Here is a 454,059-nt window from a genome sequence, read left to right as displayed (position 1 = left end):
GGACCTTGCCGACCTGCTGGCCTTTTATGCCAGCGCGGGTGTCGACGAGGCGCTTGAAGACCAGCCGGTGAATCGGTTCGCCGAGGCGCCCAAACCGGCAGAGCGGCCGGTGGCGCCGTCCGCCGACGCCGTTGCGCCACCTGGTTCGTCGCGCCCCGAGCCGGCCGACAGAGCAAATCTTCCGCCCGTGGCGCGTGCACCGTCGATAACCGCTGCGGTTCCCGACGAGGCGCAGGCGGCGCTGGCGCGCCAGTTGGCAACGACGGCAACGACCCTGGACGAGCTTCGCCAGCACATGGCGGCCTTCGACGGCTGCAATCTGAAGGCCACCGCCAAGAACCTGGTGTTCGCCGACGGCAACCCGGAGGCCGCCGTCATGCTGGTGGGCGAGGCGCCCGGCCGCGACGAGGACATCGAGGGCCTGCCCTTCGTCGGCCGCTCGGGCCGGCTGCTCGACCGCATGCTGGCGGCGATCGGGCTCGACCGCACTTCGGTCTATATCGCCAACGTCATTCCGTGGCGACCGCCGGGCAATCGCACGCCGACGCCGCACGAGACCGAGATTTGCCGGCCGTTCATCGAGCGGCAGATCGAGCTGGTCAATCCGAAGGTGCTGATCAACCTCGGCGGCCCGTCAGCCAAGACCTTGCTCAACACTTCGGAAGGTATCTTGCGGCTGCGCGGCAACTGGCGCGTCCACACGACAGCTGCCGGCATCGCCATCCCGGCCATGCCAACGCTGCATCCGGCCTATCTCCTGCGAACCCCTGCGCACAAGAAGCTGGCATGGCGGGATTTTCTCGAGGTGAAGGCGAAACTGCGGGCACTTGGTTGAAGCGCGGCAGCTCTTCCCTTCTCCCCTTGTGGGGAGGGACAGGGCCATAACCTCCCAGGTAATTGAAATGCATCCACTGCCAGCCTAACCGTGCCCCCATGACAACACCCCAAAATTCCGCCGGCAGCCTTATCCGGGAATGGCGCACCCGCCGTCGCATGAGCCAGCTCGACCTCGCCATGGAAGCCGAAATCTCGCAGCGCCATCTGAGCTTCGTCGAGAGCGGGCGTGCCGCGCCCTCGCGCGACATGGTGCTGCATCTGGCCGAGCAATTGTCGATCCCGCTCCGGCAGCGCAACCAGTTGTTGCTTGCCGCAGGCTTTGCGCCGAGCTTCGGCGAACGGTCGCTCAACGACACGACGCTGGCGCCAGCGATGGCGGCGGTCGACATCGTGCTCAAGGGACACGAGCCCTTCCCGGCGCTCGCCGTCGACAGGCACTGGAACCTGGTTTCGGCGAATGCCGCCATTGCTCCCTTCCTTGCCGATGTCAGCGAGGCTTCGCTGCTGACGCCGCCGGTCAACGTGCTTCGGCTCAGCCTGCATCCGGGCGGCGTCGCACCGCGCATCGTCAATCTCCAGGAATGGCGCACGCACCTGCTCGAGCGTCTCAAGCACCAGAACGACGCCAGCGGCGATCCGGTGCTGATCGACCTGGAGCGCGAACTGCGGACTTATCCGTCCGGCTTGAACGGCAGCCGGCCGGCGCCGGTCGAGCCGAATGCCATCGTGCACCCGCTAAGGCTGGCGCATGGCGATCAGGTGCTGTCGTTCATCAGCACCATCACGGTGTTCGGTACGCCGCTCGACGTGACGCTGTCGGAACTGGCGATCGAATCGTTTTTCCCGGCCGACGAACAGACGAGGACGGTGCTGGTGCGGCTGGCGAAGGAGCGAGCCGAACGATCATAGTCACCCCTGAGGCAGAGTCGCCCTTCGCGTGCGGGTGCGCTCCAGACCAAGCTGGCGCTCGCGCCAGATGATGAAGATGCCTGCAGCGACGACAATCAGGCCGCCGACCAGCATGTTGAGGGTGGCAACGTCGCCAAAGACGAGATAACCGACAACGACGCCAAGGATCATCGAGGTGTATTCGAAGGGTGCCACGACCGAGGCTTCGGCATGGCGATAGGCCGAAGTCATCAGGATCTGGCCGAGGCCGCCGCAGAAGCCGGCGGCAACCAGAAGAGCCGCCTGGAGCGGCGTCAGCGCCTGCCAGCCGAACGGCAGCGACAGCAGTGCCATGACGCTCGCCGTCACCGAAAACCACAGCACGATGGTCGCGGTGCGTTCGCTTTGCACGAGATTGCGCACCAGCAGCATGGCGACGGCCGAGATCGCCGCCGCGACAAGAGCGGCGATGACGCCGAGCACCTCCTGGTCGTCAAGCGCCTCGTCGGAACTCAGCAGCGTCAGTTCCGGCCAGGAGATGATCAGCACGCCGACCAGCCCGACGGCGACCGCGCTCCAGCGATAGACGCGGATGGCTTCGCCGAGGAAGATCGAGCTGAACACCACCACCAGAAGCGGCTGCGCGTAGTTCAGCGTGATCGCCTCCGGCAGCGGCAGCCGCGTCAGCGCGAAAAAGCCAAGTCCCATGGCGCAGACGCCGACCACACCGCGCGCAATGTGATTGAGCGGGCGCTTGGTCGAAAACGCAGTCCCGAGTTTTCCCTTGAAGGCGAGAAAGGCAATGATCGGAAAGATGGCGAAGAAGGAGCGAAAGAAGACGATCTGCCCCGCCGGAACGGTGCCCGCCGCCTTGATGCAGGTCGACATGCCGACGAAGACCGCCACCGAAACGATCTTGAGCGTGATGCCGGTGAGCGTGCTGTGCCCGACAGCATGGTCATCGGGTGCTACGGCCTGACCTGGTTTTGCTGTCACGAGTTCGATCCATCCCGATTTAGCCGGGATGGATCTCTATCTTCTTGTTCGACCATGATCTTTTCCGAAAACCGGTTCCCACTTTTCGGTATCATGGTCTAGCCGCTTCCTGGATCGTTGCCCAGATGCGCGCCGGCGTCGCCGGCATGTCGATGTGCTTGACACCGTAGGCGCGCCAGAGCGCGTCCGTCACCGCGTTGAGTGCCGCCGGTGTCGAGCCGATGGTGCCGGCTTCGCCCGCCCCCTTGATGCCGAGCGCATTGGTGGTCGAAGGCACGTTGCGGGTCTCGAAATGGAAGAACGGGAAATTGTCGGCGCGCGGCATGGCGTAGTCCATGAAGCTCGCCGTCAGGAGCTGTCCGTCCTCACCATAGATGGTGTCCTCGGTCAGCGCCTGGCCAATGCCTTGCACCACGCCGCCATGAACCTGACCGGCGAGCAGGATCGGATTCACGGTGACGCCGAAATCGTCGACGATGGTGTAGCGGACGATGTCGGTGGTGCCGGTGTCCGGGTCGATCTCGACCTCGCAGATATGGGTGCCGTTGGGATAGGTGCACTCGTCCTGCACGAATTCGCCGAACCCCTTGAGATCATCCGGCGTCCTGGCGGCCTTGGCGATGGCGGAAAAATCGATCGTACGGTCGGTGCCGACGATGCGGGCAACGCCATCAGACAATTCGATGTCGCCGGCCGAGGCCTCCAGCTCGTCGGCGGCGATGCGCTTGATCTTGTTGGCCAGATCCTCGCCGGCGCGCGACGCCGAAACGCCGCCGAGCGGAATGGAGCGCGAGCCGCCAGTGCCGCCGCCAGCCTTTAGCTCATCGGTATCGCCCTGGCGGACATGGATCTTGTCGATGTCGAGATTGAGCTTTTCCGACAGGAACTGCGCGTAGGCGGTGGCATGCCCCTGCCCGTTGGTCTGGGTGCCGATCTTCAGCGTCACCGTGCCGTCGCCGTTGAGTTCGACAAAGGCCGGTTCCGACCCCGGAAAGGCGCAGGCCTCGATATAGGTCGCCATGCCGAGGCCGCGGATCTTTCCACCGGCTTTCGACTGTTCGAGCCGCTGCGGAAAGCCCTTCCATTCCGCCTGTTCGATGGCGCGGGTCATGTGGCCTTCAAACTCGCCGGTGTCGTAGAGACGGCCGGTCTGCGTGCGGTATGGAAACTGCTCGGGCCGGATGAAATTGCGGCGCCGGATTTCTTCGACGGGCAGACCCAGATCGTGGGCGCAGGCATCGACTAGCTTTTCCAGCAGGAACGCCGCTTCCGGCCGGCCCGCGCCGCGATAGGCATCGACCGGGCAGGTGTTGGTGTAGAGGCCGGTGACCGACACGTCGAGCGCCTGGATGTCGTAGACGCCGGTCGACATGGTGACGCCGATATACGGAATGTAGGGACCGTATTGCGAGACATAGGCGCCCATATTGGCGAGCAGGTCCACCTTCATGCCAAGGAAGCGGCCATCCTTGTCCAGCGCCATCTCGGCCTTCACGACATTGTCGCGGCCTTGCGCGTCGGTCAGGAAGTGCTCGGTGCGGTCGCCGGCCCATTTCACCGGACGGCCAAGCCGCTTCGCCGCCTCGAGCACCAGCGGGTATTCGCGGTAGACGAAGCTCTTCGGCCCGAAACCGCCGCCGACATCCGGCGTGATGACACGCAGCTGGTCCTTCTTGATCTTGAACAGGCTGGCCAGGATGTACTGCATGGAATGCACGCCCTGTGACCCCGTGGTCAGCACGAAGCGGTTCTCCTGAACGTTCCACTCGCCGATCGCCGAGCGCGGCTCCATGTAGTTGCAGACCAGCCGGTTGTTGACGAATTCGATGCGGGTGACATGGGCGGCTTTGGCGAAAGCCGCGTCCGTCTTTTTCTTGTCGCCCGTATGGTAGCTGAAGGCCCGATTCGAGCCGAGTTCCGGCCAGACCAGCGGCGTGCCTTCGGCGAGCGCCGTCGCCGTTCCGGACGCTGCATCTTCGCTGTCATAGTCGACGTCGATCAGTTCGGCGGCATCCTGCGCCAAAGCGCGGCTGTCGGCGACCACGAAGGCAACGGCGTCGCCGACATAGTTGACGCGGTCACGGCACAGGACCGGAATGTCGCGAGTTGGTGCCTTGGTGCCGTCCGGCTGTTCCTGCATGACGCCGGACCTGAGATCGCCGAGATGGGCAAGGTCCTTGCCGATCAGGACCAGATGCACGCCGGGTGCTGCCTTCGCCGCCTCGGTCGAACCGATGGTGAAGCTGGCCTTGGCGACCGGCGAGCGCAGGACATAGCCATGCAGGACGCCAGCCGGCTGGATGTCGTCGGTGTAGCGGCCCTGGCCCTGGATGAAGGCAGCATCCTCGCGCCGCAGCACGGATGCGCCCATCCCGAATTTCGGCGTGACGACGGTCATGGAGGCCTCGTGATGATGAATGGGAGGAGGAACGCCTGAAATAGGCGCCGTCTCAGTTTTGTCGAGGGGCTGTTTCGTGTAAAGAGCGCGGACTTCAATTTTCTTGGACCAGCGGAAACAACCCGCCGCCAACGCAATCGACAGGAAAACCCACGGAATGCGCACGGACACCGGCCAGGTCTTCAAGCTCGAAGACTACCGCCCCAATGACTACCTCATTCCGCAAACCAACCTCACCTTCCGCCTTTCGCCAGACGCAACGCGCGTCACCGCCGTGCTCACGGTCGAGCGCCGTGATGGCGTGTCCGCGTCGGCTCCGCTGGTGCTCGACGGCGACGGGCTGACGCTCAAGCGCATCGAGATCGACGGCAAGAAAGCGAAACCGGCCGATATTCTGGTGTCGCCCGACCAACTGACAATCCTCGAGCCGCCGGCCGCGCGGCGCTTCCAGCTGCTCATCGAGACCGAATTGGCGCCGGTGGGCAACGAAGCCCTGATGGGCCTTTACCGCTCGAGCAATGTCTACTGCACGCAATGCGAGGCCGAGGGCTTTCGCCGCATCACCTATTTCCTCGATCGCCCCGATATCCTGTCCGTCTACACGGTGCGCATCGAAGCCCTGCGCGAGGAGGCACCGCTGCTTCTGTCCAACGGCAACCCGGTCGACAAGGGTGACGTCGGCGATGGCTGGCACTATGCGGTGTGGCACGACCCCTTCCCCAAGCCGTCCTATCTGTTCGCGCTGGTCGCCGGCAATCTCGGCAAAGTAGCCGACAGGTTCGTCACCCTATCCGGCCGCATGGTCGAGCTCGGCATCTACGTCGAGCCAGGCAAGGAGAAGCTGGCCGGCTACGCGATGGACGCCCTGAAGCGGTCGATGAAATGGGACGAGGAGGCGTTCGGCCGCGAATACGACCTCGACGTCTTCAACATCGTCGCCGTCTCCGACTTCAACATGGGCGCGATGGAGAACAAGGGCCTCAACATCTTCAACGACAAATATGTGCTGGCCGACCACGAGACAGCGACGGATGCCGATTTCGCCAATATCGAGGCGATCATCGCGCATGAGTATTTCCACAATTGGACAGGCAACAGAATCACTTGCCGCGACTGGTTCCAGCTCTGCCTGAAGGAAGGGCTGACGGTTTTCCGCGACCACGAATTCTCCGCCGACCAGCGCTCGCGCGCGGTCAAGCGCATCGCCGAAGTGCGCACACTGCGCGCCCACCAGTTTCCCGAGGACCAGGGACCGCTGGCGCATCCGGTGCGGCCGCGCCGCTACCGCGAGATCAACAATTTCTACACGGCGACGGTCTACGAAAAGGGTTCCGAAGTGGTGCGCATGATCCGCACCATTCTCGGGCCTGATGCCTTTCGTGCCGGCATGGACCTCTATTTCGAGCGTCACGACGGCGACGCGGCGACCATCGAGGATTTCATCAAGGTGTTCGAGGATGCGTCCGGCCGCGACCTGTCGCAGTTCGCGCTCTGGTACCACCAGGCGGGCACGCCCAATTTGACCATCAGTTCGACGCACAATCCGGCGTCGCAGGAGTTCATGCTCGAAATCGAGCAGTCGGTGCCGCCGACGCCCTCCGAAAGCCGCAAGCGGCTGATGCACATCCCGCTCGCCTTCGGCCTGATCGGCGCCGGCGGCCAGCCGGTCGACTATAGCGGCGTCGAGGGCGCCAGCGTCGAGGACGGCGTCATCCATGTTCGCAAGCGCCGCCACATGGTGCGGTTCTCAGGTGTTGCCGAACGCCCGGCGGTGTCGCTCAACCGCGGCTTTTCGGCGCCGGTGACGCTGTCCGTCGAGCAGAAAGCCGACGACCAGTTCTTCCTCGCCCGCCATGACAGCGACCCCTTCTCGCGCTGGCAGGCCTTCAACACGCTGCTGACCGACGCGCTGATTGCCGCCTTCCGCGAGATCCTCGGCGGCAGGCCGCCGGTTTTCGCGTCGCGGCTGACCGAACTCGCCGGCGGCATCGCCGCCGACGAGACGCTGGAGCCGGCCTACCGGGCGCTGGCGCTGGCGCTGCCTGGCGAAGCCGACATTGCCCGCGATATCGGCAGCAACATCGACCCCGACGCCATCTACGCTGCCCGCGAGGCGCTTGCACTGGCGATAGGCACCGCCAACCCTGACAATTTTGCCCGCCTCTACGACAGGCTTGCCGACAAAGCGGCGTTCAGCCCCGATGCGGCGAGCGCCGGACGCCGGGCCTTGCGCAACACCCTGCTTGACTATCTCTCCATGCAGCCGGGGGGAGCAGCACTTGCCGCCGGACATTTCCAATCGGCGACCAACATGACCGACCGCGCGGCGGCCCTTGCCGTGCTTGCGCATCGCCACCACGGTTCGCCCCAGGCGATCCAGGCGCTGGCGGCTTTCGAGACGACTTATGGCTCCGACCCGCTGATCATGGACAAATGGTTCCAGATCCAGGCCAGCGTGCCCGGTCCGCAGGCCGTCGACACAGTGCGCGCGCTGACCGCTCATCCCGCTTTCTCGATGCACAATCCGAACCGGGTGCGCTCGTTGATCGGCACATTCTCCAGCGCCAACCAGACCGGCTTCCACAGCGCGGATGGCGAGGGCTACCGGTTCTTCTCGCAGACCGTGCTCGAGGTCGAAAAGCGCAATCCGCAATTGGCGGCGAGGCTGGCGACGGCACTCCGCTCATGGCGTTCGCTCGAACCTGGCCGACAGGCCAAGGCCAGGGAAGCGCTGCTTTCGATCGCGAAAGCCGGAGACCTCTCGGCGGATCTGAGCGATATTGTCGATCGCACGCTGGCCTAGGCGTGCGCTTTCATCCGAAAGCCGCCGTTTCGGCACTATTTTAGTCGATTTTTAATCTTTTTTCGCCGGACCACTGGACAACGCGAATCACCTTTGATTCTTTACTGACGATTCGGATGTGCGGCGTTTGCCGGATCAAAGCAGCATAGGCAACTTCGGGGAGTGCCATTTATGGCGAAGGCGGACGCGTGGGGCGCGCCCGGGGGGAAGGTTTTTGCGCATCGCGAGACGCGAAGCGACGGCCTTGCCGGGAACACGCGGCTCATCGCCGAACCGGCCTACCGGCGGCTTCTGGCTGCCGAGCCGCTGTTGCGCCGATCGATACCGGCCCTCATCATCACCTTCCTGATCGTCATCGCGGCACTGCGGGTCCTGTCGCTGATGAACGAGCGCGACGATGTCGAACGCAACGCCAAGGCGATCCTCACGCTGGCGGCGGGTCAGCTGGCGAGTTCGCTCGCCACCACTTCGGACACGATGCCGGGCGCCATTCAGGACCTGCTGGAGACCACCAGCCGTCAGGGCGCGATGGGGCGCAGTCATGTGCTCGTCATCACCGACAGCGCTTTCAAGATCGTCGCGGTGACACCGCGCTCGATGCCATGGCAAAGCCATTCGCTCGACGGCCTCGTCCAGGGCGGCCAGCCATTGTTCATGTTCGGCGACCGCGCCGGCGTCATGGAGGTCAACATCGGCGGACGGGACTGGTACGCGGCGGTCAGCCTGGCGAACGGGCGAAAGGGTGCCGCGGCGGCACTGGTCCCACAGGACGCCGTTTTCGACACCTGGCGCAAGACTGTCTCGCTCAACGTCACCCTGTTCGTGCTGACGGCCGGTGTGCTGATCGTCATCCTCTACGCCTATTTCGGCCAGGCGGCACGCGCGCAGGCCGCCGATCGCATCTATCTCGAAGCGCATCAGCGCATCGACATGGCGCTGGTTCGCGGCCGCTGCGGCCTGTGGGACTGGGACATGGTGCGCGGCAAGATGTATTGGTCGCGCTCGATGTACGACATGCTCGGCTACAAGCCTTGCGACACGATGCTGTCCTTCGGCGAGGTCGACGAAATCATCCACCCCGAGGACGGCGACCTGTTCGAGCTCGCCAACAGAATCGTCGCCCGCGAAATCGACCATATCGACCAGGTGTTCCGCATGCGGCATGCCGACGGCCAATGGGTCTGGATGCGCGCCCGGGCACAGGTCATCGATCCTGAAGCGCCGGAGATCCAGCTCATCGGCATCGCCGTCGATGTCACCGAACAACGCCATCTGGCGCTGCGTTCCGAGGCGGCCGACCTTCGCCTTAGAACGGCGATCGAAAACATCAACGAATCCTTCGTGTTGTGGGATTCGGCCCAGCGCCTGATCATGTGCAACTCCAAATACCAGCAGGACAACGGCCTTTCGGACCGGGATGTCATGCCAGGCACCGCGCGCGCGGTGCTGGAAGACCGGATGCTGGCCTTTGCTTCCGAACGGCGGCTTGCCAACACCAGCGGACTGCAGGGCGGCGCGACCTTCGAGCGGCAGCTGGCCGACGGCCGCTGGCTGCAGGTCAACGAACTGAAGACCCGGGACGGCGGCATCGTCTCCGTCGGCTCCGACATCACCCAGATCAAGCTGCACCAGGAGAAGCTGGTCGACAGCGAGCGCCGGCTGATGGCGACGATCCACGATCTGAGCCTCGCCCGCCGGGCCGAAGAGGAGCGATCGCGCGAACTGGTCGACCTCAACCGCAAATACATGAAGGAAACCGAACGCGCCGAGGCGGCGAACCGGGCGAAGTCCGAATTCCTCGCCAATATGTCACACGAATTGCGCACGCCGCTGAACGCCATCATCGGCTTCTCCGAACTGATGGAACAGGGCCTGTTCGGTCCGCTGGGGTCGGAGCGCTACGAGGAATACGCCACCGACATCAACAGCAGCGGCAAATATCTGCTGGGCGTGATCAACGACATTCTCGACATGTCCAAGATCGAGGCTGGCCAATTCTCGCTCGACCAGGAACAGATCGACCTCGGTCCGCTGATCAGCGAGACGGTTCGCGTCGTCTCGCTGCAGGCGGCGCAAAAGGCGATCACCGTGGAAACACGCATCGCCGACGCGCTGACGCTGGTCGCCGATCGCCGCGCGATCAAGCAGATCGTCATCAACCTCTTGTCCAACGCAGTGAAATTCACCGGTCAGGGCGGCCACATATCGGTCAGGGCCCGCAACACCTCCGGCGCGCTTGTATTGACCATCGAGGACAATGGCTGCGGCATCCCGAAAGACGCGCTCGGCAAGCTCGGCCGTCCCTTCGAACAGGTGCAGAACCAGTTCTCCAAGAGCCATGCCGGATCCGGCCTTGGCCTCGCCATCTCACGCTCGCTGGCCGAGCTCCAAGGTGGCGCGCTGAAGATCCGTTCGACCGAAGGTGTCGGCACAATCGTGTCGGTGCGCATTCCGGTGAAGAAGAGCGCGCCGGCGATCAAGGCGGCAGCCTGAGCAACCACAGGCTCCGACTGACGTCGCCGGTGCCTGCATCGGACAGCCTCACTGCATGCCGCCTTCATTGTCGTCGCCATCCCATTGGCGATGACGGCCGAAGCGGCCGCCTTTCGGCAGTTCGCTCTTCTCGATCTTGCCATCATTGTTCCTGTCGAGCATGGCAAAGACCTTCTTCTGGCGACTGGTGATGTCGTCTGATGTCAGGGTGCCATCGCCCCTGGTGTCGTAGCGGGCGATGATGCGTTTGGCCATCTGCTCAAAACGCGCCTTCTCCAGTGCGTCGGCGAGTTGGGCGACGGTCAGTTTGCCGCCATTGTCGGCGACGAGTTTCTTCAGCCGCGCGTTCATGGCGTCGGAAAACTGGTCAAAGCTGATGGTTCCGTTGGAATCGCTCATCGCCTTGCTGAGGCGCATCATCGTGCCCTCGCGCAGCTTTTCGCTGGCATTGTTTTCGGCATAGGCCGTGGTGCCGACGGCGCCGGCCAGGGCGACGAAGGCAAGGGCAAGTTTGGTTGTCGTTCTCATGGTCTTCTCCTGTTGCATCGTCACCCCCGATGCGGCCGGACGAACGGCTTCACGGTCGTCCGGCACGAAGCAAAAGGTCAAAGTCCTTCCTGACCTTTTGCGACGTCTCCTTGAGGTGCGCTTCCAGCACACCGAAATCCGGCAGGTCAGTCACCGCCAGAAGCAAATCCGAAAGCCCCGGCGGAACATCGTCGCGCTCGAAGGCTCCGGTGAGGCACAGCCGCGTCATCTGGGTCAGCGCCAGATAGAGCGCGTAGGCATCGCCAAGTTGCTGCCTGACCTCGACATCGGCAAAGCCTGGCGCCAGGCGCGACAGGATTTCGGCCGTGCCTGTGGCACGTGCAATTGGCACGGCCTGCCCGGTGAGCACGGCCACCTGGGCGATGAATTCGAGATCGATCAGGCCGCCGGGGATCAGCTTGATGTCCCATAGGTCCCGCGGCGGCTTTTCCTTTTCGATCATGGCGCGCATGTCCGAGGCCTCGGCCATCACCTTTTTCGCGTCGCGCGGCTGGCCAAGCACTGCCGCCACTTCCGCCTCAACCTCGCTGCACAGGCCGGCATCGCCGGCAATGACACGCGCCCGCGACAGCGCCATGTGCTCCCACGTCCAGGCCTCCTGGCGCTGGTACTTCTTGAAGGCATCGACGTGGGTGGCCACAGGCCCCTTGTTGCCGGATGGCCGCAGGCGCAGGTCGAGTTCGTAGAGCACGCCTTCCGCGGTTGGCGCGGACACGGCCGCGATCAACCGCTGCGTCATGCGGGTGTAGTAATGCGAAGGCGCCAGCGGCTTGTCGCCGTTGGATTCCTCGGCATCCGGCGCGTGATCGTAGAGCAGGATGAGATCGACGTCCGATCCGGCGGTCAGTTCGCGGCTACCGAGCTTGCCCATGCCGAGCAGCGAAACCACGCCGCCGGAAATCGTGCCATGGCGTGCCGCGAATTCGGCGGTCACCGCCTGCAACGCCGCCTCGATGGTGAGATCCGCCAGATCGGAAAAGGCGCGGCCCGCCCGAGCCGGATCGATCGAGCCGGCCAGCAGCCGGACACCGATCAGGAACTTTTGCTCGGAGGCAAAAATGCGCAGCCGGTCGAGCACGTCCTCATAAAGCCGGTCGCCCTCGACAAAGGCGGAAAGCCGCGCCGACAGATAGGCACGGTCCGGCAATTCGGTCAGCAAGGCCGGGTCGAGCAAACCATCGAAGACATGCGGCCGGCGCGTGATGATCGCCGCCAGCCGGGGTGCTGCACCCATGATCGTCGCCATGAGCTTCAACAGAGCCGGATTGGACTGCAGCAACGAAAACAGCTGGATACCGGCAGGCAGGCCAGCGAGAAACTCGTCGAAGCGTATCACGGCTTCGTCGGCCCGGCGTGTCTGGCCGAAGGACCGCAGCAGCGCCGGCGTCAGTTCCGTCAGCCGCTCGCGCGCTTCCGCCGACTGGGTGACGCGATAGCGGCCGAAATGCCAGCCGCGGATGACCCGGCAGATGTCGCTCGGCCGCTGAAAGCCGAGGCCGTGCAAGGTCCGCAGCGTGTCGGGATCGTCGACATCGCCGGTGAAGACCAGATTACCGATGCCCGTAGAAAGCTCCGGCGCGGTTTCGAACAGGGCTGCGTAATGGCGCTCGACCTGTTGCAGCGAGGCACGGAAGGCCTGGGAAAAGGCGGCCGCGTCGGCAAAACCGAGCATGTGGGCGATGCGCTCCAGCCCTTCATCGTCTTCCGGCAGCGTGTGCGTCTGCTCGTCGGCAACCATCTGCACGGCATGTTCGACACGGCGCAGGAACCAGTACTGACGAGCCAGCGCGTCGCGCGCGTCTGATGTGATCCAGCTGCGCGCCGCAAGCTGGCCGAGCATCGGCACCGTCTCTCGTCCGCGCAGTTCCGGAAAACGTCCGCCGGCGATGAGCTGCTGCGTCTGGACGAAGAACTCGATCTCACGGATGCCGCCGCGGCCGAGCTTGACGTTGTGGCCCTTCACGGCGATCTCGCCATGGCCCTTGTGGGCGTGGATCTGGCGCTTGATCGAATGGACATCGGCAATCGCCGCGTAATCCATGTATTTGCGCCAGATGTAGGGCTGCAACTCCTTGAGGAAGGCGGCGCCCGCGGCGATGTCGCCGGCCACCGGACGCGCCTTGATCATCGCGGCGCGTTCCCAGTTCTGGCCACGCGCCTCGTAATAGCGCAGCGCGGCATCGACGGGGATTGCCAGCGGTGTCGAACCGGGATCGGGGCGCAACCTCAGATCCGTGCGGAAGACATAACCATGCTCGGTGCGGTCCTGCAGGATGCGCACCAGGCGGCGCGTCAGGCGCGAAAACAGCTCGGTAGCGTCGAGCGGGTCGACGACGGCGGGCGCTTCCGGATCGAAGAAGACAACAAGATCGATGTCGGAGGAAAAATTCAGCTCATGCGCGCCCAACTTGCCCATGCCGAGCAGGATCCAGCCTGATTGCTCTGACGGATTGTCGAAATCCGGCAGTTTGAGCTTGCCCTGGCCATGGGCGTCGCGCAGCAGGAAGTCGACAGCCGCGCAGGTGCAAGCGTCGGCCAGGTCGCTCAACCGGCGCACCGTCAGCGCCGTTTCGGCTTCGCCGGCAAGATCGGCCAACGCGATCAGGAAATGCGCCTCGGCCTTCCACTGGCGCAGTTCCATCATAAGGCCGGATTCCGAGACGACCTCGGCCAAATGCGCCTGGCCAATGGCGGCGCCGATAGCTTTCAGCCGCGCCTCGACAGTCTGCTCGAACAGGGCGTCCAGGATCTGCGGCCGGCGACGCGCCGTATCGCGCAGGAACGGCGACAAATCGAAGACGGCTGCCAGAAAATCCTGGCCTGGCCCCTTATCGGCGAGGAGTTTGGCCAACCGCGCCAGCCCCTCCTCCCGCGCCGCCGAGGCAATCTCGGCCAGCTCTTGCCGAGCCCGGTTTTCATCGAGCGGAGCAAGCCTGGCGACCGGCTTCAGCAGCCAGTCCGTCTCCACCTGCTTGGCAGCCGCGCTCATCAGTGATCCTCCCGCGAGGGGAAACTCATGACCACGGATAATCCGGGATTGCCAGGCATGAGATCAAGCCGGCCATTGTGGAATGTCATGACCGCCTTGGCGAGGCTCAGGCCAAGACCGGAACCGGGCTGCGAACGGCTTTTCTCCAGCCGCACGAAACGCTCGGTCGCGCGGGCACGGTCGCCATCGTCGGGAATGCCGTGGCCATTGTCGGCGACCGACAGCCGAACTTCAGTGCCGATCCGCTCAACCGCCACGTGCACGGCCGGTTGGGCAGTGGCATCGGTCGAATATTTGATCGCGTTGTCGACGATGTTCGACAATGCCTGGCCGATCAATTCGCGGTTGCCGTTGACGAAGACCGTCTCCCGCACGTCTGTCTCCAGCGAGACACCTGCCTCCTCCGCCACCGGCTCGTAGAGCTCGACAACATCGCGCACGGCTTCCGCAAGATCAACGCGGTTGGTATTTTCCGAGGAGTAGCCAGCCTCCAGCCGGGAGATCATCAGGATGGCGTTGAAGGTTTTTATGAGCTGGTCGGATTCGGAAATCGTGCCTTCCAGCGCCTGGCGGTAATCGGTGGTCTTGTGCTTGCCCGCAAGCGTCGCCTCCGCCCGGTTGCGCAGCCGGGTCAGCGGCGTTTTCAAATCATGCGCGATGTTGTCGGAAACCTGTTTCAGGCCTTCGTTGAGCGTGGCGATCCTGGCCAGCATGGAATTGAGGTTTTCGGAGAGCCGGTCGAACTCGTCACCGGCACCGGTGACCGGCAACCGGCCGGAAAGATCGCCGCCCATGATGCGGCGGCTGGCTTCCGACACGCTGTCGATGCGCTTCAGCGCGGCGCGACCGACAAAGAACCAGATCAGCAGTCCGCCCAGCCCCATCATGCCGAGCGCCAGCATCAAAGCGCGGCGGATGACGGCGCGGAACCGCTCCGGCTCGCCAAGGTCGCGGCCGACCAGCATGATCATCTGGTTGGGCAGCCGAAGCACCAGCGCAATGGCGTTGTGGCCCTTCTCGCCCTGCGCCTGAGCTTCGTTCTGGTCGGGTTGGGTGGTGCTCTGTTCCGTCGGCAAGTTTCTCAGACGCTCGAGTTCCCCCTCGCCAAAGCGCTGATAGGAGAACGGACTGCTGGTCCAGCCTTCGGTTTCGAGAACGCCCGGTTCCAGGCTCTGCACGTTGCCGGTCAGGATCTGGCCGTTGGCGTCGGCGATCAGATAGAGGTTGGCGCCGGGTTGGCGCGAGCGGGCCTCGACCACGCGCACCAGGACCGGCAGACCGCCGCGCTGATAGGCGCGAGCGAGGCCGAGCACCTCGTCGTTGATGGTCTCCTGCGTCTGCGCGGTCAGCATGCGCGCCGACAGCGAGGTCATGTAGAAGACGAGCGCCACCGCGCAGAGCGCGAAGAGCAGGAGATAGAGCGCCGAAAGCCGCGCTGCCGTCGTCTTCATGATGGCTGGCACGGAAAGAGCCATGCTGCTGCTAGCCGCTCTTCAGCATGTAACCGGCGCCGCGAACCGTATGCAGGATGGGCTTGTCGAACCCCTTCTCGATCTTGCCGCGCAGCCGCGAAACATGGACGTCGATGACATTGGTCTGCGGATCGAAATGATAGTCCCAGACATTTTCGAGCAGCATGGTGCGCGTCACCACCTGGCCGGCATGGCGCATCAGATATTCCAGCAGGCGGAATTCGCGCGGCTGCAGCGTGATCTCGCGCGCCGCGCGGCGGACCGAATGCGACAGCCTGTCGAGTTCCAGATCGCCGACGCGGTAGACGGTTTCCGCTTCCTTGGCGCTGGCGCGGCGGTTCAGGACCTCGACACGGGCCAGAAGTTCGGAGAAGGCATAGGGCTTGGTCAGATAATCGTCGCCGCCGGCGCGCAGGCCGGTGACCCGGTCGTCGACCTCGCCGAGCGCCGACAGGATCAGCACCGGCGTCGTGTTGCCCCTGGACCTCAGGCCGGCAATGACCGACAGGCCGTCGCGACGCGGCATCATCCGGTCGATGACCATCACGTCGTAGTCGCCGGCGTCGGCGAGCGCAAAGCCGGTTTCGCCGTCTCCGGCAACATGGGCAGTGTGACCGGCCTCGGTGAAGGCTTTCTGCAAGTAATCCGCCGCCTCGCGATCGTCTTCTATGACGAGAATCTTCATAGGACTGTTATACGCGATTTCGCTGGAAGATTGAGTGGCAGACATCTGCATTGTGGCCTTTGCCAAAGCGCATCGCGATCAAGATCATCCGAAGCCGTGCGCGATAAGAATCCTTGCCCCGATCTCGTTGCGCCAAGACCGCCGAAACGCTTTTTTGACGACATGCCTGGGGGTGCGGCAGCGGGCGATGGGAAGCCCGCTGCCGCCGGGGAGAGCGCGATGACTGACTAACGCGCGCTCCTCCATGCTTTCCCGTACGGCGGCTCGGGGGTGTTGAAACCGCCGCACTGGAAAAGTCGAACTTGCCGTCGGAGCGTCCTCATCCAACTGGAGAGGCAAGAACGCTTCGGGCCGTGCCTCAGCCCTTGGCGACGGGCAGCGCGACGAAACGATTGTTGTCGTCGCGGGTGATCTGCATCAGCACGGCCTTGCGGCCGGACTTGACCGCCTCGGTCATCGCCTTGGTGATGTCGTCGGTGGCGTTCACTTCGGTCGAATTGACCGATGTGATGATGTCGCCCGGCTGAATGCCGCGGTCGGCGGCATCGCTGTCGGGATCGACATCGGTCACCACCAGCCCCTTGCCGTTTTCGGACTTGGTGACGGTCAGGCCGAGATCGGCCAGCGAGTCGGGCTTGGCCGGAGCGGCGGGCTGCTGCTGGTCGGCGGATGCCTGCTTGTCGCTCGAGGGCAGTTTGCCGAGATCGACCTTGACCGTCTGGCTCTTGCCATCACGCCACACGGTGACATCGACCGACTTGCCAGGCGAGTAGGCACCGATCAGCCGGGCCAGTTCCTTCGGCGAAGCAACGTCCTTGCCGTCGACCTGGGTGATCACGTCACCAGCAATGATGCCGGCCTTCTTGCCGGGACCCTCGTCCTGGGCGCTGGAAACCAGGGCCCCATTCTGCGACTTCAGGCCCAGCGATTCGGCGATGTCGGAGGTGACCGGCTGGATTTCGACACCGAGCCAGCCACGCTGTACGGAACCGCTCTTCATCAGGTCCTGGACGACCTGCTTGGCGGTCGACGCGGGAATGTCGAAGGCGATGCCGACGCTGCCACCTGACGGCGAGAAGATCGCGGTGTTGATGCCGACGACCTGGCCGTTGAGGTTGAAGGTCGGGCCCCCCGAATTGCCGCGATTGACCGAGGCGTCGATCTGGAGAAAGTCGTCATAGGGGCCAGCGCCGATGTCGCGACCGCGGGCCGAGACGATTCCGGCGGTGACCGTGCCGCCGAGGCCGAACGGATTGCCGACGGCCACCACCCAGTCGCCGACGCGGACCTTGGAGTCGTCCGCGAAGTCGACATAGGTGAACTTGCCGACGCCATCGACCTTCAGCACGGCGAGATCGGTGCGTGGGTCGGTACCGATCAGCTTGGCGTCGAGTTCCTTGCCGTCATTCATCACCACGGTGAAGGCCGAGCCTTCCTCGACGACGTGGTTGTTGGTGACCAGATAGCCATCATCGGAGATGAAGAAGCCGGAACCCTGTGCAACCGGTCGCGGCTGGTCGTTGTTGTGGTCGCGGTGGCCGAAGCGGCGGATACCACCCTGGCCGTTCTGGTCGCCAAAGCCACGGAATTCCTTGAAGAAGCGGCGCAACTGCGGATTGTCGGGGAGGTTGTTCATGCCGTCCGGATCGTCGGACTGATCGGAGCCATCATCGGCCGCCGGGCTGATCTTGGCCTTGACCTTGACGCTGACCACGGCCGGAGAAACGCGCTCGACGACGTCGGCGAAGCCCGGCACCTGCGGCGCCTCGACACGCACGGCATCGGCCAGAACGGGCCCTGTTCCAGTCGTCAGCGCACCGATACCGATCGCGCCGGCAACGGCGATGGATGCGACCGCGGCCATCAAACGCTTGCGGGTGACGGAATATGATTTGGGGGCAATATTCATGGGGTCTCGTATCCTCTTTCAAATGGACGCCCTTGATCGGCATCCTCGGGAAAGAGAATTAGAGAGGCGCACATTACAGCGCCATTTCCGACACATGAAACTTTGGTAATGTTGCGGGGTGACCGCAGCCGTCAGTCGCGGCGCAAAATGGCGTCCAGCGATGCCTGCTCTTCGGCGGACAGGGATTTTGTTGCCAGCGTGCGACGCGACCGCGCCGTCATCACAATGAACATGCCGCCAACGAGCAGCAGGATGACCGGCGTACCCCACAGCAACGCATTGCGCAGGTCGAAGCGCGGCTTCAGCAGCACGAACTCGCCGTAACGCGACACCACATAGTCCATCACTTGCTGATCGGTATCGCCGGCAACGAGGCGCTGGCGCACCAGAATGCGCAGGTCGCGGGCCAGATCGGCGTCGGATTCGTCGATCGACTGGTTCTGGCAGACCATGCAGCGCAGGCCTTCGGACAGCGCCCGCGCCCTCGCCTCGAGCGCCGGATCGGCCAGCATCTCGTCCGGCTTCACGGCCTGTGCCGCGCCGGCGAAGAGCAGCGCCAGCAGCAGAACGATCGAAGTCAGCGAAAGCCGGGCGCTCATGGCAGGCCCGCGGACGGAATGGCGCTGGCCTGCTTGCGCCGGCGCGACGGTGCTCCGACACGCAGCCGCCTGTCCATCAGCGACATGGCAGCGCCTGCCATCATCACCAGGCCGCCGCCCCAGATCAGCGTCACCAGCGGTTTCCACCACAGGCGCACCACGACGGACCCGTCCTTGCCCTCGTCGCCGAGCGAGATGTAGAGCTGGGAGAGGCCCATCGTCCTGATGCCGGACTCCGTCGTCGTCATCTGCCGCACCGGATAGAAACGCTTGGCGGAGCTGATTTCGCCAATTGCGCTGCCGCTGGCGCCGATCATCTCGAAGCGGCCGCGATCCTCGCTGTAGTTCGGGCCCTGGGCGGGATAAAGCCCGACGAAACGCAGCGTATGGCCGGACAGTTCGACGGTTTCGCCGGCATGCATCGACAGGATCTTGTCAGTGCCGAAGCAAAGCGTGCCGACGATGCCGAGCGTGGTCAGGCCAAGGCCAAGATGCGCAAAGGCAGTGCCAAAGACAGAGCGCGGCAATCCGAGCAGGCGCCTGACCATGATCCCGGCTGCAACATTGCCGAAGCCTGATTTGACCGCGAGATCGGTGAGCGCGCCAAGGATCAGCCAGACGGCGAGGCCGACGCCAAGCGCGGCGAACACCGAGGCGCCGTCGATGAACAGAGCGGTGACCAGCGTCGCCAGAAGGGCTGCGGCAAAGGCCACCATCAGGCGCTGGGCGACAGCGAAGACGTCGCCGCGCTTCCAGGCCAGCAGCGGCCCGAAAGGAACGATCACCAGCAGTGGCACCATCAGCGGGCCGAAGGTCAGGTTGAAGAACGGCGCGCCGACCGAGATCTTGTCGGCGGAAAAGGCCTCGACGGCGAGTGGATAGAGCGTGCCGACGAGCACGGTCGCGGTCGCCGTGGTCAGGAACAGATTGTTGAGGACGAGCGCGCCTTCGCGAGAAATCGGGTGAAACAGGCCGCCTGCCGTCAGCCGGGAGGCACGCAAGGCGAACAGCGCCAGCGAGCCGCCGATGAACAGCGTCAGGATGCACAGGATGAAGACGCCGCGTGTCGGATCGGTGGCGAAGGCGTGGACGGAGGTCAGCACGCCCGAGCGCACCAGGAAGGTGCCTAGCAGCGACAGCGAAAAGGTCAGGATGGCGAGCAGCAGCGTCCAGATCTTCAGCGCCGAGCGCTTCTCCATGACGATGGCCGAATGCAGCAGCGCGGTGCCCGCCAGCCACGGCATGAAGGAGGCGTTCTCGACCGGGTCCCAAAACCAGAAACCGCCCCAGCCGAGCTCGTAATAGGCCCAGTACGAGCCCATGGCGATGCCGCCGGTCAGGAACATCCAGGCGACCAGCGTCCACGGCCGCACCCAGCGCGCCCAGGACGCGTCGATGCGCCCTTCGATGAGGGCGGCGACCGAGAAGGAAAAGCAGATCGAGAAGCCGACATAGCCGAGATAGAGAAACGGCGGGTGAATGGCGAGGCCGAGGTCCTGCAGGATCGGGTTGAGATCGCGGCCTTCGATCGGCGCCGGATTGAGCCGGATGAACGGATTGGACGTCACCAGGATGAACAGGAAGAAGGCGGCGCCGATGGCGCCTTGCACGGCCAGCACATTGGCGCGCAGCGTTGCCGGCAGGTTTGATCCGAAGGCGGCGACAAGCGCGCCGAAGAAGGTCAGGATCAGCACCCAGAGCAGCATCGAGCCTTCATGATTGCCCCAGGTTCCGGTGATCTTGTAGATCAGCGGCTGCAGCGAATGCGAGTTTTCCCACACGCTCGCAACCGAGAAGTCGGAACTCGCATAGGCGCTCGCGAGCGCCACGAAGGACAGCGCCGTCAAGGCAAAGCCGGTCACCGCGACCGGCCCGCCGACCGCCATCAGGCGCTGGTTGTTCAGGCGTGCGCCAAACAACGGCACGATGGTCTGCACCAGCGAAAGCGCAAACGCCAGGACCAGGGCGAAATGTCCGGTTTCAACCATGGTTGCGCCCAGACTTATGTTTTGCCGCAGGTTCTTGCCGCAAGACCGTGGGACACTTTTGCGGAACCTGCTTATTCACTCTTGCTCTCCTGCCAGACGCCCTTGGCCTTCAGGCCGTCGGCCACCTCCTTGGGCATGTAGCGCTCATCATGCTTGGCCAGCACGCTGTCGGCAACGAAGGTGCCGTCAGGGCCGAAACTGCCCTCGGTGATGACGCCCTGCTCTTCGCGGAAAAGGTCGGGCAGGATGCCGGTGTAGGTGACCTTGACCGATCTGTGCGTGTCGGTGACCGAAAAGGCAACCGTCGCCCCCTGCCCGCGCTGGATCGTGCCTTTTTCGACCAGTCCGCCCAGCCTGATGCGCTGGCCGGGCTGGACACTGGCGGTGGTGAGGTCGGCCGGCATGTAGAAATAAGACGCCTTCTGGCCGAGCGCGTAGAAGGTCAGCCCGGTAGCGGCGCCCAGGAAGGCCAGACCGCCCGCGATCACCGACAATCGTTTCTGCTTGCGAGTCATGTCAGTCCTATTCCGTCGCCGTCAGGCCAAGGGAGGCGGCAAAGGCCGTGAATTTCTTGGCTTCGTCACTGTCGGCTCCGAAGACGGCAATTGCGCGACCCAGCGCGTCACGCGCCTGGTCGGCCTTGCCGAGCACGACATACGAACGAACGAGCCGCATCCACCCTTCCGGGTCACGCGGATTTTGCCGAAGTTTGTCGTCGAGACCGGCAACCATGGTGTTGATCATGGCTTCCCGGTCGGCGGGAGACATGGAGGATGCAGCGTCGACATCGCCGGCATCGGGACCGTTGGTGGCGCCGCCGGAGGCGACTTCGGGGCTGCCGGATTTGGCCAGCGCCTGTTCGACCGCACCGCGCCATGGCGAATCCGGCGGCAGCCTGCCCAGCATTGCCTGCCAGGCCGCGACCGCCTCCTTGGCGCGGCCCTCCTGCGCCAGCGCCATGGCAAGGTAGAAGCTGGCTTTCGCATTGGCCGGATCGAGCTTCAAGGCCGCCTCAAAGGCATCCTGAGCATCGGCCGACACAATGCCGCCTGCCGCGTTGGCGATCGCCTCGCCAAGACCGGCCCGACGGACCGCGCTGTCGCCGTCAAGGCGAATGGCATTGCGATAGGCCGCCGCCGCATCGGAAAAGCGCTGCATGCGCAGATAGACGGGGGCAAGCACATCCCATCCCCTGCCATCGGAAGGATTGGCGGCAAGGTGGGCTTCGGCCCGCGCCACCAGCTCGTCCACCGAACTGTCGGCCGGATTCTTGGCCAAGCGTTCACTGAGCGGTTGCGACGGCAGGTCGGGAGACCCGAGCTGGCTGTAGAGCCCCCAGCTGACCAGCGGGACCGCCAGAACGGCCGCGGTCGCCACCAGCCTCGCCGCGACCGAGGCCTGCCTGACGGATGCCTTGCCGGCCGCTGCCGCATTGTCGAGGCGGAGGATGCGGCGCGCGATCTCGGCGCGCGCTTCAGTCGCTTCGGCAGGCTGGATCAAGCCACGCGCGGCGTCGCGGTCGAGTTCGGACAACTGATCGCGATAGACTTCCAGATCGTGATCGCCGGTCGACGACGCGCCGTTCGAGCCGGCGGCCAGCGGCAGCAGCACCGCCAGGCTCGCACCCAGCGTGAGAATTGCGGCTATGACCCAGAACAGCATGGTTCTTCCAATAAAGGCAGAGCCATGCCCTGCCAACAGATGCATCCTGCGACGCTTTGACGGCAGGCGCGCCGCATGTCCTTGATCGACATCAACCGGCCGGACATCAGCCGGATCCGGTTGATCGTCAGGTCAGCGGCGTCCAGCTGCCGTCGGCGTTGCGGCAAGCGGTACCGCGCGCCGTGACGCCGGCTCCGCCGGCAAACACCGTCTGCGTGTACTGGCGGCAGTCCTGCGAACCGACGCGGTAGGGCTGGCCCGGAACCACCTCGCCATAGTGCGAAGCCTGGTCGCCCTTCCATGCCACCTTCTGGCCACTGGTCGTATATTCGAGCGCCTTGTATTCCGCCTCGAGCGCGCTGCGCTTCTCGGTCTCGCTCAGGCCGTTGCCGATCGAGCCGCCGACCAGGCCGCCGTCCATCGCGGAAATAATCGTCGTGGTGACCTTGCCGCTGGACGGAGGCGTCGAGGCCGGCGTCGGCGCGACGGTCGGACCCTTGCCGCTCAGGGTGGTGCAGCCGGAAACGGCCAGCAATGCGGAAACAAGCGCGACGCGAATCTTCATGCCAACAACCGGTTTTCTTGAGTTGGAGCCTGTCATGGATGAGCCGGGGGCCGCGTCATCGAAGAAGTCGGCGTGGCCATAGTATTGATATTTGTCGGAAATTTGGCCGCTGGGATCAATCGACATGCCGCCATAGTAAATACTGTCCGTCGAACTCGGATTGATCCGGGAAGGCATCATTGAAGGCTCCGCAATCGCACCACCGCCTTCAATCCGCCCATGCCGGACCGTTCGAGCGCCAGAACGCCTCCATACTCGTTGACGAGGTCGGCGACAATGGCCAGCCCCAGACCTGTTCCGGGCTTTGTCTCATCGAGGCGCCGTCCACGCTTCATCGCCTCGCGCGCCTTGTCCTCGGGAATGCCCGGGCCGTCATCCTCGATGCTGATCTCAAACAGGCTGGCCGCCTCGTCCTTGCCGGTCAAAGGCACGACCGAGACCAACACCACGCTCTTGGCCCATTTCATCGCGTTTTCGAGCAGATTGCCGAGCAATTCCTCAAGGTCTTCGCGCTCGCCGGCAAAGACGATCTCGGTGGCCGGCAGCGCCAGCGACAGGTTGGTCTGCGGGTTGAGTTTCTGCAAAACCCGCACCATGCGCTGCACCAGGGGCGCCACCGGCGTGCGGTAGACGACGCTGTCGCGCTGCGCCGCGACACGGGCTCGCTGCAGATAGTGATCGACCTGCTTCTGCATGGAAGCGGCCTGTTCGGCAATCAACTGCCCCTTGGCGCCGCCAAGCGCCCGGCCCTCGTTGAGCAGCACCGCCAGCGGCGTCTTCAGCGAGTGGGCGAGATTGCCGACCTGGGTTCGCGACCGCTCGACAATGCGCCTGTTGTTTTCGATCAACGCATTGGTTTCGTTGGCAAGCGGTTCGATCTCGGCCGGAAACTGGCCGTCGAGCCTGTGCGCAGTGCCCTCGCGCACCATGGCAAGTGCATTCCTGACCCGGCGCAGCGGCTGCAGGCCGAGCAGGATGGCGATCGCGTTGATCGCGATCATGCCGACACCGAACAGGCTGAGATAGGTCAGCAGGCGGCGCTGGAAGGTCGAGATTTCCTGTTCGAGTTCGCTCTGGTTGCCCATGACGCGGAAGCGCGCGGCGCGGTTCTTGGAGTCGAGAACGAATTCGCTCTCGAACACTTCGAGTTGCTCCCCGTTGATGCCTTCGGTCGCATAGCTGCGCTGGAAACTGGAATTGAAGGGCACATCGGCGACATCGGGCGATGGGATCGTCTTGGTCATCGACGACGAATGAAGATCTCCGTGCACGCCTTCCGAAGCAGGTTCCACCGACCAGTACCAGCCCGAATTCGGCTCCGAGAACCGCAGGTCACCGAGATCGGGAGCGCCGGTGAGCGCACCGCTGTCGGAAATGCCGATGGAGCCGATCAGGTTGAACAGATGCGCCGAAAGCAGGCTGTCGAAGCCGCGCTCGCTGGCCTGGCGATAGAGCGTGGTGATCAGGGTGAAGATGATGACAAGGGTCACGATCGCCCACACCGTGGAGAAGGCGATCACACGGAACGTCAGCGAACGCGGCCACAAACGCAGCGAAAGCGGCGTCCTTGCGGTTTGTTTGAGCGGTTCCGAGTTACGCCTCCGGCTCACGCATGCGGTAGCCCATGCCGCGCACGGTTTCGATCATGTCGATGCCCATCTTCTTGCGCAGTCGCCCGACAAAGACCTCGATGGTGTTGGAATCGCGGTCGAAATCCTGATCGTAGAGATGTTCGACCAGTTCGGTCCGCGAGACCACCTCGCCCATATGATGCATCAGATAGGCAAGCAGCCGAAACTCGTGCGAGGTCAGTTTCAGCGGCACGCCGTCGACATCGGCCTTCGACGCCTTGGTGTCGAGGCGTAGCGGCCCGCAGGTCAGTTCGGACGAGGCATGGCCGGCGGCGCGCCGGATCAGGGCCCTGAGCCTCGCCAGCACCTCCTCGATGTGGAACGGCTTGGTGACATAGTCGTCGGCGCCGGCGTCGATGCCGGAGACCTTGTCGCTCCAGCGATCGCGCGCCGTCAGGATCAGCACCGGCATCTTGCGGCCGCCGCGACGCCACCGCTCGACCACGCTGATCCCGTCCATCTGCGGCAGGCCGATGTCGAGCACGACGGCATCGTAGGGCTCGGTGTCGCCGAGGAAATGCCCCTCCTCGCCATCGAAGGCGCGGTCGACGACATAGCCGGCATCGACCAGCGCGTCCGATATCTGCCGGTTGAGATCCTTGTCATCCTCGACGACGAGTACGCGCATGCGAAAATCGATACCTGTTGATGAGCTGGGGGCAGATATAGGCCGATTCCGGCGGCCTGGGAAACGAAGGCCTGTAAGATGAAAGATTGGTCAGTTCTGCGGCACGACGATTTCGGAGCGGCGCGGACGCTGCCCGTCCTTGCCCGGGACGAGCACGACGATGACGCAGACCGGCTGGCCGCCGCGGGTCGATTGCGAGGCCTTGGCCAGCGTTCCGCCATTCTGCGCGGCCACCTGCTGGCCGATGGCGTAGCAATCGGAAGCCGCCAAAACGATCCGGCCGCCCTGGTCAGGCGTGATGACCGGTGTCGCCATCGCCTGCGACGCAAACAGCCCGGCAGCACAGAGCGCCAGTGTCGCGGTTCGGAAGTGGGAGCGAAGCGTTTTCATGGCTGGCGTTGTAACGCATCGGTGCTGAACGTGAAATGAACAGTGAACGCCACCAAGACCATGCCCGCTACCCCCTGAAACGCGAGACGACCGATCGGATCTCGCCGCCCACCCGACGAAATCCCTGAAGTGTCAGTCTAGACCCCGTTTGGACCATATTGAAAGCGCATCAGTCACTATCCCGCGCTATGGCGCGAAAACGCAGCAAACCATGATGCACGAGCAGGTCCTCGTCATAGCGGGCCTCGGCGAATTCCAGCACGAGGCGTGTCTGTCCACGCGGGCCGATGATCAGCACCGCGTCGGCGAGGCGCGCCTTGATGCTGTCCATGATGGCACGCGTTTCGGCCTCGCCATGAGTCTTCGACCAGACGTGCAGCGTGACCAGTTGATCGGCATCGTTCTGGACCCCGGTATCCCAGTCGAAGGCGCTGGTTTGGCCGCAGGTTACGTGGGGAAAGGCGGCGTTGTCGGCCGCGTGTTCGAGCAGCCCGGCGCCGCCCAGCAGCGCCGACAGCGATGCATCGCTCCTCAATCTCTGAAACAAGGCCTGCTGCAAGTCGCCGGACGCGGTCATCGTTTTCCCTCATCGTAGCGGCTTGCGGATCATGTGCCGGGATTGCCCCTCAAGGGTATCCGGATTCTGCCCGGTTTGCCAATCAGCGGACGCCGCGCAACCTAACCACGAAACCGCGCAGCGCAAGCACCAGCACCGTGATGATGATCAGAATCACGGAAAGCGCGGCGATCGCCGGATCGATGTTGTCGCGCAGCCCCATCCACATCAGCCTGGGCAGCGTGATGGCGTTGACCGAGGTGATGAACAGCGTGACGCCGATCTCTTCCCAGGACAGCACGAAGGACAAAAGTGCCGCGGTGATGATGCCGAACTTGATGTTGGGCATGATGATGCGGGTGGCGCGCTCCCATACCGACGCGCCAAGGCCGCGCGCGGCGAGATCGATGCGCCGGTCGAGCTGGCTGAGCGACACCAGCATCAACACGGTGGCGAAGGGCACCGTCATCACCGAATGGGCCATGGCAACGCCAAGCCAGGTGTCGTAGCCGAAGAGCGAGCTGAAGCCGGAGATCGAGGTGAGCAGGAAGTAGAGCGTGATGGCCGAGACCACCGGCGGTACGACCATGGGCAGCAGCACGAAACCGACGAGCGCCGCGGTGAAACGCGGCTGGAACATCCACACGCCGAGGCTGAAGCACAGCGCCAGCACGGTGGAAAAGGCGCTGCTGACGATGCCGATGCGGATGCTGAGCAGGATCGAGTCGATCCAGCGCGGATCCTCGATCAGCGCCCGGTAGTGGCGGAGCGACAGTTCGCCGGATGGCATCGCCAGCATGCGGCTCGGCGTCAGCGACACCGGGATGACGGCGAGCAAGGGCATCAGCAGGAACAGCGCCACGAAGGCTGCGATGATCAGGGAGACGGGACCGGGGCGATAAGTCGGCATCAGATCAATTGCTTCGGTCTGACATAACGGAACAACAGCGCCATCAGCGCGCCGACGAACAGCACCAGCACGACGCTGATCGCCGCGCCCAGCCCCCAGTCCGGGCTCTGGAAGATCCTGAGATAAATCAGCTCGGCGACCATGACGCTGCGGCCGCCGCCGAGGATCGCCGGCGTCACGAAGAAGCCTAGCGAAAACACGAAGACGATGAGGGCCGCACCGATGATCCCGGAGCGGGTCATGGGCACGAAGACCGACCAGAAGGTGCGCATGCGGCTGGAGCCGAGCCCGCGCGCTGCCAACAGCACGCGGTCGTCGAGGCTGCGCATGGCAGACGCCAGCGGAAAGACCGCGAAAGGAATGAGGAAATGCGTCATGCCGACGATGACGCCGAATTCGTTGCGGACCAGCGCCAGCGGTTCGGAAATGAAGCCGATCGCCTGCAGCCAGGTGTTGATCAGGCCGCGATTGGACAAGAGCGCCACCCAGCCGAAGGCGCGGGTCAGCACCGAGATCCAGAAGGGAACGAGAATGCAGAACTCGGCAACCAGGCGCTGAGCCGGGGTTCCGCGCACCCAGACGACGGTGATGGCATAGGCAGCGGCCACCGAGACCACGGTGACGACCGCCGCGATGCGCAGCGTGCGGATGAACACCGACTGCACCAGATCGTCGGTGAGCAGCGCCTCATACTGGCCGAGCCCCGGCGTCGGCAGCGTAAAGCTCCATTTGACGACGCCGAGGAACGGCCAGGCATAGGCCAGGACAAGAAACAGGAGCAGCGGCGCCATCAACAGCGCCGCGCCCATCCTGTCGGAGAGATATGCTCTCATGTCGACCCGATAATCCCTGCCTCGGTCAGGCGGAGATGATCTTGGTGTATTCGTCGAGCGCCGGCCCGTAGTTCTTGGCGTACCAGTCCATGTCGAGCGCGATCTGCTTCTTCATGTTCTCGGGGTCGACCGGGTTGATGCGCTTCTTGTCGGCGGGGATCAGAGCGTCGGCGGCCGGGTTTGCTGGACCCTGGCCGAGCTTGTCGAACATGACCAACTGCTTTTGCGGGTCCTGGGCGCTGGCGATGAACTTCATGGCCGCGTCCTTGCCGCCGGGATTGCCCTTGAGCACGGCGAGCGCGCCGGGCGAGATCAGTCCCTGGTCCCAGATGAACTTGATCTTGCCGCCGGAATCCTGCTCGATCAGCGAAGCGCGGGTCGACCAGACGATCGCCATCGAGGCCTCGCCATTGAGCAGCACGCTCTGGCTCTCCGCACCGCCGCCCCAATAGGCGACGACGTTCTCCTTGAAGGCGGCGATCTTGTCATGCGCGCGCTTCAGGTCGAGCGGATAGAGCGACGCGGGCGCGATGCCGTCGGCGAGAAGGGCCGCCTCCCAGCTCGACACGCCCCATTTGTAGAGCGAGCGCTTGCCGGGGAATTTCTTCACGTCGAAGAAATCGGCCATGCCGGTCGGCGCGTCCTTGCCGTATTTCTCGGAATCATAGGCGATGACATAGGAGAAGAAATAGGTCGAGGCGGCGTAGTCCCAGCCGAAGCCGGGCCGCATCTTCTTCTTGTCGACGATGTTGTAATCGATCGGCTCGAGCATGCCTTGCGCGCCGAGCGTGATGGCCGAGAACGGATCGACGTCGACGAGATCCCAGGTCGGGGCGCCGCTCTTGAACTGCGCGGCGATCGCGCCTTCCGTCGGCCCGGAGCCGTCCATCTTGACAGTGATGCCGGTGTCCTTGGTGAAGGCCTGGCCATAGGCGGCATCATAGGCCGTGATGGCGTCGCCGCCCCAGTTGACCAGCACCAGTTCCTTCGCTGCGGCAAAGGCTCCGGTCGAGCGCAGCAGCATCGGCGTGCCGGCCAGCACGATTGCCGCCAGTTGCGCGAATTGCCGGCGCGAAATCTCGCCGCGCCCTGCCCTTGCGGACAGGCTCTCGATGGCTTGTTTCCTGGTGTCGCCAGTTTTTGAATTGCTTGTCATGTTAGTTCCCCTTTTTGTTGTTGATAGTGCCGGAAAGCGGTGGTGCAGATATCTCGCCACACCCGTTCGTCATTGTCCTCCATGCGGAAGGAGGAATCCCTTGTCCGCCGGCCAGGTGAGCCAGACGGAGTTGCCCTTGCTCAGCGCAGCGGCAGCGATCTCGTTCGGCACCGAGACCGTGACCTTCGCGCCTTGCTGCGTCGTCAGGTCAAGCCGCGTCGCCGCGCCAAGATAAGTGGAGTTGGTCGCCGTCGCGGCGATGCCGTTCTCGCCGGCTGTCGCCTCGCCCGATATCGACATGTATTCGGGGCGGATCGCCAGGATTGCATCGCCGCGCACCGTCTCAGCCTTGCAGCGCATGGAGACCGCGCGGTCTTCGCAGAGGCCGGTCGAGCCATTGTCGGCCGGGCGCACCCCCTTCAGCGGCAGCATGTTGATCTCGCCGAGGAACTCGGCGACGAAGCGGTTGTCCGGCCTGTCGTAGACCTCGTCGGGTGCTCCGACCTGCAGCAGTTTGCCATGGTTGAAGATGGCGACGCGCGACGACAGCGCCAGCGCCTCGCTCTGGTCGTGGGTGACGAAGACAAAAGTGGTGCCGGTTTCCTGGTGCAGCCGCTTCATCTCGGCCTGCATCTGGCCGCGCAGGCCCTTGTCGAGGGCGGAAAATGGCTCGTCGAGCAACAGCACGCCCGGCTCGAATACCAGCGCGCGGGCGAGCGCCACACGCTGCTGCTGACCGCCCGAAAGTTGCGCCGGCAGTTTCTTCTCATGGCCCTTGAGGCCCACGCGCTCGATCATCTCGCCGACACGGCGCTTGATGTCGGCCGCCGATTTCTTGCGCACCTTGAGTGGGAAGGCGATGTTGGCTTCGACGCTCATATGCGGAAACAGCGCGTAGCCCTGGAACACCATGCCGGCTGCGCGCTGTTCGGCCGGTCGCTGGGTGATGTCGACGCCATCGCTGAACAGCCTGCCCTCGGTCGGCTGCACGAAGCCGGCAAGGATCATCAGGAAGGTGGTCTTGCCCGAACCAGACGGCCCGAGCAAGGTCAGGAACTCGCCACGGCCAATGTCGAGCGTCAGATTGTCCAGCGCACGGAACGAGCCGAAGCTCTTGCCGATTCCGATTGCCTTGATCTCTGCGGCCCGGCCGGGTTGCTGCATCCTGCCTGTTTCCTCAATTCCAGGAGAAATCGTAGGGCAGCGTGCGGCCTCACCGCAACCGAATAGTTTTCGCCGGATCGGCAAATTCCATTCATCTGTCCAATCGGTGGCGCCCGTGGTCGGCCATGACCTTGGCAATGCTCTCCGCAAGTTTCGATCGCAGCCATCCGGCAAACGCGTCAAGCACCGGATGCGTCGCCTTGGCGTGTTCGGAGACGAGGAAGTAGGAGCGCGGCGATTTGATCGCGATGTCGAAGGGGCGCACGAGCCTGCCTTCGGCCAAGGCCTTGCCGCTGGTCAGTTCGTCGCCCATGGCCATTCCCTGGCCGGCGATCGCGGCCGAGAAGACGAGATTCATGTCGGAAAAGAAGATACCGCTTTCCGGGTCGGGGTTCTCGACCTTGGATAGCGCCAGCCAGCGCGCCCAATCCTCCGTGTCGCCGAGATGCAGGAGATTGGCGCGCAGCACATCGGCTGGCTTGGAGAATCCGCCGACCTTGTTGAGAAGCGTCGGACTGCACAGCGGCGTAAAGGAAATTTCGCACAACAGTTCGGCGGCCCGGTTCGGCCAATTGCCAACGCCAAAGGCGATGAAGGCGTCGGCGTCGGCATTGCTGACGTCATCCAGCCGACGCGGCGTCAGGATGCGCAGCGCGACATCGGGGTACATCTGCCTGAACTCGCCGATATGGGTGCACAGGAACAGCGAGGCGAAGCCCGGAGTGCAGCTGATGCTGAACGAGCCGCCGACGCCGGTGCCGGCATGGCGCGTCACCGCATCGCCCAGCACGGTCAGCGCTTTGCGCACGTCGCTGGCATAGCGCTGGCCACGCGGCGTCAGCGCCACGCCCTTGCCGATGCGTTCGAGCAGATCGAAGCCAAGGTCGCGTTCAAGCAGGCGAAGCTGATGGCTGACCGCGCTGCGAGTCAGATGCAACTCATCGGCGGCGCGCCAGACGCTGCCATGACGAGCGAAGCTGTCGAGCGCACGCAGCGCCTGGGTGGATGGTATGCGCAAGAGGCCTCAGGTGAACCGAATTTGCATGAGCCGGGAAAACATATCACTTTCTAGCGAACCGCTTCACTGCTTTCTTCTCGTCTCATGGAGGAACCCGTGGCCACCTCAGCGCAAGCAACCGCCCTTGCCTGTCTCGACGACATCCAGCCGCTGCTGTCGGCGTGGACGCGCAACATTTTCGACTTCGGCGAGACCGCATGGCGCGAGTATCAATCCGCCGCCTGGTACGTGGAGCGGCTGAGACGCGAAGGCTTTTCCGTCGAAGAAGGTTCCGGTGGCATGCCTACAGCCTTCTGTGCGCATTGGACCAACGGTCCCGGGCCGACCATCGGCATGTACGCCGAATACGATGCGGTGCCGGGCAATTGCCAGGATGCCGCGACGGTCAAGCGTCCGCGCCCAGGCCTCTCCGAACATGCCGGCGGTCATACCGATCCGCATTCGGGGCTGGGCATTTCGAGCCTTGGCGGGCTGCTGGCGACCAAGGCGGCGATGCAGCGCCACGGCATACCAGGCACGCTGCGCTTCACCGGCGAGCCGGCGGAAAAGGTGCGCGGGTCAAAGCCGATCCATGCCGCCAAGGGCTATTATGACGGCCTTGCCGGCATGATCTCCTTCCATCCGTTCTACATGCTGCCGCTCTGCAACACGGCGCGCTGGGACACGCATTGCGGTGCGGCCTACGCCATGATCTATCGCTTCATCTGCGACCAACCGGAGCGCTGGGCGAGCGCGGCGGGTGGCGCGGCACCCATTCCGCAGGCGCATTCGGCGGTGCGCGCGCCCGGCGCCAACGACGCGCTCATGATGATGTACATGGCGTCCAGGGCGTTGCGCGATTCCATGCTGCCGCACCAGGGCGGCTGGTCGATCAGCGAGGCGATCCTCACGGCCGGCCAGGCGACCGCCGACAACCTGCCGGCCGAGCAGGCCGAGATCCAGTACATGATCCGCGTGCCGACGCTGGCGATGGCCGAACAGGTCACCGCCGTGCTCGACCGCAATGCCGAGGCCGCTGCCGCCGTGAGCGGCTGCCGCCACGAGCGGCATTGGGTGTCGAAGTCGCGGCCGGGGCTGGCCAATCACACCATGGCCGAAATCGCCTATGAAGCGCTGTCGACCGTCGGGCCGCCGCGCTGGGACGAGGACGCCAAGGCAATCGCGCGCGACATGCAGGTCAATGCCGGGCGCATGGCGAGCGACGAGCCGTTCATCGAAGAACTTGAGCGCCTGATCGAGCCGCAGGCGGCGGAAGCGATCCTGCGCCGCGATCTGCCGCCCTCGCAGGTGAATTCGACCTCCGACGATTACACCGACATGAGCTGGCATGCGCCGACGGCGCGCTTTTATGTCGCCCGCCCGGCGCTGCGCTCGGAAACCGGCTACCCCTATCCGTCATGGGTGATGAATGCGCTGGGCGGCATACCCGCCACCATCGACCCGATGGTCGTCTGCGCATCGAAGACCATTGCGCTCGCCGCCCTTCGGCTGCTGGAAGACCAGGCCGCCCGCGATTCGGCGATGAATGAATTCGTCGCCCGCACCGGCGGAGGAATCGGAGGCTCGACCTGGATCGCGCCGCTCTGCGACTACGAACCGCCGATTGGATTTCGGTGGCCGGAGTATGTCACCACCCAGCGCGGACGAGACTGGTGGATACCGGGCAACCAGCCCAAGTCAAACGCATAATCAAAGCACGAGGAGAACCCCATGACCGTTCATGACCGCATCGTCGCCGAGCCGTTTTCGCTGCAGCGCCGCAACCCGGCCGGCGGCACCAAGCCTCTGACCGCCTGGGGCTTTGCCAACGAGACCGATGTCTTGACCGACGTGCTGCTTGGTTCGCCCAACTTCCTGCGCCACCTGTCGACCAGCTCGCTGTCGCGCAAGCATCTGCGCGAGGCGCCTTGCAACGTCCAGATCGCGCAGGCGCAGCACAAGGACCTCGTCGCCGCCTATGAGCATTTCGGCGTCAACATCCACTGGCACGAGCCGACGCCGGAACTGCCGATGCAGGTCTATTCCCGCGATTCCAGTGTCATGACGCCTTACGGCGCCTTCATCACCGCAATGGCCAACTGGTGGCGGCGCGGCGAGAACTACGCGGCGATCCGCACGTACGAAAAACTCGGCATCCCAATCTACGACATGGTCACAGCGGGCACGTTCGAGGGTGGCGACTTCAACGTCATCGAAGAGGGCGTCGTATTGATCGGCTGCGGCGGCGCCCGCACGCAGGAAGAAGGCGCGCGGCAGGTGCAGGCCTGGTTCGACAAGGAAGGCTGGGAAACCCGCATCGCTTTCATCGACGAGTACTATGTCCATATCGACCTGATGGTGGTGCCGATCGCCGAGAAACTGACGGCCGTCTGCCTCGCCTGCACCGAACCCGGCATCGTCGACTGGCTGAAGGGCAAGGGCCACGAGATTATCGACGTGCCGTTCCAGGATACGATGGCGCTCGGCTGCAACTTCATGTCGCTGGGCAAGGACCGGGTGATCGCGCCGACCTCCAGCCAGGCGCTGATCGGCCAGCTCAAGGCACGCGGTTTCGAGGTCGCGGCGGTCGACATGAGCGAGATCTCGAAGACCGGCGGCGGCATCCACTGCATGGCGCAAGCGCTGAAGCGCGAACCGGCCTGAGGAGTGGAATAGCGCTGCGCTGCTTCGTTCACATTCGCATCAGCATGATTGGCATCCTGCCGGCCGAGGATGCAAGGTTGGGCGTGAAAACCGGCTGAGATCGCCGGCTGGCAGAAGCATGTGCCCAAGCCAATGCAATCACTACATCGGCTGCGGACGCCCACTTGGGCGCCGCAACGGTGGCCAATGCGAAACTTGCACGATATCTAATATAAGCGCACAGTAAAAATGTTTTTTGGGGAGGGGGACGGCTCATCTGCAAATCGGGAGGAAACCATGAACACCATGAGCCTCACCACGCTTGAACGCGGCAAAACGACAATCGACGCCGCTGCCTTGGAAGCATTTTCGGCACAATTGCGCGGCACAGTGCTGAGCGAAGGCGATGCCGCTTACGACGAAGCACGGACTGTCTGGAATGCCACGGTCGACCGACGGCCTGGGCTGATCGTGTGCTGCGTGGGCGCTTCCGACGTCATCAGTGCCGTGAATTTCGCCAGGGAGAACAGACTTCTCGTCTCCGTGCGCGGCGGCGGCCACAACATTGCCGGAAGTGCGGTCTGCGATGGTGGCCTGGTGATTGATCTGTCGTTGATGAAGTCGGTGCGGGTCGATGTAGCTGCGCGGCGGGCATGGGTCGGGCCTGGCGCGACGCTTGCCGATGTCGACAAGGAAACGCAGGCCTTCGGCCTGGTGGTGCCGACCGGCATCAACTCGACCACCGGCATATCCGGCCTGACACTGGGTGGCGGCTTCGGCTGGATAACCCGCAAATTCGGCCTGACCATCGACAATCTTGCCTCCGCAGATGTGGTCACCGCCGACGGCAAACTGCTCCGGGCCAGCCAGACCGAAAATCCGGACTTGTTCTGGGCGCTGCGAGGCGGCGGCGGCAATTTCGGCGTCGTCACGGCATTCGAGTTCCAGCTCCATGAGCTTGGACCGCAGGTGCTTGCGGGGCTTGTCGTCCATCCCTTCGCCGATGCCGAAAAGGTGCTGCAGGAGTATCGCAAGGCGCTCGAAACCGCTCCTGACGAGTTGACCTGCTGGGTGGTCATGCGGCAGGCGCCGCCGCTGCCCTTCCTGCCGGCCGAATGGCATGGCAAGGAGGTGCTGGTTCTGGCCATGTGCTATTGCGGCGACATCGACGCAGGCGAAAAGGCGACGCATAAGCTTCGAGCCATCGGCACGCCGATTGCCGATGTCGTCGGCCCCAGCCCGTTCACCGGCTGGCAGCAAGCATTCGACCCGCTACTTGCGCCCGGCGCCCGCAACTACTGGAAGAGCCATGACTTCACGGAGTTTTCCGAGGACGCGGCTGCGGTCGTCACGGGGGCAATAGCCAAGCTGCCGGGACCCGAATGCGAGATATTTGTCGGCCATGTCGGCGGCGCGGCAGGTCGCGTCAAGGCGGATGCAACGGCGTTTCCGCAGCGCAGTTCGCATTTCGTCATGAACGTTCACGCCCGCTGGCGCGAACCGGCGATGGACAAGGCTTGCACCGACTGGGCTCGTGCTATCTACGAGGCCGCCAAACCTTATGCGGCCGGCACCGTCTATGTGAACTTCATGCCGGAGGACGAGGTTGACCGGGTCGAAGCGGCCTATGGCGGCAACCATCGGCGGCTTCTGGAAATCAAGCAGCGCTACGACCCACTGAACCTGTTCCGCATGAACCAGAATTTGCGCCCGAAAGAAAGCCTGCGAGCCGCTTGAGGCGATCGCAGATCGCTTTGACGTCGAGCCAGACGCTGACCTGCCAGTTCGAGGCACACCGTTTCGAACTGGCGTTCGTCGACATAAGCGAGATCTCAAAGGCCGGCGGCGGCATCCACTGCAGGGCCCAGGCCCTGGAGCGCGAGCCGGCCGGAGGAGACTGTTTGGAAATTCTACCCTGGCGGCCATCTGATGGCGTTTTCTGCGCTTCCGTTGCTCACGGACCAAATGTCCGCTGCGCTACGGTTCTCGAAACCACCACCATATGACTCGCCAGAGCGAATTTCGAAACAGTCCCTAACGCGGCTCGCGCCTCTGCAACAAACCCCGGCACTGTGTCTTCGCCGCCCTTGTGAGAACTGGAGAAATGGAGGAATAGTCTCCCACGGTGGATCGCCCTGAAATTGCCGGTTTGCGGTCTTCAGGTCGCGTTGTCGCCGAGCCGGATTCCGAATGGCCAGTCCTGAACCGCACAAGAGAAGAGGTCCGATCGCCGCCCGGCTGCTGGCGCTCGATGCATGGCTCGATTCCTCGCTCTACGAGATCGGTTTCAAGGCGCGCCAGTTCTGGGAAGCCGCGACGATCTTCTCGCGGCGCTTCCGCGTCAACGGCTGGCGCCGCGGCGTCATCGAACTGTTGAGCGAAGGTTTTACGCTGGGCGCCGGTGGCTTAGTGGTGATGCTGGCGCTGGCCGTTCCGGCATTCCAGGATACGGCTGGCGACTGGCGCGCGCAGGGCGACTTCGCCGTCACCTTCCTTGACCGTTACGGCAACGAGATCGGCCAGCGCGGCATCATCCAGCGCGATTCGGTGCCGGTCGACGAGATGCCCGATCACGTCATCAAGGCGGTGCTCGCCACCGAGGATCGCCGCTTCTTCGATCATTACGGCATCGACGTGCTTGGCCTTTCACGCGCCATCTTCGAGAATGTGCGGGCGAACTCCGTGGTCCAGGGCGGCTCGAGCATCACCCAGCAGCTGGCCAAGAACCTGTTCCTCACCAACGAGCGCACCCTGGAGCGCAAGATCAAGGAAGCCTTCCTGTCGCTGTGGCTCGAGGCCAATCTGTCGAAGAAGGAAATCCTGCAGCTCTACCTCGACCGCGCCTATATGGGCGGCGGCACGTTCGGCATCGAGGCGGCCGCCGACTTCTATTTCGGCAAGGGCGTCAAGGACCTGAACCTCGCCGAAGCGGCGATGCTGGCCGGCCTGTTCAAGGCGCCGACGAAATATGCGCCGCACATCAATCTGCCGGCGGCGCGCGCGCGCGCCAATGTGGTGCTGTCCAACCTTGTCGATTCCGGTTTCATGACCGAGGGTCAGGTGCTGCAGGCAAGGCTGCACCCTGCCGATGTCGTCGATCGCGGCGAACAGAAAAGCCCGGATTATTACCTCGACTGGGCGTTCGACGAGGTCAAGAAGATCGCCAAGCCAGGCCAGCACTCGCTGGTGGCCCACACCACCTTCGACGCCAACATCCAGAAGGCGGCGGAAGAATCGGTGGAGTTCCACCTGCGCCAGTTCGGCAAGGAGTATAACGTCACCGAGGGCGCTGTCGTCGTCATCGAGACCAACGGCGCCGTCAGAGCCATCGTCGGTGGCCGCGACTATGGCGCCAGCCAGTTCAACCGTGCCACCAAGGCGCTGCGCCAGACCGGCTCGTCGTTCAAGCCCTATGTCTATGCAACGGCGATGGAGCACGGCTTCACGCCCGACTCCATCATTTCCGGCGGCCCGATCAGCTGGGGCACCTGGTCACCGCACAATTACAGCGGCGAATCGGCCGGCCGGATCACGCTGATCATGGCGATGGCCAAGTCGATCAACACCGTGCCGGTGCGACTGGCCAAGGACTATCTCGGCATCCCGCCAATCAAGGCAATGGCCGAGGCGATGGGCGTGGAATCGCCGCTCGAATCACACAAGACGATGGTGCTCGGCACCTCGGGCATGACCGTGATGGATCAGGCGACGGGCTACAGCGTGTTCGCCCAGAACGGCTTCGTCGGCTCCCGGCACGGCATCACGCAGCTCGTCACCCGCACCGGCGAGGTGGTCTACGATTTCGCCAAGGATGCGCCGCCGCCCCACCGGGTGTTGTCCGAGCAGGCGCTCAAATCCATGAACACCATGCTGGCGGCGGTGCCGGTGATGGGCACGGCGCGCCGCGCGCAAATTCCCAACATCGTCGTTGCCGGCAAGACCGGCACGACGCAATCCTACCGCGACGCCTGGTTTGTCGGCTTCACCGGCAACTACACGGCGGCCGTGTGGCTGGGTAACGACGATTTCACGCCGACCAAGAACATGACAGGTGGCTCGCTGCCGGCGATGGTTTGGCAGCGTCTCATGGTCTATGCCCATCAAAACATCGACCTCAAGCCGATCCCCGGCATCGACAAGCCTTTTGTCGATGAAGAGATCGCGGCCAAGGCCGGGGAAGCGCAGAAGAAGAGCGACGATCAGGCGGCAGCCGATGCCGCGGCCGAACGGCCGCCGGTGTTGTCCAGCCGGACCACGCAGACGTTGAGGGACATGACCAAGCAGTTCCAGTCAGCGCCGGCCATCGCCGCGCCTCAACCGCCGGAAAAGCTGTCGGCCCTGTGATTCTTTCCGACTGAGTGGATCTTTGCGACTGGCTTGGGCGGGCAAATCCATCGGCCCGCTTGCCACGGGACCCCACGCCGCGATATCCCCGAGCGGCAACTCTTCGTGTTCCCGGCCCTTCATGCTCAAGAATGCACTCCTGACGCTGCTTTCGCTTGTCATAGCCATCGGCGGCGGTGGCGGCAGCGTTTGGTATGCGCTGAAAGCCCAGGACGGTGTCGGCGCCATCCGGATCGGCCAATGGACGGCCTTTCCCGATATCGGCACGCCAGCCGCCGACCCCTATTCGAAGGCCCGCGTGGCGCGCGAGGGCGTGCTTGCGCTTGGTCGGGCCGAAGGGCTGTCCTTCGTCGCCGAGCGCGACGCTGGCGGCGGCGAACTCAAGCGCGAATGCACCTACAAGATCGAGGGTGGATTTCCGACGGCACGGTTCTGGACACTTTATGCCGCCGATCAGTCGCTCGGCGTGGTCGAAACCGGCAAATCACGGCTTGCGGCGCTGCAATCCTACGGGGTGGTACGACAACCCGACAATTCGGTCATCATTTCCGCCAGCGATCACCCGATGCCTGGCAACTGGCTGCTGACAGGCGGCTTCGGCAGGATGTATTTCGTGCTGACATTCTACGACACGCCGATCGCCAGCAGCACCGGCCTGTCGGACGTTTCGCTGCCGCGGATCCTGAGGGTCGGCTGCAATGCGTAGCTCTTACGCGGCGATGCGCAAGCTTCTGCATTCTGTCCTGCTCGGCCTGGTCGGCGCCGGCATCGTGCACATCGTCGTGCTGCTTCTGGTGCCTGAATTTTCCGAACGCGACGCCTGGTCGCGGCTGTCCATGGCCTCGGACCTCTACAGGATGACCCGTCTCGATGCGGAGGCCGGTGGCGCGCCAGTGGTCAAATCCGTCGACCCGTTGTTTTACGCGACGGCGTGCCGGTTCGATCTGGGCGAAGGAGTGGTTCGCATCAAGGCGCCGGGACATGTGCCGTTCTGGTCGGTGTCGGTCTATGACCGCAGCGGCCACAACATCTATTCCTTCAACGACCACACCGCCAACGACGGCGTGCTGGATGCCGTCGTGCTGACACCGGCGCAGATGATCGACGTACGCAAGGACCTTCCCGAGGACCTTCAGGGAGCAATCTTTGTCGAGGCACCGATCGAGGAAGGCATCTTCGTCATCCGCACTTTCGTGCCCGATGACAGCTGGAAGCCAATCGTATCAAGCTTCCTCGAAAAGAGTTCCTGCGAGTTGCAGGACTTCTAGTGGTGAGGAGCCGGCTTCGTCCCTGGCGATCCCGGCTTGTCGGGATCGACTGGCCGCACTTCGCCGGCATGCGACCGCTCGTAGCGGATGCCGGGGAAGATGATCACTGCCGCCGGAATTTCGGCGGGTTGCTTTGTCCGATTGCTTGGTGCCGTACGCGGCACGAAAGACAGTACCATGCCCATGATTCGCGCATTCCTCTCGGTTTTCCCGGAGCACAACGCAACGCCTCCAAATATCATTAAGGACGGCAGAGGGTTAACGGAGCGCTAACGGATCGTCGCTAACTTGATCTTTGTCTCGAGGTCAGGGCGTTCTGACCCGCGGCAAACGCGAGACCGACATAGTCCCGGTCGAGCGTGGTCGAGTTTGTGTCGAGTGCGGGCGTATCCTTCGTGTCATCTTCGGACTTCAGGCAAATCGCGATACGGACGGACTCGGGCAAAGCTGAAAGGCTGTTCCGCGCCGCGGTGTCGGCGTTCTGCTCGCTCACCCGCCCGTCACGCCGCGAGATCGGTCAGCTCGAAGACCTGACGCTGCCGCTGTTCGACAATGTGTCCGTCGAATCACGCCGTTACGTGGCAGCCGCTCTTTCCGAATGCGAATATGCCCCCGCCGCATTGGTGCGCCGCCTGTGCGAGGAGCCGGTCGACATTGCCGCGCCGTTGCTCATCCGCTCACGCGCGGTCAGCGACATCGACCTCATCGCGCTGATCGGGCGGCACGGCCTGCCGCATGCACGCGCCATTGCGCGCCGCAAGGACTTGAACCCGACCATCGCCGATCTGATCAGGGCGCTCGAAAGGCCAACCCTGGTACGGGTGCGAGAGCCGGACGCGAAGGCCACGGCAGCGGACGGAGCCACGCCGGTGGCGGACAGAGCCGCGACGGCCGCAGCGGACAAGATTCCATTGGCAAGCACGGATGCCGTCTCGGAAGAGCCCGCCAGAGAACGGGCGGCCGGCATTGCCGCTGAAAACGCACGGCGCAGGCTGCGCACCATGATGCGCACCGGCGACGAAGCCGCGGCGGCCGATCCGTTCACGGGCGCCGACACGTATGTCAAACTGCGCGAGACGGCGCTGACTGGGAACGCGGCGTTCTTCCAGACCGCGCTCGCCGACGCGCTCGATATCGATTTCTCGATCGCGCGATCGCTCACCGGCAACCAGAACTATGCCTCGCTGCTGGCAGCACTGCGCTCGCTGGACCTCAGCGAGGACCGGGCATTCCTGATTACGGTTGCGGTCTATCCCAGCCAATTCCCGCACCCGCAGGCCATCCGCGCCTTCCTCGACCGCTACCGCCTGCTGCATCGCGATGCGGCCCAGGACAAGGTGCGGCTCTGGAAAGCCGAGACCCTTTCGAGAGCGGTTCGCGATGCGGCACCGGCAAACAGCGATAGCCGCACGGGATCGAACAGCGACGATGCGGCGGCTTCGTCCGGCCTCAGGGCATCTTCACGGAAATAAGCTCCTCGACGGAGACGGCGCCTGCCTCGATCTCGACCACCCAGATGTCGGGATCGAATTTCTTTTCCCGTTCCAGCCGTGCTTCGAGCACGGCAGCATCATCGCCGGCACCGAGAAGGCTGAAGAAGCGATCGTCGGGCTTCGCCGAATCGTAGCTTGTCTGCGGTGCCGGCCCGAACAGGGCAATGTCTCCCAACCTGCCGCGCGCCAGCACGAAGACAGCGCCGGCTTCGGTTGCGCCGCGCTTGACCACGGCGGCAAATCCACCGGCGCCGAAAACCCGGCGCAACAGGGCCGAGACCCACAGATCCGATGTAACGCGCATGAGGGAGCTCCAGAAAGCGTACGGGCTATCTATCGATATTTCCGCCGCTCCGCGAGCCGTGTTTCAGCCCCTCAGTTGGTCAGGCCGATCTCGCGCATCTTGACGTAAACGAGCTCATCGGGCTCGCCGGTCTGCGGCAGCCCGAACAGCGACTGGAATTCCTTGATCGCAGCCTTGGTGCGCGTGCCGACGACACCGTCGAGCTGCATGTCGTCATTGCCGAATGCCTTGAGCCCGGCCTGGATCTTGACGATGCGGGCATCGGGAGCCTGCATCTGATCGGCATTCGCCTGCCCAGAATTCGTCTGCAGCGATACCGGAACGGCGGCAGGCATATCCGGGCGCGGCTGCGGTCTCGGTATGACGGCCGCTGTTTTCGGCGTCGCGCCCAATTGGTCCAGCAGAAGCGCGTCGATCTCGCCGGACGCATTGAGCCCGACCTTCTGCTGATAGGCCTGGATGGCCTTGCGCGTGTTGGGCCCGGAAATGCCATCGACCGTTCCGGAGTAGAAATCGAGATCCTTCAGTATGCCCTGTACCTGCTCGACCACCGGATCGCCCTTGATCGGTGCCGGCGCGCCGGATGGCCGCACGATGTTGAACGTCGTCTCCGGTTCGTCGGACGCCGTGTGCGGAAAGCCTTGCATGCTGCGGGTCGCGAAGAACGCGCCGGCATGCGGGAAAGGCTGGTACCACAAGGCATTGGCGGAAACGTAGAAGAGCGTCACCAGGAATGCCGTCGACCCGCCCACCAGGACGGGATTGCGCGAGATCATGCCGCCAACCGCGACCGCGCCGTCCTGAAAGGCGTTGCTGCGGCGCTTGACCGCCTTAGGCCGTTTTGCGGAGCGAGCCATTTCTGTCCCCTTTCGCCATGGCCACCGGCATCGTCAGCACTCCGGCCTTCTCCGCCTGATGTCCCTTCGGTCCGTTCACCGGCAGGCTGATGGTCACCGTGGTGCCCTCGCCCGGCATGCTCTCGATGGACATCGTGCCTTCGTGCAGCGCCACCAGGCCCTTGACCAGCGAAAGGCCGAGCCCGGTCCCCTCGAACCGGCGGGTATAGTCGTTCTGGATCTGCATGAAGGGCTTGCCGAGATTGGCAAAATCCTCCTCGGCAATGCCGATGCCTGTGTCCCTGACCCAGAAGTGCAGGCGCGAACCAATCCGCTTGGCGCCGACGACCACATCGCCACCATCGGGGGTGAACTTGATCGCATTGGAGACAAGGTTGATGAGCATCTGCTGCACGGCACGCCGGTCGGCATTGATGTCGCCCGCGTCCGGCGCGATCTGCGTCTGCAAATCGATGTTCTTCGCCTGCGCTTGCAGCCGCAGCATGGACTGGCACATGTCGACCGCTTCCGCGAACCGGAACGGCTCCGGTTCGGTCGCATAGACGCCCGACTCGATCCTGGACACGTCGAGTATCGAAGTCACGACGGCAAGCAGATGCTGGCCCGAATCCCTCACCAGGCCGACATATTCCTTCTGGCGCGGATCCCTGAAGGCGCCGAACATCTCGTGCAGCAGCATGTCGGAGAAACCGATGATGGCATTCAACGGCGTGCGCAGTTCGTGGCTGACCACCGCCAGGAAGCGTCCCTTGGCGACTTCGGCCGAGGCCGCCGCCTCATTGGCCGCCGCGAGATTTTCGCGCAGCCGGGCAATGTCGTCATTCTCGCGCAGGACAAGCGTGAAGACGTCGCCCTGTTCTTCACCCCGCACCAGATCAAGCGCGAACGGCCGGTAATTGTCGACCGCCTGGCCATTGCCGTTCTGAGGCAGCCTGATGCGCAATTCGAGCCGGCGCGACAGCGCGCCATCGCGCATGTCGGCCAAGGCGCTGAGATAGGAGACGCGATCCGACAGATGGACCCGATCGAAGAAGCCGTTCCCGGACAGCAGCTCGGGCGGCAGCTTCAAAAGCGTGCGGGCCTTTGCCGATGCGTCCAGAACCTCGCCATGGCGGGCGACACGCAAGACCACCGCATCGATGATGTCTTCAAGACGGTCGGCCGTGTCGGCGACATCGGCCGCACCGGTCTTGTCTTGAAACGCCGACGCGCGCGGGATCAATGTGAGCGCCCAGGCCAACGGCACCAGCCAGTGCCACGGGGCAATCTGTGCTCCGGCGATCGGCAACAGAATTCCTGCCAGAGGCTGCGCCAGGATGGCCACAGCGGCGGACACGGCTCCCCACAATGCCGCACGCCGCGAGGCGCCGATCCACCAGGCTTCGAACGGCAGCGCCACAACCAGCATGGCGACGGGAGAGCTCAGCCCGCCGGCGGCGGCGATGAGACCGCTGAGCGCAATGCCGGCCATCGCCAGGGCGACCTGAGCAGCGATGGCCATCTTGCCGGTCGCCGCCACCAGCAGGGCGACGAACCAGCACAGACCAAAGGCCGCGAAGATGGCGGCCACTGTGACGGCGGCGCCCATGCCCGACGTGACCAGCGTGACCGCGGCACCGGCGGCAAAAAAAGGAGCCGCCAGCATGACGCCGATGAAGCGGCGCTGGCGCTCGCGGTCGTTCGGCCCAAGGATGCACGGGTGCACCATACGTTCGCAACCAGCCGCCATCGCGCCAGGCAATTCAACGTATCTGGCCTTGATCGAACTCAACTCAACGCACCCGTACTCGTCGTGGACAGCTCTGCTTTTGCAGATTGTTTTGGTTGACTCCGAAACTCGCATCCAGCGTTTAAGGAATGGATAAGGCAGCGCCGACCAAGACCCGGCCTGCGGCAAATATTGGGATGCGGGCGGCCGAAAGCCCCGGCAAATGCAGCCATAGTAAACGGAGAGTTATCCGGTGCCGGCGTGCATGGGGTGCGCCCGGACTTCCGAGATTCACGAAAAACGCATTCAAGACAGATAGATAGATGGTTATCCGGCGTTTAGGAAAATCGTTCGGATTTGAAACAAACTGATTGCACAATGGTTCGTTTCGGATTTGCCTAAAATTTGCGGAAAATTCTCGGCGAACCTGCAAGCCGTCCTTTGCGCCTGTGTGCCACCATCCTGCCTACAAAAGAGGTCATGCCATATGGATGCATGATCCGGGTCACGACGAGAGGCAAGGGAATGGTCTTCCTGATAAGAATGGCTTTCTGGTTCTCGCTGGTGCTGCTGGCGCTGCCATTGGCTGTCGGTCCTGATGAATCGGGCCGCGAGAGCGTCGGGCCGATCCAGGCCCTGTTTGCGGCGCGTGAAGCGGTTGGCGACATCGCCGGCATTTGCGAACGCAAACCCGACGTCTGCGAAACCGGCAAGTCGGCCATGCACACCATCACCGCCCGCGCCAAGGAGACCGCCAAGATCGCGGCAGCGATGCTGGATGACAAGTCCACCGCGGGCCCAGACACGTCGACGATGACCGGCAGCGTGCCAGAGGAAATCGTCTTGCCCCAAACGGTCAATTTGCCAGTCAACCTACCGGTCCAGAATTAAGCCGTCTCGACGGCGCACCGCGGGCTGTCTGCCCTCTCGACGCCCGCGGTGTCCTTGTTTTTTCCGTGACGTGGCGCCGCCGCGTGACTATATCCGAACTATGACGACGACGATCCAGACGATCCGCGACGACTTCTCGTTCCTCGAGGAATGGGAAGACCGCTATCGTTATGTCATCGACCTCGGCGAGGCGCTGCCGCCATTTCCGGACGATGAGCGCAACGCCGCCAACAAGGTGCCGGGCTGCGTCAGCCAGGTCTGGCTCACCACCGAACGCGGACCGGGAGCCGATCCGGTTATCTCCTTCACCGGCGATTCGGACGCCCATATCGTGCGTGGGCTGGTCGCGATCATGCTGGCGCTGTTTTCAGGCAGGACCGCCAGCGAGATCCAGAGGACCGACGCGGAAGCAACATTGAAAGAGCTCGGCCTCGACGAACATCTGTCGCCCCAGCGCGCCAACGGCCTTCGCTCCATGGTCAAGCGCATCAAGCGCGACGCCGAGGCGGCGCTGAAGCAGACCGCCTGACAGCTCGCAGAGCGCAATTCCGGACGGAAAACCGTTTCACACTTTCCTGGAATTGGTCCAATCGATCGCGCGCTTCCGCCTGCAAAATCAAACGGCGCCAGAAGGCGCCGTTGATGTCGATCCGATCTGGCGAGCAGCGATTACCGCGCCTTGCGCTTGCGGCCGAGACCCATCTTCTTGGCAAGCTGTGACCGCGCTGCGGCATAGTTGGGTGCAACCATCGGATAGGTCGGGTCGAGGTTCCACTTTTCGCGGTACTGATCCGGCGTCAGGTCGTAGTGGGTCATCAGATGACGCTTCAGCGACTTGAACTTCTTGCCGTCTTCAAGGCAAACGATGTAGTCGTCATGAACCGAGCGCTTCGGGTTGACTGCCGGCTTTTGCTTGTCGGCAGGCGGCTGTTCGGCAGTTCCACCCACGCGCCCGAGCGCGGCATGGACATCCGATATCAGGTTCGGCAATTCGCCAACCGGCACGGGATTGTTGCTGACATAGGCGGCCACCACATCGGCGGTCAATTCGATCAGCGCGTCGCTGTTTCTGGAAGGTGTTTCGACAATATCCATGGTCATCAGGCCCCAACAAGAGTTACGTCAGTGTGCGCCCTTTTTTTCAGGCAGGGCATCGCGCGAATTTTATGCAGGTAGAGCTTCTGCGATTCGTGTCGCGTGCACATCAATGACCCTGCTGACCAAGTAAGTCAATTCGGTTTTTGCGCTATATTGAACAATGTTGATCAATTGTTCCCGGATTAGCTTCAACCTTTCGTGCATTTTGTAATTTTTCGATATTTCGCCCGCCAACCAGCAACCGCTGACGCAACGTCAGTTCGTCGTTACATTCGCGATAACTCACAAAGCAGGTTTCATTGCTTGATTTTGCTTGGCAATCGCACGGGCAAGCTTGGTCGCCCATACCTGTCCACAAAACCACAGGTTGCCGCATGTCCTGCGCAAGCAACCAGGCGACACGCCGGTCATGTGAGCTGGCTTGGATCAGTCGCCGCCAGGTCGGTCAATGCGGCGTGATGTATTTGCCATAGGCCCAGCCAGTGACGAAGTTGCCGTTCTGGGCAGGGTCATGCCAGACTTCGCACCAGCGATAGCGAACCGTCTGTTCCTGCTTCCACGCCGGCTGATTGGCGATGTCGAGCAGGTTTATCCCCCCGGTGCATCGTCCGGTCATCTGCAGAACAGTTCCGTTCGGATAGGCCGCCTGTTTCTGGGATGTGCCCGAGGGGTATTTGCGCACATTGAGCGTGTCACCGAACGGCACGTTGGCCACTTGCCAAGCCGCGAATACGGTCGCATGAGACTGGCCTGTAGAAGCCAGAGTCAACGAAGCAACGGCGAAAACCGCAGCGATCCTAGAATAAATATCCATCATCTCTCCTCCCGGCCCATCACCTGGAGCCGACACACCCTTAAGCTGCGGCTCTTGAACCCGCCCTGATGGGCGTGTTCATTCGCTATTCAAGATAGTTCCCCATTCAAGATGCTTCCCCATTCAAGATATCGGCAAAGCGAGACGCAATGACCAAGACTTCCGCATTTCCGCACGTCAGCCCGCCAACGCCCGAGAAACGGCCGGTTTCCGACACGCATCACGGCATCACGCGAACCGACGACTACGCCTGGCTGCGGGCAGACAACTGGCAGGAGATGTTCCGGGATCCGTCATTGCTCGATGCGGGGATCCGCGCCGAGCTCGAGGCCGAGAACGCTTATCAGTCGAAGCTGATGGCCGACACGGCCGAGTTGCAGAAGCAGCTTTTCAAGGAAATGAAGGGGCGCATCAAGGAAGACGATTCCTCCGTACCGATGAAGGACGGACCCTATGCCTATGGCTCATCCTTCAAGCTTGGCGGTGAGCAGCCGCGTTATTTCCGCATGCCGCGCGACGGCGGCTCCGAGCAGATCCTGCTTGATGGCGACGCGGAGGCGGCGGGCAAGGCCTATTTCCGTCTTGGCGGCGTCGATCATTCGGCCGACCACCGCAAACTCTTGTGGGCATTCGACGACAAGGGCTCCGAATTCTACACGCTTCGCGTGCGCGACCTTGACGATGGCGAGGAGCTCGCCGACCAGATTCCCGACACGGGCGGTTCAGGCGTCTGGAACGCCGGCGATGACGGCTTCTTCTACACGCGCCTCGATCCCAACCACCGCCCGTCCAAGGTGCTGTTCCACGCGCTTGGGCAAAGCCCTGAAAGCGACCGGCTGATCTATGAGGAAACCGATCCCGGCTTCTTCATGAATGTCGACGGCACCCGCAACAACGAATGGATCATGATCGGCATCAACGATCACGAGACCTCGGAATACCGCCTGATGCGCGCCGGCGACCCGTTTGCCGAACCCAAGCTGGTCTCTCCACGCGAGATCGGCCTTCAATATGATCTGGAAGAAGGCGGTGACATCTTCTTCATCCTGACCAATGCCGATGGCGCCAAGGATTTCAAGATCATGACCGCGCCGGCGAGCGATCCGGTGCGCGCCAACTGGCAGGAACTGGTGCCGCATGAACCGGGCCGGCTGATCCTGTCGGTGATCGGCTTCAGGGACCACATGGTCCGGCTTGAACGCAAGGAAGGCCTGCCGCGCATCGTCGTGCGCGACCGCAGCAGCGGCGAGGAGCATCTTTTGTCCCTTGACGAAGAGGCGTTCTCGCTCGGCCTGTCGGGCTCCTATGAGTACGACACCGAGATCATGCGCTTTTCCTATTCGTCAATGACAACGCCGGCCCAGGTGTTCGACTACAATATGCGCACGCGCGAACGGGTGCTGCTCAAAACCCAGGAAGTGCCCTCCGGCCATGACCAGGATCACTACGTCACCAGGCGGCTGATGGCGCCCGCCGCTGACGGCGAATTGGTGCCGATCTCGCTCCTGCACCACCGCGACACGCCGCTGGATGGATCCGCGCCTTGCCTGCTTTACGGCTACGGCTCCTATGGCATCACGGTGCCGGCCGCATTCAACACCAACTGGTTCTCATTGGTCGACCGCGGCTTTGTCTTTGCCATCGCTCATGTCCGCGGCGGCAAGGACAAGGGCTATGGCTGGTACGATGACGGAAAACGGGCGCACAAGATGAATACGTTCACGGATTTCATCGCCTGTGCGCGCCACCTTGTTGCCGAGCGCTACACCGCGCATGACCGCATCGTCGCGCAAGGCGGTTCGGCCGGCGGCATGCTCATGGGCGCCATCGCCAACATGGCGCCGGACTGTTTTGGCGGCATCGTCGCCGAGGTGCCCTTCGTCGACGTGCTCACCACCATGCTCGACGCCAGCCTGCCGCTGACGCCGCCGGAATGGCCAGAATGGGGCAATCCGATCGCGTCCGCCAACGATTACCGAACCATCGCCGCCTATTCGCCCTATGACAATGTCGCCGCGCTCGACTATCCGCCAATCCTGGCGCTGGCCGGTCTCACCGATCCGCGCGTCACCTATTGGGAACCGGCCAAATGGGTGGCACGGCTGCGCGACCGCAAGAGCGGCGACAATCCCGTGCTGTTCAAGATCAACATGGATTCAGGCCACGCCGGCGCTTCCGGCCGGTTTTCGCGACTGGAGGAGATCGCCTATACTTATTCCTTCGCATTGAAGGTGATGGGCAAGGCGCAGCTTACAGGAGAGATTCGCCAATGATCGATCTGTCAACATTGACAGCCTACATCGCGGTTGTGCTCGGTTTTGTCTTCATTCCAGGGCCAGCCACCCTCCTTACCGTCGCGCGGGCAACGAGTTCCGGAACGAAGGTGGGCATTGCGACGGGTGCCGGGATCGCGGCCGGCGACGTGGTTCACACCGTCATGGCCATGGTCGGCATATCGGCGATCATCGCCACTTCGGCGGCGCTGTTCAGCATCGTAAAGTACATTGGCGCCGCCTACCTCGTTTATCTCGGCATTCGCGCGATCCTCGAGAAAACACCGGCCAACCCGGCTGCCGGCGCGCTTGCCATCTCCGCCGGCAAGGCGTTTCGACAGGCTATCCTGACCGAAGTGCTCAACCCCAAGACCGCGCTTTTCTTCCTTGCATTCCTGCCTCAGTTCGTGCGGCCTGAAAACGGGTCGGTGATGCTTCAGTTGACCACACTAGGGGTCATCTTTGTCATGCTGGGTCTTCTCAGCACGGTCGTCTTTGCAGTCAGCGCCGGTCGGCTTGGCACTTTCCTGCGCCGAAACCCGAGGGTGCTCAATTGGCAAGGCAAGATTGTCGGCGGCATCTACTGTGCTTTGGGCGTCCGTCTGGCATTGCAGCAGCGCTGACGCGCAGCGAGGTGGCGGCACTGCGCCGCCGGCCGCTCATGGTCATCATTTTTTGATTTGCGCATGGTTCCCTTCCGACGCTTCTGTTCCAGCTATGTGAAGTGGTTTTTCCGCTCGCAATTGCAATGGCTGCGCGCTACCCAGTGCGCGGCTTCTGAGAGGCCGCCACAGCCCCAATCGCGTAAAGGTCCATTATGCTGCTCGTCGACGTCTATCTCGACAAATCGCCCATCCAGGGCATCGGCGTCTTTGCCAAGAACCGCATTCCCCGCGGCACGCGGATATGGAAGCTCGATCCACGATTCGACCGGCTCATCAAGGTCGAGACCTATGAGGGCGAGAGCGGGCCGGTGAAGAGCTATCTCGACCGCTATTCCTATCCCGACAGGCGCGACCCGAACTACATCGTCTTCGAAGCCGACGATGCGCGCTACATGAACCATGCCGACGAGCCGAATTGCGACGTCTCCTCGCCCGAGGAGAGCTTTGCGCTGCGTGACATCGCGCCTGGCGAGGAGCTGACCTGCAACTACAACCATTTCTTCGAGATGGGCTTCGACTTCCTGGGCGACCGGCACCTGGCGTCCGACGGCTAGAGCGCCTGACGAGAGTCATGCCGCGCTTCATTTATTGTTTCAAAACATGGCGTTGACTTAAACCGCCGCGCAGTCTTGGGCGATGTGTGTCAGTTCGCCGTCTTCTTGCGCGCCGGATAGCCGTTTGGATGCGGCGGGACCGCCTTGAGGTAAGCGGCGATCGCCGCACGATCCCCCGCGGTCAGTTCGGCCATGTTCTTCTGCACGTCGACCATCGCGCCGCCAACGGAATCGAAATCGGGCGTGAAGCCGGTTTCGAGGTAGTTGGCGATGTCGGCTTCAGACCAGTTGCCAATGCCGCCCTCGCCCGATGTGATGTTGGGCACGACGCCGCTGCCTTCGGCCGCCACGGCGCCCGCCAGCCACTCGCTCTTCTTCGTCCCGCCCGCAAAGTCGCGCGGCGTGTGGCATTCGCCGCAATGGCCCGGCCCTTCGACCAGGTAGCGACCAGCCATCACCGGATCAGGCGTGCCTTCGGGAAGCGAAACGACCGGCTGATCGCCGAGATAAAGCAGTTTCCAAAGGCCGATGCCGCGGCGGATGTTGAACGGGAACGCCAGCGAATTGCCTGGCGCCTTGCCGGCGACGGCCGGCAGCGTTTTCAGGAAGGCATAGAGGTCGGCAATGTCGCCCGGTTTCATGCGGGCGTAGGACGCATAGGGGAACGCCGGATATAAATGCTCGCCCGACGGCGACACCCCCTTCAGCATGGCATTGGCGAGGTCCTCGACCGACCATGCGCCGATGCCGTCCTTGGCGTCCTGCGAAATGTTGGGCGGCACGAAGGTGCCGAATGGCGTCTTGAGCGCGAGGCCACCCACCAGCTGAAGCTGGGCATCGCCATGCGACCCCGGCTTTGCATGGCACGAGGTGCAACCGCCGGCATAGAAAATGCGCTTGCCCCTGGCCGCGTCGCCAGGGCCGAGCTTGGCCAGGGTCTCGCTGTCGAGCCTCACCGGCGCCGACAGGGCCCACCCAGCAACCGCGCCGACGCCGCCCAGAACGACGAGGGCGCCGACGAGCTTTTTCAGCCAGGGCATGGCCCGCTATCAGCCCTTTTTCACTCGATAGGTCTGGTGGCAGGTGCCGCAGTTGGACGCGATGGTGTCAAATTGCGCCTTCAACGTATCGACGTCTGCGGGAGCGGCAGCGGTCGCTGCCTTGACGTCGGCGATAAATTTGTCGTTGGCCGCCTTGAAGCCGGCCATGTCTTCCCAGATCTTCGGCGCAGCCGTGGTGTCGCCCGTGTCGCTGCCGGCCGGGAACAGCGCGTCGACATCGACCTTCTCGGCATTCGCTTGCAGTGCTTGCAGAGCCGTCAGCACAGCCGTGGCATCAAAAGGCTCCTCGCCCTTTACCACCTTGGAAATGCCGCCGACGATCTTTCCACGCTCCTTCATCAGAGCCTGCCGATCGAGGATCGGGTCGGCAAAGGCCGCCGACGCCGCGAGGGCGAGCATTGAGATGGCGATGACAAGCTTTCTCATTAAATTGGCTCCATGATGAAGGTATTTTGGGGATGAGGGCATTTCGGGACAGGACGTTAACGGATGCGACTGGCGGAATATTCCCTTCGCCTCGGATGAATTTGCTGCGCCACAGCAAAAGAAAAGCCCCGGGGTGCCGGGGCTTTCTGGAGATCGATCAGGACATCAAATGCGTCGCGCCCAAAGGGACCCAAACGATGCGGTTTGGGCCCTTGTTTTCGTGTACCTTGTGGTCCCCAAAACCGCTGCGCACTTTTGGGCGACATGCGTCAGGCCTTTTCGTACATCTCGAGCACATGATCCCAGTTGATCAGGCTATCGACGAACGCCTCGAGATATTTCGGCCGGGCGTTGCGATAGTCGATGTAGTAGGAGTGCTCCCAGACATCGACGCCTAGGATCGGCGACGCGCCATGGACGAGCGGATTTTCGCCGTTCGGCGTCTTGGAGATCGCCAGCTTGCCGTCCTTGACCGAAACCCAGGCCCAGCCTGAGCCGAACTGCGTCGTGCCGGCGGCGATGAAATCGGCCTTGAATTTGTCGTACCCGCCGAGGTCGCTGTCGACTGCTTTCTGCAGGGCGCCGGGCAATTTGTTGCCGCCGCCGCCCTTCTTCATCCACTTCCAGAAATGGATGTGGTTGTAGTGCTGGGCGGCATTGTTGAAGAGGCCGGCATTCTTGCCGAACGACTGCTTGACCACCTCTTCGACCGACAGATCGCCCATGCCGGCTTCCGCGGCCAGCTTGTTGCCGTTGTCGACATAGGCCTTGTGGTGCTTGTCGTGGTGATATTCCAGCGTCTCTTTCGACATGTAAGGCTGCAAGGCCTCATAGTCGTAAGGCAGAGCGGGCAATTCAAAAGCCATGGGTAGTACTCCCTCGTGGAAAAATCCGGTGTCGATACCGGACTAAGATAGGTCTGGATTGAGCTCGGACAACTCCGGAATGAAGCGCCGGTTCCCTTTCTAGGCGGGTAGCGGAAAACTGTCACACGGTTTTCCGACGACGAACCGCGCAGCGACAAAAGGCCGGGCCGGACGCGTCAGCCAGCCGACGTCGAATGCGCCCAATCCCAATAAAGCTCGCGCGCCTTCTTGGCCACCGGCCCGGGTTGCAGGTTGCGCTCCTCGATGCGCGTGATCGGCACCACCTTGGAATGGTTTCCGGTCGAAAAGATTTCGTCCGCTTCCAGGAAATCCCGTATCGACAGCGTCTTTTCGGTGGTTTTGAAGCCGTACTCGCCAAGCAGCGTCATGGTGCGCGAGCGGGTGATGCCGGACAGGAAGGTGCCGTTCGGCGCCGGCGTCAGCACATGGCCATCCTTGACCAGGAAGATGTTCGAGGTTCCGGTCTCGGCGACGTTGCCCAGCATGTCGAGCACCAGCGCGTTGTCGAACCCGCGCATCTTGGCTTCGAGAATGGCACGGCCGTTGTTGGGATATAGGCAGCCGGCCTTGGCGTTGGTCGGCATGGTTTCGATGGTCGGGCGCCGGAACGGCGACACGGTCACCGAAAAGCCGGTCGGCGGGATCATCGGCGACTCATAGAGGCAAAGGCAAAAACGCGTCGAGGCGGGATCGGCCGGCACGCCCATATAACCGCCATGCTCGGCCCAATACATCGGCCTGATGTAGACGGCTGTCTTGCCATCGAACTTCTTCAACCCGTCCCAGGTAAGCCCGACGATCTTGTCGGCGGTCATCGACGGCTTGAGGCCGAGCGCAATCGCCGAGGAATTCACCCTGGCGGCATGGCGGTCGAGGTCGGGGGCAACGCCTTCGAACCAGCGGCCGCCGTCGAACACGCTGGTGCCAAGCCACATGGCGTGGCTGCGCGGCCCCAGAATGGCGACATTGCCCTCGTGCCAATCACCATCGACGAAAGTCCATGTCGTAGATAGTGCCTCAGCCGCCAGTGTCATCGCGTTGTCCCGTCCCGATCGATCTCGTGTGACAGCCATTGGAAGATGCTTTGGCGGGCGCCGTCAACCGGCATTGCGGAGTTTTGTTGAGGCCAGCGGCGCGTGCGATGCAATCAAAGCTTGCACCTTGTCATGCCTCGCCTCAAAACTGTTGCCATGCAATACGCCGCCTATGTTTTCGATGCCTACGGCACGCTGTTCGACGTCCATGCCGCCGTGCGCCGTCATGCCGACCAGATTGGGCCGGACGGCCAATTGTTGTCCGAAATCTGGCGCGCCAAACAGCTCGAATATTCCTGGGTGCGCACACTGATGGGCGCCTATGCCGATTTCTGGCAACTGACGGAACAGGCGCTCGATTTCGCCTTGCGCAAGGTTCCCTCGGCCGATCCTGGCCTCAAGGCCAAACTGCTGGACGCCTACTGGCGGCTGGATTGCTATCCCGAAGTGCCGGCCGTGCTCAAGGCGCTCAAGGCTTCGGGAGCCAAACTGGCGATCCTGTCCAACGGCTCGCCCGAGATGCTGCAGGCAGCGGTCAAGTCCGCCGCGCTCGATCAGGTTCTGGACGACATCTATTCGGTCGATACGGTCAGGCGCTTCAAGACCGATCCGGCGGTCTACGACATGGTCACCACCGGCTGGCGCCTCTATCCCAACGCGGTTTCCTTCCAGTCCTCCAATCGCTGGGACATCGCCGGTGCGACCAAATTCGGCTTCCGCACGGTCTGGATCAACCGTTCCAACCAGCCGGAAGAGTACCGGGACTTTCCACCGGCCCTGATCCTGCCATCGCTCGAAGCATTGGTGCCCGGCAGCTAGGTTGCAAAGCTGTGTCTCTGACGCCACAGTGGCAGCGCAGTCACAGCTTCGCCTTTGTTTGTCCACGTTCGGGCCAGAATCGGAACCGCCTATCGCGCCGGGTGTTGTCAGACACCCACGCAGCAATCGGCGTTTCAACCTTTGTTGCGATTTGACACCTAAAGAAGGCAACCATGTCCATAGCCGAAATCGAATCCGTTCGCCTGAGCCGTCGCGGCTTTCTCAACGCCGCTGCATTGGGCGCCGCTTCGATCGCGGTTTCAGCATGCGCCACCACCGGGCCGGAACCGGTCGAGCCGCCACCGCCGCCAACCTATGTCGAGCCGCCGCTGCCCGACTATGCGACGATGTATGCGGCCGTCAGCGACGGCGGCTTCGACCTTCCGCCAATACCGTTCGAGAGGATCGATCCGCAGTTCCTGCGCCAGATCGTGCCTGATCCGACGGGACAGAAACCCGGCACCATCATCGTCGACACGACCGGGCACCATCTGTATCTCGTGCGCCAGGGCGGCCAGGCGATCCGCTACGGCGTTGGCCTCGGCCGCGCCGGCTTCGAATGGTCCGGCGACGCCGTCGTCCAGTGGAAGCAGAAATGGCCGAAATGGACGCCGCCGGATGAAATGGTCGCCCGGCAGCCGGAACTGAAGCCATACAGCGCCGAAAATGGCGGCATGCCGGGCGGGCTGAAGAATCCGCTCGGGGCGCGCGCTCTCTACCTCTTCCAAGGCGACGTCGACACGCTCTACCGCCTGCACGGCTCGCCCGAATGGAAGTCAATCGGCAAGTCGGTCTCGTCAGGCTGCGTGCGCCTGATGAACCAGGACATCATCGACCTCTACGACCGCGTGCCTTCGAAGACACCGGTGATCGTGACCAGCGATGTCACCCAGCCGATGGTGGCAACGGCCAACCGCCGGGCTATTCCGATCGACGCCGGCGTGCCGGACGGATCGGTCCTGCTCGGGCCGGTGAAGGCGATCACGAATTCGATTTTCTGAGCCGCGGGGTGCAAGCATTCGTGCGCATTTTCGGACGTGCAGGTTTTGACGAAGGCCATCAATCTGTCGGGGGTGCCGCGACGCCGGCGTAGTGGCTTCCCAATTGCCAGAAGGGCAGCGAGAACCGCCCGCGCTCTTCTTCAACGAGACTGAAGCCCGCCCCGCGGATCAAGAGCAACGGATCGCGATTGAGGTGGCAGCCGCCGGCGATCCGCCCCCACAGCCTGTTCACGCGCTCCTGCCATCTGCGGCAACGCGGCTCCTCGGCCTGGCCGTGCTCTATGAAGATCAGCCGGCCCGTCGGCTTCAAGATGCGTCGGATTTCGGCCAGCGCCGCCTCAGGGTCCGGAATGGTACAGAAGGCGTAGGTGACCACAACCGTGTCGGCGAAGACATCGGCAAGCGGCAGGCTTTCGCCGCTGGCCCGTACGCATTCGACATCGAACGGCAAGGAACGGCTCTTCGGTCCGGCCAGGCCGAGCATCGTGCCGTCGGGATCGACGCCGATCAGCCGCTCGACCCTGGCAGCGTCGTAATAGGGAAGGTTCAGGCCGGACCCGAAGCCGACTTCGACGACTATGCCCTCTGCCCGCGGGACCATTCGCCTTCGCATGTGCGCGAATGTGTTGGCCGAACAGCCGGCGTGGACGACGTAGGGAGCAATGCAGCGTGCATACCAGGAGAGACAGGTTTGGCACATGGCTTAGCCTCCTTGCCTTGTGTTCTGAGCGCCGACACGGTCCAGAAAAGCGTCGACCGCCGGCGCCACGGTGTCGACATCGAGGAAGGCGGTGACATGGTTCTTGCCCGCGAGCGGCAGAAACTCGCCGCCCGCCAGTGCCGCGAAATTCCGGACGGGCTCGCAACGGGGATCGAGCGTGCCGCTGATTGCCAACACCGGTATCCCCAGCCCCGCGAAGGCCGCCGAGAAATCCAGCCTGTCCTTGGCAAGGCTTGCTTGAACAGCGGTGAGATCGTTGGCCCGGATCCGCCGGCTTGCAGCCGGCGAAAGGTCGGGGGCCAGTTGCGTCAAGAAGGCGAGCCAGGTCTCGAAGTCATTCTTGAGCGCCGCTCGGAGGGAGGTGAGATCCTCCGCGTACGGATGCGCGCCATTGACGACGAGCGCGCTGACGCGGTCCGGGTGGTAGAGAGCCACGGCCAGCCCGACCACGCCGCCCATTGAATGTCCCATCAGTGCAGCATGCTGGACGCCGGCACTGTCGAGCACGGCAACGACATCTGCTGCCCGCCTGAGCCCGGAATAGGCGATCGGGTTGTGAGGCTTTCCGCTCCGGCCATGGCCGCGGCAATCGATGAGGATCAGCCGGCGCCCGCGCCGCAGCAACTGGTCGACGTAGCCCGCCTCGTGCCAGGACTCGCTGTTTTCGGTCACGCCATGCAGCAGTACGAGCGGCTCGCCGCGACCCAGGTCCTGGTAGGCGATAGAGATGCCGTCCCTGGCAACAGCCTCGGACGTGCGATGATAGGTGAGAGTATTGACCGGTGACATTTCTCGCTCCAAGGGAAGTCTCCTGATTGGGCCCAATCGGCCCGACCTCCTGGGGTGGATAGAAGGCCGGCGTCCCCTCAACGTCCCCGCGCGGCCGCATACGGATCGATGGAGCGATTGGAGTTCCGACTTCTGGGTTTTCCTGAGTTCCGTCTGAACGGGCGGCGGGTGGAACTTGCCTTGCGCAAGGCGGCAGCGCTTCTCGTCTACCTCGCCGAGGCCGCCGGGCCTGTGGCGCGTGAGGTCGCAGCCACGCTTCTGTGGCCCGAAACCGACGAGGAAGCCGCACGCGCACGCCTTCGGCGCACGCTGTATAAAATCCGCATCGCGTTCGGCAGCGAGGTTATCGCTACCAGCGGAACATCCCTAAGCCTTCACCCGGCGCTGTCCGTTGAGGTCGACTCCAAGGTCTTCGAGCATGTCTGCAATGTCGGTCCTCTCGACGAGGCAGCCGACATGCTTAGGGGCGACTATCTCGCCGGCTTCTCCGTCCCTGACTGTCCGGGATTCGAGGAATGGGTCTTCTTCAGGCGCGAGGCCCTGCGCAGCCGACTCGTGCAGGCGCTGGAGCGCCTCATCGAAGCGAAGATCGCCGCCGGTGAGCCTCGCAGCGCGGTCATGCACGCGACGCGCCTGACGGGACTGGACCCTTTGAGTGAAAGTGCGCACCGTCACCTGATCCGTGCCCACCTGGCGGCCGGGGACAGGGCGGCAGCCGAGCGCCAAAGGGACACCTGTGTTCGGTTGCTGCGGGAAGAACTCGGCATAGCGCCGGACCCAGCCACGCTTGCCCTGCTGCGTGAGCCACCTCGCGATGCCGCCCTGGACGTGCCCAGAACGCGCTATGTCGAGGTGGACGGCATCCATATCGCCTACCAGATCGTTGGCAGCGGTCCGATGGATGTCGTGCTCGTTCCGGGCTTCATTTCACACGTCGAGCGTATCTGGGAAGACAGAAGCTGCCGCGCCTGGATCACCGCGGTTTCGCATCTCGGCCGCCTGATCCTTTTCGACCGGCGAGGTATGGGACTTTCCGACCGTGTCGGTGCCCGCCCGACCGTCGAAGCGACGGCACAGGACATTCTGGCGGTAATGAACGCGGCCAGCAGCCGTAGGGCCCTGCTCATCGGCGCGTCGGAAGGTGGGCCGGGTTGTGTCCGTTTTGCCGTAAACCACTCCGATCGCCTGATCGGTCTTGTTCTCTGGGGGTCCCTTGCGAAAGGCAGCCGCGCACCCGACTATCCTTTTGCCCTGACCGTCGCGCAATACGATCTGTGGAAGCAACGACTGCTCGCCAGTTGGGGTGGCCCGGCGGAAATCGAAACTTTCGCCCCGAGCCTGGCCGCAGACCGCCAGGCGCAGACCTGGTGGGCTGGGTTGCTCAGGGCAGCCTCCAGTCCCGGCGCGATCGCGGGTCTCCTGGAAGCGCTACGTGATACCGATGTCCGTCATCTCCTTGCGAAGGTTTCGGCAAGGACGACGGTCCTGCACCGCTCCGGCGACCGCGCCGTTCGCATCGAAGCCGGGCGCTTCCTCGCGGCCAACATCCCAGGCGCGACGTTTATTGAGGTTGCCGGTAACGATCACTGGTTCTGGGTCGGCGACCAACAGCCGCTGCTTAACAGCATTGGCGCGTTTGCACGACGTAGCTGATCGCTCAGGCGGGCCGGTGAAGGCCATCACGAATTCGATTTTCTGAGCCACAGTCGAAATGCGCCGACAGCGGACGACACCAATGGGGGCTGTGGCATTGAAGGTTCTACCGGAGCGTCGCCAGCAGGTGTTCGGCAGCCTTGACATCCGCCGTATTCAGGCCCTCCACAAAATGCGCCGCAACCGGTTGCAAGAGCTCGCGAGCGCTATTGATCTCCCCGCGCCCGGCCATGAGCGTCGTCATGTCGATTGCGGTTCGCAACTCCCATGCCCGCGCGTGCTGACTGCGGCTCAACTCCAGTGCCTGCATGAGGTAGGCCGCAGCTTCGTCGCGGTTGCGTTGCGACTGGAGAAGAAGGCTTCCCTTCATCCGCAGCAACTCCGGGAGGTACAATTGGTCGCCGTTCTTTTCGACGAGGCCAAGCGACTCGTCGATCAGCGCAGTTGCTTCATCGACCTGACCGATTGCGGACAATCCCCTGACCAGCGAGAGGTTGAGCGGCGTCGTGAGCAATTCGTAAGGTGCCGCGTGCAGCTTCTGAAGAGACGTCTGCAGGCCCTCGACACCGCCTTCTGCATCGCCTTGACGGATCGCTACCTCGCTTTTGAATCCCCGACCGACCAGCAGGTAAGGAGTCATGGAATGGGATTCCGCGCGGGCGATGAGCATGTCGATGTACGCCTCGGCGCTCTTCAGGTCGCCCGTCCACAGGAAGACCGATATCGCCCAGATCAACGCGATCGCCAGCGTTAGAGAATGATCCATGGCGGCAGCCTCTTCGACGGCCTGCCGAGCATGCGCCATGGCTTGATCCGGATGGCCCTGCAGCCAAAGGTTCCTCGCCAGAATTGCCCTGGCCAGGATTTTGCCTTCGAAGCCCAGATAGATCGTCGTGGTCCGCTGAGAGCGCGGCCCACGGTTGAGCGCCGCCTCCAGCTCGGCGCGCGCCGCCGCGAGGTCGCCTCGCATGTGAAGCGAGATGCCCAGGATCGAGTGTGCAAGCGCAATCGCGACCGAGTCCTCCAGACCGGCGGCTGTGGCTGAACAACGTCTTGCAATTTCGAGGGCGGTTACGAAATTGCCCGTCCGCAGATGGAACATGTTGAGCGGACCCAACAGGCGCACCTGATCCAGCGGATCGCCGCGCTCCTCGGCGATCGCTAGGCTTCTCTGCAGGGCTGCGCGCGCCCTGTCGCGTCCTCCCCGCATGAACATGAAGGACACGCCGAGAGCGGCCTGAAGGTGCATCTCGTCAAGTCCGCCAAGGCCGGCACCGTCGGAAGCCAATATCGCTCTTTCAGACCAGCGATGACACTCGGGCAACAAGGACATCGCCAGGAAAACCGGCGCGGCAGCGATGGCGAGTCCCATGCCGATGTCGGCGTTTCCGTTGTTGCCGAAGCACCACTCCAGGGCAGCTCGGACATTGTTGATGGCGGCGAAGTGAGGAGCCCGTTCTTCACCGGTCGCCAGTTTCGGCCATCCGATCCCTGTCTGCTCCAGCCATCTCCGATAGTAGGCGGCGTGGCGCACTGCGAGATCGGCAGCCTCCGCGTCATCGATCCGGATATCGAGAACGTAGGCGCGCGTGGTATCGAGGAGCCGGTAGCGTATCATCGCTCCGGCCGGACGCGTCGCTACAATCGATTTGGCGACGAGACTGTCCATGGCGCCGAGGACGGTCGATCGATCGAGGGTCGCGCTCGTCACCACCTCCAGTGCGGCATCGAGCGTGAAATGACCGACGAACACGGCGAGCCTGCGCAACACCGCGCGCTCAAGGTTGGTCAGGAGCCCAAAGCTCCAGTCCAGTGTCGCCTGGAGGGTTTGCTGACGCGGCGGCGCGGTCCGCGAACCGAGCCACAGCAGTGTCAGGCGTTGATCAAGAAGTGCGGCGGTCTGTTGCAGCCCATAGGATTCGACGCGCCTGGCCGCCAGTTCGATGGAGAGCGCCACTCCGTCGAGCTTTCGACAGATGCTTGCGATGAGCAGGGCCTCCGCATCGCTGACGTCCAAACGAGCGCCGCCTGCCACCGCTCGTTCGACGAAAAGTTGGGTGGCCGGGAAGGTCTGGACAATGGCCGCCGTTAGTCCAGGTTCGTCCGGCGGATAGGCAAGCGCATCCAATCGATAGATATGCTCGCCCTCAACCCGAAGCACCTCGCGGCTCGTCGCCAGGATGTGGACCTGTGACGCCGCATCGACGATGCTTGCTGCCAAAGGCGCCACCGCATCCAAGAGATGCTCACAGGTATCGAGGATCAAGAGAATCCGCTTGTTGCGCAAGTAGGCGATCAGGTTGGGCGTGGCATCTTCTGTTTGAACGGATAGCCCAAGCATCGAGGCGACGGCTGTCGTCACCAGACCGGGATCACCGATCATTCCCAGATCGACGAACAGAACTGCCCCATAAAATGCGTCGATCAGATGATGCCCGACTGCGATCGCTACGGTGGTTTTGCCGACACCGCCGGCGCCAACGATGGTGACGAACCGCGAAGCATTCAGCTGCGCCGACAGCTTGAGAACGTCCTCATCCCGCCCGACCATTCTGCTCAAGCGGTTTGGAAGATTCGCATGCGGAAACCCGGCGGCGATGAGTGGGGCTTCGTCGTGTGGGCTGCTTAATCGCGAGACCGGTGCAACGAAGCAATAGCCGCGCCCCGGAAGCGTCGCGATGTAACGCGCGCCATCCTTTCCATCGCCCAGCGCCTTGCGCAGTCCGGTCATGTGGAACCGCAGGCTGCCTTCCTCGACAACCACATCGGGCCAGACCCGCGACATCAAATCCTTCTTGCTGACGACTTCATTCGGCGCGGAAGTCAGGACGATGAGAATTTCAAGGGCGCGCGAGCCCAGCTCTACGGGAGCGCCTTCTCTTGTCAGGAGCCTTTCACCCGCAGCCAAGTAGAAAGGGCCAAACGACAATCTGTCCTTGGCCTGACTTGCCGTTATCGTCATGGCGTCTCTTCTTTTGGGAGCCGCCTGCACCCAGCGCCTCAGTTTAAGTCAAGGAGCGCTCCCGCACCATAGGGAGTCTCCACTGTCTGGCGTCTCCCATCTGCTCAAAAAAGCGGCAGGCGGGCAGCGACTAACAAGAGCTCACGACGCATAACGGGCTAATCTCATCTTCCGGGGGTACGTCAAGCAGTGCAGATCGCATCCATCAACCCCAGGAGAGTCCCATGGACACGACCAGAACCTCCGAAACAATCGACCAGGATCGCCGGCGACTTTTGGGCACTGCCGCGGTCGGCATCGCCGCCGCAGGCGCCGCGAGCCTGCTCCCGTCACAAAAGGCCGCCGCATCAACCAGCGATGGCATCCGCCCCTTCACCGTTAGCTTCCCGCAGGAAGAGCTCACCGAGCTTCGCCGGCGCATCGTCGCTACGCGCTGGCCCGAGCGCGAGCTCGTATCCGACGAGGCCTCCCGGCGGATCTGGTCGACCCCGGCAACGGTAGGGCCAACGCAGGGCGTGCAACTCGCCACGATGCAGAAGCTCATGAAGTACTGGGGAACGGAATATGACTGGAGCAAATGCGAGGCGCGGTTGAAGGCGCTGCCGAATTTCGTCACCGAGATCGACGGCCTCGACATCCACTTCATCCACGTGAAATCCAAGCATCAGGGCGCCCTGCCTGTCATCATCACGCATGGCTGGCCCGGTTCGGTCATCGAACTCCTGAAGATCATCGATCCGTTCACCAATCCCACCGCGCACGGCGGTGCCGAGGCCGACGCGTTCGACGTGGTGATCCCGTCGATGCCGGGCTACGGCTTTTCCGGCAAGCCAACCGAAACCGGTTGGGATCCAGCGCGCATCGCGCGGGCGTGGATCGTGCTAATGAAGCGCCTCGGCTACGACCGGTATGTCGCGCAGGGTGGCGATTGGGGAGCACTTATCACCGAACAGATGGCGCTGATCGCACCTCCCGAACTGGCCGCCATCCACACGAACATGCCGGGGACCATTCCGCCCGAGATCGTGAAGGCGCTTGCCTCTGGCGGCCCGCCCCCTGCCGATCTCGGCCCCGATGAGAAGCGCGCCTACGAGCAGGTCGCGTTTTTCTACAAGAACGGCCTGGGCTACGCCAACGAAATGGCGCTTCGTCCGCAAACGCTCTACGGGATCGTCGATTCACCGGCCGGCCTGGCGGCGTGGATCCTCGATCACGATGCGGACAGCTGTGCGCTGATCGCCCGCTCCTTCGACGGAGAGCCGGAGGGCCTTACCCGCGACGACATCCTCGACAACATCACGTTCTACTGGCTGACCAACACGGCGATCTCGTCGGCACGTCTCTATTGGGAACACTCGCAAACGGCGAAGGCCGGCTTCTTCGACGCCAAGGGCATCACAATTCCTGTCGGCGCCACTGCGAACCCCAGCGAAATCTACACAGCGCCGAAGAGCTGGACTGAACGCGCGTTCCCGAAGCTTCTGCATTACGGCCGCACAGACAAGGGCTGCCATTTCGCGGCCTGGGAACAGCCGAAGATCTTCACCGATGAGGTGCGCGCAACATTCAAGACGTTGCAGACCTGACGTGTTGGCGGGGGATGGCGCGCCTGACGTGGGTCATCTTCCGCCCTGCGATAGCTGCGTAGCGAACTTCCGAAGGGAGCGACTGCAATGAACCCCCTCATCAAGACGCTTGCCGCCGCTGCGGCTTGCACCGTGCTCGCTACCGCTGCGCTGGTGTTCGGGCTTTGCACCCTCTCCGCGTCCGCCTTCGCAAAGCCGGTCGAGGATCGCTCGATCCGGCCCTTCAAAATCCAGGTGCCGCAAGCGGCGCTTGACGATCTTCGCAGGCGTATTGCAGAAACACGGTGGCCCGACCGGGAGACCGTCGGTGACCAGTCGCAGGGCATTCAGCTCGCGAAGATCAGGCCGCTCGTCGAGTATTGGGGCACGGCCTACGACTGGCGGACAGCGGAAGCGAAGCTGAATTCCCTGCCTCAGTTCATGACCACGATCGACGGCGTGGACATTTACTTCATCCACGTTCGCTCGAAACATCCCCATGCCCTGCCGCTGATCATGACGCATGGCTGGCCTGGCTCGGTGCTGGAACTGCTCAAAACGGTCGGCCCGCTAACCGATCCCACCGCGCATGGCGGCAGTTCTGAGGACGCGTTCGACCTCGTACTGCCGTCGTTGCCGGGTTTCGGCTTCTCCGGCAAGCCAACCGAGACCGGCTGGGGAACAGACCGCATTGCGCGAGCCTGGGCAGAGCTGATGAAGCGCCTCGGCTATACAGAATACGTCGCCCAAGGCGGCGACTGGGGCTCCCCCGTTTCGAATGCGATGGGCCGCCTGGCCCCTGCAGGACTTCTTGGCATCCATGTCAACCTGCCGGCTGTCGTACCACCTGAGATAGCTGCTGTGCTCGCCAGCGGCGGACCAGTGCCGGCAGGCCTGACGGGTAAGGAGCGCACGGCATTCGACGCGCTCAGCGTGGCCGCCAAGATGGGGAATAGATCCTACGCCACGATGATGGGCACCCGACCGCAGACGATAGGCTACGCCATCAATAACTCCCCTGCGGGGCTCGCAGCGTGGATGCTCGGGCATCCGGGCTTTTCAGGCTGGACCTACGACGACAGCGACCCTGAAAAGTCGCCGGACGAGGTGCTGGACGACATAACTCTGTACTGGTTGACGAACACCGCCACCTCGTCCGGGCGAATTTACTGGGAGTACGGCGGCGGCCGCAGTCCCGTTTTTGCCGACCCTGAAAAGACCAACGAAGTCTCGCTGCCGGTCGCCATCACGGTCTTTCCGGGAGAAGGCTATCAGGCCCCCGAGACGTGGGCCCGGCGCGCCTACCCCAACCTGATCTACTTCCATGAGGTCGACAAGGGCGGCCACTTCGCCGCGTGGGAGCAGCCGGAGCTCTTCTCCGCCGAGTTGCGCGCTGCCTTCAGGTCGCTGCGGCGAAGAAACTGAACTGACCGGAGGGCACAAAGAAGCATTCCCATCAAACTCAACGGAGGAGGCAGACATGACGATTGCCGCTACCCGCAGCAATACCGCAGTCGAGACGCAAAAACCGCGATCCCACGATATGAAGCTCGAGGTCGTAGTCATTCCAGTTTCCGATGTCGACCGCGCCAAGCTGTTCTATGCAGGCTTGGGTTGGCGGTTGGACGCCGACCTCATAGGCGACGAATTTCATATCATCCAGTTTACGCCTCCTGGCTCCCAGTGTTCGGTTGTCTTCGGCTCAGGCGTTGCACCGGGTCCTTATGCTCGTATCGAGCTCGACATCCTCGAAACCGCTGGTGAACTCGTCGTGTCGGACATCGAGTCAGCACGTGCCGAACTCGCCGATCGCGGGGTCGACGTAAGCGAAGTGTATCACTATGCCGGTGACAAAGGGCGCGTCAGCGGGCCCGATCCGGAAAGACGCAGCTACGCCTCGTGGGCTTCCTTCAGCGACCCGGCCGGAAACAACTGGCTCTTGCAGGAGGTCACTGCGCGAGCACCAGGCCGCGTCGACGCTGGAGGCGTCACATTTGTCTCGTCGGCCGAACTCGCAGCCGCGCTTCGGCGTGCATCTGTGGCTCATGGCCAGCACGAGCAGCGGACAGGCGGCCAGCGTGATGAGAACTGGCCGGACTGGTACGCCGAGTACTTGGTGGCGGAGCACGCCGGCCAACCGCTTCCGCCATGAGTACTTCGATTGAACGGACGGCGTCGCGGGCGCCTACCTGGCTAAAACTCGCGGCATTCGGGTTCTGTCCCGAGCCGCACGCGAGACGAGCTTCTCACGCAACTTAACGCAGGAGGTAGATATGGACATCACTAGCACCGTCAGCAGTATCGTAGTTGAGACACAACGGCCGCGTTCCCTCGACATGAAGCTCGAGGTTGTTGTCATTCCCGTCTCGAATGTAGAGCGCGCCAAGCAATTCTACGAAGGGCTGGGCTGGAGACTCGACGCTGACTTTGTCGTTGGAGACACGTTCCGCGGGATACAGTTCACACCTCCCGGCTCGCCGGCCTCGATACACTTCGGCACCGGGATCACGACGGTCGCGCCCGGCTCCGCAAGCGGACTTTATCTTGTCGTTTCGGACATTGAATCGGCTCGTGCCGAGCTTATCGGCCGCGGCGTCGAGGTCAGCGAGACGTTTCATCGCGAAGGCCCCGGCAAGCCAACGGTGAAAGGCCGCGACCCCCAGCGACGCAGCTACTCCTCGTTCGCTACCTTCAAAGATCCGGACGGCAACGAATGGTTGCTTCAGGAAATCACCACCCGATTTCCCGGTCGCATCGACTCCAGCACCACGACCTACGCTTCCGAGGCGGATCTTGCTTCCGCGCTGCGACGCGCGTCGGAGGCCCACGGCGAGCACGAGAAGCGCAACGGCGGTCGGCGCGATGAGAACTGGCCCGACTGGTACGCGAAATACATGGTGGCTGAGCAGGCTGGCAACGCGCTTCCGCTGTGAAGCGGTTCGGCACGCGGTGCGCATTCGAACCGTTCGCGCGACGACATCGATCGCACCAAAGGCGTCGTTGATGAAAGCAACCAAGCTGCTGCTCGCCGCGGCGCTCGCAACGGCAATCGGGGCTCCGATTGCCGGTTTTCTAGGAGGCACGAACGTGGCGCAGTCCATAATCTCCACACCAATGCGGGTTCCGTTTCTTCACGAACTCCCTACCTACCGGCTTGAGGAAAAATCGGAGCTTGCTTCGCTTGAAGCGGCGCACGAGTGGATAAATTCACCGCCGCTGACGGCGTCGGCCTTGCATGGCAAGGTCGTCCTCATCGATTTCTGGACGTACACCTGCATCAACTGGCTGCGCACGCTTCCCTACGTTCAGGCCTGGGACGAGAAATACCGGAAGCATGGTCTGGTGGTGATCGGAATCCACGCGCCGGAGTTCGCATTCGAAAAAGACCCGAACAACGTGCACCGGGCGGCGAAAGACCTGCGGATCGATTATCCGATCGCCGTCGACAACGACCATCTCATATGGCGGGCCTTCAGCAACCAGTATTGGCCGGCACTCTATTTCATCGATTCGCAGGGACGTGTGCGGTATCATCATTTTGGGGAGGGGTCATACCAACAATCGGAAATGGTCATCCAGGAATTGCTGGCCGAGGCTGGCGCTGGCGGATTCGATAGTAAGCCTGTGTCGGTGGATGGCCGCGGCATCGAAGCGGGGGCCGATTGGGAGAGCCTCAAGTCTCCGGAGAACTATTCCGGATATGAACGCACCCAGAATTTTGCGCCCAACGGCGAGCTGACCTTGGACGAGCCACATGCCTACGAATTGCCGGCGCGGTTACGCCTGAATGAGTGGGGGCTGTCGGGCGATTGGACGGTAAAGAAAGAAAACGCCGTACTGAACAAGCCCGACGGCCGCATCGTCTACCGTTTCCACGCACGCGACCTTCATCTGGTCATGGGTCCGGCATCGCCGGGAACGTCAGTGAGATTTCGCGTGCTGATCGACGGACAGCCACCAGGCACGGCTTACGGCATCGACGTCAATGAAAAGGGCGAAGGTGCAGTGACAGAGCAGCGCCTGTACCAGCTGATTCGACAATCGAAACCCATCGTCGATCGGCAGTTCGAGATCGAGTTTCTCGACTCGGGCGTGGAGGTCTTTGCCTTCACGTTTGGCTGATCGTCCGACAACAATAGAGGTTCTCAAATGCATTCGTTCAATATCCCGGATGAGATCGACCAAGAACGCCGACGGTTCTTTGGCGCCACAGCGATGGCTCTCGCCGCCACTCAGTTCGGCTTGATGGGCCCGGCACAAGCGCAAGAGGCGGCGGGAGAGCCCGTGCCGGCGTCCTTCGGACCCTTGAAGCAGATCGATGCCGGCCTGTTGAGCGTCGGCTATGCCGAGGTTGGACCCGCCGACGGCCCACCCGTCATCCTGCTGCATGGCTGGCCGTATGACATCCACACCTATGCCAATGTCGCGCCTCGGCTGGCGGCGAAAGGCCACCGCGTGATCGTGCCGTACCTGCGCGGATACGGGCCAACGCGTTTCCTGTCGCACGATACGATTCGCAACGGCCAGCAGTCGGCGATCGCCGCCGACATTGTCGCCCTGATGGACGCACTGGGCATCGAAAAGGCGACGATCGGCGGCTGCGACTGGGGTGCCCGCACCGCGAACATCATTGCCGCGCTATGGCCTGAACGCTGCAAGGCGATGGTCTCGGTGAGCGGCTACCTCATCGGCAACCAGCAAGCCGGCAAGCTGCCGCTGCCACCCAAGGACGAGTTGCAATGGTGGTATCAATTTTACCTCGCCACCGATCGCGGCCGCGCTGGCTACGAGAAGTACACTCGGGATTTCGCCAGGCTTATCTGGCAACTCGCGTCCCCCCAGTGGAACTTCGACGATGCCACATTCGAGCGCAGCGCCGCGGCCTTGGACAATCCCGATCACGTGGCCATTGTGGTCCACAACTATCGCTGGCGGCTCGGACTGGCCGCCGGCGAACCGCAATACGACGCGTTTGAGGAGCGACTCGCGCAGGCACCGGTCATCGGCGTGCCGACGGTTACACTCGAGGGCGACGCCAATGGCGCGCCGCATCCGGACGCCAGCGCATACGCCAAGATGTTCTCAGGAAGATACGCGCATCGGGTTGTCACCGGAGGCATCGGGCACAACCTGCCCCAGGAAGCGCCGCAGGCCTTCGTTGATGCCGTTGTCGAGGTCGGCGCCTGATCGAGTTCGCGGTAACCGCCTTCGGCGGTTACCGCTGCCAGCAAAAAGAATGCCCATGAGCCGCATCGCAAGGGTTGTCTACACGGCCAGGACCGCAACTACGGGCGGCCGCGAAAATGGCGCCTCGCGCAGCTCCGACGGCCTTCTGGACATCTGGCTTTCGGCGCCCGGATCGGCGCGCATAGGCACCAATCCGGAGCAGTTGCTCGCGGCCGGCTGGTCGGCCAGCTTCGCAAGCGCAATCGCATCTGCGGCCCACGAACGAAAAATCGCGCTGCCTGCAGGGGTGAGCATCAAGGCCGACGTGAATCTGAACTACGGAGAAAACGGCCACTTTCTCAGCGTCCAACTGGATATTGCCGTGCCGGATCTGGAGCGTGATGTCGTACAAATTCTGGTGGATGAAGCGCACGAGATTTGTCCTTACTCCAAAGCGACACGGGGCAACATCGATGTCATAACGAGGATCGTCTGATCTCATCGGGCCACTCGGGGTCGTAGATGGTCGCCAACAATCAGCAGCTAGTACGCGCCCCTTGTAGGCATCGTGCGCCTCGGCCGCTTGCGGAACGAGGAAACGGCTGCCGCACCAGACGGCATCAGCGCCGGCTTCGAATGGTCCGGCGACGCCGTCGTCCAGTGGACACAGAAATGGCCGAAATGGACGCCGCCGGATGAAATGATCGCCCGCCAGCCGGTACTGAAGCCATACGGTGCCGACAATGGCGGCTGCCAGGCGGGCTGGAGAACCCGCTCGGCGTGCCGGACGGTTCGGTCCTGCTCGGGCCGGTGAAGGCCATCACGAATTCGATTTTCTGAACCCGAGTCAGCGTCGCTTCTCTTGGACAGTGAACCCCAGCTGTCCAAGTACCCTTACAGCGCCCGTCTTGCCGCCTTCGAAGTCGCTGGAGGCTAACCGCCGACCGGTGGCGAACTCATACGCCGTTCCCAGGATTGCCTTCGGCGGGTACCGTCGTTCTTCCCAGACCAGTTCGTAGGTCGTGGTTGGGGCGTATCCATGTTCGGAGAAGAACCGCTGCGGCCCTAATCGGTCGTACTCTTTTATCGCTTGCAACACATAGTCACGGGTTACGCTGTCCCAGGCTACCATCTGTCTATCCTCCGGGATTTGCCTGCATTTGCACTTCACACCCGCTTCTTGCTGGGCATGCAGGCAACGGCGGGACAGGAGCCGCCGACCCATCTGCGCTCGACGACCGCAACCTTCTGGCCTGAGCGCGCCAGGTGCCAGGCGAGCTGCTTGCCGCCTTGACCGCTGCCGAGTATCCGCACATCAAATTGTTCAGGCCGTGACATGAGTTTTCTCCGTTCAATTTGGACAAGGGGTGACCGGCCAGTCGCTTCCTGCCGTTATCAGACCGACTTCACCTCGCCGCCATCCATGCGCAGCGTCGATCCAGTCATCCAGCGGGCGCCGGGCGACACGAGGAAAGCCATCAGTTCGGCGATTTCAGCAGGCTCGCCATAGCGGGCAATGACGGCTTCCCTGGGGAAGTTGGCCATCGCCTCCTCCGCCGTCATGTCGTGCAGCGGCGCCCAGTGTTGCAGATAGGACTGGCGGCGGCCAGTCATCACAGGTCCGGGCAACACACTGTTGACCTGTACGCCGTCGGCGATGCCGCGATCGGAGAAAGCCTTTGCCAAGGCGACAATCGCGGCATTGATCGTTCCGACAGCCGCATAGGGCGCCTTCGGAAAAAGTGCCGAATTGCCCGACATCAGAACGACCGAACCCTTGGCCGCCTTCAGGGCCGGCCATGCCGCGATCGTGAGCCGTCGCGCGCCATGCAACTTTAGCGCCAAGCCGCCTTCCCACTGTTCGTCGGTCATTTCGAATAGGTCGATTTGCGGAACCGCGCCGGCAATGTTGAGGAGCGCGTCGATGCGGCCGAACGCAGCCGAGGTCTGCTCGACAACGGCCTTCGCGGCCTGTGGCTGAGCCAGGTCGGCATCGATCACCAGCGCTTCGGCGCCGGCAGCCCTCACCGCCTCCGACGTCTGCTCCAGATTGGTGCGGTTTCGCGCGACCAGGACCACGGCGGCGAAGTCTCGTGCAAGACGGATGGCCGTGGCTTGGCCGATGCCCTGGCTGGCGCCGGTGACGATGGCGACGGAGTTCGACATTTCGGACCTCCTTGGATCTGGGGCTGCTGTCAGCGTGGAAGGAAGTCGCGGATGGCCGCAGCTATCTCCGCGGCATGGGTCTCCAGCGCGAAATGTCCAGTGTCGAAGAAGCGCACAACCGCGTCCGGGATGTCACGTTTGAAAGCCTCGGCTCCCGGAGGCAAAAAGAACGGATCGTTCTTTCCCCACACAGCGAGGAAGGGTGGCTTGTGGGTCCGGAAATAATCCTGGAAGGCCGGATAGAGCGCGATGTTGCTCTTGTAGTCGCCAAAGAGGTCGAGCTGTATCTCGTCGGCGCCTGGTCGCGCCAGGTAGAAATTGTCGAGCGAGTGTCCATCCGGGGAGACGCGCATCGTATCGGGGACGCCGTGCGTGTACTGCCAGGCCGTCATCTCAGGCTTCAGCAAAGCGCGCAGGGCTTCGCGGTTGGCCTCCGACGGCTCCAGCCAGTAGGCCCGGATCGGATTCCAGCCGTCGCTCAGGCCTGCTTCGTAGGCGTTGCCGTTCTGGGAGATGATTGCGCTTATCCGGTCCGGATGCCTGAGCGCGAGACGGAAGCCGGTCGGCGCACCGTAGTCGAACACATAGAGCGCATAGCGGTCGAAACCGACTTCTACGGTGAAGCGGTCGATGATTTCGGCAATGTTGTCGAACGTATAGGCGAACTCGCCGCGCATCGGCATGTCCGACTGGCCAAATCCCGGCAGATCGGGAGCAATGATGTGGAACCGGTCGGCCAGAAGCGGGATGAGATCCCGGAACATGTGGCTTGCGCTCGGGAAACCGTGCAGCAGCAGTAGCTTCGGGGCATCCGGCGCACCGGCCTCGCGATAGAAGATCCTGAAGCCGCCCACGTCGGCGGTGCGATAGGTGATGGCGGTCATTCTTTCCTCCTGTGATAACTTTCTCAGTGACAGCAAGTCGGTTATTTTTGTTTCCGAACGGCTTTGTCAGTGGTCGCGCCGCCTTCTGAAGTTGCGTCACGCACAGCCTCAAGGATGACGCCCACGACGGCGCCAGGCGCGGTGACGAGTGGCGTGTGATCGACTGGATGCGGCCGCACCCGAGCTTTCATTCTTGTCGCCATGAAATGCTGGGTCTCGGGGAGGATCATGCGGTCTTGCTCCGCCACCAGGAACCAAGACGGGCGGTCTTTCCAGAGCGGCCGCTCCATGGCCACGGTAATGCAAGCCGGCGAAATCGGCCGCTGAACTGCCGCCAGCACCGCCAGATCCTGCGCCGTGGCGTTCTGGGCGAAGGCAGCGGCGAAAGCCGTTTCGGGCAGATAGATCAGTCCGTGACCGTCCGGTGAAAGTTTTGGTGCCTGCGCATGCGGCTCGGCGCGGTAGAAGACGTCAGCCACCGTCTCACCCTCGTCCGGGGCCAAGCCAGCGACATAAACGAGCGCCTTTACCTTGTCGCTGCGCGTCGCCGCTATCACGGCTCCCGCATAGGCATGGCCGACAAGCACCACCTCCCCCGTCACGCGCTCGAGGGTTCGATCCAGCGCCGCCACATCGTCGCCGAACGACGTCAGTGGCAGCGGCACGGCTGTCACCCTCAAACCATCGGCCGCGAGCGGACCGATGACCTTTGCCCAACTCGATCCATCTGCCCAGGCGCCATGGGCGAGCAGGATGTTGACATGCTGCAAAGACATCGCCGTCCTCCTTCTTCGTAGTAACCTTCTTAAATTCTACAAGAAGGTTATCTCCTGGAACTACGGCAAGCCGCTGTAACTTGTCAACCGACACCGGAGCGGTTATCATCACGAACGCGTGCTCGGGCGAACGGCTGCCGGGTCGAATTGGAGTTTTGATGGGGCGGCCACCAGCGTTCTTTATTGGCGATGCGCTCGCCATGGATTTCCTGAATTCAATCGCGACACCGGTCGACGCCCCCATCGACTGGCTCGATGACGGCGAGGGCTTGCTGAGCTGGCTGGAACAGGCCCGGCTGGCGCCGCCGGAGGCGCTCGAAAGCATTCGAACGCAGGCCCTTCCCGGTGAACTCGACAAGATGGCGGATCAGGCGAGGCACTTTCGCGAGTGGTTCAGGGCGTTCGTTCGCGAACGCAAGGGACACGCGCTCTCTGCCGAAGATCTGCGCGCGCTGGAGCCGCTGAACCGGCTGCTCGAACGTGACGAGCAGTTCGGTCGTATCGTGACCGGCGACGCTGGGAACGGCGCCGGCCTGGAATTGCGAACACTGCGGCGCTGGCGCTCACCGCAATCGCTGCTTCTGCCGATTGGGGAAACGCTGGCGAAATTTGTCTGCGAGGAGAGTTTCGCAAACGTGAAAGCGTGCGAGGGACCCGCCTGCACGCTGATGTTCGTCGACCACACACGAGGCCACACGCGCAGATGGTGCAGCATGGCGCTCTGCGGCAACCGCGCAAAGCAAGCAGCCCATCGGCATCGGCTCAAGGCGCGTTAAGGCAAGGGAGCGGTGGCGAACCCGATGGTCATCTGCCCCTGGACAGGCTGCCCAATATGCCGCGCACGATCGCCCGGCCGACCGACGAACCCACTGAGCGCACCACCGACTTGATCGCGGCTTCCGCCACCGTCTGGCGATTGGACGGGCGCGGCGCCGGCGCGCGCCTGCCACCCGATTGAGGTGCCGGGTCGTCGTTGCCGAAGCCGGGAATGGTCCAGCGCGAACCCCCGCTTCCCGACTGCTGCGCCTGCTCTTCGGCGTCCTGCGCCTCCCTGGCCTTTTTCTGCAGCATCTCGAAAGCCGATTCGCGATCGATCACCTGATCGTACTGGCCGGCGACCGGGCTTTCCTGGATCAGCTTTTGCCGCTCGGCGGGCGTGATCGGGCCGAGGCGCGAGGCCGGCGGGCGGATCAGCGTTCGCTGCACCATGGACGGAACGCCCTTGGTTTCGAGCGTCGAGACCAGCGCCTCGCCGGTGCCGAGCTGGGTGATCGCGGTGGCGCAATCGAAGTCGGGATTCGGCCTGAAGGTCTCGGCTGCGGTCTTCACCGCCTTCTGCTCGCGCGGCGTATAGGCGCGCAGCGCATGCTGCACCCGGTTTCCGAGCTGGGCGAGAACCGTTTCTGGAACATCGAGCGGGTTTTGCGTGACGAAATAGACGCCAACGCCCTTCGAGCGGATCAGCCGAACCACCTGCTCGACCCGGTCGATCAGCACTTTCGGTGCGTCTTCGAAAAGCAGGTGCGCTTCGTCGAAGAAGAACACCAGCTTCGGCCTGTCGGGATCGCCGACTTCAGGCAGCACCTCGAACAGCTCCGACATCAGCCACAGCAAGAAGGTCGCATAGAGCCGCGGATTCATCATCAGCTTGTCGGCGGCAAGCACGCTGATGGCGCCGCGCCCGTCACGGGTGGTGCGCATGATGTCGGCGATGCGCAAGGCCGGCTCGCCGAAGAAATGCGCCGCGCCTTGCTGCTCCAGAACCAGCAGCGTGCGTTGGATGGCTCCCACGGAAGGCTTCGTCACATTGCCATAACGCGAGCCCAACTCGTCGGCGCGCTCGGCGATGTTGGCCAGCAGCGCCTGCAGGTCCTTCATGTCGAGCAGCAGCAGGCCTTCCTCGTCCGCCAGCCGGAAGGCAATGTTCATGATGCCTTCCTGTGCCTCGGTAAGGTTCATCAGGCGCGACAAAAGCAACGGCCCCATTTCGGAGACGGTGGCGCGGATCGGATGGCCCTGCTCGCCGAACAGATCCCAGAAAATCACCGGAAATTCCTGGAAGTCATAGGGGTCGAGCTTGACCTGCTCGGCGCGCTTGACCAGAAAATCCTGTGCCGTGCCCATCATGGCGATGCCGGACAGGTCGCCCTTGATGTCGGCGCAGAAAACCGGCACGCCCGCATTGGAAAAACCTTCGGCAAGAATCTGCAAGCTGACGGTCTTGCCCGTGCCGGTGGCGCCGGTCACCAGGCCGTGACGATTTCCATATTGCAGCAGCAGGTGCTCGGCACGCTGATAGCTGTCGTCCGGCTTGCGGCTGGCGCCGATGAAAATGCTGGTGTCGTCAGCCATATGTCCGGTCTCCGCAAACTGATGTGTTAAAAGCCAGTGGGCTTGCCGCAGGTATAGTGAGGCCCTTGCACAGCGACAATGCCAATCGTTCAAGTGGGGCCAATCGTTCGAGTGGACCATTCGTTCAAGTGGAGGCCAATGGTCGAAATCGGTTTTTTGGAACTTGCGGATTTTGCCGGTGTTTGGCAATCGTTCATGGTTCGTCCATGCACGCTACCTATATCTGATGGATTGAATTCCGACCCTGAAAGCGCATTGCATTGCGATATCGGACGGTGGACCATAGACTGAACTGCTCCAGGCTGGTGCGGCCGCATGAAAGTGAGGAAGACGGATGGGCGCCGGAGCCTTGATCCAGGACGTTGAACCCGAGAATGCCGAGCGCCAGCGATGGCTGGCCCTGGCGGAAAAGGCGTTGGCTGGTGCATCCTTCGAGGAAAAACTGGTCTCGCATACCGACGACAACATCCGTATCGAACCGCTCTACGACCGCAGCATCGCAGCGGAACCGATCGTGCGCGCAAACCCGAAATTGCCCTGGATCGTCAGCCAGCGCATCGATGATCCTGATATCGAGCGCGCCAGAACCCAGGCCCTGGAAGACGTAGCGCAAGGCGCGACGGGATTGTCGCTTGTCTTTGAAGGCGCACCGAACGCATTCGGCTACGGCCTGCCGAGAACGGCGCAGGCGCTGGAGACGGTGCTGGACGGCGTACCGCTCAACCGCATCCAGGTCCGTATCGATGCGCATCCCTGGAGCCGCGCCGTGGCCGACTGGCTGGTGGCGTTCCTGAGCAAGCGCCGTTCGGATCCGGCAAAGCTCAACCTCTCCTTCGGCATCGATCCGGCTGCGATCTTCGCCGGAACCGGCCGGCTGCGCATGTCGATCGAGGCGCTACGGGCCTCGATGCCGCAGTCGCTGGCACATTTCTTCTCGATGGGCGTTCCGGGCGTGCTCCTGGAGGCGGACGGGCGCGTGTTCCACAACGCCGGCGCCACGGAGGCGCAAGAGCTTGGCATCATGCTGGCTTCCGCCGTGTCCTACCTGAGAATGTTCGAGACGGCGCGGCAGCCGCTTGTCTATGCCGCACCCCATATCGGCTTCGCGCTCAGCGTCGACCAGGACCAGTTCCTGTCGGTGGCCAAGGTGCGGGCGCTGCGCAGGCTCTGGGCACGGGTGCAGGAGACCTGCTCGATCCCCAACTCCACGGCCAATATCCATGCCGAAACGTCGTTTCGCATGATGACGGCCATGGATCCGGAGACCAACATCCTGCGCACCACGATTGCCTGCTTTGCCGCGGCATCCGGCGGCGCCGATTCGATCTCCATCCTGCCGCACACGATCGCGCATGGCTTGCCGGCGGGTTTTGCCCGCCGCGTCGCCCGCAACGCGCAGCTGATCATGGCCCATGAAAGCCATATCGATCATGTCGCCGATCCAGCCTATGGCTCCGGCGGGGTCGAAGCGCTGACCGCGGAACTGTGCGAGATGGCGTGGGCGGAACTGCAGACGATCGAGGCCGAGGGCGGTGTCTTGTCCAGCCTTCAGGACGGGCATATCCAGAAGCGCGTTCACGCCGCGGCGGCGCGACGCAACGCAGCCTACCGGGCTGGCGAGCGGGTCATCATCGGCACCACGCTCTACCCGTCGAAAAGCGAACGTCCGGTCGAGACGCTGGCAGCGGAACGGCGGCCCGCCTTCACCGAAGGCGTTGCCGTGTGCGAACCGCTGTTTCCGGTCCGCATCGACCAATCGATCGGAGCCGCCTCTTGATCCCTGATTTCAGCCAGGTCGGCTGGGCACCGCCACGCCGCGCACCCGTCGAGGTCAAAGGCCAGCGGACGACGCCGGAAGGCCTCATCGCCAAGCATCTGTACAATCAAGGCGACCTCAAGGGGTTGCCGCATCTCGACACCTATCCGGGCCTGCCGCCCTTCGTGCGCGGTCCCTACCCGACCATGTATGTCCAGCAGCCCTGGACGATCCGGCAATATGCCGGCTTCTCGACGGCGGAGGAGTCCAACGCTTTCTACCGGCGCAATCTTGCCGCCGGCCAGAAAGGACTGTCGGTCGCCTTCGATCTCGCCACGCATCGCGGCTATGACAGCGACCATCCGCGTGTCGCCGGCGATGTCGGCATGGCGGGCGTCGCCATCGATTCCATTCTCGACATGCGGCAGCTCTTCGACGGCATTCCGCTCGGCGACATGACGGTGTCGATGACCATGAACGGCGCGGTGCTGCCAATCATGGCGCTTTACATCGTGGCGGCGGAAGAACAGGGCGTTGCGCCGAAGGATCTCGCCGGAACCATTCAGAACGACATTCTGAAGGAGTTCATGGTCCGCAACACCTACATCTATCCGCCGAAGCCCTCGATGCGGATCGTTTCGGACATCTTCTCGTATACGTCGAAGAACATGCCGAAGTTCAATTCGATCTCGATCTCCGGCTATCACATGCAGGAGGCCGGGGCGACGGCCGACCTGGAACTCGCCTATACGATCGCCGACGGCATCGAATATGCCCGCGCCGGCGTTGCGGCGGGCCTGGATATCGACCGCTTCGCGCCGCGCCTGTCCTTCTTCTGGGCGATCGGCATGAACTTCTTCATGGAAGTCGCCAAGCTGCGGGCCGCGCGCCTGCTGTGGGCGACCTTGATGGCGAAGAATTTTTCGCCCAAGGACGAGCGATCGCTGTCGCTGCGTACCCATTGCCAGACCTCGGGCTGGTCGCTGACGGCGCAGGACCCCTACAACAACATCATTCGCACCATGATCGAGGCGATGGCGGCAACGCAGGGCCACACGCAGTCGCTGCACACCAATTCCTTCGACGAGGCGATGGCGCTGCCGACCGACCATTCGGCGCGGATTGCCCGCAACACCCAGCTGATCCTGCAGAAGGAATCCGGCACCACGCGCATCATCGACCCGTGGGGTGGTTCGGCCTATCTCGAACGGCTGACGCATGATCTGGCCGCGCGCGCACTTACCCATATCGAAGAAATCGAGGCGCTCGGCGGCATGGCCGCCGCGACCGAACAAGGCATTCCCAAACTGCGTATCGAGGAAGCGGCGGCCCGCACACAGGCACGCATCGATTCCGGCGAGCAGATGCTGGTCGGCGTCAATGCTCATCGCCCCGAGACCGACATCAAGGTCGACGTGCTGAAGATCGACAATGCCGAAGTCAGGGCGCGGCAATTGTCGAAGCTGCAGCGGCTGAAAGGCACACGCGATGTCGGCGCGGTCGAGAGCGCGCTCGATGCACTGACCCGCGCCGCGGAAGGCAACGAAAACCTGCTGGAGTTCGCCATCCGCGCCGCGCGCGCCAATGCCACGGTCGGCGAGATCTCGTTCGCCTTGGAAAGAACCTTTGGCCGCCATGTCGCGACGGTGCAGACGATCTCCGGTGTCTATCGAAAGGCACTCGGCGACAATTCCGTGGTCGAAGGGCTGCAGGACAAGCTTGAAGCCTTTGAGAAGAAATCTGGCGGCAAGCCGCGCATCCTCGTTGCCAAGATGGGACAGGACGGCCACGACCGTGGGCAGAAGGTCATCGCCACCGCCTTCGCCGATCTCGGCTTCGACGTCACCGTCGGTGCGATGTTCCAGACACCGGATGAGATCGCCAGGCTGGCAGTCGCCCATGACGTTCATATCATCGGCGCCTCGTCGCTTGCGGCGGGACATCTGACGCTGATCCCGGAATTGCGCGACGCGCTGAAAAAGCTCGGTCGCGGCGACATGCTCATCGTCGCCGGCGGTGTCATCCCGCCACAGGACTATGACGCGGTCCTGCAAGCCGGTGCGGCGGAAATCTTCCCGCCGGGCACGGTCATTCCGGAAGCGGCGGATCGCCTGCTGGACCGTCTGCTAAAGGCCTGACTGGGCCCGTTATAATATCTGTTGTAACGCATATCAGCCGTGTTATAATCGGCGTTGCAACAGGATATCCGTCATGAACACGACCATTCGCAAGATCGGCAATTCCGAAGGTGTGATCCTGCCCAAGGAGCTGCTTGAACGTCTGAATCTCAAAGCCGGCGACCAGCTTCAGATTCTCGAAACGGATAAGGACATCGTCCTCAAGGCGGTGGACGACAGTTTCGAGCGGCAGATGGAAGCAGCTCGCAAGGTCATGGACAAGTACAAGGTCGCACTACAGAAACTCGCCGAATGAGCTGGGAGTTTCTGTCACGTCGCGCAGTCGAAGCGATGCATGCCGAGCAATTGCGCAGGCACGGCGGAGCGCAAGGTTTGAGAGATGAAAATGCTCTCGAATCGGCGCTCGCCCGCGCTGAACACAAGGCGAACTGTGGGGACCCGTCGGTCGGAGATCTCGCCGCTGCCTATGTCTTTGGCATTGCCAGAAATCATGCCTTCGTCGACGGTAACAAGCGTGCTGCCATCGTGGCCGCCGGCGCATTTTTGATTGTGAACGGCCATGTTCTGACAGCCGACAACGGCACGCTTTACGAATTCGTCATGGCCGTCGCTTCCGGCGAAATCGATGAAGCCGGAGCCGCGGCTTTCTTCCGCGACCATGTCGTCAAGCTCGAAGACTAGCTGTCCGAGAGCTTGACGATTTCCCATTCCTTGCCGTTGACGACAGCCACGTCGCCGACCTTCTTGCCGAACAGGGCGACGGCCATCGGCGACACATGGGAAATCGTGCCCTTGGCCGGGTCGGCCTCGTCCTCGCCGACGATTTTCCAGTGCACCTTCCTGCCGTCATCGCTCTCGAGCGTGGCGCCCATGCCGAAACGAACCAGGTCGCTCCCCGGCTCCGGCACGGACAGCTCGGCGCTTTCGCGCCTGGCGGTCCAATAGCGCAAGTCGCGCGACACCACCGCGATGCGCTCGCGGTCCGCCTTCCGTTCGGCTTTCGCCAGTACGTCGCGCAGGTCGGCCAGATTCTCCTCGATCATCGCCAAGCCGCGCTCCGTCACCAGGTTGCGGTGCTGGCTGATCGGCCGCTCGCCGACGCCGGCAATGGCGTTTTCGCTGTCTTCCTCGCGTGTGAAAGCTCTGCTCATCCGTTGAACTTAGGCGCGGAGAGCCTGCACGACAAGCCATAGTCGCTGTGCTGGCGAGGAGCGACAGATTGTCTGGCACGATTCCTGCGGTGTCGGGGTTGAACGCTGGGATTCTGTGCCGATGTTGAACAGACGAACGCTGCTAACCGGAACCGCCGGCTTTGCCGTCATGGGTCTCTCGCTCGGCAGAGCGGCGGCGGCCAGCCTGACCGGCATCGAGAAAGCCTCCATGCGCGGTTCGATCAACGCCACCGAACTTGGCGTCTCACCCGGCACCTTTGACGATCAGAGCAAGGCCTTCGCCAAGCTGCTGCGTGATGCCAACGACCGCGACATGCCGGTGTTCCTGCCGCCCGGCACCTATGTGGTGTCCAACCTCTCGCTGCCCGGCCGCGTGCGCCTTTCCGGCGTGCCGGGCGCAACGCGGATCGTCTATGGCGGCGACGGCCACCTGTTCATGGCCGAACAGGCCGACCATATCGAACTCGGCGGGCTGGTCTTCGACGGCAGTAACCGCTCGATGGGCGACTACGCGCAAGCATTGCTCGATCTGCGCCGGGTCGCGCACCTCATTGTCGACAATTGCCAGATAACCGGCAGCGGCAAGAACGGATTGGCGCTGGAACACGCAGCAGGCCGGGTCGAGCGCTCGGACATATCAGGGGCTGCCGATGCCGGCATCTATTCGGTCGAGGCCGATGGGTTGGCAATCACAGGCAACACCGTCTCCGACTGCGCCAATGGCGGCATCCTGGTGCATCGCTGGCAGGGGGCGGAAGACGGCACCATGGTCACCGGCAACCGCGTCGAGCGCATCCAGGCACGCAGCGGCGGAACCGGGCAGAACGGCAATGGCATCAACGCCTTCCGGGCCGGCAATGTCGTCATCTCGGGCAACATCGTCTCGGACTGCGCCTTTTCGGCGATCCGCGCCAACAGCGCCAGCAATCTGCAGATTTCAGGCAACACCTGCTCGCGCTCGGGCGAGACCGCGGTCTATTCCGAATTCTCGTTCGAAGGCGCCATCATCAGCAACAACATCGTCGACGGCGCCGCCAACGGCATCTCGATCGTCAACTTCAATGAAGGTGGCCGCATGGGTGTCTGCTCGGGTAACATCGTGCGCAATCTGTCGACCAGCGGCCCCTACCCCGCCGACCCGCCCGGTTTTGGCGTCGGCATTGGCGTCGAGGCCGACACTACCGTTTCCAACAATGTCATCGAGAACGCGCCGCTCTATGGCATGCAGATCGGCTGGGGGCCGTACCTGCGCAATGTCGTGGCCACCGGCAACATCATCCGCAAGGCTGGAACCGGCATCGTCGTCAGCGTGGTCGAGGGCGCCGGCACGGCCGTCATCTCGGACAATGTCATCGATGGCGCGCTGAACGGCGCCGTCGTCGGCCAGCGCTGGGCCGAACCGGCGACAAGCGACCTGACATCGTCGGACAAGAGCGGCTATGCGCACTTGACCGTCGAGCGCAATCACGTCAGCTGAATGCTGGACTTTTAATCCAAGGCCACTGTGGGCCTGAGCGCCCCAACCTTGGCGCCAATCCGGCTCTCAATCGGAGCGTTGGCCAGTTCGAGCAGCTTCGCCGCCAAAGTCTCGTCCGCGCGCAACAATTTGGCAAGAACGGCGGCAACCATGGCTTCGCCGGCTCGGCCGGCGCCATCATCGCATTTGAGTGCTATGCCCAGGCCAAGTTCCGGAATTGCGGCACAGTGAACACCTTCGGCGCCGCCTTTCGCGAAAATCCGCCCTGGTGCGGCTTCCATCAATGCGACGTCTTCGCGGCCGGTGCCGGCGACAAAGAACGGTTCGGCCATGCAGGCCGAAAGCAGTCGCTTCGCTGCCTTGGCCCGTTCCGGACCAAAACCATTCGTCGTGGCCATGCGGGCAAAGCCAAGCGCAAAACTCCTGAGCGGCACCGCGTAGGTCGGGATCGAGCAGCCATCGGTCGCTCGTTCATCCGCACCATGGACAGCGCCCGTCACGGCCTGCATGGCGTCGCGCACCATCTCCTGCAAGGCGTGCCCCGGCTTGATATAGCCGCGATGCGCAATGCCGGTGTGGACGCAGGTGCAGAGAAAGCCGGAATGCTTGCCGGAGCAGTTGTTGTGCAGCGCGTTCGGCGACCCGCCGGCGCGGGCAAGCGCAATCTCCGCGTCATGGCTGGACGGCCAATGCGCGCCGCATTCCAGCGCTGACCCGTCCAGCCCGGCCCTGGCCAGCATGGAACGCGCCAACTCTACATGCGCCGGCTCGCCCGAATGGGAGGCACAGGCAAGCGCCAGTTCGCGGTTGCCGAAGCCGTACGCGTCCGCCGTGCCGCTTTCGACCAGCGGCAATGCCTGGATCGCCTTGACCGCGGAGCGCGGAAACACCGGCTTCGAGGTGTCGCCGATCTCCAGGACCGGCTTGCCGTCGGCATCGAAAACCGCGACGGCACCGCGATGGGCGCTCTCGACGATTGCGCCGCGCAGGACTTCGATCAGAACCGGATTTGTCATGAACCCTCCCGCTTGCCCATGACCGCGAGGATCGGAACAGATCTTCGAGGTCATGCGCAAAATCAAAGTGTTACAGCGTCCTTTGCGCGCCTCAAAGGGCGCGCGGCGCTGTAATGCGGGCGGGTTTACCTGATCCGGTCGAGAATGGAAACGTAGTTGGCGACCGCCGCGCCGCCCATGTTGAAGATGCCGCCAAGTTTTGCCCCCGGCACCTGGATGCCGCCAGCTTCGCCGACAAGCTGCATGGCGGTCAAAACATGCATGGAAACGCCGGTGGCGCCGATCGGATGACCCTTGGCCTTGAGCCCGCCCGATGGGTTGACCGGCAGGCGGCCATCCCTGGCGGTCTCGCCGCTCATGGCGAGCTTCGCCCCCTCGCCCGGCTTGGCCAGCCCCATCGCCTCATACTCGATCAGTTCGGCAATGGTGAAGCAATCATGCGTCTCGACGAAGGACAGATCGTCGAGCGTCACGCCGGCATTCTTCAGCGCACGGGTCCAGGCCTGTTCGCAGCCTTCGAAGGTCAGGATGTCGCGCTTCGACATCGGCAGGAAATCCTGCACATGCTCGTTGGCGCGGAAGGCAACGGCGCGGCGCATCTTCAGCGCCGTCGCTGTGTCGGCAAGGACAAGGGCCGCGGCGCCGTCGGAGACCAGCGAACAGTCGGTGCGCTTCAACGGACCGGCAACGAAGGGGTTCTTTTCGCTTTCCTGGCGGCAGAACTCATAGCCGAAATCCTTGCGCATCTGCGCGTAGGGATTGTCGACGCCGTTCTTGTGGTTCTTGGCGGCAATCATTGCCAGCGCGTCCGACTGGTCGCCATAGCGCTGGAAATAGGCCTGCGCGATCTTGCCGAAGACGCCGGCAAAACCCGCCGGAGTATCGCCATCCTCAGGCAGATAGGAAGCTTTGAGCAGGTTTTTGCCGATCTCGGGACCAGGCGTCGTCGTCATCTGCTCGGCGCCGACCACCAGCACGATGCGGGCGGCATTGGCGTCGATGGCGCGGATGCCTTGCCTGACCGCAGCCGAACCGGTGGCGCAAGCGTTCTCGACGCGCGTCGCCGGCTTGAAGCGCAGCCGGTCGTCGGCCTGAAGCACCAGGCTGGCGGTGAAATCCTGCGCCGAAAAGCCGGCGTTGAAGTGCCCGAGCACGATCTCGTCGACCTCGTCGGGGCCGATGCCGGCATGGTCGAGCGCGTCGGTCGCCACCTTGACGATCAGGTTTTCGAGCGTCTCGCCCTCAAGCTTGCCGAAGCGCGAATGCGCCCAGCCAACGATGCATGCGGTCATGGCGGTCTCCATCCTTGGCGCCAGCCTAGCATGAGGGCTCATGGCGCACTTCGCCTTTATTGTTCAAATATAAACAATCGTGCCCGCGCCGGGAAGGGCCGGAACCGGACAATCGCTTGGTGCAGCTAGCGACCACCGATTTTTTTGTTGATTGACCCGTCAATAAAAAATAATCCTGCTTCAAAGGACCCCAGCGAGATGCCGAAAGTCGGAATGGAACCCCTGCGCCGCAAGGCGCTCATCGACGCGACGATCTCGGCGATCGGCGAACGCGGCTCGCTCGACGTGACCATGTCCGAGATCGCCGGCCGCGCCGGCGTGTCCTCTGCCCTTGCCCATCATTATTTTGGCGCCAAGGATGAACTCCTGCTGGCGACGATGCGCCATATCCTGGCCGAACTGACCATCGACATGCGGCGCGCCCTTGGTGCCGCCGGGAGCCCGCGCGAGCGCGTTTCGGCGGTCGTGGCCGTCAACTTCTCCGAGCTCCAGTTCCAGCCGGAAACCATCGCCGCCTGGCTCGCCTTCTATGTCGAGGCGCAGAAATCGGCGGCGCTGCGCCGGCTGCTCAAGGTCTACGCGCGGCGCCTGCACTCCAACCTGTTGAGCGGGCTGACCGGCATCCTGCCGAGAGCCGAGGCCGATCGCGTCGCCGAAGCGACCGCGGCGCTGATCGACGGGCTCTACATCAGACGCGCCCTGAAGGACGGCGTGCCCGACGCCGCGACCGCGATCGCGCTGGTCGAGGACTATCTCGAAACGAAACTCGGTGGACGGCAGACACAGTGACAGCCAAGCGACCCAATTTCCTGATCGTCATGGTCGATCAGCTCAACGGTACGCTGTTCCCGGATGGGCCGGCGGACTTCCTGCATGTGCCGCATCTCAAGGCACTGGCGGCCCGCTCGGCGCGTTTTGCCAACAACTACACCGCATCGCCGCTTTGCGCGCCGGGGCGGGCCTCGTTCATGAGTGGGCAGCTGCCGTCTCGCACCGGGGTCTATGACAATGCCGCAGAATTCGTCTCGTCGATCCCGACCTTCGCCCATCATCTGCGCGCCGCCGGCTACTACACCTGCCTGTCGGGCAAGATGCATTTCGTCGGACCGGACCAGTTGCACGGCTTCGAGGAGCGGCTGACCACCGACATCTATCCGGCCGATTTCGGCTGGACCCCGGATTACCGCAAGCCCGGCGAGCGCATCGAATGGTGGTACCACAATCTGGGTTCGGTGACCGGCGCCGGCGTCGCCGAGACCACCAACCAGATGGAATATGACGACGAGGTCGTGTTCCTGGCCACGCAGAAACTCTATCAGCTGTCGCGCGAACAGGACGATTTGGACCATCGGCCCTGGTGCCTCACCGTTTCGCTGTCGCACCCGCACGATCCCTATGTTGCGCGCAAGCAGTATTGGGATCTCTACGAACACTGCCAGGCGCTGGACCCGGAAACCGGATTCATTGCGCATGACGAGCAGGACACGCATTCGCAGCGGCTGTACCACGCCAGCGATTATCCGTCTTTCGAGATCACCCCTGAACAAGTGCGTCGTTCCCGGCGCGGCTATTTCGCCAACATCTCCTATGTCGATGACAAGCTCGGCGAGCTTCTGGACGTTTTGCGGCGAACGCGCATGCTCGACGACACCGTCATCCTGTTCTGCTCGGACCATGGCGACATGCTCGGCGAGCGCGGCCTGTGGTTCAAGATGAGCTTCTTCGAGGGCTCGGCGCGGGTGCCGCTGATGATCGCCGGCAAGGGCGTTCGCGCCGGACTGATCGAAGCGCCGGTCTCCAATCTCGACGTCGCGCCGACGCTTTGCGACCTTGCCGGCATCGACATCGGGGCGATCGCGCCGTGGACCGACGGCCAATCACTGCTGCCGCTCACCAATGGCGGGCAGCGCGCCGCGCCTGTGTTGATGGAGTATGCGGCGGAGGGCTCCTGCTCGCCACTCGTTGCAATCCGCGACGGCAGATACAAATTCGTCCATTGCGAGCTCGACCCGCCGCAACTGTTCGATCTCGAGGCCGATCCACTCGAGCGAGACAATTTGGCCGGCGACCCGGCCAATGCGGATCTGGTGGCGGCATTCATGAGCAAGGTCCGCGCGCGCTGGGACATGGCCGGCTTCGACGCCGCCGTGCGCGAGAGCCAGGCGCGCCGCTGGGTCGTCTATCCCGCGCTGCGCAACGGCGCCTATTACCCCTGGGATTTCCAGCCGCTGCAAAAGGCGTCGGAACGCTACATGCGCAATCACATGAACCTCGACAATCTCGAGGAGAGCAAACGGTATCCACGAGGCGAATGATGGCAGACCTTCTCGTCCCCTTTCTCGACCATCTCAAGCAGGCCTATGCCGTCACCTCGCGGGCGACACAGATCACGCCGCTGCTGGAATCGGCGGCACTCGCGCGTGAGACGGGCGCGGCTCGTGTCTTCATCAAGCCGGAATCGCTGCAATGGGCAGGCTCCTTCAAGATACGCGGCGCCTATTGGCGGCTGAAGCAGCTTTCGGCCGACGAGGCGAAGAAAGGCGTCGTCGCCTATTCCTCCGGCAATTTCGCGCAAGGGCTGGCGGCAGCCGGCCAGGCGCTCGGCATTCCGGTCACCATCGTCATGCCGATCGATGCACCCGCCGCCAAACGCGATGCCACGGCAGGGTATGGCGCCCGTGTCGTGCTGACTGACCATGGCGAGCGCGCGCGTGAGGAAGTCGCCGCCGCCAAGGCGCGCGAGATCGCAGAGACCGAAGGGTTGGCCCTGCTGCATCCGTTCGACGACCCGGAGATCGTCGCCGGCCAGGCGGGCGCCGGCCTCGAAGCGCTCGACCAGCTTGCCGCCAAGGACGCCAGCGCCGACCTTTTGTTCTGCTCGGTCGGCGGCGGCGGATTGATCGGCGGCGTTTCGCTCGCCTTCCACTATCTTTCACCCGCCACAGAGATCATCGGCGTCGAGCCGGAAGGTTTCAACGGCATGGGCTCGTCGCTGGCGCATGGCAGCATCGAGACGATGCCGATCGGCCCGAAGTCGATCTGCGACGGACTGATGTCACGACGACCCGGCGACGCACCATTCGCGGCGGTCAAGACCGCCGGCGTGCGCGGCATCACCGTCGACGATCAATCTGTGCGGAGTGCCATGCGTATCGCGTTCGAGCGCATGAAGCTGGTGCTCGAACCGTCGGGGGCCGCCTCGCTGGCGGCGCTGCTCGGCGGCAAGGTGGATGTAAAAGGCAAGACCGTGCTCGTGATGGCAACTGGCGGCAATGTTTCGCTCGCCGATTTCATCACGCATATGAACGATGGGCGCATATGAACCATGCTTGAAGCGGATTTCGTCATCATAGGCTCTGGCTCGGCCGGCTCAGCCATGGCCTATCGGTTGTCCGAGGACGGCAAGCATTCGGTGATCGTGATCGAATTCGGCGGCACCGATATCGGGCCGCTGATCCAGATGCCGTCGGCGCTGTCGATCCCGCTCAATATGAGCCTCTACGACTGGGGCTTTGCCAGCGAACCCGAGCCGCATCTCGGCGGCCGCGTGCTGGCGACGCCGCGCGGCAAGGTGATCGGCGGTTCGTCCTCGATCAACGGCATGGTCTATGTGCGCGGCCATGCCCGCGACTTCGACCATTGGGCCGAAGTAGGTGCGACCGGCTGGGGCTTTGCCGACGTGCTCCCCTACTTCAAGCGCATGGAGGACAATGACGGCGGCGAGGATGGCTGGCGCGGCCATGGCGGGCCATTGCATGTACAGCGCGGCTCGCGACGCAATCCGCTTTACGGAGCCTTCGTCGAGGCGGGCCGCCAGGCCGGGTTCGAACTGACCGACGACTACAATGGTTCCAAGCAGGAAGGCTTTGGGGCGATGGAGCAGACCATTCGCGGCGGCCGCCGCTGGTCGGCTGCAAGTGCCTATCTGAAGCCGGCGTTGAACCGCAAGAATGTTAGCCTGCTCAAGGGTTTCGCCCGCCGGGTGATCATCGAGAATCAACGCGCCATCGGCGTCGAGATCGAAGCTCACAAACAGATTCAGGTCGTTAAGGCACGACGTGAGGTGATCGTCGCCGCCTCGTCGATCAACTCTCCCAAGATCCTGATGCTGTCGGGCATCGGTCCGGCCGAGCATCTGAGGGAAAACGGCATTGCCGTGGTGGCCGACCGACCCGGCGTCGGCCGCAATTTGCAAGACCATATGGAGCTCTACATCCAGCAGGAATCGACGCAGCCGATCACGCTCAATTCGGTGCTCAACCCGTTCTCGAAGGCATTGATCGGCGCGCAATGGCTGTTCTTCAAGACCGGGCTGGGCGCCACCAACCATTTCGAGGCAGCGGCCTTCGTGCGCTCACGCGCCGGTGTCGACTATCCCGATATCCAGTACCACTTCATCCCGGCGGCGGTCCGCTATGATGGCAAGGCAGCGGCGAAGTCGCACGGCTTCCAGGCGCATGTCGGGCCGATGCGGTCGAAGTCGCGCGGCTCGGTGACGTTGCGCTCGCCGGACCCGAAATCGAAGCCTGTGATCCGCTTCAACTACATGTCGCATCCTGACGACTGGACGGAGTTCCGCCACTGCATCCGGCTGACCCGCGAGATCTTCGGCCAGAAGGCGTTCGATGGCTACCGCGGCAAGGAAATCTCGCCGGGCAGCCACGTGCAGTCGGATGACGATCTCGATGTCTTCATCAGGGATCACGCCGAGAGCGCCTACCATCCTTGCGGCACCTGCAAGATGGGCCGCGCCGACGACATGATGAGCGTCGTCGATCCGGAATGCCGGGTCATCGGCGTCGAAGGATTGCGCGTCGCCGATTCCTCGATCTTCCCGCGTGTCACCAACGGCAACCTCAATGCGCCGTCGATCATGACCGGCGAGAAGGCTTCCGACCACATTCTCGGCCGCACACCGCTGGCGCCGTCCAACCAGGAACCCTGGATCAATCCGCGCTGGCAGGCATCCGACAGATAGAGCATGATCCGGCGAACGTTCCGCCCAAGCGAAGACGATTTGGAGACCTCCATGCGCGCCCAGCCCACGGCATCGCACTATGTCAACGGACGCTATATCGACGATGAGCAGGGCGCGCCGCTGCCGGTCATTTATCCGGCAACCGGCGAGACAATCGCCATGCTGCGCTCGGCGACGCCGAACGTGCTGGAACTCGCCGTCGAGGCCGCGCGTGCCGCGCAGCCTGCCTGGGCGCGGCTGAAGCCGGTCGAGCGCGGACGCATCCTGCGCCGCGCCGCCGACATCTTGCGCGCCCGCAACGCCGACCTCGCCCGCATAGAGACGCTCGACACCGGCAAGGCGATCCAGGAGACACTGGTGGCGGACGCGCCGTCGGCCGCGGACTGCCTGGAATATTTCGGCGGCGCAGTCGCCGCGTACAATGGCGAGTCCGTCGACCTTGGCGGGCCCTTCGCCTACACCCGACGCGAGGCGCTCGGCGTCTGTGTCGGCATCGGCGCCTGGAACTACCCGATCCAGATTGCCGGCTGGAAATCAGCGCCGGCGCTGGCCATGGGCAACGCCATGGTGTTCAAGCCGTCGGAAAACACGCCGCTTTCAGCGCTGGCGCTGGCCGAAATCTACAGCGAGGCCGGCCTGCCCGATGGGCTGTTCAACGTCGTGCAGGGCTATGGCGATGTCGGCGCCGGGCTTGTCGGTCATGATGTCGTCGCCAAGGTCTCGGTGACCGGCTCGGTGCCGACCGGACGCAAGGTGCTGTCGCTGGCCGGTTCGAAGATGAAGCACGCGACGATGGAACTCGGCGGCAAGTCGCCGCTGATCGTCTTCGACGATGCCGACATCGAGAATGCCATTGGCGGCGCCATGCTCGGCAATTTCTATTCGACCGGCCAAATCTGCTCCAACGGCACGCGCGTCTTCGTGCAGAGCGGCATTCACGACCGCTTCGTCGAACGTTTGATAGAGCGGACGAAGAAGATCCGCATCGGCGATCCGCTCGACCCCGAAACCCAGATGGGTCCGCTGGTCTCCAAGGCGCAGCATGAGAAGGTGGTCGGCTATGTCGAGATCGGCAAGCAGGATGGCGCAGTCCTCGCCTGCGGCGGCAACGTGCCTTCGCTGCAGGGGTTCGACGGTGGCTTCTTCGTCGAACCGACGGTCTTCACCGGCGTCACCGACACGATGCGCATCGCGCGCGAGGAGATTTTCGGGCCTGTGATGAGCGTGCTGAAATTCGACGGCGAGGACGAGGTGATCGACCGCGCCAACGACACCGAATTTGGCCTTGCCGCGGGCGTCTTCACGCGCGACCTGCCGCGCGCCCACCGCGTCATCGCCGAGCTGCAGGCCGGCACCTGCTGGATCAATGCCTACAATCTGACACCGGTCGAGATCCCCTTCGGCGGCTTCAAGCAGTCCGGCATCGGGCGGGAGAATTCGCTGGCAGCGCTGGCGCTCTATTCGCAGCTGAAGTCGGTGTATGTCGAGACTGGGGACGTGGCGAGCCCCTACTGAGCCTAGCCTACGGCGCCTTCTGCGCCGTGCTGTCCAGATACTGGGTCAGCGCACAAACCAGGTGATAGAAGATGCTGGCCGGCACATCGGTCGCCAGCGAGCGGCCGCGTTCATCGATGCGGTCGATCCACAGGCCGAGCGGCGCCGGGTCGATGTGCCAGCGGAACAGGCGGCCAACGCGTTCCTCGATTTCGGGCTTGAGGTCGGGCCCGCCCGAGCCATCCAGCGCAATCGCCGCCTTGACCGCTTCGGCCTGCGGCCAGCTGCGGGAGACGCGGTCGAGCGGCAGGCCTTGCCTGGAGACGGCGCCATAAGCGAGACCGGTGGCGCGGTTGAGGCCGTTGGCGATGGCCGAGGCGTAGAGTTTTCGGGCGAAGCCGCTCAAATCCGCCTGGCCGCTGCGCCCGGCGAAATCGACCAGCAGCGAGGCCCATTCGAAGTGATGACCGGGCTCGGTCCAGGATCCTTTGTCGCCGGCGGACGGTTTCCATTCGGCGTCGAAATATTCGCCCAGGGTCCAGCTTTCAGCATCGAAGAAATGGCTGCGGAACAGGTCGATGACGCGTGCCGCACGGCGCAGATGGGTGCGCTCGCCGGTCGCCTGGTACCAGGCGAGAAAGGCCTCGAGCAGATGCATGTGCGGGTTGGAGCGCCGCTCGCCCTCCCCGTCCGACGTCTCGAGGAAGCCGGTCAGGCGGCTGTCCTCGAGATATGTGTCGAGAAAAGCGAGGGTTTCCTGACCAAGCCGCAAGGCGTCGGGATTGCCCGACATATGCGCATGCGCCAGTGCCAGCAGCACGCAGGAATGATCGTAGGCATCCTCGGTGGCATCGGCCACGGAGCCGTCGACGTTCAGCGTGCGCACCCAGCCACCTTTGTTGGTGCGGCCATTCTTGGCCACGAAGTCGATGCCGTGGCTGATCAGCCGGTCGGCCGGACCGTCCCAGCCGCGCGCTTTGGCAACGGCGAAGGCATAGACCTGCCTTGCCATGGTGCGCATGCGCTTGGGCTTCATCAGCGGCGAGGCATCAAGGCCGAGCGCTTCGTGAAAACCGCCATGACGCTCGTCGACGCCCGATGTCGACCACAGCGGCAAGGTCTCCTGAAACAGCCAGTGATGCACGCGCCGTCGCCAGGCGCCGCTTTCGATGACGCGGTCATGCGCCGGCGTGAACCGCGTTTCCAGCCGGCCCGATTTCTCGAGCTGTTCGACGATCTTCTTGACGTGCTGGCTGTGGCTGACCGGGGCGACGAAGGTGGCGTCTGCTGTCGAAACGATGGCGACGTCCTTCATGCCGATCGCCGACAGCAGGCGGCCGTCGCTGCGGATGTACGAGTTCTCGCAGTCGATGGCGACGACATCGCCGATGACGACATTGCCCTGGTCGTCGGCAGGGCCGACATCGAGCAGCGACTGCCAGGAGCCGAGATCGTTCCAGCGGAAGCCGGCCGGCACCATGGCGATATCTCTTGCCCGCTCCATGACGGCGTAGTCGATCGAGTTCGACGGAATGGCGGCGTAGAGTTCGAGCGGCATATAGAGACCGGACAGATCCGATGTCGCCGCTCTGTAGGCCGCTTCGGTGGCCTGCCAGATATCGGGCTGGAACGCCGCGAAGGCGTCGCGCATGGCGCCGGCGCGAAACAGGAAGATGCCGGTGTTCCAATAAAAACTTCCGGCCTGGAGATAGTCCTGCGCCGTTGCAAGGTCAGGCTTTTCGACAAAGCGCGACACGTCGAAGGTACCGCCGCTCTCGGCCGCGACTTCAATATAGCCGTAGCCGGTCTCGGGTTGCGTCGGCTTGACGCCGAACACCACCAGCCGGCCCTGGCGCGCCGCCTCGGTACCGGCTTCGACACTGTGCCAGAATTGGCGCGGGGTGTTGATCTCGTGATCCGACGGCACCACCAGAATCAGGCTGTCGCCGAACTCGGACAGCGTGCGCAGCGTCGCCAGCGCGACGGCGGCGGCGGTGTTGCGGCCGGCCGGCTCGAACAACGGCCCGCCGCCGGCGAGATCGAGGCCGGCAAGGTCGGCACGGACGCGGTCGGCATGACGCTCCGAGGCGATCAGGAAGATGGGCGTTTCGCCCTCCGGTCTCGCCGTGAGCCGACGCAAGGTCTTGGCCAGCATCGAGCCATCGCCGGACAGATCGTGGAACTGCTTGGGGTTGTCCTCGCGCGACAGCGGCCAGAGCCGCGAGCCGATGCCGCCGCTCATGACAAAACTAACGATCCGCTCGGTCATTCGGGTCTCGCGCTCAGAAGCAATTGGTGACCGGTTGCTACTACACAAGCCTTAAGCGGTGTTTATGCCCTTGGAAATTCGTTTGGATGCAAGCTCGATAAATGCCTTGACCAGGGGTGATAGGTGGCGGCTGCTCGGATAGAGGGCATGCAAGCCGCCGGCCGGTGTCGTGTAATCCGCGAGAACGTGCTGCAGTCGCCCCTCCTTGATAAGCCCTTCAGCCATCGCCTGGGGCAATTGGGCGATACCGAAGCCGGCGAGCGCGGCTGCAACGACCGCCTGCATTTCATTGGCCGCAAAGCGCCCTGCCACCATGACCATTTCCTGGCCGTGTGGCCCTTCCAGCACCCAATGAGCGCCTGAGGCAGAAGCGCCCGCGATGACGCATTGATGGTGCGTGAGGTCCGCCGGGCTTTGCGGTGTGCCGTTCCGGGCGAGATAGTCCGGGCTGGCGCCGAGCAGCCGGTGCGTGGAGCCGAGCTTGCGGGCGATCAGCGTCGAATCCTGAAGGATTCCGGTGCGGAAAGCGAGGTCTATGCCATCCTCGACCAGATTGAGCCTGTCGTCGGTGAGGCGGAGTTCGACATTGGTCTTCGGATACATTGCGAGAAAGTCGACCACGGCGCGGATGAGGAAATGGCCGCTAAAGCCAACCGGGGCCGAAATGCGAATCGTACCCGACGGCTCCGCCCTCGCCTCCGCCAGGCGCAGATTTGCCTCCTCGATAGAGCGCAGGCCCTGGCTGCTCTGCTCATAGTAGAGACGCCCGGCATCCGTCAGGTTGAGGCTACGTGTCGTGCGCTGCAGCAGGCGGACGCCGACTTCGCGTTCGAGCGCGGCAATGCGGCGGCTGACCGTCGTCTTAGGCATGGTGAGCAGGCGCGCGGCGGCGGTGAAACTGCCGGCTTCGACGACGCGAGCAAACACGACGATATCGTTGAGATCGATCATTGTATCCAAAATTGGGACGACTTTTTCCAATTATAGCCAATTATGCATCAATGCGGAAGATCCTAACTTTGCTGCAGCCAAACAAGAAGGAACACACACCATGGCCAGCAAACGAAACATTCTGGTGACCGGCGCGACCGGCCAGCAAGGCGGCGCGGTTGCGCGCGCATTGTTGTCCAGGGGACATCGCGTCAAGGCCCTGACGCGCAAGCCGGACAGTGAGGCCGCACGGCAACTGGCGTCGGCGGGCGCCGATATCGTGGCTGGCGATCTCGCTGACGCAGCCTCCGTCGTCAGGGCCGCAAAAGACGTCGACACCATGTTCCTGATGGGCAACAGCTATGAGGCTGGCATGCAGGAGGAAACCCGCCAGGGGATCATCGCCGCAGATGCGGCCAAGGCTGCCGGCGTCGGACATCTGATCTATTCATCCGTTGCCGACGCCGACAAGAAGACCGGCATCCCGCATTTCGAGAGCAAGTATCTTGTCGAGAAACATGTCGTCGGGCTTGGTATCCCCTACACGATGAGCGCGCCGGTCGCCTTCATGGAGAATGTCGTCGCGCCATGGTCGATCGGCGCGCTCAGCCAGGGCACTTATGCCTTCGCGATGCCTTCCAAACGCGCCCTCCAACTGGTCTCGCTGGCGGACATTGGCGGCTTCGTCGCCGCCTTGGCCGAACGGCGAGAACTGGTGTTCGGCAAGCGGTTCGATTTCGCCGGGGACGAATTGTCAGGCGAAGAGCAAGCGAAAATCCTGTCCGAGGCCATCGGTCGCCCGATCCGCTATCAGGAAATCCCGCTCGCCGTGGCGCGCCAGCAAAGCGAGGATGCGGCCCTGATGTTCGAATGGTTCGACCGCGTCGGCTACGATGTCGATATCGCCGCCTTGCACAAGGATTTCCCGGAGGTCCGCTGGCACAGTTTTGCCGACTGGGCGCGAGCGTTCGACTGGAGCGCCCTAGCTTCAGCCGGCTGAGTACGCGTCGCTACGCCGCGATCGGGTCCTGAAGCTTAGAAAGTCTGGTTGTAGGCGCCGACTTCGGGGCTGCGTCGCAGCACGGCGTCGACAGCGTCGAACATCTGCCGGCGACGCTGCGACGACACCGGGCTCTCGACGACGACGACAAGCTCCGGCTTGTTCGACGATGCCCGCACCAGGCCCCAAGTGCCGTCCTCGGCGACCACGCGCACGCCGTTGACGGTGATCAGATCAACGATCTTCTGGCCGGCGAGGCTGGCGCCATCGCGCTGCATCGCCTGAAAATCGGTAACCACCCGCTCGACCACGCCATACTTCACATCGTCGGCGCAGTGCGGCGACATGGTTGGCGTGCCGAAGGTCAGCGGCAGCGCCCGGTAGAGGTCGGCCATCGAACTGCCGGGACTGCGATCCAGCATCTGGCAGATGGCGATCGCGGTGACGAGCCCGTCGTCATAGCCGCGCCCGATCGGCGGATTGAAGAAGAAATGGCCTGACTTTTCGAAGCCGGCGACGGCGCCGAGCTCGGCGACGCGGCGCTTGATGTAGGAGTGACCGGTCTTCCAATAGTCGGTGACGGCGCCGTTGGCGCGCAGCACCGCGTCGGTGTTGAACAGGCCGGTCGACTTGACGTCGACGACGAAGGTCGAGGCCGGGTGAAGCAGCGAAATATCACGCGCGAGCAAGACGCCGACCTTGTCGGCAAAAATCTCGTTGCCTTCATTGTCGACGACACCGCAACGGTCGCCATCGCCGTCGAAGCCGAGACCGACATCGGCGCCAGTCTCCAGCACCTTGTCCCTGATGGCATGCAGCATCTTCATGTCTTCGGGATTGGGATTGTAGCGCGGGAAGGTGTGGTCGAGTTCGACATCGAGCGGGATGACCTCGCAACCGATGCGCAGCAAGGCCTCCGGGGCAAAGGCGCCGGCGGTCCCATTGCCGCAAGCGGCGACCACTTTCAGCTTTCGCGTGATGCGCTTGTCACTGACCAGATCATCGAGATAGGTCGCACGGAAATCTCGGACGAAGTCATAGGAGCCACCGCCGGCGAGGTCGAAGTCGCCAGCCAGCACGATCGCCTTCAGGGCGCTCATCTCCTCCGGGCCGAAGGTCAGTGGCCGCGCCGCGCCCATCTTGACGCCGGTCCAGCCATTCTCGTTGTGCGAGGCGGTGACCATGGCGACGGACCGTGTGTCCAGCGCGAACTGGGCGAAATAGGCCATCGGCGACAGCGCCAGGCCGATATCCCTCACCTTTGCACCGGCGGCCATCAGGCCGGTGACCAGCGCCAGTTTGATCGACAGCGAGTAGGAACGGAAATCGTGCCCGGTGACGATATCGGGGCCAGCACCGAGACGGCGGATCAGCGTGCCGAGCCCCATGCCGAGAGCCTGGACTCCGATCAGATTAAGCTCCGGCGGCTGCGCGGAGCCGGGATGACCGAACCACCAGCGCGCATCGTATTCGCGAAAACCCGACGCCTTGATCAGCGCCTCGGTTTCGAATTCGAAGCTGTTGGGGCGGGCTTCGCCAACGATTTTTGGGGGCAAGACAGCAAAGCTCCAGGCGGCAGAAATACGATCCATCGAGGCGGCGGTCTAGCACACAAGGCTTTATGCCCGGTTTATCCCGGGTGGAAATCCGGGCTTTCCGGGAATGCCCGACGAAAGACGACGAAATGCGACAGAACCGCTGCCATTGCCGCTTGCAGGAACGAAGTGCGGCGGCTATAAGCCCGCGGTCTGGTCACGGAGTGTAGCGCAGCCTGGTAGCGCACCTCGTTCGGGACGAGGGGGTCGCAGGTTCAAATCCTGCCACTCCGACCAGAAAAAACAAAGTGTTAGCACATCCCGACTTTGGCGCTCCCACAGATATCCCTACAGAAAAATTGAAAAGCATCTAGGCGGCTCGATGCATCGGGCAGACGCATAACTATCAAACTGCGACAGGCTATTGCGGCCATTCACTCGCCAGCCCAGGTCGGCTTGTTTCCGGCGCCTACCGTACCGAGACCGGATTGACCAATCGCCATTTTGCCGATGGTTCTCGTCTCGCCATTTATGTCTGCGTCGCGCAAAAAACCGCGTCGATCGCCGACAGTTGTCGAATGACTCCAATGGGCCGGAAGCCGGTCGTCCGCTATCACGATGAAGCTGTACGGCCTGCCGATCACCGAATCGATGAGCGCGCGATCCTTGTCGACATAGGCCCGCAGGGCCTTCTTCACGGTTTCAAGCGGGCCGGTCATGGCTGTAGGTCAATTGGCCGTCTTATTCGCCCGTTGTCTCACTGCGTCTATCAAGTCTCGTGTCGCTTGAGCAACCTTGGCAACTGGTAGTCGATGAACGCAGTAGACGCCGCCCGGGTTGTCGGGTTTGCACAATCCGGGCGCAACACACTGGCAAGGCAACGGCGGCTCAACAGTGCGGTGAAGCACCCCAAAAGGCCCCCAGATGTCGGGGGGCGTCAAGCCATACAGGCCCACAACCGGAGTTCCGACTGACGCAGCCAGGTGCATTGGGCCGCTCTCGTTTCCCAGAAAGATAAATGCATCCGAAAGCAATGCTGTTAGTGTCTCAAGCGAGGCTTTGCCAACAACGCTCACCAATGGCGACGCTGCCGCATTCAAGATAGCTTGCGCGGTTGTGCTCTCATCAGGTCCACCAATCAGCAATGACCGCAGGCCCTTGGTTGCATAAACCTCGTCGATTACTGCAGCGAACCGTTCAGGTTGCCAACACCGCCCTTCGAACCTTGCTCCAGCGTGTACTGCGACGAAAGCCTTTACGGCCAGATTGCTTTGCGCCAGAATCTGGGCAGATGCGCTTCGCCCGACTGGTGTGGGTTCAAGCCTCGGTGTCACTTCTCGCAATTCTATCCCAAGCGCTTCAAGCGGGGACAGATATCGGTACAAGTAGTGCGCGCCTCCATGGCCGAAGGTTTCAGCAAATATATTAGCAGGCTGAACTTCCCAAAATTTCATGGGCTTTTCCGGGGGATTGTATCCAACGCGCAGGGGGGCGCCGATTGACCTGTGCAATATCCGTGATGTCTTCGAGTCGGTTACGTCAATGGTGAGATCGAATTTTCGGCGGCGCAGGTCAGCGACCAAGCCTGAATATTCCATCACTCGCTTAGGCAGACTTCTACCAGCACCTCGACGGTCGAATCCGATGGCAACGTCTGCGATATTCTGGCTGACTACGAAGTCTCGCAGGCCAGAAGCGCAAAGCATGGCTATCGCAGCGTTTGGGTAAGCGAGGCGCAGATTTCGCACGAGCGCCGAGGTCAGAATGACATCCCCTATGTACTTCGTCTGAATAACGAGAATGGACTTGATAGCCAGCCGATCAGCCATCGAGATATTCAGCACATCGACCTCACGAAGGGCGGCGGGTCAAATTGGTCATTGGTGGGCGCCCAACGTCCAATCGAGCTCACGGTTCCGGCTAATGGATATCCCTCTTTTCAACAGCGAAGCAAGGTCGTCTGTCGTCGTCATGGCATCTGTCCCTGCCACAAGGGCAATCCGCTTTCTGCGGCGAAGTCTCTATCCTCTGCGTAGATTGGCTCGCCTCTTTTCACCACCCGTCGAAGCAAATCCGCATCTTCGTCGGCATGATATCGAAAGGCATTTCGGGTGTCGTATCCATGCCCGGCTTGGGACAGGGAAAACCCGCTGACGACAACAGGAGCGAAACCGGCGAAACGCGCCAGCATGATCGCGAAGGCTCCGGTGGAGATTTTCCGGTGCCAGCCGCGCGACACATGATATTTGCCGCTAAGCCGCCAGACGATGTTGGCAAGCTGCCATCTTGTAAGCGCCTGCAAGGTGTCATACCGATAATCAAAGGTGCGACAACCGGCTATCAGCTTGTCCTCAACGTCCGGCCAAATCGGGATGATCAGATGCTTTGCCTGCCGTCCTTTCAACAAATCGCGCTTGTAAAAATCCTGCTCGTCCTGGCCGACCAAAATGCCGCGGCGGAGCACGGCGATGTCGGGAACGGGGAGACCGAAGGTTTCCGCCAAAAGCTGGGAAGCATTGACCGTCACCAGTCCCCAATCGGCATCATGTCCCTGCGGGAGGCGAAAATTCGGCGCTGCCCCCATCACCAAGGCAGGACCGGTGACACTGGGCAAGCGAAGAATTGGCTTTGAGAAGGTTGGCAAGAGGTCCGAAAGCGGAGTTTTCATGCGGGAATATGAACCGCATGTTCCTCAAACGCGCGCAGAATGCTCTCTTCTCGGCTCCATAATTCGTCCCATTGCGTGGTGCCGGACCAGCCAGCAAACCAAGGACCGCCGAGCGTGTAGTGCGCCAGCGAGACATCGGCGGGGTCGAGTTCGGAAGCCGAAGCCCCTACGAGGTAGTTCCATGCCAGAGGCAATTCCCCGATCTCATGGTCCTCAAGCCATTTGAAGGCGTGGAGGTCACGTCCGGGCCACGTATTGAGCATCTCGTTGGTCAGCCGTTTGTTGGCCGGATGATCCAGATTCCACAAAACGACCGACGACCAGTTTTTGCGGCGATAGAACGTCTGCGTTTGCCCGTCCATCTTGACCGCTTCGGATTCGCGTTGCTGGTGCTTAACCGCCATAATCGCGTAGGAAGGATCGACCAGGTCGAGCAACTTGACTGGATCCTTCAGAAACAGGACGTCACAATCGCAGAACATGGCCCAGCCGCCTTGCCTCATGAACGGAACGGCAAAGCGCGATATGGCAAACTCGGTCGACATCGGTGCCTCGGAAATCGGGCACCAGAGCTTGCCATCACGTACCACCATCGGTCGCTTCATGATTCCTTGGGCTTCAAGGTCTTTGAGCACGAGTGGCTGTATCTGCAACGGCGTGCTTGTCCGCCGGTAGGCGCTCCACCGCGCTACGTCCAGAACTCGGGATTCGCGTGGATCATACCCAATGTAGATTGGTATCACGTGGCAACTCTATAATTTGATGTGAATTTCCTCGAATTAAGCATGGCAGCACGGCAAGCGGAAGACCCGAAGTACAGCGGATCACTTCGTCGCAGTGGCGATGCACGGTGAACGGCACCCACTGCGCTATCGGTAAGGTCTCGACGTAGAAGCGGGGCCGCAGCCTCCGCGTCCTTGTCGTACCAGAGGCAAATCGCGGAATCACCTTGAAGAAAAACTTCGCTACCCATACCATGCCAGGCCATGGTGAAATCTGATCAGGAGGTCAGTGGAATCGGTCGGGTTTTTGAGCCAGTGCAAGGTAGGGAGGATAATCATGGCTTCCGAAGTACAGGCCAACAATGGCGTTAACGTAGAGGCGCTTCTCGCCGCAAAGGAAGCGCTTTCCAACGCCCCGGAGGCCGCGCAATTCAAGTGGCGCGCGGCTTGCGAATGGAAGGATGGCACCCACAGCCACTCGACAGTCGAGAGCTTCTACGGTCTCGGCCAAGACCAGCATCGCAAGACCACGTTCGCATTCGACGCCGACCATCCGGAGGTCTTCGCTTCCTTGGATAAGGGCGCCACGCCTGTCGAATACGTTCTGGTCGGGCTGGCGAGTTGCCTGACCGCCGGCATCGCCGCGGTTGCCCAGAACCGGAACATCCAGTTGAAGTCGGTGAAGGCGACCATCGAAGGCGACATGGACCTCGCCGGCATACTCGGCATCGACAGCGACGTCCGCAACGGCTTCAGCGGCATCACGGTGAAGTACAACATCGACGCCGACGCCAAGCCCGAGGACATCGAGGCTCTCGTCGCTCAGTCGCAGAAGCGATCGGCGGTCTATGACATTGTCACCAATCCGACGAACGTCACGGTCGTGGTGAATTGAAAGGCACTTCGAGCCGTAGACTCTGAGAGAGGGCGCGATTAGTTCCGTCACCACCGTGATCGTCGGTGCAGGGCACGCGGGGCTCGCGATGAGCCGCTGCCTCGCGGAGCGTTCGGTCGACCATGTACTGCTGGAGCGCGGCGAGATTGCCCATACCTGGCGCACCGAGCGGTGGGATTCGCTGCGGTTGCTCACCCCGAACTGGCAGAGCCGGCTACCGGGCTTCCGCTATGACGGCGACGACCCCGATGGCTACCGGACGATGCCAGAGGTGATCGATTTCCTTGGGAACTATGCCAAGGCGATCTCGGCTCCGGTCAGAACCCACACGACCGTCACCTCTGTTCGCAGCGAAGGGGCGGGATATCTTGTGCGCACGGATCGCGGCGAGTGGCGGTCCCGGACCGTGGTGCTGGCGTCGGGCGCATGCAACATCGCGCGCCAGCCCGATTTCGCCGTCCGCGTGCCGCCGTCGGTCACCATGCTGACGGCGCAGTCCTACCGCAATCCGGGTCAGGTTGCCGACGGTGGCGTGCTGGTGGCGGGCGCGTCGGCGAGCGGCACCCAGATCGCTCAGGAGCTGCAGCGTTCGGGACGCCAAGTGACCCTGTCGGTGGGCGAGCACATCCGGGCGCCCCGAGTCTATCGCGGCAAGGACCTGGAGTGGTGGATGGACGCCGCCGGCGTGCTCGACGAGCGCTACGACCAGGTAGACGACATCAGGCGGGCACGACGGGTTCCTTCGCTGCAGCTTGCCGGCACGCCCGACCGCACCACCCTCGACCTCAATGCGCTGGTCGACCTCGGCGTCCGGCTCGTCGGTCGTCTCGCCGGCATCACCGAAGACGGCAAGGCCCAGTTTGCGGGGTCATTGCGCAACATGTGTGCGCTTTCCGATCTGAAGATGGCCCGGCTGCTCGACCTCATCGACGAATGGGCGCGCGACAACGGCCTGGACGCGACGGTCGGGCCGCCGGATCGCCCGCCGCCGACCCGTGTAGAGGGCAACCCGCCGCTCGGCCTCGACCTCGCCAGCGGCGCGATCAGGACGATCATCTGGGCCACCGGCTACCGTCCGGACTATTCGTGGCTGGAGCTGCCGGTCCTCGACCGCAAGGGCTACGTCCGTCACGACGGCGGAGTTGCTGAACATCCGGGCCTGTACCTGATGGGGATGCAGTTTCTGCGCCGCCGCAAATCTGCGCTGATCGACGGCGCTGGCGACGACGCGCGTGATCTCAGCGCCCATCTGGCATCGTACCTTGGGTAGAATTCAATCCAAGACCAGGGGAACAGGTCGGTTGCCACGACACCTCCGAATTCGGTGACCCGCAATCATATTCCCAAGTGCAACTTCGGCTTCCAGAAGGGGCGGAACAACTCAATCTTTGGACAGCGGTTCATCACCACTTTCAAGCCTGCTTCCTCCGCCAACTGAGCGGCAGCGTCATCGCGCACCCCAATCTGACCCCATAGAACCTTGGCATTGATGGCGATGGCCTCCTCAGCAACGTCCAACAGATCTTCGGAACGGCGAAAAACCTCGACCATATCGACAGGCCGGTCGATGGCCGCCAGCGACGGGTACACCTTAAGCCCTCGGATTTCATCCAGACCGGGACTGGGGTTGACGGGGATCATATCGTAGCCGATCTCGTGCAGCACCCGGAGTACACCATAGGAGAACTTGGTTTTGTCGGGGCTGGCCCCCACCATCGCGATGGTTTTGACCGATTTCAGAATTCCTTGCAGATAAGCCTCCGGATAGGGCTCATCATGATTCATGTAGGTCATTTCTCTTCGTCCAACGGGGTCGCAATATCGGCTTTCAATTCATGCGCGGCCAAGGGGTCAAGGAAGGGGTTGCGGTAGAGCTTGTCGTGGCTTTCAACGCCGACCTCCAGCGTGCAGTCGCTCAAAGGGCGGGCGACGCAGAGGATTATATAGCCATTGTTGATCTGGCGGTTGTTCAACGCGCGCTGCGCTTGTTGATTGACTTTGCCGCTGATTATTTTGGCCGCACAGCTTATGCAGCCGCCATACTGGCACCCGTAGGGCAGATCCACGCCCTGCTCGCGCAAGCTTTGCAAGAGGGGCTTGCGGTGATCGACGTCAAAGGCCGCACCGCCTTGGTTGGCGAGAGTGATGGTGAAGCTGGTCATACCCAGATGTCACTCGTGCAATCACCGCCGGGATAACGGGTTTCATGGCAGCGACTTGGTCCATTTGGTTCCTTGCCAAAATCAACGACAAACAGCGGATCGATTTCCATGCCGCCGTTTTCCGTATCGCAATTGACCATCAGCATGCATCCGCCATTGGTGCGAATTTCCGGATAGAACTGGTTGTCCCAGGTCGAGAAAAGAGAGGTCGTCACATACAGGCGCTTGCCGTCGAGGCTGAGCTGTATCATCTGGGGCCCGCCAGTCACTTTCACGCCATTGACCTCAGGCGCACGGCCGAGAAGTCCGCCCATCCACACTTGTCCGGTAAGCTTGGCATTGTGAGGGTCCGAGATGTCGTACTGACGGATGTCGCCGTGCAACCAATTGCACAGATAGAGGTATCTATCGTCCATGCTGAGCAGAATGACCGAGATCACGCCCGGTATCGGGATCGGCCATTCGGGATGCGGCTCATTGTCGACATCGACAATTTTTTCCCATTGCCAATCGCCGGCCGCATCCTTCCACCAATGGATGATATTTGCTGAAAGGGCCGCGCCAACAAAGCCGTGACTGCTGTCGGGATTATGGTGGAACCGCACTTCCAGTGGGATTAGGCCATCTTCCCCGAGATAGAATGTTTGCTTCGGCTCCTTCTTTTCAAAATCCCAGAAATGGATCTCTCGGCCATATTTCAGATGGCCAACCTCTTCCAGGTCAAAACCCGGCATGAAGGTGTTGGGAGCGGCCCACTCCGAACTGACCATTACGTTGTGTCGCGGCTGGTACCAGAAATCATAACCAAACTTGATACTGCCCATGGAGTTTTCCCAACGGCCGACAATCTCGAACTCCTTGCTGAGCTGCAAATAGCCGCCGGGGGCATTGCCCTGAGCGTCGCCAAGCATGGAAACGATGATGTCCGAGCCGAGGCAATGCACCGTGTGCGGTGCCGACAAGTTGGTCCTGGCTTTGATGTCGGCGCCGCTTATGACTTTGAATAGTGTCGGATTGCGAGGATCGGTGCCGCAATCGACAATGTGCAGATTGGACGAGCGCACACCCGGCACAATCAGATATTTCCGCTCCATGCTCGCATCGCCATGGCACGACGAGCAGGCATTCCAGCCCGAGTGATGAAGCTCATCGCCAATGCCCGGCATTTGCAAACGTGAAATCACTTGGCTGTAGGTCGAACTCTCGGGGTCGACATCAATGGTGCACAAATAGTCCGGCTTCTGAATGCCCGTGCCAGTGTAGATGGCAATCGTATAGAGCAGCTTTTCGCGAGGTGCGGTCATCGCCTCGGCTGGAGAAGCATAGCCCGGTCCGCAGCAATGATTGGTCATGGGTACGTCCCCAATTTGAACAGATCACTGGCCAACCCCAAAGGGTCAAGCTGGGATGTTAGTGCATGCTTGGCATTGGCGCTATGGCCGGGGGTGGCTACCGAAGGGACGGAATGCGAACACTCCCGCTCCTCCCCACGGAAGCCTCAGAGGAACAGGAAAGCCGACGAAAGGCCGACGGGCCCATCAACGGGCGACCGGCCAGAACTCGCGTCGCACCTATCGGAGGCCGAAGAAGCTCAATATCGCTATCACTATGACCACCGCTCCAACGAGCCAAATGATGTTGTTCATGATCGTTCTCCTGTTGCCTGGGAAGCCCGCGCCTCTGGCGGAGAACGCGGGCCGACCAGCCTTTGCCGGCTGATCTTCAGCAGACACGGATGTCGGCTGTGAGGAGTAGAACAATTAGGCGCGCCTAATGTTCCGCCATTTGACAAATCGAGAGATGGCTTGGTGAATTTGCCTTTGTATTAGCTGCGCTTCATATTTGTAGTTACGGCGGCGACAGAATGCCGGTCAGGTCCGGAGCCATCATGCGCAAATTGGTTGTCACAGCAGCAGTCGCACTTGCCTGTGGTTGCGCGCCCTCGCAGGCAAACGACGAGCGGTCCTGCAAAATAGTAGCGGCGGCGGCGCAGCTCTCCGGAAAGACCAACTGCAGCGAAGGTGATGTCGCTGCTATCTCTGGCATGAGCGCCAAGGAGCTGCCGGAGGCAGTGGCCAGATATTGCGATTTTTGGGGGCAGATCGTTGTGCTGCCCGACGTGAGCGAGACCGACGCGTCGAGACGCATCGTTCTTTGCAAGTACCATCAGCGAGAGGCCACCCCTTCTCAGCCCTAGGCGGCGATCGCCCGTCTTTCGACTTGCCGCAAGTGTTTCAAGCCCAAGAAGGCCGGAACCAAAGTGATCACAGGCAGTTATCGAAACGAAGGGCTAATTTCAGGGAATGGAGAAACTGCAATGAAAACAATGATCATGTGCGCGTTGGCGCTTTCCATCGGCTTGCCGGCCATAGCTTCGGCAGCCGAGGCCGATGTGGTTATCAGAACCCACCATCGACACCACAACAGCGTCAGGATCATCAACGAGGACGGTCAGCGCTTGCATCACCGCCGCCATGGCGAAGTTGCATTCTACGATCATGGCCGCCGGCATCATCGTGGAGACATGGTCGTCGTGAGACGGCATCATCGCCCAGACACCGTCGTCGTGACAGGCTCCGTTTCCACTCACCGTCACTATCGCCACCACCCCGTGGTCATCGAAAACGACGGCTACTGATCGCCCACTGCCTGCCCAAGCGGACACTAAAAGAAAGCCCGCCCCAGCGTCAGCCGGGACGGGCTTTCCCGTTTACCAGTCATTGTTTTGGTGCACTCGACGGACACCAACTTCGAGTGACCGAGAACGTTCCTGAAATTTGCGGGAACTCCCCATGTGTTCATGTGGCGATGGGTTCGGCTCTGCGATGGGTTCCGCAGCGATCGGAAACTTTGACGAAGATCGCCGTCGGCTCTAGTAGTTCGATGCATATGATAGAGCCAGTGAACGGCGATGCCGGGGTGCGGACATGAATCTGATTTCCACGACAGCTTCGCCACCGGTTCTTGTGATTGCGCTGTTTCTCGTCGCCGGCTGTTCCTCGATCGGCCGCACCGTCGATCCGGCCAAATACGACAGCATGAGCTGCACGGAGCTCAACAGCGCGCTGGGAGGTATCGCGCGCGACATCTCGCAAACCGCGGTCACCCGCGGCAAGGTCGCCAACGCCAGCGTCCCGCGCTGGCTGCTGGGCGCCTCACGCGTGAAAACCGCGGTCACCGACCGTGAAACGGCCAGGATCGACCGCCTGAAGCAGCAGGAAGAGGCTCTTGTCAGCGCCAGGGCACGCAGATGCACCTCGTCATCGCAGTGAACTTGATCTCACCCGAGCGGGAGGGCTTCAGGCGCTCAGCCTGAAGCGTGTGACGTCGATCGCGGCGGCCATCAGCGTCTGTGTGTAGGCGTGCTGCGGATTGCTGAAGATCGCCTCCGTCGGCCCCTCCTCGACGATCTTGCCTTGCTTCATGACGATGATGTAGTCGGCCATGGCGCGCACGACCGAGAGATCGTGGCTGATGAAGAGGTAGGACAGTTCGTGGTCGGCCTGCAGCTTGCGCAGCAGTTCGACGATCTGCTTCTGCACCGAGCGGTCGAGGGCCGAGGTCGGTTCGTCCAGCACCACCAGCTTGGGCTTCAGGATCATGGCCCGGGCGATGGCGATGCGCTGCCGCTGTCCGCCGGAGAATTCGTGCGGGTAGCGGTTGCGGGCGTTGGGATCGAGGCCGACTTCGTTCAAGGCCTCGACCGCGCGTTGATCGCGCTGCTTGCCCGACAGGTTCGGCTCATGCACCAGCAGCCCTTCGGTGATGACCTGGCCGACGGTCATGCGCGGCGACAGCGAACCGAACGGGTCCTGGAAGACTAGCTGCATCTCGCGCCGCAGCGGCCGCATCGCCTGTCGGTCGGCAGTGGAAATGTCGCGATCGCCGAAACGGATGAGGCCGTCGCTCGGCAACAGCCGCAGCAAGGCGCGGCCGAGCGTCGACTTGCCCGATCCGGATTCACCGACAATGCCGATGGTCTGGTTGCGCTGCAGCCGGATCGAGATGTGGTCGACGGCGCGCAGCATCAACGGCTCGCCAGCAAGGAACCCGCCGCCGATCCTGAATGTCACTTCGACATTCCTGCCTTCGAGCACCACCGGGGCATTGGCGGGCGGCGGCGCCTTGCTGCCGGTCGGCTCGGCCGCCAGCAGCATTTTCGTATAGGCATGCTGCGGATTGACGAAGATGGCCTCCGCCTCCCCCTCCTCGACGACCTCACCCTGGCGCATGACATAGACGCGATCGGCGAAGCGCCGCACGATGCCGAGATCGTGGGTGATGAAGACGATCGCCATGCCGAGCTTGCGTTGCAGCTCGGCCAGAAGCATCAGGATCTGCGCCTGGATGGTCACGTCGAGCGCCGTCGTTGGTTCGTCGGCGATCAGGATGTCGGGGTCGTTGGCAAGCGCCATGGCGATCATGACGCGCTGGCGCTGGCCGCCCGACATTTCGTGCGGATAGGATTTCATCCGCCGCTCGGGATCGGGGATGTGCACGAGGCGCAGCAGCTTGAGCGCCTCTTCGTGAGCGTCGGCGGCATTCAAACCCCGATGCCGGCGGATCGGTTCGATCAGCTGGTTGCCGATCGAATAGAGCGGATCGAGCGAGGTCATCGGCTCCTGGAAGATCATGCTGATCTTGGCGCCGCGGACCTTGTTCAGTTCGGATTTGCTCAATGTCAGAAGGTTGCGGCCGCGATAGTCGACACTGCCGGTGGCTTCGCCATTCGATGCCAGCAGGCTCATCGCCGCCATCATCGTCTGGCTCTTGCCGGATCCGGACTCGCCAACCACGGCAACGGTTTCGCCCGCATTGACGTGGATGTTGATGCCCTTCACCGCCTCGACCGCGCCGTCGAGCGTGCGGAAGCGGACGCGCAGGTCCTTGACGCTGAGGATCGTTTCGGAAGCAGCCATCTCAGCGGTCCCCATCTTTATCGATCTTTCGGGTCGAGCGCGTCGCGCAGGCCGTCGCCGACGAAATTCAGGGCGAACAGCGTCGAGACGAGGAAGAAGGCGGGAAACAGGAGCAGCCAGTTCGCGGTGCCGATGTTCTTGGCGCCGACCGAGATCAGCACGCCCCAGCTGGTCATCGGCTCCTGCACGCCGAGCCCGAGGAACGACAGGAAACTCTCCAGGATGATGACCTGTGGTACCAGCAGCGTCATGTAGATCACCACAGGACCGAGCAGGTTGGGAATGACGTGGCGCATCAGGATGCCGCGCTGGCCGACGCCCATGGCTTCCGCCGCCTGGACATATTCCTGACGGCGGATGGACAGCGCCTGGCCGCGCACGATGCGGGCCATGTCGAGCCACAGCACGGCGCCTACGGCCAGGAACATCAGCACGAAGTTGCGGCCGAAGAACACCACCAGCATGATGACGAAGAAAATGAAGGGTAAGGAATAGAGCACATCGACGATGCGCATCATCACCTCGTCGACCTTGCCGCCGGCAAACCCGGCCGCGGCGCCATAGACCACGCCGATGACCACCGCCACGACGCCGGCGAGCAGACCGATGGCCAATGAGATGCGCCCGGCCATCAGCGTGCGCGACAGCAGATCGCGGCCGGTGTTGTCGGTGCCGAACAGGAAATACTGCTGCTTGACCGAGGCGCTCATCGTCACTTCGAGCCCGTCGGGCGACTTGCTCTCCATCTTGGTGTCGTCAAAGGCGTCGGAACGGTCGAGATAGCGGATGTTGCGGTCGTCGATCGGCTTGGTCGACTTTACGGTCACGAAGACCTGGTTGCCTTCCTGCCGCCATTCCTTGATGTCGACCCGCATGCGCTTGATCGCTTCTGTGAGCGCCGTCTCGATCATCTCGGCCTTCGGGTAGGCCGACAGGCTTGGCGGCATGCGCACATAGTCGGCATAGATGGTGGTGTATTGATGCGGCACGAACCAGGGCCCGAACACGCTGACGACACCGATCAGGGCAAGGTAATAGAGGCTGAACATGGCGGCGCGATTGGCCTTGAGGCGCGCCCAGGCGTCCGCCCAGAGCGAGCGGCCGATGACGGCGGGAGCCGTGGCTGCGATGTCAGTCATAGCGCACCCTCGGGTCGACGACCGCGTACATGACGTCGACGATCAGGTTGAAGACGATGGTGAAGATCGCGATCACCACCACCGTTCCCATCACCAGCGTGTAGTCGCGGTTGAGCGCGGCATCGACAAAATAGCGGCCGACGCCCGGAATGGAGAAAATCGTCTCGACGATGACCGAGCCGGTCAGCAGCGCCGCGGCTGCCGGGCCGGTGAAGGAGACGATCGGCAGGATGGCGCCGCGCAGCGCGTGCTTGACCACCACCGACCAGTCGGAGAGGCCGAGCGCGCGGGCTGTGCGGATATGATGGGACCGCAAGGATTCTATCATCGAGCCACGCATCAGCCGGGCGACGATGGCGATCTGCGGCAGAGCGAGCGTCAGCACCGGGCCAACCTTGTTGATGAAGGCGCCATCGCCCCATCCGCCGATCGGCAAGAGCTTCCAGGTCAGCCCGAACAGGAGCTGGATCACCGGCGCGATGACGAAGGTGGGGATGGTGCTGCCGGCGGTCGCCAGGGCAATCACAGTATAGTCGCCAAGCTTGTTCTGGTTGAGCGCGGCAACGGTGCCGAGCACGGAACCGAGCAGAAGTGCAAGGATGAGCGCCGAGGCGCCGAGCTGAACCGAAATGGGCAGCCCCTTGGCGAACAGTTCGGTGACAGTGAAATCCGGCATGTTGTAGCTCGGGCCGAAATTGCCGCGCAGCAGATTGCCGAGATAGTGGACAAATTGCAGCCAGAGCGGGTCGTTGAGGCCGAACTGGGCTTCAAGATTGGCCCTGATCTCGGGGCTTAGTCCCCGCTCCTGGTTGAATGGACCACCTGGCGCGACGCGCATCAGGAAAAACGCCATGGTCACGATGACGAATAGCGTCGGAATGGCGGTCAAAAGCCGCCTTAGTACATATCGCAGCATCGATGCCCCGCTTGATCCAGAGCAGCGCGCGTCCAGCTGGACGATTCCGCTCTAGCTTTCAAATCTTCGCACCGACATGCCGAAAATCGATTCCGGTTCCCGGGCCGATGCGATGGCAAACCAGCGCCGCCGCGCATTCAATGCGCGGCGGCTTGGCCAGGGATCAGTCCTTGCTGACGAAGCGCGAAGGATGCACATCCATCACGTTGTCGACGAAGCCATGCAGCTTCGAGGAAACGATATCGTGGTAGCTGTAGTAGAGGAGCGGAATCTGGCCGACGTCGTCGACGAGGATGCGCTCGGCGTCGGCGAGTTCCTTCATGCGCTCTTCGGGCTTGCCGCCGGCGGCTGCAGCCTTGTCCATGGCCGCTTCGTATTTCGGGCTGTTGTAGTTCGAATAGTTGTTGCCGCTGGCCTTGCGCGAGATGCCGAGGAAGGTTTCCGGATCCTTGTAGTCGGCGATCCAGGCGGCACGCGCCACGTCATAGTTGCCCTTCTGCTCGAGGAAGGAGTAGTGGGTCTTGGTGTCGGTGTTGAGCAGCGTCACCTCGACGCCAAGCGGCTTCAGCTGTTCCTGGATGGCGACCGCGGTGTTCTTGTGGTTTTCCGAGGTGTTGTAGCGGATCTCCATCTTCAACGGATGCTCTGGCGTATAGCCGAGTTTTTCAAGGACCTTCTTGGCTGCGTCCTCGCGGTCGATCTGCGGCATCTCGGCATACTTGGCCATTGCCGGCGTGTAGCCCTCAATGCCGGGAGGCACCATCGAATAGCCAGGCAGCATCGAGTTCTGCCAGACCTTCTCGGCGATGAAATCGCGGTCGATCGCCATCGAGATGGCGTTGCGCAGCTCGACATTGTCCCAAGGCGCCTTGTCGGTCTTGATCGCATAGTAGTAGGTGCCGAGATACGGCCCGACGTGGATCTGATCGCCAAACTTGGTCTTGAGGTCGGCGAGCTGTTCCGTCGGCAGATCGTCGTAGCTGTCGAGTTCGCCGGCCTCGAAGCGCTTCATTGCCGATGAGCGGTCTTCGGTCGGAATGTAGTTGACCACGTCGAACTTGACGCTAGCGGCGTCCCAGAATTTCGGATTTTTGACCAGCTTCATGTGGTCGTTGGGAACCCACTCGGCGAGTGTATAGGCGCCGTTGGACACCAGGTTGCCCGGCTTGATCCAGTCGGCGCCGAGCTTTTCGATGGAGGCCTTGTTGACCGGATAGGTGGCCTGGTGGGTCAGCATCTCGAGGAAGTAAGGCGTCGGCGCCTTCAGCGTCACCTCCAGAGTGTTGGAGTCGATCGCCTTGACACCCATGTCCTCCGGCTTGCCCTTCTTGGTGTTGACTTCCTCGGCGTTCTTCACGGGATAGAGCATGGAGGCATATTCGGCGCCGGTCGCAGGATCTTCCAGGCGATGGAAGGCGTAGACGAAGTCTTCTGCCGTCACCGGGCTGCCATCCGACCACTGGCCGTCCTTGCGCAGCTTGAACGTATAGACGGTGCCGTCGTCCGATACTGTCCAGCTCTCGGCGGCACCTGGAATGAGGTTGGCCTTCTGGTCCTGCATCACCAGGCCCTGGAACAGGTCGCGCAAGACATTGGCTTCATAGACGGTCGAAGTCTTGTGCGGATCGACCGATTCCGATTCGGCGGCGGTGCCACGGTTATAGACGCTCTCGGCGAAAGCCGGCGTGTAGAAGGCGCCTGCGGCCAGCGTCATGGTGGTGGCGAACACAGTCGCCTTCAGCATGTTTTTCAGCATGAAGTTCTCCCTGTCGGCGCTGCCGTCGGCGCGCCTTTGAGTGTTGACGCCCCGGAGCCGATATCTGACCCCTTTGAGCGCGCCGCCGGTTCCCTTCCTGCGGCTGGTGCCCAGACACTAACGCGGAGAATTTTTATTTCAACAGACTCTCTGGGTCACCCAAAGTAAGGCGGGACGAAAACTGTGTCGTGACGGCCGAAACACCAGCCGAAACCAGAAGCTTGACTTGGTTTCCTCACCTCGACGCCATTCTTCGCCGGGAACATGTGGCCGCGCCAGTTTGCCGGAATGTGTTAATGCGTTCTTAAGCAACCAGAGGTTACATTACAGCTATCTTCTATACCATTCTATCTCAGACGCGTGGCAGTCATGAGTACCCGGTCAAGTAAATCAATAAGAATCCGGCAGATAACGCGGAAATTTCAAGAAGAATCCGGTACATCGGCGGTTGAGTTTGCCTTGCTCTCGCCCATCTTCATCCTCCTTCTGCTCGGAATGGTTGCATACGGTATATATTTTGGCGCCGCAAACTCGATCCAGCAGATCGCGGCGGATGCGGCCCGCACCGCAATCGCCGGACTGAACCAGACCGAGCGCCAGACGCTGGTCGCCAGCTTCGTGACCAACAATGCCGGCGGATATCCCTTCGTGGATGCCAGCAAGTTGACCTACCAGGCCAACGACAGCACGGCCGACGGAAGCCAGTTCGTGGTGTCCATCCAGTACGATGCCCGCAACCTGCCGATCTGGAATCTCTTCCCGGGCATCGCCATGCCGGGCAGTACGATCAAGCGCCAGTCTACGATAAGGGTCGGGGGCATCTGAATGCTGCTGCGGGCGTGCAATGCGATCGGCCGGATCGCCCGATCGATGCTGGCCGACAGACAGGCGAATTTCGCCGTCATGACGGCCCTGAGCGCGCCGGTCGCGCTGGCGCTGGCTGCCGTGGCCATCGACGAAGCCTCGATCTATGCCGAGCGCCGCGAAGCCCAGGCAATGGTGGACCTTGCTGCGATCACGGCCGCCTCGAACATCACCAACGTCGACACCGCTGTCGTGACCACGCTGACCGACAACGGCATGCCGGGCGTAGTCGTTCAAAGCTCGGGACAAACGATCGCGCCGGCCGTCGGCAAAACCGTCGTGTCGGTCACGCCCGGGCGCTACGCCGCATCAACCGCCAATGTCAGCCAACGCTTCCAGTCCGGCGTAACGCCCTACAATGCCGTCCATGTCACCTTGAAGAAGATCCCTGCGCGCTATTTCGCGAGTTCGCTGCTCCCCACTCCCGTCATCGGCACAGAGGCCACCGCCAGCATGACGCCGCAGGCGACGTTCTCGGTTGGGTCGAGGTTGCTGAGCGTCAACGGCGGCATTCTCAACGCGCTCCTCAGCGGGCTGCTCGGCGGCAACATCTCGCTCAGCGTCATGGATTACAACGGGTTGATCTCGGCCGATGTCAGCGTGCTCTCGTTCATAGACGGACTTGCCACACAATTGAGCCTGACCGGCGTCACCTATTCTGACGTGCTGGCATCGAAAGCGACCGTCGGCCAGATCGCCACCGCCATGGCCAACGTGCCTGGGCTTGGCAACACGGCCAAGCTTGCGCTGCAGACGATCGCCACGAAATCGACCAGCACGGTCAAGATCCCGCTCAACAAGCTTGTCGATCTCGGTTCCGTCGGCAGCCTGGCTCTCGGGCAAAGACCAACCGGCCTTGGTATAGACACCAGCGCCATGGGCATGCTGACCGCTGCCGCCGTGCTGGCCAACGGCACCAACCAGGCCCAGGTCAATCTCGGCGCCACCGTTCCCGGGCTTCTGTCCACGGCGCTTACCATTGCCATTGGCGAGCCGATGCAATCCTCGCCATGGCTCGCGGTCGATGGCATCGGAACCGTGGTGCGCACCGCCCAGACGCGCATCAAACTCGTGGCCAGCGTCGGGGTCGGCACGCCCGGTCTCGGCGGCGGTATCAGCCTGCTGGCCGTCAATCTGCCGCTCAATGTGGAAGTCGCCTATGCCGAAGCCAGACTGACCGATATCACCTGTCCGACCGGGCCTTCCAGCATCAATGTTTCCATCGCCGCGCACCCGGGTATCGCCTCGCTGCATCTGGCCAACAGCAACAGTTCAGGCTTCGGCGACTTCAGTCAGCCGCAGACATTCACCGACGCAGAGATCGCGGATGTCAGCCTCCACCTGCTGCTGATCAACATTCCGCTGATACAGGTGATGGGTTCCGCCGCCACCGCGATCACCAACAACAGCCCGACGACGCTGACCTTCAATGCCACCGACATCGCCAACAAGACGGTCAAGACCGTTTCGACGCGCAACATCACGCAGTCGCTGACCACCTCGCTGGTCAACAACCTGTCGCTTTCGGTCAATGCGCTCGGTCTCGGGATCGATCTGACCGCCCTGCTCGCAACGGTCAAGCCAGCAGTCGTGGCCGTGCTGAACGGCGTAACGGCGCCGGTCGACGACCTGCTCTACAACGTGCTTTCGGCGCTCGGTGTCGGCGTCGGCCAGGCCGATGTGCGTGTCACCGGTGCGACCTGCGGGCGCGCGGTTCTCGTTCAATAAGGCATCAGCAGCCCAAGCGGGATCCCTTGCCTCGCAAGCGGCGGCCGAAGCACTGAATCAGTCGAGCTGACCAAGGAAACAGCCAAGCGCCGGCAGCGAGATCTGGCTCTCTTCAACAACCCCGCTGCCACCGTCAATAGCCACGACAGTTCCGGTATCCGGCGGCAACGCCCAATGCGCCGGCTCCTCGGCGAAGTTGAAGACACAGAGAAGTTTCTCACCACTGTCTTCGCGGATGAAGGCGAGAATTTCGTCTTCCGCGTCGAGAAACCGGATCGAACCGCCGACCAGTGCCGGATGGCCTCTGCGCAAAGCGAGCATGGTCCGGTAGAAGGCGAGCACCGAGGCCGTGTGGGCGTTCTGGACATCGACGGCGCGGGCGCGGTGGCTGGCCGGTATCGGCAGCCACGGCTTGCTGGTGGAAAAGCCCGCATTTTCGGCACCGGCTTCCCAGACCATCGGCGTGCGACACCCGTCCCTGCCCTTGACGCCTGGCCAGAAGCGGATGCCGACGGGATCGCGCAGATCTTCGAAGGCCAGTTCCGCCTCCTCCAGGCCGAGTTCCTCGCCCTCGTAGAGGCAGATCGATCCGCGCAGGCAGGAGAGCAGCATGATCGAGAATCTTGCGACCGTGTCCGGATCGCTGCCCGGCCTCGTCCAGCGGCTGACATGGCGCACCACGTCATGGTTGGAAAACGCCCAGCAGACCCAGCCGTCGGACACGGCTGCCTCGAAGGCTTCGGCGCAGCCCCGCACATGCGTCGCCGAGAATTGTGGGCCAAGCAGATCAAAGGTGTAACACATATGCAGCTTGTCGCCGCCAGTGGTGTAGGCGGCGAGCGTCTGCAGCGAGCGGCCTTCATCGCCGATCTCGCCGACGGCGGCGCGGTCCTCATACTCGTCGAGCAGCGCCCTGAAACGCTTGAGGAACGCCAGGTTTTCCGGCTGCGTCTTGTCGAACAGATGTTCCTGGTAGAGGTAGGTGTTGGTCTCGCTGTTGGTGCCGGCGACGCTAGACGCCAAGGGTGGATTGCTGCGCAGCCAGCGGTCATGGACATAGTAGTTGACCGTATCGAGCCGAAAGCCGTCGACGCCACGCTCCAGCCAGAACCGCACGGTTTCCAGAAGCGCGTCCTGGACCTCCGGATTGTGGAAATTCAAATCCGGCTGAGAGGTGAGGAAATTGTGCATGTAATATTGCCGGCGGGTCGAATCCCACTCCCAGGCCGGGCCACCGAAGACGGAGAGCCAGTTGTTGGGCGCGCCGCCGTCTGGCTTCGTATCTGCCCAGACGTACCAGTCGGCCTTGGGGTTGTCGCGGCTGGCGCGGCTTTCGACGAACCATTCGTGCTTGTCAGATGAGTGCGACAATACCTGATCGATGATGACTTTCAGGCCGAGCCGGTGCGCCTCGGCGACCAGGGCATCGAAATCCTCGATGCCGCCGAACATCGGATCGACGTCCTGATAGTCGGACACGTCGTAACCCATGTCGGCCATCGGCGACTTGAAGAAGGGCGACAGCCAGATGGCGTCGACACCAAGGGAGGCGACATGCTCCAGACGGTCGGCGATGCCGCGCAGATCGCCGCTGCCGTCGCCGGTCGTATCCTGGAAGGAGCGCGGATAGATCTGATAGATGACGCAGCCACGCCACCACCCGATCCGGTCACCTGCCGCCATTGCGCTTCTCCCTTGTGCCGGCCTGTGCGGCTGCGCGTTCAATCATGAAGGTCACGGTCCGCCCCGAGACCGGCCGCTCGATGTCGGCCGCCTCAGCCGTTTCGATGGCCGGCTCCCAGAAAAATCCCTCGCGCGGCGGCAGCGTGAACATGCAGGCCCGACGATCGCCGTTGATGAGCACGGCAAGACGGCGTTCGTCATCGTTTGCACCGCCCAGGATCATGACCAGGCGGTGCCGCTGCGGGTCCTGCCAGCTTTGTTCGTCGAGCGGCGCGCCTGTTTCGGCCAGCCATGCGACGTCCGATATGTTGGAATCTGCTGGTGGCCGGCCTGTGAGGAAGCGCGTGTCGGAAAGCGCCGGCACCGTTCGGCGCAGCGTCGAAAGCAGCGCCGTGTAATGCTCGAGCGCCTGGTCGCGCCCGGCCCAGTCGAGCCAGGTGATCGCGTTGTCCTGCGCATAGGCGTTGTTGTTGCCCTGCTGGCTGCGGCCGAATTCGTCGCCGGCCGTCAGCATGATAGTGCCGCGCGAGGCAAACAAAGTGGCGAGCAGCGCGTGCTGATCGTTGAGGCGCGCCATGGCTACGGCCGGCTTGTCCGCATCGCCTTCCACGCCGTTGTTCCAGGACAGGTTTTCATTGTGGCCGTCGCGGTTCTGCTCGCCATTGGCCTGGTTGTGCTTGCGCTCGTAGCGCACGATGTCGGCTAGGGTCATGCCGTCATGGGCGGCGATGAAATTGACCGTGCGGCTGGCGCTTTGTCCGTTTGCGGCAAACACATCGGACGAACCAGCAAGCCGGGTCGCCAGTGGGCCGACCATGCCGGCGTCGCCGCGCCAGAAGCGCCTGATATCATCGCGATATTTGTCGTTCCATTCGAGGAAAGGCGGCGGAAAATTCCCGAGCTGATAGCCATCCGGACCGATGTCCCAAGGTTCGGCGATCAGCACGCGATCGGCCAGCAGCGCGTCCTCGCCCATCGCCTTCAGCAAGGGCGCCTCGGCGTCGAACGTCCCTTCGACCCGTCCCAGAATGGGCGCCAGGTCGAAGCGGAAACCATCGACGCCGGCATCACGGACAAAATGGCGAAGCGTGTCGAGGACCATCTCCCCGGCGATCGGGTGGTCGCATGCCACCGTGTTGCCCGTCCCGGTGTCGTTGGCCAGCCTGCCGTCCGGCGTGTGCCGGTAATAGGCCTGGCTGTCAAAGCCGCGTAGCGACAGCGTTGGCCCGAGCCGGTCGCTCTCGCCGGTGTGGTTGAAGACAAGATCAAGAATGACGCCGATGCCGGCCTGCCGCAGGGCGGCGACCGTGTTTCGCAATTCCATGATGCCGCCAGGTGCTAGGCGTGGATCAAGCGCCATGAAGGTGACGGGATTGTAGCCCCAGGCGTTGCGCAGCCCGAGAGGCGGCAGGTGCCGTTCATCGATCGACGCCGTCACCGGCATCAGTTCGACAGCACCGACGCTGAGCTTTTTCAGGTGCTCGATAACCGCGGGATGGGCGAGAGCAGCGACCGTGCCGCGCAACTTCTCGGGAATGTCCGGATGCAGCATGGTGAAGGCGCGCACCGGCACTTCGTAGATCAGGCCGCCGGGCTGGAACAGCGGCGCCGCTGACGGCACGGGTTTCGGCAAGGCAGCGGCAATGGCCTTCGGCATCAGCGGCGCGGTGTCGAGGCCCTCGCCGCGGCGCCGGGTCAGCCGCCAGTCATAGGCGTACGGCCTGTCGATCCCGAGGGCGTAGGGATCGATCAACAATTTTTCGGGGTCGAACCACAGGCCGCGATCCGGCGCATAGTCGCCATCGGCGCGAAACCCATAGCGGGTACCGGGGCCAAAACCAGCGACGAACAGCGCATGCACGCCCTCGCCTTCCGGCTGCAGCTCAAGCCGTTCGATTTCCCGGTTGCCCTGCTCGTCAAAAATCGAGACCCAGAGCCGGCGGGCGGCCTGCGACCATGCGGCAAAGCGAATGCCGCCCTCCGAAACAAGCCCGCCAAATCGCGGCCGCTGATCGGCCGGCATCGCAGATTTCATTAAGTGATGACACTCGGCTTGGCGCGGCCGGTATGGCTGCGAATCCCTGCAATATCATCGGCCGCCGATATCAGATCGGCAAGGGCGGCCTGGGTATCGAGATCGTGCCGCGACGTGTCCGGCTCGTAGCGCTCGATATAGACGCGCAAAGTCGCGCCCGACGTGCCGGTGCCCGAAAGCCTGAAGACGACGCGCGAACCGCCCTCGAACAGCACCCTTATGCCCTGGTGTTCGCTGGTCGAACCATCGACCGGATCGTGATAGGCAAAGTCGTCGGCACTGGCGATCGTCATGCCGCGCACCTTGGTGCCCGGCAACGAGCCGAGCTTGGCGCGGAGTTCGTCGATCAGTGCGTTGGCGCGGTCACTTTCGACCTCCTCATAATCGTGGCGCGAATAGTAATTGCGGCCATAAGTCGCCCAATGCTCGGTGACGACCTGCTTGCAGCTTTCGCCGCGCGCGGCGAGGATGTTGAGCCACAGCAGCACCGCCCAAAGGCCGTCCTTTTCGCGGACATGGTTGGAGCCGGTGCCGGCACTTTCCTCGCCGCAGATCGTCGCCATGTCGGCGTCGAGCAGGTTGCCGAAGAACTTCCAGCCGGTCGGAGTTTCATAGATGCCGATGCCGAGTTTTTCGGCGACGCGATCGGCCGCGCCACTGGTCGGCATCGAGCGGGCGATGCCCTTCAGGCCTTCGCTGTAGCCGGGCGCCAGGCGGGCGTTGGCGGCAAGCATGGCGACCGAATCCGACGGGGTGACGAAAATGCCCTTGCCGATGATCAGGTTGCGGTCGCCGTCGCCATCGGAGGCGGCGCCGAAATCCGGCGCGTCCGGCCCCATCATCTCGTCATAGAGGTGTTTGGCATGGACCAGATTCGGGTCCGGGTGGTGGCCGCCGAAATCGGGCAATGGCTTGAAGTTGCGGCAGGTGCCGTTGGGCGCGCCAAGCCGGTTTTCCAGGATCTCCTTGGCGTAGGGGCCGGTCACCGCGTGCATGGCGTCGAAGCGCATGCGAAAGCCGTATTTGAAATTGGCGCGGATGGCGTCGAAATCGAACAGGCTTTCCATCAGCTCGGCATAGTCAGTGACCGGATCGATGATCTCGACCGTCATACCGCCGGCCTTGACCGTGCCGATCTTGTCGATGTCGATCGCCTCGATATCGGTGGTCTTGAAGCTCGCAATCGTCTTGGTCTTTTCGAAGATCGCGTCGGTCAGCTTTTCCGGCGCAGGACCGCCATTGCCGGCATTGTACTTGATGCCGAAATCCTCGTGCGGGCCGCCCGGATTGTGGCTGGCCGACAGGATGATGCCGCCGAAGGTCTTGTATTTGCGGATGACGTGCGAGGCGGCCGGCGTCGACAGGATGCCGCCCTGCCCGACCATCACCTTGCCGAAGCCGTTGGCGGCGGCCATGGCGATCGCCTTCTGGATGACCTCGCGGTTGTAGAAGCGGCCATCGCCGCCGATCACCAGGGTCTTGCCCTTGAACCCGTCGAGCGCGTCGAAGATCGACTGGATGAAGTTCTCGGCATAGTGCTCCTGCTGGAACACCGGCACCTTCTTGCGCAGTCCCGACGTGCCGGGTTTCTGGTCGGAATAGGGTTTGGTGGGGACGGTCCGTATCATGCTTCAGGCAACCCTTTTCGAAAGCAGCAAGCGATAGAGTTCGACATATTTTTCGGCGCTCTTGTCCCAGGAGACATCGGCTTTCATGCCTTGGCGCTGCAACGATTCCCAGACCGGCGGGCTGGCATGTGCATCCACGAGGCGGCGCATGGAGTGCAGCAAGGCGCCGGCATTGTTGGGCGCGAACTGGAAGCCGGTCGCGACGCCGGCCGAAACGGCGGCCTCGTTGGCATCGATGACCGTATCGGCCAGGCCGCCGGTGCGGGCAACCACCGGCACGCAGCCATAACGCAGCCCGTAAAGCTGCGTCAGTCCGCACGGTTCGAAGCGCGAGGGAATGACAATGGCGTCGCAGCCGCCTTGCATGATGTGCGATAGCCCTTCGTCATAGCCGATGACGACGCCGATACGGCCGCGATGCCTGGCCGCGGCGGCAAGCAGCGCGCCTTCGAGGCCGGCATCGCCCGAACCCAGGATGGCCAGCCGTGCGCCCCTGGCAACGATGCCGTCGACGACCATTGCCAGTATGTCCATACCCTTTTGCCAGGTCAGGCGGCTGATGACGCAGACGATCGGGCTGTCGTCGCGCTCGAGACCGAAGCGGTCCTCCACGGCAGCCTTGTTCGGCGCGCGCGCCTTCAGCGTCGCCGCCGTATAGGCGGAGACCAGATGCTTGTCGGTTTCCGGGTCCCAGATGCCGGTGTCGATGCCGTTGACGATGCCATAGAGATCGCTGGAGCGCATGTTGATGAGGCCGTCGAGACCCATGCCGAATTCCGCCGAACGGATCTCCTGCGCATAGGTCGGGCTGACGGTAGTGATTGCCCAAGCTGCCTGCAGCCCGGCCTTGAGGAAGCCGACGCCGCCATAATATTCGACGCCGTCGAGCGCCATCGCCACCGCCGGCAAGCCAAGCTCGCCGAAGATGCCGGCGCCGAACTGACCCTGGAAGGCAAGGTTGTGGACGGTCATCATCGAGGGGACGCCGACCGCCTTGCCGTAGCGCATGTAAGCCAGCGTCATCGCCGACTGCCAGTCATGGGCATGGACGATGTCGGGCTGATAGCCCGAGATGGCACCGCCGGCGATGTCGCCGCCAACCTGGCTCAGCGCCGCGAAACGCCGCCAATTGTCGGGCCAGTCGACGCCGGTCGCATTGCCATAGGGGCCGCCGGGACGGTCGAACAGATGCGGCGCGTCGAGCACGAACAGTTCTAGCCCGGCGAGCTGGACGGAATGGACGGAGGCCTTGGCGCCCTGCAGCAAGGGATATTGCAGAACGGCCTTCTTTTTCTTGAAGGCCGCCATCACGGTCGGAAAGCCGGGAATGAGCGTGCGCATGGTCACGCCCTTGGCCGCCAGCGCGATGGGCAGCGCACCGGTCACGTCGGCAAGCCCGCCGGTCTTGATCAGCGGAAAAATCTCGGGCGTGACCGACAGAACCTGCATGCGCCTACAATCCGATCCTGTCTGTCCTAGAGCCCTTTGTCTTGACCCAATTCCGGACGGAAAACCGTTTCACACTTTTCCTGGAATTGCTCTAAAGCGCCAGCTTGTCGATCATATCCTGAGTGACCAGGCAGATGCCCTTTTCAGAAACACGGAAGCGCTTGGCGTCGAGGACGGGGTCTTCGCCGACCACCAGCCCTTCCGGTATCCTAACACCATGGTCGATGACGACGCGCTTCAACTTTGCGTTCCGACCGACATGAACGTCGGGCAGCATGACTACTTCTTCCAGCGTCGAATAGGAATTGATGCGCGCCCCGGTGAAGATCAGGCTTCTCTTCAGCGAGGCCCCCGAGACAATGCAATCGCCCGAGACCAGCGAGGAAACGGCGGAGCCGCGGCGGCCATCCTCGTCATGCACGAACTTTGCCGGCGGCTTCAATTCGGCATAGGTCCAGATCGGCCAGTCGCGGTCGTAGAGGTCGAGTTCCGGCGTGATGTCGGTCAAATCGATGTTGGCTTCCCAATAGGCGTCGACCGTTCCGACATCGCGCCAGTAAGCCTCGTTCTCGGCGGTCGAACGGACGCAGGACTTGGCGAAGCGGTGGGCGATCGCCTTACCGTGCTGGACGATGTAGGGAATGATGTCCTTGCCGAAGTCGCGGCTGGAGCCCGGCTCGGCGGCGTCGCGGCGCAGCTGCTCCATCAGGAACTTGGTCTTGAACACGTAGATGCCCATCGATGCCAGGGCGAACTCCGGCCTGTCGGGAATGCCAGGCGGATCGGCGGGCTTTTCGACGAAGGCGATGATGTTGTCCTTGGCGTCGACATGCATGACGCCGAAGCCGACGGCTTCCATGCGCGGCACCTCGAGGCAGCCGACGGTGACGTCGGCATTGGCGTCGACGTGCTGGCGAAGCATCAACTCGTAGTCCATCTTGTAGATGTGGTCGCCGGCGAGGATCACCATGTATTCGGGCCCGTAGGCCTCGATGATGTCGATGTTCTGGTAAACCGCGTCGGCCGTGCCCTCATACCACTGCGTTTCCGAGACGCGCTGGCTGGCCGGCAGGATGTCGAAACTCTCGTTTCGTTCGGGCCGCAGGAAGTTCCAGCCGCGCTGCAGATGGCGGATCAGCGAATGCGCCTTGTACTGGGTGGCGACGCCGAGGCGGCGAATGCCGGAATTGAGCGCGTTGGAGAGTGCGAAGTCGATGATGCGCGTCTTGCCGCCGAAATAGACGGCCGGCTTGGCGCGTCGGTCGGTCAGTTCCTTGAGGCGGCTGCCGCGGCCGCCGGCCAGTACATAGGCCATGGCATCGCGCGCCAGCGGCTGGGTCCGTTTCAACTCTGCCATTTCTACCCTCCCAAGTTACTCAGTCTCGACATGTTACCCAGTTTCGGGGCTCAGTCCGCAACCAGTTCGAGCATGATCGTCGACAGCGGCGGCAGAAGCATCGTTGCCGAGATGCCTCCTCCCTCCGCCCGCGCCTCGACCATGCCGCCATTGCCCTTGCCGGAACCGCCATATTCCGAAGCGTCGGTGTTGATGATTTCGCGCCAGTTTCCGGCCGTGGGCAACGGCACGCGATAATTGTCGCGCGGCACCGGCGTGAAATTGCAGATGACGGCCACTGGGCTGCCACCCGGTGCGCTGCGCAGCCAGGCAAAAACCGAATTCTGGCTGTCGTCGACGATCAGCCAGGAAAACCCTTCCGGTTCGCAATCGCGGCCATGCAGCGCCGGGCGCGAACGGTAGAGATAGTTGAGATCGCGCACCGTCTGCCAGACGCCGCGATGCGGGCGGAACTCAAGCAGGTTCCAGTCGAGTGCGCGTGCCTCGCTCCATTCGCGGCGCTGCGCGAACTCCTGCCCCATGAACAGCAGCTTCTTGCCGGGATATCCCCACATGAAGGCGTAATAGGCGCGCAGCGTCGCGAATTTCTGCCAGTCGTCACCGGCCATCTTGCCAAGCAGCGTGCCTTTGCCGTGCACCACCTCGTCATGCGAGAGCGGCAGCACGAAGTTCTCCGAGAAGGCGTAGGTCAGGCCGAAGGTGAGATCATTGTGGTGGTGCTTGCGAAAAATCGGCTCCTTGGAGAAATACTCCAGCGTGTCGTGCATGAAGCCCATGTTCCACTTGAAGCCGAAGCCCAGCCCGCCTTCATGCACCGGTGCCGAGACCTTCGGCCACGATGTCGATTCCTCGGCGATGGTCATCACGCCCGGATGGTGGCCGTAGACCTCCTTGTTCATCTTCTGCAGGAAGGTGACCGCCTCGAGGTTCTCGCGGCCGCCCTTTTCGTTGGGGATCCATTCGCCCTGCTTGCGCGAATAGTCGAGGTAAAGCATCGAGGCGACCGCATCGACGCGAAGGCCGTCGACATGATATTTCTCGGCCCAGAACAACGCGTTGTTGACGAGGAATGACACCACCTCGCGGCGGCCGAAATTATAGATCGCGGTGTTCCAGTCGGGATGAAAACCCTTGCGCGGATCGGCGTGCTCGTAGAGCGCGGTGCCGTCGAAATGAACCAGGCCGTGCTCGTCGACCGGGAAATGCGCCGGCACCCAGTCGAGAATGACGCCGACGCCGGCGCGGTGGGCGCCATCGACGAAGCGGGCAAAGCCGTCCGGATCGCCGAAGCGGGCCGACGGCGCATAGAGTCCGGTTGTCTGATAACCCCAGGATGGATCATAGGGGTGTTCGGAGATCGGCATGAACTCGATGTGTGTAAAGCCGGTCTCGACTGCATAAGGGATCAGCCGGTCGGCCAGTTCGTCCCATGACAGGAACGTACCGTCGTCGCGAAGCTGCCAGGACCCGGCATGGACCTCGTAGATCGAGATGGCTTCGCGCCGATGATCGGCATTGCGCCAGAAACTGCGATGGGCCTCGTCGCCCCACGGATGCGCCGGCGGCACCGCGGTCACCGAGGCGGTCGCCGGCCGCAATTCGGACTTGAAGGCGAACGGGTCGGCCTTCAGCGGCAGCCTGACGCCATCGGGGCCGATGATCTCGTATTTGTAGGGCCGGCCGGCGCCGATATCGGGAATGAACACTTCCCAGATGCCGGTGTCGCGGCGGTCGCGCATCGAATGCCGGCGGCCGTCCCATTCGTTGAAATCGCCGACCACCGAGACGCGCCGCGCGTTGGGAGCCCAGACGGCGAAATGCACGCCCGTGGCGCCTTCGTGCTCGATGACATGCGCGCCGATTTTGTCGAACAGCCTGAGATGCGAGCCCTCGGCGATGTAGTAATCGTCCATCGGCCCGAGCACCGGTCCGAACGAATAGGGATCCGTCAGCCACCAGTCGCCGCCGGCGTTCCTGGCATGATAGCGCAGCGGCTGACGCTTGCGGATAGACAGCTTGCCTTCGAAAAACCCACCGTCGTCGCGCCTCGACAGTTCACCGGCGATGTTGCCGGTCAGCGTATAGGCGGTGACGAACTCCGCATGCGGGACAAAGCAGCGGGCAAACAGGCTCTTGCCGACCTCATGGACGCCAAGGATAGCGAAGGGATCGCCATGCGTGCCGGCAACAATCGCCGCGACATCGCTGGCTGCCGCCAGTCCGTCCGGCCCGCTTGTCGCAGCGGTCGCGCGCGGCTTCTTCATCAGGCAGTGTCCCTCCCCGGGCACGACTCTTTGTTCTTATGCATGTCGTTGCCCCAAAACCGCCAAGCACTTTTGGGCGACATGCACCAATGTTTGTTTCGTGCCTGTCATTGTCCCAAAACCGCTATGCACTTTTGGACGACATGCAACGAGACCGATTGTTCGTGGCCTCATGCAATCACATCAGACGGGCACGTTCCAGATTTCTTTCGCATATTGGCGGATCGTGCGATCGGAGGAGAACCAGCCGACACGCGCAACGTTGCGGATTGCCTTGGCGTACCAGTCGGGACTGTTGCGCCAAACGGCATCGACGTCGCGCTGCGTCGCAGTGTAGGTGTCGAAATCGGCAGCGACCATGAACCAATCGCTCTGATAGAGACCGTTGATCAAGTCGCGGTAACGCTCCGGATCGTCCGGCGAGAAGACGCCCGACGATACGGCCGCCACTGCCTGTGCCAGTTCGGGCGATGCTTCGATGACAGCGCGCGGGTTGTAGCCATTGCTGCGCCGCTCGGCGACCTCGGCCGTCGTCAGGCCGAAGATGAAGATGTTGTCGTCGCCGACGCACTCCTTGATCTCGACATTGGCACCGTCGAGCGTGCCGATGGTCAGCGCGCCGTTCAGCGCGAACTTCATGTTGCCGGTGCCCGACGCTTCCATGCCGGCGGTCGAGATCTGCTCGGAAAGGTCGGCTGCCGGCATCATGATCTCGGCCAGGCTGACATTGTAGTTCGGCACGAACACCACCTTCAGCAACCCGCGCACGGCCGGGTCGCGGTTGATGACCTTGGCGACGTCGTTGGCGAGTTTGATGATCAGCTTGGCGTTGTGATAGCTGGGTGCCGCCTTGCCGCCGAAGAATTTTACGCGCGGCATCCAGTCACGCTCGGGGTGCGAGCGGATCTGGTCGTAGAGCGCGATCGCTTCGAGGATGTTGAGGAGCTGGCGCTTGTATTCATGAATGCGCTTGACCTGGATATCGAACAGCGCCGAGGGATCGACCTTGACGCCGAGCCGGTCGGCGACGAGATTGGCCAGCCGCACCTTGTTGGCGCGCTTGACGGCGGCGAACTTGTCGCGAAAGTCGGCATCATCGGCGAAGGCATCGAGACCCTTGATGGCGTCGATGTCGTCGAGAAAGCGGTCACCGATCGCCTCGCGGGCGAGCGACGTCAGCCCGGGATTGCACTGGATCAGCCAGCGCCGCGGCGTGATGCCATTGGTCTTGTTGTTGATGCGGTCGGGGTAAAGCCTGTGGAGGTCAGCAAACACCGTCTCCTTCATCAATTCCGTATGCAACGCCGAGACGCCGTTGATCGAGTGCGAACCGACAAAGGCCAGGTTGCCCATGCGCACCCGGCGGTCGCCGTTTTCCTGGATCAGCGAGATACGGCTGATCTGCTCATCCGAGAACTGGTTGGAGGCACGCGCCTCCAGAAGCACCTCGGCGTTGATCGCGTAGACGATCTGCATATGACGCGGCAAAAGCCGCTCGAACAGGGGCACCGGCCAGCTTTCCAGCGCCTCGGGCAGCAGCGTGTGGTTGGTGTAGCCGAAGGTGCGCTTGGTGATGCTCCAGGCCTGGTCGAAGTCCATGCCGTGGACGTCCATCAGCAGACGCATCAGCTCCGGCACGGCGATAGCAGGATGGGTGTCGTTGAGATGGATCGCCGCCTTGTCGGGCAGCGACAGCAGATCGCCATACTGGCTGAGATGACGTTGCAGGATGTCCTGCAACGAGGCGGTCGAGAAGAAGTACTCTTGCCGCAGCCGCAGCTCCTGCCCGGCCTTGTGCGAATCCGCCGGATAGAGCACGCGCGACAAGGCGTCGGCCTTGTTGCTTTCGGCGAGCGCGCCGATGTGGTCGCCGGCATTGAACTTGTCGAGCAGGATCGGATCGACCGGCATGCCCGACCACAGCCGCAGTGTGTTGACGCGGTTGGCCCGCCAGCCAACGACGGGCGTGTCATAGGCGACGGCCAGGACGTGTTCGGTCGGCTTCCAGACATGGCGCTCGAGCCGGCCGTCCTTCGAGGTGATCGATTCCACCGAACCGCCGAAACCGACCTCGAAGGAGCGTTCGCGGCGTTCGAACTCCCAGGAATTGCCGTGATCAAGCCAGGTTTCGGGCAGTTCGACTTGCCAGCCGTCGTGGATCTCCTGACGGAACATGCCGTTGGCGTAGCGGATGCCATAGCCATGCGCCGGAATGTCGACAGTTGCCATGCTTTCCATGAAGCAGGCCGCGAGCCGTCCGAGACCACCATTGCCGAGCGCCGCGTCGGGCTCGAGCGCGGCGATGAGGTCGAGGTCGACCCCAAGCGACGACAGCGCCTTGCGCATGTTGTCCATCAGGCCGAGATTGGAGAAGGCATCGCGCATCAGCCGGCCGATGAGAAATTCCAGCGACAGGTAATAGACCCGCTTTTCCTGCTGGGCGTAGGCCTCCTGTGTCGCCTGCATCCAGTGATCGACGACGCGGTCGCGAACGACCTTGATGGATGCGGTCAGCCAGTCGTGCTGAGTGGCCACGGACGTGCCCTTGCCGACCCGGTATTTGAGGGCCATCAAGACTTCTCTTGCGAGCGTCTCCGGGTCAGGATTTTCGAGAAGTGGCGGGAGGGGTTCGGATGTCATCGCGCTCGTCATGCTGCCTCTCGTGCGGTTGCCATGATCATAACGGCTTTCATAGTTCCTCCCAGCCTATGCTAGCCGATACCGCCGCATGTTCAATCGATTTAGATGGGCCTGCTCCAGCTTACCCTGCGGCAATTTGACAATTCAGGCCGCCAGCGCCGCCTCCGGCGGAGCCTTCGCTCCCGTCATGAAGGCGACGGCGTCGGACATGGTATATTGCTTGGGATCGATGACGGCGAGGCGACGACCCAGGCGATGGATGTGAATTCGGTCGGCCACTTCAAAGACATGCGGCATGTTGTGCGAGATCAGCACGATCGGTAGCCCGCGCCTCTTCACGTCAAGCATCAGCTCAAGCACACGGCGGCTTTCCTTGACGCCGAGGGCTGCTGTCGGCTCATCCATTATCACCACGCGGCTGCCGAATGCGGCGGCGCGCGCCACAGCGACGCCCTGGCGCTGACCGCCGGAGAGCGTTTCGACGGCTTGGTTGATGTTCTGGATGGTCATCAGCCCCAGTTCGGAAAGCTTTTCACGGGCGATCCTCTGCATCGCCGAGCGGTCGAGCCTTCGCAGCCACTGCCCGACAAAGCCCGGTTTGCGTATCTCGCGGCCGAGAAACATGTTGTCGGCGATCGATAACGCCGGAGACAGCGCAAGGTTCTGGTAGACGGTCTCAATGCCGGCCACACGCGCCTCGATCGGTGAGCGGAAATGCACCGGCTGGCCATTGAGTTCGATCGTGCCTGAGTCCGGAATGACCGCCCCACACAGCGCCTTGACCAGGGTCGACTTGCCGGCGCCGTTGTCGCCGATGACTGCGAGGATTTCGCCTGGCAACAGGTCGAAATCGGCATTGTCGAGGGCGACAACCCTGCCGTAGCGCTTATTGAGGCCTCTAGCTTGGAGAACCGGAGTAACGTTCATGCCGAAATTCTCCTGATCCATTGGTCGATCGTGACAGCAACGATGATCAGCACGCCCACGGCGAAGTCCTGCCACAGCAACTCAAGCCCCGAAAGCGCAAGGCCGTTGCGGAAGACGCCGACGATCAAGGCGCCGATCAGCGTTCCGACGATCGAGCCGCGGCCGCCAAACAGGGAGGTGCCGCCGATCACGACAGCGGTGATGGAGTCGAGGTTTGCGGTCTGGCCTGCCTGCGGACTTACGCCACCGATGCGCCCGATCAGCACCCAGGCGGCGATCGCGCAGATGAAACCGGCGAGCCCGTACACGGCGATCAGGGTCCGTTTGGTGTTGATACCGGCCAGTCTGGCTGCATCCGGATCATCACCAGTGGCGTAGATGTGTCGACCCAACGCCGTTCTGTTCAGCACGTACCAAATAACGAACGCCAGGATCAACATGACCAGCGAACCATAGGTCAGCACCCAGCCTTTCAAAAAGGTCCAGTCGAGCCCGAGCGTTTTTGAGAAGAAATCATAAGGTTTGAAGATCGTACCCGTCCACTGCAGGAATGGCGCCGCCGCCTCCATGTCCTGCTGGCGAATGGTTTCGCTCTGGGAATACCAAACGTTCAGCGCGCCAAAAATGCTCCAGGTGCCAAGCGTGACAATAAAGGGCGGCAAGCGCAGCATCGTCACGATCAGGCCGTTGACGACGCCGCATGCCAGACCGCAGAGCAACCCGAGTGGAAATGCGATCAATACCGGAACGCCGTAGACGACCGCGGTCCGCCCCATCACCACCGAGCACAGGATCATGATAGCGCCGACGGACAGGTCGATTCCGGCAGTAAGGATTATCAGCGTCTGCGCCACACCGAGCACAGCGATGATCGTCACCTGCTGCAGCACCAACGAAAAGTTGAACGGAGCAAAAAACTTGTCCGGCGCTGCAATCGAAAAGATGACCACACCCAACAGCAGAACGAAAAAGGGAATGGACGTGGGAAATTGATGAAGGAAGGCCTGGAGGCGACGGATCGCGCCGGCATCCGACTCATCAAAACTGGCCAGGGCTTCGGTGGCACCCTTCAGCCCGCGTTCGGCGGTGACCGAACCCGCGGTATCGTCGCTCATCAGGCAATCCTCCCCAACGCCTCGCTGTCAGGGGGCGCCACGTGCGCCCCCTTTGAGTTCTGGACAATAGTCTTCATGGAACGATGTTGAAAGGCGCTCAGCCCCAGCAGAGCTTCAGGCCTTCCTCGACCGAAATCGACGTCACGCCCTCAACCGGCTTGGCTGTGATGAGTTGCGCACCGGTGTCGAGGAAGCCCATCTTCGGGTCGATATCCGGAATCTTGCCCGAGACGATCGCCTCTAGCGCCATCGCCGCCATCTTTAGCGGATACTGCTGGCTGGTCGCGCCGATTACGCCTGCCTGAACGTTCTTCACGCCAGGGCAACCACCGTCGATCGAAACGATCATCACGCTGCCGTCATCCTTGCCTACTGCCTTGAGCGCTTCCCACGCACCGGCCGCGGCGGGCTCGTTGATTGTGTAGACCACGTTTACATCCGGGCACTTCTGCAGCGCGTTCTCCATCGCCGTGCGGCCCTTCTCCTGGTCGCCTTGGCTGATTTCGTGATCGCAGATACGCTTGTCGTCTTCGTCGCCGTATTTGTTGGGATCCTTCACGTCGATCCCGAAGCCCTGCATGAAGCCCTGATCGCGCAGAAAATCGACGGTCGGCTGGTTGGTCGCGAGATCGAGAAATACGATCTTGGCGTCCGCTGCCTTGTCGCCCAGGGTCTTGGCAGCCCACTGACCGATCAGCATGCCGGCCTTGCGGTTATCGGTCGCAAAGGTCGCGTCCGCAGCGTCCATCGGATCGAGTGGCGTATCGAGCACAATCACCTTGAGGCCTGCGTCGCGCGCCTTCTTGATGGTCGGCACAATCGCCTTCGAGTCGCTCGGCACGATGGCAAAACCCTTGGCGCCGGCCGAGATAAGGTTCTCGATCGCCGCCACCTGGCCGTCATTGTCGCCGTCGAACTTGCCGGCAGCGGCGATCAGGGTAACGCCAAGTTCCTTAGCCTTGGCCTGAGCGCCCTCACGCATTTTCACAAAGAACGGATTGGTTTCGGTCTTGGTAATCAGACCGACGGTATCGGCCGCATACGAGGCGCCTGCCATCGCGCCGTAAAAGGCAAGGCCGGCAACAGCCGCCTTCATGATATTCCATTTACCCATGACTTCCTCCCAGTGATGCATTTTCGGGTGCCGGCCAACCGGCCTCCACGGCATCCACGACATTCTCCCAGCATGGACGCCTTATCGCAACAGACACCAGTCGATGATTGCTGTCAATAATTAAATCACTCTTATTTATTATTGACAGCCTTGCGCCATTCACCCATTCTGGCCCAAAAGCAGTGAGGGGAAACGACGGGAGGAACAAAGGTGGAGACCGGCATTGCGAGGCACGGTTCGCCTGAGGCAGCCGAGAGCCGTCTGCACCGTGGCACCAACCAGAGCGGCATGCGGGACCACAACGAGCGGTTGGTGCTCTCGCTGGTGCGCCAGCACGGCAGCCTGGCGAAGTCCGACATCGCCCGCATGACCGGGCTTTCGGCGCAGACGGTTTCGGTCATCATGCGCGAACTGGAGGAAGAAGGCCTTCTGCTGCGGCAGGCACCGTTGCGCGGCAAGATCGGCCAACCCTCGATCCCGATGGCGCTCAACCCCGACGGCGCCTACTTCATTGGCTTGAAGATCGGCCGCCGCAGCGCCGAACTCGTGCTAATCGACTTCCTTGGCCAAGTCCGTTCGATGCTGCAGCATTCCTACCGCTACCCGGCGCCACGCGAGACAGTGGAGTTCGTCACCACCGGCATGAAGAAGATGCGTGGCGAGCTGACGCTCGCACAGGACAAGCGCATCGCCGGTCTGGGCATCGCCATGCCGTTCGAATTGTGGAACTGGGCCGATACCGCCGGCGCCCCGCGCGATGCCATGGACGAATGGCGTCATCGCGACATAAGGGCGGACATCCAGGCACAGTGCGATTTTCCGGTTTACCTGCAGAACGATGCGACTTCGGCCTGCGGCGCTGAACTCGTCTTCGGCCAGACCGGTGCGGCCCGCGACTTCGTTTATTTCTACATCGGCGCCTTTGCCGGCGGCGGCATTGTGCTGAATGGCCGGCTTTTCGGCGGGCCAACCGGCAATGCCGGAGCACTCGGCTCGATGCCCGTGCCGGGGCCGGATGGCAAGCCGACCCAGTTGATCGACGTGGCGTCCATCGCCATGCTCGAAAAGGCGCTCAATGCGCGCGGCGTCGAGGCTTCGCATCTGTGGACATCGCCGGAAGACTGGGGCGAGATCGGCCCCGAACTCGATGACTGGATTGCCACCGCCTCGCGGGCGCTCGCCTATGCCATCGTTGCAGCATCCTCGGTCATCGATTTCGAAGCAGCGGTGATCGACGGATGGATGCCGAAGGCAGTGCGCCGCCGGCTGGTCGACGCCATCATCGCGGCCATCGCCACGATCGACGGAGAAGGCCTGAAGCTTCCTGCCGTTCGCGAGGGAACCGTCGGCATCCACGCCCGGGCGCTCGGCGGCGCCAGCCTGCCGCTCTCCGAACGCTTCCTGATCGGTTCGACGACGATTTCCAGGAGTGCCTGATGCTGATCGGAATCCCGGCGCTGCTTGGTCCGGAGCTTCTGGCGACATTGCGCGCCATGGGCCATGGTGACGAGATCGCGATTGTCGACGGAAATTATCCGGCCGAAGAACAGGCCAACCGGCTCATCCGAGCAGATGGTCATCATCTCCTGCCTGTGCTCGACGCGATCTTGAGCGTGCTGCCGGTCGACGATGCGGTGCCGGAGGCGCTGTTTCGCGCCTCGGTCAAAGGTGATCCTTCGCTTGCCGATCCCGTGCATCACGAGATCGAGGCGCTGTGCGCAAAACGCGCGCCCGGCCGCAAGGTGGTTGCGCTGGCCGGCGCCGACTTCTATGCACGGGTCAAATCGGCGCATGCCATCGTCGCGACAAGCGAGCCGCGGCTCTACGCCAACATCATCATCCGCAAGGGCGTGATCTATCCGCCGGAGACCAGCAAGCCATGATCCTCTGCTGCGGCGAAGCCCTCATCGACATGCTGCCGCGCACGACGACCAACGGCGAGCCGGCCTTTGCCCCCTATGTCGGCGGCGCCGTCTTCAACACGGCCATCGCGCTTGGGCGGCTGGGCGCGCCGGCCGGGTTCTTTTCCGGCCTGTCGTCGGATCTGTTCGGCGGTCAGTTCAGAGACGCGCTTGGGGCGAGCAAGGTCAGCTCCACCTATGCGCACACGTCACCACGGCCAACGACGCTGGCTTTCGTCAAGCTGGACAACGGCCAGGCGACCTACACATTCTATGACGAAAACACCGCCGGCCGCATGCTGACCATCGACGACCTGCCGCAGCTCGGCAACGAGATCGAGGCCATGCTGTTCGGCGCCATCAGCCTGATCTCCGAGCCTGCCGGCAGTGCCTATGAGGAGTTCATGCGGCGCGAGCATGAAAGCCGCGTCATGATGCTCGACCCCAACATCCGGCCGAACTTCATCCCGGACAAGGCCAAGCATCTCAGGCGCATCCGCGCCATGATGGCGATGGCCGATATCGTGAAACTGTCGGACGAAGACCTGAACTGGTTCGGCGAAGCCGGCTCGCACGAGGATGTCATCCGCAACTGGCTCGACCGCGGCCCGAAGCTGATCGTCGTCACGCGTGGCAGTGAAGGCGCCATCGGCTACACCAAGGAACACGCCGTCACAGTGATGACGGAGAAGGTCAAGGTGGTCGACACGGTCGGCGCCGGCGACACATTCAATGCCGGCATCCTCGCCTCGCTGCAGGAACAAGGCCTGCTGACAAAGACGGCAATCGCCGGCCTTTCGCAGGACGCCATCGGCAAGGCACTGGCGCTTGGCAACAAGGCGGCGGCCGTGACCGTGTCGCGGGCCGGCGCCAATCCGCCGTGGCGGCATGAGATCGCCTGACCAGGTCGCGATGGGCTCAAGACAGATCAGGCTTCTCGATCACTTTATGTTTCGCAGGGCCGATCTCAGGGATTATCAAGGTAGGATCGGCGCCGACGAAGGCCGGATTTCCGGCATCTCGCGAAGACACGCCGGAAAATACAGGTAACAGACTGCGACACTTGCGCAATTCGCGGTTTTGCTGCCGCGGCTTTCTCGGCCGGCGCAACTCTGATACCAGCGGCCGGTTATCTGGCTAACCCGTTTTGAGGCCGACATGCAATTCATCGATCTTGGCGCGCAGCGCGAACGAATCCGCGACCGGCTGAAGGCCGCGATCGACCGAGTCGTCGAAGAAGGCCGCTATATACTCGGCCCGCAAGTCACCGAATTCGAAGGCAAGCTCGCCGCCTATGTCGGCACCAAGCATGTCGTGGCCTGCGCCAACGGCACCGATGCGCTGCTGTTGCCGCTGTTTGCAGCCGGCGTAGGCCCGGGTGACGCGGTATTCGTGCCAAGCTTCACTTTCGCCGCCACGGCCGAAGTGGTGGCGTTGGCCAAGGCAGAGCCGGTGTTCGTCGATGTCGATCCGCACAGCTACAACATCGACATTGCCAGCCTCGAGGCAGCCATCGCCATGATCAAGAAGGAAGGCCGGCTGAAGCCTAAGGCGATCATTCCCGTCGATCTGTTCGGCCTTGCCGCCGATTACGATGCCATCATGGTGATCGCCAACCGCGAAGGGCTGATGGTGATCGAGGATGCCGCCCAGTCGATGGGCGGCTCAAGCGACGGCAAGATGTGCGGCTCGTTCGGCGCGGTCGGCTCGACCAGCTTCTACCCGGCAAAGCCGCTTGGCTGTTATGGCGACGGCGGCGCGATGTTCACCAATGACGATGCGCTGGCCGAACAGCTCAGGTCGTTCGCCTTCCACGGCAAGGGCGAGACGCAGTACGACAATGTCCGCGTCGGCATCAATTCGCGGCTCGACACCATCCAGGCGGCGATCCTGATCGAGAAGCTGGCCATCCTCGAAGACGAGATGGTGGTCCGCCAGGTGGTGGCCAATCGCTACGCCGAAGGGCTTGGCGACATCGTCACCGCGGCCCGCAACCTGGACGGCAGCCGGTCGGCCTGGGCACAGTATGCGATCGAGACGCCCAAGCGTGACGGGCTGAAGGCGCATCTCGGCGAAAAGGGCATTCCATCGGTCATCTATTATGTGAAGCCGCTGCATGCCCAAGTCGCTTATCGCGACTACCCGCGCACGCCGACCGGCCTTGCCGTGTCGGAGGACCTGCCAAAGCGGATCCTGTGCCTGCCGATGCACCCCTATCTCAGCGAAGCCGACCAGGACCGGATCATCGAGACGATCCGCAACTATATCGGCTCGAATTCGGCGCAGGCCGCAGCCGAGTAAGCTGCCGACCCGCCTCAGCTGCGGGTGGCCTCGCCTGCCCTGCCGCTGGCACCAACCTTGCCGCTGGCAATGAAATGCGGATTGGCGAAATCCTCGTCATCGCTCTGCTTGCGCTTGCCGTAGACCAGGGGCTGGCCGTCCAGCGTGCGCGTCATGCCGCCGGCCGCGCGCAGCACGGCGTCGCCCGCCGCGGTGTCCCATTCCATGGTGCGGCCGAAGCGCGGATAGACATCCGCTTCGGCGCTGGCGAGAAGACAGAATTTCAAGGACGAGCCGACCGAGACGATCTCGGCAGCACCGAGGTCGCGAATATAGGCTTCGGTTTCCGGCGTGTTGTGGGAGCGGCTGGCGACGACGGCCAATGGTTCCACGGCCGTCCGCACCGAGATCGGCCGGCGGGCTGTGATCCGGTAATCGTTGTCGACCTCGATGGCTTCTGCACTGCCCGGCCGGCCCGAGAAAAAACGGCCGCTGCAGGGAGCGAAGACGACACCGACTTCCGGCACGCCATGGCGGACAAGCGCGATGTTGACGGTGAAATCGGTGCGGCGGTTGACGAATTCCTTGGTGCCATCGAGCGGGTCGATGAGAAAGAAGGCACCTTCCAGGTCCGGTGGTACGATGCCGGCGGATGCTTCCTCCTCGGCCACGCAGGGGATGTCGGGAAATGCGGCACGCAGCCCGGCGAGAATGATCTTCTCGCTCTCACGGTCCGCCTCGGTCACCGGCGAAGCGTCGGACTTGCGGTCGACCGCGCAGCCGGCATGGAAGACACGCATGACCTCGCGTCCGGCCGCCAGGGCCAGCCGCTCGAAGATTTCAAGCATCAGCCTGTCGTCAGATGCCGCCGCCGTTGTCGTATTGGTCTTCGGCAATGTCGCGCTCGTTCAGCCAGTGTTCCAGGGCGTCTACCATCTGTTCGGCCGATTTGCCGAGCGTCTGCAGATGGATTTCCGGTTTTTCCGGCGCTTCGTAGGGTGAATCGACGCCGGTGAAGTTCTTGATCTCGCCATTCAGCGCGCGGGCATAAAGGCCCTTCGGATCGCGCCTGGCGCATTCCTCGAACGGCGTGTCGACAAACACCTCGATGAATTCGCCGTCGGCCATCAATTCGCGCGCCATGCGCCGCTCGGCACTGAACGGCGAAATGAACGAGACAATGACAATCAATCCGGCATCGGCCATCAAACGCGCCACTTCGGCGACGCGGCGGATGTTCTCGACGCGATCGGCGTCGGTGAAACCAAGATCGCGGTTGAGACCGTGACGGACGTTGTCGCCGTCCAGGATATAGGTGTGGCGGCCGGTGGCGAACAGCTTCTTTTCGAAGAGGTTGGCGATGGTCGACTTGCCGGAGCCCGACAGTCCGGTGAACCAGAACACGGCGGGCCGCTGGTTCTTCATGTCGGCGCGGACGCGCTTGCCGACATCGAGCGATTGCCAATGGATGTTCTCGGCCCGGCGCAGCGAATGCAGGATCATGCCGGCGCCGACCGTGGCGTTGCTGATGCGGTCGATCAGGATGAAGGCGCCGGTGGTGCGGTTCTCGGCGAAGGTATCGAAGGCGATCGGCGTCCGTGTCGAGATGTTGCAAATGCCGACTTCGTTCATGTCAAGCGACTTGGCCGCTTCATGGGCGAAGTCGTTGACGTTGATCCGGTACTTCAGGTCGGTGACGGTGGCGCTGGTTTGATCGGTCTCGGTGCGCAGGATGTAGGAACGGCCGGGCAGCAACGCATGCTCGTCGAACCAGACGATGTTGGCGGCGAACTGGTCGGCGACCTGCGGCCGTGCGGCCGGCGAAACCAGCATGTTGCCGCGCGAGATCTCGACCTCGTCGTCCAGAACCAGCGTTATGGCCTGGCCGGCGGCCGCCTGGGCCAGGTCGCCGCCATAGGAGACAATCCGCTTGACGCGCGAGGATTTGCCGGACTTGGCGACGACGACCTCGTCACCGGGTGCAACCGAACCGGATGCGATCGTGCCGGCAAAGCCGCGAAAGTCGAGATTGGGGCGGTTGACATACTGGACCGGGAAACGGAACGGCAGTTCGACCACTGCTTCCTCAACCGACACGGTTTCGAGATGCTCGATCAGCGTCGGACCGGAATACCATGCCATGCTGTCCGAACGGCTGGTGACGTTGTCGCCGTAGCGGGCGGACATCGGGATCGGCACGATGGTCTGGAAGCCGAGATCGCGCGAGAATTGCCCGTAGGCCTCGGTGATGCGTTCGAAGACCGCCTGGTCGAACCCGACGAGATCGATCTTGTTGACCGCCAGGACGATGTGCCGGATGCCGAGCAGCGAGGCGATGATCGAGTGCCGTCTCGTCTGCGGCAATACCCCTTGCCGGGCATCGATCAGCACGATCGCCAGGTCGGCGGTCGAGGCGCCGGTCGCCATGTTGCGCGTGTATTGTTCGTGGCCGGGCGTGTCGGCAACGATGAACTTGCGCTTCGGCGTGGCGAAGAAGCGGTAGGCGACGTCGATGGTGATGCCTTGCTCGCGCTCCGCCTCGAGGCCATCGACCAGCAGCGCGAAATCGATGTCGTCGCCGGTCGTGCCGTGTTTGCGCGAATCGCGTTCGAGCGCGGCCAGCTGGTCCTCGAAAATCTGCTTGGTGTCCGACAGCAGGCGCCCGATCAGCGTCGACTTGCCGTCATCGACCGAACCGCAGGTCAGGAAACGCAGCAGCGACTTCTTCTCCTGCGCCGCCAGGTAGTCGCGGACGCCGTCGGTGGGTGCCAGGCTCTTTGCCATGATGTGGCGCATGGTCAGAAATACCCCTCGCGCTTCTTCTTTTCCATAGAGCCGGCTTCATCGCGGTCGATCAGGCGACCCTGCCGTTCGGAGGTGCGCGCGGTCAGCATTTCGCCGACGATGGCTTCCAGCGTGTCGGAATCCGATTCGATGGCGCCGGTCAGCGGATAGCAGCCGAGCGTGCGGAACCGCACAAGCCGGTTCTCCACCGTCTCGCCGGGACGCAGTTTCATGCGCTCGTCGTCCCGCAGGATCAGCATGCCGTCGCGCTCGACCACCGGCCGTTGCTTGGCGAAATAAAGGGGCACGATCGGGATGTTTTCCTGCAGAATATACTGCCAGATGTCGAGCTCGGTCCAATTCGACAGCGGGAAGACGCGGATCGATTCGCCCGATGCGATGCGGGTGTTGAATATCTTCCACATCTCGGGTCGCTGGTTCTTCGGGTCCCACACATGCTGCGCGTTGCGGAAGGAGAATATGCGTTCCTTGGCGCGCGATTTCTCCTCGTCGCGACGGGCGCCGCCAAAGGCCGCGTCGAAACCGTATTTGTCGAGCGCCTGGCGCAACGCCACGGTCTTCATCACATGGGTATGCGTGTTCGAACCGTGATCGAATGGATTGATGTTGTCGCGCACGCCATCTTCGTTGACATGAACCAGCAGATCGAAACCGAGTTTCTGCGCCATCTGATCGCGAAAGGCGATCATCTCGCGGAATTTCCACGTCGTGTCGACGTGAAGAAAGGGGAACGGCGGCTTGGCAGGATAAAACGCCTTCATCGCCAGATGCATCAGCACCGAAGAGTCCTTGCCAACGGAATAGAGCATGACCGGCTTGGCGAAGGCGGCCGCAACCTCGCGGAAGATATGGATGGACTCGGCTTCAAGCCGTTGAAGATGCGTAAGCGCAATGGTCATGGACTGTAAGCGTTCTTTCGTGCCTTCCGACAGAAGACCTCGCCTCAAATCATCGGGCTTTTTGCGCCCGGTTCAAGCCTTGCTTCTGGACAATCTCTCTCGTGCCGGCGTTCTAGCAGATCGCCGTCGGAGAGAACAATGCTGGACTGGCCCCGCGGCGCACGGTTCGGGAATGAATTTTCCATGGGCGCGGCAAAACCCGGAAATTCCTGCTCACAGGGCAAGCCGCTAGGAAAAGCGGGGGAAAATATTGCCTGGCTGAACATGCCAATTGCAACGTGAGAGCCTCACCCAGGCCACCGTCGGTGGCCATCGATTTCTGGCGGCAATCCCACCTTGCCGCACTATCGAAAAAACGGCCAAGCCGCTATACCGGCTGCTGAAGACGAGCACGACGCATGATGGAACACGTGCTATTTCGAGGCGATATCCGTTGCCGCCGACGACACCTATCGCTCCCAGAGAATTGTGACCTAGAGCATTGAACCGGTTTTCATCGATAAGACAGCAATTCACTGCCTCGCGGGTGAATGTCTACTTCTCCATCCTTTGCTTCTTTTTTCCACCGGTTCTGGGATCGTTGGTCAGTTTTGTGTTCAATGGCGGAGCCCTCGCCTCCCTCGCGCTGATTGCCGCCGGGAAAAGGCGCTTCAACATCGACCGGCCCATGATCTGGCTGACGGTCGCGATCTATGCCTATTGCGCCGCCAATCTCATGGCTTCCATCGTCAACAACGCGTTGGTCAGAGATGCGCCACACCTGATCCCGCTCGTTACCTTCCTGTTTTTCCCAATCTCCTATTCGACCTGGAGCATCACGCAGAAAGCCACGCTTGCCCGTACCATCGTGCTCAGCAGCATGGCCGCCTGTTTTGTCGCGCTGCTGATGGCCGTCATCCAGCAATATTGGATTGGGGTCAGGGCCGAGGGCGGGGCAGGCAATCCGATCGTCTTCGCAACCGTCGTCTGCCTTGCCGTGGCGGTCTGCGTGGCCGGTGCCTTGTCAGGCATAGAGCGAGCCCGGAACCCCCTCTTCTACGCTGCACTGGCCGGGACGATCGCCATCATCTATTCCGGTTCGCGTATTGTCTGGCTGGCGCTGCTGATTGCCGGCATCGCTGTGCTTTTGATCAACCATCAGAGGCTCAGAGGCAGGAATGCCGTTCGCGTGCTGCTGCTGCTGACGGCAGTCGGTGTCGTCATCGCGGCTTTCGGCTCCCAGGCGATATCCGGGCGCGTCGACTTTCTGCGCTCCGATTGGGATGCGCTTGGGACCCACGACAACTACGACACCTCATTGGGAATACGTGTTGCCCTTTGGGACATCGGCCTCAAGGCGTTCCATGACATGCCCGTGTTCGGACATGGTGTGGGCGCGAGCCAGCTTCTGATCAAGCAGGGCTTTCATGACCAGTTCGCAATGGACACAGGCTTCAACCATTTCCACAACGGCTTCCTCACCGCCCTGGTGCAAGCAGGAATTCTGGGCGCCATGACGCTGGCGGCGATCTTTGTCTTTGCCGCTGGAAATGCCGTCCGGGTCTTGCAAAACAGCCGCGATCCGGTCGAGCGGTTCGGCGCGACCATGATTGTCATCGTTGTGATCACCTATCTCACAGCCGGAATGACAGGCATCCTGATCGGCCATGACATTCTGGACTCGGTGCTGATGGTCTTCCTGGTGTGCGGGACATATCTTGCCTCCGGACGTCAGGCTCCGTTGGCGGAAGGGCAAGCACTTCCACCAGAGGTGGAAGGACAGGCGCTTCCACCAGCCACCCAAGAGCTGTCGCGAGCAAGGCAATGAAAGTCTTGGTGACAGGTGCGACGGGTTTCGTCGGACGTCTTGTCGTGCAGCACCTTCGCGACGCCGGGGCCGAGCTTCGCCTCGCCTCCCGTCACCCGGAGAGGCTGGGATCGGGAGGCGAAGCCGTGGCGATGCCCGCTTTCGATGCGCCTGCCGCGGCCTTCCTGGCGCTGACTAGGGATGTGACCCATGTCGTCCATTGCGCCGGCCTCAACAATGATCAGGGCGACGCCACCGAAGCCGATTATCGGGCGGCCAATGTGGAATTGAGCGCGCGGCTGGCGCAGGCAGCGGCCGCGCAGGCTAGTGGACGTTTCATCCACCTCTCCTCGATCCGGGCCGTGATCGGCGCTCGCGTCAGCGCGACGATCGACGAGAACACGCTTCCTGCCCCGCAATGCGACTATGGGCGCTCGAAGCGCGAAGCTGAAATCAAGGTTCTCAACGCCTATGCGTCACTCGGCCGTTCCGATGCCGCCGTGTTGCGCCTGCCTCCGGTCTATGGAAGCGGCATGAGGGGAAACCTGGCGACGCTGATGCGCCTGGCCGATACGGCGCTGCCGCTGCCGACAGGCGCCTTGGCGGGAATCCGCTCGCTGATGTCCTCCGAAGCCGCGGCGCGAGCGGTGTCGCACCTGCTGAGCCATTCGGGCTCACTTCGTCCGACCTATATTGGCGCCGATGTGCCACCGGTTGCGATCGCGGCCGTCATCACCGCTTTTCGCAGGGGTTTCGGACGGCCGACGCGCCTGATCACGGTGCCGGCCGGCCTGATGCGGCCGGCCGCGGCCGTGCTGGGCAAGCGGGCGTTTTGGGACAGCATGACCGCGACGCAGATATGCGACCCTTCGCTGCTGATATCGCAGGGCTGGGCACCGGAAACCGGTACGCTGGAGCGGCTGAGCGACCTGGCGCGGCTTCGTGAACGACGACTTCTTGCTTGACCAAGATCTCTTCCAAAACCGGCCTCCGGTTTTTGGGATCATGGCCTGCTCAACTTCGAAAGAGCGTCCCAAACAGGATCCGAAGGTCGAGCCAGAACGATGCCGTGCTGAGATAGGCGGCATCCGTTTTGGCCAAAAGCTCGGGGTTCGACATGTCGATGCCCCTGATCTGGGCGAGACCCGTTATGCCCGGAAGTGCCGCCAAGACCCCCAGCCGCCTGCGACACTCGATCAATTCCGTTTGCGTCGGCAGACAGGGACGCGGCCCGACCAAGCTCATTTCGCCCTTCAAAACGTTCCAGAACTGGGGCAACTCGTCGAGTTTGAACTTCCGCAAGACCTTGCCAACCGAGGTGACGGAATTCGTAGGCGCCTCGTGCGTGGGCAATGACGGCGTTCCGACATACATCGTCCGCAATTTGTGACAGCGAAAAAGCAGGCCGTCGCGGCCGACCCGCGTCTGCGAAAAAATGGCCGGACCGGGTGATGATGCCCGAACGGCAAGGAAGGCGAGCACCAGAACAGGCGATGTGACCATCAGCAGCAGAGCCGCGCCGGCAAGATCGAAGATTTGTTTGGTTGCCTTCATGAACAGCCGATAGCGCTCCCTGCCAAAGCCCCGAGACAACGCCGCAGACGAAGCCCGTTAGTACGGTCGACGTAGCATGAGGTCATCTCCTGGCCAAGCACACCATGCCGCGGATCGATGCTCAGATGCGACCCAGGATGAATGCGAGATAGAGCCCCAGGGTGCCGGCAAGGGTCTGCCGATAGACACCGCTTTTGCGCAAGCCGTCCAAACGCTGGAAAAGATTGCCCTGCCGCCCTTTTGTGAACAGGTCGACGCAAGCCGCTGCATCCTCGGTCAGCAGGTCTCGGTTGACGGCAAGTCCGTCAAGATTGCGATCCGTCCAGCCCGCAAAGTCGCCCTTGAACAGACGGCCAAGCCGGGAAACCCTCGCCCTCCACGACACGTTGGCGCCAACCAGGTTTGCCGCATGCTGCCGGTAGCGCACCAGCGGCCGCGGATCGTAGCGGACGATGCCGCCAGCGGCGGTCACGATGAGATAGGCCCACCAGTCGTGGCTGACGAACCCGGTCCGCGCGGAGGCCCTGGCCAGCAGGTCGCGGGCCGCGGCGTTGAGCAGGATCGTGTTGCCGCCGGCGATGCTTTGCACAAGCGCGTTGCGAAAGGATGGCGACCGGCGAAACAGCGGCGAATGGCCGACAAGGCTTCCGGATTCGGTCATGGTCGCGGTTCGCGAGCAAAACATCAGCGGGGTTTTTGCGTCATGGGCCCGCATCCAGCTGACAGCGCTCTCCAGCCTGTCGGGCTCCCAGATATCGTCCTGGTCGCAGAAGGCATAGCAGTCCGCGTCGATGCGCCGGTCAAGGATCATCGACCGGAAATTGGGAGCGAAGCCTTGCCGCGGCCCCTCCACCAGGGTCACTCGACCCTTGGGCCAGCGGGATTTCCACGTCTCGATGATGGCAATCGTGTCATCGACGGAGCCATCGTCGGAGATCCACAGGTCGATCAGAGGGTGCGACTGCGCGAGCAGGGATTGCAGTTGCTCATCGATGAAGGCGGCGCCGTCTTTCGTGCCCATCAGGACTGCGATGCGCGGATCTTCTTTGCTCACGAGCTTCAAACACCCTGCAAATGCCTGGAATGGCTAGAGCGGTTCATCGTTTTACGCAAACGCAGAACCGCTCAGTTTTCTTGTTTCGACGCAATTCCGGACGGAAAACCGTTTCACACGTTCCCTGGAATTGCTCTGGGTTTGTCCAATCCACGATCAAGATCGCTTTCTGGATTGGGTTAGGTCGCTTGCCGGGCCGTTTTCGGGATCACGTCCTGATGATGAATGCTCCCCCTGGCCTTCTTGGCCTGGTCAAGGCCTGCCAGCACGGCCAGCGCAGCATCCTTGTCCTGGTTCTTCACCGACTGCTGTAGCGCTGTCAGCGCGGCCTGGACATCCGACCATTCCACGACATCCGTGCTCAGGCCAAAGATCTTCGAAATGCCGAGTTCGACGAGTTCCTCATCCTCGCCATGCAGAATTTCGTGGAGTTTCTCGCCCGGCCTTATGCCGGTGAACCGGATCGGGATCTCCGTGTAGGGGCTCTTTCCGGACAGGCGGATCATTGTTTCGGCCACTTCAAGGATCGGCACCGGCTTGCCCATGTCGAGCATGTAGACGGCATAATCGTCCCCGCTCTGCCGCGATGCGGCATCGGCGGCCGACATGATGACGAGATCGACGGCTTCGGCCACTGTCATGAAATAGCGTGTCATGCGCCGGTCCGTGATGGTGACCGGCCCTCCGGCCTCGATCTGCGCCTGGAATATGGTCGCCACCGAACCGTTGCTGCCAAAGACATTGCCGAAGCGAACGGCCACGAACTTGGTGACCGATCGACGCGCGCCCGGCTCGCTCGCGGGGGGGCCATGCAAGGCGCTGATGATCTGTTCGGCAGCCCGCTTTGTCACGCCAAGCACCGATGAGGGATCCACTGCCTTGTCGCTCGATATCAGGACAAACTGGGCAACCCCGCATTTGGCGGCGACTTCGGCACAGACAAGCGTGCCGAAGACATTGGTCTGGATGGCCGAATCCCAGTTTTCCTCGAGCAGCGGAACGTGCTTGAGCGCCGCGGCGTGAAAGACGATGTCCGGTCTGAATTCCGTGACGACACGCGTTATCTGGCGCCGATCCGCGACATCGACGATGCGGACCTTGAGACGGTCGTGGTCCTTCTCGGCAATGTACTGGCTCAACTGGAAGATGCCGAACTCGGAGTTGTCGGCGACGAGCACCGCCTCCGCCCCCAGCTCCAACGACCGTTTGACCAACGTTCGGCCAATCGACCCGGCACCGCCCGTCACCAGAACGCGCTTGCCGCCAACAAAGGCCCCGATACGCTCGACATCGGAAGGCACTGTCGGGCGTCGTAGGATCGTTTCCATCTCGACCGCGTCGAGAACCAGTTTTCCATGCTGTTCCAGTTCCGAAAGACCGGAGAACTGCACCACACTTATGTCGCCATGCCGGGCGACGCGGACGAGTTCCGAATACTCCTCGATCTCGTGCTCGGCGCCGCTGCCGAAAATCAGCAAGTCCAGGCTTTCGGTGCCGGTCGCATAGTCTTCCAGCACGTCGATCAGCCGCGGCCGGGTCGCCACCACGGGAACACCTTGAATCCGCGTGCCCAATTGTACGGCGCGCTCGGTCGCCATGATCCCGGCGATGGAATAGTCCGCCGGCTCCGCCGTGCGCGTGAAGCGAATGATCAGGTCGGCTTCGCCGAGTCGGCCAACGAATAACGCCTGCTTGGCCTGCGTCTTGCCGGTCTTGGTGCTCAGAATGCCCCAGCTCGCGCCGTCACGCAGGAAGCGGTAGAACAGGCGGGGCGCCGATATGATCGTGAAGGAGACGAGGAAGAAGACGATGAACTGACGCTCGTTGAGCCCCTGCACAGGCTGGAAAGAACGAGCCAGCATCGACGTGGCGTACAGAGCCAACGTCAAAATCGCGCAGCTCTTCAGGATATTGAAAAAGTCGGGCGTCGAAGCGAAGCGCCAAACGGTCTTGTAGAGACCACAATATCTAAACAGGAGATGGCTGATGACGACAATGCCCCCCCAGGTTCCCAAACCCTGGTTGGAGAGCGGATCGAACGAAAGATTCGACCGCGAAAGCACAAGGCTGAGCGCCACGGCGACCAGGACCATGACCACGTCCTGGACCATGATGAAGGCGCGCCGCATTTCCGGCCTGAGTCCGAATACAGCTTCTAGGTAAGAATTCATGGACTGCACTAGACTCCAGGCTCACGGACATGAGCATCACCAAGGTGCGAGCACGAATATGCTTCGTGGCCGATCGCTCTTTCAAAGTGCTATCCCTGGCCCCTGCCCTGTTGTATCGCATACTGCGGGCTCGAAGTCATAGCTAGATGTTTTTTCAAGAGAGCGCGAGGGCGAGCGATCGGACCCGACGCCCAACTCGCGACATTAAAACGCAGTGCGTTGCCATAAGCACGTCGCAATGGCTATTAAGAGCTCCGTGGTGGTTCGTCACGGGCCTTGAAGCGATGAAGCGCCGGAAAAACCAAGCGCTGGAAAAAAGCAGATTGCGATACTCCCAACGATGATTGCGGCACTAAACGGCGCTTTTGACGATATCTCCAAGGCCGTGCGGTTGCACCGGGTCTGGGTCGCGCTCGCCCATGAGGACATCGGCGACCAGCACAGGCGCACGACCCTGGGTCCGCTTTGGATGCTGGTCAATTATTTTGCTTTCGTCGGCACATTTGTTTTCGTTTTCGTGACCAAGGACGCCAGCGACCCAAGCTACATAGCCTATGTCGCCATCGGCATGCTGGTTTGGTTCTATCTCACCGAAACCATCACAATGAGCGTGTCACTCTTCCAGCGCGAAGCGAGCTTCATTCAAGGCACGACGCTGCCGCTGTTCGTGTATGTGATGCGATTGACGATGCAATGCATCATCCGGGCTGGTTATTCGTTGGCGGGTTGCGTTCTTATTCTGCTGCTGGCCGGTTACGGGATCAACACAAACTGGCTGCTGTCGTTGCTGGGTCTATTGCTCATCGTCGCGGCAACTCCTGCGCTTGTCACGGTCTTTGCGTTCTTGGGCGCCTTCTTTCCCGATAGTGAGTTCATCGTCGGGAACCTGATGCGGGTGGGCATGTTCCTGACGCCGGTCTTCTGGGTCTACAGCGGGCAAGAGGGCGTTCAAAAATATGCCTATCATTGGAACCCGTTCACCTACTTCCTGGAGGGCGTGCGCGAGCCGATCACGGCGGGCATCTTTCCAACGCATGCGTTGACGGTGACAGGCTACGTTTGTCTCGGCGTCTGGGCCCTTGCGTTGCTGCTGCTGGGCCTTTATCGCAAGCGCATCGTTTTCCTGATCTGAGTTCCATGACCTCCATCAAACTGAACAATGTCAGCCTCGTATATCGCCTGTTCGAAAAGTTGACGCTTTCGGCGCCTGGCCGGCGTCGGAGCGCTCTCGGTGGCAACATATCGAAGTCGGGCACCAAGCAGGTCGTGCAGGCGCTCGACGATGTCAGTTTCGAACTCAAGGCGGGCGACCGGCTGGGGCTCGTCGGCCCGAATGGCGCCGGCAAGACCACGCTGCTCAAGGTTCTCTACGGAATCTACCAGCCATCGGGCGGCACGATATCGATCGCGGGCAAAGTCGATGCCTTGTTCAACATCAGCATAGGGTTTCGTCCCGAGGCCACCGGGCGCAGAAACATCGTGCTGAGGGGACTGATCAGCGGTTGGACGCTGGCCGAAATCGAAGAGAAGATGGAAGAAATCATCGATTTCAGCGAGCTGGGCGATTTCATCGACCTGCCGTTCAAGGCTTACAGCCAGGGCATGGCGGCACGGCTGGCATTTGCAGCAGCGACCGCACTTGAACCTGAAATTCTGCTGATGGATGAATGGATTGGCGCCGGCGACGCGTCATTCCAGGAAAAAGCCAAACGACGCATGGACGAATTGGCGGAGAAGGCCGGCATCATCGTGCTGGCCAGCCACGACGAGTCGCTCATCCAGCGCGTTTGCACGAAGAAAATGACGCTTCGAGCTGGCCGGGTAGAGTCGCTGATTTAAAAGCGCCTCGCGATTGATAGGGCCTCCTATCCTTGGGTGCCGAAACCTCAGATGGGACGCCTGAGCGAATTCGCCTTAAACGCCGTTCATTCAGGTCGCCTGGAGCCTTCCCCGAGCGAAGGGGGGTGAGCTTAGCTTGTCGCGCCACGACCAAGCGTGATTATCCTGCGCAGACCGCGGTAGATCGGCCTGAGGATCCTGAACGCTGTTGGCGATGTGGTCACGATCGATCTCTTGATCGAGAAGAGGAGGCCACGAAAGGACCTTGCCACTCCCAAGTTTCCGAATTCCGCCGGCGCTCCGTCCGCTAACAATGCCTGCAATTTGGCTTCCAACATGACGTAGTTGTGAGCGGCATTCCTCGCGGTCACCACGTGCCGGAAGGTGTATCCGGCGTCGATCGCGACATAGGCAATGATCCGCTCTACGGCATGGACCAAACTCCCATCCCGATAATCCATATTGGCGAAGTCGTCCCAGGCCCACTTATGTTCGAAAAGCTTCCTTAGAGCGGCAGGACGAAACCAGTACATCCCACCGTAAGGCGCCACTGGCGAATTGGCATCCAGATGCACGATCAGATCCAGCCGTTTGGCTATCTTTTGGACGTTGTCCTTGTTGCCAAACCATGAGTTTCCAATGGTCGGGTACCCGATATGAATCATTGGCGGCATGACAAGACCAAGCGCAGGGTTGTTGGCAAAAAGCTCGAGCAAATTCGAGACATACCCAGGCGTATGAAGAAGGTTTTCAAGGGTGTGAAGCTTGAACAGTTCCCCCTTTGCGCCGTCTTGGGAAGATTGCTTGGAATGTATCCGGCAGATCAGGTCGTAACGGTCCTCGAGCACGTAATCGCGGCACCCGATGAGGAGAGCGGAGGTATCCCTGCCGTCGTTCTCGACAACCAAAACGACGGCATTTCCGACGTTCGGCGCCTTTGCGATTGCTTGCTGGATCAATGCCTGCTTGTTTGCATTGTCGGTCGTGATGATCAGGTCGTAGCCCTTCGGCACGTTTTCGCTGTAGCCTAGAATCTCGTCGATCATGTCGACGTGATATACGTGCGCGAGAACCGCTATCCGATAATCGTCCCAATTCCTTTGCGGACCGACCTGTACATCAGGCAGGACGGAGAGCAACGCGGCGTTGCCATTTAGCGTACGAGGCGGGCCGAGGCGGCCGACGCTCCTCCACACCAGCGACAGATCATAATCTGATTGGTTCTCTACGATCTCCAGCGCGCGCGGCAGGTTGATGGCCTCGCGCTCTAGGAACAGCGTGTCATGAAAAAACAGCCGCTTCTTCAGGATCGGGCTGCGATCCTCCAGCGTTTTGTCCGGCTCCATCAGAACTGGATATGACGTCTTGTATCGTGCGGGATCGAGCAAAACCGAACAGGTGTAGCCCAGGGCCTGGAAATGCCCTGTGAACACCGTCTCATGCTTCGCGATTGAATCCATGTAGGAGTTTATGGCCCCCATCTGGGTCCAATAATCCCGAAACGCCTTTGACTGATGCAAGGACCGCCGTACCGCGATGAAATGGGAGTTGAGATGGAAGGGCAGCTCCGCTTTTCTGACGTCGATCGGATTGGGCCTCATCGCCCCGTGAGCGGAGATCCCCCAGAAATCACACTGACGTTGGTCCATCTCCGAGAACATTTCCGAGAAGGGGAAAATCGGCCCGTAGAAGGTGTGGTTGAAAAGCAAGATCTCGTCGAAGTGCGAAAGTTCGTCCCACCCGATATGCTCGAGTGCAGTGCGATAGGCCCAGACATCGAACCCTTTGTTCTCCCTGATCAGGAAGCTGTCGGCGGCCTCGGAAAGGCGAGATTCGGCCTCTTCGTCCACCGGACCGTTGCAAACCACCAAAACCTTCTCAACAAAAGGTTTGATCGATGCAATCAGGTGAAAATAATACTCATCTATCTTGCCGTGTTGGTCGTAGTAAAATGCGATAGCCAGACGCCTCATCGACGTATCTCTCTTTGGTGCATATAGCACTTGAAATTGGAGCGCCCCGATACCGGATCGAAAGAGGCGTTGGCCGCATCCTGCCACCCAGGCGTCATCGTGAGATGATGTCTCCGGGTCGTCTCGTCGAAGTCCGTGATATGGGCGCTATCCTGCAGAGGACATCAGGTGCACGCATTAGACCATTCGATGCCGATAAAAAAGGCCAAAGGAACGCGATCCTGTTCGGCGCCGACATGCGGCTTGCCAAATCCCTCACAGTGGCCTTGCCGAAGGTGACCAGAGTTACCGCCAAAGAAGCCTTTGGAATGAACAAGCGGCCTACACCCTTGAAGACTCAGCGAGAACCGGCTCCCCCGTTGCAAGCGCGCCGACGTTTTTGCGGCCGGCGACCCGAGACGAAAAGCGCTTGCCCCATTTGTTGACTGGATCCTCAACGAAATAATTGAGCAGGAAGGCAGACGGGATCACCAAGGCCAAAGTCATCGTCAGACTGAGTATGAAAGCAATCGTTGGACTCTCGACCATCCCCTGGATCGACCTCATGGTCGGAATGAGCACGACGATAAAAATGCTGTGAAGCAGATAGACGGAGTAACTGATTCTCCCCAGCCATGCCGAAACAGGATTGACGATCACAGCAACGGGGAAAAGGCCGAGCCCGACTACCAACGCACCAAACATCACCCCTTCCCAATAATACTTGTCGAATATCGCGACCTTATTTGCGGTGACTGCAAAAAACATCACAGGCACAAACGTCAGAAGAGCCAACCCTATCTGCTTCCTTTCCGGACGCTTTTCCAATATCGGCAACAAATAGAAAGCGATAAGGCCGAACGTAAAAATCGGGGCCCGATAAAGAATTGAATATAGGTAGTAATTGAATGGATCAGCAACAAATAAATTTACATTCATAAAGAAAAGGGTCGCTATGCATATAGAAACAAAAAATACAGAAACCGACAGAATTACACCTTTAGAAAATCGATACAACAAGGGGAATATCATGTAAAATACCATCTCCACTCCAACCGTCCAACCAGCCGGAACAATGGACGTCTGGTAACCTGGAACCAGATTAAACAGAAATGTCATATTCAATAGGATCGATTTGCCATCGATCTTTACGCCGCTGAAATTGTGAATGCACATGACCAGGATAATCAAGTAAAATAGAGGAGCAATCCTGAAAAACCGGCGAAGCGCGAACCCCAGAATCGGGCGAACTTCCCGATCATGAACCGGCATACTGAGGCAGAGTGAAAACGCACTCACCACGAAAAACAGCTCCACTCCCATGGTGCCGTTTACGACAAACAGATCGAGAAACGGTGCAACTTGAAGACGCGGAGATGGGAGCATCGCTACGTGCACAACGACGACCCAAATGGCTGCCAGCCCACGCAAGGCGTCCAAGAAGGGCACCCGATTTGGAGCTGCGTTGTACCTGCCTGCCAATTTAGGACCTCACGGAGATTTTAGCAGCACCCCTACTTGGAACAAGGCGGCTACGCAACCTGTCGGCTTTGCGAGGGCATCGGCAAAGGCGCTACGTCAAGGCCGGCGCCACCGTCGACACTAGGAGGACTATGACTATCGGCGGACAGCATACCATTGGCAGCGGTCAAATCTGTTCCGGCGGTACATCCGATCAGCTTTCGGCCCCGGCCGTCGCTCTAAGACTGCGCGAAATTCAAAATGTGCGGCGTGGCATTGACTTGCTGCATGTCCAGCCCAATGAGGTCGAGATTGGCAAGTTCCTCTATTCCGGATCGGAACATCGGGGCGGTGAATTGCCTAGCGTGCGCATCAATGTAGGCTGCAGGAAAAGCGCCACCCTTTTCCGCTACAGAAGTACGCCGAGAATTGGCTTCAGGATCGCCCTTATGCCGCGATAGATCGGTCTGAGTATTCTGAACAAGATAGGCGATCTGAACTTCAGAGAGCTCTTGATGGCGAAATTGAGTCTAGCCAGAGCGTGTTTCACTGACGTCTGCGGCCCTGACATCAGCGCCGTCTGCGTCGCTGGCGTCATTGGAATCTGCATCGTTGACGCCCCCAAGGGATACCCGGCGTTCTTCCACTCAGACAACAGATGAGCATGCCACGGGAAGTCGTGGAGTGGCAGCATGCCGACAAGCCTTTGCATCTTGAACTCCAGCATGGAGTAGTTGTGCGCCACCTGATGCGCGCACATAATGTGCTGCGTGGTAAATCCGGCATCCTGGGCAGAGTAGGAGATCAGCCGCTCCAGCACGTGAGCCAAGCCTCCGTCAATATGATCGGGCTCGGCATTGAACTCTTCCCATTTCCATCTGTGTTCGAACATTTTGCGCAGCGCGCGCGGCCGGAACCAGAACATGGTGCCATAGGCTGCCACCGGAGTGGTGTCATCGAACTTGACGTCGATGTTCAACAGGCGCGCCGTTTCCTCGGCCCTCGGCTTGTTGACAAACCACGAGTGCCCCATGGTCGGGTACGAGATATGAAAGATCGGCGGAATGGCGACGCCGACTGAAGGATTGTCGTGAAACATGTCCAAAACATTCTGCACGTAACCCCGGGTATTCAGCAGATTGTCGAGCATGTGCCGCTTGAACAGATTGCCTCTTGACGACTGAACTTGAGGCGATTTTTTTGTATGCAAACGACAGACGAGGTCGTAGCGATCGTCGATGAACAGATCTCGGAACGAAATGAAAAGCGACGACATGTCACGACCGCGGTTCTGTTCGACAACGCGGACGATGGCCTTCTTCACGCCAGGGCGCTTTGCCAAGGCGGCTTCGATCTCGGCCTTCTTTTCCGACGTATTCGTGGTGGCTATGAAGTCATAGGGAACCGGAATGTTCTCGGTCAGCGCCAGCAACTCGTCGAGCAACTCGGTGTAGTAAATATGCGCGCAGACGGCCACCTTGCCGTAGTCGGCAGCAGCGTCGTCATCCTTGATCCGCTTATCCGGCAGGACGCTCATCAGCGCCGCGTTGCTGTTGAGGTTCCTCAATTCCGAAACGCGCAGAACATTGCGCCAAATCAAATTAACGTCGTAGTCGGACGTCTCTTTAAGTATCCGCAAAGCGCGCGGCAGATCGACGGCATTGTGCTCCAGAAAAGTCGGATCGTGAAAAAACGTTCGCCGCTTTAGCAGGGGGAAGCGGTTGATGATTGTTTCGTCGACGTTAATGAACGCCGGATAGTGCGAGCCATACTGATCCGGATCAACATATGCTTCTGCGGAATAGCCAAGGTCTGTAAAATGCTTGGTAAACTGCGACTCATGAAGCAGAACAGCATCGGTGTAGGTCTTTATCTCCGGCAGGTTCTCCCAATATCTTTTGAAGGCGCGCGACTTCAGCATCTCGTTGCGAATTGCAATGAAGTTTGCCGTGAGATGACGGGGTAGATGGCCTGTCCCGGTAAATGGGTTTGGCGTCATTTCTCGATGGGCAGAAGCGCCCCAGAAATCGCTATTCCGCCCTTCCATTTCCGAGAACATTTCTGAAAAGGGGAAAAGAGGTCCGTAGCAAGTATCGTTCAGCAGGATAAGTTCGTCATACTTGGAAAGCTCATCAAAGCCGATGGCTTCGATTCCGGCCTTGTATCCACCGACATCAAATCCCTCGTTCTTACGAATCAGGAGCTGATCACATACTTTTGCCACCGCAACTTCGGAATGTTTTGAAAGATTGCCGTTGGAAACAACGACAATTCTTTCAACCAATTCTCTCAGCTTTGTCAGTAAAAATATGACATAGTCGTCCGCGATGCCGCGCTCATTATACAGAGAAAACACAGCAACACGACGCAATACAGAGCTCATTCGTCGTCCCCTCGAGAAATCCAGATTTTCCAAACCAGCAGAGCCCAAATTTTAGCCGAGCTGTGCATCTATCCATTCGGAAAGTTGGTCGATCCCCTCGCCCACACTTTTCAAAGGTCGCCATTCCAGTTCGCGGATCGTCCTGTCGATGTTGGCGACAGCGCACCGCACGTCGCCGTTGCGGAACATGCCGTTGACGTGCGGCTCCGGCGCCCCATACCGCTTTGCGATGATCCTCGCCAGATCGAGAACCGTGGTCTTGTAGCCAGTGCCGACATCGTAGGCGAAGGATTGCGACAGATTTGTTCTCGTGGCCTTGTCAATCGCCGAGGCGACATCGTCAATGAAGACGAAATCCCTTCCGATATCCCCGTCTTCGTAGATCGGGATGCTCTTGCCTTCCTTGGCCATCCTGATGAACAACGACACAATTCCCGTGTAGCTGTTCGTCAAGGACTGGCCAGGACCGTATACGTTCTGAAGGCGGAGCACGTTGACGGTTGTTCCGAACGAAAGAGCCCAAGCTCGCAATATCTGTTCCTGGGTTAGTTTGGTGGCTCCGTAGATGCTGGTTGGATTCGGTATCGTTTTTTGCGCGTCCATCGGCAGCGGTTCGAGCCCGGGAAAATCCCACTCCGCGCGTTCAAGCTGCTGCTTCGATCTCTGACCCGGATAGGTTACCTCTCCTGGATTTCTGGACCGCCATGCCCCTTCTCCGTAGACGGCGCGGCTCGAAGCCAGGACAAAGCGCTCGGGAACATGCGATACCGTGGCGAAGGCATCCAACATGCGGGTTGTGCCAAGGACATTTGCTATGGCGTGGCGAGAGGCCTCTGTGAGCGACTGTCCCGTGCCCGTTTCAGCCGCCAGATGCACCACAACGTCAGGTCGGGTGGTCTCCAATGCCTGCGCCCAGGTGGAAGCCTCCGTCACATCGGCAACCATGAGCTCAACGCGAGGATCAAGTTCGGCGGGACGCTTCCGCTCAGCGTGAATCTGCGGATGCAAGCTGTCGATGACAATTACGCGATCGAAGCGATCTGCCAATTTGGTGGACAACGCGCATCCAATGAATCCGGCTCCACCGGTAACCATACATGTCTTGGACATTCAAGCAGCATTCCGTGTTCCATTAACCAGGCTGTTCGTTATCAGCGTCAACCTCATTTGAACAGGTATAGAGCACCTCTCCGGTGGAATTGGATTTGAGGTGTCGCATTCGGGCAGCCACGCGCAATGCCACGGGCTAATCTGGTTCTGCGGTCCATTTTCGATAGCCAAACTCGCCAGCCGACAACAGAACATCGCCCAGAAGGGTGATAATTCGATGCGTAACCGCAACGGCGGTGGCCGCAGCCGCGGGAATGCCGATCGATGAAAGGCCCGCGATGAAAACCGCTTCCCTCACACCCAAACCGCCGGGAGCCCCAGGCACAACAAAACCAAGCAACCAGCCGGCGGCTGAGACCCCGATCACCATCTGCCACTCGATCGTGGGTCCGTACAGCACATGGACAAGGAGGACGACGATCAAGCCATTGGCAAGGAAAAACAGGCCGTAGCAGGCGACGCTGATCGCAGCCATCGAAAATGCGAGGTGTTTTCGGCTCTGCTTGAAATATCGGCCCGCAACGAGGGGGGCCAGCATAAGGGCCGCCAGTCCGGCGCCGATATAGACTGCTGATGCCAGATAGCGGCTTATTCCGTAGTCCTCACCGATCTTGAGCAGGAAGGAGAAGGAGAAAAGCAGGGCCACGCTTCCGGAAGCGAGGACCATCAAAATGATCTCCATCACCTGCGCGTAAGAAAGCGCATCCTTTGCAGCACCATATCGGGCCGCCAGGACAAAGCGTCCGACGAGATGGATGACGTTGGTCGGCAGATATTTGTAGACTTGGGTCCGCGCGAAAACGCGCATTGCACGGACCGCGGAGATTGCCCTTTCTCCGACCGAAACCAACAGGGTGAACCAGGCAAAGCCCACCAGCTGCAGAGCGAGCGCATAAAGAAGCGCACAGGACACGACCACGACAACAAAACGAGGACGCTGCAGCATCTCGGCGAGCTGATCGGCGTATCCGTAGACGGAGCGTATGACAAAATACATTGCCGCAATGGCAATGACGGCACCGCCGGCACGAATGATCCTAGAGTTCGGCACGAGCGCCGATCGGCTTCACAGGCAGCCTGCCGTCCGAACGTGCAATTTCGGCGACAATGCCCGGGTCGCGATTGCCACGGGTCGCAACAATCAACTCGGCGACCATGCCAAACAGCGTGAACTGCACCCCGACGATCATCAGGAGCGTCGAGACAAGCAGCAACGGACGGCCGCCAATGGCTTCACCGCCAAACCACCGCGCACAGAGAAACAGGAAAATCAGGAAGCCGATCGAGAAGACGGCCACACCCAGGCCACCGAAAAGATGGCCGGGGCGCGAATTGAACTTCGTGATGGTCACGACCGTGAGCAGGTCCAGGAAGCCCTTCAGCAGGCGACCAACCCCATATTTGGATTTTCCAAATCGGCGCGGGTGGTGCTGGACGACGATCTCACTGACCTTGAAACCAGTCGCATAGGCCAAGGCTGGAACGAAGCGATGAAGCTCGCCATAGAGGCGAATGTTGTCAAAGACCTCGGAGCGGTAGGCTTTGAAGCCGCAGTTGAAATCGTGCAGGCTGACGCCGGTGACCTTGGCCGTCACTCGATTGAACAGCTTTGAAGGCAGCGTCTTGCCGAGCGGATCGTGGCGCACCTGCTTCCATCCGGAAACGACATCGGAGCCCTCTCGGATTTCGTCCAGAAAACGTGAAATTTCCTTCGGGTCGTCCTGCAGGTCTCCATCCATCGTGACGATGATATTGCCAGACGCATTGGAGATCCCTGCCTGGAGCGCGGCCGCCTTGCCGAAATTCCTCCGAAGCCGAACGCCCTTTACATGGGGGTAAGCCTTGGTGGCGGCCAGAATCTCCTTCCAGGTATTGTCCCGGCTGCCGTCGTCAACAAAGATGACCTCCTCGAGCGAGGCGGCATCGATCTGCTCAAAGGCGGCCTCGATCTGGGCAATCAAAGCCTGAACAGTGTCCTGCTCGTCCTTTACAGGTACCAGTATCGAGACTGTCTGCACGTCAGGCCCTCTGCGTCAAAATGGAGGTCTGGCTGGGGAATGGCAATGCGGGTGCCAGCCCCCGTGTCACGCGCTCCTGAAGGCCGCAAGAATTGATGGCCTGGCGATATTCGGGCCTGTTGCTGTTGTCGAACAGAATCATACCGCCCGGAGACAGGCGGCGAACCGATTTCGCCAAGCAGGAAACCCTGGCCCGGCCGTCGATCACAATGAGGTCGAAGGTGCCGTCGACTCGGTCAATCGATGACACGTATTGATCGAAAGAGCATTGCGTATATCCCTTTCGATTGGACCTGGCCTTGCTGGAAGCAGAGGCAGCTACCGGCTCCACAACCCGCACGGCGATGTTGGGATAGGCGCCAAAAATGCCACCCATGGTTTGCGCGAACGGAGCGTCATGCTCGACGGAATCGACAGAGCCGCTTCGTTTCGCCAACCAAACTGTGCTGGCGCCGGCACCAAATTCATAAACGCGAGCCTTGTGATTGCGCGAGGCCAGAAAACTGTTCACGGCATCAATCGCGGAGAATGTCCACCACGGCATGTCGAGCCGAACCAGGTCAGCGCTGTCGTATATGCCGAACAGACTTCTGATCCAGAGGGCAAAGCGGTTGTTCGACCGCTCCAACGCCGCAAGCAATCCGCAGCGCTCAGCTGCTTTCCGGGCGAATCTGACGACGCTTACATAGGTATTTTTCAAAACTGAAATCCAACCCCAGGTGCCTGCAATCTCGTCCACCCGGACGGCGTAAGCAAAACTGCATATATCGATCGAGAAGCAGGGCTAGCCGGCACACGTCGAAGATCTATGTAACCACTCCAGCCATAGTCGTCACGCCCTCGCCCGAGGAACTTCGCCACGTCCGGCCGATGCGCTCCTCCCAATCCCAACCCCACGACCGTTCCCGTGCCATCAACGAAGGCAATACAGCGGTAGGTGGTAAGAATATCGCTGCCCAGCAGTGGGGGCCACTTGTTCGAGGTGTCCGCGACCCAACCGGAGACGCGTCCCCACTGCGGATCTTCTATTTTGGACACGGCATCAATGTAGCCCGTCAAGCTGTTCGGCTGGGTGGGGATTGCCAGCCCGGCGCCGAGCGAGGGGCAGCCGAAGTCCCTCCCGTTGAACGGGACGTGATTGAATTTCTTCAGATTGTCTTCGACATTGTAGTAATCGACCCCAGCCAACGTAACGTATCGCATCAAGTCCGGGTCTTTGACGCCGAGCGACAATGCCAATGTTGCGAGATCTTTTCCTTCAGCCCTGACAAGAGCGTCATTCAGCCTCGGCATGCCGTTGACGACGATCAGTGCGGCTACCGCCGCGAATATGGCGATCGACAGACGACGCTTGAAATCAACTTGCCACACCAGACACGAAACAGCTCCAAACAGTCCGACCCAAAAAAGCGCCGGAAGGGTTGCGTATCTGCTGGCTAAGGCCGCCGCGTCCCCTCCCATGTTCGATCGACCAATAGCGGCCAGCACGCCCGACATGACGGCATAGGCCATGATCGCAATCCAGAAGGCTGATCGGTACCTGTTTTCGCCAGGCCGCAAAAGGCAAACCCCAACGATCAGAGCGGCTGCTGCGATTCCGATTGCGCCCAGCGGAATTGCGGCTGCTTCGGTTGTTACGATGCCGCCACCAATGAATGTCAGGCAGAACAGCGTGATCCCAATTGGATCGAAACTGCGTGCGGCGTGATAATCGGGGACTTTCTGATTCATCGCGACAAAAATCACGAGGGCCAAGCCCGCCGCGAAAATCAAGATGCCGAGCCGCCGTGTTTTGGCAGTGCAGAATCCTTGGATGCCGATCACACACAATGCGGTCAGGCCCGTGCTGTAAAATTGCGTGGCAAAAACGGCCAACGCGATCGCAGCGACATAACCTATCGGCATGTCTTTTTCGGTCGACTGCCAAAAAGCCAATACAGCCAGCACGGTGAAGAGATTTGCGCCGATCCAGGCTACTCCACTCATGCCAACGAAGAAATTGTGTGCGGCAAGCGGACTGAATACAAATATCGATACGGCTATCCCGACGACAAATGCTTCAAACCAGGATCGCGCAAAGAGCGACAATGCGCCCGAAAAAACCAACGCTATGAGAAGGGAGAACGCGACAACAGTGACCGACAGGCCGATATTGTCCCCTTGGGTAAGGTGAAAATTCAGCAGATAAAACAGTTTTGCGCCGGCAATAATATGCTCGTTTGCCGTTACATACAGGTCCCTCAGCGTCGGTACCCCATCCAGCGATCCGACCATTGAAGGGAGAATGCCCCAATAGTCGTTATCCGGAACACCTCTGGCCTGCACCGTCAGGAGGAGCGCAACCATGAACACCGCGATCGGACCAACAAACGCAATCGCGAAAGCGGGGGTTGAACGGCTGACAGAGAGGGTGCGAACGGTGGCCGACATTAGTCCTGCGTTTGCTGCGTATTGCCTTGCGTTGGCGTAGGTGGCACCTCGCACACACCGCCAGACTGCGCAACAAAAATTCGACGACTTGGCAAGCGGACCGCCGGATAGGTCCGGTGTGCGTCTCAAACGCCACAAGTTGGCGCGACTGGAACGATCAGCCGTCGCATGAATGAGAAAGCATATCCGGTGGCTTGATGTTGCCCCTGTTCTGAAGAAACGGATTTCCGATGGAGAGGCCAAGAGCAGAGCCGGCCTCTCTCAAATTGAATTTCGCTTTCAACGAAAAACTGCGGCGATCCTTTTCAGCAACCGCGTGACAATCGCGGAGAGCGCTCGCAGGGGGCTGGTTATTCGCCAGCTCGTTGAGTTCTTGAACTCTTGAACGACCCGTTCACTTTGCTCCATTCTTTCCTGGAGCACTTGCGCATGTGCGATCTCGTTGTCGCGCGCGGTCTGCAGCGCACTAACAGTCGCGTGCGCGGCTGAAATCTCTTCAGCCCTCTCGACGAGATCCGACTCCATTCGTGCGATCTGGGCGTGACCGCTCTGGAGCTGCTCGCGTATCTCGGCTACCTCGCGGGTGAGTTCCTCTATCCGCGCCCCGCGACTCGTCACCAACGCCCTGTTGGTCTCGATTTCCTCTTCCATGGTCGTCGACGCTAGAGACCATGGATTTCTGGCTTGATCGAATGCTTTGCTTGTGGTCCCGCCAAGAGAAATCATTTCCCTTTCGGCGAGCGCGATCCGGCCTTGCACATTGCGAGTCCCAAGAACATTTTCCGGACTTGGTCGCTTGGTCACAATGCAGAGCGAGTTCAAAAACTCGACGGAATGAATGGAGGCCAGCGAAGCTTCCCCAAATACGGTCTTATACCTGTCAGAGAACGTGGCTAAGGCATCCGCCCGAAAGCGGGGAAGTCCCCAATGCTCATGGTTGACCACATCGAGCAGGCGCTTGAAGAACGACATCGACGAAAGCGGATCATAGAGACCGCCTTCGAATTCCTGCCAGTAACTGCAATGCAAATCTTCCGCTATGAAAACCCCGCCATCAGAAAGATGAGGGAAATAACGGGCGAAAGAGCGCACTATGTCTGATGATGTATGCGATCCGTCATCGATTATGATGTCGAATGTCGCGGATTTCGCAACAATTTTTCTTTCTATCTCATCTGTATTGGCATCACCGATGACCAAAGCAATCTTCCGATCGTCAAAAACCAGACCACTGCAGGCCGTGTCGATATCGCAGCCAAGAATGAGTTCCGAATTCGGGAAATATCGCGGCCAGATTTCGAGAGAACCACCGTTTTGGACGCCAATTTCCAGGAGTCGAACCGGCTTATTCCGATAGTCCTGAAAAACGCGGTCATATGCATCCAGATAGCTGGACCATTTGTCCGACACTTTGCCGCTATGGGCATTGTACAGGTCGTGAAGCGAAGGGGCGTGCGCATTGACCGGCATGGCATGCGCCTCGGTCCGAACAATCGCCGGGACGTCACCGACCGCCTCGGGACCGACTGCCTCCGGGCCGACCGCGTCTAAGTCGACCGCCTGTGAGCCGGCCTCTGCATCGCGCATGTCTTTCGGCGATAGGTCCTTCTTCATGCCTCAAGCCCATCCCGTCTTTCAGACCAGGACACGACGCGCCACCGCTTCAGTCGATAGCCGCCAGTCCGGCGCATTCCATCCAAAGACGGAGGCGAATTTCGCGCTCGATAACCGGGAATTGGCGGGGCGTCGCGCCTTGGTCGGGTAGTCCATCGTAGCAATGTCCCGTACTCGCGCCCAAGGGCCACCAGACACTCGGCTTGTGTCCAGGATATGGCGGGCAAAGCCGCTCCAGTTGGCCTCGCCAGTGCCAGCCAGATGATAGACACCGAACGCAGCGAAGCTCTTGTTGCCATGCAGCGTCGCCGCTGCATGCAGGACTGCGTCGGCGATATCGAGCGCGGAGGTGGGATTTCCCCACTGATCGGCTACCACCGAGATCTCATCGCGGTCGGCGGCAAGCCGCAACATGGTCTTGACGAAATTCTTGCCGAACGGGCTATAGACCCATGCCGTACGCAGGATCAGATGGCATGGATTGGCGGCTGCCACCGCCTGTTCGCCTGCGAGCTTGGAGGCACCGTAGACGCTGCGCGGTGCGGTTGCGTCGGTTTCGACATAGGCACCGGACGCGCTGCCATCAAAGACATAGTCGGTCGAAAGATGGATGACGGGAACGCCAAGCTGCGCTGCGGCTTCGGCCACCTTGCCGGCGCCGACAGCGTTCACCGCAAATGCCAGATCGGGCTCATCCTCGGCCTGGTCCACGGCGGTGTATGCGGCAGCCGACACGACGATATCCGGCTTCGCGGCCGCGATGGCGTTGATGACGGTGTCGGGCTTTGCCAGGTCGAGCTCCGGACGGCCAATGGCGATGACTTCCACGCCGGCGTGCCTCTGGCCGGCCTCAAGAAGGCTTAACGCGACCTGGCCTTCGCGCCCGGTGACAACGAGCCTCACGCGGCCCCCTTGCGCGCTTCGCCCAATCTCTCACCGGCATAGCGCTCTTCGCGGATCGGCCCCCACCACCATTTGTTTTCGAGAAACCAGTCCACGGTTCTCGCCAAGCCACTGTCGAAATTCTCCTTCGGCGCCCAGCCAAGCTCGCGACCGATCTTGGAGGCGTCAATGGCATAGCGGCGGTCATGGCCCGGACGATCGGTGACGAAAGAGATCAGATCGCGATAGCTCTTGCCGCCGGCCCGAGGACGCCTGATGTCGAGCAGATCGCAGATCGTCTCGACGACGCCCAGGTTGGTGCGCTCCGAATTGCCGCCGACATTGTAGCTCTCGCCTGGCGTGCCCTTGGTGGCAACCAGCTCCAGCGCGCGCGCATGGTCCTCGACGTACAGCCAGTCGCGCACATTGGCGCCGGCGCCATAGACCGGCAGCGTTTTTTCGTCGAGCGCATTCAGGATGACCAACGGGATCAGCTTCTCGGGAAAGTGGTAGGGTCCGTAATTATTCGAACAATTGGAAAGCACGACCGGCAGGCCATAGGTTTCGTGCCACGCCCGCACCAGATGGTCCGACGCCGCCTTCGAAGCGGAATAGGGCGAAGACGGCGCGTAAGGCGTTTCCTCGACGAACAGGCCGCCGTCGAAAGGAAGATCGCCGAACACTTCGTCGGTCGAGACATGATGGAAGCGGAAGCGGCTTTTCCTGTCGTCAGGAAGGCCGCGCCAATATTCCAGGGTAGCATTCAGCACCTTATAGGTGCCGACGATGTTGGTCTCGATGAAGGCCCCAGGTCCGTCGATCGATCGGTCGACATGGCTTTCGGCAGCAAGGTTCATGACGATGTCGATTTCGTCCCGATGCAGAAGGTCGAGCACCGCCCTCTCGTCACAGATATCGGCATGAGCGAAGCGGTAATTGTGGGCATTCTCGATCGGCCGCAGCGAGGCCAGATTGCCGGCGTAGGTAAGCTTGTCGAGATTGGTCACGCGATAGGCCGGGTTGGCGCACAGATGCCGGCACACCGCCGAACCGATGAAGCCGGCACCGCCTGTCACTAGAAAATTCATGCTGCTGTCCTCATGCAACCCATCAGGCGAACACTTCGGCGGCGGCCAACACCGGCGCCTTGAGGTCCTTGTCCGAAAGCTGGAATCCGCCAGCCAATGACGGCCATTCGATGCCGATGGCAGGATCGTCGAAACGGATCGAGCGGTCGTGCTCGGGTGAATAGGTGTCAGTCACCTTGTACAAGACTTCGGTGTCCGGCACGAGCGTCACGAAGCCATGCGCAAAGCCCTTCGGCACCAGAATCTGGTTGCCCTTTTCGGCCGTAATTTCGAGCGCAACCCATTTTCCGAAGGTTGGCGAACTGCGGCGAATGTCGACCGCCACGTCCAGCAGCGCACCCCGCACGACACGCAGCAGCTTGTCCTGGGCTCGCGGCGCAAGCTGGTAGTGCAGCCCGCGCAGAACGCCTGCCGCGGCGGAATAGGAGTGATTGTCCTGTACGAAACTCAAGCCTATGCCGGCCTGCGAAAAGCGCTCGGCATGATAGGTTTCGACAAAGAAACCACGCGCATCGCCATGTCGTTTCGGAATGATTTCCAGCACGCCTTCGATGCCAAGGGACCTGACCTCCAGCATTTACTCCTCCAACCGCTCGACAACGCGCCGGCGCAGATAGGCGGCATACTCGTTTTTTCCCAGGCGGGTGGCGCGCTGGAGGACATCGTCCGCCGTCAGCCAGCCCTGTTCGAAGGCGATTTCCTCCGGGCAGGCAACCTTTATGCCCTGCCGATGTTCGATCGTGCGCACGAACGAAGACGCTTCGTGCAAGCTGTCATGGGTGCCGGTGTCGAGCCAGGCATAACCGCGCCCCAATCGATGCACATGCAACTGGCCACGCTCGAGATAGACATTGTTGACCGCCGTGATCTCAAGTTCGCCACGCGCCGAAGGCCGGATCGCCGGGGCAATGTCAACGACATCGTTGTCATAGAAATAGAGGCCGGTGACGGCCCAGTTGGATTTCGGGTTCTCTGGCTTTTCTTCGATCGTCAGGGCGGTTCCGGTGACCTTGTCGAAGGAAACGACACCATAACGCTGGGGATCTTCGACATGATAGGCGAACACGGAAGCCCCCGTCTCGCGCGATGCCGCTGCACGGCAGAGCTGCGACAGGCCTTCGCCGAAATAGATGTTGTCGCCGAGGATCATCGACACGCTGTCCTTGCCGATGAAATTCCGGCCGATGATGAAGGCTTCCGCAAGTCCGTTGGGTTGCGGTTGCTCGGCGTAGGACAAATCAAGCCCAAACTCCGATCCGTCGCCAAGCAACTCGCGGAAAACCGGCAGATCACGCGGCGTTGAAATGATCAGAATCTCGCGGATACCCGCGAGCATCAAAACGCTCAGCGGATAATAGATCATCGGCTTGTCGTATATCGGGAGGATTTGCTTGGAGACTGCCAACGTTAGCGGATAGAGCCGCGTTCCGCTGCCTCCAGCAAGGATAATTCCTTTCAAGAAGTTCTCCTTGACATGCCTAAACCCCCAGCCCTGACGTAAACCGCGCTCGTGCTTAGGTTCCACGCAATGGCTTGTCAATCTCGGCGATCGACAAACAGCCGGACCAATGGCGCGCCAAACGCGCCCCCAGCTAGGTCAGCCCAAAATACGCCTGGTACCAGTCCACAAACCGCCCTACCCCATCGGCAACCGTCGTCACCGGGCGGTAGCCGACCGCCTGCTCCAGCGCCGATGTGTCGGCATAGGTATCGGGCACATCGCCGGCCTGCAGCGGCAGCAGTTCGATGGTGGCTTTCCTGCCAAGTGCGTTTTCCAGTGCCTCGACATAGGCGGTGAGCTTCACCGGTTTGCTGTTGCCGATGTTGAAGATGCGCCAGGGGGCGCTGCTGGTGGCCGGATCCGGATGGCTGGAGTCCCAGGCAGCGTTGCCGACAGCCGGGCTATCGCTGGCCCGGACGACGCCTTCGGCGATGTCATCGACATAGGTGAAGTCGCGCGTGTGGTTGCCGTTGTTGAACAGCTTGATCGGCTCGCCGGCAAGAATGCTTCTGGTGAATAGGAAAAGCGCCATGTCCGGACGCCCCCAGGGACCGTACACCGTAAAGAAGCGAAGCCCGGTCGTCGGCAACCCGAACAAATGGCTGTAGCTATGCGCCATCAGCTCATTGGCGCGCTTGGTCGCGGCGTAGAACTGCAGCGGATGATCGGCCGGCCGATGCTCGGAAAACGGCATGTCAGTGTTGGCGCCGTAGACACTCGAGGTGCTGGCATAGGTCAAATGCGCAACGGCACTGCTGCGGCAGGCCTCGAGCATATTGGTGTAGGCGATGATGTTGCTTTCGACATAGGCGTGCGGGTTTTCCAGGCTGTAGCGAACCCCGGCCTGGGCGGCGAGATGGATCACCCGGTCAAACGCGTGGTCGGCAAAGCAGCCATCGACCACGCCTTTGTCGGCGAGATTGCCGCGGATGAAATGATAGCCCGCATTGGTCTTGCGGCTGGCTTCCTCCAGCAGCCGCAGCCTCGCCTCCTTGATCTGCGGATCATAGTAGCTGTTGACGCTGTCGATGCCGACAACCTCGTCGCCGCGCTCCAGCAGGCGCTTCGATACGTGATAGCCGATAAAGCCGGCGGCGCCGGTGACCAGGACCTTCATCAGAAGCGCCCGTCCAGTCCTCGATCTCTCCCGGCGTTCAGGAGCGCTTCAGCAGCGACCACACGGCCGGCACCAGGCTTGCCGCCAGGGCAACCTTGATCAGATCGCCGACTATGAATGGCACGACGCCGAACTGCCAAGACTTTTCGGGACCGATCAGCAGCGCCAGCCAGGCAAAGCCCATCGCCATCATGACGACTTCGGCAACCAGCATCGCGTTGAAAAGCTTGACCGGATGACGGTCCCAGCCCCGATCGGCGGCCCAGCCGACAATCGCCGCCATGGCCACGAAACCCAAGAGATAGCCGCCGGTCGAGCCGAGCATGTAAGCAATGCCGATACCCTTTTCCGGGGTGCTCTGGAAGACCGGAAAGCCCATCGCGCCCTCTGCCATGTAGAGCAGCAAGGTGGCGACGCCCAGACGCATGCCGAAGGCGGCGGCGATCAGCAGCACGGCCAGCGTCTGCATCGAAATGTCGACCGGTCCGAGCATCACCTTGGTCTTGGCAGACAGGGTCAGCAGCAGCGTTCCGGCGATCGCCAGGAAAAGCTGCGTTGCCAGCCGCGCCGCGCCCTCTTGCGGCAAAGCCAGAGACACAAGCGGACGCATCGTTGTTGCAATTGCCATCGTATTTCCCCAATCCGATTGCCGCTATCTCATATTCGCGGCCTCGCGTTCTCCTATATTGGCTTGTGTGTTATGCGGCAATCGGTTTTGCCGTCTCCTCTAACAAGGCACCGATGCACCTGCCATGGCTCTCAAATTCGAAACCGGCTTCGATCCCGCCTATGGCAAGGCGGTGAGCGTCGCGCCGGATATCCAGCGCATCACGGCCCGCAATCCAAGCCCCTTCACCTTTCACGGCACCAACAGCTACATCGTTGGCCGCGATACGCTGGCGGTGATCGATCCTGGGCCGGACGACGAGGCGCATCTGCAAACCCTGCTCGATGTGATCGCAGGCCGGCCGGTCAGCCATATCTTCGTCAGCCACACGCACCGCGACCATTCCCCGCTGGCGGCCCGGCTGAAAGAGCGCACCGGCGCCGCCGTGCTGGCAGAAGGACCGCATCGCCCTGCAAGACCCCTGCATATCGGCGAGACCAACGCGCTCGACGCCAGTGCCGACACTGCTTTCGTTCCCGATATCGCATTGCCCGACGACAGGGTGGTCGACGGCGACGGCTGGTCGATCAGGACGATTTTGACCCCGGGCCACACCGCCAATCACGCGACATTCGGGCTGGAAGGAACCGGGATCCTGTTTTCGGCCGATCATGTCATGGCATGGGCGACGTCCATCGTCGCGCCGCCGGATGGGGCGATGGCCGACTATATGGCTTCGCTAGACCGGTTGATCGAACGCGGGGACCGCCTGCTGCTGCCGGGACATGGCGGGCCGGTGACCAAACCACGTGGTTTCATGCGAGGGTTGAAGACGCATCGCAAGATGCGCGAGCGCGCCATACTGGAGCGGGTCAGAGCCGGCGACCGGACGATCGTGGACATGGTCAAGGCGATCTATCGCGATACCGACCCGCGGCTGCATGGCGCTGCCGGATTGTCGGTGCTTGCCCATCTCGAGGACCTGGTGGAACGCGGTCTGGTCGTGACAGACGCAGCACCGGCCATTGACGGCAATTTCACGCCGGCCAGATAGGCCTTCATTCGGCCGGAGCAGCACCCACCTGGCCGGCGACTTCCTGGTCGAGTTCAGCGAGGAAATCGACGATGCGCGCGGCATTGTCGCCGAGGTCGTAGCGGCCGTAGCGAGAGGCCGACCGCATGTCGACGATGATCGTGTCCCCGTCATCGGTCACGCGGATCGCGACGTCGGCGGGAAGCCCGACGACAAAGCCCTTGGCCACCGCGGTAATCGTCACCTCGGTTTGCCCTCTGAGGTCTGGATAGGGCTCGGAAAGGTCCCAATCGCGCCGGTCGAGCACGGTCTCGACGGCATCCACGACGGTGTCGAACGGCAGGTCGTAGCTGCGTGCGCTGACCAGCGGATAGCTCTCGGTCTGCAGCCGCTGTTCGCCAGGCGTGGATGGGGAGAGCACATTCATGTCTTTGGTCCGGTCGCTCACGTCGAGCGCGGGTGGATTGTCGAAATCCGTCGAGATATCCCTGAGCGGCGGATAGATAGTCGCCCAGTAGGCTGCAACGCCATAGGGTGCGAGCACCAGCAGCGCCAGCAAGGCGCCGACCGTCAGGTCACGACCGCCAAGGTCGCCGAAGTTCCACAGCCGCGAAAAGGCAAATCCTGCAAACAACAGCGCCAGGGCCGCCAGCAGCGCCACAATCCCCATCACCCAAAGGAAGACAGGCGTTTCGACGAGGTCGAAGCGATGGCCGACGAAAACGGTCAGCAGCAGCACCGCCGAAAAGGCGGCCGTGCGTCGCGACCATCCGGCCGCCTTCGAGGTCTGCCGTTCAGGAATACTTGCCATCGATTGCCGCACCACCCCAACCCGAACGGAGACTTGGAGCGGTTCGTCGTCTCACGGCAACGACAAACTGCTCTATCTCTTTGTTTTGACGCAATTCCCGGAATTGCTCTAGAACCTTTTGCTGACGGCTTGAAGCCGAAAGACGCAACATTCCCGTCAATCCGTCGGCAAGCGATAGTCCCGGAATTGCTGACGCAAGGTGACCTTCTGGATCTTGCCGGTGGCGGTGTGCGGTATTTCGCCGACGAAGGCGACATCGTCCGGCATCCACCATTTGGCGACCTTGCCATCCATGAAGTCGAGAATGTCAGCCTTGGTCGGTTCCTTCCCCGGCTTGCGAACAACGACCAGCAACGGCCGCTCGCCCCACTTCGAATGATGGACGCCGATCGCTGCTGCCTCGGCGACATCGGGATGACCGACAGCCAGGTTCTCGAGATCGATGGTCGAAATCCATTCACCGCCGGACTTGATGACGTCCTTGGCCCGATCGGTGATCTGCATGTAGCCGCCGGCGTCTATGTGGGCGACGTCGCCGGTGTCGAACCAGCCGTCGCCGTCGAACTGCTCCGAGCCAACACCGCCATAGTAGGCGCGGGCAACGGCCGGTCCACGCACCTTCAAGCGGCCGAATGTCTTGCCATCCCAGGGCTGCGCATTGTCGTCGTCGTCGGTCACCTTCATTTCGACGCCGAAGGGCGGGTAGCCCTGTTTCTGCTGGACGTCGAGCCGGGCTTCACCCTGGAGACCGGCATAGTCCGGCTTCAAGGTGCACAGTGTGCCGAGCGGCGACATTTCGGTCATGCCCCAGGCGTGGATGACCTGGACATCGTAGTTCTGCTGAAACTTGGTCATGATCGCGCGCGGGCAGGACGAGCCGCCGATGACGACCTTGTTCAGATAGGGAAGCTTCTTGCCGGTCTCCTCCAGATACTGCAGCAGCATCATCCAGACGGTCGGCACAGCAGCGCTGAAGGTCACCTTCTCGGTGTCGAGCAATTCATAGATCGAGGCGCCGTCCATCTTGCAGCCGGGCATGACCAGCTTGGCGCCGATCATCGGCCCGCTCTGGCCAAGGCCCCAGGCATTGGCGTGGAACATCGGCACGACCGGCAAGATCGTATCGCGTGCCGACAGCCCCATGGCGTCAGGCATGGCGGCGATCATGGCGTGCAGCACGTTCGAGCGGTGGCTGTAGACGACGCCCTTCGGATCGCCCGTGGTCCCTGACGTGTAGCACATGCCGGCAGCCGTGCCTTCGTCGAAGGTCTTCCAGGCGAAGTCGCCATCCGCCTCATCAAGCCATTCTTCATAGGCAACCACATTCGGCAGGGTCGTCTGCGGCATGTGCGCCTTGTCGGTCAGCACGATCACCTGTTTCAGCGACTTGACGGCGCCGGCGATCTTTTCGAGCAACGGCACGAAGGTCAGGTCGACGAAGACAGCCTTGTCCTCGGCATTGTTCATGATCCAGACGATCTGCTCGGGAAACAGGCGTGGATTGAGCGTATGGTAGATGGCGCCGATGCCCATGATGCCGTACCAGGCCTCGATGTGGCGCGCCGTGTTCCACGCGAGTGTGGCGATGCGGTCGCCCAGGCGATAGCCGTCGCGTTCCAGCCTCTGGGCGACCTTCAGGGCGCGGCGATGGATGTCCGCATAGCTGGTGCGCACGATCGGCCCCTCGATCGAGCGCGACACGATCTCGCGCACGCCATGCTGCCGCTCGGCATTGTCGATGAGCTTATGGCAAAGCAGCGGCCATTCCTGCATCAGTCCCAGCATTCGTTCCTCCCCTGCGCTTTGCGTCTTGCTTTTCGTGCCATTGTGGAGCGAACCGGCGGATTGTCCAGCCACCAGCACCGGCAAGCCCAGCATTGATCGGCATGACGGACAAGACCGCCACAATCCGGCCATCGTCGGCGTTAAGGTTCGTTAACGGGCAAGGGGCGATTGGCGACTGAAAGAGGTTCGCATGGACGCGCAGCTCGACGACAAGTCCCTTGAGAATACGCTTGCCGAAAGTCTGGCCGATCTGGGCCCTGATACAAAGACTGTTTCCGAAGATGAATTTGTTGAAGTTGTCGGCGGCGCGCTGGAAGCGGTCGGCGGCACACTGCTGTTCAAGATGTGCGTCCAGAACGAAGGCGAAGGCCAGCACGTCGCAGCCGCATCCATCGGCGACGGTGGCAATCGCCAGTTCCTGCTGCTCACCTTGCCAACCGGTGGCGGCCCCCTGAAGGTCGAGACCACATCGAGAAGCAGCAACCCGGTGGCCGGTATCGCGGCCGCCTATGCCGGGTTGATGGATGCGTTCAAGACCGCCGCCTGACCATCTCAGGCAATCTTCGAAACCGTGATCGGGCCTGCACCCGGCCTGGGCCAATGGTTTGTGACTTGCGTGGCGACAGCAGGCCTTGCGCAACGCATTTGCGCGACACACCTTAAAGCCGAGGCAAGGAGAACCCGCATGGATCAGATCGTCAACCCGGCACCTGGGTTCCAACGCAATCCCGACAAGGTCATCACCATCGAGCCTTATGTCGGCACCGTTACGGTGCGTGTCGGAGACACAGTGATAGCGTCATCGACGAAGGCCAAGGTGCTGACCGAACCTCCCTATCCCGCGGCCTTCTACATTCCGTTCGCCGACATCGATTTCGGCAAGCTCAGCAGCACGGAACATTCGACCCACTGTCCCTACAAGGGTGATGCCAGCTATTGGAGCGTGCTGCCTGCGGGCGAGACCGGCCAGAACGCGATGTGGGCTTACGAGCAGCCCTTCGACGAAATGGCTGAAATCCGCGACCACGGCGCATTCTACGTCAGCAAGGTCAGCATCGAAGCAAAAGCGGGCTGAGCACTTCGACTTGCCTCTCAGATGCATCGAGAGTCAGGTAGCCGGCACCACCCGAATATCAACGCACCTAGTCCGTGGTGCCGTGATTGCCGAAGCCGTCGGCATCGTCGAGCCGCACGAAGGTCAGGCCCTTGGCCTTGAGCGCCAGAAGCCCCTGCACCACGCCTTCGCCGGCCGCATGGGTCGGCTGGTTGATGTGCGAGATAATGACGTCGCCGTCCTTGGCCGCCGCGATGCGCCGCGCGGTTTCCCTGGCGCCGAGCAATGAGCCACCATCGCCATTTATCGAGAATCCCGCGATCTTGAAGCCAAGCTTGCGGATCATGGCGATTGCCGACGGGCTGTATTCGGCGGTCGCGCCACGAAACCATTTCGGCGCCGGCTCGCCGGTCTTGGCAAGGGCGGCGGCACCCGACTGGACCTCGGCCAGCACGGCGTCGGGGCTGCCGGCGCTGCGGATGCCGTAGATCTTTTGCGGCGTGTCGACGGCCGGGATATGATGGCCGCCGTGATTTTCCAGCTCGAACAGGTCCGGATGCGCCCGCATGATCTCGACCGCGGCAGCGTTTCGCTTCAGCCAGATGCCGGTCACGAAAATGGTGGCGGGTATCTTGCTTTCGACCAGCGCCGAAAGGATCCGGTTGTCAGTCTGTCCACCGCAGGCATCGAGCGTGAGCGCAACGCGGCCGGCTCCGCTTGCCTCCGGCCTGATGTGCAATGTCGGCTCGACGAGCGGCGCGGCATGGCCGCTGGACACCACGGCCAACGACATGGCGATCACGCAGAGACTTTTTTGCAGCAGGCGCATCAAACCGCATTCCCGACCGGTGCTTTCAAGCAGCCATCCCAAGACCCGCATGAAGGCGAAAATCGGGATGGTGCATAGCAGAAAAGCGCCCGGCGCGACAATTTGACTGTCCGTGGTGCGAACGGCTTGTTCCGCGACCAGCGATGGCCGTTGTCCGCGCGACGCATGAACTCAGATGGCGCGTTCGAGCTTCACGTCGGTGCGCGAAAGGAGTTCGCGCACCGCATCGACGACTGGTTTGACCTCCAGTCGCCAGACGCAGTAGGCCCTGCCGAAATCCGGCCGGCCGCAACGGTCGCTGGCCACGCAGTCGCAAGGCATCGGCGGTTGAAGCGCGATATTGGGCACGCCGACGGGACCCCACTGCGACGGCGGCGTCAAGCCGAACAGCCCGACAACCGGGATTCCGGCTGCGGCCGCCATGTGCATCGGGCCGCTCTCATTGCCGAGAAACAGCCGGGCCTGTTTCAGCACCGCCAGCAACGTCTCAAGCGACAGCGCTCCAACGAGATTGACGACGGGCGACGCTGTCCTGGCGACGATGCGTTCGGCAATCTCCCGCTCGTCCGGACCGCCCACCAGAACGACGTCCAAACCGGTTTCGCCGGCAATCTCGCCAATCGCCTCGGCAAACCGCTCCGGCTGCCAACGTCGCCCTTCGAAGCTTGCGCCGGCGTGGACGGCGATGAAAGCGTTTGGATGAAGATGATGCTTGCCCAGCAGCGCCAACGCATTTGACGTCTCGGGCGGGAGCGGTTGGAGGTTTGGAACCGTCACATGGAGACCGACGCCAAGCGCCTGGAGCGGCGAAAGATAGCGGTAGACGAAATGTTCTCCACCAAAGCCAAATGGCTTGGCAAACACGTTGGCGGGCTGCCGCTCCAGCAGACGCAATGGCCTCTCGGTGGGATTGTAGCCGACACGGGTCTTTGCATTGACCAGCCCGGTGAGCATGCGTGACGTCTTTGAATCGGTCAGGTCGATCGTCAGGTCGAAATGGAAACGGCGCAGCGCCCGCACGACGGCGTAAAGCTCTTTGCCGCGCTGCAGGGGGGTGCCGCGCAGGTGGGCACGCTTGAACGTGACCACCTCGGAGGCAATGTCATGGGCGACTACGAAGCTCGCGAAGCGAGCGTCGCACAGAAACACCAGCCTGGCATCGGGGAATTCGAGCCGCAGGTTTTCTGAGAGCACCGAGGCGAGAACGAGATCTCCAATGTACTTCGTTTGAATGACCAGGATCGAGCGAATCGGCGCGGGTGCAGTCTGCAACATCTGTTTCCCAGGACAATTGGCGGGATGTCGAAATTACGCAATGATTACGCAATGCCGTCAGCACGTTCGTGTGAATTGCTTTACAAAACGGTAAGCTCGACCGGATGGATCCTATCCGCGGTCGGCCTTAGAGCAATTCACCGTTCACGGAAACGGCGAATCTCTAACCCTTTGCTTTGACGCAATTCCGGGAGCAAAAGCGTATCACACTTTTCCTGGAATTGCTCCAGCTCTTTGCTTTGACGCAATTCGGGACGGAAACTGCTTCACACTTTTCCGGGAATTGCTTTCGCAACCAGCACCGCCGCCTGCGCGGCCGCTAACCTCGCAATCGGCACGCGATAGGGCGAGCAGGACACGTAGTCGAGGCCGACCTCTTCGCAAAACCGAATCGAGGCCGGATCGCCGCCATGTTCACCACAGATGCCGAGCTTGATGTCGGGCCGTGTCGCCCTGCCCTTTTCGGCAGCCATGCGCACCAGTTCGCCAACCCCGTCGATGTCGAGGGAGACGAAGGGATCCTGATCGATGATGCCTTTCTGGCGGTAGGTCTCCAGGAACGAGGCCGCATCGTCGCGCGAGATGCCGAATGTGGTCTGGGTCAGGTCATTGGTACCGAAGGAGAAGAATTCGGCCGTAGCGGCGATGACATGGGCGCGGATCGCCGCGCGGGGGAGTTCAATCATCGTGCCCGTCAGATAGTCGATCTTGACGCCGGTTTCCTCCATGACGCTTTTGGCGACGGCATCGATGCGCGCCTTGACGTAGTCGAGTTCCTTCACCAGGCCGACCAGCGGCACCATAATTTCGGGAACGACAAGTGCGCCGGCCTTCTTGCCCGCCTCGACGGCGGCCTCGAAAATGGCGCGCGCCTGCATCTCCGCGATCTCGGGGTACGAAACCGCAAGCCGGCAGCCGCGATGGCCGAGCATCGGGTTGAATTCATGCAGCGCGTCGGTGCGCTGGCGGAGCTTGTCGGGCGACACCTTCATGGCGGCGGCAACCTCGGCCACCTCCTCCTCGGTCTTCGGCAGGAATTCGTGCAGCGGCGGATCGAGCAGGCGGATCGTCACCGGCAGGCCGGCCATGATCTCGAACAGTTCGAGGAAATCCGAGCGCTGCATCGGCAGCAGCTTGGCGAGTGCCGTGCGCCGGTCCTTCTCGGTGTCGGCCAGGATCATCTCGCGCATGGCAACGATGCGATCGCCATCGAAGAACATGTGCTCGGTACGGCAAAGCCCGATGCCTTCGGCGCCAAAAGAGCGCGCCATGCGCGCATCGAGCGGCGTTTCGGCATTGGTGCGCACCTTCATGCGGCGAACCGCGTCCGCCCACTCCATGATGGCGGCGAAATCGCCGGACAGTTCCGGCTGCAGCATCGGCACGGCACCCTTCAGCACCTGGCCATTGCCGCCGTCGATGGTGACAATGTCGCCCTTGCGGAAGGTCGCCCCCATCGCCATCAGCGTGCCGGCCTTGTAGTCGACGCGCAGTGAGCCTGCGCCAGACACACAGGGTTTGCCCATGCCGCGGGCGACGACCGCGGCATGGCTGGTCATGCCGCCGCGCGTAGTCAGGATGCCTTCGGCCGCATGCATGCCGTGAATGTCTTCAGGACTGGTTTCGATGCGCACCAGGATCGCCTTGCGGCCTTGCGTCTTCAACTCCTCGGCGTCAGCAGAGGAGAAGACGATCTCGCCGGTGGCGGCACCGGGAGAGGCCGGCAGCCCGACGCCGATGACGTCGCGCGCTGCCTTGGGATCGATGGTCGGGTGCAGCAGCTGGTCGAGCGAGGCCGGATCGATGCGGGCGACCGCCTCTTCCTTCGTGATCAGCTTGTCCCTTGCCATTTCGACGGCGATCTTCAACGCAGCCTTGGCGGTGCGCTTGCCGGAGCGGGTCTGCAGCATCCACAACTTGCCGCGCTCGATGGTGAATTCGAGGTCCTGCATGTCGCGATAGTGCTTCTCCAGACTATCGGAGATGGTGACGAAGGATTGGAACGCGTCCGGCATCAGCTTCTGCAAGGACGGCTTGTCCGATCCGGCGGCAATGCGCGCCGCCTCGGTGATGTTCTGCGGCGTGCGGATGCCGGCAACGACGTCCTCGCCCTGCGCGTTGACCAGGAACTCGCCATAGAGCATCTTTTCGCCGGTCGACGGATTGCGGGTGAAGGCAACGCCGGTGGCCGAGGTTTCGCCCATATTGCCGAACACCATGGCCTGGACGTTGACCGCCGTGCCCCAGCTTTCGGGGATGTCGTGCAGGCGCCGGTAAGTGATGGCGCGGTTGTTCATCCAGCTCGAAAACACAGCGCCGATGGCGCCCCACAGCTGCTCATGTGGATCCTGCGGAAACGGCTTGCCGAGTTCTTCCTCGACCTTGGCCTTGTAGAGCGCAATGACGCCTTGCCATTCGAGAGCCGTCAGTTCGGTGTCGAGCTCATAGCCGAGCCCGCCCTTCTGGTCTTCGAGGATTTCCTCGAACACCTCATGGTCGAGGCCCATCACGACATCGGAATACATCTGGATGAAGCGGCGGTAGCTGTCATAGGCAAAGCGCGCGTCGCCCGAATCGGCGGCCAGCGCCTCGACCGTCTCGTCGTTCAGCCCGAGATTGAGCACGGTATCCATCATGCCGGGCATCGAGGCGCGGGCACCCGAACGCACCGAGACCAGCAGCAGTTTCGACGGATCTCCGAACCGGCGGCCGGTCAGCCGTCCGATGTGATCGAGCGCGACCGCGACATCCGTTTCCAACCCTGATGGATAGGTGCGGCCATTGGCGTAGTAAGCGTTGCAGACCTCGGTGGTGATGGTGAACCCGGGCGGCACCGGCAGGCCCAGGCTGCACATCTCGGCCAGATTGGCGCCCTTGCCACCCAGCAGATTCCTATCGCCGGCACGGCCTTCCGCCGCACCATCGCCAAAGGTGAAAACCCATTTGGTCATGCTTTGCTCTCCGGTTGCAGGAGATTGGAAAGATTGGCGAAACGGAAAGTTCCGCCGTGTCCGACTGTCGAGCGATATGATGCTGCAGTGCGAAACGCAAGGCGTCGGCAAAGTTGTCCGGCCGCTACAATCGATTAAGCAAAAGCTCTGTCCAAGGATGCGGCAAAAAGACTTGCTTTTCCGGAGCTTTGGGATTAGAACATAACAGGAACAAAGGTGCGCCATGAAACTACACGGAAAACTCGATTATCTGGAAATGCCGGCGACCGGCGGAACGCTGGACCGGCTCAAGGCTTTCTACAGCGCTGCCTTTGCCTGGTCGTTCACCGACTATGGACCGACCTACTCAGCCTTTGCCGAGGGGCTGGACGGAGGGTTCCAGGCCGACGCCGCGGAAGCGCCCGCCAAGCCGCTGCCCGTGCTCTACAGCAAGGATCTGGAAGCGACACTCGACGCCGTCGAAAGTGCCGGTGGCACGATCGTCAAGCCGATCTTTCCGTTCCCCGGCGGCCGGCGCTTTCACTTTGTCGATCCGGCCGGAAACGAGATGGCGGTGTGGTCTGAATAGCCACAGCATGTCATCTGGCAGCACCGCGTTACCTGCCCATTTTGGGCGTTCCCATCGTCGCTCATAAGGATTGTGCTTTTCGGCTGCTCTGCTAAGAACGCGCCGCACAAGCGACTCTGACGGCAATTGGGGCGTCGCCAAGTGGTAAGGCATCGGTTTTTGGTACCGACATTCCCAGGTTCGAATCCTGGCGCCCCAGCCATATTTTTCCGGGTCCATGCTGGAACATCATCATCTCTCGGATAGGGCCGCAGCGATGTATGATCTGTCTGGCCAATGACCAGGACCAGTTCACACGTGTGGCATGACGGTCGCCGAAGCGGGCTTCCGTCATTAATCCAGGTGATTTTCCGGACGCGCGACCTGCGCTAAAATATCGCCTTACCGAAGTTGAGACTGTCGTGGCAAGGACCGACAAGCGCCCATTCAACGTGAACGTCTTCCTCAATACGGTCGACGGCGGAAGGACTGTGGCGACGTATCGCAAGAATGAGACTGTCTATTCTCAGGGCGACCCGGCGGATTCCGTCTTCTACATCCAGAAGGGCAAGGTCAAAGTCTGCATCGTATCGGAGCAGGGCAAGGAAGCGATCGTCGCTCTCCACGAGAGCGGGGACTTCTTCGGCGAAGGCTGCTTGTCCGGCCAGCCGCTGCGGTTGGCTACAGTTTCCGCGATGTTGGACAGCGTCATTGCGCGGCTTGATAAAGCATCAATCACGCGGGTGCTCCGGGAGGAGCCGAAGTTCTCAGAGATGTTCATGTCCTATTTGCTGGCGAGGAACGCCCGCGTCGAAGAGGACCTGGTAGACCAGCTTTTCAATTCGAGTGAGAAGCGTCTGGCGAGGTTGCTCCTTCTGATGGCAAACTTTGGCAGGGAGGGGAACCCTCAGCCCGTCATCCCGAAGATAAGCCAGGAGACGCTCGCGGAGATGGTCGGCACCACCAGGTCGCGCGTTAGCACGTTCATGAACAAGTTCCGCAAGCTCGGGTTCATCCATTACAATGGAAATCTGGAGGTTCATAACTCCCTCCTGAACGTGGTCCTGCACGACAATCCTCACCTAAGGGACAGGGACCGTTGAGGACTGTTCTGTGTGGAACAGCCAAGTCACCTGTGCGGATGTTATATTCCCGGCGGTCCCACCCTCCGGACCGGACCTACAACCTAAGACCATCTCGGCGAGGCAACGGCATGACTGCCGGCGTACCGACCGCGGTCGTGCGAGTCAGAAAGATGGCTCGGCGTTGTCGATAACGTCGGCGCGTCCGTCCCGCACCCCCCGCAAGCGGACGCGCCGGCCCCCGTATTTCATGGTCATGCACGGAGGGCTTGTGCATCGTCCGCCACCCAGCACCGCCTTTCGGCGACCATGGTGCGTGGCGGTCATGTGATGGCTTACGCGAACTCGGACGATCTCTTCAAGCTGGCCGTTCGAAAGCATGCACATGGCCTCAACAGTATAGCCTTGAACATCTCCCTCTTTTCCATACAAGGTCATCGAAGATTCCACCAAGACGGGTGGCGGTCAAAATGGAACTTCAATGAACCTTCCCATCTTCGCCATCAACCTCGATCGCGAGACCGGTCGCTGGAGCGAATTGCTCGCCAGCGCCGAAGCGGCCGGCCTGACCTTGCAGCGCATTGCGGCTATCGACGGCCGCGCGCTTGCCAAGGCGGACTGGACGGAGATCGATCTTCCAACCGCGCGCAAGTTGAGCGGGCGCGACATTCTGCCCGGCGAATACGCCTGTTACCGCAGCCATGTCCAGGCGCTGGAAACGTTCCTGACCGGTGGCAGCGCCTATGGCCTGATTGTCGAGGATGACATCCTCTTCAGCGAAGACACCACACGGCGCATCGAGGCCATCATCGCCGCGGTGCCGGATTTCGACGTCATCAAGCTGACCAACCACCGTATCAGCCTGTTCCTGCGCGCCGTCGAGACGACGGAGGGCGACGAGATCGGTCGCGCGCTGCATGGCCCACAAGGCTCCGCCGCCGCCTATCTGGTGACGCGGGAGGGCGCGCAGGGGTTGTTGTCGGCGCTCGCGGTGATGAAAATGCCGTGGGACGTCGCCATCGAACGATTTTGGGATACCGGCCTGAAGGTCTATACGGTCCGCAAGAACGTGCTTGGCTTCGCCAGGAGCAGCGCGATCTCCGGCATAGCCGGCCCCTCGGGCAGCTACAAATTCGCGCGGTTGCCCTGGCCGCGCCGGCTGAGCGCCGGGGCGTTCCGGGCCAAGGAGTTGCTAAGCCGCCTGCATCACGTCCTGTTGCGTCCACCCCTGCCGCTGGAAACCCCGGACTACGCCAGAGACGACGCGCCGCGCTACAGCGTGCTTCTGGTCTTTGCGACATTCGCAATTCTCGCGATGGCCTCCGCGGTCTGGCGCGAGGCTGACACTTACCGCTTCGCGGGGATGGCACTCGCCGCTGTCGCAGTCATCCGCTGGTTCAGACGGGATCTTTGGACCTACAGCAAGCCACTGATCGGATGGGTCGGCGGGCTCTGCCTGGGTTGGTCGCTCTATGTCTTCATCCGACTGGCGATCGTCTATTTCGGCACCCACCAGTTGGGTGCCGCCGAAGGCATCTACCTGTTTCCGCTGTTTTATGCGACGACCGGCTTCGCGCTCTTGCTGTTTGTCAGGCAGCCTGGGCAGCTCGTCCTCTGGTTCATGATCCTCAGCCTTGTCTTCCTGGCGGCGGACACCGGCTATTCGGACATCCTTCACGGAACCAGACCGGAGCCATGGCTTTTCAACAATCCCATTCACGCGTCGGTGGCGGCTGGTTTCATCTTCCTTTGCACGCTGCAATTCATGGCATACACGGCCCAAAGAACGGACCTGAACAAGGTATCCAGGAGCCTGCACTGGGCGCTGTCGACAGCCGTCCTGCTGTTTGCCTTCGCCAACATCATTGCGCTGCGGTCGAAGGGCGTCTGGCTTGCGCTCGCGCTCGTCCTGCTTCTGCTGGCGATCATGACGCTGGCGAGAGGTCATCGCCGCGAGCTGATGATCGGAGGCGGCGTGCTGGCAATCGTTGCAGCCAGCGTTGTCGCCATGCACAACATCTTCTGGTCCACCGCCGGCGACACCATGATCTTCGTCAAGAACCTGGTTTCGGATGCCCTCAGCCATGGCGTCCTCCCGGCCTTCGACCGCGCCATCGCCAGCAATACGGTTCCCTTAGCGGCCAGGGAACGGCTGATGCTGTGGGCCGATGCAATCGAGGTCTGGAAACGCCACCCGATCTTCGGAGCCAGTTCCAGCTGGCTCACCGAATGGCAGAACAGAACCTACCACCCCATGATCTTCAACGTCTTCCACAACGGCTATCTGGAGATAGCCGTGCGCTACGGCGTGGTCGGGCTGGCGTTCTTCGGCTTTCTCTACGCCTGGTCGTCCAGGCAGGTCCTGCTGGCCATGCGGGCCAAGCTTGTCGCTCCGGCCGTATGGTCCTGCTACATCTCAACGCTGGTCTTCTTCGCCCTCACCGTCCTCAGCAATTCGAACAACCGGCTGGCGATCGGCGAGGCCTTCATGTGGCTCGCTGCCGCATTCGGCTTCTATTGTTTTTATCTTCGCCAGCAGAAGAACCTTGTCACGCCGAGAACCTATTTTTAGATCACCGGCGCGTCGCGCGGCGGCTCAGCTTGCTTCGCGCATCGCTTCGGCGGCCTGCAGGTCGACCGAGACGAGCTGGCTGACACCCTGCTCGGCCATCGTGACGCCGAACAGCCGGTTCATGCGCGCCATGGTGATCGGGTTGTGGGTGATGATGACGAAACGCGTCTCGGTGGTGGCGGCCATCTCGTCCATCAGATTGCAGAAACGCTCGACATTGTGATCGTCGAGCGGTGCGTCGACTTCGTCGAGCACGCAGATCGGCGCCGGATTGGTCAGGAACACGGCAAAGATCAGCGACATCGCCGTCAACGCCTGCTCGCCACCGGATAGAAGCGTCATGGTCTGGGGCTTCTTGCCGGGCGGGCGGGCCAGGATTTCAAGCCCGGCCTCGAGCGGATCGTCGGATTCGATCAGCTGCAATTCCGCGGTGCCGCCGCCGAACAGATGCGAGAACAGCCGCTGGAAATGGCTGTTGACCACGTCGAAGGCGGCAAGCAACCGCTCGCGGCCTTCGCGGTTCAGGCTCTGGATCGCTTGCCGGAGCTTGCGGATCGCCTCGATGATGTCTTCGCGTTCCGACACGATCGTCTCCAGCCGGTCGGAAAGCTCCTTCTGCTCTTCCTCGGCACGCAGATTGACGGCGCCGAGCCGTTCGCGCTCGATCTTCAGCCGGTCGAGCTGGCGCTCGATCTCGGCCATTTCCGGCAACGGGCTGTCGGCCTCCAGACCGGTATGGCGGATGACCAGATGCGGCGGCGTGTTCAGCGTTTCCTGGATGCGCGCCTCGACCTCCAGCCGGCGTTCGTCGGCCGCCGTCAGCCGCTCTTCGGCGCGGACACGGGTTTCGCGCGCCTCGGCCAGCGACTGGATGGCGCCGGTGGCCGCCTTGTCCATTTCGGATTGCCGGTTTTCCGCCTCCTGCAGACGGTCGGCGGCCGCCTTGCGCAAGGTCTCGGCCTCCGTCAACTGTGACAGCAAGGCGCGCCTCTTGGCGTCGATTTCATCGGGCGCATCGGCCAGTCGCTCGCGTTCGGCCTCAGCCTCGGCCTTACGTTCGCCAAGCGATGCGATCTGCGTCGAGGCGTTTTCGGCCCGCTCCAGCCAGTTGCTGCGCTCGGCGCCAATGGCATCGAGCCGGCGCGCGCGCGCCTCGGCCTCGCGGCGCAGCCCCTCATGCACGGCACGTGCATCGGCAAGCGTGGCGCGATCGCGGGCGACATTGGCCGCGGACTGTTCAAGCTGCAATTGCAAATCGCCGAGATCGGGCGCGTCCTGCAGCAGCATTTCGGCCTCGGCGAAGGCCGCCGAGGTCTCTTCGTGGCTGTCGACGATGCGGGCGCGCGCTTCATCGAGGGCCGCGCGACGGCTCGCCAATTCGCCGCCGGCCTTTTCAGCCTCGGCCAGCGCATTACGGGCGGCGTCCAGCCGATGCTGGGCGTCACGCCCGGCCTGGCGCGCATTGCGCTCGGTCTCGCTCGCCAGGTGAAGCGCCTGTTCGGCCTGGGCCAGTGCCTCCTCGGCCTGGCGCAGGACGAGCGTCGCCTGCACCGCTTCGGCATCGAGTTCGGCCAGCCGGTTCTTCTGCGCCAGCCGTTGCGCGGCGGCGGTGGGTGCATCGGCACTGGCGGTAAAGCCGTCCCAGCGCCAGAGCGCGCCGTCGCGGCTGACCAGCCGCTGGCCGGGGGCAAGAAGCGCCTGCAGCCGGCGGCCATCGCCTGATGCAACGATACCGATCTGCGCCAGCCGGCGGGCGAGTTGTGCCGGCGCGTGAACCACGCTGGCAAGGCTCCTGACGCCTTCGGGCAGAGCCGCGTCGCCGGGCTGGATCTCGCTTTCGCCCCAATGCACCGGTGCGCTGCGGTCGAGCGGCACGTCGAGATCTTCGCCAAGGGCAGCACCCAGCGCCGTCTCGAAGCCACGCTCGACGCTGATCTGCTCCAGCACGGCCGGGAAGAGATCGCCGCTGGCGGCATTCAGGATCTTGGCAAGCGTGCGCGCTTCCGTCTCGATGCGTGCCAGCTCGGCTCTGGCATCCTGCAGCGGCGGCCGGGCGGCGCTCTCGGTGGCGCGGGCATCAATGACCGATTGCTCGGCCTCCGCCACGGCAGCCTCGGCCTCATCCAGCAGCGCCATCGCCTGTTCGACCAGCATGCGCTTCTCGGCCGGATCCGGCAGGCCGGCGACTTTGGAGAGGATATCGGACAGTTCCCGGTCGACATCGGCAAGCTGACGGCCGAAACGGTCGCGGCGCTCGGCGGTGTCGCGCAGCGTCCGTTCGATCTGGTTGCGCGAGGCGGCGGCCTCGGCCCGCTCGGCGGTCAGCGCGGCGAGTTTGGCTTCGCTTGCCGCAAGCGTCGATGCCGCCTGTTCGAAAGCCGCGCGGGTGCTGGCCTCGCGCTCGGCGGCACCGGCATTTTCGGAATTGAGCGCGGCTTCTTCGGTGCGAAGTCGCTCAAGAATATCGGCATTGTCGCGGACCATGCGCTCCTCGCGCGCAATGTCGCCGTCGAGCTGCTGCAGCCGGCGCTCGAGTTCGCCCTGACGGGCGCGGATGCGGCCGGCTTCCTCCTCGATCTGCGACCTGGCGATCGACAGGCGCTGGAAGGCGGCGGCAGCGGCGGCTTCCGCGTCGCGCAGCTCCGGCAGCCGGTGGGCGCCGATGCCTTGCTCCCTTGCCGCGGCCATCTGGGCTGCGGCGCGGTCACCGACCAGCGCGGTGGCAACAGCCAGCGCCGAGCGCGCCTCGCCTTCCTGTGTCTTGGCCAGTGTCCAGCGCAGATGCAGCAGCGTCGCTTCCGCCTTGCGGATATCGGCCGATAGGTTCTTGAAGCGCGATGCCTGGCGCGCCTGGCGCTTCAGGCTTTCGATCTGGCTTTCCAGCTCGCCGACGACGTCGTCCAGGCGCTCCAGGTTCTGCTCGGCCGCCTTCAGCCGCAACTCGGCCTCGTGGCGACGGGTGTGCAGGCCGGAAATGCCGGCAGCCTCTTCGAGCAAGGCGCGGCGCGCCTGCGGCTTGGCCTGGATCAGTTCGCCGATGCGGCCCTGCCCGACCATCGATGGCGAGCGCGCGCCGGTCGACTGGTCGGCGAACAGGAGCTGGACATCCTTGGCGCGCGCTTCCTTGCCGTTGATGCGATAGAGCGAGCCCGCCTCGCGTTCGATCCGGCGCGACACCTGCAACTCGTCGGCATCGTTGAAGGCAGCGGGCGCCGAGCGGTCGCTGTTGTCGAGGAAAAGCGTGACTTCAGCGGTGTTGCGTGCCGGGCGCGTGCCCGAGCCGGAAAAGATGACGTCGTCCATGCCGGACGCGCGCATGTTCTTGTAGGAGCTTTCGCCCATCACCCAGCGCAGCGCCTCGACCAGGTTCGACTTGCCGCAGCCATTCGGCCCGACAATGCCCGTCAGGCCGCGTTCGATGACGAACTCGCCGGGCTCGACGAAGGACTTGAAACCAAGGAGGCGAAGGCGCGAAAACTTCATTCGCGCCGCCCACTAAGCGGATTCAGCAAAAATGTACCGCGGTTTTGCGGGGAGAATCCACGGCAAGGCAAATGGGCGACCGGCGCCGGGCGCGGCCGCTTCGATGCTGCCTGAGCGTCAGAGCAGAGGGTCGATGATGGCCGACATTTCCGCAATCGACATCGCCCCCTTGTAGGTCTTACCGTTGATGAAGAAGGTCGGTGTCGAGTCGACCTTGAATTCATTGGCGCCGCGCTTCTGGACCGATCTCACATCGTCCAGAAGTTTCTGGTCCGTCAAGCAGGCCTCGAAGGACTCCTGTGTAAAACCGGCGAGCTTGGAGATTTGCAGCAGCGCATCCTTGGTATTGGGCACTCCAACCCAGTTCGCCTGCTGCCTGAACAGCACGTCCACCATCGGGAAATAGTTATCCTTGGCGCAGCGCGCCAGCATGAATCCGGCTTCGGCGCTCGGATCGAACGGGAATTCGCGCAGGATGTAGCGGGCCTTGCCGGTGTCGATGTATTTGGTCTTCAGGTCCGGAAAGGTGGTCTCGGCGAAATGCGCGCAATGCGGGCAAGTCATCGAGGCGTATTCGACGATAGTGACCTTGGCGTCGTCCTTGCCAAGCTGCTTGTCGGGCAGCGCACCCGGCTTCAGCAGTTCCGCCATATCCACGGTGCCCTGGGCTTCCGGTGCAGTAGCGGCGGCCGGCGTGGCCGGCTTCGCAGGCGCGGCCGGGTCCGCGGGCTTTACATCCGCCGCCTTGGCTTGCTCGCCAGAGTCGCTGCAGGCGGCGAGCAGGGCGACCGCCGGAATGGCGGCCAGCGAAGTCAGGACGTTTCTGCGAGACAAGCTTTGGCCAAACGGGGGACGGTTCATACGAATCACCTGACAAGAGTTGGATTTTGCAATGCAAAGGCACGAAAAGGCGAGAGTTGGCGCGAATTAAGGCATCTCCATCCCCAATCCAATCGCCAAACCTGACAGGGGCGATCACGAATGCGAGATATTGACGACAAATCCGAGATTTTGACGACAGATCTATGACTTCCTTTCGCCCAGAATGGTGGCGCCAAGCCTTTCCAGGGAAGCGCGAAGCCCATCATCGTCGACCAGGCCGATGGTCGAGGACAATTTCGTCTTCTCGGCCGCGGTCAGCGGCCTGAAGGTCGGTTTGCGCTTTCCCTGGTCCGCCGTCACAGGCTTCTGCAGGATCCTGATCCGGCTGATGGCGGTGAAACCGAGGAAGGCGTTGACCCGGTTGATGATCTCGCCGGTCTCGTGCTGCAGATGCAGCGCTGCCATGCCTTCGCAGGCGATGACCAGCACCGCCGGCTCGAACGGATCGTCTTCATGCATGCGACGCGGCCACTGGATTTTTTCGGGACGCGAGCGGCTGGCAAGGCGTGGCCCGGCGATCTCTTCCCATGACTGGACGAGGCCGATCGAAATGCCGGCCCGCTTGCGCAGCACCGGGTCGAGGATTTTGGTCGCAAGATCGCTGACCGGGACGGGATTGCCGTAGGGCGTTCTCCCTGCCATGTACGTTCTCCAGCCTCACCAGCATCGGCCAAGGCCAATTCCCGATCAATGGCACCAGCAGACCAGACCCGCAAGACCACACCCCCATTCGGTGTCGACATCGCGTCCCGCCTGCTCGGCTGGTACGATGAGCATCATCGCGAGTTGCCGTGGCGCATCACGCCGCGTGAGCATGCGCGCGGCGCGAGGCCCGATCCCTACCGCATCTGGCTGTCCGAAGTCATGCTGCAACAAACCACCGTTGAGGCGGTGAAGGCCTATTTTCGCGTATTTGTCGAAAAGTGGCCTGACGTCAGGGCGCTGGCCGCGGCACCGACCGAGGATGTGATGAAGGCCTGGGCCGGGCTCGGCTACTATTCCCGCGCGCGCAATCTCAAGGCCTGCGCCGACCTGGTGGCCCAGCGCGGCGGCCGGTTTCCCGACACGGAAGCCGGCCTCAGGGAACTGCCCGGCATCGGCGCCTATACATCGGCGGCGATCACCGCGATCGCCTTCGACCGCCCAGCCGCCGTCGTCGACGGCAATGTCGAACGCGTCATCTCCCGGCTGTTTTCGATCACAATACCGCTGAGCGAAGCCAAGGCCGAGATACGTGCTCATGTCGAGCGCATGGTGCCAGGGACAAGGCCGGGCGATTTCGCCCAGGCGATGATGGATCTCGGCGCCACGATCTGCACGCCACGCCGGCCGCGCTGCATGCTGTGCCCGCTGCGCGAAGATTGCAGCGCGGTCGTTTCAGGTGACCCCGAACATTTCCCGGTGCGGCTGCCCAAGGCCGACAAGCCGCTGCGGCGCGGTGCGGCCTTCGTCGCCGTGCGAGGCGACGGTGCCATTCTGCTGCGCAAACGGGCGGAGAAAGGCCTGCTTGGCGGCATGACCGAAGTGCCGACGACCGCCTGGACAGCGCGGATCGACGGCGCCACCACGCAAGCGGCGGCACCCTTTCCCGGCAACTGGAAGCCCACGGGGCGGATCGCCCATGTCTTCACCCATTTCGCGCTCGAGCTCGATGTGTTCCTCGCCCATACGAACGGCGAGACGCCGGCCGGCCATTTCTGGTCGCTGCCTTCGGACATTTCGGGCGAAGCACTGCCCACTGTCATGAAAAAGGCAATCGAGGCTGCGATACCCGGCGCGACGAAAAAACCGTCGCCACACAGTGCAAAGAGGCCCCATGACTGAAATCCGCCACATCGTTTTCGACATCGGCAGGGTGCTGATCCACTACGATCCGAATATTCCGTTCAGCCGCCTCATTCCGGATGCCGAAGAGAGAAAGTGGTTCTTCGACAATGTCTGCACGCATGACTGGAACATCGAGCAGGATCGCGGCCGGACATGGCAAGAGGCCGAGGCGCTGCTGATTGCGGAGCATCCCGATCACGCGGAAAACATCCGCAATTTTCGTCGCTACTGGCACGACATGGTGCCGCACGCCTATGACGACAGTGTCGCCATCATGGTCGGCCTTATCGAGAGCGGCCACGACGTGACCATGCTGACAAATTTCGCCACCGACACACTGGCCGAGGCGCGCAAACGCTTCGATTTTCTCGAACGGCCGCGCGGCGTCACCATCTCCGGCGAAGTCGGGATGATCAAGCCGGACCGCGGCATCTACGATCATCACGTCGCCGCGTTCGGGCTCGAGCCATCGGCCACGCTGTTCATCGACGACAGCCAGAAGAACGTCGACGGCGCCAAGGCGGCCGGCTGGCAAGCGGTGCTGTTCACCGATGCCAAGACGCTTCAAGCAGACCTTGAGCGCCTCGGAATCATGGCGTGATTTGAATCGCTTCCGGCGATCCGTTGATACCTTGAGTCAGCGAGAATGGTGGCAATTGGCAGGGGTTCAGGCCCCTGCCCGCTCCATACCGAGCCGGGCAATGCGGCGAAGCTCGTCGATCGGGGTCAGGCCGCCGCTGCGCTCATAGTGCCAGAAGGTCCAGCCGTTGCAGGCATCCAGGCCCTGCACTTCGGCGCCGATCTTGTGGATCGAGCCGGCGCTGTCGCCGATCGCCACGGTGCCATCGGCGCGCACCTTGGCCGCCCAGCGCTTCTTGGCGTCGTAGAGCGTGGCGCCCGGAACCATCAGCCCGGTGTCGATGAGGCTGACGAAGGCGACGCGCGGTTCGGCGCGCTTGCCGGTGAGCACGGTCAGGTCGGCGCCGTCCAGCGGCCGCACCGCGTCGATGCGCTCGTTGGCGGCATCGATATAGGCCTGCTCGCGCTCGATGCCGACGAAGTGGCGGCCAAGCCGCTTGGCCACCGCGCCGGTGGTGCCTGAGCCGAAGAAGGGGTCGAGCACGACGTCGCCCGGTTTGGTCGAGGCCATCATGATGCGAGCGAGCAGCGCTTCCGGCTTCTGCGTCGGATGCAGCTTGTCGCCATTGTCGTTCTTCAGCCGCTCGCCGCCGGTGCAGATCGGAAACAGCCAGTCGGAGCGCATCTGGATGTCGTCGTTCGAGGCCTTCATGGCTTCGTAGTTGAAGGTGTAGCCCTTGCCCTTCTGGTCACGCGACGCCCAGATCATCGTCTCATGCGCGTTCTGGAAACGGCGGCCACGGAAATTCGGCATCGGATTGGTCTTGCGCCAGACGACGTCGTTGAGGATCCAGAAGCCCAGATCCTGCATCTTGGCGCCAACCCGGAAGATGTTGTGATAGGAGCCGATGACCCAGATGGTGCCATTGGGCTTCAGCACCCGCCGCGCCGCCAGCAGCCAGGCGCGGGTGAAGGCGTCGTAGGCCTCGAAGCTCTCGAACTGGTCCCAATCGTCGTCGACCGCATCGACCTTCGACTGGTCTGGCCGGTGCAGGTCGCCGTCGAGCTGAAGATTGTAGGGCGGATCGGCGAAAATGACGTCGATCGACTTTTCCGGCAGCCGATCGAGCGCGGCAACGCAGTCACCCTTGAGGATCGTGTCCAGCCATTCGGATTGCTGGGGGGCGTGGGATAGCTCGTCGAGAAGACGCACGGCAGACATTCTGACACCCAAGGCACGCGTTACAGTTTTACTCTCTGTTATGGTTACCGATCAGCGTAAATATTCGGTGAAGGCCAAAACCGCGGATCTCCAAATTTGCGAAGGCGGCCCTGTTGGTGTATGCCGCGCCGCCTGAGCGTTCCCTGGCCCCTTCATCCTCCCATTTTCCGGATCACCATGCCCCAGCCAGACCTTGTCATCTTCGATTGCGACGGCGTGCTCGTCGATTCCGAAATCGTCGCCGCGCGGGTCGAGGCGGAACTGCTGACCTTGGCCGGCTACGAAATATCGGCTGAGGAACTGGCCGAGACCTACGCCGGACTGACCTTCAAGGACATCATGATGCGGGTCGAGGAGAAATCCAGCATCCCGTTCCAGGCCTCGCTGATCGACCGCGCCGAAGACCTCGTCGATCGCAAGTTGCGCAGCGACGTCCGCGCCATCGACGGCGCGCGCGAGGCGGTCGCCGCGGTCACCGTGCCGCACTGCGTTTGTTCGAATTCGCGTTCCGAGCGGATCGAATTCATGCTGGAGAAAGTGCTGCTGCTGCCGTATTTCGCCGGCCGGATCTTTTCGGCCCTGGAGATACCAAGCAAGAAGACCAAACCGGCGCCCGATGTGTTCCTGTTCGCGGCGGAGAAACTCAACGCCAAGCCGGCGAACACATTCGTCATCGAGGATTCCGTGCACGGCGTCCACGGCGCCAGGACGGCCGGCATGCGCGTGCTCGGCTTCACCGGCGCCGGCCACAGCTACCCCGGCCATGCCGACGCCTTGACGGAAGCCGGCGCAGAGACGGTCATCCGCCGCTGGGCGGAGCTGAAAAGCGTGATCGCCGCGCTGTCGGAGTGGTCGGCTGACGCCTGAGAGACGTGCGTCGCAACGCGAGACTAGTTCGTCGCGACAGCCTTCTTCTTGTGATTCTTCTTCGGCTTGTCCGTCGTCCCCTTCGGCGCGGTTTCGTCATAGCCGGCAAAGGCCTGATAGTCCTGCGCTGACGGTTCGGGCACGACGACATTGGAATCTGTGAAGACAAACTGCGTCGCGACCGACGGGTCGGTGACCTGGATCTGATACGGATGGATCTGCGAGTAGAGAACATCCGTGCCATGCATCACCGCGACACGGATCGGCATGGTGATGGTGCCGGGAGAAAACTTCGGTCCGGGCACAACCTTGCCGGCGACCGCGATCTTCATTGTCAACTGCCCGTTGGCGCGCAGGCAATCACGGGTCACGTCGCTGATCGACGCCTGGTAGATGATGTTCGCAGACTCATCCGGCGGTGTCGCAGCCGCGTTGGCCGCGGCCTGCGCCTCCTGCGCCTGCTGCTCGGCCTCGGCCTGGTTCCTCGGCTTGCGCATGGCCTTCGACTTGGGCTTCTGGACGCCCTTGGCATAGGTGTTGAAGAAGGCCGTACCGTCTCGCACCGTCACTCTGGGACAATAGGCCTGCAACTGGCTGGCCAGGACCTTGGGATCCTGTGGCGGCGGCGGCGCTGTCGGATCCTTCTTGCCGAAGCCGAGGTTCAGGATGCCGTTGTCGCTCGATTGGCAGCCGGCGACGGCGAGCATAAAGCCGGTGAGTGCAAGACCCGCGAAAAAGCGACCACTGAATGTACGAAACGCCATGAAACTGCACTTCCCTCTCGCAAAGCTGGTGACGTATATCAACCGCGCGGCAAAAATGCGACTGAGCCAGCGCAGAAATTAACCACCTTGTGGTGAACGGAAAACCCAGCGGTAACGGATTTGTGACATGCACTATGTGAGTACCCGCGGGGAAGCGCCCGTGCTTGGATTTTCGGATGCTGTGCTGGCTGGCCTGGCGCGCGACGGCGGGCTCTACGTGCCGCGCGAATGGCCGCAGTTTTCCGCTGCCGAGATCCGCGCCATGCGCGGCCTTGCCTATCCCGACCTTGCGATCCGCGTGCTGTCGCCCTTCCTTGGCGACGAAATCCCGGCGCCCGTCTTCGAGCGCCTGGTCCGCGAAGCCTATGCCACCTTCCGCCACGAGGCCGTCTGCCCGCTTGTGCAGACCGGCCCCAACACCTTCATCCTGGAACTCTTCCACGGGCCGACGCTCGCCTTCAAGGACGTGGCGATGCAGCTTCTGGCCCGGCTGATGGACCATGTGCTTGCCGAACGCGGCCAGCACGCCACCATCGTCGGCGCCACCTCGGGCGATACCGGCGGCGCCGCCATCGATGCCTTTGCCGGGCGTAACCGCACCGACATCTTCATCCTTTTCCCGCATGGCCGCGTCTCGCCGGTGCAGCAGCGGCAGATGACGACGTCGCCGGCTGAAAACGTTCATGCGCTGGCCATCGAAGGCAATTTCGACGATTGCCAAGGCCTGCTCAAGGACATGTTCAACGATCACGGCTTTCGCGACCGGGTTGCGCTTTCGGGCGTCAATTCGATCAACTGGGCCCGCATCATGGCCCAGATCGTCTATTATTTCTCCTCGGCTCTATCGCTGGGCGCGCCGGACAGGCCGGTCTCCTTCACGGTGCCGACAGGTAATTTCGGCGATATCTTCGCCGGCTACGCCGCCAAGAAGATGGGCCTGCCGATCGAGCGGCTGATCATCGCCACCAACGACAACGACATCCTGGCGCGGACTTTCGCAACCGGGGAATACCGTACCAAAGGCGTCTTTGCGACCACTTCGCCGTCGATGGACATACAGGTGTCGTCGAATTTCGAACGCCTGCTGTTCGAGGCCTCCGACCGTGACGCGGCGACCGTGCGGCGCTACATGGACAGTCTCAAGCAGTCCGGCGCTTTCACCATCGAAACCCAGCAAATCACTGGGATGCGGTCCGAATTCGACGCCGGCCGCGCGACCATGGACGAGGTCGCCGCCACCATCCGTTCGACGCTCGCCGGCAGCAACTACCTGCTCGATCCGCACACCGCGGCAGCCGTGCATGTCGCGGCGGGCAAGGCTTCAGGCGCGGTGCCGATGGTGGTGCTGGGCACCGCCCATCCGGCAAAGTTCCCGGCCGCCGTCGAAGCCGCCAGCGGCGTCTTGCCTGCACTGCCCGCATGGCTAGGTGGGTTGATGACATCGGAGGAAAAATACACGGTACTTCCATCCGACCTGAAAATGGTGGAAGATTACGTCGGCCGCCGCGCGCGGGCGGCGCGTTAGGGAGTAGTAGCCATATGGGTGTTGAGGTAAGCCGTCTGTCGAACGGCCTGACAGTCGCCACCGAAACCCTTCAAAGCATCGAATCGGTTGCCCTTGGTGCCTGGGTCAAGTCAGGCGCCCGCAATGAACGTGACGAAGAGCATGGCATGGCCCATCTGCTCGAGCACATGGCGTTCAAGGGCACGAAAAGGCGAAGCGCCTTCGAAATCGCCTCGGAGATCGAGGACGTCGGCGGCGAGATCAACGCCGCCACCAGCGTCGAGACCACCTCCTACTATGCCAGGGTGCTCTCCGACGACGTGCCGCTGGCCGTCGATATTCTTGCCGACATCCTGCAGGAGTCCGAGTTCGATCCGCAGGAGCTCGAACGTGAGCAGCATGTGATCCTGCAGGAGATCGGCGCAGCACACGACACGCCCGACGACATTGTCTTCGACCGTTTCACCGAGACGGCCTTCCGCCACCAGACGATCGGCCGCTCGATCCTGGGCACGCCGGAAGCCGTCAAATCCTTCACCTCGAAGCAGTTACACGATTTCATCGAACGGCAATATGGCGCCGAGCGGATGGTGATCGTCGCTGCCGGCGACATCAAGCACGACAATTTCGTGCGCGAGGTCGAAAAGCAACTCGGCGGCTTCCGCAGCAAGGCCGACAGCACCATCCCGCAATATGCGCAATATGTCGGCGGCGACTTCCGCGAGGACCGCGACCTGATGGACGCGCAGATCGTGCTGGGCTTCGAGGGCCGCGCCTATCATGTGCGCGACTTCTATGCCTCGCAGGTGCTGTCGATGATCCTCGGCGGCGGCATGTCGTCGCGTCTTTTCCAGGAAGTCCGCGAAAAGCGCGGCCTGTGCTATTCGGTCTATGCCTTCCATTGGGGCTTTTCCGACACCGGCGTCTTCGGTGTCCATGCCGCGACCGGCCAGAGCGATATCGCCGAACTGGTGCCGGTCATCATCGACGAACTGCAGAAGGCCGGCGAGAAGATCCTGCAGGAAGAACTCGACCGGGCGCGCGCCCAATATCGCGCCGGGCTGATCATGTCCGCCGAAAGCCCGGCCAGCCGCGCCTCGCAGATCGCGCGGCAGCTGCTTCTGTTCGGCAGGCCGATTGCCAAGGAGGAACTGATGGAACGGCTGTCGGCGCTCACGATCGAGCGGCTGACCGACCTGTCGTCGCGGCTGTTCTCGACCAAGCCGACGCTTACAGCTGTCGGGCCTGTGGGTACGCTGGCGCCATACGAGGCGATCCTCGATTCGCTTGCGGGCACGCAGACCGCGACCCGCAAGCTCGCCGTCTAAGCCCCTCAAAGCGTCGTGTTCGCGCTCCCTTTCTTTCGCCGTGATCTGCCGGCGCTGAAGGGTGACCACGTCATGCTGCGCGTGCCCTTCACGAATGACTATCGCGAATGGGCGGCGGTGCGTGGCGAAAGCCGTGCCTTTCTCGAACCATGGGAACCACGCTGGACTCCCGATGAACTCGACCGCACCGCCTGGCGGCTGCGCATCAGCCGCTACCGCGAAGACTATGCGCAGGGAACCGCGATCGCCTTCTTCATCTTCGAAAAGAGCAGCGGCAAGCTGGCGGGTGGTATCACGCTCGGCAACATACGCCATGGCGTCTCGCAAAGCGGCCATGTCGGCTATTGGATCGGCGAGCGCTTTGGCGGTCGTGGCCTGATGACCGACGCGGTCAAGGTGGTGACGCGCTTCGCCTTCGATACGCTGAGGTTGCACCGGATCGAAGCGGCCTGTATTCCCGACAACGCCCGGTCGATCCGCGTGCTTGAAAAAGCCGGATTCCGGCGCGAAGGACTTCTGCGATCCTATCTCAGGATCAACGGCATCTGGCAGGACCACTACCTCTACGCCCGGATCTCGGACGATCCGCCGGGCGCTGGAACGAAGGACTGATCTTGACGAATTTCCTGCGAAAAGGGCCGCTGTTTGCCTTTGTCCTCGCGACAATCCTGACGCTGTGCGCGGCATCCTCGGCCTTCGCCGTCGAACCGATCAAGATTGCCCGCGACGACGTCGCGCTCGACCTTTCGGGCGCCGTCGAAATCTACCGAAACCAGGGCGAGAATTTCCAGGTGTCGACCGCTCCTGGGCCGGACGGCATCGTGCGGCGCATCGAAGTCGAGGCCAATGATGCGCGCTCGACCGGCGACTGGGCGGTGTTCGCGCTGGCCAACACCACCGACCAGCAGCTCGACCGGCTGATCGTCGCGCCGCATTTCCGGCTGGTGAATTCCGGCATCTTCTGGCCCGATCTTGGCTCGACCCGCATCGCCGCCATCACGCCCAGCGAGGGCTTCGCGCTCGACCGCCAGACCAGCCCCGACGCCGACGTGTTCCGCGTGACGCTGAATCCGGGCACGGTGATCACCTTCATCGCCGAACTGGCTTCGCCGAAACTGCCGCAGGTCTATTTGTGGGACCCGGAATCCTACAAGGACTCGGTCAATTCCTACACGCTGTTTCGCGGCATCGTCATCGGCATCGCCGGCCTGCTGGCGCTGTTCCTGACCATCCTTTTCGTGGTCAAGGGAACCTCGATGTTCCCGGCGACCGCGGCGCTCGCCTGGGCGGTGCTGGCCTATATCTGCGTCGATTTCGGCTTCCTCAACAAGATCATCGAGATCTCGCCCGGCAACGAGCAGATGTGGCGAGCGGGAACGGAGGTGGCGCTGGCGGGGACCTTCGTGGTGTTCCTTTTCGCCTATCTCAACCTCAACCGATGGCACGGCCATTTCAGCTATGGTGCGCTGGTCTGGATCCTTGGACTGCTGCTGATCGCCGGCGTCGCCATCGTCGATCCTGCGGTCGCCGCCGGCATCGCCAGGCTGTCCTTCGCCGCCACCGCGCTGACCGGGCTCGGCCTGATCATCTTCCTCGGCATACGCGGCTACGACCGCGCCATCATGCTGGTGCCCAGTTGGGTCATGGTGCTGTTGTGGCTGTGCGGGTCGTGGATGGCGATCACCGGCATGCTCGACAACGACATCGCCCAGCCGGCATTGGGCGGCGGGCTGATCCTGATCATCCTTCTGATCGGCTTCACCGTCATGCAGCACGCCTTTGCCGGCGGCGCGCTGCACCAGGGCCTGTTCTCCGACCTCGAGCGGCAGGCACTGGCAGTGGCCGGATCGGGCGATACGGTGTGGGATTGGGACGTGCTGCGCGACCGCGTCGTCACCAAGCCCGATGTCAGCATCCAGCTCGGCCTGGCGCCAAACAGCCTTGGCGGTGCCGCGCGCAACTGGCTGCCGGTGCTGCATGCCGACGACCGCGACACCTTCCGCACGACGCTCGACGTGGTGCTGGAGCACCGGCGCGGCCGGGTGTCGCAGAACTTCCGCCTGCGTGGTGCCGACGGCCACTATCACTGGTTCTCGCTGCGCGCGCGGCCGGTGATCGGGTCGGACGGCGAAGTCATTCGCTGCGTCGGCACCATGGTCGACGTCACCGAGCAGAAAAAATCCGAGGAGCGTCTGCTGCACGATGCCGTGCACGACAATTTGACCGGGCTGCCGAACCGCGAACTGTTGATGAACCGGCTGGAAGCGGTCATCTCGATCGCCCGCACCGAAGAAAAAGTGCGCCCGACCGTCTTCGTCATCGACATCGACCGTTTCAAGCAGGTCAATGACGGGCTCGGCATCTCGGCCGGCGACACCATCCTTTTGACCATTGCGCGCCGGCTGCACCGGCTGCTCAAGCCGAAGGATTCGCTGTCGCGTTTTGCCGGCGATCAGTTCGCACTGATGCTGTTGTCCGAACAGGATCCGTCCCGCATCGCCGCCGTCGCCGATGCCATCAAGCATGCCATCAACAACCCGATCACCTTCGCCAAGCGCGAGATCGTGCTGACCGCATCGATCGGACTGATCACCTGGAACTCGACGCAGATGTCAGCCGAGGACATGGTCAAGGACGCCGAGCTTGCCATGCATCAGGCCAAGCGCTTCGGCGGCGACAGGATCGAGCCGTTCCGCCCGGCCTTCCGCACCGTCGGCACCGACAGGCTGCAGTTCGAATCCGATCTGCGCCGCGCCATCGAACGGCGCGAATTCACGCTCGCCTATCAGCCGATCGTGCGGCTGGAGGATGGCAGCGTCGCCGGCTTCGAGGCCTTGCTGCGCTGGGACCATCCGCGTCGCGGCATGATCCCGCCGGCGGATTTCATCCCGGTCGCCGAAAGCTGCGGGCTGATCGTGCAGCTCGGCCTGTTCGCCATGCAGCAGGCGGCCGAGGACCTTGCCGGATGGCAAAAGCAGATCGGCGACGCGCCGCTGTCGGTCTCGGTCAACCTGTCCAGCCGCCAGCTCATCCGCCGCGACCTGGTCAGCGACGTCCGCTCGGTCATCGCACGCGCCAATCTGAAGCCGCGCTGCTTCCGGCTTGAGCTCACCGAATCGCTGGTGATGGATAATCCCGAGCAGACGGCCCATGTGCTGACCAAGCTGAAACAGCTCGGCATCGGCCTGTCGCTGGACGATTTCGGCACCGGCTATTCCTCACTGGCTTATCTGACGCGTTTTCCCTTCGACACGATCAAGATCGACAAGAGCTTTGTCGACGACAACACACCCAAACGCGCGGTGCTGCTCAAATCCATGGTCAACATGGCCCATGAACTCGGACTGTCCGTGGTCGCCGAGGGCATTTCGGACGAACGCGACGCGCTGGAGTTGCGCCAGATGGGCTGCGAATATGTGCAGAGCTTCATGTTCGGCGCGCCGATGCCGGGCGACCAGGTGCTGAAGACGCTGAAAGAGCAGTATCCGCTGACGCAAGCCTGAGACCTCTGTGATGAGGCTCAGGCGTGTCCGGCGGCGAGGCTGAGATGGGCGAGGTCGATGCCGATCGAGGCGAGGATGCGGTCGTACTTGCGCTCAATGTCGGTGTCGAACAGAAGCTCGGCGTTGGCCGGGCAAGTCAGCCAGCCATTCTCGGCGATCTCGGTCTCCAGCTGGCCGGCGCCCCAACCCGAATAGCCGAGCGCCATCAGTGCGTGACGGGGTCCACGGCCAGACGAAATGGCGCGCAATATGTCGACGGTCGCGGTCAGGCAGATGTCGTCCGAAACGGTCAGCGACGATTCCACCCTGTAGTCGCCCGAATGCAGGACAAAGCCCCGGCTGCGATCAACGGGCCCGCCATTGCGCACGACGAAATCGCGGGCCTGCGCCGGCAGGCGGATCGCTTCCTGTTCGTTCATGATGCCCAGTTGCACGAGCAGATCCGGAAACAGCATCTGCTGTGTCTGGTTGATGATCAGCCCCATCGCGCCTTCATCGCTGTGCGCGCAGACGTAGATGACCGAGCGCGTGAACCGATCGTCCTTCATGCCGGGCATGGCAATCAGGAACTGATCGTCGAGAAAACCGCGGCTGGCGGCTGTCTTCTTGTGGCGCAACAAGTCCATGACAGCAAAGGTAACGCGTTTCCAAAGCGCCGAAAAGATGCACCGTGCGGGATTCGACCAAAGCCTATGTGACCAGGCAGAGCATTCTTCCCTCGAGGTCACGCAAATATGATACCGGCAAGGTCATGAAAACATTGCGCGGCCACGAACGGACGATCAAATCACCGCCATGCAAAGCTTGAAAATCCTGCTGCTCGCCGCTGCCATCGGATCGGCAACCGTTCTTCCCGCCGCCGCTTCATCATCGTCGTGGTACAACAGCGAAGGCGGCAAGGTCCGGCTGGTGACCAGCGGCAAGGCCGATGCCGCCGGCCGCATCCAGGGCATTCTCGACATAGCGCTCAAGCCCGGCTGGAAGACCTACTGGCGTGACCCGGGCGACGCGGGCGTGCCGCCGCAGCTCGACATTTCAGCCAGCACGAATATCGCCGACGCCCAGCTTTCCTTCCCGGCGCCGCAGCGTCATGACGAAGGCTATGGCAAATGGGCAGGCTACGACTATCCGGTTTCGCTGCCGGTCGTGTTCACCCTGTCGGCGGCCAAAGATCCAGCCGTCATCGACGCCGACATCTTTCTCGGCATTTGCGAAACGATCTGCATTCCGGTGCAGACGCGGCTGACCGTCGACCCCGGCTCCGACCCGGACAATGCCGAAGACACGGCGCTGGTGAAGGCGAGCTTCGCGGCGTTGCCCACACCCGCAAGGTCCGATTTCGGCATCAACGTGCTGCCGGGCGACCACGAGACGCTGGTTGTCGAGGCGAGCTTTCCCGGCGATCCGGAGGCGGCGGATTTCTTTGTCGCCGGCGAGCGGGACTACATGTTCGGCACCCCTGCCCGCAGCGAAAAGGACGGCAAGCTGATCTTCACCGTGCCGATCCTCGACCGCCCTTCGACAACGCCGACGGATGGCGGGCTTCACTATACGCTGACAAGTTCGGCCGGTGCCGTCGAAGGGCTTCTGCCATTTCCTTAATGCGCGTCGGATTGAACGGATTCATACGACGCGCTTTAAGGTCCTCTCTTTGTCCATGTCGTTGTCCCAAAACCGCTGCGCACTTTTAGGCGACATGGACTGAAGCCGCCCCTTGACGGTTGCAGAGGGCCGTCGAGTTCGCTACGCAATCACACGACCTCCCCCATTTTCCCAGACGAGGAACTCATGACCATTTCCGTTGGCGACAAGCTGCCTGATGTGACCTTCAAGACGATGACCGCCGACGGCGCGAAGCCGATCACGTCGGCTGAGATTTTCACAGGCAAGAAGGTTGTGCTTTTCGGTGTTCCGGGCGCCTTCACGCCGACCTGCAGCAACAACCATTTGCCCGGCTATCTCGAAAACCATGACGCCATCCTGGCACGCGGCGTCGATACCATCGCCGTCGTTTCGGTCAACGACGTCCACGTCATGGGCGCCTGGGCGCGCTTCACAGGCGGGGAAGGCAAGATCCTGTTCCTCGCCGATGGCAGCGGTGACTTCGCCAAGGCGGTCGGCCTCGACAACGACCTTTCCGCAGCCGGCATGGGACTGCGCTCGAAGCGGTTTTCGATAATCGTCGATGACGGCAAGGTCACCGCGCTCAACGTCGAGACCAAGCCCGGCGTCGACGAGTCCGGCGCGGCTCATATTCTGGGACAGCTCTAGAATATCGGCGACAGCGTCGGGCCAGGGACCGCAAGGCCGCCTCGCCCGACAGCTTTGGGGGGACCGCGACGATGTCTGACATCTTCTGGCGCAGTATCGCGATCGGCATCGGCGCCACGGCGCTGATGGATATCTGGGCGATTTTCCTGAACACGGTGTTTGCCCAGCCCCGACCCAACTGGGGCCTGGTCGGCCGCTGGGTGTGGCATCTCAGGGAAGGCAAGGTCTTCCACGACGATATCGGCGATGCAAAGCCGTACGCGCAGGAAGTGCCGCTGGGCTGGGCCTTTCATTATCTTGTCGGCATCGTCTACGGCATCATCCTGGTCGCGCTGGCGGGAACGGCATGGCTGGCGGCGCCGACCTTCCTGCCAGCCTTCATCCTCGGCATCGTCACCGTCGGTGCCGGCTGGTTCCTGCTGGCGCCCGGCATGGGTGCCGGCTGGGCCGCCTCGAAACGCCCCAAACCGATGCAGATCCGCGCCCTCAACCTCGTGTCGCACACGGTGTTCGCGCTCGGGCTTTACGGCACGGCGCTGCTGATCCGCTGAACCGAAGTTAATCGTCGCGACGCTGCACCGGTGCGTCGATCGGCTGCCATCCGTGGACAAGGCGGCGTGCGCCGACATCGTAGGCAAAGTGGTTGCCGCCGCCCGCCGGCTGATCCGCGTCGCGGCTGATTTGTCGACCGCTGAGGGCGAGCAGCAGCAGCGTTCCGACGCCGCCATGGCCCACGAAGGCAATGTCGCCCGCGTCGGCGGCGCCGAGAACAGCGTCGACCTCGCTCACGATGCGATGCTGGGCATCGATGGCCCGTTCCCATCCGCGAATGCTGTCATGAGGGTTGGCGAAGAACTGGTGCGCGACCGCTTCGAACTCCGGTGGCGGCAAGAACCCCGTCGCCGAGCGGTCATTCTCATGCATCCTTTCCCTCACCTCGGTGGCAAGACCGAGATGCGTCGCAAGGATTTCGGCGGTTTCCAGCGCCTTGCGTTCAGCCGACGACACGATGCGCCGGATCGACCCAACCCAGGGCTGGTCGAGCATCGCAACCGCTCTCGCCCGTCCAATGTCGGATAGCCCCCATTCCGGCACGGGAATGTTGGCATCGACCTGAACCTGGGGATGGGTGACATAGTGGAGGATCGGCATGATCGAGGCTCCCTGCCTGAGAGTGCTGACCTGCTCCTGAGTTCAATAACTCTGGGTCGAACGCCGCGCCTTCGCTGCTACCGGCTGTTTTGCCTGCGCAGCTGGCTTCGGCGCTGCAGCGGGCTTGACCGGGCCTTTCTTGAACGGCGCCATGCCCTCGCGCGCGAGTTCGTCGGCGCGCTCGTTCTCGGCATGGCCGGCGTGGCCCTTGACCCAGTTCCAGGTCACCCTGTGACGCCTGTTGGCCTCATCCAGCGCCTGCCAGAGCTCACCGTTCTTGACCGGCTTCTTGTCGGCGGTCTTCCAGCCGTTCTTCTTCCAGCCGTGGATCCACTTGGAAATGCCATCCATGACGTATTTGCTGTCGGTATGAAGGTCGACCGTGCAGGGTTCCTTCAACGCATTCAGCGCCGAGATGGCGGCGAGAAGCTCCATGCGATTGTTGGTGGTCTCCGCCTCGCCGCCGGAAAGCTCCTTGGTGGTGCCGTTGAAGCGCAGGATGGCGCCCCAGCCACCAGGGCCGGGATTGCCCGAACAGGCGCCGTCGGTGAAGATCTCAACGTGTTTGCTCATGCCAATCCATATTCCGAAGGAGACCTGATCGCCCGATGGAATCGCATCCTGCGGATATATTCGGTCGGATCGCGTTTCATCACCAGCCCGCCATTTGGAACGGTCAACCAGTCGTAGAGCCGGGTCAGCATGAAGCGTAGCGCAGAGCCGCGCGCCAGCATCGGCAGCGCCGCCTTTTCCTGGTCGCTCAGGGGACGCACGCTCTGATAGCCGGCCAGCAATGCCTTGCCCTTGGTCAGGTTGAAGGAAAAATCCTTCTCGAAGCACCAGGCGTTGAGGCAGGTGGCGACATCGTAGGCGTAGAGGTCGTCGCAGGCGAAATAGAAGTCGATCAGGCCGGAAAGCTTCTCGCCGAGAAAGAAGACATTGTCCGGGAAAAGATCGGCATGGATGATGCCTTGGGGAAGGTCCTTCGGCCAGTTCCGCTCGAAGTCGGCGAAGTCGGCATCAACCTCGGCCGCAAGGCCCGGCTCAACCTCGTTGGCGCGGTCGCGGGCGGCGTTCCAAAGCTTGCGCCAGCCATCGATGGCGAGCGCGTTCGGGCGCGTCATCGAGAAATCGGCTCCGGCCAGATGCAGGGCCGCCAGGGCCTTGCCGACCTCGCCGCAGTGCGTCGATGTCGGCCGCCGTAGCGAGAGCCCTTCGAGGAAGGTGATGATGACCGCCGGCCGGCCGGCGAGCGTGCCGATGACGCTGCCGTCATGCGCGGTCACCGGCAGCGGGCAAGTGACGCCCTTTTTGGCCAGATGACCCATCAGCCCGAGGAAAAACGGCAGATCCGCCTTGTCGACGCGCTTTTCATAGAGCGTCAGGATGTACGAGCCGCTGGAGGTGTGCAGCAGGAAGTTCGAGTTCTCGGTGCCTTCGGCGATGCCCTTGTAGGACAGGAGATTACCGACCGGATAGTGCTTCAGGAATGCGCCGAGTTCGCCTTCGGCAACGTCGGTATAGACCGCCATATGCCTTACGCGGCTCCATTGACGAAAGCCATGTCGGCTCGCGTCAGTTCGACATCGCGCAGTACCCGCATGACCGGAAAATCCTCCGTTTCCGTGGCCGTGACGGCCAGGTCGATCGTGACGTCGAAGCGCTGGCGAAACGCGTCGATGATCTCGTCGACGATGATCTCCGGCGCCGACGCTCCAGCCGACAGGCCAAGCGTCGAGATGCCGGCGATGTCATTCCACGGAATCTCGGCGGCGCGCTGTACGAGAAGCGACATCGAGGCGCCGGCACGCTCCGCCACCTCGACAAGACGCCGCGAATTGGAAGAATTGGGCGCGCCGACGATCAGATAGAGATCAGCGCCGGCGGCGGTTTCCTTGACCGCCTCCTGGCGGTTGGTGGTGGCGTAGCAGATCGATTCCGCCGCCGGGGCATGCAATTGCGGAAAGCGATCCTGCAAGGCGCGGATGATGCCGGCGGTGTCCTCGACCGACAACGTGGTCTGGGTAACGAAGCCGAGCGCCTGCGGATCGGCAGGCGCAAGCTTCGCGGCATCAGCCTCGGTCTCGATCAGCGTCACCGCGCCGTCCGGCAGCTGGCCCATGGTGCCGATCACCTCCGGGTGTCCGGCATGGCCGATCAGCAGCACATGGCGGCCAAGCCGCTGGTGGCGCATCGCCTGCTTGTGGACCTTCGAGACCAGCGGGCACGTGGCGTCGAGATAGAAGAGGTTGCGTGCCTGCGCGTCTGCCGGCACCGATTTCGGCACGCCATGGGCCGAGAACACGACCGGGCTCTGCCGATGCTCGGCGGGGATCTCGGAGAGCTCTTCAATGAAGACGGCGCCAAGGCTTTGCAGTCCCTCGACCACGTAGCGATTGTGAACGATCTCATGGCGAACATAGACCGGCGCGCCATATTTCTTCAGCGCCAGCACGACAATCTGGATGGCGCGGTCGACGCCGGCGCAAAAACCACGCGGCTGGCAGAGCCGGATCGTCAGGGGGGGCTTGGTGGTTGTCTGAAGCATTAAATCCTGGCCGGTTGATCAAAGCCGAAATGAGGTGCCTACCCCTGCCCTGTCAAGTGCATCGGTAGAAAGGGGGGCGGCGGTCGCCTTCATTCTTCTTTCGCGGGACGGCGAAGCCGAAGGATGAGCACGGCGGCGAGTGCAGCGGCAAGGCCATACCAGGTCATCGCATATTGCAGATGGCTGTTCGGCAGATCGATGATGGTGACGCCACCGACCGGCAAGCCGCCCGGATTCGGCGTCTTGTCAGCGTCGATGAAGATCGGCACCAGCGTTGCCCGCGCCGGCAGCCCGGCGCTCGCCGCCATCGCGTCGCGGTCCTTCCAGTAGAAGATGTTCTTCGCCACGTCGTTGTCGGGAAGCATCATCGACGGCTTTGCCGGCAGCGGATTGCGGGCGAGGCCGGTGACCGTCACCTTGCCCGTCATCTGCCCCTTCGCGCGCTTGGCGGCATCCTTGAGATCGTAAGGCACGAAGCCGCGATTGATCAGCACGAAGCGGCCATCGTCGAGGGCCAGCGGCGTATAGACGTTGAAGCCGGCTTCGCCTTCCCAGGTGGCGTAGAAATGCCGTTCGCCGGAATGCAGAAAGGTGCCGCTGACGGTCACCGGCGTATAGTCGACGTCCCCGGTGGCGGCGAATTCTCTTTCGACCTCGGCGAGCGGTTGCGGCGCCGAGTGCGTACGCTGGTCGATGGTCTGCAGAAGGCCTTCCTTCCAGTGCAGACGCTCGACCTGCCAGGTGCCGAGCGCCAACAGGATCGCCAACAGCACCAGGCCAAGGCCAAGCAGCAATGCCGTCCTTGGCCGCGAGCGGCCGCCAGCTCCAATGGATGCCTCGCTCATTCGCCGCGATCCAGCCGGCCCTCGGCCGCCTTGTTGCGGTATTGCAGCGTTAGCAGCACGCCCTTGATCAGCCGAAGCGCCGTGAGGCACAGCGCAACAGCCAGCGGGATCCAAAGCAGCAGATGCAGCCAGAGCGGCGGGCTCAACGTCACTTCGACCCAGAGCGCCAGGCCGACGATGATGAAACCAATGATCAGGATGACGAAGACCGCCGGCCCGTCGCCGGCATCGGCGTAGGAATAGTCGAGGCCGCAATTGGCGCAGCGCTTGCCAACGGTGAGGAAGCCGGAAAACAACCGCCCCTCGCCGCAGCGCGGGCAGCGCCCGTGCAAGCCGGCCGAGATCGGATCGATCGGCGGCCAGATCGCCTTGTCGTCGCTCATTGCTTACCGCTCGATCTCGATCGGCGTCCCATCGGCCACCATTGCCCAGATTTCGTCCATGTCGGAGTCCGTAACCGCAATGCAGCCGTCGGTCCAGTCGACCAATTGAAGCAGCCAGGCCCACCAGCCGAAACCGTTTGGCTGGCCGTGGATCATGATCATGCCTCCCGCATCGATATTGCTTGCCTTCGCTGCGGCCAGATCGTCGGCACTGGGATAGGAGATATGGATCGACTTGTGGGCGATGCTGTTCGGGTTGCGCCAGTCGAGGACATAGCGCCCCTGCGGTGTGCGTTGATCGCCCTCCTGGTGCTTGTGCCCAAGCGGATCGCCGTGCGCCGAAATGAAGAAGGCGGCCACGTCGCCGCGGCCGCCTTTCTTGAAATCCCTGGAGCCTGTTCCATCCCGATTTCTCGGGATGGGGCTCTATCCCTTTGTTTTGCTCAGGTCGAAATCAGTGGGCTTCGATCACCGCGCCGGCCGATCCCCATACATAGATCGCTGAGAACAGGAACAGCCAGACGACGTCGACGAAGTGCCAATACCAGGCGGCCGCCTCGAAACCGAAATGCTGCTTGGGGGTGAAATCACCCTTCATCGCCCTGAGCAGGCAGACCAAGAGGAAGATAGTGCCGATGATGACGTGGAAGCCATGGAAGCCGGTCGCCATGAAGAAGGTGGCGCCGTAGATGGAATCCTTGAAGGCGAACGGAGCATGAATGTACTCGTAGGCCTGCACCATGGTGAACAGCATGCCGAGGCCGACGGTCAGCACCAGGCCGTTGATCAGCCCCTTGCGATCGCCATGGATGAGCGAATGGTGCGCCCAGGTGACCGTGGTGCCCGACAGCAGCAGGATGATGGTGTTGTAGAGCGGCAGGTGGAAAGGATCGAGAACCTCCATGCCCTTCGGCGGCCAGACACCGCCGGTAAACGCGGTGCGGGCGTATTGCTGCACCTCGCCCGGAAACAGGCTGGCGTCGAAGTAGGCCCAGAACCAGGCGACGAAGAACATCACCTCGGAAGCGATGAACATGATCATGCCATAGCGCAGGTGCAGCGACACGACACGCGTGTGATGGCCCTCATGCGCTTCCTTGATCGTGTCCGACCACCAGGCGAACATGGTGTAGAGGACAATCGCAAGGCCGATGAAGAACAGCCACGGATTCGCGATGTTGAAGCCGAAGATCGGGAAGTCGCCGGCCTTGAGATACTGCATCAGGCAGACACCGCCGATTGCGGTCACCAGCGCGCCGATGGACCCCAGGAATGGCCATGGGCTCGGGTCGACGAGATGGTAGTCATGGTGTGGTTTTGCGTGCGCGTCTGCCATATCAACCCCCGAGATTTGCTTCGGTATTCGAAATTGTCTTGCTGCTGCCTTGGACCGGCACTGATGACGCGACCGGCTTGCTCTTCTCGACCGGGAACATCGTATAGGACAGGGTGATTGTCTTCACGTCCTTCAGTTCCGGTACATTCACGATATCGGGATCCACATAGAACACGACAGGCATGTCTAGCGTCTCGCCGGGCTTCAAAGTCGTATCGGTGAAGCAGAAGCACTCGACCTTGTTGAAGTAGGGCCCCGCCAGTTCCGGCTGCACATTGAAGGTGGCGCGGCCGGTAACGGGGCGATCGAACTTGTTGGTGGCCTGATAGTGCGCCTGCACCGTCTCGCCGATTTTCATCGTCATCGACCGGTCGACCGGCTGGAAATCCCAGGGCACGCCGGCGATGTTGGCGTCGAAACGGACAACGATGTCGCGGTCGAGCACCCGGTTCGCGTATTGCTGCGTGGCGCGCCGTGTGGTGCCGCCATAGCCCGTCGCCTGGCAGAACATCTTGTAGAGCGGCACTGCGGCATAGGCCATGCCGATCATGCCGCCGAAGAAGGCAAGGCAGACAAACGCGACGACGCGGTTGGTGTTCTTCCTGCTGGCGGTCACCTGGCTCATTGTGTTCTCACATCGAGCCGGGGTGATGACCGAATTTCACGATCGTCGCGATGTAGAAAATGATCACCAGCACCGCCAGCGCCAGGCCGATGGCGACAGAACGGTTGCGTCTGGCTTTCCTCTGGCGCTCGGTCAGCGTGACCAGCTCGAGCTTTTCTTCGATCATGGTCATGCTCCACCCATGGCAAGCGCGCGCTCGACGATGCTGTCCGCGAGATAGGCAGCGAAGATGGCGAAGAGATAGAGCAGCGAATAGGCAAACAAGGCCTTGGCCGGCTTCATCACGCGGTCGTCGTCGGCCATGCCGAGCACTTTCCACGCGTACCAGACAAAACCCAACCCCAACAGCACGGCGGCCACGCCATAGACCGGCGTGGTGTAGCCCAGGATCCATGGCAACACGCCGACCGGCGCCAGCAGCAGCGCATAGGCAAAGATCTGGCGGCGCGTCGAAGCCTGGCCGGCGACGTTCGGCATCATCGGAATGCCGGCGCGGGCATAGTCCTCGGACTTGAACAGCGCCAGCGCCCAGAAATGCGGCGGTGTCCACAGGAAGATGATCAGGAACAGGACAAAGCTTTCCAGGCTGACGCTTCCGGTTACCGCGGCCCAGCCGATGACAGGCGGAATGGCACCGGCAGCGCCGCCGATGACGATGTTCTGTGGCGTCCAGCGCTTCAGCCACATCGTATAGATGACGGCATAGAAGAAGATCGTGAAGGCCAGCAGCGTCGCCGACAGCCAGTTTACCAGCACGCCGAGCGTCATCACCGACAGAACCGACAGCACCAGCCCGAAACTCAGCGCTTCGCCCGGCCGGATGCGGCCAGCCGGCACCGGACGAGAGGCGGTGCGCGTCATCACCGCGTCGATGTCGGCATCGTACCACATGTTAAGCGCGCCGGACGCCCCGGCGCCGATGGCGATCGACAGGATGGCGATCACCGCCAACAACGGATTGATGGTCACAGGAGCCGCGACCAATCCGACGAAGGCGGTAAACACCACCAGCGACATGACGCGCGGCTTGAGCAGGGCGAAGAAATCGCCCGCCGTCGCTTCCGACATGCGGAAGCCCGCTTCGTCAATGCTGGTTTCGTCGACTAGGGCCATGCGTACTCAAGTCCATCGTTCCGTTTGGCCAAAACCGCCGGCAGGCCGGCGGTTTCGATTCCATGGAGGCTGCCGCCTTACTTGATCTTCGGCAGCTGCTCCCACTGGTGGAAGGGCGGCGGCGAAGGCAGCTGCCATTCCAGTGTCGTGGCGCCTTCGCCCCACGGATTGGCACCGGCGACCCGCTTCTTCTGGAAAGCATCGAACACGCCGTAGAGGAAGATCGCGACACCGACGGCCGAGATATACGAGCCGTAGGACGACACCATGTTCCAGCCGGCAAACGCGTCGGGATAGTCGATGGTGCGGCGCGGCATGCCGGCAAGGCCGAGGAAATGCTGCGGGAAGAAGATCAGGTTGACGCCGACGAAGGTGACCCAGAAATGGGTGTTGGCGATGGCGAAGGAATACATGTAGCCGGTCATCTTCGGGAACCAGTAGTACCAGCCGGCGAAGATGGCGAAGACCGCGCCCAGCGACAGCACGTAGTGGAAGTGCGCGATCACGAAATAGGTGTCGTGCAGCGAGCGGTCGAGACCCGCATTGGCCAGCTGGACGCCGGTGACGCCGCCAATCGTGAACAGGAAGATGAAGCCCAGGGCCCACAGCATTGGCGGCTTCAGCGAAATCGATCCGCCCCACATCGTGGCGATCCAGGAGAAGATCTTCACGCCCGTCGGCACCGCGATGACCATCGTGGCGAAGACGAAGTAGCGCTGCGTGTCGAGCGACAGGCCGGTCGTGTACATGTGGTGGGCCCAGACGATGAAGCCGACCGCGCCGATGGCGACCATCGCGTAGGCCATGCCGAGATAGCCGAACACCGGCTTCTTCGAGAAGGTCGAGACAATATGGCTGATGATGCCGAAGCCCGGCAGGATCAGGATGTAGACTTCAGGGTGACCGAAGAACCAGAACAGGTGCTGGAACAGGATCGGATCGCCGCCGCCGTCGGGCGCGAAGAAGGTCGTGCCAAAGTTGCGGTCGGTCAGGAGCATGGTGATGCCGCCGGCAAGCACCGGGAGCGACAACAGCAGCAGGAAGGCGGTGACCAGCACGGACCAGGCGAACAGCGGCATCTTGTGCATCGTCATGCCCGGCGCGCGCATGTTGAAGATGGTGGTGATGAAGTTAATGGCGCCAAGGATAGACGAGGCACCGGCAATGTGGATCGACAGGATCGCCAGATCCATCGCCGGCCCGGGCTGGCCCGAAGTCGACAGCGGCGGATAAAGCGTCCAGCCGCCACCGACGCCATAGGCGCCAGGCGCGCTCGGCATGAAGGCCGAGGCGATCAGAAGCAGGAAGGCCGGCGGCAGCAGCCAGAACGAGATGTTGTTCATGCGCGGGAAGGCCATGTCAGGCGCGCCGATCATGATCGGCACCATCCAGTTGGCAAAACCGCCGATCAGGGCCGGCATGACCATGAAGAAGATCATGATCAACGCGTGCGCGGTGGCGAAGGCGTTGTACATGCTCTTGCCGCCGTCGATCGCGGCATCGCCGTTCATGCCGTAGACCATCTGCGCGAGGCCGCTGAAAATCTGGATCCCCGGCTCCTGCAACTCCATGCGGATGGCAACTGACAAGGCACCGCCGACGATGCCGGCGAAGATCGCAAAGATCAGATAGAGCGTGCCGATGTCCTTGTGGTTGGTGGAATACACCCACCGGACCCAGCCGTGATACGGCTTGTGGTCGTGGTCGTCGTGAGCTGCAGCGTCTGCCATGTTCCGCTCCGTTCCCTGATCTTTTATTGGCCGCGGCATCAGTTGCCGGCAGCCGCTACCTTGTTCTGGCCGTCGACCTCAGCCATCAGCGCCTTGTTGGCGCCCGGCAGGTTGGTCTTGGCTTCCGCCAGCCAGCTTTTGAATTGCGCGTCGGAGACGACGCGGATGGCGATCGGCATGAAAGCGTGATCCTTGCCGCAGAGCTGCGAGCACTGGCCGTAGTAGAGGCCTTCCTTGTCGGCCTTGAACCAGGTCTCGTTGGTGCGGCCGGGAACCGCATCCATCTTGATGCCGAACGAGGGCATGGCGAAGGAGTGGATCACGTCCGTTGCGGTGACCAGGACGCGGGTCATGGTGTTGACCGGCACAACCATCTCGTTGTCGACGGCGAGCAGGCGCGGATAGATCTTGCGATCTTCCTTGCCGGCAGCTGCCCGGTCGGCTTCCTGCAGGATCGCGGAGTTGAAGGAAATCGTGTTCTCGGTCTGGTATTCGTAGTCCCAGTTCCACTGGTTGCCGGTCGCCTTGACGGTCAGCTTTGCGTCTTCCGGCGGCGTGTATTGCGCGGTCAGCAGCTGGAACGAAGGAATGGCGATGCAGAGCAGGATGACGACCGGGCCGACGGTCCAGATCACCTCGATCAGCGTGTTGTGGCTGGTCTTGGAGGGAACCGGGTTCACGCTCGCGCGGAATTTGAGGATACAATAAGCAAGCAGACACAGCACCAGTATGGTGATCGGGACGATGAACCACATCGTGTAGTTCCCGAACCACTCGATCTGCCGCATCATATCGGTCGCCGGCGCCTGGAAGCCGGTCTCCCAGTCCCTGGGCTGATCGGCATGGGCGGATGCGCCGGCGAAAAACGTGGCAGCGGCACTTGCGCCTGCTAGGAATTTTCTCATCGCCCTCATCGTCTCCCAGTTCCTCGCGGCTGTGCCCACGAGAATATCGAACAATGCCGGGACGGGAATCCCGACTGTCTCAAGGTGGTTCAAACCATACTCTTTTTCCCTCCGCAAGAAAGGAGCGGGCGAAACCGTGCGGCATTTTTGCGCGCAAGCCCGGATGTGCCTTTGAAGGCAACGGCAACGGTCCCGGATCGCATATGCTCGGCCAATGGCCACATTCCTGCGGGCCGGGCGTACCAACGTCGCAATTCGGGCGAAATTGGCAGGGAAAAGCGCCGTATTGGCTTTTTCGGGGCAGACCGGTTGCGGTCTCGTCCTTTACTTGGCTTTGGCGCGGCTTAAAGTGCCGTGATTCGCAATGGAGCCGTCATGAACTCTTGGCTTTCGAGAACCTTGGCGAAGGTCATCTTTCTCGCCGCCTTGTCCGCGATGGGCCTGTACGGCACGGCCAATGCCGCGCAACCGAGCGGCACCGTTCGCTCGACGCATGGCGCGTGGTCGATCATCTGCGACACGCCGGCCGGCGCCACCTCCGAGCAATGCGTGATGATGCAGAACGTCGTCGCCGAGGACCGTCCTGAGATGGGGCTCTCGGTGGTCGTGCTGCGCACCGCCGACAACAAGGCAGAGATCCTGCGCGTGCTGGCGCCGCTCGGCGTGCTTTTGCCCAACGGGCTCGGCCTCAATGTCGACGGCAAGGACATCGGCCGCGCCTATTTCGTGCGCTGCTTCCAGGATGGCTGCTATGCCGAAGTCATTCTCGAAAAGCCGCTGCTCGACACGCTGAAGACCGGCACGTCGGCCACCTTCATCGTCTTCCAGACCCCGGAAGAAGGCATCGGCATCCCCGTCGACCTCAAGGGTTTCGCCGACGGTTTCGCCGCCCTGCCCTGAGAGCTTGGCGCTTGCGAAGAATCCAACGTCAGGATGGATGTCAGCTTCCTTGGCGGCATCACCAGGGCCAACCTTGAGGAACAGTTCTCGAACTGGGATTCAATGGCCAGCGACATCAGGACTTCTTCTGCCAAAAGTAACTTCGACGGGCTGTCGGCGATCGCATTTGTCTTCACAATGCGACGGGGCGATTGTCTCGGCGCCCCTTCGCGCCTACATCGTGGCAAAGAAGCATTCCTCCTGTGAACGGACGCGCCATGAACAGCCTGATCGGCCAATTCGACATTTCAGACGATCGCATCAAGCAGATCGTCACTGAGACCATCAGTGGCGCCGACGACGGCGAACTGTTTCTCGAATACAGCGAAAGCGAAGCGCTGATGTTCGACAACGGCCGGCTGAAGACGGCCAACTTCAACACCGATCAGGGGTTTGGCCTGCGCGCCGTCGCCGGCGAAGCCAGCGGCTATGCCCATTCCAGCGACCTTTCCGAGGCCTCGCTGCTGCGCGCCGCCGACGCTGTTTCAACCGTCAAGGGCGGCTATTCCGGCACGCTGGCCGCAGCGCCGGCCCGCACCAACCGCCATCTCTATGGCGAGGAGAATCCGATCCCTTCGCCCTCCTTCGAGGTCAAGGCAAAGCTGCTGCAGGAAATCGACGCCTGGCTGCGCGCCGAGGATGCGCGCGTGCGCCAGGTTTCGGCCTCGCTGTCCTCATCCTGGCAGCATGTCGAGATCGTGCGCGCCGATGGCCAGGTGGTGCGCGATATCCGCCCGCAAGTCCGTGTCCACGTCTCTGTCGTCGTCGGCGACGGCGACCGCCAGGAGAGCGGCTCCTACGGCATGGGCGGACGCAAGGCCTTCGGCGACTTCCTTGTCGAGGACAGCTGGAAGCATGCCGCCAAGGAGGCGTTGAGGCAAGCGCTGGTCAATCTCGAGGCCATACCGGCGCCGGCCGGCACCTTCGACATCGTGCTGTCCAGCGGCTGGCCGGGCGTCATGCTGCACGAGGCCGTCGGCCATGGGCTGGAAGGTGACTTCAACCGCAAGAAGACCTCGGCCTTCGCCGGCCTGATGGGCCAGCAAGTCGCCGCGAAGGGAGTGACAGTCGTCGACGACGGCACCATGCCGGAGAGGCGCGGGTCGCTCACCGTCGACGATGAAGGGACCCCGACGGCGCGCAACGTGTTGATTGAGGACGGCAAACTGGTCGGCTACATGCAGGATCGCCAGAACGCCCGGCTGATGGGCATGAATGCGACCGGCAACGGCCGGCGTGAAGGCTATGCCCACCAGCCGATGCCGCGCATGACCAACACCTTCATGACGGCGGGCGACATGGAACCGGACGAAATTATCGCCTCGGTCAGGAACGGTATCTATGCCGTGTCCTTCGGCGGCGGCCAGGTCGACATCACCTCGGGCAAGTTCGTGTTCGGCTGCACCGAGGCCTACATGATCGAGAACGGCAAGGTGACGCAGCCGATCAAGGGCGCGATGCTGATCGGCAATGGGCCGGACGCCATGCACCGCGTGTCCATGATCGGCAACGACATGAAGCTCGATACCGGCATCGGCATGTGCGGCAAGGCCGGACAGGGCGTCCCGGTCGGCGTCGGCCAACCGCATCTCAGGATGAACCAGATGACGGTGGGTGGCACGCGGGTCTGAGCGCACCTGGTGCGGCCGACCATGCCAGACCCCAAAATCGTCATTCTGACAGGTGCCGTCATTTCGGCTGAATGGGGCGTCGCAACGTTGTTCGATCCTGTCGGGTTCTGGGCCAAAGACGGCGCTTTCCAGCTGAATCCCTGTCGGCACCTTGAAGCGAACACAATCCACGTTAGGAAATTATTAAGTCTCTAACTGCCTGGGCTGCCTTTGCGCACGAACGCAGCACCAGCTTCCTTGTTGCGGTGGTGTTTTGGCAATGCGGCATGTCCCCAGCGTCCTGACTTCGTCTTTCCTGCTTGGCTTGGTTTCGTTGATCGGTGCGACATCGCTGCAAGCCAGCCCGGCAGAGGCACAGTCGACATTGTTCAAATCGCGATCGACGCAATCTTCCATGCAAGGGCTGCGCTCTGCCACCGTCGGTGCAAGCACCAGCGTCCCCTACGGTTGGGTCGATTTCTGCCATCGCCGACCAAAAGAGTGCAAGGTGCCCACTCTGTCGGCCGCGAATGTCAAGCTGACCGCGCAGAACCTGCGTATCCTCAAGCGGATAAATCAGAAGGCGAACAGCTTCATCAAACCGGTCAGCAATTTCGACCACTGGGGCACGATGGTGGACCACTGGGACTACCCCGTGGACGGCAAGGGCGACTGCAAGATCTACGCCCTCTACAAGCGCAAGCTTCTTCTGGAGGCGGGATTCCCGCGGCAGGCGCTGCTGATGACCGTGGTGCGCGACCTGGACAATGAAGGCCACACCATCCTGACGGTGAAAACCGACAAGGGCGATCTTGTCCTCGACAATCTGGTCGACGAGATCAGACCTTGGAATGCGACGGGCTATTACTTCCTCAAACGCCAGTCCCAGCGGAACCCAAACACATGGGTGTCGATCAACCAACGGGGCGGCACGTCGAAAACCCTCACGAATGTTTCCAAGCTCGTAGACTGAGCGGCCTGCCAGACCAGAGCGCTTCAGCTTTTTGAAGGTTCGGTGCCCGGCGACCGGCGGGCAAACCCTGCCTCACTGCTGCCTACTGCTTGCATGGAGGCTCGCCCGGGTGTCCGCAGGCAGGCTTCTTGTTGCCTCGGGGTGGCTGCGGATTGGGCTGTTGCGGCGGACGCCGCTCCTGAACCTGGGGCTTGGGCTGAGCATGGAACTCCGGCTTCGGCGGCTTGGAGAACACCTTGACGTTCGGCTTCTCCTGCAGCTTGAGTTGGCGCTGCGGATTCTCGTTCGGCTTGTTGACCTTGAAATTCCGCTGGACGTTGACTTGCGGGCCGGCGGAGCCTCCGCCGCCGTTCTGGGGCTTGCGGAACTTCTTGTTCCCGTTTCCCGGAGCCTGATCACTCGGTCCGACAACGGCCTGGCCGGCGGACAGATCCTTGCGCGTCAGCTTCTTCGGCTTGCCGCCACCCTGGTCGGAGAAGACAGCTGGATTGTTCTTCTTGATCTTTTCCTGCACGTTCGGGCGCTGCCCGGCCGGTGCACCGTTGACGGTCGGCAGCTTGCTGAACTTGCCGTTCTTGCCCTGCCCATTGCCGGCTCCGTTCTGCTGGCTATTGCCCTGTCCGGTAACGGCAGCGCCGGCATTTCCCGTAGCCTGCTGGTTGCCGCCCGAGGTGCCTTGCTTGCCAAGCAGCTTCTTGGACTTATTGTTGGGCAAATTCTTGTTGTTGGGCAGATTCTGGCCGTTGAGCACCGGCGGTTTGCCGTTGACGAGTGGCAGCGTCTTGCCGTTCGCTCCCGGCAGGGTGTGATCAGTTGAGAGCGTCTTCGACGCCGGCTTTGAACCGGGGGGCTGCCGGCCTTGCGTCACACCCTGGCCGAGCTTGCCCGGAGCGGCAGGGTTCTGGTTAGAGAGCACGGCCTTCTTATGCAGCAGCGGCGGCAGCGCCACCTTGGTCGCGAGCGCTGCCGCGCCCAGTCCAACCGCGGCGCCGGTCAGCTTCTGGCCGGTGGTGAGGCCACCGCCGCCCTGCCCTGCCTGATTGTTCTCGTTATTGATCGTCGTGTTGTTGATGACGGTCGTGTTGTGGATGTTGTTGAAGATCACGTTATCGGGCGGCGGCGCAATGTTGTGCGGCGGGTTGACCCACACCGGCACCGGCACGAAAACCGGCACCGGCAGGACAAAGACATCGACTGCCGGCCGCGGCGGCGCCAACACGATGAAATCCGGCGGAGGCGGCGGCAGGAAGATCACCGCGACAGGCGGTGGTGGCTCGAAGTCGAAATCCGGATCGTCAAAATAGAGCGCGGGCCGGTCGACATAGATGATCTCTTCCGGTGGCGGCGGCGGCACGTCATAGTCATAGACGGTAAAGTCCTCCGGCGGCTCCAGCGCTGCATCGAAATGCTCCAGCCGGCGGCGGGCATCCCAGGCATGCGGGCCGTGCGGATAGCGATCGAGGTAGGACCAGTAGGCTTCCGGGGTGTCCCGGAGCCAGGTTTCGCGCCAAGTGATTGCTTCACGCCGCGCAGCGATGATGGCACGTACGCGCTTGGCCATTGGATCGTGCGGGTAGGCGCCGACGAAATCCTCGTAACCGCCGAGCGTGTCGCGGTCGAGGGCCGCGACATAGGCGTCGCGGGCGTCGAAGTCGCGGATCTCTCTGGTCCGGTTGGCTTGGGACTCAGCCTCCGAGACCCTGGGCGCGGGCGCGTCCGGAGCGCGGTCGAAGAAGACGAAGGGCGCCGTGATCTTTGAGGCGCTCCACGGAACTTCCGCGCCCTGGGTCACCTCGTTGACGCGCAGGCGCGTGCGATCGAAAACATCTTCAAGCGGCAGGCCGCCTTCGCGCATCATCTCGGCCAGCGCCTGGGCATAGGCGCCGTATGGACCCTTGCCTTCAGGCGCGACCGTACCCGGGGCGGCATTGAACGCAACAAGCATGTTCGGATCGGGATCGACCAGTGCGAGACCTCCGGCCAGCGGCTGGTTCGTCTGCGGGAATGCATCCGGCCGCGCCGCATCGAGCACGACGATATTGACCTTCGTCGGCAATCCAGCCAGCGACTTGGTGACATCGGAGAGCCGCATCCCCTGAAGCGGGACGTCGGTTGGATTGGCGATCTGGGCATCGACAGGCAAGAAGTAATTCTCGCCTTCGAACTGCACGCCATGGCCGGCGAGATAGATGAAGACGACCGCGTCAGGACCGGCAGCAGAAACCTTGCCAAGGAAATCGCGCAGCGCGCCGCGCAGCGATTCCTGGTCGACGTCGCGGGCACCGACCACATCGAACCCTGCCGCCTGCAAGGTCTGCGCGATCAGCCCTGCATCATTGGCGGGCGTCGCCAGCGCACCAGACGGATAGGCCGCATTACCGATGACGAAAGCGAGACGTTTTTCGCCCTGCGCGAGGGCACCCGTCGCCGAAGCGGCCACGACAATGGAGAGGAAGAGAAAGCCGAGGAATTTCTGGAGTGTCCGCATTTCTGGCCACCAAGTGAAGCAAACGGTGATGGAGCAGGATGGTTCCTTCCTCCAGTGATTTCCGAAATAGACGGGCGCAAAGAGGCGGCTTCGCGGCGCGATTTCGGCAAACCCGCCCGACACGGAAACCTCAAGAAAATGTGATCATTTACGGTTTGCGCCTGACCCGAGGGAAATGCGAACAGCGCTACCGCCTTCGTTTCGGCTTCTCCAGAAGCGCCACGGCCTCGACATGCGGCGACCACAGGAACTGATCGATCGGCGTCACGCTTTTCAACGTGTAGCCGCCGTCGAGCAGGATGCGCAGGTCGCGAGCCAGCGTCACCGGATTGCAGGATACGGCGGCAACGAACGGAACCTCCGAGCGCGCGATCTGCTTCGACTGGTCCTCGGCGCCGGCGCGTGGCGGGTCGAACACCAGGCCGTCAAAGCCATTCAATTCCTTGAAGGTCAGCGGTCGGCGGAACAGGTCGCGGCGTTCGCCCGTCACCCGCTTCAGGCCGGTCGCGAAGCGTGAGCCCCGGTCGAGCGCCGAAAGGGCGGCCGCATCGCCTTCGACCGCATGGACTTCCGACTTCGCTGCCAGCCGCAAGGCAAAGCTACCGCAACCGGCGAACAGATCGGCGACCTTCTTGGCGCGCTTCAGATGTCCGCCGACGATATCGGCCATGGTCTGTTCGGCTGCATCGGTCGCCTGCAGGAAGGCGCCCGGCGGCACGGCGACCGCGACATTGCCGAACATGACCACAGGCTTCCTTGGCTCGATGATGATCTCGTCGTCGATGGACAGCCTAGCAAATCCCTGACCCAAGACGAAGTTGGAGGCGACCCGACGCTGGTTCTCGCCCAGTTTGCCCGACTCGTAGACCGCGATATCGAGGCCTGACCCGGTCACGGTGACCGCCAGCCGGAACGATTTGGTGGTGGCGCATACCAGTTCGGCGAGCGCCTTCAGCCGATCAAACGCGCTGACGATCTCGGGCAGCGAGATCGGGCATTCCGATATCGAGATGATTTCCGGCGACAGATGGCGATTGAAGCCGAGCAGCATGCCTGTATCGGTGCGCCGCGCGGCGAGCACCACACGGCGGCGTGTGTGCGACGCGCAGGCGACCAGTTCGCCGACGTCGCAATCGATGCCCTTGCCCTTCAGGGCGTGCACCACCTTTTCGCGTTTCCATTGGCGATAGGCTGCGGCTTCGACATGCTGGAGCGCGCAACCCCCGCATTCGGTGAAATGGCGGCAGGCGGGATCAATGCGCAGCGGCGAAGCCTCCAGCACCGCCATCAGCATCGCGCGGTCTTTTTCGCGCGCGGCGGTGACGACCTCGCCGGGCAATGTGAAGGGAATGAACAGATCGCCGCTCTCGGTCTCGGCGATGCCGTCGCCCTGGGCGCCAAGTTTCCTGATGCTGAAACGCGCGCTCATCGATCCTTGATCCCACCGAGCAGGAATTCGCGATTGCCGTCGCCGCCTTCGATCGGCGACAAATGCAGGCCCAGCGAACGCCAGCCGGGAACGGCGTCCAACCAATCCTGCAGCAGGCCGGCGACACGGGCGGCATCGTAGGGATCCTTCAACAGGCCGCCCTTGCCGATCGCTTCGCGGCCCGCTTCGAATTGCGGCTTGACCAGAAACATGGCGCCGGCACCAGCCTTCGCAATGGCGAGCGCCGGCGGCAGCGCCAGTTTCAGCGAAATGAAGCTGACATCGGAAACGATGAAATCCGGGACCCGGCCGGCCAGATCGGCGGCCGTGAGATCGCGCGCGTTCAGGCCCTCGATGACAGTCACACGCGGATCGTCGCCGATATCGGCATGCATCTGGCCATGCCCGACATCGATGGCGGTAACATGGGCAGCGCCGCGCTCAAGCAGCACCTGGGTGAAGCCGCCGGTCGAGGCGCCGATGTCGAGCGCCTCGCGGCCGGCGGGATCGAGGCCGAAATGGTCGAGCCCACCGATCAGTTTCAGCGCCGCACGCGACACATAGCCTTGCGCTGGATCATCGATGGCGATCAGGCATTGCGGCGAAACGTTCTGGCCGGGCTTGCGGGCTATGACGCCGTCGACCATCACCGTGCCACGCTCGACCGCGTCGCGGGCGCGCGAACGGCTGGCAAACAGGCCGCGCTGGACGAGCAGGTCGTCGAGCCGCTGGCGGGGGCTGGCTGGCAAAGGCGAGTTCATCGGCCTTCATGGCGAAAGCCGGTCGCGAAGGCAAGGATATTGGGGCCGGACAAGGAACATCGTTCGAAAGCATGCGAACGCTTCAAGCCGCTGCGCCGCTTGCGAGCATCGCGTCGGCCCGGCACAATGCTAAGCAGGAGCGCCGTTGCTGTCCGAATGCGAGGAAGGACAAATGCTGACAGGAACCTGCCACTGCGGTGCAAACCACTGGACCCTGGAGGGCGATCCCGGGCCGGTCACCGCGTGCAGTTGTACGCTTTGCCGCCGCTATGGCGCGCTCTGGGCTTACGATTATGTCGACGAACGCATCCACGTCTCGGGGCCGATGAAGAGCTATACGCGCCCCGGAAAGGACACGCCTTCGCTTGAGATCCTGTTCTGTCCCACTTGCGCTTGCGTGCTCGCCTGGCGTGGCTTGGGCTCCAGCACCACTGGCCGCACTCGAATCGCCGTCAATGTAAGGCTTGCACCGCCGGAGGCCGTCGCCGATTTGCCGATCGACCATTTCGACGGTCTCGACACTTACGACGACCTGCCGCGCGATGGCCGCTGCGTGCGCGACATGTGGTTCTAAAGCGCGAGCGCCTTAAGTTTGAGCGTGCACTAAAAGATGGTTCGCGAAACCCGGCGATCGACGGCTGGAGACAAACCGTCATCCCGATTTCCCGAAGCTTGCTCACCCGGATGCTCGGTCGCAGCCGCAGGCGCCGGCACAGGGTCCGGCAGGACCACCAGCTGCGGCACCTGCTTGTAGGAAAAGCCGCCGCGGATGTCGCCCATCTTGCCGGCGATGATGCCCATGGCCGCCTTTTCAAGGCTGCGATCATAGCGCGTTTCGGCGGCGACCGGCGCGACGATGACCGCTGAAAGCGCTGCGCCGCACAGAAGCGTTCTCATTGTTTTTGTCTCCCTGCCTGATCACGATCTAGCAGGGCGCCGTTGAAAAACGGCCAAGAGACACGGTAAGCAAAGCGCCAAACGGCAGCGTTAACAATGCGTTAAGGAATCAAGTCGGCAAACTGATTCAAGCCCTTGAGATTTTGATTCAGGCGCGCTGGGCGCGGGCCGTATGGCCGAGGGCGACGAACACGGTGCGCACGATGCCGGCGGCATCCAGCCCGGCATCGGCATACATCTTTTCCGGCTTGGCGTGGTCGGTGAACGCGTCGGGCAGCACCAGCGGGCGGACCTTCAGGCCACTTTCCAGCAAGCCCTCATGGGCAAGGAACTGCAGCACATGGCTGGCGAAGCCGCCGACGGCGCCCTCTTCCACCGTTACCAGAACCTCGTGCGAGCGGGCCAGCCGGCGGATCAAATCCTCGTCGAGCGGCTTGGCGAAACGAGCATCGGCGACCGTGGTGGAGAGCCCGGCCGCGCCAAGCTCCTCGGCGGCGATCAGGCAATCCTGCAGCCGCGTGCCGAAGGACAGCAGCGCGACCTTGGTGCCTTCCCTGACGATGCGGCCCTTGCCGATTTCGAGCACCGCGCCGCGCTCCGGCATGTCGACGCCGACGCCATTGCCACGCGGATAGCGGAAGGCGATCGGGCCGTCATCATAGCTTGCCGCGGTGCGCACCATGTGGCGCAGTTCCGCCTCGTCCGCCGCCGCCATCACGACGAACCCAGGCAAGGTAGCCAGAAAAGTGGTGTCGAAGGCGCCGCAATGGGTGGCGCCGTCGGCGCCGACGAAGCCGGCGCGGTCGATGGGAAAGCGCACCGGCAGTTTCTGGATCGCGACGTCGTGGACGACCTGGTCGTAGGCGCGCTGCAGGAAGGTCGAATAGATCGCGGCGAACGGCTTGTAACCTTCGGTGGCGAGGCCGGCGGCGAAGGTCACCGCGTGCTGTTCGGCGATGCCGACATCGAAGGTCCGCGACGGAAATGCTTCACCGAACAGGTCAAGGCCGGTGCCGCTCGGCATGGCGGCGGTGACGGCGACGATGCGGTCGTCCTCGCGGCCTTCCCTAACCAGGCTTTCGGCGAACACCTTGGTGTAGGCCGGCGCGTTGGCCGGTGCCTTCGCCTGCGCACCGGTAATGACATCGAACTTGTTGACGCCGTGATACTTGTCGGCGGCGGCTTCTGCGGGCGCGTAGCCCTTGCCCTTCTGGGTGACGACATGGATGAGCACCGGGCCTTCGCCATTGTCGCGGACGTTCTTCAGGACCGGGATCAGATGCTCGAGATTGTGACCGTCGATCGGGCCGATGTGATAGAAGCCCAGTTCCTCGAACAGCGTGCCGCCGGTGACGTAGCCGCGTGCATGCTCGACCGCCCGGGTGATCGCACGGTCGGCGCGCTTGCCGAGATAAGAGGTCAGCTTCTTGCCGAAGTCGCGTAGGCCGACATAGGTTTTGCCCGAGGCCAGACGCGCCAGATAGGCGCTCATCGCACCAGTCGGCGGCGCAATCGACATGTCGTTGTCGTTGAGGATGACGATGAGCCGGGCATCGAGCGCGCCGGCATTGTTCATCGCCTCGTAGGCCATGCCGGCCGACATGGCGCCGTCACCGATAACGGCGATGACGTTGTTGCGGCCGCCGGAGAGATCGCGAGCGGCGGCCATGCCAAGGCCGGCCGATATCGATGTCGAGGAGTGGGCGGCGCCGAAGGGGTCGTACTCGCTCTCGGCGCGGCGGGTGAAGCCGGACAAGCCCCCCTCCTGGCGCAAGGTGCGGATACGATCGCGGCGGCCGGTGAGGATCTTGTGCGGATAGGCCTGATGGCCGACATCCCAGATCAGCCGGTCATCCGGGGTGTTGAAGACATAGTGCAGCGCCACCGTCAGCTCGACCACGCCGAGGCCGGCGCCAAGATGGCCGCCAGTGTGGGACACCGCATCGATCAGTTCGGCACGAAGCTCGGATGCCAGTTGCGGCAATTCGCTCTCGGCAAGCGTGCGCAGGTCGGCCGGGATGCGGACCTTGTCGAGAAGCGGCGTATGCGGCGTTGAGTTCACGGGTAGGCCTGCTCAGGCTTTCTGTTCATGGGCGGGATAGGCCGGCCGCCGGCGAAAGTAAATGCGTGTCAGTGACGCGGATCAGGCTTTAGGTCCCAAAACCCGGCCACTTTTGGGCGACATGCATCAGCTTTCCGGCAGCGGGATGAATTCTTCCTCATCGCCGGGAACGATATCGAAGCGGCCGGTCTTCCATTCTTCCTTGGCCTGCTCGATGCGCTCCTTGGAGGACGAGACGAAATTCCACCAGATGTAACGCTTCGAGCCGAGCGAGGCGCCGCCGAACAGCATGAAATGGGCGCCGCCTTCCGACGACACAACGATCTCGTCGCCGGGCCGAAACACCAGCAGCCGCTCGGCTGGAAAAACATCGCCTGAAATCGAAACGTCGCCTTCGAGCGTGTAGATGGCGCGCTCCTCGGCATCCGCCGGGATTTTAACGCTGGCGCCTGGCGCCAGCCTAAGGTCGGCATAAAGCGTCTCGGAATTAGCCCTCACCGGGGACAGCAGTCCCTGGAAGTCGCCGATGACGACCCGCCCGCTGACGCCTTCGGCATCGATCTCGGGGAGCCGCAAAGCAGCGGTGTTCTCGAAAACCGGAGCCACTTCCTCCTTGCCGTCCGGCAGTGCCAGCCATGTCTGCAGGCCGGAGACCGACATCGGCGCACCACGCAATTCCTCCGGCGTGCGCTCGGAATGGACGATGCCGCGGCCGGCCGTCATCAAATTCACGTCGCCGGGCTGGATGACCATTTCGGTGCCGAGTGAATCGCGATGCCTGATCTTGCCGTCGAACAGATAGGTTACCGTCGACAGCCCGATATGCGGATGAGGACGGACATCGAGCGCCTGGCCCGCGCGCAGGATCGCCGGGCCCATGCGGTCGAAGAAGATGAAAGGCCCGACGAGCCGTCTTTTGGCGGTCGGCAGAGCGCGGCGTACCTGGAAACCGCCAATGTCCTTGGCGTTCGGGATGACCATCAGTTCGATCTGGTCGCTGGCAAAGGCGTCGCCGACTTCAGGGTCTTTCCCGGGGAAGAAGCTCATGGACTCTCCTTGTCAGCGGCCGTCGCCGGTTGTTGGATCAGGCAAAACGGATCGCCGATTTTGCCCGTGCCTTGGCGGCCACCTCTTCGCGATTGCGAGGATGCTGATGGGTTTCGAGGGAATCGAGAAGCTCACGCGCCGATGCCGCGATGGCTTCGACCGCATGATCGAAGGCGTGCTGGTTCTGCTTCGAAGGTCGCGTCGTTCCGCTCAATTTGCGCACAAACTGAAGTGCGGCGTCGCGCACCTCGTCATTGGTTGCCGGCGGATCAAAATTGAACAGGGTCTTGATGTTTCTGCACATCGTTTGCGAACCTCCTCTTGTCCTGAAGCCGTTTCAATCGGGACGGCTGCTATCCTCGACCATGATCATGTCCAAAAGCCGGTGAGGCAAGACCATCGTTCGGGAGCATGACTCAGTCGGCGTCGAGCGGCTCGGTTCCAACCGGCTTGCCGTCGCGCGACAGCCTGATCTTCTCGACCTTGTCCTCGGCGGCCTTCAGCAGCCGGTCGCAATGCGCCTTTAGCGCCTCGCCGCGCTCATAGATCCTGATCGACTGGTCGAGCGGCACGTCGCCACGTTCCAAATCATCGACGATCTTTTCCAATGCGTCGAGTGCCTGCTCAAAGCTCATCGCCTTGACGTCTTCGTTGGTCTCTCCAGCCATCATTCACCCTTTCATCAGTCGCCCGACATGGGCGGCGACCGAAAATGCCAGTCCCTGCAGATCGTAGCCACCCTCGAGCAGGCTGACGAGCCGGTTGCCGCTGTGGCGCGTGGCGCGCTGCATAAGCTGGCCGGTCGCCCAGTCGAAATCATCCTCGGTCAGGTTGATCTCTGCCAGCGGATCGCGATGGTGCGCGTCGAAACCGGCCGAAATGATAATCAGGTCGGGCGCGAAATTGTCGAGCGCCGGCAGGACACGCGACAGCAGGGCATCTCGGAAAACCTCGCTGCCGGTCTGCGGCGCCAGCGGCGCGTTGACGATGTTGCCGGCGCCGGTTTCGCTCTTCGCCCCGGTGCCGGGATAAAGCGGCATCTGGTGCGTCGAGCAATAAAGCACCGACGGATCGTCCCAGAAAATATCCTGCGTGCCGTTGCCGTGATGCACGTCCCAATCGACGACGGCAACGCGCTCGACGCCATGTTTCTTCTGCGCGTAGCGCGCCGCAATCGCCGCCGTGTTGAAGAGGCAGAAGCCCATGGCCGTGGTTTTTTCGGCGTGGTGGCCAGGCGGCCGGGCTGCGACGAAGACGTTGTCAGCGCGGCCGGCAAAGACATCGTCGACGGCGGCGTTGGCGGCGCCGATCGCGGTGATCGCCGCTTGCCAGCTCTTCGGACTGACTGTCGTGTCGGCGTCGATGCGGGCGATGCCCTCGTCGGGAATGGCGGCGCGGACGCGGGCGACGAAATCGGCGGGGTGCGCGTAGAGAATGGTGGCCTCGTCGCCTTCGGGCGCCTTGATGCGATCGAGCCCGACAAACGCCTCATCGTCGAGCACCCGCTCGATGGCGCGCAAGCGGTCCGGCCGCTCGGGGTGACCGGGCGGCGTGATGTGCTCAAGGAAGATCGGATGGGTGTAGAGACGAGTGGCCATCCTCCCTATCTAGTGCCCCGACGTCGCGATGGCCATGCGTCGTGGCCTGATGGCTGGGGAAAATCACACATGCGTCCATTGGTGTCGCTGCAGGCATTGGCGTCGTCAGCGCTTCGGCGTAAGGTCACTGCCACTGCCTGGTGCCCGCCGCAAGCGGGAGAATCGGGAACACGGTTGAACTCCGTGGCGTGCCCAACGCTGTAAGGGGGACCGCGCCGGTAAATGCCACTGTCGATGACGGGAAGGCACCGGACGCGGGTTGATCCCGAGCCAGAAGACCGGCCTGGCAGGCATCGTCATCCGCATGGTCAGGCGGACGGCATCTACAGCAATCGCAAGGGGACACGCGATGCCGGAACACATGACCGCCTCTGTTGGCGACGGATTTGACCAGAGTGCGCGCGACGCTGTCTATCGCGCCATGTTTACAAGGCGCGACGTGCGCAGCCATTTCCTGCCAACCGCGCTCGACGATGAGGTGCTGGCGCGGCTGCTGCTTGCCGCTCACCACGCCCCCTCGGTCGGCTTCATGCAGCCTTGGAATTTCATCGTCATTCGCGATGCGGAGCGACGGGAAAAGGTGCGTGACCTGTTCCTGGCGGCGCGAGAGCAGGAACTGCCGGCCATCGCGGAAGAACGACAGGCGCTTTACCGCAAGCTCAAACTGGAAGGCATCTGCGAAAGCGCGCTCAACATCTGCATTACCTGCGACCGGCAGCGCTCGAAGGGTTCGCCGCTGGGGCGCTGGCACAATCCGGAGATGGACCTCTACAGCACGGTTTGCGCGGTGCAGAATTTCTGGCTGGCGGCGCGCGCCGAGGGCGTGGGTGTCGGCTGGGTCAGCATCATCGAGGCGCAAGCGCTGAAACAGCTTCTGTCAATTCCCGAGCATGTGACGCCGGTCGCCTATCTCTGCGTCGGCCATGTTTCCGAGTTCGCGCCAAAGCCGGACCTCGAGGCGCATGGCTGGGGCCGCCGCTTGCCACTGCCGGAACTGATCATGAGCGAGACCTTTTGCGGGCAAGGTGAAGTGCTGCTCAAATCGACCGTGACGCGCCTCAGCGGGGTCGATGCCGCACCGGCAACCACTGCCGATCAGCGTGTCGCGCCGGCCATGCCCCAGCGAGAACCGCCGAAAGAGGCCAGCGCCTTGTCCTTGAGTTCCCTGAACTTCGAAGACGCCTCGGCCAGCCGGGCGTCCCAGGCGGGATCGGGCACCTGGCCCTCGATGGTCCTGAAATAGACCTGCATCAGGCAGGCGATGGCGAAGGGTTCGATGAACGCCGCCTTGAAGGCCCAGGCGAAGACGATGGCGAGCACGAAGGCCCAGCCGGCAAGCTGCCCGGGCATGAGGAAAAGAATGGCGCCGGCCGGGGCCAGCATCAGCAGGAAGATAACGAACGAGACGCCCCACATGATGACCGCCAGCCAGACGGCGTTCTTGACCATGATCTTGCCGTTCTGGGCATAGAGCACGACGCCTTGCCGCGCCGTCTCGAACGGCGAGGCTGAATTGATACGGATGTTGTAGCCGAGGATGATCTCGTCGACATAGGTCAGCGACAGGCGGATCACCGTGTTGATGAAGCTGACCAGGCCACTCAGGCCCGGGATCGGCAGGAAGGCGGCGATGCCGCCGAGCAACCCGGTAATGGCGCGGATGGCGCCCTTGACCAGCTGGTCGACGACGAAAAGGATGTTGGCCTCGGCAAAACGCTGGGTCACGATGTCCTTGGCATAGGCGATCTGGTCCTGGCCGTCGGGAATGTCGCGGCCGTCGATCAGATGGACCATGACGGCTATATGGCCGGCCTTGACGACATAGAGGATGTATTCGCGGATCCAGTAGACAGCGATCGAGACGACGCCGAAGCCGACCATCCCGCCCCACAGGGCAAAGGACAGCGGCCCGTCCGGGTCGGTGGAGATATGGCCAACGCCGTAGCCAACGGAGGCGCCCGTGCCGGTCGCCACGATATACGCCAGCGTGATGCCGAAATAGACGATCATGCGAAAGACAATGAACGGCCAGGTCCGCATCATGATGGACACCGACCTCCCGATATCAAAATCCCACATGCCCCGAATCTCCGCTCAGAGATGGGGCGAGAGGATGCGCTCAAACCGGCTCTTGTCAATCGTGGGCAGTGGCCCCAGGCCGCCAATGGGGATTTCAGACCGGCTGCGAACCCTGCTTCTTGAGCAAGCCTTCGAGCAACTGCCTGAAGGCCACCACCACGGTCTTCGACGTCGCTTCGGGGTCGTTCGAATTGGCGATCCGCTGCGCCGCCTGGCTGCTGGCGCCGTTGATCAGCCGTGCGGCGGTCTCGGGGTCGACGCTGGGAACGACCACGCCCTCCTCCTGCAGCCTGGTCAGATGATCGGTCATTGAACCGACACATGCATTGGCATTCGGCCATTGTGCCGGGTCCCCCAGCACGGCCGGACCATCCCGGAACATGATGCGCTGGATTTCCGGCTCCAAAGCCATCTCGATATAGGTCGTGCACTCGTCGACGAAATGCTGCCAGCGGGTCGGCGCTCTCGACGCCACTTCGTTCACGCGCGCCGCCATCTCGCCGTCGATTTCGGCGATGACCGCCTGCAGCAAGCCCTTCTTGTCGCCGAAGTGATGATAGAGTGCGCCGCGCGTCAGACCGGCCGATGCGGTGAAATCATCCATCGAGGCCTGGGCATAGCCGATCGTGCCGAAGGCGTGGCGGGCGGCCGCGATCAGCTTGGCGCGAGTCTCGGCGATCATCTCCTTGCGAGGTTTGTGCATGGCTTCTGGACCTACTAACATACGCTTCGTATGCCAATTGACATACGCGACGTATGATCTATCTAACAATCATACGCATCGTATGTAATTGTCGAATCTGCCTTTGTCGAGGAACCGGACCATGCAAAATCCCTATTCGGAAATTTTTCGCGCCCCCGGCGCCAAGGGCTTTGCAGCCGCTGGCTTCATGGCGCGGCTGCCGATCGCGATGGCGCCAATCGGCATCGTGGCAATGCTGTCGCAGACGCGTGGCGAATACTGGCTGGCCGGCGCCGTCTCCGCGACATTTGCGCTGGCCAACGCTTTCATGGCGCCGCAAATATCAAGGCTGGTCGATCGCCTTGGCCAGACGCAGTTCGTGGTGCCGACCACGATCATCTCCGTACTGGCTTTCGCGGTCCTGATAGCGGCGGCCAATCAGGATTGGCCGGTATGGACGCTGTTCGTGTCCGCACTGCTGGCCGCGGCCATGCCCAGCATCCCGGCAATGGTGCGCGCGCGCTGGACCGAGATTTTCCGCGGGCGGAACGAGATGAACACCGCGTTCGCCTTTGAGTCGGCGGCGGACGAGCTGGTCTACATTGCCGGCGCATCGCTGTCGGTCGGGCTGAGTGCCGCCCTGTTCCCGGAAGCGGGAATGCTGGCGAGCACGCTGTTTCTCGCCTTCGGCTCGACGGCGTTCATCCTGCAGCGTTCGACCGAGCCGCAAGTGCGGCCGGTGGAGCATGGGTCGCGCGGCTCGGCAATCCGCCTGCGGCCGGTACAGATCATCACCTTTGCCCTGATCTTCATCGGCGCGACCTTTGCGACGACGGAAGTGAGCACGGTGGCGATCACCAAGGAACTTGGCCAGCCAAGCGCCGCAAGCCTCGTCATCGGTGTCTACGCGCTGGGATCGTTCGTGCTCGGCATCATCGTCGGCGCGCTCAACCTGAAAGCACCATTGCAACGCCAGCTTGCCATCGCGATCGCCATCATCGCGCTCAGCACCTTGCTGCCGCTCGCCGCCGACACGGTGCCGCTGCTGGCGTTGACCGTCTTCGTCAGCGGCGTGGCGATCTCGCCGACCTTCATCACGGCGTTCGGCCTGATCGAACGGCATGTGCCGGAGGCGATGCTGACCGAGGGCATCACCTGGGTGACTACAGGGATCGGCATCGGCATGGCGCTGGGCTCGTTCGCGGCCGGCTCGGTGGTGGATGCGTTCGGCGCCCAGAACGGGTTCTGGGTGTCGGTTGCGGCCGGCACGATCGCACTGGTCACCGTATTGCTTGGTCAGCGCAGCCTGGCCACGCCCGAATGCGACCTGGAAGGATGCGAAGCAGGCGTCGTTCCTGCTGAATGATCCCGAAGCGCCCGGTTTCGAACGGACCGGGCTCTATCCCCGGTGGTTGCCCGTCAGAGAATCTCGGTCTTGGCGATATGGATGCCAAAGCCCTCGAGACCGACATAGTGGCGTTCGCGCGAAGCGATCAGATTGATCGAGGAAATGCCGAGATCCTTGAGGATCTGCGCGCCGAGGCCAATTTCGCGCCATTCGTTCTCGCGTCGGCGTGCCTCTTCGTGATCCTCGCGGTCGCCGCTCGCCGGCCGCTTGCGCTCCTGGTGGGCGACGCCAACCGAGCCCTCGCGCAGGTAGACGATGACGCCACGCTTGCGCTCGCCCATCGCCTTCATGATGCCGTCGAGCCGATGGCTGGTGCCGAACACATCGGTCACCACATCCTCGGAATGCAGGCGCACCGGCACCTCCTCGCCGTCGCGGATGTCGCCGAAGACAATGGCGACGTGATGCATGGGGTCCCAGGGCAGCGTGTAGGTGAAGACCTGCGCCTTGCCGCCGAGCGTGTCGATTTCCGAGCAAGCCACGCGTTCGACCAGCGTTTCCTTGCGCTGCCGGTAGGCAATGAGGTCGGCGACCGAAACCTGTTTGAGGCCATGCTCTTCGGCAAAGGCCGAAACCTGCGGGCCACGCTTGACGGTGCCGTCGTCATTGACCAGTTCCGAAATGACGCCGACCGGCGCCAGACCGGCGAGCTTGCACAGATCGACCGCGGCTTCGGTATGACCCGAACGCATCAGCACGCCGCCTTCGCGCGCGATCAGTGGGAAAATGTGGCCGGGGCGGACGAAATCCGAGCCCCCGACATTGCCGTTGGCGAGATTGCGCACGGTGAGCGTGCGGTCCTCGGCTGAAATGCCTGTTGTCGTGCCGTGCTTGAAATCGACGCTGACGGTGAAGGCGGTGGTATGGGCGGAATCATTGTCGGCCACCATCGGCGCCAGGTTGAGCCGCTTGGCCTCCTCGCGCGGCATCGGCGTGCAGACGATGCCGGAGGTGTGACGGATGATGAACGCCATCTTCTCCGGCGTGCAATGGACGGCGGCGACGATCAGGTCACCCTCGTTCTCGCGTCCATCATCGTCCATGACGACGACGATCTCGCCGCGCTCGAAAGCGCGCAGGGCTTCGACGATTTTCTTCTGGTCGTAAGGCATAGGCGCTCGTTTCACTCGCAGGGGAATAAGGGAGTAGGCCAGTACGGGAGTAGGGAAAAGGAAAAAATGGCTGTCTCGGGCGGGTAGCGTAACATATTCCCCTACTCCCCTATCCCCTTACCTGTCTGTCCCCGATGACGCAGATAATGATCGGCAATGGCGCAGGCAACCATCGCCTCGCCGATCGGCACGGCGCGGATGCCGACGCAGGGATCGTGACGGCCCTTGGTCATGATCTCGACGTCGTTGCCGTCCCTGTCGATCGACTTTCGCGGCGTCAAGATCGACGAGGTCGGCTTGATGGCGAAACGGGCGATGATCGCCTGGCCGGTCGAGATGCCGCCGAGGATACCGCCGGCATTGTTGGACAGGAACACCGGCTTGCCGTCATTGCCCATGCGCATCTCGTCGGCGTTCTGCTCGCCGGTGATGCGGGCGGCCTCGAAACCGTTGCCGATCTCGACGCCCTTGACCGCGTTGATCGACATCAGGCCGGAGGCAATGTCCTGATCAAGCTTGGCGTAGATCGGCGCGCCGAGGCCGGCGGGAACGCCGTCAGCAACGATCTCGATCACCGCGCCGACCGAGGACCCCGCCTTGCGGATGCCATCGAGATAGTGGGTAAAGACGGGAACGGAAGCCGGATCGGGAGTGAAGAACGGATTTTCCGCGTCACCGACGAAGTTCCAGTTCCAGTTCGCGCGGTCGATGGACTTTTCGCCCATCGACACCAGCGCGCCGCGCACCACCATGCCAGGCACCACCTTGCGGGCGAGGGCCCCGGCCGCGACGCGCGCCGCCGTCTCGCGAGCCGAGGAGCGGCCGCCGCCGCGATAGTCGCGCAAGCCATATTTGACGTCATAGGTGTAGTCGGCATGGCCCGGCCGGTATTGGCGGGCGATCTCGCCATAGTCCTTCGAGCGCTGGTCGACGTTCTCGATCAGCATCGAGACGGGCGTGCCGGTGGTGATCATCGTCTCACCGTCCTCGTCGAGTATGAAGCCCGACAGCACTTTCACTTCGTCGGGTTCGCGGCGCTGGGTGACGAAACGTGATTGCCCCGGCCGGCGCTTGTCGAGTTCGGCCTGGATGTCTCTCAGAGTGAAGCGGATGCCGGGCGGACAGCCGTCGACCACACAGCCGAGTGCGGCGCCGTGGCTTTCGCCCCAGGTGGTGACGCGGAAAAGGTGGCCGAACGTGTTGTGAGACATGAAATGACCCTGCCCGGCATCGGAGCCAGCTTAGCACATGACCCGAAAAACGAAGCCGTTCTCGCAAGGGATCATACGCAAATCAAAAAGTGCCACAGCGTCCTCCGCGCACCCAGGAGGACGCTCGGCGCCGTGGCCTGCCTTCTATTGGCGTTTTTCACAGTGGTCAAACTGTGATCTGGCGGATTTAGTTTTGACACATTCGGTTGGTTTCTGCTCTCTTCCATTCGCCTGCCGCCGCCCATGCCGGTGCAATGATAACGAGGAACGATTATGCGTACCCTGATTGGCGCCGTAGCCGCTACGCTGCTGCTTTCCACCGCCGCTTTCGCCGGCCAGACCGAAGGCCTGATCAAGAAGATCGATAAGGACACGGCGACGCTGACGCTGGATGACGGCAAGTCCTACAAGCTGAATGCCGAAACAGACCTCGACTCGCTGAAGCCGGGCATGGATGTCGTCATCGCTTACGATGAGACCAATGGCGAAAACATCGTCACCGACATGCAATTGCCCGACACCGAATAAGAGCTTTCCGGCCCCGCACGCGCTTGCCATCGCCGTCCGTTGGTAGCAATCTCGGCGCGCAGATCCAGCCATCAACTGGAAGATCCGAGGCGGGGGCCGAACAATGTGCAGCGACTGCGAGGGCAAAGGGGTCGACCGGAGGGATTTCCTCAAGGTCGGCGCGGCGGGGCTCGTCGCGATCGGTCTTGGTGGAGCTTCGTGGTCCGCGCGTGCGGCAGAGAGTGCTGCGCCGGCATTGTCCCCTGATGCAGCGCTCGCCGCGCTGAAATCCGGCAACGAACGCTATGTCAGCCACCCGGAACTGTGCTCGATCGACCTTGCCGCGCAGCGGAAGGCTGTCGCCGGGCATCAGGCGCCTTGGGCTACCATCATCAGTTGCGCCGACAGTCGCGTTCCGCCCGAGTTGATCTTCGGCGGCCAAGGCGTTGGAGAGCTATTCGTCGCCCGGAATGCCGGCAACCTCGCCGACACTGCGACGCTCGGCACGGTCGAATACGGCGCGGCGGTGCTCGGCTCGCCATTGATCGTCGTCCTCGCGCACACAAGCTGCGGTGCCGTCAAGGCGGCTTGCGACGTGGTCACCAAGAACGCGACCTATCCGGGCGCGATCGGCCCGATGATCGAACCGATCCTGCCTGCGGCGATCGCGGCGCGGAGCGAGGCAGGCGATTTCGTCGACAACACCGCCAAGGAGAGCGCGCGCAGGACCGTGGGGCGCCTGGCTGCTTCAAGTAAGCTCCTGGCCGATCTCACCGGGGCCGGGAAGCTGAAGATCGTCGCGGCAATCTATGATCTTGAAACGGGTGTGGTAACCTACATCGAATGACACGTTCATCGGAACGACCGGGTCAAGAGTTGGGAGCCTTCTAAACCCTGGGATGAACAAGCGTCCTGGCTAGGCAAGCGTCCTGGCTAGGACCGCGACAGCCACTCCAGGCGGTCACCCTGCAGCCTGAGTACGCGGTCCTGTGGTATCTCCAGGTTTGCTGCCTCGTCCTCCGCCACCCCAAGCACGAAGCGAAACAGAGCCCGCATGACCCCGCCATGCGTCACGCAGATCGTCTGGCGTTGAATCGCCTCGAACCAGGGTTTCACCCGTTCTAGCAGCATCTGGTAACTCTCAGCGCCCTCGCCGGGCGGCTGAAAGTTCCATTTGTCCAGCGCGCGTGTCCGGCGCGCGCCTGGGTACCGCGTCTTGAGCTCGGCATAGGTAAAACCCTGCCAATCGCCGAAATTGACTTCGACCAGGCGAGGATCGGTTCGATAGGCATCCGGATCTAGCTTCATCGCGGCGCGGATGCGCTGCATCGTTTCGCGCGTCCGCTTCATTGGGCTGGCGACGAAATCGAAATCCGCTGGATTTCGCACCAACTCGGCCAGCCGATGACCGTTTCCGGTCGCCTGCTCGCGGCCAAGCGCATTGAGATCGGTGTCGGCCTGCCCCTGAAGCCGGGATTCGGCGTTCCACGCGGTCTGGCCGTGGCGCACGATATAAACCAGCGGGTACATCAGGTCTTCCGGTAGGGGGTCGGACGGACGACGGTTGTGGGATGCTAATCCTTGACCGTCGAAATATCCGGCGCGTCGACCGCCTTCATGCCGACGACGTGGTAGCCTGAATCGACGTGATGCACTTCGCCGGTGACGCCGCGCGACAGATCGGACAGGAAATAGACACCGGAATCACCGACTTCCTCCTGCGTCACTGTCTGCTTCAGCGGCGAATTGTATTCGTTCCACTTCAGGATGTAGCGGAAGTCGCCGATGCCTGATGCGGCAAGCGTCTTGATCGGGCCTGCGGAAATGGCGTTGACGCGTATCTTCTTGGCGCCGAGGTCGACCGCGAGATAACGCACGCTGGCCTCGAGCGCCGCCTTGGCGACACCCATGACGTTGTAGTGCGGCATGACCTTTTCGGCGCCGTAATAGGTCAGCGTCAGCAGCGAGCCACCATTGGTCATCAGCGCCTCGGCGCGCTTGGCGATGGTGGTGAAGGAATAGACCGAAATGTCCATGGTGCGCAGGAAATTGTCGCGCGTCGTCTCGACGTAACGGCCAGTCAGCTCGTCCTTGTCGGAAAAGGCGATGGCGTGGACGAGAAAATCAAGCTTGCCCCAGTGCTTGGCGACATTGGCGAAAACCTCGTCAAGGCTCGCCGGATCGGTGACATCGCAATGGCCGGCGACAAAGGCGCCGAGTTCCGCCGCCAGCGGCTCGACACGCTTCTTGAACGCCTCGCCCTGATAGGTGAGTGCGATCTCGGCGCCGTGGTCGACACAGGCCTTGGCGATACCATAGGCGATCGATCTGTTGTTGGCGACGCCAAGAATAAGGCCGCGCTTGCCGGCCATAAGGCCCTGTCCACCCGCCATGTGAGCGCTCTCCGCAAGATTTTCAGCTTTGTGGAGTGCCCTATCGCACAGGCACAGTGCCCCTTCAAGCGTTCAAACCGGACAGTTCGGGGGACAAAAGCCGCCAATCAGCCTTTTTGGCTGCGCAGCAGCGCTTCGAGCGCGCTATCGCCGCCTTCCGGCAGCATGATCCGCACATGGGCATAGAGATCGCCATGGCCACCGGCTTTCTCCGGCAGACCCCTGCCCTTCAGCCGCAGCACCTTGTCCGAGCTCGACCAGGCGGGAACGTTGACGGCGAGCTTGCCGGTCGGCGTCTCGACGGGCACCTTGGCGCCGAGCACCGCATCCGCCAGCGTCACCGGCAGATCGGCATGCAGGTCGCGGCCCTCGATGCGGTAGCGCGGATGCCGGCGCAGATGGATCTTGACCAGCGCATCGCCCGGCAGGCCCGGCCCTTGCTCGCCTTGCCCCTTTAGCCGGATGGTCTGGCCGTCCTCGACATAGGTTGGCAGCTTGACAGCCACCTTGCGGCCGTCGGGGAACATCGCCGTCACCTTTTCGGCGGTTGCCGCTTCCTCGATGGTGACGTCGAGCGTCACGTTCAGGTCGGCTGCCGTCGCCGGCTGGCGGCGGTCGCCCGCGCCTGGGCCGCGCGCGCCCGAAAAGGCGTCGCCGAAAATCTGGCTGAAGATATCGCTGTTGCCGTCGAACGGATCGCCGCCCGGACGGCCCGAGCGGAATTCGAATCGCGAACCGCCAGGCCCTTGCTGCCGGCGAAACCCGGCGAAGGGATCACCGCCACCGGCGGCGCCCTCAAAACCCTGGAAACGCGGCTTGCCGTCGGCGTCGATCTCGCCGCGATCGAACGCGGCGCGATTCTTCTCGTCGCCGACGATCTCGTAGGCCTGGTTGGCCGCGGCAAAACGGTCTTTCGCCTTGGGATCACTCGGATTCTGGTCCGGATGATGCTTCTTGGCGAGTTTCCGGTACGCCGATTTTATGTCCTTGGCCGATGCGTTCTTGGCAACGCCCAGCACCTCATAGGGGTCGCGCATGCGTCCTGCCTGCAAGAAGGGGTGAATCTACAGTTGCCTTCTATATGCGCTCGCATAGGAAGAAATTCCAGAGGCGCATAGCCCCACAAGACGGCGAAATTGAAGCACATGAGATTAGGCCTGGTCATTCTCCCGGCGATGGTCGGTACAAGGTCGAGGGATTTGGCACAATGACCAATGCCGGACCCAACACTTGATATGACTCGCGGTATCGCAAGGCCTCGAGCAGCGGGTAGGCGACCTGAACCATGAGTGGTACGAGCTTCTACTATCGCCTTGATCTGTGCGCGCTCCAATTGTTCGCTTCCGAAACCTGGCGAATGTCGGCCATCGGGCGCCAAGCGTTCATTCCCAGCCAAATCCCGTCAACGGCATAGCGGATTGGATACTGGCCGTCCAAGACCACCGATGCTAGGCTGAAGGCATGACGCGCGAGGCTGCGATAGCTCGATCGGAGGCCTACTTCGATTCAGGCGCTTTTCGGGAGGATTTGGCCCGTCGGATTGGCATGCCGACAGAAAGCCAGAACCCTGATCGCGAACATGTGCTGGTTGAATATATCGAGGCTGAGATAAAGCCGACATTCGAACTGCTTGGCTTTGCCTGCCGAACGCTTAGCCAGAACGGCTGGCCATTCTTTTTCGCCGAACGCACAGAGGACGCCGCACGTCCGACGGTACTTGGCTATGGCCACGGCGATGTGATTCGCGGGTTGGATGACGAGTGGGATGAGGGACTTTCCCCGTGGCGTCTGACCGAACGTGACAACAAATGGTACGGACGCGGCGTCGCCGATAACAAGGGCCAGCATTCGATAAACGTCGGCGCTCTTCGAGCCGTGATCGAGACCCGCGGAAGGCTCGGCTTCAATGCCAAGTATCTGATCGAAATGGGGGAAGAACGGGTCTCGCCTGGCCTGCGGGAACTGGCCAAGACCCACAAGGAATTATTCCGATCGGACGTGCTGATCGCCTCGGATGGTCCCCGCCTCTCCGCCGAAAGGCCGACCGTTTTTTTGGGCTCGCGCGGCTCTATCTCCTTCGACATCTGGATCGACGCGCGGAAGGGCAGCCATCATTCGGGAAACTGGGGCGGTCTCCTCTCGGATCCCGCCATTCAACTTGCCCATGCCATTGCGAGCATCACCGAACCGACTGGAAAAATTCGGATTCCGGAGTGGCTTCCGACAAGCATTCCCGACAATGTGCGGCGCGTGCTTGCGGACTGCGAGGTGGAGAACGGCCCGGAGGAGCCCAAGATCGATCCCGATTGGGGCGAGCCAGGCCTGACCTCCGCGGAGAAGGTTTTTGCGTGGTGCTCATTTTCGGTTCTGGCTCTCGAGGCGGGGAACCCAAGAACGCCGGTTGGGGCCATCCCATCCCGAGCCTGGGCGCGTTGCCAGCTTCGCTTCGTCATCGGCGTGGACGTGCAGAAAATCCTCCCTGCCTTGCGCCGTCATCTGGACCGCAACGGGTTTTCGACCGTGCAAATTGCGAAAGCACGCGACGAAGTTTTTCACGCGACGCGGCTCGACCCGAAGCACCCATGGGTCAGTTGGGGTAGATTCGATTGCCCGTACGACGGGAAAGAAACCCGCTATTCTGCCAAGCCTCGGCGGGTCACTCCCGAACGACGTCTTTTCCGAAATTCTCGAAATGCCGACCATTTGGGTCCCGCATTCTTATCCGGGATGTTCGCAGCACGCGCCCAATGAGCATCTGCCGGCTGCCATTGTCCGAGAAGGCTTGGGGCTGATGGCAGGACTTTACTGGGATTTGGGCGAGCCGAACGGACAGCCAATGACTCCCTCAGGAATACTTAAAGCGCCTTGAAGTCCTGCATGTGCCAACCGCCGGCACTGGCCAGGCAGAGTTCGCCTTCGAACATGGCAACGCCATCAAAGCTTTCGCGCGAGGCCCTGAAACGGCGGCATGTCTGGCCCTTGTCCTTCAATTCCGCCAGCTCGGTGATGGAGCCGCGCGACCCGGTGCCGGCATTCGCCCACGGCACGGCCTGCCCGCCGAGTTGCTCGATGTCGACCGAGGACACCGCATTGCCGATCGTCGTCTGATCGGAGTCGCGATCCGAGCTGACCGGCGCGGATGGGGCGGACGTGCTGCTGGTCAGAATCGAACGGTCGACTTCGGCTTTTTCCAGACTGAAGCCACCCGCGCCGCAAGCGGCAAGCGGCAGAGCGATCATCACGATCGCGGCTTTGGCGCTGGCTGAAGCAATTAGGCCGCCTTGCCTGCTGTCAAAAGCTTGCGCGATACGCGACAATCTGCAACCTCCCCCGCCTCGTAACGATTTGAGAAAAACTATGAGTGACACAGAGTTAACAAGCGGTGACTTTACCGAGGCGGCGGAGCCGTTTCGCCTCTTTGCCGCATGGCTGGAGGACGCCACCAAGAGCGAAATGAACGACCCAAACGGCGTGGCGCTGGCGACCGTCGATGCCGACGGCATGCCGGATGTGCGAATGGTTCTGCTCAAGGGGTTCGATGAAGGCGGGTTTGTGTTCTACACGAATTTCGAGAGCGCCAAGGGCCAGGAGATTCTTGGCAGCATGAAGGCGGCGATGTGCTTCCATTGGAAATCGCTGCGCCGCCAGGTGCGCATTCGCGGCCCGGTGGAGATCGTCAGCGACGCTGAAGCCGACGCCTACTACGCGACGCGACCGCGTGGCAGCCGCATCGGTGCCTGGGCCTCGAAACAGTCGCGGCCGCTGGAAAGCCGCTTTGCGCTGGAAAAGGCGGTAGCAGAATACACAGCGCGCTATCCGATCGGCGAAATCCCACGGCCAAAGCATTGGTCGGGCTTCCGCATCGTGCCCACGACCATCGAGTTCTGGCATGACCGGCCGTTCCGGCTGCATGACCGGGTCGTCTTTTCCCGAGACGCCAATGGCGGCTGGAGCAAGACGCGGCTTTATCCCTAAAAGGGAGGTTCAGGCCTTCTTCCTGGTCATGAACGCCGTGAGCGCGGCGCGCGCCTCGTCTGATTTCAGCCGCTCTCGAAAATGTTCGCTTTCCTCGCCTATGCGGGCGACGAGGTCGTCGCGCGAGCCGCGCATCAGGTCGCGCGCGATCTGCAAGGCTTGCGGTGGCTTGGCGGCGATCTGGCCGGCCGCCGCCAGCACCGAGGCCTCCAGCGCGTCTTCCTCGACCACATCGTAGATCAGGCCTGCGGCCTTCGCCCGTTCGGCCGAACAACCCTCGCCGAGGCCGAGCAGCGCGAAAGCTCCCTGCTGCCCCAAAATCCGCGGCGCCAACAGGCTCGATCCCGCCTCGGGCACCAAGCCCAGATCGACAAAAGGCGTCCTGAACACGGTGCGCGGCGTGGCGAAGGTCAGGTCGCAATGCAGGTTGAGCGTCGTGCCGATGCCGACGGCGATGCCGTCGACGCCGGAGACAATGGGTTTCCCGACCCTGGCCAGCGCCATCAGGAAGTCCCAGACCTCGGTGCCACCGTCGCCGCCGGTGGCGACGACCATGAAATCAGCAAGATCGTTGCCGGAGGAGAAGGCGCCGGGCACGCCGAGGAAGACATGGACGCGGATCGCCGGGTCGGCGTCGCCCTCGGCCAGGGCTTTTGACATTTTCGCATACATGGCGCGCGTCAGCGCGTTCTTCTTGTCCGGCCGGTTCATGCGGATGATCTGGATGGCGTCCTGGCGCTCGACGAGGATATGGTCAGTCACGGGTTTTTCCTAGTGAACGTCAGGCAGAGATGAGCGCCTTGCCGGCAATGGCGAGGCTTTCGGCGCCATCGACAACGCGGTCCTTCAAGGCACGGACCTCGCCAAGCAGGTTTTCGGCGAAGAAGCAGCAAAGCGCGATACGGTCCTGATCGGCAAGTGCGCCCTGCGCCAGATAGGCACCGCCGGCGGCCAGCGAGATCAGCCTGAGATAGGGGGTAGCACCCGCCAGCGCCTCGTCCGACCGGCCATCGGCGGACAGTTTTTGCAGGAAGCGGGTCGCTTCGCTGAGCTCGCCGAGCGCCTTGTCGAGCGCGTCGGCGGTGCGGCCGAAACCTTCGAGATTCGATGTCCGCACGGCATTGGCGACCGCCGCCAGTTCGCCGATAAAGCCATGCACGTGTTCGCCGCCGCCGAGCGGAAGCTTGCGCATGACCAGATCGATCGCCTGGATGCTGTTGGTGCCCTCATAGATCGGTGCGATGCGCGCATCGCGGTAGAGTGCTGCTGCTCCGGTCTCCTCGATGAAGCCCATGCCGCCATGCACCTGGAGGCCGAGCGAGGCGACCTCGACGCCGATATCGGTCGAGAAAGCCTTGGCCAGCGGCGTCAGCAGATTGGCGCGGTCGCGCCAATGCGCCGCCTCATCACCGGCCGATACGCGGGCCAGGTCGATGGCGTGAGCGCAAGAATAGCTGATCGCCCGCGCGGTCTGCGTCAGCGCCTTCATGGTCAGGAGATTGCGCTGCACGTCGGGATGATGGACGATCGGCGCCATGCCGGCACCGGCGTAGCTTGCCGCCTTGCCCTGCCGGCGCTCATTGGCATAGGCGATTGCCTTCTGCGTGGCGGCTTCCGCGACCGCAACGCCCTGCATGCCGACGGCAAGGCGGGCGTTGTTCATCATGGTGAACATGCAGGCAAGGCCCTTGTTCTCCTCGCCGATCAGCCAGCCGACGGCGCCGGGCGCAGCGCCCCCAAAACCATCACCATAGATCATGGTGCAGGTCGGCGAGGCATGGATGCCGAGCTTGTGCTCCAGGCCGGAGCAGAAGACGTCGTTGCGCGCACCCAGCGATCCATCGTCGCCGACCAGGAATTTCGGCACCAGGAACAGCGATATGCCGCGCGTGCCGGCCGGCGCATCGGGCAGCCGCGCCAGAACCAGATGGATGATGTTGTCGGTAAAGTCATGCTCGCCATAGGTGATGAAAATCTTCTGGCCGAAGATGCGGTAGGTGCCGTCACCCACCGGCTCGGCGCGGGCGCGCAAGGCATTGAGGTCCGAGCCGGCCTGCGGCTCGGTCAGGTTCATCGTGCCCATCCATTCGCCGGAGACGAGCTTTTCGAGATATTTGGCCTTGAGCGCCTCGGAGGCATGCTTGTCGAGCGCTTCGACCGCGCCCATCGTCAGCGTCGGGCCGATGCCGAAGGCCATGGCGGCGGAGTTCCACATTTCGAGCGCGGCGACGCCGAGCATGGTCGGCAGTGCCTGGCCGCCATACTGCTCGGGCCCCGACAGCGCGTTCCAGCCGCCGTCGATCCAGCGGCGATAGAGGTCCTTCCAGCCGGGCGGCATGGTGACGGCCGCGTCCTTCAGCACCGCACCTTGCTCATCGCCGATCTTGTAGAGTGGCGCGACTTCGTCGGTGGCGAAGCGGCCGGCCTCGCCAAGAACGGCATCGACCAGGTCCTCGCCGAGATCGCCGAACGTGCCGGCATCAAGGGCGGACTTGAGACCAGCCACGTGCTTGAGCGTGAAAGCGATATCCTCGACCGGTGCCCGATACATGCCGCTCCCTCCTCCTGAACATCGGCCCGCCGATCCTAGGACCGGCACCGCCGCAAAACCATCCGCCTTTGGGCAGTGGCCCCCATCTTCTTTTACGTAAACGTCAAACTTTGTCACGTGGATTTTGCAATCGCGCCGACACGTATTAGATTCTATCGACGCCGGATCAAGTCGACCGGCGACAGACCCGAACCAACAGACCGGAACCACCCATGCTTGCCAGACCTGATGCCTATCGCTGCATCGAATGCGGCCTGCCCTATCGCGCGGCAGGGTTCTCGTACCATCAGGGCAGACTGGAAAACGGCGCCGCCTACTGGTCGGATCGCGGCATATTATGCTCGCCGCAATGCTCCCTCGCACACCACCGCAAACGCGCCGCCGAGGGCACGCTGCCGCAAGAGCCGGCGCCAGACCCGTTTGAATTTCAGCCACTCATCAGACGATAGCTTTGCCGGCGCCAGCCCTGCGGAAGCACTTCCTTAACCATGACGGTCCAGGATTTGTCTTTGGTTAACGGGGATTCCCTGTTTGAAAACGCCGGCGCATCTTCTACGCCGCTCAGCGATCGCTCTCGCGGCGACGATGCCGCTGATATCAGCGGCAAAAGCCTCGGATTTTTCCGAGCCGTGGAAGAACGCTGACCGTGCCCTGGTCGTCGACGCCTACGAATACAATTCCATCGACTGGGCCCAACTTGCGACCGACAAGCGGATCGTCGGCTTCATCAACAAGGCATCCGACGGCATGCCGCCACCCTATTTCTGTTTCGGCGACGACACCGAGGTGAAGTTGTGCAAGGCGCTGTGGAAACGCCACGCGGTGACGCGCGAACTGTTCCAGACACGCAAGGTGGTCGCCAAGGCGCTCGGCCTGAAATGGGGAGCCTATCACCTCGCCCGCCCCGGCAATCCGGTCGAACAGGCCAATAATTTCCTCGATTTCGCCGAACCCGCGCCTGACGACCTGCTGGCTCTCGACATCGAGGGCAATGATCCTTCGCAGTGGATGTCACTCGAAGATGCCGAGGAGTTCGTGCGCCAGGTGCATCGGCGCATCGGCCGCTTCCCGGTGCTCTACTCCAATGGCAAGACGGCCCAGTACATTGCCGACAACAGCTACAGGTACCGGCTCTTGTCGCGGCTGCCGCTCTGGTATGCCCGCTACAAGCCCGACATCGACGTGCATTTTCCGATGGGCAACTGGCAGGGCTACGCGCTGTGGCAGTTCTCGGCGCAAGCCAATTGCGGCCGACTCCGCTGCCCTTACAGGGTCGCCGGCACGCCCAAGGACATCGACGTCAATGTCGCGCCGACGGACGCGGCCACGCTGCGCGCGCAATGGCCTTTCGGTGGTCTCATCGACGTGCCACCTGACTATCTCGCCTCGATACCGCTGCCGGTGTCACGCGAAGCCGGCCTCGCCGGCAATGTCACGATCACCTACGCCTCGGTGGCGGCGCCGCCGACCTTCGAGGATATGGTCGCGGCTGTGGGCACGCGCTGGACGAAGTTCCGCGACGGCTTCCGCATGCCTGTCGTGAAGACCGTGCCGCGGCGGCCGACTTTCGGCATTGTCCAATATGTCGCCTGGAAGCGGACCGAACAGCGTTCGCCCGACCAACTCGACGCCGCGTTTGCCGCGGCCGATCCGCTCAGCACCGCTTCGACCGAGATCGATCGCGGTTTGCGATAAAGCCTTCAGCTTGCCTGCTCGCGTGCCACGGCCTGCCAGCCAATGTCGCGGCGACAGAATCCATCCGGCCAATCGATGCGGTCGAGCGCGGCGTAGGCGCGTTTCTGGGCCTCGCCGACGGTAGCGCCTGATGCCGTGACGTTGAGGACGCGGCCGCCATTGGCAACCAGCGCTCCGCCGTTGATCGCGGTGCCGGCATGGAATATCTGGACGCCGTCGGCCGCCGCGTCTTCGACGCCGCGGATGACCGATCCCTTTTCCGGCGTGCCGGGATAGCCCCTGGCAGCCATCACCACGGTGAGTGCGGCCTCGTCGCGCCAGCGCACCGAGGTGTGTGCAAGCTGGCCATCGGTTGCCGCATTGAGCAGGACCAGCAAATCGTCCTTCAGCCGCATCATCAGCACCTGGCATTCCGGGTCGCCGAAACGGGTGTTGTATTCGATCAGCTTCGGCCCCTTGTCAGTGATCATCAGGCCGGCAAAGAGAATGCCGGCGAAAGGCGCTCCGAGTTCGGCCATGCCACGCATGGTTGGCTCGATGATCTCGCGCATGGTGCGCTCGATCATCTGCGGCGTCATCACCGGGGCCGGTGAATAGGCCCCCATGCCGCCGGTGTTGGGGCCGACATCGCCGTCGCCGACGCGCTTATGGTCCTGCGCGGTGCCGAAGGGCAGCGCTGTGATGCCGTCGCAAAGGCAGAAGAAACTTGCCTCCTCGCCGGTCATGAATTCCTCGACCACCACTTCCGCGCCTGCGGCGCCGAAGGAACCGTCGAAACAGGCATCGAGCGCCGCCAGTGCCTCGTCCAGCGTCATGGCGACGGTGACGCCCTTGCCTGCTGCCAGACCATCGGCCTTGATGACGATCGGTGCGCCGGTCTTTTCGACATAAGCCTTGGCGGAGGCCAGATCGCCGAAACGGCCGTAGGCGGCGGTGGGGATGTCGTATCTGGCGCAGAGATCCTTGGTGAAACCCTTCGAGCCTTCCAGCCGGGCGGCGGCTTTGGAGGGCCCGAAGACGCGAATGCCTTGCGCACGCAGATCGTCGGCGATGCCGGCGACCAGCGGTCCCTCTGGGCCGACCACGACGAGGTCGATCTTCTTGTCCTTGCAGAAGGCGGCAATGGCGGCGTGATCGGCAATGTCCAGCTTCACCAGCTCGGCCTCGCCGCCAATTCCCGGATTGCCGGGAGCCGCATAGAGCTTTGTCAGCAGCGGGGACGCGGCGATCTTCCAGGCGAGCGCATGTTCGCGGCCGCCGGAGCCGAGAAGAAGAACGTTCATGGCCACCTCGTGATGCCTATTATCCTGCAGAGCACCCGCTATTGCTCTCTGCACGATGGGTCAAGGCATCAGGGGGCTTTGATCGGAATTGCGCACGGGAACGTTACCCCTGCCGAAGATCGGCGGCGCACGCCGCCGGCGATTTTCTGGCAAGTCCCTTCAACCCTGGAAGACGACCGGAAACCAGTCCTCGCGCAGCCTCTGACCCGGCTGCATGCCATGGCCATGATACGGCGGCGATGTGCGTCCCGGCCGCTCGACATAGCGCGCATCGTCGCCGACCCAGCGCAGCGACAGCGCCCGGCGCCGCGCCGAGGTCATGTTGCCACGCGCGCCATGCGCGGTCCTGAAGTCGAACAGGATGGCGTCGCCCGGCTCCATTTCCCATTCGAGCACCTTCATCGACGGGTCCTTGTCCGGGTCCGGCACCGGTAGATGGTCGCCTTCGCCGGCATAGAAATTGCTGTCGTCGAGCCAGCGCACCGGCAGGATCATCTTGTCCCATTTGTGCGAGCCGGCGATCAGGCGCAAAGTCGCCTCCTTCACCGGATCGATGGGAATCCAGAAGCTTACCGTCTGTTGCCCGTCGACGAAGTAGTAGGGGATGTCCTGATGCCAGGGCGTCGGCTTCTGGGTACCGGGTTCCTTGACCAGGACGTGATCGTGGAAGAACTGCGCGGTGCGCGACTGCATTACCGCCGCTGCCAGTTCGGCGGCCGGCGAATCCCGCACCACGCTGACGAATTCGGGAATGCGTTCCCAGTTGCAGTAGTCGTCGAAAAAACTGCCGCGGCCATTGGCGATATCAGACGCGGTGGCGCTGCGGTTCTGCATGTTGCGCTCGATGCCGGCGGCAATCGTGTCGACCCAACCCTTGAAGGCGCCGCGGATGCAAACCGCACCGTCGCGCTGGTAATCGGCGATCGTCTTTGCGTCGATGACCTGGGTGTCGATCTTCTGGGTCTCGGTCTGGGAAGACATGGCGTTCTCCTCTTGGAATGACCGACTATCGCAACCCGCTTTCATTCAGTAAAATAATAACTTCTCATTTGGTACATAGGAACACCCTATGAATGTGACCCTCACGCAGTTGCGTTATCTGGTCGCCGTTGCGCGTCATGGCAGCGTCACCGGCGCCGCCAAGATGTTGAACGTCTCGCAGCCTTCGATTTCGGTGGCCATCGACGCCGTCGAAAAGAATTTCGGCCAGAAGCTGTTCGTCCGCCAACGCGGCAGCGGCGTGTCACCGACGTCGTTCGGCCGGGCTGTCGTGGCGAAAGCAAGACAGGTGCTCACCGAAACGGACGAACTCGTCGGCCTTGGTTCAGGCAAATCGGCCGTCGGCGGTGAACTGGTGCTGGGATGTTTCGAGGACTTGGCGCCTTTCTTCGCGCCGGCTCTTATTCGCGCGTTCTCCGAACGCTATCCGGCCGTGAAAATCGTCGTTGGCGACGAGACGTTCGAGACGCTCGGGCGGCGGCTTAGCGATGCAGCCATCGATCTCGGCCTCACCTATGACCTCAGCCTGCCGACACATTTCGCCCGCATCCTGCTGCGCGAGCTTCGCCCACATGCGCTGTTGCCGGCAGGCCATGCCCTGGCGGATCGTTCCGAGGTCAGGCTTGCGGATCTGGCCGCCTATCCGCTGATCACGACAGACCAGCCGCACAGTTGGCAGCACATGCTCGACCTGTTCCGCAGCCGCGGCCTCGCCCCCGTGGCGGACACAACGACGAGTTCGTTCGAACTCCAGCGCAGCATGGTCGCCAACGGCTTTGGCGTCGCCGTTAGCTATACCCGCCCGCATGGCGACCGCAGCTATGACGGCCTGCCGCTCCTGTGCAAGCCGCTGTCCGATCCGCTGCCCATGCAGCGGATCCTGCTCACCTATGACACGCACCAGCGCGTCTCGAATGCGGCGCTGGCATTCATCAATGTGGCCAAGGTCTGGTTCGCCTCTCATGACATCTTCGCATCCGCAAGCGAGACTGCTTGACGGCCTTCCAGTCTGCTGCCAATCCAGCAGGATGGAACCGATCCAGTCGAAAGCGGCCCAGGGCCGTGTGGCCGATGCACCGAACGGCCATTGGGTCTATCGCGTGCTGCCGCGCTCGATATGGCCCTATGCGCAGCTTGCCCGGTGGGACAGGCCGATCGGCTGGCAACTACTTTTGTGGCCGTGCTGGTGGTCGGCGGCACTTGCGGCGAGCGCCTATCCGCGCCCCGGCGATCCCCTGCTCTCGCTGCTGCCGGCGCCATTGTATCTCGTGCTGTTCCTGATCGGCGCCATCGCCATGCGCGGCGCCGGCTGCACCTACAACGACCTCGTCGACGAGGACATCGACAACAAGGTCGAGCGGACGCGCTCGCGGCCGCTGCCGTCGGGCAAGACCACGCGCCGGCGGGCATGGGTGTTTCTTGTCCTGCAGGCGCTGGTCGGCCTGGTGGTGCTCATACAGTTCAACAGCTTCGCCATTCTGCTCGGCATCTGTTCGCTGGCCATCGTCGCCGTCTATCCGTTCATGAAGCGGTTAACCAACTGGCCGCAACTGGTTCTCGGCCTTGCTTTTTCCTGGGGTGCACTGATGGGATGGGCGGTCGAGTTCGGCGATATCGATGGGCCCGCCATCATGCTCTATATCGGCTCGATCCTGTGGGTGATCGGCTATGACACGATCTATGCGCATCAGGACAAGGAAGATGACGCCATTGTCGGCGTACGCTCGACGGCGCGCCTGTTCGGCGACAACACCAAGTCATGGCTTGTCGGGCTCTATGGCGGCACGCTGGTCTGCTTCGCCATCGCCTTCGCGTCGGCACAGGCTCCGGTCGTGGCGCTGGCCGGGCTGATCGCTGCCGGCGCCCATATGGCCCGGCAGATCGCCGTGCTGGATATCGACAATCCCGACCAGTGCCTGCGGCTGTTCCGCTCGAACAACCAGGTCGGCTGGCTGATCTTCCTTGGCCTGATCGGCGGCGCTGTGTGGGTGACGCTGAAGCCGCTGGTTTAGCGGCTTCTCCCTCAAAGGGAGAAGGAAGAACGCGCCAAGCTCTTCCTATTCGCGCGAAATGATCTCCTGGCCGTCGATGACCAGCCTGAGACCGAGATCGCCGGCCCTGCGGCGGGCGAGGAAGCGCGGGCGGCGCATGTTCGAAACGCGGCCCTTGCGCCGATCCTGCGGCGGCAGCGTCTTGATGGCGGCACCGAGCGATTCTTCCAGGGTACGGGCAACGCCGTCCGATTCGATCAAGAGCATTGGCAGACGGTAGGCGTCGGCCCAGGCGCGCCAGTCGGCGGCGACATCTTCGAGATCGTCGGCCACCAGCAGCGGCACCGACAGCATCGGATCGTTGTGCAGGAGTTCCAGCGTCACCGTAACATTGCCGTCCGGATCCTCCATCGCACGGGCGGCAACGCCGCGAAACGCATTGGCTGGCAGCGCGATGATCGCCGGCAAGCCGCTCATCTCGAGCATGCGGCGGATCACGGCGCCCCGCTTGTCGATGGTAAAGGTCACGTCGCCGTAGTCGTCGCGTGTGGCGTAGCTGACCACTTGCGGCAGGCGAAATGGGTCGAGACGCATGTTGCGTCCCGCCCAGACTGGCTTCAGTCCGGTGTTCATAGAGTGCCTTCCTGTCTGTCTCCTGAGAGCCGGTGTCCGGTTCTCTCCGGGCCGGTTTTTCCAGCCTCGTTTGTGAGCAGACAGTAGCGCGGGCTCCTTACCGCCCCGCTTAAGAAAGTCGGTTAAATTTTGCTGATCTGCGGGATGGTTATCGGAATGCCACCAGCGACAAGATGCCGAAAGGATCAGATAACCTTACCGGGATTCATGATGCCGGCTGGGTCGAAGGCAGCCTTGACCCGGCGCATCAGGTCGATCGCCATCGGTGGCGCTGTGGCGATCAGTTCGTCCCGCTTCAACTGGCCGATGCCATGCTCGGCCGAGATCGAACCATGCAGGCTGCGCACCACGTCATGCACGGCCTTGTTCATCGGATGATAGAGAGCGAGAAATGCCTCGTCGTCGCCGTCTACGGGCCGCGAAATGTTATAGTGCAGATTGCCGTCACCCATATGGCCGAAGCAGACCACGCGGGCGCCAGCACTCACCGACGCCACGGCCCCGGCGGCCTCCTCGATGAAGCGCGGGATCGAAGCGATCGGCACGGAAATGTCGTGCTTGATCGAGGCGCCCTCCGGCTTCTGCGCCTCGGGCAGCAGCTCGCGGAAGTTCCAGAAGGCATCGCCCTGCCCAAGACTTGCGGCAATGACGGCGTCGCCGACGAATTCCTGTTCGAGACCAGCCGAGAGCACCTCCTCGATCAATGCCCGCGAATCCTCGGATGAGCGGCCGGACGAAATTTGCATCAGCACATACCACGGCCAATCTTCGATCAGCGGCCGCACCACGCCCTGGGCATGCGCCAGGGTGAAGTCGTACGGGCGCTTGCCGATCAGTTCGAAGGCGGTGAGCGCTGCCCCGGCGCGGTCCATCGCCAGGCTGAACAGAGAGAGCACTGCTTGCGGCGACGACAGGCCGACGAAAGCTACCTCGCGCCCTTTCGGTTTCGGGAACAGCTTGAGCACAGCCGCGGTGATGACGCCGAGCGTGCCCTCGGCGCCGACAAACAGGTTCTTCAGATCGTAGCCGGTGTTGTCCTTCTTCAGCTTGCGCAAATCGTCGAACACCTCGCCGGTCGGCAGCACCACTTCAACCCCAAGGCAGAGTTCGCGGGCGTTGCCATAGGCAAGCACGCCGGTGCCGCCCGCATTGGACGACAGGTTGCCGCCGATCTGGCAGGAGCCTTGCGCGGCCAGCGACAGCGGAAACAACCGGTCGACGCCATCAGCCGCTTCCTGCAGCGTCTGCAGTATGACGCCGGCTTCGACCGTCACCGTATTGGACAGGACATCGATCTCGCGGATGCGGTTCAGCCGCGACAGCGACAGCACGATCTCGCGGCCGGATTTGTCAGGCACCTGGGCGCCGACCAGCCCGGTGTTGCCGCTTTGCGGCACGATTGGCGTTCCCGTCTCGGTCGCCAGCCGCATGATCTGGCTGACTTCTTCAACGCTGCCCGGCCGCAGCACCAGTGATGTCGCGCCATGCCAGAGCCCGCGCCGCTCCGTGAGGTAAGGCGCGATATCCTGCTCGTCGCGCAGCGCGTATTTGTCGCCGACGATCGCCGCGAAGCGATTGATGAGAGCGGGATCGAGTTTTTCTGAGATTTCGGTCATGGGGAAAACTATGTTGCTGCCAAGATGTTGTCACGAGGGGCGGCGGCACGCGAAAGCCGATCGTTGATCGCCTCCCCAAGCCCGTCGAAGGGAACCGGCTCGACGGCGATAATCCGCGCGCCGCCGCTGTCGAGTTCCTGCATATAGGCGAAAAGATTGCTTGCCGCTTCGCGCAGGTCACCTGTCTCGGACAGGTTGAGGAACGCGGTGGCATGTCGCCAGCCTTCGGCTCGCTGGCTGCCGAAGCCGAGCAGGGCTTCGCCCTCACCGACTGTCCCGGCGTTGAGCCGCATCGCGGCACCCGGCGCATAGTGCGAGGCAAGCATGCCCGGCGCCTCGACACCGGCCTCACCGCCACGCAAGAGCTCCACACCGATGGCCGCCTCGATGTCTTCGGCGGCAATGCCGCCGGGCCTGAGCAGCCGCAATCTTGCGCCTTCGGCCTTGACGATGGTCGATTCCAGCCCGACCGGCGTCGCCCCACCATCGACGACCAACTTTATGCGTGTGCCGAGATCCGCCGCCACCGCTTGCGCCGTCGTCGCGCTGATCTTGCCGGATGAATTGGCGCTGGGTGCGGCAAGTGGGCGGCCGAGGCGGGCAATGAGGTCGCCGCCAAAGCCTCTTGGCATGCGCAAGGCAATCGTATCGAGCCCGGCCGTGACCAGCGGGTGGATGCCGTTGCCGGGCCGCTGCGGCATCACCAGCGTCAGCGGACCCGGCCAGAACGCAAGCGCCAGTTTCTTCGACAGCGGATCAAACAGCGCAATGCGCTCGGCCATCGCCATGTCAGCGACATGGGCAATCAGCGGGTTGAAGCGGGGCCGTCCCTTGGCTTCGAAAATGCGCGCCACGCCGATGCCGTTGGTGGCGTCGCCGGCAAGCCCGTAGACGGTTTCGGTCGGGATGGCGACGACATCGCCGCCCCGGAGCAAAGCCAGCGACCGCTCCAGCGCCTCGCCGACGGCAAGTATTTCAGCCACTCTCGTCACCTCTCAGATGCCGGCTGCGTAGTACGATGGCGGCTGTTGGGCAAGTCGGCTGTTGAGGCAAGTCGCTGTTGAGCAATCTGCGCATTGGCGATTTATCAATCGCTAAAATGCTATGTTCCCGCGAAAGTCGGCATCAATTCCGGCCCGCTACTGTGCGGCTTCTGGGCAAAGGGGAGCGATCATCGTGTCTGTGCGTATGCTGCTGGGGATTGTTCTTGCGATGACGACCGCAGGGGCACAGGCCTCGTCGCTGGTTTTTCCCGGCGTGCCTTCCTCGACACCATCCATCATCAAGCTCGATGCCGCCAAGCCGCTGAAGACCGCCGATGCCGCCAAGGCCGGCAATGTGCAGTCGGTCGAGGGGCTCGGCGAAGCGCAGCCCGACGTCACTTATGAAAAGGTGTCGGCGATCACGGACAAGCCCGAGGCCAGGCATGGGTTTGAGCAGAACCCGATGGTCATTCGCGGCGGCGTCGTCGGTCCCGCCTTCTCTGCGCCGGCGCCAAGCGCCGCGACGGCGAAAGCCACAGATACGGCCACCGCGCCGGCAGCAGGCGCCGCGCCGGCAACCGCTACCGCCTCCGCTGCCCCTGCGGGAGACGCCGGGACAAACTCGGTCTCACCACCGAACGCACCCGCACAGGCAAAGCCCGCCCATGGGGTCAGCAAAGCCAAATAGAGGCTGGACTGCGACTTGACTGCGGTCCGGCGCCCGGCGCACCATTGTAGGCAAACCCCGTCTCGGTCCTTTGCCGCAGGGCGCCACTGTCCGAATTTCGTCAAGCGGCCATGGTACACGGGATTTTATCGTTTTGGGGTAGGGGGCTGATCATGAGCGAATTCAAAACCGTCACTGTGGCCGGGCTTTTGCTGGTGTCGTTGCTTGGCGCCGGCGCGGCTCATGCCGATGACATGCTGGGATCCTATGTCGCGCGCATTTCCGATCGGGATCATCAGGCGAGTGACGGCTATGCACTGGAGACTGCGGCGCAGATGGTGCGGCAGGACCGCGCCAATTGGCACAAATTCCACCGTCGCGACCGCGATGACGAGGGTGATGGCTGGTTCAGGACCAACGACCAGCGCGCCGATTTGCAGCGCATGCTGGAGCGCTCCGGCGCGATGAGTTCCTCGACCAAGCGCGCCATCGTCAATGGCGAGCCGCTGATCCAGGTCGACGTTTACGAAAACAGCGTGCGCGTCAGCATTCTGGAAGACTGAGAAGGCTAGCATCTGACAGAAAAGGGCGGCGCGTTACAGGATATGTCAAAAATCCTGGAGCGTTGAGCACGCGCACATCCCTCGAAGGGGGAGCCTTTGGAGTTCCGCAACGCTTCGCACGAGCGGGAGAGACCGCCCTGTGGCAGTCTCTCTACATCCGTCGGACGGCTGCTCTCAACCGTTTTGAACAGCAGCTGCAGCTTTCCGGATTACGTCGATGACGACGGCGGGCTGGGAGAGCATCGGCACATGGCTGCTTGTCACCTCGGTGACGGTCGCTCCCATGCGCTTCGAAACCCAGCGTTGGAGATCGGGATGCACGGTGTGGTCTTTCGTAGCCAGCACATACCAGCTCGGCTTCGACTTCCACCCAATGCGATCGGCGCTCAGCTTCTGCTGGCGGAACAGATCGAAGACGGGTGCAATATGGGTGGCCCAGACGAGCTTCTGCTCTTCCGCCGAGAGATCACCGGCGAAGAACTCGGTGCCGTTTGGAAGCATCCAGGCGCGCCCATCCGTTACCTCGACGCGAGAGAAGATGTCCGAGGGATACTTGTCGAGCTGGTCTTGCACAGTCTCGCCGACATCCGGGGCGACGGCGGCGACGTAGACCAGGCCGATCACGCGCTCATCGACGCCCGCAGCCGTGATCGTGGCGCCGCCGTAGGAATGGCCGACGAGGATGACCCGGCTGCCGACGCGGTTGAGCGTGCGTTTGACCGTCGCCACATCCTCTTCGAATGAATCCAGGCCATATTGGACAGCAATCACCTCGTGTCCGTCTGCCTGCAATGCCGGGATCACCTTGCTGAAGCACGAACCATCGGCCCAAATGCCATGGCAGAACACAATGGTAGGCTTGGATGCTGTAGACATTTTGCTTTCTCCTTCTTTGACCTTAGCGCGAAGGTAAATCTCCCTTCTATCGGTGACAAATACCTTGTACGTTCGACCTATGCCTTGGAGGTATAGTGAGGAACCGATGGAACTCCGGCATTTACGCTATTTCATTGCAGTTGCCGAGGAAGGCAGCTTGTTGACCGCTGCCCAGCGGCGACTGAACACCTCGCAGCCGTCGTTGAGCCGGCAGATTCGCGATCTCGAATCTGAAGTCGGCGTACAGCTATTGGAGCGGCAGGCGCGCGGCGTTGTGCTTACCGCTGCGGGGCGCGTTTTTTTGGATCACGCTCGGCTGGCACTTCTGCAGGTCGAGGCTGCGACCGAAGGCGCCAGGCGGACAGCACAGCCGAAAAGGCCCGTACTTGCTATGGGGTTTCTGGTTGGGCTGGAGGTCACGTGGCTACCTCACCTATTGCGCATGATCCGTGAGGAAGCACCGGAGATCGAAGTCACGCTGTGTAGTCAGTCCTCCCCGGAGCTCGCTCTTGCGTTAATGCGCGGGAAGTTGGACGTAGCCTTCCTTCGCCCCGAGAAACAGAGCTTGGGCCTATCCTTCAAATTGTTAGCGAGGGAGCCTCTGATCGCCGTGCTGCCGGCAGGCCATCGCTTGGCATCGCGCAAAAAGATTCGGCCGCAGGATCTTGCCCACGAAATTTACGTCAGCTCGGCGAGAACGTCTCCCGTATTGCAATCTGTGATTCAGGATTACGCATCAAAGGCCGGGATCACGCTCAAGGCAAAGTACGAAGGCGAGAACATATCGTCGGCAATGTCGCTCGTCGCGTCCACGGGCGGAGTTACTCTTGTCCCGCTTTATGCGCAAAATATGCTGGCACCAAACGTTGTTGCCCGAGCGCTCGAGGGTGTGCCTCCGACAGTTGATCTCACTCTGGGATACAACGAGGCAAATTCCTCTCCCTTGCTCCGCCGGCTTTTATCTCGTGCGGATGAACTGGTCGAAAACGTCCAAAATCAGAGCATCATCCGATACGCTGAAGCTCTACATTAGGTGTTGCACGCGGAGATGGGGCGTCAGGAATAAGCGTTCTGTTAGCGCGACGAAATCGCCTAGCAAGGCCGAGCTGAGACGAGGACGATTCTCGAATAGGACGGCGCCCCTGAGATGAGGCGCCGATGTTTTCACACAGCCTGGTCGGCGCCGCCCTGCCATCGATAGACTGAGCAGCTGAAAATCAGGCGGCTTCTTCCTTGTCGTCGTCTTCGGATTCGTCTTCTTCGGGTTTCTCGTCGTCGCCTTCAGCCTTCACACTGTCATCGGCGTCGTCTTCGTCCTCATCTTCTTCATCTTCGTCGTCATCCGAGAGCGTGGCGGCTTCGGCGTCGTCAGACTCTTCGCCTTCTTCATCGTCGCCTTCTTCATCTTCATCGTCCGACAGATCGGCCGCTTCGACCGTGGCGGCGGCAGCGTGATCGAGGGCGGTTTCGGAAGCGGATTCAAGCGCCTCGGCGGGAGCCGGGGTTTCTTCTGTCACTTCGATTTCGTGATCGGAATTCATGGAAGCCTCCGTGGGTTGGGGAACATGTCCCTTTTGCCACGGAGAGATCATCGTCATATGACTGTAAGCCGGCTCGAAGGGCCCATCTTCAGAATTTTTCAGGCCTCAACCCGCGATTTTCGAGAAGTCCGCGACCTGACCGGTGGCCGCCCGGATGCGGGCGAGGAGCGCCAGGCGGTTGGCGCGCACGGCCTCGTCCTCATCATTCACGAGAACATGCTCAAAGAATGAATCAACTGGCTCACGCAACACGCTAAGCGCCAGCAGGGCGCCGGAAAAGTCTTCGTTTTGAATCGCTTCGCCGGCTTGCTTCTCAGCCTGATTCACCGCCGCAAACAGCGATTTCTCGGCATCCTCGCGAAACAGCGCCGGCTCAACAGTCTTGGCGACTACCGTTTTCTTCTTCTCCTCGGCAGCCAGGATGTTGGCCCCACGCTTGGTGCCGGCGAGCAAGTTCCTGCCGTCCTCGGTGTCGAGGAAGGAACCAAGCGCCTCGACACGGCGGACGACCTGCAGCAGATCGTCGGACTGCGATGTGATGACCGCGTCGATGAGATCGTGCCGCGCACCCTGGTCGCGGAGGTAGACTTTGAGGCGATCGTGGAAGAATGCGAGGAGGTCGGAACCCCTCCCGACGATGGGTGTCAGCGCCAGTCGAATATCATTTTCGACCAATGTTCTGACCACACCGAGCGCTGCCCGACGCAGCGCATAGGGGTCTTTGGATCCCGTCGGCTTTTCGTCGATAGCCCAGAAGCCGACCAGCGTGTCGAGCTTGTCGGCTAGCGCGACAGCGACCGAAACCGGACCGGCCGGCACACGGTCGGAAGGGCCTTGCGGCTTGTAGTGTTCTTCCGCCGCCGCGGCGACCGAAGCATGCTCGCCCTGCAGCAGTGCGTATTTGCGGCCCATGGCGCCTTGCAGTTCGGGAAATTCGCCGACGACTTCGGTGGTGAGATCGGCCTTCGCCAGGACAGCGGCGCGGCGCGCCAGCGCAGGATCGGCGCCGACGATCGGCGCCAATTCCCCGGCGAGCCGGGCAATTCGTTCCACCCGCTCACCTTGCGTGCCGAGCTTTGCGTGGAAGGTAACGCCGAGATGGTCGAGGCGCGCCATGCGCTGGTCGAGCGGCTTCTTGAGATCGAGCCCGAATTTTTCCGCGGATGCCTTGAGCTCACCGAGATCCGGCAAATCGCCCTGGTCGGTCGTCCAGAAATAGAGCGCGTCGGACAGGCGGGCGCGCACCACCTTGCCGTTGCCGTGGGCGATCTCCCTGCCGCCATCCTTGGCCTCGATGTTGGCGGTGAGGATGAAGCGACTGGAAAGACCCTCGGCAGCACCCTGCGGCCGCGTGACAAAGCATTTCTGGTTGGCGCGGATGGTCAACCGGATCACTTCGGCCGGAATGGCCAGGAAAGCCTCCTCGAACTCGCCCATCAGCACGACCGGCCATTCGACCAGCCCTGAGACTTCCTCCAGCAGCCCTTCGTCCTCGACCAGATCGAGCCCGTTGGCGAAGGCGAGATTGCGCGCGTCGGCAAGGATGATCTCCTTGCGCCGGTCGGCGTCGAGCACGACCTTGGCCGCCTCCAGCTTTGAGACATAGTCGTCGAAGCGGCGCACCGTAATGGCACCAGGCGCATGGAAGCGGTGGCCATAGGTGATGTTGCCCGAACGGATGCCGTCGATCGCGAAATCGACCACGACCGGTTCCTCGGTCTCCGGGCCAAAGGTGCACAGGATCGATTGCAGCGGCCGCACCCAGCGCAGCGAGCCGGGCTTGGCCGAGGCCGGCCCCCAACGCATCGATTTCGGCCATGGGAAATTGCGAATAATGCCCGGCACCAGCTCGGCGATGATCTCTTCCGATGCCCTGCCCGGCTTCGAGATGTGGGCGACGTAGAAATCGCCTTTCTTAGGATCGGAATGGACATGCGCCTCGGCGATCGACGAAAGCCCGGCCTTGCGCAGGAAACCTTGCACCGCCTGTTCGGGCGCCGTCGTCGACGGTCCCTTGATCTCCTCGCTTATATCCTTCGAGCGCGCGGTCAGGCCCCTGATATCGACCGCCAGACGCCGCGGCGTCCAGTACTCGCGCGCCGCCTCATAGGTCAGCCCCGCCTCGACCAGACCATCGGTCAGCATCTTCCTGAGATCACCCGCCGCCTTACGCTGCATGCGCGCGGGGATTTCCTCTGAGCGAAGTTCGAGAAGCAGGTCAGGCATGGATGAGGCTCACGCGGCAAGATGGTCCGCGCGGGGCATAGCAACTCGGCTGGCCGCTGTCACCCTTTCCGGAAATTTGGCCGCCCTGTCGGGACGAGGCGACCACGCCCGTCCTTGGATCAAAGATTTCCATGAACCGAACGCAGCGCTGAAGCGACCCACGCTCAGGTAGGGAACTATTGGCTGAACGACGATGAAATCGGCATCCAGACTTCTGCAGATTGTAGCACTCACCGCCTGCTTCACCGCGCAGGCTCACGGTGCCTTCTCGATGCCGGGCGTTCGGCAGGCATTGCGCACGATCGACGGTGCCAGCGGTCAGGGCATGCTGCCGATCAACACTTCCCTCTACGTGATGAAACGTGCCTGAACTCAGGCCGCCAGTCCGCCAGCCTGGGTCTTCAAAAACGCCTCGCCACAGGCCTTCGCCAGATTGCGCACCCGCAAGATGTAGCTCTGCCGTTCGGTAACCGAAATCACGCCACGCGCGTCGAGCAGGTTGAAGACATGGCTGGCCTTGATGCACTGGTCGTAAGCCGGGAAGACCATGCGGTGCATTGGCAGATTGTCGTTCGACGCCGGCGCACCGGCATCGAGCAGCGCCTTGCATTCGGCCTCGGCGTCCTCGAAGTGGCGCAGCAGCATCGCCGTGTTGGCGTATTCGAAATTGTGGCGCGAATATTCCTGCTCGGCCTGAAGGAAGACATCGCCGTAGGTGACCTTGTCGGCGGCTTCGCGGCCGTTGAAGTTGAGGTCGTAGACATTGTCGACGCCCTGCACATACATGGCCAACCGCTCCAGCCCATAGGTCAGTTCGCCCGCCACCGGGGCGCACTCAATGCCGCAGACCTGCTGGAAATAGGTGAACTGCGATACTTCCATGCCGTCGCACCAGCACTCCCAGCCCAGCCCCCAGGCGCCCAGGGTCGGGCTTTCCCAATCGTCCTCGACGAAGCGGATGTCGTGCAGCAGCGGATCGACGCCGATCGCCGCCAGCGAGCCGAGATAGAGTTCCTGCAGGTTCGGCGGATTCGGCTTCAGGATCACCTGATACTGGTAATAGTGCTGCAGCCGGTTCGGGTTCTCGCCATAGCGGCCATCCTTGGGGCGGCGCGACGGCTGGACATAGGCGGCGTTCCAGCGTTTGGGCCCGAGCGCGCGCAGCGTCGTCGCCGGATGAAAGGTGCCGGCGCCGACCTCCATGTCGTAGGGCTGCAGGATGACGCAACCATAGTTCGCCCAATAATTGTGCAAGGTCAGGATCAGCCCCTGGAACGAGCGGCTGGGATGCATATGGGCGGGGATTTCAATCGTCGGGATTTCAATCGTCACGGGGGCCTCGGCAGCAAAGGCTAGCTTGCCGGCACGTCCTAGAGACACGGCGGCGTAGCGTCAAGCAAGGCACGCCGGTGCGGACCTAGCGAGCCCGCCGATGATGTTGAAAGCTTTGCGAGCGACTGGCCCATTGCCGGCCATGGGCGCCTGCGGTCTGCTCGCACCACAAAGTGTCAGGACAACAGGTTCAATCATGCCCAGTTCCACCATCATCCGTCCCATCACGCGCCAGGATTTCGACCAATGGCTGCCGCTGTGGGACGGTTACAATGCCTTTTACGGCCGCTCGGGCGAGACGGCGCTGGCAAGCGAGATCACCGCGATGACATGGTCGCGCTTCTTCGATGCCTATGAGCCGATGCATGCGCTGGTTGCCGAGAGCGAGGGACAGCTTCTCGGCCTCGTGCATTACCTCTTTCACCGCAGCACCACGGCGATCGCGCCGAACTGCTACCTGCAGGACCTTTTCACCGCAGAGGGCTCGCGCGGCAAAGGCATCGGCCGGGCCCTGATAGAGGGCGTCTACGAGCGTGCCCAGGCTGCCGGTTCGGGGCGGGTGTACTGGCTGACGCATGAAACCAATCACACGGCGATGAAGCTCTATGACAAGGTCGGCGAGCGCTCCGGGTTCATCGTCTACCGGAAGCTGTTTTGAGGTAGTTTCCAACGCACAGGCGGTGTTGAGTTTTTGGACGGACGGGCAAACGAAAACGGGGCTCCGAAAAGAGCCCCGTTTGCATTCCAAGAAACCGATTTCACCCCTTCGGGGCTGGCACCGGCTCGGGCTTGACCTTCGGGGTTTCCTGCGCAGTGTTGGATTCGATGGGCGGCAGGCCCTTCATCAGCTTCTGCTGCAAGGTGGCCAGCACATCGGGGTCCGGCTTCAGGTCGCGCGCCTGGTTCCACTGGAAGGTGGCTTCCAGCTTGCGGCCGACGCGCCAGTAGGCGTCGCCGAGGTGATCGTTGAGAACCGGATCTTCCGGCTTCAGCGACACGGCGCGTTCCATCTCGCGCACCGCGTCATCGAACCGGCCGAGGCGGAAATAGGCCCAGCCCAGGGAATCGACGATGTAGCCGTCGCTCGGCCTGAGATCGACGGCCTTCTGGATCATCGCCAGGCCTTCCTTGAGGTTCGTGTTCATGTCGACCCAGGAATAGCCGAGATAGTTCAGCACCTGCGGCTGGTCGGGGAACAGTTCCAGCGCCTTGCGGAAGCTCGGTTCGGCCTTGGGCCATTCCTTCAGCCGCTCATAGGCGATGCCGCGTTGGTAAAAGATGTTCCAGTTGGCGGCAGTCGGCGTCTTCAGGACCGTGACTGCCTTGTCGTAGAGATTGGCCGCCGAGCGGAAATCATCCTTCGACGAATAGACGCCGCCGAGCGCCAGATAGGCGCGCATGTCGTCGGGATGCGCGTCGACGAAAGCCTTCAGATGGGTGATCGCCTCGTCCTGGCGATTGAGATCGGCAAGGTTGAGGCCGAGTTGCAGGTCCGAAAGCTCTTTCAACGGCGAAGAGTCGGGGATGCGCCGATAGAGCGCGATGGCGCCCTCGCCGTCCTTCAACTGCTCGGAAACGGCCGCGAGTTGCACCAGGGCTGCGTCGCTGTCAGGCTTCAGGGCCAGGGCATATTGCAGGTAAAGACGGACGAATGGCTCGCCACCGCCGCGATTGAGCGCCGTGGCGAGATTAAGCAGGATCTCCGACGCGCCGTCCGACGGGCCGGCAGCGAAAGGCGCAATCTTGTCGCCCTTGCTGATCTTGTCGCGCAAGGCGACGATTTCCAGCTTGCCCGGCGCAAACGCCTCGGCCTGATCGAGCACCGACAGTGCCTTGTCCTTGTCGCCCTTGCGGGCCAGGAACGACGCGTAGGCCTGGGCATTGCGCATCCAGGTTTCGGGAGCCGCACCACCAGCGGCCGTGTCCTGCATCGTCGCGGCGTAGATCGCCTCAGCCTTTTCGGGCATGCCAGACGCGTCGGCGATCAGCGCGCGATGGAAGGACTTGAACAGGCCGAACCAGTCCGGCCCCTGCAGCTTGTCGATGGACGCCATCGCATCGCTGGCTTGGCCGGCGCCTTGTTGAGCCCAGCCGGACATGACGCCGGAGATCAGCCGGTCGAGATCGGATTCCAGCGACAGCTTGAGCCAGTACTGTGCCTTGGTGAAATCCTTCTTGTGGAAGGAATCGACCGCCAGCGCCAGGCGCGAGAAGCGCTCGACATCGGGAACTTCCTTGAGCTTGTCGGCATAAACCAGGGATTCGTCGAAGCGCCCTTGAGCGATCAGCGATAGCATCAGGCTCTGCTGCAGGCCGGTGTCGCTCGGATTGAAGGCCAATGCCTGCTTGTAGTACGCGATGGCGCTGTCGAGGTCGTTGTCGCCTTCGGCGATGCGGGCGGCCAGATAGGCCCCCGAAAACGACGTGATCTTGACCGGTTCGGTGGTTTGCTTGGCATAGGCCGGCAAAGCCGAGATCGCCATGCCTGTCACAATTGCCAGCCTTGTCAGCCAGCGCGCACGTCCTTGCTGCATCATATCCCTTTCAGCCAGGCGCCATCTCCGCGTCAGCGGGATTAGCGTAGACTCGATCTTTCCGGGCAAAGCATGGCCTTTTTGGGGTCGCGCTTCAATCCGCCTCGAATTCACAATCCGGGCACCCGATTAACAAACCATGGCGACCAGGGACAGTTTTCCGTTTTCGAGCTCCGGTCATGGCCCTGCGCGGGCCAACGATATCACAGGTTCGGTCCACATCACAGGTTTGGCCCGCTGAACTCCGATATCAGCGCTTGCTCGGCAAGGCAGGCCGCTGCACCTGTGTGTCGCGATAGCCACCGGCGTTCACGGCATGGAGGATATTGAAGGCGAGGATTGAGAGCGCCGCTTCGGCTTTCACCGCCCTAAGCCCCCTGGTGAGGAACCTTCCACCGCCCGACATGCGCTTGATCGTCCCGAAGGGGTGCTCAACGGTACATCGTCGGATCGTCATCAAGGTGGGGTCGGCATAAATTCTCGCCTCCATTCAGTCCCGCGAGAAGCGGCGCGTACGCGGCGAGCCTGCGGGATACGAACTCGGTAAAGAGCCGCACGCGCTTCGTCTTGCGTGTCTCCCCCTGCGTGAGAAGCCAGAGCGTTCCGTACATGTGCAGGTCGGTACCCGGCACCCTCACCAGCAGGGGGTCGGCATCGCCAACGAAGCACGGCAGCGTCGTGATCCCGAGCCCTTGCCGTGCAGCAACGATCTGCGCCTCGGCGTCCGTGGTCCTGAATGGAACCCCCGTGGTGCGAACCTCACCCTCGCTGGCCCAATCCGGAATTCCATGAATACTTATGACGATCCAGCGGATGGGATCAGGCGCGCCCGCACGCCACGCGGCCAGGCGATCGCAGGACATGTAGACGCCGCCGAACAGCTCCGGTCCCTTCAGGCCGTGAAGATTGAGCGGCAGGGTTTTGCGGTCATAGACGACGCGGATCGCGACGTCGGCCTCTCGGTTGGTCAGATTTGCCAGCTCGCCGGACGACAAGATTTCCATCTCGATGTCTGGATGCAGACGCGCGAAATCGGCGAAGTCCGGCATGAGCAGGTGTGTCGCGAGGGGCGGTGCCAGCGTCACCCGCAGAAGCCCGCGCACGCTCTGGTCGCGCCCGAAGACGCGCGTCTCCAGCAGGTGCGACGACGCTTCCATCTGGTCCGCGAACTCGAGGACCTCCTCGCCCGCGGCCGTCAGGCGGTAGCCCGAAGGCAGCTTTTCGAACATGTGCACCCCGAGGCGTTCCTCGAGCTGGGCGATGCGTCGCAGCACGGTCGAGTGGTTCACACCGAGGCGCTCGGCGGCAGCCCGCACCGAACCTCCACGCGCGACGGCAAGAAAGTAGCGAACGTCATCCCAGTCGATCATGGTGCAATCTCGCACCGCGCGGTGCGCCTTCCAAAGCCCACATCTAACACATCGAACAGCATCTCGTTTGCGGGTAGCACGGCGATGATCATAATCCGTGCCGACAAGCGCGGCCCAATCCTGAACGGCGGACGCCGATCGTCGCGGCTGGCGTCCGTCGTCCAGCCGGATCGATTTTGCACCACCGATGTGCGCGTTTCCGCACTCAAAGCCTGACCCTGGCAGACTTATTTCGAGGCTCTCGGGGTTCCTCCCGAACGACCAAAGGCAGAGCCTAAAAGGAAAAGTCATGGGAAAGCTAGACGGTAAGGTTGCAGTCATCACGGGTGGATCGAGCGGCATGGCGCTGGCGAGCGCCAGGCGGTTCGCTGAAGAAGGCGCCTATGTTTTCATCACGGGCCGAAGGCAGGAGGCGCTCGACGAGGCGGTCAAGCTGATTGGCCGGAACGTGACCGGCGTGCGCGGCGACGCGGCCAATCTCGACGACCTCGACCGCCTGTTCGATACAGTCAAGCGGGAGAAGGGCAAGATCGACGTCCTGTACGCGAGCGCCGGCATGGGCGAAGCCGTCCCACTGGGCGAGATTACCGAGCAGCATTTCGATGCGGCCTTCGGCCTGAATACGCGCGGCACGCTGTTTACGGTTCAGAAAGCGCTGCCGCTGTTCAACGATGGCGGATCGATCTTCATGACCGGGTCAGTTGCTTCGGTGAAAGGCTTCCCTGGTTACGGCGTGTATGCGGCGAGCAAGGCGGCGTTGCGCTCATTCGCACGCACTTGGCTCAACGAACTGAAGGGCAGGAATATCCGGGTGAACGTGCTGAGCCCGGGGCCGATCGCCACACCGATGCAGGACCAAGTTCTCACAGAGGACGCGAAGCGAATGTTCGAATCTCTGATCCCGCGGGGAAAGATGGGGCGTCCTGAGGAAATTGCAGCGGTCGCGCTGTTTCTTGCTTCAGACGAGTCAAGCTTCGTGAATGGGGTGGAGTTGTCTGTCGACGGCGGCTTCTCGGCCATCTGAAATCGCGCCCGATCGCCGGAAGTCGTTCACGGCAGGACGTCTACGCGTCAATTCAGGAATTCGAACCAATGTCACGCATCGCTTGCGGTGGCGGTCCGAAGATCTCGCGAAGGTCGCCACACAGCAGAACGGATAGCCCAGCGCCGTCGAAGGCCGGGGAATCATTATCAACACGGATCGGAGAAGCATTATGAGCTATGCGATCGTAGGATTCGGTAAGATAGGCCAGGCTCTCGCCCACGCCTTCGCCCGAAAAAACATCGACGTGACCGTCGCGAGCCGCCGGCCGGCCGAGGCGTTGGCGCCGCAGGCCCGGGCGATTGGACCCACGGTCGTCGCCAAGCCGCTGCGGGACGCACTCGAGGCCGACACAATCATCTTGGCGGTCCCGTTCGGGGAGCATCGCGAGGTTGCGAAGGCCCTGCCGAGCTGGAAAGGCAAGACGGTCATCGACGCGATGAACGCGTTAGTTCCCCTTGAGGAGCTGGACGGCCTCCCGTCCTCCGCCTTCGTTGCGAAGTCCTTCACCGGCGCCAAGTTCGTGAAAGGTTTCAATCACCTTGTTGCGGCCACCCTGGCTGCCGATCCGATCGTCGAGGGCGGCCACCGGGTCGTCTTTCTGTCGAGCGACGACGAGGATGCGACCGCTCCCGTGGCGGATTTGGCCAAACAGCTCGGGTTCGCACCCGTCAAGCTGGGAAAGCTCAACGAGGGTGGCGCGCTGGTGCACGCACGCGGCCGCACTTGGGGCCAGCTGATCTTCCAGGACCTGTTCAAGAAGGAGCAGTAACGGATTTACTGTCCACTGTCGAAACGCCAGCCGCTCAGTTCACCCGGCTGATGCAGAAATCGATGACGTCGACGAGCGCCGACTTCTGCGGCGTCGCTTCCAGTGGTGCCAGGGCGTCACGGGCGATCTCGCCGAAATGGCGGGCGCGCCCGATCGTGTCGGCGATCGCGCCGTGGCGGGTCATCAGGCCGATCGCCTTTTCCAGGCCGGCATCATCGACGACATTGTCCTCGATGGCGCGCTTCCAGAAGGTGCGCTCGGCCTTGGTGCCGCGCCGGTAGGCGAGGATGACCGGCAAGGTCACCTTGCCCTCGCGAAAGTCATCGCCGACATTCTTGCCCAGATCCTTGCTGGTGCCGCCATAGTCCAGCGCATCGTCGATCAGCTGAAAGGCAAGGCCGAGGTTCATGCCGTAGGAGCGCAATGCCGCACGGTCGTTGCGGGTCGCCTGGGCAATGACCGGGCCGACCTCGGCAGCGGCCGAAAACAGCGCCGCGGTCTTGGCCTTGATGACGGCGAAATGCTCGTCCTCGGTGGTTTCGAGGTTCTTGGCGGCGGCAAGCTGCATCACCTCGCCCTCGGCGATGATCGAGGCCGCACTCGACAGGATGTCGAGCGCTTCGAGCGAGCCGACATCGACCATCATGCGGAAGGCCTGACCGAGCAGGAAGTCACCCACCAGGACGCTGGCCTGGTTGCCCCAGATCATGCGGGCGGTCTTCTTGCCGCGCCGCATGCCGCTTTCGTCGACAACGTCGTCGTGGAGAAGCGTGGCCGTGTGCATGAATTCGACCGCCGTGGCGAGCTTGACGTGACCCTCGCCTGCATAGCCGAACATCTGCGCGGCGGCGAGCGTCAGCATCGGCCGCAGCCGCTTGCCGCCGGACGAGATCAGATGGTTGGCAACCTCCGGAATCATCTCGACGTCGGAGCCGGCCTTGGACAGGATCAATTCGTTGACGCGTCCCATATCGGCCGCCGTCAGATCGATCAAATCCTTGATGGAGGCGGGTTCCCGCTTCCCGTTTTCGATGTTGAGAACGACACCCACGACAATCACTCCCGTCTTGGTATAACGCGTGCGACGGCACCCTTGGTCCCTGCAGGGACTCTAGGGCGGCAGACACGGCCACGGCAAGTGGCGAATTGGCGCGGCGGCGATGACAGCCTGTCAACCCTGCCGGAAGAGCGGGCCTGCTTGGTGACGGAAATCCGCCTGCCCGTTTACATATGCGCTGCAAACTGAGAGTTTCGCCCGATGATAGAGCTCATTCGCACCAACGACGCCGTCATCATCTCCTTTGTCGAATCGCTGATGCGCGATGCCGGCATCGGCTGCTTCGTCGCCGACCAGAACATGAGCGTGCTCGACGGCTCGCTCGGTATCCTGCCGCGACGCATCATGGTCGATGCCGACCAGGCCGACGCGGCACGGCGCATCCTGACGGATGCCGGCATCGCCAACGAGATCCGCGGGAAATAATGTCCGCCGCGCCGGCCACCCTTGCCCCGGACACGCCGGCCCATACGGTCGATGCCTTCCATCGCGGCCGGTTCTGGCTCGTGCAGCCCAAGCAAGGCGGCCATCGCGCGGGCATGGATGCCATGATGCTGGCGGCGTCCGTGCCATCCTCCTTTGGCGGACGTCTCGCCGACTTCGGCGCCGGCGCCGGGGCCGCCGGCCTTGCAGTACTGTCGCGCTGTCCTGCGGCCGTGGCCGTGCTGGTCGAACGGGCGCCGGAAATGGCTGCCTTCGCCGCGGCCACCCTGGCTCATCCTGGCAATGCCCATCTCAGTGACCGTGCCTCGGTGCTCATCGCCGATGTCACCGTATCGGGACGGGCGCGGGCGGCGGCCGGCCTCGCCGACAACGACTTCGACTTCGTCATCATGAACCCGCCTTTCAACGCCGCGCGGGACCGTGCCACGCCCGATCGCCTGAGAAAGGAAGCCCACGTCACCGAGGACGGACTGTTCGAGAGCTGGATCCGCAGCGCTGCCGCTGTGGTCAGGCCGCGCGGCGGCCTCGCCGTCATCGCCCGACCCGAGCAGCTCGGCGCCATTCTCGATGCGATGTCCGGGCGCTTCGGCGATGCCGAGATCCTCGCTGTCCATCCCCGCCCCGACGCGGCGGCGATCCGTATCGTCGTCAGGGCTGCGCTCGGGGCGCGAGGGAAGCTGGCCATCCGCCCTCCCCTGATGCTTCATGCGCAATCGGGCGACGGACCTGACGAGCGCAGCGAAATGATTGCCAACGGCCTCGCCTCGCTGTTCGGAGATTGAGCTATTCTTACCGGCCACATTGCCGTTGGCCGGGAAGTTCCTACATGCGTGCAACCTATCGACCGGAGACCGCGCCCTCGTGAAACGACTTATCAACCGCCTGCTGCCGAAGTCCTGGCGCTCCACCGTCGTCACCATTCCGGTCATCCGGCTGCACGGCACCATCATGCCCGGGGGTGGCCAGTTCCGGCCGAGCCTGTCGCTGGCCTCGACCGCCGGCCTCATCGAGAAGGCGTTTTCCTACGACGCGCCGGCGGTAGCCATCTCGATCAATTCGCCGGGCGGTTCGCCGGTGCAATCGCGGCTGATCTTCAAGCGTATTCGCGACCTGGCGACCGAAAAGAACAAGAAAGTGCTGGTCTTCGTCGAGGACGTCGCGGCATCGGGCGGCTACATGATCGCGGTTGCCGGCGACGAGATCTTCGCCGATCCGTCCTCCATCGTCGGTTCGATCGGCGTGGTCTCGGCCTCGTTCGGCTTCCCGGAGCTGATGAAGAAGATCGGCGTCGAGCGCCGGGTCCACACCGCCGGCCAGAACAAGGCCGTGCTTGATCCGTTCAAGCCGGAGAAGAAGGAAGACGTCGAGCGCCTGAAAGCGCTGCAACTCGAGGTGCATGGCACGTTCATCGACCTCGTCAAGGAAAGGCGCGGCACGAAGCTGAAGGACGATCCGGATCTGTTCACCGGTCTGTTCTGGACCGGCATGAAGGGTCTCGAACTCGGCCTGATCGATGCACTCGGCGACATGCGCACGGTGCTCAAGACCCGTTTCGGACCGAAGACCCAGCTCAGGCTGGTCACGGCGCCGCGCGGTTTCCTCAGCCGGTTCGGCCTGTTCGGCTCGAGCAAGGGCTTCTCAGTGCCCGATATCGCCGCGGCAGCCGCCAGCGGCGTGATCGATGCGGCGGAAGAGCGCGCGTTGTGGTCTCGCTTCGGGCTTTGAAAACCGGGCAAAACCGTCTAGCATGAGAGCTTGAAGTCTTATGCATGTCGTTTTCCCAAATCCGGATCCACTTTTGGGCGACATGCATCAACCGACCCGACCGGCCGCCTTCGCCGGCCCAGCGTGGGAGGAGTTTTGACATGCCGCAGATCATTTTCTTCACCGTCGTTGGCGTCGCCGCCTATTTCGGCTACCGCACCTTCATCCGGGAAGCCGAGCGCGTGACCGCCAAGGTGCGGCGCACCGAAAAGCAGGCGGCAAACGGTGCCATGGGTACGCTGGTCAAGGATCCGAAGACCGGCGAATACCGGCTGGCCAAGGACTGAGCATCATCCCGCATACGACTGACGCCGTGGACACCGAGATCGGGTCGCGTACCTGGCATGCGCATGCCAAGGTCAATCTGGCGCTGCATGTCACCGGCAGGCGCCCCGACGGCTATCACCTGATCGAAAGCCTGGCGGTGTTCACGCGTTTTGGCGACCGGGTAGAAATCACACTCGCCGACAGCGATGATTTTACCGTGTCTGGCCGCTACGCGCAGGCCGTTCCTCTAGACGCCAGCAATCTGGTGCTCAAGGCGCGCGACGCCCTGCGGAGAGAGGCTGGACCCAAGAGATCCCCACCGGTCGCCATCCGGCTCGAAAAGAACCTGCCGGTTGCCTCCGGCGTCGGCGGAGGCTCGAGCGATGCGGCAGCCGTGCTGCGCGGGCTGGCAGAGACATGGGCCCTGAACATGGACAGCCCTGAGCTGGCGCGGATCGGCCTCTCGCTTGGCGCCGATGTGCCGATGTGCCTGGCGGCAAAGCCGCTGGTCGCGCGCGGCATTGGGGACGAGCTGTCGATGGTGCCGGATTTTTCGGCGCTCGGGCTGGTGCTGGTCAATCCCGGAATGGCCCTTTCGACCGCCGAGGTGTTTGCGGCGCTGTCGCGTCGCGACAATGAGCCACTGCCGCCTTTGCCGCGCAGCATCGACTTCCATAGCCTGCGCAACTGGCTGGAGATCACCCGCAATGATCTTGAGCCCGCGGCGCTGGCGATGCAGCCCGCCATCGGCAGAGCGCTTTCCTGGCTTAACAAGGCTGGATCGGGCTTCTCCCGGATGTCCGGATCCGGCGCGACGTGCTTCGGCCTGTTCGAGACCGGCAATGTCGCCAAGCGCGCTGCCGGCGAGATCCGCAGCCGCCAGCCCGACTGGTTCGTCGCCGCGACGCGCAGCATGACATCGGAGGCTGGCTGAGATGGCCAGGATTGACGAGAGCCGGCCTTTCATTCCGATCCGCATCGCGGTGCTGACCGTGTCGGACACACGCAACCTCGCCGACGACAAATCCGGCCAGACACTGGCCGACCGCATCACTGAAGCCGGCCACGTCCTCGCCGCCCGCGATATCGTCACCGATGACCGCGAGAAAATCCGCGACAAGGTCCTCGGCTGGTCGAAGGATGCGGCGATCGATGTCGTCATCACCACTGGCGGCACCGGCTTCACCGGCCGCGACGTGACGCCGGAAGCGCTGGAGCCGATCTTCGAAAAGCGCATGGACGGCTTTTCGGAAGTCTTCCACCGCATCTCCTACGACAAGATCGGCACCTCGACCATCCAGAGCCGGGCGACCGGCGGCGTCGTCAACGCCACCTTCGTCTTCGTGCTGCCGGGCTCGCCGGGCGCCTGCAGGGACGCCTGGGACGGCATCCTCAAGGCGCAGTTCGACTACCGGCACATGCCCTGCAACTTCGTAGAGATCATGCCTCGCCTGGACGAGCATCTGCGGCGCGGAAAATCGGCTCCGTAAAAGTCGAGGCAAAGCGCCCCGTTCCACGCTGCATTTGCGAGCCAGAATAATACCGGCGCCTTCGAAACCCTATTCAAACCGGACCACCGAAAGTACCCTGCGTGAAGGCGATCATCGCCGTCACGACAGGGCATCTGCGATCAATGTGCTTACCGGCGGATGCTATTGCGGCAAACGTTCGCCTTCAACCGAGCTTGATTCAGCGGATGACCGGCTCGCCATGAAAGCGCCGGCGTGAGGGCGGCGATACGCCGAAGCCGACTTCCATCATCAATCTCGGCGTGCGCGCCGGCACCGTGCCCATGTGAAAGCCAAAAGGATCCTCGACGAAGCCGAGACCGGCTTCACCGGTCAGCGTCACCGGGCTCTGCTCGCCATAGACATCCAGAACCTCTTGCGCGGGATGGCCGACGAGCAAGGTGAGTTGATGTTTGAGGCTGCGGCGCTTGTGACTGCCCCGGACATAGACATGCGGGCCAGTGTCGGCGTCGACCGGCTTGAGATAGAAGAAGAATTTCAGCATGCGCCAGTCGTCGAGGTCGAAATGATATTTTCCGAGCGAGGCAAGGTTCTTGTCGGCGTCCGATGCCTCACCCGTCGGAAAACTCCACCAGACGCGCGTGGTAATCAGCTTTGCCTGGCCGCCGAGATAGTGTGCGGCAATATCCAGAAGCAGCGGATCACGCTGGATGGCGAGTGCCGCCTTGCAGTCGAGGATGCGCTCGAAAAAATGTCCGCTGAGCAGCGAGCGGCCCATGCGTTTTTCGGCCTCGGCATGTTCACCCGGCATGAATTCGAGACGGCGGTCGAAATTGCCGAAGCAAGGCGTGCGCTGGGCGAAACTGGCGATCTCTTCATGGATCGCCGGCGGCAGCATCAGGCCCGAAAACAGCCCGTCGGAGCGCAGTGCCTCGACCACGCCTTCGCGGTCGACGCCGGCAAACATCGTATCCCCCGAATTATGGGCCGGACGAGCGCGTTTTGCGCCCAGCCAATGCATCCGGCGTCCCGGCATTGTACGCGCCAGCACGAACATCGGCAGCCAGGCAGGGTTTTCGCGCAGGTCCGTCAGATAGGTCGGAATGCGCACGGCGATGCGGCGCAGCAGGCTGCCGTTGCGCGCAATGGCGTCAAGACTGGCAGCGCCGGATTTGTTGGGAGTTGAAAGCTTCATCGGGTCCTCGGCTAAGAGCGTGGGCGCCGATGCCGCATCGGAGCTCATCACTCGGCATGACCCCAACCCAATCCACCCCTCTGAACGGGAAACTAACCTCGCGTCAGATTTTGTGCAATGCACAATGAACAGAGCAGCTGCAAAAAATCACTCCGAGGAGCGCTGCTTCGGCGGTGCCACCCAGATTTCGGCGTCGAGCCGCTTTGCCGCGAGGCCGCGTGCGATGGCCTCGGCGCTGCCGGCCCGCTTCGACGCTGCCGCGGCCTGAAGCTTGCTGATCAGCAATCCATCGGCCAAGGCGCGGTTTCCCGAAAACACCCGGGCCAGGAACGGTGTGCGGCTGCCCCGCGCCCGCGAGAAGCGTGCCGCCATGGTTTGCCTGGCCGTGTGGGCAACGACCGCATCGATCCAGCCATCCATCAACCGCGAGCCCGGCTCCAGGAGCAGCAGCCAGTCACCCTTGGCCTGGCGGATGCCGGCAGCGATACCGCCAGTCACGTAGTGACAGCCGGCATGCTCGGCAACACGATGCGTCTGGTCGGTAGAACCCGTGTCACAGACGATGACGTCACGCACCACGCCCTCGACCGCGCCGCCAATCAGCGAGGCGAGCGTGCGGGCGAGGCCCTCCTCGTCATTGCGGGTTTCGATCAGGACACTGAGCATCATCAGCCGAATAGCGGAAAGCCGAAAGAAGCGCCAGTTTTTGCAGCGCACCATAAAAAGTTCTTGCTTTGTTCTCATTGGCGAAATAGGAATAATTTCATGAACAGAGCGATTCGACACAATATGGACAGTCCCTGGGAGCGGGCGAAGATGGAACAGATCGTGCGCGCCGACATTGCAGCTTTCGGAGCTGGAAGAGCCGAGATGGCCAATGCGATGATCGAGCAGAGTGGCGTGCGTGTCCGTCCGGACCGCAATCGCGGCAGGTCGGCGGGCATCAATCCATCCGGCCGCTTCGAGCCGGTTAGCCGGCATGTCTTCGATGATGGCTGGAATTCGCTGGAGGAACTGCCGCCCTTCAAGACCGAGGTGCAGGTCGAGAAGCCGCGCACCATCATCACGCGCAACGAATCGCCCGACATCTCCTTCGACCGGTCGATCAATCCCTATCGCGGTTGCGAACATGGCTGCGTCTATTGCTTTGCCCGGCCGACGCACAGTTTCATGGGCCTGTCGCCGGGCCTCGATTTCGAATCGAAGCTGTTCGCCAAACCGGATGCGGCGCGGCTACTCGACAAGGAACTGTCGAAGGACAGCTACCAGCCGCGCACCATCGCGATCGGCACCAACACCGATCCGTACCAGCCAATCGAGAAGCAATACAGGATCATGCGCGAGATCCTCGAAGTGCTGGAAGCGCGCGGCCATCCGGTCGGCATCGTCACCAAGTCCGCTTTGGTGACGCGCGACATCGATATCCTGTCGCGCATGGCCGAGCGCGGGCTGGCCAAGGTGGCGCTGTCGGTGACGACGCTCGACCGTATGCTGGCGAGAACCATGGAGCCCCGCGCCTCGACGCCGACCAAGCGGCTGGAGGCGATCCGGCAGCTTTCGGATGCCGGCATTCCGGCCTCGGTCATGGTGGCGCCGATCATCCCCGGCCTGACCGACCAGGAGATGGAACGCATCCTCGATTCGGCACGCACCGCCGGCGCGCGCGAGGCGGGCTATGTCGTGCTGCGCTTGCCGCTGGAGGTCAGTCCGATCTTCAAGGACTGGCTGCTGCGCCACTATCCCGACCGTTACCGCCACGTGATGTCGCTGATCCGCTCGATGCGCGACGGCAAGGACTACGATTCGGAATGGGGCAAGCGCATGAAGGGTGCTGGTCCCTACGCCTGGCAGATCGGCCGGCGCTTCGAGATCACCGCCAAGCGGCTCGGCCTCAATGTCGAACGGCGCACGCTTCGGACCGATCAGTTCGTGGCCGGCAGCAAGGACCAGGTGCAACTGACTCTGCTTTGAAAACAAATTCCCGCGGCGGTTTGACCTGTCGCGGCACAAGAATCCCGTCCGGCCTGCCCCGGCCTGCAGACGGTGCCCTCCAGGTCCGGCGCCCCACCCGACCCGGAGGGACTTGCGGAGAATCGGAGCCGATGCGAACCTCGCCGCAACATGGCTCGCGCGCGTTCCGATTCTCCGTTTCTCTTTGAGATCATCGAGAAACCCGATTTCTCCTTCGAGACGAAGGCGATGGCCGATGGCCTGTGGCCGGTGGCGGGCATGGACGAGGCCGGCCGCGGTCCGCTAGCCGGGCCGGTGGTTGCAGCGGCGGTGGTGCTCGACCCCGCCAACATTCCAGACGGGCTCGACGATTCCAAACGTCTCAGCCATCTGCAACGCGAAGCGCTGTTCGTGCGAATTCTTGGCTCCGCGCTGGCGGTTTCGATGGCGTCCATCAGCGCCGAGGGCATCGACTGCAGCAACATCCTCAAGGCCAGCCTGGAAGCGATGCGTCGCGCCTTGGTCGGGCTGTCGGTCCAACCGAAGCTCGCGCTCGCCGACGGACGCGACGTGCCGCCGGGGTTGCCCTGCGCCGGACGCGCGCTGATCAAGGGCGACCAGCGCTCGCAATCGATCGCGGCCGCCTCGATCGTCGCCAAGGTGATGCGCGACCGCATGATGTGCGGCTGCGGCAACCATCACGATCGCTATGGCTTCGAGGTCCACATGGGCTACGCCACGGCCCGCCATCGCACGGCGATCGAAGCGCATGGGCCGGTGGCGCGACTGCACCGCGTGTCCTTCGCGCCGTTCAGGCTTGGCGGGACGGAAGTGGCGGAAGACGAGAGCCTCGCCGGCCTGGATTGAGCGCATAGTTTTCCACAACAAAAAAAGCCGCCAGGTTTCCCGGGCGGCTTTTTCTAACTCGATGTTACAGGCTCAGTTGAGCTTGGATTTCACATCCGCCAGCGATGCCTTGAAGAGGTCGGCGCCGGCCTTGGCGTCCATCTTGCCGGCGAGCAGCGCACGCGCGGCCTCGACCGCGATGTCGACAGCGCTGGCACGGACTTCGCTGATGGCGTCGCGCTCGGCCTGGCCGATCTTCTGTTCGGCAAGTGCTGTGCGCCTGGCGACATAGTCCTTGGTCTTCTTGTGCGCTTCCGTAGCAAGCATGTCGGCTTCGCGCTTGGCGGCGGCGACGATGTCGGCGGCCTCCTGCTCGGCTTCCTTGCGCTTGCGCTGGTACTGGCCGAGCAGTTGCTGGGCCTCCTCGCGCAGCCGGCGCGCTTCATCCAGCTCGTTGCTGATCCTGGCGGCGCGGGCATCGAGCGCCTTGGCGATCATGCCAGGCACCTTGATGTAGACGGCGACACCGAGGAAGATGATGAGGGCTATCGTTGCCCAGAGCGTCGCGAGAGATGTGTAATCCATGATGCGCTCCTCACCGGGCCACGGATTTGACCGCGGCCGCGATCTCGGCCTTGCTGGCCTTGCCGCCGACCAGTGCCTCGACGATGGCCGAAGCAGTGTCCTCGGCGATGCTGCCGACTTCCTTCATGGCATTGGCCTTGATGGAAGAAATGCGGGCTTCGGCCTCGCCAAGCTTCTCGTCGAGGGCTGCCTCGACCTTCTTGCGTGCGGTCTCGGCTTCGGCCTTGGCCGCATCGCTGGCCTGCTGGCCGATCGCGTTGGCCTTGGTCTTGGCTTCCGCCAGTTCCTGCTCGTAGGCAGCAACGGCAGCGTCGGCCTCGCCCTTCAACTTGCTCGCCTGGTCGAGGTCCTGCGTGATGCGGTCGTTGCGGACCTCGATGATGCCCCCGACGCGTGGCATCACGACCCGCTTCAGGAACAGGTAGAACAGCCCGAAAGTGATCGCCAGCCACAGAAGCTGCGACGGAAACGTCGCAGGATCGAAAGGCGGAAACGTGCCGTGCGCTTCGGCAGGCACGCTGGTGCCGGAATGCGTGTCGCCTTCCGTCGCAGCGTGGCTGGTGTCGGCTGCAGGTGCGGACTCTTGCGCGAAGGCAGATGTCACGAACATGGACTATCCCCGAAATTCAAGCCTGCCGCTCGCGCGGCCGGCCTGTCCAATCTTCCCAACGCCTAGCTCAGCCGAACAGGGCCAGAAGCGCGATGAGAAGCGAGAAAATGCCCAGAGCTTCGGTCACGGCGAAGCCGAAGATCAGACGGCCGAACTGGCCATCAGCAGCCGACGGGTTGCGCAGAGCGCCCGCCAGGTAGCTGCCGAAGATGTTGCCGAGGCCAATGCCCGCGCCACCCATGCCCAGGCAAGCGATGCCGGCGCCGATGTACTTTGCTGCTTCTGCGTCCATTTGTTCAACTCCTTTGGATCTAAAATTCCGTTGCGATTCTATCCGGCGCCAATGTTGGAAACTCTTGGGCCGGAAACTCTTGATCAGTGCCCGGGGTGCAGGGCGTCGTTGAGGTACATGCAGGTCAACACCGCAAAGACGTAGGCCTGCAGGAAAGCGACCAGCAGTTCCAGTGCCGTCAGCGCTACCGCCATTGCCAGCGGCAGGACCGAGCCCGCCACGCCGACCGCGCCCAGCGCGCTCAGGCTGACGACAAATCCGGAAAACACCTTCAGGGTGATGTGGCCGGCGAGCATGTTGGCGAACAGACGAACCGAGAGGCTGACCGGGCGCGACACGAAGGAGATCACCTCGATCAGCACCACCAGCGGCAGCAGGAACACCGGCACGCCATGCGGCACGAACAGTTTCAGGAAGCCCAGACCGTGCTTCATGAAACCGTAGACGACCACGGTTCCGATCACCAAAGCCGCGAGGCCGAAGGTGACGATGATATGGCTGGTGACGGTGAAGAAATACGGGAACAGGCCAAGCAGATTGGCGACCAGCACGAACATGAACAGCGAGAACACGAACGGGAAGAACTTCATGCCCTGCGTGCCGGCGGCGTCGCGCAACATGTTGCCGACGAACTCATAGGCCATCTCGGAGACCGACTGAAGCCGGCCGGGAACCAGGCTGCGGCTCGAGGTCGTGAGGAACAGAAATGCCGCCGCAACCACTACGGTTGCGACCATGAACAGCGCCGAATTGGTGAAAGACAGGTCGTAGCCGCCGATCTCGATCGGTATCAGCTTGTTGATATGGAACTGGTGGATCGGATCGACCTTGTCAGCTGCCACGTTCAAACCCCGTCAATGCCGCGTACGGCCTCGTTACCATTACCACACATGAAGCGCGGTCATTTCCTGTCGTCTTGGTCACGGCGCGATTTATCGCCCTGTCCGAATTCTGCCACAACGCCCGCGGAACGCATGACATTGAGCACGCCGGCGCCAAAGCCCAGCAGCAGAAACACGATCAGACCCCATGGCGATGTCCCCGCCAGACGGTCGATGATCCAGCCGATGCCGGCACCCACCACCACTCCGGCGATGAACTCGCTGGAGAGTTTGAGCGCCTGGCCATAACCGGCCACACTGCCCGCTTTCGCGTCGTCTTTCCCCTCGAGCCGGTCCGGCCGCCTTGTCGCAAGCGATGCTTCAAGTTCACGCCGGCGGCGCTCAAGATCGTCGTCGCGGATTTCGGTTTCATGCTGCTTGCCGCGGCCGGTTTCTCCGGTTCCGTCTGGCCTGTTTTTATCGGCCATCGCAACCCCCCTGCCCGGTCAGACCGTCACCGTCCGTCCGCTTCTAAAGTCGCCGGCAACATAGTTAGAGGGTTTGCGCCAGTCAAGCCACGGGCGGAAGTTCATTGTCATGTATTTTAGGCAACAAAATCAATCAGTTATAAAGGTGCGACATCGTGCCCGCCACGACGACGGGGATGCGCTGCACGAATCCCCACGGCGTTGGCTGTTCGATCGACTGCGCGTGGCGCGAAAAGATCGGCGATTGTCCGGCGCTCAGCTCCAGCCACCACCATAGGTGCGGTAGAAGATATGCAGGCCGATCTTGGTCATCTTCTGCATCGTGCGCGCCCAGCCGGGATGGACATATTGGGCGTAGTAATGGGTCGACGATCCGACCTCGGGGATGAATATCTTGCCGGCGGTGACGGCCATGGCGATATCCTGCGCGGTCTTGTAGGCGACGGGACTGTCGATGCGCTTCCTCCTGCCGTCGCAAGCGAACGAGAACTGGCAACGGTTGAACCAGCTGTCGTTCTGGTAGACGACGCCGCAGATCGAATTGGGATAGGCCGGGTTGCGGACGCGATTGAGGATGACCTGGGCGACGGCGGCCTGGCCGCGCACGGATTCGCTTCTCGCCTCGAAATAGATGCCGTTGGCAAGGCATGCCTGCTCCTTCTTGGAGAAGACACTCGCCGGCAGCGGGTTCTGGATCCACGAGTGGTCGCCCTTGGCCATCGGCGGGATGAAGCGGCCGTCATTGGGCTGCTCGTCCTGGAGCAGGGCTTCGAAGGGCGATGCCTTGGCATAATCGGGCTCGGCCTGCGCATAGGCGGTCGCCAGCACATCGGGATGGTCGTTGTTGACCAGCGCGGCAAGCATGGCCGGAACGCCGGGGTCCGGCTTCTTGTCCTCACGCGCATGGAATGCCGCGGCGATCTGGATTTCCTTGCCTTTGATCTGCGGCTTGGCGAAAGCCATCTTCAGGCCGCTGTCCATGCTGGGCCGCAGCAAGGAGGAGGTGCGCTCGAAGATCGAGCCGGCATTGAAATTCTTCGGCGGCGCGACGGGAGAAACCTGGACGATGCGGCCTTTCTTGTCGGCGCGCACGATGCGATCCTCGTCGGGCGTGCCGCTGACCTTGCCGCCCTTGCCACGAAACGACACGTTGCCGACGCCGGCCAGATGGACGCCCGATCCGGAGATGGAGCCGGTGACGTCGGAATCGACAAAGGGCATCTCGGCCGCATGGGTCGAGCCGGCGACGGATTTCTCGACGTAGGAATTCCAGCGGGTGTTCGACGCTTCGAGGCCGGAGACAAAGCTGGTCATGTCCTGGTAGGCGGCGACGGTCGGAAAGCCGATCCAGATGCCGAGACCGATGACGAACGGGGTCAGAAAGCCACGTTTTTTCTCACCGGCGGCGGCCGCAAGCCGCTTCAACACACGTCGATGCACGGAACTCTCTCCAGGAACGCGACTGACCCCACTGGAGAGCAAAATGATGCATTAACCTTGATGGGACGTTAACAGGTTCGATCGGGTTTTCTCAGTCGGCTCAAGGTCGTGGTTCCGAAGTCCGGCGATTTTGCGGCCGTATGCGAAGTCAGGCCGGCCGCAGGAAGATCGGCCAGGCGATCAGCGCGCAGATGGCGGCCGACAGCCAGACGCCCGCCCATGATCCGACAACCAGAAGCCCAGGGATGGCGATCGGCACCAAGAAGAAGGCGACGAAGACAAAGCTGTTGGCCAGACCGAGCGCGGTCCCGGCATTGCTGGCGCCGGCAAGCGTGGCAATCTCGGTGTAGGCAACGCCGTGCCATGCTGAAACACAGATGCCGGCGGCGATCAGGACGGCAACGATCGTTGTCGCGAGCACCGGCTGCCAGCCGGGAACGGTGGCCGCAACAAGCACGAGCAGTGCAAGGGTGGCGAAGGCGGCTGCGCTGAGCCTGCTGAAAAGGCGCAGGAACGAGCGGCGATTGCCGTGTCGGTCGGTGAAGCGACCGCTCCAGACACGCATGACCATGGCGCCGACCTGCACGGCTGCCAGGCTGGCGCTGATCACTGCCGTTCCCATACCGCCGAAATCATGCAGGAAGACGGAGGCGAAGGTGAGCACCGCCACTTGCGGGACGCAGAGCAGGCCGATGGCCATTGCGATGCGCCAGACGTTCGGATTGCGCAGCGGTGGCGGGCCGGCCGACACCATGGCGTCGGTGGCGGACGTCGCCTCTTCGCCGATTGGCGGCTGGTGCAACCAGCGCCACGCGAAAAGCGCCGTGGCGGCGGTGAACGCGGCCAGCAGGCCATAGACCGCCGCAAAACCATGCGCCGAGGCGAGCGACGGCAGGACAAGGGCGCCGAGCCCACCGCCGAGCGGCACCGCGGTCTGCCTGATGCTCATGGCGAAGCCACGCTCGCCTTCACGGAACCAGGCCATGATGGCGCGGCCGCTCGAGCCGTTGACGCTGCCGCCAAGCAGGCCCGTGATGAGCAACACGGCGGCCAGTAGCGCAACCCCGGGAAGGTGAGCCGGCGACGGCACGACCAGCAATGCCATGAGAAGCAGCCATGCCGCGGTGGCGCCGAGTCCGGTGAGCAGCACGCGGCGATCGCCCCAGCGATCGGTAAGCAATCCCCATGGCAGTTCGCTCAGGGCGACACCCAGGCCGAGCAGACCGAGAACCAGCCCGAGTTGGCCATTGCCGAGATGGTAGCCAGAGCGCAAAAAGACCGCCGTCGCCGGGATGCCGGAGAAGGTCGCGGAAAAACTGGCATTGGCGGCAACGCCGATGCCCAGCACCTTCCAGCGATGATTGGAGCGGACTGTCACAGCACCGGCGGCGGCTGCATAAGCCTGTTGCCGAGGCCTGCCCTGGCTGCATTTCAAATCCGTAGCGACGAGCGACATGACTGAATTCCCTTGATGGTCCGACTGCATCCGGACCTTGACGCCTCGTCTTTACCGCCATACGTTCATGCTGAATATCGGGAAGTTTTTGATTAATTGTCCCTAAAATCAGGATATTGCCGTGCGACGCGTGACATTCGACCTCGACGTTCTCCGCAGTTTCGTCACCGGCATGGAGCTGGGCAGCTTTGCCAAGGCTGCCGACCGGCTTGGTCGGTCGACGTCGGCGGTCAGCGCGCAGTTGAAGAAACTGGAAGAGCAGGCGGCGACGCCGATCTTCCGTAAATCGGGACGTGGCCTCGCCTTGACCGAAGCCGGCGAGACCATGCTCGGCTATGCGCGGCGGCTGATCGAGCTCAATGACGAGGCGGCATCCGCCATCCATGACGTCGAGCTGGAAGGCTGGGTCCGACTTGGGCTGCAGGAGGATTTCGGCGAGGCGGTGCTGCCTGACGTGCTCGGCCGCTTCGCCCGCGCCCATCCCAAGGTCAAGATCGAAGCCAGGATCGCGCGCAGCTACGAACTTGCCGAGCGCGTCACCTCAGGCAATCTCGACATCGCGCTCGCTTGGCACAGCGGCGAGACGCTCCCCTACAACGAGCACGTCGCCGACGTGCAGATGCGCTGGATCGGCCCGGCAAAGCGCATCGCGACCAGCCTGCGCGACGGCGAGCCGCTGCCGCTGGTGGCGCTCGAGGCACCCTGCCTTTTGCGCACGGTGGCAACAGAAACGCTCGACCGCGCCGGCCTGTCGTGGCGGATGGCCTTTTCCAGCCCAAGCCTTGGCGGCATCTGGGCGGCTGTCGCGGCGGGACTGGGGCTGACGATCCGCACCGACATCGGACTGCCGGCCAGCGTCAGCGCGATGACACCGGACATCGCCGGGCTGCCGGCACTGCCCAAAATGGCCTTGTTCCTGCACCGCAAGGACGCCGAACCCGAGCCGGTGGTAGCGCGCCTCGCCGAGATATTGCTGCAGGCGGTGCGGCAGGCGCTGCCCGATAACTCGCGGACCAACGAAAACGGTTTGCGCGGCGTCGCGTGATCGGAGCCAGAGGGGCAGCGATGCTCAGCTGCGTTTCTTGGCCCTGCCGGCGAACGGGTTGTCCGAGGTGCGCAGCGCAATGCGGATCGGCACGCCGGGCATATCGAAGGCTTCGCGCAGGCTGTTGGAGAGATAGCGGACATAGGATTGCGGCATCGCATCCGGCCGCGAGCACTGGACGACGAAGCCCGGCGGCCGCGTCTTGGCCTGGGTGACGTATTTGACCTTCAGCCGGCGGCCGGCGACGGCAGGCGGCGGGTGATGCGCCAGGATGCTTTCCAGCCAGCGGTTGAGCTTGCCGGTCGAGACGCGGCTGTTCCACACCTTGTGGGTCTTCAGCACCGCATCCATCAGCTTGTCGAGGCCGCGCCCGGTTTCGGCCGAGACAGGCACCGCCTGAATGCCGCGCACCTGCGGCAGCAGCCGCTCGGTCTTCTCGCGTAGCTCCGCCAGAAGCTCCTGCGGATGGTCGATCAGATCCCATTTGTTGAAGGCGATCACCGGCGCCCGCCCCTCGCGGATGATCAGGTCGGCGATCTGCAGATCCTGCTTCTCGAAAGGAATGGTGGCGTCGAGCACGATGATGACGATCTCGGCAAAGCGGATGGCGCGCAAGCCGTCCTGCACCGACATCACTTCCAGCTTTTCGTGGATCCTGGCCTTGCGGCGCATGCCGGCCGTGTCGAACAGTTTCAGGCGGCGGCCATGCCAGTCCCAATCGACGGAGATGGAATCACGGGTGATGCCGGCTTCCGGTCCGGTCAACAGCCGCTCCTCGCCGATCAGCGCGTTGATCAGCGTCGACTTGCCGGCATTCGGGCGGCCGACGACGGCGATGCGCATCGGCTTGGTGTCGTCATACCAATGCACATCTTCCGCATCCGGGTCGACGATGTCCTCGCCGATCAGCACCTCGCCGGCGGCGATTTCCTCACCGACACCATCCTCTTCTTCGCCGAAGGCGCGTGCCTCGCCAAGCGCGCCGATCACCGCGTCGCGCAGGTCGGGCATACCCTGGCCGTGTTCGGCCGACACCGGGATCGGCTCGCCGAGGCCGAGCTCCCAAGCCTCCAGCATACCGCCCTGGGCGCCCTTTGCCTCGGCCTTGTTGGCGACCAGAACGACCGGCTTGCCGGACTTGCGCACGATCTCAGCGAAAGTCTTGTCATCGGGCATCAGGCCGGACTTGGCATCGACCGTGAAGAAGATCAGGTCGGCCTCGCGGATGGCAATCTCGGTCTGCGCCCGCATGCGGCCGGGCAAGGTCGAGGCGGCGGCATCCTCGAAGCCGGCGGTGTCGATGACGTCGAAATGCAGGTCGTAAAGCTTGGCGGCATGAACGCGGCGATCGCGGGTGACGCCCGGCGTGTCGTCGACAAGCGCCAGCTTCCTTCCCACCAGCCGATTGAAAAGAGTCGATTTGCCGACGTTAGGTCTGCCGATGATGGCGACTTTGAAGGTCACGACGCACTGCCCGACCCGCGGATAAGCTCGGACATCAAGGTTGCCCGCTCACGGGTGTTGCGCGGGGCGCCGTCATCGGCGGCAATCTGGTCGAACAGCTTCAGCGCATCCTGGGTCTTGCCTTCCTTCCAGGCGGAAAGACCGAGCGCCTCGCGCGCCGTGTGGCGCAGCGTGTTGGTGTCCGACGTAAGCGCCTCGACACGGCTGGACACATCGGCGAAGGAGCCATGATCGACAAGCAGGAGCGCTGCCCTGAGCCGGGCCATGTCGCGAATGCCTGAAGGAATGGCCGTGTCGGCGGCGACATCGTCGAAGTCCTTGACGGCGGCGTCGACGTCGCCCTTGCTGGCCTTGACGGTCGCGGCGCGCATGCGGGCGAGCAGCGGATAAGCGCCGTAGCCATCCTTCTCCAACTGGTCGAGAGCGGTCAGCGCTTCGTCGTTCTTGCCGTCATTGGCAAGCTTCAGCGCCTGCGAGAACGCATCGCCGGAGCGGTTGGCGCGCGTCTCGTCCCAATAGCGATAGCCGACGAAGGCGGCGGTGCCGAGCACCACGAGGATAGCGAGGACAAGCAAGGCGGGACCGAAACGGTCCCATAGCTTCTGCGCCTGTTCGCGACGCATCTCGTCGTTGACTTCACGGATAAAACTGTCGTCGGACATCAATCAAACCATTCCTGCCCTGGCGGGCCGTTGTCAGCCCGCGTTTTAGCGAAATTTTGTCGGCATGGAAGGGGTTCGACGGGAAAATCGCCTATTCCCAGGACAGGCTGCCCAAAAGGCCAATCGCACCCGCGCCACATTTGCGCGATAGCCGGCTTCCAGACATCCTCCGAGTTAAGATCAGATTGCCGATGTATCGTCCGCTCCGCGCTGTTGCGTTTTCCCTCGCTTCGCTCGCCACTGCCGGCGGGGCTTTGGCCGATCCGCCGGCGCCACCGACGCCGGCAAAGCCCAGGCAGGTCGTCATCATCTCGTTCGACAGCGCTCGCGACATTTCGCAGTGGAAGCGCAGCCGCGCGCTGGCGCAGCGCACCGGCGCGCATTTCACCTATTTCGTGTCCTGTGTGTTCCTGTTGTCGCCGGAAACGCGCAAGGAATACACGGCGCCCGGCAAGACATCAGGCAAATCCAACATCGGCTTTGCCACCTCCAAGCAGGAAGTGAGCGAACGGCTCGAGCAGATCGGACTTGCCGCTCATGAGGGTCAGGACATCGCCAGCCATGGCTGCGGCCATTTCGACGGCAAGGACTGGAGCAAGGCCGACTGGCTGAAGGAGTTCGGCTCGTTCGAGCACATTCTCGAGAACGCCTATGCGATCAACGGCATCGCGCCCGAGCCGGAGGGCTGGCGCGATTTCGCAAGGCATGCGGTGGTCGGTTTCCGCGCGCCGTATTTGTCGACAGGCAAGGCGCTCTACGAGGCGCTGCCGGCGGCCGGCTATCAATTCGACGCCAGCGGCGTCTCGCAGGGCCCTGCCAGGCCGACGGCCAGCCACGGCATCCTGCACTTTTCACTGCCGCAGATTCCGGAAGGACCGAAATCGAGGCCGGTGATCGCCATGGATTACAATCTCTATGTCAGACATTCCGGCGGCTTCGAGCGGCCGAGCAAGGCGGACGAGTTCGCCAACCGAACCTACGATGCCTTTCGCGCCGCCTTCGATGCGCAATATCAGGGCAAGCGCATTCCGCTGGAACTCGGCTTCCACTTCGCCCTGATGAATGACGGCGCCTACTGGAACGCGCTGGAGCGTTTTGCCGGCGAGGTCTGCGTCAAGGCCGATGTCGAATGCATCAGTTTTCGCGACTATGTTTCGCGGCAGGATGCTGCCCAAAAGCAAGCATCGGTCGGCGGCTGATCCACCAACCCGGTTCCAAACCTCAGCTCTTTAGGCCGGGTCCTCGGCGCCTTGCCGTTCCAGGTAGCGCTGATCGATCGGCGGCAGCGGCTCGCCTTGCAGCGTCGCTTCAAAGGCGCGCAGGCGTTTGTGGACCGATTGCAGCTCGACGATGGTCGACCAGGAGGTGAGCAGAAACTGCAGCGAGCTCGTCACTCTGCCAAAGGCATTCGGGATCTGATTCAGGACGCCAAGTGTTATCTTGTGCGCCACGATCGACGGCCCCATCACAAGGAATGAGAAGATATTGTCGGCTTGCAAATAGGTGTAACGAACCACATTAAAATAGATGTAATGGAAGTAAAGCCTGAAGTAATTTCGGCGAACATTGTTGAACAATTCCGCTGCCGTAGCGGGCTGAGCACGGTCAGCGTGATCCTCTCCATAGACCAGCTCCTTACGGTAAGCTGCTTCGACGCGCTGATTGCGGAACTGGAGGCCGGGTAGTTTCAAGCCGGCGATCATTACTGAAATGGTTCCGAACACGCACCAGGCGATCGCGGCAACCACAAGGGGATGAGGAATAGCGCCGACTATTGGCAATTCGCTGATATGGACCTCAAGTTTGATCAAGACCGGAAGGAACGCAATCAGCGTCATGATCGACTGCACGAAGCTGGTGCCGAGATCCTCCATGATTTGAGCGAAACGCATCGTGTCTTCCTGAACGCGTTGAGAGGCACCCTCGATATGGCGCAACCTGGGCCAGTTCGTCATGAAGTGTTCGTTCATCGCCATCCGCCAACGGAAGATCCAATGGCTGACAATAAAGGCATTGACCACGCTGACATTCATACCAACCAGCGCCAACCAGGCGAACGTGGCCAGCCGGGCGTAAAACTCGGCATTGGTCGATTCGATCGTTTTGGAAATCAGCCCCTGGATGTAGTCGAAGAAAGGGCCGTACCAGTCGTTAACGGCGACGCTGATCTGCACATTGAAATAGATCAAGAACAGGATCAAAGCCGCTACAAGGATCGACCAATTCTGCCAAGGGTGCGGTGCGTATAGGCGCCAGAACGCGTAGAAAACCCCAACACAGACAGTGAAATAGATGTAGAACCAGAGGAATGGCTTCGACGCGAGGACGGCGATACCGACGATTGGTGGTGCGTCGGCAGCAGCTGTGGGCAGTCCGAAAACCGCGCCCAACTGCTCCCCGCCGAAAAACCAGAAAAGGATTGCCGCAAGGCTCCAGATGGCTGCCGAAGAGAAAAAAAGCTTCGGCTGCGGGAAGAAGGATACGAACACTGTGGGGAATTCCTCGATCTATGCGCAAATCAGCTGATATCGGCGGGCATAAAGTCACACATTAGTTGGAAAGAAAATGCCCGTGCCCGATGCCCGGCATCGAGCAAACCCATAATCATGGCGATTTTGGCGCGGCCGACCATGTGATGGCGCCGGAGACGACCAACATCACTGCGGCGGTGATCGATGCGAGGAAGAAATCGCCTGACATTTGCGCCAGCAACCCGGCGGCGATCGGGCCGATGATCTGGCCAAGGCCGAAGGACGCCGTCATCAGGGCGAAGATACGCCGCGGCGCTCTTGGCGCCTGTTGCCGCGCGGCCTGCAGGCCAAGTGCCGTGATGGCGATGAAGGTGCCGCCGAGCAGCAGGCCGCCAAGCAGCGGCCCTGTGCGTCCGCCGATGGCCACGCTGGCGGTGACGCCCGCAACTTCGATGAAGCATGCCAGCGCATAGGCTGCGTAAAGCCCGATCCGTCCAGCGACCTTCTGCCAGAGCCAGGTGGAGGGAAAACCGGCAAGGCCGGCGACCATCCACACCATCGCCTCGAAAACGCGGCTGCCGCCACCTTGCCGGACGATGGCGACCAGGAACGTGGCCGTCACCACATAGCCAAAACCGAACAGGCCGTAGGCGACGATGATCTTCATCAGCGACCAGCCCTTCGGCAGCGCCGGCTCGCGCGTGGCGTCGCCATGGGTGAGTGGGCCCTCGTTCGCCAACAGCGCCACGACGACGAAACCGCAAGCCGAAATTGCCGCCGACCAGAGCCAGCCTGCCGCCCAGCCGGCATGTTCGGCGACCAGCGCGGCCATCATCGCCGCGGACACCGCAATGCCGAGGCCAACGCCGCCAAAATGCCACGCCTGCAGGTCGCCGCGGCCGGCAGCGTTTATATGGCTGAAAACGATGCTGGCCATGAACACCATGACGAAGGCGCTGGTCAGGCCGGCCAGAAAGCGGATGACGAGAAAGGCGACCATGGTGTCGGACAGTCCCATCAACGCAGCAAGGGCAGTGCTGGCGCCGAGACCCACCAGCATCAGCATGCGTTCACGTCCCTGCGCCCAACCGCCCGCTGCCGCCAGCGCGCCGACGAGGTAGCCAAGATAGTTGGCGGAGGCGATCCACCCGGCATCGGCCGGCGAGAGATGGAGTTCCTCCATCATGCCGGGCAGGATCGGCGTGTAGACAAAGCGGCCGATGCCCATGGCAACAGCCATGGCGATCATGCCGGCGATGGCGAAACGCAGTGCTGTCGAGGTGGTTGTCATTGCAGTGCACAATAAGTGCGCGAGGCGGTGAAACAATCCACCTTTGGTTGGGCCAGCGCGGTCGCAGTGCGCGGCGCTCGCCTCGACTTTTGCTTAAACGGGAAAGCGAGACGTCCGTTTAGAGACTGCTTCGAAATTCGCTCTGGCGAGTCATATGGTGGTGGTTTCGAGAACCGTAGCGCAGCGGACATTTGGTCCGTGAGCAACGGAAGCGCAGAAAACGCCATCAGATGGCCGCCAGAGTAGAATTTCCAAACAGGCTCTCAGCAGCATCCACCGAAACCGGCATGCCATGAAGCAGTCTCGTGCACCGTCCGCCGAGCCGTCAGCCTAACGGCACGTCAGCCAATTCGCGCTCCGACATGGTGTTGAGCACAGGATGCGAAAGCGGATCGGTCAGCCATCTCTGTGTCACGCTCTCCTGGCTTGGCTCTTGCGGAGCATGGATCGAGAAAAAGATCTTAAGCGATGACAACATGCTCAGCATTTTCGGCTCCACGGGTCTGGCTCCCTCCGTAAAGTGTGCCGTTCCGATGTGTCTTTCAATTGAGATTTCAGCCGGATCGGTTTAGAAAAACTCAAATGGCCATGCTCAATCGCGTCCATCTCAACGGCCTTCGCGCCGTCGAAACCGTCGCCCGTCTCGGCTCGCTCGCGGCCGCCGCCGGCGAACTCAACGTCTCCGTCAGCGCCGTCAGCCAGCAGATCAGCCGCACCGAGAAGCAGCTCGGCCAGGCGCTGTTCGAGCGAACGGCGAGCGGTCTCGTGCTGACCGAGTTCGGCGCCGTCTTCGCTGCCCGCCTCGGTGCGGGGTTTCGCGAGCTTGCTCACGCCGTGGCGTTGGCCGACGAGGCGACGCAATGCACATTGGTGGTTTCGGTGGCGCCGGCCTTTGCCTCGAAGTGGCTGCTGCCGCGGCTGTCACGTCACTTTGCCCGGCATCCCAACGTGCTGCTGCGTATCGATGCTTCGGTGCGGCTCGCCGATCTCGATCACTCCGATATCGACATCGCCATCCGGCTCGGCGACGGCAAATGGCCGGGTGGGAGGGCGGAACTGCTATTGGCCCAGGAAGTCTTTCCGGTCTGCGCCCCGGTTATCGCCGGGAAACTGAAATCGATCGAGGACCTTGCCCAGACCTGCGCCATCACCGACGAGCGGGCCATGATCAACTGGGAAAGCTGGTTCGAGGCAGCCGGCGTTCCGCCCGTCACCTTCCTGAAGGGCGCGCGCTTCACCGATCCGATGCTGTGCCTGGAATCGGCGATCGCCGGCCATGGCGTGATGCTCGGCTGGCAATTGCTCACCGCCGATGCGCTGGCCGACGGCCGGCTCGTGGCGCCGTTCGGAATCCGCGCCCAGAGCGGCCTCGGCTATTGGCTGGTGACCTCCTCGGCCAAGGCCGAAAACCGCAAGGTCCGGGATTTCAAGGTCTGGATCAAGGAAGAGATCGAGGCGACGATGGCACAGTTCGGGTCGCCGAATGCGGCCACCGCACCTACCGGTGGGATCGCGGTGGAAAGCACCGTGGCACCGGTCTATGTAGAGTGAGACATCAAACTACGGCAGGCAGGATCATGACCACACATTCGCGCGGCGTTGCCGCATCGATCGACCCGGTGAAGCTCGACAGGCTGGCGGAAGTCGCCATCAAGGTCGGGCTGCAGTTGCAACCCGGCCAGGACCTGGTGCTGACGTCATCGATCGCGGCGCTGCCGCTGACCAGGCGGATCGTAGAGCATGCCTACAAGGCCGGCGCCGGGCTGGTGACGCCGATCTTCAACGACGACGAGATGACGCTGGCGCGCTATCGCTTCGGCGCCGATGCCAGTTTCGACCGTGCCGCCGGCTGGCTTTATGAAGGCATGGCGAAGGCCTTCGCCAACAATGCAGCGCGGCTTGCCGTGCGCGGCGAGGATCCGTCGCTGTTGTCGGCGCAGGATCCGGCGAAAGTGGCGCGCGCCAACAAGGCGAATTCGATGGCTTATCAGCCGGCGCTTGAGAAGATCACCGGCTTCGACATCAATTGGAACATCGTCGCCTACCCGGATCTCGCCTGGGCCAGGCAGGTCTTCCCAGATGATGCCGACGACGTTGCCGTGGCGAAGCTCGCCGACGCCATCTTCGCGGCGTCGCGGGTGGACGTCGATGACCCGATCGGCAACTGGAAGGCGCACAATGCAGCACTTCGTGGCCGCACCGAATGGCTCAACGGCCACAATTTCCATGCGCTGCATTTCACCGGGCCGGGCACCGACCTGACCGTCGGGCTGGCGGACGGCCACGAATGGATGGGCGGCGCCTCGACCGCCAAGAACGGCATTACCTGCAACCCGAACATCCCGACCGAGGAAGTCTTCACCACGCCGCATGCCAGGCGCGTCGAGGGCCATGTCTCCTCGACCAAGCCGCTGTCCTACCAGGGCACGCTGATCGACGAGATCTCGGTGCGTTTCGAGGAGGGCCGGATCGTCGAAGCGAAGGCTTCGAAGGGCGAGGACGTGCTGAAGAAGGTGCTCGACACCGACGAGGGTGCGCGCCGTCTCGGCGAAGTGGCGCTGGTGCCGCATTCCTCGCCGATCGCGGCCAGCGGCCTGTTGTTCTTCAACACGCTGTTCGACGAGAACGCCGCCTGCCACATCGCGCTCGGCCAGTGCTATTCGAAGTGCTTCGTCGATGGCGCCTCGCTCAGCCAGGACGAGATCGCCGCACGCGGCGGCAACAAGAGTTTCATCCACATCGACTGGATGATCGGCTCGGACAAGATCGACATAGACGGTGTCCACAAGGACGGCGCCCGCGTGCCGGTGATGCGCAAGGGCGAGTGGGCCTGACAGGCACTTGAGGAGCGTCAGATGGCCTTCGACCTGGCGGTCAAGCGGATCTACGAGCCGCCGGCGCCCGACGATGGGCAACGGGTTCTGGTCGACCGGATCTGGCCACGCGGCGTCAGCAAGCAAGAGGCCGTGTTGGCGCTATGGCTGAGGGAGATCGCACCGAGCGACGGCCTGCGCGGATGGTTCGGCCATGCGCCGGGGCGCTGGGCGGAGTTTCAGAAGCGATATCGGGCTGAGCTGGACGGGAATGCAGAGGTGGTCGGGCAGTTGCGTGCGCTGCTCGACAAGGGAAAGGTCACGCTGCTCTATGGTGCGCATGACGAAGCGCACAACAATGCGGTGGCGCTGGCGGCGTATCTCAGAAAGTCGGATTGAAGGGCGCCTATTCCTGCAACGATGGCGATTGGCCGATCTCCCCACTTGCGGGGGAGATGCCCGGCAGGGCAGAGGGGGGGTGCTTTCCCTCCGGTCTGTCAACTAATTGCAATTGCGGCCACGTGCTTCGATAGGCCCCTTTGGAATAAGTCGGCCGACGGTTGGCGATCCTTCCCACCCCCCTCTGGCCTGCCGGCCATCTCCCCCGCGAGGGGGGAGATCGGCAGCTTCGCCGTCCTGCTGCTCCTACTTAAAACTGCCCACCGCCTGCTGATAAACATCCGGCTTGAAGCCGACCAGAATCCTCTCACCCAGGTCCAGCACCGGTCGCTTGATCATGGTCGGCTTGGCCAGCATCAGCGCCTTGGCCTTCTTCTCGTCGAGGTTCTGCTTGTCCGTGTCGGCCAATTCGCGAAAGGTCGTGCTTGCCTTGTTGAGCAGAATTTCCCAGCCAACCTTGCCGACCCAGCCATCCAGCCGCTTCGCCTCTAGCCCTTCCGCCCTGTAGTCGTGAAACCGGTACGCAAGATCATGGCTCTCCAGCCAGACGCGCGCCTTCCTGATCGTGTCGCAGGTGGTGATGCCGTACATGGTGATCGTCAAGCGTACTTCCCCAAACTGACAGTCGAATCCGCTCGCAGCCTAGAACCGCCCTTCCCGCTTTGCCAGCACCCCTGGTTGGCGTCCTTCGAATATTGGCTGTTGCCAACACTAAGGAATTTTCCTAAGTAATGGTCAAAGCCGGAAAGGAATGACCATGGCCAGGATCGTTGTATCGGAATTCATCTCCGTCGATGGCGTGATGGAAGCGCCGGGAGGCGAGCCGGGCTACCGGCACACCAACTGGGTCGGTAAACGGCACGAGGCCGGACAGATCGAGTACAAATTCCAAGAGGTACTGGACCACGAGGCGCTGCTGATCGGCCGGGTGACCTATGAAAGCTTCGCCGACGCCTGGCCGATCTACAAAGGCGCCTTTGCGGACCGGATGAACAGCATGCCGAAATATGTGGTGTCGACGACGGTGAAGGCCCCGGCCTGGAACAACACGACGGTCCTTCAAGGCGAACCGATGGCCGCGATCCGCAAACTCAAGCAGGATCTGAAAGGCGATATCGTCGTTGGCGGCAGCCGCACACTGGTCAAGGCGCTCAGGCACCACGACCTTGTCGACGAATACCGGCTGATGGTGTTCCCGGTCATACTCGGCAGCGGCGCGCAGCTTTTCGACAGGACCGAGGACGCGACGGACCTCAGGCTGGTCGACACACGCTCCTTCGCCAACGGCGCCGTGGTGCTCACCTATCGTGTCGAGCGGTCATCGCCATGACAAGTCTGCAATCCGCGACACAAACACCGCCACCAATCGACGGCATCTTCCGCGCACTGTCCGACCCGACGCGGCGACGCGTGGTGGAGCGGCTGAACCGCAGCCCCGCCTCGGTCAGCGAACTTGCGCAGCCCTTCGACATGGCCCTGCCCTCCTTCATCGAGCATCTCAGGGTTCTCGAAGGCTGCGGACTGGTGCGCTCGGAAAAGAACGGCCGGGTCAGGACCTATCAACTGGCGCCTGAGCCGCTGAAGCTTGCCGAAAACTGGCTCGCCGAACAGCGCGCATTGTGGGAACGCCGCCTCGACCAGTTCGACGCCTATGTGATGACCCTGAAGGAGAAAGACGCATGAGCTATCCGTTCAAGCCGGATCCCAGACTGGACCTCGTGCTGGAGCGTGTTGTCGATGCGCCGCGCGAGTTGTTGTGGAAAGCCTGGACGACCCCAGCCCATGTCAAGCAGTGGTTCACGCCGAAGCCGTGGATGGTCACCGACTGCGAGATCGACCTCAGGCCGGGCGGGCTGTTTCGCACGCGCATGCAGTCGCCTGATGGCAAGCAAGTCAACGACCGCCATTGCTGCTATCTGGAAATCGTGCCTAACGAGCGGCTGGTGTGGACGGATGCGCTGCTGCCGGGCTACCGGCCGTCAGGGGAGCCGTTCATCACCGCGGTCATTTCCTTGCAGCCGGACGGCAGGGGTACGCGCTACACCGCCACCGCGATCCACCGCGACGAGGCGACCCGCAAGAACCATGAAGAGATGGGCTTCTTCGATGGCTGGGGCACGGTGGCGGATCAGCTGGCAGAGTACGTGAAAACGATCTGAGCTCTCACATTGCGGCCGGGCCATCGTCCCGACCGCCATGCCTATTTGCAAACCAGCGAAGAGAGCAAGCTCCCGGGAGCCGCTGGTATTTCCGGCTTCAGTAGTAGAAGCGCTCTTCGGTGATCTTGCCGTTCTTGACCGTGTACACGCCGACCTCATCCATGGTGACGCGCTCGCCGGTAGCCTTGGGCGTTATGTCAAACTTGAACCGCAAGGCGAACTGGTCGCCGTTGACGTATGGGCCCTCGACCGAGCCGCCATGGACTTCGTGGTTCTCTTGCCACCACTGGCCCTTCTGCTTGAGGGCCTCCTTGCCATGGGAGACGGCCATCGGCCCCTCCATGGCTTCGTAGCTGGCGATATCGTCGGCATTGTATTTCTCAGCAGCACCCTGGTGGTCGCCTTGCTGTAGGAGTTCGGTGAAATCCTTTGCAATTTCCGCGATGGTCATTTGTGTTCCTCCTGTTCAGACGCATTGCAAGTAGGGGACAGCTTGTTGGCCTGCCATCATCAATCCGCTTGGTAGCTGACAAGCCATGTCAGGATGATGATATCGCGCGGGGTATATGACGACGATTTGAGGAGCGATCGGCGGATCACATCGCGCTCAGCGGCCGGCCGTTTAGGCCACCATGACGGCTTTGGAATGCCTAAGTCGAATTCGCCTTGCAGATACATACGCATACGCCCGCAAAAAGAACGCTCCTGCCTTGTACTATATAGAACAAAACAGGAACTTCGTTTCGAGTCAAGCGTGGAATTTCCGAGCCTACGCCCCGTTGCCGACGATGCCCTTGACCTCGAGGAGCGGCGGCCACGGCCTTGTCGACATCGGCCCTTCGAGCCGACGGAGATCTGGTGTAGGCCTCTTCGGTGGATGGAGATCACATCAAGCGTCTCCGATACCACGGGTGCCACCCATTTGCCGTCGGTGAAGCAGTCCAGATGACTGCTCACCCGCAGTGCTCCGGTTCTGGAATGTCCTTGAAACTAGCCTGGCAGCATAGGGCAGTTGGCGCCGCGGCGCAGGCTGATATGCGCCACATCGCCGACGCTGAATTGAAAACCATCGGCCTGGCGCGGCGCGTCGATGACAACAGGGGCGCCCTGCCCGAGTTCGGCATGCAGGCGCAGAGTGCGGCCGTGAAAAACGATGCTGTTGACGCGGGCCGGCGCCGTGCCGGGTGCCGCCTCGGTGGCCGCCAGCAAATCCTCCGGCCGCACGCCGACGGTGCGGATAGTGCCTTCGGCGGGAGCCTCGCCGGTTTCGGAGGTCGCTTCCAGCGGCAAGGCACCGGCGGCGAACCGCAAGCGGTCGCCATCGCGTCCGATAAAACGCGACTGCAATAGGTTCATGGTGCCGATGAAACTGGCGACGAATGTGGTGGCGGGCCGATCGTAGAGCGTTGCCGGCGGCGCGATCTGCTCGATGCGGCCCTTGTTCATGACGACGATGCGATCGGAGATCGACAGCGCTTCGGTCTGGTCGTGGGTGACCATGACGAAGGTGGTGCCGAGCCGCGACTGCAGCCGCTTCAACTCGACCTGCATCTGTTCGCGCAGATGCGCGTCGAGCGCCGACAGCGGCTCGTCGAGCAAGAGCACACGCGGCTCGCAGACGATGGCACGGGCGAGCGCGACGCGCTGGCGCTGGCCGCCCGACAGTTCGGAGACGCGGGCGCCGAGCTTGTCGGCCAGACCGACCATATCGAGGGCTTCGCCGACGCGTTTTGCCTGCTCGGCGCCGGAAAGTTTTCGCAAGGACAGGCCGAAGCCGACATTCTCGGCAACGTCCATATGCGGAAACAGCGCGTAGTCCTGGAACACGGTGTTGACTGGCCGGTCGTACGGCCTGAGTGCCGTGATATCACGGCCGTCGAGCAGCACCTTGCCGCTCGACGGGCTTTCGAAGCCGGCGATGACTCGCAGGCTGGTGGTCTTGCCGCAGCCCGACGGTCCAAGCAAGGTGAGAAACTCGCCGCGGACAATGTCGAGATCGACGGCGTCGAGGCCGACAATGCCGCCGGGAAAGATCTTCGAGACCGCCTGCAACCGGACGAGAGGATCAGGCGCCATCGCGAACCTCGGACGGCTTGGTGGTGTTGACCCAGAGTATCTGGCAGCGCTCGGCGCCCGGATTGCGGAAGGCGTGCAAAAGCGTGCTTTTGAACGCAAAACTGTCACCGGTCTTCAGCACGTAGTTCGTCGAATCCACCACCAGTTCGACCTCGCCTGAAACGACGAAGCCGAATTCATGGCCGGCATGGGCATAGGCCTCGGCGGTGCCGCCGCCGGCATCAACCGTTACCAGCATGCCGGTGAGCGTCGCACCCGGCGGCGACAGCAGCGCCTTGGCGATGCCTTCGGACTTCACCGGAATGGCACGACGGCTGTTGGCACGCACGCAATAGAGATCGCTGACGGCATCGTCGCCGTCGGCGATCAGCGCCGACGGCTCGATATCGAGGGCGGCCGCGAGTGGCCAGATCACCTTGACGCGCAGCGAGGACATGCCACGCTCGATCTGGCTGAGCGCGCCGATCGACACGCCTGCCCTGGCGGCCAGATCGGCCAGCGACAGATTGCGTTCCAGCCGCAGCGCCCGCACGCGCCGGCCAACCCGCACATCGGCATCGTCCTTCGGCTTTTCAGCCGCTTCGTCCAGCATGTCCATGCATTCGTCCTCGTTTGGTCTTCCCTCTCCCCTTGTGGGAGAAGGTGGATCGGCGCACAGCGCCGAGACGGATGAGGGGTGTTGGCAGGATTGCCGCCGGTGCTAGCTGGAGCACCCCTCATCCGTCGCCTTCGGCGACACCTTCTCCCACAAGGGGAGAAGGGAAAGCCAGGCTCAGCCGCCTGCCTTGACCTTTTCGAACATCTTGGCGAGGTCGTCATTCTGTTTCATCGGTCCGGTGAAGATCGTGGTCTTCAGCATCACCTCCGGGTCGGACGGCAGCTGCAGTTTTTCCAACTCCTCCTTCGGCACGGTGGCAAAGGCAGAGCTCAGCGAACTGCCATAGCCATAGGACTCGATCAGGTATTTGCCCGAGTCGGCGTCCAGCCGGCTGTTGATGAAATCATAGGCGAGATCGACATTCTTGGCGTCCTTGAGCATGACGAATCCGCAGGACCAGGTCAGCATGCCCTCCTTCGGCTTCATGAACTCGACCGGCACCCCTTGCTTCTTTAGCGAGGTGGCCGAAGCGTTCCAGGTCATGGCGGCGACCAGCTGGCCGCTCGCAAGCGCCTGTTCGACCGAGGTCATGTCGGTGGTGTAGTTGGAAAGCAGCGGACGCTGCTCGCGCAGCTTCTCCGCCACCTTGTCCATTTGCTCCGGCGTCATGTCGAACGGATTGACGCCGGCCAGAAGTGCCGCAACGATCGGCGTGTCATGCACGGCGTCGATTGTCGCCATGCGACCGGCATACTGCTTGTCCCACAGAAGGTTCCAGCTCGCTTCCGGGTTCTTCACCAGATCGGTGCGGTAGAGGATCGAGGTGTTGCCCCAGTCCCAGGGCACCATCCAGACCTTGCCGTCGCCGGCCTGCAGGTCGGGCAGGTTCTTGAACACCGGGAAGATCGAATCCCAGTTCTTGATGCGCTTGGTGTCGATCGGCTGCAGCAGGCCTTCCTTGTTCCAGCGCGCCACCTTGTCGTAGCAGGGATGCGCAATGTCAGGCCGGAAGCCGGCCTTGACCTTGGTGAAGGCGTCATCATCGTCACCGAAGATGGAGGCCTCGACGCCATCGGGATGCGCGGCAAGGAAGCTCTTGTTGAAGTCGGGCAGTTCATAACCCGACCAGGTGAAGTATTGCAGCTTGTCGCCGGCGAAAGCGACGGTCGACGACAGCGCCAAAGCCAGGGCGGCCAGGCCGGTCCGGGCCATCTTTCCAGATATCAGGTCGAATGCCATTGCAGTTCTCCTCTCTTGGTTTGTTTTGGTTGTGATGGATCCGCGGGTCGTGGCGCCGCTGCGGACAGGCCGCGATGGCGCAGGATTTCGGCGATTGCAGCGATGACGAAGGAGACGGCCAGGATCGACGTGCCGAGCGCCATGACGGTCGGCAGCGATTTCGGGAACCTAAGCTGGCTCCAGATGTAGAGCGGCAGCGTCGGCTCGGTGCCGGCGAGGAAGAACACAACGATGAATTCGTCGAAGGAGATCAGGAAAGCCAGCATGAAAGCCGAGACAATGGCCGGCAGGCTAAGCGGCAGCATCACCCGCCGGAAGGTCGTCCAGTCGGAAGCGCCGAGGTCGAGTGCCGCCTCGCGAATGGTCTTTGGGATGGCGGCAAAGCGGCTGCGCATGATCACCACCGTCGTTGGCAGTGCCACCAGTATGTGGCCGAGAACGATGGCAATGCGCGACGGCCCGAGACCGATGAGGTTGATGAGGATCAGCAGCGATATGCCGACGATGACACCGGGGATCAGGATCGGCAGCCGTGCGACGGCGCTGATGGTGACAGCCAGCGGCGAGCGGCCGTAGAGGTCCATGTAGGACACGGTGATGCCGCACAGCGTTGCCCCCGTGGCGGCAACCGTAGCGATGACGAGGCTGTTGACGAGGGCGCCGGACAGCACCGAATTGCCGTACAGCGTCGCGTACCATTGCAAGGTGAACCCCTGTAGCGGAAACGCTGCCTGGACCGAGTTATTGAAGGAAAACAGCGGGATCAGCAGCACCGGCAGATAGAGAAAGACCAGGTAGGCGATGACGTATACGCCAAGCCAGCGGCCGCCACCTTGTGTGTGCGCGATGCTCATGTGCGGCTGCCAAATCTGCGGTCGGTGAAGCGCGCGACCAGCACCACGGCCAGGATGACCAGCATGACGGCAACGGCGAGCGCGGCGCCAAACGGCCAGTCGTTGGCCTTGCCGAACTCAGCCTGGATCAGCGTACCGATCATGGTGCTGGCCGGGCCGCCGACGAGCGCCGGCGTGACGTAGTCGCCGACCGTCGGCACGAAGACGACAAGTGCGGCCGCCAGCACGCCCGGCATCGAGTTGGGCAGCACGACCCGGCGGAAAGAGGTGAAGGGTCTGGCGCCAAGATCGGAAGCGGCCTCGATCAGCGATTTCGGGATGGTGTCCAGCGCCACATATATCGGCAGGATGGCGAACGGCGCATAGGCGTGGGCGAGCGTGACGACGACAGCGGCCGGCGTGTTGAGAAAGGCCAATGTCGGCTCGGACCAGATGCCGCTTTCGATCAGCGCCGAGTTCAAGACGCCATTGTAGGCGAGCACGATCTTCCAGGCGAAGACGCGCAGGAGATAGCTGGTCCAGAACGGCAGCGTCACCAGGAACAGCAGCAGGCCGCGCCGGCGCTCTGCATGGAAGGCAAGGTAGTAGGCGACGGGATATGCGGTGACGACGGTGGCCAGCGTGACCAGCGCGGCAATGATCAGCGAGCGCAGCGTCACCGTCCAGTACAGCGGATCGGACAGCACGGTGGCGAAATTCGCCAGGCTGAAACCTGTGCCGAGCAGCGAACCGTCATTGTTGCGGAAGGCAAGGAAAATCACAAGGCCGAGGGCAAACAGGATCAGCAGGAAGGTGACCAGCGCGCCCGGCAGCAACATCGCGACCCGGAAGCCCGATGAAGACCGGGCCTCTGGCGCTTGTGCTGCAACACTGGTCGACATCGACCTGCTCATCGAAATTTTGAAATTACCTAAGGATTTTTCATATTCATGAAACTGTCAAGCGGAATCCCGCTGGCCTGCCGCGTCAACGCTCCAGCGCGTCGAGCAGGCGATACCAGGCGATGGTCGCGGCAACCCCGACCTGCCGGAAGGCGTGGAACGGGATCGGCCGGATCGGCGAGAGCGGGAACGGCAACTGCCTGGCGTCGCCACCGGAAAGATAGGTTGCGATGCGCTCGCCAAGCGCCGTCATCAGGCCGACGCCACGCCCCTGGCAGCCGACCACGGCGACAAGGCCTTGCTCCGGCTCGTGGATATGCGGCAGGTGGTCCGGCGTCATCGCCACCCGGCCGAACCAGCGCTTCTCGATGGCGACACCAGACAGCATGGGATAGAGCCGCCGCAGCGCCCGCTCGAGATGCGCCCAGTCACCCGGGCTCGTCGGCAAGGCCATGCGGCCACGCCCGCCAAGGACCAGTCGGCCGTCGGCGCTCTTGCGGTAGTAGACGAGGATGCGACGCGAATCCGACACCGCCTGCCCTTCCGGCAGGATCGTGGCCGCCAGCTTGGGCGGCAACGGTGCCGTGGCGATCTGGAAGGAATGCAGCGGCACGATCGTCCCGGCGAGGCCAGGGATCAAACCGTCCGTATAGGCGTTGGTCGCCAGCACGACCGCCCTTGCCTGCAATTCAGCGCCGCTTTCGGTCGAAACACGCCAAACGCCGGCGGCATTGACGAGCCTTGCGACCTTCTGGCGTTCCGCTATCCCGACACCGGCCGCCGCTGCGACCCGGGCCAGTTCCGATGTGTAAGCGAGCGGATCGATGACACCGGCGCGGCGGTCGAGCCAGCCACCGAGATACCCTCGAGCGCCGGTCATCGCGGCGATCTCGGCCTCACCCAAAAGCTTGACGTCGGCACCACGCGCCCGCCATTGCCGGTCACGGTTTGCCGCCGCCTTCAGCGCGGCCTCGGTGTGCGCCGCCTGGATCCAGCCATTGCGGACGAAGGGAACCGCCAGTTTTTCATCGCGGATCAGTTCGAACACGGCATTAGCGGTCGAAGCGGCGAAATTGACCAACGCCTCGCCGCGCTCCGGGCCAAAATGCTCGAGCAGCCATTCCGGATCGTATTTGAGGCCTGGAATGACCTGCCCGCCGTTGAGCCCGGAAGCGCCCTGGCCGATTTCGCCGGCCTCCAGCACTTGCACCGACATGCCAAGGCGGGCCGCATGCAAAGCCGTCGACAGACCCATGATGCCGCCACCGACAATGACGATATCTACACGTCCGCCACTGGCAAACAGCGACTGGAACCTGGAGGCCGCTTGCGGCTTGCGCCAGACGGGATCGGAGAACGGTGCGGGCAAAGGGTCACCTGGATGCGCTATGATGAATGAAAACTCTAGTCAGAATTTCACAGTTTTGAAATAGCGATTTCAGCCCTGATATTTGGACCAACGCCAACGGACCGTTCGGGCCTGGTACTTGCCGATCGAATGCGGCGATGCAGATTGGCAACCAACGGGATAGACCTTTGACCGGAATCCGGTGAAGGTGCCGCGCCGATGCGGCCAGCCCGCATTGTCGATCATTTCAGAGGACCGAACGCCATGACCAATCCAACACACCTGCCCGCTGAAGGCCTTTTTCTCGGCCGCGCCAGGAGCAGTGATGTTCCGTATCCCATGGTGGTCACGGTGCGCGATGGCACGGTCTTCGACATCACGTCGAGCACGGCACCGACCGTGCGTGACGTCTGCGGGATGCCTGATCCCGCCGGCCATGTGCGGTCGGCCAAGGGCAAGCCGATCGGCTCGCTCGATGCCGTCGCCGCCAACAGTTTTGAGGCCACGCGCGATGCGAAAAAGCCGTATCTGCTGTCCCCGGTCGACCTCCAGGCGGTCAAGGCCTCGGGCGTCACCTTCGTCGTCAGCCTGCTCGAACGGGTGATCGAGGAACAGGCGCGCGGTTCGGCGGAAAAGGCCGACGCCATCCGCGCCGACATTGCCGGGCTGATCGGCCACGATCTGTCGAAGCTCAAGCCCGGTTCGCCAGAAGCGATGGAGATCAAGGCCAAGCTCATCGCACGCGGCGCCTGGTCGCAATATCTGGAAGTCGGCATCGGTCCCGACGCCGAGATCTTCACCAAGTGCCAGCCGATGGCCTCGGTCGGCTTCGGCGCCGATGTCGGCCTGCACCCGGTGTCGACCTGGAACAATCCCGAGCCCGAGATCGCCATGATCGCCGCCGGCAGCGGCAGGATCGTCGGCGCCACCATCGGCAACGACGTCAATCTGCGCGACGTCGAGGGACGTTCGGCGCTGCTGCTCGGCAAGGCCAAGGACAACAATGCCTCGGCCGCGCTCGGCCCCTTCATCCGCCTGTTCGACGACACATTCTCGATCGATGACGTCAAGCAGGCCGTCGTGCGCCTGAAGGTCGAAGGCGAGGACGGGTTCTCGCTGGAGGGCGCAAGCTCGATGGCCGAGATCAGCCGCTCGCCGGAAGAGTTGGTTGCCGCCGCCATGGGTCCGCACCACCAGTATCCCGACGGGCTGGCGCTCTATCTCGGCACCATGTTCGTGCCGTCGAAGGATCGCGGCGAAAAGGGCAAGGGCTTTACCCACAAGGTCGGCGACATTGTCACGATCTCGTCGGAGAAATTCGGCGCGCTGGTCAACCGGGTGCGGCTGTCACCCGACTGCCCGCACTGGACCTACGGCGCCAGCCATCTGATGCGCGAACTCGCCGGGGCCGAGCTGATCTAGCCGGCCTCTGGCCGCAAACCGTCCGTGCCGGCATTCCGACCGCCAAGGTGCGGCGGCTGACGCTGGAGTGATCCACGTCGGCGCCGGCGCATCGTCGACGCCAACCCTTTCGACCGCCGCGAAAAACCACCGCAACTGATGCAATCTGATGGGACCATTGATAGCGCCCCGTCAGGCGCCCACTACATCTGCAGATGGAGGCTTGCCATCCGTCGAAAAAGGGAATGCTCTGACGCATCCAACCGGCGCTGGCAAAGACGCGATCCGGCGGTCGCCGGAACAAGGGGCGGATTCGGAACTGACCATCTACAACGGGAGGAAATCAAATGCTGACACGGCTAAGACTCGTTCTCTATGGCCTGTTGGTGGCGCTGACGATTGTTCCGGCAGCGGCACAGGCCAAGACGTTCTACTGGATTTCGCATGGCGGCCCGGCTGACCCGGTCTGGACCTACTTCCTGGCCGGCGCCAAACAATGGGCCAAGGACACCGGCAACACCGTCAACACCTCGTTCCACAATGGCGACGTGGCCTCGCAGCAGGAAGCGGTTCGCGCCGCCCTCTCCGCCAAGGCCGATGGCATCGTCACCACCAGCCCCGATCCGGGCAGCCTTGTCGAGATCGTCAAGGAAGCCCGCGCGGCCAACATCCCGATCATCAACTTCAACACGCCCGATCCCAAGGCCAATTTCAACGCCTATGTCGGCGGTGACAATGTCACCTTCGGCAAGCACTGGGCGCAGTATCTGGTCGACAAGGGCCTGGTGAAGAAAGGTGACTTCGTCTGGATGCCGGTCGAGGTTCCCGGCGCCACCTATGGCGTCCAGGAAGAGGAAGGCATCAAGAGCGTCTTCGGTCCGCTCGGCATCACCTATGAGATCACCGAAGCGACGCTCGACCAGGCCGAAGTGATCAACCGCATGGTCGACTACCTCACCGCCAACAAGGCCAAGGTCAAGGCGATCATCGGCCTCGGCGACCTGGTCACCGGCTCGATCAAGCGGGTCTTCGACCAGGTCGGCATCAAGCCGGGTGAAATTCCGGTTGTCGGCTGGGGCAACTCGCTCGACACCACCCAGGAAGTGCTGAACGGCTATGTCAATGCCGGCCAGTGGCAGGACCCGCAGGCGACCAGCTATGTCGCCCTCTCCCTGGCCAACATGGCCGCTGCCGGGATTCCTCCGGGCTTCAACGTGATCACCGGCGCGCTCTACGAAAAGGATACCGCCGCGGTCTACGACAAGATCCTTTCCGGCAAATAAAATCCCGAACTCAAACAGTCGCGACTGCCCCGGCGGTCGCGACTGACTTCTCCATTTTCGCCGAGCCCTTCGCTGTGCAAGGCTCAGCCTTTCCAATCCTATCGCGGGTTGCTCGTGGAAAATCGTTCGCTCATCCAACACCTGATCGCGCGGCCTGAATTCGGCCCCTTGGTGCTGCTCGTCATCGAGATCGCCGTTTTCTGGAGCATCAACCACGACTTCCTGTCGCCGCAGAACATTTCGAACACGCTGGCCTTCACGGTCGAACTCGGCCTGATCGCGCTGGCGATGACGCTATTGATGACATCGGGCGAGTTCGACCTTTCGGTCGGTTCGCTGTTCGGCTTCTCACCGGTGCTGATGTGGACGCTGTTCAACAGCGGCCTCACGTCGCTGGAGGTTGGCTTTGTCGCAGCGCTGCTGGTCGCCGCCTTCATCGGGCTGGTCAATGGCTGGTTCGTCACACAGCTCAAAATCCCGTCCTTCCTGGTGACGCTCGGCATGCTGCTGGTGGTGCGCGGCACCGCCCTTTTCGTCACCGACGGGTTTCCGCAGCGCACCTGGAGCGCCGAAGGCAGCTGGCTGGCGGAGGCGCTGGTCGGCGACTTCTTCATCGGGCCGTTCCGCATCTACATGTCGCTGTTCTGGTTCATCGCGGCGGCCATTGCGCTGGGCTATGTCCTGACGCAAAGCCGCACCGGCAACTGGATCCAGGCGGCCGGCGGCAATCCCAATGCGGCGCGCGCCCGCGGCGTCAATGTCAGCGGCGTCAAGATCGGCCTGTTCGTCCTGTCATCGCTGATGGCCTCGCTTGCCGGCGTCATCTCTTCGCTGCGCACGTCGGCCGCCAATCCAAACAGCGGCACCGGCTATGAGCTCGAGGTCATCGCCATGGTGGTGATCGGCGGCACGGCGCTGACCGGCGGGCGCGGCACGATCATCGGCACCGTGCTCGGCATCCTGATCCTGCGCGTTATGCGCAACGGCATCGTGCTGATCGGCGTGCCCGGCCTTGCCTACAACATCTTCATCGGGGCTATCATCCTTGGCATGATGGCGCTCCATTCATGGCTGGAACGCCGGCATCAGGCAGGGACTTGAACCATGGCCGAGCCACTGATCCGCATGCAGAACATCCGCAAGTCCTACGGCCGCGTGCAGGCACTCGAGGACGCCAGTTTCCATGTCAATGAACGGGAGATCGTCGGCCTGCTCGGCGACAATGGCGCCGGCAAGTCGACGCTGATCAAGGTGCTCTCGGGTGCCGTTCCGCTGACCAGCGGCGACATCTTCATCCGCGGCAAGAAGGTGAGCTTGCGCAACACCAGCGACGCCATCGCCCACGGCATCGAGACGATCTACCAGGACTCTGCGCTGGTCACGCAATTGTCGATCGCCCGCAATTTGTTCCTCGGGCGCGAGCCGATCAAGCCGCCGCGGTTCCTCAACCGGATGGACCAGGAGGCCATGAACACGGTCGCCCGCGACCTGCTCAAACAGGTCGGCATCTCGAAGAACATCCCGCCGACGACACCGATCGGCTCGCTCTCCGGTGGCGAGCGCCAGGCGGTGGCGATCGCGCGCGCCATGCATTTCGACAGCGACCTCATTATTCTCGACGAGCCGACCAACAATCTCGGCGTCGCCGAAACACAGGGCGTGCTGAGCTTCGTGCGCAACGCCCGCGATTCCGGCCATTCCTGCATCTTCATCGCCCACAACATCCACCACGTCTTCCAGGTGGTCGACCGCATCGTCGTCATGCGCCGGGGCAAGGTGGTTGCCGACGACATCGACCCGAAGAAGACCAGCGTAGCGGAAGTCGAGCGGATCATCACCGGCATGTCGGACAAGGAAATCCGCGATGCCATCGCCGAAGGCAAGCCATCGCACTAAGGACGGGCGGAAGCCGTCTTGTCGAGGCCGCCGAAAGACGGTCCGGCTGATGGGCGGCAATCAGCCGTCACCTCAAATCACATCGCTGGTCTGGCGCGGCATCGCATCGGCACATAGGGTCATGGCATGAAAGCCACCGTCTCGGATATCGCCCGCAATTGCGGGCTGTCGACCGCAACGGTCGACAGGGTGCTCAACAACCGGCCAGGTGCGAGTGCCGCCAACCGGCAGCGCGTCATGGAGGCCGCCAAGCAGCTCGGCTACCTGCCGGTCGCCGATCAGGTGACGCTGCCCTCGCGGCCCGCGCATCTCGAATTCCTGCTGCCGATCGGCAGCAATGCTTTCATGCGCGATCTCGCCGGACATATCGAGGACTACGCCGCGCGGCTGCCGCTTGTCGCCTCGTGCCGGATCCACAACCTCGCCGGCATCTCGCCGAACGCGCTACAGATCGCCGTCGAAAACCTCTCGCTCCGGGCCAATGGCGTCGGTGTCATCGCCGTCGATCATCCGCGCACACGCAACATTCTGCGCGACATCGTCGACGCCGGCATGCGGCTGGTCACGCTGGTGTCCGATGTTCCGGCCGCACCGCGATCGGCCTATGTCGGCATCGACAACCGGGTGGCGGGACGAACGGCGGCGCTGTTGATGGGACGCTTCCTTGGCGGCCGAACCGGCCATCTGGCGATGGTCGTCGGCTCGCGCTCCTATCGCGGCCATGAAGAGCGCGAAATGGGTTTCCGCTCGGTGCTCAACGAGGAGTTTCCCAACCTGACCGTCAGCAGCGCGGTCGAGATCAACGACGAGCCCGACGTCAGCTATGCCGAGACCATGAAGGCGCTGCAGAATGAACCCGAACTGCTCGGCATCTATTGCGTCGGAGCCGGACATACGGGCGTTGCAAAGGCGATCCGGGAATTAAGGCCGAACCGCAAGCCGGTGTTCATCTGTCACGACCTTACCAAGGACACGCGGGGCTATCTCGTCGACGACCTGCTCGATGTCGTCATCGACCAGAATGCCAGGCTGATCGCCGAGCAGTCGGTCATTCGCCTGCTCGGCTCGATTGCATCCTCGGCGCCCTATCTGACGCGGAAGTTCATCGAGCCGCGCTTGATCTTCAGGGAAAACGTTCCGGTGCAGTGAAGCCTGCCTGAGCTTTTCCGGTCACACTCGACAACTTTCGCGGGTGATACAGCGAATCTGCACAGCTGCTATGCACGATCCACGATTGCCGAATCATTGGGCAACCCCTAATTTGCGGTTGTCGGCCATCTACTCCTCCCAGATGCGATGCCGACGCTGAGTGGGGTGCACCTCCTCCCGCGCCACACTCGAAATCGAGCCCGCTGCCACCTCCTCCCGGCAGCGGGCTTTTTTCGTTCCAGTCAGTGGCGATTGCAATGGCGCTCACGCCGGAGGACGTGATGCATCTTTCATTCTCGGTCACGAGATCGAACAGGGAGCGTAGCTGCCGCCGGGAAGAATTCAGCCGGCTGCAGTGCCGCGGAAGGAGACGATCAGCCCTTCCGCCATGCGCACGAACTGCGCGCTGGGGCCTTCGGTACCGACACTTTGAACGCTGACACGGGCGCCTTCAAGCAGAAGCGACAGCGTATCGGCAAGCAACTCGGCCTGGCCGATGCCGGCATCCCGGCACAGCGTGACAAGGCGATCGCGCTGGGCTTCCTTGAGTTCCTTGATGACGCGCCGGGCCGGATGATCCGCGTCGGTCAACTCGATGGCGGCGTTGGCCATATCGCAGCCGCGACCGTCAGCCGTCAGGCAATCGGCGGCCATGTGAACCCAGGCATGCAATTGCGCCAGCTTGTCGCCAGGATGCTGAATCTCGAATTTCTCCCAGATCGCACCCGCCTTGCAGGCGGTGGCGCGCAAGCATTGGATGATGAGATCGTCCTTGGAATCGAAATGACGATAGAGCGTCATCTTGTTGGTTCCGGCGGCCTCAGTGATGGCGTCGATGCCGACGCCCTTGATGCCATGCTTGTGAAACATGTCCTGCGCCGTCTCCAGGATCCTGTCCCGGGGGCGAACGCGTTCCACAGTGCCGTCTTCCATCAAAACCTCCTTGGTTTCCCAAAAATCCCTCGGTACGCCTCTTGACTAGGGTGTTACCGGTCTGTAACGTCACGAATGTTACTTACTGGTAACACCTATGTCGCCCTCCGTCAATCACAAGACCGTGAACTGGTCCTGCCAGATCGAGAGGGACCTCAGCGAGATGGGCGAACAATTGCAGTTCATGCGGCCTCGGCCGGTGAAGAGATGAAAACGGTTCGTGAGCATGGGCTGCGAACTGACAGACAAGGAGCCGGCCAATGCCACAGCGCCGCGATCTTACCATAGATGAAGCCGTCCGGGATCCGATGATCCGGCTGGTTATGAAAGCAGATGGCGTCGACCCGCGCGCCTTCGAAAGGATGCTGCGCTCGCTCGCCGATGCGCAGCACAGCGAGATGCCGTTGCTGCGTTCGCTGGGAGAGCCCGGTGACGGGCGCGGCCAAAGGCTGTCCAAGGTTGCCAGCGCGTTCGGCAAGGCAAGAGCGGCCGGGGAGGCGTGTGTTTCGTGGTAAACTTTTTCATCCATCGTCCGATCTTCGCCTCGGCGATCGCCATCATCATGGTGCTCGCCGGGACGATTTGTTATTTCCTGCTGCCCGTCTCGCAGTTTCCCGACATCACACCGCCTCAGGTCGTGGTCAGCGCCCATTATCCGGGCGCCAGCGCCCAGGTGGTGGCCGACACCGTGACGACGCCGCTGGAGCAGCAGATCAACGGCGTGCAAGGCATGACCTACATGTCGTCGACGAGTTCCAATGACGGCTCCTCGACCATCACCATCACCTTCGATGTCGGCTACTCGCTCAGCACCGCCGCCGTCGACGTCCAGAACCGCGTCTCGCAAGCGGCCTCGTCGCTGCCGGCGATCGTCAATCAGGGCGGCGTGACGATCAAGAAACAGAATCCGAACTTCGTCCTCATCGTCAACCTGACCTCACCCGACAGTTCGGTCGATCCAGTGGCGCTGAGCAACCTTGCCTATCTGCAGGTGGTCGATCCGCTGAAGCGGCTGCCCGGTGTGGGCGACGTGCAGATCTTCGGCGAGCGGCGCTATTCGATGCGCGTCTGGCTCGATCCGGACAAGCTCGCCAATCTCGGCATCACCGCTGTCGACGTCCAGAACGCGATTGCCGAGCAGAACGTCCAGGTGGCGGCCGGCAAGATCGGCCAGTCGCCGGCCCCGGCCGGCACCGCCTTCGAGATGCAGGTCAACGCCGTCGGCCGCTTGAGCGATCCCAAGGAGTTCGGCGACATCGTCGTGCGCGCCAACACCGACACCGGGTCGCTGGTGCGGCTGCGCGACGTCGCCCGCATCGAGCTTGGCGCGTTGCAATATTCATCGTCGGCCTTCTTCGGCAAGGATCCGACCGTGGTGCTCGCCGTCTACCAGATGCCCGGCTCCAACGCGCTCGATCTGCAGCAGCGCGTCAAGGACAAGATGCAGGAACTGTCGGCCCGTTTCCCGAAGGGCGTCTCCTATGCGATGCACTATGACACGACCCGCTTCGTCTCGGCGTCGATGCATGACGTGCTGATCACTCTCGGTGAAGCGCTGGTCCTTGTCGTCGCCGTGGTGTTCATCTTCCTGCAGAGCTGGCGCACGACGATCATCCCGACCATCGCCATTCCGGTGTCGCTGGTGGCGACGCTCGTCGTCATGGAGATGCTCGGCTTCTCGCTCAACATGCTGAGCCTGCTCGGCATGGTGCTGGCGATCGGCCTGGTGGTCGACGATGCCATCGTGGTGGTCGAGAACGTCGAACGACAGTTGGAGGCCGGGCTCAAGCCACTGGCGGCGACCAAGGCCGCGATGGCCGAGGTCACCGGTCCGATCATCGCCACCACCGCCGTGCTGATGGCGGTGTTCGTGCCGGTCGCCTTCATTCCCGGCGTCTCTGGCAAGCTCTACAACCAGTTTGCGCTGACGGTGGCGATCTCGGTCGGCATCTCCGCCTTCAATTCGCTGACGCTGAGCCCCGCGCTCAGTGCCGCTTTCCTGCGGCATCGCGAGCCAACGCAGTTCGTGCTGTTCCGCTGGTTCAACACAGGCTTCGACCGGCTGTCGCATGCGTATGCCCACGGCGTGCGCATTCTAATCCGCTTGCGCTGGATCATGCTTGGCCTGTTTGCAGCCGGACTTGTCGCCACCTACTTCGTCTGGCAGCGCCTGCCCTCGACGTTCCTTCCGGTTGAGGACCAGGGCTACTTCTTCGTCGTCATCCAGCTGCCCGACGGCGCTTCACTAGAGCGCACCGACGCGGTGGCGCAAAAGGCGCGCGACATCTTGCAGGCGACGCCCGGCGTCGACATCGTCGGTTCGATCAGCGGCCTGAACTTCCTGACCAGTGCGGCGCAGTCGAACTCGGCGGTCGAATTCGCCATCCTGAAGCCCTGGGAGGAACGCAGTCCCGACCAGAGCGCGTCGAAGCTCGTCGCCGATGTGCGCGGCAAGCTGCTGCAGATTCCGGAAGCCTTCGCGTTGAGCTTCGATCCGCCCTCGATCCCCGGTATCGGGACCACGGGCGGCTTCGAATTCGTCGTCGAGGATCTCACCGGCCGCGGCAGTTCAGCCCTCAACGACGCGACGCAAGCCGTGATCGCCGAGGCGCGCAAACAGCCCGAGATCAATCCGCAGCAGCTGTTCTCGCCGTTCTCGACCTCGACGCCGCAGTTCAACTACGACCTCGACCGCAGCAAGGCGAAACTGCTCGGCCTCAACCTGCCGGACGTCTTCAACACGCTGCAGATCTATCTCGGTTCGCTCTACGTGAATGACTTCAACCTGTTCGGCCGCACCTTCCGGGTGACCATCCAGGCCGACAAGGATGCACGTGCGGGCGCGGCGGACATTTCCAGGCTCTATGTGCGCAATGCCTCCGGCGGCATGGTGCCGTTGAGCACACTGGGCAAGCTCGTGCCGTTCGTCGGCCCGGAAACCGTGCCACACTACAACAACAACGCCTCGGCCTCGATCAATGGCGGTGCCGCACCGGGCTTCTCCTCGGGCCAGGCGGTTGCTGCTATGGAACGGGCCGCCGCCACGGCACTGCCCAGGGATTTCGGTTTCGAATGGACCGGCATCACCTTCCAGGAACTCAAGGCAGGATCGATCGCGTCCGTCGTCTTCGGCCTCGCCATCGTCTTCGTCTTCCTGATCCTGGCGGCGCAGTATGAGAGCTGGGCGATGCCGTTCATGGTGCTGCTGGCGGTGCCGCTCGCACTGTTCGGCGCGTTCGCAGTGCTGTGGGCACGTGGCATGCAGATCGACGTCTACTCGCAGATCGGCTTCGTCATGCTGATCGGCCTGGCGGCCAAGAACGCCATCCTGATCGTCGAGTTCGCCAGGAGACGACGCGAGGAAGGCCTCAGCATCGTCGACGCGGCGATGGAGGCGGCACGGCTGCGGCTGCGGCCGATCCTGATGACGGCTTTCGCCTTCATCCTCGGCGTGCTGCCGCTGATGTTCGCCACCGGCGCCGGTGCCGCAAGCCGTCAGTCGATCGGCACCACCGTCTTTGGCGGCATGGTGGCGGCCACCATCCTGTCGCTGGTGTTCGTACCGGTCTTCTACGCGGTCATCGAACAGCTGCGCGAACGCGGCGGCAATGACGAGCCCGCCGCTGACGAACATACTGAACCAACTGCCGAAACCGCCTTCCCTCCCCTGGCGGAAGCGGCCGAATAAGATTGGAGACTAATCATGCGTAAATGGAAAATCGCGTTGGGAACGGCTGTCGCGCTGGGAGCGATCTCGGTGGCCAGCGTCCACCTGCTCGACATGGGCAACGTCAGCCTCAATGCCGGCACCGCTGGTGCGGCGCCCGCCCCGGCGGCGTTCGTCATGCCGGTGCCGGTGGTCAGCGTCGTCAAGAAGACGATCCCGATCTACCTCGACTACGCCGCGCGGACGGAGCCGATCCGCAGCATCACCTTGCAGGCCAGGATTCCGGGCTATCTGCAGGAGCAGGCCGCTGCCGACGGTGTCGACGTCCGCCAGGGCGATCTGCTCTACAAGATCTCGCCTGATGACTTCCAGGCGGCTCTCGACCAGGCGAAGGCGCAGGTGCAGCGTGACACCGCAACGCTCGACTATGCCCAGTCCAATCTCGGGCGCGGCACCGAGCTTGCGAAGAGCGGTTATCTCGCCAAGGACGGGTTCGACCAGCGCACCAGCACTTTGCGCGAAGCACAGGCGTCGCTGGCGCTCAACCAGGCGGCGGTCCGCACGGCCGAGCTCAATTTGAGCTATGCCGAAATCCGCGCGCCGTTTGCCGGACGCCTGGGTCGCAACCAGGCCTCGGTCGGAACGCTGGTCAGCGTTGCCGGCACCGTGCTCAACACGCTGGTGCAGCTCGATCCAATCTACGTCACCTTCAATCCGAGCGAGACGGACCTGGCTGAGATCGAACAGGCTCGCGCCGCGGGTCCGATCGAAGTCGAGGTCCTGCTTCCCGGCGAGACCGAGGCCAGCCAGAAGGGCGAACTCACCTTCATCGACAATACGGTGGACCGTTCGACCGGCACCATCACGGCGCGGGCAACGATCGGCAACGGCAAGTTCACGCTGCTACCGGGCCAATATGTACGCGTCCGGCTGCATGTGAAGCAGCAGGCCGATGCGCTGATGGTGCCGCAGACGGCGCTGGGCTCGAGCCAGCTCGGCAAATATCTCTACGTCGTCGGCAAGGGCAACACGGTCGACCAGCGGCTGGTTTCGCTTGGCCCGACCAGCGGCAGCCAGGTGGCGATCCTGACCGGCGTTGCCGAAGGCGATCAGGTGATAACAGGCAATCTGCAGAAGATCGGACCCGGAATGCCGATTTCTCCGCTGCCGGAAAAGCCGGCCACCTGAACACCCCCGTCAGGTCCGGCCTCAGCGCGGCGCCCCGACCTTCCCATAGGTCGCGGGCGCCGCTTTCGTGAGCAGCTCCACCAGGCCCGCGACATCGGCACGATCAGCCTTGGCCGGCGGCATGAACGCGCAGTAAGGATGCCCGAGGCGAACCGAGACGGATGAGAGCGCAATCAGCCGCCCCGCCTCAAGGTCGGCGCGCGCCATGACCCGCTGACCAAGCGCAATGCCGAGACCCAGCCTCGCCGAGGCGATTGCCAGGCTGGACAGGCCGACGCGCCGCCCATGCGACGGGTCGGGCGCGCGACTGCCGCCGGATGCCGCGAACCAATCGGCCCAGGTCGGGTGCGAGGCATAGTTCGGCCCCCAATTGGTGTGGATGAACAGGCTTTCATGAAGGTCCGCCAGACCCGGATCGCCATTGCCGTGCCTGCGCCAGAATTCGGGCGCGCAGACCGGCAAGACATCATCGTGGACAAGTCGGACGAGCTTCAAACCGGGATAGTGATAGTCGCCGTAGCTGATGCGCAGGTCGATGTTCTGGCGCATCAGGTCGACCGGATCGTCCTCGACCCGGACATCGATCGCCATCTGCGGGAAGGCATCGAGAAGCACGGCGAGCTTCGGCGCCAGCCACAGTTCGGCCAGCGAAAACGGCACGCTGACGACAAGGCGCGTCCGCAAGCCGCCTTCCAGCATCCGCCGGCCGATCGCCGCGATGTCGCCCAGCGCCCGTGCGGTTTGCGGATAGATGGCGTGGCCGGCGTCGGTCAGCGCGATGCGGTTGCCGCTGCGCACGAACAGTTGCTTGCCGAACCAGGTTTCGAGGTTGCGTATCTGCTGGCTCACCGCCGCCGACGACACGCCAAGCTCGGTCGCAGCCAGGGTAAAGCTGCCGGCGCGCGCCGCGACCTCGAAGGCCTTGATCGCATTCAGCGGAGGCAGACGTTCCACATCGATCTTCCCAAAGTTTTTCTTGGCCAATCCTAATTATTTTCCGTGTTGAGAGAAAGATTTTTTTGCCGTCTCATAAGGCTCACAACCTCGGAGCCCATGACCATGAAAGACATCCTCGATCTCGACCGCTATCCGCTCGACCGCGAAGGCAGCGCCGAATGGCAGCGCCTCGTCGACCAATCTGTCGCCGCACTCGAAGCCGACGGCATGTTCAACCTCGAGGGGTTTGTGCGGCCCGGCATCGCTGAAAAGGCCGTGCGGGAAATCCAGCCGGTCATGGCTGCGCGCTCGCACGTGCACAAGCGGATGCACAACATCTACTTCAAGCCCGACATTCCCGAGCTTGCGCCTGACCATCCGGCGTTGCGCAAGGTCGAGACCATCAGCCACACCGTCTGTGCGGACCAGATCCCCGGCAGCGTCGTGCTCGGCATCTACGAATATGAACCGCTGCTGCGCTTCCTGGCGGCGGCGATGGGCAAGTCCAAACTGCATGTCATGCAGGATCCGCTGGCGCGCACCAACGTGATGGCCTATCGCGCCGGCGAGGCGCTCAACTGGCATTTCGATCGTTCGGAATTCACCACAACCCTCCTGCTGCAGCAGTCGCAACGGGGCGGCGACCTCGAATACCGGACGGACCTGCGGTCGGACGACAATCCGAACTATGACGGCGTCGCCAGACTGCTCGAAGGGCGCGACCCCGAAGCCAAGATCCTGCGCATGAGGCCCGGCACGCTCAACGTCTTTCGCGGCAAGAACACCGCACATCGCGTCACCACCGTCGAAGGCGAACGCGAGCGCATGATCGCGGTGTTCTCCTACTACGAGAAGCCAGGTGTGGTGTTCAGCGCCGAAGAACGGGTCGGCTTCTACGGCCGCGCGGCCTGAGGCCAAAGAGGTAGATATGCCCGCGGTGCACAAGAATCCGAAATTGACCTCTTGTTAGATTGTCGACAATCTGATTGTCTTGCTCTCGGTTTCCTTGGGAGCGGCCGAATGGCTAAAGTGGATTTCAGTCCGATCGCGGATACGACGCGGCGCGCCGAGATCGTCGCGCTGCTGCGGCGCGCGATCCTGACCGGCCAGTTGGAACCAGGCCAGAAACTCAACGAGCTCCGTATCTCCGAACAGATGCGGGTCAGCCGCGCGCCACTGCGCGAGGCGATGCGTGAGCTGGTGCAGGAGGGCATCCTGACCAGCATTCCCTATGCCGGCACTTTCGTCGTCGACGTCACCGCCAAGGATATCGACGATGCCTATTCGCTCAACAAGGTGCTCGACGAATTCGCCATCGAGCGCACCTGGCCGCTGCGCGACCAGCGCTTCTTCGATGAGCTTGACCAGCGCCACGAGGCGGTGAAACAGGCGACCCGCAACCGCGACACCACCCGCCAGATCGAAACGGCGCTGCAACTGCATGGCCTGATCTACGAATGGGCCGACAATTCGGTGCTGCTGGAAACCTGGCAACGGCTGACCAGCCGGCTGCAGATGTATTTCGCCCTGCACCAGCAGGCCCGCAACGAAGCAGTGCCGGCTGAAGACGTTCACGAGACCTATGTGTCACTGCTCAAAGGTGCCGACATGCGCGCTGCCCAGCGCCATGCCCGCGAGCATATCGACCTCGATTTCGAGGAGCTTCTTTCCTACGCGCGCGATCTCGAACAGCGCCCGTCGAAAGGCGCCTGACCCGTTCCTCACCACCGCAGACAATGGACAGACACGTGCAGATCGAAACCATCAAGGCCTACCATGTCGTGCAGCCCTTCGTGGATGGGCCCTACCGCATGTCGAAAGGACGCGTTGCCGACGCCTTCGACGCGGTGATCGTCGCCATCACCTCGGACAGCGGGATCACCGGCTGGGGCGAGATGGCGCCGCTCGGCAATTTCTACTCGCCCGCCTTCGCGGCCGGCGTTCGAGCCGGCGTGGTCGAGATCGCGCCGCATCTCATCGGCCATGATCCGCGTGGGCTGGCCGGCATCGGCCGGCTGATGGATACGGTGTTCAAGGGGCATCCTTACATCAAGTCGGCGCTCGACATGGCCTGCTGGGACCTTGCCGCGCGTGCCGCCGACGTGCCGCTGGTGACGCTGCTCGGCGGCCGGGAGAGCGAGACGGCGGAGCTCTACAAGGTCGTCACCCACGGCAGCGTCGAGGCCATGGCGGCGCTGGCCAAACGCATCGTCAAGGATGGCTTCCACCGGCTGCAGGTCAAGGTCGGCGGCAATGTCCATGACGACATCGAGCGCGTCACCGCGGTCGCCGCTTCGGTGCCGAAGGGCACGGTGATCTTCTGCGATGCCAATGCCGGCTGGACGCCCTACCAGGCGCGCCAGTTCGCCGACGCGACGCGGGCCATCGACTACACCTTCGAGCAGCCCTGCACGACGATCGACGAATGCATGTCGGTGCGTCGTTCGCTCGACAAGCCGATGGTGCTCGACGAATCCGTCGCCTCGCTCGACGACATGCTCGACATTCATCGCAAGGGTGCCGCCGACGGGCTGACTTTGAAGATCTCGCGGCTTGGCGGCGTGACGAAGACGCGGCAGGTCCGCGATCTCGCCGTCGACCTCGGCTTCATGATCACCGTCGAGGACACTGGCGGCGCCGAGATCGACACCGCGGCGATGGCGCATCTGTCGCTGTCGACACCTGAAGAACGCCGCCTGCACGCGATCGCCTTCCACGAATGGGTGACGGTGCGCACGGCGTCGAACAAGCCGCCGGTCACCGGCAGCCGCATGGGCATTCCGGATGGACCGGGCCTCGGCATCGACGTGGTTCCCGACCTGCTTGGCGCGCCGTTCTTCGAAAATCGGTGGCTGAGATGAAAATCCGCGGCATCAAGGCCACGCCGATCAACCTTCGCCTCGAGGCGCCCTACTCCTGGGTGTTCGGCGAACTCGATGGGTTCTCGCCGACCATCGTCGAGGTCGAGACCGAGGATGGGCTGATCGGCCTCGGCGAGGCGCCGACGCCGGCGGCCGCCGCGATCATCAATGATGTCCTGGCGCCGCGCCTCGTCGGCCGCGATGCCTTCGACATCGCCGGCGCCGAGAATGTCTGCCTGCCCTACTGGACCGGCGTGCAGTCGATCAACGACCGCACCCGCATTATGGCCTTCGGCGCCATCGAGATGGCGTTCTGGGACCTGCGCGGCAAGGCGTGGAACCAGCCGCTCTACCAGTTGCTCGGCGGCGCCGTGCGCAAGGACATCCCGTTCACCGACTATTTTTCGCTGCGCGGCGACGGACCAAAGATCAAGGGCGAGACGACGCCGGAAGAAGTCGCCGATTACTGCGTCGAGCTGCACGAGACCCATGGGACAACCTTCTTCGAAGGCAAGTTCTCGACGCAGGATCCAAAAGTCTCGCTGAAAATGGTCCAGCTGATCCGCGAAAGACTTGGCGACGATGCAATGATCCGCATCGATTCCAACCAGGCCTATTCGCTGGCGACGGCGCGTCGGCTGGCACGACCGCTGGAGGAACTCGGCGTGCGCAATTGGGAGGATCCGGTGGCGACCATCGAGGAGATGCGCGAACTGCGGCGCCACTGTTCGATCCCGTTCTCGACCCACAACATCGACATTGCGCGCGCCATGGACATGAAGGTGCCGGACGCTTTCGTCGGCAACCCGACGACGCATGGCGGCATCGGCCGCATGCTGCGCTTCGTCGGTGCCTGCGAACATGCCGGCATCGATTTCTGGTGCTACAGCGGCGACAGCGGCATCGGCAGCGCGGCCTATCTGCATTTGTGCGCGGCGCTCGGATGGATCAGGGAGCCCAACCAGTCGCTGTTTCGCATGCTGCCGATGGATGTCACCAAGGAAGGGCCGTTTTCGCCGAAGAACAACGTCGTGCGCGTCCCGGAAGGCCCCGGTCTCGGCGTCACGTTGTCACGGGAAAACCTCGCTGCCTGTCACAGAGACTTTATCGAGAACGGACCGTGCAACAAGTATCATGACCCGGCAAAGCCCGGAACCTATCGCCGTTTGCCGCTGAACTAGATGACGGGCAAGCGGCCAAGAAACGAGAAGCCAACCACCGCGACTTCGGTCGGGAAGGTTGGACAAAGACGGGTGAAAGCAGTGCAGCCAGCAATCCGGCATCCACTCCAAGGACTGGATGGACCGGACAGAATCGCATGCTACAGTCCCGGTCACGGGCTATTCTGGCGGCCGCAAAATGGAGCTATCCGCAAAAATTCGTCAACCATAAGAACATAGGGGAAAGGGTAAAAACCATGAGCAAGAATTATCACATTCTCGACCTGATCCGGCGCAACCGTTCGCCGCTTGAAAACCACCTGATCGATGGCCTCGTCGACGGCAGGGTCAGCCGCCGCGACTTCATCCGTCACGGCAGCCTGCTCGGCCTGTCGCTGCCGCTGCTTGGCCGCATCGGCGCAGCCGCCGGCCTCGGCGGCATACCGTCGCTGGCGCGCGCCCAGGGCGCGCCCGGCGCCACCATCCGCATCGCCAGCAGCGTGCCGGCGGCAACGATCGACCCAGTTACCATCGCGGACGCCGGCGGCCTGCTGATCATGCAGCAGGTCGCCGAGTTCCTCTGCATCGACGGACCCGACCTCGTGCTGCAGCCAGCGCTGGCCGAAAGCTGGAAGCCGAACGACAACGGCACGGTGTGGACCTTCAAGCTCCGCAAGGGCGTGAAATTCCACAGCGGCGGCGAGATGAAGGCCGACGACGTCGTGGCCAGCATCGACCGCCTTGCCGACCCGGCAAACTCGTCCAACGCGCTGTCGGTGTTCAACGGCATCCTGCAGAAGGGCGCCAGCAAGAAGGTCGACGACTACACGGTGGAGTTCCACCTCGACGCGCCGAATGGCAACTTCCCCTACATGCTGTCGTCCGACAACTACAACGCCGTCATCATCCCGGCGAGCTACAAGGGCGAGTACGAGAAGAGCTTCGACGGCACCGGGCCGTTCAAGATCGAGAAATACACGGCAAAGGTCGGCGCCTCCTTCGTCCGCAACGAAGACTATTGGGGCACCAAGGCATTGCCGGAGCGCACCGAGTTCACCTTCTTCACCGACACGCAGCCGCAAATCCTGGCACTGCAGGGCGGACAGGTCGACATCATCAACCAGTTGCCGGTGCTGTCCGGTGTCGCGCTGCTGAACGATCCGAATGTCGACATCATCAGCCTGAAGTCGGTCGCTCACCAGCAACTGCATATGCGCTGCGATTCCGACCCGTTTAAGGACCCGCGCGTGCGCCGCGCCATCGCACTCAGCCTCGACCGTGAGAAGCTGGTTGCCGGCCTGATGAAAGGTCGGGCTTCGCCAGGCAATGACAGCCCGTTCGCCCCGGCCTACCCATCGACCGATACGAGCGTGCCGCAGCGCAAGCAGGATATCGCGCAGGCCAAGCAGCTGATGGAAGCGGCAGGCGCCGGCAAGGGCTTTAAGGTGACGCTGACCACCGAGCGTTATCTGGAAATCCCCGAATACGCCCAGCTTATCCAGAACTGGGTCAAGGAGATCGGCATCGAGCTGGAGCTCAATATCCTCGACCAGGGCGGCTACTACGGAGATGCGGTGTTCGGCAAGTCGAACTGGCTGGATTCGGTGATGGGCATCACCGACTATGGCCATCGCGGGGTGCCGAATGTCTATCTTGCAGCGCCGCTGAAGGGCGACGGCACCTGGAACGCCGCGCATTTCAAGAACAAGGACTACGACACGCTGGCGACCAGCTACATCGCCGCACTCGACCTCGAGGCGCAGAAGGCGACGGCAGGCAAGATCCAGAACCTGCTGCTTGAAGAAACGCCCGTGATCTTCGGCTATTTCTACGACTATCTGACAGCGACGGCGAAAGGCGTGGCCGGCGTGCAGCCGACTGCAATGTCGCAGCTGTTCCTCGACAAGGCATCGAAGGCCTGAACGGAAAGGGAAAGCCAATCCTGTAACAGCCAGCTCCCCCACGGGGGGCTGGCTCCACAAGGAGTCTTAGCCATTCTCTCCTTCCTTGCCCGGCGTGTCTCGCTGTCGCTGGTGACGTTGTTCCTGCTCAGCATCATGGTGTTCCTTGGCGGCCAGGTGCTGCCTGGCAATGTCGGGCGCGCCATATTGGGCCCGTTCGCCGACCAGCGTGCCGTCGATGCGCTCAATCACACGCTCGGTGTCGATCGCCCGCTGCTGGTGCAGTACTGGGGCTGGATCTCGAACTTCGTCCAGGGCGACATGGGCACCTCCTACATCTTCCGCTCGCCGGTCGCGCCCTTCGTCATCGATGCGCTCGGCAATTCGATGAAGCTCGCGGCGGTCGCCTTCGTGCTGGTGGTGCCGATCGGCATCCTCGGCGGCGTCGTTGCCGCGCTCAACCTCAACCGGCCGCTCGACCGCATCATCAGCCTTGGCGGCCTGTCGGTGACGGTGCTGCCCGAATTCGTCACCGGCATCATCCTGATCCTAATTTTCGGCGTCTGGCTGCGCTGGCTGCCGATATCGGCCGCCTGGCCGCGCAATGCCGGCTTCTTCACCCAGCTCTATTACCTGATCCTGCCTTCGCTGCCGCTGTTCCTGGTGCTGTTCGGCTACATCGCCCGCATGGCGCGTTCCGGCATGATCGAGGCGCTCGATTCCGACTACACACGAACAGCCGTGCTCAAGGGCCTGCCATGGCGCACGGTGATCTGGCGGCATGTGCTGCGCAACGCCCTGCTGCCGACCATCACCGTCATCGCGACGCAGACCGGCTATCTGATCGGCGGCCTCGTCGTGATCGAGACGCTGTTCCGCTACCAGGGCATCGGCTCGCTGATCTTCACCGCGGCGCGCGGCAAGGATTTCCCGATGCTGGAATCGGGAATTCTCACCATCGGCATCGTCTATGCCGTGGCGACGCTCGTCGCTGACTTCCTCTATTCCGTGCTCAATCCGCGCATCAGGCTGGGGTCAGATCAATGAGCGCTGTCCAGACCACCTCCCCCACATCAGACGACACGCGCAGGCGCGGCCCGCTGGCGGAGGTGCTGTTGTCGCTGCTGCGCTCCGGCACCTTCCTGACCGGTTTCGCCATCGTGATGTTCTGGGTTGCCTGCGCGCTGTTCGGCGAGCATTTCGCGCCTTACGACCCGCTTGCCGACGACATCATCAACGCGCTGGCGCCGCCTTCTGCCGAACACTGGTTCGGCACCGACCAGATCGGCCGCGACGTCTTCTCGCGCGTCATCGTCGGCTCGCGCGACATCCTGACCGTCGCCCCGCTGGCAACCTTGCTGGCGACAGTGGCGGGCACGGCGCTCGGCCTGCTCACCGGCTATTTTCGCGGCCTCGTCGACGATGTCGTCAGCCGCATCCTCGAAGCCTTCATGGCGATCCCGGTGGTCATCGTCGCGCTTTTGGCCATCGTTGCGCTCGGCACATCCAAGACGACGGTCATCGTCGTCATCGGCCTCAGCTTCGCGCCGATCATCGCGCGCACTGTGCGCTCCGCGGTGCTTGCCGAGCGAGAACTCGATTATGTCGCCGCCGCACAGCTTCGGCACGAAAGTGCTGCGCATACGATGTTCGTCGAGATCCTGCCCAACGTCATCCCACCGATCCTGGTCGAGACCACCGTACGGCTCGGCTATGCCATTTTCGCGGTCGCCACGCTCTCCTTCATGGGCTTCGGTATCCAGCCGCCCTCGCCCGACTGGGGGCTGTCGATCTCCAACAATTACGGCATGATCGGCGGCGGTTTCTGGTGGACGGTGCTGTTCGACGCACTCGCCATCGCCTCGCTGGTGATTGGCGTCAATCTGGTGGCAGACGGCGTTCACGGAGCGCTCAATGACTAGATCCGCCACGGCAGAAAACGCCCTCGAGCTCACCGACCTGTCGGTCGCCTACCGCGTTGCCGGCCGCAACCGCGCTGTGCTGCGCAACCTCAGCCTCAACATCGGCCAGGGCGAAGCCTACGGGCTCGTCGGCGAGTCTGGTTGCGGCAAATCCACGGTGGCGCTCACCGTCGTGCGCTATCTGCCGAGAAACGGTTCGATCACAGGCGGCGCGATCTCGCTCGACGGCCAGGACGTCATGAAGCTGGATGCCGAGGCGCTCCGGCGGGCGCGGGCCGAAAGCGTCTCCATGGTCTACCAGGATCCGGGCAAGGCGCTGAACCCGTCGATCCGCGTCGGCCGCCAGCTGACCGAAATCTTCGAGCTGGGCGGCATCACCGGACAGGCAGCCACCGACAAGGCAATCGCCATGCTGAACCGGGTGCGCATCTCCGACCCGGTCAGCGTCATGCAGCGCTATCCGCACCAGCTTTCCGGCGGCATGCAGCAGCGCGTGGCGATTGCCATGGCGCTGGCCAACGATCCGTCGATGCTGATCCTCGACGAGCCGACGACCGGCCTCGATGCCACGGTGGAAGCCGAAGTGCTCGACCTGATCGCGCAGCTCAGGCAGGAACTGTCGGCCTCGATCCTTTTTATCAGCCACAACCTCGCGGTCGTCTCCAACATGTGCGACCGGGTCGGTGTTCTCTATGCCGGCATGCTGGTCGAGGAAGGGCCGACCGAAGTCGTGTTCAACGATCCGCGCCATCCCTATACGGTGGCGCTGCTGCGCTGCCTGCCGCGCGGCGGCCAGCGCAAGGACCAGGGTCGGCTCGACACCATTCCGGGCTTCCTGCCCGGCATTGGTGCCGACATCAAGGGCTGTGCCTTCGCCGACCGTTGCGCGCTGGCCGACGACCGCTGCCGTAGCGAATTGCCGCCGCTCTACGATCTGGGCGGCCGGCTGTCGCGCTGCTTCTATCACGAGAAGGCGCAGGCGCTGCCGCGCGCAACCCCGAGCGATGTCGCGCCCACGCCAAAGGCGGCAGCCGTGCCGGTGCTGCGCGTCGCCGGGCTGAACAAGACCTATTCCAGCCATGGCCACGCGCTGCGCGCCGTGAAGGACGTTTCGCTCGATTTGCGCCCGGGCGAAACGCTTGGGCTGGTCGGCGAGTCCGGCAGCGGCAAGACGACCTTCGCCAGGCTGCTGCTCGGCCTGGTGCCGCCGGATGACGGCGGCACTATCGTGCTCGAAGGCAAGGCGCTGGCGCCACGGCTGGAAAACCGCAGCGACGACCAGATCAAGGCGATGCAGATCGTCTTCCAGAATCCGGACTCGGCACTCAACCGCTCGCACTCGATCCGGCACCTGATCGGCCGCGCACTGAAGCGCCTTGCCGGCTTGAGCGGCAAGGCGCTGGAAGCTCGCCTCAACGACCTTGTCCGTTCAGTCCGGTTGACCGACCGGCATCTTGCCGTCAAGCCACGCCAGCTCTCTGGCGGCCTGAAGCAGCGTGTCGCCATTGCGCGCGCCTTCGCCGGCGACCCGCGCATCGTGGTGTGCGACGAGCCGACCTCGGCGCTTGACGTGTCGGTGCAGGCGGCGATCCTCAACCTGCTCGCCGACCTGCAATCGAAGGAAGACGTCAGCTATATCTTCATTTCGCATGACCTTGCCGTGGTGCGTTACCTCTCGGACAAGATCGCCGTGCTCTATCTCGGCCGGATCATGGAACTCGGACCGTCGGAAGACGTCTTTTCCGGTCCGCATCATCCCTATACCGAAGCGCTGCTGTCGGCCGTACCCAAGCTCGATCAGACCGAGACAGCGCGCATTCGCCTCGACGGCGAAATCCCCAGCGCCACCAACCCGCCGTCGGGCTGCGTGTTCCACACACGCTGCCCGCGCAAGATCGGTGCTATCTGCGAGCAGCAGGAACCGCCGCTCAGCGAAGCGCAGCCTGGCCACTCGATCCGCTGCCATATCCCCTACGAGGAACTGGCACGGCTGCAGAAGGAAGTGATGACCGAGCCGGCATAGCGGGGATCACCATGCATACGGCCTGCCCCGTCACATCTGGCCGGTCATGCTGAAAGACCGGTCGCCTTCCGCAAAGCCCTGATCGCTGGTCCAGTCTCTGGCCAGCGTGCGCAGCCCGGTGAGCGCGACATCCAGGACATCCGACGAGACGGGATTGCTGGGATAGGCAAGGTAGATCGGGCGCTGGAATACCGGCGCGTTGTCGATGCGGCGCATTTCGCCGCGTTCGATATGAGTGCTGACGGCACTGAGCGGCAGATAGGCCGCCGCCTGCCGAGACAGCACATGCTGCAATCCGATGAAGACAAGGCCAGCCGAGATGGCCGGCTTGACCATGCCGGCAAAGGCGCGGTCGTGCTCGATGCGGAATTCCAGCCCCCAGTCCATGAGGATGTAGTTTTCGGTCCACGGTTTCGTCTGCGCTGCATGCTGAACAAGCACGACCTGGTCGACCGCCAACGTTTCGTAGACGATGCCGGGATGCGGGCGCGGCAGATAGAGGATGCAGATGTCGAGCAGGCCTTCCGCCAGCTGGTCGATCGCCAGATCCGGGAAACTGCCCTCGAGGCGCAGCGCCACGTTCGGCCGCCTGGCGCGCATCCACTCGACCCATGGCGAGGTGATGCGGTCCCACAGATAGGCGGGGGCGGTCAGCCGCAGCAGCGTCTCGTAGCCATCGGGAACGGCGATGTCCTGCCGCGATTGCTCCCAGGTGCGGGTGATGGAAGAGGCATGCGGCAGGAACTGGCGGCCGGCCGGCGTCAGCGTCACGCCATCGCGGTCGCGCACGAAAAGCCGGCGCCCCAACTGCTCCTCCAGTCCCCGGATCCGCGCGCTGACGGTGGACTGGGCGAGGTTGAGCCGGCTGGCCGCGACGGTGAAGCTGCCATGGGCGGCAACTTCGAGAAAGCTGCGCAGATTTTCAGTGTCCATGCCTTACCCCCAGCATCGAAAATTTCGATGGCCCCTATCAAAAAATATCGCTTTGCGGCGGCAGTCAACAATGAACTAGATGGCAAACCCCAAGCCAAGCGAGGAATGCAGCCATGCCAAAGCATTTCAGGATGATCGACGCCGCTCGCCGCAATCTCACAGCAATCGAAAATTCCGCTGTCGATGAATTGCTCGCCGGCAGGATGGGCCGGCGCGATTTCCTGCGCCATGGCAGCGTGCTTGGCCTCTCCCTGCCATTCCTCGGCGGCCTGGTTGGCGCAGCCGGCCTCGGCACGCGGCAGGCCCACGCCGAGGGCAAGCCGGGCGGCACCGTGCGCGCCGGCGTCGCCACGCCTGGCGGCGCCATCGACCCCGTCACCTACTATGACAGCGGCAGCTACCAGCTGGTTTTCCAGACCGCCGAGTTTCTCTGCATCACCCAGGCGGACCTCACATTGAAGCCGGTGCTGGCGGAAAGCTGGGCGCCGAACGAGGATGGCAGCGTCTGGACCTTCAAGCTGCGCAAAGGCGTGAAATTCCACAATGGCGAGGACTTCAAGGCCGACGACGTCGTTACGACCTTCGACCGGCTGGCCGATCCGAGCGGCGCCTCGAACGCGCTGTCGGTGTTCAAGGGCCTGCTGTCGAAGGGCGGCACAAGGAAGGTCGACGACCACACCGTCGCCTTCCATCTCGATGCGCCGAACGGCAGCTTTCCCTATTCGGTGTCGATCGACAATTACAACGCCGTCATCCTTCCGGCGAGCTACAAGGGCGACTACGAAAAGACCTTCGAGGGCACCGGGCCGTTCCGGCTGGAGACCTACACGCCGAAGGTCGGCGCGACCTTCGTGCGCAACCCCGACTATTGGGGCGACAAGGCGCTGCCGGACCGTCTCGAATTCAAGTTCTACGGCGACGTGCAGCCACGCATCCTGGCGCTGCAGGCCGGCGAGGTCGACATTCTCGACGCGGTTCCGCTCGATGTCAGCCAGGTCGTGCTCAACAGCCCCGACATCACCGTGCTGCGCGTGGCATCGACCGCGCACCGCCAGCTTCACATGCGCTGCGACACCGGCCCCTTCACCGACAAGCGCGTGCGCCAGGCGCTGGCGCTCTGTATCGACCGCTCCAAGCTGGTCGATGGCCTGTGCCGCGGCATGGCGGCGACCGGCAATGACAGCCCGTTCGCGCCGGCCTTCCCGGCGACCGACAAGACAGTGCCGCAACGCGTCCAGGATATCGCCAAGGCCAAGCAGCTGCTCGAGGCGGCCGGCGTGGCGAGCGGCTTCGACATCACGCTGACGACGCTGCGCTATTCCGACATTCCCGGCTACGCGCAGCTGTTCCAGAACTTCGCCAAGGAAATCGGCGCCCGCATCGCACTCAACATCGAGGACCAGGACAAGTACTACGGCAAGGCTGTGTTCGGCCAGTCGGACTGGCTGGACAGCCCGCTGGGCATCACCGACTACGCGCATCGCAGCGTGCCCAACGTCTTCCTCAAAAGCCCGCTGGTCAGCGACGGCCCCTGGAACGCGGCGCATTTCAAGAGCCCGGCCTATGACGGCATGGTCACCAGCTATCTGAAGGCGCTCGATATCGGTGCACAGCGCAGCGCCGCCTCCGACATCCAAAAACTGCTGCTCGACGAGACGCCGATCATTTTCAGCTATTTCCCCGACCTGCTGGTGCCGGTGCGCAAGAATGTCAGCGGCTTGCCGCCGATCGCCGCCGGGCTGCTGCTCGATCGCGTATCCATAGGCTGATCATGAACGTGATCGCCAAGACCAAGAACCGGGAGAGTACCATTCGCAAGCGTCATCTGCGCGGCCGCGGGCCGCATTTTCCGCTGCTCGACAGCATCACCCAATATGATTTCGAGCCGGGCTATGTCGCCTTCACCATGCCGACACAGAAGCGGCTGCGGGTGCAGGTCGGGTCGATGACGGTCGCCGACACCGTCAACGCGCTGGTGCTCTATGAGTCCGACCATCTGCCGGTCTATTATTTCCCGATGAGCGACGTGCGTGAAGAATTTCTCTTGCCGAGCACGACGACGACCGAGAGCCCGTTCAAGGGCGTGGCGACCCATTATTCGCTCAACACCGGCGTGACGCTGGTCGAGGACGCGGCCTGGCGCTACGCCGATCCGGTGAAAGGCAGCCCGCCGCTCGCCGACTACATGTCGTTCTACTGGAGCAAGATGGGCCACTGGTTCGAGGAGGACGAGGAGATCTTCGTCCACGCCCGCGATCCGTTCCGCCGCGTCGACTGCCTGCCGTCGTCGCGGCGCGTGCAGGTCATTCTCGATGGTGAGCAGGTCGCCGATTCACGCCGCGGCGTGTTCCTGTTCGAGACCGGTCATCCGGTGCGCCACTATCTGCCGATCGCCGATACGCGGCTCGATATGTTTGCGCCCAGCCGCTACATTTCGCGCTGCCCCTACAAGGGCATCTCCAACTACTATCACGTGACGACCAAGGCCAAGCGCCACGAGAACCTCGTCTGGTACTATCCCGAGCCGGTGCACGAGGCGGAACGCATCAAGGGGCTGGTCTGCTTCCACCACGAACTGGTCGACAAGATCCTGGTCGACGGCGTCGAAATCCCGAAGGAAGCGACAGCCGCATCGGACGGCTATTTCTGAGCCATGCAGGGCGCTTGATCGAAACACGGCTCAGCGCGTACCCTCTCCGAGGCAGGGAGGGCTATCAATGGATCTTTTCAAGCTGGACGGCGATGTCGCGCTGGTCACCGGTGCCGGCAGCGGCATCGGCCAGGCAATCGCGATCGGACTGGCCGAGGCAGGCGCCGACGTTGCCTGTTTCGGCCATGCCTCGAAAGGCGGGTTGGACGAAACCGCCCACCGTATCACCGCGCTCGGCCGCAAGGCGCTGGTGCTGACCGGCACGGTGACATCGCAGAGCGATCTCGCGACGGCGATCGATCGCCTCGAGAGCGAACTCGGTGCGCTGACCGTCGCCGTCAACAATGCCGGCATCGCCGGTTCGGAACCGGCCGAGACGCTGTCGCTGGAAACATGGCAGAAGGTGCACGAGGTCAATGTCGCCGGCGTGTTCCTGTCCTGCCAGGCTGAAGCCCGCAAGATGCTGGCGCGGCGCAAGGGCTCGATCATCAACATCGCCTCGATGTCGGGCACCATCGTCAACCGGGGCCTGACGCAGGCGCACTACAACTCCTCGAAAGCCGCCGTCATCCACATGTCGAAGAGCCTGGCCATGGAGTGGGCCGACCGTGGGCTGCGCGTCAATGTCGTCAGCCCGGGCTATACGCTGACGCCGATGAACAAGCGGCCGGAGGTGGCTGAAGAGATCAAGATCTTCAAGCGCGACACGCCGATGGGACGCATGGCGGCGCCGGAGGAAATGGTCGGACCGACCGTGTTCCTGGCCAGCCGCGCGTCGAGCTTCGTCACCGGCCTCGACCTGGTTGTCGATGGCGGCTACGTCTGCTGGTAGGATCTGCCATCCGGCGGCCCGCCTTTGCCTGCGGTTTGAAATATTGCAACGCACGGGCGTTAGTCGTTGCGCGACATGAACGTTGGTATATATAATTTCATCCTATGAAACGGTCCTGGCGAGATGGGGCTTGCCGGGCCGACAGCCGAGATCATGGGACCTTGATGGCTCGCACCTTGCAGGGCGCCGCAAGACTGGCAATTGATCCGCAGGTGATCGCTTCCGCAGCGATCCGTCGGCAGCCATGACGCTGACCCTCCAGTCCTATTCGATCATCAGCAGAATTGAGCACCATCTTGCCTGCCTTGGCCAAAGCCAGGGCGACAATTCGGCGCCGACGGCCTTGCGCAACGACCAGCCTTTCCAACACAATCAAGAAAAGCCGCAAGAAGGGAACGAACGATAATTTTCACAGCTTGAAGGAGAACAAGCATGTCATTTCGCAGCCAGATCTCGAAACTGTCGATGGGCGCCGTCGCGCTCGCGACCCTAAGCCTGCTGACACCTTCCGCCCAAGCCGCAGCACCTGAATCCAACGACCCGATCAAGATCGCGCTGTTCGACTGGACCAGCGTCAACCTGAACGCCAAGATCCTTGGCGGCATCCTGGAAAAGCTCGGCTATACCGTCGAATACCCGACCGCCGACTACCTCTCCAGCCTGACCACCGGCCTCACCAATGGCGACCTCGATGTCGGCCTTGAGTTCTGGGACACGACCGCCGGCGAAGCCATGAAAGCCTCCGACGCGACCGGCCAGACCGAACGGCTCGGCAAGCTCGGGCCCAAGGCAAAGGAAGAGTGGTGGTTTCCCGAATACATGAAGGAAAAGTGCCCGGGCCTGCCCAATTGGGAAGCGCTGAAGGATCCGAAATGCGCCGAAGCATTTTCGACGGCGGAGACCGCACCGAAGGGACGCTATCTCGGCGGCCCGGTGACCTGGGAAGGCTTTGACGACGAGCGCGTCGAGGCGCTGAAGCTGCCCTTCACCGTCATCCATGCCGGCACCGACGCGGCGATGTTCGCCGAGCTGGACTCGGCCTACCAGCGCAAGGCGCCGATCATGCTGTGGATCTATTCGCCGCATTGGGCGCCGGCCAAATACAAGGGCGAATGGGTGCAATTCCCCGAATACACGCCCGAATGCTACAATGACCCGAAATGGGGTGTGAATCCCGACGCCAAATATGATTGCGGCAAGCCGCATGGCGAGATCTGGAAATACTCATGGTCTGGCATGAAGGACAAGTGGCCGGTCGCCTACAAGGTGGCGAAGGCCTACACGATCGACACCGATGAGCTCAACAAGATGAGCGGCGAGATCGACCTCGGCGGCAAGACGCAGGAAGACGTTGCCGCCGCCTGGATCGCTGCCCACGAGGCAGACTGGAAAGCCTGGGCGCAGTGATCGTTCCGACTGGAAAAATGAGACCCGGCTGCTGATCGGCCGGGTCTCGATTCCTGATGTTCCAGAAGGACGATTGGATGACGGATAGGACTGAACAGGCACTGACACCGCCGGGCAAGGATGCTCGTCCGATTAAGCTTGCCTGCCGCAATGTCTGGAAATTGTTCGGATCGAACGCGGCCAATTTCATCCGCGAGCGCGATGGCAAGGCCAGCATGGCCGACGTCACTGCTGCCGGGTTGGTCGGCGCCGTGCGCGCCGTCGATCTCGAGATCCGCCAGGGCGAGATCTTCATCATCATGGGGCTGTCGGGCTCCGGCAAGTCGACGCTTGTGCGCTGCATGTCGCGGCTGGTCGAGCCGACGCATGGCAAGGTCGAATTCGAAGGCAATGACCTGCTGAAAATCTCGGATGCGGCACTGATCGAATTGCGGCGCCACCGGATGGGGATGGTGTTCCAGAATTTTGCGCTGTTGCCACATCTCAACGTGCTGGAAAACATCGCATTCCCGCTCAGCATCCAGGGGCAGGACCGGGCGGCACGCGAAGCGCGGGCGCGCGAGGTCATCGAACTTGTCGGCCTGCGCGGCCGCGAACACTTCTACCCGCGCGAGCTTTCCGGCGGCCAGCAGCAGCGTGTCGGCATCGCCCGCAGCCTGGCGACCAAACCGGAAATCTGGTTTCTCGACGAGCCGTTCTCGGCGCTCGACCCATTGATCCGCCGCGAGATGCAGGACGAGCTGATGCGGCTGCAGACCATGCTGCACAAGACCATCGTCTTCATCACCCATGATTTCGACGAAGCGATCCGGCTGGCCGACCGCATCGCCATCATGAAGGACGGCGAGGTCATCCAGATCGGCACGCCGGAAGAATTGGTGGTCAACCCGGCGACCGACTATGTCGCCGAATTCACCCGCGACGTCGACCGTGCCAAAGTTATCTCGGCGCGCAGCCTGATGCGCGCCTGCGACGGCGCCGAGCATGGCGGCACGGTTGCGCCAGATGCCAAGATCGCGAGCTTTTCGGCCAGCATCGTCTCGGCCGGCAAGCCGTTCGCGGTGGTCAACGGCACCGGCAAGCCGATCGGCGAGGTCACGCCGCAAGCGGTTATCGACCTGCTGGCCGGCATCGATCGTTCGAGGGCCGGCGCATGACGGTGACGGCTGGTGCCAGCGAGGCAAGGGCGCGTCCGGTTCAGGTCTGGCTGATCGTCTGGGCCTCGGCGCTTGCCACCGTGCTTGTCGTGTTCCTGCTGCAGGACAGCCTGCCCTGGGCCGTCAACTATCCGGCCAGCGCGATCGTCCCGGTCGCCGACTGGGTCAGCGCGTTGATGGGCTGGATCAAGTCGAACCTGTCGTGGCTGACGCGCTCGATCACCGCGGTGCTCGGCGTGCCGCTCGACTTCGCGCTCAACCTGCTGGCCAAGAATTTCAAGATCGGTCACGGCGCCGACGCTTATGTCTTGCCACGCCTGTCCTGGGTCGGCGTCTGCGCCGCCGCCTTCCTTGCCGGACATGCCGCCGGGGGCCGGAAGCTCGGTATGCTGGTCGGCGGCTGTTTCCTCTACATCGCGCTGTTCGGTCAGTGGACCAGCGCCATGCTGACGCTGGCGCTGATCTCCATCGCCGTGCCGTTCTGCATCGTCACCGGCCTGTTCGCGGGCATCTGGGCGTGGCGCAAGCCATGGGCGGAAAGGCTCATCGTCTCCCCTGCCCTTGACCTGATGCAGACGATCCCGACCTTCGCCTATCTGATCCCGATGCTCCTCCTGTTCGGCAACAGCCCGGTTTCGGCGATGATCGCGACCGCCATCTTCGCCACACCGCCGATGGTGCGGGCGACGATGCTCGGCCTGTCGCGGGTGCCCTCCGAGATCGACGATTTCAGCGAGATGGCCGGCTGCACGGCGCGGCAGAAACTGTGGCGGGTGCTTTTGCCCTCGGCGCGGCCGACGCTGATGGTCGGCGTCAACCAGGTGATCATGCTGGCGCTGAACATGGTGATCATCGCTTCGATGATCGGCGCCGGCGGCCTTGGCTACGATGTGCTTCTGGCGCTGCGGGCGCTGAAGGTCGGCGAGGCGATGGAAGCTGGTCTCGCCATCGTCGCACTGGCGATCGCACTCGACCGGCTGAGCCAGGCGATCGCACACAAGCAGGCAAAGGGCCATGTTCATCGGGAAGTGAGCCCGAGCTTCTGGCGGCGCTACCCCAATTTGACGCTTGCGATCGCCATCCTTGTCGTCACCACGCTGCTTGGCCTGTTCGTGCCGGCCTTCGCGGCGGTGCCGAAAGCGATCACCTTCACCACCGCGCCGCTGTGGAAGGCAGCGGTGAACTGGATCACCATCAACTTCTTCGACACGATCGAGGCGTTTCGCGTGGCGCTGATCCTCAACGTGCTGAACCCGCTGCGCGCCTTCTGCGAAGGTTTTCCGTGGCTGGGCGCGGTGGCCCTGCTCGGCCTTGCCGGCTATCAGCTTTCCGGCCTGCGGCTCGCAGCCCTGGTTGCCGCACTCACCGCCTTCTGCGCTATCACCGGGCTGTGGGAAAAGACCATGGCGACCGTCTATCTCTGCGGCATCTCGGCCTTTATCGCTTGCCTGATCGGCATCCCCATCGGCCTGATGGCCTCACGCAGCGACCGTTTCGAAAGAATCGTCGCACCGATCATCGACACGCTGCAGGTGCTGCCGTCCTTCTGCTTCATCATCCCCGTGGTGATGCTGTTCCGGGTCGGCGACGTCACGGCGATGATCGCCACCGTCGCCTTCGCCGTGGTGCCGGCGATCCGCTACACCAATCACGGCATCCGCCAGGTGCCGCCGGCGCTGATTGAGGCGGCGAAGGTTTCGGGCTGCACCCCGCGCCAGACCTTCTTTCGCGTGCAGCTGCCGCTGGCGCTGCCGGAAATCATGCTGGGCGTCAATCAAACGATCCTGATGGCGCTGGCGATGATCATCATCTGCGCCATGGTCGGCACCCGCGACCTCGGCCAGGAAGTGTTCATCGCGCTGTCCAAGGCAGATTCCGGCCGCGGCATCGTCGCCGGCCTTGCCATTGCCTTCATCGGCATCGTCGCCGACCGGTTGTTCAACGCCTGGACGGCGAAGGCGCGGGCAAGGCTAGGTTAGTCCAATTTGGTGCTGAATGTCTGAGCCAGGCGAGCCGCCCTTTACCGTCCTCGTTTTCGACATGGCCAGAACCGGCGAGCCGGACGGCGAACTACTCGTTCCGGGCTTCGGCACGCTGGAGGCGGCGACGGCCTATGCCATCGCGCGGGTTCGCGCCTCAGTGGAGGAACTGCGCAAGCCCGGCATCACGTCAGCTGAGTTGCGCCAACTCTGGCACCTCTATGGCGAAGACAGCTCGGTGTTGGGCAATCCGGTGCGCGGCAGCGATCTTCTCGACGCGTTCATCGCAACGCCGGCGACGCCTGCCGAATGCGACTGGCAGGCTCTGGCGCCAAGGCTGCGCCGCTTCCGCGCCACTCTGCTGATCTCCAACGACAATGACGATTCGATCTGGGCCGGAGGCTTTTTCCGCGAGCCGTACAGGCTGTCGGGGCAAGGCCTGCTCGACCGGTTCCGTGACGATGCCATCGCCGCCTTCAATCGCCAGGGCATCACGCCGGCGGTGCCGACCAAAATCCTTGTCGCCAATCATTTCGAGCTTCCCGACCCGCCGCACCCACCGCCCGGCGATATCAGGCCGCTGCGATGCTGGAAGGTCGAGATTGAATTCGTCTGCCACGATGTGAAATTCGGCGCCAACGCCGACGGCATCTTCGCATGGCCTGAAGAGCCGAGCGGACCTGCCCTCGCCGCCATGACATTCCTGCTGATGGCCGACACGCTGGCAGTGCGCGGCGATGGCCCCGACTTTGCCAACAACAGCGACGTGCTGTCGGTCAAGGTGACGGAGACCGACGCTCCGCCCGATTATCCGCTCGAAGCCGGCGCGCCTCGCTACTCCGCCGCGACGCCTTTCACCTCGAGATAGCTCTCCATCGAATCGTCCAGTGCCTGCAGCCAGGGCGTATGGTGCAGTGGCGCCATGGTGCCGGTCATCAGTGAGCGATAGGCGTGGTCACGGAAGCTCATGATATCTTCCCCCTTGTGGTGCTCCCACTCCATGAAGGTCTTGTTGACCGCCTCGACGTCGAAGCCGGGATAATCGGTCTGGTCCATCAATTCCTTGGTGTAGTCGCCCTGGAACCAGATCATCTGCTCGGCGTCTTCCAGCGTTTCCTCGCGTGCCCGCCACTTGGCGCCATGCGCGGCCATTGCTTCGGCCAACGGCAATTTGATGCGGCCCATGATGACGTCGCGGGCGAACCAGGCCTGCGCGTCGAACATGTTGAAGGTGTAGAACTGATCCTGCATGCCGATGAAGGACAGCTTCGGGTTCTTCTCCCAGACGACGCCCTCATAGAGCCCGTCCGGCCACATGCGGTTGGCGGTCTTGAGCTTCAGATCCTCGGTGAGGAAGGGGAAGGAATGGAGATAGCCGGTGCACAGGATGATGGCATCGACATCCTTGGTGCTGCCGTCCTTGAAATGGGCGGTCTTGCCGACGACCTTCTGCAGCAGCGGCACCTCTTTCCAGTTCTCCGGCCATTTGAAACCCATCGGCTTCGAGCGGTAGCTGGAGGTGATCGATTTGGCGCCGTATTTATAGCACTGCGAACCAATGTCCTCGGCCGAATAGGAGCGGCCGATGATCAGAATGTCCTTGCCCTTGAATTCCATCGCATCGCGGAAATCGTGGCTGTGCAGGATGCGTCCGTTGAAAGTCGAAAACCCTTCGAAGTAAGGCACGTTGGGCACCGAGAAGTGCCCGGAGGCGACGACGACATTGTCGAACTCTTCCGAGTAGGTGATGTCGTTGGTGCGGTCATGCGCGGTGACGGTGAATTTCTTCGTTGTCTCGGAGAAGGTCACCATGCGCACCGGGCTGTTGAAGCGCACCCATTTGCGCACGCCTGATTTTTCGACGCGGCCCTTAATGTAGTCCCACAAAACGGCGCGCGGCGGATAGGAGCCGATCGGCCGGCCGAAATGCTCCTCGAAGGTGTAGTCGGCGAATTCCAGGCATTCCTTCGGTCCATTCGACCAGAGGTAGCGGTACATCGAGCCGTGCACGGGATCGCCATGCTCGTCGAGGCCGGTGCGCCAGGTGTAGTTCCACAGGCCGCCCCAGTCGGACTGCTTTTCGAAGCAGACGATCTCGGGAATGTCGGCGCCCTTGTCGGCGGCCGACTTGAAGGCCCTGAGCTGTGCCAGGCCGGACGGCCCGGCTCCGATGACGGCAACGCGACTTTTCATTGCAGGCCTCCCGATCTGATTTCGACTTTTTGTTTGACGCAATCCCCAAGGGAAAGCGCTATGAGCTTTTCCCGGGAAAACCGTTTCACACTTTTCCTGGAATTGCTCTTACGAAACAAATTTCACTCACAGGACAGTAATTGGCCCGTTCGTGCTGTCAACAGTTCCTGTGTCGAAACAGCGCTTCGGCTGTGAGGATTTCGGGCAAAACCTCGCGCGACCAAACACGGGATCGGGTGCATGCGCCTTCAGGCGACTTGCCGTCGCGGTTGCGCTCATGTATCGGCACCTGACATGTTCACCTAGAGTGAAATAAATCCGCAGAGTCCGAGGGCGACATGGCAAACAAGATTTCCGATCCCAAGCCTGGTGCCGGCCCTGCCGGCGCGAAGGCCAAGCCTCTGCCCAAGGTTTCGTCGGACGGCAAGACCATCCGGGCGCCGCTGACGCAGAACCCGCACGCCATTCGCGACACCCGCGAAAAAGTGCTGGAGGTCGCGATCGGCCGCGAGGTGCGGGCGTTCCGCAAGAAGCTCGGCATCACCGTCGCCGATCTGGCGGTCGCCACCGACATTTCGCTGGGCATGTTGTCGAAGATCGAGAACGGCATCACCTCGCCGTCGCTGACCACCTTGCAGGCGTTGTCGCGGGCGCTCGGCGTTCCGGTCACCGCCTTCTTCCGCCGCTTCGAGGAAGAGCGCAGCGCCGTCTTCGTCAAAGCCGGCGAAGGGCTAGACGTCGAGCGTCGCGGCACGCGCGCCGGTCACCAGTACAATCTGCTCGGCCATATCGGCTCCAACACCAGCGGCGTCGTCGTCGAACCCTATTTGATCACGCTGACCGAGGATTCGGATGTGTTCCCGACCTTCCAGCATGAGGGCATGGAGTTTCTCTATATGCTCGAAGGCGAGGTCGTCTACCGGCATGGCAGCAACCTCTATCCGATGAAGCCCGGCGACAGCCTGTTCTTCGACGCGGACGCGCCGCACGGACCCGAACAGCTGACGCAGCTGCCGATGCGCTACCTCTCGATCATCTGCTATCCGCAGAACAGCGCGGGTTAGTCAGGCCCGAATCCCGGCGATGTCGGGCTGCCGTCGTCGAGCTTCGACAGCCACTCGACCAGCGTCGGCCGATAGCGGGTCAGGCCCTTGTAGTTGGCGAGTTCGTCCGGAAGGTCGCGGATGACGCGATGCAGCCGCCTTGCCCATTTCGGCTGCGTCACCAGTTCGTCCATCTTGATCAGGTAGCAGCGGATCGGAAAGACGATGCCGTTCGAGCGCGGCAGCCGCCAGAAGCTCTGCAGCTCGACGCGCAGATGCACCTTGTCGCCGACATTGTCCGGCGTCACCGTGGTCCGGTCCGGGCCCCATTTGTGATAGTTTTCCGGGCTGGTATCGAGGCGCGGATTGATGGTCATCGTCCAGTTCAGGCGCCGCGCCGGCTTGCCTTGCTGGATGTTGGTGAGGAATTTCAGCGCCCGGGTGAAAATCCCCTTCTCATGTGCCAGCGGCACCGGCGCGTGCCATTCGAAGAAATTCATGCCGATGTCGAAGTCGAGCGACCAGTCGGCCTGCGTTGTGACCATGCCGGCGTCCATCCACAGATTGCCGTCGCGCTGGTCGAGGATGCAGAAATCGCCCTGGCTCTGCCGGGTGATGTATTCCATCGGCCCGTATGGGAGCGTCGAGGTGTCGCCGAAAGTGAAGGTGTCGTCGATGCCGAGCGGGCGGTTGATCCAGCGCCAGCGATCGCCGTCGCGGGTCAGCGTGAAATGCTCGGGATAGCCCAGCGCCTGCTGCTCCATCAGGAGTTCCAGCAGGTCCCAGCCGGCCAGCGTCATGTGCGGCAGCGACTGGCAGCGCAGCGGATCTTCGGCCAGCACCAGCGCACGGTCCTGCATCTCGGCGACATAGTGCTCGTCGACGTCGATTAGGTTTTCCAGCACGCTGCCCTTGGGTCCCACGACATGCGGCTCGATGTTGACCGCATACATGTAGGCGTCTTCGTGGAACGGAAACGGGAACCGCCGGACGTGCTCCGGGCTGTTCTTAAAGGTGAAATCGTCGCGGAACGTTTCCTTGCGAAAGGTGATTCCCAAGCTCGCCTCCTATCTTTCCAACACCAGCGACCGGCCCTCGAAGCGCGACACGCACGGCATGATCTTGCAGCCCGAGCGGTGGTCTTCCTCACTCAGCCAGTGGTCGTTGTGGATGAACTTGCCGTCATACGAGATGACATTGGTTTCGCACTGGCCGCAGACGCCGCCACGGCAGAGATAGGGCGGATCGACGCCGGCCGCCTCGATCGCTTCGAGCAGGCTCTGCTGTTCATCGACCCTGATCGTCTTGCCAGTTATGGCAAGCGTCACGTCGAACGGCAGCCCGGGCTGGGGCGCCGCGAAATGCTCGAAATGCACGGTCTCCGACGGCCAGCCCAGAATGGCGGCACGCTCACGCACCCAGTTGATCATGCCGGCCGGGCCGCAGACATAGAGATGCGTGCCGAGCGGCTGCGACGACAACAGCCGGTCGAGCTCGATGCGCTCGTCAAGGTCGTCGTGATAGAGCCTGATCCGCCGGTCGTAACGCTCGCGCAGCAGATCGGCATAGGTGCCGAGCGAGGCGGTGCGGCAGGTGTAGTGCAGCTCGAAATTGCCGCCTTCCGCCGCCAGCTGCGCGGTCTGCGCCATGAACGGCGTGATGCCGATGCCGCCGGCCAGCATCAGGTGCTTTTTGGCGCGCAGGTCGAGCGAGAACAAATTGACCGGATAGCTGACCACCATTTCATGGCCAGGCCGGACATTCCTGTGCATGAATAGCGAGCCGCCGCGGCCGACATCGTCTCGGCGCACGCTGATCGTGTATTCACGCGTGTCGAGCGGCGAGCCCATCAGCGAGTAGGGATTGAGCCGGGTGCGATCGCCGTCGCGCATCTCGACCACGACATGGGCGCCCCCGGAAAAGGTCGGCAAGAGCTGGCCGTCGCGGCGGCGGAAATGGAAGCGGGTGACGAGGTCATTGACCGGGACCACATCGCTGACCACGACATCGAGTTTTGTCGTTCCCGTGCTCATCGAAAAATCTCCTCCATCGGAGGAATCTCGCTGCGATCCTCGGCGTTGATGCAAACACCCTGGAACGCCGCGATGCGCCTGGAATAATGGTCGCGCACCAGGAGCACCAAGCCACAATGCGCGCAGGTCGCCGGCTGCGTGGTGACGTTTTCGGTGATGCCCTTGCAGTGCACGCACTGCATGCGCCGTGCCAGCGAGCCGCGATGCTCGGTCTGGATCGAGGTGTGATCGATGCCGGCTTCAAGGGCAGCCTGCATCGCCTGGCCGATCAGGCCTTCGGTGCCGGAGAGATAGAGGCGCAGGCCCATATGCGCATTGGCCAGCGTCTGCCTGAGCCGCGGCAGCAGGCTGGCAAAGGACGGCGCCTCGTGCAACTGCGCCGGCTTCAGCGCTTCGAGCGCTGCGGCATGCTTGCCGTCAGGACCGGGGATGAAGACGATTTCGGCGCCGTCGAAAAACCCTGGCGGGGTTCGCTCGGCCATCTCCACTATCGCCAGCGCGCCCTCCGCATCCGCAACGAAAAGATGGTGCTTGCCGGGCTGTGGAGACAGCGTTCCGTAAACGGGCCGGCTGATGATGCTTTTGGCTGCCATTTATGTCTTCGTTCCTCGAACCCCTCGCTGTTGACTATGCCTCAACCTTTGGCCGTGCGCTTGGTCTTCTTGGGATCGTCGAAGGGGAGCGGCTGCGCCGTCGCCTTGATCGAACCGCTTTTGTTGCGAATCTCGAGCTTGGTGTCCTTGACCGCGCAGTCGACGTCGAGCCGGGCGATGCCCATCGACTTCTTGACCAGCGGCGAATACATCGCGCAGGTCACCACGCCGACCTTCTTGCAGTCGCGATAGACCGGCGCGCCCTCGTCGGCCGGCTCCTTGCCGTCGAGCAGAACCCCATAAATCTTGAAGCGTTCCTTGCCCTTGAGGCGGTAATGCTCCTCGGCGCCACGGAAGCCAGTCTTGCCGGGGCTGACGGTGAAGTCGAGGCCGAGCTCCCACAGCGTGTCGCCGGGACCTTCGTTGTCGAACGGGTATTTCTGCGAATTGTCGTAGGGATAGAACAAGAGGTAGCTCTCGACGCGCAGCATATCGAGCGTGGTGAAGCGGCACGGAATGATGCCGGCGCTCTTGCCCTCATCGAGAATCCTGTCCCAGATCGTGCCGGCATCCTGGCCACGGCAGAAGATCTCGTAGCCGCGCTCGCCGGTGTAGCCGGTGCGTGAAATCATCACCGGAAAGCCGAACAGTTGCGTCTGCATGTGATGGAAATAGTTGAGATCGCGAATAGCAGGCACATGCCTGGCCAGATAGTCGACGGCGGTCGGCCCCTGTAGCGACAGATCATGCAGATTGTCATCGAAGCGCAAGGAGACGTCGCGGCCGACGGAAGCGCGCTGCAACTCCTCATGGCCGGTGCCGGAGCCATGCACGACCATCCAGGAATTCGGTCCGGTGCGGTAGAGGATGCAGTCGTCGGTGAACTTTCCCGCCTCGTTCAGCATGCAGGCATAGGCCGACTTGCCGGGATAGATCTTCTCGACGTCACGCGTGGTGGCGAGATCGATCAGGTGCGAGGCGTGCGGCCCGGTGATGTGGACCTTCTTGAGGCCCGAAACATCCATCAGCCCGGCCTTGGTGCGGATGGCGACGTACTCTTCGTCGGCGTCCTTGTCGTAGGTCCAGGCAGTCCCCATGCCGCTCCAGTCTTCGAGCTTCGAACCAAGGGCGCGATGGCGATCCGCCAGGGTCGAAAATCTCCAGGATGCCGTCATCCGCTCGTCCTCCGTTTCGAAAAATCGTTTGCTGTTCCCTGCCCCCTGCGCAGTGGCGGGGGCTTTGGCCGAATATTGACCGCAAACATCCGGGCGCCGCAATACCCATAAGCAATTAATTTCATTGTCAGGCAAAATCCGTCGCATGAATCAAACGGTTAACCCAACGTAAAATCGGCTTGACAATTGCGGAAATCGGACGGAATTTATGAAAAAAATTTCACTCTCTTGAAAGAGGGCGACTCGCGGTGGATTCGGAACCGTGAGTTGGAAAAAGGGGAAAACCGATGTCAGACATGCAGCAGCGCATCGAAGCGCTGTACCGTTCCGACGTGCGCGGATCCGTGCTCCTGATCGTCTGCCTGTGGGCGACGATCCTCTTCGTCCTCCTCATGACCTGGCCATACATCCCCGATAGCGGCATCAAGGTCGTCGTCGCGATCGCGGCGGCCGCCGTGCTGATCTTCAACACGGCCGCCATCCTGGCGATGGTCAAGCACTACAAGGAAGACAAGGACTTCATCTACGGGCTCGACATCAAGAACGCCGACGCGTTCCGCAACCGCAAGTCCTGAAGGGGTAGAAGATATGTCGCGCTACAAACCGCCGGAGCAGAGCAAGGCCGGACAGATTTTCGATATCGTCGTCGTTGTCGTCGCCATCTTCGTCGCCCTGTGGCTGCCGCTGAAACTCGGGCTGGCGGGTGCGGCGAAATCGATCGACGCACTCGATACCAAGACCTGGGAGGCGCTCGGCCAGAACGCGACCATGGCCTCGATCTGGGAAAAGCTCGGCTACACGCCCGAGACCGCGCACGACATCATCCGGAACCGCTTCCACTATGTCATCGACTGGCCAACGCTGATCATCATGGCCGCGGTGCTGATCGGTTATTTCGTCTTCCTGTTCCGCGCCTCCGACCGCGAATATCGCGAAGTCATCAACGAAAAGTTCGACGACAAGTAGTTTCCACGAACAATCGGGGGACACGATCATGTGGATGGCACTCTCCTACGCATGCTGGGGCATCTCGATCGTGCTTGCCCTGTGGATGCTCTACGACTGGTTCAAGGTCGACACGACCTTCTCAGAAGAGGTGCTGACCTCGTCGCGCGAAGGTGAATTGGAAGCCGTTTCCGAAAAGCACCGGATCTGAGTGGGGATTGAACAATGACGATCACACTTGAACCGGTAATCCACGGGGACAGGGTCTCACTGCTGCGCGTGCTCGGCCCGGCCCATGTCTGGGCGCTCGGAGTCGGCATCGTGCTGGTCGGCGAATTCACCGGCTGGAATTTTGCCGCCGACAAGGGCGGCGCACTCGCCGCGCTGATCGTCTGCTGGCTCGTCGGACTGCTCTACACCTCGGTCGCGATGATCGATTCCGAGGTGACATCGACCGTCGCCGCCGCCGGCGGCCAGTATGCGCAGGCAAAGCACATTGTCGGACCGCTGATGGCCTTCAATGTCGCGCTGTTCCTGGTCTTTGCCTACACAATGCTCGAAGTGTCCGACGCCATCCTGCTCGGCGACACCATCGTCGCCAAGGCGGGGGTCGAAGGGCTCACCCACAATTCCTTCATCGCCGCCACCATCGTGGTGCTGGCATGGCTGAACTATCGCGGCGTGCTGATGACGCTGAACGTCAACTTCGTCATCACCGCAATCGCCTACATCTCGATCGTCATCCTGTTTTTCTCGGTCAGCCCGTGGACGCAGGGCGCAGTGCTGAAGCTCAACGAACTGGTCACACCCGACAACGCCCTGCCCTATGGCTGGATCGGTGTCATTGCCGCCTTCCAGTTCGGCATCTGGTACTATCTCGGCATCGAGGGCACCACGCAGGCAGCCGAGGAAGTGCGCTCGCCGGCCCGCTCGCTGCCCTACGGCACGATGGCCGGCATGATCACGCTTTTGATCGCCGCCGCCATGACCTGGTATGTCTGCGCCTCGATGATGCCGTGGGAATATCTCGGCATCACCTATTACCCGCTGTGGGACGCCGGCAAACTGACCGGCAGCCCGTTGCTCGAAAACCTGTTGTTCATCGCGACGCTGCTTGCCGCACTGGCCTCCGCCAATGGCTGCATCAACGACGCGGCGCGCGCCTGGTTCTCGCTCGGCCGCGACCGCTATCTGCCGACATGGTTCTCGGCCGTGCATCCGAAATATCGCACGCCGTATCGCTCGATCCTGTTCCTCCTGCCGATCGCGCTCGCCTTCGCCTTCATCGCCGACCTCAACCAGGCGATCACCTTCTCGATCCTGTCGGGCGTGCTGCAATACACCTTCATGAGTATCAACATCGTCATGTTCAGAAAGAAATGGCCGCTCGGCTCGATCCGCCGTGGCTACACGCATCCATTCCATCCGCTGCCGGCGATCGTGCTGTTCTGCCTGTGCGTGGTGACCTTCTTCGCTATTTTCCTCGGCTTCGGCTCGCAGCTGATCGCCATGGTCGCCTTCTATTTCCTGATCTCGCTATGGTTCCATTTCTACCGCTACAAATTCGTGCGGCGCGGCGATCAGTTCACCATGCCGTGGCCGAAGCCGCAGGGTTATTGATGGGAGTAGGCCCGTCCAAATCCCGGACGGGCCTGTCGTGACGCAATGTCCGAGGTGATGTCAGCACTGCTTGCCGGGGCAATTGTCCTGGCCCTCGTCCTTCACCTTGCCTGGCTGGCGCGCGCCAGCCGCAACAGGGCGTCAGCGGCGCTCGCCATCGACCATGCCAGCATTCGTACCGTCATTGCCGACGCGGCTGAGGTTTCGGACGGCACCGCCGGTGTCATCACCTGGGAAGGTTCCTGGAAGGGCCGACACGTCCAGGTGCGCACGATCGTCGATACGCTGGCAACACGAAAACTTCCGGCACGCTGGCTGAGCGTCTCGATCACCGAGCCCGTGTCGGTGCCCGGCACCTTCGACATGATGATGCGGCCGGGCTCGCCGACGACCTTCTCCAATTTCGATCATCTCGACCATACGCTGCCGAAGGCTCCTGGATTTCCAGCCGAGGCAGTGCTGCGCACCGACCGCAGGGGCGCGCGTTTTCCCCAAAATATCATCGCCAGCCATGTCGAGATCTTCTCCGAAGGGCGCGCCAAGGAATTGCTGATCACGCCCAAGGGCATACGCATCGTCTGGCTGCTGGCCGAGGCCGAGCGCGCGCGCTACGGCGTTTTTCGGCAAGCCGAATTTGGGGATGCGACACTCGATCCAAAGCTGATCGAAAGACTGCTGGTGTCGGTGTCGGCACTTCGCGACGCCATCAACAAAAGCGATCGGCAGGCCGCATGACCAGTTCCGTCACTGTACCCGCCCCTCCCAACCCGTATCTGGTGCTCGGCGCGGCAATCGTGCTGCCGGCGAGCGGACATGTCATTCTGGGCGTGCCGGTGCGCGGCCTGCAATTTCTTTTCTTCATGGTGATCCTGGCATGGGTCACCGCCAAGATCGCGCCGCCGGACGCCAGCTTCGTCGGCCGTCATGCCGGCGGCTTCCTGATTTATGCGTTGTCGATCCTCGACGCCTACAGGATAGCCCGCATCCGCACCGCCAAATGGGTTCACAATGCCAGGCGAGCCAACGACGGTGCGCAGAGCGGCGTTGAGACGCATACGTAACTGGAGGAAAATTTTTTTCATACGATTGAATTCGGGAGACTCATTCGGTACATCATCTCAGAGCTGCAAACATCGGGAGGCTGACATGTGTGGAATTGTCGGACTGTTTTTGAAGGACAAGTCGCTGGAACCCCAGCTCGGCTCGATGCTGTCGCAGATGCTGATCTCGCTCAGCGATCGGGGGCCGGACAGCGCCGGCATCGCCATCTATGGCGCGCCTTCCAGGAATGAGGCCAAGATCACCATCCAGTCGGCCAAGCCGGAACGCGATTTCCGCAGCCTCGAGGCCGATCTTGCCAAGGCCATCGGCACGCCGGTGACGATCACTGTCAAATCGACCCACGCGGTCGTCAGGACCACGCCTGCCAAGATCGACGAGGCGCGCGAAGCGATCCAGGCGCTGCGCCCCGACATCCGCATCATGGGCGCCGGCGACGTGGTCGAGATCTACAAGGAGGTCGGCCTGCCCGAGGCGGTCGTCGACCGCTTCGATGTCCGCAGCATGACCGGCACGCATGGCATCGGCCATACCCGCATGGCGACGGAATCGGCGGTGACGACGATGGGCGCGCATCCGTTCTCAACCGGCGCCGACCAGTGCCTGGTGCACAATGGTTCGCTGTCCAACCACAACAATGTCCGCCGCGAACTGATCCGCGAAGGCATGACCTTCGAGACCGAGAACGACACCGAGGTTGCGGCCGCTTACCTTTCCTCGCAGATGGCGCATGGCAGGAATCTCGGCGAAGCGCTGGAGGGCACGCTCTCCGACCTCGACGGCTTCTTCACCTTCGTCGTCGGCACCAAGAACGGCTTTGGCGTCGTGCGCGATCCGATCGCCTGCAAGCCAGCCGTGATGGCCGAAACCGACCAGTATGTCGCCTTCGGCTCGGAGTATCGCGCGCTGACAAAACTGCCCGGCATAGACAATGCGAGGGTCTGGGAACCCGAGCCCGCAACCGTCTATTTCTGGGAGCATTGAGTTCATGCCAGCAACCAAGCTTTCAAAGACGGCGGCGCAGGACCACGCTTCGAGGATCTTCGATCTCGATCAGATGTCGCTGCGCGAACTCAACCAGGCGCTCCACAATTTGACGCCCGGCTCGAACGAGACGGCGTGGGAAGTGCTCAACCCGAAAGGCAACCATTCGGTCGCCGTCGGCGTCGATCAGCCTGTTACCATCGATGTGCGCGGCAGCGTCGGCTATTATTGCGGCGGCATGAATTCTGGCAGCGCCATCACCGTGCATGGCTCGGCCGGGCCCGGCGTCGGCGAGAACATGATGTCGGGTTCGATCACCGTCAAGGGCGATGCCAGCCAGTATGCCGGCGCCACCGGCAAGGGTGGCCTGCTTGTCATCGAAGGCAATGCCTCGTCGCGTTGCGGCATTTCGATGAAGGGCATCGACATCGTCGTGCACGGCAATATCGGCCACATGTCGGCCTTCATGGCGCAGTCCGGCAATCTGGTGGTGCTGGGCGATGCCGGCGACGCGCTGGGCGATTCCATCTACGAGGCGCGGCTGTTCGTGCGCGGCAAGGTCGACAGCCTCGGCGCCGACTGCATCGCCAAGGAGATGCGGGCCGAACACCTGGAGTTGCTGCAAGGCCTGCTCGACCGCGCCGGCGTCACCGGTGTCAAGGCGGCAGAGTTCAAGCGCTACGGTTCGGCACGCACGCTCTACAATTTCAATATCGACAACGCCGACGCGTATTGAGGCAGCATGACCTACAGGAACCCGCCGACGACGCCGCGCAAATCCGCGACCTTCGACGACTACACGCTTTCTGAAATCCGCCGCGCCGCGGCGACGGGGATCTACGATATCCGTGGCGCCGGCGCCAAGCGCAAGCTGCCGCATTTCGACGACCTGCTGTTCCTCGGCGCCTCGATCTCCCGCTATCCGCTGGAAGGCTATCGCGAGCGCTGCGACACCAGCGTCGTGCTCGGTTCGCGCCATGCCAAGAAGCCGATCGAGCTGAAGATTCCGATCACCATCGCCGGAATGAGCTTCGGCTCGCTGTCCGGCCCGGCCAAGGAAGCGCTCGGGCGCGGTGCGACCCTGTCGGGCACCTCGACCACGACCGGAGACGGCGGCATGACCGAGGAAGAGCGCGGCCATTCGAAGACGCTGGTCTACCAATACCTGCCGTCGCGCTACGGCATGAACCTGCGCGACCTGCGCCGCGCCGATGCCATCGAGGTGGTCGTCGGCCAAGGCGCCAAGCCGGGTGGCGGCGGCATGCTGCTTGGCCAGAAGATTTCCGACCGCGTCGCCGAAATGCGCACGCTGCCTAAGGGCATCGACCAGCGCTCGGCCTCGCGCCATCCCGACTGGACCGGGCCCGACGATCTCGAGATCAAGATCCTCGAACTGCGCGAAATCACCGACTGGGAAAAGCCGATCTACGTCAAGGTCGGCGGCGCCCGGCCCTATTACGATACGGCGCTTGCCGTGAAAGCCGGCGCCGATGTCGTCGTCGTCGACGGCATGCAGGGCGGCACGGCGGCCACGCAGGAAGTGTTCATCGAAAATGTCGGCCAGCCGACGCTTGCCTGTATCAGGCCGGCGGTGCAGGCACTGCAGGATCTCGGCATGCACCGCAAGGTGCAGCTGATCGTCTCCGGCGGCATCCGCAACGGCGCCGATGTCGCCAAGGCGCTGGCGCTGGGCGTCGATGCGGTCTCGATCGGCACGGCTGCCCTTGTCGCGCTCGGCGACAACGATCCACGCTGGGAGGCCGAGTATAACGAGCTCGGCACCACGGCGGGCGCCTATGACGACTGGCACGAGGGCCGCGACCCGGCCGGCATCACCACACAGGACCCGGAACTGATGAAGCGCGTCGACCCGGTCGCTGCCGGACGCCGGCTGGCGAATTATCTCAAGGTGATGACGCTCGAGGCGCAGACCATTGCCCGCGCGTGCGGCAAGAACAGCCTGCACAATCTCGAACCCGAGGACCTCGTCGCGCTGACGATCGAGGCGGCCGCCATGGCAGGCGTGCCGCTGGCCGGCACCAACTGGATACCGGGGAAGAACGGCTTCTGATCAACGAAGGGCCGAAGCCCACACGCTCTGGGGCCACCAATCGACAAAAAATGGGGAACTTCCGTGACAGCTGATCTTGCAGAATTCGCAAGGGCGAAAAACGTCAAATATTTCATGATTTCCTACACCGACCTGTTCGGTGGCCAGCGTGCCAAGCTGGTGCCGGCGCAGGCCATTGCCGACATGCAGAAGGATGGCGCCGGTTTTGCCGGGTTCGCCACCTGGCTCGATCTCACGCCGGCACATCCCGACATGCTGGCGGTGCCGGATCCGGATTCGGTGATCCAGCTGCCATGGAAACCGGAAGTCGCCTGGGTCGCCGCCAATTGCATCATGGACGACAAGGAGGTCGACCAGGCGCCGCGCAACACGCTGAAGCGGCTGATCGCCGAGGCGGCCAGCGACGGCATGCACGTCAAGACCGGCGTCGAGGCCGAGTTCTTCCTGATCTCGCCGGACGGCAAGACAATCTCCGACGAATACGACACCGCCTCGAAGCCCTGCTACGACCAGCAAGCGGTGATGCGCCGCTACGACGTCATCGCCGAGATCTGCGACCACATGCTGGCGCTCGGCTGGGGCGCCTACCAGAACGACCACGAGGATGCCAACGGCCAGTTCGAGATGAACTGGGCGTTCGACGATGCGCTCGCCACCGCAGACAAGCATTCCTTCTTCAAATTCATGGTCAAGTCGATCGCGGAAAAGCATGGCCTGCGTGCGACATTCATGCCGAAACCCTTCCAGGGCCTGACCGGCAATGGCTGCCATGCGCATATCTCTGTCTGGGACAAGGCCGGCAAGACCAACGTCTTTGCCGACAATGCGATGGAACTCGGCCTGTCGGCGAAGGGCAAGAATTTCCTCGGCGGCATCATGAAGCATGCTTCGGCGCTTGCCGCGATCACCAACCCAACGGTGAATTCCTACAAGCGCATCAACGCACCGCGCACCATTTCGGGCGCGACCTGGGCGCCGAACACGGTGACCTGGACCGGCAACAACCGCACCCACATGGTGCGCGTGCCCGGCCCCGGCCGCTTCGAACTGCGCCTGCCCGACGGCGCGGCCAACCCCTATCTGCTGCAGGCTGTCATCATCGCCGCCGGCCTCGACGGCATCCGCTCAAAGGCCGATCCCGGCAAGCGCTACGACATCGACATGTACCAGCACGGCCATACGGTGAAGGGCGCGCCGAAGCTGCCGCTCAACCTGCTCGACGCGCTGCGCGAGTTCGACAAGGACAAATCGCTGAAGGCGGCGCTGGGTGAGGAATTCTCGTCGGCCTACCTAAAGCTGAAGCACCAGGAATGGAATTCCTATGCTTCGCACTTCACGCAATGGGAGCGCGACCACACGCTGGATATCTAACTCTCAGCGAATGCGAGCGACCTCGGAATGAACTGATGAAATACTCGATCTTCTCGCTCGCCCGCGCCGCCCTGTCCGGCCACAAGAACTGGCAGCGTACCTGGCGCGACGCCACGCCGAAGGATCGCTACGACGTGGTGATCATCGGTGGCGGCGGCCATGGCCTGGCCACCGCCTGGTTCCTGGCCAGCGAGTACGGCATCAGGAATGTCGCCGTGCTCGAAAAAGGCTGGATCGGCTCCGGCAATGCCGGCCGCAACACCACCATCATCCGCTCCAATTACGGCCTGCCCGGCAACACCGGCTTCTACGAATTGTCGATGAAGCTGTGGGAGCGGATGGAACAGGACCTCAACTACAACACGATGGTCAGCCAGCGCGGCGTCATCAACCTCTATCATTCCGACGCGCAGCGCGACGCCTATGCGCGGCGCGGTAACACCATGCGCATCAACGGCATCGATGCCGAACTGCTCGACCTCGCCGCGGTCAAGAAGATGATCCCGTTCCTGAACTTCGACAATGCGCGCTTTCCCGTGCAAGGCGGGCTCTTGCAGCGGCGCGGCGGCACGGCGCGCCACGATGCGGTGGTCTGGGGCTATGCCCATGCGGCGAGCGCGCTCGGCGTCGACATCATCCAGAACTGCGAGGTGACCGGCTTTAGCCGCGACGCCAACGGCAAGGTGACCGGCGTCGAGACTTCGCGCGGCAAGATCGGCGCCGGCAAGGTCGGCATGGCGGTCGCCGGCAGTTCCTCGCGCGTCGCGGCGATGGCGGGCCTGCGCCTGCCGATCGAAAGCCATGTGCTGCAGGCCTTCGTCTCCGAAGCGATCAAGCCGCTGATCCCCGGTGTCATGACCTTCGGTGCCGGCCATTTCTACGTCAGCCAGTCGGACAAGGGCGGGCTGGTCTTCGGCGGCGACATCGACGGCTACAATTCCTACGCCCAGCGCGGCAACATGCCTGTGATGGAGGACGTCTGCGAGGGCGGCATGGCGCTGATGCCGATGATCGGCCGCGTGCGCCTGCTGCGCCAGTGGGGCGGCATCATGGACATGTCGATGGACGGTTCGCCGATCATCGACAAGACGCCGGTCGACGGCCTCTACCTCAACGCCGGCTGGTGCTATGGCGGCTTCAAGGCGACGCCGGGATCAGGCTTTGTCTTTGCCCATCTGCTGGCCCGCGATCAATCGCACGAAGAGGCCGCACGGTTCCGCCTCGACCGCTTCCGGACTGGCGCGATGATCGACGAAAAGGGCCAGGGCGCCCAACCGAACCTGCACTGAGGACGGACAGGAAACCATGCGCATTGTCTGTCCCTTCTGCGGCGAACGCGAACTCGGCGAGTTCACCTATCTGGGCGACGCCAAGCCGGTGCGGCCGGCGGCCGGCGCTTCGGAAGACGAGGTCTTCGACTATGTCTATCTGCGCGACAACGTCGCCGGCGAAACCAGCGAATACTGGTACCATGGCGGGGGTTGCCGAGCCTGGCTGAAGGTCGTCCGCAACACGCTGACGCACGAGATCTCTTCGGTTGAGCCGGCGGCGGGCGCCGGTGCCGCGAAAGTTGGTGCGTGATGGCCGGCGGGCAGACGAACAGGCTGGACAGTGGCGGCCTCATCGACCGCTCCGCGCCGCTGAATTTTCGTTTCGACGGCAAGACGTTCTCCGGCTTCCAGGGCGACACGCTCGCCTCGGCGCTGATCGCCAATGGCGTCAAGCTTGTCGGCCGCTCGTTCAAATACCATCGCCCGCGCGGCATCCTCACTGCTGGCTCGGAAGAGCCCAACGCGCTGGTCGAATTGCGCACGGGCGCCCGGCGCGAACCGAACACCAAGGCGACCACGGCCGAGCTCTATGAAGGGCTAGAGGCCGCCAGCCAGAACCGCTGGCCATCGCTGCGCCACGATGTGATGTCGGTCAACCAGCTGTTCGCGCCGATCTTCGTCGCCGGCTTCTACTACAAGACCTTCATGTGGCCGGCGAAATTCTGGGAAGCGATCTACGAACCGGCGATCCGCCGTGCCGCCGGACTCGGCCGCGCTGCGGGCGTTGCCGATCCCGACCATTACGACAAGGCGTGGGCGCATTGCGATGTGCTGATCGCCGGCTCGGGCCCGGCCGGACTGGCCGCGGCCTTGGCAGCCGGACGCAGCGGTGCCCGTGTCATCCTGTGCGAGGAGGATTTTTCGCCGGGCGGGCGTCTTTTGTCGGATGGCGGCACGATCGATGGCCTGCCGGCAGCCGAATGGCTTTCCCGGACGCTGGCCGAACTCAGTTCACTGCCAGACGTCCGCATCATGACCCGCACGACGCTGTTCGGGGTCTATGATGGCGGCACCTATGGCGCCATCGAGCGGGTCAACGACCACCTGCCCTCGCCGCCGGAGCATCAGGTGCGGCAGCGGCTGTGGCGGATCGTGGCCAGGCGCTGCGTGGTCGCGGCCGGCGCCATCGAACGGCCGATCGTCTTTGCCGGCAACGACACGCCTGGCGTGATGATGGCTTCCGCCATGCGCACCTATGTCGCGCGCTATGCGGCAACGCCGGCGAAACGCATCGCGCTGTTCACCAACAATGAGGATGGCTGGCGCACGGTCGAGACCGCACTTAGTGCCGGATTGCAGATCGCGGCGGTCATCGACGCGCGGCCTGACGTATCGCCCGCCCATCGTTCGCTGGCGTCCAAGGGTGGCTTTCCCGTGCTGCACGGTTCCGTCAGTGGCATCGATGGCGGCAGGGACGGCGTCAAAAAGATCGCCGTGTCACTGACCGGCGGCGCGCGCGCCGAGGTCGCAGCCGACGGGCTTGCCGTCTCCGGCGGCTGGAACCCGGCTGTCGGGCTGACCTCCAACCATCGCGGCCGGCCGAAATGGCTAGATAGCATCGCCGCCTTCGTGCCGGATGGCGCGCCTCCCGGAATGGTGGCCGTGGGCGCCGCCAATGGCGCCTTCGGGCTCGGCGCCTGTCTGGCCGATGGCTTTGCCGTGGGTGGCGCAGCCGCGCATGACGCCGGGAACAGCGGCAAGGCCGGCGCGGCTCCTGTCGCCGACGACGAGGCGTTCTCGCTCACGCCGCTCTGGCATGTCGCCGGCAAGGGCAAGGCCTTTGTCGATTACCAGCACGACGTCACCGCCTCCGACATCGAACTGGCGCAACGCGAAGGCTTTGAATCGGTCGAGCATCTGAAGCGCTACACGACGCTCGGCATGGCGACCGACCAGGGCAAGACCTCCAATGTCGCCGGCCTCGCCATCATGGCCGCGGTCAGCGGCCGGTCCATTCCCGATACCGGCACGACGATCTACCGTCCTCCTTACGTGCCCGTCGCCATCGGCGCCTTTGCCGGACATCACCGCGACGAGACGTTCCATGCGACGCGGCTGACGCCGTCGCATCACTGGGCAGCCGAACAGGGCGCTGTTTTCGTCGACACGGGCCTGTGGAAGCGCGCGCAGTGGTATCCGCGCGCCGGCGAGAAGGACTGGCTGGAATCGGTGACCCGTGAGGTCAAAGCGGTGCGCGGCGGCGTCGGCTTCTGCGATGTCTCGACGCTCGGCAAGATCGACGTGCACGGCGCGGATGCCGGCGCCTTCCTCGACCGCGTCTATATCAACACCTTCTCCAATCTCACCGTCGGCAAGGCCCGCTACGGATTGATGCTGCGCGAGGACGGCATGGTCTATGACGACGGCACCACGTCGCGGCTGGCCGAGGATCACTATTTCCTGACCACCACGACGGCCAAGGCCGGACTGGTGATGCAGCATCTCGAATTCTGCCGGCAGGTGCTGTTTCCCGAACTCGACGTGCAACTGACTTCGGTCTCGGACCAGTGGGCACAGTTCTCGATCGCCGGGCCGAAGACCCGTGACCTGCTCAAGGAGATTGTCGATCCGGCGGAAGACCTTTCCAATGAAGGTTTCCCGTTCATGGGCGCGCGCGAAGTCCGCTTGCGCGGCGGCATCAAGGCGCGGCTGTTCCGCATCTCGTTCTCCGGCGAGATGGCGTTCGAGATTTCGGTGCCGGCACGCTTCGGCGATGCCATGGCACGCATTCTGATGCTGGCCGGCGCGCCATTCGGCGTGACGCCTTACGGCACCGAGGCGCTCGGCGTCATGCGGGTTGAAAAGGGTCACATCGCCGGACCGGAACTGAGCGGTGCGACGACGGCGGCGGATCTTGGTCTCGGCAAGATGATGTCGACCAAGAAGGATTTCATTGGCCGCGTCATGGCCGGGCGCGAGGCGCTGGTCGCGCCGGACCGTCAGGTCGTGGTCGGCATCAAGCCGGTCGACAAGGCGCGCAGGCTGCGCTCCGGCGCGCATATCATTTCGAAGGGGCAGACACCTGGCCCGGGCAACGACCAGGGCTATGTCACCTCGGTCTGCTTCTCGCCGACATCAGACCAATGGATCGGGCTCGGCCTGGTCGAGCGCGGCCGCGAACGCATCGGCGAGATCGTCCATGCGCACGATCCGCTGCGCGGTGAGGACTATGACGTCGAACTGTGCAATCCCGTCTTCTACGATCCGGATGGAGGGCGCCAGCGTGGCTGAGTTTTCCTGGTCACCCCGCAGTCCGCTCGAGCATGCGCTTGTCACCGGCGCGCACGGTGCGCGCGGCGCCGAGGCCGGCGTCTCGCTGACGGAAGTCCGCAATTTCGACCTGATCCAGGTGATGGCGCGGCGCGGCAAAGCGGCCGAACTGGCCAACGCCACCGAAGGCCGTTTCGGCGTGGCGGCTCCCAATGCGCCGAAGGCGGTGCAAAGCCAGGACGCCACGCTGATCTGGTCCGGGCCGGATCAGTTCTTCATCCTGTCGAAGGGCGGCAAGCACACGATGGACACGCTGGCGCCGGCATTGTCGGCCCCTGCCTCCCTGTCGGACCAGTCGCATGCGCGCGCCCTGGTCAGCATTTCCGGGGCCAAGGCCCGCACCATGCTGGCCAAGCTGTCGTCGATCGATCTGCACCCGTCGGCATTCCCGATTGGCGCCGCCGCCGCAACTTCGATCGATCACACCAGCGTCACGCTCTGGCGCGTCGGTGATCGGCCGGATGGGCAGGCCGTGTTCAACCTGATGGTGTTTGCGACCTTCGCCGGAAGCCTGTGGCACACTATGCTCGACGGGGCGGCTGAGTACGGCGTGACGATCGCGCATTCGGAGGAGTTGGCGTAGCGCGGAACAGACAGGAAGGGCCACCTTCGCCTTGCCAAATCCGGCCTTGCTGCCTATTCTTGCTGCTAAAATAATTTCACGTACAGGCAAACTTGTTCTCGAACCAATGTCTCGAAACGCAAGGCTGAGATGAGCCAGTCGCCCTACCCCGCAATCACTGCCGGCCCACCGGGTCCGAGCCTCATCCTGCGGCCCGGTCAGATCGCGCTGCCGCCCGGCATGGAGCGCTACACGATCCAGGGCAACGGCGCGGTGCTCATCGAGATCGAGGCCGGCGATACCCTGACCGTGCGCAATGTCGAGGGCGGCCAGGCGTGCGAGCTGGTGGCCTGGGACAAGGCCGGCGCGACCGATCCCGGCATTTTTGGTGAAACGTCGAACAGCAATGCCGCCGGGATCAAGGCACTGCTGGCCGAGGGCGACGACAGTCTCGCAGCCCTTCGGCGCGGGCTTGCGCGACGGCAGGTGCAGCTTGATCAGGCCAAGGCAGTGCGTGTTTTCGGCGGCGCTACGCCGGCCGGCACCGAGCAGGGTTTCAATATCGTGCGCGACGGCGCGATGGTCATCGCCGCGCCCGGCGGGCCGATGCTTGTCGATGGCCACGACACGGCGACGCCGCTCAGCGTCATCGTCCGACGCGCCACGATCCGTCCGGCGGCGAAGTCGCAATTGGCCGACCCGCTCGCCGATCCGGTGCTCGACCTGCGCGTCCACTCGGCGACGGCGGAATCCTACTTCGTCAAGGCCGGCGACTATCTGCAGATCATCGATGTCGACGGGCGCCAATGCACCGACTTCCAGTGCTTTTCGGCACGCAAGCTGGATAAGGGTCGCGACCATCCGCTCGACGTGACGACGACCCGCACTCTGATGGGTGCGAGCTATCCGATGCCCGGCCTGCATTCGAAATACTATGACCAGGACATGGAGCCGCTGGTCGAGGTGGTGCAGGACACATGCGGGCGGCACGATGCCTTCGCGCTCGCTTGCGCGGCCAAATATTACGACGACATCGGCTATCCCGGCCACACCAATTGCTCGGAGAATTTCAATCGCGCGCTGTCGGACAAGGGCGTCACGCCACGTGCCGGCTGGATGGCGATCAACTTCTTCTTCAACACGGCGATCGACGCGCATGGCGTCATGGTGTCCGACGAGCCATGGTCGCGGCCGGGCGACTATGTGCTGCTCAGGGCGCTGACCGACATCGTCTGCGTGTCCTCAGCCTGTCCCGACGACACGACGCCGGCCAATGGCTGGAACCTGACCGACATCCATGTGCGAACCTATTCCGGCCAGCACAAATTCTCGCGAGCGATCGCCAGACGCATGACGCCTGATTCGGAACCGAAAATGACCCGCGAGACTTCATTTCATTCGAGCTTTGCCAAGCACACCCGCAACTTCGTCGAGTACAGGGGCTATTGGCTGGCCAATTCCTTCGCCAAGGAAGGACCAATCGCTGAATACTGGGCCTGCCGGCAGGACGCCGTGATCATGGACCTGTCGCCGCTGCGCAAGTTCGAGGTCACCGGGCCGGACTCGGAGGCGCTGCTGCAATACACGCTGACCCGCGACGTCAAGAAGCTCGGCGTCGGCCAGATCGTCTATTCCGCCATGTGCTACGAGCATGGCGGCATGATCGACGACGGCACGCTGCTGCGGCTCGGCAAGGACAATTTCCGCTGGGTCGGCGGCGACGATCTCTCCGGCGAATGGCTGCGCGAAACGGCGAAAAAGCTCGGCCTCAACGTGCTGGTGCGGTCGTCGACCGACCAGATGCACAATATCGCCGTGCAAGGGCCGAAGAGCCGCGACATCCTGAGGGAGGTGATCTGGACCTCGCCATTGCAGCCCTCGATCGAGGAGCTCGAATGGTTCCGTTTCGCCGTCGCCCGTATCGGTGGCGGCAACGGCATCCCGGTCGTCGTCTCGCGCACCGGCTACACCGGCGAGCTTGGCTACGAGATCTGGTGCCATCCGCGCGACGCCGAGAAAGTGTTCGACGCCATCTGGGAGGCCGGCCAGCCGCACGGGCTGAAGCCGATGGGGCTGCAGGCGCTGGACATGGTGCGCATCGAGGCCGGACTGATCTTCGCCGGCTACGAATTTTCGGACCAGACCGACCCGTTCGAGGCCGGCATCGGCTTCACCGTGCCGTTGAAGAGCAAGACCGACGATTTCATCGGCCGCGAGGCGCTGATCCGGCGCAAGGAAAACCCGCAGACAAAACTGGTCGGCCTCGACATCGACGCCAATGTCGATGTCGGCCATGGCGATTGCGTGCATGTCGGCCGCGCCCAGATCGGCGTGGTCACGTCAGGCATGCGCTCGCCGGTGCTGAACAAGAATATCGCGCTGGCGCGGCTCGACGTCACCCACGCTGCGATCGGCACCGAGGTCGAGATCGGCAAGCTCGACGGCCATGCCAAACGGCTGCCGGCGCGGGTCGTCGCCTTTGCCCATTACGATCCGCAGAAGACCAAACCGCGCTCCTGACCGCGCTTCACTCACAAGACAGTGAGAGCCGCGCCGGCCGGCAGTCTGAGCGATCGCCCGTGGCCAGGTGGTAGCGGGTCAGTTGAAGGAAGCCGAGAAGCCAATGGTGCGGCCCAAAAGGCGTCTTGGAGAATAGCGCGGCATTGGACATTTTTTTTCGTCATGCTAATTCAGTTAGATGTTTTTTCTGATCTTTTCTTTTGTAGCAGTCGCCATCCCGTATGGCCTTGAACGACTCTATTTTGCGAGAAAATTTGGGTTCTTTGCAGTTCTATTCTGGCTGTTTGTCTTTCAATATAGCGTTTTATTCGGCAGTAAAATCATCCTCGAAAATCCCCTAGGACAATCGTTGCCCAATTGGGCTACAACACTCGGCTTTGCGATCGGAGCATTCGCCTACATGACGATTGGCATGACGTCTTTCGCTGCCGTCGTAGCCACATTGGGATTCGGGACAGTGATCGCAGCCAGCTGGGTCTTGAGAAAGCTAGGGGAGAATTCAAACTGACCCGCTGCCGGCTAGGCATTTCGATCGACAAATGCCGGCAGTTGTGCTATTGATGTAGGTATGGTGCTGGTTTGCGCCGCGACCCGCCTCAGGCGGGTTTTTCATTTCAGGCCCCTGGTCCTTCTTTCGAACAATCCCGCCCGCAGCAGTGCGAAGCTGACATGTTTCGCAAGCGTGATGTGCATGGTTTCACAAAACGCTTGACGTGAAAGCGCACCGGATCAATCTTCACTGCTAAGAAAAAAATGCGACTGAGTGGAAACACCGGCAGCCGCCCAACGCATGCGTCGATGACGAAGCCTCGCGAAGTCGCGGCCGTCACGGACGGGGAACATCAAATAGGGGAACCCAAACACATGAGCACGATAAGCACTACGCTGGAGCCGCTTGCCGAGAGCAAGCTGCACCGGAATATCGACTGGCGCGGCGCCTTCTGGGTGGCCAGCGGCGTCCCTGCCCTCGTCCTGTTTTCGATCGGCGGCATTGCCGGCACGACCGGCACGCTGGCCTTCGCGATCTGGATCGCCTCCATGATCATGGGCTTCCTGCAATCCTTCACCTATGCCGAGATCGCCGGCCTGTTTCCGAACAAATCGGGCGGCGCCTCGATCTATGGCGCCACTGCCTGGCTGCGCTATTCCAAGTTCATCGCGCCGCTGTCGGTGTGGTGCAACTGGTTCGCCTGGTCGCCGGTGCTGTCGCTCGGCTGCTCGATCGCCGCCGCCTATATTCTCAACGCGCTGGCGCCGGTGCCGCTGTTCACCGAAACCTCGCCCGATGTCGTCGCCTATATCGCGGCCCATGCCGGCACCAGTGCCGCCGACGCAATCACGGCGGTGACCGCTGCCGCGACGCCTGCGATCCGCAACTGGACACTGTACAGCCACACGCTCGGCCCGGTCTCCTTCACCTTCAATGCCACCTTCTTCATCGGCGCGGTGCTGATGCTGATCATCTTCTCGATCCAGCATCGCGGCATTCTGGGCACCGCCAATGTGCAGAAATATATCGGCCTGCTGGTCATCATCCCGATGCTGATCGTCGGCGTCGTGCCGATTTTCACCGGCCAGATCAACTGGGCGAATTTTTCGCCGCTGGTGCCGCTGGCCGCCGCCTACGCGCCGGAGCCCGGCGCCTGGAACATCGCCGGCTGGACGCTCGTGCTTGGCGGCATGTTCATCGCCGCCTGGTCGACCTACGGTTTCGAGACCGCCGTCTGCTACACGTCCGAATTCAAGAACCCCGGCACCGACACGTTCAAGGCCATCTTCTATTCCGGCCTGCTCTGCATGCTGCTGTTCATCCTGGTGCCGTTCACCTTCCAGGGCGTTCTCGGCTTGAACGGTATGCTGGCCACCCCGATCGTCGACGGTTCCGGTGTCGCCGATGCGCTGGCCGGCATGGTCGGCGGAGGAGCGCTGATCCACAGCCTGCTGGTGATGCTGATGATCCTGGCACTGGTGCTGTGCATTATGACGGCGATGGCAGGCTCTTCGCGCACGCTCTACCAGGGTTCCGTCGACGGCTGGCTGCCGCGCTATCTCAGCCATGTCAACGAGCATGGCGCGCCGACCCGCGCCATGTGGACCGACCTCGTCTTCAACCTGATCGTGCTGGCCATCGCCTCTGCCGACGCGACGAGCTTCTTCTTCATCCTCGCCGTGTCGAACTGCGGCTACATCATCTTCAACTTCCTCAACCTCAACGCCGGCTGGATCCATCGCATCGACAACGGCCATATCGCGCGGCCGTGGAAGGCACCGAGCTGGCTGCTCGGGGTCGGCGCCATCTTCGCCTACGTCAACGCGATCTTCATGGGCGCCGGCGCCAAGGTGTGGAACCCGATGGCGCTGTGGGCCGGACTGATCACCGCTGCCTTGATCATCCCGGTGTTCTGCTTCCGCCACTACATCCAGGACGGCGGCAAGTTCCCCGACCATATGCTGGCCGACCTCGGCATGAGTTCGTCCGATCTGGCGGTCAAGAAGGCGGGCATGCTGCCCTACCTGACGTTGGTCGCCGGCGTGGTGGTGATGCTGCTCGCCAACTGGTATTTCGTCATCTGACCTCGTAAATGAAAAGGATCGGGCGCGCTTCGGCGCGCGCGATCCTTTCCGGCTGGCGTAATCGATCTATTCGGCAGCCAGCGCCAGTTGCGGCTTTTCGGCTTTTTGGCTCAGTTCCAGGTCGTCCGCCTGCTCCGCGGCCTCGTGCTTCTTGGGCTCGCGGCCAAAGAACAGGGCGTAGCCCGCCGGCAGCACCAGGATGGTCAGCACGGTGGCAACCAGGATGCCGCCCATCATGGCATAGGCGAGCGGCCCCCAGAACACGGCGCGCGAGATCGGGATCAGCGCCAGCACCGCCGTCAAGGCGGTCAGCGTGATCGGCCGGAAACGGCGCACGGCCGAGCCGATGATCGCTTCGGATCGCTCCATGCCAGCCGCTATGTCCTGGTCGATCTGGTCGACCAGGATGATCGAGTTGCGCATGATGATGCCGAGCAGCGCGATGACGCCGAGGATGGCGACGAAGCCGAACGGCGCGCCGCTGATCAAAAGGGCCGCGGCAGCACCGATGATGCCGAGCGGGCCGGTCGCCAGGACCAGCATCGCCTTGCCGAAATTCTGCAGTTGGATCATCAGGAGCACGACGATGATGGCCAGCATGATCGGCGCCTTGGCGGCGATCGAAGCCTGGCTTTCGGCCGAATCCTCGGCACCGCCCTGGATCTCGATCTTGTAGCCAGGTGCCAGCCCATCGCGCAGACCCTGCATGTCCTTGTACAACTTGGTGACGACGTCGTTGGACTGCACGCCGTCGGGCAGCGTTGCCCGCACGCTGATCGTCGGCAAGCGGTCACGCCGCCATTCGATGCCTTGCTCCAGCACCGGAACCACCTTGGCGACCTGCGACAGTGGCACGAAGCCGCCGAAATCGGTCGGGATATAGACGGAGTCGACCGAAGACAGCAGGCTGCGGCTGGCATCCGGCTCGCGGGCGACGATGGACACCGTCTCCTCGCCGTCGCGGAAGTCGTCGAGCGCCACACCGGACATGGTCGCCTGCAGCATCTGGCGGATGCGCTGCGAGGTGACGCCTAGCGCACGGGCGCGATCCTGGTCGATGACCAGCTTCATCGCCGGCACCGGTTCGAGCCAATCGTCATGGACGGCGCCAAGCAGCGGATCCTCACGGAACTTCGCCTTCACCTGGTCGGCGATGCGGCGCACCTCCTGGCGATCCGGACCCATGACACGCATCTGCACTGGCCAGCCGGTCGGCGGGCCGAGGAACAGGCGGTCGACCTTGGCGCGGACCGACGGGAAGTCCTCGGCCAGGACGGTGCGCAGCTTGACGATCAGCCTTTCACGGGCCGGCTCGTCATTGGCCATCACCAGAAGCTGGGCGAAGTTCGGATTGCTCAGTTGCTGGTCGAGCGGCAGGAAGAAGCGCGGCGCGCCTTCGCCGATGTAGGTTGCGATGAAACGCTTGTCCTTGTCGTCCATCATCTTGGCTTCAAGCGCCTTGGCCTGCACCTCGACTTCCTTGATGCTGGTGCCCTCCGGCAGCCAGAGATCGACGAGGATTTCCGGCCGCGACGATTGCGGGAAGAAGTTCTGCGGGATGAACTGGAACGCCCACAGGCTGGTGCCGAAGGTCACCAGGGTCATGGCAAGCACGATGATGCGGTGGCGCACGGCCCAGCCGACGGTCGAGCGCAGCCGGCGGTAGAAGCGGGTATCGAAGACATCGTGGTGGCTGCCGGCATGCTTGCGCTGCTTGAGGATCATGTGGCCGAGCCACGGCGTGAAATAGACCGCGACGAACCACGAGACGATCAACGCGATGCCGACGACATAAAACAGCGTGCGCACATATTCGCCGGCCGTCGAGGCGGCGAAACCGACCGGGATGAAGCCGGCGGTGGTGATCAGCGTGCCGGTCAGCATCGGGAAGGCGGTCGAGGAATAGGCGAAGCTTGCCGCCTCGATCTTGACCAGCCCCTCTTCCAGCTTGCGCTCCATCATCTCGACGACGATCATGGCGTCGTCGACGAGCAGGCCGAGCGCAATGATCAGCGCGCCGAGCGAGATGCGCTGCAGGTCGATGCCGAGCTCGTACATTATGGCGAAAGTGGCGGCCAGGACCAGCGGAATGGCGATGGCGATGACCAGGCCGGAACGCCAGCCGATCGACAGGAACGAGACGACGAGCACGATCAGCAGCGCTTCGCCGAGCGCATGCATGAATTCGGCGACCGCATCGGTGACGACGCCCGGCTGGTCGGAAATCTGGTCGACCGAAACGCCATAGGGCAGCGCCTCTTCGAAGCGCTTGTAGGTCGCCTCGACCTCCTTGCCGACATCGGTGACCTTGAAGCCCTTGGCCATGACGACGCCAAGCTGCACGCTGTCATGACCGTTGAAGCGGTATTTGCGCTGGAACGGATCTTCCAGCCCCGACGTCACCGTGGCGATGTCGCCGAGCCGGGTGACCTGGCCGCCGGCGCGCAGGCGCAGGTTACGGATATCCTCGACCTTGCTGACGTCGCCCTCGACCGAAATGCGCACCGAGTTGGTGCCGGTGTCGACGGAGCCGGCAGGGTCGACATTGTTCTGTCCCTTGATCGCGTTCTGCAGATCGGTCAGAGTCAGGCCGCGTTCGGCGAGCGCCTTGGACGAGACGTCGATGTAGAGCTTTTCCGGCTGGTCGCCGATGATGACGGCCTTCTCGACGCCAGGCGCGGTCAAAAGCATGTCGCGCGCCTGGATGGCGAACTTCTTCAGCTCGGGATAGCTGAAGCCGTCGCCGCTGATCGAATGCAGCGTGATGAAGGTGTCACCGAATTCATCGTTGAAATAGGGGCCGAGCAGGCCTTGCGGCAGGTCGCCTGATATATCGCCGACCTTCTTGCGCACCTGATAGAAGGCGTCCGCCACCTCGGCGGCGTTGGTGTCGCCCTTGATCTGGACCGTGATGATGGCGCTGCCGGCGCGGGTGAACGAGCGCACGAAATCGAGGTGCGGCGTTTCCTGCAGCTTGCGTTCGATCTTGTTGACGACCTGGTCTTCCATCTCCTGGATCGAGGAGCCGGGCCAGATCGCCTGGACGACCATCACCCGGAAGGTGAAATCGGGATCTTCCTTCTGGCCCATACGCATCAGGCCGAGCGCGCCGGCAATGATGATCAGGCCGAACAGGAACCGGGCAATGGAGGGATGGCCGATTGCCCAGCGCGACAGGTTGAAGGGCCGCTTCTCGTCCGTGGAATTGGTCATCGATGCAGGTCCATCTAATTAGCGCAACAAGATCGAGGTTCGGTAGCGGCTTCCGGGCGGCAAGGCTCTCCGAGCGGAGAAACACTCATCGCGGTTGGGGACGCGAAAATTGATGCGCGGGGGGTCACATCAATCGAGCGCCTCGGTTCGAGCGTTTGCCGCCCGGAAACCAGCGGCTGCGGGAACGCGCAGCCGGTGTCTGTCGTCAGCGCACCCGCCTGGTGTCGCTGTCTCCCGCAGATGCGGATTGCACGGTATCGCCGGTGAGTTTCACTTTCAGGTTCTCGGTCATGAACTGCGTGCCGGCAGCGACCACGACGTCGCCAGGCTTCAATCCGTCGGCGACCCGCACGCCATCGGCGGCGAACTCGGCGACCTTGACCGGGCGGGCGTGGACGGTGTCGGCGCCGCGATCGACGGTCCAGACGATGGACTGGCTGTCTTGCTTGGCCAGCGCGCTCAGCGGGATCGAAACGAGCTGCCGTTCATTGGCCGCCGATGCTTCGATGCTGGCGGTCATGCCGAGCAGCACGCGCGGATCGTTGGGCAGGCTGACACGGACGGCAAAGGTGCGCGACTGCGGATCGGCGCTGCCGGCGACTTCGCGGACCTTGCCCTCGAGCGTGAGTGCATCGTCGGACCAGAAGCCCGCCTTGACGATCTTGCCCGGCTTGAACTCGGCGATTTCCACTTCCGGAACCGCGATCAGCACTTCCTTTTCGCCGTCGACCGCGACGGTGACAACCGGCGTGCCGGAGCCAACCACCTGGCCGACATCGGCGCTGACGGCGGTGACGATGCCGTCCCTGTCGGCCTTGAGGTCGGTGTAGCCGGCCTGGTTCTTGGCCTGGTCGAGCGACGAGCGAGCGGAATCGCGGGTGGCGACCGCCTGGTCATAACTCAGCGTCGCCTGTTCGAGCTGCGATTTCGGTGCAAAATTCTTGGCAAAAAGCTGCTCTGCGCGCTTGCGGGCAAGCTCGACCGTCTCGACCTGCCGCTCGGCAGCATCAAGCGCTGCCTGAGCGCTTTTGACCGAAAGGTCGTAGTCGATGGGATCGATGCGGGCCAGCACATCGCCCGAGGCCACATGCTGACCAATGTCGACAAGGCGCTCCGTGATCTTGCCGTTGACCCGGAATGCAAGGGCGCTCTCGGTGCGGGCCCGGACCGAACCGGAATAGGAGAGCGTGCGGGTGTCATGCGCCTGGGCGATCTCGACGACCTTGACCGGGCGGATGATGTCCTTGACCTCGGCTTTCTCCTGCGAGCAGCCGGCAAGCCCGAGCGCCGCGACGATCAGGCCGGCGACCGGCAGCTTGCGAAGGATGGAACGGGACAAAGACATCTTGCTACTCCGACTGGGAGATGAATGGTCGACACCGGCACCAGCGTGCGGCGCTATTTCTTCAAAGCCTTGATTGCATAATCGATGAGGTCGTCCGGCATTGCCCGGTTGGTCTTGGCAAGGCACTGCGCCACCATCTGCGGATGGCACAGGATGACGGTGGCGGCGCCGAAGCAGCGCGACGCGATCACCGGATCCTGTTCCCTGAACTCACCAGCCTCGATGCCATCGCGGATGACTTCCGCGAACAGATCGTGGATGCTGTCGACGTGCTTGTCGATGACGCCCCAATCCCGTTCGAGCGCGACGATCACCATTTCATGGACCTTCTGCTCGTCGAGCATGACTTCCATCGTCATCTTGTACTGCGCATGCACGTAGCGCCGAAGCCGCTCCTCGGCGCTGATCGGCAGGTGGCAAATCTCATAGGCCATCTTGTAGCTGGCACCGAGCATCCGGCCGCAGACGGCCTGGTGGATTTCGACCTTGGTGGCGAAGAAACGGTAGATATTGGCCGGCGACATGCCGAGTTCACGGGCGATGTCGGCGACATTGGTCTTGCCGTAGCCGTAGTGCCGGAACAGGCGCTCGGCGCAGTCGAGAATGCGCGTCACATTTTCCTGCCGGGCGACCTCCTGTCGGGCGACGTCGGCGACTATGTTGGCGGCTTCGGACATGGCTCTCGTTGTTTATGACTGACGAATTTCAATTTTCGTCAGTCGTAAATCGAAATGGCCGAGCTGTCAACGCGAAATCGATGTACGCGTACGATTGGTGACAGCTGGTGACATCCAATAGACGTCACCAGGCGGCCCGAGGATGCGGCCGCTGAAAATATTTTCGCGAGAGGCTGCCGGAGACGTCAGGCGACCTTGGCCATCTCGCGCAGCCGGAACTTCTGGATCTTGCCGGTCGAGGTCTTCGGGATTTCGGCGAAGATCACCGCCTTCGGCACCTTGAAACGCGCAAGCAGTGCCCGGCAGTGCTCGATGATCTCGGCCTCGGTCGCCGCCTTGCCGGGCTTCAACTCGACATAGGCGACCGGCACCTCGCCCCATTTGTCATCGGCCCTGGCGACGACGCCGCAAGAGGCAACCGAGGGGTGCTTGTAGAGCGCATCCTCAACCTCGATCGAGGAGATGTTCTCGCCGCCCGAGATGATGATGTCCTTGGAGCGGTCCTTGAGCTGGATATAGCCGTCGGGATGCATGACGCCGAGATCGCCGGAGTGGAACCAGCCACCGGCAAAGGCCTCTTCGCTCGCCTTGCGGTTCTTCAGATAGCCCTTCATGACAATGTTGCCGCGGAACATGACCTCGCCGATGGTCTCGCCATCCGCCGGCGTCGCCTGCATTGTCTCGGGATCCATGATGGTCAGGCCTTCGAGTGCTGCATAGCGCACGCCCTGCCGCGCCTTTTTGACACTGCGCTCGCCCTTTTCAAGATTGTCCCAGGCGCCATGCCATTCATTGACGACCGCCGGGCCATAGGTCTCGGTCAATCCGTAGAGATGGGTGACGGCAAAGCCGGCATCGGCCATGCCCGACAACACGGCTTCTGGTGGCGGAGCAGCCGCGGTGTTGAAGGTGACGGTCTGCGCGAATTCGCGCTTGTCCTCGTCCTTCGCATTGATCAGCACCGACATGACGACCGGTGCGCCGCACAGATGGGTGACGCCGTGGTCGGCGATCGCATCGTAGATCGGCTTCGGCCGCACCCAGCGCAGGCAGACATGAGTGCTGGCCTGGACGGCGAGCGTCCATGGAAAGCACCAGCCATTGCAGTGGAACATCGGCAGCGTCCACAGATAGACGGCGTGCTTGGCCATGCCGGCATGGATGGTGTTGGTGTAGGCCATGAGGGCAGCACCCCGATGGTGGTAGACGACACCCTTCGGATTGCCTGTGGTGCCGGAGGTGTAGTTGAGCGAGATGGCGTCCCACTCATCGTCGGGCATCGACCAGGCGAAGTCCTCGTCGCCGCTTGCGATGAAATCCTCATAGTCTGATGTGCCTATGCGCTCGCCCTTCGGATAGGGCGCGTCGGCGGCGTAGTCGGGATCATCGTAGTCGATGACCAGGGGCTTGACCTTGGCCAGTTCCAGGGCCTGCTTGACGACGCTGGAGAACTCGCGGTCGACGATCAGTATCCTGGTCTCAGCATGGTCGAGCTGGAAGGCGATGACGGCGGCATCGAGGCGGGTGTTGAGCGAGTGCAGCACCGCTTTGGTCATCGGCACGCCGAAATGCGCTTCCAGCATCGGCGGCGTGTTGGACAGCATGACGGTGACCGTATTGCCCTTGCCGATGCCGCGCTTCTGAAGGGCCGAGGCAAGCTTCCGCGACCGCCGCCAGAAGGTGCGATAGTCGATGCGCTGGCGGCCATGGATGATGGCGACATGGTCGGGATAGGTCTTTGCCGCGCGCTCGAGGTAGGTGAGCGGCGTCAGCGGCTGGTGGTTGGCCGCGTTCTTGTCGAGATCCTGCTCGTAAGGATTGCCCATCCCGTCCTCCCATTCCATCGAAGACTTCTAACCACAGGCTCGCGCCGGCGTCATCCCCCGTCCAAAGCCGCTACGATCCGCATGCCAGATACATTCAGCAAGTTTGACTTTTGTCGAAGGCCGTGAATAATGTCAGCTGAGGAGACGGCATGGCGATCCGACCGGCAGAACAGCTCATCCACAAGGCCGCCTGGCTCTATTACGCCCATGGCCTGCGGCAGGACCAGGTGGCGAGCCAGCTTAACATTTCCCGTGCCTCGGTCGCCATGTATCTGCGCAAGGCGCGCGAGACCGGCATCGTCAACATCTCGACCTCGACCCAGCTTTTCACCGACGATGTGCTGGCGCGCAAGCTCGAGGATGCGCTGAGCCTCGACGCCGTCTGGATCGCGCCGGAAAACGACCATATCGCCGACCCGTCGACGGAAATCGCCGTGCTGGCGGCGAGCGTTTTTCTCGAACTGGTCAAGAAGGGCGACCGCATCGGCGTCGCCTGGGGCCGCACCGTCTACATGATCGCCGACATCATGTCCTATGCCGACCTGCAGGACGTCACCGTGGTGCAGCTTTGCGGCAATCTCGGCGCGCCCTATTCCTACCGGCCCGACCAATGCACGATGGAAATCGCGCGGCGGCTCAACGCCAAGGGGCTCAACTTCTACGCGCCGCTGGTGCTGTCGACGGAAGATCTGGCGCGGGCGTTGCGTGCCGAACCAGTGATCCGCGAGCAATTGTCGGGCGTCGGTGAATGCGATCTGGCGCTGTACTCGGTCGGCGCTGTCGACGCCGACAGCCATCTGGTCAAATGCGGCGCGCTGACATCAGGCGAAATGGCGGATCTGCGCAGCCGAGGTGCCGCCGGCGTCATTGCCGGGCAGATCATCGACGCCGACGGCAAGGTGCTCGACTGCAGCTACAACCGCCGGGTGATCTCGGCCGAGCTTGCCTCACTGCGCGCCATCGCCAGGCGCCTGATGGTCGTGCAGGAGGACAGCAAGTTCGCCCCCCTGCTCGCGGCGATCGCCGGCGGACTTTGCACGCATCTGGTGGTTGGCGCACGCATGGCGCAGAGGCTGCTGGATCATGCTGGAGCGGCGACAGAAAAGGCCTCCTAGGAAACACAAACTTCCGTTGCCGGCGCATTGTCATCAAGGCGTCGCGGCATTCCTGTTTCACCATCAAAGACAACAACCGGACGAAGCGAACATGAAGAACCTGTGGAATGACGACGCAGCCGAAAAACTCGTTGCCGACTATGCAAAAAAGGGTGTCGGCCGCGACCTGGCGCTGCGCGTCTACACGACGCGGCTGCTGGGCGGCGAGCCGCGGCTGGTCCTGCATGGCGGCGGCAACACGTCCTGCAAGACGACGGCCACCGATCTCGTCGGCGACCAGTGGGACGTGCTGTGCGTCAAGGGCAGCGGCTGGGACATGGGTGTCATCGAGCCGCAGGGCCTGCCGGCGGTCAAGCTGAAGCCGCTGCTCAAAGCCCGCACACTGAACAGATTGGCCGACGAGGACATGGTTGCCCTGCAACGCGCCAACCTCATCGACCCGTCCTCGCCCAACCCTTCGGTGGAGACGCTGCTGCATGCCTTCCTGCCGCACAAATTCGTCGACCACACGCATTCGACCGCCATCCTGGCGATCGTCGACCAGGAGGACAGCAAACGGCTGGTGGAGACGGTGTTCGGCGCGAATATGGGTTATGTGCCCTACATCATGCCCGGCTTCGACCTCGCCAAGGCGGCGGCCGACATTTTCGACGCCGATCCGACGGTCGAGGGCCTGATCCTCGACAAGCACGGCATCTTCACCTTCGGCGACGACGCCAGGCAGGCCTACGATCGGATGATCCACTATGTGAACGTCGCCGAGGACTACGTCGCTCGGAGTACCAAGCCGCAGCCCGCAAAGGCAGCATTGCCGGCAAAGCTCGCGACACCGGCGGCTATTGCGCCAACGCTGCGCGGCGCTGTCGCGGTGGCACGCGGCGAAGGCCGCTTCGACCGCATGATCAGCGACTTCCGCACCTCGGAGGTGATCGTCGATTTCATCAATTCGGCTGAGATCGCCGACTATGCCGGGCGCGGCGTGTCGACGCCCGATCTGTCGATCCGCATCAAGACCGGACCGATGGCGCTGCCGGCGCCCGATGCTGACAAGGTCGGCGACTACAAGGCCGTGATCGGGGATCACGTCGAGGCCTTCGCCAGGGACTACCGTGCCTATTTCGAAACCAATGATGCGCTCGACGACGTCAAGCGCACCATGCTCGACCAGATGCCGCGGCTGACGCTGGTGCCGGGCCTCGGCATGTTCGGCCACGGCCGCACGCTGAAGGACGCGAAGATCGCCTCGGATGTCGGCGAGATGTGGATCGAGGCGGTGCGCGGCGCCGAGGCGGTTGGCCGGTTTCATCCGCTCTCCAAGGCCGACCTGTTCCCGCTCGAATACTGGTCGCTGGAACAGGCCAAGCTCGCTTCCAACAAGCCGAAGCCGCTGACCGGCCAGGTTGTCCTGATCACCGGCGGCGCAGGTGCGATCGGTGCGGCGACAGCCAAGCTGTTCGCTGACAATGGCGCCCATGCCGTCGTTGTCGATCTCGACGCCGAAAAGGCCGCCGAGGCGGCGAAGAAGGCCGGCAACAATTCGATCTCTGTTGCCGCCGACATCACCGACCCGCGCCAAGTGCGTGCCGCCTTCGACAGGGCGGTTGCCGTGTTCGGCGGTGTCGACATCCTGGTCTCCAATGCGGGTGCCGCGTGGGAAGGCCGGATCGGCGAGCTCGACGACGCGCTTTTGCGCAGGAGTTTCGAGCTCAATTTCTTCGCTCACCAGTCGGTGGCGCAGAATGCCGTGCGCATCATGCTCGAACAGGGCACCGGCGGCGTGCTTCTGTTCAACACCTCCAAGCAGGCGGTCAATCCGGGTCCGAAATTCGGTGCCTATGGCGTGCCGAAAGCGGCGACGCTGTTCCTGTCCAGGCAATACGCGCTCGACTATGGCGCGCAGGGCATCCGCTCGAACGCCGTCAACGCCGACCGCATCCGCTCCGGCCTTTTGACCGACGCCATGATTGCCAGCCGTTCGGGCGCGCGCGGCGTGTCGGAGAAGGACTACATGTCCGGCAATCTGCTCGGCCAGGAAGTGACGGCGCAGGACGTGGCGCAGGCCTTCCTGCACCACGCGCTGGCCGACCGGACCACCGCCGACGTGACGACCGTCGACGGCGGCAACATCGCGGCGGCGTTGCGGTAGGCGGAACCGACCGAAACAGGCACGCAGACATTCGTGAACTGCTACTACAGCAGCTCGCGGATGCCTTCCCAAGCCTTTCTGCCCAGCCTTGAATCGGCCTCGTCGTTGCCGCCGTGTGCATGCATTGCGGAGCGTGGTGTATTTTCGCCCGGCAAGAGGATGCGGTGACCCGCATCCGGCGACGAAATGAGATGCGTCACCTTGCCGGCTTCGCTACACCGCCGAACAATATCCGTCGCGAACGACAGGGAGGGCCACAGCGCATCGCCGCCACCCGCGACAAGCAAAATCTCGGCCGATGCCGTCTCAACGGGGATGGTTGCCGCATTTGCCTCCCGCTTAAAGGTTTTCAAGCTGCGTTCGAAAAGCCCCCTGTAAGTGACCAAGCCGTCCACATGCTCTGGTGTCCAGCCCGGATCTGTCGGCACAAACGGCAGGGGAATACCGTTGAGCGACCATGAGGATCGTTCAGGCCAGCTGACACCGTCTCGGCCCGCACCGATATTTCCCCAAACCACGGATGATGGGCTGATTGCGACCACAGCGTTGATCCGCCGGTCATGGACCGCCGCAAGCAGCGCGGCCTCCGCACCCTTGGATGTACCGACATAGACGATGCGACGGCATCCTGTTTCGAGGAGACAGTCGGTTGCGGCAAAGAACGTTTCGAGGGGAACCTCGCAGATTCCGGGCACCTGCCCCTCACCGCCAAACCACTGCAGCGCCAAGACTGACGAACCCTCGTTTGCAAAGAGCCTCGCGCGCCCAACGTCCACACGGCCACTCGATCCACCCAACACCACGACGCCCGTGTTGGCCTGCACGCATCGAAACAATCTTCCGGCAACAGAGCCGGACAGGTTTTCCTCGATTACCGCCTGCGCTTCCATCCTGAACCGACACTTTCGCGGCTGATTTTTCCAGCATCGCAAAACTGGCGTTTTCGGCAAGCCGGTCGTGCAAGGACCTTCGACAAAAAAGCCGCCTGCAACAAGCTGCTGCAGGCGGCTATCGGTTCCAAGTTTGCGAAAGCTACTTGGCGTTCGGGTTCGGCATCCAGGCCGGCATCGCGACATCGGCATGGGCGAACTGCGGCAACTTGGCCGACAGGTCTTCCATGTTCTTGATGTCCTTGTCGACGAGGTCTTTCTGGGTGATCAGCGTCGGCGGCACGACGACGTTGTGGCCGGGGTCTTCACCGGCCAGCAGCTGTGCCAGCGCACGCACCGAGACCTGGCCGACGACGGCCGGATTGGTCGCGGCGGTCGCCGCCCAGGCGCTGTCGGGCTCACGCATCGCGGCGATATCGGACGTCGAGATGTCGGCCGAGTAGATCTTGATGCCCTTGTTCAAGCCCGCCTCGTCGACGGCGATCTTCACACCCTTGGCGAATTCGTCATAGGGGGCGAACATCACCTTGATGTCGGGGTGGGCCGACAGCACCGAACGCGCCTGGTTGGCGACGGAGTTGGCGATCGGGTTGTCGAGCGTGCCGAACATCGCGACCTCGCTGATGCCGGCATGCTTCTGCTTGACGTCGACCCAGGTCTCGTTGCGGCGGTCGAGCGGCGCGATGCCGGCGACATAGACATAGCCGGCCTTCCAGCTCTCGCCATTGTCCTTGACCGCCTGCTCGAGAGCGAGGCGGGCCAAGTCGCGGTCGGACTGTTCGACCTGCGGGATCTTGGGGTTTTCGACATTGACGTCGAAGGCCACCACCTTGATGCCGGCGTCGACGGCGCGCTGGGCGGCGTCCTTCATCGACTCCGTCAGGCCGTGCTGGATGATGATGCCTTGCACGCCGAGCGCTATGGCCTGGTCGACCATATCGGATTGAAGGGCGGCGTCCTGGCGGCTGTCGAGGACGCGCAGGTCGATGCCGAGCGCCTTCGACTGCGCCTCGACGCCGCTGAGATAGGCCTGGAAGAAGTCGCCGGTCGAGAGATAGCGCACCAGCGCGACCTTGACGCCGGGCTTGTCGAAAGGCGCCGGCTTGTCCGCGGCCAGTGCCGGGAACTGCATCAGCATGGTTGCCCCGGCCAGCCCGAGTGCCACCTTCCCCAGAAGTCTTCTCGTAATGTTCACCTTGTTTCCTCCACTCTTGTTGAACCCAAAATCCTATCCGGTCGAAAGCTATCTCCTGCCCCTGCCCGAAAGGGCAAAGGTGAAGACAAGGGCGACGACCAGAACCACGCCCTTGACGAAATCCTGCGTGTAGTAAGGCGCGTTCATCATCGTCAGGCCTTGCAGCAGGATGCCGACGAACAGCGCGCCGACGGCAGTGCCGAAGGCGTTCGGCTTGGCGGCGCCGAGCACCGCGTATCCGATGAGCGCCGCGGCGACAGCGTCGAGCAGCAGATTATTACCCGAGGCGATGTCGCCGCGTCCAAGTCGGGCAGCGAGCAAAATGCCGCCGATCGAGGCAAAAACTCCTGAAATAACGTAGGCCCAGATCTTGTATGCCTTGACAGGCGCGCCTGCGAGTTCGGCGGCGCGTTCGTTGCTGCCGACCGCATACATCATGCGCCCGAATCGCGTGTATTCGAGGAAGAACCAGATCAGCAAAGCGAGCACGAGCAGCACGACGACCGACACCGGAATGAGGTTCGGGATGAAGAAATCGAAGCGGTGGCGACCGAGCGCCAGGAAGGCGTCGCTGAACTTGCCATTGGCGACCGAACCGTCCGGCATGGTCATGCCGGTGGCGATCGAGCGGCCCTCGGTCGGGATGCGTTGCAGGCCGACCAGCAGGAACATCATACCGAGCGTCGCCAGGAGATCGGGCACGCGCATGTAAACGATCAGCCAGCCATTGATGAGGCCGACAATGGCGCCGATGAGCAGGCAGACGACGACCGCGACGAGAGCGTTCTGCTCCAGCACCACCATGACATAGGCAGCCGCCATCATGGCTGATGTGGCAACGGAGCCGATCGACAGGTCAAAGCCGCCGACGACGAGCGTGGCGGTGACGCCGAGCGCCAGCACGCCGGTGATGGCGACCGACTGGAAGATGAAGACGGCACTTTGCGGCGAAACGAAACCGTCGGCGGCGATCGCGAAATAGGCAATCAAACCGAACAGGAGCACGATGAAGCCGTAGCGAATGGCATGGTCTCGCAACGTCATTCAGCGCCCTCTCGCGCCGCTGCGATTTCTACCCAACTCGAACCCATAGTCTCTCCATTCCAATTCCTTGCCGCCACGCTCAGGCGGCGCTGTGCAGCGGTCCGCCGGCGACCTCGGCCAGCAGGCGATCGAGATCGACATCGGCATTGCGATGCTCGCCGACGATGGTTTGTTCGGACATCACCAGGATGCGATCGGCGGTCTCCAGCGCCTCGTCGAGCTCGGTGACGAACAGCAGTGTGGCGCGGCCATTGGCGCTTGCCCTGAGCTTGGCGGCAATGTCGCGCCGGGCCGAAATGTCGACGCCCTGGAACGGCTCGTCGAGAATGAACAGTCCGGCGTCCTGCGCCATCCAGCGGGCGACCATCACCTTCTGCTGGTTGCCGCCGGAAAGCTCCGACATCTCGTCCTTCTCGGAGCGGCAGACGATGCCCAGTTCCTCGATCTGCCGGCGCGCCGTGCTGCGTTCCAGGCGGCGCCTGAGAACACTGAGGCGCGACATGCGCTTGTGAAACGGCAGGCTGATATTTTCCTGGATATTGAAGCCGCTGACGATGCCGTTCTCGCCGCGGTCCTTGGCGACGAGGAACACGCCGGCGGCGATCGCCGCGCCGGTTGTTTCAGGCGCGTAGGGCTTGCCGTTCAGCACCATGCTGCCAGCGAGCGGCTTGCGCACGCCAAACAGCGTCTCGGCCAGCGCCGTCTTGCCGACGCCGACGAGGCCGGTGATGGCAACGACCTCGCCGTCGCCCAGCGACAGCGAGATCGGCCTGGCGCCTTGCGCTATGCGTAGACCTTCGATCGTCAGGATCGCCTTGGCCGAATGCCTGACGACGATCTGGTCGAGGTGGATCTTGCGCCCGAGCATGGCGTTGACCGCGCCCTCATAGTCGAGCGGTTTCTTGTCGAAGAGCCCAGAGATGATGCCGTCGCGCATCGAGACGATCCGATCGGCAAGCCGCCTGATGTCAGACATGCGGTGCGAGATGTAGAGGATCGCGACGCCCTGCTCACGCAGCCTGTCGATCAGCGCAAACAGCCGATCGGCTTCGGCGCTGGACAGCGAGGAGGTCGGCTCGTCGAGGATCAGCACTTTCGGCTGATGCGCCAAAGCGCGGGCGATCGCCACCATCTGGCGATCGGCCAGCGAAAGATCGCTGACGCGCGCTTTGAGATCGATGGCCAGCCCCATGCGGTCGGCGACGGCCTTTGCCTGGCGACGCACGCGCGCTGGATTGAACAGGAACGAAGCGCCGCTGCCGCTCAAGCGGTCGAGGGTCAAATTGGTGGCGACATCGAGATCGGCGACGACACCGTCATTGATGTTCTGGTGCACGGTGACGACGCCGGCGCGGATCGCTTCCGCCGGCGTGTTCGGCGCGAAGGCCTGTCCGGCGAGGCCCATCGTGCCGTCGCCGCGCTCATAGACGCCGCTGATGATCTTGACGAGGGTGGATTTGCCGGCGCCATTGGCGCCCATGAGCACCGTCACTTCGCCGGCATGCAGCTCCAGCGAGACGCCGCCAAGCACCTCGTTCTGGCCAAAGGATTTCCTCAGCCCCTCTGCGCGGAACACGGCATTGCCGACCATGCGTTCCTCCCTGACATGACGCTATGGGCTACATCGGCAATTGTCAACACGATTGACAATTGCCAGATCGCTTCCTAGCTTGGCCCGACCGCCATGCCTCCGTTATGTTCGGAGTGCATATGCGGGAGGATGACGATGACTGGAAAATTGCAGTTCGAAGCACTGTCGGTCGAGACGCTCCCGAGCCGTCTTGGCGACAACGAGGCGTTGCGCGCGCGCATCGGCAAGGACACGAGCGCGTGGAAGGTCCGCGAGGTCGGCGACGGCAATCTCAACCTCGTCTTCATCGTCGAAGGCGCCAGCGGTGCAGCGGTGGTCAAGCAGGCCCTGCCCTATGTCCGCTTGGTCGGCGACAGCTGGCCGCTGCCGCTGAAGCGTTCGTTCTTCGAATACCACGCGCTGACCCGGCAAGAGGCGCGCGCGCCGGGCTCGGTGCCGGCGATCTACCATTTCGATGAAGGCCAGGCGCTGATCATCATGGAATATCTGTCGCCGCACATCATCCTGCGGCGGGCGCTGATCGAAGGCCGGCAACTGCCGAACATTGCGAGGGATATCGGCCTGTTCATGGCCCGCACCCTGTTTCGCGGCTCCGACCTGCATATGGCAGCCAAGGACCGCAAGGCCGATCTGGCGCTGTTCGCCGACAATGTCGAGCTCTGCGACATCACCGAGAACCTGGTGTTCTCGGACCCCTATTTCGACGCCAGGATGAACCGGCACACCAGCCCGCAACTGGACGGCCTCGTCGCGGAACTGCGCGCCGACCGCGACCTCAAAGTCGAGGCGCAGCGGCTGAAGCATAGCTTCGCCGCCAATGCCGAAACGCTGCTGCATGGCGACCTGCATTCCGGCTCGATCATGGTCACCGACAGCCAGACGCGGATGATCGATCCGGAATTCGCCTTCTATGGCCCAATGGCGTTCGATGTCGGCATGCTGCTCGCCAATTTCTGGATGTCCTTCTTCTCGCAACGGGGACACGAGCAAAGCGGCAAGCGCGACGCCATGCGCGCCTACCTGCTCGGGGTGACCGTCGAGACTTGGGGTGTGTTCCGCGCCGAGTTCTCGCATCTGTGGCGCACCGAGCGCACCGGCATGCTCTATCAGAAGAGCCTGTTCGAGGATCAGGGCGACAGGCTCGGCGCCGAACAGGCGCTCGACCATGTGCTGCACCAGATCTGGACCGACCTGTTGGGCTTTGCCGGCATCGAGATCCACCGGCGCATCCTCGGCCTCGCCCACAATGCCGATTTCGAGACCATTGCCGACGAGGATTTGCGCGCCAGTTGTGAGGCGAAGGCGCTGAAATTCGGCCGCCACCTCGCCGTCAACCGGCGTCATATCCACAGCATCGACGAGGTCAATCACCTGGCCGCGCTGATCGAACAGGAGAGCAGCATTTGAACGTCGGCGACCGCCACTATCGCACCATCTGGCTGAGCAAGGACGGGCGTTCGGTGGAGATCATCGACCAGCGCTGGCTGCCGCATGATTTCCGCATCGAGACGATCGGTGGCGTCACCGGCATCGCCACGGCGATCCGCGACATGTGGGTGCGCGGCGCGCCGCTGATCGGCGTCACCGCGGCCTATGGCGTCGCCATGCAGATGGCCGACGACCCGTCGGATGCAGCACTTGACGCCGTCTGGGAGACCTTGCATCAGACGCGGCCGACGGCAATCAATCTGCGCTGGGCGCTCGACGAAATGCGGCGCTTCCTCAAGCCATTGCCTCCCGAACAACGGGCCGAAGCCGCCTATCGGCGGGCCAGGGAAATCGCCGACGAGGATGTCGGCCTCAACCGCGCCATCGGCGAGAACGGCCTCACCATCATCAAGGCGATCGCGGCGGGCAAGCCGAAGGGCGAACCGGTCAACATCCTGACCCACTGCAATGCCGGCTGGCTGGCGACCGTCGACTATGGCACCGCCACCGCGCCGATCTACCTGGCAACCGAGGCCGGCATTCCGGTCCACGTCTATGTCGACGAGACGCGGCCGCGTAACCAGGGCGCCCAACTGACCGCGTGGGAGATGGCCGGCCATGGCGTGCCGCACACGCTGATCGTCGACAATGCCGGCGGCCACCTGATGCAACGCGGCGCGATCGACATGGTCATCGTCGGCACGGACCGCACCACCGCCGACGGCGATGTCTGCAACAAGATCGGCACCTATTTGAAGGCACTTGCCGCCGCCGACAATCATGTGCCGTTCTATGTCGCGCTGCCGTCGCCGACCATCGACTGGACGGTGCATGACGGGCTGGCCGATATCCCGATCGAGCAGCGCTCGGCCGACGAGGTCTCGCTGGTCTGGGGCAAGACCGCTGCGGGCGAGATCGCCCAGGTGCGCATCTCGCCCGAGACGACACCCGCGGCGAACCCGGCCTTCGACGTGACGCCGGCGCGGCTGGTGACCGGCCTGATCACCGAACGCGGCGTCGCCAAGGCATCGCGCGAGGGTCTGAAGGCGATGTTTCCCGAGCGCGGCTAGAGCAATCCAGGAAAAGTGTGAAACGGTTTTCCGTCCGGAACTGCGTCAAAACAATGAGTTAGAGCAGGTTGCCGGTCCCGTGAACCGGTGAACTGCTCTAAGACCGGACTTCGAATGCAACGCTAATAAAGCGGCTTGCTCATGTGCTTGGGCGTCGGCCACGTCGCGGTCACGCCCGGCTGTACCGGCCGCTCGAGATAGGTCGACAGCACCACGTAGCTGCGTGTCGAGGTGACGCCCGGCGTTTCGTAGAGGCGTGACAGCAGGCCTTCGAGCGCTCTGGTGTCTTCGGTGCGGACCTTGAGCAGCATGCAGGTGTCACCGGCGACGGTGTGGATTTCCTCGACTTCCGGATACTGTGAAACCGCCATCAGTTCCGGCGTCTTTCCCCAGCCCTTGGTGTCGATGTGGACGAAAGCCAGCAGCGGCTTGCGCACCGCGTGGGGATCGATGATTGCCGCGGTGTTGCGGATGGCGCCGCTGCGCCGCAGCCGCTTGACGCGCTCGTGCGCCGCCGGCGGTGAAAGCCCCACGCGATCGCCGAGCTCGGCATAACTGACGGTCGCGTCATCGACCAGGACGCCTAATATTTTTCGGTCAATTGCGTCGAGCTCACGGGCGGCAGACCTGTTCTGCGGAATGCCATCTGTTTCTTCGTCCATGTTGAAATCTCCGGTTGCCGCAGAATTTAATGCGGTCATTATGGTCTTATGTCGAACGCTGATCAAGTCGCACCATTGGCCGCGAACGCTCGGGCGCCGATCCCGGCCCTTGCCTATCTGTTGACCGGATGCATCGCCGTGATCGGCTCGAATTCGCTTGTGCTGGGCCCGATCGCACCGGCCGCGGCCGCGTCGTTTGCGACCAGCGTACCGGTGGTCATGATCGCGGCTGCCGTGTTCGGCCTCGGGACCTCCGCAAGCGCCCTGTTCCTGGCACGCTACATCGACCGGATCGGCGCCCGCCGGATGCTGCAAGGCGCATTGCTGTTGCTCGCGATAGCGCTCGTCGCCAGCGCGGCGGCACCGACGGTGATGATGCTGGTCGCGGCACAATTGCTCGCCGGCATTGCTGCCGGTATCGCCATGCCGGCCATCTATGCCAGTTCCGCGGCCATCGCGCCGCCTGGCCGCGAGAGCGGCACGATCGGCGTCGTGCTGACCGGATGGACGCTGAGCATGGTCGCCGGCGTTTCGCTGTCGGCCGTGCTTGCCGATCTTGTGCATTGGCGCGCCGTTTTCGCAGCGGTCGCGCTGCTGGCAACGCTTGCCTTGGCCGGTCTTACACTGTCGTCGCTGAGCGACGTCAGGAAGGGCGGCCCGGCGCCGACGCCGCTGGAGGCGCTCGGCATTCCCGGTATCGTACCGCTTCTCATCGCCTGCGCCGCCTTCATGACCGCCTTCTACGGCGTCTATGGCTACCTCGGCGATCATCTTCACAGCGGTTTGGGGAGACCGGTGAGTGCCAACGGCTGGGCAGCACTTGCCTATGGCATCGGCTTCGGCACCGCTGCTCTCCTCGACGGCGTCATCGATCGTCTGGGCGCGCGTCGCGTGATGCCATTTGCCTATCTTTTGGTCGCCGTCGTCTATGTCGCAATGGCCGCGACGAGCGGCAGTTTCGGACTGACCTTGGCCATGGTGGCGGTCTGGGGGCTTGCCAACCATTTCGGACTGAACGTCCTGGTGATGCGCCTGTCGGCGCTCGATCCGTCGCGGCGCGGCACGATCATGGGCTTGAACAGCGCGGTGACCTATCTGGCGGTGTTTGTCGGCACCACCGGCTTCGGGCCGCTCTATTCCAGCTTCGGCTTTGCCACCTGCGCGACGGTTGCCGCCTTGCTCATGCTGGTTGCCGCTGCTGCGGCGGCGTGGCGCACTCGATAGAGCGGTTCATCGTTTCACGGAAACGCCGAACCGCTCTTTCTCTCCCTTTTTTGACGCAATTCCCAAGGGAAAACGCTACGCGCTTTTCCCGGGAAAACCGCTTCACGCTTTTCCTGCAATTGCTCCAGTTGACAGACTGTATTGGCCATCCGTCTTTCACACGATTGACAGCGGCGCCCTACCCTTTCATACAAACGGCGTTAATGTTCTCAGGGCGGGGTGAAAGTTCCCACCGGCGGTAAGGGTTTCGACCCAAGCCCGCGAGCGCTTTCCGGCAAAATCGGAGAGGTCAGCAGATCCGGTGTGATTCCGGAGCCGACGGTTAGAGTCCGGATGGAAGAGAACGAACGGAACACGGACCGTCTCGGCGGGCCGGATTTCGTATCGTGCGTCCTGATTCTGGTTCGAAACGGAAGGATGGACCCATGAATCAGCATTCCCACAAAGACTATGAAACGACCCGCATCGCCGTCATTCGCGCGCGCTGGCATGCCGACATCGTCGACCAGTGCGTGCAGGCCTTCGAAGCGGAACTGGCTGACATCGGCGGCGAGCGCTTCGCGGTCGATGTCTTCGACGTGCCCGGCGCCTACGAGATCCCGCTGCACGCCAAGACCCTGGCCGGGACCGGCCGCTATGCCGCGATCCTCGGCACCGCGTTCGTCGTCAACGGCGGCATCTACCGGCATGAGTTCGTCGCCAGCGCTGTGATCGACGGCATGATGAATGTGCAGCTGTCGACCGGCGTGCCGGTGCTGTCGGCGGTGCTCACCCCGCACAACTACCATGACAGCGCCGAGCATCACCGCTTCTTCTTCGAGCACTTCACCGTCAAGGGCAAGGAAGCGGCCAATGCCTGCGTGCAGATCCTGGCGGCGCGGGAACTGATCGCGGCCTGAGATCGCCAAAACGGCCGGATTTCAGTCCTGCAACAAGAATTGCGATCGACAAGACCTCTGAAGGTTGCGGTTGGCCTGAAATCCGGCCAGAAGCATCAGCGGGCCGACCGGCGAACGACCGGCCCGCGACGTTGCGCTTGAAACCAGATACGGGAGACTATTGGGTGGCTCGCATAACACTGAGACAATTGCTCGACCACGCCGCCGAATACGGCTACGGCGTGCCCGCTTTCAACATGAACAATATGGAACAGGGCCTCGCCATCATGGAGGCCGCGGAGGAGACCAAGTCTCCGGTCATCCTGCAGGCGAGCCGAGGTGCTCGCGCCTACGCCAATGACGTGGTGCTGGCCAAGCTGATCGACGCGCTGGTTGAAATCCACCCCGACATCCCTGTCTGCATGCATCTCGACCACGGTAACAACGAAGCCACTTGCGTCACCGCGATCCAATACGGCTTCACCTCCGTGATGATGGACGGATCGCTGAAGGAGGACGGCAAGACCCCGGCCGACTACGCCTACAATTCCGGCATCACCCGCCGCGTCGTCGACATGGCGCATTGGGGTGGCGTTTCGGTGGAAGGCGAGATTGGCGTGCTCGGCTCGCTGGAGATGGGCGGCGGTGAGCAGGAAGACGGCCACGGCGTCGAAGGCGAGATCAGCCACGACCAGCTTCTGACCGATCCGGAACAGGCGGTCGAATTCGTTAAGGACACTCACGTCGATGCGCTAGCTGTTGCCATGGGCACCAGCCATGGCGCCTACAAATTTTCGCGGAAGCCCGACGGCGCTGTGCTGGCCATGAACGTCATCGAAGAGATACACCGCAGGCTGCCCAACATGCATCTGGTCATGCACGGCTCGTCCTCGGTGCCCGAGGATCTGCAGGAGATCATCAACAAATATGGCGGTCAGATGAAGCCGACCTGGGGCGTGCCGGTCGAGGAGATCCAGCGCGGCATCAAGCACGGCGTGCGCAAGATCAACATCGACACCGACAACCGCATGGCGCTGACCGGCGCCATCCGCAAGGTGCTGACCGAGAACCCGAGCGAGTTCGATCCACGCAAGTACCTGACGCCGGCGATGGCGGCGATGAGGAAGCTGTGCAAGGAGCGCTTCGAGCAGTTCGGCACCGCCGGCAATGCGCAGAAGATCAAGCCGCTTCCGGTCGCCGAAATGGCCAAGCGCTACAAGTCGGGCAGCCTCGACCCGAAGTTCGGCTGAGCTCGATCAAGCTATCCCAGAGCTGCCAAGGACATCCCGGCAGCTCTGGTCTCTATTGTCTTGTGTTTCACTCCGGCGTCTCGGTCTCGGCGCGAACCAGCTTGATGTCGGCTCCGGCTGCCCATGCGCCGATATCCTCGCGGCGCAATGCCGCCGCCATCAGGTCTGGAAACAGATCAGGCGTGCAGGCAAAGACCGGTATGCCGAGCGCTGCAACCGACCCGGCCATCTTGGGATCGTAACTGGGCCTGCCCTGGTCGGTCAGCGCCAGCAGCACCACGACATTGACGCCGGACCGAACCAGTGCTGCCAGCCGCAGCAGCAATTCCTGACCGTTGCCGCCTTCATAAAGGTCGGTGATCAGCACCATATGCGACTTGGTCGGCCGTTCGATCCGATCCGCGCAATAGGCCACGGCCTGGTTGATGTCGGTGCCGCCGCCAAGCTGCACGCCGAACAGGACTTCGACAGGATCGCTGAGTTCCTCGGTGAGATCGACGATGGCCGTGTCGAAGCAGACAAGCTTGGTCCGCACCACGGGTAACGAGGCCATCACCGCGGCGAATATCGAGGCGTAGATCACCGAGCTTGCCATCGAGCCGGATTGGTCGACGCACAGCACGACCTCGTCCAGGTCGACCAGACGACGCTGTTTGCGCATGAAGCCGACCAGCTTCTCAGGCACGATGGTTTTGTGCTCGGGCTGGTAGTGGCGAAGGTTGGCCGAGATGGTCCGCGGCCAGTCGATGTCGCGCTGGCGTGGCCGGTTGGTGCGCTGCGACCGGTCGACCGCGCCGCGTATCGCCTCGGCCGTCTTCTGCTCCAGCCGCTGCATCAGCTTGGCGACGATATCGGCGATGATCGTTCGGGCAATGTCCTTGGTCTTGGCCGGCATCACCGAGCGCAGCGAAATCAGGTCGGCAACGAGGTTGACGTCCGCCTCGATCGCCTTGAGGAACTCCGGCTCCATCAGCATCTGCTTCAGGTTGAGGCGCTCGAAGGCGTCCTTCTGGACGATCTGCACGACCTGCGCCGGAAAGAACGACCTGATATCGCCCATCCATTGCGCCACCCGCGGCGCCGAGCGGCCGAGCCCGCCGCGCCGCTTGCGCGGATCGGCAGCCGCATCGCCGGCGCCATCGCCATAGAGTGCATCGAGCGCCGCCGAAAGCCGCTTGTCGGTGTCAGAAAGCGCCGACGCGCCTTCGTCATCGGCCCCAATCGCCAGGCGCCAGCGGCGCTCGCGTCCGTCATCGGTGGCGGGTTCGTTCATTTCGGGCGCGTCATCCATTGCCGTCACCGCCCGTCAGCAAGGGTCCAAGGCGTTCCAGGTGCCGGCGCCATGCGGCGTCGCCATCCGGCGTCGGTGTCAGTCCGGCCGGCAGGCGCGCGGCGCGGCCGAGGACGGCCTCGATCAACCGCCGCCGCTCCATCGAGTCCAGATGCGAAAAGACCCGGCGCAGCAGCGGCAAATGCGCAATGAAGGCGTCTTCGTCGAGGGATTGGAGCCAGGCATCGACCGCTCCGCGCAGTGCCTCGTCATAGATGAGCCGTTGACTGGCGGTGCTGAAGAAGCCTTCGAAGAACCCTGCGGCCTCCATGACCGGCGTTCCCGGCGACAGGCGCCGTGCGATCAGGCCGGCTGCGGCGTCGGCGGACAGATGGCCGGCTTCGTAGAGCAGATGCGCGGCGCAGCCTGCCACCAGCGCCGTCGATCGCGATCCATCGAGCACCGCAGCCAGTCCGTTGCGCCAGGCGTCCAGCACGTCCTGTCCAGGCTCGACCAGCCTGATCGCTTCGTCGGCCTTGCGCATCGCGCCAACCAGCGTCGTCGAAGCCTGGTCATCGAGGTCGCGGGCGGCATAGGCAAGCGCAATCGCGCCTTCGATGATCAGCCGTTCCAGCAGACCGGACAAGCGGGCCGTTTCCGTCTTGCGCGCCTCGCCGTAGCGGATGATGTCGGCGAGCGGCGGCACCGATGCCAAGATCTCCAGGCATTCGCTGCTGTGCGCCGCGCGTTCCTCCAATGCCACGAGACCGGCGGTCGACGCCTCAGACAGGTTTGCCGTGATGGCGCCCTGAACCAGTCCCGCCAGCGCATCGAGAGAGGTCGCCGCACCGATCATCTGGATCAGCCGGCCATTGGCGGCCTTCTCGATGGTCGGCCCATAGATCAGGTTCTCGACCAGGCGGACAGCAAATTCCGGCTCCCACGAGAGCGCCCAACGCTCGCGAAAGGTGCCGCGGCTGCGTCCGCTGTCGGTCAATTTGCCCCAATGCACGCCAAGCACGGTCAGCCGGTGCAGCAACGTCGAACGAAACAGCCCGCTTTCGCTGCGCAGATCGACCGAGAGTTCGCGCTCCAGCGCCTCGGGCTTCAGCCGCGCCGCCTTCTGGTTGCGCTGCAGATCCTCGATCAGCGGCGCCAATGGCGTGTCGGGCGGAATTTCACCGACATCCGCGCCCAGCAGCAGTTCGGCTTCGACCAGCGCCCAAAGCAGCGCTTCGCCGTTGAACATGGCGGCGATCGCGGCATCGCGCAATTCCTCGAACCCCGGCTTTGGCCGCTCGCGGATCACGGCCAGCGTGCGGGCCAGCCGTTCGGCTTCGATCAGCGAGGCGGTCGAGGCCATATGCCCCTTGCCTCTCAGCACCGCCGCGATCATTGCGAGCCACAGGGTCGCCGCGTCGTGGCGGCCGCGCGTACGCCACAGATGCTTGCACCAGCCGGGCGCGACGACGCCCGCGCCATAGCCGAAGCCCAGCGCCAGGCGCGGCCCCGTCCATGGCGCCCAGGTCATCGTGCTTTTGCGCCGGGCGAGCCCCTTGAGAAGGGCCTGGTCCTCTTTCTGCGGTCGCGTCGCTTGCAAGGCAGGCACATGCCAGGCGCCGCAAACGACAGCGATCGGCCCATCGAATTCCTTCCGCGCGGCAGTGATTTCAAGCCGCATATGCGCCTCACGCCTGGCCTCGAATTCGGCAAGCGGGCCCTCGCCGTCGCGCAGCGTCGTCATGGCATCGGATATCGCGGCGAAGATGGGACCCGGCTGCGGATTCTGCTCGATGATATCGGACCACCAGCTCTCGCCATCTTCATAGCCGGCGGCTTGCGCCAGTGTCCCGATCGGGTCACGCACATGCTGAGCCGTCTCGTTGTCGGCACCGGATTCCGCTTCGCCGGCATCGGCATCCTCACCATCATCAACCACAACCCGAGCCGATGACGGCAGGTCGATGAACCGCAAGGCCGCATTGTTGGCGACAGCCCACAGGGCCGCCTGGTATTCCGGCGAGAACTCGGCGAAGGGCCAGAAGCTGGTCGAAGCCGGATCGTCTTCCGGATAGCAGAGCAGCGCCACCGGCGGCTGCATTTCGGGGCGGGCAAGCAGCGGCAGCAGTGCGGAGGCATCGGCCGGCCCTTCGATCAGCACGGCGACCGGTTTCAAGTCCTTCAACGCCTGCACCAGGCTGTCTGCGGAGCCGGGCCCGTGATGGCGTATGCCAAAATAGGAAACGTCGCTCAGTGCCATGGCGTCAGATCGCCGCGTTCAAGGCCGCATAATAGCCGGCATAGTCCGGCCGCTTCTTGAGTACAGTTTCCAGATATTCTTCCAGCACCAGTTTGTCCTGGACGGGATCCTTTATGATCGCGCCGACAAGGCTGGCGGCGAGGCCTTCGGCGCCGAGCTTGCCGCTGTCGAACCAGGCCGCCTGGCTAAGGCCGCCAACCATGGTGGCGATGGCCTCCGCCGTGGACAGCGAACCGGACGGCGTCTTCAACGTCACTTTGCCATCGGCGGTCGCACCGGAGCGCAATTCGCGGAAGATGGTCAGCACGCGAGCGATCTCCTCGCCGACATTCTTCGGCACCGGCAGGTCGAGACCGCCAGCCATCTCGCCGACCCGTTTCGAGACAATCGCCACTTCTTCCGCCATGTCCTCGGGCAACGGCAACACGACGACATTGAAGCGGCGCTTCAGTGCCGATGACAGCTCGTTGACGCCCTTGTCGCGGTTGTTGGCCGTGGCGATGATATTGAAACCGCGCTGCGCGTAGATCGACGTGTTCAGTTCCGGGATCGGCATCATCTTTTCGGACAACACGGTGATCAGCGTGTCCTGCACGTCAGAGCCCATGCGCGTCAGTTCCTCGAGGCGGCACAGCTTGCCGTCCTGCATGGCTCGGTAAAGCGGCGTCGGCACCAGCGCCTCCTGGCTCGGGCCCTTGGCCAGAAGCTGCGCGTAGTTCCAGCCATAGCGGATCTGGTTCTCGTCGGTGCCGGCCGTGCATTGCACGATCAATGTCGAGTCGCCCATTATGGCGGCGGCGAGATGCTCCGACACCCAGGATTTGGCAGTGCCCGGAACGCCGAGCAGCAACAGCGCGCGGTCGGTGGCGAGCGTCGCCACGGCGGTCTCCATCAGCCGGCGGCGGCCGACATATTTGGGCGTTATCAGCGTCCCGTCGTCGGCTTTTCCGCCGAGCAGATAGGTGAGAACCGCCTTGGGCGACAGGCTCCATCCGGCGGGCCTTTGCCGGTCGTCGTTGCGTGCGAGCGCCTGCAACTCGGCGGCGTAGGCCTGCTCGACCGGAAGACGGATGACTGCGTTCATTTGCTGTTCTCCGGATTAATCATGTGACGGTTCAAGGTCCGGCCAACGATGCGTTGAGACGCAGAAGACCGAGTGAAGGCGCCGCCGGAGCCATGCCGGCCGCAACGACGTCGCCGATCAATTTTTCCGCCGTCGCCGCTGTCGCGAGAAAGCCCAACGTTTCCAGTATTTGGTCGGCGCTTCGCTTCACCGGCTCGTCGTTTCCCGCAATGGCGGAATGCAATGCCGGGAGCGTCTGGCCGTTTGTCAGGTCGGCCCATTCCAGCCAGCCTGCTTCGATGCCTTCGACCTGGTTGAGCGCGTGAAGATCGTACGTGTCTTTCAGGATTTGTCTGATCAAAGTGCGCTTCCTGCCGCTGTCCAGGCGCGCCATGAGATGGAGGACGAGAAGTGCCGGCTTGCCGCCTTCGGCGACAAGCGTATCGGCCAAATGCGCCACCGCTGCTTCACCGCCGGACACCGAGACCATTCGAACGAGAAAGAGATCGGCATTGTCGTCGACGCCGAACTGCCATGCCCCAAGGAAATCGGACTCTATCTTGCCGAAGTGGGCAGCAAGATCGCGGAGGTAACAGGTGGCAAACAAGTCGCCGCGGCGTGCTTCCTGCGCGGGCGCCTTGAGTCTTATCGGCGTATAGGTGGTGCGGCGGCGGATGAAGCCGGATTTGCCTTCCGCGATGAAGGCGGCGAGCTCGGCTGTCGGATCTTCCGTCCCGCCATCGCCTGGGTTGCCATGCTCTCCCAACCTTGCCAGCAGCCGGCCAGCCAGTTCGCGCACCCTGCCGGAGCGGTCGGCAGAGAGGCTCTTCAGGAATGGCACATCATCGGCGCCCAAGCCGAAGCGCATGAGTTCGACGAGTGCGGATCTGATCTCCGCCGGCTCACTTGATCCCTTGGCCTCGATCAGTTGCCTGGCCACCGCCGGAGCAGTGCGGCGCATATCGGCCAGCGCGGTACGGCGCGCAGCGGGATAGAAATCATCCCAGGTTTCCACGGTCAGTTGTTCCCGGCGGGATTGTTTCTCGCCATCCACACCTGCTTGCCAATCGACCCAGGGGGCATAAACGTCCGGACTTTCCTGATACGATGCGGCGGGCATCCAATCCATTGGATGCAGCACGAAGCCTCGGCTGGCGACGAGCGTGGCCACGCGTGTCTTGGTCCTTGCGTCGGCTGCATGCTTCAGCGCGGCTCGCAAAAGCGGCCGCAGCCGCTCCGGCAGCATGGGCAAGGCAAGTTCAGGCAGTGGCGGGCGTTGTTTCAGCATCTTCGGCGCGGCTGGCCGCAAGGCAATGTCGAGGGCCTGCGCGGCGATTGCCAGCAACCGGCGCTCGCGCTCGTCGGGACTTGCACTGCCGGCGATCTGCTGCCATGCAGCCGGAGCCAGGTCGAAGGTGGTGCCGCCGGTGATCCAGCAGTCGCGCATGGTCGCCAGGCCGGTCTGCTCGATCTCATTCATGACAGATCAAGCCTCCCAAACCCGCTTTGCGCCGCCAGGAGTTCAAGCCGGCTGCCGTTCCAAAGTGCGGCCGTTGCCTTGAGGTTCAACCCAAGCAGCGTTGGATTGACGGTGTCGGCGATTGGCAAGGCGATGCCGTGCGGATCGCCGGCGGCCTGCCACCAGGCGGCACCGCGATCGTCCAGCAGGATCGCTCCGCGCGGCAGCATGACGGGGCAATCGGCAACCCAGGGCGCGGCGTCCTGGCGGGCAATATGGGCCGCGAGCGGATCCGACGCGACAAAGCTGAAATCGGGCCAGTCGCCGGACGAGACGTCACCCCTGCGATCCGCCACCAATGCCCGCAACGGCTGGCGTGCCGGATAGAAGATCAGCCGGGCATCGAAACGGTCGCCTGGCGTGAAGGCGTTCGACCGGCGACCGGCCGACGCCGGAAAATAGTCGAGCAGCAGGGCAAATTGCGAGGTGGCGCTGTTCAGGTCGAGCAGCCAGGTCGAATGGCTGACAAGACCGTCACGGCGAGATTCGATCTTCTCGCCGAGCACTTCCCAAGCGCTTTCGACCTGGGTCGCATCGGAATTGGCCAGCACCTGTTCGCGGCTCTCGGAGGTCGAGACGAGCCGCCTCAGTTCCGGGTCATCGGGTGCCGAACGCCAGGCTTTGGCCAGCAGCACAAGCTTGCCGAGTTCGCGGATCGCCGCGTCCGGCCGTTCCTCGCTGCGCAACGCCATCAACCTTGACGGTAACTCGTCGATGCGGCCGGCAAGTGCCGTCGCCTTCATGTCAACCAGCCGTGCGGCAATCCGGCGGCAACGATCGCTGCTGTTGTCGACAAAGCCGGCAAGGCCAAGCCGCAACTGGTCGGCGATCCATTGATCCAGTTCATCAAGTCCTGCCGACACGGCGGATCGCGTGTCTTCTGCCCGCTTGCGCTGCGCTGCCTCGCGTCGCTCAACCGCGGCCGCGTCCTCGACGACAGAGCTTTCGTCGCGCGCGGCTTCGCCGATGCTCTTGCCTCCCGCACCTTGTGTCGGTTCCACAGGTTGCGACGTGGTCTTCCTGCGACGGCTCAGCCAATCGTTCACCCATTCCGGCGTCGAGCCGGCCGCGGCAAAGCTGGCCGGCGCGGTGGCGGCGATCCACATCAGCGCCAAAGTGTGCTTGCAGGGAAATTTCCGCGACGGGCACGTGCATTTGTAACCATGGTCGCCGGTGTCGACGACCACACGGTAGGGATTGGAGCCGGAACCCTGGCATTCACCCCAGATGAGAGCCAGCTCTTCGTTCTTTTCGAGCCGGGACCAGTTCGATTGCTTGGTCAACTTGGAAGCGGCGCTCAACGACGCCTGGTCGGGCGCAAGCGCCTCGATGGTTTTCAAGTCAAATTCCAAGCCGCGCCTCTCGTCGCTCGAACGAATGCCGGTTGCCAGTATAGATGGCCGTCTGTGAAGGATTCTTGTAGCAGCAGAGGGATAGAGACCGATACAGCAGGCCGCAAGTTAGAGTGCGCTGAGCAAAGCCGGTACGCAGGCCACAGGGTTGTCAGGCAACCTGACCCTTTGCCCGATGTGCGCCTAAGATGGCTATTGAAGCGTCCGCGCCGGCGGCTGGCCGACATGGCTGCGGGCGATGCCGGCATCGGCATCCTCTGCCCCAAAGGCACGATCGAGCCCGGTCGCCACCACAGAAACCCTGAAGCGGCCTTCCATGCTCTTGTCGAAGATGGCGCCGACGATGATGTCGGCGTCCTCATAGACCTCTTCGCGGATGCGGGTGGCGGCCTCGTCGACCTCGAACAGGGTCATGTCTCTGCCGCCAGAGATCGAGACCAGGACACCCTTGGCGCCCTTCATCGACACCTCGTCCAGCAACGGGTTGGCGATCGCGGCTTCCGCTGCCTTCATCGCCCGACCGTCGCCGGAGGCCTCGCCGGTTCCCATCATGGCGCGGCCCATGTCGCGCATCACCGATTTGACATCGGCGAAGTCGAGATTGATCAGCCCTTCCTTGACGATCAGGTCGGTGATGCAGCTGACGCCGGAATAAAGCACGCGGTCGGCAATGACGAATGCATCGGCGAAGGTGGTCTTGGCATCGGCGATCCGGAACAGGTTCTGGTTCGGGATGACGATCACCGTGTCGGCGCTTTCGCGCAGCCGCTCGATGCCCTCTTCGGCCATCTGCATGCGGCGCCTGCCCTCGAAAGCGAAAGGCTTGGTGACGACGCCCACCGTCAGGATGCCGGCCTTGCGCGCCGCCTGGGCAATGATCGGAGCAGCGCCGGTTCCCGTGCCACCGCCCATCCCGGCGGTGACGAAACACATATGCGTGCCGGCCAGATGATCCATGATCTCGTCGAGCGATTCCTCGGCCGCGGCGCGGCCGATCTCGGGAAGCGATCCGGCGCCCAACCCTTCGGTGACATGCGCGCCAAGCTGGATCAGCCGCGTTGCCTTCGACATGGTCAGCGCCTGCGCGTCGGTGTTGGCGGCGATGAATTCGGTCCCCTGAAGCTGCTCCGCGATCATGTTGTTGACGGCGTTGCCGCCGCCACCGCCGACGCCGATAACGGTGATCTTGGGTCTCATCTCGGAGATTTCGGGCTTCTTGAACTCGGCCATGCCTGTTTCTCCTTCGCCAATTGCGCGCGCTTCACGACCCATCCGCAGACTGCCTGGGGAGATTGCAATCGAGCGGCATGACGCGAATCAGTCCGTTCGGATGGGTACCTCAAAAAGCCAGAGAGCGGCCAGAGGTGCAAGTACAGGCAAGGTCAAGTTTTGTGATGACGGTTTTGCACACCGTGGCACCGACGCCGGCAGCCAGGGTCCCGGCTGTGCCGACACGGCTTGCGGCGCTGCGAGCGGTGCGTCTATCATGCCGGACGAGAAGTCGCTGACTTCGGCGTTCTCGCCGCGTTCGGCCAACCGAGACTATCTGCGGCTGATGTCGTCAGGGTCAATTTCAGAACGAATGAAGTAGCGCCCCCCGCCAATGGCCGACAAAACACAATTCGGGTTGACCGCCGTCGACACCGTCCCCTTGCATGAGAAGGTCTATCTGGAGCTTGTCAGAGCCTTGATGTCAGGCCAGTTCTTGCCCGGCCAGAAGCTGACCTCGCGCAAGCTCGCCAAGGAACTCGGCACCAGCGACATGCCGGTGCGCAGTGCCTTCATGCGGCTACAGGCGCTGCGGGCGCTGAGCCCGATGCCGAACGGCAGCGTGGAAGTACCGGTGATTTCGGCTGAGCGGTTCTCACAGCTGACCGCCGTGAGGACGATCCTCGAAGGCTCTGCGACCGAATTTGCAACAAAGCTCATCAACGGCAACAACCTGCGGACGATCCGACGCCACTCCACCGACCTGACTTTGGCGGCCCGCAGGGGCGATATCGACGACTATCTGCGGAAGAACTACGACTTCAAATTCTCGATCTATCGCCATTGCGGCAACGAGCAGATGATCTTCCTGATCGAAACCGTCTGGATGCAGGTCGGCCCTTTTTTGAGGAACCTGGCCATGGGGTTCGAGGACGATCTCGCCTCTATCCTCGACATCGACTATCACGAGGAGGTCGTCGCGGCGATCGAGGCCCAGGACGGGGAGCGCGCGCGCTCGGCCATCGTTCGCGACATCGACGAGGGCGCCACGCATATTCTCCAGCAGGCGCGGTTTCCGGAACCGAGAGCCTAGAGCGGTTCACCGTTTCACGGAAACGCCGAACCGCTCTATCTCTTCGTTTTGACGCAATTCCCTTAGGGAAAGCGCTACGCGCTTTTCCCGGGAAAACCGTTTCACACTTTTCCTGGAATCGCTCTAGGGCGCTAGACCACGGCCATGATCACGTGGGCCTGAATTTTGGCGGCAATCTCGCCGCGGCCATGTCTGTCCGCAATCGCGGAGGCGGCGCAGTCGGTTGCAGCTTCCAGTTCTCCCGCGCCCCTGGCCTCGATTTCGTTGCGAAGAGGAGTTCCCTGGCAATAAGCAACGGCCGCAAGGCGCGGCGAGGATGCACGACTTTGTTCGGCTCTCGTCTCGATCACCACACGGGAGAAGCCCGCGTCCTCCAGTTCTCTACGGATCAGGGCCGTATCGTGGTAGCCGTGTGGCGTGCGTGCCATAAAGCGCGGCGGATCGTTCGGAAACATCCTTGCGAGAGCATTCGTCACATCATTGGCAAATACATTCTCCTCGAGGCGATCCCATACGTTGAACAGAAAATGACCTCCGGGCTTCAGGACCCGCTTTGCTTCGCGGTAGCCAGAGGGGCGATCGGGAAAGAACATCGCGCCGAACTGACAACAAACGAGGTCGAAGGCCGCATCTTCGAACGGTAGCGCCAAAGCGTCCGCCTGGCGCCATTCGATGCGACTGTCGGGACCTTGTTGCGAAGCGGCGTAGTCGAGCATCGGCTGGTTGAGGTCGGTGACGACATAGCTTGCGCTCGTGGACAGTTTGGGCGCCAATGCGCGGGTGACGACCCCGGTGCCCGCGGCGATCTCCAAGACGGCACTTGGCGACAGGGACGCTGCTCGTCGTGCAAGATCCGCGGCGAACGGCTCGAAAATCAACGGCACCATATAGCGGTCGTAGTTTTCCGGAATCGAGCCCGCGAACACCTTGTCCGTTTCTGACATCACCACCACCCGCCATCATTCAAAAGCGCGCGAGACTAGCACATAATTGTCGGCCTGGTCGCTTTTGACCGAGAGGCTCCAACAGCATATGCGGCTATGTCGGCGGTGAACCGCGGCAGTTCAAATGCCCCCTTGGCTTTCCGTCCTCTTGCCTCTATGTTGCGATCGCAGATCGCGCAATTGGTTTTGAAATGCCTCCCGACATCCCGGCTAGTGACTTGAAAAAATAAGGAAACCGCCTGGCAATGGCCAGGTTTCGTTTTCAAAAACTCACAAGCTACTTTTACCAGGGACAGTGTAGCCGATCAGGCTGCGGCACCTTCAAAAACCAGAGGTTACAAATTGAGCGATGCAATTGCGGACGTTTTGAACTGGCTTGAAAGCCGAAGCGACATCCAGAGCCTGAGGGCGGCTGTGTGCGACCTCAACGGCGTCATGCGCGGCAAGCGCATCCCGGTCGAGCAGGCGCGCAAGGCGCTCGAAGGCAAGCTACGGATGCCCTATTCGCTGATCGGGCTCGACATCTGGGGCGAAGACATCGAAGGCAACACGCTGGTTTTCTCGACAGGCGATGCCGACGGGCTTTGCCAATGGACGGGCCGCGGCATCCTCCCGGTGGCCTGGACGGCGCATCCGACGGCGCTTGTCCCGCTCTGGCTCGCCGACGAAACCGGCGCGCCGTATCTTGGCGATCCACGGCGGGCGCTGGCCCGCATTCTCGATCGCTACAAGGCCTTGGGGTTGACCCCGGTCGCGGCGACGGAACTCGAATTCTACCTGGTCGATCCGCAGTCGCAGCGGCCGGTCGGACCCGTCTCGCCGGTCACCGGGCGCCGGCTCGATTCCGATGCGGCGCTGTCGATCGACGAGATCGACGACTTCGAATCTTTCATCCACGACGTCTACGAGGCCTGCCGAACGCAAGGCATTCCAGTCGACACAGCCATTGCCGAAAACGGCGTCGGCCAGTTCGAGATCAATCTGAATCACGTCGCCGACGCCCTGCGGGCGGCTGACGATGCGGTGTTGTTCAAGCGCACGGTGAAGGGCATTGCCCGCAAGCACGGCTTTGCCGCCTGTTTCATGGCCAAGCCCTATGGCGACCGGGCCGGGAACGGCTTTCACGTCCACTTCAGCCTGACCGACGCCGAGGGGCGCAACGTCTTCGACGACGGCACGGACCAGGGCTCGGAGATCATGCGCCATGCGGTCGGCGGCCTGCTCGCGGCGATGGCCGAGAGCACGCTGGTGTTCGCCCCGCACTTCAATTCATACCGCAGGCTTCGTCCGAGATCCTATGCACCGACCGCCGTGGCCTGGGGCTACGAGAACCGCATGGTCGCGATCCGCATTCCCGGCGGCCCGACCGGCGCGCGTCGCATCGAGCATCGCGTTTCGGGAGCGGATGCCAATCCCTACCTCGTGCTTGCCGCCATATTGGGCGCGGCACTGATCGGCATTGAACGACAGATGTCGCCTGGCGATCCGACCGGGAGCGATGGGCAAGGGCTTGTGCCGGCCAAGCTGCCGCCGGACTGGGCATCGGCGATCGCCAGTTTTGAGAGCGGGATACATGTGGCCGAGATCTTTCCGGCAATCCTGCGCGACTCATTTGTCGCCTGCAAACGCCAGGAGTTGAACACGTTCGCCCTCAATGTCAGCGACTTCGAGATCGAGACCTATCTGGAAAGCGTTTGAGGCATCTACGAGGACAGTTCGGCCTTCAGCACCGAGACCGCCACTTCGCTGTTGTGGACATACTCGTTGGCGTCCGGCTGCCGCTGCACCAGCAGGATGAACAAAAGGTCGGTCAGCGCCAGTTGCGCGTCGCGCGCGGTGATGGAGGATGAGCGCGCACGCTCCTCGTCGGCGATGGTGTAAAGGCAGATGTCGGAGACCCGGCTCAGCGGATTGTCGTGGACGCCGGTGACGGCGATCACCATCGTGCCGCGCTTGCGGGCCAGCTCGGCGATGCGGAGGGTTTCGATGCTGGCGCCGGAATAGGAAAGCGCGAACAGCACATCGCCTGGCCCGAGCGTCGAGACATTGGCCATCTGGACGTGGCTGTCGCTGTCGTGCAGGACATTGCGGCCGAGCTTCATCAGCTTGTAAGAGAAATCGCGCGCCACCAGCGAAGAGGCGCCGACGCCGACCAGATGGATGCGGCGCGCGCCGTCCAGCAATTCCAGCGTCCTGGAGATGATCCGCTCGGTGTTGGCGGCGACGGTCCGCTGTATCGACAGAAGCTTGCTGCCGACCAGCTTCTTCAGGATGACCTGGTAGCTGTCGCCGACCTCGATCGAACCGTGGATGACGCCGGCCGGTACGTGCCATTCCTGCGCCTTGGCCTCGCTGACCGCGAGCTTGAGCTCCTGATAGCTGGCATAGCCGAGCTTCTGGCTGAACTTGACGACGCTCGACTGGCTGCGTCCGATCTCGGCCGCAAGTGCGGCCGTCGACAGGCGCAGCATCTGGTCAGGATTGTCGACGATGTACCGGCCGATCTCACGATCGCCAGGCGCCATGCCGTCGAGCTTCGCATTGATCCTGTTCAGAACGGACACGGGATCCCCTTACGCGTTTCAGGCCGGCAAGCCTCACAGTGTGCCACGATAGGAATAAAATATTCCAATTCTGATTGACAGCCAAGAACGCACAATTAATTCTCGAACCTCATCACACAAGGTTTCGGCGCATGGATAGATTGCGGATCGTCGGCGGACAGAGACTGGAAGGCGCGGTCACCATATCCGGCGCCAAGAACGCCGCCCTGCCGCAGATCGCGGCCGCCCTGCTCAGCCCCTACCCGCTCGAACTGACCAACCTGCCTGATGTGACCGATGTCGAAAACATGCTGGGCGTGGTGCGGCTGCACGGCGCCGAAGTGACGAGGTCGGCCCATGCCGCGACGATCGACACCAGCGCCGCCGGTTCCAAGGAGACGTCCTACGACACGGTGCGAAAGATGCGGGCGACGGTGCTCGTGCTGGCGCCGCTGCTGGCTCGGTTCGGCCATGCGCGGGTTTCGCTGCCAGGCGGCTGCGCGATCGGAGCGCGGCCGGTCGACATGCATGTCGCCGCGCTCGCGGCCCTCGGCGCCAGGATCGCCATCGAGAATGGTTCGATCGTCGCATCAGTGCCGAACGGGCTGACCGGCACGCGCATCGTCTTGAGTTCGCCATCGGTAGGAGCGACGGAAACCGCCATGATGGCGGCGGCCACGGCAAGAGGCGAAACCGAGATCCTCAACGCGGCGCGCGAACCCGAAGTGGCGGACCTCGCCGCTTGCCTCAACGCCATGGGCGCGCGCATCGAGGGCGCCGGCACGCACCGCATCCTGATCGCCGGCGACACGAACTGGCATGCCGCAAGGCACGACATCATCCCGGACCGGATCGAGGCCGGTACCTATGCCATTGCCGCGGCCATCACCGGTGGCCAGCTGGAACTGACGCATGCCCGGCTCGAGCATATGGCCTCGGTGGTGCAATTGCTGGAAGCAACGGGCGTCAGCGTCTGGCCAGGCGACCGTGGCCTCATCGTGTCACGCGACCGGCCGTTGAAGGCTGTCGACGTCACGACGGAACCCTATCCGGGTTTTCCGACCGACCTGCAGGCGCAGTTCATGGCGCTGATGTGTTGCGCCGAGGGTGCATCGCTCCTGCGTGAAACCATCTTCGAGAACCGCTTCATGCATGTTCCCGAACTGATGCGGCTCGGCGCCAACATCAAGCTGCAGGGCACCACGGCGCTGGTGCGCGGTGGCGCGAAGCTGCATGGCGCGCCGGTGATGGCCACCGACCTGCGCGCTTCGGTTTCGCTGGTGCTGGCGGCGCTGGTCTGCGAGGGCGAGACGACCATCAACCGCGTCTATCACCTCGACCGCGGCTATGAGCAACTGGACCGCAAGCTGCGCCTGTGCGGTGCCGACATCGAGCGGCTGAGCGCATGAGCAGCGGTGCGGATTATTTTCTCGGCGTCGATGGCGGCGGGACCGGGTGCCGCGGCCGCATCGAGGACGCCCAGGGAAACGTGCTGGGACAGGGCCTGTCGGGACCGGCGACCACGCGGCTCGGCATCGACGCGGCCTGGGCCTCCATCGCGAAAGCCTTTGGCGCGGCGATCGAAGAGGCAGGCTTCGGACCGGCCGACACAGCCAGGATCCGCGCCGGCATCGGCCTTGCCGGCATCGGCCGCAAGGGTGCGCTGGAGGCGTTGCGGGCGATCGCGCATCCGTTTGCCAGCGTCGATTTCGTCAGCGATGGCGTCGGCGCCTGCCTCGGCGCGCATTCCGGCAAGGACGGCGCCATCGTCATTGCCGGCACCGGCTCGATCGGCCTCGGTTTTGTCGACGGGCGCGACCTGCGTGTCGGCGGCTACGGCTTTCCGATCTCCGACGAAGGCAGCGGCGCCGATCTTGGACTGAAGGCCGTACAGCTGGCGTTGCGCGCCCATGATGGCCGGCACGAGCGGACGGCGCTGTTGGCTGAGGTGATGCAGCGCTTCGAGGGCGACCCGATGGCAGCGGTCGCCTGGATGGATCGCGCCAGCGCCACGGACTACGCAGCCCTGGCGCCGATGGTGATGCGCCATGCCGACCAGGGCGATCCGGCAGGGCGGCGCATCGTACAAGGTGCGGCCGAGCAGATCGACACGCTGGTGCGGGTACTCTTCGAACAAGGCGCGCCGCGCGTGACCTTGCTGGGCGGTCTTTCCAGCCCGCTCGAGCCCTGGCTCTCCCCCGATGTCCGGCGCCGCCTGAAGCCCGCTGATGGCGATGCTGTCTCGGGCGCGATCATCCTCGCCAAGCGGTCCTGTGGGGGCGATAGCGTCTTCTCCAGATAGGAATAATCTATTCCATATTCCTGTTGACGGTGCGAATATTCAATTCTAAAAAGTTAACAAACGAAAACAGGGTAGCTGCAAACGGACTCAGGGTCCGTGTGCGCTGGCGCCGGTCGGGAGCTCTGCTCAACGCCGGCCGTGCAGCATGATTTGAAAGCACTGGGATGACCGAACAAGGGTTGATGTCCGAGCTGGACCGGCTGGTTTCCGAGGGCCGCAACCCAAGGACGATGGACATCGACCTGCTGCCGACCATCGACGTCCTGCGCAAGATCAATGACGAAGACGAGGCTGTCCCGGCGGCGGTCGAAAGGGTCGTGCCGGAAATCGCGGCCGCGGTGGACCGTATCGTGCTTGCCTTCCAGAAGGGCGCGCGGCTCATCTATATGGGCGCCGGCACCAGCGGCCGGCTCGGCGTTCTCGACGCTTCGGAATGCCCGCCGACCTTCGGCGTGCCCGAAGGCATGGTCGTCGGCCTGATCGCCGGCGGTCCCGACGCCCTGGTGCGGTCGACGGAAGGCGCCGAGGACGATCCGAAAATGGGCGCCAAGGCGCTGCAGGAGATCGGGCTCACATCAGACGACGTAGTAGTCGGCATCGCGGTCAGCGGGCGCACGCCCTATGTCATCGGCGGATTGAACTATGCGAAGCAAGTTGGCGCGACGACCGTCGCCTTGTCCTGCAATCCGGCTTCGACCATTGCCGGCATCGCCGATATTGCCATCTCGCCGGTTGTCGGGCCGGAAGTGCTGACAGGCTCGACCCGGCTGAAATCGGGAACCGCGCAGAAGCTGGTGCTCAACATGCTGACCACCGCCAGCATGATCCGCATCGGCAAGAGCTACCAGAACCTGATGGTCGACCTTAACCCGTCCAACAAGAAGCTGGTCGCACGGGCGACCAGGATCGTCATGCAGACGACCGGTTGCGCGGCGCAGCAAGCCAAGCAAGCGCTCACCCAGACCGGCAATGATGTGAAGCTGGCGATCCTGGTGACGATCACCGGCTTGGGCGTCGAGGAGGCGCGCGTGGCTCTCGGCAAGGCCGGGGGCTTCCTGCGAAAGGCAATCAGCGACACGACAGCATGAAGCTACAGGAGACACGACGGCAAAGCCGCATGAGACAAGACGGCAAAGCCGCATGAGACAAGACGGCGTGAAGCCGCATAGACTGGGCCGATAACTCCAAAGCATGTGTGTCTTGGAAGCGGTCCGCAGAAACTGCAAGGCATCAAGTTCAATCATAATGGGAGACGAGAATGGTTCACCTCACAAGAAAGCTGCTGTCGAGCATCACGCTGGCCGCGATGCTCGGCGTGGCTGTGGTTTCAACGCAGGCGAATGCAGCGACGCTGCATATGGCCTGGTCGCAGGACGCCACCGGGCTTGATCCGCACAAGCAGACGGCGTTTTCGTCGCTACGGCTGCTGGAGCTGATTTATGAGCCGCTGGTGCGGGTCGACGCCAGCCTGCAGATCATCCCCGCCATCGCCACCTCGTGGGAATTCTCCAAGGACGGCATGGAGCTGACCTTCAAGCTCGATCCCAAGGCGAAATTCCAGGACGGCGCAGCGGTGACCTCGGCCGACGTCAAGGCATCGTTCGAGCGCATCCTCGACGAGAAGACGGGCGCGGCCGCACGCGCCAACTTCCTGTCGATCGCCAGCATCGACACGCCCGATCCGACGACCGTCGTGTTCCATTTGTCACAACCGGACGTGCCTATCCTGACAGCGATGAGCGACGTCAATGCGGCCATCGTTCCGGGAAGCGAAATCAAGGCTGGCTCGATCGGCACCAAGGCGGTCGGCTCCGGCCCCTTCAAGCTCGACAAATGGGACCCCAACGCCAAGGAAGTTCTGAGCGCCAACAAGGATTGGGCCGGCGGCCCGACCGGCGTCGACGGCATCGAGATCAGCGTGCTTCCCGACGAAGCCGCGATCCTGGCCGCCATGCGCACCAAGCAGATCGATTTCGCGCTGCTCAACGACCCGCTTGTCGCCACGCTGGTACCGAAGGAAGCCAGCCTGCAGCTGAACCGCGTGCCGGTGCTCGCCTATCACGTACTGCAGCTCAACCCGTCACGCAAGCCGATGACCGAGCTCAAGGTGCGCCAGGCCATCTCCTGCGCCATCGACCGGCAGGAGGTGCTCGACACCGCTTCGCTCGGCGAAGGCAAGGTCACCGGACCGCTGACGATCCCGGCTCTGGCGACCGATCCGAGCCAGCTGTTCTGCTACAAGCGCGACGTCGAAAAGGCCAAGAAGCTGATGTCCGAGGCCGGTTATGCCGACGGCTTTTCGGCGACCGTGATCGGCGCCACCGGCGAGCCGCCGACGGCGGCCGCGGAAGCCCAGGTCATCCAGTCGCAGCTGGCAGAGATCGGCGTCAAGCTCGACATCAAGATGATGGAGCTCAACGTCTATGTCGACGCCTGGCTGAAAGGCGATTTCGACATGGCGATCGCGCTCAATGGCGGCCGTGCCGACCCCTACACCATGTACAACCGCTACTGGACCAAGGCAGGCAATTTGCAGAAGGTGGCCAACTACATCGACGACACGCTCGACAGCCAGATGCAGAAGGGCCGCGCCGAGACCGACCCGGCGGCGCGCAAGGCGATCTTCGCCGAGTTCGAGAAGCACCTCGCCGAGGTGTCGCCGTGGATCTGGCTCTACACCTCGTACAGCTATACGGCGCAGCAGAAGAACATCGCCGGGTTCGTACCGACGCCGACGGGCACGCTGTTCAGCCTGAGCAAGGTGACCATCCAGCAGTAGCCGCCGGAATTGGACGAGAGGACTTCTTCGCGTGAATTATCTGATGCGACGACTGGCGACGTTTCCTCTCGTCCTGCTTGGCGTGTCCATCCTGGTCTTCGTTGCGATCCGGATGGTGCCGGGCGATTCGATCACGGCGATGCTGGGCACCGAGGCCGGCCTGCTGACGCCGGCGCAGCGTGACTCGCTCGCCGCCTATTTCGGCATCGACCAGCCCTGGTTCGTCCAGTACTGGCGGTGGATAGGCGGCATCCTGCACGGCAATCTCGGCATCTCGGTCACCTATGGCAGGCCGGTGCTCGACGTCATCCTCGAGCGCTTCCCGCTGACGCTCGAACTCGCTGTGCTCTCAATGGTCATCGCGCTTGCGGTTGGCATGCCTGCCGGGATCTTTGCCGCCACGCACAATGAGAAACTGTCCGATCTCGGGGTGCGCATCGTTGCCATGATCGGCCAGTCCACACCGAGCTTCGTGCTCGGCCTGCTGATCATCTATACGCTGTCGGCCGGCTTCGGCGTGCTGCCGGCGATGGGCGAATTCGCGCCGCTCTGGCAGGATCCCCTGCGCAATCTCAGCCAGCTGATCCTGCCTGCCATCACGCTCGGTTTCGCCTTCGCAGCCTCGGTCACCCGCATATCGCGCTCGGCCATGCTCGACGTGTTGAGTGACGACTATGTCCGGACGGCCCGCAGCAAAGGCGCCTCTGCGCGCAGCGTCATCTGGCGGCACGCACTGCCCAATGCGCTGATCCCCGTCGTCACGCTGAGCGGCATCGAGTTCGGCTATCTGCTGGGTGGCGCCGTCATCGTCGAGCAGATCTACGCGCTGCCCGGTCTCGGGCGCATGGTGCTGGACGCGATCCAGCAGCGCGACTACGCGCTGGTGCAAGGCGCCGTGCTGTTCATCGCCTTCAACTTCATGATCGTCAATCTCCTGGTCGACCTCGCCTATGTCGCGCTCGATCCGCGCATCCGGCTGGGAGAGCCGTGATGCGCATTCTGCGCGCAATCTTCGGCCATGGCAGCGGCCGCATCGGCGGCTTCATCGTCGGCGTCTATCTCTTGGTCGCCATCCTCGGCATGCTGGGGCTGACGCCGCACAATCCCATCACGCAGTACCGGGTCGACCGGCTGCATGCACCCAACGGCGCCTACTGGATGGGCACCGACCTGTTCGGCCGCGACGTCGCCAGCCGGCTGATGGCGGGCGTCGGGCAGTCGTTCACGGTCGCCTTCTTCTCGGTCGCCTTCGCGACGCTTGCCGGCACCGTTCTGGGGCTGGCCGCAGCCTGGCTCGGGCACCGCTGGGACGGCGTGCTGATGCGGATCATGGATGTGCTGCTGGCCTTCCCGGCAATCCTTCTGGCGCTCCTCATCGTCACGGTTGCCGGGCCGGGCACATGGACCAGCGTCGTTGCCATCGGCATCGTCTACACGCCGATCTTCACCCGCGTGGTGCGCGGCCCTGCTTTGTCACTCAAGGCGCGCGAATTCGTTGACGCCGCGCGCACCTTCGGCAGCAGTTCGAGCTACATCGTTTCCCGCCATTTGCTGCTCAATTTGGTGGCGCCGTTGACCGTCCAGGTGACGCTGGCGCTGGCCTGGGCGCTGCTGACGGAAGCCGGCTTGAGTTTCCTGGGGCTCGGCACGCAGCCGCCCGCCGCCTCGCTCGGCCTGATGTTGAGCGACAGCCGCAATCTGATGGAGACGGCGCCGTGGCTGATGATCTTCCCCGGCCTGGCGATCATGATCAGCATCCTCGGCTTCAACCTGCTTGGTGATGCCTTGCGCGACATCCTCGATCCGAAGATGCGGAGGGCGCCGGCATGATCCCGTTGCTGTCCGTATCGGATCTTCGCGTCGGCTTCGGCCGCAAACCGCAAGCCAATGAGGTGGTGCGCGGCGTCAGTTTCGATCTGGCCGACGGCGAGACACTGGCCATTGTCGGCGAAAGCGGCTCGGGCAAATCGGTCACCGCCTTGTCGATCAACCGTCTGATCGATTTCGGCGGCGGCCGCATCACCGGGGGCGCGATGAAGCTGAAGCGCGCCGATGGCAGCCTCTTCGACCTGATGACCGCCACCGAACCGCAACTGACAGGCATTCGCGGCGCCGAGATCGGCATGATCTTCCAGGAGCCGATGACCTCGCTCAATCCGGTGCTGACCATCGGCAGGCAGATCGAGGAATCGTTTCGGCTGCACCGTGGGCTGACCGGCAGGCAAGCCACGGCGGCGGCCAAGGATGCGCTCGACCGCGTGCGCATTCCCGACGCCGCGCGGCGGCTGAAATACACGCCCAACCAGCTGTCCGGGGGAATGCTGCAGCGGGTGATGATCGCCATAGCGCTGGCCTGCAATCCGCGCCTGCTCATCGCCGACGAGCCGACGACGGCACTCGACGTCACGGTGCAGGCGCAGATCATGGCGTTGCTCGCCGAGTTGAAGCGGGAAACCGGCATGTCGATGATCTTCATCACCCACGACATCGGCCTGGTCGCCGGCATCGCCGACAGGGTGATGGTGATGCAGAACGGGCAGGCCGTGGAGCAAGGCGAGCTGAACCAGATCCTCGACAATGCACGGCATCCCTATACGCAGCACCTGCTGCAGGACGTGCCGCATTTCGCCAATGGCAGCGCGACGCGTGCCGACGGGCAGCGCCACAAGGGTGCAAGCGCCGAGCCGGCCTTGAAGGTGGATAACCTGGTTGTACGATTTCCCCTCAAGAGCAGCTTCTTCAGCCGCGCCACAGGCGCTGTGCATGCCGTCGACGGCGTCGATTTCGACCTGATGCCCGGCGAGACGCTGGCCATTGTCGGCGAGAGCGGTTCGGGCAAATCGACCACCGCGCGCGCCGTCCTGGGGCTAGTGCGGTCGACACACGGCAGCTTCTCGGTCGGCGTCCGAAAGGCATCGGCCGAGCAGAGCGCCCTGCCCGTGCAAATGGTGTTCCAGAACCCCTATGCCTCGCTCAATCCAAGGCTCAGCATCGAGAGCATCCTGGCCGAGCCGGTGATCGCCACCGGCGGCCGGGTGACGACTGAAACGCGGGCCAGGATGGGAAGCCTGCTAGAGCGCGTCGGCCTGCCGAAGGACAGCCTTGAACGCTACCCCCACGAATTCTCCGGCGGCCAGCGGCAAAGGCTGTGCATCGCCCGCGCGTTGATGCTCAACCCTTCTGTGGTCGTTCTCGATGAAGCGGTGTCGGCGCTCGATGTTTCGGTGCAGGCCAAGGTGCTGGAGTTGCTGGTCGACCTGCAGCGCGAGTTCGGGCTGGCCTATCTGTTCATCTCGCACGACATGGCCGTCGTCGAGCGGATCGCCCACCGGATCGCCGTCATCTATGCCGGCCAGATCGTCGAAATCGGCGACGCGACCTCGGTGCTGTCGAAGCCGCAGCATTCCTATACGAAGAAGCTCATCGCCGCCGTTCCGACCATCGACCGGCGCCACGAACATTTCGAACTCGACACCCGCCAGGTCCCCTCGCTGGTGCGCCCGCAGGGGTACGAGCCGGCGCCGGCGAGATGGGAGCAGTTTGGGCCGGACCATCGAGCGAGGGCGGAGGTGTGATGAGTGGTGTCTTGGGATATGTGAGGTCGGCGGGACAGCACCCCCCTCTGTCCTGCCGGACATCTCCCCCGCAAGGGGGGAGATCGGATGTCACCATCGCTTTCGCCAACCTCCTGCGTTGGAAAGCCGGCGGCACGCACGAACCGCCAATCTCCCCCGTTGTGGGGGAGATGCCCGGCAGGGCAGAGGGGGGTGGGACGGAACGCTACCTTTCGGATGGAGCCTGGCATTGAGCGCCCTCGCCCAGCTCTTCGATCGCGCGTTCCAGCCGCTGAAAGCTGCAGTGGTCGCCAAGCGCATTCCCGGCGGCGTGCTCGGTATTGTCGACAAAGATGGCGCACGCATCGTCAGATCGGTCGGCTCCGCGCAGTTGGTGCCGAAACCAAGACCCATGCAGGACCAGACATGGTTCGATCTGGCGTCCCTGACCAAGGTCATCTTCACGACGCCGCGCATCCTGACGCTGGCGGAAAACGGCGGCATCGATCTCGATGCGCCGCTGATCTCGGTGCTGCCGGACCTGCGCCAGTATGATCAAGAGGCTTGGGAGCGGAAGGTGACCTTCCGCCAGTGCCTTGGCCACAAGACGCCGTTTCCCGCCGTCGAGCCTATCTATACCTATGGGCGCGATCCCGAGCTGCTGCGTGCCTTCATCCTGCAGCGCGAATGGCGCGCCTGCGACCCGGTCTATTCCGACATCAACTTCATCCTGCTCGGCTTTGCGCTGGAGCGGCTGTCGGGAAAAACAATCCGGAACATGGATCCCGGCCCGGGCTTCGCGTTCTCCGCCGAGCCGGACGCTGCCGCTGCGACCGAGGACTGCACCTGGCGCCATCGCGTTTTGTCCGGCGAGGTGCACGACGACAATTGCTCGGCACTGCAAGGGGCCGGACATGCCGGCCTGTTCGGAACAGCCGCTTCCGTCCTCGATTTCGCGCAGGGGCTATTGGACGGCACGGGTGCGTCCGAGCGTTCGATCGAGCTGATGCGCACGCCCTTGTCCGCCACCCGCACCCACGGCTGGGAGCGCCCCTATGAGGGCTGGTCCGGCGGGCCGCTGTGCAGCCCAGGAACCATCGGCCACACCGGCTTCACCGGCACGGGACTGTGGATCGACTTCGACAGAGGCAAGGCCTGGACCTTGCTCACCAACCGGATCCATCCGACACGTCATTTCGACAGCGGCATCGCCGCGCTTCGGCATGCCGTCGGCGATCTTGTCAACGAGGATTGTTAGGGAAGTGACCATGGAACCAATCTGGGCCGTCGGCCTGATGACCGGCACCGTGCTTGACGGCAACATCGACGTCGCGCTGATCAAGACCGATGGCGAGCGCATCGACGATTTCGGCACCTATCGGCTGATGCCCTATCCCCCGTCGATCCGTTCGCTGCTGGAAGAGACGCTGAACGAGGCAAGAGCCTGGAATTTCACCGGGCCGGAGCCGGCGATCTTTCGCAAGGCGGAAGAAGCCCTGACGCGTGCCCAATCGGCGGCGGTCAAGGAACTCGTGGAAAGCTACGGGATGAAGATGGCCGATATCGGCGTCGTCGGCTTTCACGGCCAGACCGTGCTGCATCGCGCGCCACAGGTGGGCCGGCTCGGCCAGACCCGGCAGCTCGGCGACGGCGAACTCATGCACGCAATCCTCGGCACCAAGGTCGCCTATGATTTCCGCTCGGCCGACATGCGCGCCGGCGGGCAAGGCGCGCCATTGGCCGCTGCCTATCACACCGCTTTGATGCGCAGCGCCGGCGCCAGCGGCGAGGTGGCGGTGCTCAACCTCGGCGGCGTCGCCAACATCACCTGGTGGGATGGTGCCGACAACGTCGTCGCCTTCGATACCGGACCGGCCAATGCGCCATTGAACGATTTCATCAAATCGAAAGGGCTCGGCGACATGGACCGCGACGGCGCGCTCGGCCGGGCGGGAACGGTCGACGAGGCACGGCTCGCCAAGCTGCTGCAGCACCCTTATCTGACCAAGCCCTACCCGAAATCGCTGGACCGTTTCGACTTCGGCGCCGCGATGGCGGACGGCATGAATGCCGAGGATGGCGCAGCCCTTTTGACCGCCTTCACCGCTGCCGCCGTCGGCAAGGCGCTCGACCTGTTGCCGCGCCGGCCGAAAAAACTCGTGGTCAGCGGCGGTGGCCGCCATAACCCGACAATGATGGCGATGCTCGCCAGCCGCGCTGGCGTCGAGGTGGTGCAGGCCGAAAGCCTTGGCTGGAGCGGCGACGCGGTAGAGGCGGAGTGCTTTGCCTTCCTCGCGGTCCGCGTGCTGAGGGGCCTGCCGATCAGCTTCCCCAGCACGACCGGCGCGCCGCAGCCGATGCGCGGCGGACGGCTCGCCGGTTAGTCAGGCCCCTGGAAGCGTCTTCCGCAGGAAGATGCGGCTGCGGCCGACAGGGAAATCGGCAAGCGTTCCGAAGGGCTGATAACCCTGGCGCTGATAGACCTTGGCGGCGTGCGGATTGAAGGTGTCGATCCAGGCATTCCGGCAGCCGCGCGCCACCGCTTCCTGCTCGGCCGCATCCAGCATGTTGCCGGCCATCTGCTGGCCGCGCAGCCTTTCATCGACCCACAGCCACTGCACATAGAGCCAGCCCCAGGCGGTGTAGCCCGAGATGCCGGCGACGACGGCGCCATCCTCGTCGCGCACGAACACGGCCAGGGCCTTTCTTTCGGAAGTACCGACGTCGCCGTCGTTGAACGCCGTCAGCCGTTCGGCGAGAAAGGTGAGTTCTTCCGGCGAGGGATTTGCCGTCGTTTCAAGTTTCGTCTTCATGGCTCTTTTCCAAGATGCGCAGCATGGCGCTCATGCAATGTCTATATCGGGTCCCGAACAGGATGCGGATCGGCATCGCCGCCATTGCGAAACTCGGAGGCGGCAATGCCGTAGCGCTTGAGCTTGTCGTAGAAGGTCTTGCGCGGCACGCCGAGTGCGTCGATGGCACTGCGCACATCGCCACCGTGGTCGCGCAGCGCGTCGCGGATGAGTTGCGCCTCGTAGTGGCCGACCCGTTCAGGCAGTGTGGCCGCCGGCTCCGGCAAGTGCGCGGGAACCGCTTTCGTCTCGTCGTCCGGGCCGAGGCCGAGCGCGACGCGATCGGCAAAATGCGCAAGCTCGCGCACATTGCCCGGCCATGCATGCGACTGGAGATGATCGCTGACCGCCGCATTCACCCCGGCGACCGGCCGGCCGAATCGTTCCGCGGCCTTGCCGAGGAAATGGCCGAACAGCATCGGGATGTCGCCACGCCGCTCGCGCAATGGCGGAATGCGCAGAGTCACCACGTTGAGGCGGAAATAGAGATCCTCGCGAAAGTCGCCGCGCTGGTCCTGCCGTCCGAGATCCACCTTGGTCGCCGCGACGACCCGGAGGTCGACGCGCCGGGTCTCGTTCGAGCCAAGCGGGGTGACGCTGCGCGTTTCGAGCACACGCAGCAGCTTGACCTGGAGGGCTGGCGGCATGGATTCGATCTCGTCGAGGAACAGCGTGCCGCCGCTGGAATGCTCGATGCGGCCGATCCGCCGCCGCTGCGCGCCGGTGAACGCGCCCGCCTCGTGGCCGAACAGCTCGCTTTCTATGACTGTCTCCGGCAGGGCGCCGCAATTCAGCGCCACGAAGGGCTTTGCGCGCCGCCGCCCCCATCTGTGCAAGAGGTCGGCCACCACTTCCTTTCCGGTTCCGGTCTCGCCCTCCACCAGCACGTCGACGTCCATGTCGGCGATCTGCCGCAAGGTCTCGCGCAGCCGCCGGATGACGGGCGCTTCACCGATCAGCGGCAGGCCGTCGGCAGCCTGCGCCGCTGCCTCGCGCAGCCGCCGGTTTTCCATCACCAGCCGCCGCTTCTCCGATGCCCGTCTCAACGCCTCGACGAGGCGATCTCCGGCATAGGGTTTCGGGATGAAATCGTAAACGCCATCCTTGAGCGCGGCGACCGCAAGATCGACGTCGCCATGCCCGGTGACCAGGATCACCGGTATGTCGGGGTCGATCGCCTTGATGCGATCGAACAGCTGCAGCCCGTTCATGCCCGGCATACGGATGTCGCTGACGACCACGCCCTCGAAATTCCTGTCGACGACGGCAAGCGCCGCCTCGGCGGCGTCGAGCGCGACCACCGCGAAGCCGGCAAGTTCGAGCAATTGCGTGGTGGCGTGAAGCAGGTCCGCATCGTCCTCGACGAGCGCCACCAGCCCTGATGCGTGTGTCATTCAATTTGCCTCAAGTCGATGGTGAAGGATGCGCCGCCGGCGCTATCGGGATCGAGCCGGAGCGTACCGCCCAATTCCTGGGCGATCTCCTGCGAGATCACCAGTCCGAGGCCAAGCCCCTTCTCCTTGGTGGTCTGGAACGGCATGAACAGATTGCCGGCCGCTTCCGGTCCGAGGCCAGGGCCGTTGTCGCGCACCGAAATCAGCACCCTGTCGTCGCGCTCGGCGATGTCGATCTCGATGCGGGGATCGGGCTGGTCCTTCATGGCGTCCAGCGCATTCTGCAACAGGTTGACGAGGATCTGCTCGAGCCGGATACGGCTGGCCATGACCACCGGCGACGCACTGCCGCGCGGCTTGACGATGGTCACGCCGGAATCACGGATGCGGCCGGACAGAAGCGACAGTGCGCCATCGATCGCCTCGCGAACCGGCAATGGCGAGGCGGCGACGCCTGGCCGCCGGGCAAAGGTGCGCAAGGTGCTGGTGATCGCGCCGATGCGCTCGGTCATCGAAACGATCGATGTCAGATTGCCGCTGACCGGCTCGCTCTTGCCGGTGTCGAGAAAGCGGCCGGCGTTCTCGGCATAGGTGCGGATGGCGGCGACAGGCTGATTGATCTCGTGCGCCACGCCGGCGGCGATCTGGCCGAGGATGGAAAGCCGGTTGGCCTGGGCGAGATCGTCACGCAGCCGGCGGACCTTGGCTTCGGCGTTCTCACGCTCGGCGATTTCGCCGGCAAGCGCCGTGTTGGATCGGGTCAGCTCGGCCGTTCGCGTGCTCACCCGGCTCTCCAGTTCGGCATTCATGCGCGCCAGCGCTTCCTGCCGCAGCCGGCGGGCGCGCCGGCGCCGGGTCAGCACGAAGGCAAGCAGGCCCATGAGCAGCAACCCGAGCAGCGTGGTCAGGCGCGCCGTGTTGGCGGCGGACGACAAAGCCGCGTCGGCGGGCGTCAGCAGCCACAGACGCCAGCCGGGCACCGCACCGGGCAGGTCCTGTACCACTTCAACGAACTGGCGCGGCTTTCCGGAGCTGTCGATTGTCGCCAGGCCGTCACCGGCACCGCGTTGCAACGGCAGCGGTTCGAAGCCGGCATCGGCCAGCTGAAGCTGCTCGCGGGCAGCAGCAGCATCCGCGGCCGAGAGTGGCGCCAGGGCATGAAACCGCCACTCGGGCTGGCTGGTGGCCAGCACCACGCCGCGTTCGTCGGTGACGAAAACAAGAAAGCCGCTGGAGCGCCAATTGGCTTCGACGCGGTCGAGTTCGACCTTCAGCACCGCAACGCCAAGCGGCTTGCCGCCATCATCGACGCGGCTGGCGAGGTAAAGACCCGGCCGGCCGCTGATCGTGCCGAGGCCATATTGGCTGGCGGCACCCTTGGCCATCGCCTCCCGGAAATAGTGCCGAAAATTATAGTCGATGCCGACAAAGCTCGTCGGCTCGCCGGCATTGCTGGCTGATATCGCGATGCCGGCCGTGTCGATGACATAGATGGCTGACGCCGATGCATCGCCGGCAATCGCCCTGAGCTTGTCGTTGAGGGCCGCTTCTTGCATCTTTCCGGCCCGGCGCAGCGCCCCGCGCACGGCATCGTCGCGTGACAGCACCAATGGAACCAGGCGCTGCTTTTCGATTTCGCCGGTCAGGGTTCCCGCCGCCAGTGGCAGGGCGGCAAGTGCTCCGTCGCGCAGATTGTCGGCCGCCTGGCCGGTGGCGATGCGACCGGCGATGGCGATCGCGCCTGCCAGAACCGCAAGAGCGACGATCACGACACGCCAGCGGCCATCGCGCAGCCGGGCCACCGCTTCGCGCAGCAATTCACGGACGGCCGCGTATCCCCTGTCGATGCCTGCTTGCGACGTCTGCCCTCTCCCTTTTCCTCGCGGCCCGTTTTTCCCCGCAGCCTTGCGGTCCAGTGTAATGCGAAATTCCGCCCAGGCAAACGCTGCCTGTGCGGAAATCCGCACAGGCATTCGCGGCAAAGCGCCTGACAACCGCCGAAATCCAGGGATTCCGGCCTTTCACCGATCTGGCACAGCGCTTGCAAAAGTCCTTGCAGCGGCGTGCGACCGGAGCGCCGCGATGGGAGAAGTTCACGCAGGGCGGTGCATTCCGTCCATCCGGCCAGGGAGAGTTCGATGCACATCGCAGACCAATCAGGCGCGCTTGCCGCGCAGCGCAAGCCTTTCTATGCCCAACTCTACGTGCAGGTGCTCGTCGCGATCACCGTCGGCATCCTGCTCGGTCACTTCTATCCGTCGATCGGCGAGAGCATGAAGCCGCTCGGCGACGCCTTCATCAAGCTGGTCAAGATGATCATCGCCCCGGTCATCTTCCTGACCGTGGCAACCGGCATCGCCGGCATGAGCGACCTGCAGAAGGTCGGGCGAGTCGCCGGCAAGGCGATGCTCTACTTCCTCACCTTCTCGACGCTGGCGCTGATCATCGGCCTCGTCGTGGCCAATGTCGTGCAGCCGGGCGCTGGCTTCAACATCGACCCGGCTACACTCGACGCCTCGACCGTCAACACCTATGCCGCCAAGGCGCATGACCAGTCGGTCACCGGCTTCCTGATGAACATCATCCCGACGACGATCGTCGGCGCCTTCGCCGATGGCGACATCCTGCAGGTGCTGTTCTTCTCGGTGCTGTTCGGCATTTCGCTGGCGCTGGTCGGCGAAAAGGGCACGCCAGTCCTCAATTTCCTGCAGGCCCTGACGACGCCGATCTTCAAGCTGGTCAGCGTGCTGATGAAGGCCGCACCCATCGGTGCCTTCGGCGCCATGGCGTTCACCATCGGCAAATACGGCATCGGCGCGGTCATCAACCTCGCCATGCTGGTCGGCACCTTCTACGTGACGTCGCTGCTGTTCGTTTTCGTCGTGCTGGGTGCTGTCTGCCGCTACAATGGGTTCTCCATCCTGTCCTTGATCCGCTACATCAAGGAAGAGCTGCTGCTGGTGCTGGGAACGTCCTCGTCGGAAGCCGCCCTGCCCTCGCTGATGGAAAAGATGGAAAAGGCCGGCGCCAAGCGCTCGGTGGTCGGTCTGGTCATCCCGACCGGCTATTCCTTCAACCTCGACGGCACCAACATCTACATGACGCTGGCGGCACTGTTCATCGCGCAGGCGACCAACATCCACCTGTCGATGGGCGACCAGATCCTGCTGCTGCTGGTTGCGATGCTTTCCTCCAAGGGCGCCGCCGGCATCACCGGAGCCGGGTTCATCACCCTGGCCGCCACGCTGTCGGTCGTTCCGGCGGTTCCGGTCGCCGGCATGGCGCTGATCCTCGGCGTCGACCGCTTCATGTCGGAGTGCCGGGCGCTGACCAACTTCGTCGGCAATGCAGTCGCCACGCTGGTGGTGGCACGCTGGGAAGGCGAACTCGATGAAGCCCAGCTCGCCAGGGCATTGGCGGGCACGGTCGACGACAGCCTGCCGGCTGATATCGTTCCCGCCGAGTAGTCCGCTCGCTTCAATACCAAATCAACGGCCGGAGGCTCACAGCTTCCGGCCGTTGCCGTAAAGGAACGGATGTCAGGCGCTGCCCGTTTTGCGCAGCGGTGCCAGCGCCTTACCGTCGGCGGCGAATAGATGGCAGCGGGAGGGGTCGGCCTGCATGGCGATGGGGCTGTGCAGCGGTGTCGTGTCGATGCCCTCGGTCTGCACGACCAGCCTCGTCTTCTCGCCGATCTCGGCATGCAGGATGGTCAGGCCGCCGAGCCGTTCCGCCAGCACCGCCTCGCCCTTGAACTGGCCCGCATCGGCGATACGGATATGTTCCGGCCGGATGCCAAGCAGCAGCTCGCTGTCTTGCGCAAGCGCGCCCGCCTCGACCGGAACGACCAGGCCGGATCCGCCCGGCAGGGCAACTGCAACGCCATCCGCGTTGGCGGAGAGAACCCGCACGGGCAGCATATTCATCTTCGGCGAGCCGATGAAGCCGGCGACGAAGACATTGGCTGGCCTGGCATACAGGTCGAGCGGCGAGCCGACCTGCTCGATCGTGCCGCCATTAAGGACGACAATCTTGTCGGCCATGGTCATCGCCTCCGTCTGGTCGTGTGTGACATAGACGATGGTGGCGGCGAGCCGCTCGTGCAGTTGCATCAGCTCAAGCCGCATGTTGACGCGAAGTGCTGCATCGAGGTTCGACAGCGGTTCGTCGAACAGGAACACCTTCGGCTGGCGCACGATCGCGCGGCCAATGGCGACACGCTGGCGCTGGCCGCCGGACAGCTCCTTTGGCCGCCGTTCGAGCAGATGCGACAATTGCAGCACCTCGGCCGCGGCCTTGACCTTGGCGTCACGCTCGACGACCGGCAGCCCGGCGATCTTCAGCGCAAAACCCATATTCTCGGCGACCGTCATATGCGGATAGAGCGCATAGGACTGGAACACCATGGCGAGGCCACGCTCGGAGGGATCGACCTCGTTGATGCGCGCGCCATCAAGCATCAGCTCGCCGGCGGTGATCTTCTCGAGACCGGCGATCATGCGCAGCAGCGTCGACTTTCCGCAGCCCGACGGGCCGACGAAGACGACGAATTCGCGGTCGCCGACATCGAGGTCGACGCCCTTGATCACCTCGGCATTGCCATAGGATTTGCGCACGCCGCGCAGCTTGAGCTCAGCCATTGAAGTCCCTCCTCGCATCCGGATATGTGCTTGGACCGACAGGCATGCGTGCCGCCAGCGTACCTCCGTCATCGAACAGGACAAGGCTGGCAGCACCAACCAGCCCGGCGTGGCGGCCAAGCTGGGCCTGAACAACCGGCACGTCGCGATAGGCACGCATGGCCCGCTGGCTGATAGTCGCCTCGATGACAGGTGCCATAAGGTCGAGGCCATTGGCAATGCCGCCGCCGACAACCAGCACATCGGGCGAATAGAGATGCAAAAGATTGGTGAAGCCGATGCCCAGCCATCGGGCCTCCTCCTCGAGCAGGGCCAAGGCAAGCTCGTCCTGCAGCCGCGCCGCCTCGACCACGTGACGGCCGGTCACTTCACCGTTGCCCGAGAGGCGCCGCAGCGCCGAGCCATCAAAGGGTGCTGTCGCGGCGTTGGCGCGGCGGCCGAGCGCGGTGCCCGAGGCGATGGCCTCGAAGCAGCCGACGACGCCGCACATGCAACGCTCGCCTTTATTGGTGATGGTCATGTGGCCGATTTCGGCGGCGAGGCCTCGGCGGCCATGCAGGATGCGCCCGTCGACGACGACGCCGCCGCCGATGCCGGTGGAAACCGTGACGAAGACCAGCGAGCGGGCGCCGTGACCGGCGCCGAAGCGCCATTCGCCGAGTGCGGCGGCATTGGCGTCGTTCTCCAGCCGCACCGGCAGGCCGAGCCGCCGTTCGAGGATATCGGCAAGCGGCACGTCCAGCCAGCCGGCGAGTGTCGGCGGTCCGACGGCGATGCCGGCCAGCGGATCGAGCGGTCCCGGCGCGCCGACGCCGACGCCGATAATGGCGAGCGCCGGCGCCTCGGCATGAACCGTCGCGGCCAGCGCCTCGATCTGGCCGATCACCACGTCGGGACCGGCTTGCGCCTGTGTCGGCACTGCGGAGAACGCCAGGATCTTGCCGTCACGGTCGACCAGGGCGGCACGAAGCTCGGTGCCGCCAAGATCGATCGCAAGGGCGGCTTCGTTGCTCATGCCGCGACCTTCAAACCGTGCAGCCAGCCGATGCGGCCGGCCAAGTCTTTGTCGCCGAAGGCGAGCGAGCCGAGAACCACGGTTTCGGCGCCGGCAGCGCGCAGCAACGGCACGGTCTCGTGGCGGATGCCGCCATCGGCGGCCAGGATCACGGCCGCCTCGCGGCCGGCCTGTCTCAGGATGGCGCGGGCAGCGCCCAGCCTGTCGCAGGCCTTGTCCGACAGGCTCTGGCCCTTGACGCCGATGGCAGTGCCAAGCAGCGTGACGCAGGCGACTTCGGAGACGAAGGGCGTCACCATCTCGACCGGTGTCTCCAGCCTGAGCACGACGCCGGCTTCGGCGCCGAGTTCCCGCGCCAGCCGGACGGCGCGCAGTCCCGCCTCGCCGTTCTCGGCATGGACGCTGATCATGTCGGCGCCGGCCTCGATGAATTGGCGCGTCTGCGACTCGACTACAGCCGCATCGACCATCAGATGAACATGGATGGGTCTGGCCGTCAGCCCGGCGATGCGGGCGACGAGATCGGGAAAGAACAGGAAGGACGGGGCGAAACGACCGTCCGCCACATCGATGTGGTGAAGGTCGACATAGGGCTCGATGCGCTTCAGATCGCGCTCGAAATTGACGAGGTCGGCGGACCACAGCGAGAATTCAGCGATCATGCGATCGCGCGGCAGTGCGGCGATGGCGGCCTGGCCTGAGAGAGGTTTCGAGATCATGACTGGTCCTGGTTGTTGAAACGGTCACCGAGGAAGCCCGCGATAGCGGCACGGACCTCGGCGAAATGACGATCCTTGTCGGTGGCCTTCGGCGTCACCTCGCTGAAGACTGCATCGGGGATGGTTTCGGCAAGCTCTTGGGCGGTTGCCAACGGATGGACGAGATCGACGCGGCTGCCGATGACCAGCGTGGGGATAGCGAGGTTGCCGGCAGCCGCCGGCGTGACGCCGGGCCCATCGTTTGCGATCGCCCGCATCACCTCGGCGAAGACAGCCGCATTTTCGCGCTCGAAGAAACCAAGCAGGGAAGCAAGATTGTCAGGCGCTTCCCCACGAAAGCGGGCGGCGGTGACCGAGGTTGCAAAGGCGTTGCGCGCGTCCTCCAGCGGACGGTCGCGGATGAGCTTCGCCACCTCCGAGAAGGGCCGCATGTTCTGCGGCGCGGGATCGAAGCTCCAGGCTGGGCGCACCAGCACCAAACCCAGGACGCGGTCCGGATAACGGCTTGCAAGCCGCAGCGCGATCGCCGCGCCCATAGAGACGCCGCCGGCGACGAAGCGGTCGAGGCCGGCCGCGTCAGCGGCGGCCAGCACGTCGTCGGCAAACATGGCGATCGAAAAGGGCCGCCTGGAGCCGGCGCCGGAGCCGCCCTGTGCGCGGCATTCGACGGTCAGCCGGCGGTATGACGGACTGTCGGGAAAATTCTGCGCCACCTGCGCCGCATCACCGCCGAGACCATGCTGGAAGATGACCGGAAACCCCTGCCCTGTATCGAAGATACAAAGCGCCGCATCGTCGCGAAGCATGACCGTCGGCGCGGTGTCCATCACAGGAGCCTTCGCAGGAAGGCGGCGACGCTGGGGGCTTCGTCGGCGGACAGCCCATGGGTGACGAGCGCCCCGTCGAAGCCCACCGCCTTCAGCCGAGCGACGAAATCCGGGAAGTCGACGATGCCTTGGCCGGCGCTGGCAAAACGGCCGTCACCATAGCGGTCCTTGGCGTGCGCCATGACGACGTGGCCGGCCGCCTCGCCGATCGCGGCGGCGACAATGGTACGCGCTTCGCCGGGCGTCGCATGTTCGAACAGGTTTGCCGGATCAAGCACGATCTTCAGGCGCTTCGATCCCATCTCGGCGATCAGCCTGGTGGCATCCTTCGCCGAGGTGACGATGTTGGCCTGCTCGGGTTCGATGCCGAGATCGACACCGGCGGCTTCTGCCAGCACCAGTGCTTTCGCCATCTCGGTGGCCATGTCGGACCAGGCCGCCGGATCGGCATTGTCGGGATGGTACGCCCATTGGTCGGCGGCGTTGCGCGAGCCGGTGCAGAGCGTGACCAGGGGAATACCCAGGGCAGCAGCAGCCTCGATGACGACGGCAAGGCGCCTGAGGCCATCGTCGCGAACGGCCTTGTCGGGATGCGCCATGTTGTAGGTGCCCGAAAGTGCTGCAAGCGAAAGACCGGTCGACTGCGCGGCGGCACGGATCGCCGCGAGGGCTTCCGCCGGCACGGCATCCGGCATCGACGGCACGCCGACGCAGGCGAGATTGAACTGCGTGGTCTCATAGCCAGCGTGCCGCACGGCGGCCAGCACGGCGGCCGGCTCGGCGCCGGGAAAGGTCTTGGCGAAAATGCCGAGACGCATCAGACCGCCCCCGAAACCGAGGCGAGTTCAACCCGCTCGCCTGATACCACCGAGCGCGCAATGGCGACCATGGCGCGGATCGAGGCGATACCGTCCTCGACATTGGCGCCGCGCATCGGCGCGCCTTCCAGCACCGTTCGGGCAAGACCTTCCAGCTGACGGCGGAAGAAATGGCCGTCGGCGCCGAGCGGCTTGTGGGCCGTGGCGGTCTTCTCGTGAAAGATCTCGACCTCGCTGGCGCGGAAGTACCAGGGGTTGAAGGTCTTGGCGATGACAGAGCCGTTCTCGCCATAGAGCTGGAAACCTTCGTGCCAGTCCATCCGCACGGCTACGGTGAGATCGAGATGGCCGAGCGCGCCGCTGGCAAATTCGGTCTCGACAAACCAGCAATAGGCGCCGAAACGCTCGTTGAGGCGGGCGCGCACGGCGACGATATCGCCGCACAGGAAGCGCGCCGTGTCGACGAGATGCGAGCCGTGCGCCAGCATGAAATACTGCCTGAGATCAGCCTTCGGATTGCCGCTCGGTTTCCTCGCCAGTTTGCTGGTGACGGGCAGCGGCTGGATGGCATCGGTGTTGGTGTAGCGATGGGTGGAATCGCAGTACCAGGCCTTCAGCGCCAGCACCTCGCCGATCTCGTCGCGGACGAAATCGCGCGCCGCCTCCAGCGCGGGATCGAAGCGCTTCATGTGGCCGACCTGCAGGACCTTGCCGGAGCGTCTGACCGCCTCGGCCAGCGCCTCGCCCTCCTCCACCGAGGTGCCTATCGGCTTTTCGCACAGCACATGCTTGCCGGCATCGAGCGCTTTGATCGACATCGGCACGTGATAGGCGTCCGAGGTGGCGACGATGACCGCTTCCAGTTCGGGATCGGCGAGCATCGCGTCATAGTCGGCATACATTTTCCGCGGTTCGTAGGTGGCACCCATGCGGGCGAGGAGGTCGGGTGCCGCGTCGCAGATGGCATAGAGATCGGCATTGCTGGCCTTGGCGCAGGATTGCAGATGCGCAAACTGCGCGATGGGGCCGCAACCGAGCACGCCGACCCTGAGGCGTCTGTCCTGTTTCTTGATCATCGTCTCGTTCTTCAGGCGCCGTAGGCGCGCATTGTCAGGCGGTTGGTCTTGACCGCGCCGGCGGGGTCGGCGGCCGCGGTGTCGGATTCCTCTTCGAGCACCAGCCAGCCGGTGAAGTGCGGCGCGGTGGCGGCGATCTCGATGACCGTCGGGGTGTCGCAGACGCCTTGACCGAGCATGGCCCAGATGCCCTTGGCGTCGACGTCCTTGAGATGGATGTAACGGATGCGGTCGCGGTGGGTGCGCAGCGTGTCGAGCATGTCCCTGTGGCCGCGCAGGATGTGGCCGGTATCCGGCACCCAGCCGACCAGATCGGGGTCGAGCAAGGCAAAGATCTTGTCGTAGTCGGCGCGGTCGAACAGCAGCGTGTTGTGGTGCGAACTCGGATGCACCGCGACATCCACACCGGCCTTGCGGCCGATCTCGGCGGCGCGATTGTAGAACTCGGCCGATATGGCGAACTTGTCTCCACGCGGGCCGTCGGAGACAACCGTCGCCGAGCCGATCGACACCAGCGCGCCGGGAAAGTTCGCGGCAAAGCCTGTCCAGCGCCGGGCGGCTTCGAGGTCGCTTTCCAGCGCCTCTTTCAACGTGAAACCGCTCTTCGAGCCAAAAGCAAAGGAAACGAGGGTAAGGGCTCGGGCGTCGAGCGCGGCAGCGAATTCGGTCGGCCTCTCGGCATAGCGGCCGATCATGGTGTCGGTGATCTCGATGCCGGCATAGCCGCCATCGCCTATCGCCTTCAACAGATCGTCGGGACCGCCGGTCCAGCCCTTGCCCAGCATTTCCCAGGTGAAGGTCTGGCAGCCGACCTTGAGCTTCGTCTTCGTCATGTCGTTCATTCCTTGACGCCGCCCTGGGTCAGTCCTTCGATGATGTGGCGCTGGAAGAACAGCACCAGGAGGATCAAGGGCACGGTCACCACGGCGGAGGCCGCGGCGATGTCACCCCAGGGGACGTAGTAGAGGTTGGTGAAGTTGGCGATGCCGACCGGTATCGTCTGCCGGTCGATGTTGGAGGTGAAGGCGAGCGCGAACAGGAATTCGTTCCACGCGGTGATGAAGGCGAGCAGGCCGGTGGTCACCAGGCTCGGCAGCGACATCGGCAGGATGATGCGCCAGAGCAGGCCGGGCACGCTGACGCCGTCCATGCGCGCCGCCTCGTCGATCTCGCGCGGCAGCGTCTCGAAATAACCGAACAACACCCAGGTCACCAGCGGCAGGCCGAGCGCCAGGTAGGTGATGATCAGCGCCGTGTAGGTGTCGAGCAGGCCGAGATTGGTGGCGACCAGATAGAGCGGCCCGACCAGCGCAATCTGTGGGAACATCGAAACAGAAAGGATGACCATGAGAATGCCGAAGCGGCCCTTGATGTTGAGCCGCGACAGCGCGAAGGCGGCCAGCGAGCCGACGAACAGGCAGAGGAACGTCGTCGCCAGCGAGACCACCAGCGAGTTCCAGACATAGCGGTGAAGCTGCTTCTCGACGAAGGCGTTGTAGTAGTGCTCCAGCGTGAAGGGATGTGGGATCAGCGATGGCGAGCCTGACGTCAGCGCCTTGTCGAGCTGGAACGAGGTCGAGAACTGCCAGATGAACGGACCGCCCGACCAGATGAGGATCAGCAAAGCGCCGAGATAGATGGCGAAGGTCTGCAGCGGCGAGCGCGTGTCGTTCATTGCGCTCTCCTGATCTGGCGGACGAGGTACAGGCAGAACACCAGCGCGATGATGCCCTCGGTGACGAACATCGCCGTCGAGACGGCCGAGCCGTAGCCGAACTGCAGCGTCGAGAAGAGCACCTTGTAGGACAGCGTCGACAGCGTTTCGGTCGAATCGGCCGGGCCGCCGCCGGTCAGCACGTAGACGAGGTCGAAGACGCGGAAGGCGTCGAGCGCGCGGAACAGGCCGGCGATCAGCAAGGTCGGCATCAACAGCGGCAGGCGGATATACCAGAAGGTGATCCAGCCCTTGGCGCCATCCATGCGCGCCGCCTCGATCAGCGAATTGGGCACGGTCTGCAACCCGGTCAGAAGCAGCAGCGCCATGAACGGCGTCGTCTTCCAGACATCGGCGATGATGATGGTGATCATCGCCGTGTCGGTGGAGCCGTACCAGTTGATGTTCTGGTCGATCAGCCCGGCATGCAGGAGGATGTAGTTGATGATGCCGTTCTGGCCGTCGAACAGCCAGCCGAACATCTTGGAGGTCACGACGGTAGGCATCGCCCACGGCACCAGCATGGCCGCGCGGACGAGTCCCCGCCCCTTGAAGGCTTCGCACAGGATGAGCGCCATGCCGAGCCCGATCACCGTCTCCAGCACGGTCGAAGCAGTGGTGAACCAGATCGTGTGCCACCACGCATTCCAGAACTGCGGGTCGCCCCACAGCTCGACATAGTTGGAGAAGCCGGTGAAATCCTGCTCCTGCGTGATCAGCGAGGTGTTGGTGAGCGACAGGTAGAGCCCGTTGACGATCGGGTAAAAGGAAACCGACGCCAGCGACACGAAGGCCGGCGTCAGCAGGAGCAAGGCCCACAAGGCGCCCGGGAGCGCCTTGCCTAGACGCCGCGGCCGGCCGACACTGGGAATGGTGGCCGCCGCGGACATGGTTCAGCCTACGATCTTGTCGATTTGCGCCGCCGTCGCGTCCATCTCGGCCTGGACATTGCCGGAGACCAGCGCCTTGGAGATGCCGGACTGCAGGGCAAGCGTCACTTTCGCGTATTCGGGCGTGATCGGCCGCGCCGTGGCGCCGGTGAAGACTTTCTCGAGGCTGGCCATGAACGGCTGTTCCTTCTTGATCTGCGCGTCCTGGAACAGTGCCGGCCGCGTCGGTGCGAGGCCGAAGTTCAGCGCGATGCGGTGCTGGACTTCTGTCGACGACAGCCAGGTCAAGAGCTCGATCGCGGCTTCGCGCTGCTTCGAGTTGGCATTGACGCCGAGCTGGTAGCCGCCGAGGCAGGCCGAGCTCTTGCCGCCGGGGAACGACGGCAGCGGCGCGACGCCGACCTTGTCGACCACCTGGGAAGCCTTGGCGTCCTGGGCGATCGGGTAGACATACGACCAGTTGCGCATGAACATCGCCTTGCCCGAGGTAAAGGGCTGGCGCGACGGTTCCTCGTCCCAGGACAGCACATCCTTCGGGCTGATCTTGTTGGTGGCGAGGGTGTCGTGCAGGAACTGGATCGCCTCCACCGCTCCCTTCTGGTTGATTAGCGACGACTTGCCGTCGGGCGCCAGGATGGCGCCGTTGTTGGAGGTGATGATCTCGACCGCATCGCAGACCAGAACCTCGGCCTGCTTGCCTTGCCAAAGGTAGCCGTAATCGATGTCGCCGGCCTTCTGCGCGGCGGCGGCAATGGTCGCCATGTCGGCCCAGCTTTCCGGCACCTTGCCGCCATGCTTTTCCAGCACGTCCTTGCGGTAATAGAACATTCCCGAATCCATGAACCAGGGAAGGGCGGTGAGCTTGCCGCCATAGGTACAGGCATCGAGGGTCCCGGTGAAGTAGGCGCTGCGCTTGTCGGCCGGGAAGTACTCGTCCAGCGGCAGCGCCCATCCGGCGGCGGCAAAGCCGGCGATCCAGATCACGTCCTGGCTGAAGACGTCGGGCGTGCCGGTGCGGCGGGCGAGCTGCTGCACCAGGCCCTGGTAGACCTCGGTCGAGGAGCTCGGGGGCGGCAGTTCGATGTTCTTGACCAGGATGCGGTCCTGCGATTCGTTGAAGGCCTTGATCAGGTCGCCAAAGGTCTCCTTTCCGAAGAAGGCGGCGCTGGCGAAGCTGATCTCGGCCCGGCTCTGGGCGCGGGCCCGGCCAATGCCGAGCGACGTCCCTGCCCCGAAAGCCGCCGCGCCGAGAAGGCCGGCGGAACCGATGAGAAATTGCCGGCGATCGGCGATGGTGACATGCCCAATCGACTTGGAACCGCTGCGCGGCCCCTTCCTTGACTCGTCCATTTGTAGTCCTCCCAGAGTTGACGGCAGCCACTCCCGCCCGTCCAACTTCGCACATGATTCATAAAAAATTGTCGCGCGTCAAGATTTAAACTGCATAATGGTGCATCAATATGCTTATGACGTGGCGAAGGATGGCCACGTGAACGAAGAATCGCCGATCCTGACGGACGGACGCCGACTGGAGGAATGATGGAAAAGCTTGGTGTAGGGGTCATAGGTTGCGGCAACATCGCCATGACCTACATGCGCAACGCAGCACTTTTTGCAGGCGTGGAGTTGAAGGCCTGCGCCGACATCTCCGCGGACGCGGCCGCCCTGCGGGCCCGCGAATACGGCATCAGGGCAATGGGCGTCGATGCCCTGCTTGCCGATCCCGAAATCGGCCTGGTTCTCAACCTCACCATTCCCGCCGTGCATTTCGACGTCACCATGTCGGCGCTTTCTGCCGGCAAGCACGTCTTCACCGAAAAGCCGCTTGCCACCTCGGCCGCCGACGGACAACGACTGGTCAGCGAGGCGAAGTCGCGCGGCCTGCTGCTTGGCTCGGCGCCCGACACCTTCCTCGGCGCTGCCGGACGCCGTGCGCGCCGGCTGATGGACGCAGGTGCCATCGGCCGTCCGGTCACCGGCACCGCCTTCATGATGGGCCGCGGCATGGAGCACTGGCACCCCAACCCGCAATTCTACTACCAGCCGGGCGGCGGCCCGGTGTTCGACATGGGGCCCTATTATCTGACCATGCTGGTCAACCTGCTCGGCCCGGTCGAGCGTGTCATGGCGATGGCGACGCGCGGCCAGGAGGAACGCCTGATCACCGCGGACGGACCGTTCAAGAACACCACATTCAAGGTCGGCACGCCGACCAACGTGCTGTCGCTGCTTGAATTCCGCTCCGGCGCGACGGTCACCTTCGGCGCCTCGTGGGACGTCTTTCGCCACTCGAACCACCCGATCGAGCTGCACGGCACGGAAGGCTCGCTGCGCCTGCCCGATCCCGACACGTTCGGCGGCACCGTGTCGCTGTCCGAGCGCGGCGCCGACTGGAAGGACTTTGCCAGCGAAGGCGACCTCTACGGCGCTCGCAACTGGCCTTATGCGGCGCCCGACCGCGCCAATTACCGCATGCTCGGCGTCGCCGATCTGGTGCGTTCGCTTCAAACCGGCAACACGCCGCGCGCCTCCGGCAACCTCGCCCTGCATGTGCTTGAGATCATGGAGGCGATCCTGCGTTCCGGCGAGAGCCAGGGCTCGGTGATGGTCGCAGGCGATGTCACCCAACCTGCCCTTCTGACCGAGGAAGAGGCAACCGACCTGCTTGCCTGAGGATATGACGATGACACTCGACCCGGATGCGCTGCACGTCCTCGAAATCGGCCGCGCGGCTGGCGACGAGCCGTTCGAGAATGTCGGCGTAGCGGCGGCGCGGGCCGCCTACAAAGCCTCGTTCCCGACGCTGCAGGGCGAGCGCGAGCCGGTCGCTGCGACCTTGGAACAGCGGATCGACGGCCCGAACGGCCCCATCGCGGTGCGCATCCATCGCGGCATCGGCGCACCACAAGCCGGGGCGCCGGCGCTGCTCTATGTGCATGGCGGCGGCTGGGTCGTCGGCAACCTCGATTCGCATGACGAGATCTGCCGCTGGCTGGCCAATCTCGGCGGCGCCGTCATCGTCTGTCCCGACTATCGCCTGGCACCGGACCACAAATTTCCCGCCGGGCTGGAGGATTGCCTGGCAACACTGCGTTTCACAACGCGGAACGCCGCCGCTCTCGGCATCGACCCATCCCGCATCGGCGTTGCCGGCGACAGTGCCGGCGGCAATCTCGCCGCCGTGCTGGCGCTGCATGCCCGCAATGGACTGGCGCCATCCCTCGCCGCACAGATCCTGATCTATCCCAACACCGATGCGCGGCAGACCGCCGACAGCTACCGGCGTTTCGGCGACGGCTTCGGGCTGACAGCAACCACCATGGCATGGTTCCGCGACCACTATGTGCGAACGCCTGAGGATATCCTGGACTGGCGCGTCTCGCCCTTGCTGGCGCCCGATCTCACAGGCGTCGCGCCGGCTTTCGTCGCACTTGCCGGCTGCGACATCCTTGCCGACGAAGGCGAAGCCTATGCCGAACGCCTGCAAGCCGCGGGCGTGCCACTGGTCCTGCGGCAATGGCCGGGTAAGATCCACGGGTTCGTCTCGATGGGATGCCATATCCCCGCCGCGCGGCAGGCGGTGGCCGAGGCGGTGGCGGCCTGGCGCCAGTTCGAGAAGGATCGCTGAAGCTGGACGCTCAGGCCGACTGACGCATCACCAGGGTCGCGCCGAGCTTGACCCTTTGCGCCATGCCCTGCCTTGGCGGTTCGGCCTCGTCCAGCAGGGCCAGCAGGATCTCGACGCTGCGGCCTGCCATGGCGGCGAAATCCTGTGCCATGGTGGTCAGTGCCGGACAGGTGTAGCGGCTCAGCGGATGATCGTCGTGCGCGGCAACGCGCAGATCGCAGTCGGGTCTGCGGCCGATCTTCAGTCCGCGCGAGAACGCAGCCGCCATCACGCCAAAGGCGAGACGATCATTGGCACACAGGATGGTGCGGCCGGGCAGACCGCCAACATCGAGTGTCCTTTCCATCCATTCATGGCCGATGCGCTCGAAGTCCCAGGTATAGTCGCGCGCCGCGTCGATGACGACGGGTTCCAAACCGGCGACTTGCATCGTCGCGACGTAACTTTGCAGCCGCTCCCCCGAATTGTGGTTGACATGCGGAATGTCGAGATAGACAGGCGGTTCGCCAGACCGGTTGAGATAGTCGACCATGGTCGACGTGCTCTGATGGTTGTCGTTGCCGACGAAGGGCGTGTCACCCTCGATATAGGTGTCGAAATAGACGATCGGAATGTCCTGCCCGAGCTTGTCGAAAACACTCCGATCGGAGGCTAGGCCGAGCGGCGCGATGATCGCGCCGGCGACCTTGAGTGACAGCAATGTCCTGACCGATTCCGCCTCCAGCTTCTGCGAGCCATGCGAAGAAATGACGATCGGCCAGTAACCCTCGTCGCGGCAGCGAAATTCGATGCGGCTGACCATCTCGGCATAGAACGGATCGGTGATCGTCGGCACGACGATGCCGATGTTGCGGGTGCGCTTGCGGTTGAGATTGCGGGCGAAAAGGTTCGGCTGATAGTCCGAGGAACGCAATGCGGCTTCGATGCGCGCGCGCGTTGCCGGCTTCACGCTCGCAGGATCGTCAAAATATTTCGACAGCGTCGGCCGGGACACGCCACATGCCCGGGCGAAGTCATCCATCGTGCGGTGCGTCTTCTCCGCCATCGAACGTCAGGTCCTCTTGCCACACCCGCCGATCGGGATGATACGCCCGTCACCAGTCATGCGACCGTTGTCCGAGGGCGGCAATGCTTGGCCGAACTTATTCAGTCAATTTTCACAGTTTCCAGTACAGCGCAAAAACATTACGAGCGTCAATTTATTTGTTGACGACCTGAAAAATGACGACTCCTCGATCAGAGCTGCGGCAGCAGAACCAAGGCGCCCGTCGTGCGGCGGAATTCCAGATCGCGGTGTCCGTCGGCGGCGTTGGCATGGTCGTAGCGGGTCGGCGCGTCGACCTTGGCGATGCGTTGAAAGGATAGGTTCCGACGAGATGCCTGCCGCGCGGGCCACGGTCCGGCTTGCCAAATGCCGCCATGCCGCCCATACACGGCTGATCAATCGCCCCCGCCCCGTTCACGCCCACCTGCCAGGGATCCTGTCCGATGTCTGCGACGCCGTACCCCCGGGCAAAGCCGTGACGGATCCCTCCGTGCCATCTCTCGCCAGCCTGGGCTGGACGGATTTTTTCGGCGACCAGCTCGAGCCCGGCGAAGCCAATCTCGAGCCTGCGCGGATTGCCACGGTCCATCGCGACCGCCTGACCGGCCTGTCCCAGGCAGGGCCAATCGATCTAACACTGCCGGCGCAGGCGAACACCGGCGACTATGCCGTCGGCGACTGGGTGCTCGTCGACGCTCATAACCGGCTTGTGCAGCGCCGCCTGACCCGCAAGACGGTGCTGGAACGCCGCACCCAGGGCGGCAGGGTACCACAGCTGGCAGCGGCCAATGTCGACACGCTGTTCATCGTCACCTCATGCAATGCCGACTTCAATCCGGCCCGGCTCGAGCGCTATCTGGCACTGGCCAACGAAGCCGGAACGACGCCGGTGATCCTGTTGACCAAGGCCGGTACCGCAGCCTATGCCGAGGCGTATCGGCGGCAGGCTGCCGCGCTGCAACGCGGCCTGGCGGTGGTGACGCTGAACCCCCGCACATCGGATGCCGCGACCGCGCTCGCCGCCTGGTGCGGTGCCGGCCAGACGGTCGCTCTGGTCGGTTCCTCCGGCGTCGGCAAATCGACGCTGGTCAACACGCTGGCCGGATCGGGCCAGCGCTTGCCGCAACAGACTGGAGACATCCGCGAACACGACGCCAAGGGGCGCCACACCACCACGTCGCGGTCGCTGCACGCCATTGCGGGTGGCGGCTGGGTGATCGATACGCCGGGAATGCGGACGCTGCAGGTCAGCGACGTCGCCTACGGCATCGATACGCTCTTTGCCGAAATCACCGAGCTCGCGCCGCTCTGCAAGTTCCGCGACTGCACACACGTGCATGAACCGGGCTGCGCGGTGCAGGCTGCCTTGAAGGCAGGCACGCTCGATCCGGAGCGTCTTGCCCGCTGGCGGAAACTGTCCGACGAAAACCAGAGCAACACGCCGGTTCAGAGCGGACCTCGCGGAGCCAAATCCCCTGGCGGTCGCGGAAAAAGGCGTTGAACGGCTGAAGCACCTGGCTTCACAGCCGCGCCGTGCCGAAAACACGATCCCAGAATATGGACGTGACACCGAAATTGACCGTTTCGTCGACATGATGATGCACGGCGTGGCGGCGCTTGAGTGTGTAGAGATGACTCGGATGGGAGGGGTGCCAATGATGGATCATGTGATGGACGCTGATGTACCAGAGGTAGCCCAGCATCAGTCCGCAACTTACCGCGGTTGCCGCGGCGAAACCTGAAATCATCCAGACCGGGAAAAACGCGACCAGCGCATGCACTCCCAGACTGAGCCAGGTCGGCGTGCCCACCGAACTGCGCTCTTCGACATGGTGACGATCATGCAGGTCCTTGATGTAGGGGATGTGGTGCAGGACGAACCTGTGCAGGACGTATTCGGTCAGCGTCCAGAGCAAGAGGCAGGCGACGACAGTGACGATCCAGCCCGGCGCATTGTCTTCGCCGGCCTCGATCAACCCGGCCACTGCCAGCACGGCGATCACCAACGGATACGCCACGAAGTCGCTGTAGTAGCCAATAAGACCGAGTTGCATCGTCACGCCTCATCTAGCCTTCGAGCCGCCAAATAAGCCATGGTCAGATTGCCGGACTCGCGGGAGAGGAGCAATGCAGTCGCACCTGACATAGCGTCGCAATCATTCGGCGCAAGGTCGGCGCCCATGATCCAGGGGAATCGGTGGACCGCCGCCTTCGCAATCAGCTTTACAAACGGACATTAAAAAATGGCAAAACGTAGTGCGGGGTTGCTGATCTACCGCCAAGACGACGGCGGCCTTCGGGTGCTGCTGGTTCATCCGGGCGGACCGTTCTGGGCGAAGAAGGACGATGGTGCGTGGTCGATACCGAAGGGCCTCGTCGATGAGAACGAGGACGAGTTGTCGGCGGCGCGACGCGAGACCGAGGAAGAGCTCGGCATCAAGGTCGATGGTCCCTTCTCGCGGCTCGGCGACTACAGGCAGCCGGGTGGAAAGATCGTCGTGGCGTGGTCCGTCGAGGCGCGTATCGACATCGATGTGGCAGCCATCAGGAGCAACACCTTCACCATGGAGTGGCCGCCAAGGCCGGGATCGATGAAGGAATTCCCGGAAGTCGACAGAGCCGGCTGGTTCGCCTTGCCCGAGGCCGAGGTCAAGATCCTCACGGGGCAGCGACCGATGCTGTCGGATCTTGCCAGGCAAAAAGACGCTGAACAATGATCGCCGGCGGTGCGGCCCTTAAAGCGCGCCGCGCTTCAAGGCTTTGTTTTATGCATGTCGTTGTCCCAAAACCGGGACCACTTTTGGACGACATGCATCAGGCTGCGGACCCATAAAAGCGAACGACAATCTGATGGCCGCCAAGGCCAAGCTCGACAAGAACGCGCCGGTTGGCACTGAATGCAGCTTGAAAGCAACTCCTCGCGCACGCGAGAACAGGCGCTAGCGCCGAGTGTCGCAATTGAGCGCCAGCTCGGCGCATCTTCATGGCGACTTTCTCACTACTCCCGGTACAAATTATTGGTCAGGTCAGCTGACTCAAGGAGAATTTGCATGCGCGGTCATTGCTTATGTGGCGCTATTGCTTTTGAAGTCGATGGCCCGGCACAAGCATGCGTGAGCTGTCATTGCGAAAGTTGTCGGCGACAATGTTCTGCGCCAATGACCACCTACATTGGCGTGTTGGACAGCCAATGGCGATGGCTGGGCAAGTCGCCGAAGGTATTCAACTCTTCTCCCGGTGTGGAAAGAACATTTTGCGATAGATGTGGCTCGCCGCTGTCCTTCCGCTCAAAGAACATGTCCGGTGCCATGCATTTTTTTGCCGCAGCGATGGAGGAGCCGGAAAAATTTGCACCCACGCTCCATGTCGCTTTTGGGGAGAAGCTCCCTTGGTTGAAACTCGCCGACGGCCTGCCGACACGGTTTGGGCCTGACTATACGAAAAACTAGTAAGGCAGGCCGACATAGTTCTCGGCGAGCGCAGTCGATGCGGCACGCGAGTGTACGAGGTAGTCGAGCTCGGCCTCCTGGATGCGCTGACCGAAATCGCCGGTGTCGGGAAAGCGGTGCAGCATCGTCGTCATCCACCAGGAAAAGCGCACCGCCTTCCAGACCCGTGCCAGCGCCTTGCCTGAATAGGCATCGATGCCGGCCATCGATTTGTCACGGTAGTAGTCGCGCAAACCGGCAAACAAGTAGCGCACATCGCTGGCGGCGAGATTGAGGCCCTTGGCGCCGGTCGGCGGCACGATATGAGCGGCGTCCCCGACTAGGAACAGCCGGCCGAAACGCAGCGGCTCGGCAACGAAAGAGCGCAGCGGCGCGATCGACTTCTCGAAGGAAGGCCCGGTGACCACGCTTGCCGCTGTCTGCTCCGGCAGACGGCGACGCAACTCGTCCCAGAAGCGGTCGTCGGACCAAGCCTCGACGCGGTCGCCCTCGGGGCATTGCACATAGTAGCGGCTTCGGTGTGTCGAGCGCATCGAGCACAGCGCGAAGCCCCGCTCATGGTTGGCGTAGACCAGTTCGTGATCGGCCGGCGGCACTTCGGCCAGCACGCCGAGCCAGCCGAACGGATAGTGGCGCTCGAAGGTTTTCAGCGCGCGCTCAGGCACGGATTTGCGGCTGACGCCGTGATAGCCGTCACAGCCTGCAATAAAATCGCAGTCGATGCGACGGGTGACGCCGTCCTTGTCATAGGTGGCAAAAGGCGTCTCACCATCGAAATCGTGCAGGGTAACGTTTGCCGCCTCGTAGATCGTGGTCAGTCCTGCCGCATCGCGCTTGTCCATCAAATCATGCGTCACTTCGGTCTGGCCGTAGACGGTGACATGCCTGCCGCCGGTCAGCCCCTCGAGGTCGATGCGGTGCAGGCGTCCGTCGAAAGCAAGCGAGATGCCGGAATGCGGCAGCCCCTCGGCGTGCAGCCGTGCCGCGGCACCCGCCTCCTCCAGCAGTTCGACGGTGCCCTGTTCGAGCACGCCGGCGCGCACGCGGCCGAGCACATGCTCGCGGCTGGCGCGCTCCAGAATGACCGTCTCGACGCCGATCGTGCTGAGAAGCTGGCCAAGCAGCAGGCCGGACGGTCCAGACCCGACAATGAGGATTTGTGTGCGCATCAGCGTCCCAGGCTTTCGACCTGCCCCGCCAGTTCGGCGGCAAGCCGCAGCGACGCGGCTGTCGCCACCAACATCTGCGGCAGCAGCAGCCATTCCAGCGTCCAGGCCGCGCCCGACCGCTCCTGCTCATGCACCACGGCCTGATGCATGCCGGAAAGCTGCGTGGCGTTGAAACGGGCAAGCGCCACCAGCGCCTCGGCCTTTACCGGATTCTGCTTGTGCGGCATGGCCGACGAGCCGCCACCGCCAGAGAGTTCGATGTCGGCGCCGCCTTGCGCCATCAAGGCAATGTCCTGGCCAAACTTGCCGAGGCTGCCCGTCACCAGTGACAGCCAGCCGGCGAAATCGGCGAGCGCGTCGCGCTGGCTATGCCATTGCGGCGCATCGGCAAGGCCGAGCTTTGCCGCGAGGGCGGCCCGCACCGCCGGCCCCTTGCCATCCAACTTTTCCAGAGTGCCGGCCGCGCCGCCGAACTGCACCACCAGCAGGCGCCTCGACTGTTCCGATAATCTCTGCTGATGCCGTTGCAGCGGCGCGCGCCACGCCATGATGCGATCCGCCACCTTGATTGGAACCGCCGGTTGCATGCGCGTCATCCCGGTCAGCGCCCGGCCCCCAAAACGTTCTTCGAGCGAGGCGAGGCGCATGCCGGTTTCGGTCAACAGCAGGCCGAGATGTTCGACGACGGATTTGAGCCGAAGCATCAGGCCTGTGTCGACGACATCCTGGCTGGTCGCGCCGAAATGAACGGAGGCACCATGCGGTTCGCCGACCGCCGTCCTAATCTGGCGAACCAGTTCCGGCACCATGACGCCGTCCCTGGCGACACCGGCGCGCAGCAAGGCGGTGTCGGGCCGGAATGTGCTGAGCCCAGCCACGATGGCTGCTGCCGCCTCCCCCGTGATCAGTCCGTTTTCCGCCTCCACTTCCGCCAGCGCGCGCTCGAAGGCTAGCATCGCCTCGATTTCCGCCTCGACGGAAAAATGCCGGCTCGCTTCCTCGTCGCCGAGAAGAGCGGAGAGCAATGGATGATCGAAGGGCGAAACGGTCATGGCGCGGGCCTCCTGAGCAGTTCGCCGTTTCAGGAAAACGGCGAACCGCTCTAACTCTTTGTCTTGACGCAATTCCGGACGAAAAACCGTTTCACACTTTTCCTGGAATTGCTTTAGCTGTCGAAGAAGACCGTTTCCTTCTCCCCCTGGAGATGGACGTCGAAGACATAGATATCGCCGGTGCGCTCGGCGATCAGCGTCGGCACACGAATGCGGTGCTCGATGCGCGCCAGGATCGGATCCTGCGCATTAGCCTCTTCCTCGTCGGAAAAATACAGCCGGGTGTGCAGGCCGAGATTGATGCCGCGGGCGACGATCCAGAGCGTGATGTGCGGCGCCATCAGGCGGCCATCCCTCGAAGGCACGCGGCCCGGCTTGATCGTGCCGAACGTGCACAGGCCGGTGTCCATGTCGGTCGGGCAACGGCCCCAGCCGACGAAATTCGGATCGGCCGTGCCGCGCAGTTCCGCCGGCGAGTTGTAGAGCCCGTCCGCATCCGCCTGCCAGATCTCGACCAGCGCGTCCTTGAGCGGCGTGCCGGTGCCGTCGAGCACCCGGATGCGCAGGCCGATGCGCTCGCCCTTGGTCTTGTCGTTGACCATGGTCGCACCAAGATCGCTCGGGTAGACGCCGCCGATGCCGCAGAAATTCGGGGTCAGCCCGATATGGACATAAGGTCCGGCGGTCTGTGAAGGGCTTTCCCTGAGCCGGTCGAGCGACTGGGCCATCAATTGCCCTCCAGCCTGTTTTCGAACAGCGAGGAGCGGCGCCCGCGCAGCACGATGTCGAACTTGTAGGCGCGTGCGTCGAAGGGGATCGTCGCCTGCATGTCGAGCGCGGCGATCAGCGATTCGATGGCTGCCTTGTCGGGAATGCCGCGCGCGATTGGGCAGTGCCAGATCAACGGGTCGCCCTCGAAATACATTTGCGTGATCAGCCGCTGCGCGAAGCCATGGCCGAAGACCGAAAAGTGGATGTGCGACGGCCGCCAGTCGTTCGGCCCGTTCGGCCAGGGATAGGGACCGGGCTTGACGGTGCGAAAGGCATAGCCGCCGTCCTCACCGGTGATGGCGCGGCCGCAACCGCCGAAATTCGGGTCGAGCGGCGCCAGATAGCCGTCCTTCTTGTGGCGGTAGCGGCCACCGGCATTGGCTTGCCAGAATTCGAGCAGCGCGCCGGGTACGCCAACGCCGCGTTCGTCGAGCACCCGCCCATGGACGATGATGCGCTCGCCGATGGCGCTCTCGCCGGGTCTGGCGAAATTGTGGATCAGGTCGGCGTCGTGTTCGCCGAGCATGGCGTGACCGAAGACCGGGCCTGCAATCTCCGACAGCGTGTTGTCGAAGGCGAGCAGCGCCTTCTGTGGCGAACGCAGCACGGAAGTCTTGTAGTGCGGCGTCAGCGCCGGCGGATGCCATGTCCGGTCGCGCTGGAAGAAGGCGCCGGTCTCGGGCCTCCGGTTCGATCCGGACTCAGCGGGCATTCTTGGCTCCGTCCATTTCCGAAAACACGTCCTTGGCGATCTTGAATGCACGGTTGGCGGCCGGCACGCCGGCATAGATGGCGACATGCAGGAACGCTTCGCAGATATCGTCGCGAGAGGCACCGGTGTTGGCGGTGGCGCGCACATGCATGGCGACCTCCTCATCATGGCCGAGCGCGGCCAGCAGCGCCAGCGTGACGATCGAGCGCTCGCGCTTGGTGAAGCCCGGCCGTGCCCACACCGTCCCCCAGGCGGCCTCGGTGATCAGTTCCTGGAAAGGCTGGTCGAAACCCGTGGCGGCGACCTCGGCCCGGTCGACATGCGGATCGCCGAGCACGGACCGCCGTACGCCAAGGCCCGTGCGATATCTGACGGTGTTGCCGGGGACTTCATCCATGGGTTTCGGCTCCAAGGGCAAGCGATGTGATGAAATGGCGGATCAGGGCGACAAGTGCTTCGGGCTGTTCGACACAGGGAATATGTCCGGCGTCGCGGATGATCTCGAAGCGCGCGCCGGGAATAAGAGCGGCCAGCGAACGGACAAGGTCGGGAGGCGTCGAGCCGTCCTGGTCGCCGGCGATGCAAAGCGTCGGTACGGAGATGCGGCGCGCGGCGTCGGTGAAATCGGCGTCGCGAACGGCCGCGCATGTCCCCAGATAGCCTGCGAGCGCCTGCCTGGTCAGCATGTTCCAGTAGCCGTCGAGCTCAGCTGAACGCGTTGCGTGGAAGCTGGGTGTGAACCACACTTTGAGCACCCCGTCGGCAATCTCCTGGACCCCCTTGCTTTCGACCGTCGCGATGCGCGTGTTCCAGCTGTCCATGGTGCCAATCTTGTGGGCCGTGTCGCAGAGGATCAGAGCTTCGACGCCTTCGGGGCGCCTGGCATGGAATCCCTGCGCAATCAGACCGCCGACCGACAGGCCGCACAACACCACCTTGCCAAGGCCGAAGTGATCGATGAGGCCGCAGAGATCATCGACATGGTCGTCGATCGACCTGATGTCGCCGATATCGGAGAGCCCGTGGCCTCGCTTGTCGTAGGCCAGCAGCGGCATTTCCCCGCCCAGGATCGACAGGACCTGGTCCCATATCCGGAAGTCGGTGCCGAGCGAATTGATGAACACGATCGGGCGCGCATTGCCGTTCGCCTCGACGTGACGGTGGTGCAGCGTGATGCCGCCGATGGTGACGAATGGCACGATTTCGATCCTCCGTCTCCACATTGCACAAGGCATTTGGTTCGGTAAAATGATATTTTGCGCCGTTTCATTAACTCAGGGGTTATCAAATCCATGTCCGAGAGGCGCATCCGGTTCCGTCACCTGCAGGCATTCCTGGAAGTTGCACGGCAAGGCAGCGTGGCGAGGGCGGCGGATTTGCTGCATGTCAGCCCACCGGCGGTGACCAAGACGTTGCGCGAACTGGAGGAGGCGCTCGGGGTGGCGGTGGTCGAACGCGACGGTCGCGGCATCAGGCTGACGCGCATCGGCGAGATCTTCCTTCGCCATGCCGGCACGGCGATCACGGCGCTCAAGCAAGGCGTCGATTCCGTCCGGCAGGATGGGGCGATCAACCGGCACCCGATCCGCATCGGCGCGCTGCCGACGGTGTCGGCGCGGGTGATGCCGCTTGCCATGACCCTGTTCCTCAAGGAGGGCACGGGGGCGGCGATCAAGATCGTCACCGGCGAGAACGCGGTGCTGCTCGAACAATTGCGCACCGGCGCGCTCGACCTGGTTGTCGGGCGACTGGCAGCGCCGGAGAACATGACCGGCTTCTTCTTCGAGCACCTCTACTCCGAACAGGTGCTGTTCGTGGTGCGAGCGGGACATCCGCTGCTTGATCCCGAGCAGGACGTGTTCGCACGGCTCGACGAGTTTCCGATGCTGATGCCGACGCGGGAATCGGTTATCCGTCCCTTCGTCGACCGGCTGTTCATCACCAACGGCATGACCGCGCCGGCAACCGAGATCGAAACCGTCTCGGACTCCTTCGGCCGCGCCTTCCTGCGGCAGAGCAATGCCGTCTGGATCATTTCAGCCGGCGTTGTCGCCAACGAACTGGGCAGCGGCGCCTTTGTCGCCTTGCCGGTCAACACCGAGGAAACGAAGGGCCCGGTCGGCCTGACGATGCGGACGGACACCGCGCCCTCGCCGGCCTTCTCCATCCTGCTGCAGACCATCCGCGAAGCGGCAAGGCAAGGCAGCTGAAGCCTCGGAACATTCCAACCGGACATCGTCCCGGCCGCAGAATTCCCTAACCCAGAGGTTAATGAAACACCGCAAAATATCATTTTACCGAACCAAACTGGTGGTGCACTGTGACGATGGAGGAGCCACAGAGGGAGGAAAACATGACCCACGCCATTGGCACCAGATCCACCATTACGGGCCTATCGCGACGCCAGTTCATCGCCACGTCGATTGCCGGCGGCGCTGCGCTCGCGCTTGGCGGCCGCAGCGCCTTTGCCCAGGCAGGCGACACGCTTAAGGTCGGCTTCGTCAGTCCGCGCACCGGGCCGCTCGCCGGTTTCGGCCAGACCGACGGCTACGTGCTCGATCTTGCCCGCAAGGCGCTGGCCGGCGGCCTCGACTTGGGCGGCAAGAAATACAGCGTCGAAATCCTCGACCAGGACACGCAGTCCGACCCGTCACGGGCCGGCCAGTTAGCCAAGGACCTGATCAACAACCAGGCCATCGACCTGATGCTGGCGGTGTCGACGCCCGAGGTGATCAACCCGGTGGCCGACGCATGCGAAGCCGCCGGCGTGCCATGCCTGTCGACAGTCATGCCTTGGGAGGCCTGGTACTTCGGCCGCGGCGCCAAGCCCGGCGCGCCCTCGCCGTTCAAATGGACCTATCATTTCGGCTTCGGCGTCGGCGAGTTCTTCAAGACCTACATCTCGCAATGGAACCTCATCGAGACCAACAAGAAGGTCGGCGTCATGTATCCGAACGACGCCGACGGCAACGCCATCCGTGCCAATCTGGCGCCACTGCTGGCCAAGCAGGGGTTCACCATCGTCGATCCCGGCGCCTATGAAACTGGCACCACCGACTATTCCTCGCAGATCGCGCTGTTCAAGCAGGAAGGCGTCGAGATCTTCAATTCCTTCCCGATCCCGCCGGATTTCGCGGCATTCTGGCGCCAGGCGGCACAGCAGGGCCTGATCAAGCAGATCAAGATCTGCCAGGTCGCCAAGACCGGCCTGTTTCCATCTGACATCGAAGCGCTCGGCGATCTCGGGATGAAGATTTCGAGCGCCGCCTACTGGCACAAGGCCTTCCCCTACAAGTCGCCGCTGACCGGCGTCTCGGGAACCGAGCTGGCCGACGGCTACGAGGCGGCGAGCGGCAAGCAGTGGACGCAGCAGCTCGGCGCCTCGATGTCGCTGCTCGACGCCGGCTTCGAAGCGCTGAAGGCAAGCAGCGACGCCAAGGACAAGGCGGCGGTGGCCAAGGCGCTGAGCCAGCTCAAGACCGAGACGATGATCGGCAAGGTCGACTTCACCAGCGGCCCGGTGGCCAATGTCTCGCCCGGCCCGATCATCGGCACGCAATGGGTGGCCGCCAAGGAAGGAGCCAAGTTCCCGCTCGACTATGTCGTGACCGAGAATGCCACGGACCCGAAAGTGCCCGTCGAAGCCAAGCTTCTGCCTTACAACGGCTGATGGACCGCTGACGAGGATCGCCTGGTGACCCATCCGCAACAACAGGCGATCCTCGCCGCCGCCGGTATCCACAAACGCTTCGGCGCACTTGTGGTGCTGGATGCCGTCGACTTCACCATGGCCGCCGACGAGGCGGTCGGCATTGTCGGCCCGAACGGGGCAGGCAAGACCACGCTGCTCAGCGTGCTGGCAGGGGCTTTTCCGCCAAGCTCAGGCACGGTCAGCTTCAGGGGCGGCGACGTGACACCGCTGTCGGCGACGCAGCGCTGCCGGCTCGGCCTGGTGCGCACGCACCAGGTGCCAAAACCGTTCAGCGGCATGACCACCTTCGAGAATGTCTTCGTCGCTGCCTCGCATGGCGCCGGCCTCGGCCGCGACGAGGCCTATGAGGAGGCGCTCGGCTCGCTGAAACTGTGCGGCATGCTGGGCGTTGCCAACAGGCGCGCCGAGACGCTCGGGCTGCTCGACCGCAAGCGGCTGGAACTGGCAAGGGCGCTCGCCGCAAGACCGACACTGCTGCTGCTCGACGAGATCGGCGGCGGCCTGACCGATGGCGAAGCCGGCGAACTTGTCGACACGATCAAGGAATTGCGCCGGCGCAAGATCGGCATCGTCTGGATCGAGCACATCGTGCATATCCTGCTGCAGGTGGCCGAGCGCCTGATCTGCATGGATGCCGGCAAGATCATCGCCGATGGCGAGCCGCAAGCGGTGATGGCCGACCCAGAGGTCGTGCGCGCCTATCTCGGCGGAGGCCCGAAATGAGCCAGCTGTCGGTCGAGAACCTGGTTGTCCGGCACGGCCTGCTGCAGGCGGTGCGCGGCGTGAGCTTCACGATCGAACGCGGCGAGACGCTGGCGCTGGTCGGTGCCAACGGCGCCGGCAAGACGACGCTGCTCCGGGCGATCGCCGGGGCGCATCAACCGGCCGCTGGCCGCGTGCTGCTGGACGGCGCCGATCTCACCAGCGTGCCGTCGCACAGGCGCGTCGGCTTGGGTGTCGCGTTGGTGCCAGAGGGGCGAAAACTGTTCGTGCAGATGACGGTCGAGGAGAACCTCCTGCTCGGCAGGACCGCCGGCCGGCCGGGCGACTGGAGCGTCGACAAGGTGCTCGAGATGTTCCCCAACCTCAAGTCGCGCCGCCATGCCAAGACGGGCCACCTCTCGGGCGGCGAGCAGCAGGCGACGGCGATCGGCCGGGCATTGATGAGCAACCCGGAACTGCTGCTGCTCGATGAGGTTTCGCTCGGCCTGTCGCCGCTGATCGTCGACCGTGTCTATGCCGCGCTGCAAGGGCTGATCGCTTCGGGCACGACGATCATCTTGGTCGAACAGGACCTCAACCGGGCGCTCGCTGTATCCGACAGGGTGATCTGCATGCTCGAAGGGCGTGTCGTGCTCGAAGGGTCGAGCAAGACGATTTCGCGCGACGAGGTGACGAAGGCCTATTTCGGCCTGCACAGGAAAAGCACCGGGAGCGTTCCCGCATGAGCAACCAGATCATCCAGGGCATCCTTCTCGGCGGCTACTACGCGCTGATCGCCTGCGGCCTGTCGTTCATGTTTTCGGTGATGCGCATCATCAACCTCGCCCATGGCAGCCTTGCCGTGTTTTCTGCCTATGCGCTGTGGTTGCTCGCTTCGCGATTCCACGTCTCGCCCTTTGTCGGCCTGCTCATCGTCCTGCCGCTGATGGCGGCGATCGGCTGGGCGCTGCAGCGCTTCCTGCTCGAACGCAGCGCGCGCGGTGGAGCCCTGTTGCCGATCCTGACGACGTTCGGCCTGGCCATCGTCATCGACAATCTGCTGTTCGAGCAGTTCGGCGCCGACACGCGTTCGCTGGCGCCCTATATCGGCAGCCTGTCCTACGATTCCTGGGAGTGGCCAGGCAGCGTCTATGTCGGCAAGCTCGCCGTGATGATGTTCGCCAGCGCCGTTATCCTGCTCGGCGGGCTGCAATTGTTCCTCACCCGCACGAGGCTTGGCCGCTCGATCCGCGCCACGTCGGAAGACCCCGACACCGCCGGTCTCGTCGGCGTCGATGCGCGCCGCGCCAACGCCATCGCTGCCGCCATCGCCATGGTCACGGTTGGCCTTGCCGGCGCGTTCCTCGGCATGCGCGCCACCTTCGATCCCTATGCCGGCGCGCCGCAATTGCTGTTCGCCTTCGAGGCGGCGGTGATCGGTGGCGCCGGTTCGCTGTGGGGAACGCTGATCGGCGGCATCGTGCTGGCGCTTGCCCAGACGCTCGGCGCGCAAGTGCATCCGCAGGGGTTTCTGATCGGCGGCCACGCTGTCTTTCTCGTCGTCCTTTTCGTGCGGCTGTCCGCGTCCGGTCTCGGCCTGCGCGGCCTGCTACGCCTCGGGAAGGCGTCATGAGCGCTCCCGCCACCATGCCTGTCATCGAGCGCGGCACGGCGACGTCGCGGATCGCCGCGATGGCCGTCGCCGTCATCATCGCGTTGCTGGCGATCGCACCGCAGTTCCTCTCCGCCGGCGCTGTCGACCGCATGACCGCGCTGTTCATCTACGTGATCCTGGCGGCGATGTGGAATGCGCTGGCCGGCTTCGGCGGCCTGGTCTCGGTCGGCCAACAAGTGTTCTTCGGGCTCGGCGCCTATTTTGCCATCCGGCTGGCCGATGCGGGCCTCAACCCGTTCCTGGCGCTGTTCGCCTCGGGACTTGTCGTCGGCGTGGTGTCTATCCCGCTCTCGCTGTTCATGCTGCGGCTGAGAAACGGCGAGTTCGCCATCGGCATGTGGGTGATCGCGGCACTGACGCATCTCTTGGTCAATCTCGACCGGCTGGTGCAGGGCGAAACCGGCACCTCGCTGATCTCGCTCAATGTCTATGATGCCGGAACAAGGCGAGCGACGATCTACTGGCTGGCGCTGGCCTCGATGACCGCGCTGCTTGCTATCCTGTTTGGCCTGCTGCGCGGCAGCACCGGTGCCGCGATCCGTGCGATCCGGGACAATGAGGACGCCGCCGCCTCGGTCGGCGTGCGCGTCACCGGCACCAAGCGGCTGCTGTTCGTGCTCGCCGCCTTCGGCATCGGCATTGCCGGCGCGCTGTGGCTGGCGACCTCCATCACCTTCCAGCCAAAGACCTATTTCAACGTGCAATGGACCGCCTACATGATCTTCATGGTGCTGGTCGGCGGCATCGGCACTTTCGAGGGCGCCATTCTGGGCGCGCTGGTGTTCTTCCTCATCGAGACGTGGTTCGGCGGCACCGGCGTCTGGTACCTGGTCGGCCTCGGCGCCACGGCCGTGCTGTTCTCGCTCTTCCTGCCGCGCGGCCTGTGGGGGACGATAGAGGAGCGCTTCGGTCTTCGCCTGCTGCCGGTCGGTTATCGCGTCAGGCTCGCGGCAGCTGATGGCGACGTGACGGCTTCACCACAACAAACCACGATGCATCAGGAAAAGGCATGACCATGCTCTTCGGCAAGACCGTCCTTGTCACCGGTGTCGCTTCCGGCATCGGCGCGCGCACCGCGGAACTCGCCGGCCAGCTCGGCGCCGATGTGATCGGCGTCGATGTGCGTGAGCCGGCTGCAGCGGTTGGCAGTTTCGTCAAGGCCGACATCTCTAGCAAGGCCGGTGTCGACGATCTCATCGCGCGTCTGCCGCAGCGTATCGACGCCCTCTGCAATGTCGCCGGCCTTTCCGGCAACACCGGTGCGGCGGCGACGCTGGCCGTCAACTTCTTCGGGCTGCGGGCGCTTTCGGAAGGTCTTGTGCCAAAACTTCGCGAAGGCGGCGCCATCGTCAACGTCGCCTCGATCGCCGGTTATGGCTGGCGCGCCAATCTCAATCGCGCCGCCTCGATTGTCGGGATCGAAGGTTTTCCCGATGTCGCCGAGGTGGTCTGCGACCACGCGGTCAGGAACGAGGAAGGCTATCCTGTCTCCAAGGAACTGCTGCTCTTGTGGACGTTCCGCGCCGCACATCAGGATCTGTTCAAACGCCGCGGCATCCGCGTCAATGCGGTGAGCCCCGGCCCTGTCGAGACACCGATCCTCAAACAATTCCGCACGGTGCTCGGCGACGCCCGCGTCGACAGCGACATTGCCAGGGTCGGACGCGCCGGCACAGCGGGCGACATCGCGCCAGTGGTGCTGTTCCTGTGCTCGGACGGCGCGCGCTGGATCAACGGCGCCAACGTGCCGGTCGACGGTGGCCTCGAGGCATCGATCAACGCCGAAATGTTCGGATTCTAGACCATGATCCTGAAAAGTGGGAACCGGTTTTCGGAAACGACCATGGTCAAACAAGAATAGAGGGATGGAGGCAGTCATGGACATCGGACTTCTGATCGACGGCGACGAACGGGCTGCCTCGGGTGCGGCGTCCTACGAGCGCATGGACCCGTTCACCGGCAGGCTGGCGACTCGCGCCGCCGCGGCCAGCATTGCCGACGCCAACGCCGCGGTAGAGGCCGCAGCGGCCGCCTTTCCGGCCTGGTCGAAGAGCGGGCCCGGTGAGCGCCGCGCCTTGCTGGGCAAGGCGGCCGACGTCATGGCCTCGAAGGTCGGCGAGTTCACCAAGCTGATGATGGAAGAGACCGGCGCGACCGGCCCGTGGGCCGGCTTCAACGTCATGCTGGCGGCCAACATGCTGCGCGAGGCAGCGGCAATGACGACGCAGATTTCGGGCGAGATCATCCCATCCGACAAGCCGGGCACGCTGGCCATGGCGATCCGCCAAGCGGCCGGTGTGTGCCTCGGCATCGCGCCCTGGAATGCTCCGGTCATTCTCGGCACCCGCGCCATCGCCATGCCGATCGCCTGCGGCAACACGGTGGTGCTGAAAGCTTCCGAAATGTGCCCCGGCACGCACCGGCTGATCGGCCAGGTGCTGGTCGAGGCCGGCCTGCCGAAGGGCGTCATCAATGTCGTCACCAACGACCCGAAGGACGCCGCCGGCATTGTCGAGGCGCTGGTCGCGCATCCCTCGGTCAAGCGCGTCAACTTCACCGGCTCTACCAAGGTGGGCAGGATCATCGCCGAACTCGCCGGACGGCACCTGAAGCCGGCGCTGCTCGAACTCGGCGGCAAGGCGCCGTTGCTGGTGCTGGACGATGCCGACATCGACGCGGCCGTGAACGCCGCCACCTTCGGCGCCTTCATGCATCAGGGCCAGATCTGCATGTCGACCGAGCGTCTGATCGTCGATGAAAGGGTCGCCGATGAATTCGTTTCCAAGCTCGCGGCGCGCGCATCGCAACTGCCGGCGGGCGATCCACGCGGCCATGTCGTGCTGGGCTCGCTGATCACCAGCCAGGCGGCCGACAAGATGGAGGAACTGATCACCGATGCCGTCGCCAAGGGCGCCAGGCTCGTGGCTGGCGGCAAGCGCAGTGGCACCGTGGTGGAAGCGACCTTGCTCGACCACGTCACGCCGGCCATGCGCGTCTATGCCGAAGAATCCTTCGGGCCGGTCAAGCCGGTGATCCGGGTCAAGGGCGAGGACGAGGCCGTGCGTGTCGCCAACGACACCGAATACGGCCTGTCGTCAGCCGTGTTCAGCCGCGACATCAAGCGTGCCATGGCGGTCGCCGCGCGCATCGAAGCCGGCATCTGCCATATCAATGGCCCGACCGTCGGCGACGAGGCACAAATGCCGTTCGGCGGCGTCAAGGGCTCGGGCTATGGCCGTTTCGGCGGCAAGGCATCGATCGCCGAGTTCACCGATTTGCGCTGGGTGACGATCGAGGATCCGGGCCAGCACTATCCGTTCTGACTGCCTTCATTCGGACGGTTCGACATCGGTCAGACCGCCTGTGAGGGCGTAAAGCGAACACTGGCGGATCGCATCTGGCCGGGCGCCAGCGCGATGCGGCCGGTGTCGATGCCCGCGTCGTGGTTGAAGGCATCGGTGATGTTGGTGACCGGCTCGGCGCAAAAGAACGGCTCGCCAGGCGGCGTGTAGAGAACGAGGAAATCGAGCGGCGCCTCGGCGTCGATGTCCAGTTGCCGTCCATGCTCCGGCCAGCAAATCCGGACCCGGCGCGTCCATCCTGTGAAGACGGTATCGAAGTCCGTCTCGGACACATCGAAGCCCGTGGTCGGGTTGGCACCGGCCGGCGGCAGGACGTGGAGGGTTGGCAAGATGTCCGTATCGGTCTCCCACATACCGGACACCGGCGCCTGGACATGCGTCCACGACGTCGACGGAAAATAGGGATGCAGGCCGAAGCCGGCCGGCATCGGCGTGTCCGAGAGATTGCGCAGCGAGATGGTGATGCCCAGCCTGCCATCGGCCAGCGAGATGACTTGCTCGGACTCGTAGCTCCATGGCCAGGAATCGGCGGCGTGGCGATAGCGCAAGACGACAGCGCTGGGTTCGTGCCGCTCGACTGTCCAAGGCCGACGCCAGCCGTGGCCGTGCTCATGATGCGGGTCATCGGGGCTTGTCGGCAGTGTGACGGTACGACCAGCGAAGGCGAAGCGACCACCCCTTATGCGGTTGGAATAGGGAACCAGCGGGAAGCAGGCCATGGCGCCGGCATCGCGGCGGCTGATCACCGCCGGATCGGCCGGGCGTAGCCAGTCCACGACAGAGCCGTCTTGCTGCCAGCGATACGACGCTACCGCGCCGCCGGCGGCCGGAGCAATCTCGGCCGTCGCAATGCCATCACTGATCGAGATCAGCGCTTGATCCTGCTCGGCAACGGCTGCGGAATTCTTTGTCATCGGCGCGTCCCCATCCCTTGACTCCCATCGCCATGGTTATAAGACATATCATATGAATAGTATGAAGAATAAGAAATCTTTCAGCACGGCGCGGACTTCGCGCGTCGCCGTCGCGGTTTCCAGCGGCTCCACGGCACTGCATGCGACGGTTGTCGAGCAGATCGGTTTGCGCATCGTGCAGGGCGATTTCCTACCCGGCGAGGCTCTGCCCAATGCGGACGATTCCAGCGAAATGCTGGGGGTCAGCCGCACCGTGCTGCGCGAGGCCATCAAGGTGCTGGCCGGCAAGGGTCTTGTCGAATCGCGGCCGAAGACCGGCACAAGGGTGCGTCCCCGCTCCGACTGGAATTTCCTCGACCCGGACGTCCTGTCGTGGCGTTACGCCAGCGGCGTCAGCGCCGACGATGTGCGGGCGCTGTTCGAACTGCGCCGGGCCATCGAGCCGATGTCGGCCGCACTTGCCGCGCAGCGCGCCACACCGGCGCAGATCGCCGAGATCAACGCCGCGCTCGCCGAAATGGAAGCCGTTGTCGATGACGGCGACCGCTTCGCCAAGCCTGACCTGCTGTTCCACCAGACCATTCTGCGCATGACCGGCAACGAGCTGATCGGTTCGCTCGCGGCACTGGTCGAAACCGCGCTGGTGATGAGTTTCCGCCTCTCCAACGACAATCCGGAAGGACAGCGCCACTCTTTGCCGCTGCACCGGGAAGTGGCTGAGAAGATCGCCGCGCGCGATGCCGCCGGCGCGCAAAAGGCGCTGCTGGTGCTCATCGACGATGCCGAGGAAGACGTGCGCCGCAGTGTCGAGAACCGCAACAGGCGCCGCACCAATCGGGAGCTGGCATCGTGACCGAGACCAAACGCAAGCTGCGGTCCGAGGCCTGGTTCGGCGGCGAAGGCAAGAACGCCTTCATGCACCGCAGCTGGATGAAGAACCAGGGCATTCCCGCCGACGCTTTCGACGGCCGCCCGGTGATCGGCATCTGCAACACCTGGTCGGAACTGACGCCATGCAATGCGCATCTGCGCGCCCTGGCCGACCACGTCAAACGCGGCGTCTATGAAGCCGGCGGCCTGCCGCTGGAATTCCCGGTAATGTCATTGGGCGAGAGCAACATGCGCCCCACCGCCATGCTGTTTCGCAATCTGGTCAGCATGGATGTCGAGGAATCCATCCGCGGCAATCCTATCGACGGCGTCATCCTGTTGGTCGGCTGCGACAAGACCACGCCTGCGCTGCTGATGGGTGCTGCGTCATGCAACCTGCCGACCATCGCCGTCTCCGGCGGGCCGATGCTCAACGGCAAGTTCCGCGGACAAGATATCGGCTCGGGCACGCATGTCTGGAAATTCGCCGAAGAGGTGAAGGCCGGCCGCATGCCGGTCGCCGATTTCCTTGCCGCCGAACAGGGCCAGAGCCGGTCGGCGGGCAGCTGCATGACAATGGGCACGGCTTCGACCATGGCCAGCATGGTGGAGGCGCTCGGCATCGGCATGCCGGACAATGCCGCGATCCCGGCGGTGGATTCGCGCCGTGGCGTGCTCGCCCAGATGGCCGGACGCCAGATCGTCGAGCTGGTCCGCAAGGATGTGACGATTGCGCAGATCCTCACCAGGCAAGCGTTCGAGAACGCCATTCGCGTCAATGGCGCGATCGGCGGCTCGACCAATGCAGTGCTGCACCTTATCGCTATCGCCAACCGGATCGGTGTCGATCTCAGCCTCGATGACTGGGACCGCCTTGGCCGCGACGTTCCGACCATTGTCGATCTGATGCCATCGGGGCGCTTCCTGATGGAAGATTTCTACTATGCCGGGGGGCTGGCTGCGGTCATGGCGTCGCTTGATGAAGTGGGGCTTCTTCATCGCGACGCCATGACCGTCAGCAACAAGACCATTGGCGAGTTGATCGACGGCGCGCCCAACTACAACAGCGAGGTCATCCGCCCGCTGAGCGACCCGCTGACCACAGAGGGCGGCATCTCGATCCTACGCGGCAATCTGGCGCCCAACGGGGCGGTCATCAAACCATCGGCGGCAACGCCCGAGCTGATGCAGCATCGCGGCAAAGCCGTGGTCTTCGAAAACATAGAGCACTACTACGCCCGCATCGACGATCCGGAGCTGGATATCGATGCCTCTTCGGTGATGGTGCTGAAGAACTGCGGACCGCGCGGCTACCCCGGGATGGCCGAGGTCGGCAACATGCCGCTGCCGGCCAAGCTGCTGAAGCAAGGCGTTTCCGACATGGTGCGCATCTCGGACGCGCGTATGAGCGGCACCGCCTACGGCACCGTGGTGCTGCATGTGGCACCGGAGGCCGCGGCCGGTGGGGCGCTGGCGCTGGTGCGCGATGGCGATCTCATCGAGCTGGATGTGGCCGGCCGGCGCCTGGAGCTTTTGGTGTCGGACGAGGAACTGGCCACCCGCCGGCATGGCTGGCGGCCGCCGGCGCCGCCAGAAGGCGGCTACCAGAGCCTCTATGTCGAGCGCGTTCTGCAGGCCGACAAGGGCTGCGATTTCGACTTTCTCGTCGGCCGGCGCGATGCCGGCATCCCCCGGCATTCCCACTAGTGAGGCGCGCGCGATGACGGATGAAATCGGCGGCTACGCCACCTACCCCAGCCTCAAGGATCGCAGCGTCTTCATAACCGGCGGTGGCAGCGGCATCGGCGAAAGCCTGGTGCGCCATTTCTGCGCGCAAGGCAGCCGTGTTGCCTTTGTCGATCTAGCCGAGGAACCGTCCCGGCGCATGGTCGACGCGATCGCGGCGGATGGACATCGCGCACCGCTGTTCATCGCCTGCGACCTGCGTGACGTCGAGAAACTGCAAGCGGCAACGGTGCAGGCGATGCAGCATAACGGCCCGATCCAGGTCCTGTGCAACAATGCCGGCAATGACGACCGCCATCAAACCAATGACGTGACGGTCGCCTATTGGGACGACCGCATGGCGGTCAATCTGCGCCACCAGTTCTTTGCGGCGCAAGCGGTGCGCCCGCAGATGGGCTCGCTGGGCGGCGGCTCGATCATCAATTTCGGTTCGATCACCTGGATGGTCGGCGATCCCGATTGCCCCGCTTATGTGACGGCCAAGGCGGCGGTTTACGGCATGACGCGGGCGCTGGCCCGCGAGCTTGGTCCCGAGCGCATCCGCGTCAACTGCATGGTGCCCGGCTGGGTGATGACAGAGCGCCAGATGCGCCTGTGGCTGAACCCGGCCGGAGAGCGGCAGATCGAGGAGAGGCAGTGCCTGCCCGACCGGCTGCAGCCCTCCGATATAGCGCGCATGGCGCTGTTCCTCGCCGCCGATGACAGCCGCATGTGCACAAGCCAGCAATTCATCGTCGATGCGGGCTGGGTGTGACCCGCACGGCCTCAAGGGAAGAAGGGTACCTCATGCGTCTTGTTCAGTTCAGAATGCCCGATGGCAACAGGGGGGTTGGCCGTGTCTCCGACGACGGCAATCACCTGCACCCGCTCGAAGAGACCAGCACCGTGCTGGAACTTGCCGAAGCGGCAATTGCCGAGGGCGTTTCAATCGCCGCACTTGTCGAGAAGCGGACGGGCACTGCGACGGTCGACTATGACGAGCTGTTGCGCGATGGCCGCGTACTGGCCCCGGTCGATCATCCAGAACCGGCGCGCTTCCTGGTCACCGGCACGGGCCTGACCCATACCGGCAGCGCCGCGGCACGCGACAAGATGCATGTGCTTACGCATGGCGAGGACGCCGAGGAATCCGATTCACTGAAGATCTTCCGCATGGGTCTGGAGGGCGGCAAACCCGCCGCCGGGCAGATCGGAATCCAGCCCGAATGGTTCTTCAAGGGGGTCGGCACCTGTGTCGTGCCGCCCGGCGCGGCGCTGCCGATACCGGCCTTCGCGCGCGCCGGCGCGGAAGAGGCCGAAATCGTCGGGCTCTATCTCAATGGGCCGGATGGCCGCCCCTATCGCATCGGCTATGCGCTCGGCAACGAATACTCCGACCATGTCACGGAAGCCGAGAACTACCTTTATCTCGCCCATTCAAAACTCCGCTCCTGCTCGATTGGCCCGGAGCTTTTGATCGGCGACCTGCCCGATGAAGTACGCGGCCATTCCCGCATCCTGCGCGACGGCGCCGTCATCTGGGAGCAGGAGTTCCTGTCGGGCGAGGCGCACATGTCGCATTCGATCGCCAATCTCGAACATTTCCATTTCCGCTACCCGATGCACCGCAGAGCAGGCGACCTGCATGCCTACTTCTTCGGCGCGGCGGTGATGAGCTACGCCTCCGGCATCAAGACGGCTTCCGGCGACGAGTATGAAATCCAGGCACAGACATTCGGAAAGCCACTGCGCAACCGGATGGAGTCGGTGCCGGACGAGGGACTGGTCGCCGTCACCCAGCTGTGACGGCAAAGGTCCGGAAACTGCGGTCCACCAGAACGACAATGGGAGATTAAAAATGGGACTGAAAAAACTGTTTCTAAGAATGGCGGCAATCGGGCTCGGCATCGGCCTGATGACTTCGGCAGCCTTGGCCGCGAACCTTCGAGTTCTGGCCTGGGACGGCTACGCCGACCCGGACTGGGTCAAGGATTTCACCGCGGCAACCGGCGTCGGCGTCGATGTCGTGTTCATCGGCAGTGACGACGAGATCTGGGCCAAGATCAAGGGCAGCGAAGGGCAGGACTTCGACGTCTTCGCCGTCAACACCGCCCAGTTGCAGCGCTACATCAAGGCCGATCTGGTGTCGCCGATCGACGTGACGAAACTGGCCAACCAGAAAGAGGTGCTGCCGCGCTTCCGCGATCTGACGGCGGTGAGTGGCGTCACCAAGGACGGCAAGGTCTACGGCATTCCGTTCTGCTTCGACTCGATCGGCCTGATCTACGACACGGACAAGGTCAAGCCGGCACCGACATCGATGTCGGTGCTGTGGGATCCGGCCTACAAGGGCAAGGTCCTGGCCTATGACAATGGCGAGCACAATTTCTCGTTCACCGCACTGACGCTCGGCTACAAGGATCCGTTCAATCTGAACGAAGAACAGATGGCGGCGGTCAAGGCCAAGTTGGTCGAACTCAAGCGCAACGTGCTGAGCTTCTACACCACCGCCGACGAGGCGCAGCAGATCTATCAGAACAATGACGTGGCACTGATCTGGGCCAATTACGGCCAGCAGCAGGTCAAGGCGCTGCAGAAGATCGGTGCCCATGTCGCCTACGTCAATCCGAGCGAGGGTGCGCTTGCCTGGCTCGACAATTGGGTCATCTCCAAGGGTGTCCGCGACAACGCGGCGGCCGAGAAATGGATCGACTTCATGCTGAGCAAGAAGGTCAGCGGCGAGCTTTCCGAGCGCACCGGTTTCGGCAACACGGTGACGGAGACCGGCAGCGCCGGCGGCAATGACAAGCTGGTCTGGCTCAACAATGTCGAGGACCCGCTGAAGCGGTCGGACATGTGGAACGAAATCAAGGCCACGCCCTGATCTTTCCGCACGAAGACTTCGAAGGACCCGGCGGTCCGGACGTTCCGGACCGCCGAAGCGTATGCGAGAATATCTTATGAACCAGAACACCGACCTGCTGACGCTGCGGTCCGTCTCGAAATCCTACGGCACCGTTCCGGTGCTGCACGACATCGACCTGTCGATCAAGGACGGTGAGTTCCTGACCGTTCTTGGGCCGTCGGGCTCGGGCAAGACCACGGTGCTGCGGCTGATCGGCGGGCTGGAGCCACTGACGTCGGGCGAGATCCGGCTCGACGGCCAGGACATCAGCCGCATGCCGATCAACCGGCGGCCATTCAACACCGTGTTCCAGGACTATGCGCTGTTCCCGCATCTGACCGTTTCCGGCAATGTCGGCTACGGGCTTTCGGTTCGGCACGTGCCGCGCAAGGAGATTGCGCGCCGCGTCGCGGAAGCGCTGGAGCTTGTCCAGCTCGGGCGTTTCACCGACCGCTTTCCAGCCCAGCTCTCCGGTGGCCAGCGCCAGCGCGTCGCCCTGGCCCGCGCGCTGATCTGCCAGCCGCGCCTCATCCTGCTCGACGAGCCGCTGGCGGCGCTCGACCTCGAGCTGCGCCGGCAAATGCAGGAGTTCCTGAAATCCATCCAGCGAGAAATCAAAACCACCTTCCTGTTCGTCACCCACGACCAGGAGGAAGCGATCGGCATGGCCGATCGGATCTGCGTCATGCAGGCCGGCCATATCCGCCAGCTCGGCACGCCGCACGAGCTTTACTACAAGCCGAATTGCGAGTTCGTGGCGCGCTTCTTCGGCGAAAACAATCTGGTGGCCGGAAAGCTTGGATCCGTCCAGGGCGAACTGCGGTCGATCGAGACGACGCTCGGACGCCTGGTCTGTTCGATCCGTGACCAGCCGCATTTGAAGTCCGCGGCGGATGGCGCCAGTGCCTTCGCTGCCTTCCGTCCCGAGGCCTTGCACCTTGCCGACGCAAAGGACACCGACAACCGCCTTTCCGGCACGATCGCCGACATGGCCTTCGCCGGCTCGTCGACCGTAGCCACCATCACGGCCGGCGCCGACCATGCTGCGCAACGCTTGCGGCTGCGCATGCCGAGCCGGGTCGACGGCAGCACGCTGCAATCCGGCGCGACGATCTCCCTCGCGTTCGCGCCGCATGAAGGCCACCTGGTGCTGGCATGAGCGGAACCGGCACGATACCGCTCGCGGAACGGCGATGGTCGCTGCTGGTGACGGTGCTGGCTTTCGCCTTGCCGGTGGTCTTCGTCCTCGTGCCGCTGGCGATCTTCCTCGGCTATAGTTTCTTCAGCGTCGACCAGGGCACGATCGTTCATACGCTGTCACTGGGTAACTATGTCCGCTTCTTCACCGATCCGATCTTTCTTCCAGTGTTCTGGAACACCATCGTGCTGTGTCTCTCGGTGTCGGCAATCTGCATTCTGCTCGCCTATCCCGCCGCCTATTTCCTGACGACCCTGAAGGGGCGCTGGCGCTATGCCTTGCTGATGCTGCTGCTGGTGCCGCTGCTGATGAGCTACGTCATCAAGATCTATGCGATCCGCAGCATCCTCGGCCTTAACGGCTTTCTCAACAAAGCACTGGTCGGCCTCGGCATCTTGCAGGAGCCATCGACGCTTTTCGTGTTCAACATGAACGCCATCCTGCTGACGCTGACGCTGCTGCTGATCCCGTTCGCCATCCTGCCGATCTTCCTGTCGCTGGAGCGGATCCCGCAGGTGCTGCTACGCGCCTCCGACGATCTGGGCGCAAGCGGCCTGCAGACGTTCCTGCGCATCACCTTGCCGCTCAGCCTGCCCGGCGTCGCCTCTGCGGCGAGCTTCGTGTTCGTATTGGCAATCGGCGATTTCCTGACACCGCAAATGGTCGGCGGGATCAGCGGCTTCACCTTTGGCCGCATCCTCTACAGCCAGTTCGGCACGGCCTACAATTGGCCGTTCGGTGCGGCGCTGTCAGTGGCGCTGGCTGTCGTGGTGATCGCGGCAATTCTTGTCGGCGAGCGCTTCGGCCGCAACCGGGGGACAGCGATATGACCGCCCTGCCCCGGCTATCCACCGTCTTTCTGGCTGCGATCACGACATTGGTCGCGGTGCTGCTCTACAGCCCGCTGGCCGTGCCGATCGTGTCGTCGTTCTTCACCATTGCGCATGGCAATGTCGACTGGTCGTCGCCGACGCTTGCGACCTACGTCGCTCTGGCCGAAAACCACGACATTCTGGCCGCCTTGCGCACCACGCTGATCGTCGGTGTCTGCACCGTCATCCTGTCGGTGGTCAGCGGAACGCTGCTGGCGCTCTACTATCACAGCCGCCGTTCCGGGCGCACGCTGCTGCAGTTCATCATCTTCCTGCCGTTCCTGATGCCGCCGATCATCAGCGGTCTGGCGTTGCTGATCTTCTTCCGCGAGATCGGCCTTGAACGCTCGCTGCTGACGGTGGTCATCGGGCATACGGTTTTCGTGCTGGCGATCGTCTATCGCACGGTGCTGATGCGGCTGCAGTCGATGAGCCGCGCGCTGGTCGAGGCATCCTACGATCTCGGCGCCACCGGCTGGCAAACATTCTGGCGCATCGTCCTGCCGAACCTGTCGAGTGCCATGGTCGGCGGCGCCATCCTGGCTTTCGCGCTGTCGTTCGACGAGACCATGATCACCATCCTGGTCACCGGCACCCAAAGCACGCTGCCGGTGAGGCTGTGGGCGATGATGCGGCTTGGGTTTTCACCCGACATCAATGCGCTGGTGGCGCTGATCCTGATGTTCACCGTCCTGCTCTGCGTGCTCGCCGCCCGTTTTCTCATCCCCAGGCAAGTCGCGACGGAACGGACCTGAGTGCGCGGCAGCCACGGGGACGCATATCGCTGTGTCGCGTTGATTACCGGCTGGCGGCTGTCATCCTGCGAAGGCAGGCGGGATCAAGTCGAAGACCCGTCCCGGGTTGAGGATGTTTCTGGGGTCGAGGGCTGCCTTCAGCCGCCGCATTGCAGCGATCTCGGCATCGCTGCGGACCAGATGCAGCCACTTCTTCTTGTCGAGGCCGATGCCATGCTCGGCCGAGACGCCGCCTCCGGCTGCCGCGACGCCGCGATAGACGATGTCATATGCCGCCGTCGGATCCACCGTGCGGACCTGATAGTGCAGATTGCCGTCACCGAGATGGCCGAAAACATAGATGTCGGCGCCGGGATCGACGGCGTGGATGGCGGCGTGCGCTTCCCGCAGGAAAATACCCATCCGTGCCAGCGGGATGCTGATGTCGACGCCGACCAGACCCTTGATCGAAAACAGGACGCGATTGGCGTCCTCGCGCACCGCCCATAGCGCCCGGACTTCGCGTGGCGACTGCGAGACGACCACATCGTCGACCACGCCGTCCTCGACCGCTTGCATCAAAACCTCGGCGAAGCGCTCGCCGTCACGGTCGGGTTCGCTGCCCTGGATCTCGGCCAGCACATAGACAGGCGAACCCGCCGGCAGCGGCGCCGGCATGTCCATGCTGGCGACCATCGCGTCATAGAGCGGCGCGAAGTTGACCTCATAGGCGGACAAAAGTGGGCCGAGCTTTTGCCGCAGCAGTCCGAGCAAGGCGATCGCCGCATCGAGCGAAGACAGCGCGCAGAAGGCGTTCACCTCGGACACCGGCTTCGGATACAGCCTGAGCGCCGCGCGTGTGACGACGCCAAGCGTCCCTTCCGTGCCGATGAAGAGCTGGCCGAGGTCGTAGCCGGAATTGTCCTTGGGCAGGCCCTTCAGCGAGGTCAGCACGCTGCCATCGGCAAGCACCGCCTCCAGCCCCAGAACCTGCGCCCGGTACATGCCGTAGCGCAGCACGCGGATGCCACCGGCATTGGTGGCGACATTGCCGCCGATAGTGGCCGAACCGCGTGCGCCGATATCGACCCCGAACATCAGACCGGCACCGTCGGCTGCCTCCTGCACCGCCTGCAGCGTTGCGCCGGCCTCGGCGACGATGCTGGCAGCCTGACGATCCGGTGCATCGAGACCTGTCATGCGTTCCAGCGACAGCACGATTTCGCCCGGCTGCACGCGCGCGGCGCCGGTCAGCCCGGTGCGTCCGCCCTGCACGACAACTGGCTGGCCGAGATCGTTGCATGCGGCCAGCGCGGCAGCGACACCCTGGGTGTCGCGCGGGCGCAGCACTGCTTCGGGTAGAGCGCCGAGCTTGCCATCGGGATCGTCGCGATAGCGCTGGTCCACGTCGGAGCCGGCGAGCACACCGCCCGCACCCAGCCGGTCGCCGAGAGCAGATAGAAGTTTTTCAGTTTCAGGCGACATTGGCCAATCCTGTTGATTGGCCAATCCTATTCGCGATCGCCTGCCGGTCAAACCCTTGTCCGTGCAAACGATATGGTTCTCACGGCCATCCATGTGCGAGACAAACTGACTGTCCGGCGTCGATCGCGATGAGTTCGGATCGACGCCGGGCGAGAAGTTGTCCTACTGAAGTTTGGCCTGCAGCGCGTTGACGTCGTCGGTGGTCATTTCGCCGTCGGTGGTCACCTTGCCGTCGACGATCTTCCAGAGCCGGAAGGGGCCGGTGATGTCGCCATATTTGTCGAAGGCGACGGGACCGATGACGCCTTCGTAGCGGATCGGCTTGCCGTCCTTGATCAGGCCGAGCGCCTTGGCGAATTCGTCCTTGCCGGCAAAGATCGGCGTGCCGGCCGGGTCGACCGCCTTGTACATCGCGTCCTTGATCTTGGCCGGATCCTCGGAGCCGGCAATGGCGATGGCGAGGCCGACGATGGCGCCCGCATCATAGGAACGGTCGGCCGCCGGATTGGACGGCTCGATGCCGGAAAATTCCTTGTAGTTCTTCGTGAAATAGTCGGTGGAGGCCGTCGGGCTGGTGCCGGACGACGTACCATAGGCGTCTTTCAGATAATCGGCGCCGACGGACTCGATGAAGTCAGGGCTATTCATGCCGTCATTGAGAAGGAATTTCTGCACGCCACCCTGCGATATCCAGGTGCGGGCAACCGTCGCGCCGTCGACCGGCGTGCTGACGAGATAGAGCCCGTCCGGCTCGCCGGCCATCGCCGCGGTGACTTCCGAGGCATAGCTCGACTGCTTTTCGTTGTAGGGCGTGTCGGACACGATGGTGCCGCCGAGTGCTTTGTAGGCACGCGAGAATTCGGCCACCATGTTGACGCCGAAGTCGTTGTTGACATGGATGATCGACAGTTTCTTGAAGCCCTTGTCGACGGCATATTTGGCGGCGGCGACGCCCTGCAACGCATCCGAGGTAATGGTGCGGAAGAAGATGCCGTTGGTCTTGCCGTCGCGGCCAAGCGCCGTCAGCGTCGGCGAGGACGAAGCCGGCGACACCTGGACGATCTTGGCCGGTGCCGTGACCGAAGTCAGGATCGGGATCGACACCGACGAGATGATGCCGCCGATGATGACCGGCACCTTCTTGACCTGAACCAGCTGGGTCGCGGCGTCGACAGCGATGTTGCCCTGGCTCTGGCTGTCGCGTGTGTCGGTCGCCAGGTCGCACCCGCGCACGCCGCCGGCGGCATTGATGTCGCGGAAGGCCATCTCGACCGATTTGGCGCCGGCCTGACCATATTCGCCGGCCGGGCCAGTCAGTTCCATGACGAGGCCGACGGTGATCTTGCAATCAGCGGCCTGCGCTGCGCTAGCCATCGTCACGAGAGCGAGCGCGGTGGTGAGTTGGAGTATCGTCTTTCTCATTGTTGTTCCCCTTTGAGCTACACGAACTGGATTACATATTCTTGAGCCTGTTCAGCGTTCCGGCACCTGCAGCCAGGTTTCATGCAGATGTCGCCATAGGACGCCGTTGGGCGCCGATGAACTGGTGGTGAAGACGGCGCTCGACTGGCGGCGGCTGTGCTTGCCACCGCGCAGTTGCGCCTCGACGTAGAAAACGACGATCGTCTCGGCATCCTGCCAGCCGGGCCGGATGCCCTCGATCGAGATGGCGAAGCCGTCATCACAAGTGGCGCGGCTGGTGCGGACATGGCCGACGACTGCGTCGCGATCGAGAATCTGGCCGTCCGGTGCGACCATGGCGAAGCCGTCGCCCATGACGCGCTCGAAGCGGCTGAAGTCGGCTTTATTGGCGCGCGCCGCAACGAACCAGTCGACGAAAAAGCGATGCAGGTCGACGATCTCGGCGCTGGCGCGTGAAAACAGGGAGGGCTCGCCGCTCATTGTTTCCCCGCATTGAGGTTGTAGTGCATGATCGAACCGTGGCGGCCGTGGCGGTCGCGCTCCAGCGTGTAGACGTCGCCCTCCAGGCCAGTGCCCTGCGCGATGACGGCGGCAATCCGCGCCCGGTCCTCGGCATCGAGCGTGACGTCCATGATGCCGGCGTTGGCAAGCGCATGTGCCTGGTTGCGAGCACCGACGATGACGGCCGCCACGTGCGGCTGCTCCAGCACCCAGGCGCTGGCGATGGTGGCGATGTCGACGCCGTGGCGGTCACAGACTGCCTTCAGCGCCTGAAGCAACTGTTGGAACAGGTCCCAGCCGCCAAAGTCGTCGATGATCAGCTTGTATTTGACCAGCGAGCGGTTTTCGAGCGGCGTGGCCGGCTCGGCCACGCCTAGCCATTTGTCGCTAAGGAAGCCGCCGGCGACGGATCCGTAGCAAAGGAAGCTAACGCCGTTTTTCGCGGCGAGTGCCGCAAGGCTGTTGCCCGGCCTCTGGTCGAGCACGGAATATTGCAGCTGCTGACTGACCAGCGGGATGCCGGCGGCGAGGATTTCTGCCAGCCGCGGCGTGTCGAAATTGGTGGTGCCGAGATTGCGCACCTTGCCCTCAACCCGAAGCTCGTTGAGCCAACCCATCGCCTCGACATAGCGCGGCTGCGCATAGTCCCACCAGTGGAACTGTACGAGATCGAGCCGCTCGGTCTTCAGCCGCCGCAGCGACTGGTCGACGATACTCCTGATGTAGTCGCGGCTGATGCCGGCCAGCCGTTCGAGGTCGGGCACCAGCTTGGTGTGCACCTTCATCCTGGCGGCGGCGTCGAGGCCGCGCTCGCTGGCCAGTCGCAGACGCGCCGCGCCGATCAGCTCCTCGACGCCGGTGTAGATGTCGGCGCAATCATAGGTCCAGATGCCGGCATCGAAGGTGGCGATCAGATCGGTCACCGCCTGCTGGCGGTCGATGGCGCCGTGGCCGCCGGCCAGTTGCCAGCCGCCGCGGATGACGCGCGAGATGGTGTAGCCGGAGCCGAGTTCGAAAGTTTGGGTACTCATTTGTCGTCTCCCCGCTTCCGCAGCGGCACGGCCGTGGTCTCGGCATGGCTGAACCGCCGCTTGGCCACCCTGACGATCCTCAGCCGACTGGCGCAATTGGGATCGGGACAGGCGATCTCAGCGTCCGAGGTCATCCAGTCGTTCGGGTGGGTCGGGCGCTGCTTGGCTGCCAGCAACGGCAACACGGCCGATATCGAATAGATCGAAAAGCCCTGGCCAGCCGGCATCGACAGCATCTCGCCCTTGAGCTCGAAATAGTCGCCGGCCTTGGCGCCGCAATAGATCGGTTTGCCCTCCGGGATGACCGCCTCGACGCGAAGATCGAAGAGCTCGAAACTGTCGTCCGTCATTTAGCCCTCCACCAGGCTGAAGGTGACGTCGCAGGCGCCGTTGCGGCGGATGACGCCACAGGCGGCGGCGAACCGATCGCGCTCTTCGGCGCGCACTTGCGCCACCACGCTGCCGGCGAGCCAGCCGATCGGGAACAGCAGGCGCGCGCCCTGCCCGTAGTAGAGCCCGATGTCGAAGATCTGATTGGGATTGCCGCCCCACATGCGCGGCGGCACATAGGACAGCACGATGTCACCCGGCTGCGGCGTCAGCGTCGCGTTCTCGGCCGGCAGAGGCCTGGCATGGGGCTGGCCCTCGAGATCGGCAGCGGGAACCGGGCATGAGATTTCGGGCCCCGTCCACATCGCATGGATGCCCGGGACGACGCGTGGCGTGCCGAGATATGCCTCGAGAAAGGCAACGTTTTCCGGCGCTTTCTGCGGCAGCAACAGCGCCGTCACGGAAAGCTGCGAGCGTGGCTCGGTGATCCTGATGGCGGTCATGTCTGGTCTTTCGCGGCGGCGGATTGCAGCTTGCTGCGCAGGAAGGTGAAGGGTCGGCTGATGTCGGCGGCCAGCGACTCGCGCGCGGCCTGTGCATCCTGGGTGGCCAGTGCCGTGACGATGCGGCGGTGATACTGGGCGGTGTCGACCTCGCCGGCTTCCGAGAAGGCGTAGATGGCGACACGAATGCAGGGGCCCGATTGCAGCCACAGGCTTTCGATCATCGGGATCAGCACGGCCGAGCCGCACGAGCGGTAGATCTCGAAATGAAAGCTCTGGTTGAGCGTCACTTCGCGATCGACATCTTTCTTGTGTTTCAGAGCCCGCATCTCGTCCCATTCGCCGAGAATGGTCTCGATGGTGGCGATCTGGCGCGGCCCCATGCGGGCGGCGGCCAGTGCGATGGCCTCGCCCTCGATCAGGATGCGGGCACGCAAGAGATCGTCAAGGCGCTCCAACGTGATCGGCGGCACCCGCACCGAACGGTTGGGCAGCGCCTCCAGGGCCTTTTCGGTTATCAGCCGGCCAAGCGCCTCGCGCACCGGCATGGTCGAGGTGACCAGCGCGTCGGCCAGACCGCGGATGGTCAGCACCTGGCTTGGCTCGAACAGGCCGCCGATCAGGGCACGGCGCAATTCCGAATAGACGCGATCCTGCACGGTTTCGCGGCCGACAGGCGCCAGCTGGGCCGCGATGGCCTCGTTGTTCTTTTCGATGGCGGCCTTTTGCATGGAATTCCGTTCTTGGCCGGTTTTCGGCTTGCAGACGAAATTAAAGCCGAATAGCGTGATCAAAGCAAGTGTGATCACAAATCAAAAATCAGGAGACGGCAACGATCGTCTTCGGCCAGAGGGTTTGATGAGCGAGGCAGCGGAACAGCAGGGGCAAGAGACCCGTGCACCCGTTCTGATGGCGAGGAAGGTCGTCAGGCGGTTCGGCGGCCTCGTCGCCGTCAACGATGTCTCGTTCGACGTCAGGGCAGGAGAAATCCTCGGCCTGATCGGGCCGAACGGCGCCGGCAAGACAACGATGTTCGATCTGCTGGCCGGCAGCATCCTGCCGACCAGCGGCGATATCCTGCTCAATGGCACGCGCGTTTCGGGCGAGGCCGCGCATCTGCGCATCGGTCGCGGCCTTGGCCGCACCTTCCAGATCCCGCGCCCGCTGCCCAACCTGACGCTGATCGAAAACATCATGCTGGCGGCGCAAGGCCAGGCCGGCGAAAAGCTGCTTGCCAATTTCGTGACGCCATGGCGGGTGGCGGCGCAGGAGAAAGCCGCCAGGACCAAGGCGCTCGAACTGCTGGAGCTGGTCACCCTCACCCATCTCGCGCATGAACCGGCGCGCGTGCTTTCCGGCGGCCAGCGCAAGCTGCTCGAACTCGCCCGCGTCATGATGGCCGATCCGGCGATCATCCTGCTCGACGAACCGGCGGCCGGCGTCAACGCAACGCTGCTCGAAGTCATCATCGACCGTATCCGCGATATCAACGCGCGCGGCATCACCTTCCTGCTGATCGAGCACAACATCGACATGGTGACGCGGCTCTGCCATCGCGTCCTTGTCATGGCGAGCGGCCAGTTGCTGAGCGAAGGCACGGCGGAAGAGGTCGCCAGCGACCCGCGCGTCATCGAGGCTTATCTCGGAGGCGCGGCATGAGCGAGACGGTCCTAGATGTCCGCAATCTCGAGGCCGGCTATGAGCCCGGCGTGCCGATCGTGCGCGGCACCTCGATCACGGTCCGGAAAGGCGAGATCGTCGTCGTGCTCGGCCCCAATGGCGCCGGCAAGTCGAGCTTCATCAAGGCGATCGCCGGCCTCGTCCCGATCACCGGTGGTACTGTGTTTCTGGACGGCAAGGACATCACCGCTGCACCGGCGCACACCATGGTGCGGCTCGGCCTGGCCTTCGTGCCGCAGACCGAAAACATCTTCCCGCTGATGTCGGTCGAGGACAATCTGAAGGTCGCCTGCGGCATTCTCGAGCGGGGCGAAATCCCTGCCCGCATCGACGAAATGTATGCAGCCTTCCCCGACCTCGTCCGCCAGCGACGGACCGCCGCCGGCAATCTCTCGGGTGGGCAACGGCAGATGCTCGCCGTCGCGCGGGCGCTGATCGTCCACCCCAAGGTGCTGGTGCTGGACGAGCCGTCGGCCGGCCTGTCGCCGAAATTCGTGTCGATGGTGTTCGAGATGCTGGCCGGTATCCGCAAATCCGGTGTCACCATCCTTTTGGTCGAACAGAACGCCAAGGCAGCACTCGCCATTGGCGACCGCGCCTATGTGCTGGTCGAAGGCAAAGACCGGCACGAAGGCATTGCTTCCGAACTGTGGAACGACCCGGTCGTGGCCGAACTCTATCTTGGCCGGCGCCCCCTCAAGGCAGAAAAAGCGCCGCACGCCGATAGGGGAGGCGCGGCATGAGCCTGCAATTCATCGTCGACGGGCTTTTGACCGGCTCGATGATCGGCCTCGGCGCCATCGGCGTGACGCTCACCTATTCGATCCTGCGCTTTTCGAACTTCGCCCATGGCGACTTCATGGCCTGGGGCACCTATGCGACGCTGGCCGTCGTCAGCGCCATCGGCGCGACATTCGGCAAGGTAGCACCGATCGGGCCGCTGTCCTTCGGCTGGCCGCTGATCGTCGCACTGATCGTCGGCATGGCCTTCACCGCTTTGCTGGCGCTGCTGCTCGACAAGGTTCTGTTTGCGCGGCTGCGCTCGCAGGGCCAGGCGATCATCGTGGTGATGGCGAGCTTCGGCGCCTCGATGGCGCTCAGAAGCCTGCTCGAATTCACCTTCACCTCGCGGCCGACCTATTTCAGCCGGGCGATCCAGATCGCCATGCCGATCGGCTTCGGCATCCGCATCACTCCCGACCAGATCGCGCTGCTACTGCTGACCGCCGTGCTGGTGCTCGGCGTGCATCTGTTGATGACGCGCACGCAGACCGGCCGCTCAATGCAGGCGCTCAGCCAGAATGCGGCACTGGCCCGCATCGTCGGCATCGACGTCGCCAGCGTGGTGCGCGTGACCTGGATCATCGGCGGTGCGCTGGCCTGTGTCGCCGGCGTGATGATCGGCATTCTGGTGCAAATCCGCCCGTTCATGGGTTTCGACATGCTGCTGCCGATGTTCGCCGCCGCCATTCTCGGCGGCATCGGCAGCATCCCGGGTGCGGTGCTCGGCGGCCTGATCATCGGGCTCGCCGAAGCCGGTGCGGTGCAGCTGATCGGCGCCGAATGGCGTGCCGCCGTCTCCTTCATCATCCTGATGGCGGTGCTGTTTGTGCGACCAATCGGCCTGTTCGGTGTGAGGGAACGCTGATGGATCTGCTCGGCTACGGCGCCTTCTTCCTGACCACCGCGCTGATCTTTTCGCTGGTCACGCTGGGGCTCAACCTGCAATGGGGGCTGACCGGCCTGTTCAATGTCGGCCTCGCCGGCTTCGTCGCCATCGGTGCCTACACGTCGGCGCTGTTGACCACACCTGACGATGCCGCGCGGCTGGGCGGCTTCGGCCTGCCGATCCTTGTCGGTTGGCTCGGCGCGATGATCGTCGGCGGCATCGCCGCAGCGCTTACCGGCATGGCTACGTTGCGGCTGAGATCCGATTATCTGGCGATCACCACGTTCGGCGTCGCCGTCGTCGTCCAGCTGGTCGCGCTCAATGCGCAGAGATTGACCGGCGGCCCGTTCGGCATCGGCTTCATCCCGCGCCCGTTCGGCAGCCTTGCCGAGACGCCGCTGCTGTTCAACCTGTCCAACCTTGCCGTGGTCTTGGCGGTGACGCTGGTCGCTTATCTCGCCCTGGAGCACCTGTCACGCAGCCCGTGGGGCCGCGTCTTGAAGGCGCTGCGCGAGGACGAACGGGCGGCGATCTCGCTGGGCAAGAGCGCGCGCTTCTATCGCGTCCAGGCCTTTGCCGTCGGTGGTGCCATCATGGCGCTGGCCGGCGCACTGCAGGCGCATTTCACCGGCTTCATCGCGCCGGACAATTACCTGCCGATCCTGACTTTCCAGGTCTGGGTGATGCTGATCGTCGGCGGCTCGGGCAGCAATCTCGGCGCCGTCATCGGCAGCATCCTGGTCTGGGCGATATGGGCCGGATCGGGCACGTTGACCAGCGTACTTTTCCCGCCGGAACAGCAGGCCCGCGCCGCAGCGCTGCAGATCGCCGCCATCGGCGTCATGCTCTGCGTCATCCTGCTGATCCGACCGAACGGCCTGTTCGGCGACCGGACGCGGCGGCCATGGTTCGGCAAGCGGTTGAAGATGGTCGCGGGCAAGAGCAGTTCCGGGTCGTGAAGGCCGTGGTCCGGCAGGAAGCGCATGACGCTTCGCTCTGGCATGCCGTCAGCCGCGATCGTCGCGACCGGCCGGTGCTGCAAGGCGGGCTCGATGTCGATCTCGCCATCGTCGGCGGTGGCTTTTCCGGCCTCTCAACCGCGCTGCACGCCGCCGGGAAAGGTCTGTCGGTCGCCGTTCTCGAAGCCGAAATCATCGCCTGGGGCGCGACCGGCAGGAATGCCGGCTTCGTCGTGCCGAACTTCGCCAAGATGGACCCGGACAACATCATCGGCCATCTCGGCCCCGAGCGTGGTGAACGGCTGATCGATTTTGCCGCCGGCAGCGCCGATCTGGTCTTTGGCCTGATCCGCCGGCACGGCATCGACTGCGACGCCTTGCAGAGCGGATGGATCCAGCCTGCGCATTCGCCCGCCGCGTTCGAGAAGGTCAAATCCCGCGCCGGGCAATGGGCGCAGCGCGGCCGGCCTGCCGTTGCCTTGGACCGGCAGAGCGTCGAAGCGCTGACCGGCGCGCGCGGCTATGTCGGCGGCTGGATGGATCGTTCGGGCGGCGTGCTCAATCCGGTGGACTATGCGCGTGGGCTGGCCGATGCGGCCGAGAAGGCCGGCGCGCGCATCTTCGAGCATACGCGCGTGACCGCGCTCGATCGCAAGACGGATTGCTGGGTGCTGAAAACGCCAGCGGGCTCGGTACGCGCCGGCAAGGTGCTGATCGCCACCAACGCCTATGGTGGAGCGCTCAATCCGTTGCTGCAACGAACCTATGTTCCGCTCAAGGTTTTCCAGATCGCCACCGCGCCGCTGCCCCGCGAAATCCGCACCCGTCTCCTGCCCGGCGGGCAAGGCGTCGGCGACACCAGGCGCAATCTCTTCACCTTCCGCTTCGACGCCGAGAACCGGCTGATCAGCGGCGGCATGCATGTCCTTGGCGCCGGAGCCGATGCGCGCGTGCCGCAGACGATCTGGCGACGGCTCGCCAGGCATCTTGAATTGCCTGACCTGCCGCCGCTTGCCTATAGCTGGTCGGGAATGGCCGCGGTCGAGCCGGACTTCCTGCCGCACCTCCTGGACCTCGGGCCGGGGCTCATTGCCGGTCGCGCCTGCAACGGGCGGGGCATTGCCATGACGACGGCGATGGGCAAGGTGCTGGCCGACTGGGCGACTGGAACCGATGCCCGTGATCTGCCGCTGCCGTGTGCGCTGCCGGCGCCGATCCCGTTCCACGGCTTGTTGCGGCACGCACCCAACATGCTGCTCGGCTGGAGCATGCTGCGCGACCGGTTGGACGAAACGAGATAGGCGGACCGTCACCTGGCCGCGTCAAGGTTTGACGACAGAACAGCGGCTGCCATGGCGATGTCTTGTTCGATAAAGGTCCGGACGGCGGGACCGCTGCGCTGCTCCAGCGCGGCGACGATCTTGCGGTGCGCGTCGTTCGACTGTGGAACGTAACGATCAGCCTGCATCAGCAGCTTGAGATACGGCCCTACCCGACCCCAGAGGTCACGGATCATATTCAGCAGGATCGGCGCGCCGGCATGCTGGTAGATGGCGAAGTGGAAGGCCTCGTTCAACGTGAGATAGCCCCTGGCGTCGCCCGCCTCGATGGCGTGCTGCATGCCGGCGAGCGTAGCGTGGATGTCGACCAGACCGCTTTCGGTCATCCGCGATGCTGCCATCTCGCCCGCCAGACCCTCGACGGCGATGCGGATGCGCGTCAGTTCCTCGAAGGCGGGTGCGGACAGCAAGGGCACGATGACCGAGCGGTTGTTCTGCATCTCGAGCAGCCGCTCGGCGACCAGCCTTTGCAGCGCCTCGCGGATCGGCGTGGTCGATATGCCGAACGTCTCGGCGAGCTTGCGGATGACCAGTGTCTGGCCCGGGCTGAAGCCGCCGGAAATCAACTCCTGCTTGAGCGCGCCATAGGCACGGTCGTTCAGGGTTTGATGTTCAAGCTTCAGCATGCGCGGCCCGCTCCGGTCACCAGTTCGACAGTGCGCGGTCGAGGGTCTCGGCCAGTTGCTCGGCATTGTCCCTGGCAAAGGGCAGCGGCGGTCTGATCTTGAGCACATTGCCGCGCGGACCGCAGGAGGAGATCAGCACGCCGTCCTCGCGCATGGCCTCGACGACTGCCGATGTCTTGCTGGCGGCCAAGGCCTCGTCGCCCTCAGCCGTCAACTCGACACCGAAATAAAGGCCGTTTTGCCTGACGTCGGCGACCATGCCGTGCCGGCCCTTCAGTGAGCCCAGCAGATCAGCCGTATAGGCGCCGACCATGCGTGCATTCTCGATCAGCCCCTCGCCCTCAATCACCTCGAGAACGGCAATGCCGACGGCGGCAGCGACCGGATTGCCGCCGAAGGTGTTGAAGTAACCGGTGTTCGAGCCGAAGGAGGCAACAAGCTGCGGCCGTACCATCACCGCGCCCATCGGATGCCCGTCGCCGATCGGCTTGCCCATCGTGACGATATCTGGCTCGATGCCATAATTGGCGAAGCCCCACATGCCCTGGCCGAGCCGGCCGAAGCCGGACTGGACCTCATCGGCAATGACGATGCCGCCGGCTTTTTTGACGAGGCTTGCCGCCTCGCGCATCACGGCCACATCGGGAAAGAAGATGCCGTCGCTGGAAAACGCCGAGTCCAGAAGCATTGCCGCGGGACGGACATTGCGCGCGCGCATGTCCTCGATGGCGGCGGCGACGTTTTTCGCGAAATCGCGCGCGGCGCGGCCATGATCGCGGAACGTGTCCGGCGCTGCGACAGTGCGGTGCTGCGGGGGCACCGCTTTCACGCCGACCGCGGCCGGCGACAATTGTGCGGTCGCGATCGTGGCGCCGTGATAGGCGAAGTCGGTGATGATGACCCCGGTGCCGCCGCTGGAATGCTGGGCGATGCGGATGGCAAGGTCGTTGGCCTCGCTGCCGGTGCAGGTGAACATGGCATGGCCGAGATGGGGCGGACAGGTGCCGAGCAACTTCTCGGCATAGTCGAGGATGATCTCGCTGAGATAGCGTGTGTGCGTGTTGAGCGTCGCTGCCTGCCCCGAAAGTGCCTCGACGACACGCGGGTGGCAGTGGCCGACCGAAGCGACATTGTTGTAGGCATCGAGGAATTTTCGGCCCTGCGCGTCATAGAGCCAGACGCCGCTGCCGCGCACCAGGTGGATCGGGTTGCGGTAGAAGGCGCGGTAGGTCGGGCCAAGCAGCCTCGCCCGGCGCTCGAGCAACGCGCGCTCTTGCGCCGAGGGGCCGGCATCGGCAAGGGCATTTGTAGGCGAGGACTGGGACACGGGCATCTACTCCGGATTGGAATGGTCGAGAAAATAGCGGCGGGCATCGGCGGGCAACAGGCCGTCCAGCCGTTCGAGTGAAGCCCAGACCTCGGTGGCGAGGCGCAGGACATAGTCGCGCTTGGCCGGGAAGCGTTCGGCCTGCCAACTGGCGATGTTGGCGATGAGCGCAAGCCGGGCACGGATCAGGTCGAAAAGGATGCCTATCTCCTCGGCTTCGAGCGGCTGCACCGATTGATAACCGGCGACGAAGCGCGCCGCCGGCGCCAGTGGATGGCCTTGCGACGGCCAGCGATAGACGGCGCCGATAGCGAGATCGCAGATCAGCGGCGAGTGGATCATGTCGCCAAAGTCGAGAATGCCGCTCACGACCTCGGGCCGCGATGCGTCCATCACCACATTGTAGGAGTTCATGTCATTGTGGACGATCTGCGCGCGCAGTTTCGGGATGACCGGCGCCGCATGCTCCTCGAAGGCGTCGATCGCACGCTCGACCATAGCCCGCCGACCCGCGTCGGCGATATGCGCCAGCATCGGCCGCGTCTTGGCGACCTTGCGGATATCCCAGAGCAGGTCGCTGCCCGCCGCAGGATGGAAGAAGCCGCGCAGTGCGCGGCCAAGGCGGGCAAGGAAGATGCCGAGATTGCGATCTTGCGCCGCTGACGTTGGCGAGTGCGACAGCAACCGGCCGGGCAGATAGGTGACCAGCCGTACGATGCGTGGCGCCGATCCGCCGACGCTGACCGCGAATTGCGCTTCACCTTGCAGGGTTTTGCGCAGCGAGGGAACCGGCAAGGTCGGGTCGACCGCAAGGATGTGATCGAGTGCCTTGTTCTGGAAGTCGGTGAAGCCCGCTTCTTCCGCCGGATGGGAGATTTTCAGGACGAACTCGCCACCACCGTCCGTCTGAATGTGGAAATTGTGGTCGCGTTCCCCAGGCAACGGACGCGCGGTGCCGGCAAGGCCGTAGTGCCGGCGCAGGATGACGAGCGCGTCGGCCGTCGAGACGTCAGGCGCGTCCTCGGCCAGTGTTTCCCCGAAGGCATCAGGCACTACCGCGTTCATGGCCTGGCCTCTGGGTCGATAGGCTCAAGGCCGCACCAGTCGGCGATGAACAGCGCGATGGTCTGGGTGATCTTGCGCACCGAGTCCAGGTCGACGGCCTCGTCATAGCCGTGCGGCATGCGGCAGATCGGGCCGTAGACGATCGCCGGCGTGTCGGCATAGAGGCCAAAGAAACGTGCATCGGTGGTCGCCGAGGTGACGTGTTCCGTAAGCGGCTCGCCCCAGACAGCGGTATGGCTGCGGCGCAGCACGGCTTCCATCTCATCGGCCCCTTGCAGCACATAGCCCTCGGCCATGAAGCCGTTGTAGCTCATCTTGGGCGGGCGGTTGGCCAGGAACGGATCGGCGCGGGCCGCATCGGCGATGCACGCCTCAAGCTCTGCTCTGGCATCCTCGAGCTTCTGGCCGGGATAAGTCGCGACCCGCATCTCGAAAACACAGCGCGCCGGAACGCTCGACGTCCATTCGCCGCCTTCGATCTTGCCGAGATTGAAGCGGATCGGGTGCGGATGGTCGCAAAAATGCAGGTCATCGACCTTGCGGGCGTTCCAGACGATTTCGAGCTGCTTCAGCGCCTGGATGATCACGAATGCCTTTTCGATGGCATTGGCGCCGGCGGAAAAAGCACCCGACGCGTGCTGCGGATCGCCGTCGACCTCGACCCTGAACCAGATCGGCCCGACCTGCGCCCGCATCAGCCTCGGCTCCAACGGCTCGGGGATGAAGGCGGCATCGGCGCGATAGCCGCGCTGCAGGCAGGCGAGCGCGCCATTGCCGGTGCACTCTTCCTCGACCACCGACTGCAGGTACAATTTCGCGGCCGGTTGATAGCCGAGGCTGCGCAATGCTGTCAGCGCGTAAAGACAGGCGGACAGGCCGGCCTTCATGTCGCCGGCGCCGCGGCCATGCATCCAGCCGTCCTCGATCACCGGATCGTAGGGATCGCGCGCCCAGCGGTCGAGCGGTCCCGTCGGCACGACATCGATATGGCCGTTGAGGATCAGCGAACGGCCGGTCGCGTTTCTTGGCGTATGGGTGGCAACGACATTGAAGGCATCGTCATAGGACACCGCCACGGGTGAAAAACCCGGCAGATCGCGAATCGCGTCGACATCGACGCGCCACATGTCGACCGCATAGCCATCGGCCTCATAGGTGGCCGCCATGAAAGATTGCGCGGCATGTTCCACGCCGCGCTGGGAGGGAAAGCGTACGAGATC

Annotated in this window: 416 protein-coding genes, 2 tRNA genes, 4 pseudogenes and 2 riboswitches (2 of these 424 only partly in view); of the genes and pseudogenes, 197 read left to right on the top strand and 225 right to left on the bottom strand. The window is 63.0% G+C overall.

The genetic code is table 11. The features are described from left to right. Together AC0ZT5_RS03070 and AC0ZT5_RS03065 are read left to right on the top strand one after the other, a co-directional pair. On the top strand, positions 1-835 hold the 3' portion of the coding sequence (locus AC0ZT5_RS03070; RefSeq protein ID WP_488495208.1) for a uracil-DNA glycosylase. It extends 29 nt beyond the left edge of the window; only the last 835 of its 864 coding nucleotides appear in the window; its start codon lies beyond the left edge, outside the window; it ends in the stop codon at positions 833-835. A gap of 98 nt (positions 836-933) precedes the next feature. After that, the gene (locus AC0ZT5_RS03065; RefSeq protein WP_488495207.1) at positions 934-1,746 is read left to right on the top strand and encodes a helix-turn-helix domain-containing protein; all 813 of its coding nucleotides are present in this window, start codon (positions 934-936) and stop codon (positions 1,744-1,746) included. On the opposite strand, the gene AC0ZT5_RS03060 is transcribed toward AC0ZT5_RS03065, so the two are convergent. Then, entirely contained in the window at positions 1,747-2,721 is a 975-nt protein-coding gene (locus AC0ZT5_RS03060; RefSeq protein ID WP_488495206.1) for a DMT family transporter, read from the bottom strand. A gap of 91 nt (positions 2,722-2,812) precedes the next feature. Beyond that, a complete protein-coding gene (locus tag AC0ZT5_RS03055; RefSeq protein ID WP_488495205.1) occupies positions 2,813-5,119 on the bottom strand; it encodes a xanthine dehydrogenase family protein molybdopterin-binding subunit in 2,307 nt (768 codons plus the stop codon). A 157-nt stretch (positions 5,120-5,276) separates the two neighbouring features. Here AC0ZT5_RS03055 and pepN point away from each other — a divergent pair, with 157 nt between their 5' ends. Both pepN and AC0ZT5_RS03045 read left to right on the top strand, forming a co-directional pair. Continuing rightward, positions 5,277-7,922 carry an aminopeptidase N gene (gene pepN / locus AC0ZT5_RS03050; RefSeq protein WP_488495204.1) on the top strand — a complete coding sequence of 882 codons (2,646 nt, stop codon included), beginning with the start codon at positions 5,277-5,279 and terminating at the stop codon, positions 7,920-7,922. Between the two features lie 171 nt (positions 7,923-8,093). Beyond that, entirely contained in the window at positions 8,094-10,415 is a 2,322-nt protein-coding gene (locus AC0ZT5_RS03045; RefSeq protein WP_488495203.1) for a PAS domain-containing sensor histidine kinase, read from the top strand. A 48-nt stretch (positions 10,416-10,463) separates the two neighbouring features. On the opposite strand, the gene AC0ZT5_RS03040 is transcribed toward AC0ZT5_RS03045, so the two are convergent. From AC0ZT5_RS03040 to AC0ZT5_RS02950, 19 genes are all read right to left on the bottom strand, one after another. Next, positions 10,464-10,943, bottom strand: coding sequence for an EF-hand domain-containing protein (locus tag AC0ZT5_RS03040; RefSeq protein ID WP_477283359.1), 480 nt, complete (start codon positions 10,941-10,943; stop codon positions 10,464-10,466). 49 nt (positions 10,944-10,992) lie between these two features. Further along, on the bottom strand, positions 10,993-13,953 hold the full coding sequence (locus AC0ZT5_RS03035) for a bifunctional [glutamine synthetase] adenylyltransferase/[glutamine synthetase]-adenylyl-L-tyrosine phosphorylase (RefSeq protein ID WP_488495202.1): 2,961 nt from the start codon (positions 13,951-13,953) through the stop codon (positions 10,993-10,995). After that, positions 13,953-15,428 carry a sensor histidine kinase gene (locus tag AC0ZT5_RS03030; protein ID WP_488495201.1) on the bottom strand — a complete coding sequence of 492 codons (1,476 nt, stop codon included), beginning with the start codon at positions 15,426-15,428 and terminating at the stop codon, positions 13,953-13,955. Before AC0ZT5_RS03030 ends, AC0ZT5_RS03035 begins: the two co-directional genes overlap by 1 nt. Before the next feature lie 7 nt (positions 15,429-15,435). Continuing rightward, positions 15,436-16,110: a response regulator transcription factor gene (locus AC0ZT5_RS03025; protein ID WP_164548653.1), complete on the bottom strand. Its 675-nt coding sequence runs from the start codon at positions 16,108-16,110 to the stop codon at positions 15,436-15,438. 358 nt (positions 16,111-16,468) lie between these two features. Next, positions 16,469-18,019: a Do family serine endopeptidase gene (locus AC0ZT5_RS03020; protein ID WP_488495200.1), complete on the bottom strand. Its 1,551-nt coding sequence runs from the start codon at positions 18,017-18,019 to the stop codon at positions 16,469-16,471. A 131-nt stretch (positions 18,020-18,150) separates the two neighbouring features. Then, the gene (locus tag AC0ZT5_RS03015) at positions 18,151-18,618 is read right to left on the bottom strand and encodes a cytochrome c-type biogenesis protein (protein WP_477283368.1); all 468 of its coding nucleotides are present in this window, start codon (positions 18,616-18,618) and stop codon (positions 18,151-18,153) included. Continuing rightward, the gene (locus tag AC0ZT5_RS03010) at positions 18,615-20,606 is read right to left on the bottom strand and encodes a heme lyase CcmF/NrfE family subunit (RefSeq protein ID WP_488495199.1); all 1,992 of its coding nucleotides are present in this window, start codon (positions 20,604-20,606) and stop codon (positions 18,615-18,617) included. Before AC0ZT5_RS03010 ends, AC0ZT5_RS03015 begins: the two co-directional genes overlap by 4 nt. 71 nt (positions 20,607-20,677) lie before the next feature. Further along, entirely contained in the window at positions 20,678-21,121 is a 444-nt protein-coding gene (gene ccmE / locus AC0ZT5_RS03005; protein ID WP_488495198.1) for a cytochrome c maturation protein CcmE, read from the bottom strand. Positions 21,122-21,128: 7 nt separating this feature from the next. Further along, the gene (gene ccmI, locus AC0ZT5_RS03000) at positions 21,129-22,268 is read right to left on the bottom strand and encodes a c-type cytochrome biogenesis protein CcmI (protein ID WP_488495197.1); all 1,140 of its coding nucleotides are present in this window, start codon (positions 22,266-22,268) and stop codon (positions 21,129-21,131) included. Between the two features lie 127 nt (positions 22,269-22,395). Further along, the gene (locus tag AC0ZT5_RS02995; protein WP_488495196.1) at positions 22,396-23,013 is read right to left on the bottom strand and encodes an RT0821/Lpp0805 family surface protein; all 618 of its coding nucleotides are present in this window, start codon (positions 23,011-23,013) and stop codon (positions 22,396-22,398) included. Further along, positions 23,010-24,443 carry an ATP-binding protein gene (locus tag AC0ZT5_RS02990; RefSeq protein WP_488495195.1) on the bottom strand — a complete coding sequence of 478 codons (1,434 nt, stop codon included), beginning with the start codon at positions 24,441-24,443 and terminating at the stop codon, positions 23,010-23,012. Before AC0ZT5_RS02990 ends, AC0ZT5_RS02995 begins: the two co-directional genes overlap by 4 nt. Then, entirely contained in the window at positions 24,427-25,092 is a 666-nt protein-coding gene (locus tag AC0ZT5_RS02985) for a response regulator transcription factor (protein ID WP_023812809.1), read from the bottom strand. Before AC0ZT5_RS02985 ends, AC0ZT5_RS02990 begins: the two co-directional genes overlap by 17 nt. Positions 25,093-25,182: 90 nt before the next feature. Continuing rightward, positions 25,183-25,482 (bottom strand): hypothetical protein, encoded by a 300-nt coding sequence (locus tag AC0ZT5_RS02980; protein ID WP_488495194.1) that lies wholly within the window; start codon positions 25,480-25,482, stop codon positions 25,183-25,185. A gap of 169 nt (positions 25,483-25,651) precedes the next feature. Then, entirely contained in the window at positions 25,652-26,059 is a 408-nt protein-coding gene (locus tag AC0ZT5_RS02975; protein WP_488495193.1) for a DUF3168 domain-containing protein, read from the bottom strand. Between the two features lie 82 nt (positions 26,060-26,141). Beyond that, positions 26,142-26,948, bottom strand: coding sequence for an ABC transporter permease (locus tag AC0ZT5_RS02970; RefSeq protein ID WP_488495192.1), 807 nt, complete (start codon positions 26,946-26,948; stop codon positions 26,142-26,144). Next, positions 26,948-27,781, bottom strand: a complete 834-nt coding sequence (locus AC0ZT5_RS02965; RefSeq protein ID WP_095089919.1) for an ABC transporter permease — start codon at positions 27,779-27,781, stop codon at positions 26,948-26,950. Before AC0ZT5_RS02965 ends, AC0ZT5_RS02970 begins: the two co-directional genes overlap by 1 nt. Before the next feature lie 25 nt (positions 27,782-27,806). Beyond that, entirely contained in the window at positions 27,807-28,937 is a 1,131-nt protein-coding gene (locus AC0ZT5_RS02960; protein WP_488495191.1) for an ABC transporter substrate-binding protein, read from the bottom strand. Positions 28,938-29,006: 69 nt separating this feature from the next. Then, positions 29,007-30,101 (bottom strand): ABC transporter ATP-binding protein, encoded by a 1,095-nt coding sequence (locus tag AC0ZT5_RS02955; protein ID WP_488495190.1) that lies wholly within the window; start codon positions 30,099-30,101, stop codon positions 29,007-29,009. A 91-nt stretch (positions 30,102-30,192) separates the two neighbouring features. Next, positions 30,193-31,119 carry a LysR substrate-binding domain-containing protein gene (locus tag AC0ZT5_RS02950; RefSeq protein WP_488495189.1) on the bottom strand — a complete coding sequence of 309 codons (927 nt, stop codon included), beginning with the start codon at positions 31,117-31,119 and terminating at the stop codon, positions 30,193-30,195. An 84-nt stretch (positions 31,120-31,203) separates the two neighbouring features. Here AC0ZT5_RS02950 and AC0ZT5_RS02945 point away from each other — a divergent pair, with 84 nt between their 5' ends. The 6 genes from AC0ZT5_RS02945 (at position 31,204) to AC0ZT5_RS02920 (ending at position 39,353) form a co-directional block, all read left to right on the top strand. Beyond that, complete coding sequence (locus AC0ZT5_RS02945) at positions 31,204-32,808, top strand: zinc-binding metallopeptidase family protein (RefSeq protein WP_488495188.1); 1,605 nt, start codon at positions 31,204-31,206, stop codon at positions 32,806-32,808. A gap of 21 nt (positions 32,809-32,829) precedes the next feature. Further along, entirely contained in the window at positions 32,830-33,762 is a 933-nt protein-coding gene (locus tag AC0ZT5_RS02940; RefSeq protein ID WP_095089911.1) for a dimethylarginine dimethylaminohydrolase family protein, read from the top strand. A gap of 276 nt (positions 33,763-34,038) precedes the next feature. After that, positions 34,039-35,478, top strand: coding sequence for an FAD-binding oxidoreductase (locus AC0ZT5_RS02935; protein ID WP_488495187.1), 1,440 nt, complete (start codon positions 34,039-34,041; stop codon positions 35,476-35,478). A 453-nt stretch (positions 35,479-35,931) separates the two neighbouring features. Beyond that, positions 35,932-38,085 (top strand): transglycosylase domain-containing protein, encoded by a 2,154-nt coding sequence (locus tag AC0ZT5_RS02930; RefSeq protein WP_488495186.1) that lies wholly within the window; start codon positions 35,932-35,934, stop codon positions 38,083-38,085. Between the two features lie 121 nt (positions 38,086-38,206). Further along, positions 38,207-38,791, top strand: coding sequence for a DUF1214 domain-containing protein (locus tag AC0ZT5_RS02925; protein WP_488495185.1), 585 nt, complete (start codon positions 38,207-38,209; stop codon positions 38,789-38,791). Beyond that, complete coding sequence (locus AC0ZT5_RS02920) at positions 38,784-39,353, top strand: DUF1254 domain-containing protein (protein ID WP_488495184.1); 570 nt, start codon at positions 38,784-38,786, stop codon at positions 39,351-39,353. Before AC0ZT5_RS02925 ends, AC0ZT5_RS02920 begins: the two co-directional genes overlap by 8 nt. On the opposite strand, the gene AC0ZT5_RS02915 is transcribed toward AC0ZT5_RS02920, so the two are convergent. Continuing rightward, complete coding sequence (locus AC0ZT5_RS02915) at positions 39,350-39,538, bottom strand: hypothetical protein (protein WP_488495183.1); 189 nt, start codon at positions 39,536-39,538, stop codon at positions 39,350-39,352. The genes AC0ZT5_RS02920 and AC0ZT5_RS02915 overlap by 4 nt on opposite strands. Positions 39,539-39,748: 210 nt before the next feature. On the opposite strand from AC0ZT5_RS02915, the gene AC0ZT5_RS02910 reads away from it, so the two are divergent. Continuing rightward, positions 39,749-40,825, top strand: a complete 1,077-nt coding sequence (locus tag AC0ZT5_RS02910; RefSeq protein WP_488495182.1) for a hypothetical protein — start codon at positions 39,749-39,751, stop codon at positions 40,823-40,825. On the opposite strand, the gene AC0ZT5_RS02905 is transcribed toward AC0ZT5_RS02910, so the two are convergent. The 3 genes from AC0ZT5_RS02905 to AC0ZT5_RS02895 form a co-directional block, all read right to left on the bottom strand. Continuing rightward, complete coding sequence (locus AC0ZT5_RS02905) at positions 40,803-41,150, bottom strand: DUF1491 family protein (RefSeq protein WP_488495181.1); 348 nt, start codon at positions 41,148-41,150, stop codon at positions 40,803-40,805. The two genes, AC0ZT5_RS02910 and AC0ZT5_RS02905, sit on opposite strands and share 23 nt — an antisense overlap. Before the next feature lie 71 nt (positions 41,151-41,221). Continuing rightward, positions 41,222-42,007 carry a peptidoglycan-binding domain-containing protein gene (locus AC0ZT5_RS02900; RefSeq protein WP_488495180.1) on the bottom strand — a complete coding sequence of 262 codons (786 nt, stop codon included), beginning with the start codon at positions 42,005-42,007 and terminating at the stop codon, positions 41,222-41,224. Then, positions 41,982-43,715, bottom strand: a complete 1,734-nt coding sequence (locus AC0ZT5_RS02895) for a sensor histidine kinase (RefSeq protein ID WP_488495179.1) — start codon at positions 43,713-43,715, stop codon at positions 41,982-41,984. The genes AC0ZT5_RS02900 and AC0ZT5_RS02895 overlap by 26 nt, the downstream gene beginning before the upstream one ends. Positions 43,716-44,240: 525 nt before the next feature. On the opposite strand from AC0ZT5_RS02895, the gene AC0ZT5_RS02890 reads away from it, so the two are divergent. Continuing rightward, positions 44,241-44,606 carry a DUF5330 domain-containing protein gene (locus tag AC0ZT5_RS02890; RefSeq protein WP_477283412.1) on the top strand — a complete coding sequence of 122 codons (366 nt, stop codon included), beginning with the start codon at positions 44,241-44,243 and terminating at the stop codon, positions 44,604-44,606. 100 nt (positions 44,607-44,706) lie between these two features. After that, positions 44,707-45,135: a SufE family protein gene (locus AC0ZT5_RS02885; protein ID WP_488495178.1), complete on the top strand. Its 429-nt coding sequence runs from the start codon at positions 44,707-44,709 to the stop codon at positions 45,133-45,135. Between the two features lie 140 nt (positions 45,136-45,275). Here the strand turns inward: AC0ZT5_RS02885 and AC0ZT5_RS02880 are convergent, their stop codons facing one another. Next, positions 45,276-45,701: a Ros/MucR family transcriptional regulator gene (locus tag AC0ZT5_RS02880; protein WP_013532660.1), complete on the bottom strand. Its 426-nt coding sequence runs from the start codon at positions 45,699-45,701 to the stop codon at positions 45,276-45,278. Positions 45,702-46,149: 448 nt separating this feature from the next. Beyond that, on the bottom strand, positions 46,150-46,518 hold the full coding sequence (locus tag AC0ZT5_RS02875; protein ID WP_488495279.1) for an SH3 domain-containing protein: 369 nt from the start codon (positions 46,516-46,518) through the stop codon (positions 46,150-46,152). A 149-nt stretch (positions 46,519-46,667) separates the two neighbouring features. Between AC0ZT5_RS02875 and AC0ZT5_RS02870 the strand changes: the two genes are divergently transcribed. The 3 genes from AC0ZT5_RS02870 (at position 46,668) to AC0ZT5_RS02860 (ending at position 50,010) form a co-directional block, all read left to right on the top strand. Then, entirely contained in the window at positions 46,668-48,791 is a 2,124-nt protein-coding gene (locus tag AC0ZT5_RS02870) for a S9 family peptidase (RefSeq protein WP_488495177.1), read from the top strand. Beyond that, positions 48,788-49,414, top strand: a complete 627-nt coding sequence (locus AC0ZT5_RS02865) for a LysE family translocator (protein ID WP_488495176.1) — start codon at positions 48,788-48,790, stop codon at positions 49,412-49,414. Before AC0ZT5_RS02870 ends, AC0ZT5_RS02865 begins: the two co-directional genes overlap by 4 nt. A 194-nt stretch (positions 49,415-49,608) precedes the next feature. Next, positions 49,609-50,010, top strand: coding sequence for an SET domain-containing protein (locus tag AC0ZT5_RS02860; protein WP_477283423.1), 402 nt, complete (start codon positions 49,609-49,611; stop codon positions 50,008-50,010). Between the two features lie 89 nt (positions 50,011-50,099). On the opposite strand, the gene AC0ZT5_RS02855 is transcribed toward AC0ZT5_RS02860, so the two are convergent. The 4 genes from AC0ZT5_RS02855 to AC0ZT5_RS02840 form a co-directional block, all read right to left on the bottom strand. Continuing rightward, positions 50,100-51,050: a cytochrome c gene (locus tag AC0ZT5_RS02855; RefSeq protein WP_488495175.1), complete on the bottom strand. Its 951-nt coding sequence runs from the start codon at positions 51,048-51,050 to the stop codon at positions 50,100-50,102. Positions 51,051-51,059: 9 nt separating this feature from the next. Next, a complete protein-coding gene (locus tag AC0ZT5_RS02850) occupies positions 51,060-51,497 on the bottom strand; it encodes a c-type cytochrome (protein ID WP_488495174.1) in 438 nt (145 codons plus the stop codon). 269 nt (positions 51,498-51,766) lie between these two features. Next, entirely contained in the window at positions 51,767-52,363 is a 597-nt protein-coding gene (locus AC0ZT5_RS02845) for a superoxide dismutase (RefSeq protein WP_379026589.1), read from the bottom strand. 176 nt (positions 52,364-52,539) lie between these two features. Continuing rightward, entirely contained in the window at positions 52,540-53,418 is an 879-nt protein-coding gene (locus AC0ZT5_RS02840) for a branched-chain amino acid aminotransferase (protein ID WP_488495173.1), read from the bottom strand. A gap of 156 nt (positions 53,419-53,574) precedes the next feature. Between AC0ZT5_RS02840 and AC0ZT5_RS02835 the strand changes: the two genes are divergently transcribed. Together AC0ZT5_RS02835 and AC0ZT5_RS02830 are read left to right on the top strand one after the other, a co-directional pair. Continuing rightward, the gene (locus tag AC0ZT5_RS02835; RefSeq protein ID WP_095089865.1) at positions 53,575-54,237 is read left to right on the top strand and encodes a haloacid dehalogenase type II; all 663 of its coding nucleotides are present in this window, start codon (positions 53,575-53,577) and stop codon (positions 54,235-54,237) included. A 173-nt stretch (positions 54,238-54,410) separates the two neighbouring features. Next, a complete protein-coding gene (locus AC0ZT5_RS02830; protein ID WP_488495172.1) occupies positions 54,411-55,238 on the top strand; it encodes a L,D-transpeptidase in 828 nt (275 codons plus the stop codon). A gap of 58 nt (positions 55,239-55,296) precedes the next feature. Here AC0ZT5_RS02830 and AC0ZT5_RS02825 read toward each other — a convergent pair whose 3' ends face one another. Both AC0ZT5_RS02825 and AC0ZT5_RS02820 read right to left on the bottom strand, forming a co-directional pair. Beyond that, positions 55,297-55,839 carry a class I SAM-dependent methyltransferase gene (locus AC0ZT5_RS02825; protein ID WP_488495171.1) on the bottom strand — a complete coding sequence of 181 codons (543 nt, stop codon included), beginning with the start codon at positions 55,837-55,839 and terminating at the stop codon, positions 55,297-55,299. Positions 55,840-55,941: 102 nt separating this feature from the next. Further along, the gene (locus AC0ZT5_RS02820; protein ID WP_488495170.1) at positions 55,942-56,748 is read right to left on the bottom strand and encodes an alpha/beta fold hydrolase; all 807 of its coding nucleotides are present in this window, start codon (positions 56,746-56,748) and stop codon (positions 55,942-55,944) included. Positions 56,749-56,856: 108 nt separating this feature from the next. On the opposite strand from AC0ZT5_RS02820, the gene AC0ZT5_RS02815 reads away from it, so the two are divergent. Next, complete coding sequence (locus AC0ZT5_RS02815; RefSeq protein ID WP_488495169.1) at positions 56,857-58,401, top strand: bifunctional AfsR/SARP family transcriptional regulator/alpha/beta hydrolase; 1,545 nt, start codon at positions 56,857-56,859, stop codon at positions 58,399-58,401. A gap of 106 nt (positions 58,402-58,507) precedes the next feature. On the opposite strand, the gene AC0ZT5_RS02810 is transcribed toward AC0ZT5_RS02815, so the two are convergent. Continuing rightward, positions 58,508-61,363, bottom strand: a complete 2,856-nt coding sequence (locus AC0ZT5_RS02810; RefSeq protein WP_488495168.1) for an ATP-binding protein — start codon at positions 61,361-61,363, stop codon at positions 58,508-58,510. A 224-nt stretch (positions 61,364-61,587) separates the two neighbouring features. Between AC0ZT5_RS02810 and AC0ZT5_RS02805 the strand changes: the two genes are divergently transcribed. The 8 genes and pseudogenes from AC0ZT5_RS02805 to AC0ZT5_RS02770 form a co-directional block, all read left to right on the top strand. Next, a complete protein-coding gene (locus tag AC0ZT5_RS02805) occupies positions 61,588-62,949 on the top strand; it encodes an epoxide hydrolase family protein (protein WP_488495167.1) in 1,362 nt (453 codons plus the stop codon). Positions 62,950-63,036: 87 nt separating this feature from the next. Continuing rightward, entirely contained in the window at positions 63,037-64,353 is a 1,317-nt protein-coding gene (locus AC0ZT5_RS02800) for an epoxide hydrolase family protein (RefSeq protein ID WP_488495166.1), read from the top strand. A 55-nt stretch (positions 64,354-64,408) separates the two neighbouring features. After that, complete coding sequence (locus AC0ZT5_RS02795; RefSeq protein ID WP_488495165.1) at positions 64,409-65,080, top strand: VOC family protein; 672 nt, start codon at positions 64,409-64,411, stop codon at positions 65,078-65,080. 121 nt (positions 65,081-65,201) lie between these two features. Continuing rightward, the gene (locus tag AC0ZT5_RS02790) at positions 65,202-65,861 is read left to right on the top strand and encodes a VOC family protein (RefSeq protein ID WP_488495164.1); all 660 of its coding nucleotides are present in this window, start codon (positions 65,202-65,204) and stop codon (positions 65,859-65,861) included. Between the two features lie 70 nt (positions 65,862-65,931). Next, positions 65,932-67,050 (top strand): redoxin domain-containing protein, encoded by a 1,119-nt coding sequence (locus AC0ZT5_RS02785; protein WP_488495163.1) that lies wholly within the window; start codon positions 65,932-65,934, stop codon positions 67,048-67,050. Positions 67,051-67,092: 42 nt separating this feature from the next. Continuing rightward, complete coding sequence (locus AC0ZT5_RS02780) at positions 67,093-68,115, top strand: alpha/beta fold hydrolase (RefSeq protein ID WP_488495278.1); 1,023 nt, start codon at positions 67,093-67,095, stop codon at positions 68,113-68,115. Between the two features lie 55 nt (positions 68,116-68,170). Further along, entirely contained in the window at positions 68,171-68,590 is a 420-nt protein-coding gene (locus AC0ZT5_RS02775) for an Ohr family peroxiredoxin (RefSeq protein WP_477283450.1), read from the top strand. Positions 68,591-68,719: 129 nt separating this feature from the next. Further along, positions 68,720-68,934, top strand: a pseudogene (locus tag AC0ZT5_RS02770) (hypothetical protein); the annotation flags it as partial. A 7-nt stretch (positions 68,935-68,941) separates the two neighbouring features. Here the strand turns inward: AC0ZT5_RS02770 and AC0ZT5_RS02765 are convergent. Genes AC0ZT5_RS02765 through AC0ZT5_RS02745 form a run of 5 tightly spaced genes read right to left on the bottom strand, consistent with a single transcriptional unit; the run spans position 68,942 to position 71,920 of the window. Then, positions 68,942-69,226 carry a ScoMcrA-related endonuclease gene (locus tag AC0ZT5_RS02765; RefSeq protein ID WP_488495162.1) on the bottom strand — a complete coding sequence of 95 codons (285 nt, stop codon included), beginning with the start codon at positions 69,224-69,226 and terminating at the stop codon, positions 68,942-68,944. A gap of 35 nt (positions 69,227-69,261) precedes the next feature. Next, the gene (locus AC0ZT5_RS02760) at positions 69,262-69,432 is read right to left on the bottom strand and encodes an FAD-dependent oxidoreductase (protein WP_488495161.1); all 171 of its coding nucleotides are present in this window, start codon (positions 69,430-69,432) and stop codon (positions 69,262-69,264) included. A 57-nt stretch (positions 69,433-69,489) separates the two neighbouring features. Continuing rightward, the gene (locus AC0ZT5_RS02755) at positions 69,490-70,260 is read right to left on the bottom strand and encodes an SDR family oxidoreductase (RefSeq protein ID WP_488495160.1); all 771 of its coding nucleotides are present in this window, start codon (positions 70,258-70,260) and stop codon (positions 69,490-69,492) included. 29 nt (positions 70,261-70,289) lie between these two features. Continuing rightward, positions 70,290-71,144: an alpha/beta fold hydrolase gene (locus AC0ZT5_RS02750; RefSeq protein ID WP_488495159.1), complete on the bottom strand. Its 855-nt coding sequence runs from the start codon at positions 71,142-71,144 to the stop codon at positions 70,290-70,292. A 41-nt stretch (positions 71,145-71,185) separates the two neighbouring features. Then, positions 71,186-71,920 (bottom strand): alpha/beta fold hydrolase, encoded by a 735-nt coding sequence (locus tag AC0ZT5_RS02745; protein ID WP_488495158.1) that lies wholly within the window; start codon positions 71,918-71,920, stop codon positions 71,186-71,188. 158 nt (positions 71,921-72,078) lie between these two features. Here AC0ZT5_RS02745 and AC0ZT5_RS02740 point away from each other — a divergent pair, with 158 nt between their 5' ends. Further along, positions 72,079-72,696 (top strand): CGNR zinc finger domain-containing protein, encoded by a 618-nt coding sequence (locus AC0ZT5_RS02740; protein WP_488495277.1) that lies wholly within the window; start codon positions 72,079-72,081, stop codon positions 72,694-72,696. A 28-nt stretch (positions 72,697-72,724) separates the two neighbouring features. Here the strand turns inward: AC0ZT5_RS02740 and AC0ZT5_RS02735 are convergent, their stop codons facing one another. Further along, entirely contained in the window at positions 72,725-74,272 is a 1,548-nt protein-coding gene (locus AC0ZT5_RS02735) for a helicase HerA-like C-terminal domain-containing protein (RefSeq protein WP_488495157.1), read from the bottom strand. A 334-nt stretch (positions 74,273-74,606) separates the two neighbouring features. Between AC0ZT5_RS02735 and AC0ZT5_RS02730 the strand changes: the two genes are divergently transcribed. The 4 genes from AC0ZT5_RS02730 to AC0ZT5_RS02715 all read left to right on the top strand — a co-directional run bounded on the left by AC0ZT5_RS02730 (position 74,607) and on the right by AC0ZT5_RS02715 (position 78,847). Next, positions 74,607-76,049: a methylmalonyl-CoA mutase subunit beta gene (locus tag AC0ZT5_RS02730; protein WP_488495156.1), complete on the top strand. Its 1,443-nt coding sequence runs from the start codon at positions 74,607-74,609 to the stop codon at positions 76,047-76,049. Further along, positions 76,046-78,166 carry a methylmalonyl-CoA mutase gene (scpA, locus tag AC0ZT5_RS02725; protein WP_488495155.1) on the top strand — a complete coding sequence of 707 codons (2,121 nt, stop codon included), beginning with the start codon at positions 76,046-76,048 and terminating at the stop codon, positions 78,164-78,166. Before AC0ZT5_RS02730 ends, scpA begins: the two co-directional genes overlap by 4 nt. A 73-nt stretch (positions 78,167-78,239) precedes the next feature. Further along, positions 78,240-78,461 (top strand): AbrB/MazE/SpoVT family DNA-binding domain-containing protein, encoded by a 222-nt coding sequence (locus AC0ZT5_RS02720; RefSeq protein ID WP_184871302.1) that lies wholly within the window; start codon positions 78,240-78,242, stop codon positions 78,459-78,461. Further along, entirely contained in the window at positions 78,458-78,847 is a 390-nt protein-coding gene (locus AC0ZT5_RS02715) for a type II toxin-antitoxin system death-on-curing family toxin (RefSeq protein ID WP_488495154.1), read from the top strand. The genes AC0ZT5_RS02720 and AC0ZT5_RS02715 overlap by 4 nt, the downstream gene beginning before the upstream one ends. On the opposite strand, the gene greA is transcribed toward AC0ZT5_RS02715, so the two are convergent. Continuing rightward, entirely contained in the window at positions 78,844-79,317 is a 474-nt protein-coding gene (gene greA, locus AC0ZT5_RS02710; RefSeq protein ID WP_488495153.1) for a transcription elongation factor GreA, read from the bottom strand. The genes AC0ZT5_RS02715 and greA overlap by 4 nt on opposite strands. 121 nt (positions 79,318-79,438) lie before the next feature. On the opposite strand from greA, the gene AC0ZT5_RS02705 reads away from it, so the two are divergent. Further along, the gene (locus AC0ZT5_RS02705; RefSeq protein WP_488495152.1) at positions 79,439-80,815 is read left to right on the top strand and encodes a TIGR03808 family TAT-translocated repetitive protein; all 1,377 of its coding nucleotides are present in this window, start codon (positions 79,439-79,441) and stop codon (positions 80,813-80,815) included. Between the two features lie 11 nt (positions 80,816-80,826). On the opposite strand, the gene AC0ZT5_RS02700 is transcribed toward AC0ZT5_RS02705, so the two are convergent. Next, a complete protein-coding gene (locus tag AC0ZT5_RS02700; RefSeq protein WP_488495151.1) occupies positions 80,827-81,831 on the bottom strand; it encodes an asparaginase in 1,005 nt (334 codons plus the stop codon). A 125-nt stretch (positions 81,832-81,956) separates the two neighbouring features. Then, positions 81,957-83,123 (bottom strand): acetyl-CoA acetyltransferase, encoded by a 1,167-nt coding sequence (locus AC0ZT5_RS02695; protein ID WP_457153106.1) that lies wholly within the window; start codon positions 83,121-83,123, stop codon positions 81,957-81,959. Between the two features lie 198 nt (positions 83,124-83,321). Between AC0ZT5_RS02695 and betI the strand changes: the two genes are divergently transcribed. Genes betI through betB form a run of 5 tightly spaced genes read left to right on the top strand, consistent with a single transcriptional unit; the run spans position 83,322 to position 89,616 of the window. After that, the gene (gene betI / locus AC0ZT5_RS02690; RefSeq protein ID WP_095089822.1) at positions 83,322-83,912 is read left to right on the top strand and encodes a choline-binding transcriptional repressor BetI; all 591 of its coding nucleotides are present in this window, start codon (positions 83,322-83,324) and stop codon (positions 83,910-83,912) included. Then, on the top strand, positions 83,909-85,438 hold the full coding sequence (gene betC, locus AC0ZT5_RS02685; protein ID WP_488495150.1) for a choline-sulfatase: 1,530 nt from the start codon (positions 83,909-83,911) through the stop codon (positions 85,436-85,438). The genes betI and betC overlap by 4 nt, the downstream gene beginning before the upstream one ends. After that, positions 85,435-86,445 (top strand): threonine/serine dehydratase family protein, encoded by a 1,011-nt coding sequence (locus AC0ZT5_RS02680; protein WP_488495149.1) that lies wholly within the window; start codon positions 85,435-85,437, stop codon positions 86,443-86,445. Before betC ends, AC0ZT5_RS02680 begins: the two co-directional genes overlap by 4 nt. Before the next feature lie 3 nt (positions 86,446-86,448). Continuing rightward, positions 86,449-88,101, top strand: coding sequence for a choline dehydrogenase (gene betA / locus AC0ZT5_RS02675; RefSeq protein WP_488495148.1), 1,653 nt, complete (start codon positions 86,449-86,451; stop codon positions 88,099-88,101). Positions 88,102-88,152: 51 nt separating this feature from the next. After that, positions 88,153-89,616 (top strand): betaine-aldehyde dehydrogenase, encoded by a 1,464-nt coding sequence (gene betB / locus AC0ZT5_RS02670; RefSeq protein WP_488495147.1) that lies wholly within the window; start codon positions 88,153-88,155, stop codon positions 89,614-89,616. A 7-nt stretch (positions 89,617-89,623) separates the two neighbouring features. Here the strand turns inward: betB and AC0ZT5_RS02665 are convergent, their stop codons facing one another. Both AC0ZT5_RS02665 and AC0ZT5_RS02660 read right to left on the bottom strand, forming a co-directional pair. Continuing rightward, positions 89,624-91,864: a mannose-1-phosphate guanylyltransferase/mannose-6-phosphate isomerase gene (locus tag AC0ZT5_RS02665; RefSeq protein WP_488495146.1), complete on the bottom strand. Its 2,241-nt coding sequence runs from the start codon at positions 91,862-91,864 to the stop codon at positions 89,624-89,626. Between the two features lie 51 nt (positions 91,865-91,915). Beyond that, positions 91,916-92,815 (bottom strand): LysR family transcriptional regulator, encoded by a 900-nt coding sequence (locus AC0ZT5_RS02660; RefSeq protein ID WP_488495145.1) that lies wholly within the window; start codon positions 92,813-92,815, stop codon positions 91,916-91,918. A gap of 100 nt (positions 92,816-92,915) precedes the next feature. Between AC0ZT5_RS02660 and AC0ZT5_RS02655 the strand changes: the two genes are divergently transcribed. After that, positions 92,916-93,794, top strand: a complete 879-nt coding sequence (locus AC0ZT5_RS02655) for an NmrA/HSCARG family protein (protein ID WP_488495144.1) — start codon at positions 92,916-92,918, stop codon at positions 93,792-93,794. A gap of 35 nt (positions 93,795-93,829) precedes the next feature. Here AC0ZT5_RS02655 and AC0ZT5_RS02650 read toward each other — a convergent pair whose 3' ends face one another. Then, positions 93,830-95,350 (bottom strand): phosphomannomutase/phosphoglucomutase, encoded by a 1,521-nt coding sequence (locus AC0ZT5_RS02650; protein WP_488495143.1) that lies wholly within the window; start codon positions 95,348-95,350, stop codon positions 93,830-93,832. A 199-nt stretch (positions 95,351-95,549) separates the two neighbouring features. Here AC0ZT5_RS02650 and AC0ZT5_RS02645 point away from each other — a divergent pair. Then, a tRNA-Pro gene (locus AC0ZT5_RS02645) sits at positions 95,550-95,626 on the top strand. A 137-nt stretch (positions 95,627-95,763) separates the two neighbouring features. Here AC0ZT5_RS02645 and AC0ZT5_RS02640 read toward each other — a convergent pair. The 4 genes from AC0ZT5_RS02640 to AC0ZT5_RS02625 all read right to left on the bottom strand — a co-directional run bounded on the left by AC0ZT5_RS02640 (position 95,764) and on the right by AC0ZT5_RS02625 (position 98,632). After that, positions 95,764-96,048, bottom strand: a complete 285-nt coding sequence (locus tag AC0ZT5_RS02640) for a hypothetical protein (RefSeq protein WP_488495142.1) — start codon at positions 96,046-96,048, stop codon at positions 95,764-95,766. A 9-nt stretch (positions 96,049-96,057) separates the two neighbouring features. Beyond that, the gene (locus tag AC0ZT5_RS02635; RefSeq protein WP_488495141.1) at positions 96,058-97,158 is read right to left on the bottom strand and encodes a glycosyltransferase family 9 protein; all 1,101 of its coding nucleotides are present in this window, start codon (positions 97,156-97,158) and stop codon (positions 96,058-96,060) included. Positions 97,159-97,298: 140 nt separating this feature from the next. Next, on the bottom strand, positions 97,299-97,997 hold the full coding sequence (locus AC0ZT5_RS02630; RefSeq protein WP_095084441.1) for a hypothetical protein: 699 nt from the start codon (positions 97,995-97,997) through the stop codon (positions 97,299-97,301). Beyond that, positions 97,994-98,632, bottom strand: coding sequence for a hypothetical protein (locus AC0ZT5_RS02625; RefSeq protein WP_488495140.1), 639 nt, complete (start codon positions 98,630-98,632; stop codon positions 97,994-97,996). Before AC0ZT5_RS02625 ends, AC0ZT5_RS02630 begins: the two co-directional genes overlap by 4 nt. A gap of 424 nt (positions 98,633-99,056) precedes the next feature. Here AC0ZT5_RS02625 and AC0ZT5_RS02620 point away from each other — a divergent pair, with 424 nt between their 5' ends. Beyond that, positions 99,057-99,614 (top strand): OsmC family protein, encoded by a 558-nt coding sequence (locus AC0ZT5_RS02620; RefSeq protein WP_095089778.1) that lies wholly within the window; start codon positions 99,057-99,059, stop codon positions 99,612-99,614. Between the two features lie 55 nt (positions 99,615-99,669). After that, positions 99,670-100,884 carry an NAD(P)-binding domain-containing protein gene (locus AC0ZT5_RS02615; RefSeq protein WP_488495139.1) on the top strand — a complete coding sequence of 405 codons (1,215 nt, stop codon included), beginning with the start codon at positions 99,670-99,672 and terminating at the stop codon, positions 100,882-100,884. Positions 100,885-100,949: 65 nt separating this feature from the next. Here the strand turns inward: AC0ZT5_RS02615 and AC0ZT5_RS02610 are convergent, their stop codons facing one another. The 4 genes from AC0ZT5_RS02610 to AC0ZT5_RS02595 all read right to left on the bottom strand — a co-directional run bounded on the left by AC0ZT5_RS02610 (position 100,950) and on the right by AC0ZT5_RS02595 (position 103,924). Continuing rightward, entirely contained in the window at positions 100,950-101,399 is a 450-nt protein-coding gene (locus AC0ZT5_RS02610; protein WP_206073782.1) for a CoA-binding protein, read from the bottom strand. 5 nt (positions 101,400-101,404) lie between these two features. After that, complete coding sequence (locus AC0ZT5_RS02605; RefSeq protein ID WP_184871319.1) at positions 101,405-101,776, bottom strand: 2Fe-2S iron-sulfur cluster-binding protein; 372 nt, start codon at positions 101,774-101,776, stop codon at positions 101,405-101,407. Continuing rightward, entirely contained in the window at positions 101,773-103,128 is a 1,356-nt protein-coding gene (locus tag AC0ZT5_RS02600) for a selenium-binding family protein (protein WP_488495138.1), read from the bottom strand. Before AC0ZT5_RS02600 ends, AC0ZT5_RS02605 begins: the two co-directional genes overlap by 4 nt. A gap of 496 nt (positions 103,129-103,624) precedes the next feature. Beyond that, positions 103,625-103,924 carry a hypothetical protein gene (locus AC0ZT5_RS02595; protein ID WP_488495137.1) on the bottom strand — a complete coding sequence of 100 codons (300 nt, stop codon included), beginning with the start codon at positions 103,922-103,924 and terminating at the stop codon, positions 103,625-103,627. A gap of 169 nt (positions 103,925-104,093) precedes the next feature. Between AC0ZT5_RS02595 and AC0ZT5_RS02590 the strand changes: the two genes are divergently transcribed. Together AC0ZT5_RS02590 and AC0ZT5_RS02585 are read left to right on the top strand one after the other, a co-directional pair. Then, on the top strand, positions 104,094-104,414 hold the full coding sequence (locus tag AC0ZT5_RS02590) for a hypothetical protein (RefSeq protein WP_488495136.1): 321 nt from the start codon (positions 104,094-104,096) through the stop codon (positions 104,412-104,414). A gap of 289 nt (positions 104,415-104,703) precedes the next feature. Beyond that, positions 104,704-105,048, top strand: coding sequence for a hypothetical protein (locus tag AC0ZT5_RS02585; RefSeq protein WP_488495135.1), 345 nt, complete (start codon positions 104,704-104,706; stop codon positions 105,046-105,048). A gap of 27 nt (positions 105,049-105,075) precedes the next feature. Here AC0ZT5_RS02585 and AC0ZT5_RS02580 read toward each other — a convergent pair whose 3' ends face one another. From AC0ZT5_RS02580 to AC0ZT5_RS02565, 4 genes are all read right to left on the bottom strand, one after another. Further along, a complete protein-coding gene (locus AC0ZT5_RS02580; protein WP_488495134.1) occupies positions 105,076-106,695 on the bottom strand; it encodes an ABC transporter ATP-binding protein in 1,620 nt (539 codons plus the stop codon). Positions 106,696-106,712: 17 nt separating this feature from the next. After that, positions 106,713-107,834: an ABC transporter permease gene (locus AC0ZT5_RS02575; protein WP_488495133.1), complete on the bottom strand. Its 1,122-nt coding sequence runs from the start codon at positions 107,832-107,834 to the stop codon at positions 106,713-106,715. Continuing rightward, a complete protein-coding gene (locus AC0ZT5_RS02570; protein WP_488495132.1) occupies positions 107,827-108,750 on the bottom strand; it encodes an ABC transporter permease subunit in 924 nt (307 codons plus the stop codon). Before AC0ZT5_RS02570 ends, AC0ZT5_RS02575 begins: the two co-directional genes overlap by 8 nt. 163 nt (positions 108,751-108,913) lie before the next feature. Further along, positions 108,914-110,506 (bottom strand): peptide ABC transporter substrate-binding protein, encoded by a 1,593-nt coding sequence (locus tag AC0ZT5_RS02565; protein WP_488495131.1) that lies wholly within the window; start codon positions 110,504-110,506, stop codon positions 108,914-108,916. Between the two features lie 369 nt (positions 110,507-110,875). Here AC0ZT5_RS02565 and AC0ZT5_RS02560 point away from each other — a divergent pair, with 369 nt between their 5' ends. Both AC0ZT5_RS02560 and AC0ZT5_RS02555 read left to right on the top strand, forming a co-directional pair. After that, the gene (locus AC0ZT5_RS02560; protein WP_477283519.1) at positions 110,876-111,331 is read left to right on the top strand and encodes a TadE family protein; all 456 of its coding nucleotides are present in this window, start codon (positions 110,876-110,878) and stop codon (positions 111,329-111,331) included. Then, entirely contained in the window at positions 111,332-113,098 is a 1,767-nt protein-coding gene (locus AC0ZT5_RS02555) for a hypothetical protein (protein WP_488495130.1), read from the top strand. Between the two features lie 57 nt (positions 113,099-113,155). Here the strand turns inward: AC0ZT5_RS02555 and bglA are convergent, their stop codons facing one another. The 10 genes from bglA to AC0ZT5_RS02505 all read right to left on the bottom strand — a co-directional run bounded on the left by bglA (position 113,156) and on the right by AC0ZT5_RS02505 (position 129,310). Next, positions 113,156-114,781, bottom strand: a complete 1,626-nt coding sequence (gene bglA / locus AC0ZT5_RS02550; protein ID WP_488495129.1) for a beta-galactosidase BglA — start codon at positions 114,779-114,781, stop codon at positions 113,156-113,158. Next, entirely contained in the window at positions 114,768-116,804 is a 2,037-nt protein-coding gene (gene glgX / locus AC0ZT5_RS02545; RefSeq protein ID WP_488495128.1) for a glycogen debranching protein GlgX, read from the bottom strand. The genes bglA and glgX overlap by 14 nt, the downstream gene beginning before the upstream one ends. 11 nt (positions 116,805-116,815) lie before the next feature. Continuing rightward, a complete protein-coding gene (locus AC0ZT5_RS02540) occupies positions 116,816-118,444 on the bottom strand; it encodes an alpha-D-glucose phosphate-specific phosphoglucomutase (protein ID WP_488495127.1) in 1,629 nt (542 codons plus the stop codon). A 3-nt stretch (positions 118,445-118,447) separates the two neighbouring features. Next, positions 118,448-119,893 (bottom strand): glycogen synthase GlgA, encoded by a 1,446-nt coding sequence (gene glgA, locus AC0ZT5_RS02535; protein ID WP_488495126.1) that lies wholly within the window; start codon positions 119,891-119,893, stop codon positions 118,448-118,450. A 91-nt stretch (positions 119,894-119,984) separates the two neighbouring features. After that, complete coding sequence (gene glgC / locus AC0ZT5_RS02530; protein WP_477283532.1) at positions 119,985-121,250, bottom strand: glucose-1-phosphate adenylyltransferase; 1,266 nt, start codon at positions 121,248-121,250, stop codon at positions 119,985-119,987. A 50-nt stretch (positions 121,251-121,300) separates the two neighbouring features. Then, a complete protein-coding gene (gene glgB, locus AC0ZT5_RS02525) occupies positions 121,301-123,514 on the bottom strand; it encodes a 1,4-alpha-glucan branching protein GlgB (protein WP_488495125.1) in 2,214 nt (737 codons plus the stop codon). Positions 123,515-123,697: 183 nt separating this feature from the next. Continuing rightward, entirely contained in the window at positions 123,698-126,166 is a 2,469-nt protein-coding gene (locus AC0ZT5_RS02520) for a glycogen/starch/alpha-glucan phosphorylase (protein ID WP_488495124.1), read from the bottom strand. A gap of 132 nt (positions 126,167-126,298) precedes the next feature. Continuing rightward, the gene (locus AC0ZT5_RS02515) at positions 126,299-127,102 is read right to left on the bottom strand and encodes an ATP-binding cassette domain-containing protein (protein WP_477283538.1); all 804 of its coding nucleotides are present in this window, start codon (positions 127,100-127,102) and stop codon (positions 126,299-126,301) included. Next, positions 127,078-128,196, bottom strand: a complete 1,119-nt coding sequence (locus AC0ZT5_RS02510) for an ABC transporter permease (RefSeq protein ID WP_095089737.1) — start codon at positions 128,194-128,196, stop codon at positions 127,078-127,080. Before AC0ZT5_RS02510 ends, AC0ZT5_RS02515 begins: the two co-directional genes overlap by 25 nt. Positions 128,197-128,293: 97 nt before the next feature. Further along, a complete protein-coding gene (locus AC0ZT5_RS02505; protein WP_457151332.1) occupies positions 128,294-129,310 on the bottom strand; it encodes a substrate-binding domain-containing protein in 1,017 nt (338 codons plus the stop codon). Positions 129,311-129,520: 210 nt separating this feature from the next. On the opposite strand from AC0ZT5_RS02505, the gene AC0ZT5_RS02500 reads away from it, so the two are divergent. From AC0ZT5_RS02500 to AC0ZT5_RS02485, 4 genes are all read left to right on the top strand, one after another. Continuing rightward, positions 129,521-130,747 (top strand): ROK family transcriptional regulator, encoded by a 1,227-nt coding sequence (locus tag AC0ZT5_RS02500; RefSeq protein ID WP_488495123.1) that lies wholly within the window; start codon positions 129,521-129,523, stop codon positions 130,745-130,747. Then, a complete protein-coding gene (locus AC0ZT5_RS02495) occupies positions 130,747-131,193 on the top strand; it encodes an RbsD/FucU family protein (protein ID WP_477283544.1) in 447 nt (148 codons plus the stop codon). Before AC0ZT5_RS02500 ends, AC0ZT5_RS02495 begins: the two co-directional genes overlap by 1 nt. After that, complete coding sequence (locus AC0ZT5_RS02490; protein ID WP_488495122.1) at positions 131,190-132,113, top strand: carbohydrate kinase family protein; 924 nt, start codon at positions 131,190-131,192, stop codon at positions 132,111-132,113. Before AC0ZT5_RS02495 ends, AC0ZT5_RS02490 begins: the two co-directional genes overlap by 4 nt. Positions 132,114-132,369: 256 nt before the next feature. Beyond that, positions 132,370-133,512, top strand: a complete 1,143-nt coding sequence (locus tag AC0ZT5_RS02485) for a DegT/DnrJ/EryC1/StrS family aminotransferase (RefSeq protein WP_488495121.1) — start codon at positions 132,370-132,372, stop codon at positions 133,510-133,512. A 14-nt stretch (positions 133,513-133,526) separates the two neighbouring features. On the opposite strand, the gene cysQ is transcribed toward AC0ZT5_RS02485, so the two are convergent. From cysQ to cysD, 3 genes are read right to left on the bottom strand one after another with little or no spacing between them, the layout of a single operon-like run. Then, a complete protein-coding gene (cysQ, locus tag AC0ZT5_RS02480; RefSeq protein WP_488495120.1) occupies positions 133,527-134,339 on the bottom strand; it encodes a 3'(2'),5'-bisphosphate nucleotidase CysQ in 813 nt (270 codons plus the stop codon). A 10-nt stretch (positions 134,340-134,349) separates the two neighbouring features. Next, a complete protein-coding gene (gene cysN, locus AC0ZT5_RS02475) occupies positions 134,350-136,287 on the bottom strand; it encodes a sulfate adenylyltransferase subunit CysN (RefSeq protein WP_457151336.1) in 1,938 nt (645 codons plus the stop codon). A 2-nt stretch (positions 136,288-136,289) separates the two neighbouring features. Further along, positions 136,290-137,195: a sulfate adenylyltransferase subunit CysD gene (gene cysD / locus AC0ZT5_RS02470; protein WP_488495119.1), complete on the bottom strand. Its 906-nt coding sequence runs from the start codon at positions 137,193-137,195 to the stop codon at positions 136,290-136,292. Positions 137,196-137,333: 138 nt separating this feature from the next. Here cysD and AC0ZT5_RS02465 point away from each other — a divergent pair, with 138 nt between their 5' ends. The 3 genes from AC0ZT5_RS02465 to AC0ZT5_RS02455 all read left to right on the top strand — a co-directional run bounded on the left by AC0ZT5_RS02465 (position 137,334) and on the right by AC0ZT5_RS02455 (position 139,946). After that, positions 137,334-137,477: a hypothetical protein gene (locus AC0ZT5_RS02465; RefSeq protein ID WP_488495118.1), complete on the top strand. Its 144-nt coding sequence runs from the start codon at positions 137,334-137,336 to the stop codon at positions 137,475-137,477. A 199-nt stretch (positions 137,478-137,676) separates the two neighbouring features. After that, positions 137,677-139,002, top strand: coding sequence for an O-antigen ligase family protein (locus AC0ZT5_RS02460; protein ID WP_488495117.1), 1,326 nt, complete (start codon positions 137,677-137,679; stop codon positions 139,000-139,002). Further along, entirely contained in the window at positions 138,999-139,946 is a 948-nt protein-coding gene (locus AC0ZT5_RS02455; protein ID WP_488495116.1) for an NAD-dependent epimerase/dehydratase family protein, read from the top strand. Before AC0ZT5_RS02460 ends, AC0ZT5_RS02455 begins: the two co-directional genes overlap by 4 nt. A 49-nt stretch (positions 139,947-139,995) precedes the next feature. Here the strand turns inward: AC0ZT5_RS02455 and AC0ZT5_RS02450 are convergent, their stop codons facing one another. From AC0ZT5_RS02450 to AC0ZT5_RS02440, 3 genes are all read right to left on the bottom strand, one after another. Beyond that, complete coding sequence (locus AC0ZT5_RS02450) at positions 139,996-140,535, bottom strand: sugar transferase (RefSeq protein ID WP_488495115.1); 540 nt, start codon at positions 140,533-140,535, stop codon at positions 139,996-139,998. A gap of 121 nt (positions 140,536-140,656) precedes the next feature. Then, positions 140,657-141,589 carry a glycosyltransferase family 2 protein gene (locus tag AC0ZT5_RS02445; protein ID WP_488495114.1) on the bottom strand — a complete coding sequence of 311 codons (933 nt, stop codon included), beginning with the start codon at positions 141,587-141,589 and terminating at the stop codon, positions 140,657-140,659. A 179-nt stretch (positions 141,590-141,768) separates the two neighbouring features. Further along, positions 141,769-143,760: an SDR family NAD(P)-dependent oxidoreductase gene (locus AC0ZT5_RS02440; protein ID WP_488495113.1), complete on the bottom strand. Its 1,992-nt coding sequence runs from the start codon at positions 143,758-143,760 to the stop codon at positions 141,769-141,771. A gap of 340 nt (positions 143,761-144,100) precedes the next feature. On the opposite strand from AC0ZT5_RS02440, the gene AC0ZT5_RS02435 reads away from it, so the two are divergent. Beyond that, the gene (locus tag AC0ZT5_RS02435; RefSeq protein WP_488495112.1) at positions 144,101-144,892 is read left to right on the top strand and encodes an ABC transporter permease; all 792 of its coding nucleotides are present in this window, start codon (positions 144,101-144,103) and stop codon (positions 144,890-144,892) included. A gap of 134 nt (positions 144,893-145,026) precedes the next feature. Beyond that, a complete protein-coding gene (locus AC0ZT5_RS02430) occupies positions 145,027-145,599 on the top strand; it encodes an ABC transporter ATP-binding protein (RefSeq protein ID WP_488495111.1) in 573 nt (190 codons plus the stop codon). A gap of 131 nt (positions 145,600-145,730) precedes the next feature. Here the strand turns inward: AC0ZT5_RS02430 and AC0ZT5_RS02425 are convergent, their stop codons facing one another. The 15 genes from AC0ZT5_RS02425 to AC0ZT5_RS02355 all read right to left on the bottom strand — a co-directional run bounded on the left by AC0ZT5_RS02425 (position 145,731) and on the right by AC0ZT5_RS02355 (position 163,783). After that, positions 145,731-147,572: a rhamnan synthesis F family protein gene (locus AC0ZT5_RS02425; protein ID WP_488495110.1), complete on the bottom strand. Its 1,842-nt coding sequence runs from the start codon at positions 147,570-147,572 to the stop codon at positions 145,731-145,733. A gap of 321 nt (positions 147,573-147,893) precedes the next feature. Beyond that, a complete protein-coding gene (locus AC0ZT5_RS02420; RefSeq protein ID WP_488495109.1) occupies positions 147,894-148,991 on the bottom strand; it encodes an acyltransferase family protein in 1,098 nt (365 codons plus the stop codon). 430 nt (positions 148,992-149,421) lie between these two features. Beyond that, on the bottom strand, positions 149,422-151,395 hold the full coding sequence (locus AC0ZT5_RS02415) for a rhamnan synthesis F family protein (protein WP_488495108.1): 1,974 nt from the start codon (positions 151,393-151,395) through the stop codon (positions 149,422-149,424). A gap of 51 nt (positions 151,396-151,446) precedes the next feature. Further along, a complete protein-coding gene (locus tag AC0ZT5_RS02410) occupies positions 151,447-152,490 on the bottom strand; it encodes an NAD-dependent epimerase/dehydratase family protein (protein WP_488495276.1) in 1,044 nt (347 codons plus the stop codon). 151 nt (positions 152,491-152,641) lie between these two features. Beyond that, a complete protein-coding gene (locus AC0ZT5_RS02405) occupies positions 152,642-153,556 on the bottom strand; it encodes a lysylphosphatidylglycerol synthase domain-containing protein (RefSeq protein WP_488495107.1) in 915 nt (304 codons plus the stop codon). Continuing rightward, positions 153,543-154,523 (bottom strand): glycosyltransferase family 2 protein, encoded by a 981-nt coding sequence (locus AC0ZT5_RS02400; RefSeq protein WP_488495106.1) that lies wholly within the window; start codon positions 154,521-154,523, stop codon positions 153,543-153,545. The genes AC0ZT5_RS02405 and AC0ZT5_RS02400 overlap by 14 nt, the downstream gene beginning before the upstream one ends. Before the next feature lies 1 nt (position 154,524). Next, entirely contained in the window at positions 154,525-155,223 is a 699-nt protein-coding gene (locus tag AC0ZT5_RS02395; RefSeq protein WP_488495105.1) for a class I SAM-dependent methyltransferase, read from the bottom strand. After that, positions 155,220-156,953 carry a hypothetical protein gene (locus AC0ZT5_RS02390; protein WP_488495104.1) on the bottom strand — a complete coding sequence of 578 codons (1,734 nt, stop codon included), beginning with the start codon at positions 156,951-156,953 and terminating at the stop codon, positions 155,220-155,222. Before AC0ZT5_RS02390 ends, AC0ZT5_RS02395 begins: the two co-directional genes overlap by 4 nt. Positions 156,954-157,232: 279 nt before the next feature. Then, the gene (locus AC0ZT5_RS02385) at positions 157,233-158,567 is read right to left on the bottom strand and encodes a class I SAM-dependent methyltransferase (RefSeq protein ID WP_488495103.1); all 1,335 of its coding nucleotides are present in this window, start codon (positions 158,565-158,567) and stop codon (positions 157,233-157,235) included. 21 nt (positions 158,568-158,588) lie between these two features. After that, positions 158,589-159,470, bottom strand: coding sequence for a dTDP-4-dehydrorhamnose reductase (gene rfbD, locus AC0ZT5_RS02380; protein ID WP_488495102.1), 882 nt, complete (start codon positions 159,468-159,470; stop codon positions 158,589-158,591). Further along, on the bottom strand, positions 159,467-160,537 hold the full coding sequence (gene rfbB / locus AC0ZT5_RS02375) for a dTDP-glucose 4,6-dehydratase (RefSeq protein WP_488495101.1): 1,071 nt from the start codon (positions 160,535-160,537) through the stop codon (positions 159,467-159,469). The genes rfbD and rfbB overlap by 4 nt, the downstream gene beginning before the upstream one ends. A 22-nt stretch (positions 160,538-160,559) precedes the next feature. Next, positions 160,560-161,114 (bottom strand): dTDP-4-dehydrorhamnose 3,5-epimerase, encoded by a 555-nt coding sequence (gene rfbC / locus AC0ZT5_RS02370; RefSeq protein WP_477283590.1) that lies wholly within the window; start codon positions 161,112-161,114, stop codon positions 160,560-160,562. Further along, positions 161,115-161,996: a glucose-1-phosphate thymidylyltransferase RfbA gene (gene rfbA / locus AC0ZT5_RS02365; protein WP_477283592.1), complete on the bottom strand. Its 882-nt coding sequence runs from the start codon at positions 161,994-161,996 to the stop codon at positions 161,115-161,117. A 133-nt stretch (positions 161,997-162,129) separates the two neighbouring features. Further along, positions 162,130-163,155: an NAD-dependent epimerase gene (locus AC0ZT5_RS02360; protein WP_488495100.1), complete on the bottom strand. Its 1,026-nt coding sequence runs from the start codon at positions 163,153-163,155 to the stop codon at positions 162,130-162,132. 37 nt (positions 163,156-163,192) lie between these two features. Beyond that, complete coding sequence (locus AC0ZT5_RS02355; RefSeq protein WP_488495099.1) at positions 163,193-163,783, bottom strand: biotin transporter BioY; 591 nt, start codon at positions 163,781-163,783, stop codon at positions 163,193-163,195. A 124-nt stretch (positions 163,784-163,907) separates the two neighbouring features. Here AC0ZT5_RS02355 and AC0ZT5_RS02350 point away from each other — a divergent pair, with 124 nt between their 5' ends. Continuing rightward, positions 163,908-164,816: an MBL fold metallo-hydrolase gene (locus tag AC0ZT5_RS02350; RefSeq protein ID WP_488495098.1), complete on the top strand. Its 909-nt coding sequence runs from the start codon at positions 163,908-163,910 to the stop codon at positions 164,814-164,816. Between the two features lie 4 nt (positions 164,817-164,820). Here the strand turns inward: AC0ZT5_RS02350 and AC0ZT5_RS02345 are convergent, their stop codons facing one another. Both AC0ZT5_RS02345 and AC0ZT5_RS02340 read right to left on the bottom strand, forming a co-directional pair. After that, a complete protein-coding gene (locus AC0ZT5_RS02345) occupies positions 164,821-165,606 on the bottom strand; it encodes a DUF1499 domain-containing protein (protein WP_488495097.1) in 786 nt (261 codons plus the stop codon). Between the two features lie 156 nt (positions 165,607-165,762). Beyond that, entirely contained in the window at positions 165,763-167,391 is a 1,629-nt protein-coding gene (locus AC0ZT5_RS02340) for a fatty-acid--CoA ligase (protein WP_488495096.1), read from the bottom strand. Between the two features lie 190 nt (positions 167,392-167,581). Here AC0ZT5_RS02340 and AC0ZT5_RS02335 point away from each other — a divergent pair, with 190 nt between their 5' ends. Both AC0ZT5_RS02335 and AC0ZT5_RS02330 read left to right on the top strand, forming a co-directional pair. Continuing rightward, a complete protein-coding gene (locus tag AC0ZT5_RS02335; RefSeq protein WP_457154218.1) occupies positions 167,582-167,938 on the top strand; it encodes a hypothetical protein in 357 nt (118 codons plus the stop codon). A 138-nt stretch (positions 167,939-168,076) separates the two neighbouring features. Beyond that, positions 168,077-168,466, top strand: a complete 390-nt coding sequence (locus AC0ZT5_RS02330; protein ID WP_477283605.1) for a DUF427 domain-containing protein — start codon at positions 168,077-168,079, stop codon at positions 168,464-168,466. Between the two features lie 67 nt (positions 168,467-168,533). Here AC0ZT5_RS02330 and AC0ZT5_RS02325 read toward each other — a convergent pair whose 3' ends face one another. The 3 genes from AC0ZT5_RS02325 to ppdK form a co-directional block, all read right to left on the bottom strand. Next, complete coding sequence (locus AC0ZT5_RS02325; RefSeq protein ID WP_488495095.1) at positions 168,534-169,274, bottom strand: polysaccharide deacetylase family protein; 741 nt, start codon at positions 169,272-169,274, stop codon at positions 168,534-168,536. A 171-nt stretch (positions 169,275-169,445) separates the two neighbouring features. Further along, the gene (locus tag AC0ZT5_RS02320; protein ID WP_488495094.1) at positions 169,446-170,549 is read right to left on the bottom strand and encodes a glycosyltransferase family 9 protein; all 1,104 of its coding nucleotides are present in this window, start codon (positions 170,547-170,549) and stop codon (positions 169,446-169,448) included. Positions 170,550-170,815: 266 nt separating this feature from the next. Further along, positions 170,816-173,500, bottom strand: a complete 2,685-nt coding sequence (gene ppdK, locus AC0ZT5_RS02315; RefSeq protein ID WP_488495093.1) for a pyruvate, phosphate dikinase — start codon at positions 173,498-173,500, stop codon at positions 170,816-170,818. Positions 173,501-173,723: 223 nt separating this feature from the next. On the opposite strand from ppdK, the gene AC0ZT5_RS02310 reads away from it, so the two are divergent. From AC0ZT5_RS02310 to AC0ZT5_RS02295, 4 genes are all read left to right on the top strand, one after another. Beyond that, positions 173,724-174,068 (top strand): VOC family protein, encoded by a 345-nt coding sequence (locus AC0ZT5_RS02310; RefSeq protein WP_488495092.1) that lies wholly within the window; start codon positions 173,724-173,726, stop codon positions 174,066-174,068. A gap of 127 nt (positions 174,069-174,195) precedes the next feature. Further along, positions 174,196-174,270: transfer RNA gene (locus AC0ZT5_RS02305), tRNA-Gln, on the top strand. A 199-nt stretch (positions 174,271-174,469) separates the two neighbouring features. Beyond that, on the top strand, positions 174,470-175,150 hold the full coding sequence (locus AC0ZT5_RS02300) for a Crp/Fnr family transcriptional regulator (protein ID WP_488495091.1): 681 nt from the start codon (positions 174,470-174,472) through the stop codon (positions 175,148-175,150). A 460-nt stretch (positions 175,151-175,610) separates the two neighbouring features. After that, on the top strand, positions 175,611-177,701 hold the full coding sequence (locus tag AC0ZT5_RS02295) for an O-antigen ligase family protein (RefSeq protein ID WP_488495090.1): 2,091 nt from the start codon (positions 175,611-175,613) through the stop codon (positions 177,699-177,701). 24 nt (positions 177,702-177,725) lie between these two features. On the opposite strand, the gene smc is transcribed toward AC0ZT5_RS02295, so the two are convergent. From smc to AC0ZT5_RS02280, 3 genes are all read right to left on the bottom strand, one after another. Continuing rightward, entirely contained in the window at positions 177,726-181,184 is a 3,459-nt protein-coding gene (gene smc, locus AC0ZT5_RS02290; RefSeq protein WP_488495089.1) for a chromosome segregation protein SMC, read from the bottom strand. Between the two features lie 117 nt (positions 181,185-181,301). Beyond that, complete coding sequence (locus tag AC0ZT5_RS02285; RefSeq protein WP_184871379.1) at positions 181,302-182,045, bottom strand: DsbA family protein; 744 nt, start codon at positions 182,043-182,045, stop codon at positions 181,302-181,304. A 162-nt stretch (positions 182,046-182,207) separates the two neighbouring features. Next, positions 182,208-182,708 (bottom strand): DUF721 domain-containing protein, encoded by a 501-nt coding sequence (locus tag AC0ZT5_RS02280; RefSeq protein ID WP_488495088.1) that lies wholly within the window; start codon positions 182,706-182,708, stop codon positions 182,208-182,210. 48 nt (positions 182,709-182,756) lie between these two features. Here AC0ZT5_RS02280 and mutY point away from each other — a divergent pair, with 48 nt between their 5' ends. Further along, positions 182,757-183,890 (top strand): A/G-specific adenine glycosylase, encoded by a 1,134-nt coding sequence (gene mutY, locus AC0ZT5_RS02275; RefSeq protein ID WP_488495087.1) that lies wholly within the window; start codon positions 182,757-182,759, stop codon positions 183,888-183,890. Beyond that, a complete protein-coding gene (locus AC0ZT5_RS02270) occupies positions 183,883-184,494 on the top strand; it encodes an HAD family hydrolase (protein ID WP_488495086.1) in 612 nt (203 codons plus the stop codon). The genes mutY and AC0ZT5_RS02270 overlap by 8 nt, the downstream gene beginning before the upstream one ends. Positions 184,495-184,560: 66 nt before the next feature. Here the strand turns inward: AC0ZT5_RS02270 and AC0ZT5_RS02265 are convergent, their stop codons facing one another. Continuing rightward, positions 184,561-185,694 carry a DNA methyltransferase gene (locus tag AC0ZT5_RS02265; protein WP_488495085.1) on the bottom strand — a complete coding sequence of 378 codons (1,134 nt, stop codon included), beginning with the start codon at positions 185,692-185,694 and terminating at the stop codon, positions 184,561-184,563. Positions 185,695-185,871: 177 nt separating this feature from the next. Here AC0ZT5_RS02265 and AC0ZT5_RS02260 point away from each other — a divergent pair, with 177 nt between their 5' ends. Next, positions 185,872-186,561 carry an HAD family hydrolase gene (locus AC0ZT5_RS02260; RefSeq protein ID WP_488495084.1) on the top strand — a complete coding sequence of 230 codons (690 nt, stop codon included), beginning with the start codon at positions 185,872-185,874 and terminating at the stop codon, positions 186,559-186,561. A 23-nt stretch (positions 186,562-186,584) separates the two neighbouring features. Here the strand turns inward: AC0ZT5_RS02260 and AC0ZT5_RS02255 are convergent, their stop codons facing one another. Further along, positions 186,585-187,325, bottom strand: coding sequence for a hypothetical protein (locus AC0ZT5_RS02255; RefSeq protein ID WP_488495083.1), 741 nt, complete (start codon positions 187,323-187,325; stop codon positions 186,585-186,587). Between the two features lie 127 nt (positions 187,326-187,452). Here AC0ZT5_RS02255 and thrC point away from each other — a divergent pair, with 127 nt between their 5' ends. Genes thrC through AC0ZT5_RS02235 form a run of 4 tightly spaced genes read left to right on the top strand, consistent with a single transcriptional unit; the run spans position 187,453 to position 193,660 of the window. Further along, positions 187,453-188,850 carry a threonine synthase gene (thrC, locus tag AC0ZT5_RS02250; RefSeq protein ID WP_488495082.1) on the top strand — a complete coding sequence of 466 codons (1,398 nt, stop codon included), beginning with the start codon at positions 187,453-187,455 and terminating at the stop codon, positions 188,848-188,850. Between the two features lie 14 nt (positions 188,851-188,864). Continuing rightward, on the top strand, positions 188,865-190,157 hold the full coding sequence (locus AC0ZT5_RS02245; protein WP_488495081.1) for a M16 family metallopeptidase: 1,293 nt from the start codon (positions 188,865-188,867) through the stop codon (positions 190,155-190,157). 15 nt (positions 190,158-190,172) lie between these two features. Continuing rightward, positions 190,173-190,769 carry a GNAT family N-acetyltransferase gene (locus AC0ZT5_RS02240; protein WP_095091947.1) on the top strand — a complete coding sequence of 199 codons (597 nt, stop codon included), beginning with the start codon at positions 190,173-190,175 and terminating at the stop codon, positions 190,767-190,769. Positions 190,770-190,771: 2 nt separating this feature from the next. After that, positions 190,772-193,660 carry an EAL domain-containing protein gene (locus tag AC0ZT5_RS02235; protein ID WP_477283635.1) on the top strand — a complete coding sequence of 963 codons (2,889 nt, stop codon included), beginning with the start codon at positions 190,772-190,774 and terminating at the stop codon, positions 193,658-193,660. A gap of 17 nt (positions 193,661-193,677) precedes the next feature. Here AC0ZT5_RS02235 and AC0ZT5_RS02230 read toward each other — a convergent pair whose 3' ends face one another. Then, positions 193,678-194,286, bottom strand: a complete 609-nt coding sequence (locus AC0ZT5_RS02230) for a YqgE/AlgH family protein (protein ID WP_091576862.1) — start codon at positions 194,284-194,286, stop codon at positions 193,678-193,680. A 169-nt stretch (positions 194,287-194,455) separates the two neighbouring features. Between AC0ZT5_RS02230 and AC0ZT5_RS02225 the strand changes: the two genes are divergently transcribed. The 3 genes from AC0ZT5_RS02225 (at position 194,456) to AC0ZT5_RS02215 (ending at position 196,482) form a co-directional block, all read left to right on the top strand. Continuing rightward, positions 194,456-195,262, top strand: a complete 807-nt coding sequence (locus tag AC0ZT5_RS02225; RefSeq protein WP_488495080.1) for a protein-disulfide reductase DsbD domain-containing protein — start codon at positions 194,456-194,458, stop codon at positions 195,260-195,262. Positions 195,263-195,448: 186 nt separating this feature from the next. Then, entirely contained in the window at positions 195,449-195,931 is a 483-nt protein-coding gene (locus AC0ZT5_RS02220) for a peroxiredoxin (RefSeq protein WP_477283639.1), read from the top strand. Positions 195,932-196,002: 71 nt separating this feature from the next. Next, positions 196,003-196,482 carry a DUF2938 domain-containing protein gene (locus AC0ZT5_RS02215; RefSeq protein WP_488495079.1) on the top strand — a complete coding sequence of 160 codons (480 nt, stop codon included), beginning with the start codon at positions 196,003-196,005 and terminating at the stop codon, positions 196,480-196,482. A gap of 7 nt (positions 196,483-196,489) precedes the next feature. Here AC0ZT5_RS02215 and AC0ZT5_RS02210 read toward each other — a convergent pair whose 3' ends face one another. The 13 genes and pseudogenes from AC0ZT5_RS02210 to coxB all read right to left on the bottom strand — a co-directional run bounded on the left by AC0ZT5_RS02210 (position 196,490) and on the right by coxB (position 206,568). Continuing rightward, positions 196,490-197,083, bottom strand: a complete 594-nt coding sequence (locus AC0ZT5_RS02210; protein WP_488495078.1) for a histidine phosphatase family protein — start codon at positions 197,081-197,083, stop codon at positions 196,490-196,492. A 42-nt stretch (positions 197,084-197,125) separates the two neighbouring features. Further along, entirely contained in the window at positions 197,126-197,656 is a 531-nt protein-coding gene (gene rnhA, locus AC0ZT5_RS02205; RefSeq protein WP_488495077.1) for a ribonuclease HI, read from the bottom strand. Further along, a complete protein-coding gene (locus tag AC0ZT5_RS02200; protein WP_477283643.1) occupies positions 197,653-198,615 on the bottom strand; it encodes a homoserine kinase in 963 nt (320 codons plus the stop codon). The genes rnhA and AC0ZT5_RS02200 overlap by 4 nt, the downstream gene beginning before the upstream one ends. 5 nt (positions 198,616-198,620) lie before the next feature. After that, complete coding sequence (gene ispH, locus AC0ZT5_RS02195) at positions 198,621-199,631, bottom strand: 4-hydroxy-3-methylbut-2-enyl diphosphate reductase (RefSeq protein WP_477283645.1); 1,011 nt, start codon at positions 199,629-199,631, stop codon at positions 198,621-198,623. An 89-nt stretch (positions 199,632-199,720) separates the two neighbouring features. Next, positions 199,721-200,476: an SURF1 family protein gene (locus AC0ZT5_RS02190; RefSeq protein ID WP_488495076.1), complete on the bottom strand. Its 756-nt coding sequence runs from the start codon at positions 200,474-200,476 to the stop codon at positions 199,721-199,723. Continuing rightward, positions 200,473-200,859, bottom strand: coding sequence for a DUF983 domain-containing protein (locus AC0ZT5_RS02185; protein WP_488495075.1), 387 nt, complete (start codon positions 200,857-200,859; stop codon positions 200,473-200,475). Before AC0ZT5_RS02185 ends, AC0ZT5_RS02190 begins: the two co-directional genes overlap by 4 nt. Before the next feature lie 3 nt (positions 200,860-200,862). Further along, positions 200,863-201,192: pseudogene (locus AC0ZT5_RS02180) on the bottom strand (L,D-transpeptidase family protein); the annotation flags it as partial. Positions 201,193-201,313: 121 nt separating this feature from the next. Then, the gene (locus AC0ZT5_RS02175; protein WP_095091935.1) at positions 201,314-202,195 is read right to left on the bottom strand and encodes a cytochrome c oxidase subunit 3; all 882 of its coding nucleotides are present in this window, start codon (positions 202,193-202,195) and stop codon (positions 201,314-201,316) included. 1 nt (position 202,196) lies between these two features. After that, positions 202,197-202,820, bottom strand: coding sequence for a cytochrome c oxidase assembly protein (locus AC0ZT5_RS02170; RefSeq protein WP_095091934.1), 624 nt, complete (start codon positions 202,818-202,820; stop codon positions 202,197-202,199). A 7-nt stretch (positions 202,821-202,827) separates the two neighbouring features. Next, a complete protein-coding gene (locus tag AC0ZT5_RS02165; RefSeq protein WP_095091991.1) occupies positions 202,828-202,986 on the bottom strand; it encodes a hypothetical protein in 159 nt (52 codons plus the stop codon). A gap of 2 nt (positions 202,987-202,988) precedes the next feature. Further along, positions 202,989-203,933 carry a heme o synthase gene (locus AC0ZT5_RS02160; RefSeq protein WP_488495074.1) on the bottom strand — a complete coding sequence of 315 codons (945 nt, stop codon included), beginning with the start codon at positions 203,931-203,933 and terminating at the stop codon, positions 202,989-202,991. A 77-nt stretch (positions 203,934-204,010) separates the two neighbouring features. Further along, positions 204,011-205,663: a cytochrome c oxidase subunit I gene (gene ctaD / locus AC0ZT5_RS02155; protein ID WP_488495073.1), complete on the bottom strand. Its 1,653-nt coding sequence runs from the start codon at positions 205,661-205,663 to the stop codon at positions 204,011-204,013. Positions 205,664-205,701: 38 nt separating this feature from the next. Beyond that, a complete protein-coding gene (gene coxB, locus AC0ZT5_RS02150) occupies positions 205,702-206,568 on the bottom strand; it encodes a cytochrome c oxidase subunit II (RefSeq protein WP_477307370.1) in 867 nt (288 codons plus the stop codon). Between the two features lie 375 nt (positions 206,569-206,943). On the opposite strand from coxB, the gene AC0ZT5_RS02145 reads away from it, so the two are divergent. The 4 genes from AC0ZT5_RS02145 to AC0ZT5_RS02130 all read left to right on the top strand — a co-directional run bounded on the left by AC0ZT5_RS02145 (position 206,944) and on the right by AC0ZT5_RS02130 (position 210,090). Next, the gene (locus AC0ZT5_RS02145; RefSeq protein ID WP_378923183.1) at positions 206,944-207,468 is read left to right on the top strand and encodes an invasion associated locus B family protein; all 525 of its coding nucleotides are present in this window, start codon (positions 206,944-206,946) and stop codon (positions 207,466-207,468) included. A gap of 33 nt (positions 207,469-207,501) precedes the next feature. Continuing rightward, complete coding sequence (locus tag AC0ZT5_RS02140; RefSeq protein ID WP_488495072.1) at positions 207,502-207,714, top strand: hypothetical protein; 213 nt, start codon at positions 207,502-207,504, stop codon at positions 207,712-207,714. An 11-nt stretch (positions 207,715-207,725) separates the two neighbouring features. Then, a complete protein-coding gene (gene tldD, locus AC0ZT5_RS02135; protein WP_488495071.1) occupies positions 207,726-209,138 on the top strand; it encodes a metalloprotease TldD in 1,413 nt (470 codons plus the stop codon). A gap of 259 nt (positions 209,139-209,397) precedes the next feature. Then, on the top strand, positions 209,398-210,090 hold the full coding sequence (locus tag AC0ZT5_RS02130; protein WP_488495070.1) for a transglutaminase-like cysteine peptidase: 693 nt from the start codon (positions 209,398-209,400) through the stop codon (positions 210,088-210,090). An 82-nt stretch (positions 210,091-210,172) separates the two neighbouring features. Here AC0ZT5_RS02130 and AC0ZT5_RS02125 read toward each other — a convergent pair whose 3' ends face one another. The 3 genes from AC0ZT5_RS02125 to AC0ZT5_RS02115 form a co-directional block, all read right to left on the bottom strand. Further along, positions 210,173-212,578: a caspase family protein gene (locus tag AC0ZT5_RS02125; protein WP_488495069.1), complete on the bottom strand. Its 2,406-nt coding sequence runs from the start codon at positions 212,576-212,578 to the stop codon at positions 210,173-210,175. A gap of 187 nt (positions 212,579-212,765) precedes the next feature. After that, positions 212,766-214,007 carry a class I SAM-dependent RNA methyltransferase gene (locus AC0ZT5_RS02120; protein ID WP_488495068.1) on the bottom strand — a complete coding sequence of 414 codons (1,242 nt, stop codon included), beginning with the start codon at positions 214,005-214,007 and terminating at the stop codon, positions 212,766-212,768. Beyond that, positions 214,004-214,768 (bottom strand): TlyA family RNA methyltransferase, encoded by a 765-nt coding sequence (locus tag AC0ZT5_RS02115; protein ID WP_488495067.1) that lies wholly within the window; start codon positions 214,766-214,768, stop codon positions 214,004-214,006. The genes AC0ZT5_RS02120 and AC0ZT5_RS02115 overlap by 4 nt, the downstream gene beginning before the upstream one ends. A gap of 172 nt (positions 214,769-214,940) precedes the next feature. On the opposite strand from AC0ZT5_RS02115, the gene AC0ZT5_RS02110 reads away from it, so the two are divergent. After that, positions 214,941-215,342: a GFA family protein gene (locus AC0ZT5_RS02110; protein WP_488495066.1), complete on the top strand. Its 402-nt coding sequence runs from the start codon at positions 214,941-214,943 to the stop codon at positions 215,340-215,342. Positions 215,343-215,371: 29 nt separating this feature from the next. Here the strand turns inward: AC0ZT5_RS02110 and AC0ZT5_RS02105 are convergent, their stop codons facing one another. The 6 genes from AC0ZT5_RS02105 to AC0ZT5_RS02080 all read right to left on the bottom strand — a co-directional run bounded on the left by AC0ZT5_RS02105 (position 215,372) and on the right by AC0ZT5_RS02080 (position 220,372). Beyond that, entirely contained in the window at positions 215,372-215,665 is a 294-nt protein-coding gene (locus AC0ZT5_RS02105) for a hypothetical protein (protein WP_477283674.1), read from the bottom strand. A gap of 148 nt (positions 215,666-215,813) precedes the next feature. Next, positions 215,814-217,727, bottom strand: a complete 1,914-nt coding sequence (dxs, locus tag AC0ZT5_RS02100) for a 1-deoxy-D-xylulose-5-phosphate synthase (RefSeq protein ID WP_488495065.1) — start codon at positions 217,725-217,727, stop codon at positions 215,814-215,816. Between the two features lie 126 nt (positions 217,728-217,853). Continuing rightward, positions 217,854-218,774 (bottom strand): pirin family protein, encoded by a 921-nt coding sequence (locus AC0ZT5_RS02095; RefSeq protein ID WP_488495064.1) that lies wholly within the window; start codon positions 218,772-218,774, stop codon positions 217,854-217,856. 37 nt (positions 218,775-218,811) lie between these two features. Then, complete coding sequence (locus AC0ZT5_RS02090; RefSeq protein ID WP_095091923.1) at positions 218,812-219,078, bottom strand: DUF2277 domain-containing protein; 267 nt, start codon at positions 219,076-219,078, stop codon at positions 218,812-218,814. 112 nt (positions 219,079-219,190) lie between these two features. After that, positions 219,191-219,442: an exodeoxyribonuclease VII small subunit gene (locus AC0ZT5_RS02085; protein WP_013532792.1), complete on the bottom strand. Its 252-nt coding sequence runs from the start codon at positions 219,440-219,442 to the stop codon at positions 219,191-219,193. Between the two features lie 3 nt (positions 219,443-219,445). Further along, positions 219,446-220,372 (bottom strand): histone deacetylase family protein, encoded by a 927-nt coding sequence (locus AC0ZT5_RS02080; protein WP_488495063.1) that lies wholly within the window; start codon positions 220,370-220,372, stop codon positions 219,446-219,448. A gap of 121 nt (positions 220,373-220,493) precedes the next feature. Then, positions 220,494-220,673, top strand: a riboswitch (cobalamin riboswitch). Between the two features lie 3 nt (positions 220,674-220,676). On the opposite strand from AC0ZT5_RS02080, the pseudogene bluB reads away from it, so the two are divergent. Next, a pseudogene (gene bluB / locus AC0ZT5_RS02075) lies at positions 220,677-221,351 on the top strand (5,6-dimethylbenzimidazole synthase); the annotation flags it as partial. A gap of 116 nt (positions 221,352-221,467) precedes the next feature. On the opposite strand, the gene AC0ZT5_RS02070 reads toward bluB, so the two are convergent. Both AC0ZT5_RS02070 and AC0ZT5_RS02065 read right to left on the bottom strand, forming a co-directional pair. Then, positions 221,468-222,451: a hypothetical protein gene (locus AC0ZT5_RS02070; protein WP_488495062.1), complete on the bottom strand. Its 984-nt coding sequence runs from the start codon at positions 222,449-222,451 to the stop codon at positions 221,468-221,470. 94 nt (positions 222,452-222,545) lie between these two features. Continuing rightward, positions 222,546-223,154: a TetR/AcrR family transcriptional regulator gene (locus tag AC0ZT5_RS02065; protein ID WP_488495061.1), complete on the bottom strand. Its 609-nt coding sequence runs from the start codon at positions 223,152-223,154 to the stop codon at positions 222,546-222,548. Positions 223,155-223,275: 121 nt separating this feature from the next. On the opposite strand from AC0ZT5_RS02065, the gene AC0ZT5_RS02060 reads away from it, so the two are divergent. Beyond that, the gene (locus tag AC0ZT5_RS02060) at positions 223,276-224,499 is read left to right on the top strand and encodes an MFS transporter (RefSeq protein ID WP_488495060.1); all 1,224 of its coding nucleotides are present in this window, start codon (positions 223,276-223,278) and stop codon (positions 224,497-224,499) included. Between the two features lie 53 nt (positions 224,500-224,552). Here the strand turns inward: AC0ZT5_RS02060 and ribB are convergent, their stop codons facing one another. Together ribB and aroC are read right to left on the bottom strand one after the other, a co-directional pair. After that, a complete protein-coding gene (gene ribB, locus AC0ZT5_RS02055; RefSeq protein ID WP_184871416.1) occupies positions 224,553-225,653 on the bottom strand; it encodes a 3,4-dihydroxy-2-butanone-4-phosphate synthase in 1,101 nt (366 codons plus the stop codon). Positions 225,654-225,754: 101 nt separating this feature from the next. Continuing rightward, on the bottom strand, positions 225,755-226,864 hold the full coding sequence (gene aroC, locus AC0ZT5_RS02050; RefSeq protein ID WP_488495059.1) for a chorismate synthase: 1,110 nt from the start codon (positions 226,862-226,864) through the stop codon (positions 225,755-225,757). Between the two features lie 273 nt (positions 226,865-227,137). Between aroC and AC0ZT5_RS02045 the strand changes: the two genes are divergently transcribed. Together AC0ZT5_RS02045 and AC0ZT5_RS02040 are read left to right on the top strand one after the other, a co-directional pair. Further along, entirely contained in the window at positions 227,138-227,392 is a 255-nt protein-coding gene (locus AC0ZT5_RS02045) for a DUF1344 domain-containing protein (RefSeq protein ID WP_095091917.1), read from the top strand. Positions 227,393-227,495: 103 nt separating this feature from the next. Continuing rightward, positions 227,496-228,218 (top strand): carbonic anhydrase, encoded by a 723-nt coding sequence (locus AC0ZT5_RS02040; protein ID WP_488495058.1) that lies wholly within the window; start codon positions 227,496-227,498, stop codon positions 228,216-228,218. Positions 228,219-228,304: 86 nt separating this feature from the next. On the opposite strand, the gene AC0ZT5_RS02035 is transcribed toward AC0ZT5_RS02040, so the two are convergent. The 3 genes from AC0ZT5_RS02035 to AC0ZT5_RS02025 all read right to left on the bottom strand — a co-directional run bounded on the left by AC0ZT5_RS02035 (position 228,305) and on the right by AC0ZT5_RS02025 (position 230,801). After that, positions 228,305-228,901, bottom strand: a complete 597-nt coding sequence (locus tag AC0ZT5_RS02035) for a histidine phosphatase family protein (RefSeq protein ID WP_488495057.1) — start codon at positions 228,899-228,901, stop codon at positions 228,305-228,307. 44 nt (positions 228,902-228,945) lie between these two features. Next, the gene (gene fabI / locus AC0ZT5_RS02030; RefSeq protein ID WP_488495056.1) at positions 228,946-229,764 is read right to left on the bottom strand and encodes an enoyl-ACP reductase FabI; all 819 of its coding nucleotides are present in this window, start codon (positions 229,762-229,764) and stop codon (positions 228,946-228,948) included. A 107-nt stretch (positions 229,765-229,871) separates the two neighbouring features. Next, the gene (locus AC0ZT5_RS02025; protein ID WP_488495055.1) at positions 229,872-230,801 is read right to left on the bottom strand and encodes a DnaJ C-terminal domain-containing protein; all 930 of its coding nucleotides are present in this window, start codon (positions 230,799-230,801) and stop codon (positions 229,872-229,874) included. Between the two features lie 424 nt (positions 230,802-231,225). Between AC0ZT5_RS02025 and AC0ZT5_RS02020 the strand changes: the two are divergent. Then, positions 231,226-232,633: pseudogene (locus tag AC0ZT5_RS02020) on the top strand (M20 family metallopeptidase). Here AC0ZT5_RS02020 and AC0ZT5_RS02015 read toward each other — a convergent pair. Beyond that, a complete protein-coding gene (locus AC0ZT5_RS02015) occupies positions 232,620-233,081 on the bottom strand; it encodes an RT0821/Lpp0805 family surface protein (protein WP_488495054.1) in 462 nt (153 codons plus the stop codon). The pseudogene AC0ZT5_RS02020 and the gene AC0ZT5_RS02015 sit on opposite strands and share 14 nt — an antisense overlap. A 40-nt stretch (positions 233,082-233,121) precedes the next feature. Between AC0ZT5_RS02015 and pdxH the strand changes: the two genes are divergently transcribed. Beyond that, on the top strand, positions 233,122-233,739 hold the full coding sequence (gene pdxH / locus AC0ZT5_RS02010; protein WP_488495053.1) for a pyridoxamine 5'-phosphate oxidase: 618 nt from the start codon (positions 233,122-233,124) through the stop codon (positions 233,737-233,739). A gap of 9 nt (positions 233,740-233,748) precedes the next feature. On the opposite strand, the gene AC0ZT5_RS02005 is transcribed toward pdxH, so the two are convergent. Together AC0ZT5_RS02005 and AC0ZT5_RS02000 are read right to left on the bottom strand one after the other, a co-directional pair. Further along, on the bottom strand, positions 233,749-234,501 hold the full coding sequence (locus AC0ZT5_RS02005; protein WP_488495052.1) for a crotonase/enoyl-CoA hydratase family protein: 753 nt from the start codon (positions 234,499-234,501) through the stop codon (positions 233,749-233,751). A 19-nt stretch (positions 234,502-234,520) separates the two neighbouring features. Continuing rightward, positions 234,521-236,290 carry an acyl-CoA dehydrogenase family protein gene (locus AC0ZT5_RS02000; protein WP_488495051.1) on the bottom strand — a complete coding sequence of 590 codons (1,770 nt, stop codon included), beginning with the start codon at positions 236,288-236,290 and terminating at the stop codon, positions 234,521-234,523. 212 nt (positions 236,291-236,502) lie between these two features. On the opposite strand from AC0ZT5_RS02000, the gene AC0ZT5_RS01995 reads away from it, so the two are divergent. Both AC0ZT5_RS01995 and AC0ZT5_RS01990 read left to right on the top strand, forming a co-directional pair. Beyond that, on the top strand, positions 236,503-236,739 hold the full coding sequence (locus AC0ZT5_RS01995; protein WP_457151481.1) for a hypothetical protein: 237 nt from the start codon (positions 236,503-236,505) through the stop codon (positions 236,737-236,739). Between the two features lie 136 nt (positions 236,740-236,875). Further along, on the top strand, positions 236,876-237,985 hold the full coding sequence (locus tag AC0ZT5_RS01990; RefSeq protein WP_488495050.1) for a glycoside hydrolase family 25 protein: 1,110 nt from the start codon (positions 236,876-236,878) through the stop codon (positions 237,983-237,985). A 5-nt stretch (positions 237,986-237,990) separates the two neighbouring features. Here AC0ZT5_RS01990 and purD read toward each other — a convergent pair whose 3' ends face one another. Together purD and AC0ZT5_RS01980 are read right to left on the bottom strand one after the other, a co-directional pair. After that, a complete protein-coding gene (purD, locus tag AC0ZT5_RS01985; RefSeq protein WP_488495049.1) occupies positions 237,991-239,268 on the bottom strand; it encodes a phosphoribosylamine--glycine ligase in 1,278 nt (425 codons plus the stop codon). A 159-nt stretch (positions 239,269-239,427) separates the two neighbouring features. Beyond that, complete coding sequence (locus AC0ZT5_RS01980; protein ID WP_488495048.1) at positions 239,428-240,249, bottom strand: phytanoyl-CoA dioxygenase family protein; 822 nt, start codon at positions 240,247-240,249, stop codon at positions 239,428-239,430. Between the two features lie 88 nt (positions 240,250-240,337). Here AC0ZT5_RS01980 and AC0ZT5_RS01975 point away from each other — a divergent pair, with 88 nt between their 5' ends. Further along, positions 240,338-241,264, top strand: coding sequence for a LysR family transcriptional regulator (locus AC0ZT5_RS01975; RefSeq protein ID WP_488495047.1), 927 nt, complete (start codon positions 240,338-240,340; stop codon positions 241,262-241,264). A gap of 31 nt (positions 241,265-241,295) precedes the next feature. Continuing rightward, on the top strand, positions 241,296-242,279 hold the full coding sequence (gene ubiA / locus AC0ZT5_RS01970) for a 4-hydroxybenzoate octaprenyltransferase (protein WP_488495046.1): 984 nt from the start codon (positions 241,296-241,298) through the stop codon (positions 242,277-242,279). Positions 242,280-242,324: 45 nt separating this feature from the next. Here the strand turns inward: ubiA and AC0ZT5_RS01965 are convergent, their stop codons facing one another. The 3 genes from AC0ZT5_RS01965 to AC0ZT5_RS01955 all read right to left on the bottom strand — a co-directional run bounded on the left by AC0ZT5_RS01965 (position 242,325) and on the right by AC0ZT5_RS01955 (position 245,490). Next, entirely contained in the window at positions 242,325-242,891 is a 567-nt protein-coding gene (locus AC0ZT5_RS01965; RefSeq protein ID WP_184871430.1) for a DUF6101 family protein, read from the bottom strand. Between the two features lie 185 nt (positions 242,892-243,076). Then, positions 243,077-244,507, bottom strand: coding sequence for an FAD-binding oxidoreductase (locus AC0ZT5_RS01960; protein WP_488495045.1), 1,431 nt, complete (start codon positions 244,505-244,507; stop codon positions 243,077-243,079). Positions 244,508-244,515: 8 nt separating this feature from the next. Next, positions 244,516-245,490, bottom strand: coding sequence for an L-threonylcarbamoyladenylate synthase (locus AC0ZT5_RS01955; protein WP_488495044.1), 975 nt, complete (start codon positions 245,488-245,490; stop codon positions 244,516-244,518). Between the two features lie 193 nt (positions 245,491-245,683). Between AC0ZT5_RS01955 and AC0ZT5_RS01950 the strand changes: the two genes are divergently transcribed. Then, positions 245,684-246,178 carry a hypothetical protein gene (locus AC0ZT5_RS01950; RefSeq protein WP_488495043.1) on the top strand — a complete coding sequence of 165 codons (495 nt, stop codon included), beginning with the start codon at positions 245,684-245,686 and terminating at the stop codon, positions 246,176-246,178. A 152-nt stretch (positions 246,179-246,330) separates the two neighbouring features. Beyond that, positions 246,331-246,720, top strand: a complete 390-nt coding sequence (locus AC0ZT5_RS01945; RefSeq protein ID WP_488495042.1) for a hypothetical protein — start codon at positions 246,331-246,333, stop codon at positions 246,718-246,720. A gap of 174 nt (positions 246,721-246,894) precedes the next feature. Here the strand turns inward: AC0ZT5_RS01945 and AC0ZT5_RS01940 are convergent, their stop codons facing one another. After that, positions 246,895-247,596 carry an alpha/beta fold hydrolase gene (locus tag AC0ZT5_RS01940; RefSeq protein ID WP_488495041.1) on the bottom strand — a complete coding sequence of 234 codons (702 nt, stop codon included), beginning with the start codon at positions 247,594-247,596 and terminating at the stop codon, positions 246,895-246,897. Positions 247,597-247,702: 106 nt separating this feature from the next. Between AC0ZT5_RS01940 and AC0ZT5_RS01935 the strand changes: the two genes are divergently transcribed. Further along, positions 247,703-248,629 carry a LysR family transcriptional regulator gene (locus AC0ZT5_RS01935; RefSeq protein ID WP_477283725.1) on the top strand — a complete coding sequence of 309 codons (927 nt, stop codon included), beginning with the start codon at positions 247,703-247,705 and terminating at the stop codon, positions 248,627-248,629. A 184-nt stretch (positions 248,630-248,813) separates the two neighbouring features. On the opposite strand, the gene AC0ZT5_RS01930 is transcribed toward AC0ZT5_RS01935, so the two are convergent. Beyond that, positions 248,814-249,137: an ATPase gene (locus AC0ZT5_RS01930; protein ID WP_488495040.1), complete on the bottom strand. Its 324-nt coding sequence runs from the start codon at positions 249,135-249,137 to the stop codon at positions 248,814-248,816. Positions 249,138-249,242: 105 nt separating this feature from the next. Beyond that, positions 249,243-251,363 carry a glycine--tRNA ligase subunit beta gene (gene glyS, locus AC0ZT5_RS01925; RefSeq protein ID WP_488495039.1) on the bottom strand — a complete coding sequence of 707 codons (2,121 nt, stop codon included), beginning with the start codon at positions 251,361-251,363 and terminating at the stop codon, positions 249,243-249,245. A 193-nt stretch (positions 251,364-251,556) separates the two neighbouring features. On the opposite strand from glyS, the gene AC0ZT5_RS01920 reads away from it, so the two are divergent. Next, positions 251,557-251,733 (top strand): hypothetical protein, encoded by a 177-nt coding sequence (locus AC0ZT5_RS01920; protein ID WP_488495038.1) that lies wholly within the window; start codon positions 251,557-251,559, stop codon positions 251,731-251,733. Positions 251,734-251,735: 2 nt separating this feature from the next. Here the strand turns inward: AC0ZT5_RS01920 and AC0ZT5_RS01915 are convergent, their stop codons facing one another. Further along, on the bottom strand, positions 251,736-252,656 hold the full coding sequence (locus AC0ZT5_RS01915) for a glycine--tRNA ligase subunit alpha (protein ID WP_488495275.1): 921 nt from the start codon (positions 252,654-252,656) through the stop codon (positions 251,736-251,738). A gap of 235 nt (positions 252,657-252,891) precedes the next feature. On the opposite strand from AC0ZT5_RS01915, the gene AC0ZT5_RS01910 reads away from it, so the two are divergent. Continuing rightward, positions 252,892-253,353 (top strand): GNAT family N-acetyltransferase, encoded by a 462-nt coding sequence (locus AC0ZT5_RS01910; RefSeq protein WP_488495037.1) that lies wholly within the window; start codon positions 252,892-252,894, stop codon positions 253,351-253,353. A gap of 100 nt (positions 253,354-253,453) precedes the next feature. Here the strand turns inward: AC0ZT5_RS01910 and AC0ZT5_RS01905 are convergent, their stop codons facing one another. The 3 genes from AC0ZT5_RS01905 to AC0ZT5_RS01895 all read right to left on the bottom strand — a co-directional run bounded on the left by AC0ZT5_RS01905 (position 253,454) and on the right by AC0ZT5_RS01895 (position 256,599). After that, positions 253,454-255,229, bottom strand: coding sequence for a tetratricopeptide repeat protein (locus tag AC0ZT5_RS01905; protein ID WP_488495036.1), 1,776 nt, complete (start codon positions 255,227-255,229; stop codon positions 253,454-253,456). A gap of 250 nt (positions 255,230-255,479) precedes the next feature. Further along, positions 255,480-255,635, bottom strand: a complete 156-nt coding sequence (locus AC0ZT5_RS01900) for a hypothetical protein (protein ID WP_488495035.1) — start codon at positions 255,633-255,635, stop codon at positions 255,480-255,482. 25 nt (positions 255,636-255,660) lie between these two features. Next, entirely contained in the window at positions 255,661-256,599 is a 939-nt protein-coding gene (locus AC0ZT5_RS01895; RefSeq protein WP_488495034.1) for a LysR family transcriptional regulator, read from the bottom strand. A 289-nt stretch (positions 256,600-256,888) separates the two neighbouring features. Between AC0ZT5_RS01895 and AC0ZT5_RS01890 the strand changes: the two genes are divergently transcribed. Together AC0ZT5_RS01890 and AC0ZT5_RS01885 are read left to right on the top strand one after the other, a co-directional pair. After that, positions 256,889-257,623 carry an SDR family NAD(P)-dependent oxidoreductase gene (locus tag AC0ZT5_RS01890; RefSeq protein ID WP_488495033.1) on the top strand — a complete coding sequence of 245 codons (735 nt, stop codon included), beginning with the start codon at positions 256,889-256,891 and terminating at the stop codon, positions 257,621-257,623. Between the two features lie 190 nt (positions 257,624-257,813). Then, positions 257,814-258,413, top strand: coding sequence for an NADPH-dependent F420 reductase (locus tag AC0ZT5_RS01885; RefSeq protein WP_488495032.1), 600 nt, complete (start codon positions 257,814-257,816; stop codon positions 258,411-258,413). A gap of 34 nt (positions 258,414-258,447) precedes the next feature. On the opposite strand, the gene AC0ZT5_RS01880 is transcribed toward AC0ZT5_RS01885, so the two are convergent. Continuing rightward, positions 258,448-259,464: a polyprenyl synthetase family protein gene (locus tag AC0ZT5_RS01880; RefSeq protein ID WP_488495031.1), complete on the bottom strand. Its 1,017-nt coding sequence runs from the start codon at positions 259,462-259,464 to the stop codon at positions 258,448-258,450. Positions 259,465-259,671: 207 nt separating this feature from the next. On the opposite strand from AC0ZT5_RS01880, the gene AC0ZT5_RS01875 reads away from it, so the two are divergent. The 6 genes from AC0ZT5_RS01875 to moaB all read left to right on the top strand — a co-directional run bounded on the left by AC0ZT5_RS01875 (position 259,672) and on the right by moaB (position 263,435). Continuing rightward, entirely contained in the window at positions 259,672-259,896 is a 225-nt protein-coding gene (locus AC0ZT5_RS01875; RefSeq protein ID WP_091576439.1) for a putative signal transducing protein, read from the top strand. Then, positions 259,896-260,696: a tRNA1(Val) (adenine(37)-N6)-methyltransferase gene (locus AC0ZT5_RS01870; protein WP_488495030.1), complete on the top strand. Its 801-nt coding sequence runs from the start codon at positions 259,896-259,898 to the stop codon at positions 260,694-260,696. Before AC0ZT5_RS01875 ends, AC0ZT5_RS01870 begins: the two co-directional genes overlap by 1 nt. A 79-nt stretch (positions 260,697-260,775) precedes the next feature. Then, on the top strand, positions 260,776-261,639 hold the full coding sequence (locus tag AC0ZT5_RS01865) for a S49 family peptidase (RefSeq protein ID WP_488495029.1): 864 nt from the start codon (positions 260,776-260,778) through the stop codon (positions 261,637-261,639). A gap of 140 nt (positions 261,640-261,779) precedes the next feature. Next, the gene (locus tag AC0ZT5_RS01860) at positions 261,780-261,965 is read left to right on the top strand and encodes a membrane protein (protein WP_027023000.1); all 186 of its coding nucleotides are present in this window, start codon (positions 261,780-261,782) and stop codon (positions 261,963-261,965) included. Between the two features lie 26 nt (positions 261,966-261,991). Further along, positions 261,992-262,879: a 4-(cytidine 5'-diphospho)-2-C-methyl-D-erythritol kinase gene (locus AC0ZT5_RS01855; RefSeq protein WP_488495028.1), complete on the top strand. Its 888-nt coding sequence runs from the start codon at positions 261,992-261,994 to the stop codon at positions 262,877-262,879. A 1-nt stretch (position 262,880) separates the two neighbouring features. Then, on the top strand, positions 262,881-263,435 hold the full coding sequence (gene moaB / locus AC0ZT5_RS01850; protein ID WP_488495027.1) for a molybdenum cofactor biosynthesis protein B: 555 nt from the start codon (positions 262,881-262,883) through the stop codon (positions 263,433-263,435). Between the two features lie 199 nt (positions 263,436-263,634). Here the strand turns inward: moaB and AC0ZT5_RS01845 are convergent, their stop codons facing one another. Together AC0ZT5_RS01845 and AC0ZT5_RS01840 are read right to left on the bottom strand one after the other, a co-directional pair. After that, positions 263,635-264,609: a hypothetical protein gene (locus AC0ZT5_RS01845; RefSeq protein ID WP_488495026.1), complete on the bottom strand. Its 975-nt coding sequence runs from the start codon at positions 264,607-264,609 to the stop codon at positions 263,635-263,637. Between the two features lie 147 nt (positions 264,610-264,756). After that, positions 264,757-265,275 (bottom strand): glycosyltransferase, encoded by a 519-nt coding sequence (locus AC0ZT5_RS01840; RefSeq protein ID WP_488495274.1) that lies wholly within the window; start codon positions 265,273-265,275, stop codon positions 264,757-264,759. A 150-nt stretch (positions 265,276-265,425) separates the two neighbouring features. Here AC0ZT5_RS01840 and AC0ZT5_RS01835 point away from each other — a divergent pair, with 150 nt between their 5' ends. Both AC0ZT5_RS01835 and rnhB read left to right on the top strand, forming a co-directional pair. Beyond that, positions 265,426-266,580, top strand: a complete 1,155-nt coding sequence (locus AC0ZT5_RS01835; protein ID WP_488495273.1) for a PA0069 family radical SAM protein — start codon at positions 265,426-265,428, stop codon at positions 266,578-266,580. A 150-nt stretch (positions 266,581-266,730) separates the two neighbouring features. Beyond that, on the top strand, positions 266,731-267,426 hold the full coding sequence (rnhB, locus tag AC0ZT5_RS01830; RefSeq protein WP_488495025.1) for a ribonuclease HII: 696 nt from the start codon (positions 266,731-266,733) through the stop codon (positions 267,424-267,426). A 72-nt stretch (positions 267,427-267,498) separates the two neighbouring features. Here the strand turns inward: rnhB and AC0ZT5_RS01825 are convergent, their stop codons facing one another. The 7 genes from AC0ZT5_RS01825 to AC0ZT5_RS01795 all read right to left on the bottom strand — a co-directional run bounded on the left by AC0ZT5_RS01825 (position 267,499) and on the right by AC0ZT5_RS01795 (position 273,097). Continuing rightward, positions 267,499-267,990, bottom strand: coding sequence for a F0F1 ATP synthase subunit B (locus AC0ZT5_RS01825; protein ID WP_488495024.1), 492 nt, complete (start codon positions 267,988-267,990; stop codon positions 267,499-267,501). A gap of 10 nt (positions 267,991-268,000) precedes the next feature. Then, complete coding sequence (locus AC0ZT5_RS01820; protein WP_477283757.1) at positions 268,001-268,600, bottom strand: F0F1 ATP synthase subunit B; 600 nt, start codon at positions 268,598-268,600, stop codon at positions 268,001-268,003. Between the two features lie 67 nt (positions 268,601-268,667). After that, entirely contained in the window at positions 268,668-268,892 is a 225-nt protein-coding gene (locus tag AC0ZT5_RS01815) for a F0F1 ATP synthase subunit C (protein ID WP_006206606.1), read from the bottom strand. An 83-nt stretch (positions 268,893-268,975) separates the two neighbouring features. Next, positions 268,976-269,734, bottom strand: a complete 759-nt coding sequence (locus AC0ZT5_RS01810) for a F0F1 ATP synthase subunit A (RefSeq protein WP_095091979.1) — start codon at positions 269,732-269,734, stop codon at positions 268,976-268,978. 59 nt (positions 269,735-269,793) lie between these two features. Further along, positions 269,794-270,201, bottom strand: coding sequence for an AtpZ/AtpI family protein (locus tag AC0ZT5_RS01805; protein ID WP_184871454.1), 408 nt, complete (start codon positions 270,199-270,201; stop codon positions 269,794-269,796). A gap of 255 nt (positions 270,202-270,456) precedes the next feature. Continuing rightward, entirely contained in the window at positions 270,457-271,641 is a 1,185-nt protein-coding gene (locus AC0ZT5_RS01800) for a cell wall hydrolase (RefSeq protein WP_488495023.1), read from the bottom strand. 148 nt (positions 271,642-271,789) lie between these two features. Beyond that, complete coding sequence (locus AC0ZT5_RS01795; protein WP_488495022.1) at positions 271,790-273,097, bottom strand: MFS transporter; 1,308 nt, start codon at positions 273,095-273,097, stop codon at positions 271,790-271,792. Between the two features lie 121 nt (positions 273,098-273,218). Here AC0ZT5_RS01795 and AC0ZT5_RS01790 point away from each other — a divergent pair, with 121 nt between their 5' ends. Next, positions 273,219-274,142 (top strand): LysR substrate-binding domain-containing protein, encoded by a 924-nt coding sequence (locus AC0ZT5_RS01790; protein WP_488495021.1) that lies wholly within the window; start codon positions 273,219-273,221, stop codon positions 274,140-274,142. 24 nt (positions 274,143-274,166) lie between these two features. Here AC0ZT5_RS01790 and der read toward each other — a convergent pair whose 3' ends face one another. Next, positions 274,167-275,606, bottom strand: coding sequence for a ribosome biogenesis GTPase Der (der, locus tag AC0ZT5_RS01785; protein WP_488495020.1), 1,440 nt, complete (start codon positions 275,604-275,606; stop codon positions 274,167-274,169). Then, positions 275,603-276,268 (bottom strand): tetratricopeptide repeat protein, encoded by a 666-nt coding sequence (locus AC0ZT5_RS01780; protein WP_095091881.1) that lies wholly within the window; start codon positions 276,266-276,268, stop codon positions 275,603-275,605. Before AC0ZT5_RS01780 ends, der begins: the two co-directional genes overlap by 4 nt. Before the next feature lie 191 nt (positions 276,269-276,459). Between AC0ZT5_RS01780 and AC0ZT5_RS01775 the strand changes: the two genes are divergently transcribed. Beyond that, positions 276,460-277,467 (top strand): polysaccharide deacetylase family protein, encoded by a 1,008-nt coding sequence (locus tag AC0ZT5_RS01775; RefSeq protein WP_488495019.1) that lies wholly within the window; start codon positions 276,460-276,462, stop codon positions 277,465-277,467. Positions 277,468-277,497: 30 nt separating this feature from the next. Here AC0ZT5_RS01775 and sbmA read toward each other — a convergent pair whose 3' ends face one another. The 3 genes from sbmA to AC0ZT5_RS01760 form a co-directional block, all read right to left on the bottom strand. Beyond that, positions 277,498-278,757 (bottom strand): peptide antibiotic transporter SbmA, encoded by a 1,260-nt coding sequence (gene sbmA, locus AC0ZT5_RS01770; protein WP_488495018.1) that lies wholly within the window; start codon positions 278,755-278,757, stop codon positions 277,498-277,500. A 115-nt stretch (positions 278,758-278,872) separates the two neighbouring features. Continuing rightward, complete coding sequence (locus AC0ZT5_RS01765) at positions 278,873-280,030, bottom strand: YbfB/YjiJ family MFS transporter (protein ID WP_488495017.1); 1,158 nt, start codon at positions 280,028-280,030, stop codon at positions 278,873-278,875. A gap of 325 nt (positions 280,031-280,355) precedes the next feature. Continuing rightward, entirely contained in the window at positions 280,356-280,517 is a 162-nt protein-coding gene (locus tag AC0ZT5_RS01760; RefSeq protein ID WP_488495016.1) for a hypothetical protein, read from the bottom strand. Positions 280,518-280,612: 95 nt separating this feature from the next. On the opposite strand from AC0ZT5_RS01760, the gene AC0ZT5_RS01755 reads away from it, so the two are divergent. The 3 genes from AC0ZT5_RS01755 to AC0ZT5_RS01745 are packed head-to-tail and all read left to right on the top strand — an operon-like array spanning position 280,613 to position 283,242. After that, on the top strand, positions 280,613-281,581 hold the full coding sequence (locus AC0ZT5_RS01755; protein WP_488495015.1) for a LysR substrate-binding domain-containing protein: 969 nt from the start codon (positions 280,613-280,615) through the stop codon (positions 281,579-281,581). 26 nt (positions 281,582-281,607) lie between these two features. Then, positions 281,608-282,864, top strand: a complete 1,257-nt coding sequence (locus tag AC0ZT5_RS01750; protein ID WP_488495014.1) for an aminopeptidase — start codon at positions 281,608-281,610, stop codon at positions 282,862-282,864. A gap of 21 nt (positions 282,865-282,885) precedes the next feature. Next, on the top strand, positions 282,886-283,242 hold the full coding sequence (locus AC0ZT5_RS01745) for a DUF488 domain-containing protein (RefSeq protein ID WP_488495013.1): 357 nt from the start codon (positions 282,886-282,888) through the stop codon (positions 283,240-283,242). Between the two features lie 246 nt (positions 283,243-283,488). Here the strand turns inward: AC0ZT5_RS01745 and AC0ZT5_RS01740 are convergent, their stop codons facing one another. After that, entirely contained in the window at positions 283,489-283,845 is a 357-nt protein-coding gene (locus tag AC0ZT5_RS01740; RefSeq protein WP_488495012.1) for an ArsC family reductase, read from the bottom strand. A gap of 154 nt (positions 283,846-283,999) precedes the next feature. On the opposite strand from AC0ZT5_RS01740, the gene AC0ZT5_RS01735 reads away from it, so the two are divergent. The 3 genes from AC0ZT5_RS01735 to AC0ZT5_RS01725 are packed head-to-tail and all read left to right on the top strand — an operon-like array spanning position 284,000 to position 285,401. Beyond that, on the top strand, positions 284,000-284,572 hold the full coding sequence (locus AC0ZT5_RS01735; protein ID WP_488495011.1) for a dihydrofolate reductase family protein: 573 nt from the start codon (positions 284,000-284,002) through the stop codon (positions 284,570-284,572). Continuing rightward, on the top strand, positions 284,569-284,925 hold the full coding sequence (locus AC0ZT5_RS01730; RefSeq protein ID WP_488495010.1) for an ArsR/SmtB family transcription factor: 357 nt from the start codon (positions 284,569-284,571) through the stop codon (positions 284,923-284,925). Before AC0ZT5_RS01735 ends, AC0ZT5_RS01730 begins: the two co-directional genes overlap by 4 nt. Then, positions 284,922-285,401, top strand: a complete 480-nt coding sequence (locus tag AC0ZT5_RS01725; protein ID WP_488495009.1) for an SRPBCC family protein — start codon at positions 284,922-284,924, stop codon at positions 285,399-285,401. Before AC0ZT5_RS01730 ends, AC0ZT5_RS01725 begins: the two co-directional genes overlap by 4 nt. Before the next feature lie 97 nt (positions 285,402-285,498). On the opposite strand, the gene AC0ZT5_RS01720 is transcribed toward AC0ZT5_RS01725, so the two are convergent. The 7 genes from AC0ZT5_RS01720 to AC0ZT5_RS01690 form a co-directional block, all read right to left on the bottom strand. Then, entirely contained in the window at positions 285,499-285,852 is a 354-nt protein-coding gene (locus tag AC0ZT5_RS01720; RefSeq protein WP_488495008.1) for a SnoaL-like domain-containing protein, read from the bottom strand. 539 nt (positions 285,853-286,391) lie between these two features. After that, a complete protein-coding gene (locus tag AC0ZT5_RS01715) occupies positions 286,392-287,477 on the bottom strand; it encodes an ABC transporter ATP-binding protein (RefSeq protein ID WP_488495007.1) in 1,086 nt (361 codons plus the stop codon). Beyond that, positions 287,467-288,075 (bottom strand): cupin domain-containing protein, encoded by a 609-nt coding sequence (locus tag AC0ZT5_RS01710; protein ID WP_477283795.1) that lies wholly within the window; start codon positions 288,073-288,075, stop codon positions 287,467-287,469. Before AC0ZT5_RS01710 ends, AC0ZT5_RS01715 begins: the two co-directional genes overlap by 11 nt. Positions 288,076-288,249: 174 nt before the next feature. Further along, positions 288,250-289,314: an ABC transporter substrate-binding protein gene (locus AC0ZT5_RS01705; RefSeq protein ID WP_477283797.1), complete on the bottom strand. Its 1,065-nt coding sequence runs from the start codon at positions 289,312-289,314 to the stop codon at positions 288,250-288,252. Then, on the bottom strand, positions 289,299-290,168 hold the full coding sequence (locus AC0ZT5_RS01700) for an ABC transporter permease (RefSeq protein WP_488495006.1): 870 nt from the start codon (positions 290,166-290,168) through the stop codon (positions 289,299-289,301). Before AC0ZT5_RS01700 ends, AC0ZT5_RS01705 begins: the two co-directional genes overlap by 16 nt. After that, positions 290,165-291,049 (bottom strand): ABC transporter permease, encoded by an 885-nt coding sequence (locus AC0ZT5_RS01695; protein WP_488495005.1) that lies wholly within the window; start codon positions 291,047-291,049, stop codon positions 290,165-290,167. Before AC0ZT5_RS01695 ends, AC0ZT5_RS01700 begins: the two co-directional genes overlap by 4 nt. A gap of 85 nt (positions 291,050-291,134) precedes the next feature. Then, positions 291,135-292,418: an NAD(P)/FAD-dependent oxidoreductase gene (locus tag AC0ZT5_RS01690; RefSeq protein ID WP_488495004.1), complete on the bottom strand. Its 1,284-nt coding sequence runs from the start codon at positions 292,416-292,418 to the stop codon at positions 291,135-291,137. Positions 292,419-292,661: 243 nt separating this feature from the next. On the opposite strand from AC0ZT5_RS01690, the gene AC0ZT5_RS01685 reads away from it, so the two are divergent. From AC0ZT5_RS01685 to AC0ZT5_RS01665, 5 genes are all read left to right on the top strand, one after another. After that, entirely contained in the window at positions 292,662-293,819 is a 1,158-nt protein-coding gene (locus AC0ZT5_RS01685) for a fumarylacetoacetate hydrolase family protein (RefSeq protein ID WP_488495003.1), read from the top strand. Between the two features lie 326 nt (positions 293,820-294,145). Continuing rightward, a complete protein-coding gene (locus AC0ZT5_RS01680) occupies positions 294,146-295,081 on the top strand; it encodes a substrate-binding domain-containing protein (RefSeq protein WP_095091864.1) in 936 nt (311 codons plus the stop codon). A gap of 114 nt (positions 295,082-295,195) precedes the next feature. Continuing rightward, positions 295,196-296,182: an ABC transporter permease gene (locus AC0ZT5_RS01675; protein ID WP_095091975.1), complete on the top strand. Its 987-nt coding sequence runs from the start codon at positions 295,196-295,198 to the stop codon at positions 296,180-296,182. Positions 296,183-296,185: 3 nt separating this feature from the next. Continuing rightward, positions 296,186-296,977: an ATP-binding cassette domain-containing protein gene (locus AC0ZT5_RS01670; protein WP_488495002.1), complete on the top strand. Its 792-nt coding sequence runs from the start codon at positions 296,186-296,188 to the stop codon at positions 296,975-296,977. A 126-nt stretch (positions 296,978-297,103) separates the two neighbouring features. Next, a complete protein-coding gene (locus AC0ZT5_RS01665) occupies positions 297,104-298,126 on the top strand; it encodes a LacI family DNA-binding transcriptional regulator (protein ID WP_488495001.1) in 1,023 nt (340 codons plus the stop codon). Positions 298,127-298,468: 342 nt separating this feature from the next. Here the strand turns inward: AC0ZT5_RS01665 and AC0ZT5_RS01660 are convergent, their stop codons facing one another. Beyond that, positions 298,469-299,059, bottom strand: coding sequence for a TetR/AcrR family transcriptional regulator (locus AC0ZT5_RS01660; RefSeq protein WP_488495000.1), 591 nt, complete (start codon positions 299,057-299,059; stop codon positions 298,469-298,471). Between the two features lie 260 nt (positions 299,060-299,319). Between AC0ZT5_RS01660 and AC0ZT5_RS01655 the strand changes: the two genes are divergently transcribed. Genes AC0ZT5_RS01655 through AC0ZT5_RS01645 form a run of 3 tightly spaced genes read left to right on the top strand, consistent with a single transcriptional unit; the run spans position 299,320 to position 303,914 of the window. Further along, positions 299,320-299,574 (top strand): hypothetical protein, encoded by a 255-nt coding sequence (locus AC0ZT5_RS01655; RefSeq protein ID WP_477225972.1) that lies wholly within the window; start codon positions 299,320-299,322, stop codon positions 299,572-299,574. Beyond that, entirely contained in the window at positions 299,568-302,747 is a 3,180-nt protein-coding gene (locus AC0ZT5_RS01650) for an efflux RND transporter permease subunit (RefSeq protein ID WP_477225971.1), read from the top strand. Before AC0ZT5_RS01655 ends, AC0ZT5_RS01650 begins: the two co-directional genes overlap by 7 nt. Before the next feature lie 15 nt (positions 302,748-302,762). Further along, positions 302,763-303,914 (top strand): efflux RND transporter periplasmic adaptor subunit, encoded by a 1,152-nt coding sequence (locus AC0ZT5_RS01645; protein WP_477225970.1) that lies wholly within the window; start codon positions 302,763-302,765, stop codon positions 303,912-303,914. A 21-nt stretch (positions 303,915-303,935) separates the two neighbouring features. Here AC0ZT5_RS01645 and AC0ZT5_RS01640 read toward each other — a convergent pair whose 3' ends face one another. Next, positions 303,936-304,868 (bottom strand): LysR substrate-binding domain-containing protein, encoded by a 933-nt coding sequence (locus AC0ZT5_RS01640; protein WP_488494999.1) that lies wholly within the window; start codon positions 304,866-304,868, stop codon positions 303,936-303,938. A 99-nt stretch (positions 304,869-304,967) separates the two neighbouring features. Between AC0ZT5_RS01640 and AC0ZT5_RS01635 the strand changes: the two genes are divergently transcribed. The 8 genes from AC0ZT5_RS01635 (at position 304,968) to AC0ZT5_RS01600 (ending at position 314,717) form a co-directional block, all read left to right on the top strand. Further along, positions 304,968-305,762, top strand: coding sequence for a HalD/BesD family halogenase (locus AC0ZT5_RS01635; RefSeq protein ID WP_488494998.1), 795 nt, complete (start codon positions 304,968-304,970; stop codon positions 305,760-305,762). 108 nt (positions 305,763-305,870) lie between these two features. Next, on the top strand, positions 305,871-306,563 hold the full coding sequence (locus AC0ZT5_RS01630) for a GntR family transcriptional regulator (protein ID WP_477283824.1): 693 nt from the start codon (positions 305,871-305,873) through the stop codon (positions 306,561-306,563). 35 nt (positions 306,564-306,598) lie between these two features. Continuing rightward, the gene (locus tag AC0ZT5_RS01625; protein ID WP_488494997.1) at positions 306,599-307,711 is read left to right on the top strand and encodes a mandelate racemase/muconate lactonizing enzyme family protein; all 1,113 of its coding nucleotides are present in this window, start codon (positions 306,599-306,601) and stop codon (positions 307,709-307,711) included. Further along, positions 307,708-308,892, top strand: coding sequence for a mandelate racemase/muconate lactonizing enzyme family protein (locus tag AC0ZT5_RS01620; RefSeq protein WP_488495272.1), 1,185 nt, complete (start codon positions 307,708-307,710; stop codon positions 308,890-308,892). Before AC0ZT5_RS01625 ends, AC0ZT5_RS01620 begins: the two co-directional genes overlap by 4 nt. A gap of 236 nt (positions 308,893-309,128) precedes the next feature. Further along, the gene (locus AC0ZT5_RS01615; RefSeq protein WP_488494996.1) at positions 309,129-310,793 is read left to right on the top strand and encodes an ABC transporter substrate-binding protein; all 1,665 of its coding nucleotides are present in this window, start codon (positions 309,129-309,131) and stop codon (positions 310,791-310,793) included. A gap of 72 nt (positions 310,794-310,865) precedes the next feature. Beyond that, positions 310,866-311,819, top strand: a complete 954-nt coding sequence (locus AC0ZT5_RS01610; RefSeq protein WP_478348929.1) for an ABC transporter permease — start codon at positions 310,866-310,868, stop codon at positions 311,817-311,819. Then, on the top strand, positions 311,816-312,694 hold the full coding sequence (locus AC0ZT5_RS01605) for an ABC transporter permease (protein ID WP_488494995.1): 879 nt from the start codon (positions 311,816-311,818) through the stop codon (positions 312,692-312,694). Before AC0ZT5_RS01610 ends, AC0ZT5_RS01605 begins: the two co-directional genes overlap by 4 nt. After that, positions 312,687-314,717, top strand: coding sequence for a dipeptide ABC transporter ATP-binding protein (locus AC0ZT5_RS01600; protein ID WP_488494994.1), 2,031 nt, complete (start codon positions 312,687-312,689; stop codon positions 314,715-314,717). Before AC0ZT5_RS01605 ends, AC0ZT5_RS01600 begins: the two co-directional genes overlap by 8 nt. A 30-nt stretch (positions 314,718-314,747) precedes the next feature. Here AC0ZT5_RS01600 and AC0ZT5_RS01595 read toward each other — a convergent pair whose 3' ends face one another. Then, positions 314,748-315,650, bottom strand: coding sequence for a LysR family transcriptional regulator (locus AC0ZT5_RS01595; protein WP_488494993.1), 903 nt, complete (start codon positions 315,648-315,650; stop codon positions 314,748-314,750). A gap of 113 nt (positions 315,651-315,763) precedes the next feature. Between AC0ZT5_RS01595 and AC0ZT5_RS01590 the strand changes: the two genes are divergently transcribed. The 8 genes from AC0ZT5_RS01590 (at position 315,764) to AC0ZT5_RS01555 (ending at position 324,543) form a co-directional block, all read left to right on the top strand. Beyond that, positions 315,764-317,419 carry an ABC transporter substrate-binding protein gene (locus AC0ZT5_RS01590; protein WP_488494992.1) on the top strand — a complete coding sequence of 552 codons (1,656 nt, stop codon included), beginning with the start codon at positions 315,764-315,766 and terminating at the stop codon, positions 317,417-317,419. Positions 317,420-317,421: 2 nt separating this feature from the next. Continuing rightward, complete coding sequence (locus AC0ZT5_RS01585) at positions 317,422-318,300, top strand: DUF427 domain-containing protein (RefSeq protein ID WP_477283840.1); 879 nt, start codon at positions 317,422-317,424, stop codon at positions 318,298-318,300. A gap of 67 nt (positions 318,301-318,367) precedes the next feature. Next, positions 318,368-319,132: an SDR family oxidoreductase gene (locus AC0ZT5_RS01580; RefSeq protein WP_488494991.1), complete on the top strand. Its 765-nt coding sequence runs from the start codon at positions 318,368-318,370 to the stop codon at positions 319,130-319,132. Positions 319,133-319,376: 244 nt separating this feature from the next. Further along, positions 319,377-319,538 carry a hypothetical protein gene (locus AC0ZT5_RS01575; RefSeq protein ID WP_488494990.1) on the top strand — a complete coding sequence of 54 codons (162 nt, stop codon included), beginning with the start codon at positions 319,377-319,379 and terminating at the stop codon, positions 319,536-319,538. A gap of 26 nt (positions 319,539-319,564) precedes the next feature. Next, on the top strand, positions 319,565-320,539 hold the full coding sequence (locus AC0ZT5_RS01570; RefSeq protein ID WP_488494989.1) for an ABC transporter substrate-binding protein: 975 nt from the start codon (positions 319,565-319,567) through the stop codon (positions 320,537-320,539). A 77-nt stretch (positions 320,540-320,616) separates the two neighbouring features. Then, positions 320,617-321,696: a quaternary amine ABC transporter ATP-binding protein gene (locus AC0ZT5_RS01565; RefSeq protein WP_488494988.1), complete on the top strand. Its 1,080-nt coding sequence runs from the start codon at positions 320,617-320,619 to the stop codon at positions 321,694-321,696. Further along, the gene (locus tag AC0ZT5_RS01560; protein WP_488494987.1) at positions 321,693-323,675 is read left to right on the top strand and encodes an ABC transporter permease; all 1,983 of its coding nucleotides are present in this window, start codon (positions 321,693-321,695) and stop codon (positions 323,673-323,675) included. The genes AC0ZT5_RS01565 and AC0ZT5_RS01560 overlap by 4 nt, the downstream gene beginning before the upstream one ends. A 16-nt stretch (positions 323,676-323,691) precedes the next feature. Continuing rightward, positions 323,692-324,543, top strand: a complete 852-nt coding sequence (locus AC0ZT5_RS01555) for a hypothetical protein (RefSeq protein ID WP_488494986.1) — start codon at positions 323,692-323,694, stop codon at positions 324,541-324,543. On the opposite strand, the gene AC0ZT5_RS01550 is transcribed toward AC0ZT5_RS01555, so the two are convergent. Then, positions 324,510-325,868, bottom strand: coding sequence for a trimethylamine monooxygenase (locus tag AC0ZT5_RS01550; protein ID WP_488494985.1), 1,359 nt, complete (start codon positions 325,866-325,868; stop codon positions 324,510-324,512). The two genes, AC0ZT5_RS01555 and AC0ZT5_RS01550, sit on opposite strands and share 34 nt — an antisense overlap. A 338-nt stretch (positions 325,869-326,206) precedes the next feature. Here AC0ZT5_RS01550 and AC0ZT5_RS01545 point away from each other — a divergent pair, with 338 nt between their 5' ends. Continuing rightward, a complete protein-coding gene (locus tag AC0ZT5_RS01545; protein ID WP_477413718.1) occupies positions 326,207-326,932 on the top strand; it encodes a helix-turn-helix domain-containing protein in 726 nt (241 codons plus the stop codon). On the opposite strand, the gene AC0ZT5_RS01540 is transcribed toward AC0ZT5_RS01545, so the two are convergent. From AC0ZT5_RS01540 to AC0ZT5_RS01525, 4 genes are read right to left on the bottom strand one after another with little or no spacing between them, the layout of a single operon-like run. Next, a complete protein-coding gene (locus AC0ZT5_RS01540) occupies positions 326,929-327,969 on the bottom strand; it encodes a heme-dependent oxidative N-demethylase family protein (RefSeq protein ID WP_488494984.1) in 1,041 nt (346 codons plus the stop codon). The two genes, AC0ZT5_RS01545 and AC0ZT5_RS01540, sit on opposite strands and share 4 nt — an antisense overlap. Positions 327,970-327,978: 9 nt before the next feature. Continuing rightward, positions 327,979-328,944, bottom strand: a complete 966-nt coding sequence (locus tag AC0ZT5_RS01535) for a PDR/VanB family oxidoreductase (protein WP_488494983.1) — start codon at positions 328,942-328,944, stop codon at positions 327,979-327,981. Continuing rightward, positions 328,941-329,537 carry a dimethylamine monooxygenase subunit DmmA family protein gene (locus AC0ZT5_RS01530; RefSeq protein WP_488494982.1) on the bottom strand — a complete coding sequence of 199 codons (597 nt, stop codon included), beginning with the start codon at positions 329,535-329,537 and terminating at the stop codon, positions 328,941-328,943. The genes AC0ZT5_RS01535 and AC0ZT5_RS01530 overlap by 4 nt, the downstream gene beginning before the upstream one ends. A 41-nt stretch (positions 329,538-329,578) precedes the next feature. Continuing rightward, complete coding sequence (locus AC0ZT5_RS01525; protein ID WP_488494981.1) at positions 329,579-330,712, bottom strand: aminomethyl transferase family protein; 1,134 nt, start codon at positions 330,710-330,712, stop codon at positions 329,579-329,581. Positions 330,713-330,999: 287 nt separating this feature from the next. Between AC0ZT5_RS01525 and AC0ZT5_RS01520 the strand changes: the two genes are divergently transcribed. The 17 genes from AC0ZT5_RS01520 (at position 331,000) to AC0ZT5_RS01440 (ending at position 349,019) form a co-directional block, all read left to right on the top strand. After that, a complete protein-coding gene (locus AC0ZT5_RS01520) occupies positions 331,000-331,287 on the top strand; it encodes a hypothetical protein (protein ID WP_095088227.1) in 288 nt (95 codons plus the stop codon). Between the two features lie 13 nt (positions 331,288-331,300). Next, a complete protein-coding gene (locus AC0ZT5_RS01515) occupies positions 331,301-331,678 on the top strand; it encodes a hypothetical protein (protein WP_095088224.1) in 378 nt (125 codons plus the stop codon). 28 nt (positions 331,679-331,706) lie between these two features. Continuing rightward, complete coding sequence (locus AC0ZT5_RS01510) at positions 331,707-331,868, top strand: hypothetical protein (RefSeq protein WP_095088222.1); 162 nt, start codon at positions 331,707-331,709, stop codon at positions 331,866-331,868. Positions 331,869-331,882: 14 nt separating this feature from the next. Beyond that, positions 331,883-333,277, top strand: coding sequence for an APC family permease (locus tag AC0ZT5_RS01505; RefSeq protein WP_095088220.1), 1,395 nt, complete (start codon positions 331,883-331,885; stop codon positions 333,275-333,277). A 45-nt stretch (positions 333,278-333,322) separates the two neighbouring features. After that, a complete protein-coding gene (locus AC0ZT5_RS01500; RefSeq protein WP_488494980.1) occupies positions 333,323-334,012 on the top strand; it encodes a hypothetical protein in 690 nt (229 codons plus the stop codon). Next, the gene (locus tag AC0ZT5_RS01495) at positions 334,009-334,338 is read left to right on the top strand and encodes a hypothetical protein (protein WP_477283870.1); all 330 of its coding nucleotides are present in this window, start codon (positions 334,009-334,011) and stop codon (positions 334,336-334,338) included. The genes AC0ZT5_RS01500 and AC0ZT5_RS01495 overlap by 4 nt, the downstream gene beginning before the upstream one ends. A gap of 85 nt (positions 334,339-334,423) precedes the next feature. After that, entirely contained in the window at positions 334,424-335,320 is an 897-nt protein-coding gene (locus AC0ZT5_RS01490) for a class II glutamine amidotransferase (protein WP_488494979.1), read from the top strand. Between the two features lie 4 nt (positions 335,321-335,324). Beyond that, positions 335,325-336,056 carry a GltB/FmdC/FwdC-like GXGXG domain-containing protein gene (locus tag AC0ZT5_RS01485; protein ID WP_488494978.1) on the top strand — a complete coding sequence of 244 codons (732 nt, stop codon included), beginning with the start codon at positions 335,325-335,327 and terminating at the stop codon, positions 336,054-336,056. A 6-nt stretch (positions 336,057-336,062) separates the two neighbouring features. Then, entirely contained in the window at positions 336,063-337,391 is a 1,329-nt protein-coding gene (locus AC0ZT5_RS01480) for an FMN-binding glutamate synthase family protein (protein WP_111546931.1), read from the top strand. 63 nt (positions 337,392-337,454) lie between these two features. Beyond that, a complete protein-coding gene (gene glnT / locus AC0ZT5_RS01475; RefSeq protein WP_478348760.1) occupies positions 337,455-338,762 on the top strand; it encodes a type III glutamate--ammonia ligase in 1,308 nt (435 codons plus the stop codon). 35 nt (positions 338,763-338,797) lie between these two features. Then, complete coding sequence (locus AC0ZT5_RS01470; RefSeq protein WP_477283878.1) at positions 338,798-340,051, top strand: sarcosine oxidase subunit beta family protein; 1,254 nt, start codon at positions 338,798-338,800, stop codon at positions 340,049-340,051. Between the two features lie 16 nt (positions 340,052-340,067). Further along, the gene (locus AC0ZT5_RS01465) at positions 340,068-340,343 is read left to right on the top strand and encodes a sarcosine oxidase subunit delta (RefSeq protein WP_488494977.1); all 276 of its coding nucleotides are present in this window, start codon (positions 340,068-340,070) and stop codon (positions 340,341-340,343) included. Beyond that, entirely contained in the window at positions 340,343-343,324 is a 2,982-nt protein-coding gene (locus tag AC0ZT5_RS01460; RefSeq protein WP_488494976.1) for a sarcosine oxidase subunit alpha, read from the top strand. The genes AC0ZT5_RS01465 and AC0ZT5_RS01460 overlap by 1 nt, the downstream gene beginning before the upstream one ends. Further along, positions 343,317-343,946, top strand: coding sequence for a sarcosine oxidase subunit gamma (locus AC0ZT5_RS01455; RefSeq protein ID WP_488494975.1), 630 nt, complete (start codon positions 343,317-343,319; stop codon positions 343,944-343,946). The genes AC0ZT5_RS01460 and AC0ZT5_RS01455 overlap by 8 nt, the downstream gene beginning before the upstream one ends. Before the next feature lie 129 nt (positions 343,947-344,075). After that, positions 344,076-346,445, top strand: coding sequence for a trimethylamine N-oxide demethylase (locus AC0ZT5_RS01450; RefSeq protein WP_488494974.1), 2,370 nt, complete (start codon positions 344,076-344,078; stop codon positions 346,443-346,445). A 178-nt stretch (positions 346,446-346,623) separates the two neighbouring features. Further along, positions 346,624-346,953 carry a hypothetical protein gene (locus tag AC0ZT5_RS01445; RefSeq protein WP_488494973.1) on the top strand — a complete coding sequence of 110 codons (330 nt, stop codon included), beginning with the start codon at positions 346,624-346,626 and terminating at the stop codon, positions 346,951-346,953. A gap of 356 nt (positions 346,954-347,309) precedes the next feature. Next, entirely contained in the window at positions 347,310-349,019 is a 1,710-nt protein-coding gene (locus tag AC0ZT5_RS01440) for a trimethylamine N-oxide permease (RefSeq protein WP_488494972.1), read from the top strand. A gap of 66 nt (positions 349,020-349,085) precedes the next feature. On the opposite strand, the gene AC0ZT5_RS01435 is transcribed toward AC0ZT5_RS01440, so the two are convergent. The 4 genes from AC0ZT5_RS01435 to AC0ZT5_RS01420 form a co-directional block, all read right to left on the bottom strand. Continuing rightward, on the bottom strand, positions 349,086-352,232 hold the full coding sequence (locus AC0ZT5_RS01435) for an efflux RND transporter permease subunit (protein WP_488494971.1): 3,147 nt from the start codon (positions 352,230-352,232) through the stop codon (positions 349,086-349,088). 205 nt (positions 352,233-352,437) lie between these two features. Beyond that, positions 352,438-353,577 carry an efflux RND transporter periplasmic adaptor subunit gene (locus AC0ZT5_RS01430; RefSeq protein WP_488494970.1) on the bottom strand — a complete coding sequence of 380 codons (1,140 nt, stop codon included), beginning with the start codon at positions 353,575-353,577 and terminating at the stop codon, positions 352,438-352,440. Between the two features lie 53 nt (positions 353,578-353,630). Then, positions 353,631-354,254 (bottom strand): TetR/AcrR family transcriptional regulator, encoded by a 624-nt coding sequence (locus AC0ZT5_RS01425; RefSeq protein WP_488494969.1) that lies wholly within the window; start codon positions 354,252-354,254, stop codon positions 353,631-353,633. Between the two features lie 185 nt (positions 354,255-354,439). Then, entirely contained in the window at positions 354,440-356,080 is a 1,641-nt protein-coding gene (locus AC0ZT5_RS01420; RefSeq protein ID WP_488494968.1) for an acyl-CoA synthetase, read from the bottom strand. Positions 356,081-356,229: 149 nt separating this feature from the next. On the opposite strand from AC0ZT5_RS01420, the gene AC0ZT5_RS01415 reads away from it, so the two are divergent. Together AC0ZT5_RS01415 and AC0ZT5_RS01410 are read left to right on the top strand one after the other, a co-directional pair. Further along, on the top strand, positions 356,230-357,195 hold the full coding sequence (locus AC0ZT5_RS01415; RefSeq protein ID WP_488494967.1) for a sugar-binding transcriptional regulator: 966 nt from the start codon (positions 356,230-356,232) through the stop codon (positions 357,193-357,195). A gap of 91 nt (positions 357,196-357,286) precedes the next feature. Next, the gene (locus AC0ZT5_RS01410; RefSeq protein WP_488494966.1) at positions 357,287-359,341 is read left to right on the top strand and encodes a bifunctional aldolase/short-chain dehydrogenase; all 2,055 of its coding nucleotides are present in this window, start codon (positions 357,287-357,289) and stop codon (positions 359,339-359,341) included. Between the two features lie 44 nt (positions 359,342-359,385). Here the strand turns inward: AC0ZT5_RS01410 and AC0ZT5_RS01405 are convergent, their stop codons facing one another. From AC0ZT5_RS01405 to AC0ZT5_RS01390, 4 genes are all read right to left on the bottom strand, one after another. Next, positions 359,386-360,231 carry an acyl-CoA thioester hydrolase/BAAT C-terminal domain-containing protein gene (locus AC0ZT5_RS01405; protein ID WP_488494965.1) on the bottom strand — a complete coding sequence of 282 codons (846 nt, stop codon included), beginning with the start codon at positions 360,229-360,231 and terminating at the stop codon, positions 359,386-359,388. Positions 360,232-360,373: 142 nt separating this feature from the next. After that, a complete protein-coding gene (locus AC0ZT5_RS01400) occupies positions 360,374-361,426 on the bottom strand; it encodes a substrate-binding domain-containing protein (RefSeq protein WP_488494964.1) in 1,053 nt (350 codons plus the stop codon). Positions 361,427-361,474: 48 nt separating this feature from the next. After that, on the bottom strand, positions 361,475-362,470 hold the full coding sequence (locus AC0ZT5_RS01395) for an ABC transporter permease (protein WP_477283907.1): 996 nt from the start codon (positions 362,468-362,470) through the stop codon (positions 361,475-361,477). Between the two features lie 79 nt (positions 362,471-362,549). Then, positions 362,550-364,061: a sugar ABC transporter ATP-binding protein gene (locus AC0ZT5_RS01390; RefSeq protein ID WP_488494963.1), complete on the bottom strand. Its 1,512-nt coding sequence runs from the start codon at positions 364,059-364,061 to the stop codon at positions 362,550-362,552. A gap of 135 nt (positions 364,062-364,196) precedes the next feature. On the opposite strand from AC0ZT5_RS01390, the gene mtnK reads away from it, so the two are divergent. Continuing rightward, positions 364,197-365,468 (top strand): S-methyl-5-thioribose kinase, encoded by a 1,272-nt coding sequence (gene mtnK, locus AC0ZT5_RS01385; protein ID WP_488494962.1) that lies wholly within the window; start codon positions 364,197-364,199, stop codon positions 365,466-365,468. Next, positions 365,465-366,559, top strand: coding sequence for an S-methyl-5-thioribose-1-phosphate isomerase (gene mtnA / locus AC0ZT5_RS01380; RefSeq protein WP_488494961.1), 1,095 nt, complete (start codon positions 365,465-365,467; stop codon positions 366,557-366,559). Before mtnK ends, mtnA begins: the two co-directional genes overlap by 4 nt. A gap of 122 nt (positions 366,560-366,681) precedes the next feature. On the opposite strand, the gene AC0ZT5_RS01375 is transcribed toward mtnA, so the two are convergent. Then, positions 366,682-367,221, bottom strand: coding sequence for an Lrp/AsnC family transcriptional regulator (locus tag AC0ZT5_RS01375; RefSeq protein WP_095088168.1), 540 nt, complete (start codon positions 367,219-367,221; stop codon positions 366,682-366,684). A 48-nt stretch (positions 367,222-367,269) separates the two neighbouring features. On the opposite strand from AC0ZT5_RS01375, the gene AC0ZT5_RS01370 reads away from it, so the two are divergent. From AC0ZT5_RS01370 to fba, 3 genes are all read left to right on the top strand, one after another. Beyond that, positions 367,270-368,445: an MFS transporter gene (locus AC0ZT5_RS01370; RefSeq protein WP_488494960.1), complete on the top strand. Its 1,176-nt coding sequence runs from the start codon at positions 367,270-367,272 to the stop codon at positions 368,443-368,445. A gap of 201 nt (positions 368,446-368,646) precedes the next feature. Then, positions 368,647-368,794, top strand: a riboswitch (FMN riboswitch). 76 nt (positions 368,795-368,870) lie between these two features. Next, positions 368,871-369,344: a 6,7-dimethyl-8-ribityllumazine synthase gene (locus AC0ZT5_RS01365; protein ID WP_111546962.1), complete on the top strand. Its 474-nt coding sequence runs from the start codon at positions 368,871-368,873 to the stop codon at positions 369,342-369,344. Between the two features lie 164 nt (positions 369,345-369,508). Next, positions 369,509-370,573 (top strand): class II fructose-bisphosphate aldolase, encoded by a 1,065-nt coding sequence (gene fba / locus AC0ZT5_RS01360; RefSeq protein ID WP_184871534.1) that lies wholly within the window; start codon positions 369,509-369,511, stop codon positions 370,571-370,573. Positions 370,574-370,640: 67 nt separating this feature from the next. Here fba and AC0ZT5_RS01355 read toward each other — a convergent pair whose 3' ends face one another. From AC0ZT5_RS01355 to ftsZ, 6 genes are all read right to left on the bottom strand, one after another. Next, the gene (locus AC0ZT5_RS01355; RefSeq protein ID WP_488494959.1) at positions 370,641-371,846 is read right to left on the bottom strand and encodes a VWA domain-containing protein; all 1,206 of its coding nucleotides are present in this window, start codon (positions 371,844-371,846) and stop codon (positions 370,641-370,643) included. 10 nt (positions 371,847-371,856) lie between these two features. Then, positions 371,857-374,103 carry a DUF5682 family protein gene (locus AC0ZT5_RS01350; RefSeq protein ID WP_488494958.1) on the bottom strand — a complete coding sequence of 749 codons (2,247 nt, stop codon included), beginning with the start codon at positions 374,101-374,103 and terminating at the stop codon, positions 371,857-371,859. A gap of 4 nt (positions 374,104-374,107) precedes the next feature. Then, a complete protein-coding gene (locus tag AC0ZT5_RS01345; protein WP_488494957.1) occupies positions 374,108-375,187 on the bottom strand; it encodes an ATP-binding protein in 1,080 nt (359 codons plus the stop codon). A 31-nt stretch (positions 375,188-375,218) separates the two neighbouring features. After that, the gene (locus AC0ZT5_RS01340) at positions 375,219-376,337 is read right to left on the bottom strand and encodes a DUF5691 domain-containing protein (protein WP_488494956.1); all 1,119 of its coding nucleotides are present in this window, start codon (positions 376,335-376,337) and stop codon (positions 375,219-375,221) included. A gap of 305 nt (positions 376,338-376,642) precedes the next feature. After that, the gene (locus AC0ZT5_RS01335) at positions 376,643-378,025 is read right to left on the bottom strand and encodes an SWIM zinc finger family protein (RefSeq protein ID WP_488494955.1); all 1,383 of its coding nucleotides are present in this window, start codon (positions 378,023-378,025) and stop codon (positions 376,643-376,645) included. Positions 378,026-378,229: 204 nt separating this feature from the next. Next, on the bottom strand, positions 378,230-379,267 hold the full coding sequence (gene ftsZ, locus AC0ZT5_RS01330; protein WP_488494954.1) for a cell division protein FtsZ: 1,038 nt from the start codon (positions 379,265-379,267) through the stop codon (positions 378,230-378,232). Positions 379,268-379,640: 373 nt separating this feature from the next. Between ftsZ and AC0ZT5_RS01325 the strand changes: the two genes are divergently transcribed. After that, the gene (locus AC0ZT5_RS01325) at positions 379,641-380,339 is read left to right on the top strand and encodes a GntR family transcriptional regulator (RefSeq protein ID WP_488494953.1); all 699 of its coding nucleotides are present in this window, start codon (positions 379,641-379,643) and stop codon (positions 380,337-380,339) included. A 131-nt stretch (positions 380,340-380,470) separates the two neighbouring features. Here AC0ZT5_RS01325 and AC0ZT5_RS01320 read toward each other — a convergent pair whose 3' ends face one another. Then, entirely contained in the window at positions 380,471-381,283 is an 813-nt protein-coding gene (locus AC0ZT5_RS01320) for a class I SAM-dependent methyltransferase (protein WP_488494952.1), read from the bottom strand. 342 nt (positions 381,284-381,625) lie between these two features. On the opposite strand from AC0ZT5_RS01320, the gene AC0ZT5_RS01315 reads away from it, so the two are divergent. Beyond that, positions 381,626-382,981: a glutamine synthetase family protein gene (locus AC0ZT5_RS01315; RefSeq protein WP_488494951.1), complete on the top strand. Its 1,356-nt coding sequence runs from the start codon at positions 381,626-381,628 to the stop codon at positions 382,979-382,981. Positions 382,982-382,986: 5 nt separating this feature from the next. Here AC0ZT5_RS01315 and AC0ZT5_RS01310 read toward each other — a convergent pair whose 3' ends face one another. Next, positions 382,987-383,847 carry a MurR/RpiR family transcriptional regulator gene (locus AC0ZT5_RS01310; RefSeq protein ID WP_488494950.1) on the bottom strand — a complete coding sequence of 287 codons (861 nt, stop codon included), beginning with the start codon at positions 383,845-383,847 and terminating at the stop codon, positions 382,987-382,989. 131 nt (positions 383,848-383,978) lie between these two features. Here AC0ZT5_RS01310 and murA point away from each other — a divergent pair, with 131 nt between their 5' ends. From murA to AC0ZT5_RS01265, 9 genes are all read left to right on the top strand, one after another. Further along, positions 383,979-385,235, top strand: coding sequence for a UDP-N-acetylglucosamine 1-carboxyvinyltransferase (gene murA / locus AC0ZT5_RS01305; RefSeq protein WP_488494949.1), 1,257 nt, complete (start codon positions 383,979-383,981; stop codon positions 385,233-385,235). Beyond that, a complete protein-coding gene (locus AC0ZT5_RS01300; protein WP_488494948.1) occupies positions 385,232-386,128 on the top strand; it encodes a glucosamine kinase nucleotide-binding domain-containing protein in 897 nt (298 codons plus the stop codon). Before murA ends, AC0ZT5_RS01300 begins: the two co-directional genes overlap by 4 nt. A 164-nt stretch (positions 386,129-386,292) precedes the next feature. Continuing rightward, the gene (gene murQ, locus AC0ZT5_RS01295; RefSeq protein WP_488494947.1) at positions 386,293-387,216 is read left to right on the top strand and encodes an N-acetylmuramic acid 6-phosphate etherase; all 924 of its coding nucleotides are present in this window, start codon (positions 386,293-386,295) and stop codon (positions 387,214-387,216) included. Positions 387,217-387,386: 170 nt separating this feature from the next. Continuing rightward, positions 387,387-388,907: an ABC transporter substrate-binding protein gene (locus AC0ZT5_RS01290; protein ID WP_488494946.1), complete on the top strand. Its 1,521-nt coding sequence runs from the start codon at positions 387,387-387,389 to the stop codon at positions 388,905-388,907. Between the two features lie 31 nt (positions 388,908-388,938). Then, positions 388,939-389,898, top strand: coding sequence for an ABC transporter permease (locus AC0ZT5_RS01285; RefSeq protein WP_488494945.1), 960 nt, complete (start codon positions 388,939-388,941; stop codon positions 389,896-389,898). Beyond that, entirely contained in the window at positions 389,898-390,737 is an 840-nt protein-coding gene (locus tag AC0ZT5_RS01280) for an ABC transporter permease (protein WP_488494944.1), read from the top strand. The genes AC0ZT5_RS01285 and AC0ZT5_RS01280 overlap by 1 nt, the downstream gene beginning before the upstream one ends. Continuing rightward, positions 390,734-392,482 (top strand): ABC transporter ATP-binding protein, encoded by a 1,749-nt coding sequence (locus AC0ZT5_RS01275; protein WP_488494943.1) that lies wholly within the window; start codon positions 390,734-390,736, stop codon positions 392,480-392,482. Before AC0ZT5_RS01280 ends, AC0ZT5_RS01275 begins: the two co-directional genes overlap by 4 nt. 229 nt (positions 392,483-392,711) lie before the next feature. Then, positions 392,712-393,719, top strand: coding sequence for a serine hydrolase domain-containing protein (locus tag AC0ZT5_RS01270; RefSeq protein ID WP_488494942.1), 1,008 nt, complete (start codon positions 392,712-392,714; stop codon positions 393,717-393,719). Between the two features lie 10 nt (positions 393,720-393,729). Further along, entirely contained in the window at positions 393,730-394,845 is a 1,116-nt protein-coding gene (locus AC0ZT5_RS01265) for an anhydro-N-acetylmuramic acid kinase (RefSeq protein WP_488494941.1), read from the top strand. Here AC0ZT5_RS01265 and AC0ZT5_RS01260 read toward each other — a convergent pair whose 3' ends face one another. Genes AC0ZT5_RS01260 through AC0ZT5_RS01250 form a run of 3 tightly spaced genes read right to left on the bottom strand, consistent with a single transcriptional unit; the run spans position 394,846 to position 398,674 of the window. Then, complete coding sequence (locus AC0ZT5_RS01260; RefSeq protein ID WP_488494940.1) at positions 394,846-395,274, bottom strand: GNAT family N-acetyltransferase; 429 nt, start codon at positions 395,272-395,274, stop codon at positions 394,846-394,848. A 41-nt stretch (positions 395,275-395,315) separates the two neighbouring features. After that, positions 395,316-396,707: a sigma-54-dependent transcriptional regulator gene (locus AC0ZT5_RS01255; RefSeq protein WP_488494939.1), complete on the bottom strand. Its 1,392-nt coding sequence runs from the start codon at positions 396,705-396,707 to the stop codon at positions 395,316-395,318. Next, complete coding sequence (locus AC0ZT5_RS01250) at positions 396,704-398,674, bottom strand: sensor histidine kinase (RefSeq protein WP_488495271.1); 1,971 nt, start codon at positions 398,672-398,674, stop codon at positions 396,704-396,706. Before AC0ZT5_RS01250 ends, AC0ZT5_RS01255 begins: the two co-directional genes overlap by 4 nt. A 171-nt stretch (positions 398,675-398,845) precedes the next feature. Here AC0ZT5_RS01250 and AC0ZT5_RS01245 point away from each other — a divergent pair, with 171 nt between their 5' ends. Then, on the top strand, positions 398,846-400,174 hold the full coding sequence (locus AC0ZT5_RS01245) for a dicarboxylate/amino acid:cation symporter (protein WP_488494938.1): 1,329 nt from the start codon (positions 398,846-398,848) through the stop codon (positions 400,172-400,174). Between the two features lie 72 nt (positions 400,175-400,246). Here the strand turns inward: AC0ZT5_RS01245 and AC0ZT5_RS01240 are convergent, their stop codons facing one another. From AC0ZT5_RS01240 to AC0ZT5_RS01195, 10 genes are read right to left on the bottom strand one after another with little or no spacing between them, the layout of a single operon-like run. After that, on the bottom strand, positions 400,247-401,347 hold the full coding sequence (locus AC0ZT5_RS01240) for an ABC transporter ATP-binding protein (protein WP_488494937.1): 1,101 nt from the start codon (positions 401,345-401,347) through the stop codon (positions 400,247-400,249). After that, positions 401,340-402,362, bottom strand: coding sequence for an ROK family protein (locus tag AC0ZT5_RS01235; protein ID WP_488494936.1), 1,023 nt, complete (start codon positions 402,360-402,362; stop codon positions 401,340-401,342). The genes AC0ZT5_RS01240 and AC0ZT5_RS01235 overlap by 8 nt, the downstream gene beginning before the upstream one ends. Next, positions 402,359-403,081, bottom strand: a complete 723-nt coding sequence (locus tag AC0ZT5_RS01230) for a ribulose-phosphate 3-epimerase (protein WP_488494935.1) — start codon at positions 403,079-403,081, stop codon at positions 402,359-402,361. Before AC0ZT5_RS01230 ends, AC0ZT5_RS01235 begins: the two co-directional genes overlap by 4 nt. Continuing rightward, positions 403,078-403,908 (bottom strand): alpha/beta fold hydrolase, encoded by an 831-nt coding sequence (locus tag AC0ZT5_RS01225; protein ID WP_488494934.1) that lies wholly within the window; start codon positions 403,906-403,908, stop codon positions 403,078-403,080. The genes AC0ZT5_RS01230 and AC0ZT5_RS01225 overlap by 4 nt, the downstream gene beginning before the upstream one ends. Beyond that, the gene (locus tag AC0ZT5_RS01220) at positions 403,908-404,726 is read right to left on the bottom strand and encodes a sugar phosphate isomerase/epimerase family protein (protein ID WP_488494933.1); all 819 of its coding nucleotides are present in this window, start codon (positions 404,724-404,726) and stop codon (positions 403,908-403,910) included. Before AC0ZT5_RS01220 ends, AC0ZT5_RS01225 begins: the two co-directional genes overlap by 1 nt. Continuing rightward, positions 404,726-405,802: a Gfo/Idh/MocA family protein gene (locus tag AC0ZT5_RS01215; RefSeq protein ID WP_488494932.1), complete on the bottom strand. Its 1,077-nt coding sequence runs from the start codon at positions 405,800-405,802 to the stop codon at positions 404,726-404,728. Before AC0ZT5_RS01215 ends, AC0ZT5_RS01220 begins: the two co-directional genes overlap by 1 nt. A gap of 11 nt (positions 405,803-405,813) precedes the next feature. Then, the gene (locus AC0ZT5_RS01210) at positions 405,814-406,635 is read right to left on the bottom strand and encodes a sugar phosphate isomerase/epimerase family protein (protein WP_488494931.1); all 822 of its coding nucleotides are present in this window, start codon (positions 406,633-406,635) and stop codon (positions 405,814-405,816) included. 5 nt (positions 406,636-406,640) lie between these two features. Then, on the bottom strand, positions 406,641-407,477 hold the full coding sequence (locus AC0ZT5_RS01205) for a carbohydrate ABC transporter permease (RefSeq protein ID WP_477283969.1): 837 nt from the start codon (positions 407,475-407,477) through the stop codon (positions 406,641-406,643). After that, positions 407,474-408,406, bottom strand: coding sequence for a carbohydrate ABC transporter permease (locus tag AC0ZT5_RS01200; RefSeq protein ID WP_477225902.1), 933 nt, complete (start codon positions 408,404-408,406; stop codon positions 407,474-407,476). Before AC0ZT5_RS01200 ends, AC0ZT5_RS01205 begins: the two co-directional genes overlap by 4 nt. A gap of 3 nt (positions 408,407-408,409) precedes the next feature. Next, complete coding sequence (locus AC0ZT5_RS01195) at positions 408,410-409,756, bottom strand: ABC transporter substrate-binding protein (protein WP_095080954.1); 1,347 nt, start codon at positions 409,754-409,756, stop codon at positions 408,410-408,412. A gap of 186 nt (positions 409,757-409,942) precedes the next feature. Between AC0ZT5_RS01195 and AC0ZT5_RS01190 the strand changes: the two genes are divergently transcribed. Together AC0ZT5_RS01190 and AC0ZT5_RS01185 are read left to right on the top strand one after the other, a co-directional pair. After that, positions 409,943-411,079 carry a Gfo/Idh/MocA family protein gene (locus AC0ZT5_RS01190; RefSeq protein WP_488494930.1) on the top strand — a complete coding sequence of 379 codons (1,137 nt, stop codon included), beginning with the start codon at positions 409,943-409,945 and terminating at the stop codon, positions 411,077-411,079. Positions 411,080-411,089: 10 nt separating this feature from the next. Next, entirely contained in the window at positions 411,090-412,034 is a 945-nt protein-coding gene (locus AC0ZT5_RS01185) for an alpha/beta hydrolase (protein ID WP_488494929.1), read from the top strand. A 10-nt stretch (positions 412,035-412,044) separates the two neighbouring features. Here AC0ZT5_RS01185 and AC0ZT5_RS01180 read toward each other — a convergent pair whose 3' ends face one another. Continuing rightward, the gene (locus tag AC0ZT5_RS01180) at positions 412,045-413,079 is read right to left on the bottom strand and encodes a LacI family DNA-binding transcriptional regulator (RefSeq protein WP_488494928.1); all 1,035 of its coding nucleotides are present in this window, start codon (positions 413,077-413,079) and stop codon (positions 412,045-412,047) included. 331 nt (positions 413,080-413,410) lie between these two features. Here AC0ZT5_RS01180 and rsgA point away from each other — a divergent pair, with 331 nt between their 5' ends. Further along, complete coding sequence (gene rsgA, locus AC0ZT5_RS01175) at positions 413,411-414,580, top strand: ribosome small subunit-dependent GTPase A (RefSeq protein ID WP_488494927.1); 1,170 nt, start codon at positions 413,411-413,413, stop codon at positions 414,578-414,580. Between the two features lie 19 nt (positions 414,581-414,599). Here rsgA and AC0ZT5_RS01170 read toward each other — a convergent pair whose 3' ends face one another. Next, a complete protein-coding gene (locus tag AC0ZT5_RS01170) occupies positions 414,600-415,133 on the bottom strand; it encodes a sterol desaturase family protein (protein WP_488494926.1) in 534 nt (177 codons plus the stop codon). A gap of 189 nt (positions 415,134-415,322) precedes the next feature. Between AC0ZT5_RS01170 and AC0ZT5_RS01165 the strand changes: the two genes are divergently transcribed. Both AC0ZT5_RS01165 and AC0ZT5_RS01160 read left to right on the top strand, forming a co-directional pair. Further along, on the top strand, positions 415,323-415,796 hold the full coding sequence (locus AC0ZT5_RS01165; RefSeq protein ID WP_488494925.1) for an NUDIX hydrolase: 474 nt from the start codon (positions 415,323-415,325) through the stop codon (positions 415,794-415,796). A gap of 180 nt (positions 415,797-415,976) precedes the next feature. Further along, a complete protein-coding gene (locus tag AC0ZT5_RS01160) occupies positions 415,977-416,528 on the top strand; it encodes a GFA family protein (protein ID WP_488494924.1) in 552 nt (183 codons plus the stop codon). On the opposite strand, the gene pobA is transcribed toward AC0ZT5_RS01160, so the two are convergent. From pobA to pcaD, 6 genes are all read right to left on the bottom strand, one after another. Then, positions 416,525-417,697, bottom strand: coding sequence for a 4-hydroxybenzoate 3-monooxygenase (pobA, locus tag AC0ZT5_RS01155; protein WP_488494923.1), 1,173 nt, complete (start codon positions 417,695-417,697; stop codon positions 416,525-416,527). The genes AC0ZT5_RS01160 and pobA overlap by 4 nt on opposite strands. Then, entirely contained in the window at positions 417,697-418,749 is a 1,053-nt protein-coding gene (locus AC0ZT5_RS01150; RefSeq protein ID WP_488494922.1) for a 3-carboxy-cis,cis-muconate cycloisomerase, read from the bottom strand. The genes pobA and AC0ZT5_RS01150 overlap by 1 nt, the downstream gene beginning before the upstream one ends. Positions 418,750-418,862: 113 nt before the next feature. After that, positions 418,863-419,477, bottom strand: coding sequence for a protocatechuate 3,4-dioxygenase subunit alpha (gene pcaG, locus AC0ZT5_RS01145; RefSeq protein WP_488494921.1), 615 nt, complete (start codon positions 419,475-419,477; stop codon positions 418,863-418,865). After that, positions 419,477-420,232 carry a protocatechuate 3,4-dioxygenase subunit beta gene (gene pcaH, locus AC0ZT5_RS01140; RefSeq protein ID WP_488494920.1) on the bottom strand — a complete coding sequence of 252 codons (756 nt, stop codon included), beginning with the start codon at positions 420,230-420,232 and terminating at the stop codon, positions 419,477-419,479. The genes pcaG and pcaH overlap by 1 nt, the downstream gene beginning before the upstream one ends. Continuing rightward, positions 420,222-420,629: a 4-carboxymuconolactone decarboxylase gene (gene pcaC, locus AC0ZT5_RS01135; RefSeq protein WP_488494919.1), complete on the bottom strand. Its 408-nt coding sequence runs from the start codon at positions 420,627-420,629 to the stop codon at positions 420,222-420,224. The genes pcaH and pcaC overlap by 11 nt, the downstream gene beginning before the upstream one ends. Continuing rightward, entirely contained in the window at positions 420,622-421,431 is an 810-nt protein-coding gene (pcaD, locus tag AC0ZT5_RS01130) for a 3-oxoadipate enol-lactonase (RefSeq protein WP_488494918.1), read from the bottom strand. Before pcaD ends, pcaC begins: the two co-directional genes overlap by 8 nt. 93 nt (positions 421,432-421,524) lie before the next feature. On the opposite strand from pcaD, the gene pcaQ reads away from it, so the two are divergent. The 8 genes from pcaQ (at position 421,525) to AC0ZT5_RS01090 (ending at position 429,644) form a co-directional block, all read left to right on the top strand. Continuing rightward, positions 421,525-422,442, top strand: a complete 918-nt coding sequence (gene pcaQ, locus AC0ZT5_RS01125) for a pca operon transcription factor PcaQ (RefSeq protein ID WP_488494917.1) — start codon at positions 421,525-421,527, stop codon at positions 422,440-422,442. A 143-nt stretch (positions 422,443-422,585) separates the two neighbouring features. Then, on the top strand, positions 422,586-423,902 hold the full coding sequence (locus AC0ZT5_RS01120) for an ABC transporter substrate-binding protein (RefSeq protein ID WP_488494916.1): 1,317 nt from the start codon (positions 422,586-422,588) through the stop codon (positions 423,900-423,902). 21 nt (positions 423,903-423,923) lie between these two features. After that, positions 423,924-424,667, top strand: coding sequence for an ABC transporter ATP-binding protein (locus tag AC0ZT5_RS01115; RefSeq protein WP_488495270.1), 744 nt, complete (start codon positions 423,924-423,926; stop codon positions 424,665-424,667). After that, entirely contained in the window at positions 424,664-425,392 is a 729-nt protein-coding gene (locus AC0ZT5_RS01110) for an ABC transporter ATP-binding protein (protein ID WP_488494915.1), read from the top strand. Before AC0ZT5_RS01115 ends, AC0ZT5_RS01110 begins: the two co-directional genes overlap by 4 nt. Continuing rightward, entirely contained in the window at positions 425,389-426,279 is an 891-nt protein-coding gene (locus AC0ZT5_RS01105; RefSeq protein WP_488494914.1) for a branched-chain amino acid ABC transporter permease, read from the top strand. Before AC0ZT5_RS01110 ends, AC0ZT5_RS01105 begins: the two co-directional genes overlap by 4 nt. After that, complete coding sequence (locus AC0ZT5_RS01100) at positions 426,276-427,334, top strand: branched-chain amino acid ABC transporter permease (protein WP_488494913.1); 1,059 nt, start codon at positions 426,276-426,278, stop codon at positions 427,332-427,334. Before AC0ZT5_RS01105 ends, AC0ZT5_RS01100 begins: the two co-directional genes overlap by 4 nt. 2 nt (positions 427,335-427,336) lie before the next feature. Next, positions 427,337-428,122 (top strand): coniferyl-alcohol dehydrogenase, encoded by a 786-nt coding sequence (locus AC0ZT5_RS01095; RefSeq protein ID WP_488495269.1) that lies wholly within the window; start codon positions 427,337-427,339, stop codon positions 428,120-428,122. Between the two features lie 76 nt (positions 428,123-428,198). Then, the gene (locus AC0ZT5_RS01090) at positions 428,199-429,644 is read left to right on the top strand and encodes an aldehyde dehydrogenase (protein WP_488494912.1); all 1,446 of its coding nucleotides are present in this window, start codon (positions 428,199-428,201) and stop codon (positions 429,642-429,644) included. A gap of 29 nt (positions 429,645-429,673) precedes the next feature. Here the strand turns inward: AC0ZT5_RS01090 and AC0ZT5_RS01085 are convergent, their stop codons facing one another. After that, on the bottom strand, positions 429,674-430,597 hold the full coding sequence (locus AC0ZT5_RS01085; protein WP_488494911.1) for an aldose 1-epimerase: 924 nt from the start codon (positions 430,595-430,597) through the stop codon (positions 429,674-429,676). Between the two features lie 61 nt (positions 430,598-430,658). On the opposite strand from AC0ZT5_RS01085, the gene AC0ZT5_RS01080 reads away from it, so the two are divergent. From AC0ZT5_RS01080 to AC0ZT5_RS01045, 8 genes are all read left to right on the top strand, one after another. Further along, positions 430,659-431,450 carry a FadR/GntR family transcriptional regulator gene (locus AC0ZT5_RS01080; RefSeq protein WP_477284008.1) on the top strand — a complete coding sequence of 264 codons (792 nt, stop codon included), beginning with the start codon at positions 430,659-430,661 and terminating at the stop codon, positions 431,448-431,450. Further along, positions 431,447-433,174 carry an IlvD/Edd family dehydratase gene (locus AC0ZT5_RS01075; protein ID WP_488494910.1) on the top strand — a complete coding sequence of 576 codons (1,728 nt, stop codon included), beginning with the start codon at positions 431,447-431,449 and terminating at the stop codon, positions 433,172-433,174. The genes AC0ZT5_RS01080 and AC0ZT5_RS01075 overlap by 4 nt, the downstream gene beginning before the upstream one ends. Positions 433,175-433,187: 13 nt before the next feature. Then, positions 433,188-433,967 carry an SDR family NAD(P)-dependent oxidoreductase gene (locus AC0ZT5_RS01070; protein ID WP_488494909.1) on the top strand — a complete coding sequence of 260 codons (780 nt, stop codon included), beginning with the start codon at positions 433,188-433,190 and terminating at the stop codon, positions 433,965-433,967. Between the two features lie 32 nt (positions 433,968-433,999). Further along, the gene (gene araD1, locus AC0ZT5_RS01065; protein ID WP_488494908.1) at positions 434,000-434,998 is read left to right on the top strand and encodes an AraD1 family protein; all 999 of its coding nucleotides are present in this window, start codon (positions 434,000-434,002) and stop codon (positions 434,996-434,998) included. A gap of 52 nt (positions 434,999-435,050) precedes the next feature. Beyond that, positions 435,051-436,076 carry an ABC transporter substrate-binding protein gene (locus AC0ZT5_RS01060; RefSeq protein WP_457150976.1) on the top strand — a complete coding sequence of 342 codons (1,026 nt, stop codon included), beginning with the start codon at positions 435,051-435,053 and terminating at the stop codon, positions 436,074-436,076. 76 nt (positions 436,077-436,152) lie between these two features. Continuing rightward, positions 436,153-437,256 (top strand): ABC transporter ATP-binding protein, encoded by a 1,104-nt coding sequence (locus AC0ZT5_RS01055; RefSeq protein WP_488494907.1) that lies wholly within the window; start codon positions 436,153-436,155, stop codon positions 437,254-437,256. Beyond that, complete coding sequence (locus tag AC0ZT5_RS01050; RefSeq protein ID WP_488494906.1) at positions 437,253-438,125, top strand: ABC transporter permease; 873 nt, start codon at positions 437,253-437,255, stop codon at positions 438,123-438,125. Before AC0ZT5_RS01055 ends, AC0ZT5_RS01050 begins: the two co-directional genes overlap by 4 nt. Next, on the top strand, positions 438,122-438,922 hold the full coding sequence (locus tag AC0ZT5_RS01045; RefSeq protein WP_488494905.1) for an ABC transporter permease: 801 nt from the start codon (positions 438,122-438,124) through the stop codon (positions 438,920-438,922). The genes AC0ZT5_RS01050 and AC0ZT5_RS01045 overlap by 4 nt, the downstream gene beginning before the upstream one ends. A gap of 60 nt (positions 438,923-438,982) precedes the next feature. On the opposite strand, the gene AC0ZT5_RS01040 is transcribed toward AC0ZT5_RS01045, so the two are convergent. The 7 genes from AC0ZT5_RS01040 to AC0ZT5_RS01010 all read right to left on the bottom strand — a co-directional run bounded on the left by AC0ZT5_RS01040 (position 438,983) and on the right by AC0ZT5_RS01010 (position 444,904). Next, a complete protein-coding gene (locus AC0ZT5_RS01040; RefSeq protein ID WP_488494904.1) occupies positions 438,983-440,386 on the bottom strand; it encodes an FAD-binding oxidoreductase in 1,404 nt (467 codons plus the stop codon). A gap of 162 nt (positions 440,387-440,548) precedes the next feature. After that, the gene (locus AC0ZT5_RS01035) at positions 440,549-441,808 is read right to left on the bottom strand and encodes an ABC transporter substrate-binding protein (protein WP_488494903.1); all 1,260 of its coding nucleotides are present in this window, start codon (positions 441,806-441,808) and stop codon (positions 440,549-440,551) included. Between the two features lie 51 nt (positions 441,809-441,859). Then, positions 441,860-442,288: a hypothetical protein gene (locus AC0ZT5_RS01030; RefSeq protein WP_488494902.1), complete on the bottom strand. Its 429-nt coding sequence runs from the start codon at positions 442,286-442,288 to the stop codon at positions 441,860-441,862. Beyond that, positions 442,285-443,340 (bottom strand): aldo/keto reductase, encoded by a 1,056-nt coding sequence (locus AC0ZT5_RS01025; RefSeq protein ID WP_488494901.1) that lies wholly within the window; start codon positions 443,338-443,340, stop codon positions 442,285-442,287. Before AC0ZT5_RS01025 ends, AC0ZT5_RS01030 begins: the two co-directional genes overlap by 4 nt. Then, positions 443,337-443,690: a TIGR04076 family protein gene (locus tag AC0ZT5_RS01020; RefSeq protein ID WP_488494900.1), complete on the bottom strand. Its 354-nt coding sequence runs from the start codon at positions 443,688-443,690 to the stop codon at positions 443,337-443,339. Before AC0ZT5_RS01020 ends, AC0ZT5_RS01025 begins: the two co-directional genes overlap by 4 nt. Continuing rightward, entirely contained in the window at positions 443,691-444,173 is a 483-nt protein-coding gene (locus tag AC0ZT5_RS01015; RefSeq protein ID WP_488494899.1) for a DUF3830 family protein, read from the bottom strand. Continuing rightward, positions 444,170-444,904 carry a GntR family transcriptional regulator gene (locus AC0ZT5_RS01010; protein ID WP_095081116.1) on the bottom strand — a complete coding sequence of 245 codons (735 nt, stop codon included), beginning with the start codon at positions 444,902-444,904 and terminating at the stop codon, positions 444,170-444,172. The genes AC0ZT5_RS01015 and AC0ZT5_RS01010 overlap by 4 nt, the downstream gene beginning before the upstream one ends. A 127-nt stretch (positions 444,905-445,031) precedes the next feature. Between AC0ZT5_RS01010 and AC0ZT5_RS01005 the strand changes: the two genes are divergently transcribed. Genes AC0ZT5_RS01005 through AC0ZT5_RS00985 form a run of 5 tightly spaced genes read left to right on the top strand, consistent with a single transcriptional unit; the run spans position 445,032 to position 449,782 of the window. Beyond that, positions 445,032-445,832, top strand: a complete 801-nt coding sequence (locus AC0ZT5_RS01005; RefSeq protein WP_488494898.1) for an ABC transporter ATP-binding protein — start codon at positions 445,032-445,034, stop codon at positions 445,830-445,832. Beyond that, positions 445,829-446,596: a branched-chain amino acid ABC transporter ATP-binding protein gene (locus AC0ZT5_RS01000; protein WP_488494897.1), complete on the top strand. Its 768-nt coding sequence runs from the start codon at positions 445,829-445,831 to the stop codon at positions 446,594-446,596. The genes AC0ZT5_RS01005 and AC0ZT5_RS01000 overlap by 4 nt, the downstream gene beginning before the upstream one ends. After that, the gene (locus tag AC0ZT5_RS00995) at positions 446,593-447,501 is read left to right on the top strand and encodes a branched-chain amino acid ABC transporter permease (RefSeq protein ID WP_488494896.1); all 909 of its coding nucleotides are present in this window, start codon (positions 446,593-446,595) and stop codon (positions 447,499-447,501) included. The genes AC0ZT5_RS01000 and AC0ZT5_RS00995 overlap by 4 nt, the downstream gene beginning before the upstream one ends. Next, a complete protein-coding gene (locus AC0ZT5_RS00990; RefSeq protein ID WP_488495268.1) occupies positions 447,498-448,481 on the top strand; it encodes a branched-chain amino acid ABC transporter permease in 984 nt (327 codons plus the stop codon). Before AC0ZT5_RS00995 ends, AC0ZT5_RS00990 begins: the two co-directional genes overlap by 4 nt. Continuing rightward, positions 448,478-449,782: an NAD(P)/FAD-dependent oxidoreductase gene (locus AC0ZT5_RS00985; protein ID WP_488494895.1), complete on the top strand. Its 1,305-nt coding sequence runs from the start codon at positions 448,478-448,480 to the stop codon at positions 449,780-449,782. The genes AC0ZT5_RS00990 and AC0ZT5_RS00985 overlap by 4 nt, the downstream gene beginning before the upstream one ends. A gap of 8 nt (positions 449,783-449,790) precedes the next feature. Here AC0ZT5_RS00985 and AC0ZT5_RS00980 read toward each other — a convergent pair whose 3' ends face one another. The 4 genes in view from AC0ZT5_RS00980 to AC0ZT5_RS00965 are tightly spaced (at most 16 nt apart) and all read right to left on the bottom strand, a layout consistent with a single transcriptional unit that may run on beyond the window. Further along, the gene (locus AC0ZT5_RS00980) at positions 449,791-450,447 is read right to left on the bottom strand and encodes a GntR family transcriptional regulator (protein WP_488494894.1); all 657 of its coding nucleotides are present in this window, start codon (positions 450,445-450,447) and stop codon (positions 449,791-449,793) included. Positions 450,448-450,463: 16 nt separating this feature from the next. Then, positions 450,464-451,780: an aspartate aminotransferase family protein gene (locus tag AC0ZT5_RS00975; protein ID WP_488494893.1), complete on the bottom strand. Its 1,317-nt coding sequence runs from the start codon at positions 451,778-451,780 to the stop codon at positions 450,464-450,466. Further along, a complete protein-coding gene (locus AC0ZT5_RS00970) occupies positions 451,781-452,839 on the bottom strand; it encodes a phosphotransferase (protein ID WP_488494892.1) in 1,059 nt (352 codons plus the stop codon). Next, on the bottom strand, positions 452,836-454,059 hold the 3' portion of the coding sequence (locus AC0ZT5_RS00965) for an ArgE/DapE family deacylase (RefSeq protein ID WP_488494891.1). The gene runs 78 nt beyond the window's last position; only the last 1,224 of its 1,302 coding nucleotides appear in the window; its start codon lies beyond the right edge, outside the window; the stop codon is at positions 452,836-452,838. The genes AC0ZT5_RS00970 and AC0ZT5_RS00965 overlap by 4 nt, the downstream gene beginning before the upstream one ends.

The organism is Mesorhizobium sp. CNPSo 4670 (assembly GCF_057784235.1).
The sequence above is the reverse complement of the archived record's forward strand: the minus strand, read 5'-3'. Positions and strand labels throughout refer to the sequence as shown.

What these genes read in the sequence shown, in the direction of transcription:
- AC0ZT5_RS02385 (WP_488495103.1), bottom strand. Translation starts at nt 158,567, where the DNA reads ATGAAGAAGGACCTATCGCCGAAAGACATGCGCGATGCAGAGGCCGGC.
- AC0ZT5_RS01040 (WP_488494904.1), bottom strand. Translation starts at nt 440,386, where the DNA reads ATGTCGCCTGAAACTGAAAAACTTCTATCTGCTCTCGGCGACCGGCTG.
- AC0ZT5_RS01325 (WP_488494953.1), top strand. Translation starts at nt 379,641, where the DNA reads ATGGCCGACAAAACACAATTCGGGTTGACCGCCGTCGACACCGTCCCC.
- AC0ZT5_RS01870 (WP_488495030.1), top strand. Translation starts at nt 259,896, where the DNA reads ATGTCCGCCGCGCCGGCCACCCTTGCCCCGGACACGCCGGCCCATACG.
- AC0ZT5_RS02955 (WP_488495190.1), bottom strand. Translation starts at nt 30,101, where the DNA reads ATGCAGCAACCCGGCCGGGCCGCAGAGATCAAGGCAATCGGAATCGGC.
- AC0ZT5_RS02695 (WP_457153106.1), bottom strand. Translation starts at nt 83,123, where the DNA reads ATGACCGCATGCATCGTTGGCTGGGCGCATTCGCGCTTCGGCAAGCTT.
- AC0ZT5_RS02175 (WP_095091935.1), bottom strand. Translation starts at nt 202,195, where the DNA reads ATGGCAGACGCGCACGCAAAACCACACCATGACTACCATCTCGTCGAC.
- AC0ZT5_RS02080 (WP_488495063.1), bottom strand. Translation starts at nt 220,372, where the DNA reads ATGGCCACTCGTCTCTACACCCATCCGATCTTCCTTGAGCACATCACG.
- AC0ZT5_RS01220 (WP_488494933.1), bottom strand. Translation starts at nt 404,726, where the DNA reads ATGCGTCTCGGCATTTTCGCCAAGACCTTTCCCGGCGCCGAGCCGGCC.
- AC0ZT5_RS01495 (WP_477283870.1), top strand. Translation starts at nt 334,009, where the DNA reads ATGACCAGTTCCGTCACTGTACCCGCCCCTCCCAACCCGTATCTGGTG.
- AC0ZT5_RS01060 (WP_457150976.1), top strand. Translation starts at nt 435,051, where the DNA reads ATGGGACTGAAAAAACTGTTTCTAAGAATGGCGGCAATCGGGCTCGGC.
- AC0ZT5_RS01840 (WP_488495274.1), bottom strand. Translation starts at nt 265,275, where the DNA reads ATGCTCAGTGTCCTGATCGAAACCCGCAATGACGAGGAGGGCCTCGCC.
- AC0ZT5_RS02450 (WP_488495115.1), bottom strand. Translation starts at nt 140,535, where the DNA reads ATGAAGGCAACCAAACAAATCTTCGATCTTGCCGGCGCGGCTCTGCTG.
- AC0ZT5_RS02930 (WP_488495186.1), top strand. Translation starts at nt 35,932, where the DNA reads ATGGCCAGTCCTGAACCGCACAAGAGAAGAGGTCCGATCGCCGCCCGG.
- AC0ZT5_RS01345 (WP_488494957.1), bottom strand. Translation starts at nt 375,187, where the DNA reads ATGAACGCAGTCATCCGTCTTCCGGTCGAGCAGGCCTACGCCGCCGAG.
- ubiA (WP_488495046.1), top strand. Translation starts at nt 241,296, where the DNA reads ATGGAACCGATCCAGTCGAAAGCGGCCCAGGGCCGTGTGGCCGATGCA.
- AC0ZT5_RS01055 (WP_488494907.1), top strand. Translation starts at nt 436,153, where the DNA reads ATGAACCAGAACACCGACCTGCTGACGCTGCGGTCCGTCTCGAAATCC.
- pobA (WP_488494923.1), bottom strand. Translation starts at nt 417,697, where the DNA reads ATGCGCACACAAATCCTCATTGTCGGGTCTGGACCGTCCGGCCTGCTG.
- AC0ZT5_RS01980 (WP_488495048.1), bottom strand. Translation starts at nt 240,249, where the DNA reads ATGTCTTCCCAGACCGAGACCCAGAAGATCGACACCCAGGTCATCGAC.
- AC0ZT5_RS02840 (WP_488495173.1), bottom strand. Translation starts at nt 53,418, where the DNA reads ATGACACTGGCGGCTGAGGCACTATCTACGACATGGACTTTCGTCGAT.
- AC0ZT5_RS01605 (WP_488494995.1), top strand. Translation starts at nt 311,816, where the DNA reads ATGAGCGCTGTCCAGACCACCTCCCCCACATCAGACGACACGCGCAGG.
- AC0ZT5_RS03055 (WP_488495205.1), bottom strand. Translation starts at nt 5,119, where the DNA reads ATGACCGTCGTCACGCCGAAATTCGGGATGGGCGCATCCGTGCTGCGG.
- AC0ZT5_RS01835 (WP_488495273.1), top strand. Translation starts at nt 265,426, where the DNA reads ATGGAACAGATCGTGCGCGCCGACATTGCAGCTTTCGGAGCTGGAAGA.
- AC0ZT5_RS01415 (WP_488494967.1), top strand. Translation starts at nt 356,230, where the DNA reads ATGGCGATCCGACCGGCAGAACAGCTCATCCACAAGGCCGCCTGGCTC.
- cysQ (WP_488495120.1), bottom strand. Translation starts at nt 134,339, where the DNA reads ATGCTTGAAATCTTCGAGCGGCTGGCCCTGGCGGCCGGACGCGAGGTC.
- ispH (WP_477283645.1), bottom strand. Translation starts at nt 199,631, where the DNA reads ATGCTTCAGACAACCACCAAGCCCCCCCTGACGATCCGGCTCTGCCAG.
- AC0ZT5_RS02350 (WP_488495098.1), top strand. Translation starts at nt 163,908, where the DNA reads ATGGCTCTCAAATTCGAAACCGGCTTCGATCCCGCCTATGGCAAGGCG.
- AC0ZT5_RS02505 (WP_457151332.1), bottom strand. Translation starts at nt 129,310, where the DNA reads ATGGGTAAATGGAATATCATGAAGGCGGCTGTTGCCGGCCTTGCCTTT.
- AC0ZT5_RS01430 (WP_488494970.1), bottom strand. Translation starts at nt 353,577, where the DNA reads ATGTCTTTGTCCCGTTCCATCCTTCGCAAGCTGCCGGTCGCCGGCCTG.
- AC0ZT5_RS01975 (WP_488495047.1), top strand. Translation starts at nt 240,338, where the DNA reads ATGAATGTGACCCTCACGCAGTTGCGTTATCTGGTCGCCGTTGCGCGT.
- pcaC (WP_488494919.1), bottom strand. Translation starts at nt 420,629, where the DNA reads ATGGATGAAGTCCCCGGCAACACCGTCAGATATCGCACGGGCCTTGGC.
- AC0ZT5_RS02655 (WP_488495144.1), top strand. Translation starts at nt 92,916, where the DNA reads ATGGCCAGCAAACGAAACATTCTGGTGACCGGCGCGACCGGCCAGCAA.
- AC0ZT5_RS01570 (WP_488494989.1), top strand. Translation starts at nt 319,565, where the DNA reads ATGTCATTTCGCAGCCAGATCTCGAAACTGTCGATGGGCGCCGTCGCG.
- AC0ZT5_RS02595 (WP_488495137.1), bottom strand. Translation starts at nt 103,924, where the DNA reads ATGCGTCTCGACGCGTCGGTCTCGCTCACGTCGGGCAGCACAACGATC.
- AC0ZT5_RS01710 (WP_477283795.1), bottom strand. Translation starts at nt 288,075, where the DNA reads ATGGACATGCTGGACGAAGCGGCTGAAAAGCCGAAGGACGATGCCGAT.
- AC0ZT5_RS02295 (WP_488495090.1), top strand. Translation starts at nt 175,611, where the DNA reads ATGAACCTTCCCATCTTCGCCATCAACCTCGATCGCGAGACCGGTCGC.
- AC0ZT5_RS01355 (WP_488494959.1), bottom strand. Translation starts at nt 371,846, where the DNA reads ATGAACGAACCCGCCACCGATGACGGACGCGAGCGCCGCTGGCGCCTG.
- AC0ZT5_RS02455 (WP_488495116.1), top strand. Translation starts at nt 138,999, where the DNA reads ATGAAAGTCTTGGTGACAGGTGCGACGGGTTTCGTCGGACGTCTTGTC.
- AC0ZT5_RS02540 (WP_488495127.1), bottom strand. Translation starts at nt 118,444, where the DNA reads ATGATACGGACCGTCCCCACCAAACCCTATTCCGACCAGAAACCCGGC.
- ribB (WP_184871416.1), bottom strand. Translation starts at nt 225,653, where the DNA reads ATGCCTTACGACCAGAAGAAAATCGTCGAAGCCCTGCGCGCTTTCGAG.
- AC0ZT5_RS02130 (WP_488495070.1), top strand. Translation starts at nt 209,398, where the DNA reads ATGCGGCATGTCCCCAGCGTCCTGACTTCGTCTTTCCTGCTTGGCTTG.
- AC0ZT5_RS02280 (WP_488495088.1), bottom strand. Translation starts at nt 182,708, where the DNA reads ATGGCAGGGAGAACGCCCTACGGCAATCCCGTCCCGGTCAGCGATCTT.
- moaB (WP_488495027.1), top strand. Translation starts at nt 262,881, where the DNA reads ATGGCCAGGATTGACGAGAGCCGGCCTTTCATTCCGATCCGCATCGCG.
- AC0ZT5_RS01560 (WP_488494987.1), top strand. Translation starts at nt 321,693, where the DNA reads ATGACGGTGACGGCTGGTGCCAGCGAGGCAAGGGCGCGTCCGGTTCAG.
- ftsZ (WP_488494954.1), bottom strand. Translation starts at nt 379,267, where the DNA reads ATGGCCGAGTTCAAGAAGCCCGAAATCTCCGAGATGAGACCCAAGATC.
- AC0ZT5_RS01995 (WP_457151481.1), top strand. Translation starts at nt 236,503, where the DNA reads ATGCTTGCCAGACCTGATGCCTATCGCTGCATCGAATGCGGCCTGCCC.
- AC0ZT5_RS02845 (WP_379026589.1), bottom strand. Translation starts at nt 52,363, where the DNA reads ATGGCTTTTGAATTGCCCGCTCTGCCTTACGACTATGAGGCCTTGCAG.
- AC0ZT5_RS01795 (WP_488495022.1), bottom strand. Translation starts at nt 273,097, where the DNA reads ATGTCGCTCGTCGCTACGGATTTGAAATGCAGCCAGGGCAGGCCTCGG.
- smc (WP_488495089.1), bottom strand. Translation starts at nt 181,184, where the DNA reads ATGAAGTTTTCGCGCCTTCGCCTCCTTGGTTTCAAGTCCTTCGTCGAG.
- AC0ZT5_RS01035 (WP_488494903.1), bottom strand. Translation starts at nt 441,808, where the DNA reads ATGAGAAAGACGATACTCCAACTCACCACCGCGCTCGCTCTCGTGACG.
- pepN (WP_488495204.1), top strand. Translation starts at nt 5,277, where the DNA reads ATGCGCACGGACACCGGCCAGGTCTTCAAGCTCGAAGACTACCGCCCC.
- mtnK (WP_488494962.1), top strand. Translation starts at nt 364,197, where the DNA reads ATGACTGGAAAATTGCAGTTCGAAGCACTGTCGGTCGAGACGCTCCCG.
- AC0ZT5_RS02165 (WP_095091991.1), bottom strand. Translation starts at nt 202,986, where the DNA reads ATGATCGAAGAAAAGCTCGAGCTGGTCACGCTGACCGAGCGCCAGAGG.
- AC0ZT5_RS03020 (WP_488495200.1), bottom strand. Translation starts at nt 18,019, where the DNA reads ATGAATATTGCCCCCAAATCATATTCCGTCACCCGCAAGCGTTTGATG.
- tldD (WP_488495071.1), top strand. Translation starts at nt 207,726, where the DNA reads ATGAACAGCCTGATCGGCCAATTCGACATTTCAGACGATCGCATCAAG.
- AC0ZT5_RS01920 (WP_488495038.1), top strand. Translation starts at nt 251,557, where the DNA reads ATGAAATCGGCATCCAGACTTCTGCAGATTGTAGCACTCACCGCCTGC.
- araD1 (WP_488494908.1), top strand. Translation starts at nt 434,000, where the DNA reads ATGCGTCTTGTTCAGTTCAGAATGCCCGATGGCAACAGGGGGGTTGGC.
- AC0ZT5_RS02590 (WP_488495136.1), top strand. Translation starts at nt 104,094, where the DNA reads ATGAAAACAATGATCATGTGCGCGTTGGCGCTTTCCATCGGCTTGCCG.
- AC0ZT5_RS02255 (WP_488495083.1), bottom strand. Translation starts at nt 187,325, where the DNA reads ATGGCGTTTCGTACATTCAGTGGTCGCTTTTTCGCGGGTCTTGCACTC.
- AC0ZT5_RS02640 (WP_488495142.1), bottom strand. Translation starts at nt 96,048, where the DNA reads ATGACCGGCCCGCTTGAAACCGTGAAGAAGGCCCTGCGGGCCTATGTC.
- AC0ZT5_RS01735 (WP_488495011.1), top strand. Translation starts at nt 284,000, where the DNA reads ATGGCCAGGATCGTTGTATCGGAATTCATCTCCGTCGATGGCGTGATG.
- AC0ZT5_RS02815 (WP_488495169.1), top strand. Translation starts at nt 56,857, where the DNA reads ATGGAGCGATTGGAGTTCCGACTTCTGGGTTTTCCTGAGTTCCGTCTG.
- AC0ZT5_RS02960 (WP_488495191.1), bottom strand. Translation starts at nt 28,937, where the DNA reads ATGACAAGCAATTCAAAAACTGGCGACACCAGGAAACAAGCCATCGAG.
- AC0ZT5_RS01580 (WP_488494991.1), top strand. Translation starts at nt 318,368, where the DNA reads ATGGATCTTTTCAAGCTGGACGGCGATGTCGCGCTGGTCACCGGTGCC.
- AC0ZT5_RS01105 (WP_488494914.1), top strand. Translation starts at nt 425,389, where the DNA reads ATGAGCAACCAGATCATCCAGGGCATCCTTCTCGGCGGCTACTACGCG.
- AC0ZT5_RS01765 (WP_488495017.1), bottom strand. Translation starts at nt 280,030, where the DNA reads ATGACAACCACCTCGACAGCACTGCGTTTCGCCATCGCCGGCATGATC.
- AC0ZT5_RS02890 (WP_477283412.1), top strand. Translation starts at nt 44,241, where the DNA reads ATGGTCTTCCTGATAAGAATGGCTTTCTGGTTCTCGCTGGTGCTGCTG.
- AC0ZT5_RS01000 (WP_488494897.1), top strand. Translation starts at nt 445,829, where the DNA reads ATGAGCGAGACGGTCCTAGATGTCCGCAATCTCGAGGCCGGCTATGAG.
- AC0ZT5_RS02210 (WP_488495078.1), bottom strand. Translation starts at nt 197,083, where the DNA reads ATGCCGATCCTCCACTATGTCACCCATCCCCAGGTTCAGGTCGATGCC.
- AC0ZT5_RS02575 (WP_488495133.1), bottom strand. Translation starts at nt 107,834, where the DNA reads ATGACTGACATCGCAGCCACGGCTCCCGCCGTCATCGGCCGCTCGCTC.
- AC0ZT5_RS01550 (WP_488494985.1), bottom strand. Translation starts at nt 325,868, where the DNA reads ATGAAAAGTCGCGTTGCCGTCATCGGAGCCGGGCCGTCCGGCCTGGCA.
- AC0ZT5_RS02245 (WP_488495081.1), top strand. Translation starts at nt 188,865, where the DNA reads ATGGGTGTTGAGGTAAGCCGTCTGTCGAACGGCCTGACAGTCGCCACC.
- AC0ZT5_RS00980 (WP_488494894.1), bottom strand. Translation starts at nt 450,447, where the DNA reads ATGCTGAAGCTTGAACATCAAACCCTGAACGACCGTGCCTATGGCGCG.
- AC0ZT5_RS01845 (WP_488495026.1), bottom strand. Translation starts at nt 264,609, where the DNA reads ATGAAGCTTTCAACTCCCAACAAATCCGGCGCTGCCAGTCTTGACGCC.
- AC0ZT5_RS01930 (WP_488495040.1), bottom strand. Translation starts at nt 249,137, where the DNA reads ATGAATTCCGATCACGAAATCGAAGTGACAGAAGAAACCCCGGCTCCC.
- AC0ZT5_RS00995 (WP_488494896.1), top strand. Translation starts at nt 446,593, where the DNA reads ATGAGCCTGCAATTCATCGTCGACGGGCTTTTGACCGGCTCGATGATC.
- AC0ZT5_RS02215 (WP_488495079.1), top strand. Translation starts at nt 196,003, where the DNA reads ATGTCTGACATCTTCTGGCGCAGTATCGCGATCGGCATCGGCGCCACG.
- fabI (WP_488495056.1), bottom strand. Translation starts at nt 229,764, where the DNA reads ATGGCGGGTGGACAGGGCCTTATGGCCGGCAAGCGCGGCCTTATTCTT.
- AC0ZT5_RS01645 (WP_477225970.1), top strand. Translation starts at nt 302,763, where the DNA reads ATGCGTAAATGGAAAATCGCGTTGGGAACGGCTGTCGCGCTGGGAGCG.
- AC0ZT5_RS01530 (WP_488494982.1), bottom strand. Translation starts at nt 329,537, where the DNA reads ATGGCAGCCAAAAGCATCATCAGCCGGCCCGTTTACGGAACGCTGTCT.
- AC0ZT5_RS01160 (WP_488494924.1), top strand. Translation starts at nt 415,977, where the DNA reads ATGCAGCTTGAAAGCAACTCCTCGCGCACGCGAGAACAGGCGCTAGCG.
- AC0ZT5_RS02855 (WP_488495175.1), bottom strand. Translation starts at nt 51,050, where the DNA reads ATGCCCTGGCTGAAAAAGCTCGTCGGCGCCCTCGTCGTTCTGGGCGGC.
- AC0ZT5_RS02665 (WP_488495146.1), bottom strand. Translation starts at nt 91,864, where the DNA reads ATGACCGAGCGGATCGTTAGTTTTGTCATGAGCGGCGGCATCGGCTCG.
- AC0ZT5_RS02045 (WP_095091917.1), top strand. Translation starts at nt 227,138, where the DNA reads ATGCGTACCCTGATTGGCGCCGTAGCCGCTACGCTGCTGCTTTCCACC.
- purD (WP_488495049.1), bottom strand. Translation starts at nt 239,268, where the DNA reads ATGAACGTTCTTCTTCTCGGCTCCGGCGGCCGCGAACATGCGCTCGCC.
- AC0ZT5_RS01200 (WP_477225902.1), bottom strand. Translation starts at nt 408,406, where the DNA reads ATGTCCGCGGCGGCCACCATTCCCAGTGTCGGCCGGCCGCGGCGTCTA.
- AC0ZT5_RS02435 (WP_488495112.1), top strand. Translation starts at nt 144,101, where the DNA reads ATGATTGCGGCACTAAACGGCGCTTTTGACGATATCTCCAAGGCCGTG.
- AC0ZT5_RS02660 (WP_488495145.1), bottom strand. Translation starts at nt 92,815, where the DNA reads ATGATCGATCTCAACGATATCGTCGTGTTTGCTCGCGTCGTCGAAGCC.
- pcaQ (WP_488494917.1), top strand. Translation starts at nt 421,525, where the DNA reads ATGTCCGAGAGGCGCATCCGGTTCCGTCACCTGCAGGCATTCCTGGAA.
- AC0ZT5_RS01745 (WP_488495013.1), top strand. Translation starts at nt 282,886, where the DNA reads ATGGCCTTCGACCTGGCGGTCAAGCGGATCTACGAGCCGCCGGCGCCC.
- mutY (WP_488495087.1), top strand. Translation starts at nt 182,757, where the DNA reads ATGGCACCAGCAGACCAGACCCGCAAGACCACACCCCCATTCGGTGTC.
- AC0ZT5_RS01395 (WP_477283907.1), bottom strand. Translation starts at nt 362,470, where the DNA reads ATGACGTTGCGAGACCATGCCATTCGCTACGGCTTCATCGTGCTCCTG.
- AC0ZT5_RS01940 (WP_488495041.1), bottom strand. Translation starts at nt 247,596, where the DNA reads ATGTCTACAGCATCCAAGCCTACCATTGTGTTCTGCCATGGCATTTGG.
- glgB (WP_488495125.1), bottom strand. Translation starts at nt 123,514, where the DNA reads ATGAAGAAGCCGCGCGCGACCGCTGCGACAAGCGGGCCGGACGGACTG.
- AC0ZT5_RS02355 (WP_488495099.1), bottom strand. Translation starts at nt 163,783, where the DNA reads ATGGCAATTGCAACAACGATGCGTCCGCTTGTGTCTCTGGCTTTGCCG.
- AC0ZT5_RS01170 (WP_488494926.1), bottom strand. Translation starts at nt 415,133, where the DNA reads ATGCAACTCGGTCTTATTGGCTACTACAGCGACTTCGTGGCGTATCCG.
- AC0ZT5_RS02145 (WP_378923183.1), top strand. Translation starts at nt 206,944, where the DNA reads ATGAACTCTTGGCTTTCGAGAACCTTGGCGAAGGTCATCTTTCTCGCC.
- AC0ZT5_RS03040 (WP_477283359.1), bottom strand. Translation starts at nt 10,943, where the DNA reads ATGAGAACGACAACCAAACTTGCCCTTGCCTTCGTCGCCCTGGCCGGC.
- AC0ZT5_RS02905 (WP_488495181.1), bottom strand. Translation starts at nt 41,150, where the DNA reads ATGCGCGTTACATCGGATCTGTGGGTCTCGGCCCTGTTGCGCCGGGTT.
- AC0ZT5_RS01720 (WP_488495008.1), bottom strand. Translation starts at nt 285,852, where the DNA reads ATGACCATCGCGGAAATTGCAAAGGATTTCACCGAACTCCTACAGCAA.
- bglA (WP_488495129.1), bottom strand. Translation starts at nt 114,781, where the DNA reads ATGGCGGCAGGTGACCGGATCGGGTGGTGGCGTGGCTGCGTCATCTAT.
- AC0ZT5_RS01225 (WP_488494934.1), bottom strand. Translation starts at nt 403,908, where the DNA reads ATGGACACCGCGCCGACGGTCATGCTTCGCGACGATGCGGCGCTTTGT.
- AC0ZT5_RS02825 (WP_488495171.1), bottom strand. Translation starts at nt 55,839, where the DNA reads ATGGTCCCGCGGGCAGAGGGCATAGTCGTCGAAGTCGGCTTCGGGTCC.
- AC0ZT5_RS02995 (WP_488495196.1), bottom strand. Translation starts at nt 23,013, where the DNA reads ATGATGCCTTCCCGGATCAATCCGAGTTCGACGGACAGTATTTACTAT.
- AC0ZT5_RS02110 (WP_488495066.1), top strand. Translation starts at nt 214,941, where the DNA reads ATGCTGACAGGAACCTGCCACTGCGGTGCAAACCACTGGACCCTGGAG.
- ccmE (WP_488495198.1), bottom strand. Translation starts at nt 21,121, where the DNA reads ATGACTCGCAAGCAGAAACGATTGTCGGTGATCGCGGGCGGTCTGGCC.
- AC0ZT5_RS02440 (WP_488495113.1), bottom strand. Translation starts at nt 143,760, where the DNA reads ATGAATTCTTACCTAGAAGCTGTATTCGGACTCAGGCCGGAAATGCGG.
- AC0ZT5_RS02035 (WP_488495057.1), bottom strand. Translation starts at nt 228,901, where the DNA reads ATGTACCCGCTGGTTTATATCGTGCGCCACGGCCAGACCGCGTGGAAC.
- AC0ZT5_RS01440 (WP_488494972.1), top strand. Translation starts at nt 347,310, where the DNA reads ATGAGCACGATAAGCACTACGCTGGAGCCGCTTGCCGAGAGCAAGCTG.
- AC0ZT5_RS01460 (WP_488494976.1), top strand. Translation starts at nt 340,343, where the DNA reads ATGGCCGGCGGGCAGACGAACAGGCTGGACAGTGGCGGCCTCATCGAC.
- betA (WP_488495148.1), top strand. Translation starts at nt 86,449, where the DNA reads ATGCTTGAAGCGGATTTCGTCATCATAGGCTCTGGCTCGGCCGGCTCA.
- AC0ZT5_RS02495 (WP_477283544.1), top strand. Translation starts at nt 130,747, where the DNA reads ATGCTGATCGGAATCCCGGCGCTGCTTGGTCCGGAGCTTCTGGCGACA.
- AC0ZT5_RS02900 (WP_488495180.1), bottom strand. Translation starts at nt 42,007, where the DNA reads ATGGCTCGCTCCGCAAAACGGCCTAAGGCGGTCAAGCGCCGCAGCAAC.
- AC0ZT5_RS02745 (WP_488495158.1), bottom strand. Translation starts at nt 71,920, where the DNA reads ATGTCTTTGCAGCATGTCAACATCCTGCTCGCCCATGGCGCCTGGGCA.
- AC0ZT5_RS02390 (WP_488495104.1), bottom strand. Translation starts at nt 156,953, where the DNA reads ATGTCGGCCACCGTTCGCACCCTCTCTGTCAGCCGTTCAACCCCCGCT.
- AC0ZT5_RS01505 (WP_095088220.1), top strand. Translation starts at nt 331,883, where the DNA reads ATGACGATCACACTTGAACCGGTAATCCACGGGGACAGGGTCTCACTG.
- AC0ZT5_RS02070 (WP_488495062.1), bottom strand. Translation starts at nt 222,451, where the DNA reads ATGTGGGATTTTGATATCGGGAGGTCGGTGTCCATCATGATGCGGACC.
- AC0ZT5_RS03035 (WP_488495202.1), bottom strand. Translation starts at nt 13,953, where the DNA reads ATGAGCGCGGCTGCCAAGCAGGTGGAGACGGACTGGCTGCTGAAGCCG.
- AC0ZT5_RS01945 (WP_488495042.1), top strand. Translation starts at nt 246,331, where the DNA reads ATGAGCGAATTCAAAACCGTCACTGTGGCCGGGCTTTTGCTGGTGTCG.
- AC0ZT5_RS01110 (WP_488494915.1), top strand. Translation starts at nt 424,664, where the DNA reads ATGAGCCAGCTGTCGGTCGAGAACCTGGTTGTCCGGCACGGCCTGCTG.
- AC0ZT5_RS01165 (WP_488494925.1), top strand. Translation starts at nt 415,323, where the DNA reads ATGGCAAAACGTAGTGCGGGGTTGCTGATCTACCGCCAAGACGACGGC.
- AC0ZT5_RS02140 (WP_488495072.1), top strand. Translation starts at nt 207,502, where the DNA reads ATGGATGTCAGCTTCCTTGGCGGCATCACCAGGGCCAACCTTGAGGAA.
- AC0ZT5_RS01695 (WP_488495005.1), bottom strand. Translation starts at nt 291,049, where the DNA reads ATGTCGACCAGTGTTGCAGCACAAGCGCCAGAGGCCCGGTCTTCATCG.
- AC0ZT5_RS02970 (WP_488495192.1), bottom strand. Translation starts at nt 26,948, where the DNA reads ATGCCGACTTATCGCCCCGGTCCCGTCTCCCTGATCATCGCAGCCTTC.
- glgA (WP_488495126.1), bottom strand. Translation starts at nt 119,893, where the DNA reads ATGCAGGTTCTGTCGGTCACGCCCGAGATTTTTCCGCTGATCAAGACC.
- AC0ZT5_RS02600 (WP_488495138.1), bottom strand. Translation starts at nt 103,128, where the DNA reads ATGACCAATCATTGCTGCGGACCGGGCTATGCTTCTCCAGCCGAGGCG.
- AC0ZT5_RS01015 (WP_488494899.1), bottom strand. Translation starts at nt 444,173, where the DNA reads ATGACCGCCATCAGGATCACCGAGCCACGCTCGCAGCTTTCCGTGACG.
- AC0ZT5_RS02700 (WP_488495151.1), bottom strand. Translation starts at nt 81,831, where the DNA reads ATGACAAATCCGGTTCTGATCGAAGTCCTGCGCGGCGCAATCGTCGAG.
- AC0ZT5_RS01600 (WP_488494994.1), top strand. Translation starts at nt 312,687, where the DNA reads ATGACTAGATCCGCCACGGCAGAAAACGCCCTCGAGCTCACCGACCTG.
- AC0ZT5_RS02805 (WP_488495167.1), top strand. Translation starts at nt 61,588, where the DNA reads ATGGACACGACCAGAACCTCCGAAACAATCGACCAGGATCGCCGGCGA.
- AC0ZT5_RS02000 (WP_488495051.1), bottom strand. Translation starts at nt 236,290, where the DNA reads ATGTATCGGGCACCGGTCGAGGATATCGCTTTCACGCTCAAGCACGTG.
- AC0ZT5_RS02560 (WP_477283519.1), top strand. Translation starts at nt 110,876, where the DNA reads ATGAGTACCCGGTCAAGTAAATCAATAAGAATCCGGCAGATAACGCGG.
- AC0ZT5_RS01005 (WP_488494898.1), top strand. Translation starts at nt 445,032, where the DNA reads ATGAGCGAGGCAGCGGAACAGCAGGGGCAAGAGACCCGTGCACCCGTT.
- AC0ZT5_RS01350 (WP_488494958.1), bottom strand. Translation starts at nt 374,103, where the DNA reads ATGGCACTGAGCGACGTTTCCTATTTTGGCATACGCCATCACGGGCCC.
- AC0ZT5_RS01510 (WP_095088222.1), top strand. Translation starts at nt 331,707, where the DNA reads ATGTGGATGGCACTCTCCTACGCATGCTGGGGCATCTCGATCGTGCTT.
- AC0ZT5_RS01390 (WP_488494963.1), bottom strand. Translation starts at nt 364,061, where the DNA reads ATGGTCGGCAATGCCGTGTTCCGCGCAGAGGGGCTGAGGAAATCCTTT.
- AC0ZT5_RS01405 (WP_488494965.1), bottom strand. Translation starts at nt 360,231, where the DNA reads ATGGAAGCGCAGGCGGTAATCGAGGAAAACCTGTCCGGCTCTGTTGCC.
- AC0ZT5_RS02820 (WP_488495170.1), bottom strand. Translation starts at nt 56,748, where the DNA reads ATGTCACCGGTCAATACTCTCACCTATCATCGCACGTCCGAGGCTGTT.
- AC0ZT5_RS02515 (WP_477283538.1), bottom strand. Translation starts at nt 127,102, where the DNA reads ATGGATCAGGAGAATTTCGGCATGAACGTTACTCCGGTTCTCCAAGCT.
- AC0ZT5_RS01715 (WP_488495007.1), bottom strand. Translation starts at nt 287,477, where the DNA reads ATGGCGCCTGATCCTCTCGTCCGGTTGCAGGCGGTCTCGAAGATCTTT.
- murQ (WP_488494947.1), top strand. Translation starts at nt 386,293, where the DNA reads ATGACCGAACAAGGGTTGATGTCCGAGCTGGACCGGCTGGTTTCCGAG.
- AC0ZT5_RS01095 (WP_488495269.1), top strand. Translation starts at nt 427,337, where the DNA reads ATGCTCTTCGGCAAGACCGTCCTTGTCACCGGTGTCGCTTCCGGCATC.
- AC0ZT5_RS02335 (WP_457154218.1), top strand. Translation starts at nt 167,582, where the DNA reads ATGGACGCGCAGCTCGACGACAAGTCCCTTGAGAATACGCTTGCCGAA.
- AC0ZT5_RS01915 (WP_488495275.1), bottom strand. Translation starts at nt 252,656, where the DNA reads ATGCATCCCAGCCGCTCGTTCCAGGGGCTGATCCTGACCTTGCACAAT.
- AC0ZT5_RS02800 (WP_488495166.1), top strand. Translation starts at nt 63,037, where the DNA reads ATGAACCCCCTCATCAAGACGCTTGCCGCCGCTGCGGCTTGCACCGTG.
- AC0ZT5_RS01320 (WP_488494952.1), bottom strand. Translation starts at nt 381,283, where the DNA reads ATGTCAGAAACGGACAAGGTGTTCGCGGGCTCGATTCCGGAAAACTAC.
- AC0ZT5_RS02885 (WP_488495178.1), top strand. Translation starts at nt 44,707, where the DNA reads ATGACGACGACGATCCAGACGATCCGCGACGACTTCTCGTTCCTCGAG.
- AC0ZT5_RS02220 (WP_477283639.1), top strand. Translation starts at nt 195,449, where the DNA reads ATGACCATTTCCGTTGGCGACAAGCTGCCTGATGTGACCTTCAAGACG.
- glgX (WP_488495128.1), bottom strand. Translation starts at nt 116,804, where the DNA reads ATGCCGGCCGATCAGCGGCCGCGATTTGGCGGGCTTGTTTCGGAGGGC.
- AC0ZT5_RS01275 (WP_488494943.1), top strand. Translation starts at nt 390,734, where the DNA reads ATGATCCCGTTGCTGTCCGTATCGGATCTTCGCGTCGGCTTCGGCCGC.
- AC0ZT5_RS01525 (WP_488494981.1), bottom strand. Translation starts at nt 330,712, where the DNA reads ATGACGGCATCCTGGAGATTTTCGACCCTGGCGGATCGCCATCGCGCC.
- AC0ZT5_RS02635 (WP_488495141.1), bottom strand. Translation starts at nt 97,158, where the DNA reads ATGGCTGATCGGCTGGCTATCAAGTCCATTCTCGTTATTCAGACGAAG.
- AC0ZT5_RS01210 (WP_488494931.1), bottom strand. Translation starts at nt 406,635, where the DNA reads ATGACGAAGACGAAGCTCAAGGTCGGCTGCCAGACCTTCACCTGGGAA.
- AC0ZT5_RS01045 (WP_488494905.1), top strand. Translation starts at nt 438,122, where the DNA reads ATGACCGCCCTGCCCCGGCTATCCACCGTCTTTCTGGCTGCGATCACG.
- AC0ZT5_RS01935 (WP_477283725.1), top strand. Translation starts at nt 247,703, where the DNA reads ATGGAACTCCGGCATTTACGCTATTTCATTGCAGTTGCCGAGGAAGGC.
- AC0ZT5_RS02760 (WP_488495161.1), bottom strand. Translation starts at nt 69,432, where the DNA reads ATGTCACGGCCTGAACAATTTGATGTGCGGATACTCGGCAGCGGTCAA.
- AC0ZT5_RS02740 (WP_488495277.1), top strand. Translation starts at nt 72,079, where the DNA reads ATGGGGCGGCCACCAGCGTTCTTTATTGGCGATGCGCTCGCCATGGAT.
- AC0ZT5_RS02040 (WP_488495058.1), top strand. Translation starts at nt 227,496, where the DNA reads ATGTGCAGCGACTGCGAGGGCAAAGGGGTCGACCGGAGGGATTTCCTC.
- AC0ZT5_RS02585 (WP_488495135.1), top strand. Translation starts at nt 104,704, where the DNA reads ATGAATCTGATTTCCACGACAGCTTCGCCACCGGTTCTTGTGATTGCG.
- ppdK (WP_488495093.1), bottom strand. Translation starts at nt 173,500, where the DNA reads ATGACCAAATGGGTTTTCACCTTTGGCGATGGTGCGGCGGAAGGCCGT.
- AC0ZT5_RS02980 (WP_488495194.1), bottom strand. Translation starts at nt 25,482, where the DNA reads ATGAAAACGCTTCGCTCCCACTTCCGAACCGCGACACTGGCGCTCTGT.
- AC0ZT5_RS02095 (WP_488495064.1), bottom strand. Translation starts at nt 218,774, where the DNA reads ATGAGCTTCTTCCCCGGGAAAGACCCTGAAGTCGGCGACGCCTTTGCC.
- AC0ZT5_RS01655 (WP_477225972.1), top strand. Translation starts at nt 299,320, where the DNA reads ATGCCACAGCGCCGCGATCTTACCATAGATGAAGCCGTCCGGGATCCG.
- AC0ZT5_RS01080 (WP_477284008.1), top strand. Translation starts at nt 430,659, where the DNA reads ATGAAGAATAAGAAATCTTTCAGCACGGCGCGGACTTCGCGCGTCGCC.
- glgC (WP_477283532.1), bottom strand. Translation starts at nt 121,250, where the DNA reads ATGGCAGAGTTGAAACGGACCCAGCCGCTGGCGCGCGATGCCATGGCC.
- pdxH (WP_488495053.1), top strand. Translation starts at nt 233,122, where the DNA reads ATGAGTGACACAGAGTTAACAAGCGGTGACTTTACCGAGGCGGCGGAG.
- AC0ZT5_RS01635 (WP_488494998.1), top strand. Translation starts at nt 304,968, where the DNA reads ATGACCATGAAAGACATCCTCGATCTCGACCGCTATCCGCTCGACCGC.
- AC0ZT5_RS02125 (WP_488495069.1), bottom strand. Translation starts at nt 212,578, where the DNA reads ATGCGGACACTCCAGAAATTCCTCGGCTTTCTCTTCCTCTCCATTGTC.
- glyS (WP_488495039.1), bottom strand. Translation starts at nt 251,363, where the DNA reads ATGCCTGACCTGCTTCTCGAACTTCGCTCAGAGGAAATCCCCGCGCGC.
- AC0ZT5_RS02520 (WP_488495124.1), bottom strand. Translation starts at nt 126,166, where the DNA reads ATGACGAGCGCGATGACATCCGAACCCCTCCCGCCACTTCTCGAAAAT.
- AC0ZT5_RS02415 (WP_488495108.1), bottom strand. Translation starts at nt 151,395, where the DNA reads ATGAGCTCTGTATTGCGTCGTGTTGCTGTGTTTTCTCTGTATAATGAG.
- AC0ZT5_RS01900 (WP_488495035.1), bottom strand. Translation starts at nt 255,635, where the DNA reads ATGTCGGGCGGTGGAAGGTTCCTCACCAGGGGGCTTAGGGCGGTGAAA.
- AC0ZT5_RS02860 (WP_477283423.1), top strand. Translation starts at nt 49,609, where the DNA reads ATGCTGCTCGTCGACGTCTATCTCGACAAATCGCCCATCCAGGGCATC.
- AC0ZT5_RS01820 (WP_477283757.1), bottom strand. Translation starts at nt 268,600, where the DNA reads ATGTTCGTGACATCTGCCTTCGCGCAAGAGTCCGCACCTGCAGCCGAC.
- AC0ZT5_RS02160 (WP_488495074.1), bottom strand. Translation starts at nt 203,933, where the DNA reads ATGGCCCTAGTCGACGAAACCAGCATTGACGAAGCGGGCTTCCGCATG.
- ctaD (WP_488495073.1), bottom strand. Translation starts at nt 205,663, where the DNA reads ATGGCAGACGCTGCAGCTCACGACGACCACGACCACAAGCCGTATCAC.
- AC0ZT5_RS02830 (WP_488495172.1), top strand. Translation starts at nt 54,411, where the DNA reads ATGTCCATAGCCGAAATCGAATCCGTTCGCCTGAGCCGTCGCGGCTTT.
- AC0ZT5_RS01705 (WP_477283797.1), bottom strand. Translation starts at nt 289,314, where the DNA reads ATGGCATTCGACCTGATATCTGGAAAGATGGCCCGGACCGGCCTGGCC.
- AC0ZT5_RS02715 (WP_488495154.1), top strand. Translation starts at nt 78,458, where the DNA reads ATGAGCTGGGAGTTTCTGTCACGTCGCGCAGTCGAAGCGATGCATGCC.
- AC0ZT5_RS02060 (WP_488495060.1), top strand. Translation starts at nt 223,276, where the DNA reads ATGCAAAATCCCTATTCGGAAATTTTTCGCGCCCCCGGCGCCAAGGGC.
- cysN (WP_457151336.1), bottom strand. Translation starts at nt 136,287, where the DNA reads ATGCGCCACATCATGGCAAAGAGCCTGGCACCCACCGACGGCGTCCGC.
- AC0ZT5_RS02105 (WP_477283674.1), bottom strand. Translation starts at nt 215,665, where the DNA reads ATGAGAACGCTTCTGTGCGGCGCAGCGCTTTCAGCGGTCATCGTCGCG.
- betI (WP_095089822.1), top strand. Translation starts at nt 83,322, where the DNA reads ATGCCGAAAGTCGGAATGGAACCCCTGCGCCGCAAGGCGCTCATCGAC.
- AC0ZT5_RS02330 (WP_477283605.1), top strand. Translation starts at nt 168,077, where the DNA reads ATGGATCAGATCGTCAACCCGGCACCTGGGTTCCAACGCAATCCCGAC.
- AC0ZT5_RS01370 (WP_488494960.1), top strand. Translation starts at nt 367,270, where the DNA reads ATGTCGAACGCTGATCAAGTCGCACCATTGGCCGCGAACGCTCGGGCG.
- AC0ZT5_RS02340 (WP_488495096.1), bottom strand. Translation starts at nt 167,391, where the DNA reads ATGCTGGGACTGATGCAGGAATGGCCGCTGCTTTGCCATAAGCTCATC.
- AC0ZT5_RS02785 (WP_488495163.1), top strand. Translation starts at nt 65,932, where the DNA reads ATGAAAGCAACCAAGCTGCTGCTCGCCGCGGCGCTCGCAACGGCAATC.
- AC0ZT5_RS01590 (WP_488494992.1), top strand. Translation starts at nt 315,764, where the DNA reads ATGCCAAAGCATTTCAGGATGATCGACGCCGCTCGCCGCAATCTCACA.
- AC0ZT5_RS01240 (WP_488494937.1), bottom strand. Translation starts at nt 401,347, where the DNA reads ATGGCTGAGCTCAAGCTGCGCGGCGTGCGCAAATCCTATGGCAATGCC.
- AC0ZT5_RS02410 (WP_488495276.1), bottom strand. Translation starts at nt 152,490, where the DNA reads ATGGTTACCGGTGGAGCCGGATTCATTGGATGCGCGTTGTCCACCAAA.
- AC0ZT5_RS01760 (WP_488495016.1), bottom strand. Translation starts at nt 280,517, where the DNA reads ATGCTGAGCATGTTGTCATCGCTTAAGATCTTTTTCTCGATCCATGCT.
- AC0ZT5_RS01425 (WP_488494969.1), bottom strand. Translation starts at nt 354,254, where the DNA reads ATGTCCGAAGCCGCCAACATAGTCGCCGACGTCGCCCGACAGGAGGTC.
- AC0ZT5_RS01280 (WP_488494944.1), top strand. Translation starts at nt 389,898, where the DNA reads ATGCGCATTCTGCGCGCAATCTTCGGCCATGGCAGCGGCCGCATCGGC.
- AC0ZT5_RS01050 (WP_488494906.1), top strand. Translation starts at nt 437,253, where the DNA reads ATGAGCGGAACCGGCACGATACCGCTCGCGGAACGGCGATGGTCGCTG.
- AC0ZT5_RS01085 (WP_488494911.1), bottom strand. Translation starts at nt 430,597, where the DNA reads ATGACAAAGAATTCCGCAGCCGTTGCCGAGCAGGATCAAGCGCTGATC.
- AC0ZT5_RS01595 (WP_488494993.1), bottom strand. Translation starts at nt 315,650, where the DNA reads ATGGACACTGAAAATCTGCGCAGCTTTCTCGAAGTTGCCGCCCATGGC.
- AC0ZT5_RS01260 (WP_488494940.1), bottom strand. Translation starts at nt 395,274, where the DNA reads ATGAAGACGAAACTTGAAACGACGGCAAATCCCTCGCCGGAAGAACTC.
- AC0ZT5_RS02190 (WP_488495076.1), bottom strand. Translation starts at nt 200,476, where the DNA reads ATGAGCGAGGCATCCATTGGAGCTGGCGGCCGCTCGCGGCCAAGGACG.
- AC0ZT5_RS02360 (WP_488495100.1), bottom strand. Translation starts at nt 163,155, where the DNA reads ATGAAGGTCCTGGTCACCGGCGCCGCCGGCTTTATCGGCTATCACGTA.
- pcaH (WP_488494920.1), bottom strand. Translation starts at nt 420,232, where the DNA reads ATGCCCGCTGAGTCCGGATCGAACCGGAGGCCCGAGACCGGCGCCTTC.
- AC0ZT5_RS01470 (WP_477283878.1), top strand. Translation starts at nt 338,798, where the DNA reads ATGAAATACTCGATCTTCTCGCTCGCCCGCGCCGCCCTGTCCGGCCAC.
- coxB (WP_477307370.1), bottom strand. Translation starts at nt 206,568, where the DNA reads ATGAGAAAATTCCTAGCAGGCGCAAGTGCCGCTGCCACGTTTTTCGCC.
- AC0ZT5_RS01410 (WP_488494966.1), top strand. Translation starts at nt 357,287, where the DNA reads ATGAAGAACCTGTGGAATGACGACGCAGCCGAAAAACTCGTTGCCGAC.
- AC0ZT5_RS00975 (WP_488494893.1), bottom strand. Translation starts at nt 451,780, where the DNA reads ATGCCCGTGTCCCAGTCCTCGCCTACAAATGCCCTTGCCGATGCCGGC.
- AC0ZT5_RS01030 (WP_488494902.1), bottom strand. Translation starts at nt 442,288, where the DNA reads ATGAGCGGCGAGCCCTCCCTGTTTTCACGCGCCAGCGCCGAGATCGTC.
- AC0ZT5_RS02850 (WP_488495174.1), bottom strand. Translation starts at nt 51,497, where the DNA reads ATGAGAAAGCTTGTCATCGCCATCTCAATGCTCGCCCTCGCGGCGTCG.
- AC0ZT5_RS01670 (WP_488495002.1), top strand. Translation starts at nt 296,186, where the DNA reads ATGGCCGAGCCACTGATCCGCATGCAGAACATCCGCAAGTCCTACGGC.
- AC0ZT5_RS02570 (WP_488495132.1), bottom strand. Translation starts at nt 108,750, where the DNA reads ATGCTGCGATATGTACTAAGGCGGCTTTTGACCGCCATTCCGACGCTA.
- AC0ZT5_RS02230 (WP_091576862.1), bottom strand. Translation starts at nt 194,286, where the DNA reads ATGGACTTGTTGCGCCACAAGAAGACAGCCGCCAGCCGCGGTTTTCTC.
- AC0ZT5_RS02320 (WP_488495094.1), bottom strand. Translation starts at nt 170,549, where the DNA reads ATGTTGCAGACTGCACCCGCGCCGATTCGCTCGATCCTGGTCATTCAA.
- AC0ZT5_RS01815 (WP_006206606.1), bottom strand. Translation starts at nt 268,892, where the DNA reads ATGGACGCAGAAGCAGCAAAGTACATCGGCGCCGGCATCGCTTGCCTG.
- AC0ZT5_RS01630 (WP_477283824.1), top strand. Translation starts at nt 305,871, where the DNA reads ATGGCTAAAGTGGATTTCAGTCCGATCGCGGATACGACGCGGCGCGCC.
- AC0ZT5_RS01205 (WP_477283969.1), bottom strand. Translation starts at nt 407,477, where the DNA reads ATGAACGACACGCGCTCGCCGCTGCAGACCTTCGCCATCTATCTCGGC.
- AC0ZT5_RS01685 (WP_488495003.1), top strand. Translation starts at nt 292,662, where the DNA reads ATGACCAATCCAACACACCTGCCCGCTGAAGGCCTTTTTCTCGGCCGC.
- pcaG (WP_488494921.1), bottom strand. Translation starts at nt 419,477, where the DNA reads ATGGCCCAGTCGCTCGACCGGCTCAGGGAAAGCCCTTCACAGACCGCC.
- AC0ZT5_RS02985 (WP_023812809.1), bottom strand. Translation starts at nt 25,092, where the DNA reads ATGCGCGTACTCGTCGTCGAGGATGACAAGGATCTCAACCGGCAGATA.
- AC0ZT5_RS02735 (WP_488495157.1), bottom strand. Translation starts at nt 74,272, where the DNA reads ATGGCTGACGACACCAGCATTTTCATCGGCGCCAGCCGCAAGCCGGAC.
- AC0ZT5_RS02270 (WP_488495086.1), top strand. Translation starts at nt 183,883, where the DNA reads ATGACTGAAATCCGCCACATCGTTTTCGACATCGGCAGGGTGCTGATC.
- AC0ZT5_RS02755 (WP_488495160.1), bottom strand. Translation starts at nt 70,260, where the DNA reads ATGTCGAACTCCGTCGCCATCGTCACCGGCGCCAGCCAGGGCATCGGC.
- AC0ZT5_RS02065 (WP_488495061.1), bottom strand. Translation starts at nt 223,154, where the DNA reads ATGCACAAACCTCGCAAGGAGATGATCGCCGAGACTCGCGCCAAGCTG.
- AC0ZT5_RS02490 (WP_488495122.1), top strand. Translation starts at nt 131,190, where the DNA reads ATGATCCTCTGCTGCGGCGAAGCCCTCATCGACATGCTGCCGCGCACG.
- murA (WP_488494949.1), top strand. Translation starts at nt 383,979, where the DNA reads ATGGATAGATTGCGGATCGTCGGCGGACAGAGACTGGAAGGCGCGGTC.
- AC0ZT5_RS02935 (WP_488495187.1), top strand. Translation starts at nt 34,039, where the DNA reads ATGAACACCATGAGCCTCACCACGCTTGAACGCGGCAAAACGACAATC.
- AC0ZT5_RS01555 (WP_488494986.1), top strand. Translation starts at nt 323,692, where the DNA reads ATGTCTGAGCCAGGCGAGCCGCCCTTTACCGTCCTCGTTTTCGACATG.
- AC0ZT5_RS02200 (WP_477283643.1), bottom strand. Translation starts at nt 198,615, where the DNA reads ATGGCGGTCTATACCGACGTTGCCGAAGGCGAACTCGGCGCATTCCTG.
- AC0ZT5_RS01245 (WP_488494938.1), top strand. Translation starts at nt 398,846, where the DNA reads ATGCACATCGCAGACCAATCAGGCGCGCTTGCCGCGCAGCGCAAGCCT.
- AC0ZT5_RS01120 (WP_488494916.1), top strand. Translation starts at nt 422,586, where the DNA reads ATGACCCACGCCATTGGCACCAGATCCACCATTACGGGCCTATCGCGA.
- AC0ZT5_RS02720 (WP_184871302.1), top strand. Translation starts at nt 78,240, where the DNA reads ATGAACACGACCATTCGCAAGATCGGCAATTCCGAAGGTGTGATCCTG.
- AC0ZT5_RS01725 (WP_488495009.1), top strand. Translation starts at nt 284,922, where the DNA reads ATGAGCTATCCGTTCAAGCCGGATCCCAGACTGGACCTCGTGCTGGAG.
- AC0ZT5_RS02775 (WP_477283450.1), top strand. Translation starts at nt 68,171, where the DNA reads ATGAGCCGCATCGCAAGGGTTGTCTACACGGCCAGGACCGCAACTACG.
- AC0ZT5_RS02510 (WP_095089737.1), bottom strand. Translation starts at nt 128,196, where the DNA reads ATGAGCGACGATACCGCGGGTTCGGTCACCGCCGAACGCGGGCTGAAG.
- AC0ZT5_RS02090 (WP_095091923.1), bottom strand. Translation starts at nt 219,078, where the DNA reads ATGTGCAGAAACATCAAGACCCTGTTCAATTTTGATCCGCCGGCAACC.
- AC0ZT5_RS02325 (WP_488495095.1), bottom strand. Translation starts at nt 169,274, where the DNA reads ATGCGCCTGCTGCAAAAAAGTCTCTGCGTGATCGCCATGTCGTTGGCC.
- AC0ZT5_RS02610 (WP_206073782.1), bottom strand. Translation starts at nt 101,399, where the DNA reads ATGAATCATGATGAGCCCTATCCGGAGGCTTATCTGCAAGGAATTCTG.
- AC0ZT5_RS01825 (WP_488495024.1), bottom strand. Translation starts at nt 267,990, where the DNA reads ATGGATTACACATCTCTCGCGACGCTCTGGGCAACGATAGCCCTCATC.
- AC0ZT5_RS01535 (WP_488494983.1), bottom strand. Translation starts at nt 328,944, where the DNA reads ATGAGCACGGGAACGACAAAACTCGATGTCGTGGTCAGCGATGTGGTC.
- AC0ZT5_RS01070 (WP_488494909.1), top strand. Translation starts at nt 433,188, where the DNA reads ATGACGGATGAAATCGGCGGCTACGCCACCTACCCCAGCCTCAAGGAT.
- AC0ZT5_RS02965 (WP_095089919.1), bottom strand. Translation starts at nt 27,781, where the DNA reads ATGAGAGCATATCTCTCCGACAGGATGGGCGCGGCGCTGTTGATGGCG.
- AC0ZT5_RS03015 (WP_477283368.1), bottom strand. Translation starts at nt 18,618, where the DNA reads ATGAGCGCCCGGCTTTCGCTGACTTCGATCGTTCTGCTGCTGGCGCTG.
- rnhB (WP_488495025.1), top strand. Translation starts at nt 266,731, where the DNA reads ATGGCTCGCGCGCGTTCCGATTCTCCGTTTCTCTTTGAGATCATCGAG.
- AC0ZT5_RS01860 (WP_027023000.1), top strand. Translation starts at nt 261,780, where the DNA reads ATGCCGCAGATCATTTTCTTCACCGTCGTTGGCGTCGCCGCCTATTTC.
- AC0ZT5_RS01180 (WP_488494928.1), bottom strand. Translation starts at nt 413,079, where the DNA reads ATGGCGGAGAAGACGCACCGCACGATGGATGACTTCGCCCGGGCATGT.
- AC0ZT5_RS01025 (WP_488494901.1), bottom strand. Translation starts at nt 443,340, where the DNA reads ATGAGTACCCAAACTTTCGAACTCGGCTCCGGCTACACCATCTCGCGC.
- AC0ZT5_RS01700 (WP_488495006.1), bottom strand. Translation starts at nt 290,168, where the DNA reads ATGAGCATCGCGCACACACAAGGTGGCGGCCGCTGGCTTGGCGTATAC.
- AC0ZT5_RS02680 (WP_488495149.1), top strand. Translation starts at nt 85,435, where the DNA reads ATGATGGCAGACCTTCTCGTCCCCTTTCTCGACCATCTCAAGCAGGCC.
- AC0ZT5_RS02465 (WP_488495118.1), top strand. Translation starts at nt 137,334, where the DNA reads ATGCTGGACTGGCCCCGCGGCGCACGGTTCGGGAATGAATTTTCCATG.
- AC0ZT5_RS01375 (WP_095088168.1), bottom strand. Translation starts at nt 367,221, where the DNA reads ATGGACGAAGAAACAGATGGCATTCCGCAGAACAGGTCTGCCGCCCGT.
- aroC (WP_488495059.1), bottom strand. Translation starts at nt 226,864, where the DNA reads ATGTCTCACAACACGTTCGGCCACCTTTTCCGCGTCACCACCTGGGGC.
- AC0ZT5_RS02170 (WP_095091934.1), bottom strand. Translation starts at nt 202,820, where the DNA reads ATGAGCCAGGTGACCGCCAGCAGGAAGAACACCAACCGCGTCGTCGCG.
- AC0ZT5_RS01585 (WP_477283840.1), top strand. Translation starts at nt 317,422, where the DNA reads ATGAACGTGATCGCCAAGACCAAGAACCGGGAGAGTACCATTCGCAAG.
- AC0ZT5_RS01195 (WP_095080954.1), bottom strand. Translation starts at nt 409,756, where the DNA reads ATGGACGAGTCAAGGAAGGGGCCGCGCAGCGGTTCCAAGTCGATTGGG.
- AC0ZT5_RS01805 (WP_184871454.1), bottom strand. Translation starts at nt 270,201, where the DNA reads ATGGCCGATAAAAACAGGCCAGACGGAACCGGAGAAACCGGCCGCGGC.
- AC0ZT5_RS02875 (WP_488495279.1), bottom strand. Translation starts at nt 46,518, where the DNA reads ATGGATATTTATTCTAGGATCGCTGCGGTTTTCGCCGTTGCTTCGTTG.
- AC0ZT5_RS01230 (WP_488494935.1), bottom strand. Translation starts at nt 403,081, where the DNA reads ATGATCTCGAAACCTCTCTCAGGCCAGGCCGCCATCGCCGCACTGCCG.
- AC0ZT5_RS01020 (WP_488494900.1), bottom strand. Translation starts at nt 443,690, where the DNA reads ATGACGGACGACAGTTTCGAGCTCTTCGATCTTCGCGTCGAGGCGGTC.
- AC0ZT5_RS02790 (WP_488495164.1), top strand. Translation starts at nt 65,202, where the DNA reads ATGGACATCACTAGCACCGTCAGCAGTATCGTAGTTGAGACACAACGG.
- AC0ZT5_RS02425 (WP_488495110.1), bottom strand. Translation starts at nt 147,572, where the DNA reads ATGAGGCGTCTGGCTATCGCATTTTACTACGACCAACACGGCAAGATA.
- rnhA (WP_488495077.1), bottom strand. Translation starts at nt 197,656, where the DNA reads ATGAGCAAACACGTTGAGATCTTCACCGACGGCGCCTGTTCGGGCAAT.
- AC0ZT5_RS02345 (WP_488495097.1), bottom strand. Translation starts at nt 165,606, where the DNA reads ATGGCAAGTATTCCTGAACGGCAGACCTCGAAGGCGGCCGGATGGTCG.
- AC0ZT5_RS02915 (WP_488495183.1), bottom strand. Translation starts at nt 39,538, where the DNA reads ATGGGCATGGTACTGTCTTTCGTGCCGCGTACGGCACCAAGCAATCGG.
- AC0ZT5_RS02265 (WP_488495085.1), bottom strand. Translation starts at nt 185,694, where the DNA reads ATGTCTGCCGTGCGTCTTCTCGACGAGCTATCCCACGCCCCCCAGCAA.
- AC0ZT5_RS02945 (WP_488495188.1), top strand. Translation starts at nt 31,204, where the DNA reads ATGGAGGAACCCGTGGCCACCTCAGCGCAAGCAACCGCCCTTGCCTGT.
- AC0ZT5_RS01450 (WP_488494974.1), top strand. Translation starts at nt 344,076, where the DNA reads ATGAGCCAGTCGCCCTACCCCGCAATCACTGCCGGCCCACCGGGTCCG.
- AC0ZT5_RS02285 (WP_184871379.1), bottom strand. Translation starts at nt 182,045, where the DNA reads ATGAACCGTCCCCCGTTTGGCCAAAGCTTGTCTCGCAGAAACGTCCTG.
- AC0ZT5_RS01150 (WP_488494922.1), bottom strand. Translation starts at nt 418,749, where the DNA reads ATGACCGTTTCGCCCTTCGATCATCCATTGCTCTCCGCTCTTCTCGGC.
- thrC (WP_488495082.1), top strand. Translation starts at nt 187,453, where the DNA reads ATGCACTATGTGAGTACCCGCGGGGAAGCGCCCGTGCTTGGATTTTCG.
- AC0ZT5_RS01465 (WP_488494977.1), top strand. Translation starts at nt 340,068, where the DNA reads ATGCGCATTGTCTGTCCCTTCTGCGGCGAACGCGAACTCGGCGAGTTC.
- AC0ZT5_RS01960 (WP_488495045.1), bottom strand. Translation starts at nt 244,507, where the DNA reads ATGACCGAAATCTCAGAAAAACTCGATCCCGCTCTCATCAATCGCTTC.
- AC0ZT5_RS01420 (WP_488494968.1), bottom strand. Translation starts at nt 356,080, where the DNA reads ATGGGCAATCCTTACGAGCAGGATCTCGACAAGAACGCGGCCAACCAC.
- AC0ZT5_RS02895 (WP_488495179.1), bottom strand. Translation starts at nt 43,715, where the DNA reads ATGGTGCACCCGTGCATCCTTGGGCCGAACGACCGCGAGCGCCAGCGC.
- AC0ZT5_RS01090 (WP_488494912.1), top strand. Translation starts at nt 428,199, where the DNA reads ATGGACATCGGACTTCTGATCGACGGCGACGAACGGGCTGCCTCGGGT.
- AC0ZT5_RS02730 (WP_488495156.1), top strand. Translation starts at nt 74,607, where the DNA reads ATGGGCGCCGGAGCCTTGATCCAGGACGTTGAACCCGAGAATGCCGAG.
- AC0ZT5_RS01575 (WP_488494990.1), top strand. Translation starts at nt 319,377, where the DNA reads ATGACGCTGACCCTCCAGTCCTATTCGATCATCAGCAGAATTGAGCAC.
- AC0ZT5_RS01500 (WP_488494980.1), top strand. Translation starts at nt 333,323, where the DNA reads ATGTCCGAGGTGATGTCAGCACTGCTTGCCGGGGCAATTGTCCTGGCC.
- AC0ZT5_RS01885 (WP_488495032.1), top strand. Translation starts at nt 257,814, where the DNA reads ATGAGCTATGCGATCGTAGGATTCGGTAAGATAGGCCAGGCTCTCGCC.
- rsgA (WP_488494927.1), top strand. Translation starts at nt 413,411, where the DNA reads ATGCCTGCCGCGCGGGCCACGGTCCGGCTTGCCAAATGCCGCCATGCC.
- AC0ZT5_RS01100 (WP_488494913.1), top strand. Translation starts at nt 426,276, where the DNA reads ATGAGCGCTCCCGCCACCATGCCTGTCATCGAGCGCGGCACGGCGACG.
- AC0ZT5_RS01895 (WP_488495034.1), bottom strand. Translation starts at nt 256,599, where the DNA reads ATGATCGACTGGGATGACGTTCGCTACTTTCTTGCCGTCGCGCGTGGA.
- AC0ZT5_RS02085 (WP_013532792.1), bottom strand. Translation starts at nt 219,442, where the DNA reads ATGGCTGGAGAGACCAACGAAGACGTCAAGGCGATGAGCTTTGAGCAG.
- AC0ZT5_RS01485 (WP_488494978.1), top strand. Translation starts at nt 335,325, where the DNA reads ATGCCAGCAACCAAGCTTTCAAAGACGGCGGCGCAGGACCACGCTTCG.
- AC0ZT5_RS01490 (WP_488494979.1), top strand. Translation starts at nt 334,424, where the DNA reads ATGTGTGGAATTGTCGGACTGTTTTTGAAGGACAAGTCGCTGGAACCC.
- greA (WP_488495153.1), bottom strand. Translation starts at nt 79,317, where the DNA reads ATGAGCAGAGCTTTCACACGCGAGGAAGACAGCGAAAACGCCATTGCC.
- AC0ZT5_RS01665 (WP_488495001.1), top strand. Translation starts at nt 297,104, where the DNA reads ATGAAAGCCACCGTCTCGGATATCGCCCGCAATTGCGGGCTGTCGACC.
- AC0ZT5_RS02225 (WP_488495080.1), top strand. Translation starts at nt 194,456, where the DNA reads ATGCAAAGCTTGAAAATCCTGCTGCTCGCCGCTGCCATCGGATCGGCA.
- AC0ZT5_RS01010 (WP_095081116.1), bottom strand. Translation starts at nt 444,904, where the DNA reads ATGCAAAAGGCCGCCATCGAAAAGAACAACGAGGCCATCGCGGCCCAG.
- AC0ZT5_RS03025 (WP_164548653.1), bottom strand. Translation starts at nt 16,110, where the DNA reads ATGAAGATTCTCGTCATAGAAGACGATCGCGAGGCGGCGGATTACTTG.
- AC0ZT5_RS02835 (WP_095089865.1), top strand. Translation starts at nt 53,575, where the DNA reads ATGCAATACGCCGCCTATGTTTTCGATGCCTACGGCACGCTGTTCGAC.
- AC0ZT5_RS02705 (WP_488495152.1), top strand. Translation starts at nt 79,439, where the DNA reads ATGTTGAACAGACGAACGCTGCTAACCGGAACCGCCGGCTTTGCCGTC.
- AC0ZT5_RS01300 (WP_488494948.1), top strand. Translation starts at nt 385,232, where the DNA reads ATGAGCAGCGGTGCGGATTATTTTCTCGGCGTCGATGGCGGCGGGACC.
- AC0ZT5_RS02940 (WP_095089911.1), top strand. Translation starts at nt 32,830, where the DNA reads ATGACCGTTCATGACCGCATCGTCGCCGAGCCGTTTTCGCTGCAGCGC.
- AC0ZT5_RS01965 (WP_184871430.1), bottom strand. Translation starts at nt 242,891, where the DNA reads ATGAACACCGGACTGAAGCCAGTCTGGGCGGGACGCAACATGCGTCTC.
- AC0ZT5_RS01445 (WP_488494973.1), top strand. Translation starts at nt 346,624, where the DNA reads ATGTTTTTTCTGATCTTTTCTTTTGTAGCAGTCGCCATCCCGTATGGC.
- AC0ZT5_RS01905 (WP_488495036.1), bottom strand. Translation starts at nt 255,229, where the DNA reads ATGCAGCAAGGACGTGCGCGCTGGCTGACAAGGCTGGCAATTGTGACA.
- AC0ZT5_RS02880 (WP_013532660.1), bottom strand. Translation starts at nt 45,701, where the DNA reads ATGGATATTGTCGAAACACCTTCCAGAAACAGCGACGCGCTGATCGAA.
- AC0ZT5_RS01775 (WP_488495019.1), top strand. Translation starts at nt 276,460, where the DNA reads ATGTATCGTCCGCTCCGCGCTGTTGCGTTTTCCCTCGCTTCGCTCGCC.
- AC0ZT5_RS01235 (WP_488494936.1), bottom strand. Translation starts at nt 402,362, where the DNA reads ATGAGCAACGAAGCCGCCCTTGCGATCGATCTTGGCGGCACCGAGCTT.
- rfbB (WP_488495101.1), bottom strand. Translation starts at nt 160,537, where the DNA reads ATGAATTTTCTAGTGACAGGCGGTGCCGGCTTCATCGGTTCGGCGGTG.
- AC0ZT5_RS02120 (WP_488495068.1), bottom strand. Translation starts at nt 214,007, where the DNA reads ATGAGCGCGCGTTTCAGCATCAGGAAACTTGGCGCCCAGGGCGACGGC.
- AC0ZT5_RS01620 (WP_488495272.1), top strand. Translation starts at nt 307,708, where the DNA reads ATGAAAATCCGCGGCATCAAGGCCACGCCGATCAACCTTCGCCTCGAG.
- AC0ZT5_RS02605 (WP_184871319.1), bottom strand. Translation starts at nt 101,776, where the DNA reads ATGACCAGCTTCACCATCACTCTCGCCAACCAAGGCGGTGCGGCCTTT.
- AC0ZT5_RS03065 (WP_488495207.1), top strand. Translation starts at nt 934, where the DNA reads ATGACAACACCCCAAAATTCCGCCGGCAGCCTTATCCGGGAATGGCGC.
- AC0ZT5_RS01435 (WP_488494971.1), bottom strand. Translation starts at nt 352,232, where the DNA reads ATGACCAATTCCACGGACGAGAAGCGGCCCTTCAACCTGTCGCGCTGG.
- AC0ZT5_RS03010 (WP_488495199.1), bottom strand. Translation starts at nt 20,606, where the DNA reads ATGGTTGAAACCGGACATTTCGCCCTGGTCCTGGCGTTTGCGCTTTCG.
- AC0ZT5_RS02630 (WP_095084441.1), bottom strand. Translation starts at nt 97,997, where the DNA reads ATGAAAACTCCGCTTTCGGACCTCTTGCCAACCTTCTCAAAGCCAATT.
- AC0ZT5_RS01185 (WP_488494929.1), top strand. Translation starts at nt 411,090, where the DNA reads ATGACACTCGACCCGGATGCGCTGCACGTCCTCGAAATCGGCCGCGCG.
- AC0ZT5_RS01730 (WP_488495010.1), top strand. Translation starts at nt 284,569, where the DNA reads ATGACAAGTCTGCAATCCGCGACACAAACACCGCCACCAATCGACGGC.
- betB (WP_488495147.1), top strand. Translation starts at nt 88,153, where the DNA reads ATGCGCGCCCAGCCCACGGCATCGCACTATGTCAACGGACGCTATATC.
- AC0ZT5_RS02795 (WP_488495165.1), top strand. Translation starts at nt 64,409, where the DNA reads ATGACGATTGCCGCTACCCGCAGCAATACCGCAGTCGAGACGCAAAAA.
- AC0ZT5_RS02485 (WP_488495121.1), top strand. Translation starts at nt 132,370, where the DNA reads ATGCAATTCATCGATCTTGGCGCGCAGCGCGAACGAATCCGCGACCGG.
- AC0ZT5_RS01875 (WP_091576439.1), top strand. Translation starts at nt 259,672, where the DNA reads ATGATAGAGCTCATTCGCACCAACGACGCCGTCATCATCTCCTTTGTC.
- AC0ZT5_RS01255 (WP_488494939.1), bottom strand. Translation starts at nt 396,707, where the DNA reads ATGACACACGCATCAGGGCTGGTGGCGCTCGTCGAGGACGATGCGGAC.
- AC0ZT5_RS02565 (WP_488495131.1), bottom strand. Translation starts at nt 110,506, where the DNA reads ATGCTGAAAAACATGCTGAAGGCGACTGTGTTCGCCACCACCATGACG.
- AC0ZT5_RS01680 (WP_095091864.1), top strand. Translation starts at nt 294,146, where the DNA reads ATGCTGACACGGCTAAGACTCGTTCTCTATGGCCTGTTGGTGGCGCTG.
- AC0ZT5_RS01290 (WP_488494946.1), top strand. Translation starts at nt 387,387, where the DNA reads ATGGTTCACCTCACAAGAAAGCTGCTGTCGAGCATCACGCTGGCCGCG.
- AC0ZT5_RS01545 (WP_477413718.1), top strand. Translation starts at nt 326,207, where the DNA reads ATGGCAAACAAGATTTCCGATCCCAAGCCTGGTGCCGGCCCTGCCGGC.
- AC0ZT5_RS02765 (WP_488495162.1), bottom strand. Translation starts at nt 69,226, where the DNA reads ATGGTAGCCTGGGACAGCGTAACCCGTGACTATGTGTTGCAAGCGATA.
- AC0ZT5_RS01615 (WP_488494996.1), top strand. Translation starts at nt 309,129, where the DNA reads ATGAGCAAGAATTATCACATTCTCGACCTGATCCGGCGCAACCGTTCG.
- AC0ZT5_RS02975 (WP_488495193.1), bottom strand. Translation starts at nt 26,059, where the DNA reads ATGACCGCGTCCGGCGACTTGCAGCAGGCCTTGTTTCAGAGATTGAGG.
- AC0ZT5_RS02115 (WP_488495067.1), bottom strand. Translation starts at nt 214,768, where the DNA reads ATGAACTCGCCTTTGCCAGCCAGCCCCCGCCAGCGGCTCGACGACCTG.
- AC0ZT5_RS02310 (WP_488495092.1), top strand. Translation starts at nt 173,724, where the DNA reads ATGAAACTACACGGAAAACTCGATTATCTGGAAATGCCGGCGACCGGC.
- AC0ZT5_RS02750 (WP_488495159.1), bottom strand. Translation starts at nt 71,144, where the DNA reads ATGACCGCCATCACCTATCGCACCGCCGACGTGGGCGGCTTCAGGATC.
- AC0ZT5_RS01755 (WP_488495015.1), top strand. Translation starts at nt 280,613, where the DNA reads ATGGCCATGCTCAATCGCGTCCATCTCAACGGCCTTCGCGCCGTCGAA.
- AC0ZT5_RS00970 (WP_488494892.1), bottom strand. Translation starts at nt 452,839, where the DNA reads ATGAACGCGGTAGTGCCTGATGCCTTCGGGGAAACACTGGCCGAGGAC.
- AC0ZT5_RS02870 (WP_488495177.1), top strand. Translation starts at nt 46,668, where the DNA reads ATGACCAAGACTTCCGCATTTCCGCACGTCAGCCCGCCAACGCCCGAG.
- AC0ZT5_RS02185 (WP_488495075.1), bottom strand. Translation starts at nt 200,859, where the DNA reads ATGAGCGACGACAAGGCGATCTGGCCGCCGATCGATCCGATCTCGGCC.
- AC0ZT5_RS02555 (WP_488495130.1), top strand. Translation starts at nt 111,332, where the DNA reads ATGCTGCTGCGGGCGTGCAATGCGATCGGCCGGATCGCCCGATCGATG.
- AC0ZT5_RS01750 (WP_488495014.1), top strand. Translation starts at nt 281,608, where the DNA reads ATGACCACACATTCGCGCGGCGTTGCCGCATCGATCGACCCGGTGAAG.
- AC0ZT5_RS01365 (WP_111546962.1), top strand. Translation starts at nt 368,871, where the DNA reads ATGAATCAGCATTCCCACAAAGACTATGAAACGACCCGCATCGCCGTC.
- cysD (WP_488495119.1), bottom strand. Translation starts at nt 137,195, where the DNA reads ATGACCATTGCGCTTACGCATCTTCAACGGCTTGAAGCCGAGTCCATC.
- AC0ZT5_RS03030 (WP_488495201.1), bottom strand. Translation starts at nt 15,428, where the DNA reads ATGGCTCTTTCCGTGCCAGCCATCATGAAGACGACGGCAGCGCGGCTT.
- AC0ZT5_RS01515 (WP_095088224.1), top strand. Translation starts at nt 331,301, where the DNA reads ATGTCGCGCTACAAACCGCCGGAGCAGAGCAAGGCCGGACAGATTTTC.
- AC0ZT5_RS01190 (WP_488494930.1), top strand. Translation starts at nt 409,943, where the DNA reads ATGATGGAAAAGCTTGGTGTAGGGGTCATAGGTTGCGGCAACATCGCC.
- AC0ZT5_RS02925 (WP_488495185.1), top strand. Translation starts at nt 38,207, where the DNA reads ATGCTCAAGAATGCACTCCTGACGCTGCTTTCGCTTGTCATAGCCATC.
- AC0ZT5_RS02920 (WP_488495184.1), top strand. Translation starts at nt 38,784, where the DNA reads ATGCGTAGCTCTTACGCGGCGATGCGCAAGCTTCTGCATTCTGTCCTG.
- AC0ZT5_RS01990 (WP_488495050.1), top strand. Translation starts at nt 236,876, where the DNA reads ATGCCGCTGATATCAGCGGCAAAAGCCTCGGATTTTTCCGAGCCGTGG.
- rfbC (WP_477283590.1), bottom strand. Translation starts at nt 161,114, where the DNA reads ATGCTGGAGGTCAGGTCCCTTGGCATCGAAGGCGTGCTGGAAATCATT.
- AC0ZT5_RS01215 (WP_488494932.1), bottom strand. Translation starts at nt 405,802, where the DNA reads ATGATCAAGAAACAGGACAGACGCCTCAGGGTCGGCGTGCTCGGTTGC.
- AC0ZT5_RS01520 (WP_095088227.1), top strand. Translation starts at nt 331,000, where the DNA reads ATGTCAGACATGCAGCAGCGCATCGAAGCGCTGTACCGTTCCGACGTG.
- AC0ZT5_RS02620 (WP_095089778.1), top strand. Translation starts at nt 99,057, where the DNA reads ATGGCTTCCGAAGTACAGGCCAACAATGGCGTTAACGTAGAGGCGCTT.
- AC0ZT5_RS02025 (WP_488495055.1), bottom strand. Translation starts at nt 230,801, where the DNA reads ATGCGCGACCCCTATGAGGTGCTGGGCGTTGCCAAGAACGCATCGGCC.
- AC0ZT5_RS01890 (WP_488495033.1), top strand. Translation starts at nt 256,889, where the DNA reads ATGGGAAAGCTAGACGGTAAGGTTGCAGTCATCACGGGTGGATCGAGC.
- AC0ZT5_RS01910 (WP_488495037.1), top strand. Translation starts at nt 252,892, where the DNA reads ATGCCCAGTTCCACCATCATCCGTCCCATCACGCGCCAGGATTTCGAC.
- AC0ZT5_RS02580 (WP_488495134.1), bottom strand. Translation starts at nt 106,695, where the DNA reads ATGGCTGCTTCCGAAACGATCCTCAGCGTCAAGGACCTGCGCGTCCGC.
- AC0ZT5_RS01565 (WP_488494988.1), top strand. Translation starts at nt 320,617, where the DNA reads ATGACGGATAGGACTGAACAGGCACTGACACCGCCGGGCAAGGATGCT.
- AC0ZT5_RS01265 (WP_488494941.1), top strand. Translation starts at nt 393,730, where the DNA reads ATGGAACCAATCTGGGCCGTCGGCCTGATGACCGGCACCGTGCTTGAC.
- AC0ZT5_RS02810 (WP_488495168.1), bottom strand. Translation starts at nt 61,363, where the DNA reads ATGACGATAACGGCAAGTCAGGCCAAGGACAGATTGTCGTTTGGCCCT.
- AC0ZT5_RS01660 (WP_488495000.1), bottom strand. Translation starts at nt 299,059, where the DNA reads ATGGAAGACGGCACTGTGGAACGCGTTCGCCCCCGGGACAGGATCCTG.
- AC0ZT5_RS03045 (WP_488495203.1), top strand. Translation starts at nt 8,094, where the DNA reads ATGGCGAAGGCGGACGCGTGGGGCGCGCCCGGGGGGAAGGTTTTTGCG.
- ccmI (WP_488495197.1), bottom strand. Translation starts at nt 22,268, where the DNA reads ATGCTGTTCTGGGTCATAGCCGCAATTCTCACGCTGGGTGCGAGCCTG.
- AC0ZT5_RS02260 (WP_488495084.1), top strand. Translation starts at nt 185,872, where the DNA reads ATGCCCCAGCCAGACCTTGTCATCTTCGATTGCGACGGCGTGCTCGTC.
- AC0ZT5_RS02865 (WP_488495176.1), top strand. Translation starts at nt 48,788, where the DNA reads ATGATCGATCTGTCAACATTGACAGCCTACATCGCGGTTGTGCTCGGT.
- AC0ZT5_RS01480 (WP_111546931.1), top strand. Translation starts at nt 336,063, where the DNA reads ATGACCTACAGGAACCCGCCGACGACGCCGCGCAAATCCGCGACCTTC.
- AC0ZT5_RS01780 (WP_095091881.1), bottom strand. Translation starts at nt 276,268, where the DNA reads ATGTCCGACGACAGTTTTATCCGTGAAGTCAACGACGAGATGCGTCGC.